Genomic DNA, 453,682 nt, shown 5'->3' with positions numbered 1-453,682 from the left:
CCCTCGCCGGCGCCGCGCGCCGCCTCGATCTTCGGGACGAGCTGGTCGCGGGGTATCCGGGTGGTGTTCGCCCAGGTGCGGTCGGGGTCGATGACGGAGTCGCTGACCACGTACTTGGGCAGGGAGGTGAGGCGGTCGGCGAACGGGTCGCCGGCCCGCTGCTGCCAGGCGGTGGCCATCACGGACCAGGTGCGGCGGCCGAAGAGGAGCACCTTCGCGCCCGAGACCGCCTCGTCGAAGGCGCCGCCCACCACCGCGTCGTCGAAGTAGGGGCCAGCCCAACCGCCGTGCGCGAAGCCACCGTCGGTGTCCTCATCGGGACCGCCGGGGGCCTGCACCACGCCGTCGAGGCTGACGAAGGAGAGGGCGACAACACGCATGGTTCTGGCTCCATGTTCGTTCGGTTCGTTCGGTTCGTTCGGTTCGTTCGGTTCGTTGGGTCCGCCGCGGTTCGCGCTCGGCCCGTCGGGTGAGTGGACCACGGTCGGTCGCCGAACTCATCGCCCCCGACCGGTCCCGATCGAAGTGACGCCGGTCACCGAACAGTTGACCGGTCGATCTCGATCACGAGGCAAAGATCACAAATTGGTTTCGGTCATATCGCACACCAGCCTTCCCAAAGGCCCCGCCAAGTGACTACCGTGCAGCGCCAGGTGGCTCGCTCCCCTGACGCCGCACCCGGCGGCACGGGCCGCCTCCGTTCGTAGGGCGTCCCCGTCGCCGCGCGGCCCAGCCGCCGTGGCAGCCCGCGTTCGGCCAGGGATTGGAGACACCGGCCTTGGGCACTCACCGCAAGCCGCGCGGCGGCCTTCTGGAGTCCCCGTCCGCGCGTCGAGGCGCCATGAGCGTGGGCGCAGCGGCCCTCGCCTCGGCGACCCTGCTCAGCCACCCGGCGTTCGCCGACGACGACGATCCCCCGGCGATCGAGGAGCAGCGGGACCGCGCCGACTCCGCCGCCGAGCGGGCCCGCGAGGTCCGCGAACAGGTCGACCACCTCTACCACGAGGCCGGCGTGGCCACCCAGCGCTACAACGCGGCGCAGGAGGACGTGGACGTCCAACAGGCCCAGGTGGACGAGGCGTTGAACGCGGCGGCCGCCGCCACCGAGCAGGTGAACGAGGCCCGGCAGACGCTGGGCGCGATGGCCGCCGCGCAGTACCGCGCCGGCACCGGCGGGCTGCCCGACGCGGCGGCGCTGCTGCTGGCCGACGACCCCAAGAGCTTCTTCGACACCGGGTACACCCTCAACCGGCTGACCGGCCTCCAGCAGCACGCCCTCGACACCTTCACCGAGCGCGAGCAGGCGGCCGACGAGGAACAGGACGCGGCCACCGAGGCGTTGGCCGAGCTGGAGGAGCGGGAGACCGAGCTTCAGGACCAGCGGCAGGCGGTCCAGGACCGGCTCGCCGAGGCCAGGGCCCTGCTCGACCAGCTCGACGAGGAGGAGCAGGCCGAGCTGGCCGAGCTGGAGCGGCTGGAAGAGGAGGAGGCCGCCCGCGCCGCCGAGGAGGCCCGCCAGGAGCGGGAGCGGCGCGAGCAGGAGGAGCGGGAGCGCGCCGCCGCCGAGGAGGCGGCACGGGCCGCCGAGGAGGCCGAGCAGGAGCAACAGCCCGAGGCCCCGCCGGAGTCGGGCGACTACGCCACGCTGGCCGACACGGCGATCGCCTTCGCCGAGGGCGAGTTGGGCAAGCCCTATGTCTGGGGCGCCACCGGGCCGAACTCCTACGACTGCTCCGGGCTGACCCAGGCCGCCTGGCGCGCGGCCGGCGTGGAGATACCCAGGGTCACCTGGGACCAGGTGAACATCGGCACCACCATCCCGCGTGACCAGATCCAGCCCGGCGACCTGATCTTCTTCTACGACGACATCAGCCACGTCGGCCTCTATGTCGGCGACGGCCAGATGATCCACGCGCCCAAGCCGGGCGATGTCATCAAGTACGAGTCGATCGACAACATGCCCTGGCACAGCGCCGTCCGCCCGGCCTGAGCCCGCGCCGGCTCCCGCTCGACGCGACCGGGCGGCGTCCGTTCAACGACCGGGCGGCGTACGTTCGTTGTCCGGTGCCACGTCGGGGACGGGCACCGGGCGGGAGCCCTCGGCGAGGGAGACCGCGCCGGCGACGCCGACCAGCGAGGCGGCGACCGCCGGCCGCACCGGCACCAGCGGCGGCCGCCCCTCCGCCACGGTCGCCCGCCAGCCCTCCAGCAGCAGCACCGTGGCCTCCCGTTCGCGTTCCACCACGGCGCCGTCGCGGACGAGCGGCGGCGGCACGCGTTCCTCCTCGTGCGCCCCGGCGCCGTCCGGGGTGGTCCACGCCTCCCGCCGGAACCGCACCGCCCAGGCCCGTTCGCCCGGCGCCCGCACCGACTCGGCGAGCGCCCGGGTGCCGCGCAGCGACAGCGCGCTCCAGTGACTCTCCGGCTCGCCCTGGAGAAAGCAGAACCGGGAGACGGCCAGCGCGCCCGTGGACAGCCGAACGACCAGCACCACGGCGGTGCTCCGGTCGCCCTCGTCGACGGGGAACGCCGAGACCTCCACCGGCCAGGCGCCGGTGAGCGCCAGGATCGGCGAGAGGGTGTGGGTGCAGTAGGCGGTCGGCCCGATCCGGCCACGCCAGTGGCGCGGGTCCCCGGTCAGCTCGGCCAGCGCCGCCGGCGAGAGGCCGTGCAGGTAGTCGGCCTCGACCAGTTGGAGACGCCCCAACTCGCCGGCCTCGACGGCCGCCCGCAGCAGCCGGGTCTGGGGCAGCAACACGTAGTTCTCGGCGAAGGAGTAGCTCGCCCGCGAGGACTCGGCCGCCGCGATCAGCGCCCGACCCTCCGCCTCGTCCACGCAGGCGGCGGTCTCGGAGAGCACGGCGATGTCACGTGCCAGGAAGGCGGTGGCCAGCGGGGCGTGGGCGTCGAAGTCGTTGGCCAGCACGACCCCGTCGAGGCCGGCGTCGAGCAGCGCGGTCCAGTCGTCCGTGCCGGTGGCGCCCGGCAGTTGGGCCAGCGCGGCGGCCAGCCGAGCCGGGTCGCGGTCGCAGACCGCCGCCACCTCGATGCCCAACCGCCGGCAGCCGTCCGCCAGCCGCAGCCCCATGCCCAGTCCCACCACTCCCACGCGCATGGGCGCAAGCCCACCGCCTCCGGGCGCCGCGCGCAACGCGATTCCCGCCCGCCCGGGGTGCCGGCCGTGCGACGATCCAGGCGCCCACGCGTTCTCGCGACCCGCCGCCGAAGGAGAGTGCCGCCATGCCGAAGGCCGTCACCCTGATCCGTTCCGCCTCGCTCTCCGACGTGGCCGAGTACGCCTACGCCGCCACCGCGCCGGCCGAGGCGCGGCTGATCTTCCTCGCCGGCGCCTGCCCGTTGAACGCCGACGGCACGACCGCCGCCGTCGGCGACCCGGCGGGACAGGCCGCCGTCGCGGTGGCCAACCTGCGCACGGCGCTGGCCGACGCCGGTGCGACGTTGACCGATGTGATCAGCACCCGGGTGCTGGTCGCCAGCGCGGACCAGGCCGATCTGGTGGCGGCCTGGGAGGTGGTGCGAGACGCGTTCGGCGAACACGACGTGCCCAGCACGCTGTTCGGGGTCACCGTGCTCGGCTACGACGACCAGCTGGTCGAGATCGAGGCGGTCGCCGCCGTACTCGACGCCGACTGAGCCCCGAGCCGCCCCGGCCGGGCAGGGTGCGCCCGGCCCCCGAACGCCGGGCGTCACCGTCCGTGACCGTTGCCAGGCTCCGGCCGGTGCGTCTACGCTGCCCGGACTCCTCTCGCCCAGGTTCTCCCTGAACCCCAGACCCGGCCACCGCGCCGCCCGCGCCCACCCAGCCCTCGCCCGACCGCCCCGGGGAGATCCATGCCCGTCGCCACCGCCTCCCAACTCACCCTGCGTGACATCACCAAGCGCTACGACGCCAAGACGGTGCTGCACCGGGTCACCCTCGCCGTCAGCCCGGGCGAGAAGGTGGGGGTGATCGGCGACAACGGCTCGGGAAAGTCCACGCTGCTGCGGCTGATCGCCGGCTTCGAGCGGCCCGACCAGGGCGAGTTGACGGTCTCCGCGCCCGGCGGCCTCGGCTATCTGCCGCAGACGCTGGCGCTGCCGCCCCAGGCGAGCGTCGCCGAGGCCATCGACGAGGCGCTGGCCGACCTGCGCCAGCTGGAGGAGCGCATCCGCCGCGCGGAGGCCGCGCTGGCCGGGCCCGAGGGGCCCGAGTTGGACGCGGCCATGGCCAACTACGCGACGCTGGTGGAACGTTACGAGGCCCGCGACGGCTACCAGGCGGAGGCGAAGGTCGACATCGCGCTGCACGCCCTCGGCCTCCCCGAGCTGGCGCGGGACCGGCGGATCGGCACGCTGTCGGGCGGGGAGCGCTCCCGGCTGGCGCTGGCCGCCACCCTCGCCGCCAGCCCCGAGCTGCTGCTGCTGGACGAGCCGACCAACGACCTCGACGACCAGGCCGTCGGCTGGCTGGAGGACCAACTCCGGGCGCACCGGGGCACGGTGGTCGCCGTCACCCACGACCGGGTGTTCCTGGAGCGGCTGACCACCACCGTGCTGGAGATCGAGGCCGGCGCCGTCACCCGGCACGGCGACGGCTACGCCGGGTATCTGCGCGCCAAGGCCGCCGAGCGGCGCCGCCGGCTCCAGCAGTACGAGGACTGGCTCGCCGAGCTGGAGCGCAACGAGCGGATCGCCGAGTCCAACGTCGACCGGCTGGACGCCATCCCCCGCAAGAACCCGATGGCGGCGTTCGGCCACGGCGCCTTCCGCCAGCGCGGCCGCGAGCACGGCGCGGCCAGCCGCATCCGCAACGCGCGCGAGCGGGTGGAACGGCTCACCGCCGATCCCGTCGCTCCGCCGCCCGAGCCGTTGACGTTCACCGGGCGGATCGAGGAGGCCGGCGAGGTGGCCGAGGGGCCGGCGGTCGAGCTGCGCGGCGTGGAGGTCGCCGGCCGGCTCTCCGTTCCCTCGCTGCGGCTCGGGCACGACGAGCGGGTGTTGATCACCGGGCCCAACGGCGCCGGGAAGTCGACGCTGCTGCGGGTGATCGCCGGGGAGTTGACCCCGGACGCGGGCACCGTCGCCGTGCCGGGCCGCGTCGGGCATCTGCGGCAGCGCGAGACGCCGTGGCCGGAGCGGTACAGCGTGCTGCGGGCCTTCGCCCACGGGCGGGGCGGGCCGGGCGACCTGGACGAGCACATCGAAACGCTGCTCTCGCTCGGCCTGTTCGAGGTGTCCGAACTGGGGCTGCGGATCGGCGAGCTGTCCTACGGCCAGCGCCGGCGCATCGAGCTGGCGCGGCTGGTCACCGAGCCGGTCGACGTGCTGCTGTTGGACGAGCCGACCAACCACCTGTCGCCGGCGCTGGTCGAGGGCCTGGAGGAGGCGCTCGCCGACTACCACGGCACGCTGGTCGTGGTCACCCACGACCGCCGCCTCCGCGCCCGCTTCACCGGCCGCCAGCTGTCCCTGCGGAACGGGCGGTTCGAGACCCCGGACGCCGCCTGAGGTCTCGGCGCCGGGCCACTTCCCCGTTCGTAAGCAATCACTTACACTCACTCCATGTCAGCGCTCGACGTTCTCGCCGACCCGACGCGGCGGCGCATCGTGGAACTGCTGGCCGGCGGGGAGTTGAACGCGACGACCATCGCCGGCCGCTTCGCCAGCAGCCGGCCGGCGATCTCCCAGCACCTCGGGGTGCTGGTCGACGGCGGCGTGCTCACGGTGCGCCGTGTCGGCACCCAGCGGCTCTACCGGATCGACCCCGCCTCGCTGGCCGAGGCCAGCGACTGGCTCTCGGCGCAGGCGCACCGCTGGGAACGCGTGCTCGACGCGCTGGAGTCCGCACTCGACGAGGGAACGGGTTGACCATGACGGCGACAAACGACCGACCGCCCGCCGGGGCCGGCCTGCTGGGGCTGGACGAACGCGGGGTCTTCGGCATCCGCTTCGACCGGCCGCTGCGCCACTCGCCCACCGACGTCTGGAGGGCGCTCACCGACCCTGACCGACTGACGTTCTGGCTGCCGGGCTGCCTGATCGAGCCATGGGTGGGCGGGCAGGTCCGCTTCGACTTCGGCGAGGAGGGCACGGCGACCGGCGCGGTCCGTTCGCTGCACGCCCCCGAAACGCCCCGGGACGCCGGCGCGTTGGAGCACACCTGGCGGTGGGACGGGCTGCCGGAGTCCGTGGTCGAGTGGCGCCTCACGCCGACCCCGCAGGGCACCCGGCTGCTGCTCACCCACCGCGAGGCGCCACGGGACGCGGCGGGCGACTTCGCCCTGGGCTGGCACCTGATCCTCGACGTGCTCGCCCGCCATCTCGACGGCGCGTCGTCGGACGAGGTCTGGGCCGGGGCCGAGTCCTTGGCCGCCCACTACGTGACGGGCTGACGGGCCGGGTCACGGTCCCCTCGGCGGCGCCGGGCTCCCTTGGCGGTGCCGGCTCCCTAGGCGGCACCGGCTCCCTTGGCGGTTCCGGGCGTTGCCGTCCCGGCGACGCTGCTGGTCAGCGCGGAGCCGGGCGCCCTCAGCCGCCGGGGCAGGTGTGCCCCTGACGCTGATGGCCGAGGCCATCGCCGCGAGGCATGGCGCCCCCGCCGAGGTCACCACCGTCACCCTCCCCTCGGGCGAGGCGGTGCGCTGCCGCCGGCGGGGCGTGCCCGAGGACGCGCCGGAGTGGGGCCAGCCGCCCGAACGCCCCGGCACGATCGTGGACTTCACCCTTCCCGTGCCGGGCAGCGGCGGCTGGCCGGTGCTGACCTTCAGCACCCCGATCCCGGAGCTGGCGGACCCGCTGACCGAGATGTTCGACGCCATCGCCCGCTCACTGCGCTGGTCCGGGGACAAGGAGCGGGCCGGTGTCTGACCTCAGGGTGACCGTGGACGACGTGCGGGAGCTGGGTGAACGCCTCCGCTTCATCGCGGCCGAGTTCGACGACTCCCAGTCCATCGCCGACGACTACGCGGAGCAGATGGGACACGACGACCTCCGCCACGAGGTGGAGCAGTTCGCGGCGAACCGGAAGCACCAGAGGCGGAAGCTGATGCGGAGCCTCCAGGAGTTCGCCGAGGTCGCGGCGTCTTCGTCCCCGGCGTCGGCGCCGCCCTCGGAGCCGACGCCCTGATCGCGACGGCGGTGTCCCTGGCGGCTGGGGAGCGGCGGGCATGTGTTCAACGGGCTGGGCGCCGACATCGTGGGTTCTCTCCGGGCACCGTTCGCCTCGCTCGGCGGCTCCCTCGGGTTTCCGGGCCTGCGCGGCACGCTCGGTGCCACCTCCATCGACGATGGGAGCAGGGCCCTCAGGGGCGCGGCGGTCCGGGATCAGCGGGTCGAGCGAACTCGTGGACGTCCTCCGCCGACCCGGGCCCGCCGCCGTCGGACCACCCGACGTGACAGAAATCGAACTGCCCCTCGGACCCGCGTGCGGGGTGCACGGCGCCCTGCGCAACCTGTCCGAGACGCCGGGCCAGGAGCTGATCACCGGGCACCTCGACTACTTCGTCTGTCCGCCCCCACATCCGAGGTGTGTGGTGCGGCTCTCGATCACCTGGGCAAGCCCGGCCGTTGCCCTCGGCATTCACCGACTGGCCGAGGCCCTGGTGCACAGCCTCACCGCAGAGCCCCTTCCCACCGGGAGCACATCACGATGACTCTCCCCGTCCCCGTCCCCGTCCCCGTCCTCACCTCGCCCGGCGGCGAGTGGGCGCCCCTGGACGTCCACGACGAGGAACCCCCCAAGCAGGTCGCCCAACGCGTCGCCCAACGCCGTGGACTGCGCGACCGGCCTACGCCCGGGCGCTCCACCCCGAACTCGTCGATGCCTGGGGCACCTTGCGGGACTCCACCGTCGGCCCCCGTGCCGTCTGGCTCTCCCGCGAACGGCCACAGCAGATGGCGGACTTCCCCATGGTCTACACCGAGTGGCATCCCTTCACGGAGGGCTTCACCACGCTCGACGGACTCGTCGAGGAGTACACCCAGCCACGCAAGGGCGTGATCGGCGACCGCCCCACCGCCAGCAGGGCCACGCTCCCGGCCGGCGAAGCCGCCCGCATCTACTACCAGATGGTCTACCTCAACCGCCATCCCGAGCGAACCATGATCGAACACGCCGACCAGATCGCCGCCACCCTCCGCTGGGAGCAACCCACCGCACAGCATTCGCACGGCTGGGTCGCCGAGCCGTGAACCGTGTGCCCGGACCGTTGCGACGGGCCTCGTGACGCGTACCCGAACGGCACCCGCCGGCGGGGACGCGAGCCGCTCTCCCGCCGGCGGACCGACGCCGGACAACGGCCGCGCACCCGCCGTCAGTTGACCGAAAACGTTCGCCTCCGGAGCACCCAACGCCTACGTTCGGTCAACGTTCGCGCGAAGACATAAGCCGTTCGTCCAACGACCCGCCGCATACCCGCCGCAGGCCGCCCGAAGACGCCCCCACCCCCGCCCAAACCGACTACCGAACCGCCTACCAAACCGTGGCGATCACAATGTTCGTGACGGTCAACAACCCAATCGCCCCCATGATCGCGGTCGACACCTTCTGCCCCCGATTGATGTAGACCAGCACGAGGATGGCGATCAGCACCGCCATCTTGATCCCGATCTTGGTGTTGTTGACCTCCTGGTCGTCCGCCTGGTTGAGGCCGACCAGGGCGACGCCGGTCACCAGCATGGTGAGCGCACCGTGCAGCATCCCCGGCGTCACGGTGGCGTCGCCCGCCCGCAGGGCCTTCAACTGCGCCAGCACACCCCCGAGAAGCGCCGCGATTCCGATGATGTGCAGCGCGAGGACCAGATCAATGGTTACTCCCATGCCGCCGGAGTCTAGTGACGGCAACTCCGGGCGATACCGGTGGGTCACGGGGGGTTGACGAGTTCCTGCCATTCGTTCGACGATGCCGTGGGAGCTTTTGGGAGCGCTCCCACACGCGCAACGCCCGAACCGTACGCCGACAGAACAGCGCACCACCACAGCACCACCGCACGCACACCCCCCATCCGTTCCGTCGAAGGATCGAGCCGTGACCCAACATCCTTCCCACCCGCCCCAAGGGCACCGTCGCGCCAGAAGGGGCAAGCGCCTGCTGGGCGTTGCCCTCGGCGCCGGCCTCATAGCCGGCGCGATCACCCTGCCCAACGCGGGCGCCGCCGACGGTCCCGAGCTGATCGTCAACGGTGACTTCGCCGACGGCACCACCGACCCCTGGTGGTGGACCGCCGACAACCCGGGCGAGGTCGTGGACGGCCAGCTCTGCGCCGACATCCCCGGTGGCACCGCCAACCCGTGGGACGCGATCATCGGCCAGAACGACCTGGCGCTGACCGCCGGCGAGTCCTACGAGCTGTCCTACACCGCCACCGCCACGGCCGCCGCGTCCAGCCGCACCGCCGTGCAGCAGGCCGAGGAGCCATACGACACCGAGCTGACGACCGTGGACCAGATCGGCACGGAGCCGACGACGTTCACCCACGTCTTCACCGCCGGCACCGACAACGACGCCGCGCAGCTGGTGTTCCAGGTCGGCGGCAAGGCCGACCCGTTCACCCTCTGCCTGGACGACATCTCGCTGACCGGCGGCGCCGAGCCCCCGGTCTACGAGCCCGACACCGGCTCCCCGGTCCGCGTCAACCAGGTCGGCTACCTGACCGAGGGCCCCAAGCAGGGCACCTTCGTCACCGAGAGCACCGACGCCCAGACCTGGACCCTCAACGACGCCTCCGGCGCCGAGGTCGCGACGGGCGAGACCACCCCGCTGGGCGTGGACCCGTCCTCCGAACAGAACGTGCAGGGCTTCGACTTCAGCGAGGTCACCACGCCGGGCGACGGCTACACGGTGACCATCGGCGAGGAGACCAGCGAGCCGTTCGCCATCGGCGACGACCTCTACTCCACGCTGCGCTCCGACGCGCTGGCGTACTTCTACCACAACCGCAGCGGCATCGAGATCGACGCCGAGCTGGTGGGCGAGGAGTACGCGCGCCCGGCCGGCCATGTCAACGTGGCGCCCAACCAGGGCGACGACGGCGTGACCTGTTGGAACGACGAGTGCGACTACACCCTGGACGCGGCCGGCGGCTGGTATGACGCGGGCGACCACGGCAAGTACGTGGTCAACGGCGGCATCTCGGTGGCCCAGCTGCTCTCCTCCTACGAGCGCACCCTGACCACCGAGGGCGCGAACGGCGAGCCGCTGGGCGACGGCGCGCTGGCCGTTCCCGAGCAGGGCAACGGCGTGCCGGACATCCTCGACGAGGCGCGCTGGCAGCTGGACTTCCTGCTCTCCATGCGGGTGCCGGAGGGCGAGGAGCTGGCCGGCATGGCGCACCACAAGCTGCACGACGCCGCGTGGACCGCGCTGCCGACGCTGCCGCACGAGGACGCCCAGCCGCGTGAGCTGCACCCGGTCTCGACGGCCGCGACGCTGAACGTCGCGGCGGCCGCCGCCCAGGGTGCGCGGCTCTTCGCCGAGTACGACCCGGAGTTCGCCGACGAGCTGCTGGCGGCGGCCGAGTCGTCCTACGCGGCGGCCGTGGCCAACCCGGACCTGCTGGCCGACCCCAACGACGGCATCGGCGGCGGCGCCTACAGCGACGCCAAGCTGACCGACGAGTTCTACTGGGCGGCGGCCGAGCTGTTCGTGACCACCGGCGATGACACCTACAAGGAGGCCGTGCTCGGCTCCGAGCTGCACGGTGACGCCGAGGGCGTCTTCCCGCCCGGCGGGTTCTCGTGGGGCGAGACCGCCGCGCTCGGCGGGCTCTCGCTGGCCACGGTGCCGAACGCGCTGAGCGAGACGGAGCTGGCCGAGGTGCGGGCGACGGTGGCCGAGGCCGCCGACGGCCTGGTCGAGCTGGCCGGCGGCGAGGCGTACGGCGTGCCGCTGGGCGTGGACGGCTATGTCTGGGGCTCCAACTCCCAGGTGCTGAACAACATGGTGGTGCTGGCCACCGCCCACGACCTGACGGGCGAGACCGCCTACCGGGACGCGGTGCTGACCGGCCTGGACTACCTGCTGGGCCGCAACCCGCTGAACCTGTCCTATGTGACGGGCTACGGCGAGCGTGACGCTCACAACCAGCACCACCGGTTCTGGGCCAACCAGCTGGACCCGAGCCTGCCCAACCCGGCGGCCGGTTCGGTGGCCGGTGGCCCGAACAGCGCGCTCCAGGACCCGGTGGCCGAGGACCTGCTCCAGGGCTGCGCCCCGGCGATGTGCTACATCGACGACATCGAGTCCTACTCGACCAACGAGATCACCATCAACTGGAACGCCCCGTTGGCCTGGATCGCCTCCTACGCCGACGACCTCGGTGGCGGCGCCGCCGAGTGACCGCGTGAGCGTCGGGTGACCGACGCCCGAGCGAGCGACGGCCGCGCCCCCGGTCGGAGTCCATGGGTCCCCCAGGTCCCGTGGGTCTCCGGCCGGGGGCGCGCTGCGTTGGGCATCGCCCGCCACCGCGTTCGCACGCCGGCGGCGCTTTACGGACACGGCCTAGGCTGGGGGTCATGCCGGTCTCCCGTTCTCGCAAGCCGAAGTCGAACCGCGCCCCAGGGCCGGGCCGCAAGCCCGCCTCGGGCGGTCGGTCCCCGGGCCGCCGCCCCGCCGGGGCCGGCGATGGCGGGCGCTCGCGGCGGCTGGTCTTCGGGGTCGTGGCCGTCGTGGTGGTGCTGTTCCTGCTGCTGGGCTCGGTCGCCGCGCTGCTGGTCGGGGGCGGCGACGAGGCGTCGGACGGTGCGGGCGGCGAGGAGAGCGTGGTGCCGCTGCCGGACGGGCATCCGGCGCTGGAGCTGGCCCGCAGGGACGCGGACGACCCGCTGGCGATCGGGGACGTGGACGCGCCGGTGGTGGTGATCGAGTACGCGGACTTCCAGTGCGCGTTCTGCGGCACGCACGCCAGGGGCGTGCACGAGCGGCTCGTCGAGGAGTATGTGGCGACGGGCGTGGTGCGGATCGAGTTCCGCAACTTCCCGATCAACGGGCCGGAGTCCGACGCCGCCGCCCGCGCGGCCTGGGCGGCGGGCCGGCAGGGGCGGTTCGAGGAGTTCTATCTGGCCGCGTTCGCCGAGGAGTTCCACCTGGACAGCGGGCGGTTCTCGGAGGAGGGGCTGCGGGAGCTGGCCGAGGAGGCCGGGGTGCCGGACGTCGAGCTGATGCTGACGGAGATGGAACTGCCGGAGGCCGGCGAGGCGGTGGGCGCCGACGCCGAGGAGGCGATGGAGCTGGGGATCGTCACGCCGCCTTCGTTCCTGGTCAACGGGCATCCGGTGCAGGGCGCGCGGCCGTTCGCCGAGTTCGCCGAGCTGATCGAGCCGCTGGCCGAGGCGGCCGGGGAGTCCTGAGCCGGCCCCGCGCGCCGGGCCCGGCCCCCCGCGCGCGGCGCGCGCAACGGCGCCGGAACGAACACGCTGAGTCCTAAATGGCGAACGAACGGTAGTCGTTACCGATCGTTTCGATCAACTGCCGTCAGCTGTGGGCGTTTGCCGCCAATGCCGGTCAGACGGCGGTTGGGGCCCTCGGGCGGGTCTAGCGTCCTGCCTCATGGCCGAGCATCGCAGGCGCCGCTGGCGGCGTCCCACCTACCGAAAACCCTGGTCGTCGAGCCGCCGTCCCGCGCTGCGGGTCGCCGCCGGCATCACCCTGGCCGGCGCCGCCACCGCCGGCGCGCTGGACACCCCGGCCCTGGCCGAGCCCGAGCCCACCCTCGCCGAGGTCGAGGAGCGGGTGGACGCGCTGCACCACGAGGCCGAGCAGGCCACCGAGGCGTACAACGAGGCCACCGAGCGCGCCGAGGAGGCCGAGGAGGAGCTGGCCGAGCTGTCCGACCGCGCGGCCCGGCGCACCGCCGAGCTGAACGAGGCACGGGACGCGCTCGGCGCCCACGCCAGCGCCAGCTACCGCAGCGGCGGGATGCCCGCCGGGCTCGCGCTGGCGCTGTCCAGCGACCCGGACGACTTCCTGCGCCGCGCCGACGTGGCCAGCCGCACCGGCGACCGGCAGGCGCAGCAGGTGCGGGAGATCTCCGAGAAGCTGCGCGAGATCGACCAGTTGCGGGACGAGGCGGACGAGCGGGCCGAGACCGTCGAGGAGGCCAGGCGGGACGCCGAAGAGCAGCGCGAGGTGGTCGAGGAGAAGCTGGCGGAGGCCGAGGAGCTGCTGGCCACCCGCACCGCCGAGGAGCGGGAACGGGTCCTCGCCGAGGAGGGGCACGGCGCGGCGCCGGCCCGCGCCGGCCGGGACGAGGCGCGGCCGGCGGGTGCGGCCGAGGCGCCCACGGCGCGGGCGGCCACCGCCGTCGGCTTCGCCCTGGCCCAGTTGGGCAAGCCCTACGGCTGGGGCGCCACCGGGCCCGACGCCTTCGACTGCTCGGGCCTGACCCTGGCCTCCTGGGGCGCGGCCGGGGTGTCGCTGCCGCGCACCAGCTACGCCCAGGCCACGGCCGGGCCGCGCGTCACCCGTTCCCAACTCGCCCCCGGCGACCTGGTGTTCTACTACCCGGACAACAGCCATGTGGCGCTCTACATCGGCAACGGGCAGATCGTGCACGCGGCCAGGTCGGGAACGCCGGTGCGGCTGGCGGACGTTGACTCGATGCCCTTCAACGGTGCGACCCGGCCCGCCTGACGGCGCGCGGGTAGGGCAGAATCCGTAGGGCCCGGGACATCGAGGCGCGTCGCCCCCGGCGGCGACGCGGGCGTCGGCCGCCGCGCCGCGCTCCCCGGGCCCGGGGACGCCCCGGAGCCGGACCGGAGACCGAGAGGCGGGGCTCCGTTCCGAAAGAGGGTCCGGGGAATCTCGCGACAAGGGGAGAGCAGCGTGGCCGACGAGCCGTCCAGCGAAGCCGCGCCGAGCGCGCCGGACGCCGAGCGCTCGGCCCCGCCGAGGCCGCCGAGGCCACGGGAGCGGCCTTCCGTGCCGCCCCAGCCGGGCGCCTCGCCCACCACGCCGCCGGCCGCACCGGAAGGGCCGGCTGCGGCGGGCCCGCCGGCACCCCCGGAGCCGGCCGCGGCCCCGGCGCCCGAGCCCTCGGCGTCCGAGCCGCCGGCCCACGGCGCCGACTGCGCCTGCGGCGGCTGCCCCGCGTCGGCCGCCGCCGCGCTGCGCCGCGCCGAGGAGGCGCTGGCCGCGCTGCGCGACCGGCTGGCCGCCGGCGACGGCATACCGCAGGGCCTGGCCCACTCCCCCGAGGCGTCCCGGCAGTGGATCTCCGACGAACTGACCGAGGCGGCCAGGGAGGTGGCGGCCAGGGCCGCGGAGCACGGCAGGTTCCGGCTGGCGACGCTGGCCGACCGGGCGCTGTTGGCGATGTGGGCGCTGGTCGGGGCGCTGCTGCTGGGCCAGTTGGCCACCGCGCTGCTCGGCGACCAGGGGTGGACGCTGGCCAGGACCACGGCGCTGCTGTCGGCCGCGACGGTCGCCGGGCTGCTGACACCGGTCGGCCGGGCGCACCGGGAGCGGGGCGGGCTGCTGGCCCCGCTGGTCGGCGAGGACAACCGGCTCTCCACCTCCCGCGCGGTGGCCGCCGGCTGGCTGCTGCTGTCCGGCGTCACCGTGCTGATGCTGGCGTTCACCCTCGCGGGTCTCGGCGACGGCGGTGAACGGGCGGCGCTGCTCGACGGGTTGGAACCGGCGCGCGCCGGCGGGCTGTTGACGGCGGTCGCGCTGGCCTGCGCGGTGACGGTCTGGGTGCGGCACACGGTGGCGACCCGGGTGCGGGGCTTCCGGATGCAGAAGGTGCGGGCCGACGTGCCGCGCCCCGCCGACCTGTTGACCGACGACGGCGGCCGGGGCAGCTTCCCCGATGTGCAGTACCTGCTGGTGAACGCGGCGGCGCTGGCGCTGGTCGGGGTGCGGCTGGCGCGCGGGCCGAGGGAGCTGCCGGACCTGCCGTGGGGCGTCGTGCTGCTGCTGGGCGTCTCGGCGTTGACGTATCTGGCGGCCAAGTACACCGAGGGCGCCCGGCCGGTGATCCAGTCGGTGGTGCGGGTGCGCGAGCCCGGCACGGTGGTGGCGCCGATCCGGCAGGGCGACGAACTGGAGATCAGGGGCTCGGGTTTCGTGCCGGCGGGCGCCGGCTCGGCCGGGCGGCTGGCCGAGACGGTGGTGCGGATCGGCGGCCTGACGGTCCCGGTGCCGCTGGTGCCCGCGCGCGGCGGCTTCGACAACCCGCACGACGACCGGCTGGTGGTGCGCGTGCCGGCCGAGGTGGAGCCGGGGCGGGTCGAGGTGCAGGTGATCACGGCGGCCGGCACGGAGTCTGGCCGCTACCGCGTCACGGTGGCAGACTGACCGGTCCCTTCAAGCCGCGACGAAAGGGCGTTGGCCCATGTCGGTGACGGACCCGCTGGGCGGTCATCCACCGGTGACCGGGGGGCCGGGTGGCGCCCGGGAGACCGCCGCGCGGTGGGCGATGCTGCCGCTGCGCCTCTTCCTGGGGTTCACCTTCCTCTACGCCGGGATCGACAAGTATGTGGACGGTGGACCGTTCAGCTCCGTGATGAACACGGACACCATGGAGGGGATGCTCCTGGCGTCCCGGGACGACGCGGCCGTGCCCTGGCTGGTCGATCGGGCGCTGGACGCGCCGGAGTTGACGGGTCACGGGGTGGCGGTCGCCGAGATCGTGCTGGGCGCGGCGGTCCTGCTGGGGCTGCGCACCCGCTGGGCGGCGGGGCTGGGCACGCTGCTGGCGCTGTCGTTCTGGCTGACGGTCACCTGGTCGACGGACCCGTACTACTTCGGCGCCGACCTGCCGCTGCTGTTCGGCTTCGTCACGCTGGCGCTGGCCGGCGGCGGCCCCTACACCCTGGACGGGCTGCTGGGCTCCCGGCCGTGGTTCCTGCCACACCGCAACGACCGCATCTTCCGCTGAGGGGTGAACGGGGTGGGTGCGGGTGGTGTGTTGGGTGCGGGGTTTGTCTGCGGGCCGGTGGCCGGTGCGGGGCAGCCCGACTGGCCGTCGTCCCTCGACGAGACGCGCCCACAGGGGTGGAGGCTCTGGCGCGGGCTACTACGCCGGGCCTAGATGGCACACGACCGGCCGAGTGCGGGCGTAACGAATACCGGCAGGAGGCTGGCTGGGAAGGGGGGCGCGGCTTCCGGGAGGTGGAGTTCGTTGCCGCCAGGGGTGGTCGGGAATGGCGACCGTGCCCTCCGGGCGCAGGGACCGCGGCTTGTTCGAGGGTCGGTTGGTGGGTGGGGGCGTGCGTGGCGCGCACCGGCTTCGCCGGCCTGCCCCGGCATGTCGCCCGTCTCGGACGTGACCGATCGTCGGACGACTGAAAGGGGACAACTCCCGCCGCTCCACTCCACCGGCAGGACGGGGCGCCGGTCAACGACCACGCTGCCGCGCGAACATCGCCTGCCGGTTGGGTAGTCCGCACCTTGTCGACTTCCGGGCAGGGGGGGTGGGGGGCCTCTTTCAATAGGTGCCCGTCTAGAGTTGAACGATCTGTTCACTTCCAAACGGGCACCTATAAAAAAGGTCCCCCCACCCCCGCGCGCCCGCCCTCGGAAGTCGACGGCGCGCGGACTACCAAGACAGCAGACTATGTTCGCGCGGCAGCGTGGTCATTGACCGAACACCCCACCCACCCACCCCTCAACGACCAACCGGCACCGTCCCCGTGAGACGCCCGACGATCGGTCACGTCCGAGACGGGCGACATGCCGGGGCAGGCCGGCGAAGCCGGTGCGCGCCACGCACGCCCCCAGCCGCCGGCCGGCCCTCGAACTCGGCGCGGTCCCTGCGCCCGGAGGGCACGCACCGCCAGAGCTGACCCCCGCTCGGCAACGAACCCCACCTCCCGGAAGCCGCGCCCCCCCTTCCCAGCCAGCCCCTTGCCGGCATTCGTTACGCCCGCACCCGGCCGGTCGTGCGCCATGTAGGCCAGGCGTCGTAGCCCGCGCCAGAGCCCCAACCCCTCACAGCGAGTCTCGTCGAGGGACGGCGACCAGTCGGGCTGCCCCGCACCGGCCACCGGCCCGCAGACAAACCCCGCACCCACCCACGCACCTCCCAGGTCAGAACACCTAGCCGGCCAGCGCGCGCCCCGTCGGGGTGTTCGGGTCGGTGTGGTCGGCGACCGGCCCCTCGTAGAGCACGGTGCCACCGTGGCGTCCCGGCCCGGGCCCGAGGTCGATCAGCCAGTCGGCCTGCCGGATCACCTCCAGGTGGTGCTCGATGACGACGACGGTGTGGCCGCGTTCCACCAGCGCGTCGAGGACCCGCAGCAGGGTCGCCACATCGCTCAGGTGCAGCCCGGTGGTCGGCTCGTCGAGGAGGTAGACGCCGGGTTCCTCGGCGTGCCGCAACTCCCGGGCGATCTTGACGCGTTGGCACTCGCCGCCGGAGAGCGTGGCCAGCGACTGGCCGAGCCGCAGATAGCCGAGCCCGACCTCGTTCAGCGCGCGCAGCCCGGCGGCGATCCGCCGGTCAGGGAGGCGTTCGACGGCGTCGGCGACGGTGAGGTCGTCCACGTCGGCGATGGTCAGCCCGTCGACGGTGTGGGCCAGCGCCTCGGGCGTGAAGCGCCGCCCCCGGCAGGTCTCGCAGACCAGCTCGCGACGCTCCATGAACGCGAGGTCCGCGTGGACGACGCCCAGCCCCTGGCAGTCGGGGCAGCCCCCGGCCGAGTTGGCGCTGAACAGCGCGGCCGGCGCCCCGGTGTGCCGGGCGAAGAGGGAACGGACGGCGCCCCCGATGCCGGTGTAGGTGACGGGCGTGGAACGGCGGTTGGTGCTCACCGGCCGCTGGTCCACGATCCGCGTCGGGTGCTGCTCGACGAGTTCGGCGGCCAGGCTGGACTTGCCGGAGCCGGCGACGCCGGTGAGCACGGTCAGCACGCCGGTCGGGAGGTCGACGGTGAGGTCGCGCAGGTTGTTGCGGGTGGCGTTCCGCACGGTGAGCGCGCCGGTGGCGGTGCGCGGCCGGGTCCTGGCCGGCGCGCGGCGGGCGATGGCGCGCGCGATGGCGCGGGCGGTGGGGGTGTCGGCCCGGGTCAACTCCCCGTAGCCGCCCTGGAAGACGAGCCGCCCGCCGTCGCGGCCGGCGCCCGGGCCGATCTCCACGATCTGGTCGGCGGCGGCCATCACGTCCGGGTCGTGCTCGACGACCAGCACGCTGTTCCCGGCGTCCCGCAGCCGCGCCAGCAGCCCGTTCATGGACGCGATGTCGGTGGGGTGCAGCCCCACGGTGGGCTCGTCAAGGACATAGAGCATCTCGGTGAGGCTGGAACCCAGGTGCTTGACGGTCTTCAGCCGCTGCGACTCCCCGCCGGAGAGCGTGGCGGTGCCGCGCGCCAGCGTGAGATAGCCCAGGCCGATGGCGTCCATCGCCTCCAGCCGCGCGACCAGCGCCGCCACGGCCGGCGCCACGGCGGGCGCGTCCACCGCCCGCACCACGGGGGCGAGTTCGGCGACCTCAAGGCGGGCCAGCTCGCCGATGGTGTGGCCCAGCACGGTGACCGCGCGGGACGCCGCGTTGAGGCGGTCGCCGCCGCAGTCGGGGCAGGTGGCGGTGCGGGTGAAGCGGCGGATCGTCTCCCGCTTGGCCTCCGACGGGTCGTCGGCGGTGTGCAGATAGATCCGCTCGAACCGTTCGACGACGCCCTCGTAGTCCCCCGGCGCGCCCCGCCCCAGCTCGGCCGCCGCCTCGCCCCCGTACAGCAGCGCCTCGCGCTCCCGTTCGCTCCACTCGCGCAGCGGGGTGTCCGCGTCGAAGGAGCCGATGTCGGCATACCGTTCGTACCAGTAGCCGCCGTGGCCGAAGCCCGGCAGCCGGATCGCGCCCTGCCGCAGCGACAGGTCGAGGTCGAGGAACCGGTCGACGGCGCTGACGATCCGCTCGCCCAGCCCGTCGCAGCCCGGGCACATGCCGGCCGGGTCGTTGAACGAGAAGTGGTTCGACTCGCCCACGTGCGGGCTGCCGACGCGCGAGTAGACCAGGCGCAGATAGCTCCAGGCGTCGGTGAACGTGCCCACCGTGGAGCGCGCGTTGCCGCCCACCCGGCGCTGGTCCACCACGATCACCGGGGAGAGGCCGGCGATGTGCTCGACGTCGGGCCGGGGCTGGGAGGGCAGCCGGTTGCGGGCGAACGGCGGGAACGTGTCGCGGAGTTGGTTGCCGGCCTCGGCCGCGATGGTGTCGAAGACCAGCGAGGACTTGCCGGAGCCCGAGACGCCGACCACGACGACCAGCCGGCCGCGCGGGATGTCGAGGTCGAGTCCGGCGAGGTTGTGGGTGCGGGCGCCCCTGAGGGTGATGGTGCGGTGGTCCATGGCCCGAACGGTAGGCGCGGATGCGGCCGGAACCTGGCCGCGTTCCGGCGCCACTCGCGGTTCCCGCGTCGGCCGGCCCGATCGGGCGCCGTTTCCGCGTAGGGCTGCGGCTCGGGCATCATCGGGGGCCATGGCCGATGTGACCGGGCGGATGTTGGCACTGCTGGCGACGCTCCAGACGGGCCGGGCGTTCACCGGCGCGGAGTTGGCGCGGCTGCTGGGCGTCAGCCGCAGGACGCTGCGCCGGGACGTGGAGCGGCTGCGCGGCTACGGCTACCCGGTGGCCACCCGGCCCGGGCCCGGCGGCCACTACCGGCTGGCGGCCGGGCGCGGCCTGCCGCCGCTGGTGCTCGACGACGACGAGGCCGTCGCCGCGCTGCTCGGCGTGGCGACGCTCGCCGCTTCGGCCTCCGGCGAGGCGGGCGGCCTCGACGACGCGGCGCGGCGCGCCTACGGCAAGCTCGACCAGCTGCTGCCGGCCCGGCCGCGCTCCCGGGCCGCCGCCCTGCGGGCCAGCCTGGAGACGGGCGAGCGCCCGGCGCCCGGCGTCGAGCCCGGCGCGCTCGCCGCGCTCGCCGAGGCCATCGCGGAACGGGAGACCGTCACGTTCGCCTACCGCGACGCGCGCGGCGCCGACAGCCGCCGCCGGGTCGAGCCACACCGCCAGGTCCACCTCAACCAGCGCTGGTATCTGCTGGGTTGGGACCTGGAACGGGCGGACTGGCGGGTCTTCCGCACCGACCGGATCGAGGACCTGTTGCGCACCGGCGCGCACCACGGCGCGCGGACGCTGCCGGCGGAAACGGCGCTGGGCTATCTGCGCGCCGGCCTGAACGCGCGCCGCCGCGAGGTGCGGCTGGTGGTCGAGGCGCCGCTGGCGCGGGTCGCCGACGCGCTGCGCCACGAGGACGCGCGCCTCGAAGCGCTCGGGCCCGCACGGACCCGCGCGACGCTCGGCGTGGACTCCTGGGAGTGGCTGCCGCTGCCGCTGGCGTTCCTCGACGCGGACTTCCGCGTCGAGGGCCCGCCGGAGATCCTCGCCGGCTGCGCCACGTTCGCCCGCCGCCTCCTCGCGGCGACCGACCACGTGCCGGGAGGTCGGTGACTAGGCGGCGTCCCGGGCGGGCGGCGTCCCGTTCGCGTTCTCCCGCCCGTCGCCCAGGGCGCGCGGGCCCCGGGCGCGGCGGACGGTCAACGCGGTGACGGCGACCACCGCCGCCAGCGCCAGCGCGCAGGGCAGCAGCAGGAAGCGCAGCACCAGGGACAGCTGGGTCTCCCCGGTGGCGTGGAGCAGGAAGAGCACGGCGATCGGCAGCAGGCACAGGCCCAGCACCAGCCGGGCCGGCTCGAAGCGGTGGCGGCGCACCACCCTTCGCTGCGGTTCGTGGTGGTGCTTCACGGCCGTGGCTCCTCTCCCGCGCGCTCGATCTCAACATGGCCGACGCCCATCTCCAGCCGCAGGTCGATCCTGGGGTTCTCCACGGCCACGGCCTCGACCTCCCGGGGGTCCCCCGCGCCTGGCGCCTCGGCCTCGGGCGCCTGCTCCTCCGGCACGGTGGCGTCCACCACCGCCGGGTACTCCAGGGTGCGCTCCTGGCCGAAGCCGCCCCACGAGTCGCGGTCGTCGCTCCCGCCGATGCCGCGCAGCGGCTGGTAGGTGAACGCGCCGGCGCCGATCTCCACCTCGATGTTCAGGTCCACGTCGTAGGGCACCAGCACGGTGATCTGCCCGGCGCCCGCCTCCACCTCGGTGGTCAACGTCCGCCCCGGCGCCAGGTCCACGCCCGTCAGGTCCAACTCGGCCTCACCGCTGCCCAGTTCGTACCCGGCCAGCACCGCGCCCGGGCTGTCGGGCCGCCAACGGTGGCTCTCCCAGCTGGTGGTGATGTTGTCCGGCAGCACCGAGGCGCTCACCATCACGACGCCCGTCAGCAGCACGGCCGTGATGGTGCCGAGCCCCAGCCGGCCGACGAACGCGCTCACCAGCAGCCCGATCCCGAAGACCGCCAGCGCCGACGCCGAGCCGATCACCAGCACCGAACCCAGCGGCTGGCTGGTCCAGGACGCCGCGACCCCGACGCCGAACGCGATCACCGCCAGCAGGAACACCAGCCCGCCCAGCCGCACCTCCCTCGGCTCGGGACGGGGCAGCGGCGCCCAGCCGCCCGGCCGGCCAGGCGCCGGCGGCCCGGCCGGCGGGCCGGTGCGCGCGTAGTCGCCGGGCGCGGCGTGGGCCGGGCCCCACAGGTAAGTGGTCGGGCCGGCGTTGCCGCGCCACCACGACGGGCCGGTCGGCGCCGGCGGGCGCCGCGCCTCGGGCGGCGCCTCGGCCGCCGCCTGCGCGATCTTCGACGGCGCCGGCGCGCCCTCGGGCGTCGTCGCCTGCTCCGTGCCGCGCCGGTACCGCGCCCAGTAGGCGGCGCCCGCCAGCGCGGCCAGCACCTCAAGCGAGAACCAGGTCGTCGGCCCGCCGTTCCCCAACGCGGCCAACAGCAGCCCGCAGCCGGCCACCACGAAGAGCAGCGCCGTCAGGCCGGGCCCCTCGACGCGGCCGGAGAGCAGCCGGCGGCCCTCGTTCTCCTCGTCGTCCTCGAACGGCGTGATCAGCCACGCGATGCCGTAGACGATCAGCCCGAGGCCGCCCAGCACCGACAGCACCACCAGCGGCACCCGGAAGATCACCGGGTCCACCCGGTAGTAGCGGCCGAACCCGCCGCACACCCCGCCGATCACCTTGTGCCTGCGGGAGCGGCGCAGCGGCGCCTCGTCGGGCGTCGCCGGCGCGGTCGCCGTCGGGGCCGGCCCTCGGCCGGCGCCCGACCGCCTGCGGTCGTCGGTCATGGCCCCATCCTCTCCTCAGCGGGTGGGCGGCGGAATCCGGGGAGCCCCGGAGCTTTCCCGGCGTTCCCTTCCGGGGCACCCCTGATGTGCCAGTGGGGCCGCTCGTGTGACGATGCGGGGCATGACGATCGCCACGCCCTACGGCGGCGCCGGGGACGAGGCGCCGCTCCGGAAGCTCTACCGCAGCGCTGACGGGCGCTGGTTGGGCGGGGTGGCGCAGGGCCTGGCCGGACACCTGGGCGTCCCGGTCTCCTGGGTCCGGGTGATCCTGCTGGTGCTCTTCTCGTCCAACGGCCTGGGCGTGCTGCTGTACGCGGTGTTCTGGTTCGTGGTGCCGCTGGGCACCCCCGAGACGCCGACCGCCCCGGCCCGCCGCAAGCTGACGCTGCGCAGGCCGGGCAAGGAGTCGCTGGTCGCGGCGCTGGTGCTGGCCGTCGCGCTGTTCGCGCTCGGCACCAGCGTCCAGTACCCGATCTCCAGCCGGTACCTGTGGCCGCTGCTGATCATCGGCGTCGGCGCCGCCGTCGTCTGGCGGCAGGCCGACAACTCCCGGCGCGCCGTCTGGGCGGAGGCCACCCGCAGAAGCCGCTGGCTGCCGCTGCTGCGCAGCGCGGCCGGCGCGGTGCTGGTCGGCGCCGGCATCTCCGTCTTCGTGCTGGGCCAGGGTGTGGCGGCGACGGAGAGCCTGGGCGCCGCGCTCCAGGCCTCGGTCGCCGTGGTCGTCGGCATCGCGCTGCTCGCCGGCCCCTATCTGGTGCGGATCGTGCAGGACCTGTCCGAGGAGCGCACCATGCGCATCCGCGCCCAGGAGCGCGCCGAGGTCGCCGCCCACGTCCACGACTCGGTGCTGCACACCCTGACCCTGATCCAGCGGAACGCGGAGAACGGCCGCGAGGTGGCCCGGCTGGCCCGCGCCCAGGAACGCGAACTCCGCGCCTGGCTCTACCGTTCCGCCGAGTCCAGCACCGGCCAGCCGGTCGAGGAGGACGAGGAGCCGAAGACCCTCGCCGAGGCGGTCCGCGCCACCGCCGCCGGCGTCGAGGACCACCACGGGGTGCAGATCGAGGTGGTCTGCGTCGGCGACTGCCCGCTGGACGAGCCGCTGGGCGCGACGTTGCAGGCGGCGCGTGAGGCCATGGTCAACGCGGCCAAGTACGGTGGAGACGGCGGGCCCATCCGGGTGTTCGCCGAGGTCGAGGGCCGCACGGTCTTCGTCTCGGTGCGCGACCGCGGCCCGGGCTTCGACCCGGACACGGTGCCGGCCGACCGGATGGGCGTGCGCGAGTCCATCGTGGGCAGGATGCGGCGCAACGGCGGCAGCGCCCGGGTGCGGTCCACGCCGGGCGAGGGGACAGAGGTGGAGCTGACGATGGAGCGAACCGAATGAGCCAGGCACCCACGAACGAGACGCCGGGCGGACGACGCGCCCGGGTGGTGCTGGTGGACGACCACCGGATGTTCCGCGCCGGGGTGCGGGCCGAGATCGGCCGCACCGAGGAGACCGGCGTCGAGGTCGTCGGCGAGGCCGGGGACGTGGACCAGGCGGTCAGCGTGATCAAGGCCGTCCGGCCCGACGTGGTGCTGCTCGACGTGCACCTGCCGGGCGGCGGCGGGGTCGAGGTGCTGCGCCGCAGCGCCGAGTTGATGAGCGCGGCCGAGGACGCGGTGCGCTTCCTGGCGCTGTCGGTCTCCGACGCGGCGGAGGACGTCATCGGCGTGATCCGGGGCGGCGCGCGCGGCTATGTCACCAAGACGATCACCGGCACCGACCTGGTGGACGCGATCTTCCGCGTCGCCGACGGCGACGCGGTCTTCTCGCCCCGGCTGGCCGGCTTCGTGCTGGACGCGTTCGCCTCCTCGGAGGCGCCGCCCGTCGACGAGGACATGGACCGGCTGACCCAGCGGGAACGCGAGGTGCTGCGGCTGATCGCGCGCGGCTACGCGTACAAGGAGGTCGGCAAGGAGCTGTTCATCTCCGTGAAGACGGTGGAGAGCCATGTCTCGGCCGTGCTGCGGAAGCTGCAACTCTCCAACCGCCACGAGCTGACCCGCTGGGCGACGGCCCGCCGCCTGGTCTGAACCGGCGCGGGCCCCGCCTCGCCGGCCCGCGTCGCTGCCACGCCCGGCGGCCGGGCTGGCCAAGACTGGGGCGATGTTCGGTTTCGTGGTGCTCGCGGCGGCGCTGGTCGCGGCGGGACGGGGCGCGTGGCGCGCGCCCTCGTTCCGTGGCGCGGCGCTGTCCCTGCTCGGTGTCATCGCCACCGGCACGGCCTTCTACCGGGTGCACGAGCACTGGTCGGTGCTGGACGCGCTCTACTTCTCGGTGACCACCGGGCTGACCATCGGCTACGGCGACCTGGCGCCGTCCAGCACGCTCTCCCGGGTCTTCACGATGCTGTACGCGGCGAGCGCGGTCAGCCTCTTCGCGATGGTCGGCGGCCTCCTCGCCCGCACCGGCCTCGCCCAACGCCGGGCCAGGCGCCACCACCACGACCCCTCCTGACGCCGCTGCTACCGTGTGGGTGATCAACCGTCAACATCGCGTAAGCGAAGGGGAGTTCCCACACCGTGCTCCGCCACCGACTGGCCGTCGCCACGGCCCTGCTCCTCGCCCTCACCGCCTGCGGCGGTGGCTCCGACGACAACGCCGACGACCCGATCCCCGGCGTGGACGAGGAGACCACGGCCCCCTCGGAGGAGACCTCCGACCCCGAGGCCGACCCAGAACCCGACCCCGACGCCACGGAGATCCCCCTCCCCGACGACGTCGAGCTGATCTTCGACTGGGAAACCCCCGACGACCCCACCGAGGCGGCCGCCCTCGAAGGAGCCGCCGACTACCTCCGCTCCATCGCGGCCAGCATCGTCGCCCAGGACCCGGAGCGGGGCGTCTACCTCGGCTACGCGGCGAGCGACGGCGCCCGGGGCTACGCCCGGGAGCAGATCCAGGCGTGGGTGGACAACGGCTGGACGATGCACGGCACCGACCGCTACTTCGACGCCGAGGTCGCGCCCGCCGAGAGTGGCGGGATGCGGGCGCAGTTCTGCGGCGACAGCACGGGGATGATCGGCAAGGACGTCGAGACCGGCGAGCCGCTCTCCGCCGACCAGCAGATCGAGGAGTCGATCTACCGCTACGACGTGGCGCTCGTCGGGGCCCCGGGAGTCGAGGACTTCTGGCAGGTGAACGGCATCGAGGTGACGGACGGGGCCGCGTCGTGCGGCGGCTGATCCTCCCCACTGCGTTAGCCGTCCCCCCGCTGCTCCTGCTGGCGGCGGGGACGGCGGCGGCCGACCCGCTCACGCGGACCGGTGGCAGTTCCGAGCACGGGGACGTCGGCGCGGCGGCCTCGGCCCAGGACGTGACCTTCGACGAGAGCGACAACGGCGACGGCGGCCCGTTGACCACCACCGCACGGAACTGGTCCCCTCCCCCGTGCTGGTACGCCCCGAGATGGAACCCGGACCAGCTGAACGAGTTCGCCGAGGAGGCGTGGGACCCCAGCACAGAGACGGGCACCGCCGCTTCCGCCCTCGGCTGGATGTGGAACCACTACGACAGCGGCGAGCCCTACACCGACTTCAACGCCGAGGAAGCCGGCAACGGCATGTGGTGGGGGCCGGTCGAGAACCCGTCGGAGCCGGACCTGTTGGAGCGGACGTCCTGCTCGGAGATCCCCTTCTGGGTGGAGAACGGCGTGGTGCCCGACGTCGAGAACGCCCTGTCGCCCCAGGTGCTGGCCGAGTTGGCCTACGAGCGCATCCGGGTGCCGGACACCGAGGTCACGTTCAGCCCGGCCGCGTTGGACGGGCAGGTCGTCAACCTGCCGACCTGGGTCTGGGCGGAGAGCGGGGACTACGACCAGGTGGCCGTGACGGCGACGCTGGAGAGTTGGGACATCTGGGCCACGACCACCGCCCGGCCGACGGCCCTCACCATCGAGCCCGGCACCCCGGACGCCGAGACCCACCCGGCGTCGGGCAGCTGCCCGATCAACGAGGACGGCTCCATCGGCACCCCGTACCCCGCCGGCGACGGCGACGGCGAGGACGCCATCCCGCCCTGCGGCCTCACCTACCTCCGCGCCACCCACGACGCCGCGAGCTACCCGTTGACCGCCAGCATCACGTGGTCCATCGCCTGGGAGGGCTCCGGCGGAACGGGTGGCACCCTCCCGGACGCCACCTTCGCCACCACCCACGAGGTCCAGGTCAACGAGATCCAGTCCATCGTCCGCCCCTGAGAGAGCCCGGACCACCGGCTCACATGCGGTCGATCTCGGTCAGATCCAGATCGATCCGGTAGGGCTCGTCCACCTTCAACCAGCCGTGGTAGACCCCGGTCGGGCTGTACCAGGCGGTGCGGGCGTCCCGTTCGAAGGTGTAGACGACCGGGTGGTCGTCGGAGCCGGCCATCTCCACGCGCCAGAAGTGGGGGATGCCCGCGCGGGCGTACTTCAGGGGCTTGGTCTCGCGGTCCCGCTCCGCCGACTCGGGGGAGACCACCTCGACGACCAGCAGCGCGTCCCTGGCCTCGTACCGGGTCTGGCGCCGGCTCAGCACGGCGTCGGCCCGCACCACCAGCACGTCCGGCTCGGGCGCGGTGTGCTCGGTGAGCACCACGGTCATCTCCCGCTTGACGCGCAGCCCCTCCGGCGCCGAGCGCCGCAGCCCGGCCGTGACGAGATCCACGGCCAGGGAGTGGAAGGCGGACCGTGGCCCCGCGAGGACGAGCCTGCCGTCGATCAGCTCGGTGTGCGGCGGGAGTTCGGGCAACCGGTCGAGGTCGTCGACCCGGTGACCTCCGGTTGAGGGCAACGGTCATCCTTCCGAACGGGCGGCGCGGCCGCGCGCGTTGACGACCGGGTGACGGGACAACCGGCGGGCCCGTTGGCCCGGGCCCCCAGAGGCCCGGGCCTCACTCCCACTCGATCGTCCCCGGCGGCTTGCTCGTGATGTCGAGGATGACGCGGTTGACGTCCCGCACCTCGTTGGTGATGCGGGTGGAGATCCGGGCCAGCAGGTCGTACGGCAGGCGGGACCAGTCGGCGGTCATGGCGTCCTCGGAGGTGACGGGGCGCAGCACCACCGGGTGCCCGTAGGTGCGGCCGTCGCCCTGGACGCCGACGCTGCGGACGTCGGCGAGGAGGACCACCGGGCACTGCCAGATCTCCCGGTCGAGGCCGGCCGCCGTCAGCTCCTCGCGGACGATGGCGTCGGCCTCGCGCAGCAGGTCGAGGCGTTCGCGGGTCACCTCGCCCACGATCCGGATGCCGAGCCCGGGCCCGGGGAACGGCTGCCGCTGGACGATCTCGTCCGGCAGGCCCAGCTCCTGGCCGACCATCCGGACCTCGTCCTTGAACAACTGCCGCAGCGGCTCGACCAGTTCGAACTCGATGTCCTCGGGGAGCCCGCCCACGTTGTGGTGGGACTTGATGTTGGCGGTGCCGGTGCCGCCGCCGGACTCGACGACGTCCGGGTAGAGGGTGCCCTGCACCAGGAACGCGACATCCTCGCCGGCCGCGCCGGCCTCCGCGATCAGCTCGGCCTGGGCCTGCTCGAAGACGCGGATGAACTCCCGCCCGATGATCTTCCGCTTCTGCTCGGGGTCGGAGACGCCCTTGAGTGCGGTCAGGAAGCGCTCGGAGGCGTCCACCAGCCGCAGCCGGGCGCCGGTCGCCGCGACGAAATCCTTCTCGACCTGCTCCGTCTCGCCCTTCCGCATCAGCCCGTGGTCGACATAGACGCAGGTGAGCTGGTCGCCGATGGCCCGGTTGACGAGGGCGGCGGCGACCGCCGAGTCCACGCCGCCGGACAGCGCGCAGATGGCGCGCCTGGTGCCGACCTGGGCGCGGATCGCCGCGACCTGCTCCTCGACGATGCTGCCGGTGGTCCAGGTCGGCCTGATGCCGGCGCCCCGGTACAGGAAGTGCTCCAACACCTGCTGGCCGTGGGTGGAGTGCAGCACCTCCGGGTGGTGCTGGACGCCGTAGAGGCGGCGCTCGTCGTTCTCGAACGCGGCGACGGGAACGGTGTCCGTCGCCGCCGTCACCGCGAAGCCCTCGGGCGCGGCCGAGCAGGCGTCGCCGTGTGACATCCACACCTGCTGCCGGTCGGGCGTCCCCTCGAAGAGGGTGGAGCCGGAGCGGGTCACCGACAGCTGGGTGCGCCCGTACTCGCGGGCGCCGGTGTTGTCGACCGTGCCGCCGAGCGCCTGGGCCATCAGCTGGAAGCCGTAGCACATCCCGAGGACCGGAACGCCCGCCTCGAAGATCGCCGGGTCCAGGCCGGGGGCGTCCTCGGCGTAGACGGAGGCGGGGCCGCCGGAGAGGATGATGGCGCTGGGCCGCCGGGCCAGGATCTCGTCCACCGGCGCGGTGGAGGGCACGATCTCGCTGTAGACGCGGGCCTCGCGGACCCGGCGGGCGATGAGCTGGGCGTACTGCGCGCCGAAGTCGACGACGAGGACCGTGTCCTGGGGGGCCGCTTCGTGCACGGATGCCACGGGTGCCACGTCTTCCACGGATGCCACGGAGCTGCCTTTCGTGCCTACCCGGCCTGCTGCCTGTCGGCGGGGTTGGTGCGGAGTTGGTGCGGGGGTGCGCCGTCCCGACGGACGGAGTGCGCTGCGGTGCCGTCGAGTCTACCGGCGGCGGCCCGGGCGCCGTCCGGGCCGCCTTGGGGGCCCGGCGGGGGCGGTGGCATACTCGGGCCCATGCCACAGCGGCGGCACGACTTCTTCTTTACCTATGGCACCGGTCCGGCCGGAGGTCATGGGGACTGTCGCACGCGGCACTGACAACGAACTCCCCGACGCCCCGGGCCCGGATCGACCGGCCCGGGGCGTCGTCGCGTTCGCTGGGCCGACGTTCCGGCCGCCGGGCCGTCCCGACCGTTCCGGAGGAACGACCATGACGACCCACCTCACGACCGGGCCGACCAGCCACGCCGCCGACCACACCCCCACGGCCCCGGCCCCCGCCGGGGTGAGCAAGCTCACCGACCCGGCCCGGGCCCAGGACCCGGCTCCCGAACCAGTTCCCGAACCGGACCCGGAGGCGGTGATCGACCAGGCGCGCGCGGGGATCGACGCGCTGGACGCCGAGATCGTGCGCCTGGTGCGCGAGCGGATGGCGCTCTCCGAGCGGGTGCAGCGGACCCGGATGGCCAACGGCGGCCGCCGGATCAGTCTGGCCAGGGAGAACGCGGTACTGCGGCGCTGGCGCCACGAGTTGGGCGAGCCGGGCACCACCCTGGCGATGACCCTGCTGGAGCTGTGCCGGGGCCGGGTCTGAGGCGCGGAACGAGGCCGACGCCGCGACGGGCGGCGGCCGAACCGGGGGACGAGGCGTCACTCGTACGGAGCGTGACCGGCCGCCGGGGCCTTCGTTGAAGGTGGTGTCCCCGGGGCGATGAGGCGGTGTGGCCCTCGCGGTGTGGCGAGGACCACGCGCCGTGGGACCTCGCTCCGGTGCGGTGGCCGGGCAGCAGGGGACAGCAGGCCGGTCACGCCCCACGGCCGGTTCTCGGGACGCCGAGGACCGGCCGCCCGGACTCTTGCGGGATGCCTCCCGTCTCCCGCACGATGCGGGGAACGGGTCCAAGGACGTTGGCGGACCACGGCGCACCCCCCTCCGGTGGTTCGACAACGAGAAGCGGCGCCTACCCCCCGGGTGCCGCTCCCAGCACCGGCGCCGCCCTGTCGCCGTGCTGACCCGGGGGCCCCGGCCAGCGGCCGGGGCCCCCGGCGCGTTTCCGCCCGGTCCCGCACCTTTCCAAACATCCGTGTCCGATTCGTGACCAGATCGCGAACAACCTTCTTCGGTCCCCACCGGTCCAACCACATGCACGCCTCCTTCTGAGCCGTGCCACCATGACCGGAGAGGCCCGTTCCCATTCCCCCGAGGGACGGGCCTCTCCGCTCGTCCGGTCCGCTCCCCCGCTCCGCTGGGTTACTCGTCGTCGCGCGGCGGGACCTCGGGGACGGGCAGCAGCACCGCCGGCAGCCGCAGCGCGCCGAACGCGGACTCCGGGACCGCGGGCCGGCGCGGCGGGGTGGGCGGCAGCGAACGGTAGGGCTCGCCGGGTGCCGGGCGTTGGTCCGGTTCGCCCGCGTTGGGCCAGAGCGCGAACGCCCGTTCCGCCTGGGCGGTGATGGTCAGCGCCGGGTTGACGCCCAGGTTGGCGGAGACGGCGGAGCCGTCCACCACCGAGATGCCCGGGTGCCCGTGCAGCCGGTGGTAGGGGTCGACCACGCCGGACGCCGGGTCGTCGCCGATGGGGCAGCCGCCGAGGAAGTGCGCGGTGAGCGGGGTGCCGATCAGCTCGCCGACGTTGGTGCCGGCGAACCCCCCGATGTCCTCGGCGAGATGGCGCGCCGCCTCGGCGCCGGCCGGGATGAAGTCGGGGTTGGGCGCGCCGTGCCCCTGCCGTGCGGTGAGCAGGCCCCGGCCGGGGCGGCGCGTTCTGCGGTAGGTGGTCAGCGAGTTGTCGTGGGTCTGCATGACCAGCCCGATGATGGTCCGTTCCGACCAGCGGCGGTTGGACATCGACAGCAGGAAGACCCAGGGGTGGCGCACGCTGGTGGCCGCGTACGCCAGCGCGCGGGGCAGCCGGCCGCCCTGCCGGAACTGCTTGATCGACAGGAAGCCCATCGCGTTGGAGCCCCGGCCGTAGCGGACGGGCTCGATGTGGGTGTGCTCGTCGGGGTGGATGGAGGAGGTGATGGCGACGCCCCGGGTGAAGTCGAGCGTTGCGTCCCGGCCCTGCCGGGCCCGGTAGCGGCGCGGGTTGGTGCGGGCGCCCACCAGCGCCTCGGAGTTGGTGCGGGTCAGGGTGCCGAGGCGGTCGGAGAGGCGCGGCAGGGCGCCGGTGTCCCGCATCCGGTGGAGCAGCGTCTGGGTGCCGTAGGTGCCGGCGGCCAGCACCACCCGGCGCACCCGGAGCGTGGTGCGCCGCCTCCGGCGCCCGCGCGCCCCCGCGTCGGTCGGCGCACAGGCGACGAGATGCCCGCGCCCTTCGGGGAGTTCGCGCACCTCGGTGACGGTGGTCAACGGCCGGATCTCGGCGCCGGCGCGCTCGGCGAGGTGGAGGTAGTTCTCGTTGAGGGTGTTCTTGGCGCCGTGCCGGCAGCCGGTCATGCACTCGCCGCACTCCCGGCAGGCGCGCCGGGCCGGCCCCGCGCCGCCGAAGTACGGGTCGGGCACCTCCTCGCCGGGCCGCGCGCGACGCTCCCCGCTCTCCCTCTCGGCGCCGCCGTCGGCATCCGCGCCGTCGCCGAAGAAGACGCCGACCGGCGCGAGGTGGAAGGTGTCGCCGACGCCCATCTTCTCGGCCGCCGCCCGCAGATGGCGGTCGGCGGGCGTCGTCGTGGGGTTGGTCCTGGCGCCGAGCATCCGCCGCGCCTGCTCGTAGTAGGGGGTCAACTCCCGCCGCCAGTCGGTGATGTGGGCCCACTGCCGGTCCCGGAAGAAGGCGTCGGGCGGAACGTAGAGGGTGTTGGCGTAGTTGAGCGAGCCGCCGCCGACCCCGGAACCTGCCAGGATCATGACATTCCGGAGGAGGTGGATGCGCTGGATGCCGTAGAGGCCGAGCCGGGGCGCCCACAGGTAGTCGCGCAGATGCCAGGAGTTCTTCGGCAGCTCCTCGCGCCGGAAGCGGCGGCCGGCCTCCAGGACCACCACCCGGTACCCCTTCTCGGTCAGCCGCAGCGCCGCGACCGCCCCGCCGAAGCCGGAGCCGACCACGGCGACGTCGTAGTCGAACGCGCCGTCCTCGTCCGGGGGTTGGGCGCCGGGCGGCTGCCGCCCGGCCGGGGCCTCGTTCATCAGCGCACCCCCAGCGACTTCATGGCCCGCAGCGAGCGGCTGATCAGGGCCGTGTAGCGGCGGTCGTCCAGGCCGTGCGAGGGCCCCAGCGGGAGCAGCCGCTGGCGGGCGACGGTCTGCGGCTCGGTGTACTTCAACAGCCCCTCGGCGCCGTGCCGCCGGCCGAGCCCCGAGTCGCCCATGCCGCCCATCGGCGCCCGCACGCTGCCGTAGGCCGCGGCGTAGCCCTCGTTGATGTTGACGGTGCCGCAACGCAGTCGGGCCGCGATCCGCCGGGCGCGGCGCGCGTCGCGGGACCAGACGCTCGCGTTGAGGCCGAAGCGGGTGTCGTTGGCCCACGCCACCGCCTCCTCCTCGGTGGCGAACCGCCGCACCGCGACCACCGGGCCGAAGGTCTCCTCGGCGCAGACCCGCATCGGCGGGGCGACGTCGGCGAGCACCGTCGGCTCGTGGAAGTAGGGGCCCAGGTCCGGGCGGTGCCGCCCGCCGGTGAGCACGGTCGCGCCCAGCGCCACGGCGTCCTCGACGTGCTGGGTGACGGTGGCCAGTTGGGCGGCCGAGCTGAGCGAGCCCATGTCCACGCCGTAGTCGAGGGCCGAGCCGAGCCGCAACGCCTCGACCCTGGCCACGAAGCGGGCCAGGAAGTCGTCGGCCACCGAGGCGTCGACCAGCAGCCGTTCGACCGAGACACACAGCTGCCCCGACGAGGAGAAGCAGGCCCGGACCGCGCCCTCGGCGGCCCGTTCCAGGTCGGCGTCGCGCAGCACCAGCAGCGCGTTCTTGCCGCCCAACTCCAGGCTGCTGCCGATCAGTCGGGCGGCGGCGCGCTGTGCGACCTCGCGGCCGGTGCGGGTGGAGCCGGTGAACGTCACGAAGTCCGCGTACTCCACCAGCAGCGGCCCCACCACCGGGCCCTCGCCCAGCACCACGGTGAGCACGTCCTCGGGCAGCCCCGCCTCGATCAGCAGCCGCCGGGCCCACAGCGCGGTCAGCGCGGTCTCGGTGTCGGGCTTCATCACCACGGCGTTGCCGGCCAGCAGCGCGGGCAGCACGTCGCCGGCCGTCAGCTCCAACGGGTAGTTCCACGGCGCGATATGGCCGACGACGCCGTGCGGGTGGCGGATCTCCCGCACCTGCGTCAGCAACGGAATGGCGCCCAGGTGACGGCGCGCGCGGAGCCGGCCTGGGGCGGTGCGGCCGTAGTGGCGGGCGGCCATCGCCACCGACTGCACCTCCTCGTGCGCGGAGAGCCGGCTCTTGCCGGTCTCCAGCTGCACCAGGTCCAACACCTCGGACTGGCGGCGCAGCAGCAGGTCGTGGAAGCGCAGCGCGACCCGCGCGCGCTCCCGAACGGGTCTGGCGGCCCAGGCGGGTTGGGCGGCTCTGGCCCGGTCGAAGGCGGCGGCCACGTCCTCGGGGGTGGCCTCCGGGAGTTCGGCGAGACGCTCGCCGGTGAACGGGCAGTGGCAGGCGGTGCGCTTGCCGCCCTCGACCCCACGGGTCAGGGAGGCGACCAGGGCATCGGTGACGACGCGGGCGGCGGCCTCGCCCGCGTCTGACTGCGCTGTCGTCATAGCCGGAGGGTACGACGGCCCGCCACGACTGCCTACCCGTTGGTAATCAGTTTTTGCCAGTGATCGCTGGCAGGGTGACGCTGCGCGAGGGGCGCTGCGCGGGGGGCGCTGCGCTGGCTTGGGGAGACGGCCGGCGCCGGTGGGCCTGACGGCGGTCGCCCGGGAAACGGGGCGAAGGGCGCTGCGCCGGCGGGCGGTGACGGCGTCGGCCGGGGAACGGTGCGCGGGGCGCTGCGCTGGCCCGCCGGCGACGGCGGGCGCCGGTGGGCTCTGACGACGGGCACCCGGGGGCGCGGTGCGCGGGGCGCTGCGCTGGCCCGGAGGGACGGCCGGCGCCGGCGGTCGTGCGGGAAACGGGGCGAAGGGGCCGCGCGAGCGGCCGAGCCGGGTGGCCGAGCCGGGTGGGCGGACGGAGCAGGAACGCCGAGCGGACAGGGCGGGCGGACGAAGCGAGCGGCCGGGTGCGAGCAGGCACGCCGGGCGGACGGACCAGGCGGACAGGTCGGGCAGGTGCGCCGGGCGGATGGGGCGGGCGGGGTAGGCAAACCGGGCGAGGAAATGCTCGCCGGGGCAGAGCCCGGCGGACAGGGCGAGGAAAATGCTCGTCGACCCGAACGTCCGTTCCCCTAGAGTCGGTTCATGACGGAACTTCCCGAGGCCGGCCGCCGGCCCGCCGACTGGCTGGCGCTGGGCGCCGCGGGCGTCACGGTGGTGTTGTGGGCCACCGCCTTCGTCTCGATCCGCAGCGCCGGCGACGCGTACTCGCCGGGGGCGCTGGCCCTGGGCCGGCTCGCCGTCGGCACCCTGCTGTTGGGGCTCTTCTGCCTGGTGCGCCGGACGAGCCTGCCGCCCCGTGCGGCCTGGCCCGGCATCGCGCTCTCCGGCGTGCTCTGGTTCGGCCTGTACATGGTCGCCCTCAACTGGGGCGAACGCGAGGTGGACGCCGGCACCGCCGCGATGGTGGTCAACGTCGGCCCGGTGCTGATCGCGCTGCTCAGCGCGTGGCTGCTGCGCGAGGGGCTGCCCCGGCCGCTGCTCGCGGGGATCGCGGTCTCCTTCGCCGGCGCGGTGGTGGTGGGGGTCTCCGTCTCCGACTCCGCGCACGCCTCGACGCTGGGCGTGCTGCTCTGCCTGTTGGCCGCCGTCTGCTACGCGGCGGGCGTGGTGGCGCAGAAGCCGGCGCTGGCGCACGCCGGCGCGCTGACCGTCACGTTCTGGGGCTGCCTGGTGGGAACGGTGGCCTGCCTGCCGTTCACCGGCGTGCTGGTCGCCGAGGCGGGAGACGCGCCGCTGTCGGCCACGCTGAACATGATCTATCTGGGCACGTTCCCCACAGCGTTGGCGTTCACCACCTGGGCGTTCGCGCTGGCCCGCACGACCGCCGGGCGGATGGGCGCGACGACGTATGTGGTGCCGGCGCTGGTGGTGATCATGGCCTGGGCGCTGCTGGACGAGACCCCCGGCGCGCTGTCCCTCGTCGGCGGGGCGCTCTGCCTGGCCGGCGTGGCGGTCTCCCGCCGGCGCTGGGGCCGCGCGGCCGGGCGGGGAGACGGCCGCGAAGCGGCCCCGCGCTCCAGGACGGTGGCGGCGAACAGGCCACCCACGGCACCCCGCGACCGCTCGGACCACGGCGCCTAGCCAACAACGGCCCGCACGCGAGCGCCCGTTGGGCAGCGCGGCGCGGTGCATCGGCTCGGGGACGGCGAGCAACGCCGGGACTGGCGGGCAGAGTTGTGCCGGAGGGCCTGTGCCACGCCCGCCGGGTGAACGCGGCGCCGTGCCCGGGTGGGCGCGGGGCGCGCGGTGGTCGACCAGACAACGACGCCTCCGCCGTTGCGGGCCCACCGCTCGGGCAACGGGCCCGCACGACGACCCCGCACCCCCGGCCGCCCCCCAACCGGCGGCGGCCGCACCGCCGTTGCCCCGCCACACGCGAAAGCACCCCCCGCGACGCCCCCGGCCAAAGGCCGAAACCGCACCCGGCGCACAGCGCCTCCACCCCGCCCGGCCGCGCAGCGGCCGGGAACAGGACCACCCCCCGCACCCGCAACCGGCGGCGGCCGCGCCGCCCGTCACAGGAGGAACGTCAGCCGCTCCAGCAACCCCTGGTACACCCGGTCCCCCGCCGTCGCCGCCTCGCCCTCCGCGCCGAGGGTCGTCACCTGGACCTGCCAGTGCGAGCCGGCCGACGGGCCGCCGAAGTGCAGGGAGCGGCGTTCGGCCGGGCCCTCGTCGGGCCGGGTCGCGCTGGTCGTGACGACCCGCAACTCGGCCGCGTCGCCGCCCGACTGGAACTCGACCGGCCACGCGTCGCCCTCCACGGTCGCGTGGTTGGCGGTGTCCGCCCGATACGCGGCGACCTGGTGCTCCGCCTCCGTGAGCGGCGGGGAGGTGAAGCCGGGGTGGTACCAGAGGTCGACCGAGTGCCGCCCGTCCGGCGAGCGGTAGCTCACCTGCCGCTCGGAGTTGGGGTTCTGCTCGCGCACATAGCCGGGCGGCAGGGCCAGCGTCATGGCCAGGTTCGGCTCGTCGACCGCGTTCCACTGAGCCGGGGGCGCGACCTCGGCCGGCGGCCGGTCACCGTTCGCGGCGTCATCCCGGCCTGCCGGGTCGTCGGTCGGGTCGGTCGGGTCCCGCGTACCGTCCTCGCCGCCGGCCTCCCGCTCGTCCGTCGCGCCGTCCTCGCCGGACGCGCCGTCCTCGGTCTCCTCCGCGCCGGGCCGTTCGTCCTCGTCCGCGTCCTCGACGCCGTCCCCGTCCGCGTCCCCCGGCGTGGGCCCGTCCGCGCCGGCGTCCGCGCCGGCGCTCAACGAGGTCTCCGCGCGCCCCCGTTCGCCCTCGCCGTCCTCCGCGTTCGCCCCGCCGGGCCCGCCGGGCCACGGCGTCAGCAGCAGCACCGTCGCCACCAGCACGGCGGCGGCCGAGCCGCCGACCACCCACCGGCCGCGCCGGCCCGGCCTCAGCCGCCGCCACCCGCCACCGCCGCCGGAACCGGCGGCGGGCGCGCCCGCCGCCTCGCGCGTCAACACCCGCCGGATCTCCTCCGGTTCGGGCCGGGCGCTCGGCCGCTTGCTCAGCAGGCGCAGCACCAGGTCGCCCAGCGCGTCGTCCACCCGTTCCGGCGGTCGGGGCGGCGCGGAGATCACCGCCTGGAGGGTCGCGGCGAAGTGGTCCCTGCGGAACGGGGAGACGCCCTCGGTGGCCATGTAGAGCAGCACGCCGAGCGACCACAGGTCGGCGCCTGGCCCTGGCCGTTCGCCCAACGCCAGCTCGGGCGCGACGAACTCGGGCGAGCCGACGAACGCGCCGGTGTCGGTGAGCGCCTGCTCGCCCTCCACCCTGGCGATGCCGAAGTCGGTCAACACCACCCGGTCGAACGGCCCGAGCAGCACGTTCGCCGGCTTGACGTCGCGGTGCAGCACGCCGGCGCCGTGCGCGGCGACCAGCGCCTCCAGCACGCCGAGCCCGATCCGCGCGGCCTCGGCCCGTTCGATCGGCCCGTCCGCCAGCCGCTGTTCGAGCGAGCCGCCCCGCACCAGCTCCATGACCAGCCAGGGGCGGCCGTCCTCCAGAACCAGGTCGTGCAGGGTGATCACGCCGGGGTGCCCGATCCGGGCGGCCGCCGTCGCCTCCCGCCGCATCCGGGCGAACGCCCGCTGTCTGCGGGCCGGTTCGACGCTCGCCGGCAGCCGGGGCTCCTTGACCGCGACCTCGCGGCCCATCACCTCGTCCCTGGCCCGCCAGACGGTGCCCATGCCGCCCTGCCCCAGCCGCTCGACCAGCAGATAACGCCCGCCGAGCAGCCTGCCCTGACCGTCGCCCGCCCCGTGGCGTGGAACGGCGTGCGCGCCTTCGTTCACCAGACAGCTTCCCCCGTGTTGTCCCGTGGTCCGTGCCGTTCAATGCCGTTCAATGCCGTTCAGTGCCGTGCTGTGGTGCCGTGCTGTTGCTGTGCCGTCGGGTGCTCCGCCGCGCCGGGTGGTCGTGGTTCCGGCCGGTCGGAGAAGCCGGCCGCTACCCCGCGCGGCGGTAGCTCTCCGCCGTCACGTCGTAGATGTCGGCCACCCGATCCCTGAGGTCGTCGGGACCGAGCACCTGAATGACATGGTAGTCACCGGCGATGAGCAACACCCGGTTGAACGCCACCACATCGCGGTCGCTGGCGCGCCAGCCGAAGACGCCCTCGGCCATCTGGACCTCGCCGACCCTGGTCTCGATCAGGCCGCTGTGGTCGCCGAACCGGTAGGCCCTGAAGTCCGCCAACTCCGGCTGCTCGGTGAGCTGGTACTCCATCGGCGTGTCGCCGAAGTCCGCGACGCTGTCCCGCCCGGGGACCACCAGGATCTCCACCTCGCCGTCGCTGTAGACGATCCGGCCCTGCTCGCCCTCGGTGCGCTGCCAGTCGGCCGGCACGGCCAGTGCGAAGCCGGCCGCGTCGTCCACCAGCTCGAACCCCTCGGGGGGCGGGGCGGGTTGGCTGTCCTCCTCGTTGGGCGAGGGCTGGGTGGCGCCCTCGGTGGGCTCGACCGTCGCCTCGTCCTCCCCCGGGTCGGCGCCCCCGGCGTCGCCGGGCCGGTCCGGGTTCTCCGCGTCGTCCGGCGGGGTGTCGACGTCGGGGGTGCGCTCGCCGGTCGCGTCGTTCGCGTCGCGCGCGCCGGGCGCGAAGGCCAACACATAGGCCACGGCGCCCGCGAGGCCCAGCAGCACCAGGGTCAGCAGCACCCGGCCGAGCCGGCGCGGGGGGCGCTCCCCGCGCGGGCGCGGGCGCCGGCGCGGGCCGACCAACTCACCACGGCGGCGCAGTATCGGCAGCCGCCTGGGGTCGGACGGACGGCCCGGCTCCAACGCGGGCGGCGGCGCGGTGACCGTGCGGCGGCCGACGTCCGGCTCGGGCGCGCCGCGCAGCAGCGAACGCAGCCAGCCGCGCAGCGCCTCGGCGCTGGGCCGCTCGGTCGGGTCCTGCCGCAGCAGCGACTCCACGATCGGACGGAGCGCGCCGCAGTCCTCGGCGAACGCGGGCTGCTCGGCGCAGACCGCCTGCACCAACTCGGCCGCGCCGTCCTCCGGGTAGGCGGGGAAGCCCTGCACCGCGCGGAAGAGCAGCGCGCCCAGGGCCCAGAAGTCGGCCGGCGGGCCGACCGGCGGCGCCAGCCGCCAGTGCTCGTAGACGGGCCCGGCCTGCTCGGGCGCCCAGCGCTCGGTGACGGCGCCCACGGTGGTGATCCGCGCCTGCCGGGCGCGTTCGGCGGCCAGCGCGCTGTCCGGGCCCCGGTAGCGCCGCTCGGCGTCCCCGGCGGGGCTCTCTCCGGCGCGCGCCTCCCCGGCGGGGCCCGCCTGGGCCGGGCCGGCCGGCACGTGGCCGCCGACCAGCGCGGGCTCCCGGCCCACGCCGGTGCTCGGGCCGGTGTTCGCGCCGGCGTCCGCGCCCGCGTGCGGCGGGACGCCGCGCGCGACGGCGCCCGGCACCGGGCCCGCGCCGGTGGCGCGCGCCGGGCCGGGCGGGAGGGCGCCCGGCTGCTCGGCCGGGCCCTGCGGCTGGCCGGGCGGCCGGCCGCCCGGGCGGTCGGTCAACTCCCAGCCGGTGCGGACCGGTTCGCTGGGCCGGCGGGCGCCGGGCAGGTCGGTGGGGCTGGCCCCGGGCGCGCCAGGGGCGCGCGGGGACATGCTGGCGCTGCGCGCCGCGCCGGCTCGCGCGCCCGCGCGGTAGGCGGCGATCGCGCCGCTGCGCGCCGCGCGATCCGTCGCCGGTCGTTCCGCGCCGGGCCGCCGGTGCTCGCCGGTCGCTTCGCCCTCGCCGCCGGGCGCTGGCGGCGCGCCGCCCTCGAAGTCCCAACTGGACGGCAACCCTTCGCGCTGCTCGGGCCGGCCGCCCTGCTCGCGGGCCCTGGCGGCCAGCTCCGCGCCCGCCGTGCCCTCGGTGCCCGGCGTCCCCGGGGGCCCGCTGTCCCACCGCCGGTACCCGTCGGGCAGCTCGCCCCCGGGCTCGCCGGCCTGGAAACCCGGCGGCAACTCGGCCGGCTCCGGCGCCGGCCCCGCCGCCAACTCCTCACCGCCGGCGGGCGGTTGGTCCCTGGTGAAGCCGGCGGGCCACTGGGCCTCGCCCGAGCCCCAGTAACCGGCCCCGGTCGGCGCCCCGACCCCGCCGGCCGGAGCGGAGCCGAGCCCCGCCCCCGAGCCCGGCCCAGAGCCGGCGGCCGGCGGCCAACCGCCCTGCCCCGCACCGCCGTTGCCGTCCCGTTCCGTACCCGCCGGCCAACCGCCGGCCTCCGCCGGCGGCCAACCGCCCGCGCCCATGGGGCCGTTGGGCGGGCCACCGCCGGCACGGTGGTCGTCCTCCCGAACGTTGTCCCGCCGGCCCGCCCCCGCCGGGTCGTTCCCCGGCCAGCCGGCGGCACCAGAACCGGCACCGGCCGGCCCGGCCCCCGGCACGCCGCCACCCGTCGGCCACCCGCCCGGCCCGGCCGCGCCCGGCGCGCCGCCGCCCTCGGCCCGGCCCGGGGCCCGCCCGGCGCCCGGCGCCGGCTTCTCCATGGCCACCCGGCCCGAGGACTCCCGGCCCGAAGGCTCCCGGCCCGAAGGCTCCGATGGCCTTCGCCCCGAGGGCCCGGGCTCCGGGCCCGAGATGCCGTTCCTCGGGTGCGCTGCGAAGGTGTCCGGGATGTCCGGCGCGGGCAACGGGTCGTAGCCGCAGAGGACTTCCTCGGCGGCGCCGGCCGCCAGGCCGGTCAGCACGGCGCGGCCGTCGTCGCAGATCAGCACCGTGCGCGCGGTGACATTGCGGTGGGTCCAGCCGTGCGCGTGCACGATCCGCAGCGCGGCCAGCAGGTCGGCGGCCACCTCGGCCGCGCGGTAGGGCCCGAGGCGTTCCTCAGCGAGCAGCGCGGCCAGCGGCCTCGCCGGCACTAACTCACTGACGATCCACAGCCCGTCGCCCTGCACGAAGACGTCGAAGACCTGGTCGAGCCTCGGGTGGTCGGGCAGCCCGGCCGCCGCCGTGGCGGCCTCGACGGCCCGCCGGACCACGGGGTCGTCGGGCGTCCTGGTCGCGCGGTCCGCACCCGCGCCGCGCCCCGCGCCGGCCGCGCCGCCGTGCCGGCCCGGGCCGTCCACCAACTCGGCGTCCACGACCTCCGGCAGCGGCACCTGCCGCACCAGGACCTCCTGGCCACTGGCGGTGTCGAAGGCCCGGGACTCCACGAACTCGAACTCGTCGGACGGGGTTTGGGGCAGCCGGTAGCGATCGGCCAACAGCCGCCCCGCGTACTTGTCCACCTTGCGCCTCCCCACCGCGTGCCCACCCGCCGGACGGCTTCCCACGATACGGCGCGGGGCACCTGCTCGGCTACGGTCCGTCAACTGACGATTCTTCTCAGTCCCATTCAGCCCTTCGCCAGCCCCAGTCAGATCCGGTCACTCTCGTCCAGATGCGCTCAAGCGGGAGCGACTGGCCGAGAGCGAACCGGCTGCCGGGCGCCGGCGGGCGAACGGGAACGCACCTCACTCCAGCGGTTCGAAGGTCTGGAAGGCCGTCTCGCGCAGCGTGCGGCACGAGCCCTCCTCCCACGCGTCCACCGGACAGGTGATCATGATCGCGTAGCCCCGGTCGTCGTCGACCCTGAAGCCACGGTTGAGCACCCGGACTCTTTCCCCGTCCTCGACCCTTTCGAACTGCCAGTCGGCGACCGTCGGATAGTCGCGCCACTCGATGGACTCGATGCCGATCCGCTCGTAGTCCTCGCTGTTGCCCCGCACGGCCGGCTCCAGGTCGCGCCAGGCGGCCTCGGCGTCGTCGCCCGGCCGCGCGTTGAAGTCGACCTGGACCTTGACCGGGCTGCCCGGCTCGGCCGCGTAGATAGCTCCCGAGTTCTGCCCGGCTATGCCCACCCGCTCCCAGCCCTGCGGCAGCGAGATGCTGAAGTGGAAGTCGGCGTCCACGACTTCGGCGTAGCCGGTCGGGCTGTCCGGCTCGGCGTCCGGGTCGTTCTCCGGGGAGGTGCCGGGCGGCCCGTCGTCGCCGTCCTCGCCGCCACCGGGCTCGCCGGAGTCCCCGGTCTCGCCGGTCTCACCCGACGCGCCGGAGTCCCCGCCGGCGCTCTCCTCGCCGCCGGTGCCCTCGGCCTCGCCCTCGGGGTCGGGGTCGTTCCCCTCCTGGCCCGCCTGCCCCTCGGTCTCGCCCTGCTCCTGGCCGCCGCTGGCGCTGCCGCCCTCGTCGGAGGCGTCGTCGCCGCCGGAGAGCCAGATGACCACGGCCGTGCCGAGCACGACCAGCGCCACCACCACCGCGCCGATCGCCAGCAGCAGCCGCCGCCGCTCGGCCGGGTCCGCCGCGCCGCCCGTGCCGCCCGACCGCACGGGGGGCGGCGGAGTGCCGGGAACGTCCGAGGCGGCGCCGGGGGCGTTCGGGGCGCCGTCGGCGGAGACGGCCGGCGTCGCACGCGCCGGCGTGCGCGGGTCGCTCACGCCGGGCTTCGGCGAGACCGCCGGCGCGGAGGAACGCGCGCCGGAGGCGCCGGCCGAGCCGCCCGAAGTCCCGCCGGCGGAGCCGCCCTTGGCCGCCGCACCAGCGCCGGCCGCCGCGGCACCGGCGGCCCCAGCGACAGCGCCCGCGCCGCCGCGCACGGCCGGTGTGGTGCCCGGCTTGGGCGTCGGCCGCCGCCCGACCATCAACGTCTGGTGGTCCGTGACCGAACCCGAACCCTCCCCGCCGCCCAACACCTCGTTGAGCAGCTCCCGCACCCGGGGCTCGGCCGGCCGCTCCTCCGGCTTCTTCCGCAGCGACTCCATGATCAGCTCGGTCAGGTCGCCCGCCTGGGTCGGCGCCGGCACCGGGTCGTGCATCACGGCGGCCAGGGTGGCGATGGCGCTGCCCTCGTCGTAGGGCGGGCGGCCCTCGACGCAGCAGTAGAGGAGCGCGCCCAGCGACCAGATGTCCGCCGGCGGCCCGGGCGAGGCGCCCCTGGCCCGCTCGGGCGAGATATAGGAGGGCGCGCCCACCAGCATCCCGGTGGAGGTGATGGACGGGTCGCCCTCGACCTTGGCGATGCCGAAGTCCGTCAGGACAACGCGGCCCTCGTCGTCGGCCACGATCACGTTGGACGGCTTGACGTCCCGGTGGAGGATGCCGGCGCCGTGCGCGTCGCGCAGCACGTCGAGGATGGCCAGGCCGATCTCGGCGGCCCGGCGCGGGGACATCGGCCCCTCCTGCCGGATGATGTCGGCCAGCGAGCGCCCCTCGATCAGCTCCATCACGATCCACGGCCGCGAGCCCTCGTCGACCACGTCGTAGATGGTGACGACGCCCCGGCTGCGGATGGTGGCGATGGCCTTGGCCTCCCGCAGGGTGCGGGTGATCATGCGCTTCCGCTCGGCCTCGTCGACCCCGGCCGAAAGACGCAGCTCCTTGACCGCGACGGAACGGCCGAGCACCTCGTCGGTGGCCCGCCACACCGTGCCCATGCCGCCGCGCCCGACGACGGAGCCCAGCCGGTAACGCCCGTTCAGCAGCCGGGTCGCGTCGCTCCGGCGGCTCGGTGCGACCCTGGTGGTGGGCCGGTCACCCACGTCGGCGGCCCCCTCGCCGTCGGCAACGTCCGCGTCCCCGCCCCCGGCAACACCCGCGTCCCCGGCCGACGCTGACGCGTCGCCGGCCCCGGCGCCCTCGGCCCCGGCCGCGGCCTCCGCCGCCTCCTCGCCGCCGACCTCCGCCGCGCCCTCGCCCTCGTCCTCGTGCGACTGCCGGCGCAGCCTCGACTCGTTTGCCCCGTTGTCCTGGCCCATGCGTGCGTCCCCTCCGGCTTCCCCGGCCATTGTCACCCATCCGTATGACATCCGGGGCGCCGGGCGACCCGCCCGCCCGAGTCGATCAGTAACGAAATCAACAAGGAGACCGGCGAAGGGAACGGCAACGCGGCCGCCCGGACGGGCCGTTGGGAGACCCCGCGAAAGGGCCGGGAAGAGGCCGGGGACCCGGGCGGGACCCGGGCGGGACCCGGGCGAGGCTCAGAGCGGAACGGTGTCCGGCGCCCCGAGACGCGCCGCGTCCGCCGTCTGGTCGTCGGGCTGGAGCTGCGACTCGCGCTCGGCCTCCACCCGCTTCAGATAGTGCTCCACCTCACGCGCCACCTGCTCGTCCGACCAGCCCAGCACACCGCCCATCAACTCGGCGCACTCCTGGGCACTTCGGGTGCCCCGGTCGAAGGTCTCGATGGAGATCCGGGTGCGCCGGGTCAGCACGTCCTCCAGGTGCCGGGCGCCCTCGTGCGAACAGGCGTACACGATCTCGGCCTTGAGGTAGTCGTCGGCGGCCGGCAGCGGCTGGCCGAGGCGCGGGTCGGCGACGACCAGGTCGAGCAGTTCCTGCGTCAGGGAGCCGTAGCGGCGCAGCAGATGCTCCACCCTGGCCTCGTGCAACCCGGACCTGGCGGCGATCCGGCCCCGCGCGTTCCACAGCGCCGCGAACCCCTCGGCGCCGGCCAGCCGGATCTCCTCCGTGCAGCAGGCCGCGACCCGCCGGTCCAGGCCGTGCACCGCCGCGTCCACCGCGTCCTTGGCCATCACCCGGTAGGTGGTGTACTTCCCGCCGGCGACCACCACCAGGCCCGGCACCGGGTGGGCCACGGTGTGCTCGCGGGAGAGCTTGCTGGTGGCGTCCGACTCGCCGGCGAGCAACGGGCGCAGCCCCGCGTAGACGCCCTCCACGTCGTCCCGGGTGAGCGGCACGGCCAGCACGGAGTTGACGTGCTCCAGCAGGTAGTCGATGTCGGCGCTGGACGCGGCGGGGTGCGCCTTGTCCAGGTCCCAGGCGGTGTCCGTGGTGCCGACGATCCAGTGCCGGCCCCAGGGGATCACGAACAGCACGCTGGTCTCGGTCCGCAGGATCAGCCCGGTCGAGGAGTGGATGCGGTCCTTGGGCACCACCAGATGGATGCCCTTGGACGCCTTGACGTGGAACTGGCCGCGCTCGGCGATCATCGCCTGGGTGTCGTCGGTCCACACCCCGGTGGCGTTGACGACCTGCTTCGCCCGGATCTCGTAGGTGCGGAACTCCCCCGAGCCGGCGCCGTCGCCGGTCCCGTCGCCCGCCCCGTTGCCGCCCCCGTTCCCGCTCTCCAGGTCCAGCACCCGCACGCCCACCACCCGCTCCCCCTCGCGGAGGAACTCGGTCACCCGCGCCCGGTTGGCGACCCGGGCCCCGTAGCTGGCGGCCGTGCGGACCAGCGCGGCGACGAACCGGGCGTCGTCCACCTGCGCGTCGTAGTACTGCAACGCGCCGACCAGCGCGTCCTTCCGCAGGCAGGGCGCGACCCGCAGCGCGTGGGAACGGGTCAGGTGACGGTGGGTCGGCAGGCCGCGCCCGTGGCCCGAGGAGAGCGACATCGCGTCGTAGAGCGCCACGCCCGAGCCGGCGTAGAACCGTTCCCAACCCCGGTGGCGCAGCGGGTAGAGGAACGGCACCGGGCGCACCAGGTGCGGGGCGATCCGGCTGAGCAGCAGGCCGCGTTCCCGCAGCGCCTCCCTGACCAGGCCGAAGTCCAGCATCTCCAGATAGCGCAGCCCGCCGTGGATCAGTTTGCTCGACCGGCTGGAGGTGCCGGCCGCCCAGTCCCTGGCCTCCACCAGGCCGGTGGACAGGCCCCGGGTGGTGGCGTCCAACGCGGTGCCGGCGCCGACCACGCCGCCGCCGACCACGAGGACGTCCAACTCCCGTTCCGCCATCCGGGCCAGTGCCTCGGCCCGCTGTTCCGGTCCTAGCGTCGCTGTCCTCACCGCTGCCTCCCTGGCATCTCGCGTGCGTGCCGACCCTGGCGTCGCCTGCTCCGTCGATCCGTGGCCCTCTTCAGGCTCTCCCAGCTCCACCGAGTTCGCCGCCCGGGCGCGTCCCCTCGGCCTGTTGAACCGGGCCAATCCACCGTATCTGTCATATATGCCCGTAACCTGACCGGAGCGCATATGCCCTCCCCGGGGAGCGGCAGAAGGGAAGGGAGCCGCCCGCGTATGCCCGCTGATCTCGCCGTCCTCGGTCTTGGGCCACTGGGACTGCCCGCCGCCCAGGCGGCCACCGCCGCAGGCATCTGCACGGTCGCCTTCGTACCGGATGCCCGGATCGCCGCCGGCTTGAACGCGGGGCGCCCACCCGGCGACGCCTCGCTCTCCGCTTCGGCGCTCCGCCGGATGCTGGCCGGCGGCTTCCGCGCCGCCCACGACCCGGTCGTGCTCGGCCGGGTCCGCACCGCGCTGATCTGCGCGCCCACCCCGCCCGACGACCGGGGCGCCCCCGACCTGAACGCGGTGCGGGAGGCCGCCGCCACCCTCGCACCCCGGCTGCGGCCCCGCACCCTGGTGGTGCTCGAATCCACGGTGCCGCCCGGCACCACCGAGGGCGTGCTGCGCCCGGTGCTGGAGCGCGGCTCGGGGCTGCGCGCCGGGCGCGACTTCCAACTGGCGCACGCTCCCGGCCGGTTGGACCCCGGCGCGACCGGCGGCCACGCCGCCTCGCCCCGGGTGATCGGCGGCCTGACCCCCGACTGCGTCGAGGCGGCCGCCGCGTTCTACGGCCGGCTCACCGACAAGGTGGTGCGCGCCCGTGGCCTGCGCGAGGCGGAGACCGTGAAGGTCCTGGAGACCAACGTCCAGCACGTCGGCATGGCCCTGATCAACGAGATGGCCATGTTCTGCCACGAGTTGGGCATCGACCTGTGGGACGTGGTCCGCTGCGCCGAGGCCCGCTCCCCCGCCCCCGGCGGCATCTGCCGCCCCGGCCCGGGCGCCGCCGGGCTGGACGCCCCGGTCAACCCGGGCAACCGGCTGCGCCTGGTCGGCCTGGCCCGCGAGGTCAACGAGCGGATGCCCGGCTATGTCACCCAGCGGGCCACCGCGCTGCTCAACGAGCACGGCAAGTCGGCCAGGGGCGCCCATGTGCTGCTGCTCGGCGTCGCCCACCGCCCCGAGCTGCCCGCCCTGGAACGCGGCCCGGCCCACGAGATCGCCTCCCGGCTGCTGACGCTGGGCGCCCAGCTCAGCTTCCACGACCCGTGCGTCAGCGAGTGGCGGGTGGCGGGCCGGCGGGTGCCGCGCGCCGACTCGCCGTACGAGTCGGCCGCCGTCGCCGACCTGACGCTGCTGCTGACCCACCACGGCACCTACGACCTCCAGGGCCTGGCCGCCAAGGCGCAGCTGCTCTTCGACACCAGGGGCGCCACGCCGGCGGGGGCCGCCCACCGCCTGTGAACGCCACAGACGGTGAACGGCCCCCGGAAGTCCGCCCGTTCAGCGGGAAAGCGCCACCGTGACCTCGACCCGCTGGAACTCCTTCAGCTCCGAGTACCCCGTGGTGGCCATGGCCCGCCGCAGCGCGCCGAAGAAGTTCATCGAGCCGTCCGGGATGTGCGAGGGGCCGGTGAGCACCTCCTTGGTGGTGCCGACCGTGCCCAGGTGCACCTTCTTGCCGCGCGGCACGTCCTCGTGGACCGCCTCCATGCCCCAGTGGTGCCCGCGCCCGGGCGCGTCCGTCGCGCGGGCCAGCGGGGAGCCCATCATCACGGCGTCGGCGCCGCAGGCGATCGCCTTCGGCAGGTCGCCCGACCAGCCGACGCCACCGTCCGCGATCACATGGACGTAGCGCCCGCCCGACTCGTCCAGGTAGTCCCGCCGGGCGGCGGCGACATCCGCCACCGCCGTGGCCATCGGCACCTGGATGCCCAGCACGTTCCGCGTGGTGTGCGCGGCGCCGCCGCCGAAGCCCACCAGCACCCCGGCCGCGCCGGTGCGCATCAGGTGCAGCGCGGCGGTGTAGGTCGCGCAGCCGCCCACGATCACCGGAACGTCCAGCTCGTAGATGAACTGCTTGAGGTTCAACGGCTCGGCCGCGCCCGAGACATGCTCGGCGGAGACGGTGGTGCCCCGGATCACGAAGATGTCCACGCCGGCGTCCAGCACGGCCTTGGAGAACTGCGCCGTCCGCTGCGGCGACAGCGCGGCCGCCGTGACCACACCGGCGTCCCTGACCTCGCGGATGCGCTGGAAGATCAGCTCCTCCTGGATGGGCGCCGCGTAGATCTCCTGGAGCCGCCGGTTGGCCCGGTCCTCCTCAAGACCCGCGATCTCCGCCAGCAGCGGCTCCGGGTCCGGGTAGCGGGTCCACAGACCCTCCAGGTTGAGCACCCCGAGACCGCCCAGCTCGCCGATCCGGATCGCCGTCCGCGGCGAGACGACCGAGTCCATCGGCGCGGCCAGGAACGGCAGCTCGAAGCGGTAGGCGTCGATCTGCCAGGCGATCGAGACCTCCTTCGGGTCGCGGGTGCGGCGCGAGGGCACCACGGCGATGTCGTCGAAGGCGTAGGCGCGCCGGCCGCGCTTGCCGCGCCCGATCTCGATCTCAGTCACAGGTAGAGCCCTTCCATGCGGTGTGCGCCCCCCAGTATCGCCGATGCCGCCCCGGCGGCCCCCGGCCCGTTCGCCACCCGGTCGCCCGTCGCCCGGGCGCTCAGCGCCGCGAGTAGTTGGGGGCCTCGGTGGTCATCTGGATGTCGTGCGGGTGGCTCTCCTTGAGCCCCGCCGAGGTGATCCGCACGAACTGCCCGCGCTCCTTGATCTCCGGAACGGTGCGCCCGCCGAGGTAGTACATCGACTGGTGCAGCCCGCCCACCAGCTGGTGGACGACGGAGGACAGCGGGCCACGGTAGGGCACCTGACCCTCGATGCCCTCGGGGATCAGCTTGTCGTCGTCGCCCACGCCCTGCTGGAAGTAGCGGTCCTTGGAGTAGGAACGCCGCTCGCCCCTGGACTGCATGGCGCCCAGCGAGCCCATGCCCCGGTACGACTTGAACTGCTTGCCGTTGATGAACTGCAACTCGCCCGGGGACTCCTCGCAGCCCGCCAGCAGGCTGCCCAGCATCACCGTGTCCGCGCCGGCCACCAGGGCCTTGGCGATGTCGCCGCTGTACTGGAGGCCGCCGTCGCCGATCACCGGCACGCCCGCCTCGCGGGCCGCCAGCGACGCCTCGTAGATCGCGGTGACCTGCGGCACGCCGATGCCGGCGACCACCCGGGTGGTACAGATCGACCCCGGCCCGACGCCGACCTTGATGCCGTCCACGCCCGCGTCGATCAGCGCCCTGGCGCCGTCCCTGGTGGCGACGTTGCCGGCGACGACGTCCACGCCGTCGTGGTTGGCCTTGATCTTGGCGGCCATCTCCGGCACCAGCCGGGAGTGGCCGTGCGCCGTGTCCACCACCACGAAGTCCACGCCGGCCTCGATCAGCGCCTCGGCCCGCTCGTACGCGTCGCCCGTGACGCCCACGGCGGCGCCCACGATCAGCCGGCCCTCGGCGTCCTTGGCGGCGTTGGGGTACTGCTCGGCCTTGACGAAGTCCTTGACGGTGATCAGGCCCTTGAGCCGGCCGGAGTCGTCGACCAGCGGCAGCTTCTCGATCTTGTGCCGGCGCAGCAGCTCGACGGCCTCCTGCGCGGAGATCCCGACCTGCCCGGTGACCAGCGGCATCGGCGTCATCACCGACCGCACCTCGCGGGAGCGGTCCGTCTCGAACGCCATGTCGCGGTTGGTCACGATGCCCAGCAGCTTCCCCGAGGCGTCGGTGACCGGTACGCCGCTGATCCGGTACCGGCCGCACAGCTCGTCGGCCTCGCTGAGGGTGGCGTCCGGCCGGATGGTGATCGGGTCGGTGACCATCCCGGACTCGGAGCGCTTGACCCGGTCCACCTGGGCGGCCTGCTCCTCGATCGAGAGGTTGCGGTGCAGGACCCCGGCGCCGCCCTGGCGGGCCATGGCGATCGCCATCCGCGCCTCGGTGACCTTGTCCATCGCGGCGGAGAGCAGCGGGATGTTCACCCGGACGTTGCGGGACAGCTGCGAGGAGGTGTCGATGTCACCGGGCGCCAGATCCGCCGGGCCGGGCAGCAACAGCACATCGTCGAAGGTCAGCCCGAGCGCCGCGAACTTCTGCGGCACCTCGCCCACGTGATCAGTCATGACACCACTTTCCGAACGAACCGAAATGAACCGGACGACTCCCCTCCAGCTCACCCGGCCGGGGTGTCCAGCTTACGACCCCGCGCCACCCGCTCGGCCTACCGCCCGGCGAGCGCCCTGAGCCTGCTGAGGGCGCGGTGCTGGGCAACGCGGACGGCGCCCGGCGACATTCCCAGCCGGTGCCCGGTCTCCTCGGCGGTCAGCCCGACGGCGACCCGCAGCAGCACCAGCTCCCGCAGATGCGCCGGCAGGTTGGCCAGCAGTTTCCTGGCCCACTCGGCGTCGCTGGACAGCAGCGCGCGCTCCTCGGGGCCCAGCGAGTCGTCGGGCCGCTCGGGCATCTCGTCCGAGGGCACCGCCATGCTGCCGGGGTGCCGGAGCGCGGCGCGCTGGAGGTCGGCGACCTTGTGCTGGGCGATGGCGACGACGAACGCGTCGAACGGACGTCCGGTGTCGCGGTAGCGCGGCAGCGCGCAGAGCACCGCCAGGCAGACCTCCTGCGCCAGGTCGTCCACGAAGTGCCGCGCCTCGCCCGGGAGTCGGGAGAGCCGGACCCGGCAGTAGCGCAGGGCCAGCGGATGCACATGGGCCAACAGGTCGTGGGTGGCCTGGGCGTCCCCCATGGCCGCACGATGCGCCAGGGCGGCGATCGCCGAGGTGTCGTCATCGCGCATCGGTCCATGGTGCACCCCCGCCGGCCGCTCCGTGGCGGCGGAGGCGGAGTTGTGCACCGAAGCGTTATGCGCGGGAGCGCTGAAGGTCACGTTCCTGGCCCTCCCCTTCACACCCGGCTGGCTCGTCCCCAAGGAGCTTCATGCTTCCAGGATGCGACACCGGAGGACCGTTCGCGTCCCGCTCCCCACCGGACGGGGTGGAGCGCCGGCGGCGAACACCCCGTCCCTACCCGTGCACCGGGTGCGGTCAGCGGACCAGACCCCAACGAAAACCCAAGGCCACGGCGTGTGCGCGGTCCGAGGCGCCCAACTTCTTGAACAGCCGGCGGGCATGGGTCTTGACCGTGTCCTCGGAGAGAAACAACTCACGGCCGATCTCCGCGTTGGACCGGCCGTGGCTCATGCCCTCCAGGACCTGGATCTCGCGCGCGGTCAGCGTGGGCGCCGCGCCCATGTCGGAGGACCGCAGCCGGCGGGGGGCGAGGCGCCAGGTCGGGTCGGCCAGGGCCTGGGTGACCGTGGCGCGCAACTCGGCGCGGGAGGCGTCCTTGTGGAGGTAGCCACGGGCGCCGGCGGCGACGGCCAGCGCCACGCCGTCGAGGTCCTCGGCCACCGTCAACATGATGATGCGGGCGCCGGGGTCGGCCGAGAGCAGCCGGCGGACCGTCTCGACGCCGCCGAGGCCGGGCATCCGGACGTCCATCAGGATGAGGTCCGAGCGGTCGGCGCCCCAGCGGCGGAGGACCTCCTCGCCGTTGGCCGCCGTCGTGACCCGCTCGACGCCGGGCACGGTCGCGACCGCGCGGCGGAGCGCCTCCCGGGCGAGCGGGGAGTCGTCGCAGACAAGGACAGAAGTCATGGCCGCCCTCCGCAGCTGATGCGCGTCACCTTGAGCCTCCAGGGAGTGTGAGTCGTCGTGCCGGGCGATTGACAGCCGAGCCAACCGCCTCCGCCCTCTCAACGATGGTCACCCGAAAGAGTTACGGCCTCCCACCTCACAGCATCTGCACTTTACGTGACCAGGTCATCACACCGAAGTCTCGTTCCGACCAACACGACACCGCCCCGGCTTGTAGCTGTTTGCCCTATTTAGTCCTTCTTTTCCGCTTTGACGTGTCTCAGGCTATATTCGGCGGGTAGTCATATTTACATCTACTTCCACGGTTCTTCTTGCTCGTGTTGCACGTGCTGGTCGTGAGTGCGGTCGCGGCGACGACCCCGATGACGATGGGACATGTCATGGCAGATTTCTCCCGCCTACCCGGCCCCAACGCCGATCTGTGGGACTGGCAGTTGATGGCCGCCTGTCGGGGGGTGGACAGCTCGCTGTTCTTCCACCCCGAGGGGGAGCGCGGGGCCGCGCGCAGCGCCCGGGAGGAGGCGGCGAAGGAGGTGTGTATGCGGTGCCCGGTGCGGACCGAGTGCGCCGCGCACGCGCTCTCCGTGCGCGAGCCCTACGGGGTGTGGGGCGGGTTGACGGAGGACGAGCGCGAGGAGCTGCTCGGGCGCGCCCGGCGCGGGCTCGCCGAGAGCGGCGCCCACCGCCAGCGCTGAACCGGCGCGCGCACCGTTCCGGCGCGCTCCCCCGAGCGACTACGGTCGCCCCATGACGACAGCGTTGGTGACCGGGGCGACCGCCGGGATCGGTGCGGCCTTCGCCCGGAGACTGGCCGGCGACGGCCTCGACCTGGTGCTGGTGGCCAGGAACGGCGAGCGACTGGCCGCCCTGGCGGCCGAGTTGACCGAACGACACGGCGTCGCGGCGACCGCGCTGCCCGCCGACCTGGCGACCGACGAGGGCCTGACGGCGGTGGCCGAGCGGCTGGCCGACGCCGAGCGCCCGGTCGACCTGCTGGTCAACAACGCCGGCTTCGGCCTGAGCGGCGGCTTCACCCGCGCGCCGCTCGCCGACGAGCTGCGGATGCTGCGGGTGCACTGCGAGGCGGTGCTGCGGCTGACCTCGGCGGCGGTGCCGGGGATGCGGGAGCGCGGGCGCGGCGGGGTGGTGAACGTGGCCTCGGTGGCGGCGTTCGTCCCGCGCGGCACCTATGGCGCGTCGAAGGCGTGGGTGGTGCGGTTCACCGAGGGCGCGGCGCTGGAGCTGGCGGGCAGCGGGGTGCGGCTGATGGCGCTGTGCCCGGGCTTCGTGCGCACGGAGTTCCACCAGCGGGCCGAGATGGACATGACGTCGCTGCCCGGCTGGATGTGGCTGGACGCGGACCGGGTGGTGGCCACGGCGCTGCGGGACCTGGCGCGGCGGCGGGTGGTGAGCGTTCCCGGCTTCCGGTACAAGGCGCTGCTGGGCGCGGCCCGGCTGCTGCCGGTGGGGGCGCTGGGCCGGGTGTCGGCGCGCGCGGGGCGGGAGTTCGGGCCCCGCCGGCGGGGCGAGCGGCCGGGCCGGATCGCCCGGCGGGAGGCGGCACGACCGACCGGCGATCCCGAAAAATCGGGCAAATAACATAACTCGCCTAGAGTGGAGCGCCAGGGGATCAGTCGGGCGAGCCATGGACGGGCCATGATTTTCGTACAGGTAGTCGAACTCACCACCCACCGTGTCAACGAGGTCAACGAGCTGCTGGACTCCTGGATCGAGGCGACCCGGGGGAAGCGGACGTTGACCCGCGTGGTGCTCGCCAGGGACGAGGGCGACGTCTCCCACCTGATGATGCTCGCGACGTTCCCGTCCCGCGAGGCGGCCAGGGAGAACTCCCAACTCCCCGAGACCGAACGGATCTTCCGGCGGCTGGTGGCGCTCTGCGACGACGTGCCCCGGTTCACCGACCTGGAGGTCCTGCGGGACGAGGAACTCAACAAGCGGGTGGTGCGGCGCTATCTGACCGAGGTGGTCAACGAGGGCGCCCTGGGCGTGGCCGACGAGCTGTGCGTGCCGCACTTCCGCGAGCACGACCCGGCCAGCCCCAACGAGCCGCTCGACCTGGCCGACGCCAAGACCTCCGTGGCCCGCTGGCTGGGCACGCTGCGGCCGACGTTCGTGATCGAAGACCAGCTGGCCGAGGGGAACCTGGTCTCCACCCGGTTCACCGTGACCGGCACCCACAGCGGCGACTTCATGGGCCTGGGGGCCACCGGCCGGCCGGTGCGGGTGACCGGGCAGGTCACCCACCGCTTCGAGCACGGCCTGCTCGCCGAGTCCTGGTGGAACTGGGACCAGCTGGGCCTGCTCTCCCAACTCGGCCTGGTGGCGCTGTAGCACGCGTGGGCGCCCGGAGCGCGCGAACGGCCGGGCCCCGGCACCCGAGAGATCGGGTGCCGGGGCCCGGCCGTCGTGCGGGAGGTCCGTGCGCTCAGTGCGCGTGGCCGTGGCCGTGGCCGCCGGCCTCCGGCTCCTCCTCCTTCTTCTCCACCACCAGGGTCTCGGTGGTGAGCAGCAGCGCGGCGATGGAGGCCGCGTTCTGGAGGGCGGAGCGGGTGACCTTCACCGGGTCGATGACGCCGTCCTTGACCAGGTCGCCATAGGTGCCGGTGGCCGCGTTGTAGCCCTGGCCCTTGTCGAGGTCGGCGACCTTGGAGGTGATGACATAGCCCTCCAGGCCGGCGTTCTCGGCGATCCAGCGCAGCGGCTCGACGGCGGCGCGGCGGACGATCGCCACGCCGGTGGCCTCGTCGCCGGTCTTGTCCAGGTCGTTCTCCAGGACCTTGGCGGAGTGCACCAGGGAGGCGCCGCCGCCGGGGACGATGCCCTCCTCGACCGCGGCGCGGGTCGCGGAGATGGCGTCCTCCAGGCGGTGCTTCTTCTCCTTCAGCTCCACCTCGGTGGCCGCGCCGACGCGGATCACGCAGACGCCGCCGGCGAGCTTGGCGAGGCGCTCCTGGAGCTTCTCGCGGTCCCAGTCGGAGTCGGTGGCCTCGATCTCGGCCTTGATCTGGGCGACCCGGTCCTGGATCGCGGCGGAGTCACCGGCGCCGTCCACGATGGTGGTGTCGTCCTTGGTGACCGTGACCCGGCGGGCGGTGCCCAGCACCTCCAGGCCGACCTGGTCGAGCTTGAGGCCGACCTCCTCGGAGATCACGGTGCCGCCGGTGAGAGTGGCCATGTCGCCGAGCATCGCCTTGCGGCGGTCGCCGAAGCCGGGGGCCTTGACCGCGACCGAGTTGAAGGTGCCGCGGATCTTGTTGACCACCAGCGTGGACAGGGCCTCGCCCTCGACGTCCTCGGCGATGATCAGCAGCGGGCGGGAGCCGCCGGACTGCATGATCTTCTCCAGCAGCGGCAGCAGGTCCTGGATGGAGCTGATCTTGCCCTGGTGGATCAGGATGTAGGGGTCGTCGAGGACGGCCTCCATGCGCTCCTGGTCGGTGACCATGTAGTGCGAGAGGTAGCCCTTGTCGAAGGCCATGCCCTCGGTGAAGTCCAGGTCCAGGCCGAAGGTCTGCGACTCCTCGACGGTGATCACACCGTCCTTGCCGACCTTGTCCATGGCCTCGGCGATCAGCTCGCCGACCCGCTTGTCCTGGGCGGACAGCGCGGCCACGGCGGCGATGTCCTCCTTGGAGTCGATCGGCCGGGCGCTGGCGCGCAGGTCGTCGGCGACGGCGGCGACGGCCGCGTCGATGCCGCGCTTCAGCCCGGACGGGGAGGCGCCGGCGGCCACGTTCCGCAGGCCCTCGCGCACCAGCGCCTGGGCGAGCACGGTCGCGGTGGTGGTGCCGTCACCAGCGATGTCGTTGGTCTTGGTCGCCACCTCCTTCACCAGCTGGGCGCCGAGGTTCTCGTAGGGGTCCTCGGTCTCGACCTCGCGGGCGATGGTGACGCCGTCGTTGGTGATGGTGGGGGCGCCGAACTTCTTGTCGATCACGACGTTGCGGCCCTTGGGGCCGATGGTCACCTTGACCGCGTCCGCCAGCTGGTTGACGCCGCGCTCAAGGGCCCGACGGGCGTCCTCGTCGAATTTCAGGATCTTCGCCATGGGTCTTGGGTGTCCCTTAGTTTCCTCTTGGAGTCAGGCCGCAATCAGGCCGCTGGAATCAGACCGCGCCCCGGCCCCGGCAACTGGCTACAGCGCGGGTTCCGAGGCGCGGCGCGACAAGCGTCGGTGCGTTACTTCTCGACGATCGCGAGAACGTCGCGGGCCGAGAGGACGAGGTACTCCTCGTTGTTGTACTTGACCTCGGTGCCGCCGTACTTGCTGTACAGCACGATGTCGCCGACCTTGACGTCGAGCGGCAGACGGTTGCCGTCCTCGAAGCGGCCCGGGCCCACGGCCAGGACGGTGCCCTCCTGGGGCTTCTCCTTGGCGGTGTCCGGAATGACCAGGCCCGAGGCCGTGGTCTGCTCGGCGTCGAGCGGCTGGACCACGATGCGGTCCTCAAGCGGCTTGATGGCAACCTTGGAGCTGGCGGTCGTCACGATCCGACCTCCCCCTTCGGAGATCTCACGGGGTTATCTATGGCTGGATGGCGACCTGGTGGACCCGTCGTCGCGGGTGCCGAGTCCGCCTGTCGCACGATCTGGCACTCTTTGAGTGAGAGTGCCAGCCACGAGACTAGGCCGCCGTTAGCACTCAGTCAACTAGAGTGCCAACGCGCCGGTTCCGGCGGGTGTTCTCACCGGCGTTCTCACAGGTAGTCCTCCAACCGCGCGACGGCGAAGCCCTGCTCGGTCGCGGCGTCCAGCAGCCGGCGGACCATGTCCGTCATCGCCGCGTCCCACTCGGCCTCGCCCCGGAAGTGGGTGAGCACGATGTCCCCCGGGTGGAACTTCCGGTCGGCCCGCCCGTACTCGATTCGGTCGGGGAACGCCTCGGCGGCCCACAGCGGCACCACCTCGATCCCGCACGCGGCGGCGGCCCGCAGGGTGGCCTCGTCATAGGCCCCGTAGGGCGGCCGGAAGAGCACCGGGCGGTGCCCCAACTCCTTCTCCAGGATGTCCTGTTGGCCGCAGATCTCGGCGCGCTGCTCGGCCTCGCTGAGCCGGTCCATCTGGCGGTGGGTGATCGAGTGGTTGTGCATCCCGTAGCCGGCGCGCTGGGCCTCGCGGAAGTAGCCGTAGTCCTCGCGCGCGACCTCGTCGGAGAGGAAGCCGCTCATCGGGACGTCCAGGCCGCGCAGCATCTCCAGCAGCGCGGGGTCCTTGTCGGCGCCGTCGTCCACGGTCAGGAAGATGACCTTCTGGTCCGTCGGCACCTGGACGATCACCGGCGGCAGCCCCTCGCCCTTCAGGTGTCCCGGCTCGGTGGTCAGCTCGGGCTTCTTCTCGGGGGGCGTTGGCGCGCGCAGCGGCGCCTTGCGCAGTTTCCACTGCTTGACGGCCGCGCCCCGGCGCACTTCGGCGCGTTGCAGCCGGTCGGCGTACGCCTGGAGCGAGTGCGCGATGTCGGGCGCCTGCACGCGCTGCGGCACGCCGAGGAACGGGGCGCCCCGGGCGGTGGGCGCCGCGATCTCGGCGGTGAGGGTGCGCCACCGTGGCTCGTCCGGCGGCTGGTCGGGGCGCAGCGGGGGCGGGATGCCGACGCCGGAGCAGACCACGGCCAGCACGGTGGCGCCGCCGAGCGCGCCGTAGCGGCGCAGCCTGGCGCGGAGCGGCCGGCTCCCGTGGCCCGACCCGCCACCGCCCGTCGTTCCGCCGCCTGAACCGCCGCCGCCCGTCCGGGCGTTGCCGCGCAGGGCGGTGAGGCGGGCGAGGAGGGCGGCGCTCGCGCGGGGGCGGGCATGGCGGGGTGCGCGCGCCCTCGCCGCGAGTCGATCCTTCCAGTCGTTTTGTACTACTTGTCGGATTAGCTTCATGGTTCGGGATGGTGCCACCGGGAAGCGCGACTCCCCCGCAGCCGCCACCGGCCGCCCGGGCAGAATGACTCGGGTGGCCCCACCCCCCGATCACCCCTCCGAGCAGCCCTCCGAGCAGCCCTCCGAACGACCCCGCACGCCGGACCCCGAAGCCCCCGACCCCACCGCCGCGTTCGCCGCCCTGCTCACCGATCCAGGCCAGCGGCTGCTGGAGCGGGTGCGGGAGGTCACGCCGGCCGAGGAGTTGGCCGTGGCGACCCGGCTGCGCCGGGAACACCCGCCAGCGCTGGTCGCCGCCGCGCTGAGCCAGGCCCGGCTGCGGCAGCGGGCCGAGGCCAAGTTCGGCGCGGACGCGGCGGCGATGTACTTCACCCCCGAAGGGCTGGAACAGGCCACCCGGACCTCCGTCGCCGACTGGCGCGCGGGCCGGCTCGCGCGCGCCGGCGTGCGCCGGATCGCGGACCTGTGCTGCGGGATCGGCGGCGACGCCATCGCGCTCGCCCGCGCGGGGCTGAACGTGCTCGCGGTGGACCGCTCGCCGCTGACCTGCGCGGTCGCCGAGGCCAACGCGGCGGCGCTGGGCCTGGCCGACCGGATCGAGGTGCGCAACGCGCCCGTCGAGACCGTTGTGGACGCCGAACTCGACGGGCGGGTCGACGCCTTCGACGCCGTGTTCGTGGACCCGGCGCGGCGCGGCGGCCGGGGCCGGATCTTCGACCCCGAGTCCTACGCGCCGCCGCTGTCCTGGGCGTTGGCCACCGCCGCCCGGCTGCCGAACGCCGCGCTGAAGATCGCCCCCGGCGTGCCCCACGAGGCGATCCCGCCCTGGGCGGAGGCCGAGTGGGTCTCGCACCGGGGCGAGGTCAAGGAGGCGGTGCTCTGGTTCGGCGACCTCGCCGAACCCGGGCTGCGCCGGGCCACGCTGCTGCCGGGCGGCGACTCGTTGGCCGGCGCCCCCGAGCCTGCCCCGGCCGGCGCGCCGGGACGCTATCTCTACGAGCCGGACGGCGCGGTGATCAGGGCAGGACTGGTGGGCGCGGTGGCCGAGGCGGTCGGCGGCCGGCTGCTCGACCCGAGCATCGCCTACCTCACCGCCGACGCGATCGTGCCGACCCCCTACGCGACCGCGTACGAGATCACCGACGTGCTGCCGTTCCACCTCAAGCGGCTGCGGGCGCTGCTGCGCGAACGGGACGTCGGCACGTTGACCGTCAAGAAGCGGGGCTCGGCGATCACGCCCGAGGAGCTGCTGCGCCGGGTCAGGCCCAGCGGGCGGAACGCGGCCACCGTCTTCCTGACCCGGGTCGCCGGGGCGCCCAGCATGATCCTGGGCCGGCCGCTGCGGCCGACGCCCTGAGCCGGCGCCGGCGAGCGGGGTCGGCTACGACTCCACCGGCGTGAAGCGCCAGCGGTGCGGCGGTCGGGCCAGCAACTCGCCCGGCGGGTCCGGGAGTTCCGGCGGAACGTCCACCGCGTCCGGCCACCAGGTGATCACCAGCACCCGGTCCTGGGGCGCGACGAACGTCTCCCTGCGCTCCGGCGCCGGGTCCAGCCGCCGCGCGCGGGCCCAGGCCAGCAGGTCGTCGCCCCGGCCGGGCGCGGCCTTCGCCTCCCACATCAGCGCCAGCGCCATCAGCCCGGCTCCCCCGCCGGCACCAGCGGCTCGGTCACCGGCAGCGAGGAGTCGGCCGGCAGGTCCCACGCGGACGGCGGCCGGTTCCTGGCCACCATCTCGGCGCCCAGCGCCGCCACCATCGCCCCGTTGTCCGTGCACAGCCCGGGCCGGGGCACCCGCAGGGTGATGCCGGCGGCCGCGCAGCGCTCCTCGGCCATCGCGCGCAGCCGGGAGTTGGCGGCCACCCCGCCGCCGATCATCAGGTGGTCCACGCCCTGCTCGCGGCAGGCGCGGACGGCCTTCCGGGTGAGCACGTCGGTGACCGCCTCCTGGAACGAGGCCGCCACGTCCGCCACCGGCACGTCCAGGCCGGCCCGCCGCTGGGTCTCCACCCAGCGCGCCACCGCCGTCTTCAGCCCGGAGAACGAGAAGTCGAACGGTGCGTCCCTGGGCCCGGTCAGCCCGCGCGGGAAGGCGATCGCGTTCGGGTCGCCGGCCCGCGCCTCCCGGTCGATCGCTGGCCCGCCGGGGAAGCCGAGCCCCAGCACCCGCGCGACCTTGTCGAACGCCTCGCCCGCCGCGTCGTCGATGGTGGCGCCCAACGGGCGGACGTCCGTGGTGATGTCGGGCGCCAGCAGCAGCGAGGAGTGGCCGCCGGAGACCAGCAGCGCCATGGTCGGCTCGGGCAGCCGCCCGTGCTCCAGCTGGTCGACGCAGATGTGCGAGGCGAGGTGGTTCACCCCGTAGAGCGGCTTGTCCAGCGCGTAGGCGTACGCCTTGGCCGCCGAGACCCCGACCAGCAGCGCGCCGGCCAGGCCCGGGCCGGCCGTGACGGCGATGCCGTCCAGGTCGCCGGCCGCCACGCCCGCCTGGGCCAGGGCCCGTTCGATGGTGGGGACCATCGCCTCCAGGTGCGCGCGGCTGGCGATTTCCGGGACGACGCCGCCGTAGCGGGCGTGGTCGTCGACGCTGGAGGCGACCGCGTCGGCGAGCAGCGTGGTGCCGCGCACCACGCCCACGCCCGTCTCGTCGCAGGAGGTCTCGATGCCCAGCACCAGCGGTTCGTCGGCCATGTCCCCTGGACTCCTCAGGATTCGCTGTCTTCCATGTCGAACGCGTCGGGCGCTTCGGGCCCGCCCGGGTCCGGCCCGCCGGCGGCCAGTTCCCTGCGCATCACCAGCGCGTCGCGGTTCCCCGGCTGGTAGTAGCCGCGCCGGATGCCGACCGGCTCGAAGCCGAAGCGGCGGTAGAGCCGCTTGGCCGGCTCGTTGTCCACCCGGACCTCCAGCATGACCGCCGTGCGGCCGAACGCCGCCGCGCCCGCCAGCATCCGGGTCAGCAGCCGGCCGCCGAGCCCGGTGCCCTGGTGGGCGCCGGTGACGCCGATGGTCATCACCTCGGCGACGTCGCCGGCCACGCCGAGCCCGGCGTAGCCGGCAAGGCCGACCTCGCCGGGGGCCTCGGCCACCACGTAGTCGCGGGTCGGCTCGGGCCCGCCGGCGCCGGCCAGTTCGGACCAGAGCATCCCGGCCGACCAGGCGTCCTGCGCGAACAGCTCGGCCTCCAGGGCCAGCACCGGCTCGATGTCCCACCAGCGCATGGGGCGCAACGTCACCCCGCCGGCCGTCGCGTTCCCGCCGTTCGTCCCGCTGGTCCGTTCCCTCGGGCTCGTCTCCCGCTGGCTCATCGCCGGGCGCTCGCCTCCGCCGGCGGGGGCGTGACCGCCTTGTAGCCCGCCGGCTCGCGCGCGTCCGGGCGGCGCAGGTAGAGCGGCCGGGGCGCGTCCAACGGCGTGCCCGCCGCCAGCCGTTGCGCGGCGATCGCCGCCAGCGCGCCGGCGGAGGCGTGCGCCGGCAGATCGGCGCGCGCGCCGGGGAACGCCTCCGGGTAGAGCGCCGTGCCGGCGCCCACCGCCGGCCGGTCGGCGACCCGTTCGGCGATCTCGCCCGGGCGGTCCACGGCCGGGCCGCCGACGCGGGTGTCGGCGTCGGCGTACTCGGCCCAGTAGACCTCCTTGCGGCGGGCGTCCGTCGCCACCACGAACGGCTCGCGCAGCCCGCTGGCGTGCGCGATGCCGTCGAGGGTGGGGACCCCGTACACCGGAACGCCCCGGGCGGCGCCCAGCGCGGCCGCCGTCACCAGCCCGACGCGCAGCCCGGTGTACGGCCCGGGCCCGGTGCCGGCGACCAGCGCGCCGACGTCGGCGATCCGGCGCCCCGCCTCGGTCAGCACCGCGTCCACGGACGGCATCAGCAACTCCCCGTGCCGGCGGGCGTCCACCCGCTCCCGCGCGGCGAGCACCCGGCCCGCCTCCGCGTCGAAGAGGGCAACGGTGACGGCGGGGGTCGCGGTGTCCAGGGCGAGCAGCAGCACGCAGCAAGCGTACGGCGCCGCCGAAGTCCCCCCGACGCCTGGTAGCTTCGATGGGCGGAGCCCGCCCGGGCCTCCGCGTCCGAAATCTTGACAGGTCCCAGGCAGAGCACGTCGGGAACGCGGCTCTCGTCGGCGAACCAACGCGGCTCTCGTCCCGAAAGGCGGCAACGACACCGTGGCGCGCCACAGCTCAGGTTCCGGTTCCGGCGTCTTCGTCGCCGCGTTGACCACGCTCGCCCTCGCCGTCGTCGGGTTCTTCGCCTACCAGGCTTCGGCGGCCGACAACTGGCCCCCGCCGCCCTCCCGCGCCACCCCCACGCCCGAGGAGAGCGAGGGCGCCAACGGGGACGGCGACGGCGGGGCCGAGGGCGAGGCCGCCGAGCAGCCGGCGGTGCCCGCCGAGTCGGGCGAGGGCCGCCGGGTGGTCTACGCGCTGGAGCAGCGGCGGGTGTGGCTGGTGGACGTCGAGGCGGACGGCGGCGAGACGCTGCTGTCCACCTACGAGGTCTTCCCCAGCGCGCTCAGCCCCGAGCCCGGCACCTACGCGGTCAGCTCGCGCTCCGAGCGCGGCACCGGCTCGGACGGGGTGCCGATGGAGCACGCGGTGGTCTTCCATGTCGCGCCCGACGGAACGGTGTTCGGCTTCTCCGCCGCGCTGGACGGCTCCACGCCCAACCCGGGGGCGACGCAGGGCACGGGCGGCATCCGCCAGTCCCGCGAGGACGGCGCGGCGATGTGGGACTTCGCCCGCGACGGCGTGCTGGTGGTCGTCGTCCCCTGACGGGGCGCGGCGCGGCCGCTCACGGCAGGTGGGTGGGCGAGGGAGCCGCTAGTCGCCCAGCACCGCCCCGAGGTCGATCCCGCGCCAGCGCGCGCCGACGCCCCGCAGGGTCACCTCGCGGGCGTCCGTTCCCCCGCCGGCCCCGTCGCCCTCGTGCACGGAGTCCGTCAACGTCCGGTGGATCACCACGTGGAACCGGTCGTCGGCCAGTTCCTCGACCCGGTCCTCGCCCCACTCGACGACCACCACCGACTCCGGCAGCGCCACGTCGAGGTCCAGGTCCTCCATCTCCTCAAGGCCGCCGCCCAGGCGGTACGCGTCCACGTGCACCAGCGGCGGCCCCGCGCCCAGCGAGGGGTGGACCCGGGCGATCACGAACGTCGGCGAGGTGACCGCGCCGCGCACGCCGAGCCCGGCGCCCAGGCCGCGCGCGAGCGTCGTCTTGCCGGCGCCCAACTCCCCGCTGAGCAGCACCAGATCGCCGGCCCTCAGCAGCCCGGCGAGGCGCCGCCCCAGCTCCGTCATCCCCTCGGGCGTCCCCACCGTGCGGGTGAGGCGCGGTTCAGTCAGCTGTTGGCCCATGGCACCCGATGCTACGGCTGAGCAGTTCCACCAGGTGCCCGGTCACCTCGTCGGGGCGTTCCAGCGTCACCAGGTGGCCGGCGCCCGGCAGGGTCGTGAACTCGGCCGCCGGCAGCGCCGACGCGATGCGCCGGCTGTGCTCGGGCGGGGTGATCTCGTCCCGGTCGCCGACCAGCACCAGCGCGGGCAGGTCCTCGGAGAGCGTGTGCAGCGTGGTGAGCGCCTCCCAGGTGGCGTGCTCGGCGAACGCCGGGTAGAACTCCGCGACCACGTCGATCGGCACCGACTCGATCAGCCGCTCGGCGAACCTGGCGACGGCCGGGTCGACCGCGTCCGGCTCGCCGAAGGAGTAGCGGCGGATCAGCCCGGCGTAGAGGTCGCCGACCGCGCGCCGACCGCGTTCCACCAGTTCGGCCTGGGAGCCCAGCAGCCGCAGCACGCCGGGGGCGGCGCGGCGGGCGGCGCGCACCGCCAGCGGCGGGAAGCCGTAGGTCACCTGGGTCAGGTCGCCCGCCGAGGTGGACAGCAGCGCGGCGCCGGCGACCCGGCGGGCCACATAGTCGGCGTGCTGCTCGACCAGCGACATCACCGTCATGCCGCCCATCGAGTGCCCGACCAGCACCACGGGCCCGGTGGGCGCGGCGGCGTCCAGCACCGCCCGCAGGTCGCGCCCCAACTGCTTGATGTGCAACGGTTCCCCGCGCTCCCGTTGCGCGCGCCCCGGCGCAGACCGTCCGTGCCCGCGCTGGTCCCAGTAGACGGCGCGCACCCGGCCGCGCAGCGCGGCGCGCTGGAAGTGCCAGACGTCCTGGTTGAGGCAGTAGCCGTGGCAGAACACCACGGTGCCCGCCGTCCCTCCGCCCGGGTCCCGCTCCAACTCCTCGACCTCGTAGTGGAGTTCGGTCCCGTCGTCGGCGACCGCCGTGCCGGGCACGCCCCGCAGGGTGCCGAACGGCCCGGCCGCGTCCAGCGCCTCCCTGGCCTGCCGGCGCACCGAACGGCTCACCGTCAGCCGTTCCACCGCCACCGTGGTGGCCACCGCCCCCAGCGCGAGCCCGGCTATGCCCGCCCTCGCCGCCCAGTTCATCGCGTCCGTCCGCTCATCGGGTCCGTCTCATGGGGTCCGTCTCATCGGGCTCATGGGGTCCGTCTCATCGGTCAGTCCTTCGGTTCGCCGGGGCCCGGCTCGGCGCCGTGATAGATCCTGGGCACCCTGGGGCCGATCCGGGTGACGATCTCGTAGCCGATGGTGCCCACCGCGCGCGCCCAGTCCTCGGCCGTCGGCTCGCCCCGGTCGCCCGGGCCGAACAGCACCGCCTCGTCGCCGACCTCGGCACTGTCCCCGCCGAGGTCCACCACGAACTGGTCCATCGCCACCCGCCCCGCGACCGTGCGCCACTTCCCGGCGACCAGCACCGGGCCGCAGCCCGAGGCGTGCCGGGGAACGCCGTCCGCGTAGCCGGCCGGCACCAGCGCCAGCGTGGTCGGTCCCGGCGTCGTGTAGTGGTGGCCGTAGGAGACGCCGTGGCCGCCGGGCACCCGCTTCACCTGCGCGAGGCGCGCGCTCAGCGTCATCACCGGGCGCAGCCCGAAGTCCTCGGGCGTGCCCACCTCGGCCGACGGCGACAGGCCGTAGACGGAGACGCCGGTGCGCACCAGGTCGTAGTGCGCCTCCGGCAGGGTCAACGTGCCGGGCGAGTTGGCCAGATGGCGGACCTCGGGCCGCAGGCCGGCCCGTTCGGCGACGGTCAACGCCTCGGCGAACGCGGCCAGTTGGGGCGGGATCGACGGGTGCCCCGGCTCGTCGGCGCACGCCAGGTGCGACCAGACGCCCGTCACCCGCACCGCGCCCGCCTCCTCGGCGGCGCGCGCCGCCGCGACCAGCTCGGGCCAGTCGGCCGGCGGCGCGCCGTTGCGGCCAAGACCCGTGTCGGCCTTCAGCTGCACCCGGGCGGTGCGGCCGGCCGCCCGCGCGGCGGCCACCGCGAGGTCCAACGCCCAGCGGCCGCTCACCGAGACGTCGATGTCCGCCTCGACCGCCGCCCGCCAGGGCCCGTCGGGCGTCCACAGCCAGCACAACAGCGGGCCGGTGTCGCCGGCCGCGCGCAGCGCCAACGCCTCGGCGGGCGTCGCGGTCCCGAGCCAACGCGCCCCCGCCTGCCGTGCCGCCCGCGCGCAGGGCAGCATCCCGTGGCCGTAGGCGTCGGCCTTGACCACCGCCATCAGCGCCGCGCCGCCGACGAGGCGACGGCGGAGCGCCCGCACGTTGGCGCGCAGCGCGGCGAGGTCGATGTCCGCGCGCAGGGGCGGCCCCTCGCCCGGTCGCCCTGTCGTCGCATGGTCGTTCATCGCCCACCAGTGTCGCAGCAAGCCCGCCGGGCGCCGATCCGCCCGCCGGGCCGCGCGCCGATCCGCCCGCAGGGCCGCGCGCCGGAACGGTCCGCAGGGCCGCGCGCGGTGGTCCTGGCGCGCCGGGCGCTCCCGCCGGGGCCGGGCGCTGGGCAGACTGGGGCCCATGAGGACTGCTTACCGAGTGGAGACCGTGCGCGCCGCCGAGAGCGCGCTGATGGCCAGGCTCCCCGAAGGCACACTGATGAACAGGGCCGCCGCCGGACTGGCCGCCGCCTGCGCCGAGTTGCTGCGGCCGGGGCTCGGCCGGCGCACCGTCGCCCGCGTGGTGCTGCTGGTCGGCGGCGGGGACAACGGCGGCGACGCGCTGTTCGCCGGCGCCCGGCTGGCGCGGCGCGGCATCGGCGTCAACGCGCTGCTGCTGGCGCCCGACCGCGCGCACCCGGCGGGGCTGGCCGCGCTGCGGGCGGCCGGCGGGCGCGGTCTCGCGGTCGCCGACATCGCGCCCGGCGCCCTGACCACGCTGCTGGGGCGGGCGTCGATGGTGGTGGACGGGATCACCGGCATCGGCGGCCGGGGCGGACTGCGGCCGGTGGCCGCCGAGTTGGCGGAACGGGTGACCGCGTCCGGCGCCCCCGTCATCGCCGTCGACCTGCCCAGCGGCGTCGACGCCGACACCGGCGAGGTGCGGGGACCGGTGCTGCCGGCCACGCTCACCGTGACGTTCGGCACCCTCAAGCCGGGGCTGCTCGTCGACCCGGCGCGGCAACACGCCGGCGACGTGCGGCTGGTGGACATCGGGCTGCGCCCGCTGCTGCCCGTCGAGCCCGATGTCGCGGCGCTCACCCCGGCCGAGGTGGCGGCGCTGCTGCCTCGGCCGACCGGCGAGAGCGACAAGTACCGGCGGGGCGTGCTGGGCGTGGCCGCCGGCTCGGCCCGCTACCCGGGCGCGGCCGTGCTCACCGTCGGCGGGGCGCTGCGCGGCGGGGTCGGCGCGGTGCGCTACGCGGGTCCGGCCCACGCCGCGGTGATCGCCCGTCACCCGGAGACCCTGGTCAGCCCCGGCACCCCGGCCGAGGCCGGGCGGGTGCAGGCGTGGGTGGCCGGGCCCGGGCTCGGCGACCACCCGGAGGCGGAACGGGTGGTGAACGAGGTACTGGCCGCCGACGTTCCGCTGCTCCTCGACGCGGACGCGCTGCGCGGCCTGGACCCGGCGCGGGTCCGCGCCCGTTCGGCGCCGACGCTGCTCACCCCGCACGCGGGCGAGGCGGCGGCGCTGCTGGGCGTGGCGCGGGAACGGGTGGAGTCGAGCCGGCTCACCTCCGTGCGCGAACTGGCCGAACGCTTCGGCGCCACCGTGCTGTTGAAGGGTTCGACGACGCTGGTCGCCGATCCGGCGGGGCCGGTGCTGGTCAACGAGACCGGCACGCCGTGGCTGGCGACGGCCGGCAGCGGCGATGTGCTCTCCGGGCTGGCGGGCGGACTGCTGGCCGCCGGCCTCGCGGCCCGGGACGCGGGCGCGGTCGCCGCGCACCTCCACGGGCTGGCGGGCCACGCGGCACCGATGCCGGCGACGGCGTCCGGCGTGACGGACGCCCTCCCGACGGCGTGGCAGTCGCTGACGGGGTGACGGCTGAGGCCCTCCCGGGGGTCTCCGCCCCACCCACCCGCCCCTTCGGCCGCGCCATGGCCGGGGCCGGCGCGGCGCCGACGGCTGGCTAGGCTGCGGTCCATGCACAGCACCAGGGCGGGCTCCGGCGGTGACGAGGACCGTGCGACCGATGTCGAGGTGGCGGTCGCCGCGGCGCGGGCCGGCGCGCTGGTGGTGCGCCGGCTGTACGGGCAGCGGCTCGCCCGCGTCGACAAGGGCGGCGGCGACTTCGCCACCGCCACCGACATCGAGGCCGAACGCGCCATCCTCGACGTCATCCGCGCCGCGCGGCCCGACGACGCGGTGCACGGCGAGGAGAGCGGGCGGAGCGGCGGCGCCAGCGCCGAACGCCGGTGGCTGGTGGACCCGCTGTGCGGCACGTTGAACTACGCCGCCGGCACCAGGGTCGTCGCCGTCAACGTGGCGCTGCGCGGCGGCCCGGCGGCGGTGGCCGACCCGTTCAGCGGGGAGGTCTTCCGCACCGACGGAAGGACCGCCTGGGCCCGGGCCGCCGGGCCACTCGACCGGGGCGACGAGCCCCTGGCGCCCACCTCGGTCACCCGGCTGGTGGACGTCAACCTCGATCCGCCGTTCCCGAACGCGCCCGGCTTCCGGGCGGTGGAGTTGCTGGCGCACCCCGGGTTCGTCGAACGGTTCCGCCCACGCGTCGTGTCCTCCACCCTGGCCCTGGCCTGGGTCGCCGCCGGCCGGCGCGCGGCGTATGTCACCGACGGCGGCGACCTCGCCGACAGCGTGCACTTCGCGGCGGGCATCGCGCTGTGCCGGGCCGCCGGCTGCGTGGTCACCGACCTCGACGGCGCGGACATCGACGGCGCGGACGGCCCCGGCCGGGGCCTGGTGGCGGCGGCCGACGCGGACACCCACGCGGAGCTGCTCTCGCTGCTGGCCTGAGGGCCGCCGCAGGCCCGGGCGACGCGACCCCGACGGCCACCGTCACGGACAGGAGGAGACCAGGGGAACGGAGGACGCCCTCCGCCAGGCCGTCGAGGACAGCCTCGCCGCCATCAACACGGGCGACGCCGACGCCCTGTACGCGGCACGGTCCGCCGCCTGCCGGGAACTCGTCACCGTGGAGGAGGCGGCCGAGGCGATCGGGCTCATCGACGCTCTCTACGGTGAGATCACCTTCGAGACCCTCGACATCCTGGAGTTCGACGGCACGACCGCCCGCGTCCACGGCACCACCGGGATCGAGGACCTGGACCGGGCGAACGGGGACGACGGCGCACGGTGGATCTGGGAGGACGGCGCCTGGCGCGACGACAGCTGCGCCGAGGACACCGGCGCCGCCCCGGACGACGCGGCCGCCGCACCGTCCGACCTGGCCGTGGGCGACGCCTTCGCCTGGGAGGACGGCACATCCCTGACCATCGACGGCGTCACCGAGATCCCGCTCGACAGCCTGGGCGAGTTCGACACCGTGACCGAAGGGCACACGCCGTTCCAGGTGAACATGACCATCGTCAACGACGGGCAACAGCCCGTCGACCTCGGCGAGTTCGGAATCGTCGTCGAGGGGGCCACCAACGGCGGCACCGTCGAATCGGTCTACCTCACCGACCAGGAGTACCTGGAGGGCCGTCTCGCCCCGGGCGAGAGCACGGAGTACCGGGACCCGTACAGCATCGACACCGAAGCGAACGGCCGCGACCTCGTGATCGAGGTGTGGCGCTACACCGACGACATGAGTCTGGACGCCCCCACCTGGATCGCCACGATCCCGTAGCCACGATCCCGGAGGTGACCGCGAGGCCCCCGGCTCCCCCGCCCGGTCACCTCCGAAGAATGCGCCCACCATCGCCACGCCGAGCTCCGCTCCGCACGAGCCGAGCCCGACGGTCGCCGCCCCCGCACGCCGTGCGGACCCACCACGCGGCGGCCCGACTCCCCCGACCGCGCCGCCCCCTTCACGCCGTAAAGGCCCGGACGCGGCGGCTCAACTCCCCGGCCCGGCAGCCACGTTCACCATGCGGACTCCACCCCGCCGGCCGACCCGGCCCTCAGGGGCCGGGAGGCCCCCGCCTCCGACCGGTCGGGCCCCCGCCTCCGGCCGGTCAGGCCTCCGCGATGACCACCGCCGACGCCACCCCCGCGTCATGGCTCAGGGAGACGTGCCAGCACGTCACCCCCAGCACCGCCGCGCGGGCGGCGACCGTGCCGCGCACCGCCAGGCGCGGCTGGCCGGACTCGGTCTGGATCACCTCCGCGTCCGTCCAGCGCAGGCCGCCTGGCGCGCCCAGCGCCTTCGCCAAAGCCTCCTTCGCCGCGAACCGCGCGGCCAGCGACGCGACGCCGCGCCGTTCCCCGCTCGGCAGCAGCAGCTCCGCCTCGACGAAGAGCCGCCGCGCCAGCTCAGGGGTGCGTTCCAGGGACCGCGCGAACCGGTCGATCTCCGCCACGTCGATGCCCACGCCCACGATCATGCGCGCAGCACGCCCCCCTCGGCGTCGGTGATCTCGCACCGCACCTCGTCCCATTCGCGGCGCAGCAGCACCACCTGTTCGCCGGGCGTCGCGTCCAGCGAGACGACCTCCTGCGGGCGCTGCGCCTCCAGCGCCGCCGCGTCCGAGGCGAGCAGCGCCTCGCCGGCGCCCAGCCCCACCGTCAGCGGCAGGCCGCGCCGGGCGGCGACCACGGTGTCCGGGGCGTCCGCGTGCAGCGCGAGCAGCGCGAAGTCGCCGTCGAGCGCGCGGCACAGCTGGCGCGCGGCCTCGGCCGGCTCGTAAGCGGAGGAGAACGCCTCGGCCAGCAGCCGGGCCACCGCCTCGCCCACGGTGCCGGTGCGCAGCGGGTGGCCGCGTTCGGTCAACTCCTCGGCCAGCGCGGGCCCGTTGGTCGGCTCCCCGACCAGCGCGACGGCCACCCGACCGGCCTCGTCCAGCTGGGGGCCGGCGTGCTCGGGGTCGTCCCGTGAGTCCCGGCTGAGCCCGATGCCGCAGCCGCCGGTGGGCAGCGGGCGGGTGCGCAGGCCCTCGGTCAGGGCGGTCAGGGACGCGGCCGGCGGGGAGCAGGCCAGGCCGCCGTCAGCCAGCACCGCGACGCCGCAGGCGTCGTGCTCGGGCCGGCGCACCCGGCCGAGTTGGGCCAGCACCATGTCGAGGGCGGACTGGACACCCGTGTACCCCACGATCCCGCACATGCGGGCAGCGTATCGGGGTCGCCGCACGGGGTGCCAAGCCGGCCGGAACAACCGGACGGAACAATGAGGCGCGTGGCAACCTCACCCTCCGAGCAGCCGAACCCTCCCGAGCCGTCGAACCGACCCGAGGCCCCGAGCCGGCCCGAAGACCCCAGCCGGCCCGCGCCCCCGGCGCGGCCGGCGCGTTCCGGCCGCGCCCACCCGCGCGCCGCGCGCCCCGCGCGTCCGCAGCGCGCCACGCGCCCCACCCCCTATGTGGACCTCTCCCGCGCCGACTGGGGCCGCCCCAGGGACCGGGCCGCCTCGCCGCTGACCGCCGAGCAGGTGGAACGGCTGCGCGGCCTCGGCGACGTGATCGACGTGGCCGAGGTACGGGACGTCTACCTGCCGCTCTGCGACCTGCTGCGGCTGCACATCGACGCCGCCCGCCAGCTGCGCGCCCGGGTCGGGGGCTTCCTGGGCGGGCCGCAGCCGGCGACCCCGTTCGTCGTGGGCATCGCGGGCAGCGTGGCGGTCGGCAAGTCGACGGTGGCGCGGCTGCTGCGCGCGCTGCTCGCACAGGGCCCTGAGGGCTACCGGGTGGCGCTGGTGCCGACCGACGGGTTCCTGCTGCCCAACGCCGAGCTGGAGCGGCGCGGCCTGATGCGCCGCAAGGGCTTCCCCGAGTCCTACGACCGGCGGGCGCTGACCCGGTTCGTGGCGGAGGTGAAGTCGGGCCGGGCGGAGGTGAGCGCGCCGGTCTACTCGCATCTGGTGTACGACATCGTGCCCGGCGAACGGGAGACCGTGGTGCGCCCGGACATCCTCGTTCTGGAAGGGCTGAACGTGCTCCAACCCGCGCCGCCCGGACGGATCGGGGTCGCGGACTACTTCGATTTCTCGGTCTATGTGGACGCCCGCGTCGCCGACATCGAGAGCTGGTATCTGGAACGGTTCCTGGCGCTGCGGGCCACCGCATTCCAGGACCCGCGCTCCTTTTTCCGAAGGTATGCGGAGATTTCCGAGAAAGAGGCGTTGGACTTCGCCAGGAAGACCTGGCGCGAGGTGAACGAGCCGAATCTCGTGGACAATATCGCCCCGACCAGGGGCCGGGCCTCGCTGGTGCTGCGCAAGGGCTCCGACCACGCGGTCGCCGGGCTGCGGCTGCGCAAGCTCTGACCCTGAGAAGGATAGGCGCGCCCCGGTGTCGGCCGGGGCGCGCCGCCGGAGTCCTCGAACGGCCTCAGCCCAGCGCTGACTTGACCACGTCGGCCAGCCCGCTGGCCACGGCCCGCGCCTGCGCCGCGTCCGCCGCCTCCACCATCACCCGCACCAGCGGCTCGGTGCCCGACGGCCGCAGCAGCACCCGGCCGGTGTCGCCGAGCTGCCGCTCGGCCTCGGCGACCGCCTCGGCCAGCTCCCTGCTGTCGGCGACCCGGGCCCGGTCCACGTCCCGCACGTTGATCAGCACCTGCGGCAGCCGCACCATGACCTCGGCCAGCTCGGCCAGCGGGCGGCGGGTCGCCGCCACCCGGGCGGCCAGCAGCAGCCCGGTGAGGGTGCCGTCCCCGGTGGTCGCGTGGTCGAGGACGATCACATGCCCCGACTGCTCGCCGCCCAGCGAGAAGCCGCCGTTCCGCATCTCCTCCAGCACATAGCGGTCGCCGACGGCGGTCTGCCGCACCCGCAGGCCCTCGCGCTCCATGGCGAGCGTGAAGCCCAGGTTGGACATCACGGTGGAGACCACCGTGTCCTCGCGGAGCGTGCCGGCCTCCTTCATCGCGACGCCCAGCACGGCCAGGATCTGGTCCCCGTCCACCTCGGCGCCGGTCCGGTCGGCGGCCAGGCAACGGTCGGCGTCGCCGTCCACCGCGATGCCCAGGTCCGCCTCGTGGGCGAGCACCGCGTCGCGCAGCGCGTCCAGGTGGGTCGAGCCGCAGCCGTCGTTGATGTTGAGCCCGTCCGGGTCGTCGCCGATGCTGATCACATCGGCGCCGGCCCGGGCGAACGCCTCGGGCGCGACCCGCGAGGCCGCGCCGTGCGCGGTGTCCACCACGATCCGCAGGCCGTCGATCCGGTTGGGCAACACCCCGACCAGGTGCGCCACATAGGCGTCGAAGCCCTCGTTGTGCTCGGTGACCCGGCCGACGCCGGCGCCCACCGGGCGGTCCCAGGGCTCGCCGGCGGCGTGCTCGCGGTAGACCGCCTCGATCCGGTCCTCCAGCTCGTCGGCCAGCTTGTGGCCGCCGCGCGCGAAGAACTTGATCCCGTTGTCCGGCATCGGGTTGTGGCTGGCGGAGAGCATCACGCCGAAGCTGGCGCCCAGCGAGCCCGTCAGATACGCCACCGCCGGGGTCGGCAGCACGCCGACCCGCAGCACGTCCACGCCCGCGCTGGCCAGCCCGGCGACCACCGCCGCCTCCAGGAACTCGCCCGAGGCCCTCGGGTCGCGCCCCACCACGGCGGTGGGTCGGCGACCGCACGTACTGTCCCGACTCTCCGTCCCGGTCAGCACCCGCGCCGCCGCGACGGACAGGCCGAGCGCCAGCTCCGCCGTCAGATCCGCATTGGCGACACCGCGTACCCCGTCCGTACCGAAGAGTCGTCCCACTGTCTTTCCTCCGAGTTCACCCACGCGGCCCGTGACCGATATTCCCTGTCGATTCCCCGTTGACCCTATAAAAGGGGACGCCCCGGCAGCACGGAAGTGCTGCCGGGGCGTGAGCAAAATCCTGCCGGCGATTACCGCTTGCTGTACTGCGTGCCCTTACGAGCCTTCTTCAGACCGGCCTTCTTCCGCTCCACCGCACGGGCGTCACGGGTCAGGAAGCCGGCCTTCTTCAGCGGGCCGCGGTTGTTCTCCACGTCCGCCTCGTTCAGCGCGCGGGCCACGCCGAGGCGCAGCGCGCCGGCCTGGCCGGAGATGCCGCCGCCGGCGATGCGCGCGACGACGTCATAGCGCTCGTCCAGCTCCAGCACCTTGAACGGCTCGTTCACGGACTGCTGGTGCACCTTGTTGGGGAAGTACCCCTCCAGGGTGCGGCCGTTGATCCGCCACTTGCCGCTGCCCGGAACGATCCGGACCCGGGCGATGGCGTTCTTCCGACGGCCGGTCCCGGCGCCGGGGAGCGGGTCACCGAAGCGCGCGTTCAGCTGCTCGCCGGAGGCGGCGAAGTCCTCGCTCGCGCTCTCGGTGGTGTACTCCTCGACCTCGGGGACCTCGGCGTCCAGGTTCTCGGGGGTGGTCTCGGCCACGATTCTCCTTGAGATGTTCTCTACGTCTTAGGGTGTGGCCGGACTACTGCGCGACCTGGGTGATCTCGAACGGCACGGGGCGCTGGGCCGCGTGCGGGTGGTCGGGGCCGGCATAGACCTTCAGCTTGGAGAGCATCTGGCGGCCGAGGGTGTTCTTCGGGAGCATCCCGCGCACGGCCTTCTCGACGGCGCGCTCGGGGTTCTTCTCCAGAAGGTCTCCATAGCGCACCGAGCGGAGACCGCCCGGGTAGCCGGAGTGCCGGTAGGCGAGCTTCTGGGTCCGCTTGTTGCCGGACAGGTGCACCTTGTCGGCGTTGACGATGATGACGAAGTCACCGGTGTCAACGTGCGGTGCGTACACGGGCTTGTGCTTGCCCCGCAGAAGGGTGGCGGCCTGGGAGGCCAGGCGGCCCAGCACGACATCGGCGGCGTCGATGACGTGCCACTGACGCTGGACGTCGCCGGGCTTGGGGCTGTACGTACGCACGGGTCGTAGCCTTCGCTTTTCAGTGAGTGGTTCCTGACAAGGCCACCCGGCGATCAGCAGAACCGTCGGCATCCGGTGACGCAAACCGGGGTGCCGTCCGCTGGCGACCGTCCTGGTGGACCGGCGCTGGGCCCCTCACGTGAGATCGAGCAAGCCAAACGCATTATCGACCAGGCAGAATACCGCGCCCCTCCCGAAGGGGTCAAAACGAGCCCACTCCCCGCCGGGACCCGCACCCCTACCGGGACCTGCGCACCCGGCGGCGCTCGTCCCAGACCGGCTCGGGCGTCTCCCGCACCAGCCCGTCCTCGCCGAAGACCAGGAACCGGTCGAAGGAACGGGCGAACCAGCGGTCGTGCGTCACCGCGAGGACCGTCCCCTCGAACGCCTCCAGGCCGACCTGGAGCGCCTCGGCGCTCTCCAGGTCCCGGTCCAGCCCCGTCCGGCCGTCGGTACTCGACGTGCGCCGCCTCGATGTGCCCCATCCGTCGGGGTGTGCCGAGCGGGCCGACCGTTGCCAATCCGTTTTCGCACGGGGACCGGAACGGCACGAACCGGCGCACTGACCGGCGCCGCGCCGCACTAAACTGCGGCCCATGAGCCAAGGGCAGGGGGGACCCCAGTGGGTTCCCGGGGGAGACGCGCGTCCGGACTGGAACCGACTGGCGGCCGACGCCGACAAGCAGCGGGCCAAGAAGCGCTGGACGATCATCGGCACCTGCGTGGGCGCCGCCGTCGTCATCGGCACGGTCGTGGCCCTCGCCATCGTCAGCCAGGGTGACGACGAGGGCGGCGCGACCGCCGGCACCGCCACCACCCTGCCCGAGAGCACCGCCGAGTCCGACGACGCCGAGCCGACGTTCGGCGAGACGACGCTGCCGCCCGTGCCCTCGGCCCGCGAGTTCATCAGCGACGCCGAGAAGGACACCGCGCCGTTCGACGTGGGCGGCTTCTACGGCGAGGACCCGATGGAGGTCGACGACCGCTCCTACGCGCTCGCCGCGAGCGACGGCAGCGAGGACTGCGCCTCCCTCACCACCGGCGGCCTGGCCTCGCTCCTGGAGGAACAGGGCTGCGCCGGCCTGCTCCGCGCGACCTACGTCGGCGGCGGGGTGGCCGTCACCGTGGGCGTCGCGCAGCTGCCCTCCGAGGAGGCCGCGGCGGCGGTCCACGGCGCGGACGAGCTGAGCGGCACGCTCCAGGCGCTGCCCGGCGGCGACGCCGGCACCCTCTGCGAACGCGGCGGCTGCCGCACCACCCGCAACCAGGTGGGCCGCTATGTCTACCTGACCATCGCGGGCAACGCCGACGGCAGCCCCGACAGCGGCGACGGCACGGCCGCGCAGCAGGCCGCGCGGGACGGCAACGACCACGCGTTCTCGCAGATCATCCGGCGCGGCGAGACGCAGGCGTCCGCCTCGGCCAGCGCGATCGTGGAAGAACGCCGCCGCAGCCAAAGCTGACGACTCTCGGGGAGCGCCCACCGGCCTGAAGGGTCGCGGGGACCTCGGCGGCTTCGAGGAGCGCCCACCGGCCTGAAGGGTCGCGGGGACCTCGGCGGCTTCGGGGAGCGCCCACCGGCCCGAAGGGGCGCGGGGACCTTGGCGGCTTCGAGGAGCGCCCACCGGCCTGAAGGGGCGCGGGGAACTGCGCGAGCAACCCACCACGATCCGCAGACGACCACCCAACAGCCCCCAGCAGACGCGCTGTCGAGCACAGACCACACCCATCACCCGCGCAGTTCCCCGCGCCCCCCAGGTCCGTGGGCGCTCCCCAAAGTTCTCAACGTGCGGGACTCCCGGTTCCGCTCCGCCAGCGCCTCGTCCGCCGGATACGCCACCTCCTCCAGCGTCAACCCGTGCGGCCGCACCACATGCACCGCCGAGTCCCGCGCCCCGCCCGCCAGCACCCGCGCCGGCCACTCGGCCGGCCGGTGCCCGTCCCCGACGAACAGCAACGCCCCGACCAGCGCCCGCACCATGTTGTGGCAGAACGCGTCCGCCCGCACCGTTCCCTCGACCACCCCGTCCGGCTCCCGCCGCCACCGCAGCGTCAACAGCCGACGGATCGTCGTGGCGCCCTCCCGCCGCCGGCAGTACGCCGCGAAGTCGTGTTCGCCCAGCAGCAGTTCGGACGCCTCGTTCATCGCGTCCACGTCCAACGGCCAGTTGTGCCACAGCACATGGCCCCGCCGCAGCGGGTCGACCCCGCCCGGGTGGTCGCTGACCCGGTACGCGTAGCGCCGCCACAGCGCGGAGAACCGCGCGTCGAAGTGCGGCGGCGCCTCGGCCACCCGCCACACCCGCACGTCCTGCGGCAGCCGCCCCGCGAGCCGCCGCAGCAGCGCGTCCCGCTGCTCCGCCCACACCTCGGCCGGCAGGTCTACGTGCGCCACCTGCCCCCGCGCGTGCACCCCCGCGTCGGTCCGCCCGGCCACGGTCAGCTCCCACGGACGCTCCGCCCGCGTCACCACCCGCAGCGCGTCCTCCAGCTCCCCCTGCACGGTCCGCTTGCCGCGCTGCCGCGCCCAGCCGGAGAACTCCCGCCCGTCATACGCCAGATCGAGCCGCACCCGCACCGGCCCTGGCTCCTCGCCCACAGCGCCTCCTCATCACGGCGGGCCCGCACCCTGGCAGGTGCGGGCCCGTCGGTCGAACCGAGAAGCCGGAAGGAAGGACTCAGTCGTCCTTCTTCTCCTCGGACTTCTCCTCGGCCTGCTCGTCCTTGGCCTCGGCCTCGGCGGCCTCGGCGGCCTCCGACGCCTCGGCCGGCTGCTCGGCGGCGGCGGTCTCCCGCTCCTTGGCCGCGCGCCGGGTGGCGCCCTCGGCCTCGCCCACCGCGTTCTGCTGCACCGTCAGCGCCTCGACCAGCTCGATCACGGCCATCGGCGCGTTGTCGCCACGGCGCGGGCCGATCTTGGTGATCCGGGTGTAGCCGCCGGGGCGGTTCTCGTACCGGGGGCCGATCTCCGTGAAGAGCGTGTGCACCACGCTCTTGTCGCGGATGGTCTGCATCACCTGGCGACGGTTGTGCAGGTCGCCCTTCTTCGCCTTGGTGATCAGCCGCTCGGCCACCGGCCGCAGCCGGCGGGCCTTGGCCACGGTGGTGGTGATGCGGCCGTGCTCGAAGAGCGAGGTGGCGAGGTTCGCCAGCATCAGGCGCTCGTGGGCGGGGCTGCCGCCCAGCCTGCGGCCCTTGGTGGGCGTAGGCATGACTCTCTCCTGTCATCTCTGCACCGGCCGTGTCAGGTACCGGTGTCAGGTCGCCCGGGGCGGACGCCCCGGAAGTGCGGTGGCGGGGCCGGGGCGGACGGGCCGCCCCGGCGTCCGCTCAGTACTGCTCGGTCTCGGCGAAGCCGGTGTCGCCCTCGTCCTCCGCGCCGAACGCGTCGGCGGCGGTGGTCGGGTCGAATCCGGGCGGGCTGTCCTTGAGGGCCAGGCCCATGCCGGCCAGCTTGGCCTTGACCTCGTCGATCGACTTGGCGCCGAAGTTCCTGATGTCCAGCAGGTCGGCCTCGGAGCGGGCGACCAGCTCGCCGACGGAGTGGATGCCCTCGCGCTTGAGGCAGTTGTAGGAGCGAACGGTCAGCTCCAACTCCTCGATGGGCAGCGCCAGATCGGCGGCCAGCGCGGCGTCCGTCGGGGACGGGCCCATGTCGATGCCCTCGGCGTCCACGTTCAGCTCGCGGGCCAGGCCGAACAGCTCGACCAGGGTCTTGCCGGCCGAGGCCATGGCGTCCCTGGGCCGCATGGCCTCCTTGGTCTCCACGTCGACGATCAGCTTGTCGAAGTCGGTGCGCTGCTCGACACGGGTCGCCTCGACCTTGTAGGTGACCTTGAGCACCGGGCTGTAGATGGAGTCCACCGGGATGCGGCCGATCTCCTGGCCGACCTGCTTGTTCTGGACCGCGGAGACATAGCCGCGACCGCGCTCGACGGTCAGCTCCATCTCCAGCTTGCCCTTGTTGTTCAGGGTGGCCAGCACCAGGTCGGGGTTGTGCACCTCGACCCCGGCCGGCGGCGCGATGTCGGCGGCGGTCACCAGCCCGGGGCCCTGCTTGCGCAGGTACATCACCACGGGCTCGTCGTGCTCCGAGGAGACGACCAGCTGCTTGATGTTGAGGATCAGGTCGGTGACGTCCTCCTTGACCCCGGGCACGGTGGTGAACTCGTGCAGCACCCCGTCGATCCGGATGCTGGTGACGGCGGCACCAGGGATCGAGGAGAGCAGCGTGCGCCGCAGGGAGTTGCCGAGGGTGTAGCCGAAGCCCGGCTCCAGCGGCTCGATGACGAACCGGGAACGGAACTCGTCCACGACCTCTTCGGTCAGGGAAGGACGCTGAGCGATCAGCATGAGGTGAACTCCAGTCTTCGGCACCCGCTATTTGATGCCGAGCCAGACGGTGTGTGCGGTGCGGGGGGCGCCCTCCGATGCGGGCGTCACCCCCAAGGGTACGGAAGCCGCCGGGTGAGCTGGCCCACCCGGCGACGACCGGTCGTGCGGGTCCTCCTGCGAGGAACTGCGAGGACCCCGGGGACTACTTCGAGTACAGCTCGACGATCAGCTGCTCCTGCACCTGGGTGTCGATCACCTGGCGCTCGGGCATCGCGTGGACCAGGATGCGGAGCCGCGAGGGCACCGCCTCCAGCCACGCCGGAACGGTCCGGTCCCCCGCCTCGGCCTGCGCCACCTGGAACGGGGTCATGTTCCTGGAGGACTCCCGCACCTCGACGATGTCGTTGGGCGAGACCCGCGCGGAGGGGATGTCCGTCTTCCTGCCGTTGAGCAGGATGTGACCGTGCCGCACCAACTGGCGGGCGTGGTCACGGGACTTGGCGAAGCCCGCCCGGTAGACCACGTTGTCGAGACGGGTCTCCAGGATGCGGAGGAGGTTCTCGCCCGTCTTGCCCGACTGCCGGTTGGCCTCGTTGTAGTACCCCCGGAACTGCTTCTCCAGGACGCCGTAGATGCGCGCGCACTTCTGCTTCTCGCGCTTCTGCAGCAGGTACTCACTGTCCTTGGTGCGCCCGCGTCCGTGCTCACCCGGGGGGTAAGGACGGATCTCGATCGGGCACTTCGCGCTCTCGCACTTAGCTCCCTTGAGGAAGAGCTTCTGCTTCTCCCGACGGCAACGCTTGCAGTCGGCCCCGGTGTAACGCGCCATAGTTCTGTTGTTCTCCTACTTCGACTGGAGATCCGGCTGGATCAGACGCGGCGACGCTTCGGCGGGCGGCAGCCGTTGTGCGGGGTGGGGGTGACGTCCTGGATCGAGCCGACCTCCAGGCCGGTGGCCTGGAGCGAACGGATCGCGGTCTCCCGGCCGGAGCCGGGGCCCTTCACGAAGACGTCCACCTTGCGCATCCCGTGCTCCTGCGCGCGGCGGGCGGCGTTCTCGGCGGCCATCTGCGCCGCGAACGGCGTCGACTTGCGCGAGCCCTTGAAGCCGACGTGCCCGGCCGAGGCCCAGGAGATCACGTTGCCGGTGGGGTCGGTGATCGAGACGATCGTGTTGTTGAACGTGCTCTTGATGTGAGCGTGCCCGTGGGCGACGTTCTTCTTTTCCTTCCGGCGCACCTTCTTGGCGCCGGCCGTACGGCCCTTTGGAGGCATAGAGGTGTCTCACTCCCGTGGAGGTGGTCGGTCCTGCCAGTGACGGACCGGTGGTCTGCGTCCTGGCGGACTACTTCTTGCCCGGCTTCTTCTTGCCGGCGATCGCGCGACGCGGGCCCTTGCGGGTGCGGGCGTTGGTCCTGGTCCGCTGGCCGTGCACGGGGAGGCCACGGCGGTGGCGCAGTCCCTCGTAGCACTGGATCTCGACCTTGCGGCGGATGTCGGCCTGGATCTCCCGGCGGAGGTCACCCTCGGTCTTGATGTTGTTGTCCACGTACTCGCGGATCTTGACGAGGTCCTCCTCGCCGAGGTCGCGCACGCGGGTGTCCGGGTTCACCCCGGTGTTGGCCAGGGTCTCCTTGGCAAGGGTGCGCCCGATGCCGAAGACGTAGGTGAGGGCGACCTCGACGCGCTTCTCGCGCGGGAGGTCAACGCCTGCGAGGCGTGCCATGTATTGGCTCCTGTTGGATAGCTCGGAGGTCTGCCGCAGCACCGTTCCCGTAAGACTCGAAGGGCTTACGAGCCGGGTCCCCGGCCTCCGACCGGGGGTGTCGTCCCCGCGCTGAGCGAGGGGTCGGGTGTCTGCGTCTGTAACGTGTTGCGTCGCTCGCGTCGCGGCGAAGCTGCGGGGTCGTGCGGTGCGTCAGCCCTGGCGCTGCTTGTGGCGCAGGTTCTCGCAGATGACCATGACGCGCCCGTGGCGGCGGATCACCTTGCACTTGTCGCAGATCTTCTTGACGCTCGGCCTGACCTTCATGGACTGAGGCTCTCCGGGTCTCGATCTGTCTGTCTTCTTCTGGGTTCTACTTGTAGCGGTAGACGATCCGCCCGCGTGTCAGGTCGTAGGGAGACAGCTCCACCACGACCCGGTCGTCGGGAAGAATACGGATGTAGTGCATCCGCATCTTGCCGCTGATGTGCGCGAGGACCTGGTGCCCGTTCTGAAGCTCCACCTTGAACATCGCGTTCGGGAGAGATTCGACGACCGTGCCCTCGATCTCGATGGCCCCTTGTTTTTTGGCCATGCTTGAGCGCTTCACCTTCCGGGATCGGCTACCTGGATGGCCCTGGGCAGACGGGTGCACCAGGACCGACGAATCAGTCTACGACACCCCACCCGAAAAGACGAATCAGTGATCCATTCCCCAGGGAAGAGATCATTATGCCAAGGGATCGGGCGCCGTCGTCACGCCCAGCTCCGCCAGCCGGGCCTTCCCGCCGTCCACGGCGGTCAGCACCAGCGGGCCCTCCTCGGTCAGCGCCACCGAGTGCTCCCAGTGCGACGCCCAGGTGCCGTCGTTGGACTTGACCGTCCAGTCGTCGGACAGCACATGTGTCTTCGGGGTGCCCAGGGTCAGCATCGGCTCGATCGCCAGGCAGAAGCCGGGGACCAGCTTGGGCCCGCGCCCGCGCCTGCGGTCCACGTAGTTCAGCAGGTGCGGGTCCATGTGCATCTCGCTGCCGATGCCGTGGCCGCCGTAGCCCTCGACGATGCCGTACTTGCCCGAAGGGGGCAGCGGCTGGCGGCGGATGTAGGTCTCGATCGCGCGGGAGACGTCGACGAGGCGGTTGCCCTTGCGTACCGCCGCGATGCCGGCCCAGAGCGAGTCCTCGGTGACCTTGTTCAACGCGGCCAGCTGGGCCGGCCGTTCGGCGTCGGGGCCGCCCCCGACGAAGACGGTGATCGCCGCGTCGGCGTGCCAGCCGTCCACGATGGCGCCGGCGTCGATGGAGAGCAGGTCGCCGTCCTTGAGCACCGTCTTCTCGTCGGGGATGCCGTGCACCACCACGTCGTTCACCGAGGTGCAGATGTTGCCGGGGAAGCCGCCGTAGCCGAGGAAGTTGGGCTTGGCGCCGTGGTCGGCGAGGGTCTGCGCGGCGACCCGGTCCAGATCGGCGGTGGTGGCCCCGGGCACGGCGGCCTCGGCACACCTGCGGTGTATCTCGGCCACCACCAGACCCGCGGCCCGCATCCGGGCGATCTGCTCCGGGGTCTTGATCTCCACCATCGGAAACGTTCCTTTCCCACGCCGGCCCGGGGCCGGCCGTCAGCCGGCGGGAGGGCCGGCGTTCACCAGCGAGCGTCGACTCAGCCGAGGCCCGGCAGGGCCGCCAGGGCCCGCCGCGTCACCTCGGGCACCGGGGCGAGGGCCGAGATCGTGGAGACCAGGCCCTGCTCGCGGTAGTAGTCGATGATCGGCTCGGTCTCCTCGTGGTAGACCGCGAGCCGCTTGCGCACGGTCTCCGCCCGGTCGTCGTCCCGCTGGTACAGCTCGCCGCCGCAGAGGTCGCAGACGCCTTCCCGGCGCGGCGGGTTGTACTCCACGTGGAAGACGTGCGCGCTGTCCGCGCGGCACATCCGGCGGCCGGCGATCCGCTTGACCACCTCGTCCTCGGGGACCTCAAGGTCCAGCACCGCGTCGAGCTTCTGGTCCGCCTCGGCCAGGGAGGCGTCCAGCGCCTTCGCCTGGCCGATGTTCCTCGGGAAGCCGTCGAGCAGGAAGCCCGCCCGGGCGTCCGGCTCGGCCATCCGCTCGGCGGCCATCGCGATGGTCAGCTCGTCCGGAACCAGGCCGCCCTCGCGCAGGATCGACTCGACCTGCCGCCCCAGCTCCGTCCCCTCGCTGATGTTGGCCCTGAAGAGGTTGCCGGTGGAGATGTGCGGGATGGACAGCTGCTCGGCCAGCAGAGCGGCCTGTGTGCCCTTGCCCGCACCCGGCGGTCCGACGAGGACGATGCGCATCAGCGGAGGAACCCTTCGTAATTTCGCTGGTGGAGCTGGCTCTCGATCTGCCGGACGGTCTCCAGGCCGACACCCACGATGATCAGGATCGACGTGCCACCGAACGGGAAGTCCTGCTGCGCGTCGAACGCGACCAGAGCCAGCGTGGGCACCAGAGCGATCAGACCGAGATAGAGCGAACCGGGCCAGGTGATCCGGTTCAGCACGTAGCTCAGGTATTCGACCGTGGGCCTGCCTGCCCGGATACCCGGGATGAAACCACCATACTTCTTCATGTTCTCGGCCACGTCCTCAGGGTTGAAGGTGATGGCCACATAGAAGAAGGCGAAGAAGACGATCAGCAGGAAGTACGTCGCGATGTAGTACGGGTGCTTACCGTCGGTGAAGTACCGGGTGACCCAGTCCGTCCAGCCGCCGGAGTCGCTGCCCGCGAACTGCACCAGCAGCTGCGGGATGTAGAGCAGCGAGGAGGCGAAGATCACGGGGATCACGCCGGCCTGGTTGACCTTGAGCGGGATGTAGGTCGAGGTCCCGCCGTAGGAGCGGCGGCCGATCATGCGCTTCGCGTACTGCACCGGGATGCGGCGCTGGGCCAGCTCGACGAAGACCACCAGGCCGACCATCGCCAGGCCACAGGCCACGACGGTGCCGAACTCGATCCAGCCGTCGGCCAGGGTGCCCTGCTGCTTGATCTGCCAGAGCGAGCCGGGGAAGCCGGCCGCGATGGAGACGAACATCAGCATGGACATGCCGTTGCCGATGCCCCGGTCGGTGATCAGCTCGCCCAGCCACATGATCAGCGCGGTGGCGGAGGTCAGGGCGATGACCATCACCAGCGTGGTGAAGATCGAGTCGTCCGGGATGATGTCGTTCGCCACCGAGCACTGCGGGAAGAGGGTGCCACTGCGGGCGGTCGCGACCAGGCCGGTGGCCTGGAGCACCGCGAGGGCGATCGTCAGGTAGCGGGTGTACTGCGTGATCTTCGCCTGCCCGGACTGGCCCTCCTTCTTCAGGGCCTCCAGGCGTGGGATCACCACCACCAGCAGCTGGAGGATGATGCTCGCCGTGATGTACGGCATGATCCCCAGGGCGAAGATGGTGAGTTGCAGCAGCGCGCCACCGCTGAACATGTTGACCAGACCGAAGAGCCCGGAGCCGGCGCCCGCTTCGGCCTCTTTCACACATTGATCGACGTTCTGGAAGCTGACGCCAGGCACGGGTACATGCTGGCCCAGCCGGAACACCACGACGATGCCCAGGGTGAAGAGCAGCTTTTTACGCAGATCAGGCGTCTGGAACGCCCGGGCGAACGCGGTGAGCACGGCTCCTCCTGCACCCCCCGCGCCACGCGAGAGGCTAGGGTCTTGAAGTCCAACGAATATGACAGTTCAGGTCTGGCGGCGGCACAACGTCCGCCACCTTACCGGCGGATGGGCCCCGCCGGAACGACTGACCGGGGATGCCTGCGCTCAGGCACCCCCGGTCACTCGGTAAACCGGCCGAAGATCCTTCGGCTTTCAGGACAACTCGGTCACGGAGCCACCGGCGGCGGTGATCTTCTCCTTGGCGGAGGCGGAGACGGCGTCGACCGTCACCGTCAGCGCCACCGAGATCTCGCCGCTGCCCAGCACCTTCACGAGCTCGTTCTTGCGCACGGCGCCCTTGGCCACCAGGTCGGCCTTCGTCACCTCGCCACCCTCCGGGTAGAGGGCGGCCAGCTTCTCGACGTTCACCACCTGGTAGTTCTTGTGCGCCGGGTTCTTGAAGCCCTTGAGCTTGGGCAGCCGCTGGATCAGCGGGAGTTGCCCACCCTCGAAGCCGGCGCGCACCTGGTAGCGGGCCTTGGTGCCCTTGGTGCCGCGACCCGCGGTCTTGCCCTTGGACGCCTCACCACGGCCCACGCGGACCTTGGCCTTCTTGGCGCCGGGGGCCGGCCTGAGGTCGTGCAGCTTCAGCGGGCCGTCCGACGACGTGTTCTCCTTGGCGAGGTCCGCCATCTCAGTCCACCTCCTCGACCGTCACCAGATGCCGCACGGTGTTGGCCATGCCACGGATCTCCGGCCGGTCTTCCTTGACCACCACGTCGTTGATCCGCCGCAGCCCGAGGGAGCGCAGCGTCTCGCGGTGGTTCTGCTTGGTCCCGATGCGGGACCTGACCTGGGTGATCTTCAGCTGTGCCATCACGCACCCACTCCGGCGCGAGCCCTCAACAGGGCTGCGGGCGCCACGTCTTCGAGCGGCAGACCGCGGCGGGCCGCGATCTCCTCGGGACGCTGGAGGCCCTTGAGCGCGGCCACCGTGGCGTGCACGATGTTGATCGGGTTCGACGAGCCGAGCGACTTGCTGAGCACGTCGTGGATGCCCGCGCACTCCAGCACGGCGCGCACCGGGCCACCGGCGATCACACCGGTACCGGGCGAAGCCGGCTTGAGCAGCACCATCCCGGCCGCCTCCTCACCCTTGATCGGGTGCGGAATCGTGCCCTGGATGCGGGGGACCTTGAAGAAGTGCTTCTTCGCGGCCTCCACGCCCTTGGCGATGGCGGCCGGCACCTCCTTGGCCTTGCCGTAACCGACACCGACGGTGCCGTCGCCGTCGCCCACCACGACCAGCGCGGTGAAGCTGAAGCGGCGGCCACCCTGAACTACCTTGGCGACGCGGTTGATCGCGACGACGCGCTCGACGTACGCGGTCTTCTCGGCGGCCGAGCCACCGTCCCGACCCTTACGATCCCGCCGCTCGCCACCGGCGCCGCCACCGCGACGCTGGGGTCCAGCCATGAAAAATACCTCTCTCGAATCTACGGACGGGACCGGCTCAGAACTTGAGCCCGGCCTCGCGGGCGGCATCGGCCAACGCCGCCACCCGGCCGGCGTACTTGTTGCCGCCACGGTCGAACACGACGGTCTCCACGCCGGCGGCCTTGGCCCGCTCGGCGACCAGGGCGCCGACCTGCTTGGCCTTGTCGCTCTTGGCGCCGTCGGCGCCACGGATGGAGACGTCGAGCGACGAGGCCGAGGCGACCGTGTGCCCGATGGTGTCGTCCACGACCTGCGCCACCATGTGGCGGTTGGACCGGGTCACCACCAGACGCGGGCGCTCGGACGTGCCCGAGATCTTCTTGCGGATGCGGATGTGCCGCCGCTTGGACGCGGCCCGCTTGCGAGCGTCGCCCTTGGCGATCTTGACACCGTATGCCATGGCTACTTACCAGCCTTTCCGACCTTGCGGCGGATGACTTCGCCCTCGTACTTCACGCCCTTGGCCTTGTACGGGTCGGGCTTCCGCAGCTTGCGGATCTTCGCCGCGACCTCGCCGACCTTCTGCTTGTCGATGCCCTCGACGCTGAAGCGCGTCGGGGTCTCGACCTTGAAGGCGATTCCGTCCGGGGGCTCCACCAGGATCGGGTGGCTGTAGCCCAGGGAGAACTCCAGGTTGGAGCCCTTCGCCTGGACGCGGTAGCCAACGCCGCTGATTTCGAGCTTCTTGACGTACCCCTGCGTCACACCGGTGATCATGTTGGCCACCAGGGTGCGCGACAGGCCGTGCAACGCACGGTTGCGGTTCTCGTCGTTGGGCCGGGAGACGACGATCTGACCGTCCTCACCCTTGGCCACCTCGATGGGCGCGGCGATGGTCTGCGACAGGGTCCCCTTGGGGCCCTTCACCGCGACCACGGCGCCATCGATGGTGACGTCCACGCCGGCGGGAACCTGGATGGGCTGCTTGCCAATACGCGACATGGCTGTCCTCCGTTCCCTTCCGTCACCAGACGTAGGCGAGGACTTCCCCGCCCACGTTCTTCTTCTGAGCCTGCTTGTCGGTCAACAGGCCGTGCGACGTGGAGATGATCGCCACGCCCAGGCCACCGAGCACCCTGGGGAGCGCGGTGGACTTCGCATAGACCCGAAGGCCCGGCTTGGAGATGCGCTTGATGCCAGCGATCGAACGCTCGCGGTTGGGGCCGTACTTCAGCTCCAGGACGAGGCTCTTGCCCACCTGGGCTTCCTCGGTCTTCCAGCCGGTGATGTAGCCCTCCTGCTGGAGGATCTCCGCGATGTGCGACTTGATCTTGCTGTGCGGCATCACCACGGTGTCGTGGTAAGCCGAGTTCGCGTTACGCAGACGGGTCAACATGTCTGCGATGGGGTCGGTCATGGTCATAAAACGGCCTTGGGCCTCTCTCACCGGGGTTTCCCCGGGGCTCCCCAGGAGTTGGGGAGCCCACCGGACCTACGGCGTAGTCGTCTTACCAGGAACTCTTGGTGACGCCCGGCAGTTCGCCGCGGTGCGCCATCTCACGCAGGCACACCCGGCACAGGCCGAACTTGCGGTACACGGAGTGCGGCCGGCCGCAACGCTGGCAGCGGGTGTACCCACGCACCGAGAACTTGGGCTTGCGGGCGGCCTTGGCGATCAGAGCCTTCTTCGCCACGCTTACGCCTCCTTGCTTCGATACTCAGCCATCGCGCGACGCCTCAGGCTTCCTTGAACGGGAATCCGAGGTGACGCAGCAGGCTGCGGCCCTCGTCATCGGTGGTGGCCGTGGTGACCACGGTGATGTCCATGCCGCGAACCCGGTCGATGCGGTCGGGGTCGATCTCGTGGAACATGACCTGCTCGGTCAGGCCGAACGTGTAGTTGCCGCGCCCGTCGAACTGCTTGGGCGACAGGCCACGGAAGTCACGAATCCGGGGCAGCGCCAGCGACAGCAGGCGGTCCAGGAACTCCCACATCCGGTCGCCGCGCAGCGTCACGTGCGCGCCGATCGGCTGGCCCTCGCGCAGCTTGAACTGCGCGATGGACTTGCGGGCCTTGGTCACGGTCGGCTTCTGGCCGGTGATCGTGGCGAGGTCGCGCACGGCGCCCTCGATCAGCTTGGAGTCGCGGGCGGCGTCGCCCACACCCATGTTGACCACGATCTTGGTCAGGCCCGGCACCTGCATGATGTTGCCGTAGGCGAACTCGTCACGCAGCTTGCCGATGATCTCTTCGCGGTACCGCGCCTTCAGGCGCGGCGCGGTGCTGGTGGCAGTCGTCATCAGATGTCCTCACCGGTCCGGCGCGCGACGCGGATCTTGGTGCCGTCCTCGTCGAAGCGGTAGCCGATCCGGGTGGTGACCTTCTTGCCGTCCTGCTCCACGACCAGCGACACGTTGCTGACGTGAATGGGGGCCTCGGTGGTGATGATGCCACCGGTCTTCGAACCACGCTGGGTCGTGCCGGCCTTCGTGTGCTTCTTGACCCGGTTGACACCCTCGACCAGGACGCGGTCCTCGCGGGGGTAGGCCACGATGACCTTGCCCTGCTTGCCCTTGTCCTTGCCGGTGATGACCTGAACCAGGTCGCCCTTCTTGATCTTCATCGGTTACAGCACCTCGGGGGCGAGTGAGATGATCTTCATGAACTTCTTCTCGCGCAGCTCACGCCCGACCGGGCCGAAGATGCGGGTGCCCCGGGGGTCGCCGTCGTTCCGGAGAATGACGGCGGCGTTCTCGTCGAAGCGGATGTACGAACCGTCCGGCCGACGGCGCTCCTTGACGGCGCGCACGACGACCGCCTTGACGACGTCACCCTTCTTCACGTTGCCACCGGGGATCGCGTCCTTGACGGTGGCGACGATGACGTCACCGATGCCCGCGTAGCGGCGCCCGGACCCGCCGAGGACGCGGATGCAGAGGATCTCCTTCGCACCCGTGTTGTCGGCGACGCGCAGTCGCGACTCCTGCTGGATCATTGGTTACTTCGCCTTCTCCAGAATCTCCACGACGCGCCAGCGCTTGGTCGCGGACAGCGGACGGGTCTCCATCAGAAGAACGCGGTCGCCAACGCCCGCGGCATTCTGCTCGTCGTGCGCCTTCAGCCGGCTCGTACGGCGGATGATCTTGCCGTAGAGGGCGTGCTTGACCCGGTCCTCGACAGCGACGACGACGGTCTTGTCCATCTTGTCGCTGACCACCAGGCCCTCGCGGGTCTTCCGCCGGCCGCGCTCGGTCGTCGTCTCAGTCACAGTCTTCTCACTCATCAGGCGTTCTCCACCGCCTCGGCTTCGGCCGGCTCAACCGTCTCGATGCCCAGCTCCCGCTCGCGCATCAGGGTGTAGATCCGGGCGATGTCCTTGCGGACGGCCTTCAGCCGGCTGTTGTTCTCCAACTGTCCGGTGGCCGCCTGGAAGCGGAGCCTGAACAGCTCCTCCTTCGCCTCGCGCAGCTTCTCAACCAGCTCCTGGTTGTTCAGCTCGCGCAGCTCGGAGACCTTGGTACCGGCTGCCATCACGCCTCACCTGCCTCGCGCCGGACGATCCGGCACTTCATCGGAAGCTTGTGCGCGGCGCGGGTGAGCGCCTCACGGGCAATCTTCTCGTTCGGGAACGACAGCTCGAACATCACGCGTCCGGGCTTGACGTTGGCCACCCACCACTCGGGCGAGCCCTTGCCGGAACCCATCCGGGTCTCGGCCGGCTTCTTGGTCAGCGGGCGGTCGGGGTAGATGTTGATCCACACCTTGCCGCCACGCTTGATGTGCCGGGTCATCGAGATACGGGCGGCCTCGATCTGCCGGTTGGTGACATACGCACCGGTGACGGCCTGGATGCCGTACTCCCCGAACGAGACCTCGGTGCCGCCCTTGGCGGCGCCGCGGCGCTTGGGGTGGTGCTGCTTACGGTACTTGACCTTGCGAGGGATCAGCATGGGTCAGCTCTCCCCTCCGGCAGAGCCGGTGGACTGGTTGGAGCCGCTGGCGCCCTCGGAGGCCGGAGCGGCCGTGGCTGCTTCGGACTTGGTGGCCTCGGCCGAGGGAGCGCTCTGCTGCTGCGGCCTGCGGCCACGGCCCCCGCGCTCGCCACGGCCACCACGGGCCGGACGGTCGGCGCCACCGCGCGCGGGGCGGTTGCCCGCCCGGGCGGCGGCGTTCTCGGCGCGCACCTCGGCGATGTTCTTCACGTCGCCCTTGTAGATCCACACCTTGACGCCGATGCGGCCGAAGGTGGTGCGGGCCTCGAAGAAGCCGTAGTCCACGTTGGCGCGCAGCGTGTGCAGCGGAACGCGACCCTCGCGGTAGAACTCGGAACGGGACATCTCCGCCCCGCCGAGCCGGCCACCGCACTGGATCTTGATGCCCTTGGCGCCCGCCTTCATCGTGCTCTGCATCGACTTGCGCATCGCACGGCGGAAGGAGACACGGGAGGACAGCTGCTCGGCGACGGCCTGGGCCACCAACTGGGCGTCCAGCTCCGGGTTCTTCACCTCAAGGATGTTGAACTGGATCTGCTTGCCGGTCAGCTTCTCCAGGTTGCCCCGGAGACGGTCGGCCTCGGCGCCGCGGCGGCCGATCACGATGCCCGGCCGGGCGGTGTGGACGTCGACGCGGACCCGGTCCCGGGTGCGCTCGATCTCCACCTTGGAGATGCCGGCCCGCTCCATGCCCTGGGTGAGCATCCGGCGGATCGCGACGTCTTCCTTGACGTAGTCCTTGTACAGCTTGTCGGCGTACCACCGCGACTTGAAGTCGGTTGTGACGCCGAGCCGGAACCCGTGCGGGTTTACCTTCTGGCCCATTACCGGGTTCCTTCCTTGCTGCCGAGGACCACGGTGATGTGGCTGGTCCGCTTGCGAATCCGGTACGCGCGACCCTGCGCGCGCGGCCGGAACCGCTTCAGCGTCGGGCCCTCGTCCACGTACGCCTCTTTGACGTACAGGGTGTCCGCGTCCGGGTGGTTGTGGTTGTGCACGGCGTTGGCGATGGCGCTGTCGAGCACCTTGCCCACCGGCACGCTGGCGGCCTGCGGGGCGAACCGCAGGACCGCCTGAGCCTCCGTGGCGTCGAGGCCACGGATCAGGTCCACCACACGGCGGGCCTTCATGGGCGTGACACGGATGTACCGCGCCTGGGCCCTGGCTTCCATGGTCGTCCCTTCGGTCTTGGTAGGGGAGTTCGTCATGATCTACAAACCCCGCTCAGCGCCGACGCGACTTGCGGTCGTCCTTCACGTGCCCACGGAAGGTACGGGTCGGCGCGAACTCGCCGAGCTTGTGGCCCACCATCGACTCGGAGACGAACACCGGCACGTGCTTGCGGCCGTCGTGCACGGCGATCGTGTGGCCCAGCATCGCCGGGACGATCATCGAGCGGCGAGACCAGGTCTTGATGACGTTCTTGGTACCGGCTTCGTTCTGCGCGTCCACCTTCTTGATCAGGTGGTCGTCGACGAAGGGCCCCTTCTTGAGACTGCGCGGCATCGACCTGCTCCCTAGCGCTTCTTGTTCGTCTTGCGGCGGCGGACGATGTACTTGTTGCTGGCCTTCTTCGGCGAGCGCGTACGGCCCTCCTTCTTGCCCCAGGGCGAGACCGGGTGGCGACCACCCGAGGTCCGGCCCTCGCCGCCACCGTGGGGGTGGTCGACGGGGTTCATCACGACACCGCGCACGCTGGGCCGAACGCCCTTCCAGCGCATCCGGCCGGCCTTGCCCCAGTTGATGTTGGACTGCTCGGCGTTGCCGACCTCGCCGACGGTCGCCCGGCAGCGGACGTCCACCAGCCGGATCTCGCCGGACGGCATCCTCAGGTGGGCCATGCGGCCCTCCTTCGCCAGCAGCTGCACCGAGGCACCGGCGGAGCGCGCGAACTTGGCGCCGCCGCCCGGCTGGAGCTCGATGGCGTGGATCACGGTACCGACCGGGATGTTGCGCAGCGGCAGGTTGTTGCCGGGCTTGATGTCGGCGCCGGCGCCGTTCTCCACGCGGTCGCCCTGCTTCAGGTGGGCGGGCGCGATGATGTACCGCTTCTCGCCGTCCGCGTAGTGCAGCAGCGCGATGCGGGCGGTGCGGTTCGGGTCGTACTCGATGTGCGCGACCTTGGCCGGCACACCGTCCTTGTCGTGCCGACGGAAGTCGATGACGCGGTAGGCGCGCTTGTGGCCACCACCCTGGTGGCGGACCGCGACGCGGCCGGCGTTGTCCCGTCCACCCTTGCTGTGCAGGGGGCGGACCAGCGACTTCTCCGGCGTGGACCGCGTGATCTCGACGAAGTCGGCGACGCTGGCGCCACGACGGCCCGGAGTCGTCGGCTTGTACTTGCGGATTCCCATTTCTTAGTCCTCGTCCGGTCTCGGACGGCAGGTCCCCGTCAGGAGACCGGGCCGCCGAAGATGTCGATGCTGTCGCCCTCGGCAAGGGTCACGATCGCGCGCTTGGTGCTGGCGCGACGGCCGTAACCGGTGCGGGTGCGCTTGCGCTTGCCCTGGCGGTTGATCGTGTTGACCCCGACCACCTTGACCGCGAAGACCGCCTGGACGGCCTGCTTGATCTGGGTCTTGTTGGCCCGGGGGTCGACGATGAACGTGTACTTGTTCTCGTCGAGCAGCGCGTAGCTCTTCTCCGACACGACCGGCTTGATCAGGATGTCGTGCGGCGCGGAGAACTCCTTGCTGGAGAACTCGGCGACGGTGACCTCGCTCATCAGGCGTCGCTCCCTTCGGGCTTCTTGTCGAGCGCCACGGCGCCGGCGGCCCGGCCAGCCACGAAGCGGTCGAAGGCGGCCTTGGTGAACACCACGTCGTCGGAGTCGACGACGTCGTAGGTGTTCAGCTGGCCCGGGTCGATGATGTGGACCTGCGGCAGGTTCCGGGCGGACAGCCACGCGGTGTTGTCCGAGCGCTCGGCGACCAGCAGCAGCTTCTTGCGGTCGCTGATCTTCCCCAGCAGGGTCCTGGCGGCCTTGGTGGAGACCTCGCCGTCGACCACGCCGGTCACCACGTGCACGCGGTCGTGCCGGGCCCGGTCGGTGAGGGCGCCACGGAGCGCGGCGGCCTTCATCTTCTTCGGGGTGCGCTGGCTGTAGTCACGCGGCACGGGGCCGTGGACGACGCCACCGCCGGCGAACTGCGGCGCGCGGACGGAGCCCTGACGGGCACGGCCGGTGCCCTTCTGGCGGTACGGCTTCTTGCCGCCACCGCGGACCTCGCCACGGGTCTTGGTCTTGTGCGTGCCCTGGCGGGCGGCGGCCAGCTGGGCGACGACGACCTGGTGGATCAGCGGCACGCTGACCTTGGCGTCGAAGATCTCCGCCGGAAGCTCGACGGTGCCGGCCTCCTCACCCGCGGGCGAGAGGATGACGATGCTCTTTGGGGTACTCATGATTAACCTCAGGCCCCCTTGGCCGCGGAACGGACCAGGACGAGGCCGCCGTTGGGACCGGGCACCGCGCCCTTGATGAGGAGCAGGCCCTTCTCCGCGTCCACGGCGTGGACGGTCAGGTTCTGGGTGGTGACGCGCTCGTTGCCCATCCGGCCGGCCATCCGCAGGCCCTTGAAGACCCGGCCCGGGGTGGCGCAGCCGCCGATGGAGCCGGGCGAGCGGTGCTTGCGCTGGGTGCCGTGCGAGGCGCCGAGGCCGCCGAAGCCGTGACGCTTCATCACGCCGGCGGTGCCCTTGCCCTTGGTGGTGCCGGTCACGTCGACGCGGACGCCGGAGTCGAACACCTCGGCCGTGACCTCCTGGCCGAGGGTGTACTCGCTGGCGTCGGCGGTCCGCAGCTCGACCAGGTGGCGGCGCGGGGTGACGTCGGCCTTGGCGAAGTGGCCCTTGAGGGGTCGGTTCACCTTGCGCGGGTCGATCTCGCCGAAGGCGATCTGGACGGCCTCGTAGCCGTCCCTGTCGTTGGTGCGGACCTGGGTGACAACACAGGGCCCGGCCTTGACCACGGTCACGGGGACGACACGGTTGTTCTCGTCCCAGACCTGGGTCATGCCGAGCTTCTCGCCCAGGACGCCCTTGATCTGCTTGGTCATCTCTTCTACCGGACCTCTCAGAGCTTGATCTCGATGTCGACGCCGGCCGGGAGGTCCAGGCGCATCAGCGAGTCAACGGTCTTGGGGGTCGGGTCGAGGATGTCGATCAGCCGCTTGTGGGTGCGCATCTCGAAGTGCTCGCGCGAGTCCTTGTACTTGTGCGGCGACTTGATGACGCAGTACACGTTCTTCTCAGTGGGCAGCGGCACCGGGCCCGCGACCGACGCACCCGTGCGGGTCACCGTCTCGACGATCTTCTTCGCCGAGTTGTCGATGACCTCGTGGTCGTAGGCCTTGAGCCGAATGCGGATCTTCTGTCCCGCCATGGCTACTTCGTAGTCCTGTCTCTCGTCAACGCTCTGGAACCCGGCTCACCCCCTGAGGCGACCCGACCCACGCGGTCGGGCGTGTCGTACTCGTTCCCATATTTCACCGCAGGGGTTTCCTCTGGGAGGAGTGGGGGGAGTAATCCACCGGGTGCCTGGTCGAAAGCCCCGCCCACGCTTCCCGGAAGATCTCGGTACTTCCATCCCTGCCCCGTTGACCAGGGCATCCATGGGATGACGAATACAGTGAGACTCGCTTCCGGTCCTCCCGGCGGGAGGCGCGCAGCATCGGCCGTCAACCGAGCAACCTGGTCAGTGTGCCATAGCAGACCGCGCCCCCGCCAATCGGGCGGTATCCCCCACCTGCGGCGCAGCGTCTCCCCGACCGCGCGCGGCCGACGCGCGGCCGACGCCGCCGGTCAGCCCGGCAGATGCAGCCGGAGCACGGCGCGCTCCGCCCACTCGGGCACCGTGCCGCGCAGCGAGACCCCGATCATCACGGCGAACGCCAACGGCACGGTCCAGGCGGCCGGTTGGGCCAGCAGCACCACCAGCCAGCCGGGCCCGCCGTCGGTCAGCACCGAGGCGAACGCGGCGCCCGTGGCGGCGCTCACCCCGGTCGCCAGGCCGGCGGCCGCCCCGGCCGTGGTCAGCCCGCGCCACCAGATGCCCAGCACCAGCAGCGGGCAGAAGGTGGAGGCGGCCACGGCGAACGCCCAGCCGACGGCGACGTTGATGTCCACGCTGCGCGCCGGCAGCGACAGCCCGACGGCCACGGCGGCGCCGGCGGCCACCGCCCAGCGCAGCCGGGGCACGGTCGCCCGGGACAGGTCGTGCGAGAGGCCGCCGGCCAGCGCCATCAGCAGCCCCGACGAGGTGGACAGGAACGCGGCGAAGGCGCCGGCCGCGACCACGGCGGTCAGGATCGAGCCCCAGGTGCCGGGCACGATCGCGCCGGGCAGCACCACGGTGACCATGTCGGTGTCCCCGCCGTGCACCAGCTCCGGCGTGAAGACCCGGCCGAGCAGCCCGTAGACGGCGGGGAAGAGGTAGAAGACGCCGAGCAGCACGATCACGCCGACCGCGACCCGGCGGGCGGCCTTCGCGGTGGGGCTGGTGTGGAACCGCATGATCACGTGCGGCAGCCCGACCGCGCCCAGCGTGGTGGCCAGCAGCACCGACCAGGTGGCGAGCAGCGGGGCGCCCGAACTCTCCAGGTCCAGCAGCGGCCGGCTCCAGTCGTCGGAGACGTCGAAGCGCAGCGCCTCGGCGCGCGCCCCCGAACCGGCGTGCGCCACCAGGAAGATGGCCGGCACCGCGATGAACAGCAGCTTGACGCCGTAGTGGAACGCCTGCACATAGGTCGCCGAGCGCATCCCGCCGGCCGCGATGGAGACGCTCACCACCAGACCGGCCAGCACCACGCCGACCCAGTAGGGGGTGCCGCTGACCGCGTGCAGCACCATGCCGGCGCCCTTGAACTGGGGCACCAGATAGAGCCACATGATCACCAGCACGATCACCGCGCAGAGCTTCCTGATCCGCTCCGAGCCCAGCCGGTAGTCGGCGAAGTCCGGCACGGTGTAGGCGCCGGAGCGCCGCATCGGCCCGGCGACCAGCGCGGCGACCGCGACATAGCCGGCGGTGAAGCCGACCGCGTACCAGAGGGTGCCCACGCCGTTCTTCAGCATCAACCCGGCCAGGCCGAGCACCGAGGCGGCCGAGACGTACTCGCCGGCGATGGCCATCGCGTTCCAGCCGGGCGCCACCCGCTGCGAGGCCACCAGGAAGTCCGGCGTGGTGCGCGCGGCCCGCACCCCGTAGGCGCCGATCACCACGCTGACGACGAAGAGCAGCCCGATGGCCAGCAGCCCGATCACGGCGCCAGGTCCGTTCCCCGCTCGTCGGCGCGCGCGGCGCCGTCCCGCGCGCCGGCGGCCCGTTCCAACGCCTCGGCGCGGCGGACGTGGCGGACCGCGATCAGCAGCAGCACGGGATAGCTGCCGCCCATCAACAGCAGCCAGGAGAGCGGGACTCCCAGCAGCGTGACATGGCTGAGCGCGGGCGCGGCGGCCAGCAGCCCGCTGAGCCCGAAGAGCACCGCGCCCAGCAGCGCGAGGGTGCGCGCCGCCTGCCGGCGCTGGCGGGCGAAGAGCGCGCGGACCGCGTCGGTGGAGTCCCGGTCGTCGGCGCCGGGGATGGTCGGCGGCAGCAGATGCTGGGCGGGCCGGTGGCGGCGGGCGAGCGCGATGCGGGTCTGCGGGCTGGTGATCCGCACCCGCCGGGTGCCGCTCACGCGCGGGCCCCGGGCGGCGGCACGGCGTTCACTCCTCGTCCCTGACGGCGGCCAGCAGCCGTTCCTTGAGCGCGCGGGCGTGCCGGCGGCTGACCGGGACGTCGCCGGTCGGGGTGCGGGCCACCAGGCCCGAGGAGCTGGAGACCCACAGGTCGCGGACCCAGCCGATGGCGACCAGATAGCCCCGGTGCGCGCGGACGAAGCCGGCCGGCGCCCAGACCTCCTCCAGATAGCTGAGCGGCATCCGGATCAGGTGGCTGCCCTCGCCGGTGTGCAGCCGGACGTAGTCGCCGTGCGCCTCGGCGTACTGGATGTCGTCGCGGTGCACGAAGGTGGTGTGCCGGCCGTTCTCGACCTGGACGACGGCCAGTTCGTCGACCTGGGAGGGGCGGGGCGTGGCCGGCGGCGGGCGGCGCAGGGCGCCGGCGCGGGAGACGGCCTCGGCCAGCCGCTCGGGCCGGACGGGCTTGAGCAGGTAGTCGATGGCACCGATGCCGAAGGCGTCGACGGCGTGCTGCTCGGACGCGGTGACGAAGACGATCGCCGGCGGCTCGGAGAGGCGGCCGACGACCCGGGCCACGGCCATCCCGTCGAGGCCCGGCATGGAGATGTCGAGGAAGACCGCGTCGAAGGCGGTCTCGCCCAGCTGCCGCACCGCGCTCTCCCCGCCGTCCGCCTCGCTGACCCGGCCGATCTCGGGCAGGGCGGTCAGCATGGCGGCCAGCTCGCGGCGGGTGAACGTCTCGTCCTCCACCACCAGCGCGCGCAGTCGGGTCTCGGCGGTCAATGCGCGACCACTCCTCGTCTGAATCGGGGCACCCGGATCACGACCTTGGTGCCGCTGCCCGGCGCGGTCTCGATGACCAGCCCGTACTCGGGCCCGTAGACCGTGCGCAGCCGCTGGTCGACGTTGGCCAGGCCGACCCGGCGGCGCTCCTCGCCCAGCGGGCGGCCCCGGCGGTCGGGGCGTTCCCCGGCGAGCACCGCCTGGGCGAACTCGGGCGTCATGCCGACGCCGTCGTCCTCGACCTCGATCACGCACAGCGGGCCCTCGCCGAAGCCGGAGACCTGGATCGAGCCGGGGCCCGGCTTGGGCTCCAGGCCGTGCCGCACGGCATTCTCCACGATCGGCTGGATCACGAGGAACGGGATGGCGACGGGCAGGATCTCGGGCGCCATCCGGACGGTCAGCTCCATCCGGTCGTCGAAGCGGGCGCGTTGCAGCTCCAGATAGGTCTGGATGGCCTGGAGTTCCTCGGCGACGGTGGCGTAGTCGCCCTGCGGGGAGAAGCTGTAGCGCAGGTAGTCGGCGAAGTCGCTGAGCAGGGCGCGGGCGCGGTCGGGGTCGGTGCGGATGCGGGCGCCGATCACGGCGAGCGCGTTGTGCAGGAAGTGCGGCGATATCTGGGCGCGCAGGGTGCGGAGTTCGGCCTGGGCGATGCGCTCCCTGGCGCGGCGCAGCGCGGCGTGGTCGAGGGAGCGGGCCACCTGCGCGGCGGCGGCCGTGACCTCGGGCTCGCTGCCGCCGCGCACCAGCAGCCCGCCGGTCAGCTCGCCGGCGACCAGCAGCGGGACGGCGGACCAGGGCGGCCGGTGGACGGGGCTGCCGTGCTCGTACGCCTGGGCGAGCAGGGTGCCGGGCTCGGGCTCCTCGGGGTGCGGTCCGGCGACGGCGACCGGTCCCGCGAGGTCGGCGAGCAGCACGGTCTCGGCGGCGAGGAGGCGGCGCAGCCGGCGGGCGGCCTGGGCCGGGCCGCGCCCGGTGAGCCCGTCGCGCAGGTCGTCGTCCAGCTCCCGCACGGCGGTCAGCAGCCGCGCCAGACCCGGCCGGCCGCGCGCGTCCTCGCCCGCCTCGGCCCTGCGCCGACGTCTGCCTTCCAGCATGGGCCGAACCTAGCCCAGTCGAGGGCGCGGGTGTAGGGAGTGGCGGGGACTCGTGGGAGGTCGAACGGGCCGATCGGCCTTCCGGGGACGGCGGGGTGCCCGTCGGTCGACGGGACGCGGGGTCGCCTGCCGGCCGGCGGTACCCGGGGTCGCTCGGCGGCCGGGGCATCCGGCCCGCGCCGGTCACGCGGTGGCTCGGCCGCGCGGTCACGCGGTGGCTCGACCAGTCGGTCACTCGGTCAGCGACGGGTGGATCTGGCAGGGGCCGTAGGGGTCGAGGTCGCTGGGCCGGGGCGTCTCGGGGCCGTCGGGCCCGATCCGCAGCAGCCGCTCGACGCGGATGACGCGGAACCTGCGGCCCAGCACGGTGACCTCGTCGCGGCGCGGGTGCGCGCGGAAGTCCTCGGCCGCCTCGACATAGCGGTCGGCGTCCTCGGCGGGGATCTCGGGGGCCAGCTTCGGCAGGAACTCGGCGAGGTAGTCGTAGAGGGTGGCGCGCGCCTCGTTCGGGGTGGCCGAGAGGCTGGCCATCGGCTCCCAGGAGGCGCGTTTCCGCTCGGCGAAGGTGAAGGTGGCCGGGAGCAACACGACTCCGGGGTGCGTTTCGATCGCCCGGGCGGAGTCGGCGCGCACGTCGGCGGGAATCCGGGACGCCTCGTAGCGCAGCCCGAGCAGCTCCATCCGCTGGATGGACTCCATGATCCCGGTCGGGCTGGCGTGGTCGACGAGCAGGCCCCTGGTGCGGCTCGGCGTGGGGCGGCGCTCGCCCCAGGCGAGGTCGGCGTTGGGCTCGTCGGGGTCGGTCGGGCGCGGGCCCTCGATGCCGTCGGGGCCAAGCCGGGCGAACTCGTCGCCGCGCACGACCCGGTACCTGGTGCCGTCCACCGTCAGCTCGTTGACCGGCTCGGTCTCCAACCGGCTGATGGCGGCGATGAGTTCGGCGCGCAGCGGGTCGCCGGGCTTCGTCTCGTCGTTGGCACGCGTCCACAGGTGGGAGTTGAGGCCCTCCCTGGCGTGCTGGGGGAACGCCGCCGAGACGTCGTCGAGGAGCCGCCAGGCCGGGCCGTACGCGGGCCGCTGCTCGGCGAAGCCGAAGACCGGTCCTCTGATCGCGACGTGGGGGTACTGCTCGGCCGCCCTGAGCATGTCCAGCTCGGTGACCTCGGAGACGGGGTCGTCCCTGCGGGTCACCCGGAACGTGAGGTGGCGCGGCGGGTTCCTCCGGTAGTCCTCCATGAGCCCAGTGTGACGCCAACGGGCGTGCCGCGTCCCGGGATTGCCCAAAGCCCCCACCTTCGAGGGGCTACCTTGCCCCCATGTTCACGCCCCGGTTCACGATGTTCACGGTTTCCGCTCCTTCGCGCGCCCTGACCGTGACCGTCGCGCCGGGGCGCCACCCGGGGATCAGTAGCCGACGGTGAACCGGCGGCCGATGTGGGCGGGGCGCTCGATCTCGTCGACCAGGGCCGTGGCGTAGTCCTCGGTGCTGATGACGCTGTTCCCCGCCTCGTCCACCACCAGGTCGTCCAGCGCCGTGCGGTAACGGCCGGTGCGCCGGCCCGACTCGATGCGGGCGGCCGGGCTGAGGTTGGTCCAGCGCACCTCGCTGGCGACGGACCGCAGATAGGCCAGCGCGTCGCCGTGCGAGCGCATGATCTCCACCACCGCCGTGGGCAGCCCCGGGGTGTCCCACAGCTGCCGCCCGTCCGGGGTGCGCAGCGAGCCGGCGCCGCCGACCATGATCAGGCGGGGGGCCTCGGCGCCCAGCGCGTGCAGCCCGGCGACCAGCGAACGCGCCGATGGCTCGATCAACGCCAGGTGCCCCGGCCCGTCGTCCCCGCCCACCGCGCTGACCACCACGTCCTGGCCGCGCCCCACGGCCGCGACGCTCGCCGGGTCCAGCACGTCGCCGCGCTCCACGGCGAGGTGCGGGTGCGACCTGGTGATCTTCGCCGGGTCGCGGACCACGGCGGTCACCTCGTGGCCCCGGTCCAGCGCCTCGCTCACCACGCGGTGGCCGATGGAGCCTCCCGCGCCGAAGACCGCGATCCTCGCCATGCCGTCCTCCCTACGCCGCCCGGCGCCCGCCCGCGCGGGCGCCCTCGGCCAGCGTGCCACCCGGCCCCCCGGGCGGGGCCCGGCCACGGCGCGTGTCGCGCGCCTCGCCCGTTCCGGGAACGCGACCGGGCCGTTCCGGGGAATGCGAACGGGCGGTACGCCACGCGGTGTTCAGCTCGGTCCCCTAGGGTGCGCGCCTGACCGGGACGTACGTTCGGACCACGGCCGAGAGGGAGAGACGACAGTGAGCAGCACGCCGCCCTCCCCCGGGGCGCCCGACGAACTCGCGCGGCGCCTCGGGGTGCCCGACGCGGTGCTGATCGGGCTGGGGTCGATGATCGGCGCCGGGATCTTCACCGCCCTGGCGCCGGCCGCCCGCGCGGCCGGCTCAGGACTGCTGCTCGGCCTCGCCCTGGCCGCCGTCGTCGCGTACTGCAACGCCACCTCCTCCGCCCGGCTCGCCGCCCGCTATCCGGCCTCGGGCGGCGGCTATGTCTACGGGCGGGAGCGGCTGGGCGCGTTCTGGGGCTACCTGGCCGGGTGGGCGTTCGTGGTGGGCAAGACCGCGTCCTGCGCGGCGATGGCCCTGACCGTCGGCGCCTATGTCTGGCCCGGCCAGGCCCGCGCGGTCGCGGTGGCCGCTGTGCTGGCGCTCGTCGCGGTCAACCTGGCCGGGGTCCGGCGGTCCGCCCTGCTCACCCGCGTCATCGTGGCGTTCGTGCTCGCGGTGCTCGCCGCCGTCGTGGTCGCGTCGCTCGCCTCCGGCGCCGTGGACGCGGACCGCCTGGACCTCGGCGCCGACGCCACAGGCGGCGGGGTGCTCCAGGCGGCCGGGCTGCTGTTCTTCGCGTTCGCCGGCTACGCCCGCATCGCCACCCTCGGCGAGGAGGTCACCGATCCGGTCCGCACCATCCCGCGCGCCATCCCGCTCGCGCTCGGCATCACCCTCGCCGTCTACGCGCTCGTCGCCGTCTCGGTCCTCCTGGTCCTCGGCCCTGGCGGCCTCGCCGCCGCCGAGGCGCCGCTGGCCGAGGCGGCGCGGGCGGCCGGCGCCGGCTGGCTCGGGCCGGTGGTGCGGGTCGGCGCCGCCGTCGCCGCCCTCGGCTCCCTGCTCGCCCTCGTCCTCGGCGTCTCCCGCACCACCCTCGCCCTGGCGCGCGACCGCCACCTGCCGCACGCCCTGGCCGCCGTCCACCCGCGCCTGAGGGTCCCCCACCGGGCCGAACTCGCCGTCGGCCTCGTGGTCGCGGCAGCGGCCGCCACCACGGACCTGCGCGGCGCGATCGGCTTCTCCTCGTTCGGCGTCCTGGCCTACTACGCCATCGCCAACGCCGCCGCCTGGACGCTCACCCCCGCCGAGGGCCGCCCGGCCAGGCTCGTCCCCGTCCTCGGCCTCGCCGGCTGCCTCGTCCTGGCCTTCGCCCTCCCACCGACCTCCGTCCTCACCGGGGCCGGCGTCCTCCTCGTCGGCGCCGCCGCCTACGGCATCCGCCGCGCCGGCGCCCGCCGGCGGTAGCCACCGCGCGCCCGCGCGCCTCCGGACTCTCCGGGGAAAGGAAAAGGCGCCCGGGGCCCCGCCTGGGGAAGGGCGGGGGCGGGGCCCCGGGCGCGGGGGGCGGATGAGACCCCCTCCTTCGAGTGCGAACCGTCAGTGCTTGGTCGCGCGTTCCGCTCCGGCGCCGGTGAGGGCCCGCACCTGGAGCTTCGCGAACCGCTCGGGTTCGGACTCGTTGGACATGAGGGTGCCGATCACGGCACAGAGCAGACCCAGCGGGATGGAGACCAGGCCGGGGTTCTCCAGCGGGAACCAGGAGATGTCGATGCTCTTCGGCAGCAGCGCCAGGTTCTCCCCCTCGGCGTCCACCTTGCCGGAGACCACCGGGGAGAAGATCACCAGGCCGACCGAGCTGATCAGGCCGCCGTAGATGCCGGCCACCGCTCCCCTGGTGTTGAACCGCTTCCAGAAGAGGCTCAGCAGGATCACCGGCAGGTTGGCCGAGGCGGCGATCGCGAAGGCCAGCGCGACCAGGAAGGCCACGTTGAGGTCCTGCGCGAAGACCGCCAGCACGATGGAGACCGCGCCGACGCCGATCGCGGCGAACCTGGCGACCCTGACCTCCTCCTGCTCGCTGGCCTTCCCGCCGCGCAGCACGGCGTTGTAGAAGTCGTGCGCCAGCGAGGAGGACGAGGCGATCGTCAGCCCGGCCACCGTGGAGAGGATCGTCGCGAACGCCACCGCCGCGATCAGCGCCAGCATCACCGCGCCCAGGAAGTCGCCGCCGAAGTGCTGGCCGACCTCCTCGGCCAGCTGGGGCGCCGCCGTGTTGCCCGCCGAGTTCTGTGCCACGATCGCGTCGCGCCCGACCAGCGCCGCCGCGCCGAAGCCCAGGATCAGGGTCAGCAGGTAGAAGGTGCCGATGAGGCCGATGGCCCAGTTGACCGACTTCCGGGCGGTCTTGGAGTCCGGCACCGTGTAGAAGCGGATCAGGATGTGCGGCAGGCCGGCCGTGCCCAGCACCAGCGCCAGGCCGAGGCTGATCAGGTCCAGCTTGTTGACCATGGTCTGCCACGCGTCGCCGGCGACCTCGACGCCGTAGCGTTGCCCCGGTTCGAGGAACGCGTTGCCGGCGCCGCTCGCCTCGGCCGCGTCGTTCATCAGCGAGCCGAAGTTGAAGTCGTAGATCGACAGCACGAGCAGCGCGACCAGCAGCGCGCCGCCCATCAGCATCACGGCCTTGACGATCTGCACCCAGGTGGTGCCGGTCATCCCGCCGAACGACACATAGGTGATCATCAGCAGGCCGACGACCACGATGCCGACGATCTTGGCGGTGTCGGCGCTCATCCCGAGGTAGGTCTCGCCCTCCTCGATGCCCAGCAGCAGCGCCACCAGGGCACCGGCGCCCACCATCTGCGCCAGCAGGTAGAAGATCGAGACGGTCAGCGTGGAGATCGAGCCCGCCGTCCGCACCGGCCGCTGCTTCATCCGGTAGGACACGACGTCGGTCATCGTGAACCGGCCCGAGTTCCGCAGGAGTTCGGCGACCAGCAGCAACGCCACCAGCCAGGCGACCAGGAAGCCGATCGAGTAGAGGAAGCCGTCGTAGCCGAAGAGCGCGATCATGCCCGCGATGCCCAGGAACGAAGCGGCCGACATGTAGTCGCCGCCGATCGCGAAGCCGTTCTGAATGCCGCTGAAGCCCCGGCCGCCGGAGTGGAAGTCGGTGGCGGACTTCGTCTGCCGGCTCGCCCAGACGGTGATGCCGAGCGTCACCGCGATCAGCACGCCGAAGAGGATGACGGTGATCAGCCGCTCGTCCGAGGTGGTCTCCGCCGCGATGGAGATCATGCGTCGTCTCCCTTCCTGGCGCCGGGCACCGCCGGCTGGCCCTCCAGCTCGTCGCGCAGCTCGTCGGCGAGGGGGTCGTAACGGCGGTTGGCGTAACGGGAGTAGAGAATCGCGATGCCGAAGGTCGTGACGAACTGCAACAGACCGAAGAACAGGGCGACGTTGGCGCTGCCGACCACCTCGGTCGACATCACCCCACGGGCGTAGGCCGACATGAGGACGTAGAGCAGGTACCAGGAGAAGAAGGCGATGCTCGCCGGGACGACGAAGCGCAGCAGCCGGCGGCGCAGTTCGTCGAACCGGGGATCGGCGTGCATCGCGGCCGAGCGTGCCTCCAGGTCGGCCTCGGCGGCGACGGCCGGCGGTGGGTCACCCCGTTCGGCGGGCTGGGGAGGCTCGCTGGAGTCGGGGGCGGAGTGTGTCGTCATCGACGGCTCCTTAGGAAAGCGGCCCGGGTGGCGATAAGGGAACTGCCCCCAGAATGTAAGGAGCGTCACACCTCCAGGGCAGGCCGAGGAGCCCGCCACTCGACGAACGGTCGAAATCAGCGCCGAGCGGGCGACGGGCAGATCACCCGGGCGCGCGCCCCCGGGACACGCGCCAGAACACGCGCCAGGGCCCCGGGTCCACCGCGCGGGGCGGCGGGCCCGGGGCCCTGGGAAACGCTGGCTCGCGACCGGTTGGCCGCGAACGGTCAGCTCACTTGATGATCTTGGTGACCTGACCGGCGCCGACGGTCCGACCACCCTCACGGATGGCGAACTTCAGGCCCTCCTCCATGGCGACGGGCTGGATCAGCTCGACGCGCATGTCGGTGTTGTCGCCCGGCATGACCATCTCGGTGCCCTCGGGGAGGTTCACCACACCGGTCACGTCGGTGGTGCGGAAGTAGAACTGCGGCCGGTAGTTGTTGAAGAAGGGGGTGTGACGGCCACCCTCGTCCTTCGACAGGATGTACGCGGTCGCCTCGAACTCGGTGTGCGGCGTGACCGAACCGGGCTTGATGACGACCTGGCCGCGCTCGACGTCCTCGCGCTTGATGCCACGGAGGAGCAGACCGACGTTCTCACCGGCCCGGCCCTCGTCCAGCAGCTTCCGGAACATCTCGATCCCGGTCACCGTGGTGGTGGCCTTCTCCTCCTTGATGCCGATGATGTCGACGGTCTCGTTGACCTTGAGGATGCCGCGCTCGATCCGGCCGGTCACGACGGTGCCGCGACCGGTGATGGTGAACACGTCCTCGATCGGCATCAGGAACGGCTTGTCAACGTCCCGCTCGGGCTGCGGAATGGCACTGTCCACGGCCTCCATCAGCTCGAGGACGGTCTTCGACCACTCCGGGTCGCCCTCCAGCGCCTTCAGCGCGGAGACCTTGACCACGGGGACGTCGTCGCCCGGGAACTCGTACTCCGTGAGCAGCTCACGGACCTCGAGCTCCACCAGCTCCATGATCTCCTCGTCGTCCACCATGTCCGCCTTGTTGAGGGCGACCACGATGTACGGCACACCGACCTGGCGGGCCAGGAGCACGTGCTCCTTGGTCTGCGGCATCGGGCCGTCGGTGGCGGCGACCACCAGGATCGCGCCGTCCATCTGGGCGGCACCGGTGATCATGTTCTTGATGTAGTCCGCGTGACCCGGGCAGTCAACGTGCGCGTAGTGGCGGTTCTCCGTCTGATACTCGACGTGCGCGATGGAGATGGTGATACCGCGCTGACGCTCCTCGGGCGCCTTGTCGATGTTCTCGAACGCGAACGTCTCGTTGAGGTCCGGGTATGCGTCGTGCAGCACCTTGGTGATCGCCGCGGTAAGCGTCGTCTTGCCGTGGTCGATGTGACCGATGGTGCCAATGTTGACGTGCGGCTTAGTCCGCTCGAACTTCGCCTTCGCCACTGGGGTCCTCCTGTGGACTGGTGCTGTACGCCCCCCGCACCTTGCGGAAGGTTTTCAGGAATCGACCGAACCGGTCAGGACCCCGAGGGGATGCCCTTGACCGCTTCGCTAAAGGGCCGGGCATCGGGGGCGGTATGCCCCCGAATGCCCCTTGCTCCAGCTTAAGGGCTACTCGCCCTTGGCCTTCGCGATGATCTCCTCGGAGACGTTCTTGGGAACCTCACCATAGGAATCGAACTGCATGGAGTAGCTCGCACGACCGGAGGTCTTGCTGCGCAGGTCGCCGACGTAGCCGAACATCTCCGACAGCGGCACCAGGGCCTTGACGACCTTGTTGCCACCCCGGTCCTCCATGGCCTGGATCTGGCCACGGCGGGAGTTGATGTCGCCGATCACGTCGCCCATGTACTCCTCGGGCGTGGTGACCTCGACCGCCATCAGCGGCTCCAGGATGGCCGGACTCGCCCTGCGGGCGGCCTCCTTGAAGACCATCGAGCCCGCGATCTTGAACGCCATCTCGGAGGAGTCGACGTCGTGGTACGCGCCGTCGAGCAGGGTCACCTTCACACCGGTCAGCGGGTAGCCGGCGAGCACGCCGAACTCCATCGCCTCCTGGCAACCGGCGTCCACCGAGGGGATGTACTCCTTGGGGATGCGGCCACCGGTGACCTTGTTCTCGAACTCGTACCCGTCGCCCTCCAGCGGCTCCAGGCTGATCTGCACCTTGGCGAACTGACCGGAGCCACCGGTCTGCTTCTTGTGGGTGTAGTCGACCTTCTCCACCGCGCGACGCAGGGTCTCGCGGTAGGCCACCTGCGGCTTGCCGACGTTGGCCTCGACCTTGAACTCGCGCTTCATGCGGTCGACCAGCACATCGAGGTGCAGCTCGCCCATGCCGGCGATGATCGTCTGGCCGGTCTCCTCGTTGGTCTTGACCTGGAAGGACGGGTCCTCCTCGGCCAGCCGCTGGATCGCCACGCCCAGCTTCTCCTGGTCGCCCTTGGACTTGGGCTCGATGGCGACCTCGATCACCGGAGCCGGGAACTCCATGGACTCCAGGATGATCTGGTGGGTGGCGTCCGACAGCGTCTCACCCGTGGTGGTCTGCTTGAGCCCCATCACGGCGACGATGTCACCGGCGCCAACGCGGTCGATCTCCTCCCGCTTGTTGGCGTGCATCCGGTAGATCTTGCCGATCCGCTCCTTGCGGCCCTTCACGGCGTTCAACACCTGGGTGCCCGCCTGGAGCACACCGGAGTAGACGCGGATGAAGGTCAGCTTGCCCAGGTGCGGGTCGCTGGCGATCTTGAACGCCAGGGCCGACAGCGGCTCCTCCTCGGAGGGCTTCCGGCGGATGACCTCCTCGCTGTCCTTCGGCGAGTGGCCCTCCACGGCCTCGACGTCCAGCGGCGACGGCAGGTACCGCACGACCGCGTCGAGCAGGGGCTGCACGCCCTTGTTCTTGAACGCGGTGCCACAGAACACCGGGGTGATCGTGATGGAGCCCTCGGCGCCGGTGGAGGCGAGGGTGATCCGACGGATCGCGGCGTAGAGCTGGTCCACGGTGGGCTCGGTGCCCTCCAGGTACAGCTCCATCAGCTCCTCGTCGTTCTCGGAGACGGCCTCGACGAGCTTGCCGTGCCACTCGTCGGCCTGCTCACGCAGGTCCTCCGGGATGTCCACGACGTCGTACATCTCGCCGAGCTTGGTCTCCTCGGACCAGACCAGGGCCTTCATGCGGACCAGGTCGATGACGCCCTTGAAGCCCGCCTCGGCGCCGATCGGGAGCTGCATGACCAGCGGGGTGGCCTTCAGCCGGTCGATGATCATGTCGACGCAGCGGAAGAAGTCCGCGCCCGTGCGGTCGAGCTTGTTCACGAAGCAGATGCGCGGAACGCCGTAGCGGTCCGCCTGACGCCAGACGGTCTCCGACTGCGGCTCGACACCGGCGACACCGTCGAAGACGGTGACCGCGCCGTCGAGCACCCGCAGGGAGCGCTCCACCTCGACCGTGAAGTCAACGTGGCCGGGGGTGTCGATGATGTTGATCGTGTGGTCGACCTCATCGAGCGGCCAGTGGCAGGTGGTGGCCGCGGAGGTGATGGTGATCCCCCGCTCCTGCTCCTGCTCCATCCAGTCCATCGTGGCGGCGCCGTCGTGGACCTCACCGATCTTGTAGCTCACACCGGTGTAGTAAAGAATCCGCTCGGTGGTGGTCGTCTTGCCCGCGTCGATGTGAGCCATGATCCCGATGTTGCGGACCCTGGCCAGGTCAAGTGAAGTGGTAGCCATCTGGCTTCAGTCTTCTCTCGGTCTCGATAGGGGTTGCGACTACCAGCGGTAGTGCGCGAACGCCTTGTTGGACTCGGCCATCTTGTGCGTGTCCTCGCGCTTCTTCACGGAGGCACCGAGGCCGTTGGAGGCGTCGAGCAGCTCGTTCATCAGGCGCTCGGTCATCGTCTTCTCGCGACGGGCGCGGGAGTAGCCGACGAGCCAGCGCAGGGCGAGCGTGGAGGAACGCCCGGGGCGCACCTCGACCGGCACCTGGTACGTGGCGCCACCGACGCGGCGGGACCGCACCTCAAGGGTGGGCTTCACGTTCTCCAGGGCGCGCTTCAGGGTGATGACCGGGTCGTTGCCGGTCTTCTCCCGCAGCCCCTCCATGGCGCCGTAGACGATGCGCTCGGCGGTGGAGCGCTTGCCGTTCAGCAGCACCTTGTTGATCAGGGAGGTCACCAGAGGAGAACCGTAGACCGGGTCGATGTGCACCGGTCGCTTCGGGGCGGGGCCCTTACGAGGCATGGTTACTTCTCCTTCTTGGCGCCGTAGCGGCTGCGGGCCTGCTTGCGGTTCTTGACACCCTGGGTGTCCAGGGAACCGCGGATGATCTTGTAGCGAACACCCGGCAGGTCACGCACCCTTCCACCGCGCACCAGCACGATGGAGTGCTCCTGAAGGTTGTGGTTCTCACCCGGAATGTAGGCGGTGACCTCGATCCCGTTGCTCAGCCGGACACGCGCGACCTTGCGCAGCGCCGAGTTCGGCTTCTTGGGCGTGGTGGTGAACACACGCGTGCAGACGCCACGGCGCTGGGGCGAACCCTCAAGTGCGGGCGTCTTGTTCTTCTCGACCTTGTCCTGCCGGCCCTTGCGGACCAGCTGCTGGATCGTTGGCACCGTATCTCCGGTTTCTCTGTGCCGATCTCAATAAAGCTAACCTGGAACACGCCGACCCACGCGGTCGGGCGTGTCGAAAACCGCGAGCTTCCGCGACTCCGCTCGGGAGCGCTGGGAAGAATGTGCGGACCCCGGAGTTCCGACTGCCACCGAAAAAGCGCAGGGAACACCCCAGGCACAAGGTCAGAGCGTACCCAGCGCGGTGGCCTGGGTCAAAACGATCGAGGTCCGGCCCCCTTGACGCCCCCCGAGGTGACCGGCACCCGAACCCGCGGCAACGCGGAGGGGCCGGAACGGGCCGGTGGCCGGGGCGGATCGCTCCACCCCGGCCACCGGTCGTCGGCCCGACTCAGCCCTGGTAGGGGCCGTAGTCGTAGTCCTCAAGCGGGACCGCCTGGCCGGAGCCGGTGCCGAAGGGCGAGTAGTCGATGTCGTCGTACCCGACGGCCGAGTACATCGCGGCCTTCGCCTCCTCGGTCGGCTCCACCCGGATGTTCCGGTAGCGGGACAGGCCCGTGCCGGCCGGGATCAGCTTGCCGATGATCACGTTCTCCTTGAGGCCGATCAGCGAGTCCGACTTGGCGTTGATCGCCGCGTCGGTCAGCACCCGCGTCGTCTCCTGGAAGGACGCCGCCGACAGCCACGACTCGGTGGCCAGCGACGCCTTGGTGATGCCCATCAGCTGCGGACGGCCGGAGGCGGGGTGCCCGCCCTCGGCCACCACGCGGCGGTTCTCCGACTCGAACTTCGAGCGCTCGACCAGCTCGCCCGGCAGCAGCTCCGCGTCGCCGGACTCGATGATCGTCACCCGGCGCAGCATCTGCCGGACGATGATCTCGATGTGCTTGTCGTGGATGGCCACACCCTGCGAGTTGTAGACCTTCTGGACCTCGCCCACCAGGTAGATCTGCACCGCGCGCTGCCCCAGGATGCGCAGCACGTCGTGCGGGTTGGCGGCGCCCACGGTCAGCGGCTGGCCGACCGTGACGTGGTCGCCCTCGCCGACCAGCAGCCTGGCCCGCTTGGAGACCGCGTAGGAGGTCTCGTCGGAGCCGTCGTCCGGCGTGACGATGACCTTCTTGGTCTTCTCGGTCTCCTCGATCCGCACCCGGCCGGCCGATTCCGAGATCGGCGCGACGCCCTTGGGCGTGCGGGCCTCGAACAGCTCGACCACACGCGGCAGACCCTGGGTGATGTCCTCACCCGCCACACCACCGGTGTGGAAGGTCCGCATCGTCAGCTGGGTGCCGGGCTCACCGATGGACTGGGCCGCGATGATGCCGACGGCCTCGCCGATGTCCACCAGCTTGCCGGTGGCCAGCGAACGCCCATAGCACATGGCGCAGGTGCCGACGGCCGACTCGCAGGTGAGCACGGAGCGGGTCTTGACCGTCTCCACGCCGTGCCGCACCAGCTCGTCGATGAGCACGTCGCCCAGGTCGGTGCCGGCCGGGGCCAGCACCTTCCCTTCCACCGTGATGTCCTCGGCCAGGCACCGGGCGTAGACGCTGCTCTCGACGTCGTCCGCCTTGCGCAGCACGCCCTCCGCGTCCTTGGAGGCGATCGTCAGCTTGAGGCCACGGTCGGTGCCGCAGTCCTCCTCGCGGATGATCACGTCCTGGGAGACGTCCACCAGACGACGGGTCAGGTAGCCCGAGTCGGCGGTCCGCAGCGCGGTGTCGGCGAGGCCCTTGCGGGCGCCGTGGGTGGAGATGAAGTACTCCAGCACCGTGAGGCCCTCGCGGAACGACGCCTTGATCGGCCGCGGGATGGTCTCGTTCTTCGCGTTGGACACCAGACCACGCATACCGGCGATCTGACGCATCTGCATCATGTTGCCGCGCGCACCCGAGTCCACCATCATGAAGATCGGGTTGGTCTTCGGGAAGTTGTCGCTCATCGCGTCCGCGACCTCGGCCGTGGCCTTGGTCCAGATCGCGATCAGCTCCTGGGTCCGCTCGTCCTTGGTGATCAGGCCGCGCTCGTACTGCTTCTGGACCTTCTCGTCCTGGCTCTCGTAGTCGGCGATGATCTGCTTCTTCGCCTCGGGCACCACGATGTCGGAGACGGCCACGGTGACCCCGGACCGGGTGGCCCAGAAGTAGCCGGCCGACTTGAGGTTGTCCAGCGCGGCGGCCACCACGACCTTCGGGTACCGCTCGGCCAGGTCGTTGACGATGCCGGAGAGCTGCTTCTTGCCCACCGACTCGTCAACGAACGGGTAGTCCTCGGGCAGCAGTTCGTTGAAGAGCGCCCGGCCCAGCGTGGTGCGCAGGCGGAAGCTCTCCCCCGGCTGCCAGGCCGGCTCGCCGTCCTCGGGCTCCGGCGGCGTCCAGCCGCGCGGCGGGACGGTGCCCAGCGGGAAGCGGATGTCGATCTTCGCCTGGAGCGACAGCTCGCCGGCGTCGAACGCCATGATCGCCTCGGCGGTGGAGGCGAAGGACCGGCCCTCGCCGCGCACCTCGCGCTCCTCCTCGTCGGTGGTGAGGAAGAAGAGCCCGAGCACCATGTCCTGGGTCGGCATGGTCACCGGCCGGCCGTCGGCCGGCTTGAGGATGTTGTTCGAGGACAGCATCAGGATGCGGGCCTCGGCCTGCGCCTCGGCGGACAGCGGCAGGTGCACGGCCATCTGGTCGCCGTCGAAGTCCGCGTTGAACGCGGTGCAGACCAGCGGGTGGATCTGGATGGCCTTGCCCTCGACCAGCTGCGGCTCGAACGCCTGGATGCCCAGACGGTGCAGGGTGGGCGCGCGGTTGAGCAGCACCGGGTGCTCGGCGATGACCTCTTCGAGGACGTCGTACACCACGGTGCGCTGCCGCTCGACCATCCGCTTGGCCGACTTGATGTTCTGCGCGTGGTTGAGGTCGACCAGCCGCTTCATCACGAACGGCTTGAACAGCTCCAGCGCCATCGCCTTGGGCAGGCCGCACTGGTGCAGCTTCAGCTGCGGGCCGACGACGATCACGGAACGGGCCGAGTAGTCGACGCGCTTGCCCAGCAGGTTCTGCCGGAACCGACCCTGCTTGCCCTTGAGCATGTCGGAGAGCGACTTCAGCGGACGGTTGCCGGGACCGGTGACCGGGCGGCCGCGCCGGCCGTTGTCGAACAGCGCGTCAACGGCCTCCTGAAGCATCCGCTTCTCGTTGTTGACGATGATCTCGGGGGCGCCCAGGTCCAGCAGCCTCTTCAGCCGGTTGTTCCGGTTGATGACGCGGCGGTACAGGTCGTTCAGGTCGGAGGTCGCGAAGCGGCCACCGTCCAGCTGCACCATCGGACGCAGGTCCGGCGGGATCACCGGGACGCAGTCCAGCACCATGCCGCGCGGGCTGTTGGAGGTCTGGAGGAACGCCGAGACCACCTTGAGCCGCTTCAGGGCACGGGTCTTCTTCTGGCCCTTGCCGGTGCGGATGATCTCCCGCAGCCGCTCGGCCTCCTCCGTCAGGTCGAAGGTCTCCAACCGCTTCTGGAGCGCGGCGGCGCCCATCGAACCGTCGAAGTAGGTGCCGAAGCGGTCACGCAGCTCGCGGTAGAGCAGCTCGTCGCCCTCCAGGTCCTGGACCTTGAGGTTCTTGAAGCGGTTCCACACCTCGTCGAGCCGGTCCAGCTCGCGCTGGGCCCGGTCCCGCAGCTGCTTCATCTCGCGCTCGGCGCCCTCGCGCACCTTGCGGCGGACGTCCGCCTTGGCGCCCTCGGCCTCCAGCTCGGCCAGGTCGGCCTCCTGCTTCTTGGCCCTGGCCTCCAGGTCGGCGTCGCGGCGCTGTTCGATCTGCTGCCGCTCCACCGAGATGTGCGCCTCGAGGGACGGCAGGTCGCGGGTGCGACGCTCCTCGTCCACGTACGTGATCATGTAGGCGGCGAAGTAGATGACCTTCTCCAGGTCCTTCGGCGCCAGGTCGAGCAGGTACCCCAGGCGCGACGGCACGCCCTTGAAGTACCAGATGTGGGTGACGGGGGCGGCCAGTTCGATGTGGCCCATCCGCTCCCTGCGCACCTTGGCGCGGGTCACCTCGACGCCGCAGCGCTCACAGATGATGCCCTTGAAGCGGACGCGCTTGTACTTGCCGCAGTAGCACTCCCAGTCCCGGGTGGGGCCGAAGATCTTCTCGCAGAAGAGGCCGTCCTTCTCGGGCTTGAGGGTGCGGTAGTTGATGGTCTCCGGCTTCTTCACCTCGCCGTGAGACCACTGACGGATGTCGTCAGCCGTCGCCAGGCCGATCCGCAGTTCGTCGAAGAAGTTGACGTCGAGCACTCTCGTCAATCCCTCTCAGGGTCGTGTCAGTCAATGGTCTGTCGGGGTCCGGGGGGAGCCGGGGGAACGTGGTGGCCACGCTCCCCCGACCTGGCCCGTCAGACCTCTTCGACGCTGCTCGGCTCCCGCCGGGACAGGTCGATGCCGAGCTCTTCCGCGGCGCGGAAGACGTCCTCGTCGGTGTCGCGCATCTCGATGGACATGCCGTCCGAGGACAGCACCTCCACGTTCAGGCAGAGCGACTGCATTTCCTTGATGAGCACCTTGAAGGACTCGGGAATGCCGGGCTCGGGGATGTTCTCGCCCTTGACGATCGCCTCGTAGACCTTGACCCGGCCGGTGACGTCGTCGGACTTGATGGTCAGCAGCTCCTGGAGCGCGTAGGCGGCGCCGTATGCCTCCAGCGCCCACACCTCCATCTCGCCGAACCGCTGGCCACCGAACTGTGCCTTACCACCGAGCGGCTGCTGGGTGATCATCGAGTACGGACCGGTGGAGCGCGCGTGGAGCTTGTCGTCCACCAGGTGGTGCAGCTTCAGGATGTACATGTACCCGACGGAGATCGGGTCGGGGAACGGCTCCCCGGAACGGCCGTCGTAGAGCCGCGCCTTGCCGGAGGGCAGCACCAGGCGGTCGCCGTCGCGGTTGGGGATGGTGGAGCCGAAGAGGCCCGCCATCTCGTCCTCGCGGGCGCCGTCGAAGACCGGGGTGGCCACGTTGGTGCCCGGCGCGACGTCGTCGGCGCCGATGGCGGCGAGCCGCTGCTGCCACTCCTCCGCCAGGCCCTCGACCTTCCAGCCCTGGGAGGCCAGCCAGCCGAGGTGGATCTCCAGCACCTGACCCGGGTTCATCCGGGACGGGACGCCCAGCGGGTTCAGGATGATGTCGACCGGGGTGCCGTCCTCCATGAACGGCATGTCCTCGACGGGCAGGATCTTGGAGATGACGCCCTTGTTGCCGTGCCGGCCGGCGAGCTTGTCGCCGTCGGTGATCTTCCGCTTCTGGGCCACGTAGACGCGGACCAACTGGTTGACGCCCGGCGGCAGTTCGTCGCCCTCCTCGCGGTCGAAGACGCGCACGCCGATGACCTTGCCGGTCTCGCCGTGCGGCACCTTCAGCGAGGTGTCGCGGACCTCACGGGCCTTCTCGCCGAAGATCGCGCGCAGCAGGCGCTCCTCCGGGGTCAGCTCCGTCTCGCCCTTGGGGGTCACCTTGCCCACCAGGATGTCGCCGGCCTCGACCTCGGCGCCGATCCTGATGATGCCCCGGTCGTCGAGGTCGGCGAGGACCTCCTCGGAGACGTTGGGGATGTCGCGGGTGATCTCCTCGGGGCCCAGCTTGGTGTCGCGGGCGTCGACCTCGTGCTCCTCGATGTGGATCGAGGAGAGGACGTCGTCCTGCACCAGGCGCTGGGAGAGGATGATCGCGTCCTCGTAGTTGTAGCCCTCCCACGGCATGAACGCGACCAGCAGGTTCTTGCCGAGCGCCATCTCGCCCCGGTCGGTGGACGGGCCGTCGGCGATCACCTGGCCGGTGACCACCCGGTCGCCCTCCTCGACCAGGACCTTCTGGTTGAACGAGGTGCCCTGGTTGGAGCGGTGGAACTTGGCCAGCCGGTGGGTGACGTGGGTGCCGTCGTCGTTCTGCACCGAGATGTAGTCGGCGGAGACGTCGGAGATGACGCCGTCCTTCTCGGCCTTGATCACGTCGCCGGCGTCCACGGCGGAGCGGTACTCCATGCCGGTGCCGACCAGCGGGGCCTCCGCCTGGAGCAGCGGCACGGCCTGGCGCATCATGTTGGAGCCCATCAGCGCCCGGTTGGCGTCGTCGTGCTCCAGGAACGGGATCATGGCCGTGGCCACCGACACCATCTGGCGCGGCGAGACGTCCATGTAGTCGACCTCGGTGCCGGCGACGTAGTCGATCTCGCCGCCACGGCGGCGGACCAGCACCCGGGACTCGGCGAAGTGGTAGTCATCCGTCAGCGGGGCGTTGGCCTGCGCGATGACGAAGCGGTCCTCCTCGTCGGCGGTCAGGTAGTCGACCTGGTCGGTGACGACGCCGTCGGTGACCCTGCGGTACGGGGTCTCGACGAAGCCGAACGCGTTCAGTCGACCGAAGGCCGCGAGCGAACCGATGAGGCCGATGTTCGGACCCTCGGGGGTCTCGATCGGACACATCCGGCCGTAGTGCGAGGGGTGCACGTCACGGACCTCGAGGCCGGCCCGCTCACGGCTGAGGCCGCCGGGGCCCAGCGAGTTCAGCCGACGCTTGTGGGTCAGGCCGGAGAGCGGGTTGGTCTGGTCCATGAACTGCGACAGCTGGCTGGTGCCGAAGAACTCCTTGATGGAGGCGACGACCGGCCGGATGTTGATCAGGGTCTGCGGCGTGATCGCCTCGACGTCCTGGGTGGTCATCCGCTCGCGGACGACCCGCTCCATCCGGGCCAGGCCCGTGCGGACCTGGTTCTGGATCAGCTCGCCGACGTTGCGCAGGCGCCGGTTGCCGAAGTGGTCGATGTCGTCGGTCTCCACCACGATGGTCCGGCCGCCGGAGGTGACCGTCTCGGTCTCGCCCGCGTGCAGCCGCACCAGGTACTTGATGGTGGCGACGATGTCCTCGACGGTGAGCACGCCGGCGTCCAGCGGCTCGTCCCCGCCCAGCTTCTTGTTGATCTTGTAGCGACCGACCTTGGCCAGGTCGTACCGCTTGGGGTTGAAGTACAGGTTCTCCAGGAGCGTCTGCGCGGCCTCACGCGTCGGCGGCTCGCCCGGGCGGAGCTTGCGGTAGATGTCGAGCAGCGCGTCGTCCTGCCCCTGGGTGTGGTCCTTCTCCAGGGTGGCGCGCATGGACTCGTACTCGCCGAACTCCTCCAGGATCTGGTCGGAGGTCCAGCCCAGGGCCTTCAGCAGCACGGTCACGGACTGCTTGCGCTTGCGGTCGACCCGGACCCCGACCATGTCGCGCTTGTCGATCTCCATCTCCAGCCAGGCGCCCCTGGAGGGGATGATCTTGGCGGAGAAGAGGTCCTTGTCGGAGGTCTTGTCGATGCTGCTGTCGAAGTAGACGCCCGGGGACCGCACCAGCTGCGAGACGACCACGCGCTCGGTGCCGTTGATGCAGAAGGTGCCCTTGTCGGTCATCAGCGGGAAGTCACCCATGAAGACCGTCTGCGACTTGATCTCGCCGGTCTCGTTGTTGGTGAACTCCGCCGTGACGAACAGCGGGGCGGCATACGTGAAGTCGCGTTCCTTGCACTCGTCGATCGAGTTCTTCGGCGGCTCGAAACGGTGGTCGCGGAACGTCAGGGACATCGACCCGGAGAAGTCCTCGATCGGGGAGATCTCCTCGAAGATCTCCTCAAGACCTGACTTCGTCGGAACGTTCTGTCCACTCTCCAGCGCGGCCTCGACGCGGGCCTTCCAGGCGTCATTGCCGAGCAGCCAGTCAAAGCTCTCGGTCTGCAGCGCAAGGAGATTGGGAACCTCTAGCGGTTCCTTGATCTTGGCAAAAGAGACACGCAGCGGTGCGGTGCTGGTGCCGTTGTTCTGGTTGTTCGTCGAGGCGTTGCGCGAGGCGGCCAAGAGGGGGTCCTTCCGAGGGCTCGGACTCTCTGCGCGCGTGCCGGCCCCCAAGGTGACGGGCAGGAGGCAGCTAGGCAGCGCAAAGGGTCAGTGTAGCCACAAGACCCACTGATGTCCAACGCCCATATTCCATCAATCGAGGAGCCACCCTCGGTCGTGCTCCGCTCCGTCTCCAGCCGCCTCGAAGGCTGGCAACGGACCCGTCTGCCGCATCACTTCCCACCTCGCCGGGATTCCATGCCTCGGATCATGGAATCGATCCGGCGTGCGACCAGAGAATCGCGCGACCGCTGCGGTTCGTCAAGGCCCCTACTCCACCGCCACCCGTCCCGGGCATCTCCAAGAAGCGGCCGAAGATCACCATACCCGCCGCCGCGCCCCGGGCAAGGAGGCGTTCCGCGCGAACGCCAGGGGGCGACCACCCGCTGGGTGATCGCCCCTGGTAGGACCCCGTGTGGGGAGGAGTGACGCGAAGGTCACTTCACCTCGACGGAGGCGCCGGCGCCCTCGAGGGACTCCCTGGCCTTGTCGGCGGCCTCCTTGTTGACCTTCTCCAGAACCGGCTTCGGGGTGTTGTCCACCAGCTCCTTGGCCTCCTTCAGACCCAGGGAGGTCAGCTCGCGCACGACCTTGATCACCTGGATCTTCTTGTCGCCGGCACCGGTCAGGACGACGTCGAACTCGTCCTTCTCCGGCTCGGCCTCGGCAGCGGCGCCACCGCCACCCGGGGCGGCGACGACGGCGGCCGGGGCGGCGGCCTCGACGTCGAACTTCTCCTCGAACTTCTTCACGAAGTCGGAGAGCTCGATCAGGGTCATCTCGGCGAACTGCTCAAGCAGTTCGTCCTGGCTCAGCTTCGCCATGATGGCGGTCCTTCCACTTGAGCCGGCTGGCGCCGGTTGAACGTGTGATGCGGGCCTGGGCGGCCCACTGAGGTCCCCGAGGGAACCGGGGAGACGCGCGCGTCCCCGTGGTTACTCGGCGGACTCGGCGGCGGCCGGCGCACCGGCACCACCCTGCTCGACCTTGTCCCGCAGCGCGTCCGCGGTGCGGACGAACTTCGTGAGCGGGGCCTGGAAGGTCGCGGCGGCCTTGGCCATCGACGCCTTCATGCCACCGGCGAGCTTGGAGAGCAGAACCTCGCGCGACTCGAGGTCGGCGAGCTTGACGATCTCCTCGGCGTTGAGCGGCTTGCCCTCCAGGACGCCGCCCTTGATGACCAGCGCCGGGTTCTCCTTGGCGAAGTCACGCAGGCCCTTCGCCACGTTGACCGGGTCCCCGGTCACGAAGGCGACGGCGGTGGAGCCCTTGAAGAACTCGTCCAGCCCGCTGACCCCGGCCTCGTTGGCCGCGATCTTGGTCAGCGTGTTCTTCGTCACGCGGTACTGGGCGTTCTCGCCGAGCGCGCGGCGCAGCTCCTTGAGCTGAGCCACGGTGAGCCCGGTGTAGGCGGTGACCACGGCGGCGTTCGACGCCTCGAAGCGCTGCCTGATCTCCGCGACGACCGCGCCCTTGTCGGAACCAGCCATAACCTCGGCCCTCCTTCCGGTTTTTCCGCAGGTGTTCAGCAACCGCGGCAGAAGGGTCCCGACAAACGAAAACGCCCTGGGCGCAGGCGCTCAGGGCGTCACGTGTGGAGAACTCCACACGCACACATCCACGATCACCTGCGCGGGTCGCCGCGTGAGCGGTCCTTCGGCCACCTCGGACCCCGGAGGGGACAAGGCGACAACCAGCGGTCTCTGGCTTTACGTGGCAGCGTACGTGAGGGGATTTCGTTCAGGCAAATCGGGGTAGGGAAGAGAGCTGCCCCGATCGACGGCCCGGCAACGGCCTCAGGAGAGTTCGGCGTTCAGCTCCTCGATCAGCTCCATGAAGTCGATCACCAGCTCGGCGGCGGGCTGCTCCACGGAGACCTCGGTGTTGAAGTCCGAGTAGCGGACCTCGTACTCCACCGGGCCCTCGGGGGTCTCGTAGGACTGCCGCACCTGCACCGGGAGGTCGTTCTCGTCGATCCAGATGTCGAGGTCGTAGCCGTCGATGCCCTGCTGCTCCATGGTCGCGACCAGCTGCTCGACCTCCTCCTCGGTGAGCACCTCGGCAAGGCCGCTCTGGTCGCCGGCGACGGCGTCCTCGACGCTCATGGTGCCGGCGTAGTGGCGGGTCTCGACGCCGTTCAGCGTCTCCTCGCCCACCTCCTCGATGCCCGGCGCGCTGAGCAGCATGGCGACCTGCTGGGCCGGGTCCTGGCCGGCGGACTCCAGGCCCATGGACATGGCGTCGGCCATGGCCGCGTCGCCGCTCTCCTCGGCGATCGCCGCGAGGTCCATGGAGAGCCACTCGGCGCCCCCCATCTCCGCGCCGAACTCGGCCCCCATGTGCATGTACATCACGTTGTCCAGCCAGCGCACCTCGATTTCCTGGGGTGCGCCGGGGGTGGCGGCCAACTCCTCGCCGGAGACGGACATCTGCATCGTGAGCGAGGGGTCCCAGCTCATGACGCCCTCCATGGTGGTCTGCCCACCGGCGGAGGCCGGGGCGGTCATCTCGCCCTCGAACCGGGCCGAGTGCATCTCGGAGGTGCTCTCGGCGGCGGCCTGGAGCGCGGCGCTGGCGTCCCCGCCGCCGCGCTCCTCGGTGGTGGTGCGGCTCTCGGACGAGCCGTCCTCGCTGCCGCAGGCGGCGGTGCCGGCCAGTAGGGCCACTCCGGCAACTCCGGTCAGCATCCGGAAAGCGAAACGCATGATCCCCCCAAGTGTGCGAAAGGGTCGGTCAGTTGCTCCCCCTCCGCTCACCCTAAAGGGTGGTCGCACACATGAGACGTCCGTCCCGGTTCTGTGACAGAACCGGGACGGACACATGGATTTCGCCCAGACCGTGAGCCAGGCGCGACCGGATCAGACGAGGGCGTCGTCGGTCAGCAGGTTCCTGGTGCGGTTGGGGTCGATCGGCACGCCGGGCCCCATGGTGGTGGAGACGACGGCCTTCTTGAGGTAACGCCCCTTCGCCGCCGAGGGCTTGAGCCGCAGGATCTCCTCCAGCGCGGCGGCGTAGTTCTCCACCAGCTGCGACTCGTCGAACGACACCTTGCCGATCACGAAGTGCAGGTTGGCGTGCTTGTCGACGCGGAACTCGATCTTGCCGCCCTTGATCTCGGTGACGGCCTTGGCGACGTCGGGGGTGACGGTGCCGGTCTTGGGGTTCGGCATCAGACCGCGCGGGCCGAGGACCCGGCCGAGGCGACCGACCTTGCCCATGAGGTCGGGGGTGGCCACGACGGCGTCGAAGTCCAGCCGCCCGCCGGCGACCTCGTCGATCAGCTCGTCGGAGCCGACGATGTCGGCCCCCGCGGCTTCCGCCGCCGCCGCACGGTCGCCGGTGGCGAAGACCAGGACCCGGGCGGTCTTGCCGGTGCCGTGCGGGAGGTTGACGGTGCCGCGGACCATCTGGTCGGCCTTGCGGGGGTCGACGCCCAGCCGCATGGCGATCTCGACGGTCGAGTCGAACTTGGTGGTCGCCGTGTCCTTGGCGAGCCGAACGGCCTCAAGCGGGCTGTAGACGCGGGTCCTGTCGACCTTGGCGTCCGCGCCGCGGAGGCTCTTGCTGCGCTTCACTGCTGCTCCTGAGCTGTTGCGTGAGGTGGTCTCGGAGTGGTGGTCCGGGCCAGCGCCTGGCCCTGCCACGAGGGGGTCGAGCGCGTCAGCCCTCGACGGTGACGCCCATGGAACGGGCGGTGCCGGCGATGATCTTCTCGGCGGCGTCCAGGTCGTTGGCGTTGAGGTCGGGCATCTTGGTGGTGGCGATCTCACGGACCTGGTCGCGGGTGATCTTGGCGACCTTGGTCTTGTGCGGCTCGCCCGAGCCCTTCTCCACGCCGGCGGCCTTGAGGATCATCTTGGCGGCGGGCGGAGTCTTGGTGATGAAGGTGAAGGAACGGTCCTCGTAGACCGTGATCTCCACCGGGATCACCCAGCCACGCTGCGACTCGGTGGCCGCGTTGTAGGCCTTGCAGAACTCCATGATGTTCACGCCGTGCTGGCCGAGCGCCGGACCGACGGGCGGGGCCGGGTTGGCCGCGCCCGCCTGGATCTGGAGCTTGATCAGCCCGGTGACCTTCTTCTTGGGAGGCATGTGCTCTCTCCGGGTCCTTGACGAGAGGTGATCGGCCCGTCGCCGTCGTCGTCAGGCGCGAGCGTTCGCGCCGACCGGCGGCAGGCATACCGCACCACGGTAGCGGGTAAGCTCCCCGGCCCAAAATCCGGGGCCGGCCCATCGTGACCAGGCCAGGGGCGGGAAACGGCGCGAGGGCCCTTCGGGGGCGGACCGTCGTCCGCTCGAAGAGCCCTCGCGGGGACCGGCCCGAGGGGGCCGGCCTCAGTTCTTCTGGATCTGGTCGAAGCTCAGCTCGACCGGGGTCTCGCGGCCGAAGATCTCCACCAGGCCCTTGACCTTCTTGGAGTCGGCGTTGATCTCGTTGATCGTCGCCTGGAGGGTGGCGAACGGGCCGTCGGTGACGGTGACCGAGTCGCCGACCTCGAAGTCGAGGACCTGGACCTCGACCCGGCGGCCGCCGCTGGGGGCGCCGCCCTCGGCCGCCGCCTCGGCCGCGGCCTGCTGCTCGACCTCGGGGGCGAGCATCTTGACGATCTCGTCCAGGGTCAGCGGGTACGGGTCGTAGGCGTTGCCGACGAAGCCGGTGACGCCCGGGGTGTTGCGAACCACGCCCCAGGATTCGTTGGTGAGGTCCATCCGCACCAGGACGTAGCTGGGCAGCTTGTTCTGCTTGATGGTGCGGCGGTCGCCGTTCTTGATCTGGACGACCTCCTCCTGCGGCACCTCGACCTGGAAGATGTAGTCCTCGACGTTGAGCGAGACCGCGCGCTGTTCGAGGTTGGTCTTCACGCGGTTCTCGTAGCCCGCGTAGGTGTGCACCACGTACCACTCGCCGGGCAGCGTCCGCAGCTCCTCGCGGAGCGCGGTGACCGGGTCGACCGGGGGCTCGACGGCCTCGGCCGGCTGCTCCTCGGCCACCTCGGCGGACTCGTCCGCCCGGGCATCGGCAGCTTCGGCCTGCTCGACATCGCTCGACGCGGCGTCCACCTGGTCCACCTGGTCCACCTGGACCTCGTCGCGCTCGGTGTTCTCGCCCTCGGTTTCGGGGGAGGCGTCGTTCAGGTTCGGGTCAGACACGGTAGCCGCTTCTTCCTGACTTTCGTTACGAGGGATGGCACATGAGCCGAATCAGCCGAAGACATACTCGACGGCCCGGCTGAATCCCCAGTCAAGCACGGTCAGGATGCAGATGACGACGACAACGAAGACGATCACCGCGGTCGCGTACGTCGTCAGCTGCCTGCGCGAGGGCCAGACGACCTTCCGCAGCTCCGCGACGACCTGTCGGTAGAAGAGCGCGAGCTTGCCCAGCGGGCCCCTCTTGGCTCGACGGCCGCGGCGGCCGGTGCCGCCCTCGCCCCGGGGTTCCGGCGCCTCAACGGAGTCCGTGATCCCAGCCACTCGTCCTCACCCGATCCCGGTCATGGTCATAAGCCGCCCGGCCACCCGGACGGCTCTTCACTTCGTGCAGCAGGGCCGGAGGGACTTGAACCCCCAACCGCTGGTTTTGGAGACCAGTGCTCTACCAATTGAGCTACGACCCTTTACCGTGTGGCCCCGACAACGTACCGCATCGGGCGCCACCGGTGAGGAGTGTACGTGTTCAAAGCCCGGGCGTCGAACGGTTGGTGCGTGGAGCTACCCCGGGGGCGCGGTGTGACGGATGTGGCGGGTGTGATGATCGCGCGCAACCCGCGTGCCACCGCGCGCGCCGGTCTGGGACGATGCCCCCATGAGTGCCGCAACCCCACCCCCTGCCCAACCGCCCGTCGCGCCGCCGGCCCAGCGCCGGGTCTCGGCGCGGATCGGCGCCATCTCCGAGTCCGCGACGCTGGCCGTGACCGCCAAGGCGAAGGCGCTGCGCGCCGCCGGCCGCCCGGTGATCGGATTCGGCGCCGGCGAACCGGACTTCCCGACCCCCGACTACATCGTCGCGGCGGCCGAGGCCGCCTGCCGGGAGCCGCGCTTCCACCGCTACACCCCGGCCGGTGGGCTGCCGGAACTCAAGGACGCGGTCGCGGCCAAGACGCTGCGCGACTCCGGCTACCAGGTCGAGGCCAGCCAGGTGCTCATCACCAACGGCGGCAAGCAGGCCATCTACGAGGCGTTCGCCACCCTGCTCGACCCGGGCGACGAGGTGATCGTTCCCGCCCCCTACTGGACCACCTACCCGGAGTCGATCCGGCTGGCCGGCGGCGTGCCGGTCTTCGTGGACACCGACGAGACCAGCGGATACCTGGCCACCGTCGAGCAGTTGGAGGCGGCCCGCACGCAGCGCACCAAGGTGCTGCTCTTCGTCTCGCCGTCCAACCCGACCGGCGCGGTCTACTCGCCCGAGGAGACCAGGGCGATCGGCCAGTGGGCCGTCGACCACAACCTGTGGGTGCTGACCGACGAGATCTACGAGCACCTGGTGTACGGCGACGCGCAGTTCAGCTCGCTGCCGACGCTGGTGCCCGAGCTGGCCGACCGCTGCGTGATCGTCAACGGGGTCGCCAAGACCTACGCCATGACCGGCTGGCGGGTGGGCTGGGTGATCGGCCCGCGCGACGTGGTCAAGGCGGCGGGCAACCTCCAGTCGCACGCGACCTCCAACGTGAGCAACGTCGCGCAGGCCGCCGCGCTGGCCGCCGTCGCGGGCGACCTGGACGCGGTGGCCAGGATGCGGGAGGCGTTCGACCGGCGCCGCACCACCATCGTGCGGATGCTCAACGAGATCGAGGGCGTGCACTGCCCGGAGCCCAAGGGCGCGTTCTACGCCTACCCCTCGGTCAGGGAGCTGCTCGGCCGGGAGATCGGCGGGCTACGGCCGTCGTCCACGCTGGAGTTGGCCGAGGTGCTGCTGGAGAAGGCCGAGGTGGCCGTGGTGCCGGGCGAGGCGTTCGGCACGCCGGGCTATCTGCGGTTCTCGTACGCGCTGGGCGACGACGACCTGGTGGAGGGCGTCTCCCGGCTCCAGAAGCTGCTGGCCGACGCGGGCTGAGGCTGGTCGCGGCGGGGGCCCCGACGGCGTCGCCGTCGGGGTGCCGGCCGTGTCGCCGTTCTGGGGCACCGGTCCGAACTGGGGCTCGGGCCGGCGCCCCTGGGGGTGGCCGGGTTTTGGCGCGCCGCCCGGTTGCGGCAAGATCCTGGAATGGCTCGTGTTCGTGACTTGAGGTCCCTGCCGAAGGCGCATCTGCACCTGCACTTCACGGGTTCGATGCGGCCCGGCACGCTGCTCGAACTGGCCGACAAGTACGGGGTGCACCTGCCGGAGGCGCTGCGCGGCGGCGAGCCGCCGAAGCTGCGGGCCACCGACGAGCGGGGCTGGTTCCGCTTCCAGCGGCTGTACGACATCGCCAGGTCCTGCCTGCGGGAGCCGGAGGACATCCGGCGGCTGGTGCGGGAGGCCGCCGAGGAGGATCTGCGGGACGGCTCGCGCTGGCTGGAGATCCAGGTGGACCCGACCTCCTACGCGCCCCGACTGGGCGGGCTGATCCCGGCGTTGGAGATCATCCTCGACGCGGTGCGCGACACCGCACGGGAGACCGGCCTCGGGATGCGGGTCGTGGTGGCGGCGAACCGGATGAAGCACCCGCTGGACGCGCGCACCCTCGCCAGGCTCGCGGTGCGCTACCGGGACCAGGGCGTGGTCGGCTTCGGGCTCTCCAACGACGAACGCCGGGGCTTCGCGCGGGACTTCGACCGCGCCTTCGCCATCGCGCGGGACGGTGGGCTGCTGGCCGCGCCGCACGGCGGCGAGTTGGCGGGGCCGATCAGCGTGCGGGACTGCCTCAACGACCTGGGCGCGGCGCGGGTGGGACACGGGGTGCGGGCCGTGGAGGACCCGGGGGTGCTGACCAGCCTCGCGGAGGCCGGGGTGGCGTGCGAGGTCTGCCCGGCGTCGAACGTGGCGCTGGGGGTCTACGAACGTCCGGAGGACGTGCCGCTGCGAACGCTCTGGGAGGCGGGGGTGCCGATGGCGCTGGGCGCGGATGACCCGCTGCTCTTCGGCTCGCGGCTGGCCGAGCAGTACCGCATCGCGCGGGAGCACCACGCGTTCACCGATCACGAACTGGCCGAGCTGGCCCGCCAGTCGGTGCGGGCCTCGGCGGCGCCGGAGGATGTGAAGGGGAAGATCCTCGTCGAGATCGACGCCTGGCTGGCGTCCTGACGGGGGCCCTCCGGGGGCGGCGCGGACGACAACGGTGAGGGGCCACCCCGGCGCGTGGTCGACTGCGGGCCATCGACGGTTGCTCGCGCCCCCGAGGCCGGTGGCACCTCAAGGGGCGCGAGTGATCTGAGGCGCGCCGCAGACGACAACGGCGGGGGCCACCCAGGTGCGTCGTCGAGTACGGCCCGTCACCCCTTGCTCGCGCAGTTCCCCGCGCCCCCAAACCCGGTGGCACCTCAAGGGGCGCGAGGAACTGCGCGGGTGATGAGGGACGGACCGCACACGACAACGATGGGAAGCACCCGGGTGCGTAGTCGACTGCGGGCCGACGACCGTTGCTCGCGCAGTTCCCCGCGCCCCTGAGCCCGGTGGCACCCCAAGGGGCGCGGGGAACTGCGCGGGTGATAGGGGACGAGCCGCACACGACAACGGTGAGGGGCCACCCCGGCGCGTGGTCGACCGCGGAGCACCCGTCAGAGCGCCGCGCCGACCAGGACCGGCTCGTTGACCAGCGTGACGCCGAACGCCGCGTGCACGCCGTCGCGGACCTCGCGGGCCAGGGCGAGCAGGTCGGCCGTGGTGGCGCCGCCCCGGTTGGTGAGGGCGAGGGTGTGCTTGCCGGAGATCCGGGCGGGGCCCGTGCCGTAGCCCTTAGTGAAGCCGGCGCGGTCGATCAGCCAGGCGGCGGAGGTCTTGGTGTGGCCGTCGGGGGCGGGGAACGCGGGGGGCACCTCGTCGGGGCCGAGGCGTTCGGCGGCGCGGCGGCGGAAGGCGGCGAAGGCGTCGGCGTCGAGCACGGGGTTGGTGAAGAAGGAGCCGGCCGACCAGGTGTCGTGGTCCTCCGGGTCCAGCACCATGCCCTTGCCGGTGCGCAGCTTGAGGACGGCGTCCCTGGCGTTGGCCAGCGGGACCCGGCCGCCCTGTTCGACGCCGAGCAGCCGGGCGGTCTCGGCGTAGCGGATGGGGGCCGAGAGGCCGCCGGCGTCCTGGAGGGCGTAGCGGACGCGGAGCACGACAAAGCGGTGCGGGTCGGCCTTGAAGCGGCTGTGGCGGTAGGCGAAGCCGCACTCGGCGCCGGGAAGGGTCACCGTGCGGTCCGTCTCGCGGTCGTGGGCCACGACCTCGGTGATCACGGAGGAGACCTCCTGGCCGTAGGCGCCCACGTTCTGGATCGGGGTGGCGCCGGCGGAGCCGGGGATGCCGGCGAGGCACTCGATGCCGGCCAGGCCGGCGTCGACGGCGCGGGCCACGGCGGCGGACCAGTTCTCTCCGGCGGCCAACTCCAGGTTCTCGCCGTCGAGTTGGACGCCGGTGGTGGCGATGCGCAGGGCGGTGCCCCGGAAGCCGGCGTCGGCCACGACGAGGTTGCTGCCGCCGCCGATGACGAGCAGCGGCTGGCCTTCGGCGTCGGCTCGGCGGACGGCCTCGACGACCTCCTCGTCGGTGGTCGCCGTCAGCAGCCGGTCGGCGGGGCCGCCGAGGCGGAGCGTGGTCAGCGGAGCCAGCGGGGCGTCAGGAGTTTCCAGCACCACGCCACCATACGAGACCGTCCCGCCCGTGGCCGGCGGGTGCTCGGCCACGGGCGGGACGCGCCCCCCGCTCGCCGTCAGACCGGGGCGCCGACCGGCGCGAGCGTCGCCTCGGCCTGGTCCGGCGTGGAGCCCGGGGTGGCCGGGGTGGCCGGGGGCCGGACGGGGTTCCTCGGGATCAGCAGCACCAAGGCGGCGGCGACCAGCAGCAGGGCGGAGCCGATCCAGAGGGCCGGGACGAGCCCGTCCGTGAAGGTCTCCGGGGTCTCGTAGCCGCCCTGGCTGGCGAAGACGGAGGCCAGCACGGCCACGCCGAGGGCGCCGCCGACCTCGCGCAGGGCGTTGTTGACCCCGGAGGCTATGCCCTCCTCGTGGGGCTGGACCGAACTCATCACCATGGCGCCGGTGGGGGCGAAGAACATGGCCATCCCCGCGCCGCTGATGACGAAGGCCGGTATCTGCGCGCCGTAGCTCACGCCGGGCTCGGCGAGGAGGGCCATCCAGCCGAGGCCGGCGGCCATCAGGGTCATTCCGGTGGCGACGACGGTGCGGCCGCCGATCCGGTCGGTGAGGAACCCGGCGAGGGGCGCCACCAGCAGGGTCATGCCCGTCCAGGGCAGCATCCGCAGGCCGGCCTCGGTCGGCGAGTAGCCCTGGATCAGCTGGAGGAACTGGGTCAGCAGGAAGATCGAGCCAAACATCCCGGCGAACATCAGCAGGCTGGCCGCGTTGATCACGCTGAACGTGCGGGAGCGGAAGAAGCGCATCGGCAGCATGGGGGCCTCGGTGCGCAGCTCCCAGGCGACGAAGGCGACCAGCAGCAGCCCGCCGAGGACGAAGCCGGCGACCACAGGGCCCGAGGACCAGCCGTGCTCGTGGCCGCGCACCAGGGAGAGGACGACGCCGAAGAGGCCGCCGCTGACCAGGGCCGTGCCGGGCAGGTCGAGCCGGCCGTCGCCGCCCCTGCTCTCGACGAGCCGGGTGCGGACCAGCGGGAGCAGGGCCAGGCCGATGGGCACGTTGAGCCAGAAGATCCACTGCCAGGTGAGGTGTTCGGTGATGGCGCCGCCGACGAGCGGGCCAGCCGCGACGGCGAGGCCGTTGACCGCGCCCCAGATGCCGAAGGCCATGCCGCGCCGCTCCTTGGGCACGGCGGCGGAGATCAGGGTGAGGCTGAGGGGCAGGATGATCGCGGCCCCCGCGCCCTGGAGCGCGCGGGCGGCGATCAGCTCGCCGGTCGTGGCGGCGAGGGCCGCGCCGGCCGAGGCCAGGGTGAAGAGCGCCACGCCGAAGCCGAAGACCCGGCGCCGCCCGAAGCGGTCCCCGAGCGCCGCGCCCAGCAGCAGGAGACAGGCGAACGGCAGGGTGTAGCCGTTGACGATCCACTCCAGATCGGAGAGCTTCCCGCCGAGATCGTCCCTGATCACGGGCAGCGCGGTGGTGACCACCAGGTTGTCCAGGGCCGCCATGAAGGTGGCGGCGCCGACGATCAGCAGGGTCCAGACGGCGCTGCCGCGCCCGCCGCCCGATGTCCCCTCCCTCGCCCGCTCCCCCAACGAGTCCTGGTGGCTTGGTCGTTGCTCCATCGTCCCCTCCTCCTTCGGGGCGTGAGGTGCCCCGGTCGCGGCCGGCGGTCGTTCGCCTGGCCGGCGGATCAGCGAAGATTAGTGATTGGTCAATAAGTTTCGTGGACAGACGTGTGCCCCGTGGCGGAACACACGGCTCCCCCGGCGGGGAGAAGCGGTCGGGCGGCGCCGGGTCAGGCGGTGCCCGCGCCCTCCTCCGCCCCCTGCGGGTCGGAGCCCGAGAGATAGTCGAAGACGGTCAGCTCGTCCCAGACCCGGTGCCCCTCGGGGAAGCCCATGGTCAGGGTCACATTGATCAACATGCCTATGCCGGCGAAGTCCCGGGTGAGAACGGGGTCGTCGCCGAGTCTGCCCCTTATGGCGTCCAGCAGCCCGGCCCACTGGGCGCGGATCTCCTCGGCGAACTCCACGTCCCCGTCGGCCTCCCTGGTGCTCACCGCGACGAACATCTGCATCTGGAAGAGCAGGTCGTCGCGGTCGGAGATCAGCGGGAAGTACGCCTTGCACATGGCGTCGTGGGCCTCCTGCGGCCCGAGCCCTTCGGCGGCGTCCTCCAGGTGTCGACGCATCCGCTCGATGGAGCGGCGCGCGGCGGCCAGGAAGATCGCCCGCTTGTCGGGGAAGAGGCGGAACAGATACGGCTGGGACACCCCCACCCGCTTGGCGATGGCGGCGGTGGACGTGCCCACGTACCCGGAGCGGCCGAACTCGACCACCGCCGCGCGGATCACGCTCTCGCGTCGCTCCTCGGCCGACATCCGGCCGCTCTCCCGTGCCATGCGAGTAAGTTATTGGCCAATCACTAACCTTGTCAACCCCGGGGCGGACCAGGCTCGTTCCGCCCCGGGGGACGTCAGGCGCCGGGCGCTCAGGCCAGGCGGACCACGGCCCTGGCCAGGCCCAGCACCTTCTGCTCGTCGTGCACGGCGGTGAGATCCACCCGAACGGTGCGCAGCTCGTCGTCCAGCTTGACGGCGACCCGCCCGCCGACCTCGATCTCCGCCGCGACCACCGCTTCGAGGCCATCGGGCCCCGCCGGCACGTCCGGCACCACCACCGGCTTGGTGAAGCGCACCCCGTACTCCAGCACCGCGCCCGGGTCGCCGACCCAGTCGGTGACCACCCGGATCGCCTGGGCCATGGTGAACATGCCGTGCGCGATCACGTTGGGCAGCCCGACGTCGCGCGCGAAGCGCTCGTTCCAGTGGATCGGGTTGAAGTCCAGCGAGGCACCCGCGTACCGGACCAGGGTGGCCCGGTTGACGGGGAAGGTCCTGGTCGGCAGCTCGGTGCCCACCTCGACCCCGGCGTAGGCGACGCGGTGCGCGGTCGTTCCGGTCATCGTTCCCCCTCCCCGGCCGGCGCGTTCTCGTCGGCGCTCCTGGCCACCAGCTTGGTGTGGGCGGTCGCCACCAGCGCGCCCGTCTCGTCGTGCAGCTCGCCGCGCACCGTCAACATGTCGTTGCCCTTGAGGGACTTGACCGACTCGATGGTCGAGGTGACGGTGAGCCGGTCGCCGGCGCGCAGTGGCCTCACGTAGGCGAACTTCTGGTCGCTGTGCACCACCCGGCTGTAGTCCAGGCCCAGCTTCGGGTCGGAGACCACCTCGAAAGCGGCGCGGTAGCTGACCAGGAAGACGAAGGTGGGCGGCGCGATCACGTCCGGATATCCCAGGGCCCTGGCCGCCTCGGGGTCCGTGTAGACCGGGTTGTCGTCCCCGATCGCCTGGGCGAACTCGCGGATCTTCTCCCGGCCCACCTCGTACGGCTCGGTGGGGGGATAACTCCGCCCGACGAACGACTGGTCGAGAGGCATCGGCGAACTCCTCACATCCATGGGACAGCGGGGACGACATGGCTGGTGCGGGAACCGCGCGCGAGGGCCGGGGTGGGCGCGCGCCGTCCGGGAGAAGACGTGAAGCCGCCCCCGGTGGGAACCGGGGGCGGCTTCGACACGGCGATCGTGAGTTCTGCGCGAACTCGGATACCGAGCGCGACGAGCGCTCAGCGGGTCTCGCGGTGGGCGGTGTGCGCGTTGCAGCGCGGGCAGTGCTTCTTCATCTCCAGGCGGTCCGGGTCGTTGCGCCGGTTCTTCCTGGTGATGTAGTTCCGCTCCTTGCACTCCACGCAGGCCAGCGTGATCTTCGGGCGGACGTCGGTGGCAGCCACGTGAGTGCTCCTTGACGGATGGACGGGTGAAACGCATTGAACACAGAGAGAGTAGCCGATCGGAGGACCGACCCCGCAATCGGCTACTGAGAGTAGCGGCGACCGGACTTGAACCGGTGACACAACGATTATGAGCCGTTTGCTCTACCGACTGAGCTACGCCGCCACAGGGTGAGCCGCCCCCACCCATTGGGCGAGAGCCGGCACCCCAGAGCCCCAAAACGGAATCGAACCGTTGACCTTCTCCTTACCATGGAGACGCTCTGCCGACTGAGCTATTGGGGCGAGCGCTCAAGAGATTACACGCTCCACGGCGGAAGGCGAAATCCATTGGCCGGCCGGTTCGGTGGCCAAGAGGTGGGCGTTTCTTATGACTTTCCCGGGTCTCCTGGGCACGTCCCGGCCGGGCCGTCGGCCGCCGCCTACGCTCGCTTCCGCAGTCGTCGCCCGAGCGGGGAGCGCGATGTCGGATATGCCACAGCCGACCGGGGGCCTGGTGCTGCGCGGCCCGCGCCTGGCCGACGGGCGGGTGGTGGACGTGGCCCTGGCCGGCGGCCGGGTCGCCGCGCTCGCGCCGGCCGGCGCCCTGCGCCCCGACGCCCCCGGTGACCTGGTCGAACTCGACGGCTATCTGCTGCTGCCGGCGCCGGCCGAACCGCACGCCCACCACGACACCGCGCTCACCGCCGGCGGCGCCGGCGCCAGGGGGCGGACGCCCCTGCCGCAGCGGGTCGCCGAGGCCACGCTGCTCCAGCTGGGCCACGGCGCGACCGCCCAGCGCTGCCATGTACCCGTAGGCGGGGAGCGGGGGTTGGCGCCGCTGGAGGCCGTGCTGGGGGCCGCGCGGGCGCTGACCGGGCTGGCCGAGGTGAGCACGGTGGCGGTGCCGGGCCGGCTGACCGGGGTGGCCGGGGCCGACGGCCGGGCCCGGCTGCGGGACGCGGTGGCGTTGGGCGCGGCGGCGGTGGGCGGGAGCCCGGATCTGGATCCGGACCCGGCGGGCCATCTGGCGGAGGTGTTGGCGCTGGCCGACGAGCACGGGCTGCCCGTCGACCTGCACACCGGGGCGGCCGACCCCGGGTGGCTGGCGCGGCTGGCGGCGGCGGCGCGGTCCGGCGGCCGGTGGCGTTCGCTGTGCCTGGGGCCAGCCGGCGGGCTGGGCCGGCTGGCGCCGGCGGCGCTGCGGCGGGTCGCCGAGGGGCTGGCGGCCGGCGGGGTGCGGGTGGTGTGCCTGCCGCAGGGCGGCTGCGCGCCGCCTGGGCACGGGCAGCCGCCGGTGCGGGAGTTGGCGGCGGCGGGGGTCGAGGTGGCGGCCGGCGGTGGGGCGTTGCGTTCGGCGGCCAACCCGGTGGGGCGGGGCGACCCGCTGGAGGCCGCGTTCCTGCTGGCGACGCGCGGGGAACGGGCGCCGCTGGCCGCCTATGCCGCGGTCAGCGCGCGGGCGCGGGCGGCGCTGGGGCTGCCGGCGCCGGCCGAGGTGGCGGTGGGGGCGCCGGCCGAACTCCTCGCCGTGCGGGGGGATTCGGTGGCCGAGGCGCTGTCGCTCGGGTACAGCAGGGTGGTGGTCCACCGGGGGCGGATCGTGGCGCGCACCAGCGCGGTGCGCGAGTACGCGGCCGGGCCGCCGAGCCCGGCGAGTCTGGAACTCCCGCGCCAGCAGGCGGGTTGACGCCGGGGCGCGGTGTTGTTGACGCCGGGGCGCGGTGTTGTTGACGCCGGGGCGCGGTGTTGGGGTGGCCGGCGGGATGCGCGTTACGGTCGAGACATGCGCACTGTCATCGCTGGTGGACACGGCAAGATCGCCCGGCGGCTGGAGAAGCTGCTGTCCGGGCGGGGTGAGCGGGTGGCCGGGCTGATCCGGCGGCAGGAGCAGGCGGGAGCCCTGCTGGCCGCCGGTGCCGAGCCGGTGGTCTGTGACCTGGAGGAGGCGTCCGTCGAGGAGGTGGCCCGGCATCTGGCCGGCGCGGACGCTGCCGTCTTCGCGGCCGGCGCCGGGCCGGGGAGCGGGGCGGCGCGCAAGGACACGGTGGACCGGGCGGCGGCCACGCTCTTCGCCGACGCGGCGCAGCGGGCCGGGGTGCGGCGGTTCGTGGTGGTGTCGGCGATGGGGGTGGACGACGAGCCGCCGGCGGGCACCGATCCGGTCTTCGCCGCCTATCTGCGGGCGAAGGGCGCGGCGGACGCGGACATCAGGGCGCGCACCGGCCTGTTCTGGACGATCCTGCGGCCGGGGCGGCTGACCGACGACCCGGGCACGGGCCGCGTTCGGCTGGCGCCGGGGCTCGACTACGGGCGGGTCACCAGGGACGACGTGGCCGGGGTGCTGGCCGCGCTGTTGGAGCGGCCGACGACGGCCGGGATGACGTTGGACCTGGTCAACGGGGAGACGCCGATCGCCAGCGCGGTCGCCGAACTGCACGACTGACGCGGCGGGTTGACGGAACGGGGCGGGCCGGCCGGGCCCGCCGGCGGCGAGCGGCCGGCGGCCCCGGTCGTTGCCCGGGCGCCGGCCGCTCGCCCGGCGGGAAACCGGCGAACGTCGTGCGGTCCGCCGCCTTGTCGGGCGGCGGGGGCCGCCCTACCGTGTAGGACGTCCCACGTCCCACGTTGGGCAATCGGGCGCCCACGGCGCCTCGTTCGCACGCATCGCCCCCTCGAAGGAGTCAGCGCGCACATGTCCCCTCTCTCTCACCGACCCAGCCGCCCCGCCCCCGCAGCCCCTCCCGCCCGGCGCGTCCGGGTGCGGCGACGAACCGGACTCGGCCTGCTGGTGGTGACCGGCACCGCCGTGCTCGGGGTGCTGGCCGCCTCGCCGGCGCTGGCGGCCGGTCCGGCCAGCGGCGGCGCGGACCAGCCGCCCGCCGACTGCCTGTCCTCGGTGCCCTTCGTCGCCGGCTCGGACGGCTATGACACCTTCCGCGTGCCGGCCGTGGTGACCGCGCCCTCGGGGACGCTGCTGGCGTTCGCCGAGGGCCGGGTGGGCGGCGCCGGCGACAGCGGCGACATCGACGTGGTGCTGCGCCGCTCCACCGACGGCGGCTGCACCTGGGGCCCGCTGTCCGTGGTGGCCAGCGGCGACGGGGACACCCGGGGCAACCCGGCGCCGGTGTTCGACCCGGCCACCGGGCGGCTGGTGTTGGTGACCTGCTTCAATGGCGGCGGGGCCAGCGAGGAGGCGATCCGGCGCGGCGAGGTCGCGCCCGAGGAGAGCCGCCGGGTCTTCGTGCAGACCAGCGACGACGAGGGCGCGACGTTCACCGAGCCCCGGGAGATCACCGACGCGGCCAAGCAGCCCGACTGGCGCTGGTACGCGACGGGGCCAGGGCACGCCATCGCGTTGACCAGGGGCCCGCACGCCGGGCGGCTGCTGGTGCCGGCCAACCACTCGGCCGCTCCCCCGCCCGGCTCCCCCGACACCGGCGCCGAGGACCGCTACTACGGCTCGCACGCGCTCTACTCCGACGACGGCGGCGCCAGTTGGCAGCTGGGCTACGTCGACGACTCCTACGAGGGCGCACTCAACTCCAACGAGTCCAGCGTCGCCGAACTCCCCGACGGGCGGCTCTACTTCAGCGTGCGGGACCAGAACGGCACCGACGCGGGGGCGCGGCTGGGCGGGTACTCCTCGGACGGCGGCCAGAGCCTGGACGGGCCGCTGGTCCCGCAGGTGGGCCTGGAGCGGGTGCCGGTGGTGCAGGGCAGCGTGCTGCGACTGCCGGGCCGGCAGGGCCCGTTGCTCTTCTCCGGGCCCTCGGAGCCGAACAGCAGGCGGGCGTTGACGGTCTGGCGCAGCGACGACTCCGGCGCCTCGTTCCGCCCCGAGGTGACGGTCTCGGCGCAGCCGGCGGCCTACTCGGACCTGGTGGAGCTGGACCGCCGCACGGTGGGGCTGCTCTACGAGACGGGGCTCGAAGGGCCCTACGAGACGGTCGAGTTCCGCCGGATCGACATCGGCAGGGGCTGACCAGGGGCCCGGACGGCGGCGTCGGGCTCAGAGCAGCCCGGCGCCCGCCAGGTGCTTGGCGACGCGCTCCGTCTCCGCCTCGTCGAACGGGATCTGGGGCTCGGCCGTCGTCGGGTGGTCGATCCAACCCCGCAGGTAGAGCGCGGTCTTGAAGCCGCCGATGGCGGAGGAGCCGCGCCCCATGCGGGCCGGGTCGCCGGCGTCGACCAGCGCGAACAGCCGGGCCAGCCGGTCCTGTTCGGTGCGGGCCCGCGCCCAGTCACCCTGGGCGCAGGCGGCGACCAGCCGCACATAGCCGTGCGGGTCGACGTTGCCCAGGCCGGGGACGACGCCGTGGGCGCCGAGCAACAGGGCGGCGTCCACGACGAGTTCGGAGCCGGTCAGCACGGCGAAGCCGGGCGCGGTCGCGCCCTCCCGCACGCCGGCCAACACGTCGCGCAGGCCGGCCAGTTCGGGGCTGGAGTCCTTCAGCCCCGCCAACACCCCCTCGGCGGCCAGGTCCAGGACCAGGTCGGCGCCCAGCTTGGTGCCGACGGCGGACGGCAGATCGTAGGCGTAGACGGGCGCCTGGGCGTGCTCGGCCAGCACCCGGAAGTGCCGGACCACCTCCTGGGGTTGGACCCGGGTGTAGAACGGCGCTGTGGCGACCACGGCGTCGGCGCCGGCGGCGAGCGCGGCCCTGGCGTGCTCCACCACGCGGGGCGTGGTCATGTCGATGGCGCCGGCCAACACCGGTAGCGCGCCGTCGAGTTGGCCCACGACGGTGTCGACCACCGTGGTCCGCTGCCGGTCGGTGAGGAACGCGGCCTCGGAGGTGGAGCCCAGCACGAAGAGCCCGTCGACGCCCGCGCCCGCCAGGTGGTCGACCAGCCGGGCGAGGGAGACCGTGTCCACCTCCCCGTCCGGGGTGAGCGGGGTGCAGACCGGGGGGACGACCCCGGTGAGGGGGGCGGGCAGACTCATGCGGAACGCTCCTTGGCCTCGGTCGCCTGGGCGACGAGCTGGTGGGTGGTCTCCTCGGCCGCCACCGGGTGGTGGCAGCGGAAGCGGTGTCCACCGGGAGTCTCGCCGTCCGCGTCGCGGAAGTCCGGCATCGACTCGGCGCAGCGCTGGTCCGCCTTCCAGCAGCGGGTGCGGAACGGGCAGCCGCTGGGCGGGCGGGTCGCGGACGGCAGCGCGCCGGTGAGCGGGATGGGCTCGATCGGGTCGAGCAGCCCGGGCGTGGCGGAGAACAGCGCCCGGGTGTAGGGGTGGCGGGCGTGGCCGGTGACCCGGGCGGCCGGGGACTCCTCCACGACGCGGCCCAGGTACATGGTGATCACCCGGTCGCTCATCCGGCGCACGGTCTGGATGTCGTGCGAGACGAAGACCATGGCCAGGCCGAGGCGGGCGCGCAGGTCGAGCAGCAGGTTGAGGATCTGGGCGCGGACGGAGACGTCCAGCGCGCTGGTCGGTTCGTCGGCGACGAGCAGGGCCGGTTCGAGGGCCAGCGCCCTGGCGATGGCGACGCGCTGCCGCTGGCCGCCGGAGAGCTGGCCCGGCAGGGCGTCGGCGGCGTGCGGGGACAGCCCGACCAGGCCGAGCAACTCCCGGACGCGGGCGTCCCGTTCGGCCGGGGTGCCGCGCCGGTGGACGTCGAGCGGGTCGCGCAGCAGGCGGTGCACGGTCAGCCGGCGGTTGAGCGCGGTGGCCGGGTCCTGGAAGACCATGCCGACGCCGGCGCCGATCGCGGCGCGGCGCTCGGCCGGCGCCATCGCCCACAGCTCGCGGCCCCGGTGGCTGACGGTGCCGGAGGTGGGGCGGGCGATGCCGACCAGCACCCGGGCGAGCGTGGACTTGCCGCAGCCGGACTCGCCGACGACGCCGACGGTCTCGCCCGGCGCGATGGTCAGGTCGGCACCGACCAGGGCGCGCACCCGTTCCCCGCGGCGCAGCGGGCCGCCGCCGCGCACGGGGTAGTCGAGGTGCACGTCGGACAGCTCCATCAGGGGCGGCGTGCGGTCGTCGGTCATGCGCTGGCCTCGCTCTCGGTGCCGGTGCCCTCGGGGGGCGCGGGGCGGTCGGAACGCGCCGGGTCTTCGCTTCCGGGCGCCGGTGCCGGGTGGTGGCAGGCGACGAGGTGGCCGGGGGCGCTCGCGGGGAGCAGCGGAACGGGCTCGGCGCAGGCCGCGTCGGCGAGCGGGCAGCGGTCGGCGAAGCGGCAGCCGGGCGGGAAGTCGGCCGGCGTCGGCACCACGCCCCTGATCTGCGTCATCCGCTCGGCGCCCGACTCCAGGGAGAGCACCGAGCCCAGCAGGCCCCGGGTGTAGTGGTGGGCGGGCGCGCCCACCAGGTCGGCGGTGACGCCCTGTTCGGCGATCTGCCCGCCGTACATCACCACCACCCGGTCGGTGACGTCGGCGACCAGCGCCAGGTCGTGGGAGACCAGCACCAGGGCGAAGCCCAGCTCGGCGCGCAGCCGCAGCAGCAGCTCGATGACCTGGGCCTGGATGGTGACGTCGAGCGCGGTGGTCGGCTCGTCGGCGACGATCAGCCGGGGCTCGCGGGAGAGCGCCATGGCGATCAGCACGCGCTGCCGCTGCCCGCCGGACAGCTCGTGCGGGTAGGCGCGCAGGGTGCGTTCCGGGTCGAGGCCGACGAGGCGGAGCAGCTCGGCCGGGGAGCGCCGGCCGCCCCTGCGGACGAGTTGGCGCAGCTGGGCGCGGATGGTCATGGCCGGATTGAGCGAGGAGAGCGCGTCCTGGTAGACCATCGCCATCTGGTGGCCGAGCAGGCCGCGTCGGGCGCGCGGCGCGAGGTCGGTCAGCTCGCGCCCGTCGAAGCGGACGCTGCCGCCGATCTCGGCCTCGCGGGGCTGGAGGCCCATCACGGTGAGCGCGGTCAGCGACTTGCCGCAGCCGGACTCGCCGACCAGGCCGAGGACCTCGCCGGGGCGGACGTCGAAGCTGACCTTCGAGATCACCTCGACGCCCCGGTGCCGTTCGGGGAAGCGGACGGTCAACTCCCGCACGCTCAGCACCGGTTCGGCGGTCACCGGCGGCCTGGCCAGCGCGCGCAGCCGGGCGCCGGCCCGTTCCAGCCCGGGCAGCGGCAGCGGAACGGGGGCGGGCCGCGCGGCGGGCTCGCCATCGTCGACGGGCCGGGCGTCGTCGACGGGTTCCGCGTCCGCGCGCTCGGCCGGCCGAGGGCCGGGCAGGGCGCCGGCCGGCAGGTCGGCGGTCTCACGGACTTCCGGGGGCAGGTCGCGGTGCGGGCGGGGCGCGGCCCAGGAGTCGGAGGCGCCCTCGGCCAGGATGTTCAGCGCCAGCACGGTGAGCAGCATCAGCAGGCCGGGGAAGACCGTGGCCCACCAGCCGCCCAGCAGCACCAGGTTCTTGCCGTCCGCGATCACGCTGCCCCAGGACGGCTCCGGCGGGCGCACGCCGGCGCCCACGAAGGAGAGCGACGCCTCGAAGACGATGGCGTCGGCCACCATCACCGTGGCGAACACCAGCACGGGCGCGGCGCAGTTGACCGCGACATGGCGCACCAGGATGAACGGGGTGCGCGCGCCGATGACCCGTTCCGCCGTCACATAGTCCTCGCCGTACTGGGCCAGCACGTTGGCGCGCACCACCCGGGCGATCGGCGGGGTGTAGAGGAACGCGATCGCGCACACCAGGACCGTGACGCCGCCGCCGAAGACGGAGATCAGCACGGCGGCCAGCGCCACGCCGGGGAAGGCCATCACGACGTCGAGGCTGCGCATCAGCGTCTCGTCCACCGCGCGGCGCGAGGTCGCGGCGACCGCGCCGATGAGCGCGCCGACGACCAGCGCCAGCAGGGTGGCGCCCAGGCCGATGGCCAGCGACCAACGGGCGCCGTGCAGCAGCCTGCTGAGGATGTCGCGCCCGAGGCTGTCCTGCCCCATCCAGTGCTCGCCGGACGGGCCGTCGACGCTGCCCGACTGGGCGTAGGGGTCGTGCGGGGCCAGCCAGGGCGCCAGCAGCGCGGCCAGCACCACCAGCAGCAACAGGCCCAGCGCCACCCGGGAGAGCACCGGCAGCCGGGCGGGGCCGCGCAGCGCGCGGGTGAGGGGGCCGGTCAGCCGGCTCGCTCCCGCTGTCTCGCTTCGCGTCATGTGGCGCTCCTCAGCCGGGGGTTGACCAGCAGGTACAGGATGTCGATGACCAGGTTGACCAGGACGAAGCCGACCGCCGTGGTGAGCACCACGCCCTGCACCACGGCCGGGTCGCCGTTGCGCACCGCGTCGATCATCAGCTTGCCCATGCCGGGCAGGGCGAAGATGGTCTCGATGACGACGGCCCCGCCCAGCAGGTAGCCGACCCGCAGGCCGAGCACGGTGAGCGGGTTGATCAGCGCGTTCCGCAGCACGTTGCGGCCGACCACGACCACTGGCGGCAGGCCGCTGCCGACCGCCGTGCGGACGTAGTCCCGGTCCAGCTCCTCGACCATCGCGGTGCGCACCACGCGGGTCAGCTGCGCGGCGACCGGGAGGGAGAGCGCGAGGGCCGGCAGCGTCAGGGAGTTGAGCCAGCCGCTGAACGAGTCCTGCGGGTTGATGTAGCCGCCGGTCGGGTACCAGCCCCGGTCCACGGCGAGGTACTGGATCATCAGCAGCGCCAGCCAGAACGCGGGCGCCGCGACGCCGACCAGGGAGACCACCCGGATCAGCTGGTCGGCCAGCCGGTCGCGGTACACGGCGGCCAGCACGCCCAGCGGCAGCGCCAGGGCGACCGCGATCCCCAGCCCGAGGAAGGTGAGTTGGAGGGTGAGCGGCAGCGCGGTGGTCACCTGGTCCCAGACCGGGGCGCGGGTCAGCACGCTGATGCCCATGTCGCCGGTGACCAGGTCGCCCACGAAGTCGAGGTAGCGCACGGGCAGCGGGTCGAGCAGCCCGTTCTCCTCGCGGAAGTCGTGGAGTTGCTCCTGGGTCGGGTTGGTGCCCTGGAAGTAGGCGGAGGCCGGGTCCATGTCGGAGAACCGCATGACCAGGAAGACGAAGAGGATGATGCCCAGCAGCAGCGGCACCAGCAGCAGCACCCGGCGGGCCACCATCCGCAGCACGACGGTCACGAGACGACCGCCCCGGTCTGGAGCACGTTGATCCCCGGGTAGGGCTGGGCGCGGACGCCCGTGATGGCGCGGGGGTTCCAGGCGGTGAGCAGCTCGTTGTGGACCACCGGGTAGAGCACGGCCTGCTCGGCGACCAGGTCGAGGGCCTGGTGGGTGAGTTGGAGGCGGGCCTCCGGCTCTGACTCCTCGGTGGCGCGGTCCATCAGCGCGAACAGTTCGTCGGCCGCCTCGCTGCCCTCCCAGCCGGTGTAGCTCATCCACAGGCCGCCGCGCGTGTAGTTGTAGCGGAGGATGAGGTCGGCGTCGAGGCCGAACTGGTTGGGGTTGGAGACGGCGGCGACGGCCTGGTAGGCGCGGTCCTGGTCCATCTTGGTGAAGAGCGCCGAGGTCTCCTGCGGCTCCAGCGTGGTGGGCACGCCGATGGCGTCCCAGGACTCCTTGATGGTGGGCAGGCAGTCGACGGCCCAACTCACGTTCACGGCCATCAGGTTGATGCTGAGGTCGGTGACGCCGGCCTCGTCGAGCAGTTGGCGGGCCCGGTCCGGGTCGTGGCGGTAGACGGTGGCGGCTGGGCGGTGCGCCGGGTTGTTCTCGTCGAGGAACGAGGTGGCCGCCCGGCCGTAGCCCTTGAGGCCGACCTCGATCAGCTGCTCGGTGTCGATGGCGTACAGCAGCGCCTGGCGGACGCGGATGTCGTCGAACGGCGGGTTCTCCGTGTTGAACATCAGGAACAGGTGGTTCATCCCGGCGCCGCCCTCCACCTGGAGGCCGCCTTCGCGGAGTTGGGCCACGTTGGCGTAGGGGATGTTCTCGGCGATCTGCGCCTCGGCACTGTTGCCCGAGATCGCGGCGACGCGGGGCGCGGCCTCCACCACCGAGCGCCAGTTCATGGCGCGGAACGCGGGGTGGCGGGGGCCGTTGTAGTCCTCGAACGCCTCGAAGGTGGTGTTGGACTTGGGGTGGTGGGCGGTCTGCCGGTAGGGGCCGGAGCCGACGGCGAGGCCGCCGGTGGCGCGGTCCCAGGCGCCCTCCTCGCCGAAGACGTGGCGCGGCATGATCTTGGCTATGGTCAGCCGGGGCGCGGCGTCGGGGAACGGGAAGTGGAAGTCCAGCTCGACGGTCCGCTCGTCGACGGCCCGCACGCCCGCGAGCCAGCTGGCGAAGAACGACCTGGCCAGGGTGTTGACCTCGGGGTCGAGCACCCGGTCGAAGGTGAACAGCACGTCCTCGACGGTCACCGGCTCTCCGTCGTGCCAGGTGGCGCCGTCCCGCAGGGTGAACGTCCAGGTGGTGGCGGTGAGGTCGGCCGGCAGGGCGGTGGCCAGCGCGGGGTAGGGGGCCCGGGTGATCGGGTCGGTGTCGAGCAGGCCCTCGTAGATGTGGTGGTTGGCCGCCATGGAGAACGCCGAGGCGGTCTGCGTCGGGTCCCAACTCTGGTCGTTGCCGTAGCCGATGACGGCGGTGAGGGTGTCGAGCGCGGCGCCTGACCCGCCGCCGGTGCCGATGGTGGACGGCGGGCCCGTGCAGGCGCCGAGGCTCGCGGTGAGCGCGCCGGCCGCGCCGAGCGCGCCGCTCAGGCGGAGGAACGAGCGCCGGTCCAGGGGCGGTTGGCCCGGAGTGATGCCGGGGGGACGCCCGGACGGGCGACCGGAGAGACCACCGGAGAGACCACCGGAAGAAGAAGTCACTGTGCCTCCAGCGCGGCTCGGAAGCGGAGGTTTCCGCCATGTTCCGCAGGACTCCCGGCCGTTGCCGCCGGACGTCCTACGTTGTACGTCCTAGGAAACCTAGAATCGGGTGGGCGCGGGGGTCAAGGGTCTGGACGTCCCATGTCCGATCTCCCGAGGACCCCGGTGGCAGAATGTGAACTCCAGGTCAAGAGCAGGTGATCATCGGGCCGTCACCGGGATCGGTGGGCGGGACCGCGAGCTAAGGAGGGGCTTGATGGCCCGCCGCATGATGTCCGACGAGGTGCAGGGCCAGATCAGGGAGCTGATCCTCACCCGCCGCCTGGCGCCCGGCGACCCGCTGCCCACCGAGAGCGAGTTGATGAGCCTCTTCGAGGTGAGCCGCAACTCGGTGCGGGAGGCGCTCAAGGCGCTCCAGGCGGTCAACATCGTCGATATCAGGCACGGGTTCGGAACGTATGTGGGCAGCCTCAGCCTGGATTCGTTCGTGGACGGGATGGTCTTCCGGGCCGCCGTCCGGCACCGCAGGGGCGAGGCCAGCCTGGCCGAACTGCTGGAGGTGCGCGAGGCGTTGGAGGCCGGCCTGATCGGCAGCGTGGCGGGCGACATCCCCGAGGAGGACCTGGGGCGGCTGCGCGAGCTGGTCGCCACGATGGAGCGGGAGGCGGACGAGACGGGGCGGATCAGCGCCGAGACGGACCGCGCGTTCCATCTGGCGCTCTACCGCTCGCTGGGGAACCACCTGTTGAGCGAGGTGCTGGACGCGTTCTGGGCCGCGTTCCACCGGGTCCGCGAGGACCTGCGGGAGGAGCGGCAGGACGCGCGGGTCACTCGCGAGCGGCACCAGGACATCCTCGCCGCGCTGGAGGCGGGCGACACGGCGCGCGCGGTGACCGCGATGCGCGACCACTTCGCCGGCATCCGGCAGGTGCTGCGGCGCAGCGCGGAGGGCGAACGGGAGTGACGGGCCCCGGAAGCGGGGGGCGGCCAGGGGTGCGGCGCGGGCGCGGCCAGGGGCGCGGAACGCCGGCAGGGCGCCCGGACGTGCGGCCGGGCGCGCGCGAACGGTCGCGCGCGCCCGGCGGGTTGGGCGTTCCGTTGTCGCTTCGCCGGGTCAGTGCAGCGGTGCCGGCACCGCCTCGTCGGCGTCCTGCTCGGTTCCGCCGCCCGCCTCCGGGGCGGCGGCCGGCGCCTGCGGTCGGCGGATGAGGAACGACAGCCCCGCCGCGACCAGCGCCAGCACGGCGCCGCACAGGAACGCGTCGTGGATGCCGGACGCCTGGGCCGCGATCGGCTCGGTGCCGCCCTCGACCGCCGACGTCGCGCTGCGCGTCATCACCGTGATGAACAGCGCCGTGCCGGCGGCGCCGGCCAGCTGTTGCAGCGTGTTGAGGATGGCGCTGCCGTGCGAGTACAGGTCGGCGGGGAGCGAGCCGAGCGAGGAGGTCATCAGCGGGGTCATCAGCAGCCCGAGCCCGGCGCTGAGCACCATGTGCACGGCGATGGCCAGCCCGGTGGGGCTGTCGGTCTCCAGCAGCTGCATCGCGGCCAGCGCGGCGGCGACGACAAACGCGCCCGGCACCACCAGCGGGCGCGGCCCCAGCCGGTCGTAGAGCCGCCCGGAGAGCGGGGCGATCAGGCCCATGACCAGGCCGCCGGGCAACAGGACCAGACCGGTCTCCAGGGTGCTCAGATCCTGCACGTTCTGAAGGAAGATCGGCAGCAGGATCAGCGTGCCGAACAGGGCGCCCATGGAGACCAGCAGCATCACCAGGCCGACGGTGAACGCGCGGTTGCGGAACGGGCGCAGGTCCAGCAGCGGCTGCCGGTCGCCGTCCTGCCGCTGGAGGTGCACCTGGCGGAGACTGAACGCGAGCAGCGCCAGGGCGCCGACCGCGATCGGCAGCGCGGGCGGCAGCGGGGTGTCGCCCTCGGCCGCCTCGCCGATGCTGCTCAGCCCGTAGACCAGCCCGCCGAAGGCGACGGCCGACAGCGCGATCGACACCAGGTCGAAGCGGACCTCGCTCGGGGTGGTGATGTTGCTGATCTTCAACGAGCCGACGACCAGCGCCACGACGGCGACCGGCAGCACGAAGAGGAACATCCACCGCCAGCTCAGCTCGGACAGGATCAGCCCGGAGAACGTCGGGCCGATGGCCGGCGCGACGGAGATCACGATGGAGATCAGCCCCATGATCGCGCCGCGTCGGGCGACCGGGACGAAGATCAGCACGGTGGTGATCAGCAGCGGGATCATCACGGCGGTGCCGGCGGCCTGCACGATCCGGCCGACGAGCAGCACGGGGAAGCCGGGGGCCACCGCCGCCAGCGCGGTGCCGGCGGTGAACAGCGTCATCGAGGCCAGGAAGACGGCGCGGGTGGTGAACCGCTTGAGGATCAGGCCCGTGGTGGGGATCACCACGGCCATGGTCAGCATGAAGGCGGTGGTCAGCCACTGGCCGGTGGCGGCGGAGATCTCCAGGTCCTCCATCAGGCGCGGCAGGGCCACACCCATGACGGTCTCGTTGAGGATCATCACGAAGGCGGCGGCCAGCAGCACGCCTATGACCAGCACCACGGTGCGGGGTATCGACTCCGCCGCCGGGTCGGCCGTGCTGGTCTCGGGTTGGGGCGGCTGGGTAACGGGTTCCATGGGGTCCTCGGGCAAACGGGAGCGACGGGGGCGACGGGATCTGGGCGGGCTGGGCTCGGGCTGACTACGCTGACGGGCGCGCCGGCGCGGACGGCGGCCGGGCAGGAAGAAAGCCGGGAAACGGCACAGAGCGCCCCCGGCCCGATCAGCTTACGTCCTCCTCGTCGGCGATCGTCAAACACTTTCGCACAGCATCGTGCGCGACTCCGTGCGCGCTCGTGCGCGGCTCCACGCGGGATCGTGCACGGTGCCGGCCGGGGGCGGGGTGCGCGCGCCGGCGCGCGCACCGGGTGGTGCACGGTGCCGGCGCGTGGCGGTGGCCGGTTCTCGACGCCCGGGGCGCCCGGGCGGTCGCCGGCGGCGGGGCGGTCGGCACACTGGTTGCCCCCGCGCACGGCGGGCGGCGGCGGGAGGCGGAAGGCGGAAGGCGTGTTCACACGGTCATGAGGTTCCAGCGGTCATGAGGTTCCAGGTTCTGGGCGCGGTGGCCATCCGGCGTGACGGGCGCGAGGAGCGGCTGTCGGGGCGCCTCGAACGCACCCTGCTCGCGCTGCTGTTGGCGCGCTCCGGCCGGCCCGTGCCGTGGGAGACGCTCGCCGAGGCGCTGTGGGGCGAGGGCTCGGACGCGCGCGGCCGGCAGCGGCTCCAGCTCCAGGTGCACCGGCTGCGCCGCCGGATCGGCGAGGACGACCGGCTGGCGTGGGAGCCGGCCGGCTACCGGCTGCGGCTGGCGGCCGGCGAGTTGGACGCGGAACGGTTCGAGGCCCTGGTCGGCGAGGGTCTCGCGGCGGCGGACGAGGACCCGGAGCGGGCGGTGGGCGCGCTGCGCGCCGCGCTGGCGCTGTGGCGGGGGGCGCCGTTCGCCGGCCTGGACCTGCCGGCCCTGGATGGCTGGGCCCACCGGCTGGCGGCCCGCCGGGTCGACGCGCTGGAGGCGCTGTACGCGGCCGAGTTGGCGCTCGGCCGCCACACGGCGGCGGCCGCCGAGCTGGCGCCTGTGGTGCGCGCGCACCCGCTGCGGGAGCGGCTGCATGTGCTGCTGATGACCGCGCTGTGGCGGGCGGGGCGGCCGGCGGAGGCGCTGGCCGCCTACCGCGCGGCGCGGGAGGCCCTGGCCGGCGAGCTGGGGCTCGAACCCGGCCCCGAGCTGCGGGAGTTGGAGCGGGCGGTGCTCGCCGGCGCCCGGCCGACGCCGGAACCGGCGGCGCCGGCCGGCCCGCCTCCCGTGGTGCCCGCGCAACTGCCGCTGAACGTGCGGGACTTCGTGGGCCGCGAGGGGGAACTGGCGCGGCTGGACGCCCTGCTGGCGCGGTCGCCGGGGGCCGTCGCCACGGTCACCGGCACGGCGGGCGTCGGGAAGACGGCGCTGGCGGTGCGCTGGGCGCACCGCAGCCGGGCGCGGTTCCCCGACGGCCAGCTCTATGTCGACCTGCGCGGCTACGGCCCCGGCCAACCCGTCGCGGCCCAGGACGCGTTGGCCGGTTTCCTGCGCGCGCTCGGCCCCGAGGGCGCGGTGGCGCCGGGGGGCATCGCCGAGCGCGCGGCCCGCTTCCGTTCCCTGGTCGCCGGGCGGCGGATGCTGATCGTGCTGGACAACGCGCACGCCGCCGAGCAGGTGCGGCCGCTGCTGCCCGGCGGCTCGACCTGCCTCACGGTGGTGACCAGCCGCGACGCCCTGGAGGGGCTGGGCGCGGAGGGTGGCGCTGGGGAGGCCGCCGGGCAGGTTGTGGAACGGGTGCGGCTGGAGCGGCTGCCGGCGGCGGACGCCGGGCGGCTGCTGCGGGAGCTGCTCGGGGAGCGGGTCGCGGACGAGCCGGCGGCGACCGGCGCGCTGGTGGACCGGTGCGCGCGGCTGCCGCTGGCGCTGCGGGTCGCCGCCGAGCTGATCAGGTCGCGCCCCGCCCTCACCGTCGCCGAGCTGACCGAGGAACTCGGCCGCGAACAGGGGGCGTTGGACCTGCTGGACCTCGACGGCGACCCGCACACCGCGATGCGGCCCGTGTTCTCCTGGTCCTACCGGCGGCTCGACCCCGCCACGGCCCGGGTCTTCCGGCTGCTCGGCCCGCACCCGGGCCCCGACCTCGACGCCGAGGGCGTCGCCGCCCTGGCCGGACTCCCGCCGTCCCGGGCCCGCGCGTGCCTGGCCGCGCTGCGGCGGGCGCATCTGGTGGACGAGACCGGCGAGGGCCGGTACCGGCTCCACGACCTGCTGCGGGAGTACGCCGCCGAGCGCGCCGCCGCCACCGAGCCGGCCGCCGAACGCGCCGCCGCGCTGGGCCGGCTGCGCCGCCACCTGCTGCATGGCGCCGCCACCGCGATGGACGTGTTCGCGCCCCACGACTACGCGCCGCGCCCGAAGGCACCGCCGCCGCCGGGGCCGCCGGTCACGTTCGCCGACCACGACGCGGCGCTGCGCTGGCTGCACGCCGAGCGCGCCAACCTGCTGGCGCTCACCCGAGATGCCGAGCCGGCGTTCGCGATCGCCGCGTCCGAGACGCTGCACCTCTATCTCCGGGTGGGCGGCTACTTCGACGAGGCGCTCGCCCTGCACGGCCGCGCCCTCGACGCGGCGACCGCCGCCGGCGACCGGCTGGCCGAGGCCAACGCCCGCCGCGCGCTGGGCACCACGATGAACCTCGCCGGCGGCGACCTCACGCGGGTCACCGACCACTTCCAACAGGCGCTGGCCGCCTACCGCGCCGCCGGCGAACCGGCGCTGGCCGCGCTGGTGCTGGGCGGCCTGGGCGGCGTCAGCCTGCGCCGGGGCGATCTGACCGGCGCGCTGGGCCAGTTCGAGGAGGCGCTGGACGGCGCGCGCGCCAACTGGCGGGCGCACTGCGCGGTGCTGGTCAACCTCGGCCGGACGCTGCGCACCCTGGGGCGGCTCGACGAGGCGCGGGCGCACCTGGAGCGGGTGCTGGAACTCCGCGCGCCGCACGGCGACCGCGCCGTCGAGGCCAACACGCACTGCGTGCTGGCCGATGTGCGCACCCGGCTGGGGCACGAGGAGGCGGCGTTCACCCACGCCCGGCGCGGGCTGGCCCTGGCCAGAGCGTCCGGCTACCGCCAGATCGAGGCGCACTGCCTGGTCAAGCTGGGCACGCTGCACCGGCTGCGCGGCGAGACGGAACGGGCGTTCGCGCTGCACGGGCGGGCCCTGGCGATCGCGCGGGCCGTGGGCGAGCCGGAGTTGACCGTCGAGACGCTCAACGCGCTGGGGCGCGGCCACACCGGCGCCGGCGCGCCGGAGCGGGCGCTGCCGCTGCACCGCGAAGCGCTGGCCCTGGCCGGCGAGGCGGGCGAGCGGATCGCGCTGGCGCACTCCCACGCGGCGGCGGCCGCCGCGCACGCCGGCGTCGGCGACCGGCCGGCGGCCCGCGCCCACTGGCGCGAGGCCCTGACCGGCTACGCCGCCGCCGGCCTCCCCGAGGCGGCCGAGGCCAGGGAGCGGCTGGCCGCGCTGGACGGGCCGGCGCCGGACGGTGACTGAGCGGGGCCGCCCTCAGGGTCGGTGCGGCTGCAACCGGGCCACGACCAGGTCGTCCCGCCCGGCGAACCGCTCCTCGATGTCCCGGAACTCGTCCTCGGGGAGCACGCTGCTCCCGGACGCCAGGAACTCCGGCAGCGGCTGGAGTTCGACCGAGGCGTTGTGCCGGGGGGTGAACGCCCACACCGGCCAACCGTCGTCGGCCGAAGGAGGATCGGGGGCGAACTCCCAGCCGAGCCCGGCCAGCCGAGTCCGTTCCGCCTCCTCGGCCCCGGGGCTCCCGAGCCCCTCGCCGGGCGGGTCGAGCACCAGGAAGGCGATCTCGTAGCCGTCGGCGCCGGTAGCGTTGGACGTCTCGACGGAGTACACCACCTCGGCCAGGCCGACCACTTCCTCCCGCGCCTCCCCGGAGACCGGCGTCGGCCCGTCGGTCGCCCACACGTACAGGACGACAAACGCCGCGAAGCCGACCACCAGCACCCCGACGCCGACGGCCATCCCCACCGCCACGCTCCGCCCCACCCGCACGGTCACCCGCCTGATCCCCCCTCGTCCCCGGTCGTCCCTCCACCGTCGGCGCCGCCCTCACCCGCAGCGAATTCCTCGGTCTCCGCCCACTCCCAGTACTCCTCGGCGAGTTCGTGGTGCCTGGCCGCGCCGTCCTCCCGCTCGTACATCAGCGGTGCTCTCTCTCGGGGGGCGCCGTCAAGCCAGGCCCGGGTGACATCCTCCCCGGCTCCCCCCGCGTAGGCGACATAAGCCTGCCTGTCGGTTATCGCGAGTTCCTCCTTGAGATGACTCAACTCCGCTGCGGCAAGACGAATGGCCCATTCGTCATCCATCGTGAGGAGAATGCGGGCATCCCGCTCGGAAACCTCGGCTCCGTAGTTGTCCCTCAACAGACGTTGGGCGACGTCGGGCCGCATCTGCGCGATCCCCACCGTCTGGTTTCTCCCCAGGTAGGGGCCGTTCGCCTCGAACGGCAGAAAGAGGAATCCGGGCCCGAGAACGCGATTCGCCCACCACGCGCGCCCCGACCCCTCCTTGATCAGGAGGGCGGTGAGTGTGACCTTGTCAACGCCATACTCCTCCGCCGCCTGTTCTATTGTTTCCTCGTGCTGCCGCAGGAAGGCGGATTCACGGGGCCAGGAACCGTCTCCCTCCATGCCCCCGGTGTCGTTCTCCTCCTCATTGGGTGGAGACTCTTCGCCAGTCCCCTCGTCGCCCAGATCGCCGTTGACCGGCCGAGCCGGGCCATCGTTGGCAGACCGCCCGATCAGGGGTGCGAGTGACGAGCCGCGCCGGACGGCCCCCTCCAGCCAGGTCCGGGTACGGAGACCGCTGTAGGCGGCGTCCTCGATCTCACCGGCGCAGACCCGGGCCGCCTCCCGCCGCAGTTCCAGCGCCTCCCGCGCCAGCAGTCTGGCCGACGTCAGCTCGACCTCCGCACTGTCCACGCGGTTCTGTGCCACTGCGCAGGCTGCCTGTGCTGCCGCCACCGCCCGATCGGACGCATCCAACTCCGCCTGCGACGGCGGGCACTCCGCGTCGCGCCGTTCCCGTAATCGCTCGGTCTCGGCACCCGCCCGCGTCGCCCAGTCCCGTGAGGAAGCCAACTCGGCCCGGGCCGTGGCGAGTGCGGCCTGGGCGGCGATCGCTCGGTCCAGTGCCCGATCGGCCATGCCCTGCGCGGTCTCCAGCCGTGGCCAGTATCCGGCCAGGGCACGCGCGACCAGTTCATAGGATGCCCCCAGCAGGGAGAGATCTTCAGGAACGGTCCCGAATTCGGCGCGGAAGGAATCCGCAGAACGGCCCGCCCATTCCACAACCGCCCGCTCTTCCGCCAGGTTTCGCACTTTCCCGCTCGCCTCCCCCACATCGTCGGCGAAGATTGTGAGTTCTTCTGCGAGTGTTCGGATCAGTTCCGGGTCGCCCGGCGTCGGGTCCCTTTCCATATCCACCGGGCTCCAGTCAGTCGATCGAGCCACGCCAAGTCCTCCCCACCATGGGCCAGCATCGATGCGGAACGACGGTAGCGTTCGACGAACGGCGTGAGCAATGGCGCCTTCGACCGCCATCCTTTCCATCTCAACCTCCATGTCCTGCCCAGGCGTATTTCCCGTGACAAGGGCCCAGCAACAAGACGGCATGGTTCACCGAACGCTGCCGCGGAAGCACCGTGCCCACTCGTTCAGGCGAGGCGGTCGCGGGCGGGCATCAGCCGATCGGTTGATGGCAGGTCGATCCCGTTGGGCGATGTCGCAGGTCACGGCGGTGCGGGAGGGTCGGGGCATGACCTTGGCCAGCGGGAGTGCGACGGTTCGTGGGGCCGTCGTCGAAGTGAGTGAACTGCGCAAGTCCTACGCGGGACGAAATGTCGTGGACGGCATCTCGTTCGCCGTCGAGGAGGGGGAGATCTTCGGCATCCTCGGCCCGAACGGGGCCGGGAAGACCACCACCGTCGAGTGTGTGGAGGGGCTGCGCGTCCCCGACGGGGGCCGGGTGCGGGTCGCGGGGCTGGACCCCGTCGCCGACCACGACGAGGTGACGCGGGTCCTCGGCGCGCAGCTCCAGGAGAGCGAACTCCAGGCCAAGCTCACCGTGCGGGAGGCCCTTGAGCTGTACTCCGCGCTCTATCCGCACCCGCTGGACTGGCGCCCGTTGGCCGAACGACTCGGCCTGACCGGCCGGTTGACGACCCGCTTCGGCCGGCTCTCCGGCGGGCAGAAGCAGCGGCTGTTCATCGCGCTCGCGCTGATCGGCAACCCGCGCGTCGTCGTCCTGGACGAGCTGACCACCGGCCTGGACCCGCGCGCCCGCCGCGACACCTGGGAGTTGATCGAGGACGTCCGCGCGGGCGGCGTCACCGTCCTCCTGGTCACGCACTTCATGGAGGAGGCGCAGCGGCTCTGCGACCGGATCGCGTTGATCGACAACGGCCGGGTCACCGCGCTGGACACGCCGCGCGGGCTGATCGCGCGGCTGGCGCGTTCGACGGTGATCTCGTTCACGCCGTCGGTGCCGCTGGACGACGAGGAGCTGTCCGCGCTGCCGGCGCTGGCCTCCGTCGAGCGGCGGGGCGAGCGGATCGTCCTCGGCGGGACGGACGAGACGGTCAACGCGGTGATCTCGCTGCTGGCCAGGCGTCGCATCACGGCGCACCAACTCCGGGTCAGCGACGCGACGTTGGACGACGCGTTCCTGGACCTGACCGGCACGCCCTGACCGGCACGCCCTGACCGGCGCGCCGTCACCGGCACGGCCCGAGGCCCGGCCGGACCGCCGCCGCACCACGCCACGCCACGCCACGCCCGCATCGACGCCCCACCCGGAGCCCCGAGATGAACGCATCCCCGACGTCCGCCACCACCGCACCCACCGCCCCCGCCACCGCCCGACGCGCCGCCCGCACCGCCGTGCTGCGGGCCGAGGCGCGGCTGTATCTGCGCGAGCCGGGCAGCCTGTTCTGGGTGTTGGCCTTCCCGCCGCTGCTGCTGGCGATCCTGGGCTGCATCCCGATGTTCCGCGAGGTCAGCGACGACCTCGACGGCCTGCGCCCCATCGACATCTATGTGCCGGTGACCGTGCTGATCGGCCTGATCGTCGTCGGCGCGCAGGCCATGCCGCCGGTGATCACCGGCTACCGCGAACGCGGCATCCTGCGCCGGATGTCGACGACGCCCGTCCGCCCCGCCGCGCTGCTCTCCGCGCAGATGGTGCTCAACGGCGTCGCCGGCCTGGTGTCGGCACTGCTGTCGGTGACGCTGGGCCGGGTGGTGTTCGACGTGGCGCTGCCGCGCCAGTTCCCCGCCTACCTCCTGGTGCTGCTGCTCGCCCTCGCCGCCTCGCTCTCGCTGGGCGCGCTGATCTCGGCCTGGGCCCGCACGGCGCGGAACGCCAGCGCGATCGGGACCGTGGTGTTCTTCCCGATGCTGTTCTGCACCGGCCTGTGGCTGCCCGTGCGGACGATGCCGGACGTGATGGCCCGGGTCGTCGAGGCGACCCCGTTCGGCGCCGCCGCCCGCGCTCTCGACCAGGCGGCGGTCGGCGACTGGCCCGCCTGGTCGCACCTGGGCGTGACGGCGGCGTGGACGGCGGTGCTGACGGCGGCGGCGGTCCGCTGGTTCCGCTGGGAGTAGGTCCGCCGTGGGAATCGGCCCCCGCCGGCCGTCGTGGGAACGGGCGGCGGTCGTGGAACGGTCCGCCGTGGCACGACCCGCCACGGAACGGTCCGCCGTGGCACGACCCGCCGTGGAATGGGACGAACCGGGCGGGCAGACTGGGGGGATGACGGCGGCCGGAGCGGAGATGGAGCGGCGCCGCGCGCTGTACCTGCGGTGGCATCCCTGCGGGCTGCTGGCCATCGCGCTGCCGCTGGTGCTGGTCGCCGGCGAACTGACGCCCGGCACGGGCGAACGGGTCGCCGCCGCCGGGCTGGTCGTCGCGGCGGTCGTCCTCCAGGTGTGGCGGGCTCGCGCGATCGCCGCCCACCCGGAGCCGAGCGCCGCCACGGTCGGCTACTTCGCCGCGCGCTGGGCGTTGGGCTTCGCCCTCACCTGGCTCAACCCGTTCTTCGCCTTCTACGCCGCCGCCGGCTACTTCGACGCCGCCGAGCTGCTGCCCCGCCGCTGGTGGCGGCTCGGGATGGTGGCCTGCTCCGTTCCCGTGGCTGGCTCGCAGGCCGGCGGGATGCCGTTCGGCTCGGCGGCGACCTGGCTGGCGTTCGCCGGGCTGCTGGTCGCCAACAACGCGATGCTGACGATCATCGTCCACTTCGCCGAGCACGAGGAGAAGCGGTCCCGCGTCCAGGCGGCCACCATCGCCGAGCTGGAGCGCACCAACGCGGCGCTCCAGCAGGCCCTGGCCGAGAACGCCGCCCTGCACGCCCAACTCCTCGTCCAGGCGCGGGAGGCGGGGATCGCGGACGAGCGCAGGCGGCTGGCCGCCGAGATCCACGACACCATCGCGCAGGGGCTGACCGGGATCATCGCCCAGCTCCGGGCCGTCGCCGAGCTGCCCGACCCGGCCTCGGCGCACGAGCATCTGGACCGGGCCGCCCGGCTGGCCCGCCACAGCCTGGGCGAGGCGCGGCGTTCGGTGCGCGACCTCGCGCCCGTGGGGCTGGCCCACGACGGGCTGCCGCAGGCGCTGCGGAAGACGGTCGCCGAGTGGGGCGAACGGACCGGGGTGCGGGCGGAGTTCGTGGTCACGGGCGCGGCGCAGCGGCTGCACGGGGAGGTCTCGGCGACGCTGCTGCGCATCGCCCAGGAGGCGCTGGCCAACGCGGCCAAGCACGCGGACGCCTCCCGGCTCGGCGTGACCCTCAGCTTCATGGACGGCGAGGTCACCCTGGACGTGCGCGACGACGGGCGGGGCTTCGACCCGTCCGAGCCGGCGGAGCGCACCGCCACCACCGGGTTCGGCCTGGACGGGATGCGGGCCCGCGCGGAGCGCATCGCGGGCGCGCTGACCGTGGAGTCCGAGCCGGGCGGCGGGACGGCGGTCTCGGCTCGCGTACCGTTGGTGGGCCATGAACGATGAGGCCGGTGCGCGATGAACGACGAGACGCCCGACGCCGCCGACGCCGGCGCCGACGCCCCGGGGCCGGTGATCTCGCTGCTGGTCGTCGACGACCATCCGGTGGTGCGGGACGGGCTGCGCGGGATGTTCGACTCGGCGCCCGGGTTCACGGTGGTCGGTGAGGCGGCCAACGGGGTGGAGGCGGTCGCGCTGGCCGTCGAACTCGACCCGGACGTGGTGCTGATGGATCTGCGGATGCCGGGCGGCGGCGGCGTTGCCGCCATCGCCGAGCTGGCCAGGCGCGGCGCCCGCGCCCGGGTGCTGGTGCTCACCACCTGGGACACCGACACCGACACGCTGCCCGCCATCGAGGCGGGCGCCACCGGCTATCTGTTGAAGGACGCGCCGCGCGAGGAGCTGTTCACGGCGGTGCGGGCGGCGGCGGACGGCCGCACGGTCCTCTCCCCCGCCGTCGCCTCCCGGCTGGTCTCGGCCGTCCGTTCGCCGGCGGGCGGGCCGCTCTCGGCGCGGGAACGCGAGGTGCTGGCGCTGGTCGCGCGCGGCACGTCCAACCGGGAGATCGCCAGGGAACTCTTCGTCAGCGAGGCCACGGTCAAGACGCATCTGACGCATGTCTACGCCAAGTTGGGCGTGAACGACCGCGCCGAGGCGGTGGCGCGGGCCTACGAGCGCGGCATCCTGGGCGGCCCCGGCCCGACCTGAGCCAGGGAACGCCTCTCAGCCGGCGGGAATGCGGGCGTGGAGGTCGTCGAGCAGGTTCAGCATCGCCATCCGGAAGACCTCGGCCCGGTGGTCGCCGAGGAACGAGGTGTGCCCGAACACCTCCAGCACCACCAGCCCGTGCATATGCCCCCAGGCGCTCAGCAGCAACGCGGTCGCGGGCGGCGGCAGTTCGCTCAGGGCGGCCAGGTGGCCGACGAACGCGGGCGAGAGCGCGGGCGTCTCGGCCGCCGCCAGCCGCTCGGGCGGGAACCCGGCGAACAGCTCGCGCTCGAAGATCGCGTTCATCCGCCGGACGGCCCGCGTCGTCGGCCCGTCGGCGGGCGCGGCATAGTGCCGCAGCGGCGTCCCGTAGAGGAGTTGGAACCGTTCGGGGTGGGCGACGGCCCAGCGGCGGTAGCCCTCGGCCGCGACGACCAGGCCCGGCAGGGGCGGGTCGTCGGCCGCCGTGTCGACGGCGGTGCGCACGGCGTCGGCCAGGTCGTCGTAGGTCCTGGCGATCAGCTCGGTGACCAGGGCGTCCCGGCTCGGGAAGTAGTGGTAGAGCGCCTGCACCGTCATCCCGAGGTCGCGCGCGACGGCGCGCAGGGAGAGGGCGGCCGGCCCGTGCTCGGTGATGTGCCGCTCGGCGGCGTCGAGTATCTCCCGGCTGGCGACGGCCCGGCGCCGCTCGCGCAGCGTGGGCACGGACGCCCCGCGCCGCTCCCCGGACTCTGCGGACTCTGCGGACATGCGGACATGCGGACATGCGGACATGCGGACATGCGGCGACCCTACGGTTCGCGTCCCCGCCCGAACACCCCTGAACGGCAGTCCGTCAGAAAATTCTCACACTGCCAAACTTCCCTGCGCCCCGTTAACGTCGTGCCCTGGCGCGCCCCGGAGCGCGCTCCGACACACCCCTCCCTTCCTTCCGCCGGGCGGGCAGCCCGGGGGCCGCCCCGCGCTGCCCACGGCCCGGTCAACTCATCCCTTTCTGATCGCCTTTGATCCCCTTCGGATCGCCGCCGATCCCCTCAGGCAGAAGGAGACCCCGCGTGTTTGACCGCATAGCCGAGTTGGCGATTCGTCGCACCCGGCTGGTACTGATCGTCGCCACCCTGGCCGTGGCCCTGCTCGGCGCCCTGGGTGCCGGCGCGTTCGGGAAGTTGGTGACGGGCGGCCTCGACGACCCGTCCTCCGACTCCTCCCGGGCGGGGCGGGTCATCGAGGAGCGGTTCGGCGGCGAGACCAACCTGGTCCTGCTGGTCGGGGCCGACGGCGGCCTGGACAGCCCGGCCGCCGAGCGGGCCGGCCGGGCGCTGAGCGCGGCCCTCGCCGAGGAGCCGAACCTGGCGAACGTCGTCTCCTACTGGGACACCCGCGGCCCGGCGCTCCGCTCGGAGGACGGCGAACAGGCCCTGATCCTCGCGCATGTGCGCGGCGAGGGCGCCGAACGGGAGGAGAACCTGCGGGAGATCACCGGCGGGATCGTGGCGGACCACGCCGGCGAGGGCGGCCTCACCGTCCAGGCCGGCGGGGGCGGCGCGGTGGGCCGGGACATGGCGGAGCAGCTGGGCCGCGACCTGCTGCTGGCGGAGGCGATCGCCGTTCCGCTGACGCTGGTGCTGCTGCTGTTCGTCTTCGGCGGGGTGGTCGCCGCGTTGCTGCCGCTGGTCGTCGGCGTTGTGGCGATCGCCGGCACCTTCGCCGCGCTGTCCGTGCTGGGCGGCGTCACCGACGTCTCCGTCTTCGCGACCAACCTGACCACGGCGCTCGGGCTCGGACTCGGCATCGACTACGCCCTGTTGATGGTGAGCCGGTTCCGCGAGCAGCTCGCGGCCGGCGCATCCGTGGCGGACGCCGTGCGGCACACGGTGCGCACGGCGGGGCGCACGGTCGCGTTCTCGGCGGCGACGGTCGCTGCGGCGCTCGCCGCGCTGCTGGTGTTCCCGCAGTACTTCCTCCGCTCGTTCGGCTACGCTGGCATCGGCGTCGTCGCGGTCGCGGCGGCCGGCACCCTGCTGGTGCTGCCCGCGCTGCTGGTGCTCCTGGGGCACCGGGTCAACGCCGGCCGCCTGCCGTGGGCCCGCGCCGCCCGGAGGCCCCGGGCGGTCGACGCCTCCGGCTGGGGGCGGCTGGCGCGCCTCGTGATGCGGCGGCCGGCGCGCACCGCGCTGCCGGTGCTGGCGGTGCTGCTGCTGGCGGCGAGCCCGCTGCTGGGCATCGCCTTCGGCACGGCCGACGAACGGGTGCTGCCCGAGGACGCCGAGAGCCGCCGGGTCGCCGCCGCGCTCCAGGAGAACTTCGCCGGCAACGACGACACCGCGCTGCGTGTCGTCATCGACGAGCCGGTGCCGCCGGCCGCGTTGGAGGCGTACGCGGTCGAACTGTCCGCGCTGAACGGCGTGGTGCGCGTCGAGACCGGCGCGGGAACGTACGCGGACGGCCGCTCGGCGCCAACGGGCCCCGGCAGCCCGGGCCTTGGCCGGCCCGAGGCGCAACGCCTCACCGTGGTGAGCGCGTTGACGCCGAAGTCCGACGAGGCGCAGCGCCTGGTCCACGCGGCGCGCGCCCTGGCGCCGCCCGCCGACACCGAACCGCTGGTGGGCGGGGTCGACGCCGAACTCGTCGACTCCAACGCCGCCGTCGGCGGCTGGCTCCCGCTCGCCGCGACCCTGGTCGTCCTCACCACCTTCGTGCTGCTGTTTCTGTTCACCGGCAGCGTGGTCCAGCCGCTGCGGGCGCTGCTCCTCAACCTGCTCAGCCTGGGCGCGGCACTGGGCGTCGTGACCTGGATGTACCAGGAGGGGAACCTGGCCGGGCTGTTCGGCTTCACGGCGCAGCCGATGGACACCGCGATGGTGGTGCTGATGTTCTGCGTCGCGTTCGGGCTGTCGATGGACTACGAGGTGTTCGTGACCAGCCGCATCAAGGAGCTGCACGACGCGGGCGAGGACAACCGCTCCGCCGTGGTGGGCGGCCTCGGGCACACCGGGCGGATCGTCAGCGCGGCGGCCCTGGTGCTGGCGGTCAGCTTCTTCGCGTTCGGAACGTCGCGGATCAGCTTCATGCAGATGTTCGGGATCGGCACCGGCCTGGCGATCCTCGTCGACGCCGTCGCGATCCGGGGCGTGTTGGTGCCGGCCGCGATGCGGCTGCTCGGCCGCCACGCCTGGTACGCGCCGCGCGCGCTGCGCGGACTGCACGGCAGGTTCGGGCTGCGGGAGGGCGGCCCCGAGGCGGCGGCGGCAGCGGAGGCGCCGAAGGCGACGGGCCGGGTCTGAGGGCGCGGCGGCCCGCCGGGGGCGCCGCCCGGCGGGCCGTTACGCTGGGGTGACGAACCGTCCCGTCAGCGTGCCGAGTTGACCCCTCGCCGCGTCGCCGACCGTCATCGCCGACCGCCGCCCGTCACCGCAACCGTCACCGCCGACCGTCACCGCCGACCGCCAGGAGGGGCCCGTGCGCGCACTGGTCGTCTCGCAGACGTCCCGCCGCGCCTTCCGGAACCTGGTGGACGCACTCAACGCGGCCACCGGGCCGCTGCTGATCGTGGTGGAGCCCGGGTACTACCGGATGCCGGCCTGCCGCATCTGGGGCCAGGTGCGCATCGAGGCCAGGGACGCCCTGGGCAGCGTGACGATCGACTGCGGCGGCGATCCCAACGTCCGGGTGGAGAACGGCGGTTCGGTGGCCCTGCGCCGGTTGACGCTGCGCAACTTCCACGAGCAGGCCCCGGCCGTCGAGGTCGTGGGCGGGGAGCTGGCGGTGGAGGAGTGCGTCCTCTCCAGCATCTCCGGCACCGCCGTCTCGGCCGGCGGGGCGCAGCTGTTCCTGCGCCGCAGCCAAGTCACGGGCGGCGGCGTCGCGTGCTCCGACGCGGTGGGCGTCGTCGAGTCGTGCACGGTGGCCGACACCACCGGCAACGCCCTGGACCTCTACGGGGGCAGCCGTTTCACGCTCGCGGATGTCACGGTCCGCCAGGCCGGCGCCATCGGAATCCGGGTGACCAACGGCTCCGACGCGCGGATCGAACGCTGCCGGGTCGAGGAGGCCGCCTCGTCCGGCGTGGTGATCGACGGCCGGGCCACCGCCGCCCTCCTCGGCACCCAGGTCAGGGCCTCGGGCGAGGCCGGGGTGATCGTGCGGGACCGGGCGGTCGTGGTCATGGCGGACACCACGGTCTCCGACGCGGGGAACGTCGGCGTCTGGACCACGGCCGGCGGCCAACTCACCGCCCGGCGCGTCCTGGTGGAGCGGGCGCAGGGCCCCTCCGGGTTCCATGTCACCGAGAAGGGGACGGCGACGCTGGAGAACGGCTGCGTGGCCGCGTCGAAGGAGTGCGGGATCGTCGCGGAGGGCGGGGCGAGGGTCACCGTCGCCCACACGGACGTCGTCCGGCCCGGCGGCGACGGGATCGCGCTGTTCGGCGCCGAGGCGACGCTGCGGGACACCCGGGTGCGCGGCGGGGCCCACGGGGTGCTGCTGGAGGCGGAGTCCACGCTGACCGCCACCCGGCTGTCCGTCGCGGAACCGCGCGAGGCGGCGGTCGGCGTGACCGGCTCCTCGTCCGCACGGCTGGACGAGTGCGCGCTGCGCGGTGCGACCGAGGGCCCGGGGCTCGGCGTGCTCCGGGCGGGAAGCTGCTCGTTCACCGGCGGCTCCGTCGGCGACGCCGGCCTCCAAGGCGCGTTCGTCGCCGACGCCGGCTCCTCGCTGACGCTCACCGACGCGCGGCTCACCGGCAACGGCGCGGGCGGCGTCGCCTGCCTGGACGGGACCGAACTCGCCCTGCTCGACTGCGTGATCACCGACAACGGGGGCCCCGGGATCTCCGCCACGGTCAACTCCACGGTGACCGTCGAGCGGACCACCTCGCGGGACAACGCCGCCGAGGACGTGCTGGACCTCCCGGCGCAGGACCCGGACCCGGACCGGGACCGGTACCGGGACTGGGACTGGGACCCGGACGAGGAGCAGGCCCCGGGGCCGGACGGCGCCCCGGCGGGCGCGACCGCCCCGGCGGCGGACGCGGCCGACGCCACGCCCCCGCCCCACGCCGGCTCCGCGCCCGGCGCGCGGCCGCCCGCCGCGCGCCCGCAGGCGCGGGACGGGCAACGGGCCGACGAGCGGGCGCTGTTGGCCGAGCTGGACGCGATGGTCGGCCTGGCCGAGGTCAAGCAGGAGATCCACAAGCTGGTGGCGTTCCTGCGGATCGCCGAGCAGCGGCGGCGGGCCGGGCTGCCCGAGGGGCCGCCCATCGGCCGGCACGTGGTGTTCTCCGGCGCGCCCGGCACCGGCAAGACCACCGTCGCCCGGCTCTACGGGAGGCTGCTCGCCGAGCTGGGCGCGGTCTCCTCCGGCCACTTCGTGGAGGTCTCCCGGGCGGAGCTGGTCGGCGTCGGGCTGGGCGAGACCACGCAGAAGACCCGCGCGGCGTTCCAACGGGCGCGCGGCGGCGTGCTGTTCGTCGACGAGGCGTACGCCCTCTCCCGCCAGTTCGGCGTGGGCACGGACTTCGGGCAGGAGGCCATCGACGCGCTGGTCAAGCTGATGGAGGACCACCGCGACGAGGTGGTCGTGGTGTTCGCCGGCTACTCGGCCGAGATGCGCACGTTCCTCGACGCCAACCCGGGCCTGCGCTCCCGCGTCTCCCGGACGATCGAGTTCCCCGACTACGGCCCCACCGAACTGGTCGAGATCTTCCGGCGCACCGCCGACCGCTACGGCCTCCGGGTCCCCGAGGCCACCGGCGAGGCGCTGCTGGCCCACTTCCGGGGGGTGCGGCGCACCGAGCGGTTCGGCAACGGGCGGGAGGCGCGACGGATCTTCGAGGCGGCGCTGGAACAGCAGGCGCTGCGGCTGGCCGAGCTGGCGGCGCCGTCCGCCGAGGAGTTGACGGAGCTGCTGCCGGCCGACCTCGACGGCGTCCTCGACCGTGGCCTGGGCCTGCGGCACGGCGAGGACGGCGACGGCGCCCAGGTGGACGCGCTGCTGGAGCGGCTGGACGGCATGGTCGGGCTGGCGCGGGTCAAGCACCGGGTGCGCGACGTCTTCGACCTGCTGGCCACCGAGCGGCGCCGCCGGCGGGAGGGCCTGAGCAGCGAACCGTTTGCCGGGCATCTGATCTTCTCGGGACCGCCCGGCACCGGCAAGACCACCGTCGCCCGCCTCTACGGTCAACTCCTTGCCGCTACCGGGCTGTTGGCGCGCGGCCAGCTGGTGGAGGTCTCCCGGGCCGACCTGGTGGGCCGGCACGTCGGGCACACGGAGGCGCGGACCAACGAGGCGTTCGAACGGGCGCGGGGCGGCGTGCTGTTCCTCGACGAGGCGTACGCGCTGGCGCGCACGGACCAGGAGTGGGACTTCGGCAGGGAGGCGATCGACACCCTCGTCAAGCTGATGGAGGACCACCGCGACGAGGTCGTGGTGATCGCCGCCGGCTACACCGCCGAGATGCGCGCGTTCCTGGCGGCCAACCCGGGGCTGGCCTCCCGCTTCTCCGACACCGTGGAGTTCCCGCCGTACGGCCACGACGAGTTGGTCACCATCCTGACCCGGCACGCCGCCGAGGCGGGGTTCACGCTTGGGCCCACGACCCTCGCCGCCGTCCGCGCGCATGTCGAGGCGCACGCCGGGACCTTCGCGCGGGGCAACGCGCGGGAGATCCGCAAGCTGCTGGAGACGATGCGCCTCGCCCAGGCCCGCCGCATCGCCGCCCGCGAACGCGCGGCCGACCCGGTCCCGGCCGCAGCCCTCGCGGAACTCCTCCCCGAGGACGTCCCGCCGGGGGCGTGACCCCCCAGACCCCCGTGACCCCCGTGACCGCGCCCGGCGCCCCGCCGGGCGGCGAACGCTCCGCCACCCGGCCACCCGGCCTCCCCGGCGTCAACTCCAGTCAACGACCATCCGGTTGAGCGGCGTGTCCAGCACGAAGCGCCCCGGCCCCGGCTCGGGCGCCGCCGCGTCGAGGGGTAGCAGCTCGAAGCCGGCCTCCCGGCCCCGCCAGTCGCGGTCCCAGGCCCGCATCGCCTCGACCACGCGGTCGACCAGGCTCTCAGCCCCGGGACCGTGGCCGACGACGCCGAACTCCCACAGCTTCCCGCCGTCCTCCGTCGTCCGCTCCGACAGCCGTCGGGCGAGGTAGGCGAGCGCGCCCCCGTCGAACGCCGCCGAGGAGGAGGGGTAGGGGTCATCGGCGAGGAGGCCGCCCTTGGCGGCGAGCGGGAAGAGCATCCGGTTGAGGCCGGACGGCAGCGCGCAGGCGAGCCACAGCTCCATCCACTCCGGCGACTCCATCGCCCGGTAGCACACGCCCGTCCAGGCGACGGTGCGCGGCGCGGCCAGCACGTCGGACAGCGCCTCGGCGTCCACGGGCTGGCCCGCGCCGACCGGCAGCCGCACCGAACCGTCGGCGGTCAGCGGAACGACCCGACGCGGGTCGCCGGCGGTCTCGCCGCGCAGCGGAACGAACGTGTTCATCGCGCTGCCCACCGAACGCCACCGCCCCTCCGCACCCCCCGCTCCCTCCGACTGCTCCGACCGCTCCGACCGTTCGAAGGCGACGGAACGGCAGACGCTGCCCGCCAGCCGCAGCGGCACGAGGAGGCGCCCGCCGGGCGCGAGTTGGTCGAGCCAGGCGCGCGGCACGCCGTGCGCGCCGACGGTGGCCACGATCCGGTCGTAGGGCGCCCCCGAGGCGTGGCCGAACGCACCGTCGCCCGGCACCACCTCGACGTTCCTGATGCCGGCCGCCGCCAGATGGGCGCGGGCCCCGGTCACCAGGTCGCCGTCCATCTCGACGGTGGTGACATGCCCGTCGTCGCCGACGAGGGTGGCGAGCAGCGCCGCGTTGTAGCCGCTGCCGGCGCCCAGCTCCAGGACCCGGTCGGCGGGCCGCGCCTGGAGCTGCTCCAACATCTGGGCGACCACGCTGGGTTGGGAGGCGCAGGAGATCGAGGTGCCGTCGGCCTGGTGCTTGATGTGCACCGGGGCGTTGATATACGCGTCGGCGAGCGACGCGCCGGGCACGAACAGGTGCCGGGGAACGGCCCGCATCGCGGCCTCGACGGCGGGGGTGCGGACGGTGGTGAGCTGGTCGACGAGGGCGTCACGGAGCACGGCGGCGGAGGCCGCCGGCGGGGCGAGGGTGTCGTGGTTCATCACCCCCGACGCTATCGGCCCCCGGCCCCCGCTGACGATCATGGCGCGGAGCGCGTGGCGCGCCTCGGACGGGCGGGCACCGGCCAGCCGACGGGCGAGGGAAGCCTCCGTTCGAAGCACGTGCGAAGGCGCCCGAATCTCACGAGGAATTGTCAGGAATCGGGACGAAAACCGGACTGTCCGTCGGGAAGCCGTTCGGGAGGATCTCCATCCTGTGGGCACCCGACAGAGTCGCCACCAGGAACGCCACGATCCCGCCGTCGAAGAGAGGCCACTTCCTGTTGCGGGCCGCGTTTCCCGTGAGGGTCCAGGAATCCGGATCGTTCGGGGGACGAGTGACCCAGTACAGGGTGTCGCCGTTGTCCGTCTTGGCGACCGGTAGCAGGTCCTCGGTGGGGAAGGGAATGTCCTCGTTCGCCCTCAGCTGGTCGAGGATCTCCGCTGCCCGGTCCGCTGAGGAGACCAGACGGATCGGAGGAAAAGGTGACGTTGGCTGAAGAACATGGAGAAAGTTGTCGAAGGACCCCGGCCCGTACCGTTCCACCAGCCACTTGTAGTCGCTCGGCAACGGGCTCCCCAACTCCTCCTCCAGGGCCGGCCAGTCGACTCGCACGCTGACGCCCTCCGGTGGCGGCACCAGACGCAGAAGCTCTTCTCTGTCGCTCACAGCCGCCCCGTCTCCCCGAATCCGAACATGCCGGCAGGATTCTCCAGATAGCGGTCGAGACGGAATCCACCATCCCCAACAGCGTGGAAACTCAGCCCCGAGGGAGCGATGTCGCCCGGTCCCGGGTAGTGGGCACGTACCTCGTAGCGGACGGTCTGCCCGGCGTCGACCGCGTCATAGACCAGGGCCTCGATCTCGTCGCGCATGATCGGGGTGTTGGTGGGGTCCTGGGTCAGTGTCACCAGGTTCTCCTCCAGATCGCCGTTTCCACCGAGTCGGTCGGCCAGGAGATGGCCGCGCCCCTCGTTGTACAGGGTGCCATGTCCGCTCCAGCCCGACGGGTGGATGGCGGCGTTGGCCGGGGAGCCCGTGTCCAACATGCTGCGGGTGAGTACCGCGTCGACGCCCGTCGCACGCCCGTAGTCGTCGAGGGGGAGATAGTGGACATTGCCGCCGTGTTCGAGAACACCGTGGCAGGGACCGAGGCCAAGGGGGTCGATCCAGACCCAGGGGTTGGAGACGTACGCGACCGGATTGGGAGCCGGGCCGAGACCGAGGAGGTCGCGGGATATGTAGCGGGCGGTCTCGGGGTCGTAGTAGCGGTGGTGGTTATGGTGCAGCCCGGTTTCCTGGTCGTGGTACTGCCCGGGGAACCGTAGCGGGGTGTGGGCGGTGCTGTCCCTGTTCCAGGAAGTGACGCCCCACAGGGTGGCTCGCGCCCGCCAGGCCACGTCGCCGGTCTCGTCGACCAGTTCGGTGGGGGAGCCGATGAGGTCGGTGGCGATGGCGAAGAAACGGCTGTCGATCTCCTCCTGGGTGGCCGCGTCGACCAGTCGCTCGGTCTGTGCCACCGGCCGCAGGCCCTGATGGTCCCAGGTGATGACGACGTTCGGCGTGTTGGGCGCAGAGGCGTGCTGCTCCGTGAGGGTGGTTCCGTCCCAGGTGAAGTGCGTCCGCTCCACGACGGTTTCACCGTCCGCGGCCAGGCGAAGCTTGGCCGTCCGGCGACCGAGCGGATCGTAGGTGTAACGCCAGAGGGTGCCGTCAGGGGTCGTAACGGAGGTCAGGTGGTCCTCGGCGTCCCAGGTGTAGCGCCAGATATCCGGCTTGCGGGAGAGGCGGGTCCTGCGTCGTAGAATCACGCGACCCGCGGCGTCGTACTCGTAATGGACTGCTCCGGCCCGGGTCAGCCTCGTGCCGGTGTACTGGCGCTCGCCCTGAACGGTGTCTTCCGCGCCGCCGCCCGGCCAACTGGCCGCCGTCTGGTTGCCGGCCTCGTCGTAGGCATAGGTCTCTCGCCAGCCCTGAGCACTGACCTCGACGACACGACCGACAGAGTCGAGTTCGAGGTCCAGGTGACCGCGCCCCTGGTCGTCGATGCCGATCGGCACGCCGTCCGAGCGGTAGGTGTAGGAACGTTCCGCCATCAGCCCCTGCGGGCCGTGGACGGCCTGCCGCGCCAGGCGTCCTGTGGTCGGCTCCCAGCTCTGGGTGAGATCGACCGAGTTACCGAACCGCCGGGACAGCTCGTGTCCGGCTGCATCGTGGCTGAAGGTCAGGGTGTGCCCGGAGATCGTGAGGGTCGCGGGACGCCCAGCAGGGTCGTAGTCATGCAGCGTGACGGAGCCGCCGGGAGTGACCCGCTCGGTGCGCCGGCCAGCGGCGTCGTACCTACAGGAAAGCGTGCGGCCATCGACAGCCTCGGCTACGACTCTGCCGACCTCGTCCCGAGACCAACGGATCTCCGATTCAGGTGTGGCGGCACGCACCATCATGCCGGCGGCGTCGTACTCGTAGGTGGTACGTACGCCGGCAACGTCCTTGGTCAGGACGCGCCCCACCTCGTCGTGAACGTAGTCGATCTCCTCGCCCAGAGGCGTGGTCCGGCCGACAAGCCGGCCGGCCGTGTCACGCCGATAGGTGACCCGACGGTCGTCGAAGTCGCTCTCCGCGACGAGGCGTCCGTCAAGGTCGTAGACGTAGTCCCAGGCCAGGCCCTGAGGGTTGGTCACCCTCGTCAGCAGCAGGGTGGCTGGATCGTGAGCGAACTCGTACCGTGCCCCATCCGGTTCGACGCGCGTCCGGAGCAGGTCGAACCGACCGTACTCGTATCGGGTCACGCCACCGTTGGCGTCCACATGGCCCAGGCAGTTGCCCTCACCGTCGTAACTCCACGTCTCCTCGGCGCCGTTCGGTCGTTGAAGACGAGAGATCCGGCCCTCGACGGTCCACCACATTCTGGTCACCGCACCGAGCGGGTCAACCACCTCGCTCACCCTGCCGAAGGCGTCGTACCGGCGCACGACACGACCGCCCAGCGGATCGGTGATGCGCACGGGGAGCCCGGCAGGATTGTGTTCGATGGTGGTTCGCCGACCGTGCACGTCCTCGACGGCGACGAGTCTTCCCGCGTGGTCGTACTCGTAACGAGTGGCAACACCGGCGGCGTCGATCATGGCCGTCCGGTTACCCCGGTCGTCGTACTCCCGTCGCCACAGGCTGCCGTCGTGCCGACGGATCTCGGTGGGTTGGCCGAAGGAGTTGTAGCCGTAGCGAGTACTCCGCCCGTCCGGGTAGTGAACCGCCACGGGAAGCCCACGAGCGTCGTTCTCGAAGCGCGTCACATTCCCCAACGGATCGGTGTGACGGATCAGATGGTGATCGGCGTCGTACTCGGTGCGTGTCACGCCTCCACGTGGGCTGATCTCCGCCACGATCTGGAAGTGCTCGTTGACCACGTGGCGGGTGCGCGCACCGCGTCCGTCGGTGAGGGTGGTGATCGTGTGGCCGGGCCACTCCTCCAGCGTCTCGTCGTAGTCGAAGGCCAGCGCGAAGTCGCCGACATCACCCCCCTCCGCCACGCAGCGCCCCCGCTCGTCGTACCGGTAGTCGTAGCGCAGGTCGTTGGTGTCGGTCCAGGAAGTGACCCGGTACCACTCGTCGTAGGTGAACCGGAGTGGGAGACCACTGGAGTTGACGACCTCGGCCAGGTTGCCCGCGTCGTCGTAGCCGTAGCGTCTGATCGTGACATCGGTGCCCACCTCGCCGGCGCCGACCAGGCGTAGTTCGGTGATGCGCCCGGCATCGGTGACGATCCCGAGGTGGTAGCCGCCCGAGTGCCGGATGGCGGTGGGCGTTCCGTCGGGTGCGCGGTCGAATTCGATGCTGTTCCCATGACGGTCCGTGATTCTGACGAGCGGGGCGACGCCCCGGCCATTGGGAACGGCGAAGTGGCGGATGACACCGCCGGTCGTCTGGGTCAGGCGGTATCCGCCTCCCTCACTCGTGACCAGCTCCCATCTCGGGCCACGCAGCGGACGTGTGGGCTCGCCCGGTTCCCCGGGGTGAGGATAGGCAAGGATCATGCCGTCCTCGGACAGGTAGACCACGCCCTGATCGTCTACCTCCAGGCGTTCGTCGCAGGTGGACGACCAGGAGGGCCCGAACCAGCGGCCCGCCCGGTAGCCGGACTCCACCCGCCGGGTGAACCGCAGGGGAAGTACCCCCGGGAGCGCGACGTCGGTCTGCGGCAGGAACATCTTCCCCGTCGCCAGGTCCACCGGGTCCGTTCCACCGCTACGGATCAGGCAGCGCAGCCGCGCGTACGCGGACTGGAACCCGTCGACGAGCATGTCCCGGCCACGGACCGCCGCATTGCGCACATTGCGGGCTGTTCCGCGCAGACCTGCCCGTGCCACTCCCCGCAGACCCCGCGCCAGACCCCCGAGAGTCGTGAGGCCCTTCATCCCCGGAATGCAGTCCAATGCCGCGAACGCGACATCGAGCAGGCCGGCTTCGCCTCGCGCGTACTTGATCAGCGTGTCGGCCAGGACCACGATCGCGGCGGCCAGCACCACCCAGGCGAGGGGCCCTCCGATGATCATCACCACGATGCCGAGCACGGCGACGACCAGCTTGCACGCGTCGACGAGCGTGTCCCAGTTGTCCGTCACCCAGTCGATGGCCTTCTCCCACCACCGCCGGTTCTGGATGCCGGCGTCGGACGCCTCCTCGATGCCCTGGGCGCAGACCCGGGCGGCCTCCTCCCTCATCTCCTGGGCGTCCAGGGCGAGTTGACGGGCGGCGGAAAGGCGTTCCTCGGCGTCGTTGACGCGGCCCTGGGCGGCGGTGGCTGCCGCCTCGGCGGCCTGCCGGTCCCGTGCCGCCGCCCGAACGTCGTTCTCGTCCGGTGGTTCGACGTCCTCCCGCTCGCCTTCCCGCTGGAGTCGCTCGGCCTCGTCGCCGGCGCGTCCGAGCCAGTCGGTGGCGTCACCGAGGGCGGACTGGGCCGACGCGAGGTCGGCCTGCGCGGAGATCGCACGGTCCAACGCGCGATCGGCCATCCCCTGTGCGGTCTGAAGCTTGGGCCAGTAGGAGTTGAGCGCCTGGGCGCACAGGGAGTAACTGTCCTCCAGCTTTGTCAGGTTGTCCGGCACGCCGTCGAACTCCCGGCGAAACGCGTCCGCCGAAAGCCCCGCCCAGTCCAGCACCGCGCGCTCGGAGGCGAGGCCACGGATCTTCCCCAGTGCCTCGCCGACATCATCGGCGAACTCCTTTAATTCCTCGCTGAGTTCACGAACCTCGTCCGGATCACCCGGTGTCGGGTCCCGGTCCATGTCCACCGGAGACCAGTCAGATGGGCGACTCACGCCTCCACCCCCACACATGTTCGACCGCTGGCGAAGTTACCTCACGCGCATGGGAATGCTCAACGAGTGACTGGGCGCGTGAGCGGCAGAGAGGGGTTGGGACGCGATGCGATGCCGCCGAGGAGGCCGTCGCGCCGTCGCGTGGGCCACCGGGGCCGGGTGGGCTGGCAGCAGCATGTCGATGCCCGTCCGCAGAACGGTCCGCCGCACAGAAAAGACCCCCCAGCCAGCGCATCGTCGCTGGTCGGGGGGTCTTCCTGCACTGTGGCGGCGCCAGGATTCGAACCTGGGAAGGCTGAGCCGGCAGATTTACAGTCTGCTCCCTTTGGCCGCTCGGGCACACCGCCTTGCTGCGGGTAAACCATACCCGATCGGCAGGGGTGGTTCGCCACTCGGTTCGGCCGGGTCGAACGGGGGCGCTGGTGGCTAGGCTGTCGGCGACCGTGCCCGATCCCGGATGTGTGAGGAGCCAACACCACCATGGCCGACTCCAGTTTCGACATTGTCTCCAAGGTCGATCGGCAGGAGGTCGACAACGCCCTCAACCAGGCCGCCAAGGAGATCTCGCAGCGCTACGACTTCCGTGGCGTCGGGGCCTCGATCGCCTGGTCGGGGGAGCTGATCGAGATTCGGGCCAACGCCGAGGAGCGGACGAAGGCCGTCCTGGACATCTTCCAGTCCAAGCTCGTCAAGCGCGGCATCTCGCTCAAGGCGCTGGACGCCGGCGAGCCCACGGCCTCGGGGAAGGAGTACCGCCTGGTGTCCAGCATCAAGGAGGGCATCTCCACCGAGGACGCGAAGAAGGTCGCCAAGCTGATCAGGGACGAGGGCCCCAAGGGCGTGAAGGCCCAGGTGCAGGGGGACGAGCTGCGGGTCAGCTCGAAGAGCAGGGACGCCCTCCAGGAGGTCCAGCGCCTGGTCAAGGAGGCGGACTTCGACTTCGCGGTGCAGTTCGTCAACTACCGGTGAACCGACGACCAGAGGGACGGCGACCGGGGGGACGGCGACCGGCCGGTCCGGCGCACGCCGCCGCCGGTGGGGGGAGGCGGCGATGAGCGTGATCCGACCGCTCCGCGCCGCGTTCGAGCTGGCGTGGCGGCAGCGTCCCGAGGAGCCCGCGCCGGGGACCGGCGCCACCGCGCCGGCGTCGGACGCCGTCGTGGACTGCGCGGTCTACCGCGACGGGGTGCGCCGCCCCGGCCCGCAGGACCCGGCCGCCGCGATCGGGCAGGCGCGGCGGCGCGGCGGCCGTGGCACGTTCGTCTGGATCGGCCTCTTCGAGCCCTCGGAGGCCGAACTCGCGGGCGTGGCCGAGCAGTTCGGACTGCACCCGCTGGCCGTCGAGGACGCGGTCCACGCCCACCAGCGGCCGAAGCTCGAACGCTATGACGAGACCCTCTTCATGGTGCTCAAGACGGTGCGCTACGTCAGCCACGGCGAACTCACCTCGACCAGCGAGGTGGTGGAGACGGGCGAGATCATGGTCTTCGTCGGCTCCGACTTCGTGATCACCGTGCGCCACGGCGCGCACGGCGGGCTGGGCGCGCTGCGGCACAGCCTGGAGCAGAGCCCGAGGCAGCTGGCCAAGGGCCCGTCGGCGGTGCTGCACGCGATCGCCGACCAGGTGGTCGACCACTATCTGGACGTGGCGGCGGATGTCAGGGACGACATCGACGAGATCGAGTCGGCGGTGTTCGCCGACACCCGGGGCGACGCCTCGCAGGTTGGCCGGATCTACCAGCTCAAGCGCGAGGTGCTGGAGCTGAAGCGCGCGGTGACGCCGCTGGACCGGCCGCTCCAGCAGCTGTCGGAGACCTCGATCGGCGTGGTGCACCCGGAGATCCGCAGCTACTTCCGCGACGTGGCCGACCATCTGACCCGGGTCGCCGACCAGGTCGGCGGCTACGACGCGCTGATCGACTCGATCCTCCAGGCCAATCTGGCGCAGGTGCAGGCCACCCAGAACGAGGACATGCGCAAGATCACCGCCTGGGCGGCGATCATCGCGGTGCCGACGATGGTCTGCGGGGTCTACGGCATGAACTTCGAGCACATGCCGGAGCTGCGCTGGAAGTTCGGCTATCCGCTGGTGCTGGCGGTGATCGCCACGGCGAGCTGGCTGATCCACCGGGGCTTTCGGCGGAACGGCTGGTTGTAGTGCGGTCCCGTTCGCCGGGGCGCGGCCCGTTCTTCGCTGTGGCGAACGGCGGAACGGGAGGGGCGGCGCGGGGCAGCGGCCGCGTCCGGCCCGGCGCGCGGGCGGGGGAACGGCGGGGTGGGCCGGGGCCGGCGGCGGGCCGGGCCGGCCGTGCGCGGTCGGGCGCGGGCCCGTGACCGGTGGCTCGGGGTGTGATGTCGCACACCTTCCGACCGTTCGAGGGCCGGGTGAGGGCCGGATGAGGACCGTTCCCTGACCGTTCCGGGCCGCAGGCCGGCGGCCCCCGCGCCCGACCGCACCGTCACCGCGGATGTCCGGACCAAAACCGGACGTGACCGTTACCGATCAACAGCAGCGTCGAGGGCTTCCATTACTTAGCCTTGCGAGCATGAACGATGCGATCCTCCAGGCGGTCGAAGACTTCGTCTCCACCCCGTGGGTGTATCTGGCGCTCTACGCCATCGCGACGCTGGACGGATTCTTCCCCGTGGTGCCGAGCGAGACGCTGGTCATCACCCTGGCGGTGTTCGCGGCAGCGAACGGCGAGCCGAATGTCGTTCTGATCATCGTGGTCGCCGCGCTCGGCGCGTTCACCGGGGATCACATCTCCTACTACATAGGGCGAAAGTCCGGCGCCCGGATCTACGCCAAGCTCAAGCCGGGTTCCCGAACGCGGAAGGCGTACGACGGGGTGGCCCGCATGTTGGAGAAGCGCGGCGGCCTGGTGCTGGTGGTCGCCCGCTACATTCCGGGCGGCCGGACGGCGGCGACGCTGACCACGGGGGCCACGGCCTATCCGCTGCGCTCGTTCTCCCTCTACGACACGATCGCCGCCATCTCCTGGGCGATCTACTCGACGGCGATCGGCTACATAGGCGGGCACGCCTTCGAGGAGCAGCCGCTGCGCGGGGTGATGGTGGGCCTTGGCCTGGCGCTGGGGATCACGCTGCTGCACGAGGGCTTCCGGTATCTGCGGGAGCGCTATGTGACGTCGAGGCGGGGCGACGGGGCGCGCGAGGAGGAGGCGGCCGCCGGGGAGCGCGCCGAGGAGGCCGCCCGGCGGCGCTGAACGGAAGGGAACGCGGACGACCACCACGCGCGGCGGCCCGGGGCGATGTCCCGGGCCGCCGCTGGTCTTGTCGTGGGTGGGGCGACGGGCTCAGGCGGGGACGATCTCCCGGCCCAGGGGCAGCAGCGAGACCGGCACCAGCTTGAAGTGCGCGATGCCGAACGGGATGCCGATCACCGTCACACAGAAGGCGATGCCGGCGGCGATATGGCCGAGGGCGAGCCAGATCCCGGCCACGATCACCCAGATCACGTTGGCGATGCCGGAGGCCAGCCCGGCGTCGTACCGATCGGTGACCCGGTAGCCGAACGGCCAGAGGGCGTACCGGGCGATGCGGAAGCAGGCCACACCGAACGGGATGGTGACGATCAGCGCGCAGCAGATCACCCCCGCCACGGCATAGCCCAAAGCCATCCAGAAACCGGAAAAGACGAGCCAGACAACGTTCAGAAGGGTTCGCACCCAGACAGCATGGCGTCAACGGCCGCCGCCCGCCATCCTTTCCAGCCGGGCAATGCGCTCGGCCATGGGCGGGTGGGTGGCGAACATCCGGGCCATGCCCTCGCCCCTGCGGAAGGGATTGGCGATCATCAGGTGACTGGCCGTCTCCAGTTGCGGCTCGGGGCGCAGCGGCAGCCGCTGGGTGCCGGCCTCCAGCTTGCGCAGCGCGCTGGCCAGGGCCAACGGGTCCCCGGTGAGCCGGGCGCCGGCCGCGTCCGCCTCGTACTCGCGGGACCTGCTGACCGCGAGCTGGATCAGCGAGGCGGCGATCGGGCCGAGCAGCAGGACCAGCAGCATCCCCATCAGCCCGGGCCCCTCGTCGTCATCGCGGCCGAACGGAAGGAACCAGGCGAAGTTCACCAGGAACATGATCACGGAGGCCATCGCTCCGGCCACCGAGGAGATCAGGATGTCGCGGTTGTAGACATGACTCAGCTCGTGTCCGATCACGCCGCGCAGCTCGCGCTCGTCGAGCAGCCGCAGGATGCCCTCGGTGCAGCAGACGGCGGCGTTGCGCGGGTTCCGGCCGGTGGCGAAGGCGTTGGGCGCCTCGGTCGGCGAGATGTAGAGCCGGGGCATCGGCTGGCGGGCCTGCCCGGCCAGCTCGCGGACCATCCGGTAGAGGCCGGGGGCCTCGAACTCCCCGACCGGCCGGGCCCGCATGGAGCGCAACGCGAGCTTGTCGCTGTTCCAGTAGGCGTAGCCGTTGGTGGCCAGCGCGACCACCAGGGCGATGAGCAGCCCGGTGCGGCCGAAGAGGCTGCCGATGACCAGGATCAGCGCGGACATGCCGCCCAGCAGTGCGGCCGTCCTGAGTCCGTTGTGCCGGCGGTGCACGGTGTGCCCTCCAGATCGCGCGTGGGGGTGCCCGGATCATCCCGGATGGTGAGGCTTCTCCACTCACAGTGGACACTCCCGAAGTGCACAACGCCACATGAAGGGGATGCGTTCCCGGATGACGCTCCGTCGCGTTCGCCCTACGCCACGCGGCCGGCGCCCTAGAGCCCGCCGCCGGTGAACGTGAGGATCAGCTGCGGGGCGCCGGAGAGCACGAGGGCGACGGAGGCGGCCAGCGCGATCGCGGTGGAGACCGCGAACGTCGGCCGCCCGGCCGGCGCGGCCGCGTCCCCGGCCCCGGACCCGGGCCCGTCCTGCGGCTCGGGCCCCGGCTGGAACAGCAGCGCCGTCCAGCGCAGGTAGTAGCCGAGCGCGACGGCCACGTTCAGCGCCATCACCACCGCCAGCACGCCAAGCCCCGCGTCCACTGCCGAACGGAAGACCGCGACCTTGGCGAAGAGCCCGATCACCCCGGGCGGCAGCCCGGCGAGGCAGAGCAGGAAGAACGCCAACGCCAGCGCGGCGAGCGGCCGTTCCGCGAACAGCCCACGGAAGTCCACGACCCGCCGCCCCGTACCCGGAGGCGCCGCGCGCCGGTCGTGGACGACGAGCGCGAGCACGGCGAACGCGCCCAGGTTGACCGCGCCGTACATCAGCGCATAGGCCAGCGCGGTGCCGACCGCGTCCCGCGCCGCGCCGCCGTCCTCGACGAAGCCGGCCGCCGCCAGCGGCACCAGCAGATAGCCGGCCTGCCCGACCGAGGACCAGGCCAGCACCCGCACCGCGCTGTGCGCGCCGTCGGCCGCGACGCGCAGCGCCGCGACGTTGCCGACCGTCATGGTCAGCCCGGCCAGCACCGCCAGCGGCGGGCCCCAGACGTTCCCTTGCCCGGGGAAGGCGCCGGTGGTCACCAGCGCCAGCCCGGCCAGCCCGGCGGTCTTGCCGACCACCGAGAGATAGCCGGCCACCGGCAGCGGCGCGCCCTGGTAGGTCTCCGGCACCCAGAAGTGGAACGGCACGGCGGCGACCTTGAAGACGAAGCCGACCAGGGTCAGCGCCACCCCCGCCTTGGCGAGGGTCGCCAACTGCGGATCGGCCTCGGGCAGTTCGGCGGCGATCTCGCTCAGGAAGAGGCTGCCGGCGCCGGCGTAGACGAAGCTGACGCCCAGCAGCCCGACGGCGGTCGCCGTGACCGAGGAGAGGAAGAACTTCAGCGCCGCCTCCGGCCCGGTGGCGCTCCCCCGGCGCAGCCCGACCAGCGCGTAGGCCGGCAGCGTGGTCACCTCCAGGGCGATGACCAGGGTGGCCAGGTCGCGGGCGGCCGGCAGCAGCGCGGCGCCCGAGGCCGAGGAGAGCAGCAGGAACCAGAACTCGCCACCCGGCAGCCCGTCCCGGTCCCCCTCCCCCGCGCCGCGCAGCTCGGGAACGGTCAGCAGCGCGGCGAGCAACGCCCCGCCCAGCACCAGCAGTTGCACCAGCAGCGCGAAGCGGTCCGCGCTGTAGGAGCACAGCCCGGGATCGTCGGCCAGGCAGAACGTGGTCCGGTCGTCGTTCCACAGCGGCGCCAGCGCGGCCAGGGCCAGCGCCAGGCCGCCGACCGTGACCCAGGCCAGCGGCGCCTTGCGGCCCGCCGGCAGGAAGAGGTCGGCGACCAGCACCACCACGGCGGCCACGGCGGTGACCAGCGGGGGCGCGAGCGCCGCCCAGTCCACGTTCTGGATCAGGTTCAACGGACCACTCCCGGCAGGAGGAGTTGCACGGCGGGATCGGTGAGGTGCAGCAGCACGGCCGGCCAGAGACCGGCCAGCACGGTCAGCGCGACCAGCGGCGCGAACGCCGCGTACTCATGCCCCCGCAGGTCGGGCAGCGCGGGCAGCGCGGGCGGGGCGGGGCGCGCCTCGGCGTCGCTGGCCGCCGCCGACGACCCCGCCGGCACCGGGTCCGCCGCCGGCGCCGGGCCCATGCAGATCCGGCGCACCACCAGCAGCAGATAGGCGGCGGTCAGCAGGGTGCCGAGGGCCGCCACCGCGAGATAGGCGAGGAACGCCGGCCGGCTCAGCCCGTCGGCCGGGTGGAACGCGCCCAGCATGGCGAGGAGTTCACCCCAGAACCCGGCCAGGCCCGGCAGCCCCAGCGAGGCGACGGCGGCGAACGCCAGCAGCCCGCCGAGCCGGGGCGTGCGCCCGTAGAGCCCGGCGCCCGCCGCGCCGGCCAGGGCGTCGATGTCGGTGCTGCCGGTGCGCTCCTTCACCGCGCCGACCAGGAAGAACAGCAGCCCGGTGATCAGCCCGTGCGCCACGCCGGCGAAGAGCGCCCCGTTGACCCCGCTGTGGGTCATGGTCGCGACGCCCAGCAGCACGAAGCCCATGTGGCCGACGGAGGAGTAGGCGATCAGCCGCTTGAGGTCGCCGCCGGCGCCGGCGCGCACCAGGGCCAGGCAGGCCAGCGAGCCGTAGATGATCCCGACCACGGCGAACGCGCCCAGGTAGGGCGCGAAGAACCGCATCCCCTCGGGCGCCACCGGCAGTGCGATCCGCACCAGCCCGTAGGTGCCCATCTTCAGCAGCACCCCGGCCAGCAGCACCGAGCCGACGGTCGGGGCCGCCGTGTGCGCGTCGGGCAGCCAGCTGTGCAGCGGCCACATCGGGGTCTTCACGGCCAGCCCGAAGCCGATGGCCAGCACGGCGAGGATCTGGGTGGTGCGGGTCAGCCCCGAGCCCTGCGCCTCGGCGAGCGCCACCATGTCGAACGTGCCGGCCCGCACGCCCACCAGCAGCAGCCCGAGCAGCATCAGCACCGAGCCCAGCACCGTGTAGAGGACGAACTTCCAGGCGGCGGCCGCCCGTTCGGCGCCGGACCCGTTGCCCCAGCGGGCGATCAGGAAGTACATCGGGACCAGCACGGTCTCGAAGGCCAGGAAGAACAGGATGAGGTCCAGCACCGCGAAGGTGGCCAGCATCCCGGTCTCCAGCAGCAACAGCAGCGCCACGAACGCGCGCGGCCCCGGCCGGCCCTCGCCCGTCGGCGGGCGGAAGTACGAGTAGAGCGCGGCGAGGAACGTCAGCAGCGCCGTCAGCACCAGCAGCGGCAGCGAGATCCCGTCCACGCCCAGGTGGAACCGCACGTCCCAGGCCGGCACCCACGCCACGTCGGTCTCGGCCTGCACCGCGCCCGGCCGGTCGTGGTCGAAGGCCAGCGCCAGCACCACCGTCGCCGCCAGCACCACGCCGGTGACGGTGACGCCGTGCCGCAGCACGTCCCGGTCCGGGCCGCCCGAGCCGCGCAGCCCGGGCGGCGCGGGCAGCAGCGCGGCGAGCGCGCCCACCAGCGGCAACGCCAACACCGCGACCAGCAGCGCCTGTCGCACCGAGTCGGAGAGCGTGATCATGGCCTCAGTCCCCCACCGCGACAAGCACGGCCGCGACGCCGAGCACCAGGGCCCCGGCGACCAGCGCGCTCAGATACGTCTGGACGTTGCCGGTCTGGGCGCGGCGGGCCAGCGTGCCCAGCAGCCCGGGCGCGCCGGCGGCGCCCCGCACATAGGTGTCGATCACCGCGCGGTCCAGGAACCGCACCAGCCCGGCCGCCGCCCGGACCGGGCGCACCACGGCGGCGGCGTAGAGCGCGTCCGCGTGGAAGCCGGCCTCGGCGTGCGGGCGCAGCGGGCCGAGCAGCGCGGGCGCCGGGTCCTCGGCCTGAGCGCTCTCGTAGGCGCGGCGCCAGGCGGCGTAGGCGGCGGTGCCGCCCAGCACGGCCGCGCCGGTGGCCAGCACCGATGTGGTCAGGGTCGGGGCGAGCGAGCCGCCGTCGAACCACTTCGGCAACTCCCCGTAGGCCAGGCCGAGCAGCAGCGAGGGCAGCATCAGCAGCCACAGCACGCCGGTCATCGCGGCGGAGGCCCGTTCGCCCGGCGGCACCGACTCGGTGCGGGCGCGGACCGGGTCGTGGAACGCCAGCAGCCACAGCCGGGCGGCGTAGGCGGCGGTCAGCAGCGCGGTGGCCAGCCCGGCGACCAGCACCACCCAGCCGGCGGCGGCCGGCGCGGCGAGGCTGGAGGAGGCGCCGTGCGCGTCGTCCAGCGCGGCGTGTTCGGCGGCGCCGATCACCGCCTCCTTGGAGAAGAAGCCGGCGAACGGCGGTAGGGCGGCCAGCGCCAGCAGCCCGATCGTCATCGCCCAGAACGCGTCGGGCGCCCGCCGCCGCAGGTCCCGCATCCGCGACAGCGCGGCCAGCGAGCCGGTGCCGGCGGTCTGGATCAGCACCCCGGCGGCCAGGAAGAGCAGCGCCTTGAACGCGCCGTGCGTCATCAGGTGGAAGACGGCGGCCTCCCGGTCGACGACGGCCAACGCGCCGGCCATGAAGCCGAGTTGGCCGATCGTCGAGTAGGCAAGGACCCGCTTGATGTCGTCCTGGGCGAGCGCGGCCAGCGCCGAGCCGACCATGGTGAGCGCGGCCATCACGGCCAGCACCACCAGCGCGGCGGCCGAGGCGGCGAAGACCGGCAGCAGCCGCGCCACGAAGTAGACGCCGGCGGCCACCATGGTGGCGGCGTGGATCAGCGCGGAGACCGGCGTCGGGCCGGCCATCGCGTCGGGCAGCCAGGTGTGCAGCGGCACCTGCGCCGACTTGCCGGCGACCCCGGCCAGCAGGAGCAGCGCGACCAGCGTGGGGTGCGCCAGCTCGAAGCCGGAGAGCGAGGAGGAGAGCCGGGCGACGATCTCGCTGATGCGGAAGCTGCCCGCGTCCGAGGCCAGCGCCAGGATGCCGATCAGGAACGGCACGTCGCCGAGCTTGGTGACGAGGAACGCCTTGAGCGAGGCGGAGCGCGCCGTCGCCGTCTCCCAGTAGTGCCCGACCAGGAAGTACGAGCAGACGCCCATCACCTCCCAGCCGACCAGCAGCACCACCAGGTCGTCGGTGTAGACCACCAGCAGCATCGCCGAGGTGAAGAGCGAGACCAGCGCGGCGTAGGAGGGGTAACGGGCGTCGCCGCGCAGATAGCCCGTCGAGTACAGCTGCACGCAGCCGGCCACGACGGCGACCAGCACGGCCACCAGGACCGCGAACCCGTCGAGGCGCAGGGCCAGTTCGATGGGCAGGGTCTCGTTCCCCGTCGGCGCCAGCTCGGTCGCGGCGAGCAGCGGCTCCTCGCCGCGCTGCCGGACGGCGACCAGCACGGCCAGCGCGAGGGCGGCCAGGGTCGGCAGCACCGCCAGCGGCTGGACGAAGCCGGGCGCCCGGCGGCCGGTCAGCAGGATGACGGCGGCGGCCAGCGCGGGCAGCAGCGGAACGAGGACGGCGGCGGTCGTGGTGTTCACGTGGTGGTGGTCTCCCGGCTCGCCGCGCCCTCCGGTTCCTCCTCGTCGCGGTCGGCCAGCGCGCGGAGCTGGTCGACGGCTGAGGTGGCCCGGTTGCGGTAGACGAGCAGCACGATGGCCAGGCCGACGCCGATCTCGGCGGCGGCCAGGGCGATGAGGAAGAGGGTGAAGACCTGGCCGGTGTGGACCTCGTCCCGCAGCCACACGTCGAAGGCGACCAGGTTGAGGCTGACGGCGGCGAGCATCAGCTCGACCGACATCAGCACCAGGATGGCGTTGCGGCGGGCCAGCACGCCGTAGATCCCGACGCAGAACAGCAGCGCGGCCAGGACGGCCGGATAGACCAGGTGCATCAGCGCGCCCCCCGTTCGTCGGGCTGTTTCCGCGCGTTCTCCGCGTTCGCCGCGCGGGCGCGGGAGAGCGCGATGGCGCCGACCAGCGCGGCCAGCAGCAGCACCGACAGCGCCTCGAACGGCAGCACCCAGGCGCGGAACAGGCTGTCGCCCAGCGCGGCGGACTCGCCGTGCGGCGTTTTCAGGTCGATCCAGGTGGTGCGGAACGCGTCCACGACCAGCGTCACCAGGGTGGCCGCCGAGGCCAGCGCGACGGCCAGCGCGACCCGGCGGTTGCCGGAGTCGACGTCGGGCGAGGGCCCGATGGGCGCGCGGGTGAGCATCAGCCCGAAGAGCAGCAGCACCACGACCGAGCCCAGATAGATCAGCACCTGCACCCAGGCGACGAACTCGGCGGTCAGCAGCAGGTATTCGACGGCAAGACCGCCGAGCGCCACCACCAGCCAGAGCGCGGCGTGCACCAGTTGCCGGGTGGTCACGCAGAGCACGGCGGCGCCGAGCACGACGAGGCCGACCAGGACGAAGACGATCTCCTGCCCGGAGGTGGTGAGGATCTCCCGCTCGGTCATCCCTCCCCCGCCTCCCCCTGTGTGGCCTTCTCGGCGGCCTTCTCGGCCGCCTTGCGGGCGGCGGCGATCTCCTTGGGCTCCTCGGCGGCCTCGTCCAACGGTGGCGGCTCGGGCACCGTCCACATCCAGGCGCGCAACGTGTCCCGTTCATGGGTCAGTTCACGAATGTCCGTGGTCGCGTACTCGAACTCCGGCGACCAGAACAGGGCATCGAACGGGCAGACCTCGACGCAGATGCCGCAGTACATGCACAGCGCGAAGTCGATCGCGAACCGGTCGAGCACGTTGCGGCTGCGCTCCCGCCCGCCGGGCGTGGTCGCCGGCAGCGTCTCCTTGTGGGAGTCGATATAGATGCACCAGTCGGGGCACTCGCGGGCGCAGAGCATACAGACGGTGCAGTTCTCCTCGAACAGCCCGATCACGCCCCGGCTGCGCGGCGGCAGTTCGGGCTGCTCCTCCGGGTACTGGGCGGTGACCGCGCGCCGCGTCATGGTGCGCAGCGTGATCGCCAGGCCCTTGGCGAGACCCGATCCCAGGCTCATCCCGTCACCACCTTGATCACTCCGGTCAACGCGATCTGGGCCAGCGCGAGCGGCACCAGCACGGTCCAGGCGAACCGTTGGATCTGGTCGGCGCGCAGCCGTGGCCAGGCGACGCGCGCCCAGATCACCACGAAACACAGCGCGCCGGTCTTGAGCAGCGTCCACAGCCAGCCGAGCTGGTCGGCGAACGGGCCGTGCCAGCCGCCGAGGAACAGCACGGCGGTGAGCGCGGAGATCACCACGATCCCCGCGTACTCGGCGAGCAGGAAGAACGCGAAGCGGAGCCCCGAGTACTCGGTGTACGCGCCGAAGATGATCTCCTCGGGCGCGATCGGGGCGTCGAACGGCGGCCGTTGCAGCTCGGCGAGGCCGGCGGTGAAGAACACGAACGCGCCGACCAGCTGCCAGGGCACCCACCACCACTGGAACTCGTCGAGAATCCCGGTCAGGCTCAACGTGCCGGCCGCCATCGCCACCGAGGCGGCGGAGAGCAGCAGCGGCAGCTCGTACGCCATCAGCTGGGCGGCGGTGCGCAGCCCGCCGAGCAGCGCGTACTTGTTGGCCGAGGCCCAGCCGGCGATCAACGAGCCCAGCACGCCGACGCCGAGCACGGCGAGCACGAAGAACACGCCGGCGTCCGGGGCCTCCCCGACCATGCCCTCCGGGCCGAGCGGGATGGCGATCAGCACGACGAGATACGGGATGAGGGCGACGGCCGGCGCGAGCCGGAAGATCCGCCGGTCCGCGCCGTCCGGGACCGTGTCCTCCTTCTGCACGAACTTCACGCCATCGGCGATCAGTTGCGCCCACCCGTGAAACCCGCCCGCGTGCATGGGCCCGACCCGGCCCTGCATGTGGGCCATGGCCTTGTGCTCCAACTGCCCGACGAGCAGCGGAAAGACGAGAAACGCGACCAGGACGGCCAGCAGGCGGATCGCGACGTCGAGCCAGTCCATGCTCAACGGCCCCCCTGCCGGGGGGGCTTTACGGAGTCGTCGGCGTCGCCCTGCCGGGCAGGCTCTTCGGAGCGAGCGCCGGCCTCGCCGCCGTCGCCCGGCGGGGCGGCCTCGGCGCGGGGCGCCTTCGCGCCGGGCGCGTCGGCCGGCTCCGCCGGCTCGGCGCCATCGCCCAGCGAGGCGGGATCTCCGCCAGCGGCGGCGGTACCGGAATCGTCGGCCGGCCCGGCGGACCCGGCACGAGCCGCCCCCGCACCGGAAGCCTCAGCCGGCTCGGCGCTCTCCCCCTGCGGGGACGCCAAGTCGGCAGCATCACCAGTAACCTCGCCCCGCCGGGCGGGCTCCCCGGCGCCATCGCCAGCCTCAGCGGACGAGCCGGAACCGTCGCCCTCACCAGCGGACTTGACGCCCGGCGCGTCGGCCGGCTCCGCCGGCTCGGCGCCATCGCCCAGCGAGGCGGGATCTCCGCCTCCGGCGGCGGTACCGGAATCGTCGGTCTGCTCGGCGGTATCCCGCCCCGAGGGCTGGCTCGCCCGCGCTGTGTCGGCCGCAGTTTCTTCGTCATCCGCCGGCCGGCTGGCCGGCTCAGCCGGCTTCGCCGAACCGGCGGGGGCCGCAGCCCGGGCCTCGGCCGTTCCGTCCGAAGCACCATCGCTGCCCGTGGAGTTCGCCGCATCTCCGCCCGTGGAGGCACCCGGCTTCGCCGGGCCGTCGGGGCCGCCCTGCGGGGCGGATTCTGCGGCTTCGCCGCGTGACGCCTCCGGCGTCGACTCGGACGAGGCGGCTGGGCCATCGGGCCCGGGCCGACCGGAAGTCCCGTCGGCGGCTTGGCCGTTGGAGGCGGTACCCGGCTCAGCCGAACCCCCGCCAGAGGCGGCACGCCCGGGCGCAGCCCGACCAACCGACTCCCCCGCACCAGCGCCGGAACTCCCGCCGCCCTGAGGCAAATCCGCCGAACCGTCGGAGGCACCCCCGCCGGAGGCACCCCGTTGACTCGCCGAACCCTCACTCACCGAACGCGAACGACGCACCCGCACCGGCCGCTCATCCCCGGAACCACCGGCGGCGTCACGGCCGGGCGCAGCCCGACCACTCAACTCCCCCGGACCAGCACCCGAACCCCCGCCCTGCGGTGAATCCCCCGAACCGCCATCGGAAACACCCCGGCCCGACCCAGCCGACTTCCCGCCGCCCTGCGGCGACTTCGCCGCATCCGCCACGGAACCGCCGGAGGCGTCCCGCTGACTGGCCGAACCCTCACTCGCAGAGCGAGAACGACGCACCCGCACCGGCTCACCCCCGGCGGCACCGGACGCGCCCGCCGCACCGGCAACGGAGCCCTTGCCGGACACGTCGTCGGGCTGGGCCGAACCCCCACCGGAGGCGGCGCGCCCGGGCGCAGCCCGACCAACCGACTCCGCCGCACCAGCGCCAGAACTCCCGCCGCCCTGAGGCAAATCCGCCGAACCGCCGGAGGCACCCCCGCCGGCAGCGCCCCGCTGGCTCGCCGAACCCTCACTCACCGAACGCGAACGACGCACCCGCACCGGCCGTTCGTCCCCCGAAGCACCGGCGGCACCCCCGCCGGAGGCGCGTCCCGGCCGGCCCTCCGGGCCGCCTGCGCGGCCGGCGGGCCGGCGTCGCGCCGGCCGTTCGTCCCCGGAACCGCCGGAGGCACGCCCCTTCAGGGGGCCCCACTCGTTCGGGTCGGGCACCCCCGGTGGAAGGGGCTGGCGGCGGCGGGGCGTCTCGCCGCCCGGTTCCTTCGCGCCGGGCCACTGCTTGGCCACCCGCGCCGCCAACACGAAGTCCTTCCGCAGCGGATGCCCCTCGAAGCCGTCCGGCAGCAGCAGTTTGCCCAGCCCCGGATGCCCGGGGAAGTCGATCCCGAACATCTCGTGCGTCTCCCGTTCGTGCCACGCGGCGCCCGCGTAGACGCCCGTCGCCGTCGGCAGCGACGGCGCGCCGTGGGGGACGGTCGTCCGCAGCAGCAGCCGGCGCGGCGGGGTGCCGAGGGCCACGACGTGCGCGCAGACCCGCAGCAGGCCCTCGTTCGGTTCGTCCACCGCGCTCAGCCAGTCGAAGAAGTCGCAGCCCAACTCGGAGCGGGCCGTCTCCAGCGCCGCCGGCCAGGCGTCCCCCGCCGGGACGTCGACGGTCAGCACGTCATACGCCTCGTGCGCCTCGCTGCCCTCGCCGAAGATCTCCGCCGCCTCGCGCGGCAGCCAGCCCACGGTCATCGGCCGTCCCGTCGGACCAGGTCGCTGGTCAACGCCGCAGGGGACGGCGCGCCCGGAGCGGCCGTCGTGCCGCGCGCCGCCGACGGTCCGCCGCCACCACGCGCCACGGGCGCCTCCCCGGAACCCCCGGCGGGATACCGTTCCGCCACCGACTCCTCCGCGATCTTCTCCTGGAGCTTGAGGATGCCCTGGAGCAGCGCCTCCGGGCGGGGTGGGCAGCCGGGGACGTAGACGTCGACGGGGATGATCTGGTCGACGCCCTTGGTGACGGCGTAGGAGTCCCAGTAGGGGCCGCCGCAGTTGGAGCAGGCGCCGAAGGAGATGACGTACTTGGGTTCCGGCATCTGCTCGTAGAGCCGCTTGATGGCCGGGGCCATCTTGTCGGTGACGGTGCCGGAGACCACCATCAGGTCGGCCTGCCGGGGCCCGGGCGCGAACGGGATGACGCCGAGCCGGATGAAGTCGTGGCGGGACATCGACGCGGCGATGAACTCGATGGCGCAGCAGGCCAGTCCGAAGTTGAAGACCCACAGGCTGTAGCGGCGGCCCCAGTTGAGGATCACCTTCATGGGCTCGGGCGCCAGCCTCGCCAGCGGCCCCAGGCCGCCGCGCGCCGGGGCGCGCGACGCGTCCCGCGCCGGTGTCAGGTCCATGTGAGCACGCCCTTCCTCCAGGCATAGAGGAGTCCGACGGACAGGAAGCCCAGGAAGACGAACATCTCCACCAGGGTGGCCGCGCCGAAGCCGTCGGCGGCGAAGACCGTGGCCCAGGGGAAGAGGAAGACGGAGTCCACGGCGAAGATCACATAGAGGAAGGCGTAGATGTAGTAGCGCACCTGGGTGTGCGCCCAGCCCTCGCCGACGGGGTCGACGCCGCACTCGTAGACCAGCAGCTTCTCCGGCGTGGGCACCGAGGGGCGCAGCAGCTGGCCGGCGACGAAGGCCACGGTGACGAAGAGCACGCCGACCACCGCGACCAGACCGACGACGGTGTAGCCGTGGAAGTAGTCGGGCACGTTGGGGCCTCCGGGCGGGCGACGTCAGGGAGGGCTGACTCCACGGGAGTCTAGGGGGTCGTGGGCCGGTTGTGACCATGACGGGTGCCCGGTTGTGGGTGGACAGGGGGTGGGGGTAGCCCCACCGTCGTTCACCGACATACCCCATGGTGTCGGTTCGGCGCACCGGGCAGGCTGGGACCCATGATCAGCCGAGGTTCCGCTCGTGGCTCCTCCGCCTGGCGCGGGGACGAGTCGTTGCCGCCGCCGCGTTCGCCGCTGTCGGCGGTGACCTGGCGGGAGTGCGCCTATCTGCTGTCCAGCTGGGCCCCGGGGCTGATCGCCTTCGTCTACGTGCTGACCTGGTTCTACGTGGGCGCGTTGTCGGCGCTGACCATCGTGGGCCTGCCGGTGCTGGCGTTCGGGCTGCTGGGCTGCCGCCTGCTCGGCCGGCTGGAGCGGATGCGGGCGCGGGCGTTGCTGGCCGTCGAGGTGGAGGAGCCGAGCCCGACGCGGGCGCTGCGGCGCTCGGGGTTCGTCAGCTGGCTGTGGGCGCTGTTGAAGGACCCGGTGGGGTGGCGCTCGGCGCTCTTCGGAGTGGTGCACCTGCCGTGGGCGCTGTTCTCCGGTGTGGTGACGCTGGTCGCGTTCTTCGTGGCCTGGCCGGCGCTGCCGTGGCTGACCCGCTGGCTGAGCCATGTGGACCGGGCGCTGGTGCGGGTGTTGCTGTCGCCGTCCGACGAGTTGGAGCGGCGGATCGCGGAGTTGGAGTCGGACCGGGTGTCCGTGACGGACACGGCGAGCGCGGATCTGCGGCGGATCGAGCGGGATCTGCACGACGGCGCCCAGGCCAGGCTGGTCGCCCTGGCCATGGATCTGGGACTGGCCAAGGAGAAACTCACCGAAGACCCCGAAACCGCCGCCCGCATGGTCGACGAAGCCCACGGCGAGGTCAAACTCGCCCTCCAGGAACTCCGCGACCTCGCCCGAGGCATCCACCCCGCCGTCCTCACCGACCGAGGACTCGGCCCCGCCCTCTCCTCAGCAGCCGCCCGCTGCACCGTCCCCGTCACCATCGACATCGACCTCACCACCCGCCCCGCACCCGCCATCGAAGGCATCGCCTACTTCACCACCACCGAACTCCTCACCAACATCAGCAAACACAGCGGGGCCCACCACGCCACCATCGACATCTGGCGCACCGACAACCGCCTCATGCTCCAGATCACCGACGACGGACACGGCGGCGCCACCCCCACCCACGGCACCGGCCTCGCCGGACTCGCCGAACGCCTCACCGCCGTCGACGGCCTCCTCGCCATCGACTCACCCCCCGGCGGACCCACCACCATCACCGCCGAACTCCCCTGGCGCGACCGCGACGGGAACCGGCACCGCGACGAGAGCCGGCACGAGACCGGACCCGAAGAGAACCATGAAGGGAAGACGAGCCGATGAACGTGCTGCGTCTGACCGTTGGTGCCCGCACCTGGCGTGAGGGCTTCCACGGTCTGTTGAATCTGCCGCTGGCACTGATCGGCTTTGTCAGCGCGGTGAGCGGCCTGGCCGTCAGCGGAGCGTTGCTGATCACCTTTGTCGGTCTGCCGCTGATGGCGCTGGTGCTGCTCTTCCTGCGCGGCTTCGGCGCGATGGAGCGGACGCGGGCGTCGCTGCTGCTGGGGGTGGACGTTCCGGCGCCCGACCCGCTGCGCACCAGGGACGGCAGGAACGGCCTGCTGGCCTGGGTCGGCGCCGTGCTGCGGAACAACGCCTCCTGGCGGTCCACCGCCTATGCGCTGCTCCATCTGCCGTGGGCGCTGGTGTCGTTCACGTCGGTGGCGGTGGCCTGGGTCGGCGGCTGGGGCGCGCTGAGCTACCCGCTGTGGTTCTGGGCGCTGGACGACAAGCCGGGCGTCAACGTGGACAACGAGGGCAACGGCTGGGTCTGGGACAACCCGCTGGAGGTGCTGATGGTGATGGCGGCCGGGGCGCTGCTGCTGATCGCCGGCGCGGTGCTGATCCGGGGCATGGCCTCCGTGGACCGGGCGCTGGTCTCGGCGCTGTTGGGGCCGTCCTCGGCGGCGGCCCGGGTGTTCCAGCTGGAGGAGGACCGTTCCGTGGTGGTCGACACCTCGGCCGCCGATCTGCGGCGGATCGAGCGGGATCTGCACGACGGCGCCCAGGCCAGGCTGGTCGCCCTCGCGATGGACCTCGGCCTGGCCAAGGAGAAACTCACCGAAGACCCCGAAACCGCCGCCCGCATGGTCGACGAAGCCCACGGCGAGGTCAAACTCGCCCTCCAGGAACTCCGCGACCTCGCCCGAGGCATCCACCCCGCCGTCCTCACCGACCGAGGACTCGGCCCCGCCCTCTCCTCAGCAGCCGCCCGCTGCACCGTCCCCGTCACCATCGACATCGACCTCACCACCCGCCCCGCACCCGCCATCGAAGGCATCGCCTACTTCACCACCACCGAACTCCTCACCAACATCAGCAAACACAGCGGGGCCCACCACGCCACCATCGACATCTGGCGCACCGACAACCGCCTCATGCTCCAGATCACCGACGACGGACACGGCGGCGCCACCCCCACCCACGGCACCGGCCTCGCCGGACTCGCCGAACGCCTCACCGCCGTCGACGGCCTCCTCGCCATCGACTCACCCCCCGGCGGACCCACCACCATCACCGCCGAACTCCCCTGGCGCGACCGCGACGGCACCGACGGCGGCGCCCGGCCGCGCTGAGCCGGCGGCGGCCCCGTGGGAAGCGCGGGGTGAGATGCTTCAGGTCGATCGTTCGACGCGGGGAGTGGGCTGGTGCGGGTAGTGATCGCCGAGGACTCGGTGCTGCTGAGGGAGGGGCTGACCCGGCTGTTGAACGACCGGGGGCACGAGGTGGTCGCCGGCGTGGGCGACGCGGAGGCGCTGGTCGCCGCGATCGAGGAGCTGGCGGCGGCCGGGGAGCTGCCCGACGTGGTGGTGGCGGACGTGCGGATGCCGCCGACCCACACCGACGAGGGCGTCCGGGCGGCGGTCCGGCTGCGGCAGCACTTCCCCGCGCTCGGGGTGCTGGTGCTCTCGCAGTATGTGGAGGAGCAGTACGCGACGGAGCTGCTCGCCGGCTCCTCGCGGGGCGTCGGCTATCTGCTGAAGGACCGGGTGGCGGACGTCAGCGAGTTCGCCGCCGCCGTCACCCGGGTCGCCGAGGGCGGCACCGCGCTGGACCCGGAGGTGGTCGCGCAGCTGCTGGGCCGCAGCAGGAAGCAGGACGTGCTGGTGGGTCTCACGCCCAGGGAGAAGGAGGTCCTGGGCCTGATGGCCGAGGGCCGCACCAACTCCGCCATCGCGCAGCAGCTGGTGGTGAGCCACGGGGCGGTGGAGAAGCACGTGAGCAACATCTTCATGAAGCTCGGTTTGGCACAGAGTGACACAGATCACCGGCGGGTTCTGGCGGTGCTCACCTATCTCAACTCCTGACCCCCTGCCACGCTGGAGGAGAGGCGAACGACCGGCGTCCCGCCGGGAGTTGCAGGAACCGAGGCCATCACGGGGGCCACGGGGGAACCACCCGTCGACACCAAGCGTGTTGACGGGTGGCGATGGTGTGAAGCCCCTGTGTGACGCGCATGGGAAGGCAACCCTTACCCCCCGTACCATGGCCGACAAGAGCTGCCTCGCAAGGAGGGCTACAGCAGTGACCACCGAGGTCAACCAGGGGAGCCGGGACCACAAGGACGTCAGACGCCTGGACCGGGTCATCATCCGGTTCGCGGGGGATTCCGGCGACGGAATGCAGCTGACGGGCGACCGGTTCACGTCGGAGACCGCGTCGTGGGGGAACGACCTCGCCACGCTGCCGAACTTCCCGGCGGAGATCCGCGCCCCGGCCGGCACCCTGCCGGGCGTCTCCTCGTTCCAGGTGCACTTCGCCGACCACGACATCCTCACCCCGGGCGACGCCCCCAACGTGCTGGTGGCCATGAACCCGGCCGCGCTCAAGGCCAACGTGGCCGACCTGCCGCGCGGCGCGGAGATCATCGTCAACACCGACGAGTTCACCTCCCGCGCGCTGGCCAAGGTCGGGTACGCCGGCAACCCGCTGGAGGACGACTCCCTCGACGGCTACCGGGTCCACCAGGTGCCGCTGACCACGCTGACCGTCGAGGCGCTCAAGGGGTACGACCTGACCAGGAAGGAGGCCGGCCGCTCGAAGAACATGTTCGCGCTGGGCCTGCTCTCCTGGATGTACCACCGGCCGACGGAGAACACGGAGGCGTTCCTGCGGGCGAAGTTCGCCAAGCGCCCCGAGATCGCCGAGGCCAACATCACGGCGTTCCGCGCGGGCTGGAACTTCGGCGAGACCACCGAGGACTTCGCCGTCTCCTACGAGGTGGCGCCGGCCGTCTCCGCGTTCCCCGCCGGCACCTACCGGAACATCTCGGGCAACCTGGCGCTGGCCTACGGCCTGATCGCCGCCGCCGAGCAGGCCGACCTGCCGCTGTTCCTCGGCTCCTACCCGATCACCCCGGCCTCCGACGTGCTGCACGAGCTGTCCAAGCACAAGAACTTCGGGGTGCGCACCTTCCAGGCCGAGGACGAGATCGCCGGCATCGGCGCGGCGCTGGGCGCGGCGTTCGGCGGCTCGCTGGGCGTGACCACCACCTCCGGCCCGGGCGTGGCGCTGAAGTCGGAGACCATCGGCCTGGCGGTCTCCCTGGAGCTGCCGCTGCTGGTCATCGACATCCAGCGCGGCGGCCCCTCCACGGGCCTGCCGACCAAGACCGAGCAGGCCGACCTGCTCCAGGCGATGTACGGGCGGAACGGCGAGGCCCCGGTGCCGATCGTGGCGCCGGCCACCCCGGGCGAGTGCTTCACCGCGGCCCTGGAGGCGGCGCGGATCGCGCTGACCTACCGCACCCCCGTCTTCCTGCTGTCCGACGGCTACCTGGCCAACGGCTCCGAGCCGTGGCGGGTCCCCGAGCCGTCCGAACTCCCGGACCTGCGCGTCCAGTTCACCACCGCGCCCAACCACACACTGGACGACGGCAGCGAGGTCTTCTGGCCGTATCTGCGCGACGAGACGACGCTGGCCCGCCCGTGGGCGGTGCCCGGCACGCCCGGCCTGGAACACCGCATCGGCGGCATCGAGAAGCAGGACGGCACGGGCAACATCTCCTACGACCCGGCCAACCACGAGCACATGGTGCGCGTCCGGCAGGCCAAGGTGGACGGCGTCAGCGTTCCCGACGTCGAGGTCGACGACCCGAGCGGCGAGGCGAAGGTGCTGGTGCTGGGCTGGGGCTCCACCTACGGCCCGATCACCGCCGCCGTCCGGCGGGTCCGCCGCGCCGGCGGCAACATCGCCCAGACGCATGTGCGCAGCCTCAACCCGTTGCCCGCCAACCTCGGCGAGGTGCTGCGCTCCTACGACCGGGTGCTGCTCCCCGAGATGAACCTCGGCCAGCTGGCCACCCTGCTGCGCGCCAGGTACCTGGTCGACGTGCGGTCCCTGACCCAGGTCACCGGGTTGCCGTTCAAGGCCGAACAGCTCGCGTCCGCTTTCAAGGAGGCTCTGGACGATGTCCACTGAGGCGCCCATCCAGCCGCGCACCCCGCTGGCCCTCATCCCCACCGCCGACAAGCCGCAGACCGCGAAGGACTTCAAGTCGGACCAGGAGGTCCGTTGGTGCCCCGGCTGCGGTGACTACGCGGTGCTGGCGGCGGTCCAGGGCTTCCTGCCCGAGCTGGGCCTGGCCAAGGAGAACATCGTCTTCATCTCCGGCATCGGCTGCTCGTCCCGCTTCCCGTACTACATGAACACCTACGGGATGCACTCGATCCACGGCCGCGCCCCGGCGATCGCCACCGGCCTGGCCGCCGCCCGCCGCGACCTGTCGGTGTGGGTGGTGACCGGCGACGGCGACGCGCTCTCCATCGGCGGCAACCACCTGATCCACGCGCTGCGCCGGAACGTGAACCTGAAGATCCTCCTCTTCAACAACCGGATCTACGGGCTGACCAAGGGCCAGTACTCGCCGACCTCCGAGACCGGCAAGATCACCAAGTCCACGCCAATGGGCTCGTTGGAGACCCCGTTCAACCCGGTCTCGCTGGCGCTGGGCGCCGAGGCGTCCTTCGTGGCCCGCACGGTGGACTCCGACCGCAAGCACCTGACCGGCGTGCTGCGCGCGGCGGCCGAGCACCACGGCTCGGCGCTGGTGGAGATCTACCAGAACTGCAACATCTTCAACGACGGCGCCTTCGAGGTGCTCAAGGACAAGAAGCAGGCGCAGGAGGCGGTGATCCGCCTCGAACACGGCGAGCCGATCCGCTTCGGCCTGCCGGCCGAGGACGGGCTGGGCGAGAAGGGCATCGTCCGCGACCCGGAGTCGGGCGACCTGCGGGTGATCGACGTGGCGACCGAGGGCACCGACGGCATCCTCACGCACAACGCCCACGCGGCGACCCCGACCACGGCGTTCGCCCTCTCCCGGCTGGCCGACCCGCAGACGCTGCACCGGACGCCGATCGGCGTCTTCCGCAGCGTGCCGAGGCCGGCGTACGAGGACCAGATGGCCGAGCAGCTGGAGCAGGCCGTGGAGCGGCGCGGCAAGGGCGACCTGGCCACGCTGCTCGCCGGCGGCGACACCTGGACCGTGGCCGGCTGACCGGCCCCTTCACCCCCTCCGTCAGCCGCGTCACCTCCGTCAACACACCGATCCCCCGCTCGTTCGTTCGAGTGGGGGATCGTCGTATGGAGCGACAAGCGGCCCCGGGGCCCGCAGGATCGCCGCATGGACACGGAAACGGATCTCGACCCCTCGTACGACTGGCCCCGGCCGCCCCTGGACGGCTATGTCGCGGACGACCTCGACCGGCTGCCCAACCTGCCGGGTCAGACCGAACTGCTCGACGGCATCCTCGTCGTTCCCGCGCGCCGCACCATCGGGCAGGGCCGCGTTCAGGAACTCTTCGAGGTGGGCCTGGCGGCGGCCGTGCCCGAAGGGCTGTGCGCCATCCGGGAGATGACCATCACGCTGGGGCGCAGGGACCGGCCCGAGCCCGATGTGCCGTGCGCCGCTGAGACCAGCACCCGGAACGGGAATGCCATAGACGCCCGTCAGCGCTACCGTCGGGGAAGGTTTGGCCCTGGGTGCGTGGAGGCGGTCGGTGATGGGAACGGCGACGACCAGTAGGTCGGGGCTGGCGCTGGGGCTTGGGGCCTTCGGCATGTGGGGGCTGCTGCCGCTGTACTGGCGGCTGTTGGACGACATCGGCGCCTTCGAGGTTCTCGCCCACCGCATGGTCTGGTCGCTGCCGACCGCGCTGCTGCTTCTGCTACTGGCCCGCAGCTGGTCCTGGATACGCCCGCTGGTCCGCCAGCCGAAGCGGCTCGGCCTGCTGGCGATCTCCGCCACGCTGATCTCGGTCAACTGGGCGATCTTCATCTGGTGCGTGGCCCACGACCGGGTCCTCGAAGCGTCGTTGGGATACTTCATCAACCCGCTGTTCACCATCGCGCTCGGCGTGCTGGTCCTCCGCGAGCGGCTGCGGCCCGCGCAGTGGGTCGCGGTCGGCGTCGGCACGGTGGCGGTGCTGGTGATGAGCGTGGCCTACGGGCAGGTGCCCTGGCTCTCGCTCGCCCTCTCGATCAGCTTCGGCACCTACGGACTGGTCAAGAAGCACACCGCGCTCGACGGCCTGGAGGGCTTCAGCGCGGACACCGCGCTCCAGTTCCTGCCGGCGCTGGGCTATCTGCTGGTGCTGACCGCCAGGGGCGACGGCTCGTTCACCGCCGAAGGCCCGGGCCAGGCCCTGCTGTTGGTGGCCAGCGGGCTGGCGACGGCGCTGCCGCTGATCTTCTTCGGCGCGGCCACGGTGCGACTGCCGCTCTCCACGGTGGGGCTGATGCAGTACCTCGCGCCGAGCACGATGTTCCTGCTGGGGCTCTTCGTCTTCCACGAGGAGATGCCGCCGGAGCGGTGGATCGGGTTCGCCCTGGTGTGGACCGCGCTGACGGTGCTCACCTGGGACGCGCTCCGCCAGGCCCGCCGCCGCCAGCGCACCGTCGCCCGCCACACCCCGGCGCCGACGCCGGCCGGGAACGCCGGCGGGAACGCGGGCGCTGAGGGGGCGGCGGACTTGGAGGAACGTGCCGGCTGAGGGGCAGGGCTGGCGTCGGGCGGGCCGCGCGATCCGTATGCTCCGGTTCATGAGATTCTTCCGGGCGCGCGGGCGGAAAGACGCCCGGCCAGGAGCGGGCACGCCCGTGGACGAGGCCAAGTCTCTCTACGAGGCCGGGCGTTACGCCGAGGCGGAGGCCACGGCCCGCGCGGCGGCCGGATCACTGCCGGCCGACGACGAGTACGCGGCGGCGGCGCTGAACATCGTGGCGCTCGCAACCGGCGCCCAGGGCCGGCACGCCGAGGCACTGGCCGTCTACGACGAGGCGCTGGCCGTCTTCCGGCGGCTGTTCGGGGCCGAGCACTGGCTGACTCTGAAGCTGCGCTCGGACCGCGCCCAACAGATGGTCTCGCTCGGCCAGTACGCCGCGTGCGAGGCGGAGTGCGCGGCCGTCGCCGAGGCCGCGAGCCGTGGCGCCGGCCCGGACATGGCCGTCCTGGCGGCCGCCGCCCGCAACGGGCTGGTCTTCGCCCTCAACGCGCAGGGCCGCCACGAGGAGGCCGAGGCGCTGGCCCGCGAGGCCCTGGCCGCCCATCGCGAACCTGACCGGATGTCCCTGGTCCTGCGCCTCGGCCTGGCGCGCGGCCTCAACGGCCAGGCCCGCCACAAGGAGGCCCTGGCCGAGGCGGAGATCGCCGAGGAGCTGTACCGCGCGCTGCCCGACGCCCAGCGCCGTCCGGACACCGGCGCCGTCGAACTGGCCCTCGCCCATGCCCTGTTGGGGCTGGGCCACGCCTCCGACGCCCGTCGCCGGGCCGGCGCGGCGCACGACGCCTGCCTGGCCTCCTTCGGCCCCGACCACCGCCGCACCGTCGAGGCCCGAACGCTGCTCGCGCGGATCGACGGCACCGGATCGTAGGCGCGGCGTCGCCGCCCGAAGCGCCGCCGGGCGACCGGACGCCGGGCGACCGGTCGCCGCACGATGACCCGCCCGAGTCCAGGAGTGTTCCCGTCATGACGAACTTCGCCCCCGCCGACTCCCGCGACAGGCGTTACTGGAAGGTCTCCTGGCATCACCGGTTTGTCGAGGAGCCGATCACCCTCTACAGCGAACTCGGGGAGGACGGCTGCGAGGTGCGGCGCGTCGAGGAGTTTCGGGACGGGACGGCCGGTTGGGCCGACGGGCGCGGGCACAGCGCGCGGACGTTCCTCGCCGAGGTGCCGTTCGGGGATCTGGCCGAGGTGGCGGCGCAGGAGGAGTTCACCCCGTTCCTGATCGGCCGCCGGGAGTTCGAGGCCGTCTGGGAACGCGCCCGGCGGGGAGCGCCGCGTGTTGGCTGACGCCACCCGGGCCTGGGTGGAGGGGCGGTTGGCGCCCGGGGAGCGGATCGCGGCGATCCGGCCGCTGCGGGGCGGCTGGACCTCCCGGATGTGTCGGCTGACCGTCGAAGGGCCGGACGGGGAACGGGCGTTGGTGCTGCGGTCGTTCCGCACCCCGTTCTTCCGGCGGCACGCGCCCGGGCTGCTGACGCGCGAGCACCGGGTGTTGGGCCTGCTGGCCGGCACGCCGGTGCCGGCGCCGGGGCCGGTGGCGGTGGACGCCGAGGGGCGTCGGTGCGCCGAACCCTCGCTGCTGATGACGCTGCTGCCGGGCGCGGTGCGGCTCGCCGAGGACGGCCGGGTCGGCGCGCGGGTCGAGGCGTTGGCCGCCGCGCTGTGCGCGGTGCACCGGGTGGCGGCCGATGGCCCCGACCGCCCGCGCGCCTACCAGGCGTGGACCGCGCCGGAACGGGTCCGGCTGCCGGAGACGACGGCCCGCCCCGGGCTCTGGCGGCGGGCGGTCGCCGCGATCGACCGGCCGGCGCCGGCCTGGCGGGGAAGCTTCCTGCACCGCGACTTCCACCCGGGCAATGTGCTCTTCGACGGGGCGGGCCGGGTCAGCGGGGTCGTCGACTGGGTCGAGACCTCCTGGGGGCCGACGGATCTGGACGTGGCGCACTGCGCGACCGCGCTGGCTCTGCTGCACGGTCCCGAGGTGGGTCTGGCGTTCCCCGGGCGCTATCTGGCCGCCGGTGGCGCGCTGGCCGAACGGGCCGGGGACCGGCGCTACTGGCGGCTGTTGGACGCGCTGGCCTACGCGCCCGACGCGGAGAAGGTCGCCGGGCCCTGGCGGGAGTTGGGGCGGACCGACCTCACGGCCGGGGTGCTGGCCGGGCGGCTGGAGGAGTATCTGGCGGGGGTCGTCGACGGGCCGGCCTGACCCGGGGGCCGGCCCGTGTTCACGGGGCCCGGAGGGCCGCCGCCGGGCTCAGCCCAGGGCCTCGGCGACGCCGGCCAACACGGCCTTCCAGTGGGCGCGTTGCCGCTCCCGCGCGGCGGCGTCCGGGAGCCGTTCCTGGTGGAAGGTGAGCGAGGTGGCGGCGCCCTCGCGGGCCGGCCGCAGGGTGAACTGGACGGTGGTGTCGTCGGCGGTGAGGCGCACCCGTTCGCCCGGGCGGTAGCCGCGCAGCTCGCCCGAGGGGCCGTCGCCGTCGGTGGCGTAGCGGGCGCCGACCTCGGTCGGCAGCGTGGCGCCCGGGCCGAGCCAGTGGGCGAGCCCTGCGGGCCCGGTGAGGAAGTCCCAGACGGCGGCGGGCGGATGGGGCAGGGTCCTGGAGACCCCGATCTGCCAGCCGGCGTCCCTGGTGAGTCCGGTGGGCATGGCGCTGCTCTCCTTCGGTGGGTTCGGTGGGTTCGGTGGGTTCGGTGAATCGGGGGCCGGGTCGGGCGCGGGGCCGTTGCCGGGTTCTTCCAGGCGGGCGCGGTGGGCGCGGTGGGCGCGGACCTTGTGGAGGTTGCCGCAGTGCTCCATGGCGCACCAGCGGCGGCGGCCGGGGCGCGAGGTGTCGACATAGACGAGCGAGCAGGTGTCGGAGGAGCACACCCGTATCCGGTGCGCGTGCGGGCCGGTGAACAGGTCGATCGCGTCGCGGGCGACCGTGGCCAACAGCTGCCGCCCGGTGGCCGGTTCGGCGAGGGCGCGGGTGCCGTCGGGCGCCAGCTGGGGCGCGAGCGGGGGGCGCGCGGCCGCCGCGTTCACCACCGCCAGCGGCTCGGCCGGCAGCGGCTCGCCGGCTGTCCGCGCCAGCGTCAACTCCCACAGCGCGTCGCGCAGTTGACGGGCGGCGCGTAGCTCGTGCCGGGTCACCGTCAGCCGGGGCACCGGCCGCAACCGGCACTGCCCCGCCCAGTCGACCAGGTCCTCGGGCGCGTGCAGCACCTCCCAGCGCGCGAACGCGCCGGGCCCGCCCGTCGGCAGCAGTTCGAGACAGAGCGCCCCCGGGTCGAAGCGGAACCAGCTGCCGGACCAGGAACGCAGACGCAACCCGGCCGCGCCGCTTTCCTTGAGACTCATGTAACCACTATAACTAGTTACATGGCACATGGCTGGAAAGTAGTGATCGACAGCGAGAACGCGCAGGAGCAGGCGGAGTTCTGGGCCGCCGCCCTGGAGTACCGGGTGGAGGACCAGAGCCCGCTGGTGGCGCGGCTGCGCGCGGCGGGGCAGCTGCCGGACGAGGCGATCGTGGAGCACCGGGGCCGGCTGGCGTTCCGTGGCTTCGCGGCCGTCCGGCACCCGGACGACCCCTACGACGAGGAGAGCGACGTCGGCCTCGGCCGCCGGCTGCTGTTCCAGGAGGTGCCGGAGCGCAAGACGGTCAAGAACCGGCTGCATCTGGACATCCACAGCGGGCCGGGCGAACGGGCGCGGACCGTCGAGCAGTTGGAGGCCAGGGGCGCGCGGCGGGTCCGCGAGGAGGACCAGGGCCCGGCCGGCCACTGGTGGGTGATGCTCGACCCGGAGGGCAACGAGTTCTGCGTCAGCTGAACGGGCCGCCGACGAGCCGGGGGTGGGGCCCCGGCCTGCCGGGCGCTGCGGGTCGCTGCCGGCGCTGCCGGCGTCGCCGGCTCAGGAGGTGTACAGCGACTGCACCTTGGCCACCCGGCCGTCGCCGTCGAAGCTCAGGTCGTAGCCGACACCGGGGCGGTTCGACGACGGCAGCGCCGCCAGCCGGTCGACGAACTCCTCCGGGGAGTGCGACGACGCCCGGGCCTCGTCGCCGAGCGGCGCCGACAGCAGCACCAGGGCGTCCTCGGCCAGCGGCACCGTGGTGAAGGGGCCCTCGTTCGGGACGACCAGCCATGCCTCGTGCGGCTCCGTGACCGCCTCCTTCCGCGCGGGCCGCACCGACAGATAGGTCACCCCGTCCTCGGTCCAGGCGTCCTCGATCTGCACGAACTGCTTGCTGCCGGCCCAGGCTTCGGCGGCGTCGCCGTCCGCAGCGGACGCGTCGTCCGTCCCGGCCCCCGCCTCGTCGGCCTCGGTGTCGGCCTCGGCGTCGGCCCCGGAGTCGGCGTCGGCCCCGGAGTCGGCGTCGTCGGCGGCGGCGGCGTCCGGCGGGGAGGCCGTCGCCGAGGATCTCGTCCCGGCGTCGTCCGCCGGTTCGTCGCCGCCCCCGCCGCCGCAGCCGGACAGCAGCACCGCGCCGACGACGCCGAGGACGAGCGCGGCGAGACGGTGGCGCTGGACGGTCAGGCTTCGTGAGACATACCTGGTCAACGTTGCTCCTGGGTTCGGGGGTGAGCTGCTTTCACGCTCTCTACGCGCCAGCCCACCCCCCGGGTTGCACCCCGATCCGGCACTTTTTCCGCCGCGCCGGCATCTCGCCACCCGGCGGAGGCTCAGTCGACGAGCCAGTACGCCTCGCGCAGCGACTGCACCCGGCCCCGGTCGTCGTAGTCGATGGCGAACACCCACCGGGCCTCGTCGGCCAACTCGTCCACCAGCTCGCCCAGTTCCAGGACCGCCGGCTCCCCGCCGGCCAGCCGCCGCGCCTCCACCGGCGTCCGCCCGGGCAGGGTCAGCGTGTGCTCGACGCCGACCGGCACCAGCGTGCCCTCCTCGTCGCGCAACTGCTCGACGGTGATCCGCACCCCGTCGCCGTTGGCCACCGCGCCGTGCACATAGCCCAGTTCGGTGCCGTACTCCTCGCCCGGCGCCGGCGCCGGCGGCACGAACGGCGAGGCCGTCGCCGTCGGAACGCCGGCGGGCGGCTCCTGGCCCCGGATGTCGGGGACGAGCGAAAGCCCGCCCACGGCCAGGGCCGCGACCAGCAGCGCGCCGCCGGACGCCTGGGCCGCGCGCCTGCGGCGCAGCCGCCGTTCGCCGTGCGCCCGAATCCGCTCCGCCGCCAGCGGGGCGGCCTGCCGCCGGCCCGACTCGGCGAGGTCGGCGAGGTGGTCCCGCAGCCCGGTCTCGTCAGACATGGGGCACCTCCGGCCGCTTCGCCGTCCCCGGGCCCGGGTCCGTTGCCGAGCCGGTCCCCTGGTCCGGGCCGCTCCCCGGACCCAGGCCGGTCCCCGGGCCCAGGCCCGTCCTCGGGTCCAGCTCCGTGTCGGCCAGCAGGCGGGCCAACGAGGCGCGGCCCCGGCTCAGATGGGACTTCACGGTGCCGACGGGGCTGTCGGTCTCTGCGGCGACCTGCTCGACCGTCAGGTCGCACAGGTGGTGGAGCACCACGGCCCGGCGCTGTGCCTCGGGAATCCCCCGCAGCGCCTGGACGAGCAGCACATGGTGCGGTTCGGGCGGCGGCACCGTGGCGGGCGGGCCCTGTCGCCGCGCGAAGGAGAGCGCGGTGCGCATCCGGCGCCACCGGCTGACCGCCAGCCGCCAGGCCACCGTGCGCACCCACGCCTCGGGAGCGCCGCCGTCCAGGTCCAGTTGGGCCCGGCGTTCCCAGGCCCGGACGAAGGCCTCCTGGACCACGTCCTGCGCCTCGGCGAGGTCGCCCGTCATCGCGTACAGCTGGCCGATGAGCCGGCCGACGCTCGCGGCGTAGAAGGCGTCGAACGTCTCCTCGTCCACACCCCGACCGCGTGGCTTGTCTGGTGGTCGCATCCCTCTCCCATCGGGCTGAACAGTGCCACCTCGCCCCATCGCGGCACAAGAAGGGAACGATTCCCCCCGCCCGCCCCGGCGGGCGGGGCGTCGCGCGTCGGCGCGGAGGGCCGCCCCTACCGCACGGTTTCGGCCGTCTGAGAGGCTGGGCCCTGGCGGGTGCGCGCGGCAGCGCGCCGAGGGCGCGCTATGCGGTCGCAAAGGGAGCGGGGAGGGCGGGAGTTGGGGCACGACGGCGAGAAGGTGCCGGCCTGGCGGGTGTTGCTCGCGGGGACCAACGGCCTGCTGTGGGGGCTCGTTCCGTTCGCGATCGTCCTGAACATGGTCGAGGAGTCGGTCCACGAGCGGCCGCCGGACAGCTGGACGGACTGGGGCGCCGGCGTGCTGCTGGTGCTCATCCTCGGGTCGCTCACGTACTCCCAGGCGGAGTGGAACGTCGGCCTGCCGCCGCGCGGGCGGCGCGGCGCGGTGGCGCGCGGCTGGCTGGTGGGCGGCTCGGCCGGGGTGCTGGGGGCGTGCGCGCTCCAGTTGGGGAACGACTGGCTGCACCCGAGGATGTCGGCCCTGGACGACGGCCTGTTGGCCCTGGGCGCGCTCGGCCTGCTGGTCGTCTGGGGGCTGTTGCTGGCCAACGGGGCGCGGCCGGGCCCCTGGATACCGTGGCTGACGGGGCTGGCGGCCGAGACCAGACGCGTCGAACGCCATGGGCGCAGGCCCACCGAGCGCCCCGTCGCCCCGAAGCCGGGGCCCACGTCGGAACCGGAACCGGAACCGGAACCGAAGCCGGCCCCGGCACGGGAGCCGGCGCCGCGCCGGCCCCGCCGGCCGCTCAACGCCCGTCAGCTGTTCTGGGCCACCGCCGCCCTGGGCGCGGTGCCGGCCGTCGTCTTCACGCCGCTGCTCCGCTACGCCGTCGACTCGGCGGAGGTGCCCCCCTGGCTGGCGCTGCTGACGCTGCTGATCATGGCGCCGGTGGCGATCGCGACCCTGGTGCTGCTGGTCTCCAAGCCCGAGCGGGTCTCCGGGCGGCGCAAGCTGGTGCTGGTGGGGAGTTGGCTGGTTCTCGCCCCTCTGACCTGGCTGGTCGCCGGGACGGTCGAGGTCGGCGACCCGGTGCGGCGGGTGTGGGCGGCCGAGGCCCCCGCCGGGGCCGCCGACGTCGCGGGGCGGGACATCACCGCCGGCGCCTGGGTGTTGGAGGACACCGTGGTGCGGCTGACCGCGTGGGGGCTGACCGCCTACGACGTGGCGGACGGCGCGGAGCGCTGGTCCTGGCGGCCCGACGGGGGCCGGCTGCTGTGCGCCGCCGCCGAACGGCCCACCGAGCGGCTGCTGTTGCTCGCCGTCCGGGCGCCGGAGGCCGAGCGCTGCGGGGAGGTGCTGGCGCTGGACCCGGCGCGCGGCGAGCCGCTGTGGTCGGGCGACTTCGCCGGCGGGCCCACCTTCCGGGCCGACGCCGAGGCCCCCGACGGCTGGGAGTTGGCCGACGAGCGGCCCGGCGTCCCCGACGAGCCGCCGGGCACCGGGCAGTTGACGCTGGCCGGGCCGGCCGCCGTGCTCCGGGAGGCGTCCGGCGGCTACCGCGCGCTGGACGCGGCGGACGGAACGCCGCTGTGGGCGGCCGAGGCCGCCGAGGGCTGCCACCCGGTCGGGGCGGCCGGCGACGACGAGGCGCTGGTCACGGCCGAGTTCTGCACCGACGACGCGGGGGCGGCGGAGTCCGGGCGACGGATCGTGGTCAGCCGCAGGGACCCGGCCGACGGGGCGGTGCTGAGCGCGCACCCGCTGCCGCACGGCTACCGGCCAGGCGACTTCGGGGTGCTCTCCGTCCGGCCGCTGGTGGTGCGGGCCGGCGGCACCCCGCACGCCGTTCCCGAGGGCCCGGGCCCGGAGTGGCCTGCGGTGGAGAGCCCGGCGGCGGACGGGGGAACGGTCCAGATCGACGCCGAAACGGACCTCCCCGCGTTCCATCCCGCGCTGCGGCGCGGGGCGTTCAGCGCGGTGCCGCTGCGCGAGGCGGTGGTCGTGGACGGGCTGCTGGTGACCCACTCGACCGAGCGGTACACCGTGCGGTCCCGGGGCAGCACCAGCCTCCACAGCAGGTCGACGGTGCGCGCGCACGCGCTGGCGGACGGCGCGGAGGTGTGGCGTTCGGACACCTTCGACGGGGCCGTGGTCGGCCTGAGCGAACGGGACGGGCGGGTGACCGTGCTCGCCAGGGAGTCCGGCCGGAACGCCACCACGCTGCGTTCGTTCCGCGCGGACGACGGCGCCGAGGTGCGCTCCGGCAGGCTCCACCCGTCGGTGGGCGGCGACGAGCCGCAGCTCTTCGCCGAACTCGGCTCGGGCGAGGGCTGGTTGCTGCTGAACCAGGGCGAACTCAGCGCGGACGGCCCGCTGCTCCACCTCTTCCGCTGATTCCGCTGAGCCAGCTGACCCCGCTGATCCCGCTGAGGTTTCCGACCCCGGGGAACGGCCGCCGGCCCGTCGAGGCCCTGCGGCGCGCGGCGCGGTCCCGTGGCATGATCCGGTGCCAAGACCCCCTGGAACACGGGGACTTGGACGCGCCGGCGGAAGCGGAGGCGGCACTCGTGCATCCCCTCAACCCGCACCACCCCACCCGCGTCGGCCCCTACCGGCTGCTGGGCCGGCTGGGCGCCGGCGGGATGGGCGAGGTCTTCCTGGGGCGTTCGCCGGGCGGGCGGCTGGCGGCGGTCAAGCTGGTCCACGGCGAACTGGCGGCCGACGCGGAGTTCCGCCGCCGCTTCCGGCGGGAGATCGACGCGGCCCGCCGGGTCGGCGGCGGCTGGACCGCGCCGGTGCTGGACAGCGACCCCGACGCGGCCGTGCCCTGGGTCGCCACCGGCTATGTGCCGGGGCCCTCGCTGACCCAACTCCTGCGCGAGCACGGCCCGTTGCCCGAGGCCACGGTCTGGGGCCTCGCCCACGGGCTGGTCCGGGCGTTGGCCGACATCCACGGGAACGGGCTGATCCACCGGGATCTCAAGCCGTCCAACATCCTGATCACCCTGGAGGGGCCGAGGGTCATCGACTTCGGGATCGTGCGGGCGGTGGACGCCAGCAGCGCGACCCGCACCGGCTCCATGGTCGGCTCCCCCGGCTATATGGCGCCGGAACAGATCCGGGGCGAGGACGTCACCACGGCCGCCGACGTCTTCGCGCTGGGGGCCGTGCTCGCCCACGCCGCGACGGCCGTCCCGCCGTTCGCCCCCGACCAGCCCTCCCTCCACACGGTGCTCTACCGCGTGCTCCACGAACCGCCCGAACTCGGCCCCGAGACCGGCCCGTTGGCCGGACCGCTGCGCGCCCTGGCGCTGCGCTGCCTGGACAAGGAGCCGGCCCGCCGGCCGGACCTGCCCTGGCTGCTGCGCGCGGTCGAGGACCGGGTGCACGATCCGGAACTGTGGCTGCCGCCGCACCTCACCGCCCGCCTCGGGCGGGAGGCCGCCGCGCTGCTCTCCCTCGACGGGCCCCCGCCCACCCAGGTCGACCCGCCCCGCCCCGAACCCGCCACCCCGCCCACGCCGGACGCGCCGCCCCTGCCGGACGCGCCGCCCCCATCCGGCACGCCCACCGCGCCGTCGCACGAACCCGGCCGGGCGGGCCCGACGGCGCGCGGCCGGCGGCGCGCCCTGGCGCCGGCCGCCACCGCGACCGCGCTGCTGCTGGTCGCGGGCGTGGCCGTCTGGGCCGCGCTACGCCCCGACGGAGACGAACCGGCCGACGGCGAGGCCACGTACACGGCCGAGGAGGCGGGCGGCGCAGCGAACCCCGAGGCGCAGCTCCACGAACTGCTGCCCGAGGAGGTGCGGGAGGCCGGCGAACTCACGGTCGCCGCCGGCATCTATGCCGCGCCGCTCTCCTTCGAGGGGCCCGACGGCCAACCGCGCGGCGTCGAACCTGACCTGGCCGAGGCCATGGCCGAACTGCTGGGCGTGGACCTGGTGGTGGAGCCGATCCGCGAGTACAACGAGCTGGTCGGCCGGGTCGCGGCCAGCCACGACGCAGGCCCGGCGGTGATCGGCATGGGCTCCTTACGGGACACCGCCGAGCAACGGAGCGACACCGGCGGGGAGTTCGTCAACCACTACCGGGAGGGGCTTGTCCTGCTGGTGCCGCCCGGCGCGGAGGGCACCACGCTGGGTGATCTCTGCGGGGGCTCCGTGGCCACCTGGCCGGGCGACGACCTGCTGGGGGTGCTGGGCGAGGCCAACGAGGACTGCGGGGACCGGCCGTTCGCCGTCACCACCGGCGCGAGCGTGGCCGAGATGGAGCAGCGGATCGGGGCCGGCGAGACCGACGCCGCGTTCCTCCCCTACTCGGGCGCCCGTTGGTACCTGGACGAGAACCCCGACAGCTCGCTGACCCTGGCCTCCGCCGAGCAGATCGCCACGGCCCCGCACGGCATCCTGCTGCCCGGCGGGCAGCCGGAACTGAGCGACGCGCTGCGCGAAGCCGTCCAGACGCTGATCGACGACGGGACGTACGCGGAGATCCTCGACACCTGGAACATGGCGCCGCTCGCGCTCGACGAGGCCACGGTCAACGCCGGCGACTGAGCCTCCCCGTACCTCCCCGTTCGGTCACCGTGCCCCGGGAACCCGCCGGCCGCGCCACGTTCCTGAGCGTCCGGGCCGGGCGAGGCGGCCTGTGGGTGGTGCGAGACCGCCGCACGTGCAACCGACCGGGGCCCGCCGGAGTCCTATGCCCCGAGCGACGAGTCGTGTGCGAGCCGGCCGCTCGGCGAGAGCCGGGCCGAAGAGGAAGGGGGAGGCGGCGACGTGCAGCCCCTCGGCCCGGGTCAACCGTCACGTGTGGGCCCCTACCGGCTGTTGGGCCGGCTGGGCGCCGGCGGCATGGGGGAGGTCTATCTCGGCCGCTCGCCCAGCGGGCGCACGGCGGCGGTCAAGCTGGTCCACGCCCACCTGGCGGCCGACGCGGAGTTCCGCCGCCGGTTCCGGCGGGAGATCGACGCGGCCCGCCGGGTCAGCGGCGCCTGGACCGCGCCCGTGCTGGACAGCGACACCGACTCGGCCGTGCCCTGGGTCGCCACCGGCTATGTGCCCGGGCCCTCGCTCTCCGACGTGGTGGGCGCCCACGGCCCGCTGCCCGAGGCCACCGTGTGGGTCCTCGCCCACGGCCTGGCCCAGGCGTTGGCCGACATCCACGGCAACGGGCTGATCCACCGCGACCTCAAGCCGTCCAACATCCTGATCACCCTGGACGGGCCCAAGGTGATCGACTTCGGCATCGCCCACGCCGTGGACGCCAGCCGCGCGACCCGCACCGGCTCCATGGTCGGCTCCCCCGGCTATATGGCGCCGGAACAGATCCGGGGCGAGGCCATCACCACCGCCGCCGACGTCTTCGCCCTCGGCGCGGTCCTCGCCTATGCCGCGACGGCCGTCCCGCCGTTCGCCCCCGACCAGCCCTCCCTCCACACCGTGCTCTATCGCGTCCTCCACGAACCGCCCGAACTCGGCCCCGAGACCGGCCCGTTGACCGGACCGCTGCGCACCCTGGCCGCGTCGAGCCTGGACAAGGAGCCGGCCCGCCGGCCGGACCTGCCCGCGATCCTGGCGACGGTCTCCGGGCACGCCGGCACCTCCGAGCTGTGGCTGCCGCCCCAGCTCACCGCCCAACTCGGCCGGGACGCCGCACGGCTGCTCTCCCTCGACGGCCCACAGCCGACCCAGACCGGCGGCCCCGCGCCGGCCCCGGCCTGGGCCGGCCCGCCGTCAAGCCCCGGCCAACCGACCACCGTCGGCGGCCCGTTGGGCCCGCTGCCCACCGCGCCCGCGCCGCCCCCGCCGCCCGACCGCCGGTGGCGCACCGCGCTGATCGCCGGCGCGGCCGCGCTGGCCGTGGTCGCCGGCGCCGTGCTGATCGCCAACCTCCCCTCGGACGAGGAGAAGCCGCCCGGCGCCGGCAGCGGGAACGAGCCCACCGAGGAGACCTCGGACCCGGGCGAGCCCGAGGGCCAGTCCGGCACCGACGGCCTGCCCGTCGAAGACGAGACCGCCGGCAGCGGCGACGACGGCGGCGGGCAGCCCGACCCCGGCGCGCCGCTCTTCGACCAACTTCCCGAGGACGTCCAGCGGTCGGGCCGCCTCGACGTCAGGGCCGGCACCTATGCCGCGCCGCTGATGTTCGTCGAGTCGGGCAACGAGACGGCCGGCCTCGAACACGACCTGGCGCTGGAGATCGGCGAACGCCTCGGCGTGCGGGTCGACTTCTCACCCGTCCCCGACTACGAGGCGCTGCTGAACTCGATGACCGTCGCCGGCGCGGCCGGACAGTACGGCCAGTTCGCCGTGGGCGGCCTCCAGGACACCCCCGCGATCCGGGAGACCCAGAACCTGTCCTTCGTCAACCACCTCCGGGAGGGCTTCGTCCTGCTGGTCCCCCAGGACTCCGGCGTCCGCGGCTTCGCCGACGTGTGCGGCGAGAACGTGGTCACCTGGGAGTCCGAGCAGCTGCGGGAGATCGTCCGGCAGGAGAGCGACACCTGCGGTCGGGACTCCATCGAGCTGGAGACCGCGATGACCATGGAGGAGATGGCCGCCATGGTCGACAACGACGAGGTCGCCGGGATCGTCGTTCCCTACTCGGGGGCCGTCGACTATCTGGCCGAGAACCCGGGCAGCGGCCTGTGGGCCACCGAGGAGCAGATCGCCGTCACCCCACGGGGCATCGCCGTCCACGAGGGCAACGAGCAGCTGTGCGACGCGCTCCAGGCCGCCGTCCAGTCCATGATCGACGACGGCACCTACCAGGAGCTGCTCGACGCGTGGCAACTGCCGGCCCTGGCCGTGGAGTCGGCCACCGTCAACCTCGGCTGAGCGACCGACGCCGTGGGCTTCCGGGGCGGCGCCCCGGAAACCCACGGCCCCCCGGCCGGAACGCCGGCCCCGAGGGCCGTCAGCGCAGCGCCTCGTCGAGCAGCTCGGCTATCTCCGGCAGCTCCCGCGACAGCTCGGCTCGTCCCTCGTCCCACTGCTCCTGCGTCAACTCCTCGGGCAGCCCCTCCGGCAACTGCTCCGGCAGCTCGCCCGGCAGCTCCTCGGGCGTCACCTGCGGCAGGTCCCCCAACAGCCCGCCGGACAGCAGCCCGCCCAGCGGCTCGTTCGGGTCGGCCTCCAGGATCTCCGCGTCGGCCGGCGGCGAGAACTGGAACGCGCCACCGGCCGGCGCCGCGAAGTCGACCTGGGTGAAGGCGACCTCGATCGTCTGCCCGCCGGCCGCCTCGCCGCGCACCGCCAGCGGCACCCCCGTCTCGGCGTCCACCGAGACCCGGGCGAGGGCCAGCGGGCTGTTCGCGTCCGTCGGCTCGATCGTCAGCTGGTACACGTCGCGCCCCGCGACCCGGCCCGTGCCGTCCACGGCGATGTCCGCGTCCCGCTCCGCCTCGGTCAACAGCCGCTCGGCGGCCTCCTGCGGCGTGAGGTCCCCCAGCCACGCCTCGGCGTCCCCGTGCTCCTGCCCCTCCCGCGCGCCCTCCGCCTCGGCCAACTCCGCGAGATCCGCCCGGAAGACCACGTTCTCCGCGCTGTCGTAGGCCCAGAGCTGATCGCCGTTGTGGATCACGGCGAACTCCTCCGACCCGTCGACCAGGGTCAGCCGCTGCCGGTCGGGGCCGTCCATCGCCACCCGCAGGGTGCTCTCGCCGGTGGCCAGCCCGGCCAGCCGGCCGGCCGGCCCCTCCAGGCCGTCCAGCACGCCCTCGGCGACCCCGCCCAGGTCCGGCACGCCCAGGTCGGACTCCACCCGCACCGTCCCCGAGAGCTGGGCGGTCTCCGACTCGGCGACCAGCACCACCAGCTCCTCCGCCGTCACCTCCGGCAGATCGGGGCTGCCGTCGCTGGCGAGTGCCGGCCAGACGCCCACGCCGATCGCCGCGACTCCGGCCGTGACGGCCACGGGAAGTCCCGCCCGCCTGATGTTCCTGTGCAAACCCATCGGATGCCCCTCCACTCGCCTTCTGGCTGTCTCCATTGCAACAGCTCGGCGGCAGCGGGGCATCCGCCCACGGGCTGCATCTCCTGTACGACCACAGGACGACTCGGGGTGTCCCGGCTGGCCAATCTTCCCTAGGGGGAATCAGCCTCCGGTCTAAGGGCTCTCCCGGGGCCCTCAGACCTCAGGCTACCTACCGTGGTCTAACGCGTACGGTCAGCCACCGAGGTGCACAGGTCGAGCAGGGCGGACTTCGCCGGCCCGTCCGGCAGCGGCTCCAGGGCCTGCCCGGCCCGCTCGGCGAAGGACCGCGCGTCCCTCCTGGCCAGGTCGAGCGCCCGGTGGGCGCGCAGCCCCGCCAGCGCCTCCGCCAGCCGACCGTCGTCCGTCAGGTCCCCGGCCAGCAGCTCGGCCAGCTCGCGGTCGGCGGCCAGGCCCTCCCTGGCGACCAACTCCCGCAGCCGCAGCACCGGCAGGGTCGCCACCCCCTCCCGCAGGTCGGTCCCCGGGGTCTTGCCCGACTCCCGCCCGTCGCTGGCGATGTCGAGCACGTCGTCGGCCAACTGGAAGGCCACGCCGATCAGCTCGCCATACCGCGCCAGCACGTTGATCGTCGCCTCGGAGGCCCCCGACATCAGGGCGCCCATCCGGCCGGCGACCGCGATCAGCGAGCCCGTCTTCCCCGCGACCACCTCCAGGTGGTGGGCGATCGGGTCCTCCCCAGGGCGCGGCCCCTGGGTCTCCTGGATCTGCCCGGTGACCAGGCGCTCGAACGCCTCGGCCTGCACCCGCACGGCGGCCGTCCCCAGCTCCGCCACTATCGTCGAGGCGCGGGAGAAGAGGAAGTCACCGGTGAGGACGGCCACCGAGTTGTCCCAACGCGCGTTGACACTGGGCACACCCCGCCTGACCTCGGCCTCGTCCATGATGTCGTCGTGGTAGAGGGTGGCCAGATGGGTCAGCTCCACCACCACGGCCGAGGGCACCACGCCGGGGGCGTGGGCATCCCCGAACCGCGCGGCCAACAGCACCAGCAGCGGGCGGAAACGCTTCCCGCCGGCCCGAACGAGGTGTTGCGCGGCCTCCGTTATCAAGGGGACGTCACTCTTGGTGGCCTCGACCAGCCCCGCCTCGACGGCGGAAAGCCCCGCCTGGACCTCGGCCTCGAGGGCCGGGTCCCGCACGCTCACCCCGAAGGGCCCCACGACGGTCACGAGCGCTCTCCCCTGATCTTTCGATGGGTTGTTCCAGGCAGCGTATCCGGTCGCAAGTCGATCACTTCCAGGACGTACCGCTGCCGCGCGGGAGCGGCGTGACTAGCATGGGAACCATGTCGTCCGACTCGGCGTTGTTTGGAATCGACAACCTCCCCTACGGCGTGTTCAGCCCACGGGACGCCCCCGACGAGCGGCGGGTCGGGGTCCGCCTCGGCGACCGGGTGCTGGACGCGGGGGCCGCCGCCCGCGCCCTCGGATCGCCGCACGCCGATCCGCTCTCCGCGCCCTCGCTGGACGCGCTGCTGGCCGCCGGCCGCCCCGTGTGGCGGGCCGTCCGCGCCGAGCTGCGCTCCTGGCTCGGCGACCCGGCCCACCGCGAGCGCGTGGCGCCGCTGCTGCGCCCGCTCGACACGGTCACGCTCCGGCTGCCGTTCACCGTCGCCGACTACGTCGACTTCTACTCCAGCGAGCACCACGCGCGGAACGTCGGCGAGATCTTCCGGCCGGGCGGCGCCGCGCTGACGCCCAACTGGAAGCATCTGCCGATCGGTTACCACGGCCGGGCCGGCTCGGTGCGGGTCTCCGGCTCGCCCGTGCCGCGCCCGCTGGGGCAGCGCCGCCCGGCCGAGGGCTCGGCGACGCCCGGCTTCGGGCCAACCCAGCGGCTCGACATCGAGGCCGAGGTCGGCTTCGTGGTGGGCACCGGCTCCACGCCGGGCCGCCCGGTGCCGCTGTCCGCGCTGCGCGAGCACGTCTTCGGGGTCTGCCTGCTCAACGACTGGTCGGCGCGCGACATCCAGGCGTGGGAGTACGTGCCGCTCGGCCCGTTCCTCGGCAAGTCGTTCGCCACCTCGATCTCCGCCTGGATCACGCCACTTGACGCCCTGGACGCCGCCTGGACCGCGCCGCCGCCGCGCGACGTGCCGCCGCTCCCCTACCTCGACGACGCCTCGGCCCCGCCCGGCGCGCTCGATCTGCGGCTGACCGTGCTGATCAACGACCACCCCGTGGCCCACCCGCCGTTCGCGACGATGTACTGGACCGCGGCGCAACAGCTGGCCCACCTCACGATCAACGGCGCCCACCTGCGGACCGGGGACCTCTTCGCCTCCGGCACCGTCTCGGGCGCCGCGCCCGAGGAGCGCGGCTGCCTCCTCGAACTCACCTGGAACGGCGAACGTCCGCTGCGGCTGCCGGACGGTGAGCGGGCGTTCCTCGCCGACGGGGACCGGGTCACGCTCACCGCCTGGGCGCCGGGCCCCGGCGGGCAGCGGATCGGCCTGGGCGAGGTCAGCGGCACGGTGGAGCCGACGCCCGCCTGACCGGATCGCGATGGTCGCGGAGCGCTGCGGGAGCGTTCGCGATCGACTCGTGTCCGACTCGTGCGCAAGGTCTCGGCCAGGCGCCGTCCATGAAATAGGACCGTAACAGTGGTCAATACCCCTCTTCCGGACGGCTAATCTGCCCTGAACACGCTCAACTTTGAGGGGAAACAGATGCGTAGCTCGATACGTCTCGCCGTGCCCGCCGTTGCGGCGGCCATGCTGCTGCTCGGTGCGTGCGGCGGCGACGACGAAGACGGCGAAGGCGGCGCCCTGGGGATCGGGGAGCAGCCGGAGGAGGAGCAGCAGCCGGAGGGCGAGGCGGAGACCGGCGGCGAGGAGGGCGGCGACGCCGGCGCCGAGGGCGGTGCCGCGCCGACCGCCGAGGAGCTGGAGGGCATGTGGTCGACGGGCCTTGAGGACGCCGACGCCGTGCTGACCTTCACCTCGGGCAGCGTCACCTTCATGGAGAGCACCGGCGCCGACATGTCCGGGGCCTACTGCCTGGGCACGGTCTCCGGGGCCTCCATGTCGCTGGAGTGCGACAACGGCAGCACCGACTGGAGCGAGGGCACGCTGGCGCTCAATGGCTCGGAGCTGAACGTCACCTGGGCCTCCGGCACCAGCGAGACCTACACCTCGCTCTCCGACATCTCCGGCCTGGAGGACATGCCCGACCTGGGCGACCTGGGCGGGCTCGGCGAGGAGGAGCTGGCCGAACTGGAGGACCTGGAGCAGGAGCTGGAGGACCTCGGCTACTGACGCCCTCCGGCGCACCCGACGCCCGAGGGCCGGGCCCGCCCCCGAGGGCGGGCCCCCGGAGGCACCCTCGGGTCCCAACGCCACGACGCCCCCGCGACCGCCGGTACGGAACGCTTCCGTACCCGTGGGCGCGGGGGCGTCTACGCTGAACGCAGAAGCCGGCGGACGCCCCGTCCCACCGGCCGTCAGACCAACCTTCCACGGCGAGTTGGGGGAGACAGATGCGCGGAACGCGGAGTACCAGGGGAGTCCTGCCACGCCTCGCGGCGCCGGGCGCGGCGGTCGCCGCCGTGCTGCTGCTCGGCGCCTGCGGGGGCGGCGGGGACGCCGGCGCCCTCCTCGACCAGGAGCGCGAGCAGGACCAACAGGACCAACAGGGCCAGCAGGACGGAGACGCCGACGCCCAACGCGAGGTCTCGCCCGAGGAGTTGAACGGCCTCTGGAGCACGGGCACGGAGACCGGCGACAGCGTGCTGGTCATCGACGCCGGCAGCGCGATGTTCGCCACGGGCGCCGAGTCCGAGGCCCCCACCTTCTGCATGGGCGCGATCAGCGGCGCCGCGCTGACCCTGGAGTGCCAGGACGGCTCGTCCGAGTGGACCGAGGCGACGCTGGCGCCGGAGAGCGGCGACCTCCAGGTCGCCTGGGCCTCCGGCACCGAGGAGACCTACGCCCCCGTGACGGACGTGTCGGACCTGGGAATGCTGTCGGAACTCTCCCAACTCCCCGGACTCCCCGGGCTGCCCGACCCCTCCGAGATCCCCGGCCTGGAGGAGCTGCCCGACCTCTCCGAGCTGCTGCCGGAGTTGCCCGAGGACGGCGAGCTGCCCGAGCTGCCCGGGGACGCCGGCCAGGACGACTCGCTGGACCTCTGAGCGGACCTCCGAGCCCAACTCCCCGGACGCCGAACGGCCCGGCCCCCGCACGAGGCGGGGCCGGGCCGTTCTCCGTCGAGCCGGGCGGCGCGGCGCGGCGCCGGCGGCGTCAGTGCACGAACACCCCCGCCTGGCCGGCCAGGTCCAGGAAGTACTGCGGGGCGACGCCCAGCACGATGGTGACCACGGCCGCCAGCCCGACGACCGTGCTGGTGAACGGGCTGGGGATGACCACCGAAGGGCCGTCCGCCTTGGGCTCGCTGAAGAACATCAGCACGATCACCCGGACGTAGAAGAACGCGGCGATCGCCGACGCCAGCACGCCGACCACCACCAGGCCCATGGCCCCGGCGTCGGCCGCCGCCCGGAACACGGCGAACTTGCCGGCGAAGCCCGAGGTCAGCGGGATGCCGGCGAAGGCCAGCAGGAACAGCGCGAAGACCGAGGCCAGCAGCGGCGAACGCCGCCCGAGCCCCGCCCACTTGGACAGGTGCGTCGCCTCGCCGCCCGAGTCCCGCACCAGCGTCACCACGGCGAACGCGCCCAGCGTGACGAAGGAGTAGGCCCCCAGGTAGAAGAGGACCGAGGACACCCCGTCCTCCGTCACCGCCACCACGCCGGCCAGGATGAACCCGGCGTGCGCGATGGAGGAGTAGGCCAGCAGCCGCTTGACGTCGGTCTGGGTGATCGCGACGATCGCGCCGCCCACCATCGAGGCGATGGTCACGCCCCACAGCACCGGCTCCCAGTCCCACCGCAGGCCGGGCAGCACCACATAGAGCAGCCGCAGCAGCGCGCCGAACGCGGCGACCTTGGTGGCCGCCGCCATGAAGCCGGTGACCGGCGTCGGCGCGCCCTGGTAGACGTCCGGCGTCCACATGTGGAACGGCACGGCGCCCACCTTGAACAGCAGGCCCATCACCAGCATGGCCCCGCCGATCAGCAGCAGCGCGTCGTTGCCCATGGTGCCGGCCAACCCGGGCTCGATGGCGCCCGGTTCGCCGCTGACCACCTCGGCGATGCCGGAGTAGGAGACGGTGCCCGCGTAGCCGTAGAGCAGCGCCACGCCGAAGAGCAGGAACGCCGAGGCGAACGCGCCCAGCAGGAAGTACTTGACGGCCGCCTCCTGGGAGAGCAGCCGCCGCCTGCGGGCCATCGCGCACAGCAGGTAGAGCGGCAGCGACAGCACCTCAAGGGCGATGAACAGCACCAACAGGTCGTTGGCCGCCGGGAAGAGCAGCATCCCGCCGACCGCGAAGAGCAGCAGCGGGAAGATCTCCGTGGTGGTCCAGCCCGCCCTGACCGCCTCCTTCTCCGCCGGGCCGCCCGGCACGGCGGCCGGCGCGGCGGCGAAGGAGTCCACCGAGGCGCCGTGCAGCGCCGGCTCCAGGCGCCGTTCGGCGAACAGGAACACGGACACCAGGCCGACCAGGGTGATCACGCCCTGGAGGAACAGCGCCGGTCCGTCGACCGCCAGCGCGCCCATGCCGGCGACCTGCGCCTCGCTGCTCGCGTGCCCGCCGGCCGCGAGGCCGACGACGGCCGCGAACGCGCCGGCCAACGCCAGGGTGGAGACGGCCACTTCCGCGTAGTACCGCTGCTTACGAGGCAGGAACGCCTCGATCAGCACGCCAAGGATGGCGGCGCCGAACACGATCAGGCTCGGCGAGAGCGCGACCCATTCGATGTCCGGGGCCTGCAAGTCGTTCACGGTGCGGCCTCCACTGCGGGCAGTTCAGGTTCGGGGTCCGACTGGTCCACGTCCGAGAGCGTGTGCTCGACCGCCGGGTTGACGATGTCGGTGAGCGGCTGCGGGTAGACGCCGAGGAAGATCAGCAGCGCGATCAGCGGGGCCACCACCGTCAGCTCCCGCGCCCTCAGGTCCGGCAGCTTCTCCAGGCCCGGCTTGAGCGGCCCGGTCATGGTGCGCTGGTAGAGGATCAGCACATACAGCGCCGCCAGCACGATGCCGGCGCAGGCCACGATCCCGGCCGCCTTGTAGCGGCTGAACGTGCCGACCAGCACCAGGAACTCGCTGACGAACGGGCCGAGCCCCGGCAGCGACAGCGTCGCCAGGCCGCCGACCAGGAACGTGCCGGCCAGCACCGGCGCGGTCTTCTGCACGCCGCCGTAGTCGCTGATCAGGCGCGAGCCGCGCCGGGCGATCAGGAAGCCGGCGACCAGCATCAACGCGGCCGTCGCGACGCCGTGGTTGACCATGTACAGCGTCGCGCCGCCCTGGCCCTGGCTGGTCATGGCGAAGATGCCCAGCACGATGAAGCCGAAGTGGCTGATCGACGCGTAGGCGATCAGCCGCTTGATGTCCCGCTGGCCCAGCGCCAGCAGCGCGCCGTAGATGATGCTGACCAGCGCGAGGACGATCACCACCGGCGTCGCCCACTCGCTGGCCTCGGGGAAGAGGCCCAGGCAGAAGCGGAGCATCGCGAAGGTGCCGACCTTGTCCACCACGGCGGTGATCAGCACGGCGACCGGCGCGGTCGACTCGCCCATCGCGTTGGGCAGCCAGGTGTGCAGCGGCCACAGCGGCGCCTTGATCGCGAAGGCGACGAAGAAGCCGAGGAACAGCCAGCGTTCGGTGGCCGTCCCGAAGTCCAGCTCGCCGGCGGACCGCGCCTCCAGGATCGCCTGCAACGAGAAGGTGCCCTCGGGCAGCTGGTCGGCCGTGGCGACATAGAGCCCGATCACGGCGGCCAGCATCACCAGGCCGCCGACCAGGTTGTACAGCAGGAACTTGACGGCGGCGTAGGACCGTTGCCGCGCCTGCCCCTCCTCGGTGTCCTGCTCGCCGGCGCGGTCCCCGAAGCCCCCGATGAGGAAGTACATCGGGATGAGCATGGCCTCGAAGAAGATGTAGAAGAGGAAGATGTCGGTCGCGGCGAACGACAGGATGACCATCGCCTCGACCATCAGGATCAGCGCGAAGAAGCCCTGGGTGGGCCGCCACCGCCGGGTCGCCGGCGCCTCCCCTTCCCTGGGGTCCGCGTCGTGCCAGCCGGCGCCGATCAGGAACGGGATCAGCACGGCGGTCAGCGCGATCATCGCCACGCCGATGCCGTCCACGCCCAGCTCGTAGCGGACCCCGAAGTCCTCGATCCAGGACCTGGACTCCGTCAGCTGGTAGCGGTCGGCGCCCGAGCCGGTGTCGAACCGCAGCAGCACGGCGGCCGCGAAGCCGACCGTCGCCAACGAGAACAGCAGCGCCAGCCACTTGGCCACGGTGCGCCGCGCCGCCGGAACGGCCGCCGTGGCGACGGCTCCGATGGCCGGCGTCAGGGCCGTGGCCGTCAGCAGGGGAAATGACATGTCAGACCGCCCTCATCAGCAGGGTCGCGGCGACCAGCACGGCCGCGCCGCCGAACATCGAGACCGCGTAGGAGCGCGCGAACCCGTTCTGGACCCGCCGCAGCCGGCCGGACAGCCCGCCGACGGAGGCCGCCGTGCCGTTCACCACGCCGTCCACCAGCTTGTGGTCGAGGTAGACCAGGCCACGGGTGAGGTAGTTGCCCGGCCTGACCAGCACCGCGTGGTTGAAGTCGTCCTGGAGCAGGTCGCGTCGGGCGGCGCGGGTGATCCACCGGCCGCTCGGCGCCACCACCGGCACCGGCCGGCGCCCGTACTGCCACCAGGCGCCGACGACGCCCAGCAGCATCACGCCGGTCGCGGCGAGCGCGACCGTGCCGTGGCTGACCGGGGAGTCCCCGTGGCCGAGGCCGGTGACCGGCTCCAGCCAGTGGACGAACCGCTCGCCCGAGTCGAAGAAGAAGCCGGCGCCGACCGAGCCCACCGCCAGCACCATCATCGGGATGGTCATGGACAGCGGCGACTCGTGCGGGTGCGGCTCGTGCCCGTGGGCGTCCGGCTGCCAGCGCTTCTCGCCGAAGAACGTCAGCAGCATGATCCGCGTCATGTAGTAGGCGGTGAGCGCCGCGCCCAGCAGCATCACCCCGCCCAGAATCCAGCCCTCGGTGCCGCCCTGGCTGAACCCGGCGTAGATGATCTCGTCCTTGGAGAAGTAGCCGGACAGGTAGGGGAAGCCGATGATCGCCAGATAGGCGAGGCCGAACGTGACGAACGTGATCGGCATGTACTTCCGCAGGCCGCCGTAACGGCGCATGTCCACCTCGTCGTTCATGCCGTGCATGACCGAGCCGGCGCCGAGGAAGAGCCCCGCCTTGAAGAAGCCGTGGGTGACCAGGTGCATGATCGCGAAGACATAGCCGATCGGTCCGAGCCCGGCGGCCAGCATCATGTAGCCGATCTGCGACATGGTCGAGCCGGCCAGCGCCTTCTTGATGTCGTCCTTGGCGCAACCGACGATCGCACCGAAGAGCAGCGTCACCGCGCCGACGACGATCACCACGGTCTGCGCGTCGGGCGCCGCGTTGAAGATCGCCCCGGAGCGGGTGATCAGGTACACGCCCGCGGTCACCATGGTCGCGGCGTGGATCAGCGCGGAGACCGGGGTCGGGCCCTCCATCGCGTCGCCCAGCCAGGACTGGAGCGGCACCTGGGCCGACTTGCCGCAGGCCGCGAGCAGCAGCATCAGGCCGATCGCGGTGAGGGTGCCCTCGCCGGTCTCGTTCGCGTTGGCCAGCACCGGCTCGAAGGCGAAGGTGCCGAACGTGGTGAACATCAGCAGGATCGCGATGGACAGGCCCACGTCGCCGACCCGGTTGACCACGAACGCCTTCTTGGCCGCCGTCGCCGCGCTCGGCTTGTGCTGCCAGAACCCGATCAGCAGGAAAGAGGCCAGGCCCACGCCCTCCCAACCCACGTAGAGCAGGAGGTAGTTGTCGGCCAGCACCAGCAGCAGCATCGCCGCGAGGAACAGGTTGAGATAGGCGAAGAACCGCCGCCGGCGCGGGTCGTGCGCCATGTAGCCGATCGAGTAGAGGTGGATCAGGGTGCCCACGCTCGTGATCAGCAACACGAAGGTCATCGACAGCTGGTCCAGCCGGAACGCGACGTCCGCCTGGAGGTCGGCCACCGGAATCCAGCTGAACAGGTGCTGGTGCAGGGCGCGTTGCTCGCCCTCGCGGCCCAGCATGTCGAGGAACAGCGTGACGGCGAGGACGAGGGAGACGGCGGCGAGCGCCGTCGCCAGCCAGTGGCCCGTCCTCTCCAGGAGGCGCCCGCCCACCAGGAGCACGGCGGCGCCGAGGAGCGGCGCGCCGACGAGCAGTCCGATCATTGACTCCACTGGTACCTGTCCCCTTACAGCTTCATCAGACTGGCGTCGTCAACCGAGGCCGAGTGGCGGGAGCGGTAGACCGTGACGATGATCGCCAGCCCGACGACGACCTCGGCCGCCGCCACCACCATCACGAAGAAGGCGAGGATCTGGCCGTCGAGGTTGCCGTGCATCCGGGAGAAGGTGACCAGCGCCAGGTTGGCCGCGTTGAGCATCAGCTCCACGCACATGAACACCACGATCGCGTTCCGCCGCAGCAGCACGCCGCAGGCGCCCAGGGTGAAGAGCAGCGCCGAGAGATAGAGGTAGTTCTCCGGGTTCACTTCCTGGCCTCCTCGGCGTCCGTGGCGGCGACTCCCTCGTCGGCGGCACCGGCGGCGTCGGCCGAACCCTTGGCGAGGCCCTTGCCGTTGACCCCGTTCGCGCCGTTGCCGTTCGCACCGTTGCCGTTGCCGTTCGCGCCGTTGGTCCCGTGGCCGGCGGGGACGCCGGGGTTCTCCGGGCGGCCGTGGTGGCGGTTGGCGCGCTGCTCCAGCGCGCGGACGGCGTTGAGCGCGTCCCGGTGCACCTCACGCATCTGACCCCGCGCGCGGAGCGTGGGGTTGACGGTCAGGTCGGACGGGCTGCCGTCGGGCAACAGGCCGGGCAGGTCGACTGCGTTGTGCCGGGCGTAGACGCCGGGCGCCGGCAGCGGCGGCAGGTGCTTGTTCTCGCGGACCCGCGCCTCGGCCTGCTCGCGCTGCGACTTGGCGCGCTCCAGCCGCTCCCGGTGGGTGAGCAGCGTGGCGCCGACGGCCGCGATGGTCAGCAGCACGCCGGTGACCTCGAACGCCACCACGTAGCGGGTGAACAGCAGCGAGGCCAGGCCCTGGACGTTGCCGTCCGCGTTGGCCTGGCCGAGCCCGGTGAACGAGCCGGTCGACGCCTGCCCGATGCCGGAGACCAGCAGCAGGCCAAGTCCCAGGCCGCAGGCGGCGGCCAACCACTGCTGGCCCTTGAGCGTCTCCTTGAGCGAGTCGGTCGAGGAGACCCCGACCAGCATCAGCACGAAGAGGAAGAGCATCATCACGGCGCCGGTGTAGACGACGATCTGCACCATGCCGAGGAAGTAGGCGCCGTTGGACAGATAGAACAGCGCCAGGATCACCATCGTGCCGGCCAGGCAGAGCGCGGAGTAGACCGCGCGCCGCATCAGCACGGTGCCCAGGCCGCCGAGCAGCGCCAGCGGCCCCAACACCCAGAACTGCGCCGCCTCCCCGGTGGAGGTGGAGGTCTCGGCGGCCAGCGACGCGAGCGCGCTCATGCCCGCACCTCCGTCGTGCCCGCGTCGGGCCCGGCGGCCGGGTCGGTCAGCCGGGAGGCCGCCGCCAGCGCGTCGTCCGCCTCGCGGCCCTCGGGCGTCTCGCCCTTGGAGTAGGCGACCTGCCGGACCGTGCCGGGCGCGGCGCCCGTGACCTCGCCCCGGTAGTACGACTGCTCGTCGGTGCCCGGGTACATCGCGTGCGGCGCCTCGACCATGCCGTCCCGCAGGCCGGCCAGCAGCTCCTCCTTGGTGTAGATCAGGGAGGCGCGGCTGCGGTCGGCCAACTCGTACTCGTTGGTCATGGTCAACGCGCGGGTGGGGCACGCCTCGACGCACAGCCCGCAGAGGATGCAGCGCAGATAGTTGATCTGGTAGACGCGGCCGTAGCGCTCGCCCGGGGAGTAGCGCTCCTCCTCGGTGTTGTCCGCGCCCTCCACATAGATGGCGTCGGCGGGACAGGCCCAGGCGCACAGCTCGCAGCCGATGCACTTCTCCAGCCCGTCCGGGTGGCGGTTGAGCTGGTGACGGCCGTGGAAGCGGGGCGCGGTCGGCTTCTTCTCCTCCGGGTACTGCTCCGTCAGCCGCTTCTTGAACATGGCCTTGAAGGTCACGCCGAAGCCGGCCACGGGATTCTGGAACTCAGGCATCGTCGCCCTCCTTTCCTTCGGTCGTGATGGCCGCCTTCTCCTCGGCGCCGTCCTCCTGGGAGCGCCGGGCCCGCGAGGGGCGGCGGGGCACCGGCGGCAGGGTCTGCCCCGGCAGCGGTGGCACGGGGTAGCCGCCGGCCATCGGGTCGAACGGCTCCTCGGGCTCGTCGGCCCGCGCGGCCTCCTCGCGCTGGTCGGAGCGGTCCCGCAGGAAGTCGACGACCAGCGAGACCAGCAGCAGTGCCAACACGCCGCCGGCCACCCACATCACGACGTCCTGGAAGTCGTAGCCCTCGTTCTGCATCGCGCGCACGGTGGCGACCAGCATCAGCCAGACCAGCGCGATGGGGATGAGGACCTTCCAGCCGAGCACCATGAACTGGTCGTAGCGGACCCGGGGCAGCGAGGCCCTGATCCAGATGAAGAAGAAGATGACCGCGACCAGCTTCACGGTGAACCAGAGCATCGGCCACCAGCCGGAGTTGGCGCCCTCCCAGAAGCTCAGCGGCGCCGGTGCGCGCCAGCCGCCCAGGAAGAGCGTCACCATCAGGGCGGAGACGGTCACCGTGTGGATGTACTCGGACATCATGAAGAAGGCGAACTTGATGGACGAGTACTCGGTGAGGTACCCGCCGACCAGGTCGCCCTCGGACTCCGGCATGTCGAACGGCGGGCGGTGCGCCTCGCCGACCATCGCGACCATGTAGATCAGGAACGACACCGGCAGCAGCACCATGAACCAGCGGTCCTCCTGCGCCGCGACGATGCCCGAGGTGGACATGGAGCCGGAGTAGAGGAAGACGGCGGCGAAGCTGAGGCCCATGGCGACCTCGTAGGAGATGATCTGCGCCGTGGCCCGCACGCCGCCCAGCAGCGGGTACGTCGAGTTCGACGACCAGCCGGCGAGCACCGTGCCGTAGACGGCGATGGCCGCCGTGGCCAGCACGTAGAGCAACGCGACCGGCAGGTCGGTGAGTTGGAGCACCGTCTCGGTGCCGAAGATGCTCACCGGGTCGTCGGCCGGGCCGAAGGGGATCACCGCGATGGCCATCAGCGCCGGGATGGTGGCCAGCATGGGCGCCAGAACGTAGAGCACCTTGTCGGCGCCCTTGACGATGATGTCCTCCTTGAACATCAGCTTGACGCCGTCGGCCAACGACTGGAGCATCCCCCAGGGGCCGGCGCGGTTGGGGCCGATGCGCAGCTGCATCCAGCCGAGCACCTTGCGCTCCATCACGATGCTGATCAGCACGGTGCCCAGCAGAAACGCGAAGCAGAAGACGGCCTTGATCAGGATCAGCCAGAACGGGTCCTGCCCGAACATGGACAGGTCGGTCTCCTCGGCGAGGCCCTGGGCCAGGGTCTCCGCACGCATCACGCGTTCACCTCCTCGGTGGCCGGGGAAGCGGCCGAGCTAGGGGCGGCGACCCGGACCAGCTCGCCCGGTCGGGCGCCCAGGTCCTGGTAGGCGCCGCCGCCAACGGAGTTGAGCGGCAGCCAGACCACGCGGTCGGGCAGCTCCTCGGTGACCCGCAGCGGCAGGGTCACCGTGCCGGCGGGGCCGGTGACGGCGAGCCGGTCGCCGGGCGCGACGCCGGCCTCGGCGGCGGTGGCCGGGGAGAGCCTGGCCTCGGCGGCGTGCCGGGTGGCGGCGAGGGCGTCGTCGCCCTGCTGCATCAGGCCCTGGTCCAGCAGGAGTCGGTGCCCGGCGAGGACGGCCTCGCCGGCCTCGGGCCTGGGCAGCTCGGTCGGGGTGGCCGTGGGCCCGAGCGGCAGGGCGCCCCGCCACTCCCCCAGCCCGTCCAACTCGGCGCGCAGCGTGGGCAGGTCGGGCAGGCCCAGGTGCACGTCGAGCGCGTCGGCCAACATCTGGAGGGCGCGGGCGTCCGGCAGGGTCTGGCGCCTGGTCATCTGGTCGGGCTTGATGGCGGCGGCGAACGGCCGGGCGCGGCCCTCCCAGTTGAGGAACGTGCCGTCCTTCTCGACGACGGCGGAGACCGGCAGCACCACGTGGGCCCGTTCGGTCACCTCCGAGGGGCGCTGCTCCAGGCTGAGCAGGAAGCCGCCCTCGGCGACCGTGTCCAGCGCGGCGCGGGCGGCGGCCGGGTCCGGCAGGTCGGCGACCTCGACGCCGGCGACCACCAGGGCGGCCAACTCGCCGGCGGCGGCCGCCGCCAGGATGCCGGCGGTGTCGCGGCCGGCCCGCTCGGGCAGCGCCCGAACGCCCCAGGCGGCGGCGATCTCGGCCCTGGCCTCGGCGTCCGACTCGGGCCTGCCGCCGGGCAGCAGCCCGGGCAGCGCGCCCGCCTCGATCGCGCCGCGCTCGCCGGCGCGGCGCGGAATCCACACCAGGCGGGCGCCGGTCGCAGCGGCGGCGGCCACGGCCGCCGTGTAGCCGCCGGCGACCCCGGCGAGCCGTTCGCCGACCACGATCAGCGCGCCGTCGGCGCGCAGCGCCTCGGCGGCGGCCCGGCCCTCGGCGCCCAGCGCCGGGTCCGAACCGGCCAGCGCGTCCAGCCAGTCGGGCTCGGTGCCGGGCGCGGCCGGCAGCAGGGTGCCGTTGGTCTTGGCCAGGCCACGGGTGATGTGACTGGCGATGGAGAAGATCTGCTGGCCGCGCTTGCGGTGCGCCTTGCGCAGCCGCAGGAAGACGCCGGGCGCCTCCTCCTCGGACTCGAAACCGACGAGCAGCACGGCCGGCGCCGCCTCCAGCGAGGCGTAGTCGACGCCGGCGCCGTCGAGGTCGACGCCGTGGCCGGCGACCTGGCTGGCCAGGAACGCGGCCTCCTCGGCGCTGTGCACCCGGGCGCGGAAGTCGATGTCGTTGGTGGCCAGCGCGACCCGCGCGAACTTGGCGTAGGCGTAGGTGTCCTCGACCGTCAGCCGGCCGCCGGTGAGCACGGCGGCCCGCTCCCGGGCGCCGGCCAGCCCGGCGGCGGCGGCGCGCAGCGCCTCCGGCCAGGAGGCGGGGGCGAGTTCGCCGGTCTCGGCGTTCCGCACCAGCGGGGTGGTGAGCCGGTCGGGGCGCTGGGCGTAGCGGAAGGCGAAGCGGCCCTTGTCGCAGATCCACTCCTCGTTGACCTGCGGGTCGTCGGCGGCCAGCCGGCGCATGACCTTGCCGCGCCGGTGGTCGGTGCGGGTGGCGCAGCCGCCGGCGCAGTGCTCGCAGACGCTGGGCGAGGAGACCAGGTCGAACGGGCGGGAGCGGAAGCGGTAGGCGGCCGAGGTCAGCGCGCCGACCGGGCAGATCTGGATGGTGTTGCCGGAGAAGTACGACTCGAACGGGTCGCCCTCGCCGGTGCCGACCTGCTGGAGGGCGCCGCGTTCCAGGAGTTCGATCATCGGGTCGCCGGCGACCTGGTTGGAGAAGCGGGTGCAGCGGGCGCACAGCACGCAGCGTTCGCGGTCCAGGAGCACCTGGGCGGAGATCGGGACCGGCTTGGCGAAGGTGCGCTTGACCCCGTCGAAGCGGCTCTCCGGGTCGCCCGTCGACATCGCCTGGTTCTGGAGGGGGCACTCGCCGCCCTTGTCGCAGACCGGACAGTCGAGCGGGTGGTTGATCAGCAGCAGCTCCATCACGCCGCGCTGGGCCTTCTCGGCGACCTGCGAGGTGAGTTGGGTGCGGACCACCATGCCCTCGGTGCAGGTGATGGTGCACGAGGCCATCGGCTTGCGTTGGCCCTCGACCTCGACGATGCACTGCCGGCAGGCGCCGGCCGGGTCCAGCAGCGGGTGGTCGCAGAACCGGGGGATCTCGATGCCGAGTTGCTCGGCCGCCCTGATGACCAGGGTGCCCTTGGGCACGGAGATCTCGATGCCGTCGATGGTCAGGGTGACCAGATCGGTCGCGGGCGGCTTGGCTGCCTGCCCACCACCGCTCTTGGCGTCGGTGGTGACCGTCATGCGTTCACCTCCTGGGGGGTTGCGCTGTCCGACCAGGCGGTGGACTTGGCGGGGTCGAAGGGGCAGCCGCGCTCGGTGATGTGCTGTTCGTACTCGGCGCGGAAGTACTTGAGCGAGGAGAAGATCGGGCTGGCCGCGCCGTCGCCGAGGGCGCAGAACGACTTGCCGTTGATGTTGTCGGCGATGTCCGCGATCTTGTCCAGGTCGCTGAGCAGGGCCTTGCCTGCCTCGATGTCGCGCATCAGCTGGACCAGCCAGTAGGTGCCCTCGCGGCAGGGGGTGCACTTGCCGCAGGACTCGTGCGCGTAGAACTCGGTCCAGCGGGTGACGGCGCGGACCACGCAGGTGGTCTCGTCGAAGCACTGGAGGGCCTTGGTGCCCAGCATGGAGCCGGCGGCGCCGACGCCCTCGTAGTCCAGCGGGACGTCGAGGTGTTCGTCGGTCAGCAGCGGCGTCGATGAGCCGCCGGGCGTCCAGAACTTGAGCCGGTGGCCGGGGCGCATCCCGCCGCTGAGCTGGAGCAGTTCGCGCAGGGTGATGCCGAGCGGTGCCTCGTACTGGCCGGGCCTGGCGACGTGCCCGGAGAGCGAGTAGAGCGTGAAGCCGGGGGACTTCTCGCTGCCCATCGAGCGGAACCAGTCCTTGCCCTGGTCGATGATGGCGGGAACCGAGGCGATGGACTCGACGTTGTTCACCACGGTGGGGCAGGCGTAGAGGCCCGCCACGGCGGGGAAGGGAGGACGCAGCCTGGGCTGTCCGCGACGGCCCTCCAGGGAGTCCAGCAGCGCGGTCTCCTCGCCGCAGATGTAGGCGCCGGCGCCCGCGTGCACGGTGATCTCCAGGTCACCGCCCTCGCCGAGCGCGCCCTTGCCCAGGTAGCCGGCGGCGTGCGCCTCGGCCACGGCCGACTGGAGCCGGCGCAGCACGGGCACGACCTCGCCCCGCAGGTAGATGAAGGCGTGGTTGGAGCGGATCGCGTGGCAGGCGATGATGATGCCCTCGATGAGGGAGTGCGGGTTGGCGTAGAGCAGCGGGATGTCCTTGCAGGTCCCGGGCTCGGACTCGTCCGCGTTGACGACCAGGTAGTGCGGCTTGTTGTCGCCCTGCGGGATGAACTGCCACTTCATCCCGGTCGGGAAGCCGGCGCCGCCCCGGCCGCGCAGCCCCGCCTCCTTCACATAGGCGATGACGTCGTCGGGGGCCATCGCCAGCGCCTTGCCCAGGCCCCGGTAGCCGCCGTGCTCCCGGTAGACCTCCAGGGTCCAGGAGTTGGGCTGGTCCCAGAACGCGGAGAGCACCGGGGACAGCAGCTTCTGCGGGCTCGTCTGCTGGACGTCGTCGGAGGTCACGGTCATCACTCACCCTCCTCGGCGGTGGGCCCTGCGGGGTGTTCCGGGTCCGAGGCCGAAGTCTGCTGGGGGGCGTCATGGGAGCTGGGGTGGCTGGCCGGCTCCTCCTGGTCGGGCACGTCAGGGTGCCGGGGGGAGACGACGGAGCGCGGGCCCTCCTCGCCCTTGGCGAGCTTGAGGCCCGCCAGGGATGCCGGCCCGGCGCTGCCGCCGGCGGCGACCGCGCCGGGCCGCTCGTCGGGGAAGCCGGCGAGGATGCGGGCGGTGCGCTTGAAGTCGCAGAGCGGGGCGCCCCGGGTCGGGGCGACCTCCTCGCCGGCGCGCAGCCGGTCGACGAGGCGCTTGGCGGACTCGACGGTCTGGTTGTCGAAGAACTCCCAGTTGACCATGAGCACCGGCGCGAAGTCGCAGGCCGCGTTGCACTCGATGTGCTCCAGCGTGACCTTGCCGTCCTCGGTGGTCTCGCCGTTGCCGACGCCGAGGTGCTCCTGGAGCGCCTCGAAGATGGCGTCGCCGCCGAGCACCGCGCAGAGCGTGTTGGTGCAGACGCCGACCTGGTAGTCGCCGGAGGGCCGGCGCCGGTACATCGAGTAGAAGGTGGCGACGGCCGTGACCTCGGCCGTGGTCAGCCCGAGCACGTCGGCGCAGAACCGCATCCCGGTGGGCGTGACATAGCCCTCCTCGGACTGCACCAGGTGCAGCAGCGGCAGCAGCGCGGAGCGGCTGTCCGGGTAGCGGGCGACGACCTGGGCGGCGTCGGCCTCCAGCCGGGCGCGGACGTCGTCCGGGTAGGCGGGCGCGGGGAGTTGGGGCATCCCCAGCGGCACCCCGTGGCCCTCAGCGGTGGCGGTCATCGGTCAACGCCTCCCATCACGGGGTCGATGGACGCCACCGCGACGATGACGTCGGCGACCATGCCGCCCTCGCACATCGCCGCCATGGACTGGAGGTTGGTGAAGGACGGGTCGCGGAAGTGCACGCGGTAGGGGCGGGTGCCGCCGTCGGAGACCATGTGCACGCCCAGCTCGCCCTTGGCGGACTCGACCGCCGTGTAGACCTGGCCGGCCGGGACCCGGAAGCCCTCGGTGACCAGCTTGAAGTGGTGGATCAGGGCCTCCATGGAGGTGCCCATGATGTTCTTGATGTGGTCCAGCGAGTTGCCCAGGCCGTCGGGGCCCAGGGCGAGTTGGGCCGGCCAGGCGATCTTCTTGTCGGCGACCATCACCGGGCCCGGCTCCAGCCGGTCGATGCACTGCTCGACGATCCGCAGCGACTGGCGCATCTCCTCCAGGCGCAGCAGGAACCGGCCGTAGGAGTCGCAGGTGTCGGTGGTGGGGACCTCGAAGTCGTAGTTCTCGTAGCCGCAGTACGGGTCGGACTTGCGCAGGTCGTGCGGCAGTCCGGCGGAGCGCAGGATGGGGCCGGTGGCGCCGAGCGCCAGCGCGCCGGCGAGGTCGAGGTAACCGACGTCCTTCAGGCGGGCCTTGAAGACGGGGTTGCCGGTACAGAGCTTGTCGTACTCCGGCAGGTTCTTCCGCATGGTCTTCACGAACTCGCGCAGCGCGTCCACCGCGCCGGGCGGCAGGTCCTGGGCGAGGCCGCCGGGGCGGATGTAGGCGTGGTTCATCCGCAGGCCGGTGATCAGCTCGAAGATGTCCAGGCACAGCTCGCGGTCGCGGAAGCCGTAGATCATCACGGTGGTGGCGCCCAGCTCCATGCCGCCGGTGGCGATCGCCACGAAGTGCGAGGAGAGGCGGTTCAGTTCCATCAGGAGCACCCTGATGACGCTGGCCCGGTCCGGGACGTCGTCGGTGATGCCGAGCAGCTTCTCCACGCCCAGGCAGTACGCCGCCTCGTTGAAGAACGGCGTGAGGTAGTCCATGCGCGTGACGAAGGTGGGGCCCTGGGACCAGGTGCGGTACTCCAGGTTCTTCTCGATCCCGGTGTGCAGGTACCCGATGCCGGCGCGCGCCTCGGTGACCGTCTCGCCGTCGATCTCCAGGATCAGCCGCAACACCCCGTGTGTGGACGGGTGTTGGGGGCCCATGTTGACGACGATCCGCTCGTCGTCGGCGGACTCGACGGCGGCGGCGAACTCGTCCCAGTCGCCGCCGGTGACGGTGTAGACCGTGCCTTCGGTGGTCTCCCTGGCCTCGGCGGGCCGGGTGGCGTGTGTGGTCATCAGCTGTACGACCTCCGCTGGTCGGGTGCCGGGATCTGGGCGCCCTTGTACTCGACGGGGATGCCGCCGAGCGGGTAGTCCTTGCGCTGCGGGAAGCCCTGCCAGTCGTCGGGCATCATGATCCGGGTGAGCGCCGGGTGCCCGTCGAAGACGAGCCCGAAGAAGTCGTACGCCTCGCGCTCGTGCCAGTCGTTGGTCGGGTAGGTCTCGACGACCGACGGCAGGTGGGGGTCGCTGTCGGGCACGCTGACCTCCAGGCGGATCAGCCGCCCGTGGGTCAACGACCGCAGGTGGTACACCGCGTGCAGCTCGCGGCCGCTGTCCTCGGGGTTGTGCACGGCGCTCACGCCGGTGCACAGCTCGAAGCGGAGCGCCGGGTCGTCGCGGAGGGTGCGGCAGACCACCGGCAGGTGCTCGCGGGCGATGTGGAAGGTGACCTCGCCGCGGTCCACCACCGTCTTCTCGACGGCCGCCTCGGGGTCGACGCCCTGCTCCTCCAGCGCGCCCTCCAACTCGTCGGCCACCTCGTCGAAGTAGCCGCCGTAGGGACGCTGGCTGGCGCCCGGCATCCGGACGGTCCTGGCGAGTCCGCCGTAACCGCTGGTGTCCCCGCCGTTGTTGGCGCCGAACATGCCGCGCCGGCGCGCGATGGGCTCGCCCTCGCCCCGGGGCGCGGGGACGCCGCTTGTGCTCGTGTTCTCGTTCACGTTCGCGTTCTCGTCCTCGTTCACGCGTCGGTTCGCGTCGCCCTGGGCGCTCACCGCAGCAGGCCCTTCAGCTCGATGGTGGGCACGGCGTTCAGCGCGGCCTCCTCGGCCTCGCGGGCCGCCTGCTCGCGGTTGACGCCGAGCTTCTCCTCGCGGATCTTGGCGTGCAGCTTGATGATCGCGTCCATCAGCATCTCGGGGCGCGGCGGGCAGCCCGGCAGGTAGATGTCCACGGGGACGATGTGGTCGACGCCCTGGACGATCGCGTAGTTGTTGAACATGCCGCCGGACGAGGCGCAGACGCCCATCGAGATGACCCACTTGGGGTTGGCCATCTGGTCGTAGACCTGGCGGAGGACGGGCGCCATCTTCTGGCTGACCCGGCCCGCGACGATCATCAGGTCGGCCTGGCGCGGCGAGCCTCGGAAGACCTCCATGCCGAAGCGCGCCAGGTCGTAGCGGCCGGCGCCGGTGGTCATCATCTCGATGGCGCAGCAGGCCAGCCCGAAGGTGGCGGGGAAGATGGAGGACTTCCTGGCCAGGCCGGCCATCTGCTCGACGGTGCTGAGCAGGAACCCGCTGGGGATCTTCTCTTCGAGGCCCATGTTGTCAGTGCCCTTCCTCGCGTCGTCGTGGTCGTCGATCCGGAGTCCTCAGTCCCACTCCAAACCTCCCCGTCGCCAGTCGTAGGCGTAGGCGACGCCGATCAGGCCGACGAAGACCAGCATCTGCACGAGGCCGAACATCCCGAGGGCGTCGAACTGCACGGCCCACGGATAGAGGAAGACGATCTCGATGTCGAAGATGATGAACAGCATCGCCGTCAGGTAGTACTTGACGGGGAAGCGACCGCCGTCGGCCGGCTGCGGGGTGGGCTCGATACCGCACTCGTACGCGGCCAACTTGGCGCGGTTGTAGCGCCGGGGGCCGATCAGCGCGGCTGCGACCACGGAGAAGACGGCGAATCCCGCTGCTAGGGCCCCAAGTACGAGGATCGGCACATACGCGTTCACGCCACCTCGCTCCTTCCAGTCGTCGGCGACTGCGCTACCACGAAGATCATCGCTATGTGAGTCAGTTCACAAGGCTGCGCGCCATCCTATGCCCGTAGGCCTGTGACCTTCGACACGGGGTGCCCCATCAAGTCTGTGATCTCTCCCACCCGTCCATTTCCACCAACGGGCCCCGGGAGCGGACTTTTCACCGCACGTCATGGCACGGCGACCATGTGCTGATTCCGACGGTTATCCGGGGATCTGGCGGTGACCCGCCGGGGCGCTCGACGGCCGGCCGCCTATCACTTGATGTAGCGGCCAAGCAAATTCGCGAAAGACATAGTGCGGTGCTATAGCGCAGGTCAGAGCGGTGTCGGGGAGACGCGGACGCGCACCAGGGCGGGTTCGACCGGGCACGGCCGTCAACCTAGGGTGACCCCACGTGTCAGACATAACCCTCACCACGGCCGTGCTGCTGTGCCTCGCGGCGGCGCTCGCGGGGTGGATCGACGCGGTGGTCGGGGGCGGCGGGCTGCTGCTGCTTCCGGCGCTGCTGCTCGGCCTCCCGGACAGCCCGCCGACCTACGCGCTGGGCACCAACAAGGCGGTCGCCGTCACCGGAACCTCCATCGCCGCCGTCACCTATGCCCGAAAGGCGCCGCTCGACCGGGCGTTGGCGCTGCGGCTGGGCGGCCTCGCGCTGCTCTCGGCGGCGGGCGGCGCGCTGTTCGCCTCGGCGGTGGAGAAGGAGACGCTGCAACCCCTGATCATGGTCGTGCTGTTGGGGGTGGCGGCGTTCGTGGTGCTCAGGCCGCGCTTCGGGCTCGCGGAGGAGGGGGCGGGGCCGCCGCCCTCGATCGCCCGCAGGGTGGGCGCGCTGCTGCTGGTGGGGGTGGGCATCGGGTTCTACGACGGGCTGATCGGGCCGGGCACCGGAACGTTTCTGGTGATCGGTCTTGTTGGGCTGCTGCGCATGTCGATGCTGCGCGCGACCGCGACGGCCAAGATCGTGAACGTCGGAACAAACCTCGGCGCGCTGGCCGTCTTCGCCGGCCAGGGCACGGTGCTGTGGCAACTGGCGCCCGCCATGGCCCTGTTCAACATGGCGGGCGGCTGGACCGGGGCCCGCATGGCGCTGCGCCGGGGCAGCGGCTTCGTCCGGATCGTGCTGCTGGTGGTGGTCGTCGCGTTGGTCGGGCGGCTCGCCTACGACCAGTGGTGGGGCTGACGTTGTGCGTCTACCACGGGCGTGAGGTCCGCCACAGCGCGAATCGGTAACGAGTGGGCAACATTGATTCCCGAGGGCCCCGCGTGTTAGCCCCTCGCCGGATGCCCGAGAATCGGACAATCCGCAGGACAGCGCGGTGAATTGGCGCCAAAGATCAACTTCCCGACGAACCGACACTTCGGGCATATGGGCCGTGAACTCGTCGCGTACACGTCGAATGTGGCCGATACCACGGCGATTGAGTTGAAAGCCCGATGGCTGATAGCCAATGTCCTCATGTCCCCAATCCGTTACCGAGGTCGGCACCGCAAACCCCGGACCTCCCGCACAGTTGGCCTGCGCCTCATACGCGGCGGCGTCCTCTCCGGCGTGGTCGGCACGGTCGCGGTCACCGGCACGGCCGGACCCGCCTCCGCGACCGAGCAGCCCGCCGAGTCCACCGGCGAACTGCCCGTGGTGAGCGCCGCCCTGGCCACCAGCAGCTCCCGCGCCGCCCAGGCCACCGAGGACCTGGCCACCCACACCGAACAGCGACAGGCCCTGGCCTGGGCCCAGGAACGCGCCATCGTCACCGCGCAGCGCACGGCCGCCGAGCAGCGCGCGGAGGCCGAACAGCGCGCCGCCGAGGAGGCCGCGGCGCGCCAGGCCGCCGAGGAGGCGGCGCTGGCCGAGGAGCGCGCCGCCGCCGAGGAGGCGGCGAACGAGTCGGCCGCCGAGGCCGCGAACTCCCCCGAGGTCAGCACCCTCTCCGCGCCCGCGCCCTCCGGCGGCGCGGCGGCGGTCCTCGACTTCGCCCGCTCCCAGCTCGGCGACGCCTATGTGATGGGCGGGACGGGTCCTGACAGTTGGGACTGCTCCGGGCTCGTGCAGGCCGCCTTCCAACACGTGGGCATCTCCCTGCCCCGCGTCTCCGGCGACCAGGCCGCCGCCGGCACCCAGGTCTCCCTCGACGCCCTCCAGGCCGGCGACATCCTGTGGTGGGGCTCCAGCCCCGGCAGCGCCTACCACGTGGCCATCTACACCGGGAACGGCACGTTCGTCGGCGCCCAGAACGCCTCAACGGGCGTCGTCGAGCGCGAACTCAGCTACGACGCCCCGTCGGGCGCGGTCCGCGTCCTCTGACGGGGCTCGCCTCCGGCGAGCTTGCGGAGGCGCGGCGCGGGTTGCCTCCGGCGAGCTTGCGGAGGCGCGGCGCGGGTTGCCTCCGGCGAGCTTGCGGAGGCGCGGCGCAGGGCGCCGCGCCGATGCCGCGTCCCGCGCGGGGCGGAGCGCCGTTGGCGCGGGCTGCCTCCGGTGCGGCAGCGGAGCGCCGTTGGCGCTTCGCGCCGGAGGCGCGTGGTGCGTGGTGCGCGCGCGATGTGCGGCACGAAGCGCGTGGTGCGCGCGATGTGCGGCGCGTGTCCGGCACGAAGGCGCATGGTGCGCCGTGCCGGCGCGTCCTTGCGAGGCGCCGGCACACGGCGCGTGGTGCGCGGGGCCCGTGGTGCGCCGCGTAGTGCGTGGTACGGCGCGTTGCGCGCGGTACGGGCGAAGCGCAGCGCTTCCGGCGCGGGTTGTCTCCGCCGCGAAGCGGAACGCTTCCAGCGGGGGTTGCCTCCGGCGCGGCAGCGGAGCGCCGTTGGCGCTTCGCGCCGGGGGCGCGGAAGGAGAGCCCGCGCGCCTGGCGCGCGGGGAGCGCGGCTCCCCCGGCGCGAAGTTGCAGGTTCGGTCAGCGCGAAGCTGCGGGTTCGGTGCGCGCGGCGCCGGCGGCGCATCGCGCGCGGTCGCGGAACGCGGTACCCGTCCGGCACGACGTGACAGTGGCGTCGCAGCGTCGCGCGAAGCAACGCTCGTCCACGGGACGGCGATCCGGCGCCGTGTGCGTCGCGAAACGCACCTCGCGGCGCGCCCGGCGCAGCACATATCCGACACGAATCGCCGAGAGCGCGGAACTGGTGTGCGCCCTGCGCGCGGCGCGGCAGCCACGCGCCGGTGGCGTCTCCTGCACGGTGCGCCGAACGACGCGGTGCGCGAAGCGCATTCGGCGCGGCGCGGCGCCCGAGACCCGGCGGGTATCCGGCCACGAAACGGGTGCGGAACGCGCGAAGCGCGGGGCAGCGGTCCGGCGCGCAGCGCGCCCCACTCCAGACTCGGGCGGAAGAGAACGAACGCGTCCCGCCCATGGCGCGGGACTTCCCGTGTCCCGGCGGCCGGAACGGCCGCCATCCGCTTCCCAGCTGGCTCCGTGTCGGCGTGCACCGGCACGCCGCAGGAGCGCGCGACGGCCGGACGACTCCCCGCTCGGCGCGCCGGCACCGGCGCTGTCACCCGGACACCTCCGACGTTGACCGCCCCGCCCGGCGGCTCACCGTGGCGACGCCAGGCCACCGGCCCGGGCCCACGATCAGGACCCCAGCCCCCGTCGGCAGACGGAAGCGCGCACCAAGTCGACGACCCGGACGCGCCGTTGGCGAACCAGCCGGCCGGACCTCAACCCGCGCACCCCGAACCGGCCCGGCCCGGAAGGGCCAGGCCCCGACCCGTGATCGGCGCCCAGCGCCGATCACTCCCGCACCGCGCGGCGGTCACGCCCGGGGCGTCAACTTCGTCAGGCCGTTGATCACGCGGTCGGTGGCGTCGCCGCCCTGCGGGTCGGTCAGGTTGGCCAGCAGCTTCAGCAGGAAGCGCATCAGCATCGGGTGGCTCAACCCCCGCTGGGCGGCCAGCTTCATCACCCGGGGATTGCCGATGATCTTCACGAAGGCGCGGCCCATCGTGTAGTACCCGCCGTAGGTCTCCCGGAGCACCTTGGGGTAGCCGAGCAGCGCCAACTCCCGCTGGTTGGCGGTCCCCCGGGCCAGCGCCTGGCTGATCACCTCGGCGGCGATGCGCCCGGACTCCATGGCGTAGGCGATGCCCTCGCCGTTGAACGGGTTGACCAGGCCGCCCGCGTCGCCGACCAGCAGCAGGCCCCGGCCGTAGTGCGGCTTGCGGTTGAACGCCATCGGCAGCGCGGCGCCCCGGATCGGGCCCGTCATGTGCTCGGGGGTGAACTGCCACTCCTCCGGCATCCCGGCGCACCAGGCCCGCAGCACCTCCCGCCAGTCCAGGTCGCGGAAGGCGGGCGAGCTGTTGAGCACACCGAGGCCGACGTTGGAGGTGCCGTCGCCCATCCCGAAGACCCAGCCGTAGCCGGGCAGCAGCCGCTCCCCGCCGCCGCGCCGGTCCCACAGCTCCAGCCAGGACTCCAGGTAGTCGTCGTCGTGCCGGGGGCTGGTGAAGTAGGTGCGCACCGCCACGCCCATCGGGCGGCGCTCGTCCCGGTGCCGGTCCATCGCCAACGAGAGGCGCGAGGAGTTGCCGTCGGCCGCCACCACGACGGGGGCGCGGAAGCTGACCTCGCGTTTCTCGGCGCCCAACTTCGCCTCGACGCCGACGATCCGGCCGGTGCGCTCGTCGCGGATCGGGCCGGAGACGTTGGCCCGCTCGTGGAGCCGGGCGCCGGCCTTCTCGGCGGCCCTGGCCAGTTGTTCGTCGAAGTCGTCGCGTTTGCGGACCAGTCCGTAGTCCGGGTAGGACGCCAACTCCGGCCAGTCCAGCTGGACGCGCTGCCCGCCGCTGATGATGCGCAGGCCCTTGTTCCGCAGCCAGCCGGCCTCCTCGGAGACGTCGATGCCCATGGCGATCAGCTGCTTGGTGGCGCGCGGGGTGAGGCCGTCGCCGCAGACCTTCTCCCGGGGGAAGGCGGTCTTCTCCAGCAACAGCACGTCAAGTCCGGCCTGGGCGAGGTGGAACGCGGTGGCCGAGCCAGCCGGCCCGGCCCCCACGACAATCACATCGGCGGTGTGTTCTGAGGGGGTCTTCTCGGCGGTCTCAGCCACGTTCGGCTCTCCCATCGGCGTCAGAGACAGACAGTTCGGAGTCTATGGGGCGGCGTAGCCCGGACGGTGCCGACCCGGGCTTTCCCCGCCCGCGCACCTCCCGCCCACCCCCGCAGGGAAGGGCGAACGGGGGCGCGGGGGCACGGGCGCACGCGGGCGCGCGCGAGGGCATGGGCGCGCCGGATGGCATGGCCACCGACCGGCCCGAGCCGGCCGCCCGAGCCCGCCTTCAGTCGCCGCCGGGCTTGAAGCCCCGGTGGAGGGCCACGACGCCGCCCGTCAGATCGCGCCAGGCGGGCCGCTCCCAGCCGGCCTCCCGCACCCGCCGGGCCAGCGCGGGCTGGTCGGGCCAGGCGCGAATGGACTCGGCGAGGTAGACATAGGCGTCCGGGCTGCTGGAGACCTGCGACGCGACGGCGGGCAGCGCCCGCATCAGGTACTCGGTGTACACGGTGCGGAACGGGGCCCAGGTCGGGTGGCTGAACTCGCAGACCACCAGCCGCCCGCCGGGCCTGGTCACCCGCAGCAGCTCGCGCAGCGCGAGATCGGGGTCGGCCACGTTCCGCAGGCCGAAGGAGACGGTCACCGCGTCGAACGCGTCGTCGGCGAACGGCAGTCGGGTCGCGTCGCCCGCCGTGAACGGCAACCACGGCGTGCGCCGCTTGCCCGCCGCCAACATGCCCTGGCTGAAGTCGCAGGGCACCGTGAACGCCCCGGCGGCGGCGAACGGCTCGGACGAGGTGCCGGTGCCGGCCGCCAGGTCGAGGACGCACTCCCCGGGGCGCGGATCGACCGCCCGCACCACCGCCTTGCGCCAGCGGCGGTTCTGGCCCATCGCCAGGATGTCGTTGGTGAGGTCGTAGCGAGCGGCCACCGCGTCGAACATGGCGGCGACGTCCTTCGGTTGCTTCTCCAGCGAGGCACGTGTCACCCGGCCATTGTCCCCGGGCCGGTGCCCTTACTCGTTCGGGGGACATCCCCGCGCACCGGGATGAGCCATCCGCCATCGGCCAACTACCGTGCGTGTCATGACTCAGCAATCCCGCGCGGCACGCACGCTGCGCCTGGCCTCCCTGACCGCCACCGCCACCGGCGCGCTGCTCGCCGTGGGCGCCGGCACCGCCTCCGCCGAGGTGTTGCCCAAGGACCTCGAAAGCTCCCTGGGCACCGCCACCGAGGTGACCGGCGGCGCCCTGAAGAGCGCGGTGGACCCCGCACTCGACCTCCAGCTCTACCCGCTGGCCAACACCGGCACCGACCCGCTCAGCAACACCGTGGGCACCCAGGTCGCCGACTTCCAGCCGGTGACCACCGGGCTGTTGACCGGACAGCTCAGCGAGGGCGCAAGCACCCGTCAACTCCTCGGCGGGCTGCCGCTGTTGGGGCCGGCGCTGGGCGGCTGAGGCCCGCGTCGGGCCCGGCTTCGGGCCGGCCACCCGGCCCGAAGCCCGCGCCGCCGCACCGGTCAGCCGGCGGCGGCGTCGACCCCCGTCAGCTCGGCCGAGAGCGACCACAGCCGCTCCGCCTGCTCCGGGTCCAGCGCGTACTCCCGCACGTCCTCCGGCTCCGCGATGTCGCAGTCCTCGCAGTAGGCGCCGCCGAGGCCCGCGAGCGCAGGCGAGGTCGCCGCCCACACCTGGGTGGCCGCGCCCTGCTCCGGCGTCTTGAACGTCGGGTCCGCCCCGTTCCCCTCGGCGTCCACCCAGCCGGCCGCCATCATCTCCTCGCGGGTCAGGTGCCGTTGCAGGGGCGTGAGGATGGCGCCCGGGTGCAGCGAGAAGGCCCGCACCCCGAACTCCCGTCCCCACGCGTCCAGTCGGGCGGCGAAGAGCACGTTGGCCGTCTTGGCCTGGCTGTAGGCCAGCCACTTGTCGTAGCCCCGCTCGAAGTGGATGTCCTCCCAGCGGATCGCCGAGCCGTGGTGGCCGCGCGAGGAGACCGAGACCACGCGGGCGCCCCCGGCCCGCGCGATGGCCGGCCAGAGCCGGTTGACCAGGGCGAAGTGTCCCAGGTGGTTGGTGGCGAACTGGGCCTCCCAGCCGGGCCCGACCCGGTGGAGCGGGGCGGCCATGATGCCCGCGTTGTTGATCACGATGGGCAGCGCGCGCCCGGAGGCCAGAAAGTCGTCGGCGAACCGGGCGACGCTGGCGAGGTCCCCGAGGTCCAACTCGGCCACCTCCACCCGGTCCAGCCCCGCGAGGGCCCGCCTCGCCTCCGCCGGCCGGCGGCCGGCGACGATCACCCGCGCCCCCGCCCCGGCCAGCGCCCGCGTGGTCTCCAGTCCGATGCCCGAGTACCCGCCCGTGACCAGGGCGAGGGTGTCCGTGAGGTCGATGTCGCGCAGCACGTCCGAGGCGCTGGTGCGCGCGCCGAACCCCGAGTTGATCTTCCGCTGTGGTGTCGTCTTCGCAGCCATGCGGCCACGCTAGGAGTCGGAGCGCACTCCAGGTCAACAGGCGGATGCGGCGGGCGAGCGACCGAACGGCCCCGTCCCCGCCGAGGGGCAGCCAGCTCGGACGCCACCGGTGCCCCTGCCACCAGCGCCCCACGTCGACGTCCGGCCCGTCCTCCTCCCCGACGTCCGGCCCGACCTCCCCGAGGGCCGGGCCGACGGCCTCCCCCGCCGTCCGGATCGCGGCCGGCTCGGCCGGCGGCTCAAGGGCCCGCCGGGTGGTTGGCGCCCAGCGCGCGAGCCTCCGCTCGACGCGGCCCCAACTCTCGTCCACCGTCGGAACGTTCACCATGTCGTCACTCCCCCCGCGCCGCCTTCGGATGCCTCCCCCCGCCGACGTGGGCGCCGTCGTCGGCGAGGTGAGGACAGTCAAACACCCGGCACTGACAATCGGCGGTCGAGCCATCACGCACAGCGACCGGGGGGCGGCCGCGGCGCCCCGGCCCACGGCCCACGTGCGGCCTCCAGGGACGAACGCTCAGCCGCCCAGCAGGGGCAGCAGGTGCTCCTCCTCGTAGTCGAGATGGGCCTCCAGGCGTTCGGTCAGCTCCGTCACCGTGGCGGCCGTCTCCTCGCGGTCGGCCCCGTCCCGGCTCACGACCTCCCGCAGCCGCTCGGTGAGCACGGCCACGGCCTCGTGCTCCTCGCGCAGGCGCCGGATGACGGGCGCCGACTCGGGGTGGCCGCGCTCCACCGCCGGGAGGATCGCGGCGTCCTCCCCGGCGTGGTGGGTGCGCAGCCCGAGGCAGAGGGAGAGGCAGTTCACCCTGAGCTGGGCGCCGAGGCCGGTCGGGTCGCCGCGCTCGATCTCCTCCCGGATCGCGGCGAGTTCGCGACGGAAGCCCTCGTGCAGACGTCGGATCGTCTCGCTCGCGCTGCCGGCCCACGGCGGACCGCCCGCCCGCAGCGCCACCACCGGCAGCACCCGGCCGGCCCGCTCCTGGTACGCGCCCCAGCCGGGTTCGGCCTCGACGGCACGGGCGAAGACCCGGTCCCGTTCGGCGCCGCGCAGCACCTCGGCCGTCGCCTCGTAGGTGAACAGGCCGTCCTCGACCGTCACCTGAGGGTGCGCCAGGATGTTGTGGTACCAGTCGGGATGGCGGGGCGAGCCGCCGGCCGAGGCGATGACGAGAAGGCGCTCGCCGCCGTCGGGCAGATAGCCGAGCGGATGGGTGTGCGGGGCACCGGTGCGCGCCCCCCGGGTGGTGAGAAGCAACAGCCGGCCGCCCTCGAAGGGCCCGCCGACCCGACCTCCTCGGGCGCGGAACTCCTGAATGACCTGTTCGTTGAACGAGTTGGCGGCGGGGGTTGATGAGGACACGTGGGCATTCCTTTGGGGCTCTGCTGAAGGGGGATGTCGCGCCCGGGCGAAATGCGGGCAGGACCATTTCGCCGTTCCACGAAAAGGCGCGCTCGGTCGAATGCGCGCGCGGGGCGCGCTGGAGTGCGCGGGAGCGTGCGGAACGGCTCGACGCCACGATGCGCGCAGCTCAGAGCGGGCGCGCGGCAGGCGTGAAGTGAAGAGAGAAAGAGAGAACGCGAAGAAAAGAAGACGGCGGGCCTCGCGCCCGCGCCGGCCTCACTCGGAGGCCGGGCACCCAACTCGCTGATGGCCCAAGGCCGACCCGGCAGTCACCCGGCGAACATTACCCAGCGGCCGAGGCGTTGACAATACGGGTCGTCCCGCATTCCACGGCGGGCGGGGAGTTCACGGCGGAACGCCACGCTTTCCGCCGGGCCGAACCAGGGCACGCCGGGGCGACGCCGGAACGCGGCGGGCGCCGGGCCGGCGGCGGTGAACGGCCCGCGCCGGTGAGGGATCTCACAACTCCCGGCGGCCCCGGGCCTCGGCCAACGGCGGGTTTCGGACATCCGAACGGCCGTCAGCCGCACCCCCGACGAAGGTCGGGGGCCCACCCCCACCGTCCGACATGGGCATATGGCCGTCAGATGGCCTACGTTCAGCTGCCATGGAAACAGATCCTGAATTCGGCGGTGCCGGCCGTCGACTGGTGGTCGCCGTGGCGTCGTTGCTCCTGGGGACGGGGGTCCTGCTGTGGCTCTCGCCCGGCGGGTTGGGCGCGGACGAACCGGTGCACGTCGTCGGCGGAACCTCCGTGGACGTCTACCGCTCGATCACGGAGTGGGTCGCCGAGCTGCCCTCGTGGTCGGGGCACCTGCTGGAGATCGCCACCGAGGGCACCCTGGTCGTGCTCGGACTGGTGCTGCTGTGGGTGTGGTTCGCCGGACTCCGCGCCGGCAACGCGGCCCGGGTCGCCGGCGCCCTCGTCGTCGGCGTCGGGATGGTGGCCGCGTACGGGATCAGCGAGGCGTTGAAGGTGGTCGTGGACGAGGAACGGCCGTGCCGGGCCGTGCCGGGTGCCGAGGCGCTGGCCGAGTGCCCGCCCGTGGGCGACTGGTCCTTCCCCAGCAACCACTCGACGCTGGCGGCCGCCCTCGGCGTCGGCCTGGCCATACTGCTGCCCCGGCTCGCCGCCGTCACCCTGCCCCTGGCCGCCCTGGGCGCCCTGCTGCGGGTGGCCGTCGGGGTGCACTACCCGCACGACGTGCTGGCGGGCGCGACGTTGGGCGCCACGGTCAGCGCCGCCGTGCTGCTCGCGCTGGGGCCGGTGGCCGTCCGGCCGACCTCAGCGATCTTCCGCAGGTGGCTCGGGGGCCAGCCCGGCCCGGTGGGCCAACACCGCCGCGGCGGCCCGGTTGCCCACCCCCAACCGCGCGAGAATCGAGCTGACATGGGCCTTCACGGTCCCCTCGACCACGTGCAGCCGCCGGGCGATCTGCCCGTTGGACAGCCCGTCGCCGAGGCAGGCCAGCACCTCCCGCTCGCGAGCGGTCAGGGCGGCGACCCGACGTCTGGCGGCACTCCGGTCGGCGGCCATGCCCGCCCCCTGGGCGGCCAGATGGGCGACCACGCGCGCCGCGACCCTCGGTGAGAGATACGCGGCGCCGTCCGCGACCGCGCGGACGCCCGCGATCAGCTCCTCGGGCTCGCCCGACTTGATCAGGAAGCCGGCGGCACCCTCGCTGAGCGCGCGGATGATGTAGTCGTCCTCGCCGAAGGTCGTCAACATCACCACGGCCGTCGCGGGGGCCGTCCGGCGGATCTCCGCCATCGCGGAGATGCCGTCCAGCACCGGCATCCTGATGTCCAGCACGGCCACCCGTGGTCGGTGCCGCCGCGCCAGCTCGACCGCCTCCCGACCGTCCCCCGCCTCGGCCACCACCGCCAGGTCGGGGGCGGTGGCCAACAGGGCGCACACCCCGGCGCGGATCAGCGGCTCGTCGTCGGCGACCAGCACCCGGACCGGGCCGGTCGAACGGGGCGCGGGCGCCGCGTCAACGGCGGGCTCGGTGGACGCTGCGGACACGTCGGGCTCAGGGGCTGAGGACATCGGCTGACACCAGGGTCCCGTCGTCGAAGCAGAGTCGGTAGGCGTCGCCCGAGCCGTCGTCGAGCGGGTCTGCGGTGAGCGCGTAGTAGGAGCAGTCGGCGCCCGCCGGCGGCGGGCCCACGGACGAGTCCGGCCGGTGCGGGGTCTCCCGATCGGGGAGCAGCGGGGCGATCTCGGCGCGCTCCTGACCGACCCGAAGCCGGGCGAAGTCCTCCGCGTTCAACACCGCGTCGCGCAGCAGCAGCGCGTCCCAACCGCGCAGCACGGCCCCGAGCAGCGCGAGCGCCGCCAGCGGAACGAGCACGGTCAGGGCGAGGGTTCGCCGCACGCCGCGCCGCGCCCGGCTCCGCACCCGGGACGTCCCCGGCGCCCGCCCGAACCCGCCGGGCTCCCCCGACGCCTCGGCCTCCAGCGGGCGCGGCCGGCCATGGTGCGGCAGCCGGGCGGCCACCAGGAACCCGCCGTCCTCGGTCGGCCCGTGCCGAAGCGCCCCGCCGAGCAGCCGCACCCGCTCGTCCAGCCCGAGCAGGCCCAGGCCCCGCGCCTCTCCGGACGCGGGGCGCGAACTCCCCGTGGAACGTGAACCCCCGCCCGCCGAGGGGCCGTTGACCACCCGCACCTCGGTCGTGTCGGCGCCGCGCCGGACGCTCACCGCGACCGATGCCGCCGGCGCGTGCTTGGCAACGTTGGTCAGCGCCTCCCGCACCACCCGCCCGACGGCCCGCGCCACCGGCGCCGGCGGTGCGGGCTCCGCGCCCGGCGGCGCGTCCTTTGGGCCGCTGATCCGGCAGGTGACGTCGAGCCCGGCCGCCGAGGCGCCCGCCACCAGCCCCTCCACCCCGTGCTCCTCGGACTCGGCGCCGCCGGACCCGGCCGGCACCGTGGCGCCGCCCTCCCGCAGCAGGCTGACCACCTCCCCCAGGTGCTCGACGGCCACCGCCGCCTGGGCCCGCAGCTCTCCGGCGGCCTCGCGGTGCCGGTCCGGCAGGTCGGGCGCGAGCCGCAGGGCGCCCGCCGACAGCGCTATCAGGCTCAGGTCGTGGCCCAACACGTCGTGCATGTCCTGCGCGATCCTGGCCCGCTCGCGGAGCCGGGCCTGCTCGGCGACCAGGACGCGCTCCCGTTCCAGCCGCTCCGCGCGCTCCCAGCCGGCCCGCACCAGCTGCCGGTACTGCCGGACGAACCGGCCCACCAGCCAGGGCAACAGGGCCCCGCCGACCAGCACCGCGACGAACCGCCCGCCCCGGGCTATCCAGTCCGGCACCAGCGTCACCGCGACCACGCCCAGGGCGAGCGCCACGCCGAAGGCCAGCAGGGCCTGCCGCGTCCGGCTCGCCGGCTCGGGCCGCAGCCCCGCGACGAAGGAGGCCACCACCGTGGGCACCACCCACCACGGGCTCGGCACGCTGAGCGCCGTGCCGCACAGCGCGGCCACCAACCAAGGCCACCCGTCGCCCCAACGAGCGCGCCGGCCCACGTCCGCACGCATCGTGCGCCCCCTCTCGCCCGTCCGTCCCCCGCCTCGCCGATCGCGCGGGCGCCACCCGCGGGCCTCCCGAAGCCCGCACGCTAGGCGCCGCGCGCCGTCACCACCACTGCCGAAAGTCCAGTCCCTCCCCCCGACCTCCGGCGGAACCCACGCTCCGCCGCCCCAACGCGCCGGCCCGCCTCGCCTCAGCCACGGGGCAGCACCCGCACCCCGAGCTGGGCCGCCAACAGCGGTGCCAGCTCGACGAGTTGAGCCGGGCTGATCACCGCGCCCGCCAGCCGGTCGATGCCGCGCCCCGGCTCGAAGGCGGAGACCGCCCGAAGGTCCACGTCCCGCAGCGTGGCCCCGGTGAGGTCGGGCCCGCGCAGCTCGCAGTCGTCGAAGGAGACCCGCTCCAGCCGCGCCCCGCCGAAGTCCGGCTCGACCAGCACGCATCCCTCGAAGACGACGTCGACCAGCCGGGCCTGCCGCAGGTTCAGATAGTCGATCTTCCCGCCGCGCACCAGCACCCTGGTCAGCGAGGCGCCGCCACACTGCGCGCCGCCGAGCCTGGCGTCGCTGATCTCGACGTCCCTCAGCTCGGCGTCCATCAGATCGACCCCGACCCCCCGCACCTCGGCGAGCAGGCTGTCCAACAGCCGCGCTCCCTTGAGCACGGCCTCGTCCAGCACGCAGCCGCGCAGCGCGCAGTCGAGAAACGTCGCGCCCGGCGCGCGGGCCCCGCTGAGGTCGCGGGAGACGAACTCGACCCCGTCGTAGTCCTCCTCGGCCGCCAGCCGCGCCGTCTCGGCGAAGACCTCCGGCTCCTCGGGCAGCGCGAGCTGCGGCCGCTGGGGCCCCCGCACCGCGTCGCTCCTCCGATCGCTGCCACTTCCGACTCCGCTCGCCCCACGACTTCCGACTCCGCTCGCCATGCCGCCCATCCTGCCCGGCACCACTGACAGTGAGCGGCCGGCGGGGACCGCCTTGACCTCAAGGGCGGTTGAAGAAGCAGGCTGAAACCGCTGGTCCGCGAGGCACCGGCGGTCCGCCACGAAAGGAAGAACATGCACGCGATCCGACTCCACGCCTTCGGCCCCCCGGAGAACCTGACCTACGAGAAGACCGACGACCCCGTCCCCGGGCCGGGTCAGGTGCGGATCGCGGTGGCCGCCGCCGGGGTGCACCTCGTTGACGCCGCGCTGCGCCGGGGCGTGACGCCCGGCGGGATCTGGCCGGCCGTCGAACTGCCCACCATCCCGGGCCGCGAGGTCGCCGGCACGGTCGAGTCCGTCGGGGAGGGCGTGGCCCGCTCGTGGCTGGGGCAACGGGTCTCCGCCCACCTCGGCATGGTCCCCGGTGGCTACGCGGAACTGGCCGTCACGGGCACGGAGACGCTACACCCGCTGCCCGACAACGTCTCCGAGGGCCAGGCCGTCGCGGTGCTCGGCACGGGCCGGATGGCGATGGGGCTGCTCAGGTTCGCCCCGATCGAGCCGGGCGACACCGTCCTGGTGCTGGCCGCGGCCGGCGGCATCGGCTCGCTGCTCGTCCAGTACGCCGCGCACCGTGGGGCCACGGTGATCGGCGCCGCCGGCGGCCGGGACAAGGTCGAGGCGGTGCGCCGACTCGGCGCCGACCTGGCCGTCGACTACGACCGGCCGGACTGGCCGGAGGCCGTCCTGGCCGCGTTCGGCGAGCGCCCCGTGCGGCACCTCTTCGAGGGCGTCGGCGGCGAACGGGCCCGCGCCGCCATCGGCCTGCTGGCGCCGGGCGGCGGCCATGTCGCCTACGGCACGGCGTCCTCGGGCCTCGGCGGCACCGAGTTGGCGAACCCGACCCCCGAGGAACAGGCCGCGCTCGGGATCACCTCCCAGGTCGCCCTCGGCCCCGCCCTCTTCGAACGGATAGGCGGGTTGGAGCGCCTCCGCACGCTGGAGGACGAGGCGTTGGCGCTGGTCGGGGACGGCGTCCTGGTGCCGCTGGTCCAGGAGTTCCCGCTCGCGGACGCGGCCGGGGCGCACCGCGCCCTGGAGAGCCGCGCGACGATGGGGAAGGTGGTCCTGCGCCCCTGACCCCCATCCGAGGTCGGCCCGGGGGGATCGGCACCCGATCCTCGCGGCGGCCGACCAGCCCCCTGAGCAGCATCCGAAAGGCCCACCCTCGCCGCCCGTAACACCCGCGCTGACCAGGCGTTGTAACGCTCAGCCAGCCTCGGGCCAAGTACGGGTGAAGGCAGGAACGAGGGAGGGAGCCAGCCGTGAGAGTGCCCGCCAGGAGCCGCTGCGGTCCGGCCGCAGCGGCTCCGGACCCCAGGGTCTTCGAGGAGTTCTACCGACGACACGTCGACGAGGTGACGCGCTTTCTGGCGCGCCGCGTCCAGGACCCGCACACGGTCGCCGACCTGACGGCCGAGGTCTTCCTCGCGGTGATCGACTCGGCCCACACCTACCGCGCCGCGCGCGGCAGCGAGACGGCCTGGCTCTACGGCATCGCCCGGAACGTGGCGTCGGCGGAGCGCCGGCGGGTGGCGCGGGAGAGCGCGGCCACCAGCCGGGTCGCCGGGCGCCGGCTGCTGGAGGCGGACGACATCGCCCGACTCGAGGAGAAACTCTCCGCCGAGCGCCCCGGCCGTCAGGCCCTGGCGGCCATGGCGCGGCTCCCCGAGGGCGAGCGGGCGGTCATGGAGCTGATCGCCGTGGACCAGCTCACGGTCAAGGAGGCCGCCAAGGCCCTCGGCATCAGCCAGGTCACCGCCCGGGTCCGGCTGCACCGGGCCCGGCGGGCCCTCAGCGTCGCCGCCGCCGAGCCCGAGATCGGCAACCACATCGCGTACTCAGGGAGCAAAGCATGAACAGCACCTTCGAAGACCGTCTGTTGGACGAGCTGAAGCGCCACCACTCCGTCGCGGTGGCCGAGCGGCGGATGGCCGTCGCCCGGCGGCGGCGCCTGATCACGCCGGCCCGCACCGGCCTCGGGCTGGTCACCGCCGCCGCGGCCACGGCGGTGTTCGTGGTCCTGCCGGGAGGGGGCGGCGCCCCGGCCTACGCGGTCGAGCAGGAGGCCGACGGCGGAGTCGTGGTGCACATCTCCGACTGGCCGCACGGGGAGGAAGCCGTGGCCGAGTTCTCCGCCCTGCTGGAGGAGGCCGGGGTGGAGACGCTGTACAACCCGCCGGAGGGCTATCTGTGCCAGCCCCGCGACGAGCCTTCGGCCGGGGAGCCCGGCGCGGACGAGAGCGGGATGACGTTCTCCGAGTCGGGAGAGGACGACGGCGAGCGGTCGTTCGAGGAGGAGACCGAGCCGGGCGAGCGGCGTCCCGCCGAGGTGCCGGACGGCGCGAGCACGGCGGACGGCGTCGAGGTCAACGGCCATGTGAGCTTCCTGGGAGGCGCCACGCCGATCGGCCCGGAGGTGGCCCAGTCCATAGCCACCGCAGGGGACTCGACCGACCCGCTGCTGGACCCCGAGGCCCTGGCGGACCCGGCCGCGACCGAGGGCGGATACACCTACCACCTGACGCGGGGGGACACCGTGATCCTCTCGGACCGGGACGGCGCCGAGTCCATCGCCTTCGTCGAGGGCCAGTGCCAGCCGGTCGCGGGCTGACCGGGCGCCACCGCGCGGCAGGCCGCCGCGCCGTCCCGGGTCGGTCGGGCGCCCGGGACAGCGCGGCGGGGCGGTCAGCTCCCGACCCGCCGGGCCTCCAGGAGCACCAGCCGCTCGGGGTTCTGGATCGGGGCCCGCACCCCGACCTCGGAGAGCACCCGGCCGGGGAGCGTCACGCCCTCGCCCCACCAGGCCAGCGCGTCCATCGCCGGCCCGCGCGGGCGGTCAGCCGGGGCGAGCGGGGCGAGGCGGTAGGTCGCGTCGGGCTCAAGGCCGGGGAGCCGCACTCTGCCGGGCGGGGACTGCACGCTGGTGGCGACCTGGGCCAGCGCGAAGACCGCGTGCCCGCCGTCCTCGGCCACCACGCCGTGCACCCACAGCGCCGGGTCGGGGTGGTCCTCCCGGACCACCCGGCCGGTGTGGAGCAGCGGCCGGAGCCTCTTGTGCAGGGCGATCCACTCGGCGAGGGCCGCGCGGTCCTCGGGCGAGGCACTCGTCAGGTCCCACTCGATGCCGAAGTGGCCGAAGAGCGCGGTCCCGGCGCGGAACTCCAGGCCGTGGGTGCGTCCGGTGGTGTGCGCCTCGGGGGCGCCGACATGCGAGCCCATCAGCTCGGGCGGCAGCAGCACGCCGGTCCAGCGCTGGATGAGCTGGCGCTCCAGGGCGTCGATGCAGTCGCTCGTCCACACCCGGTCGGTGCGCTCCAGGATGCCCAGGTCCACCCGGCCGCCGCCGGAGGAGCAGGACTCGATCTCCAGGTTCGGGTGCCGCTTCCGCAGCTCGTCCATCAGCCGGTAGACGGCGAGCGTCTGGGCGTGGACGCCGGCCCGGCCGGTGGGGCTGTGCCCGGCCTCCACCAGGTCGCGGTTGTGGTCCCACTTCAGATAGGTCAGCTCGTACTCGCCGACCAGGGAGTCCAGCCGCTCCAGGATGTAGGCGTAGGCCTCCGGGTGCCCGAGGTCCAGCACCTGCTGGTGGCGGGACTCCGGGGGCAGCCGGTCGCCGGTGGCCATGATCCACTCGGGGTGGGCGCGGGCCAGGTCGGAGTTGACGTTGACCATCTCCGGCTCGACCCACAGGCCGAACTCCAGTCCCAGCCCCCGGACATACCCGACCAGTGGGTGGAGCCCGTCGGGCCACACCGTCTCGTCGACATACCAGTCGCCGAGCCCGGCGTGATCGTCCCGCCGGCCCCGGAACCAGCCGTCGTCCAGCACGAAGCGCTCGGCGCCGATCTCGGCGGCGGCGTCGGCCAGCTCCTTCAGGCGGGGCAGGTCGTGGTTGAAGTAGACGGCCTCCCACACGTTGAGGGTGACCGGCCGAGGGCTGGAGGGGTGGTGGGGACGGGCCCGCAGATAGCCGTGGAAGCGGCCGGCCAGCTCGTCCAGGCCGGCCCGGCCATAGCTGCCGAAGACCCACGGCGAGGTGTAGGACTCCCCGGCGCCGAGGGCGATCTCGCCCGCCAGCGGCAGCTCGCCGCCGGCCAGCAGCGAGACGCCCGTGTGGGTGCGTTCCGCCAGCGAGCGGTGGTTGCCGCTCCAGCCGACGTGCAGGCCCCAGACCTCGCCTGAGCGGAAGCCGAAGCCGGCCTCGCCCGCGATATGCACGGTCACCGCGTCCGTTCCCGTGCGTCCCTTGCGGTTGTCCCGCAGGTGGGTGCCGATGGTGAACGCGTGCCGCTGCGGGGTGCGTTCCCGCAGGTGGCGGCCGGTCATGTCGAGCAGTTCGGTGGCCCGTTCCGGCACCGGCAGGGCCAGCAGCAGCCCGCCGAGCGTGAACAGGGCGCCGCCGTCCTCGGCCAGGCTGGTCAGCCGGGCCCGCTGCCGCACCAGCCCGCTCTCGGTCAGCTCGATCTCGAGCCGCAGCTCCAGGGCGGCGACCACGTCCTCGGCCACGACCGCCAGCGAACGCCCCTCGGCCCGCAGCGAGGTGACGGCGAAGGCGGTGGAGAAGTCGGCGCCGGCCCGGTGCCCCGTGAGCCCCGGCGTGCCCTGCCAGCCGGCCGAGTGCTCCGGCAGCAGGGAGAGCGGCACGGCCAGGTCGACGTTGTTGGAGGCGATCTGCGGCACCGCGGCCCGGGCCAGCGAGGCCATCGCGTCCTGGCCGAGTTCGCCCAGGTCGGCGCCCCAGTGCACGACGCGGGGCAGACCGCCGCCCGTGCAGTCCAGCACCAGCGCGGTACCCGCCGACCGGAAGTTCAGGTACGACCCATCGTGCATCGACGATCCCTTGTTCGCTCGTGTTGGTACATGCGCGATTATTTCTATGTTCGCGAGGCCATGCCGGTCAACACGAGACGGCCGGCACGAGGACGGCCGGCACGAGGACGGCGGACCGTCCAGGACTTCGACGAGGACTGCCGCCAGCGCGGCGGAAAGGGGTCCGCTCGACGGGATCATCGCCCCGGAGCGGCCGCGCGTTCGACCCGGCACGGGACCGAACGACTGTGAGCCGCCTGTCGGATTCGAACCGACGACCTGCTGTTTACAAGTCCGAAGGGGTGGACCGTTCGGGGTCTATCCCACTCCCCCGAGTTCCAGAAGTGCCTGGTCAGTGCGACTGTGACTCTCTCCGGCTCCACCCGATTCCACCCCACTCCGGGACCGCCGCTCACGCAGCGCTCACGCAACTGAACCTCTCCGTAGGGCAGTTGACCTGGGGCAACTCCATTATCCCGAAGAGGGAGACGGAGGGCAACGCCCTCCGCCTTGACTACCTAACCTGGGGTTAGATAGGGTGCTCTCGATGGACACCACACCCTGGCGTCAGCGCGTGCAGGCCGAGGACGAGTTGCTGGAACAGCTCCGACTCCAGGTCTCGCACGCCGCCAAGCGCCGTGCTGCCGCCCTTGCCGAGGGCGTGGCCGAGCTGGGCAGCGTCTACGCGGTCGCTAAGGAGTTGGGCCGCAGCTGGCAGGCCATCGACAAGGCCATCAAGAAGCACGCGCCCGAGTAGGGCGCCGACCACAACCGAAAAGAAACGGGCCGGACGGCAGCTCCCGAGTGCTGGAACACCCGAGGCGCGCGCGCCGTCCGACCCGTCCACCGAACTCCCTGATTAGCCCAAGGAGACGGCACCATGGATTCTTCCATGGGCGCGCCCTCGCGCACCCCTTCCCCCTTCCGCCGCATCGTGGCGGTGGGCATCATCCGCCGCGCCAGCGGCACCACCACTCTCGCCACCGTGCTGCCCGCCGGCCGCGCGCCTCGGGGCGGTGAGTCCCGGTGAACCGCTCGGAGCTGCCGGCCGAGCTGCGCGAGCTGCTGACGGTCGTGCACGACGCGCTGGACGTGCCGCTGCCCGCCCGGCCGGAGGACCAGGCGGCGGAGGAGCGGCTACGTCAGGTCCGGGTGGTGCTCGCCCGCGAGACGCTGCGCCGCCTGACCGGCGACCGCCTCATGCTGCTCAGCTGGGCCGAGGAGGCGGACCTTCTGCGCCAGCTGGTCGCCACCGAGTACCCGGTCACCTACGAGCCGTACCAGCTCCCCGAGCAGCCGGGGGGCGAGCGGTGAGCGCGACGCTTCCCCCGTTGCCGCCGGAGTGGCCGGTGTGGGCGGTTGGCGCGGTCACCGTGGCGGGCGTGCTGTGGCTGGCCGCGCTCGCCGCCGGGGTGCTGCGCCGGCGGCTGGCCGGAACGCCGGCCGCCGTGGTGGTCACCGCCGTGGCGGCGGCCGGCTGCACCGGGTACAGCGCGGACACCAGCTGGCGGTTCGCCGCGCACTGGCTCGACATGGTCTCCACCCCGGAGCGGGCGGCGCTGTTCGCCGCCGGGGAACTCGCCCTGTTGGCGTGCGCGCTGATGGCCCGCCAGTCCCTCGCGGACACCGGGTCGCCGGGCGTGCCCGGTCTGCTGGTGTGGTTGATCGCCGGTGTCCAGGTGATCCCGGCGTTCGCCGAGGGCGGTGTGGTGGGCGGCGTCGTGCGCGGCTTCTTCGGGCCCATCCTCGCCGCTCTCCTCTGGCACCTCGCCATGGGCATCGAGGTCCGGCACGCCCGCCCCGAGACCGCCAGCCGTGGGCTGCTGGCCGTTCTGGGCCGGGACCTGCGGGAGCGGGCCCTGTCCCGTCTCGGGGTCGCCCGGCGCGGCCGGGACGCGGCGCAGATCACCCGTGACCGGTGGACCGACCGCGCGGTGGAGTACGCCGACCGCCTGGAGCAGCTGCCGGAGAGGGCCCGCCGGCGGCGGGCGCGGGTCTCGCGCCGGCTGGCCCGCGCGGTCGCCCGCTCCGGCGTCGGCACCAACCCCGAGCAGCGGCGCCGGCTGCTCGACGGGTTGGCCGCACGACGCGGGGCGGCGCAACTCGCCACGATCCCCCTGCCCTCGCCGTGGGTGCTGCCCGAGGCGCCCCCGGCCGCCGGCTCGCCGCGTGCTCTGGCGGGTGCGGAGCTGCGCCGGATGCACCCGGTGGATGCGGTGCGGGCGGTGGCGGATGCGCACCCGGATGCGCACCCCGCGCTGGTCGCGTCCATCGCGACCGAGCACGGCATCCCTACCTCGGAGGCCCAGGCCGACATGGTGTTGCGGCGGCGGGAGCGCGCCGGCGGGATGCGGTCGGTGGCCGCATCCGCCGCAGGTCAGCGCCGCGCGACTGTCAGCGCCCGGGTCGGGGACGTGGGTTCCGTCCGCATCACGGATGGAACCCGGGATGCGCACTCGGATGCGCAACCCGATCCACATCCGGAGACGAAGCCCGAGCACCAGGACGACGGGCCCGAGCTGGACCCGGACCCGCGCCTGGACGAGGCGCGGGAGATCGACGCCGCACACGTCGCCGAGCACGGCCGCCCGGCTGGGTTGCGCATCCTCCAGCGTGAGATGCGCATCGGCCAGCAGAGGGCGCAGCGCATCCGGGCGCAGCTCGACCGCGCTACCGAGGGGGCGCCGTCGTGACCGCGCTCCTCCTCTTCCTCGGCTTCACCGTCGCGGCCGGCGTTCTGCTGGCCGCCCTGGTCCCCGAGGAGCGCCGCGCGCTCCTCGACTGGGCCCTGATCACCGCCGTCACCGGCGCGGCGGTGGCCGCGCTCCTCTACCTCGGGGGCACCCCATGACCGAGTTCTCCTCCCCGCCGATGGTCGTCACCCTCGGCTCGGTGACCGCTGGCCTGGCCATCCTGGTCGTGATGCTGATCCGCTGGTGGACCCGCGACGGCCGCCGGGCCAAGGCGCTGTTGCCCTACCTGTTCTCGACGCTCTACGGGATGCTGCTGGTCCTCACCGGCGGCGGCCTGCTGGGCGGGGCTGCCGGCTGGGCCCTGTGGGGCACCACCGAGACCGGGGACGCCGCGCTGGAGCACGGCACCGGCTCGGAATCCCCGGTGGTCACCCGGCAGTACGCGGACGCCCTGACCCCCGGCGGCTCGATGGTCGTCATCCTGTGCACCGTGGCCCTGGTCGCGCTGCTGGTCTGGGGCCGCCGCCCCTGGGCACACATCGTGCTTGGCCTGCTCACCGGCATCAGCCTGGGGCTGGCCGACTCCATCGCCGGGTGGACGGCCGTCGCCCTCGCCCCGGCCGCGAACGGGGTCGGTGACGCGCTCGGGGGACTGCTGTGACCGGGCTGCGTCCGGGGCCAGCCCTGACCGAGCCGGCCGCCGACATCCACGACGGCCTGATTCTGCTGGCCCGCCGCTGGGCGACCTGGCAGTGGCCCACCACCCTGCCCCAACCCGCCGCGCCGGCGGGGGAGTCGGAGGAGAAGCCGCCGGCTCCGCCGACCGGGTACCGCGCGGTCTGGGCCCTGTGGCGGCTGCGCGCCGGCCGCGCCGCCGGCGTCCTTGGCGGCGGCTACCTCGCCATCACGGCCGCCGTCGGCACCCTCAACTCCGCACCCTGGATGGCCGCCCCTGCGGGTGTGCTGCTCGCGGTGGCTGCCCGGCGCGCCGCCGTCGACGCCCGCCCCCCAGCCCCGGCCGTGGACGACGACCAGGTACTCGCCGCCGTCCACGCCCTGTTCGGCGACGCCGACCGCATCCACCTCTCCCCGCTCGCCCGGGCCCTCGGCGAACGGCTGCCCGGGGAGTGGACGACGGCCACAGTGCGGGAGTGGGCCGGCCGCTCCGGTGTCGTCGTCACCGAGTCGGTCCGGGTGAAGGGCGTGGGGGTGAACACCGGGATCTACCGCCGGGATCTGCCCCCTCCCCCGCCCCTCTCCGACCCCCTCTCGGGGCGTAGCCCCGCAGGTCAGGGAGCTACAGCTACACCTACAGACCTGGAGATCGAGGAATGGGCGCCGGGGGCGTTCACCGCCCGCAACCCCGCCGAGACCACCGCCCGCCACCACACCATCTGACCCCCGGGCCGGCCGTCTGCTTGCCGGCGTGCCGGCCGGCCCGGGACCCGCCCCATCCCTGGAACGGAGAACCATCATGCCCCGCATCTTCCGACGGCCCGCCCAACCGCCCGCCGCGCCGCGCCCCCTGCCGCCCTTCCCCCAGCCCGTCAGCCGGAACCCCGAGTGCCGGCAGTGCGGCCAACCCTGCACCCTGGACAACGGCAAGTGGGTGTGCGGCCACTGACCACCGCCACACAGAACAACGCCCTCAGCAACCGGAGTTGCTGGGGGCGTTGTTCGTGCGGCCGGGCCCGGCCGCGTCCTCGCGCGGTGACAGCCAGCACCGCGCGAGGGGTCCGGAGCTGGGATCAGGCCGCGTCGCGGTCGCGGGCGCGTTCGCCGAGCCGCAGGACGGGCAGGACCCGGCCGGCCGCGACGGCCGACTGGGCCTCGTGGATGCGGCGGGACTGATACGGAGCGCAGAGTTCGTCCACGTCCGCGAGGGCGACGAACCGAAGGTCCGAGAGTTCGTCGCGGGCCGGCTCGGGGATCGCGGCCTGGGCGGCCTCGGCCGGGGTGAGCTGGCGGCCGATGGTGTAGACGGTGTTGTACCCCTCCGCCTGGGCGGCACGGGCGGGCACCCAGTCGCCGGCGACCACGACGCCGGTGACCTGGAGGCTGAGGCCGGTCTCCTCCAGCAGTTCCCGTTCGGCCGCCTCGTAGGAGGGCTGGTCGGCGTGGGCGCCGCCGCCGGGCAGCTGGTAGACGCCCCCCTCCTTGTAGGTGGGCTGCACGAGCAGCACCCGTCCGTCCGGGTCTTCCAGGTAGACGAGGGCGCCGATACGGCGGGCGGGCGGGGCTGCGGGGTCGATGTCCGCGTGGGCCATGGCTATGTCCGTTTTCTCTGTTGGGTGGGGAGTCGGGTCAGTTGTCGTCGCGCGGGGTCTTCGCCTTGTCGGCCGCGTCGGAGGCGATGTCAGCGGCGAAGCCCCGCGCTTCGCTCGTCGCCGTATCGCTGTGGATGATGGAGGCGGCGGCGCCCAGGTCCGCCGCCACCCGCATCGCCTCGTCGTCGGACAGGTGGGCGGCAGCGTCGTAGTCGGTCATCGTCTAGTCCTCTCTGTCGGCCCGGCGGATTCGGATGATGAACTCGCCGAACAGCCAGCAGCTCGCGGCTAGGTAGCTGGCGGCGAGGGTGGTGGTGAGGGCGAGGGCGATCACGCGGTCTCCGGGCGGTGGGGTGGTGCCCGCCCGCCGACGGGCGGGCCGGCGGGCGGGTGGGTGCCCGCCCCGCGCGGAGGTGGGGTGCGCGGGGCGGGCGTCCCGCCGGCCGGGGCCGGGGCCAGCGCTTGGGTAGGCCACCGGGCGGCGGGAGAACGGGGGCCGCCGGGCTACGGCGGCGGGGCGGCGGTCACCGGAGCGCACCGCCCAGCACCCGGTCGAGCGCGGCCAGCAGTGCGGCCGGGTCGGCGAGCGGCTGGCCTCGGGGTGGGATGCGCCAGCTGGTGGCCGGCCCGCCGTCCCAGCGCGTCCAGACCTCCGTCGCGGCGGGCACCGTGAGGCGACGCCCCGCGCGGGTGCCGCGCAGCACGTCCACCTGGCGCAGGTCGGGCCAGGTGTCGGCGCTGCCCACCGGGATGAGCCAGGCGAGGGAGCCAGCCGGCATGGTGGCCTGGTTGCGGATGACGGGGGTGGTCGGCAGGACGTCCACCACGGGCATCCCCCGACCCAGCGGTAGGCGAACGGCGTCCCAGTGCACCCCGGCCGGCAGGACGGTCGCGCCCTGGAGCGCGCTGGGCATCCAGGCGGGCGGCGCGTTCACCGCGCGGCCCTCGGCAGCGTGGCCCGCAGTTCGCGCAGCAACCTGTTGGGCGGGGCGATCACGGCGCGGTCCTCGGGCGGGATGGTCCAGTGCAGCGGCGGCACGCTGGTGTACGGGCCGGTGCGCGCGGCCGTCGCGGGCGGGATCTCCATGCGGCCCTCGGCTCGCAGCGTGGTCCCGGGCGGCAGGTCGGCCGGGTCAAGGGACTGGGCGGGCACCAGCCACGTCAGCGTCTCCTCGGCCGAGGCGATGGCGGGGGCGCGTTCCAGGCGGCTGGCTGCGCTCCAGGCGCGGGCGCGGGGCGCGGTCAGCGCGTCCCACCAGCGGCCGACGGGCAGCCAGGTCGCGGCCCGGGCGGGCATCCACTCGGCGACGCGGGCGGCGTGGATCGCGGCCATCAGCGCCTCGGGGTCCGCGATTCCCTGGCGCGGGCCGGGCGGCGTCGTCCAGCAGACGGCGCCGCCCGGGCCGAGGCGTTCGGCAGGCGGCACCAGCAGCTCGGCGCCTGCCGGCAGCAGGTCCAGCCCCGGGGGCAGCACCCACCAGACGGCAGCCCCCTGGGGCACCAGCCACGTCACGGTACCGGCCCGACGGTCGCGGATGCCCGGCTGGTGACGAACCCGCTCGACCACCGGCGCCCACAAGGGCAGCTGGGCACGCACCGCATCCCACCAGCGGCCGGCCGGCAGCGTCACCGGGTCGGCCCCGGTGGGCATCCACTCGTCGTGCGCGGTCTCGTCCATGCCGGTTCCTCCCACCAAGGCGTGTGCCAAGGACGGTAGGGAGCGCTCTGCGCTCGATGCCAGCGATGTGCAGCCATGTGCGCACAATCGCGCCTCGTCGCACACGCATACGACGCGGTCTTGACGCAATCGTTGAGCCCCTGAAGAGTTCCGCACATAACCGCAAACCGAAAACCGGGAGGCCGAGTTATGCCGGTACGGTTCATTGGGATCGACCCCGAGTCGGAGCACGGCGATAGCCCGACGGTGTGGGCGAACACTGACGCTGGCGAGCTGCTGATCCAGGGATGGACAGCAACAGAAGAGGAGGCCACCCGCTGCTACAGCGAAGGCGGCACCGCACCCGGGCACGAAGCGGCCGTGCCTGACCACGAAACCATCATCCGAATCCCCGCGCGCATGGCACCGATCCTGAGGAAGGCGCTGGATGCCCTCGACAGTCCCACCGATCGCTGACCTGCTGGACTCCGCGACCGAATCGGCAGTGCATCTAGAGATGCGAGACGTCTACGCGGTCAGCCCGGAGAACGCGGAGATGGAGCACTGGCGGCAGACCGGGGAGCGCTCAGGACCCGACTCCGCATACTGGCGTGACTGGGTCGGCCTGGTGCAGCGAACCGTGGCCCGAGGCGTCTCGGTGCGGCGGGCCAGGGTGGTGTCAGAGCCCGCGAGCGAGTACATCCGATACGAACACGCCGGCACTTCAGTGAACCAGTTCGCCGGCGAGCTGGTTCGGTGGCTGCCCCGGGAGCAGGCATCGAGACTGCTCTTGCCGGGCACCGACTACTGGCTCTTCGACGGTCGGCTCGTCCGCTTCGGCTACTTCAGCGGCGACGGCGCGGTGACCGGGCACGAACTCGACAACGCCCCTGACGTCGCGAGGCTGTGCGCGGCAGCCTTCGAGGAGGTGTGGGGACGCGCCCTCCCGCACGACGAGTACAAGATCCGTTGACGGCAGGCTGGCCAGTTCGTGACCGCATCAGCATCGTCCGCAGCGCAAGCCGCCCGCGAAGCGGTGAGTAGGCGCCTAAGAGAGCTACGCCAAGACGCTGGACTGACGATCGTTGAACTGGCCAGCCGCTGCGGCTGGCACCACGCCAAGACGAGTCGCATTGAGAACACCCGCTCCACACCCTCTACAGACGACATTCGCCGATGGTGCCGTGCGTGTTCAGCAGATGACCAAGCTGACGACATCGTTGCCGCATCCCGAAACGCGTCATCTATGTACACCGAGTGGCGCCGCTCGATGCGTACCGGCTTGCGACAGCTCCAGGAGAGCTATGGCGAACTCTTCGAGGCGACAGAGACGTTCCGGGTCTACTCCACACGCATCGTCCCGGGCATCCTCCAAACCGAGGGCTACGCGGCCGCGTTGCTGCGCGGCATCGCACGCTTTCATCGAGCGCCTGACGACGTGGACGATGCCGCAGCAGCTCGTGTCGAACGGTCTCGCATCGTGCACCAGCCGGGGCACCGGTTCATCCTCGTCGTCGAAGAGGCGGCGATGTACTACCAGTTGGGGAACACAGAGGTGATGGCTGGCCAGCTCGGCTACCTTCTCACTGCGGGTGCGCTGCCGGCCGTCTCGCTGGGGATCGTTCCGGCCAGCCTGGCCGACCGGCCGATCCGGCCACTGGAGACCTTCCACGTCTACGACGACTTGGTCGCCGTGGAGTTGCTGACTGCACGCGTGACGGTTACTCAGCCGTCGGAGGTTGCGCTTTATCTGCGGGCATTCGAGGAACTGCGGTCGCTGGCTGTGTACGGGGCGGATGCGCGGGCGTTGATCCTCCGCGCGATCGAGGCCCTGCGGTGACATGACGGACCGCCCCCGCCCACCGGCCGGTTGGCCAGCGGGCGGGGGCGTTGTCGTCTACCACTGCCGTCGTGCGGGGTCCAGCGCGCCGAGGAGACCACCGCCGGTGGGCGGAGTCTCCGGGGTCGAGGTCGGCGAGCAGGCGTAGTCCGTCGAGCCCGAGGACACGGGCGTGCACCGGTACGTCGTGCCGTCCGGGCCGGTCCATGTCCAGCTGGTCGGCGGCGGGCCTGCGGGGCCGCGTTCGCCGGCGGGTCCCTGCTCGCCTGAGGGCCCTGCGGGGCCTGGTTCGCCGGCGGGGCCCTGCGGTCCGGGTGGGCCGGTGGCGCCGTCCGTGCCGGGGGTGCCGGCCGCGCCCGGCTCCCCGTCGCCCCCGGGTTCCCCGGCCGGGCCGTCGGCCCCGTCGTCACCCGGGGCGCCGTCCTCACCGGGTAGGCCGCGCGGACCCTGCGGGCCGGTGGGGCCGCGCTCGCCCGGCGGGCCGACGTCCCCGGCCTCGCCCCGGGACCCCGGCGGGCCGGCCACCGGATCGCCCCCGAGCCGCTGCACCTGGGCCGCCAGCGCGTCCCGCGCGGTGTTCGCCGCCCGTAGGTCGTCGGCCAAACCCTGCATGGTGACCACGATCCAGGCCAGCACCGCGACGGCGCCGACCACGCCCAAGGCGTACCCGAGGTCAGCGCGGCGCGGTCTCCTCGTCGGTCTCATGCGGCACCAGCTCCCCGCGCGGAGATCCACACCTGGAGGAGCAGCAGCGCGACCGGCGCGATGAGCGCGGTGAACACCAGCCGCCTGTCCGCCTGACGGCGCTGGTCGGCCGCCCGCTGGTCTGCGTCCCGCTGCCGGTGTTCCTCGGCGCGCGCCTCCTCGATGCCCTTCACACGCTCGACCAGGAGTCGTAGCGCCTCGTCGCGGGCCTGCTGCTCCAACTGGTAGCGCTCCATGGAGACGCGGGAGTCGAGCCGCCCAGCGAGATCCCTGACGTCCTCTTTGAGGTCGGCGTGCACGTCGGCCAGGCGGCGGGCGATCTCGCCCAGGGTCGGCTCATCCACGGTCACCCCCTCGGCGGCGTGGGCGTCTCCGTGGCGCCGGGCCCGCCCGGGGTGGCCACGGCGGTCAGCACCGCGAGGAGCGCGGCGCCGCCGGCGGTCGCGAATGCCGCCGGCCAGTCCACGGTGAGGATGTCCACGGCGCCGGCGCCGAGCACGGCCACGAGGGTCTGCGCGGCGGTGCGCACGGCGCGCTCCAGGGTGGCGCGCCACCAAGTCCAGGTCGTCATCGTCGTCTCTCCGTTCGTCAGGCCGGCCAGGCCAGCAGGCTGGCGGTCAGCTCGTCTACGGTCAGGTCGCGGTCGGTGAGGTTCAGCAGGTCCACGACCAGCCGGTTGTCGTCGGTGCCGGGCAGCATCCCGGGCCAGGTGTGCACGAAGTGCCCCCGGCCGCCGGCATGGACCGGGCTGCCGATCGGCCAGCTCTTGGCGCGCTTCCAGTCCCCGCCCGCTGGCCGGGAGTTGCGCGCGATCCGGACCTGCACTTCCTCGCCGGACTCCATGCCGTCGACGCGGAACCCCACGCCGAGCACGAAGGCGTGCGCGCCGTGCAACAGCGTCTGCTCGGCCTTCTTCTCCGTCCAGCCCTTGCCCTGCACGTGGTACCGGTCCCACGTCACCGTGGTCCAGGCGCCGGCGGTGAGCGTCAGCGGCGTCGACTTCTCGTAGTAGCGGTCCATGGGCCGGGCCTCCTCGGGCTGTTCGGTCGGGGGCGGGGTCGTCGGGGTGGTGGTGTCGCCCGGGGACCAGCTGGCCGGGTGCTGGAGGCGCTGGGCGACCCGGCGCCGGATGTCGCCCATGGAGACGCCGGGCCCGCGCGGGTCGACCTTTCCCGGCTGCCACTCCGCGTGGCCGATGACCGAGGTGTCGCCCTTCTTCCCCCAGCCGTGGGCCCGGCAGATCGCCGCCGACGCGCGAACCATCGCCTCGACCTGGGCGGCCGGCCAGGGGTCCTTGCCGTCGCCGAGGTTGACGCACTCGAATCCGTAGAACCGCGCGTTGCCGTCGGTGTTCGCCTGGTTGTCCGCCGGCAGCGGGCGTTCGTCGATCACCGCCTGGAGCACGTCCCCGTCGCCCGAACCGGCGTGGTTCGCGCGGCCGTTGCCCACCAGGTACACCGTGCCGTCCTTCGCGATGACGCCGTGGCACAGCGGCCCAGGCAGCGCGCTGTGCCCCTCGTAGCAGAGGCGAACGGACGCCTCGGTGCCGGTGGTCACGGTGTGGTGCAGCATGACGCCGTTGACCGGGCCCCAGCGGCCCTTGTGGTTGCGGTTGTGGGTGCGCCAGCTGCGGTGTTCCACGATCTTGACGCCCTCGGCGCGCAGCGCGGCCAGCAGCCGGTCGGCGGTCAGCGGGGTGGCCATGCGGCCTCCTCTCATGGGTCGGCCCCGCGCCGGGGCGGGGGCGGGGCGGGGGTGGTCAGGCGGGTCCGGCGTAGTAGATGGCGATGCTGGGCCGGGTCGACCCGGTGGCCGTCGGCACGGCACTGCCCGAGTTCTGGAAGGGGCACAACTCCAAGTAGTCACCGACCCCGTTGCACGCCAGCGGCAGGTCCGGGGCGGCGAAGGCCAAGTAGGTCGTGCCGCCGCCGCCGACCCACGGCCGGGTGGTGGCGGCGGGCGGCAGGGCGCCGTTGAGCCGCCACGAGGCGCCGCGCAGCAGTGGGGAGCCGCCGCTCGCGCTTTGCAGGCTGACGGTGCCGGTGACCTTGTACCAGCCAGAGACGGTGGGCCGGTACCTGCCCGGTTGGGCGGCGGACCAGCCGCCCAGCAGGTCCACGGAGACGTTGTCCCACTGGAGGGCGTCGGCGGACTGGCCGACGGTGTTGCTGGAGATCTGCTGCTCGGCATCGCGATAGGCCGAGAAGACGAGCCGGCCGATGAGGAAGGCTTGGTTCATGATGCTGGCCGAGAGGCGTTGTCCGGGGCGGACGATCGGCGGGGGTGTGGTCATGGCAGGGGCCTCCCTACAGGGCGACGATCATGGGGCGGTGCAGGCGGATGTCCGTGCCGGAGGCGTGGCTCTTGGACACGGAGTTGACGGAACGCTCGACGGTCATCAGCTGCGGGCTGACCATCTCGAACCCGTCGAACGCGATCGTCAGCCCGGAGTTGCTGTTGCCCGTCGAGGTCATGGCGACGACCCCGACGAACCCGGAGGTGATGACGGTGTCGGTCGCGGTTACCTGCCAGCCCATCGGCTCCCGCACGGTGGCCGGCCACGCCTTGGCCTGGATCGTGGAGCCGACGGTGCGGCCCCTCAGCCACCAGGTCGTGCCGCCCGCGTAGGTGCGGCCGGTGGGCACCAGGGCGCTGATCGGCGTCAACCCTCGGGCGATCTCCAGGCTGACGCTGCCGCCGAGCCCGAGGATCAGCCGGGGCCAGTACCATTCCGCGCCGGAGATCCGCAGCATCGAGCCGACCAGCAGCGGGGCGCCGGTGGCGACGGCGCTGGGGGTGATGGACACCAGCACCTCGGCGTCGGCATGGCTCCAGGTCGACACGTACTGGAAGCGCGGCGCGTTCGGCGCTGGCAGGGCGACGATGCCTCGGCCGCCGGCCACCGTGCGGTCGGCCGGGGCGCCACCGGTCAGCACCCATGACACCGGGGTGGTGCACGGGAGATCGCCCCAGCCGGACGCCTCGGTGCGGGCGAAGTCGTCCCACACGAACGGCTCGACGGCGGTCGCCGTGACGACTTCGCCGCCCACGGCCAGGTCCACGGGCAGGTCGCCGGCGACGGCCGTCGGCGCCGGCCCGGCGCTGGTCACCCACACGGGGCCGTCGAGAGTCTGCACGATCAGCCGGTCGTCGTCCGGCGCGGCGTCGGCCGCCAGCGTCGAGCCGTCGGTGTCGATGCACGCGGGGGCGTCGTCGTCCGCCGGGTTGGTCTCCCCTACTTCGGCGGTGCGCCAGACGGACGCTGGGGCGCAGGCCAGCTCCACGTCCCAGGTGTCAGCGTTCAGGATCTCGGTGTAGGACTGCGCGATCAGGTCGATGTCGACCGCCGGCAGCCAGGACGGCGGATTGGCGATGGTGATGCGGGCGCCGACGTCCACCCGGTCGAGGTAGCGCTGGATGTGCTCGGCCATCCGCTGGTTGCGGAGGTTGAGCCGGATGACGGGGTAGCGCATCTCGTCGGGGGTGCCGAGGTGGAGGCGCCAGGCGGCGATCTGGTCGAGCTGCCCGTCGCTGGCGACGTTGAGATCCACGCTGGAGTCGTAGACGCCGATGCCCGCCGGCGGAGCCTGGATGGACAGCGGCCCGGATTCCAGCACCGCCCGCGCCGACGATCCACTGGTGCGAGTGACGGTGATGTCGTTGGTGACGTCTTGGTCGTCGTCCTGGGGTTCGATGGGTGGGGCGATGTGCCCGGCGGCGTAGTCCAGCGCGAGGTCGGGCGGCCGGTTGTACTGGGCCAGGCGGGGCCGGTAGCCGAGCCCGATCTGGTCGCGCAGCTCGGTCAGTTCGCCGCCGTCGGCCTCGGCCGCCTGCCGGACCAGGTCCAGCACGGTGGCGATGCGCTGGGGGCCCAGCCAGGTGTATCCGCTCCCGTTGAGTCCGGGGGTGGCGATGGGTAGTTGCTCTTCGGTGGCCAGGCGGCGCATCCGTATTGGCGCGGTCTCCCACCGGTGCCCGTCGTCGGGGCCGCCGGACCCCGCGCCGTATACGTCCAGGCTCGGGTTGTTGATGTAGGTGATGTGCCCGACGGGCATCCCGACCAGGGCGGTAGGCCACTGGCAGTTGATCCGGCGCGGCCGCGTGAACGGCAGTGGGCCGACGTTGCTGGAGGTGCTGGTGTACCAGTTCTCCGAGGTGCCGATGGGGGTCCACCACAGCCGGTAGTCCCAGCCGCCCGTGATGGGCACGGCGACCAGCCGCACCCGGCACCAGCGGCCGTAGGCGGCGGCCAGCGCGGTGGAATCGTTCCACCAGCCTTGGGCCACCACGGCTCCGTCCTCGTCGCGGGCGATGATCCGCGCCTCGCCGCCGCCGATGTACCCGGTGATGGTGGCAATGCCGCCGCCGGTGGTGTCGACGCGGAACCACCCCGCGCTGGAGCTGGGCAGGGTGTCGAGTCGGTAGGCCATCTCCGCCCGCCACCCCAGCGCCGGGTTGGGCAGTGAGGGCAGTGGGGCGAGGAACGTCGCGCCCTGCTGGAGCACCGGCAGTGGCGCCGAGCTGGGGAGGTCCGAGGCGGCGGCCATGTCCAGGTTCGCGATCGTTGCCGGCTGCCCGCCCGCAAGCGCCGAAGCGGCCTCGGTCGCCTCGGCGCCATCCTCCAGCGGCCAGTACGCCAGTACGTCCGTTGAGGGGATGCGGCGGCGTAGCGTGGACTGGAGGGGGCGGGCGCCTTGGCCGAGGCGCCGGAGTATGCCGGCGGCGGTTACGGGCACCCAGATGTCGGTGTCGCCGGGGGACCAGCGGGGCGGCCAGGCCGGGATCTCCCCGACCCAGCGCGGGTACCAGTCCGTCACCTCGGCGCCGCCCACCACGGTCCAGGGCACCCCAGCGGCGTCGGTGAACGCCGTGGCGCCGGGCGTTTGCGCCGTCAGGTCCACATCGGTGAGCGGCGGGCCGTCGATCCCGTCCCGGAGTTGGAATGCGTAGTAGCGGCCGGCCGCCTGCTGAAACCCGAGGTCCGTGGCGTTGCCCAGCTCCAGGTCGGCGTCGCCGCCGGTGATGACGCTGGTGGTGCCGGCGCCGATGTGCGGGGCGCCCAGCACGCTCCAGGGGCCCGCCATCGTCGGCGCGGTGTAGTAGGTGAGGGTGTGCCCGCCGTTCCCGTTGTCGATGTCCAGGGTGAAGCGCAGCGCGATCCGCTGGCCGGGGCCGCTGGTGATGGGCGCGGTCGAGGGCACGTTCAACTCTGGATAGAAGCTGCCGTCGGGTGACCAGGCGACATACAGCCGCCCGTCCAGCTCCAGCAGCAGACGCCAGATACGCGTCCGGCCGGTGTGGTAGCGGGCGGCCACCTCTTGGGTGATGGTGCCGATCTGGTCAGGCGCCCACTCCACGCGCACGTCCAGATCCCCTGTGGTGTCCAGCGCGGCCGAGCTGGGCGTGGACAGCCTGCCGACCGGCGCGGCGGGGACGCGCAGGTACGGCGCCCCCGCCCGCACGCTGACCCTGACCGGGGTGTTGCGGCCAATCCGCCCGTACAGGTCGCTCCTCGGGTTGCGCGGCGAGTACCGGCCCACGGCGCCCGTGACGCGGGAGATCCCGTTGTTCAGCTGGAACGAACACGACCCGGGGTCGGCGGTGTTGGCGCCGTCTGGTCGGCCCCGGGTGATGCGGGTGGCCTCCCTCGTGCGGACGTCCGCCGTGATGTCCTCCCACTGCCCACCGGTGTTGATCTCATAGCGCAGCTCAGGCACTCGTTCAGCCTCCCAACACGGTCTGCACGGAACCGCCGCGCACCCGCACCGCGCGGCGGAAGAGGCGCACCAGGTCGTCGTCGCCACCGGCGAAGTCCAACTCCAGCACCACGCGCTGTTCAGCGCGGCCGTCGCCGGCCCTGCGCACGGGGTCAGCGACCGAGCGCAGCATCCCGTCCAGCCGGGACAGGGGGAGCACCGCCTCGTCCTCGGGGCCTTCGCCGATCATCGCCAGGGTGGGGCCGGTGGTGACACCGCCGGCCGCCAGGTAGGGGACGTTCGGGGTGTGGAGGGTGCCGCCGCCGATGCTCCCGAGCGGACCCAAGTCCACCTTGGGCAGGGTGAAGGACAACCCGTTCCAGCCCGAGATGATCGAGTTGATCCCGGACTTGAAGCCGCCGGACAGGGCGCCGCCGATGCGGTCGCCGAGGCCGTCGAACCAGTCCTCCGCCCGCCCGGGCAGGTCCCTCAACCCGCCGAAGATGTTCGTGACCGCGTCAATGCCGCCCTGCCAGGCGGTTTTGAAGAAGTTGATCACGTTGCGCACGGCCGAGCGGATGGTGTCGAAGTGCTTGATGAGCAACCCCGGCCCGGGCCAGTTCAGGAAGATCGTCTTGGCGATCTCGAAGCCGGCCTTGACCAAGTCAACGCACCAGTTCCACGCGGCGATCACGCCGTCGCACATCGCCTGCCAGATGGTCTGGAAGATCGTGGTCTGGGTGGCGATGTAGACGATCGCCGCGACGAGCAGCCCGATCGCGACGACCACGAGCCCGATGGGGTTGGCCGTGAGGGCAAAATTCAGCAACCACTGAATCGCGACCCAGGCGGCGATCGCGGCGGCCAGGATCAGCACCGCCGGGGCTATCGCCGAGATCAAGCCCTGGTTCTGCGCGAAGAACCCGGAGGCGGCCGACAGCACGGGCAGCAGCGCGGTGCCCAACGTCATCTGGAGCGTCCTCACGGCGGCGTCCATCTGCTGGGCCGGGTCGGCCTCCATGGAGGCGGCCATGTCCGAGGCGGCGCCGGCGACATCGCCCAGCTCGGTGCCCGCGAAACCACCGGCCTCACCCAGCGCCGTGAGCGTGGCCTGGGCATCCTCGCCCGGGCCGCCCATCAGCTCGAACGCCAGCATCGTCCGATCGGTCTGGTCGTCGACGTCGGCGAGCGCGGTGACGATCTGGTCGAACGCCTGCGTGCCCTGGCCGGTGTTGACCAACTCCTGGATCTCGCCGACGTTCAGGCCCAGCCGCTCCAGCGGCTCGGCCACCGCCTCCGTGTCCGCAACCCTGAGCGTGAACTCCTTGACCGCGTCGCCCAGCTTGTCGAGCTGAAACAGCGGGTTCTCGGCCGAGGCGGCCAGCAGGCCCATCATCTGCGGGCCGGTGGCGCCAAGCTGCGCGAAGAACTCGCCGTACTCGGTGGTGAGTTCGGGGATCTCCTGGCGCATGGAGGCGGGCACCTGCTGGGCGGCGGCGGCGATCAGATCGAACGCCTCGGCGCCGTCGCCGGCCATCCCGTTCTTCATCAGCGCGCCGGCCGCCGTCGCGGACTCGGCCACGTCGAACTCGAACCGGGCGGCCAGGGCCTCGGCCGACCGGGTCATCCCGATCAGCTCGGCGTCGGTGGCCTCGCCCATGTCCTCCACGGAGGAGATGACCGCGCCGACGGAGTCGCCGACGTCGGCGAGGCTGGCGCCGAAACCGTCGGCGTAGACGGCGCCGGCGACATCGCCGGCCCGCTGCGCCTCGCCCGAGGTGAGGTCGAGTTGGTCTTCCAGGCGGCTGGTGACGGACGTGATGTCCATTGCCGACTGCATCCCCATCACGAACCCGCCGGCGACCACGGCGCCCGCCCCGGCGGCGGCGATGCCGCCTAGGGAGCGTTCCACGTCGTCGGCCGCGCCCCGCGCACCCGAGGTCAGCCCCGAGGCGTCCACGCCGATCGCGACCAGCAGCTCATCCAGCAGCGCCACCACCCACCACCCCCTACCGCGTGCGTGTGTCGGTGCCGCCGAACGCCGCCGTGATGGACACGGCCTGCATGAGCTGTTCGTCCGGGGTCTGCTCCCCGCCGCCGCTGTCCCAGGTGGGGATGAAGTCCTGCGGCCGGGCCCGCTTCCCACGCTTGCCCTTCTGGGCGTTGACCAGGGCAGCGGTCTGGATACCGTGCAGCGCGTCGCCGCGCTCCGGGCCGAGAGGGCCGGTGACCCGCTCGTAGGCCATCCACTCCGTCAACTCCGCGCTGGTGGTGGTGGCCAGCAACTCGGCTACCGACCGCCCTTGCGCGAGGGCTAGTCGGAAGAGGAACCGTCGCCAGGGGTCGTCGCGGATTTTCCCGCCGCCTCCTCGGCTGCCTCCTTCCCGATCCCCGACAGCCGGCGAGCCACGGCCGCCAGCCGCTCGATCACGGCGGCGCTCTTCTCGTTCAACGTCGCCATGTCCTTGTCGGTGAACAGCCGCTCGCCGGCCTCGTCCACGACGCACCGGGCGACCAGGCCGACGCGCACGCCCTTCGTGGATCGCGCCTGGACCGACCCGTTGGGCCCGAGGCGCAGCATGGACGCCTCCCACGCGTCGCGCTCCTGCCCAGTCAGGGCGCGCACCCGGACGGTGCCGCCCCACTCGGGCACGGGCACATCCTCATGCGCCAGGTCGGCGGCGGCGGTGATCTGGTCCTTCGTCAACAGGGCCACGGGGGGCTCCTTACTCTTCGTCTTCCAGGGGGCCGATGGAGGGCTTGCCGCTGACCTTGAACGTCAAGCTGGCGGTCAGCAGGTCGTCATACGGGCCCTCCGGCTCGAAGCCGGTCATGATCGCGTCGAACGTCCAGCTGGTGTTCAGGGCGTCGGGCCAGACGATGCGGTAGGGCTCCGGCTGGTCGACGGCCATGTGCGCGACCAGGGCGTCATGAAGCGCCGGGTCGTAGCGGATGTCCACCGAGACCTCGCCCGGGTCGACCAACCCGCCGACGAACTCCATGTGGGCGTCCGGCGACTGATGGGTGGTGGCGTCCAATGCCTCCTTCGACAGCCCGGGGCCGCTGATGCTGGTGGACTCGGCGACCGTGACGAACTCGCCCGCGACCGTGTGCTGGAACGCTGTTCCGAAGCCGTTGATGCCGGCCATGAGATCCCCTCCCCGGGGGTAGTGGTGGTCAGGTGCGCGGTAGGTCCACGCGGGTCCGCCAGCGGGCGGGGATGTGCCGGATGTCGCCCGGCGGCTCGGGGTCGGTGAGCGTCTGGGAGAACTCGAACCCGGTCACGACGTGGTCCCACCCGTCGACGCCGAGCGGCTGGTGGTCCAGCAGCTCCGTCATACGGGCGAGGATCGCCAGGCCGGGGGAGTGTCCGCGTGCGCGGGTCCAGATGTGCAGGGTGGAGACCACCTGCCGCCCGTAACCGTCGTGGGTGTTGTCCGGGGTCTCGATCGCCTCGCCGATCACGATGTACGGGTAGGGGGTGCCCTCGGGCGCGCCGTCGTGCACCCCGCCCGGCGCCAACTCGGCCAGCGCCGTGTCGCCCGTCAGCCGGGCGTACAGGGCGCGTTGGACGGGCAGCAACGCTGAGGAGGCGACAGGAGTGGTCACAGGACGCGCCTCACTTCCTCGCGGATGCGGCCGACGATCCGTCCGCGCTCGCTCTCCACAGCGGGCTGGAGCTGGGGGTTGGCCGGGATGCTGGACGTGCCGAACTCCTGGAAACGGGCGTAGGCGACGCCCGCGCCGTCCCAGCCGACGCGGGCGGTCAGCCCCTCGTCCCGGTAGGTGACGTCCACCGCGTCGCGCAGGCGCCCGGTATCGACCCGCACGCCCCGCCGTACCTGGTCGCGTACCTCCTCGGCCGAGGCGCGCACGGCGCGGCGCAGGGCGGCCTTCACCTCGTCGGGTAGCTCCTCCAGCCGGCCGCGCAGACCCTCGATGCCCTCCAGGCGCACCGTGATCCCGCCGGCCCCGCCCCGACCGCCGGCGGAACCACCGCGCCGGCCACCGCGCCGCCGGGGCGGCATCAGCGGCCCTTCCCCAGCAGCCGCACCGCCCGCGACAGATCCACGGAGATCGCCAACAGCACGGCGATCAGCCGCTCGGCCTCGGTCTGTTCGACGTCCTGCGCGAGCTGACGCAGCTCGGCAGGCTCGGGCGGTGGTGTGCTCACGGCGGTTCCCCCTCGGTCTGGATCAGGTGGACGTCCGCGCGCCGGTAGATCGGCGTCGACGGGGAGATGATCGACAGCACCCGGTACCGCTCGCCGCCGTCGCGCAGCTGGTCGCCACGGCGCACATCGGCGCCGGGCAGCGTGTAGACGGTATGGGTGTGCTCGGACCCGGCCTGCTGCGCCACCACCCGCTCGCGGGTTGAGGGTTGGTCCACCTTCGCTGCCACCTCGCCCGCCTGGGCCCAGGTGACCGTCTGCCCGCCGGCCCCATCCGGGGCGGTCGTCTGGCGCCACACGGCGAGGTGGCGGTTCAACAGGTGCGTGATGTCCACCGTTCGCCCCTCCTTCCGGCTATCGGCTGCGGGGGCCGCGCGCGTAGGGGGCCAGCAGGACGCGTTCGTACTCGGTCGGGGCTTGGCCGGTGATGGGGTTGCCCGCGCTGTCGCGGGCGTAGGTCACTGACCGGTCGCCCAGGGACTCAGCCTGGTACAGGCCGCTGCCGCCGGCTGCCGGTGGGGCGAGGTAGGCGCGGCCGGCGATCTGCCGGCAGACCAGGCGCACCGCTTCGGGGATGGGGTTCCAGCCGTGGGTGCAGACCACGGTCACCGCCGAGTCCAGCGGCCACACCCCGGTCAGGTGGGTGAGGATGCCGTGGCGAGCCCACCGGTAGTCGGCCGGGTCCAGAACGGCCCCGTCGACCGTCACGGTCGTGACGGCCGTGATGGGGCGTTCGGGTAGGACGAGCACGGCCGCGCCGGCGCCGGTCAGTTCCACCTCGGCGTCTGCCACGAGGTCGAGGTGTTGGTCGGTCTCGGCGCGGATGGTGGCCTGGGCGGCGGCGATCACCTCGCCGGCCGCCTCGGCATCGATCGTCGGGAGACGGAGGTGCGCCCGCAGCTCCTCGGGCGTGATCCACGGGTCGGCCACGTCCGCACCCCCGTCCTACTCGGGCTGATCGCCGGTCGTCGGCGACTGCGTTGTCTGCTTCGTGGTGCGCGGCGCCCTGCGGGTCGCGGTGCGCTTCTTCGGCCGCTCCTGGTGTGGCGGGGTGGCGTCGTCGGCGTCGGGCTCGGCGTGGCCGGCCGCGCACCAGGCGCGGCCCAACTCGTCCGGCACGTCTACGACTTGCCCGGTGGTGTAGCGGCGGCCGTGCCCGTCGGCGACGGCGGTGACGGAGGTGATGCGGATACGCATCGGTCTCAGCCTCCTGCCGGTGTGGCGAGGATGCGCAGCGCTTGGGGGCGCACCACGTCGCCCGTGACGCGCTTGCGGATCTTCCAGCCGATCATGCCGTCTTCGGCGTAGAGCTGGTCGAGGACCTTGACGGTCATGCCGGCGCGGTCGTAGACGCGGTAGCCGGCGTTGAAGTCCCCGAAGGCCGCGATCCGGCTGCTGGCGGCGATGGCTGCGATGTCTTCCTGGTTCTCCAGCGCGTAGCCGAGGAAGGTGTTGGGGCGGCCGGCCTGGTTGGAGGGCTGCCACAGGTATTGGCCGTTGCCGTCCTTCAGTTGGCTGATGAACAGCTCGGTGCCCGACGCCATGGCGAAGCGGCCGTTGCGCCGGTACTGCGCGGGGGTGGCGTAGATCAGGGCCTTCAGGTCGTCCAGCAGCGCCGGAGCCTCCCCGGTGCCGGCGTAGTCCGCGCTGGAGGCGGTCACCGTGGGCACCCCGCCGCCGGCGGTCATGAAGCCGACTGGCTGGCGGTTGGCGTGGCCGGTGCCGACGGTGAACGCGGTGTCCTCGGCCTCCGCGCACGCACGGGCGAAGGAGTCGCGGATGAACCTGTCCAGGTTGACGTCCGAGTCGTCGAACTCGTCCTCGCCGACCTTCGCCAGGCCGTACAGGTCCTCGATGTAGGTCCACTCCTCGGCCGGGGTGTCCGGCATGGAGTCGGTGAGGGTCTGCTCGTTCGTCTCCAGTTTGCCCCAGCCGACGGACACCTCATCCAGCGACCGCCGCCGGACGCGGTTGGAGGTGATGGACCGCTGCGAGGCCATGCCGCGCACCACGGTCAGTTCGGGCAGGGACCGGATGATCTCGGCCTCCAGGTCCTCGGGGACCAGGATCTCCCCGGCGGTGTTCTCCACCAGCGCCCGCTCTTCGGGCGTCAGGCGCGCGAGACCGACGCGCAGGCCCCGGAAGAACGCCGCGCGCTTCGCCTTGGTCCGCTGCTCGTCGGTGCCTCGGCCGCCGTCGTCGGGCCGGTCGGCGCCTCGGCCGACCGGGCGGGCCAGTTCGGCCGCGCGGCGCTCCTCGCGCTCCTGGCGCTCGATCCGCTCGGTCAGCTCGCCGAACTCGGCCTCGTGACGGTCGTAGGTGGTGCGTTCCTCGGCGGTCAGGCCGCGGTCTTCCTTCTCGGCGGTCTCGGTGATGGCGCGCAGGGACTCCACGACGCCGGCCCGCTGCTGCCGCAGCTCCACGCTGGTAGGCATGGGCTCTCCTTCTCCATGGGGTTGGTCCCGGGCCGGTCGGCCGGGAAGTGTCAGGCGCGGGCGAGTAGTTCCAGCTCGCGCAGTCGATGGCGGGCCCGCTCTGCCGGGTAGTCGGCCGGGGTCGGCGCCGAGCGGTCGGCGGCTTCCAGCAGCGCGCCCAGCGCGTCGTAGGCATCGGCCACCAGCTGCCGGTTCGCCGCCGACAGCACCTTGCCCGCGCGGACCTCCGCCAGGGCGCGGGTGACGGCCTCCGGCTCGGGCGCGGTGATGGTGGCGCCGGTCTGTCGCGCCGCCGCCGCGCGCAGCTCCGCCGACGTCGCCGCGAACGCCGGGTAGGTCACGGCGGAGACGTCGCCGCCGTCCAGGTCGATCCCGAACACCTCGTGCGTGGCGCCGGACCAGCCGTCGGCGGTGACCCAGAACCCGAACGACATCTGCGTGATGTCGCCGCGCTCCAGGCTGACGGCGAGGTCGCGGGCGTAGGAGACGTCGGCCATGTCCGCCTCGACCATCACCCCGGCGTCGTCCTCGTGCAGGCTCGCGGTGCCGGCCGCCGTGCGGGCCAGGAGAAGGTTCGGGTCGTGGTTGATCAGGAAGCGGACGTCCGGGCCTGCGGCGAGGGTGCGGGTTGCCGCGCCGGGCATGATCCGCTCCCGCCAGCCGCCCATGTCCTCAGACAGGGAGTCGTACACGATGGCCCGTCCACGGAACGTCAACCGCCCGCCGCCCTCGTCGTTGCCCTGGGCGGCCCGCACCTGAAGATCGGTCAGCGGGAACGCCCTCACCTCACGAGTACGCCGCATGGCGTCCCCTCTCTACACGTTGAACTGGAGTCGGCAGGTGCAGCCGGCGATCTCGTCCACGCCCAGCCGGGAGTCGTGCGGCCACCGCCCCCGCCGGGAACCCACGGTGAAGTCGTCGCGAATCGACACGGTCTGCCCGTCCGCCCGCCGGTGGGTGGGGCGCGGGTTGGTGTCCCACACCCGCCACGTCTTCGTCCGCGCCCCAGCGTGCTTGGCACCCTCATGGGAGGCGAAGTTCGCGACGCCCGCGACGCGGGCCTGGGCCAGCTGCCGGGCGCGGGCCTTCGTCATCTCTTCGAACATCGCCGCCACGGAGGCGCGGATCTCGGCCGGCGCGGCATCGATCCCGATCGTCCCCCCGCGCACCTCCGCCAGGGTCTCGCCGAGCTTGGTCACGGTGGTGGTGTTGATGTTGGCGGCCGTCGACGCGGCGCCGGTGGCCAGGTAGGCGGTCGTCTCCTCCGGCACGTAGGCACCGCCGAGCGCCGCAGCGGCGGCCGTGCCAACCTCGCCGGCCAGCCCGGCCGCCAACTCGAAGAGCAACGCGGCCAGGGTCTCGTTCGCCGCCGCCGTATCCAGCAGCTCCTCGGCCGTGGCGTCCGGCCGCACCGACAGCCCGGCCAGCACCTCCTCCGACTGACCGGCGAAGAACTCGGACAGCGCGTCGATGTGGCGGGTCACCCACGCGGCCAGCTGCTCCAGCGCGGGCGCCTCGGTCTCCTCGGCCCGCCGGGCCGGCGGGCCGGGGCGGGTGCGCTGGGCCGGCGGCGCCGGCGACCCGGCAGGCTGCATGTTCAGCGGCACCAGGTACTCATCCCCACCGGGAATCGGCGGCTCGTCCTCCTTCGCCAGGATGTCGTTCGCCGACAGCCAGCCGCCGCCACGGCCCTGGGTGTAGGCGGCGTACCGCGTCGCCAGGTCCCCGCGCAGCAGGCCGCCCGTGTTGAACCGCACGTACAGATCCGGGCTGCCGAGCAGCCGGGCGGCCGTGCGCTCCAGACGCGTCAGCCACGGCGTCAGGGAGTACAGCACGTATCCCAAGCTCTGCTGCTCGATCCCGCTGCCCCAGGACGTCGAGCGGTCCACGTCCCCGATCATGTGCGGCGGCACGCCGTAGATACCGGCGATCTCCGCCCGCGAGAGCTTGTAGACCTCCAGGAACGAGGCGTCAGCGGGGCTGAGGGTGGTGTTCGCCCACTTCGCGCCGGCCTCCAGCACGGCCAGGCGGTGGGACCGGTCGAACCCCTCGTGCAGGTCACGCCACTGCCGGGTCAGCCGCTCGTACTGCTCATCCGACAGCTTCCCCTCGACGGACACGATGCCGCCCGGCGTCGCGTCCCTCGCGAAGAAGCCGCCGATGTAGGAGGTGGCCGCGAAGCTCGTGCCGACCGCCTGGCGGGCCATGCCGACCGGCGACAGCCCCTCGACGCCCCCGACACCGAACGACTTGAAGTGCAGCAGCCCCTCGGCGCGGACCAGGCCGCCCGGCTCGGTGATCGGCGCCCACTCATCATCCGCGAGCGTGACCTGATACACCATCTCGCCCGTGTCCATGTTCCGGCGCGGCTCCACGCTCGTCCACGCCACCGGCCACAGCCCGGCCGGCCGCCCGGCCCGGTCGCGCTGCACGTACACGGCCGCGTTCCCCCGCAGCAGCAGCCAGCCGAGGACCTGCGCCCACATCTCCCCGGCCTCCATGCCGGGGTTCGCCTGGTAGGTCAGCAGCGGCGTCGCCGGATGGTCCAGCGGCACGCGATGCTTGCCCTGCCGCTGGAAGGTGCCCACCGGCAGCATGGAGCCGGTCTCCGCCAGCAGCCGGATGCACGAGTACACAGCGGACACCTGGAGCGCCCGCTCCGGTGTCACCAGCACGTCCGCCGCCGTCCGCTGACCGGTCAGCGGCGGCAGGGACTTCAGCCCTCGCTCGGACTCGGCACGGCGCCCGCGTCGGAACAGCGGCATCACGCACCCCCGCCCCGGTTGCCCAGCCACACCAGCGCCCCGCCGACCGGCAGCAGCGCCACCCCGGCACCCACCGCACCAGCGACCGCCGCGCCGACCACGACCAGCCCGACGGCCACGCACCCGATGCCAGCCAGCTCCAGCCCCCACGACACGATCTCGCGCACGCGCGCACCCCCTGTCAGGCCGTGATGATCCGGATGTTCGGCTCCGGCGCCTCTTCCTCGGCGCGGTCGCCGAGCCACTGGGACAGCGCGTTCAGCCCGGACGCCACGCCATCGATCCTCTTCGAGCTGACGCGACGGTCCGGCTTCACCGGCTTCACGTAGCCGTCGCCGTTCTGCCGGATGCCGACGCAGTCCACGTGCCACCGCAGGATGGGGTGACCGCCGTGGCTCACGCGGCGCGCCAGCACGAGCCGTTCGAGCTGCTTGCACGGCTCGTTCATCCCGGCGTAGCCCTGCGCGACGTGGTCCATCACCAGTCCGGACGTCTCCAGCTCCTTGGCCGTCTCCGCCGCGTTCCACCGGTCGTAGCCGACAGACCTGATGTCGAACCGGGGCGCCAGCTCGTCCGTGATCAGCGCCCGGACCGCGCGGTAGTCCACCACGCCGCCCTCCGTCAGCCGCAGCGCCGGGCCCGCGTGCGCCGGGGTCTCCGACCACCGCCCCAGGGGCACCTTCGTGGTGCGCTCCAGGTCCTTAATCCGGTCCTCGGGCAGCCAGAAGAACGGCACCCACACGTGCGGCTCGGTGTCGTCCACCGGGTCCACCGGTGGAAACCACAGGCTGAACGCCGTCATGTCCGTCGTGCTCGACAGGTCGAGGCCGCCGTAACAGGTACGGCCCTCCAACTCGTCCAGCTCCACCGGCACGGGGATGTTGCTGCGCGGGCGCCGGGCCGAGCCGTCCCAGTCGTCCATCTTCAGCCACCGGATCTCCTGCTTCGTCCTGACGTTCAGGTGCAGCCGGAGGAACCGGTTCAACTGCGCCGGGGACCGCTGCGCCTGCGCGGCGCGGCCCATCAGGTAGTCCGCCAGGACGGTCACCCCGAAGCCGGGGTTCGCGGCCTTCAGCGTGTCCTCGCTGTACGGGTCGAAGTCGGCGGCCGAGTCGTCGGCGCCGAACACCACGCCGTACACCGAGGAGTCCTCGGCGTGCCCGCCCGCCAGGGCCTCGATCTCCTCACGCTTGGTCGCGTAGGCCGTGCCGGTGCCGCCGTCGTCGGCCGTCGTGATGAACACGAGCACCGGCTGATCCCGCGCGCCGATGCCGGTCTCGACGGCGTCGATGACGTCGGAGTTCTCGTGCGCGTGCACCTCATCGATCACGCCGCCGTGGACGTTCAACCCGTGCTGGCGCATACCGTCCGAGGACAGCACGCGGAAGACGCTGTGCGTCTTCGGGTGGATCAGCCGACGGCGCTGGATGCCTCGCTGCCCCAGACGGCGCGCGAGCGGCTTGCACCCGGCGGCCATCTCCCGGCTCGCGTCGAACACGATCGCGGCCTGATCCCGGGCCGACGCGACGCAGTAGACCTCGGCGCCCGGCTCACGGTCCGCCGCGAACAAGTACAGCCCCAGGCCGCTGCACAGCGTGGACTTCCCGTTCTTCCTGGGGATCTCGAACCACACCGTGCGGATACAGCGCAGCCCGTCCGCCCGCTTCAGCCCGAAGACGGGCGCGATCAGGTACCTGACCTGCCAGTCCATCAGCCGGAACGGCTGGCCAGCGTGACGGCGGCCGATCGTCTGCTTCAGCATCAGGAAGAAGGCCAACACCCGCTCGACGGCGGCCAGATCGAACCACACGCCCGGCCCGGCCGGGAGGGGAGTCTCCAGCAGCGGGCGGCGGCCCTGCTGCATCCACTCGGTGCCGTCGATCAGCCCGGCCTCGACCCACCCGGCAACCGCCCGGTCAATCTCCGCCGTGAGCGCCTTGCGCCGGGCCCTAGTCGAGGATGCCCCCGCCGTCGTCGTCATCGTCTGGACCCTCCGGCTTCACCGCGCGCAGCCGGGACGCGGGCGTCAGCATCAACTCGCGCCCCACCGTGGCCACGACCGTTGCCGCCTCCCGCCACTGCTGCCACGCCGGATGCTTGCGGGCGTCCCCCCGCGAGTCGCGCTGGATCAGCCCCTCGTCCTGGAGCAGCTGTTCCAGCTGCACGAACCGCGACCAGGCCGCGCAGTAGGTGGCAAGGACAGCGCGGTCGATCGTGGCCAGCACGCCCAGCCGGTCCAGCTCGGGCACCACCCGGCGCCACTCGGCTTTCGCTTCCCGGTCCAGCCAGCTCGGCGCGGACGGCGCCTTCGCCGGAGCCTTCACGCGTGGCGGCGGCGGACCGCCGCCGCGCAGCGCGCGCACGTTGTCCGGCATCGGGACCGGCCCACGGGTGCCCACAGAGAGTCACCCCCGGTCACTACGTTGGTAGAAAACGGGTCGAAACTCCCGGTCGCGTTCGCGACACCCCCGCCTGCGTTCAGGACCCACCCCACCCCGGAAGATCCAACTCCCCCCTCCCGCTCGACGGGAACAGAGAGTGACCCTCAACGGCGATGAAGCGGTCAGTACTGGTCGGCCCGGTAGGTCCGCCACCACGCGGCGATCGCCTCCATGGTACCGGCCGGCCGGCCCGCGCGCCGAGCCCTGCGCACGCACTCCTCCTCGTCCACAGCCAGCACCACCACGTCATCGGCACCGGGCGCGACACGGTCGCGGTCCACCGCGCGCGGGGCGGTCGCGATGATCCACGCGGCGGCCAGATCGTGCCGCCGCTCCAGCCGGGCCACCACCGCATCCCGCGCCTCGGCCACGAACGGAGTGAGGGGAGGGGGGTGTTGGTGGGGGTGGGGGGAGCCCAACGCGACGGCGAGGGCGTCCCAGTCCACCACCAGGTCACCCGGCTTGGCGTGTTCGGCAACGTAGCTGGTCTTGCCCGAGCACGGCGGCCCGCACACCAACGTCACCCGACACGGGCTCGTGCGCGCCTTCCCGGCGCCGGCGAACCCCGTCTCCCTCGCGGTCTTGGAGTCGTGGCACGGCTTGCACATGGCCTGCAAGTTGGCCCGGTCGAACGCCAGCGCCTCATTCCCCCGGTGGGGGCGCTTGTGGTCCACCACGGAAGGCGGCGCGCCGCATCCGGCCGCGCACAACGGCTCCTCCGACAGCACTTGATCTCGCAGCTCGGCCCACCGGGGATCGGAGTAGACCCACCGCCAGGCCGCCGCCGTCGCGCGCCCGGTACGCGCCGCACGCGAGCGAGGAGCAGCCACTACCCGCGCCGCCCTGCCAACGCCCGACGCACCATCGCGGCGAACCGATCGCCACCAGCGTCCACCTTGATCGTGGTCACCTCGGGCTCGGCGTCGCCGAACGGGAGGCGGTACGACCGCACGATGGGGTCGCCGTCCTCCTCGGCGAGCTTGCGGCCGTGCTCGTCCAACTCGTACAGGGCGATCTCGATGTACCCGGCCTGGGCGTCGGAGTGGATCATGCGGACCCGTTCGGGCGGGAGCCCGAGGGCCCGGCAGGCTGCCGCGAGGCGGTTCATGGGCATGGCGTCGGGCAACTGCTCAGGCATGGTGGTCTCCTCCCGGTCCTGGGGCGCGGCCCCGGGGCGCCCTCACGCCCGGGGCCGCTCTCTCCCACTCCACCCGCCCAAGGGTGGTCATGGCGGAAGCCCCGCACATGGCGGGGCTTCCGGTACACCCGCGTGTGCGGGCGGGGCTGCGGGTTTTCCTTCGTGCCCGTTACCTGGTTCCGGGGCACACCCGCGTGTGCAGGCGCCGCGCCGCTCCGCTCCACCTCGCCGGTGGTTTAACGCCGAAGACCCCGCGCTGGGCGGGGCCTTCGGGCATACGTCCTCGCAGAGATCGTGACATGCGCTGCGATGCTGGTCAAGCAGCTGCGGGCGGAGGCTGCGGTACTGCGCCCGGACCCGGGGGCTACGGGATCGCGTAACCATCGGGCGCTCGGGGGTTGGCTTGCCTGAACTTCCTGGGATCACGGGAGGTTCAGGCAGCCGCAGGTACGCGGGGGCGGCGGGCGCGGATGAGCGGTTGGACGTCGGCCCAGGCGTAGTAGGGCTGGCGGGGTGTTCCTCCGGCGCGCGGGAGTTGGCCGCGCCGCACCAGCTGGCGGACGGCGGGGAGTCCGACGCCGAGCTGGGCGGCGACCTGGTGGGCGGTGAGGTACCCGGGCGGGACGAACAGCGGCTCCATGGCCTAAGTGTCGCTTAGGGGGTCTGCCGGCGGCCGGGGCCGTCGCCGGGGCGCAGGAGAGCGGCCTTGACCAGCTCCAGCGCCTCGGCCTTGCTGAAGCCGGCGCCCTGAAGCGCGGCGTAGAACTCGTGCAGTTGTACGGCCGCTGCCGCCAGGGCGGTGAACGGGGACGGCGGCGGGGTCTTGTCGTTCATGCGTGGGCTCCTTCGGGGTCGTGGTGGGCGGCGAGGGTGCCCCAGGTGTCGGGCGGCCAGTGGGTGCCGCACCAGGGGCAACGGGCGGTGGCGGCGCCCTCGGTGACGTGCACGGGGGCTCCGCACGGGGTGCCGGCGCCGGTGGGGGTGAGGCAGTGGCCGAGGCGCCGCCGGCGGGGGGTGGGGTCCACGATGCTGGTAGCGGCGCGCTCCAGGTCGCGGATCTCGCGGGCGAAGTCGCCGGCGGCCGGCCACGTCTCGGCGATCCAAGGGAGGTTGACGGCCAGGCCGGTGGCGGCGGCGGTGACGCGGTCGGCGATGGTGCCGGTGATGCGGGGCGGCTCCCACTCCAGGTCGGCGTGCAGGGCCGCGCGCCAGTCCTCCAGGACGCCGACGATGCCGCCGGGGCCCCGGAGGGTCAGCACCGTCTCGTTTATCGGGAGCGGCGCTTCGGCCGGCCGGGTCCCGCCCGCGCCGCTGGGGCGCGGGGCGGGGGCGAGGAACGCGGCCAGCACGGTGTGCAGGGCGGGGAGTCGGCGGAGGCGTTCGGCGGTGGCGCGGGTGCAGCCGGCGCACAGGTGGTGCTCGGCGCGCTCGCCGGCCAGCTCGCGGTCGCAGAGCCCGCACGAGGTCATCGGTCAGTCCTCCTCGCTGTCGAGCGGATCGGCGTCGGGCAGGGGATAGCCGGCCTGGTCCAGGTCCCAGGCCAGGTCTCCGGCATCGACTCCGCCCACCTCGGCGGCGGTGCACCAACGGGCGACGATGCTCAGCACCTCGTCTCGCTGGTCCTCGGCGCGCTGACGCGCTTCGTGCGGGGTGAGGGCGCCGGGCGCGTGGCGCTGGATGACCACGGTGTACAGCTCCGGGGACTCGGCCACCTTGACGTCCAACTCCAGGCGCGTCTCGCTGTAGTTGGGGGCGTCGCCGAGCAGGGCCCGGGCGGCGGCGACGAGGTGGGGCAGCAGCTCGCGGGCGGGCTCCAGCGCCATCCCGAGGCCGTTGCGGAAGTTCATGGCCCGGATGCCGGTCTCGGCCAGTTGCTTCTCGATCCACCGTTCGCGGGCCTCGTCGTCCCGGTCGCCCAACTCGGCCACCAGCGCGTCGCGTTCGGCCTCCAGCTCTGCGATCCGGTCGTAGAGGTCGTCCAGGGCGTCGTCGGTGATGGTGTCGGCGGTGTGCCGGGTGTTGGTGGTCATCGGGGCTCCCTGGTGCCGCTGCGGTGGGTGAGTTGGACGGGTGGGGTCGTTGCGGGTGGCTCGGCGAGGGTGATCGGGCCGACGTAGGACGCGATGGCGATGGTGGCGACCTTGGTGAAGCAGGCGCGGAAGCAGCGGCGGCACGGGCGTGAGGGGTTGCGGCGTTGTTTGTGGCGGCAGACGCCGGTGATCGTGCGGCGCATCTCGGCCTGGAACTTCTGGCCGTCGGCGGTCTCTTCCTCGGTCCAGTCCACGACGGGGAGCCGCAGCCGGCGCGCCAGGGCTCCGCCATCGGGGGTGAGGGGGCCCTTCATCCGCATCTGCTCGGGGCAGGTGGACGCGAGGTAGGCGAGCGCGGCGGCGGCGAGGCCCTGGCGGCGCTGTTCGGGGCGTATGTAGATCAGCTCCACCGAGCAGCGGCGGGGGTCGATGGAGCAGAACCCGGCAGGCTGGCCGGAGTTTTCGAGGATGATCAGCGTGAAGAGGAACCCGCCGACGGGCAGGCCCGGCGCGATGTGGGCGGCCCGGTCGAACTCTTCCAGCAGGTAGTCGCGGAACATCTCGGTGAGGGCCGGCGCGTGGTCGGGCCTGAACGCGACGAGGTTGGGCGGCGGGGGGTTCACCGGTCGGCCCTCTTGCTGGCGCGGTCGCGCTGCTCGGTCTCGGCCTCGGTGGGGGTGGGGGGCTGCTCGCCGGGGGCGAGCAGCAGCCAGAAGTTGTCGGCGAGGTCGGCGGGCTCCACGGTCGCGTCGCTGGCGATGCCGGCGACGACCAGGCGCTCACGGTCGTCGGCGGCGGGGGTTCGCTGGCGGTCGATCTGGTCGGCCTGGTCGTAGACGACTTCCTCTCGGACCAGCCAGCCGGCGACGGGTATGACGTGGGTTTCGCCGGGGGTGTCGCCGAGGTAGACGGCTCGCCAGCCGACGGCGGGGTGGAAGCTGATGGTGCGGTACTCGGTCTGCATTGTCGCTCCTGGTAGTGGGTGGGATGTGGACGGATGTGGACGTGGACAATGTGGACGGCGTCCACGTCCCCCCGCGCTAAACGCGCGAGTGAGAGAGAATGTCCTTTTTCTTTATTTATGTAGTAGTTGTGAGAGGTGGCGTTGGGACGGAACGGGGGGACGTGGACACGCGTCCACGTGTCCACATGTCCACATCCGCTCACTCCGTCTGAACGCAGATCCGGTCACCCTCGGTGAAAATCCAGTCCCGGGACTCCGCGAGGTCCACGGCCTTGATCGCCATGTCCCGGTCGGTGCTGCGCAGACGCCTGCGGAACTCCCCGAGGGTGATCCCGCCGACCTGTGAGGCGTGGCGGCGGGCGAGAAGGGCGACGCGCTCCAGCGCGCTGTCCCGGTCCGTCTTCGCCTGGTGGGCTCGCAGTTCGAGGTCCACCCGTTCCTGGGTCTCGCGGTTCTTCGCGGCCTGCGCCTCCCGCTGGGCGCGCCGGATCAGGGCGTCCCGCACGGCGCAGGACGACCGCCAGACGACTTCCGCCAACTCCCAGTCCTGTTCGGTGACCGTGGTCCGCCCGCCGTCCAACAGCGCGAAGAGGGCGGCCAGTTTGACCTTCATGAGGTTGGCGTGGCCGTCCAGCTCGGAGACCTCGATCTCTCCCCTGTTGCGGGCCACGTGCTCGGCCCACAGGGTGCGCCGGATGTGCTCGGGGAACCGGATGTCGATGGTGTCCGTCGCGCGCAGCTGCGCGAGGTTCAGCGGCAGCGGGCCCGGTGGGTCGGGCGGGACGTCGGGGATGGAGGGGTCTGCGGACCAGCACCACAGGAAGCGTTGCGGGGTGCCGGTGGACGCGTCTGCCAACACCGGCATGGCCGTGGCTGGTTGGAACCCGGCGGCCAGGCCGAGGCTGTAGGAGCCGGCGGCCACGTAGCGGGTGCGCTCCTCGCTCGCGTTGGTCTGCCCGAGGGTTTCGCCGATCGCCGCGCGGCGCAGCGTCTCGCCGAGGACTGAGCCGGAGCGCTCGGCGAGCTTGGCGAGGGTCTGCCCCTCATCGACGTAGAAGAACGCGTTGTGCCGCACCTGCTTGCGCACGCGCCGGGTGACCGGGTCGCCCTTGTTGGGGCCCCGGGCGTGAATCTCCCCGGTCTCCTCCTCCACGGTCCCCATGAACGCCTCGGCCATCCCCTCACCGGAACCGATGGGCAGCCCGTCCAGGAACTCGGGGTCCACCGGCGGGACCAGCGCCCGGGCCTGCTTGGTCCCGATGGACTTGCCGGTGCCCGACGGGCCGACGATCGCGACGAAGGTGTTCAGCGACGCGCGCCCGCCGATGCCGGTGACGGCCCGGTAGTGCGGCGGGATCATGGCGCTCAGGCGGGCCAGCAGGGAGTAGAAGAGGACATCCGCGCTGGAGCCCTCGGCGTGGGCGGCGCGCCGGATGTGCTGGAGCACCGGGCGGGCGTCGTAGAACTCCTCGGGCAGCAGCCCGGCCCGGCGGCCGTCCGGCTGCGGATCGTCCTCGCCGTCCGGTTCCTCGGGGTCGGCCGGGGGCTGGCCCGCCCACGTGTCATCAGCCGGTGGTTCGGCGCGCTCCGTTGGCTGCCGGTCGCTCTTGGGCGGTCGGCAGTGACGCTGCACGTCGGCCAGTGCGGCTGTGGGCAGCGCCCGGGCGCCCGGGCCGCTGGGCTGACCGTGGGCGGCGCGCAGCACATCGCGGGCGGCTTCGCGCTCATCGCCTCCGTAGTGGAGGTGGGCCCACAGGGTGGGCACGGTCAGCTTGTGGCCCGGGGCCTGCTGGCCGACGGGCAGGCCGGAGCGCTCCGACCAGTTGACGGCCACGTGGTCGTCGCACATCAGGCTGTACTCGCTGTCCGACCCGCCACCGTCGCCGGCCGGGCGTAGCCACTTCTCGCGGCCGTCGGCGGCGGTGCCCCGGTAGGTCCAGCCGGCCGGTTCCAGGACGTCCCGGAAGGTCAGATGCCGGGCCAACAGGTCGAAGACTCCCGGGCCTTGGGAGCCAGTCCAGGGCCCGGCCGGCCGGCGGGAGGGTGCGGCCGGCTGGGCGGGGCGGCCGAGGCGCGCGGCCTGCCGGTCGCGCTTCTCCGCCGCCGCCTTCTCCAGGGTGCGTCGGGCGTCGGGCTCCAGCCGTTCCACGGCGGCCCGCAGCTCGGCGAGTCCGATCGGCTGACCGGTGCCCGGTTCGCTCCCGGTGGGGCGGTCGGGGCTGGTCTTCCGGTTGATGGTGCCGGGCACCCGCATGAGGCGGTCGAGGTTGCCTACCTGGGTGTCCCAGGCGCAGCCGTGGGCGTAGGCCGAGGCGCCGAGGATCGCCTGGACGGCGGCCGTCATCCCTTCGACGGCGTCGCGGTCGGAGTCGGTGATGATGTGCGGCTGGTCCAGCATCCACACCGGGTTGACCCCGCCGCCGGAGTAGACCCAGCCGCTCGGTTCGGGCAGCCCGGAGGCTGTCACGATCTCGCGGACGTGGGCGGCGTCGATCGGGTGGGGCATGTCGTCGGGTCCGGGCTTGTGCCCGAGGTTCCCGAAGTCGCCGTCCGCCCAGAGGAACGTCAGCCCGTGGGCGAGGTCTTTCCCACCCCGGCCGCGCTCGGGATGGTCGCGCAGGGTGGTGACCTGGGCGTAGATGCCCTTGGCGCCGCGTTGGTCGAGCTGGGCAACGTAGGCGGTGGCGGCCTCGATGCCGGCCGGGTCCGTGGGGAAGCGGCGGCCGGCCCACCGGTCGGCGTCTGAGCAGATGCTCAGCAGCCCGGGAACGCTCTGGTACTGGTACGCGAGGGACGCGCGGACCAGGTCCAGGTCGGCGGTGAGGAGCGGGGCCTCGGGGGCGGCGGTCACGACCGGACCGCCGGGGTGATCGGGTTCACGAACGGTGGCTCGCTATCTGGTGGTGCCGACTGGGGTGTTCGTGGTGCGCGGGCCGCCGAGGGGCTGGGGGAAGTGCGTACCCCCTCGGCGGTCGGCGCGGTCGGTCACCCGGTGTGCGGGGCGGGGGCGGCGTGGTCGCGGGTGGCGGCGATGGTGCTGGCCAGCAGCCAGGGACCGCCGGGGGCGCCGCCGGCCTGCCGGAGGTTGATCCGGTCGGCGACGGCAGCGAGGTGGCCGGCGATGGCCTGCCCCATCTCGGGGTCCCATCCGGCGGGCACCCGGACGTCGACGACCGATCCGGGCGGGATGTGGCGGGTCTGCTCGCGCAGCTTCTCGCGCCAGTCGCCGGGGCCGGTGAGGTCGATCTCCACCGTGAGGGTCACCTGGGGCCCGGTCACGGCTGGCCGCCGACGGTGAAGCGGCCGAAGATGACGGGCAGGCCGCTGGTGTCGAACCCGAGGTGCTGGCCGATCAGGACGCGGGCGTAGGCGTCGCGTTCGGTCTCGGGGCGGCCGGGCGGCATGGCCAGGACGAGCCGGTGCCCCTGGTCCAGGAGCACGCCGCCGAAGTCGGCGTCCTCCAGCCGGATCTCGCCGAGCACGGCGCCGACGCGCTCCAGCAGCTCGGGCAGCGGGGTGTTGACGACGTCGGCCAGGGTGATGCCCCGCAGCTCCTCGGGGCTGGCCGGCCGGCAGGTGCGGGGCAGCGCCTTGTGGAACAGGTCGAGGAACAGCGCGAGGGCGCGCGCCGGGTCGTCGGCGCGCGTCAGGGCGGCGGCGATGGTGGTGACCTCGGGCCCGAGGTCGGCCAGCTCGGGGGGCAGCGTGGTGTTCGCCTGCCAGTCGGCGCGGGCGTCGATCAGGTCGGCGTGGACCTGGTCCAGGCGGTCGCACTGGGTGCGGAGTGCGCCGGTGAACTCGGCCAGCTGCTCGGGGTTCAGCCCCCGGGCCCAGAGCTGGCCGGTCACCTCGATGTCGATGTGCGGCACGCGGTGGGCGGGGTCGTCGGCGTGGGGGGTGACGACCATGGAGGGGGCGAACAGCTCCCGCCGCACGGGCTTGCCGTCCTCGCCTTCGAGGTGGGGCAGGGCGACGCCGTCCATGACGGTCCAGTGGGTGACGTCGGTCAGGGCGTCGACGTCGGCGGCGGCCAGCTGCGGGACGTAGGGCACCTCACCGGTGTTGGTGCGCTCGGCCCACGCCGGCAGGTACCCGGTGATGGGCGTTCCGCCCTCGATGGTGACGGTCCAGGCGTCCGCCTTCACGGCGGGCCGGTGGCGGCTGGCGTCCAGCTGGGCGGCGAGCGCGGTGATCTGATTGGCGAACGCGTGCAGCCGCCCGGCCCAGGCGCGCATCCCGCTCGCGTCCAGCTCCATGAACTCGGCGCCGTTGATCACGCCGACCGGGTCGCCCTCGTTCTCGGGGTCGATCAGCTGGGCGTCCAGGACGACCGGCGCCCAGGTGGCGGCCTCGGCGCGGAGCACGGTGCGGTCGCTGGCGTGGTTGATGTGCTCGCCGGTGGCGGTGCACCAGGTGTAGGTGGTGCAGGGGGTCGCGGGGCGGCCGGCCTGGGGGGTGGGCTCGGTCGCGGGCGCGGTGGGGTCGCGCTGTTCCTGGGCGTGGGCGACGTCGTCGGCGCCCTTGAACTGGGGGGCTACAGTGGTCATGAGGACGTTCTCTTTCCGGCGGCGGCGTAGGGGTGGCTAGACCCCGGCGTCGCCGTCTTGCTTGGTTAGGACTGGGTACGGACTGGGTCGGCCTCGGGCGCCGTCGGGTGGCTAGACCCGGCGGCGTCGCCGCTGGCGGGCAGGTGGAGCCAGGCGAGGACATCGGCGGTGCGCACGACGTGGCGGCGCCCCACGGGGATGGCTTGGACGGGCAACCGGCCCTCGGCGAGGAACTTGTATGTTCCGGACTGCGACAGCCCGAGGACGTCTCGGCCGAACGTGGGCCAGACCGGCATGAGCGGCGGCTGGTCGTACAGCTCGGCAACGGTCAGCGGCTTGGTCATGCCGCCGCTCCGGCTTTCTCTTCGGCCTCCAGCACGAGGTCTTCCACGCTGGTGCCGTAGGCGGCGGCCAGCAGGAGAAGCGTGGTAGAGGCGGGGCGGGCCTGCCCCCGGCGGAGCCGCGACAAGGTGGACTGAGAAATGCCGGTTCGTTTGGCGATGGCGTACCCGCTGTGGTCGCCCATCGCTGCCGCCGCTTCGTTCAGCCGTGCGGCGTGCAGGCGGAAGTTGGACGTCATGGACTCTCCTTGCTCGGCAGGAAGCTTTACGTCCCTGCAAGGAAGCACGCTAGCGCGCCCTCTGCTTCCTCGCAAGTACGTAAGCAATCCCGGGCGTGTCACTTCCCACGGCGTGCGCCCTTACCTACCCTGGTGGTTACTTGCTAGCGTGGAAGCATGACGCGAGAGAGGAACACCCCCACGCGCGCAGAACTGTTCGGGCGGTACGTGGCTGAGGCCGCGCGTGCCGCTGGCTACGACATCGACAGCCCGCGGGGCGGCGGCAAGAAGAAGCTGGCCGAAGACGCCGGAATGTCGCACGCGAGTGTGAGTCGGATGCTCGCCGGCCAGACCATCCCGGACCCCCGATTTTTCGAGCCACTGGCCGAGGCTCTCCACCTCCAGCTGACCGACGTCTTGGTGCGCTCCGGCCTGATTTCCGACGACGGGCTGGGTCCGAGTAGTCCGCCCCGTCCGACACGCCCACTCACCCCCCGGGAGGCGGCTGCCGCCCTTGGAATCACTGACCCGAAGAACATCGACGCGTTCGAGACGATGGCGGAATTCATTCTTCAGACAGACAGGAAGCCGAACCAAGCGACTCAAAGGGGAGTCGCGTGACCCTTGGGGGGAACCGAATGGCTTTCGGGATGCACGATAAGCACTACGAGCGCTGCCTCCTCAAAGCGCCTCCTACAGCGGGCTCCGGTAAGCGCTGCTACGAGTGTGTCACCAGGAAGGTGTACCGGGTCTACTCCCGAGTCGTGTTGCTGTTCGCCTGCACGTCGGCAGCTCTGTTTTTGTACATGTGTACCCCTTGGTACGACACCTCAGGTGAGGCGCTGGACCGAGAGGCCACGCTGGCACTTTCGGGATTCATTAGCATCTCCATGTTCTTCGTGACCTCGCTGTTCTGGCAGACACTTCGCGATAGAAACAGATCCGACGCCACACTGGTTTCCCTCGGAATTGCCTACGCCAGAATGGAACGGAAGTCTCAGCAGAATTTCGAGGCGATGAGGGAGGACTTCAAAGAGGAGTTCCTGGAAGATGCCATATCCCTGGGACGGCGGCTGGAGCGCGAGCAGCAGGCAAACCGAGAGCCGGCCGACTATCCCCCGCTGCGGTCTGTCCGAGAGAATGGCCCTGGGCCGGATGATCCGCCCGGGGCTCGACAAGCTGGCTGACCGGCTTCGGGAGGGGTGACGTGAAGGGTTCGACGTATCGCCGCTGCTACTGCCGGGGCGAGGATGGCCGGCCGCTGGGCAAGGCGTGCCCGAAGCTGAGCAGCAAGCGGCACGGCGTGTGGTGTGTGCGTCAGGAGTTGCCGCCGCGCAACAACGGCACGCGGCGGGCGTTTAACCGCGCCGGGTACGCCTCGGCGAAGGAAGCCCAGGCCGACCTGGAGAAGGTCCGCGACCTGCTGGCGCTACCAGAGGGCGATGACGTCGAGGCTCAGATCCGCCTCGGTGACCTCCTCGAAGAGGTGAGCAAGGACAAGCGGGCGCCGCTCCCGGAGCTGAACGACGTGCGGCGCCAGATCAACCTTGGACTGGTCCTCTCGTCGAAGCTGACGGTCGGTGAGTGGCTGGATCTCTGGCTGGAGTCGAAGAAGAAGATCAAGACCAAGACGACGCGGGGCTACGAGAGCATCATCCGTGTGCACCTGAAGCCGCTGATCGGGCACATCCGTCTGGACAGGTTGAGCGTGCCCCACCTGGACGACATGTTTCAGCGGATCGACGAGCGGAACGAGCGGATCGCGGCGGCCAACGAGCGACGACACGCTCAGGCCGCCCGGTGCCGGTGGTCCCTGCCCGAGGTGCCGCCGGCGTCGAAAGCCCCTGCGGCCGTGGCGGAGCGGGCGCGCCTGAGGGAAGAGCGGGCGGTGTTGGCCGCCATGCCGCCGTTCATGAAGCTGACCGGCCCGGCGACGAAGCAGCGGATACGGGCGTGCCTGCGGACCGCGCTGAACGCGGCGATCGCCCGCCAGCGGGAGACCGGGCTCACGTTCAACGCGGCCGAGCACGTGGAGCTGTCCGGCGGGCAGCGCCCAAAGGGCCTGCTGTGGACCGAGGAGCGCATCGCCCGCTGGCAGGAGACCGGCGAGGTGCCCAGCCCGGTGATGGCGTGGACCCCGCAGCAACTCGGTCAGTTCTTGGACGAGGCCGTGTCCTCGCGCTACTACATCGGGTACCGCTTGGTGGGCTATCACTGCCTGCGGCGGGGGGAGGCCGCCGGCGCGCGGCGGACCGATCTGGACGTGTTGACGCGGCTGCTGTGGATCGCGATCGAGCGCACCCTGGACGGGTGGACGCCGGTCGAGTCCGATCCGAAGACCGAGGGGAGTGCGGCGCCGGTCCTGCTGGACGAGGAGACCGTGCGGCTGATCGTGGAGGACACGGCGCGGAAGCGCGCCGAGGGCGAGGCACGCCTGACGGCCCAGCGGGAGCGCCGGGCCAGAGGGGAAGAGCCCGACGATTCACCGCCGGCCTGGGTGGACTCCGGCTACATCCTGACCGAGGAAGACGGCACCCCGGTCCACCCCGAGAAGCTGTCCGACGAGTTCCAGCGCATCCGCAAGCGTGCCGGGCTGCCCCCGATCAACATCAGGGATGCGCGGCACACCGGGGCCGGGCTGGTGAAGGCCGCCGGCGGCGACATCCACGACGCCAAGGTGAAGCTCAGGCACTCCACGATCAAGCTGACCAGCGACACGTACATGGTCCTGTTCCAGGAGCTGAAGGAGGCTCTTGCTGAGGGCGTGGTGGCGGTGGTGCCCCGGGCACGGAAGGCAGAAGACGAACCGGCGACCGAGGGGGCGTGACGCCCCTCTGGGGACCGTCGCTCACGCAGCGCTCACGCACGGTACGCAAATCGGGGCGAAGCGCTACCCACCCGTTCGCGGGCCCCTCGGCACTCCAGCGCTGGTCAGGCCGGGTATGGGCTGTGAGCCGCCTGTCGGATTCGAACCGACGACCTGCTGTTTACAAGACAGCTGCTCTGGCCGACTGAGCTAAGGCGGCGGGTGCCCGTGCGTTCTGGGCGCCGTAGAGGCCGCACCAGCCTACACGGCCCCTGGTGAGGGCTGTCGGCCGGTGGGAGGGCCCGGGATTTTTTTGCCGGTGGGTACTGACTTTTATATTGCTTTCGAGTTAGGTTCACCGTGCGTCCATATACATGGTCGTAACACCTTCCTACTCGGATCGTCCGGCACGTTCCTGCCGGTAGAAGGAGACAAGACAACATGGCTACGGTCACCTACGACAAGGCCACCCGGGTCTACCCCGGTTCGGACACCCCCGCCGTCGACCAGCTCGACATCCAGATCGAGGACGGCGAGTTCCTGGTGCTGGTCGGCCCCTCCGGCTGTGGGAAGTCCACCTCCCTGCGGATGCTGGCCGGGCTCGAGGACGTGAACGGGGGCTCGATCCACATCGGTGACCGTGACGTCACCCACCTTCCCCCGAAGGACCGGGACATCGCGATGGTCTTCCAGAACTACGCGCTGTACCCGCACATGACCGTCGCCCAGAACATGGGCTTCGCGCTCAAGATCGCCGGCGTCAACAAGACGGACATCCGGACCAAGGTCGAGGAAGCCGCCAAGATCCTCGACCTCACCGAGTACCTCGACCGCAAGCCGAAGGCTCTCTCCGGCGGTCAGCGGCAGCGTGTGGCCATGGGTCGCGCCATCGTCCGTGAGCCCCAGGTCTTCCTCATGGACGAGCCGCTGTCCAACCTGGACGCCAAGCTCCGTGTCCAGACCCGCACCCAGATCGCCGGCCTCCAGCGGCGCCTGGGCGTCACCACCGTCTACGTCACCCACGACCAGGTCGAGGCCATGACGATGGGCGACCGGGTCGCGGTCCTCAAGGACGGTCTGCTCCAGCAGATCGACAGCCCGCGCAACATGTACGACAAGCCCGCCAACCTCTTCGTCGCCGGCTTCATCGGCTCCCCCGCCATGAACCTGGTGGAGGTCCCGATCACCGACGGCGGCGTGAAGTTCGGCAACAGCGTCGTCCCGGTCGAGCGCGCCGCGCTCAGCGAGGCGCAGAACAAGGGCGACAGCACCGTCGTCGTCGGCTGCCGTCCCGAGCACTTCCGCGTCGTCAACGGCTCCTCCTCCGACAGCACGCTGGCCAAGGCGGACGAGGACGCCGCCGCCGGCCTCGCCGTCACCGTCAACGTGGTCGAGGAGACCGGCGCCGACGCCTACGTCTACGGCACCGCCGAGTTCGGTGGCGAGGTCAAGGACCTGGTCATCCGCGTCGACAGCCGCGACGTTCCCGACAAGGGCAGCAAGCTGCACGTCGAGCCCAAGCCGGGCGAGACCCACGTCTTCGCCGCCGGCTCGGGCGAGCGCCTCAGCGACTGACCCGTCGCGCCCACGGGCGCGCACAGCACCACAGCACCACAGCACCGGGGCCGCGTTCCCACCCACCGGGTGGGGGCGCGGCCCCGCCGCGTTCCGCGCCCAACGCCGCACCAGGCCCGCGAACGTCAACGAGGGTCAACGTCCGCGTCAACCCCCAGGGACGAAACCCCAGGACGGCGTCACCCGGGCGAGTGGCGGAATGTCATCAACCCACCACACCTCGCTACGATTCGGCTCGTGCCAACCACAAGGCCCGCTCCCAGGGCGCGGTTTGGCGCACTCCGTTCCGTTCCCTTCGTTCCGCCCGATCGTTTCGCGTCACCGTTTCGCGAGGAAGCGCGAGGAAGACCCCGTGAACCAGGCACTCCGCCACATCGGCCGAAGTCTCGCCGTAGCCCTCCCAGCCGTGCTGGTGCTCTCCGGCACGCTCGCCGTCACGCGCGTGCCCTGGGCCTCCCCTCCCTCCGAGGTGCAGATGCTCACCGCCGCCGCCGAACAGGAGCAGCAGGCCCCCCAGGACCTCCTGCGCGAACGGCTGTTGACGACCCTCCGCCAGGAGGACCCCTCCGCGGCGCTCACCGGACTCCAGCGGGCCGTCGACGAGGACCCCTCGCTGGCCCCGCACTGCGCCGAGATCGCGCGGTCCCTCGGGCAGGCCGCCGTCGACAAGTACGGCAGCGCCCAACGCGCCCAGCGCTTCGCCCGTCCCGTCTGTGACACCTCCTTCGCCGCCGGCGTGGCCCAGTCCAACTGAGCGCACATAGGCTGCGGCCATGAGCAACGCCGCATCCCGTGACGCGACACATCCGAGTCAGGCCGTGGTCCTGGCCGGTGGGCAGGGCTCCCGGCTCCGCCCGTACACCGACGACCGACCGAAGCCGATGGTGGAGATCCCCGGCACCGGTGAGCCGATCATCGGTCACCAGCTGCGCTGGCTGGCGTCCGAGGGCGTGACGGATGCGGTGGTCTCCTGCGGGCATCTTGCCGAGGTGCTCCAGGACTGGCTCGCCTCGAACGAACTGCCGCTGCGGGTCAACACCGTGGTGGAGCAGGAGCCGTTGGGGCGCGGCGGCGGCCTCAAGTACGCCGCCGCCGCGCTGCCGCGCCCCGACGAGCCGTGGTTCGCCACCAACGGCGACATCTGGACCCGGTTCTCGCTGCGCGAGATGGCCGAGTTCCACGCCGAGCGGGACGCGTTGGCCACTCTGGCCCTGGCCCGGCCGCGCATCCCCTGGGGCGCCGTCGAGACCGACGAGTTCGGCCATGTGCTGGACTTCATCGAGGCCCCGCCCTCGCCGTATCTGATCAACGCGGGCGTCTATGTCTTCGCCGCCGCGTTCACCGCCCTGCTGCCCGACCGGGGCGACCACGAGCGGCACACCTTTCCCCGCCTGGCGAGGGAACGGCGGTTGGCCGGTTTCCCGCTCTCGCAGGGCGCCTACTGGCGGGCCATCGACACCGCCAAGGACCTGACCGAGGCGGCGAAGGAACTCAACGGGCGCTGACGGCCGTTGACCCGCGCGGGCCGCCGCGCCGGTCCGACACCGTTCCGAACCCTCACCGTTCCGAACCCTCACCGTTCCGGGGCGCCGAAGTGGGCCAGGTAGTGCCAGACCTTCTTCAGGTCCTGCGGGTCGTGTTCCTCCGAGCGCGCGGCGTCGCCGATCATCCGGGGGTCGAGCAGGCCGTTCTCGGCCAACCGCCGGCCGAGCGCCGCGATCTCCGGGCCCCGGAACTCCGGGTTGGCGTCCAGGACTTCGACCGGCAGCCGGAAGCCGGGATGCCACTCCACCGGGCAGGGCAACGCGGCGGCGGCCTCGGCCACCGGCGTGCCCCGGTGGCTGGGGTCGAGCACCAGCGCGGCCACGTCCCGCGCCAGGCTGACCCGGCCGTGGACATGCGCCTCGACATGCCCGTCCAACGGGGGTTGTTGGTCGGCCAGCGCCCGTCGCACCAGGTCGCAGCGGTCGCCCACGCCGAAGGCGGTGGGCAGCGTCGAGCTGTCCGGGTAGCAGAAGGTGGCGCGCGCGAGCACCTCGGGGGCGAGCCGGAAGTGCGCCGAGCCGAAGCGTGGCGCGCCGCCGGTCGAGCGCCGCAGATGGTTCAACGCGCCGTAGACGGGTCGCTGTTGGGCGGGCGCCGCGTCATAGGCGGCGCCGAACATCCGGCTCTCCCAGCGCCAACGGTCGCCGCCCGGGTGCGCGGTGAGCCCACCGTTGCTGGTCCCGGTGACGAACTGCGAGAGATACGCCCCGTCCCTGGCCATCCGCCGCAGGATCGGCTCGCCGGCCACCAGGCGGTCGGGGTGGAAGTTCATGGTCAGCGGCAGTGTCGGGTCGAGCGGGCCGCCGGTGGCCAACGTCGCGACATGGCGCAACGCCCGCCGCTGCGGGGAGCCCTGGTCAGGGTCCTGGTCGGGGTCGACATGCGTGCGCACGGCCCCAGTCTGCCCCGGCGGCCGCCGCCCGTTCCCCGCTTTTCCCGGCGCGCCGGAACGCCCCGGCACCGGCAACGGCGGCGCCCTGGGACGACAACCGCCGTCCCGGACACCGCCGTTGATCGCTGCTAACCGAGTACGCCACCTAACCGAGCAGCCCTCCCAGGGGATCGGGGCTGCTCTGATCACCCCCGTCGTCCTCGCCGCCGCCGGCGTCCTGGCCCGGCTCCTCGGCGCCGCCGCCGGTACCGGGGTCGCCGCCCGCGCCGTTCTCGGGGCTGGGCGGCGGGGCCGGCGCGGACTCCCGCTGCTCCGGGGTGGGTTGCTCGGGCGTCGGGGCCTGCTGCTGGTCCTCGGGAGATGAGGGCTCGGCCGGCGCCGTCGGCTCCTGGGTGGCCTCCTCGCGCCGCTGCTCCTCCGTCTGTTCGCGCTCGGCGGCCCGCTCCCGCTCCTCGCGGCGCTCGGCCTCGGCGGCCGCCTCCCGCTCGGCGGTCTCGCGCGCTTCCTCCTCCTCGTCCACGAGCGGCTCGCCCGGCAGATGGTTGCGCGGCGGCTCACCCGGCTCGGGAACGGTCGCGAACTGCGAGGAACGCACCGCGCTGCCCAGCAACGAGCCGACCAGCAGCGCCACTCCGAGAAGCAGCGCCGCCAACAGCCCGCCGCGCCGCAGCACCCGGCGCCGCAGCGCGGACAGCGGGGCGCGCGGCCCCAGCCGCCGCCACGCCTCGCCGGCGAGCCGGGCGTCCAGCGAGTGCACCGGCGCGCCGGCGATGACCAGCGGCGTCCAGGCGGCGAAGAGGACCACCTCGGGGGTGTCGTAGGCCGGACCGTGCTGCCAGCTGACGGTGGTCAGCAGGGCCAGCGAGAGCGCGGCGGCCAGCAGCGCGGCGACCCGCTGCCACAGCCCGAAGAGGGTGAGCACGCCGACGACGATCTGGGTGAACGCCACGGTGAGCCCCGCGCCCACCGGGTGCGCGAGGGTCCACTCGTGCAGCGGGGCGGCCAGCGCCCAGGGCTCCAACGAGGCGAGCCAGGTGGAGAGGGAGCCCCGGTCGCCGCCGTCGAAGTAGACCGGGTCGGTGAGCTTGCCCATGCCGGCGTAGATCGCCATGAAGCCGAGCAGCAGCCGCAGCGGCAGCAGCACCAGGCCCAGGCTGAGCCGGCGGTCCGGGTGGAACGCCCTGGCCCGCTGCCGGCCGCGCCCGCGCCCGTGTCCGGTGCGCGGCGCGCGCCCCTCGTCGAGGGGGCTGGCGAACTCCCCGGTCTCTTCGGCCTCCGCCGGGTCCCACGCCCCCGCGTGCGCCAGGCCCGCGCCGGCGCGCGCTCCCGCGCCGCGCTCCCCGGTCCCCGGCTCCGCCCGGGTGGGCGCCGGCACCGGCGGCAACGGCCGGGTGGTCTCGCCGGGCCCCGGTTCCCTGGGGGCGACCACGGTGCCGACCCGTGCCACGCGCCGGGCGCCGGCCCCGATCCGGGGCAGCACCTCGGTGGCGGCACCGTCGTCCCCCGCTGCGCCGGGCGCCTCGGGCCGGCCGGCCGCGCGCACCGCCTGGAGCAGCGACCCGGCGGCCCGGTCCCCCGGCTCGCTGCGGCCGCTCCACACCAGCGGGCGGCGCCGCGCCGTCGACGCCCCGGGCAGCGCCGGCTGCCCCAGGCCCTCGGGGAGGGGGATGCTCACCGGGGGCGGGGTGGCCAGTCGCACCCGGAAGCTGGCGTGGTTGACGATGACCTGCGCCGGGTCGCATGGCACCTTGACCATGCTCAGCACCGGCTCGTCCATCGGTCGGCCGCGGAGTGTTCTGGTGTCCACGCTCATCTAACCGAGTGACAAAGGCTTAGGACACTGCCTCTCGGCGACAAAGTATGTCCGCGACCCGTCAAAGCCACACCGGCGTGGCGGTTGACATGACGGCGCGCGTCATCTCCCGTGCGCCGCACGGCGGTTCACCAGCGCACAAGGTTCAACGGGCCAGACGTTCACGCCCGCGCGCCCCCGTTCACGCCCGGCGCGCGGCGCCTCCGTTCACCACCACACACCCGCCCCGTTCACGCCCGGCGCGTGGCCGCCGCGTAGAGCGCGACGCCCGCCGCGACCCCCGCGTTGAGGGACTCCGCGCCGCCCGGCATCGGGATGCGGACCCGGAGGTCGCACGTCTCCCCCACCAGCCGGGACAGGCCCTTGCCCTCGCTGCCCACCACGATCGCCACCGGGCCGTCCAGTGCGTCCAGGTCGGACAGTTCGGCCTCGCCGTCCGCCGCCAGGCCCACCACGATCAGCCCGGCCCGCTGGTAGCCCTGGAGCGCGCGGGTCAGGTTGGTGGCCCTGGCCACCGGGGTGGTGGCCGCCGTTCCGGCCGAGGTCTTCCAGGCGGTCGCCGTCATGCCGGCCGCCCGGCGTTCCGGCACCACCACGCCGTGCCCGCCGAAGGCCGCCGTCGAACGGACCACCGCGCCCAGGTTCCTCGGGTCGGTCACCCCGTCCAGCACCACGATCAGCGGGTCGCGGCCGGACTCCGCCGCCACCTCCAGCAGGTCGTCGGGGTGGGCGTAGTCGTAGGGCGGCACCTGGAGCACGAGGCCCTGGTGGTTGAGGCCGGAGGTGATCCGGTCCAGCTCGGGCTTGGGCGACTCGACCAGGTGCAGATCGGGCCTCGCCACCGCCAGCTTGACCGCGTCCGTGACCCGGTCGTCGCTCTCCAGGAACTGCTGCACGTAGAGCGCGTTCGCCGGAACGCCGGCGCGCAGCGCCTCCAGCACCGGGTTGCGCCCGACCACCAGCTCGTTCGCCGCCTTCGCGCCGCGCCGGGCGCCCTGGCGGGACGCCTGCTGCCGCGCCTTGACGTCGGCCGCGCGCTTCTTGGCGTGGCCGGTGCGCATCTCGGCGGGCGGGGTGGGGCCCTTGCCCCGCAGTCCTCGGCGGCGCTGGCCACCGCTGCCGATCTGGGGCCCCTTCTTGTTGCTGGTGCGACGGTTGGGGCGCGGGCTGTTGCCTGGCATGGATGTCTCGTGTTCCGTGGTGTCGGGGGCTGGGGCTCGGCGGTCAGCCAAGCTCCCAGCGGGGGCCGTTGGGGGTGTCCTCGATGACCAGTCCGGCCGACTTCAGCTGGTCCCTGATGGCGTCGGCGGTGCCGTAGTCCTTGCGCTCGCGCGCCGCCTGCCGCTGGCCGAGGACGATGGAGACCAGGGTGTCGACCACCCCGGTCAGCTCGGCGCCGCGCTCGCCCGCGCCGGTCCAGGCCGGGTCGAGCGGGTCGAGGCCGAGCACGCCGAGCATGGCGCGCACCTGGGCGAGCAGCGCGGTCAACGACTCCTTGTCGCCCTCGGCGAGCGCGGCGTTGCCCTGGCGAACGGTGGTGTGCACGGCGGCCAGCGCCTGCGGCACGCCGAAGTCCTCGTCCATGGCGGCCGCGAAGTCGTCCGGAACGGTCTCCGCGGGGGCGACGTCGCCGGCCTGCTCGACGCCGCGCTGGAGGAAGCCCTCGATCCTGGCGAACGCGGTCTCCGCCTCGGCCAGCGACGCCTCGCTGTAGTCGATGGCGGAGCGGTAGTGCGGGGTGCCCAGGTAGTAGCGGAGCACGATGGGGCGCCAGCGGCGGACCATCTCCGAGACCAGCACGGAGTTCCCCAGCGACTTGCTCATCTTCTCGCCGCCGATGGTCAGCCAGGCGTTGTGCACCCAGTAGCTGGCGAACGCGTCGCCGTAGGCTTTGGACTGGGCGATCTCGTTCTCGTGGTGCGGGAAGACCAGGTCGATCCCGCCGCCGTGGATGTCGAACGCCTCGCCCAGGTACTTGTGCGCCATGGCCGAGCACTCCAGGTGCCAGCCGGGGCGACCGCGTCCCCAGGGCGTCTCCCAGCTGGGCTCGCCCGGCTTGGCCGCCTTCCACAGGGCGAAGTCACGCGGGTCGCGCTTGCCGGTCTCGCCCTCGCCGGCCGGCTGGAGCAGCTGGTCCAACTCCTGGTTGGAGAGCCGGAGATACTCCGGGAAGCTCCGCACGTCGAAGTAGACATTGCCGTCGGCCGGATAGGCATGGCCACGGCCGATCAGCGTGCGCATCATCTCGATCATCTCCGGCACATGGCCGGTCGCGCGGGGCTCGTAGTCGGGCGGCAGGCAGCCCAACACGTCGTAGGCCGCGTCGAAGGCGCGCTCGTTCTCATAGCCGATGGCCCACCAGGGCCGGCCCAACTCGGCGCTCTTGGCGATGATCTTGTCGTCGATGTCCGTGACGTTGCGCACGAACGTGACGTCATAGCCCCGGTAGGCGAACCACCGACGCATGATGTCGAAGTTCAGACCCGACCTGATGTGACCGATGTGCGGAGGAGCCTGCACGGTGGCGCCACAGAGGTAGATCGAGACGCAGCCGCGCCGGAGCGGGCTGAAGTCACGGATCTGCCGGCTGCTGGTGTCATACAGGCGAATGGTCACGCCTCAAGAGTAGTGGGCACGGAGGGTGGGCCGCGCCCCCCGGGGCGGGGGTGAACCCACCCGGAACCGCCGCCCGGAGCCGCTCGGGCGAAAGGGTCGACGCTCAGCCGTCGGCCGGGGGCAGCACCAGCGCGGTGGCGACGGCCGCCAGCCCCTCGGCCCGGCCGGTGAGGCCGAGCCCGTCGGTGGTGGTGCCGGAGACCGAGACCGGCGCACCCGCCGCAGCGGAGAGCGCGCGCTGCGCCTCCGCGCGCCGGGTGCCGATCTTGGGGCGGACCCCGATGACCTGGATCGCCACATTGCCGACGGTGAAGCCGGCGCCGCGCACGATCCGGGCCGCCTCGGCCAGCAGCGCGGTCCCCGAGGCGCCGGCCCACTCGGGACGGTCGGTGCCGAAGTGCGCGCCCAGGTCGCCGAGCCCGGCCGCCGAGAAGAGCGCGTCGCAGGCGGCGTGCGCCGCCACGTCCCCGTCCGAGTGCCCGGCCAGCCCGAACCCGGCATCCGGCCAGTACAGCCCCGCGCACCACAGCTCCCGGCCGGCCTCGAAGGCGTGCACATCGGTGCCGATCCCGACGAGGGGCAGCCCCGGCACGGCGGGCCCGACCGACCCGCCCGACCCAACCGACTCAGTAGCCATCGTTGATCCTCCTGCGGGCCAGCACGGCCTCGGCCAACAGCAGGTCCAGCGGCCTGGTCACCTTGAACGCCTCCTCGTGGCCCGGCACCAACACGACCTCCACGCCCATCCGTTCGACCAGCCCCGCGTCGTCGGTGGCCAGGTCGGAGGTGGCCGCGTCATGGGCGGCGAGCAGGGTCGCCCGGTCGAAGCCCTGCGGGGTCTGGACCGCGCGCAGCAGCGCGCGCTCGGGGGTGGCGACCACGGGCTCGGGCTCGCCGGGGGCGCCGGGCCTGGCGATCGCCTTGACCGTGTCGGTCACCGGGAGCGCGGGCACCACGGCGGGGGCGCCCGACCGCACGGCGGCGGCGACCGCGTCCACGGTCTCCACCGGAACGAGCGGGCGCGCCGCGTCGTGCACCAACACCACCCCGATGTCCTCCGGGAGCGCGGCCAGCCCCAGGCGGACCGACTCCTGCCGGGTCGCGCCGCCGGCCACCACCAGCTGCTCGACGGCGGGCGGCGGCGGGTGCTCGTCGAGCAACGAGCGGACCAGCGGGACCTGTTCGGGCGGCGCGACCACCACGACCAGCGCGATCGCCCTGGCCCTGGCCATGGCGCGCACCGCGTGGACCAGCATGGGCGTGCCGCCGAGCGGCCGGAGCGCCTTGGGCGCCCCGGGGCCGAGCCGCAGGCCGAGGCCGGCCGCCGGAATCACGGCGGCGGCGCGCGTCGGGGGCGGCTCTTCGATGAACGGTGTGACGTCTGACATTGATGACCGGTGCAGGTTTGCTCTCGGGGCGGTGATGGGTATGGCCTGAGCGTGCCGGGCTCACACGACTGGCCCTTCCGTGACAACCGGTCGAGCGGAGCTTCACCAGCCCGGCACAACTCTGGCACCGATCGGCGTGGCACGGCCACGGCGGGCGGCGACAGAAGCGGGGATCGGCGGGTGGGATGCCGACCGGTTGACCTGTGAACCACTGATCCACACGTGCCACAGCGCCCGGTCTGGCATGGGCATACATACCTTCGGGCGCTGTAGCACGTTATGGCGTCACACGTTCCGGAACGTCGACGGGGTGCGTGGTCGGCATCGTCGTCGAGGACCGGGCGGCGTGTGACGTGCGGTACTCAGGAAGCGAGAACCTCGTCGAGCAGGGACTCGGCCTTGTCCTCGTTGGTGGACTCGGCGAGGGCCAGCTCGCTCACCAGGATCTGCCGGGCCTTGGCGAGCATTCGCTTCTCGCCTGCGGAGAGGCCGCGCTCGCGCTCCCGGCGCCAGAGGTCGCGGACCACCTCGGCGACCTTGATGACATCGCCGGACGCCAGCTTCTCAAGATTGGCCTTGTAGCGGCGCGACCAGTTGGTCGGCTCTTCGGCGTACGGGGCGCGCAGCACCTCGAAGACCCGATCCAGGCCGTCCTGCCCAACCACGTCGCGCACACCGACGAGTTCGGCGTTTTCTGCCGGCACACGCACTTCGAGGTCGCCCTGAGCGACCTTCAGCACCAGGTAAGTCTTGTCCACGCCTTTAATCTGGCGAGTTTCAATGGCCTCGATCAGCGCGGCGCCGTGATGGGGATAGACCACGGTGTCGCCAACCTTGAACGTCATGTGACAGGTACCCCTTCCGTGGCTCTCCATCCTAACACGGCGGAACGCGCCTTTGAATGACGTTTCCGCAGGTCAGACCGCATCTCGGGGGTTGACAAGGGCGCCCGTGACGTGCTTCGGGCGGGCCGGCGCGGCGGGTATCCGCAGGTGAGGGCCCGGTTTGCCAAACCTCGAAGTTCCGTCCGAGGGGGCCCGGAGAAGAGAAAGAAGTTCCCCCGAAGAAGGAAAGCTGTCCGTTTTGTCATGGTTGACAGAATGCCGCCGCTCGGGGTGTCGCGGGACCCGAAGAATTGATCAACGGAAAGCCTCTTGATCGCCATTTCACTTCGCGGGAGGCGGGCCGGGTGCGGGGCCGTCCGGGTGGGTCGGTACCCTGAGGCGGCCGAAGTAGATCACCGAGACCGTCCGAGGAGATGCCGCCGCCGTGAGCAGCAGCCTTCGACGCGGCGTGGCCGCCGCTTTCTTCGCGTTCCCGCTGTTCGCGCTGACGGCCTGCGCGGCCGGGCACGACGCCGAGACCAACAACGTCCGCCCGGACAACGCCTCCGCCCAGGTCGACGAGATCAAGGTGCAGAGCGTCAACGTCATCCTGCCCGAGGGCGAGGACCGGGCCGGCCTCAGCGCCCGCCTCATCAACAACGGCACCGAGGACCAGACCCTCAGGGCCGTCGCGCTCGCCGACTCGGGCCAGCAGCTGGAGCTGCTCCCGGCCGAGGGCGAGACCAGCGTGACGGTGCCGGCCGGCGGCTCGGTCGCCCTGGGCGGCGAGGGCAACGCGACGGCCGTCCTCACCGACCCGGAGGGCGCCGAGGTCCGGCTCGGGAACGCGCAGCGTCTGGTCTTCGTGCTGAGCGAGACCGGGGAGGTCAGCCTCTCGGCCCGCGTGGTGCCGGCCTCGGGCGCGTTCGCCTACTACGAGGCGTGGGCGCCGCCGCCCGCCGAGGAGGAGCCGGTCGAGGAGGCGCCCGCCGAGGAGGAGACCCCGGCCGACGAGGGCACCGAGGGCGCTGCGGGTGACGAGGGCGCTGACGGCGCCGCGGAGCCCGGGCAGGACGCCGAGGCCGACACCGACCAGGGAACCGACGAGAACGTCGAGGACCCGGAGGCGCCGGCGGACGGCGCGGGCTCGGAAGCTACCGAGGGCACCGAAGCCACCGAGGGCGTCGAGGGCGAGCAGGGCGTGGACGCGCAGGACTGAGCGCGCGCGGAGACGACTTCGGGGGCGGGCCGCCTGGCGGCCCGCCCCCTTCGTCTGTCGCTTCCGTCGCGGCCTACGGCTCGAACTTGTAGCCGAGGCCCCGGACCGTGACCAGGTAGCGCGGGGCTCCCGGATCGGGCTCGATCTTGGCGCGCAGCCGCTTCACGTGCACGTCCAGGGTCTTGGTGTCGCCCACGTAGTCGGCGCCCCAGACCCGGTCGATCAGCTGCATCCTGGTCAGCACGCGGCCGGCGTTGCGCAGCAGCATGGCCAGCAGGTCGAACTCCTTCAGCGGCAGGTCGACCTTGCGTCCGGAGACGGTGACCACGTGCCGGTCCACGTCCATCCGGACCGGGCCGGCCTCCAGGGCGACCGGGCTCTCCTCCTCGGACTCGCCCCTGCGGCGCAGCACGGCGCGGATGCGGGCGACGAGTTCGCGGGAGGAGAAGGGCTTGGTGACATAGTCATCGGCCCCTATCTCCAGGCCGACCACCTTGTCGATCTCACTGTCCTTGGCGGTCACCATGATGACCGGGACGTTGGAACGGCCACGGAGCTGGCGGCAGACCTCGGTGCCGGGAAGCCCGGGCAGCATGAGGTCGAGCAGCACCAGGTCGGCGCCGTTGCGCTCGAACTCGTCCAGCCCCTCGGGCCCCGTGGCCGCCGTGGCGACCTCGAAGCCCTCCTTCCGGAGCATGTACGACAGCGCGTCGCTGAACGACTCCTCGTCCTCGACGACGAGCACTCGGGTCACGGGAGGACCTCCCGGGCAGTTTCGTTGGTGCGGGTGGACTGGGGGTCCCCCTGGCCGTCGACCTCGGTGTCGGCGTCGGCCTGTTCGGGGAACTCGGCGGGTTCGTGCAGGGTGCCGCCGAGGCCGTCGCGGTCTCGGCGGACGGCCAGGTGGCGTTCTCGGGCGCTGCCGGGCTCCGGCAGGCGCAGGGTGAAGGTGGAGCCCTGGCCCTCGGCGCTCCAGACCAGGACCTCCCCGCCGTGCGAGGCGGCCACGTGCTTGACGATGGCCAGGCCGAGACCGGTGCCGCCGGTGGCGCGGGAGCGGGCGGGGTCGACACGGTAGAAGCGTTCGAAGATCCGCTCCCGGTCGGTCTCGGGGATGCCGATGCCCTGGTCGGTGACGGCGATCTCGACGAGGTCGCCGCCGCCGGAGGTCACCAGCGAGCCGGCGATGGCGACGCGGGTGTGCGGCGGGCTGTAGTTGACGGCGTTCTCCACCAGGTTGCCCAGGGCGGCGGCGAGCTGGCCGCGGTTGCCCCAGACGGAGAGGTCGGCGGTGCCGCCGGAGGCGATGGTGATCTGCCGGCCGTCGGCCTGCTGGCGGCAGCGGTCGATGGCCTCGGTGACCAGCTCGTCCACGGAGACCAGCTCGGCCTGGCTGAGCATGTCGTTGTCCTGGACCCGGGAGAGGTCGATCAGCTCCTGGATGAGGTTGGTGAGGCGGGTGGCCTCGTTCTGCATCCGGCCGGCGAAGCGGGTGACCGCCTCGGGGTCGTCGGCCGCGTCGAGGACCGCCTCGGAGAGGAGGGAGAGGGCGCCGGCCGGCGTCTTCAGCTCGTGGCTGACGTTGGCGACGAAGTCCCTGCGGACCGCCTCGATCCTGCGGGCCTCGGTGAGGTCCTCGACCAGCAGCAGCACCAGGCGGGCGCCGAGCGGGGCGGAGCGGGCGGAGACGGCGAGCAGGTCGGCGCGGCCGGGGCGGTTGCGCCGGGGCAGGTCCAGCTCCAGCTGGCGGATCTCGCCGTCCCTGCGGGTGTCCCTGGCCATCTTGAGCATCGGCTCGACGGCGAGCCGGCCGCCTCTGACCAGGCCCAGCGCGTAGGCGGCCGAGCTGGCCTTGAGCACGGTGTCGCTCTCGTCGAGCACCACGGCCGAGGAGCGGAGCACGGAGAGCACCGTGTCCACGCCGGGCGGCAGGGTGGGCTCGGCCGGCGGGGCGCTGCGCGGGGAACGCCCGCGTTCGCGCTCGCTGAGCCGGAACGCCAGCATGGCGACCACGCCGGTGCACACACCGGCGATCGCCGCCACTGCGGCGACCGCCGCGTTCACGTCCATATCCTCAGGTTATGCGGCGCGGGCCCGGTGCCACAGAGCTGACCGAAGATGCTCGTCCACCCGCCCGGGAGAGTTCACCTTGACGACAGCGATGGTTCACTTGGCGGGGCGGAAACGGCTGCTTTCCGGACAGAGCGTGAGAGCCGGAAGCCCGGTGCCGGGATGCGCTGGGGTGTTGTCGGGCAGGCGCCGGGATACTGCCGGGTGAGGGAAGGACAGTCATGCGTGACGCTTACCACGAGGAACTGGATGCGATCAGCGACAGCCTGGTCGAGATGGCGCGGTTCGTCGGCTCGGCGATAGGTCGGGCGACGACCGCGATGTTGGACGCCGACCTGAAGCTGGCCGAGAGCGTGATCGAGGCCGACGACAAGGTCGACGAGATGCACCGCGACCTGGAGAACGCGGCGATCGCGCTGCTGGCGCGGCAGCAGCCGGTGGCCACGGATCTGCGGATCGTGGTGACCAGCCTGCGGATGAGCGCGGACCTGGAGCGCTGCGGGGACCTGGCGCAGCACGTGGCGAAGGTGGCGCGGCTGCGCTTCCCCGACTCGGCGGTGCCGCGCGACCTGTCGGCGACCATCCTGGAGATGGGGCAGCTGGCGCAGCGGCTGATGGCGAAGGCCACGGAGGTGCTGCTCACCAAGGACGTCGAGCTGGCGATGCAGCTGGAGCAGGACGACGACGAGATGGACTCGTTGCACCGGACGCTCTTCAGCCATCTGCTGGACGACCGGTGGAACCACGGGATCGAGACGGCGGTGGACGTGACGCTGCTGGGTCGTTACTACGAGCGGTTCGCCGACCACGCGGTGTCGATCGCGCGGCGGGTGGTGTTCCTCGTGACGGGGGAGCACGCGGACGAGTTCACGCCGGAGGCGGAGCGGGCGACCGAGCCGGGGGCCTGAGCGACGCGGTGGCGGGGCGGGCGCCCCGGGGTGCGCGCCCCGGGGCGCTCGGGCTTCACGCCCGCGCGCCGGCCGTGCGCGGTTGACGCTCCCGGGTGGTGCGGACGTCCAATGAGGGAGCAACGCACCGCCGTTGACCCATGCCAACCCACAGAGGGGACTCTCCCATGGCCGTCTCACCCCACCCGTCGGAGCCGGCGCCGGCCGGCCAGGCAGTGGTGGCGCCGGGCGACCGGCGTTCGCTGCCGGTGTTGGGCGCCTGCGGCTGCGGCTCCGGCTGTAGCTGCGGGTGCCAGTCCGGGTCCGCCTGTCAGTGCGGGTCCGCCTGCGGCTGACGCCTCGCGGCCCGGGCCTCGGCGCCGGCCCTGGCCGGCGCCGCCCGGCCGGTTCAGCAGGCGCAGCCGGCGCCCCGCTCGGGGGCGGTCAACGGGTCGGCGGGGCGGCGGGCGACCCGGCCCTCGCCGTCGGCGACCGGCAGTCCCTCCCTGGTCCAGTACTCGATGCCGCCGATCATCTCCTTGACGGGGTAGCCGAGTTGGGCGAAGGCGAGCGCGGCGCGGGTGGCGCCGTCGCAGCCGGGGCCCCAGCAGTAGGTGATCACGACGGTGCCGGGGGCGAGGAGTTCCCCGGCCCGCTCGGCGATCTCGGCGCGCGGCAGGTGGATCGCCCCGGGGACGTGGCCCTGGTCCCAGGCGTCGGGCGAACGGGTGTCGACCAGCGTGAAGCCGGGGTTGCCGGACTCCAGGGCCGCGTGCACGTCGGAGACGTCGGCCTGGTGCGCGAGCCGGGCGGCGAAGAAGGCGACGGCCTCGGCGGGCGGGGCCGGCGGGTGCTGGAGCGGGGCGCTGGGCGCCGGCGTGCTGGTGCTGTTCATGAACGCGAGATTATGCGCGCTGATCGGCGCTGAACACGGATCATCGACGGGCTTTCGCTTGTCCGACCGGCCGTTCCCCGGCAATGATCGGGCATGACCGCTGTTTCCCTGGACGAGACCGATCGCCGCATCCTGGAGGCCCTGCAACGCAACGGGCGGGCCAGCTACGCCGAGTTGGCACGGGCCGTCGCGATGTCGCCGAGCGCGGTGACGGAGCGGGTGCGCCGGCTGGAGGAGAGCGGGGTGATCGCCGGCTACACGGCGGTGCTGGACCCCGAGCGGCTGGGGCTGCCGATCCTCGCGCTGGTCCGGCTGCGCTATCCGACCGCCAACTACAAGCCGTTCCACGATCTGGTGGACGCCACCCCGGAGATCGTGGAGGCACACCATGTGACCGGGGAGGACTGTTTCGTGGTCAAGGTGTTGGCGCGTTCGATGCGACATCTGGAGCAGATCATGGGCCGGGTGGCCGGCCTCGGCTCGGTCACCACCAGCGTCGTCTACTCCAGCCCGCTGCCCAGGCGCCCGCTGACCCCGGCCGAAGCGGAGGGCTGAGCGCGCGGCAGCGGGACCACGGCCGCCGGGCAACCCAACGGCGAGGCTCCTCGGCCGGGTTGGCCGGGAGCCCCGCCGTGGCGGTCGACGGGCGAACGGGGCGCGCGTTACTTCTTGCCCTGGTTGGCGACGGCCTGGATGGCGGCCTCGGCGGCCTCCGGGTCCAGGTAGCGGCCGCCGGGGACGACGGGCCGGTAGTCGGCGTCCAGCTCGTAGAGCAGCGGGATGCCGGTGGGGATGTTGAGGCCGACGATGGCCTCGTCCGAGACGCCGTCCAGGTGCTTGACGAGCGCCCGCAGGCTGTTGCCGTGCGCGACGACCACCACGGTGTGGCCGGCGTTGAGGTCGGGGACGATCGCGTCGTACCAGTAGGGCAGCATCCGCTGGACGACGTCCTTGAGGCACTCGGTGCGCGGGCGCAGCTCGCTGGGGATGCCGGCGTAGCGCGGGTCGTCGCTCTGCGACCACTCGGCGCCGTCCGCCAGCTCCGGCGGCGGCGTGTCGTAGGAACGGCGCCACTTCATGAACTGCTCCTCGCCGAACTCGGCGAGCGTGGCGGCCTTGTCCTTGCCCTGGAGCGCGCCGTAGTGCCGCTCGTTGAGGCGCCAGGAGCGGTGCACCGGCAGCCAGGAGCGGTCGGCGGCGTCCAGCGCCAGGTTGGCGGTGCGAATCGCCCGCTTGAGCAGCGAGGTGTGCAGCACGTCGGGCAGCAGCCCGGCGTCCTTCAGCAGCTCGCCGCCGCGAACCGCCTCCTTCTCACCCTTCTCCGTGAGGTTGACGTCCACCCATCCGGTGAAGAGGTTCTTCGCGTTCCACTCGCTCTCGCCATGGCGGAGCAGAATCAGCTTGTACGGTGCGTCGGCCATGTGCCGAGCGTAGACGAGGCCGCCGGGACGGATGCGCGGCCCCCGAACTCAGCTTGGTGCAAAGTAAAGCAATGCGGGCAAAACTCCCATCCGTCCTCCGCCGCCTCTCCGGAATGCGCCGGCGTGCCTTCGGGTCGGTGTTCAGCGGGCGCAGCGTGGTCGGCCAGATGTTCATCATCCAGCTGGTCATCGTGCTGCTGCTGGCCGCATCGGCGGTGGCGGCGCTGGTGCTCCAGTCCCGCAGCGAGAAGACCGACGCCGCGTTCCAGCGCAGCCTCAGCGCCGCCGAGGCGTTCGCCAACGCCCCTGGAATGCTGGCGGCGCTGCGCTCCGACGACCCGACCCGGGTGCTCCAGCCGCGCGCCGAGGACGCCCGCAAGGGCGCCGACCTCGACTTCATCGTCGTTCTCAACGAGGAGGGCATCCGCTACACCCACCCCAAGACCGACCGGATCGGCAAGGAGTTCGTCGGCACTCTCGGCCCGGTGCGCGAGGGCGAGACCGTCACCGAGTCGTTGGAGGGCACCCTCGGACCGCTGCACCAGGTCACCGTTCCGATCAGGGACGGGGACGGAGAGGTCGTCGGCATGGTGTGCGCGGGCGTCACCGTGCGGACCGTCAACCTGCTGCTCGCCGACGAGCTGCCGTTCGTCGTCGGCGCGGCGCTGGTGGCCGTCGCGCTGGTGACCGGCGGCACCTGGCTGGTCAGCCGGCGGCTGCTGCGCCAGACCCGGGGGCTCGGGCCGGCGGAGATCACCCGCATGTACGAGCACCACGACGCGGTGCTGCACGCGGTCCGCGAGGGCGTGCTGATCCTCGATCCCGACCGGCGGCTGACCCTGGTCAACGAGGAGGCGGAACGGCTGCTCGAACTGCCGGCGGAGGCGACCGGCCGGCCGGTCGACGAACTCGGCCTGGACCGCAGGACGGTGCGGCTGCTGGCCTCCGACCGGGAGGCGACCGACGAGGTCCACCTGTGGGGCGACCGGCTGATCACCGTCAACCACCGGCTGATCCAGGGGAACGACGACCGCCCCGGCACCGTCACCACCCTGCGCGACACCACCGAGATGCGGGTGCTCAGCGGGCAGGCCGAGGCGGCCCAGCGACGCCTCACGCTGCTCTACCGGGCGAGCGTCGCCATCGGCAGCACGCTGGACGTGCGGCGGACCGCCGAGGAGCTGACCGAGGTGGCCGTGCCCGACTTCGCGAGCCTGGTCGGCGTGGACCTCTCGCAGGCGGTGCTGCGCGGCGAGGAGGCGATCGGCGCGGAGGAACGGGTGCGGCGCGCCGCCGTCGGCCCGGCCGGCGCACCGCATCCGCTGCACCCCGTCGGCACCTCGTTCCGGCTGGAGATCGACAGCGAGGAGCTGGCCGAACTGCGCGCCGGGCGGACCGTGTTGACCCCCGACCTCGCGGCCGAGGAGTGGTGGCGCCACGGGGACGAGGCGTTCGCCCGGCGGGTGCTGGACGCCGGACTGCACTCGCTGATCACCGCGCCGCTGGTCTCCCGGGGCGTGGTCGTCGGCATGGCCGCCTTCTGGCGCGGCCGGGACCGGCCGGAGCCGTTCGACATGGACGACCTCTCCCTCGCCGAGGAACTGGCCGCACGCACCGCCGTCTGCGTGGAGAACGCGCGCCGCTACACGCGGGAACACGACATGACCGAGGCGCTCCAGCGGAGCCTGCTGCCCACGGAGGTGCCGCCCCAGTCGGCGGTGGAGGCCGAGTCGCGCTACCTCCCGGCGCAGGCCGGGGTCGGCGGCGACTTCTTCGACGTGATCCCGCTCTCCGGGGCGCGGGTGGCGCTGGTCGTCGGCGACGTGGTGGGGCACGGGCTGCACGCGGCGGTCACCATGGGGCTGCTCCGCAGCGCGGTGCACAACTTCTCCGCGCTCGACCTGCCGCCGGAGGACCTGCTGGGCCGGCTCGACGAGCTGGCCGAACGCGGCGAGGAGGACGGCGGCGGGATCAACCCCACCGGGCCGATCACCGGCGCCACCTGCCTCTACGCCATCTACGACCCGGTGGACGGCCGCTGCGCGCTGGGCCGCGCCGGGCATCTGCCGCCGGTGCTGGTCCACCCCGACGGCTCCGTCGAGTTCCCCGACCTGCCGGCCCACCCGCCGCTCGGGGTCGGCGGGATGCCCTTCGAGACGGTGACGATCGAGCTGCCGGAGGGCGCCAGGATCGCGCTCTACACCGACGGGCTGGTGGAGTCGCGGGACCGCGACATCGACGACGGGCTGACGCTGCTCGGCCAGGCCCTCGCCCAGGCGCCGGCCGACCCGGACCGGGCCTGCGACGCGGTGCTGGACGCGATGCTCCCCGAACACCCCACGGACGACGTGGCGTTGCTGATCGCCCGCACCCGCAGGCTGGCGCCCGACCAGGTGGTGGAGTGGGAGGTGCCGGTCGACCCGTCGGGCGTGCCGGCCGCCAGGTCGAGGGTCGCGGCCGTGATGGCGGGGTGGGGGCTGACGTCGGTCTCGTTCGGCACGGAGCTGATCGTGACCGAGCTGGTCACCAACGCGCTGCGGCACGGCGCCGGGCCGATCCGGGTGCGGCTGCTGCGCGACCGGTCGCTGATCTGCGAGGTCTACGACAACAGCGGCACCTCGCCGCACATGCGCAACGCGTCGATGACGGACGAGGGCGGGCGGGGCCTCTTCCTGGTGTCCCGCTACGCGGCCCGCTGGGGAACGCGGCACGGGCGCGGCGGGAAGGTGATCTGGGCGGAACAGCGGTTGCCGCGGGGCGGGGCGCCTGGCCGGCGGGACGGGAGCGAGGGCGCGGGGCGCCTGGCCGGCGACGGTGGGACGCGCCCGGACGGGCGGGGGCGCGGGTGAGGTGGCGCGGTCCGAGGACGACAACGGAGGTGGTGGGGGCAGGTGCGCTGTCGGATGCGGGTGCGTGACGGGTTGCTCGCGCAGTTCCCCGCGCCCCTAACCGCCGGCCAGGCGAGGGGCGCGGGTGAGGTGGCGCGGCCGGAAGACGACAACGAAGCCGGTGAGGGCAGGTGCGCTGTCGAGTGCGGGTACATGGCGGGTCGCTCGCGCAGTTCCCCGCGCCCCTGACACCGCCGGTGGGCGGGCGCTACTCCGGCGCGGGGCCCCCGGGGCCCCGCGCCTCCGTGAGATGGCGGAACGCGTCGAGGTTGCGGGTGGATTCGCCGCGCGCCGTGCGCCACGCGTGTTCGCGCCGGATCGCGGAGGCGAACCCCAGCTCCAGCAGCGTGTTGAACGAGCCGTCCGCGTTCTCCAACACCACGCCCAGCAGCCGGTCGACCTCCTCGGCGGTGATCGCGGCGAGCGGCAGCCGCCCCGTCAGATAGACGTCGCCGAGCCGGTCCACGGCGTAGGCCACGCCGTAGAGGCGGGTGTTGCGCTCCAGCAGCCAGCGGTACACCGCCTCGTGGTTCTCGTCCGGCCGGCGCACCACGAACGCGTTGACGGACAGCGCGTGCCGGCCGACCACCAGCGAGCAGGTGGTGGAGAGCTTGCGCGTGCCGGGCAGGGACACCACGTAGTGGCCGCGTTCCGGGCTCTCCCACTCGGCGCCCGCCTCGTTCAGCGCCTCCTCGATGGCGCGGACGCAGCGTGCGGACGGGTCGTCGGGAGGGGGTGCGGGAACGTCAGCCATGTGCCGATCGTAGGCCGGGGTTGGCGAACCGCTGCTCCTCACGGGCCGCGCGGTAGACGTCGAGCGTCTCCCGCGCGGTTGAGCCCCAGCCGAAGCCGGCCGCGTGCCGGTGCGCCGCCTCGCCCAGCCGCTCCGGGAGCGCCGGGTGGTCGCAGAACCGGCGCAGCGCCACGGCGAAGTCGGCCGGGTCGTGCCCGTCGATCAGATAGCCGGTCTCGCCCTCCCGGACCACCACCGGCAGCCCGCCGACGGCGGCGGCGACCACCGGGGTGCCGCACGCCTGCGCCTCGGCGGCGACCAGGCCGAACGACTCGCTGTACGAGGGCATCACCAGCGCGCTGGCCGCGCGGTACCAGTCGGCGAGCCGCTCCTGGGCCACCGGCGGCCGGAACCACACCAGGTCGGCGATGCCGAGCCGCACCGCGAGCTTCTGCATCCGCTCGGGCCTGGCCAGTCCCGAGCCGCTCGGCCCGCCCACGATCGGCACCACCAGCCGGTCGCGCAGCGCGGGGTCGGCGTCCACCAGCTCGCGCACGGCGTGCAGCAGGATGTCCGGTCCCTTCAACGGCTGGATGCGGCCGGCGAACAGCAGCACCACCCCCTCCGCCGGCAGCCCGAGCCGGCGGCGGGCGGCGCGGCGGCCGTCGGCGGGGCGGAAGACGTCGAGGTTCACGCCGGGGTGCACCACTGCGGTGCGCGCCGGGTCGGCCTCGTAGTAGCGGACCAACTGGCCGGCCTCCTCGGCCGTGTTGGCGATCAGCCGGTCGGCCGCGCGCACGATCTGGGTCTCGCCGATGACCCGCGCGGCCGGCTCCGGGGTGTCGCCGGTGGCCAGCGCCGCGTTCTTCACCTTGGCCATGGTGTGCATCGCGTGCACCAGCGGCACGCCCCAGCGCTCGGCGGCCAGCCAGCCGACGTGTCCGGAGAGCCAGTAGTGCGAGTGCACCAGGTCGAAATACCCGGGCGCCCTGGCCGCCCAGACCTGGGTGACGCCGTGGGTGAACGCGCAGAGCTGCGCCGGGAGTTCCTCCTTGCTCAGCCCCTCGTACGGGCCGGCGTCGATGTGCCGCACCAGCACGCCGGGCGCCAGTTCCACGCACGGGTCGAGGCCGCCGGCGGTGGCGCGGGTGAAGATCTCCACCTCGGTGCCGAGCGCGGCCAGCTGGCGGGCCAGCTCCACGATGTAGACGTTCATCCCGCCCGCGTCGCCGGTGCCCGGCTGGTGGAGCGGCGAGGTGTGCACACTGAACATCGCAACCCGGCGGATGTGCGGCACGACGGCTCCTCAACGACGGCTGGGCGGGCTCCCCGGGTACAACCGGCGGGACGGCGCACCTGTTCCCATTGTGCGGGGGTTACGCTCCACCGCATGGCGGAGGGGTTTGTGACCAGGGGAACCACCCATCCCAACCGGCTGCGCCGGATGGACCGCTGGATCGCCGCGACCCAGGGCCCGGCGCTGCGCCGGGCGGCCAGCGCGCCGCTCGCCGTGGATCTGGGCTTCGGCGCGGCGCCGTGGACCGCCGTCGAACTGCTGCACCGGCTGCGCCGGGTGCGGCCCGACGTCCGGGTGACCGGCGTGGAGATCGACCAGGAGCGCGTCGCGGCGGCCCGCCCCTGGGCCGAGCCGGGGCTCGACTTCACGCACGGCGGGTTCGAGCTGCCGCTGCCGGGCGGGGAACGGCCGCTGCTGGTGCGGGCGGCCAACGTGCTGCGGCAGTACGACGAGGAGCGGGTGGCCGGCGCGTGGGCGACGCTGTGCGCGCGGCTGGCGCCGGAGGGGCTGCTGGTGGAGGGGACCTGCGACGAGATCGGGCGCCGCCACGTCTGGGTGGCGCTCGGCCCCGAGGGGCCGCGCACGGTCACCTTCGCGGCCCGGCTGGCCGCCCTGGGCCGGCCGTCCGACCTGGCGGAACGGCTGCCGAAGGCGTTGATCCACCGCAACGTGCCGGGCGAGCCGGTGCACGCGTTCCTGCGCGACTTCGACCTGGCGTGGGCGTCGGCCGCCGGGTACGCGCCGCTGGGCGCGCGGCAGCGGTGGCTGCACGCGGTGGCGGCGCTGCGCGCCGACTGGCCCCTGGCGGACGGGCCGCGCCGCTGGCGGGAGGGCGAAGTGACGGTGGCCTGGCGGGCGTTGGCGCCCGCCGGCTGACGGCGAGCCCGCGCCCGGGCCGGCTCCTCGGAGGGAACGGCCGGGGCCGGGTCGCCACTCGGGGGCGGGTTGCCGTTCAGGCGCGGGGGCGGGGTCCGGCGCCGTGCAGGAGGGTGTCGATGATGCGGGCGGCGAGCGCGTCCGGGTCGTTGGCGCCGCCGCCGTCGGCGACGTCGCCGCCGTGCAGCACCTCTCCGAGCAGCGCGTAGTAGACGCGGCGCACCCAGTCGAGGTCGGCCGCCGCGTCGATCAGCCCGTCCGCCCGGGCGCGTTCCAGCACGGTCATGCAGCGGTCGTTGATCCCCTGCTGGAGGCGGGCCGCCTCGCTGTCCGGCTCGGCCGGCAGCTCCAGGGCGAACGCCCAGGCGCTCTTGACCTGGAGCACGTTGGCCGTGATCCGGTGCATCGCGACCAGCGGCGGCGCGGTGTCGGGCCGGCCGTCGTCCACGGCCTGCGCGAGCTGGCCGGCGGCCGACGTGGCGAGCGCCTCGATCAGCGCCTGTCGGTTGGCGAACCGGCGGTGGATGGTCGTGCGGGCCACTCCTGCGGCGGCGGCGATCTGTTCCATGGAGGCGCCGGGGTCCTCGGCGAGCACCCGTTCGGCCGCCCCCAGGATCGCGCGCACGCTGCGCTCCGCGTCCGCTCGCAACGTTCGTCCCGCCGACTCACCCATGACGCCTCCCATCGAACCACTTATCCACGGACACCCTACATCGCCGATGCGATTCTCTCTCTAGGTGGAACATAGCTGTTGCAGATTCTCGAATTACTGATACCTTCAGTGCCAGTTGATGCCACGACCGAAGGAGCACCCCGTGCACAGCACCGCCCTCATCACCGGAGCGTCGTCGGGCCTCGGCGCGGAGTTCGCCGCGCAGCTGGCCGCCCAGGGACACGACGTGGTCCTGGTGGCGCGCTCCGGCGACCGCCTGGCCGCGCTCGCCGAGCGCCTGACCTCCGAACACGGCATCCGCGCGCATGTGCTGGTGCGGGACCTCGCCGAGCCGGACGCGGGACGCCGCGTCGCCGAGGAGCTGGCCGCCCGCGAGCTGAGCGTCGACCTGCTGGTCAACAACGCCGGCTTCGGGACCTGCGGCCGCTTCGAGGAGATATCCGGGGCCCGCGACCACGACCAGCTGATGGTCAACGTCGTCGCGCTCGTCGACCTCACCCACGAACTGCTGCCCGGCATGGTGGAACGCGGCCACGGCGCGGTGGTCAACGTCGCCTCCAACGCGGCCTTCCAGCCGTCCCCCTACTTCGCCGTCTACGGCGCGGCCAAGGCGTTCGTGCTGAACTTCGGCCTGGCCCTGCGCCAGGAGTACCGGCGGCGCGGCATCCGCGTGCTCACCGTGTGCCCCGGCCCGGTCGAGACCGGGTTCTTCGACGCCATCGGCACCCGCCGGGCGGCCGTCACCGGCTCGATGACCACCCCGGAGCCGGTCGTCCGCGCCACGCTGCGCGCGCTGAAGCGCGACCGGGGCTACCTCGCCCCGGGGTTCGGCAACGCCCTGACCGCGCATCTGACACCCCGTCGCCCCAGGACCCTGGTCGCGGCCATCGCCGAACGCGTCACCCGCGGCGTCCTGGCCGCCCCGATCAACGCCCCGGTCAACGCCCCGATCAACGCCCAGGACGCCCCCCAGGCCCCCGTTGCCCCTTCGACGCTGCCGGAGCGCGCCGCATGAGAACCGTCCCCGCGCCCGTCGGCGCCGCCGCCGCGATGCTGCTCGTCGGCACCTCGACGGCGGTCTCCACCACCATCGCCGACTATCCGGTCTTCGCCGGCCAGGCCATCCGTTACGGGCTGGCCGCCGTGATCCTCCTCGCCGTCGTGCGCCACCAACGCCTGGCCGCCGCGCGCCTGACCGCGCGTGACGTCCTGCTGCTGGTCGCGCTGGCCGCCACCGGGCTGGCCGGGTTCAACGTCTTCCTCGTCGAGGCCACCCGGCACGCCGGGCCGGCCATGATCGCCGCCGTGGTCGGCGCGGTCCCGCTCGTGCTCGCCCTGGTCGGTCCTCTGATGGAACGCCGACGCCCGCAGCCCCGCACCGTTGGCGCCGCGCTCGTGGTGGCGCTCGGCACGGCCGTCGCCGCCGGGCTCGGCTCGGGCAGCGTGACCGGCCTGCTGCTGGCGCTGGGCGCGCTCGCCGGCGAGGTGGCGTTCTCCCTGCTGGCCGTTCCGCTGCTGCCCAAACTCGGCCCGCTGCGGGTGGCCGCCTATCCCGCCGCCCTCTCCGTGCCGATGCTGCTGCTCGCGAGCCTCGCCCTGGACGGCACGTCGTCGCTGCGGCTGCCCTCCCCCGGCCAGGCGGCGGCCTTCGGCTACCTGGGCGTGATCGTCACCGCCGTCGCGTTCTTCCTCTGGTACGACGCGCTGCGCCGCATCGGCGCGGACCGCGCCGGGCTCTTCGCCGGGCTCGTTCCGGTGGGCGCGCTGCTCACCACCCTCGCGCTCGGTCTCGGCGAGGCCGGCCCGGCCGATGTCACCGGCGCGCTGATCGTCGCCGCCGGCGTGGCCGCCGGACTGCGCCGGCCACGGCGCGCGGCGGAAGCGGCGGAAGCGGCGGAAGCGGCGGAAGCGGCGGAAGCGGCGGAAGCGGCTGAGCCGTTGGAACGTGAGCGCCCGGCGGAAGCGGCGGAACGCCCGGCGGGCGTGCGCGAGTTGGCGTGAACGGGCGGCACCGCGCCGGGCCCGGGTCGGGCCGTCACGTGACGTGGGCGGCGACGGCGCGGGCGCAGGGCAGGGCCTCGGTCTCGGTGGTGTCCACCCGCACGTCGTAGGTCACGCCCCGGTGGACGGCCTCCGCCTGGCCGGCGGCCATGCCGGGGGCCCGGTCGCCCCGCGCCAGTTCGCGCCCCGCCGCGACCTCGGCCGAGCAGTGGACGCCGACCCACAGCACGTCGAGCCCGGCCAGGGCCTCCCGCCAACGGCCCTGGGACGTCGGGCCGCTCAGGAAGACATCGTCCACGACCACCCGCGCGCCGGCGTGCGCCATGGCGGCCACGCCCCGGCGCCAGGCCGCCTCCAGCGCGTCGAACGCGCCCCCGACCGCGACCCCGCCGCCCTCGGCGAACGCGATCCCCGCCTCCGACGCGCGCAGCCGCGCGGGCAGCGCGTCCACCAGGGTGTCCACGCTCAGTGACAGCCAGGGCTCCGGCAGCACCGCCTGGAGGCAGCGGGCGATGCCCGACTTCCCCGAACTGGAACCGCCGTTGAGCACGATCACCCGCGTCGCCATGCCGGCCACGGTAGCCGACGGTGGCGCCGGGGCCCCCGTCGGCAGCGGGCGCCCCGCGCCAGGCGGGAAACCGGCGAACGCGATGCCGGCGAGCGGGTCTTCCGGCGGTCGGGAACCGGCGAACGCCGTTGGCCGGGGGGCGGCACGCCCGGCGTCGGCCGAACCCGTCCGTTCGCCCCGCCATGCGATCGTTCGGTCGGGGTCCCGCACCGGGCGGAGGGGGCGGCTCCCCGAGGACGTACCACCGTCAGGCGGCCGCGCGCCGCGTGACCGCCCAGACGACGAGCGCGCAGAGGGCGAAGGCGGCGCCGAGTGTGCTGGACCCGGCCCATCCGACGGCCGAGTACGCGGCGGTGGTGGCCGTGGCCCCGACGGCGGAACCGAGCGAGTAGAAGAGCATGTAGCCGCCGATGACGCTGCTCGTCCGGTGGGGGTGGGCGGCCGTAAGCAGGTGCTGGTTGCTGACGTGGACAGCCTGCACCGCCAGGTCGAGCACGATCACGCCGACGACGACCGGCCACAGCGACCGGGACGCCTGTCCGGTCGCCACCCACGAGACGGCCAGCAGCACGAGGGCGCCTCCGGTGACGGCGTTGGCGTGGCCGGCGTCGGCCCACCGCCCGGCCCGGGCGGCGCCCAGCGCCCCGGCGAGCCCGGCGATTCCGAAGAGGCCGATCTGGGCCGTGCTCAGCTGCCACGGCGCGGCCGCGAGCGGCAGGGCCAGGCCGCTCCACAGGACGCCGAAGGAGGCGAACAGGAAGAACGCGATCAGCCCCCGCGAGACGAACAGCCGGTCGCGGAACAGGCGACCGAGCGAGGACAGCACCTCGCCGTACGTGGTGCGGACCCGGCGCGGGTCGGCCGGCAGGAGCCTGACAACGAGGCACGCCAGCGCGGCGAGCAGCACGGCCAACGTTACGTAGACGCTTCGCCATCCCCAGAGCGCGGCGAGACCGCCCGCGAGCACCCGCGCCCCGAGGATGCCGACGATGACGCCGGAGGTGACGGCGCCGAGCGTGCGGCCCCGTTCCTCCGCCACGGACAGGTCTGCGGCGAGGGCGACGGTGGTCTGCACGACAACGGCGAACACCCCTGCGAGGGCGAGCCCGGCGAGCAGGAGCCAGAGCCGGGTGGCGACCGCGGCCAGCGCCATGCCGACGGCGGCGAGGAGAAGGTGCCCGGCGACGAGTGTGCGCCGGTCCACCATGTCGCCCAGCGGGACGAGCAGGGCCAGGCCGACCAGATAGCCGAGCTGCCCGGTGGTGACGACCCACCCCAGGTCGGCTTCCCGCACGCCCAGGTCGCGGCCGATCTGGGCGAGTACGGGCTGGGCCACATAGACGGTCGAGACCGCGACCGCGCAGATCACGGCGAACAGCGTCCGCCGGCCCGTCGTCAGGCTCATCCGACCCCTCCCCAATCAGTAGCAGATTGCAACCAAAATGAAGCTACGGCAGAATGGTTTCGATCCGCAACTCTTGAGGAGGAGTGATGGCGCACACGGCGGCCCACCTCGACGGGGTGGCCTGGACCGACCCCGCCTGCCCGGTCGCGCGCACGCTCGACCTGGTCGGCGACCGGTGGAGTTTGCTGATCGTCCGTGACGCGATGGACGGCGCGCGGTCGTTCACCGACTTCCAGCAGCGCACCGGGATCGCGCGCAACATCCTCACCGACCGCCTGCGGCGCCTGGTCGAACGCGGCATCCTCGACCGGGCGACGGCCCCGTCGGGGAAACGACAGAACTACGTCCTCACCGAGGCGGGCCGAGACCTCTTCGCCGTCATCGTGGCCACGCGTCAGTGGGGCGAACGACACGCCTTCGCGCCGGACGAAACCCACTCCCTCCTCGTGGACGGGAGCGGCCGCCCGCTCCCGGAGCTGCGCCCCACCGACGCGAACGGCCGCCCGGCGGACGTCGACACCACGTCGGTGCTGCGCGAACGCTGAGCGCTCTCAACGGAGTCGGGGCCCAGGGGGCCCCGACCACCCACCCCCCGGCCGGAAGCCCAACCGTCCGCACGGCCCACCCCGCCACGGGCCACGGGCACACCCACCACCGCGCACGCGCGCAGCGCGCCGCGCCAAGACCCACCGGCCAGCGGCCGGGGCCACCCGCCGGGGACCCCCTGCTGCACGCCCGCGCGCCCGACGCTCCGCCCACCCAGCCGTTCCCCGAAGCCCACCGCCCTGTCAGGGCACCCGTTCCACCCCGCCAACGAGGCTCAACTACCCAAGCGGGAAGCCCCGTTCCACCCCACCGGCGAAGCCGAACAGCCCCCCGGCCGCAGGCCACGGGCACCCGCCACCGCCGGCGCGAGCAACCCTGGCCGTTCACCGAAGCCCAACCCTCCTGTCAGGGCACCCGTTCCACCCCACCGGCGAAGCCGAACAGCCCACCCCGCCGCAGGCCACAGGCACCAGCCACCGCCGCCACGCGCAGCGCATCGGGCACGACCGCGCACGCCCCGCCAGGGACCCCCGCGCCGGCGCGCGCAGCGCGCTCGGCGCTCCGCTCCGCACAGCGCTAGCGTCCCAGCGCGGTGCGGGCCTCGTCGAGGAGGAGGCGGTCCTGGGGGTGGGTCAGCCGCGCCGCCGCCTCCCCGGTGGGGAGCCAACGCAGCGCGTCCACCTCGGAGTTGGGCGTGAAGCGCCCGCCCGTGGCGCGGGCCAGCCAGTAGTCGACCCGCTTGAGCCCGCCCGGCGCCGGATACCGCTGGGTGGACAGCGGGGGCCCCAGTTCGCAGCGCATCCCCGTCTCCTCCAGCACCTCGCGGCGGGCCGCCGCGTCGGCCGTCTCCCCCGGGTCCAGCTTGCCCTTCGGGTGCGACCAGTCGTCGTAGCGCGGCCGGTGCACCAGCGCCACCTCGACCCCGTCGCCGCCCACCACCGGACGCCACAGCACGCAGCCGGCCGCCCGGATCACCACCGGGGTGGGATCACCGCCCCGCAGAGGCTCAACTTCCCGTGCCACGCCGCTTCCTCCGGGCCTCGATCAACGTCTCCTGGACCCGCCGCAGCGGGTTCCCCTCGGCGTCCGTCGCGTGCCGCTCCCAGCGGCCGTCCGAGTCCAGGTGCCAGGACTCGGTCCGGTCCGAGGTGCCGGTGGCCAGCAGCCGCGTCAACGTGGAGCGGTGCGCCGGGTCGGCGACCCTGACCAGCACCTCGATCCGCCGGTCCAGGTTGCGGTGCATCAGGTCGGCGCTGCCCAGCCACACCTCCGGGTCGCCGGCGTTGGCGAACGCGTAGACCCGGGAGTGCTCCAGGAACCGGCCGAGCACGCTGCGCACCCGGATGTTCTCCGAGAGCCCAGGGACTCCGGGCCGCAGGGCGCATATGCCGCGCACCCACACGTCGACCGGCACGCCGGCCTGGGAGGCGCGGTAGAGGGCGTCGATCACGGCCTCGTCGACGATGGAGTTGGCCTTGAACCGGACCCAGGCGGGCCGGCCGGCCCGGTGGTTCTCGATCTCGCGGCCGACCCGGGAGACCAGGCCCTCGCGCAGCGAGCGCGGGGCGACCAGCAGCCGGCGGTAGTTGTCCCGGCGGGAGTAGCCGGAGAGCCGGTTGAACAGGTCGGACAGGTCGGCGCCCACGTCCTGGTCGGCGGTGAGCAGGCCCAGGTCCTCGTAGACGCGCGCGGTCTTGGGGTGGTAGTTCCCGGTGCCGACGTGGGCGTAGCGGCGCAGCTCCTCGCCCTCCTGGCGGACCACCAGGGAGAGCTTGCAGTGCGTCTTCAGCCCGACCAGCCCGTAGACGACATGGCAGCCGGACTCCTCCAGCTTGCGCGCCCACTTGATGTTGGCGTGCTCGTCGAAGCGGGCCTTGATCTCCACCAGCACCAGGACCTGCTTGCCCGACTCGGCCGCGTCGATCAGGGCGTCCACGATGGGCGAGTCGCCCGAGGTGCGGTAGAGGGTCTGCTTGATCGCCAGCACGTCGGGGTCGGCGGCGGCCTGTTCCAGGAACGCCTGGACCGAGGTGGAGAACGAGTCGTACGGGTGGTGCAGCAGCACGTCGCGGGTGCGCAGCGCCGCGAAGACGTCGGGCGGCGAGGCGGACTCGACCTCGGCGAGGTCGCGGTGGGTGCCGGCGACGAACTTGGGGTACTTCAGCTCGGGTCGGTCCAGTTCGGCGATCGAGCCGAGGCCGGTGAGGTCCAGCGGGCCCGGCACCGCGATGACCTCCTCGCGGCGGATCTTCAGCTCGCGAACCAGCAGGTCCAGCACCTCGGAGTCGATGGACTCCTCGACCTCAAGCCGGACCGGCGGCCCGAAGCGGCGGCGCAGCAGCTCCTTCTCCAGCGCCTGGAGCAGGTTCTCGGCGTCGTCCTCCTCGACCTCCAGGTCCTCGTTGCGGGTGACCCGGAAGACATGGTGGGCGAGCACCTCCATCCCGGGGAACAGCTCCTCCAGATGGGCGGCGATCACGTCCTCGACGGGAACGTAGCGCTGCGGCGAGACCTCAAGGAAGCGGGAGAGCAGCGGCGGGACCTTGACGCGGGCGAAGTGGCGGTGGCCGCTGGCGGGGTTGCGGACGACCACGGCGAGGTTGAGGGAGAGCCCGGATATGTAGGGGAACGGGTGCGCCGGGTCGACCGCCAGCGGGGTCAGCACCGGGAATATGCGCTTGCGGAAGAAGGAGAAGAGCGCGGTCTGCTCGTGCTCGGCGAGGTCGGGCCAGCGCAGCAGGTGGATGCCCTGCTCGGCCAGGAGCGGGTTGACCTCGCGTTGGTAGCAGGTGGCCTGCCGGGCCAGCTGCTCCCTGGCCAGCGCCCAGGTGTCCTCCAGCACCTCGCGGGGCGGGCGGCCGGTGAGGGAACGGGTCGCGACGCCGGTGGCGATCCGGCGCTTGAGGCCGGCGATCCGCACCATGAAGAACTCGTCGAGGTTGCTGGCGAAGATCGCCAGGAAGTTGGCCCGCTCCAGGAGCGGGGTGCTCGGGTCCTCGGCCAGCTCCAACACCCGCTCGTTGAACGCCAGCCAGGACCGTTCGCGATCGAGGAAACGGTCCTGCGGGAGCGGGGGCAGCGCCGCGCTCCCGGCGGTGGCCTCGGCGCCGAACTCGGCGGTGGCCTCGGTCGCGGCCTCGCGGCCCGACAGCTCGGCGTCGAGCGCGGAGGGCGACTCGCCGTCGGCGAGTTCGCCCAGCTCGCCCAGGTCGGCCATCTCGCCCAGGCCGATCGCGCCATGGTGCTCGGGGCCCGGCGCGGCCACGCCGTCGAACGCGCCCAGCTCGCGCGGCCTGGGCAGCCCGGACCGGGGGCTCGCTTCGTTGGGCGTGCGCCCGGCGTCCACGGCGGCGCGCCCGTTGTGCGCGGTTGAGGTCATGCCGCCATTCTCCCGCCATCCGGGCGAACGGGACACGACGCCCGGGTTACCCGAGGAGGACGAACCCGCGCCGCCGCCCAGCTCCTCGCGGTAGTGGTCGGCCCACCGCTTGACGGTGCGGGGCGAGACGCCGTACTCGGCCGCCGCCCGGCGCATGGACCAGCCGTTCCGCACCACGGCGCGCGCCAGGCGCCGCCGGTCCGCCTCCGAGAGGTACCCCTCTCGCCTGCCACCACCACTCATGTTCGGACAGTACCCCGCAGCCGGGGTGCCCCCCACCTGCCAGCGGGAACGGATCACGTGGGCCGCCGCACACCCGCGCCCCACGCGGGCGCGCACGCGGGGCGCGCGCACCCGTTCGAACGCCGGCGCGCGGAACCGTTCAACGGGCACCGCCCCCGTTCAACGGGCACCGCCCGCCGCGCGGCCCCGGCCCCCGGCCCCGTCGGTCCGCCTCAGGTCTCGGTGCGGTACATCAGGTCCGTCTCGTGGGTGCGGAAGCCCAGCGACTCGTAGACCCGCACGGCCGCCCCGTTGTCCGCGTCCACATAGAGCATCGCGGTCGGCAGCCCCCGTTCCTCCGCCAGATGGCGCAGCCCGACGGTGGTCAACGCCCGCCCCAGGCCGAGCCCCTGGGCCTCGGGCGCCACGCCCACCACATAGACCTCGCCCAGCCGCTCGGCCGCGTGGACCTTGGTCCAGTGGAAGCCGAGCAGCGCGCCGTCCCGCTCCGCGAGGAAGAAGCCGGCCGGGTCGAACCAGTCCTCGGCCTTGCGCGCGTCCAGGTCCCGCTGGGTGAGCGAGCCCTGCTCGGGGTGGTGGGCGAACGCCGCCGCGTTGACCGCCAGCCAGGCCGCGTCGTCCACGCCTGGGCGGAAGGTGCGCACCGTCACGCCGGCCGGCAGCGCCGGCTCCGGCAGGTCGAGGCCGGTCAACGGGCGCCGCAGCTGGCGCAGTTCCCGGAACTCGGTGAGCCCGAGCCGGCGCGCGAGCCGGCGCGCGGGCGGATGCGCGCCGTGCGCCCAGAGCCGCAGCCGGTGGCCCGACTCGTTCAACAGGGCCTGCCCCAGCACCATGCCCAGCCGGCGGCCCCGGTGTCCCGGGTCAATCACCAGCTCGCTGGACGGCGGCTCCACCGGGTCCGTGCCGTCCAACTGCGCGTAGCCCAGCAGCCGTTCGTCGTCCCGGTCCCGCAGCAGCAGGTGGCGCACCCCGTCCCGCGCGCCGCCGCGCAGCAGCAGCCGCCCCTGCTCGGAGACCGCCGGCTGCCCGTCCCGTTCGGCGGCGGCCTCGATCAGCCGTTCCACCCCGGCCAGTTCGTCCCCGGACACCTCATCCAGCACCACGACTTCGGTCATGCCAGCGACCCTATGCCCCCGAAGCCCCTGGACGCGGCTTTCCTTTCACCTGCTTGTTACACGCACACCCCTGACTCGCTACGCGCGTAACAGCTAGGGTGCGGCTGACTCCCGCCCCCACCACTTCGCCGAGAGGGACGCCCCACTCATGCACAGACGTCACAGGTACCAACTGGCCGCGAGCGCACTGGCGGTGGCGGCCGCCGGGGCGCTGGCGCTGGCGCCCCCGGCCGCGCAGGCCGCCTCCTCCGGAGGGCACGACGGCCACGGCGGACACGGCGGTCACGGGGGTCATGGCGGCGGGCGCACCGTCGACCTCCAGGTGCTCGCCATCAACGACCTGCACGGCGCGTTGGAGCCGCCCACCGGCTCCAACGGCGAGCTGACGCACGAACACGAGGACGGCACGACCGAGACCATCGAGGCCGGCGGCGTCGAGTACCTGGCCGGCGCGCTCGCCGAGGCGCGCGAGGGCGAACGGCGGTCCGTCACCGTCGCGGCCGGCGACCTGGTGGGCGCGACCCCGCTGCTGTCCGGCCTCTTCCACGACGAGCCCACCATCGAGGCGCTCAACGAGCTGGGCATGGACGTCGCCGGCGTCGGCAACCACGAGTTCGACGAGGGCTACGCCGAGTTGATCCGCCTCCAGGAGGGCGGCTGCCACCCGGTGGACGGCTGCTATGTGGACGGCCGGGAGTTCGCCGGCTCGGACTTCCCGTACCTCGCGGCCAACGTCGTCGACGAGGACACCGGCATCCCCATCCTGGCGCCCTACTCGGTGCAGAACGTCGGCGGCGTCAAGGTCGGGTTCATCGGCGTCACCCTGGAGGGCACGGCGGACATCGTCACCCAGGAGGGCATCGCCGGCCTTGAGTTCCGCGACGAGGTCGAGACGATCAACCACTACACCCGGGTGCTGGAGCGCAAGGGCGTCAACGCGGTGATCGCGCTGGTCCACGAGGGCGGCTACCCGGCGTCGGAGGCGTACAACCACGACTGCGACGCCGACGGCGGCGGGCTCTCCGGCCCGATCGTGGAGATCGCGCGGCAGACGGACGCCGGCGTGGACGCGCTGGTCACCGGCCACACCCACCAGCCGTACGTGTGCACGATCCCCGACCCGGAGGGCCAGGACCGGCTGGTGACCTCGGCCTCCTCCAACGGCCGGCTCTTCACCGAGCTGTCGATGTCCTACGACCGCCGCGCCAACGACATCGTGCGCACCTCGGTCACCGGCAGCAACGTGGTGGTCGACCGCGACCGGGAGCCGGTCGCCGAGCTAACCGAACTGCTCGACTTCTGGCGCGAGTTGGCCGACCCGGTCGCCAACGCCCCGATCGGCTATATCTCCGCCGACATCGCGGGCCGGGGCGCGGGCACGCCCGAGTTCCCCGCCGGCGACCTGATCGCCGACGCACAGCTGGCGCACGCCCGTTCCCTCGACGAGTCCACCGACCTCGCCCTGATGAACCCCGGCGGGGTGCGCGCCGACCTCACCTACGCCGCCTCGGGCGACGAGGGCGACGGCGTGGTCACCTATGGCGAGGGCTTCACGGTCCAGCCGTTCTCCAACACGGTCAACCTGCTGGACCTCACCGGCGAGCAGCTGCTGGCGGTGCTGGCGGAACAGGTCAGCGGCGAGAACGAGGCGGCGCCGAAGATCCTCCAGCCGTCCGAGGGCTTCGCGTACACCCTCGACCTGACGGCCTCGGGCGCCGACCGGATCGTCGCCGACTCGGTGACCGTGAACGGCGAACCGCTGGACCCGGCGGCCACCTACCGCGTCGCCGTCAACTCCTTCCTGGCCGGCGGCGGCGACGGCTTCGCGACCCTCGCGGAGGGCACGAACCCGCTGGTCGGCGAGGACGACATGGCGGCCCTGGCCGACTACCTGACCGCGAACTCCTCGGCGGACGCCCCCCTCGACCCGCCGACGGCCGACCGCATCACGGTTGTCCAGTAGCCGGGACGGCTCTGCGGTGCCGCGCCCCCGCCCGACCGGGCGCGGCGCCGCTCGCCTCAGGTGGTTGCGGACGAGCGGCCGGCCCGCCCGGTGGCGCGCGGCGCCGGCGGAACGGGCCGCCCCACGGCGGGAGTTGACCTCGCCCCGCCCAACGGCGCCCCGCCCGACGGCGCTGCGGGCACCGGCACCGCCCCCGCGTGGAACGCCGCGTACACGCCCTCCACGACGCTGGGGCTGGGCACACGGCCCAGCCCCAGCGGTCGTTCCGCCCTTCTCAACGCCCGCGACACCATCTCCCCCGCCGTCGTCAGCCGCTCGCCGAGCTGCCCCACGGGCGCCTCGCGCACCGCGATCGCCTGCCGGATCACGTCGGTGAACACCGACTGCACCCGCTTGTACGCGAGATAGCGGGGCAGGTCGCGGGGCAACCCCTCGGCGGCGCCGGGCAGCCGTTCCTCGACGGCGCCGGCCCAGCGCACCACCATGGCCTGCTCCTGCCGTTCGGGGTAGTCCATCAGATGGAGATGGGTCGCCAGGTCGTAGAGCGGATCGCCGATCATGGCCAACTCCCAGTCGATCGTCCAGAGTTGGCCGTCGGACTCGGCGACGATGAGGTTGTCCCGGTGCAGGTCGCCATGGAGCAGGCAGAACGGGCGGTTGGTCATTCGCGCCGCCTCGCGCACCAGCGGACCGGTCACGCTGAGTACGTCCGAGTCGATTCCGAGGGTCTGAAACAGGCCGCCCAGAGCGGCCCGATGGCGGGCGTAGACACGCCGACGGGTGAACCGCACGAGCCGGCGGGCGAACTCCCGGCTGGTGCGCGGGCGGTCCGGGACCGGGCAGCTGTGGACCAGGGCCAGCGCGGCCGGGGGTATCGCGGCCAGCTCGCCGAACAGCCGCGCGAGCTGGTCGAGTTCGGTGCCCGACAGCGGCGTTCCCGGCGGGCGGAGCGCGGAGAGCGGCTCGCCCTCGATAAAGCCGTGCACCCTGGTGCCGTCGGGGCCCAGGCGGTAGACGGGCGCGATGCGCTCCATGCCCAGCAGGGCCAGTTCGATCAGCACGTCCTCCTCGTCGAGGAAGCAGCGCGGGTCGAACCGCGTCACGCCGGGACGGCTGCGCCCGGCCTTGATCCGTCCAGCGATGGGGAGGTGGTCCTCGGCGGGGAGCACCTGCCAGTCGCGGTGGTGACCGCGCAGGAGGTGCTCGGACAGCGGTTGGCTCATGATGGCGGCTTTCCGGCAGTGGATTCGTTACGGGTAGCGATACGGTACGCCGGGACGAGTCCACTGTTGATGGCTCAAAAGGGTGCATCTTCATGGCCATCGTGATGACCGAGGGCGGCCAGTACCCACTGGAGGGAGCGCACCACGCACTCCGCGCCGGCCGCGCGCAACGCGTGCTCTCCGGCGTCGTCGAGCGCGTAGCCGAGGAACGGGACGCCGGCCGCCGTGGCCGCCGCGTGGTCGGCGAGGCTGTCGCCGATCATCAGCGAACGGGCCGGGTCGGCCCCGGTGCCCGCCAACGCCCGCAGCACCGAGTCCGGGTGCGGCTTGAGGAGGTCGAGGTCGGCGGTCCTGCCGTAGACGCGGCCGGCGACATAGCCGGCCAGCCGCTGCCGTTCCAGATAACGGGCGGCGGCGAGCGGGGAGTTGTTGGTGGCGATGGCCACCCGGCGGCCCCGGCCGGCGAGCGCCGCGATCAGCGTGCCGGCGTACGGGGTGGGCCGGGCCGAGGCGGCGGCGCTGACCTCCTCGGCCGTGAGCGCCGCCTCAAGGCGGCTGAGCACGGCGGGCTCCGGGCGGCGCCGCGCTATCTCCCGCAGCACCCGGTGCGGGTCCTTTGACGTCCGCAGCTCTGCGGTCAGCAGCGCGGAGACCGCCAACTCCTCGGTCAGCGACCGGAGTCTGACGGCCACCGACTCGGCGGAGCGCACCGCGAAGAGCTGGCAGACGGGACCGTCGAAGTCGAAGAGAACACAGTGTGCGTTACTAACGAGTCCCCTCATCTAACCGAGTGTGAGCGGTTGTGCCAGCGTTGACCAGAGGGACGTGAACCACTGGTGGGACTCTTCAACAAAGGCGGTGTCCTCGGTGGAGCGGAAGACCTTCGAGTTGAGCCCGAGCACGTCGTAGATCTCCAACTGCTCCTGTTCGTACTCGACGACCCGGGACACCACCTGGTAGTAGGCCGTCAGCACCTCGGTGCCGTTGAGGAGGTAGACCTTCTGCACGGGGGTGATCGGCACCTCCCGGATCTCCACCGTGACCTGGGGCACCAGCCGCATCTCGGCGAGCGAGGTCAGCTGGTGGCGCAGCGAGGTGGAGAAGGTCTGGGTCAGCTGGCGCAGCCGCGCGCGGGGGCGCTGGTCGTCGGGGTCGGCGATCAGCCTCGGGTAGGCGGGTGGCGCGTCGGGGCTCGGCAGCAGCACCCGCACCGTGATCGAACGGGGCGTCAACTCGCCCGCCGAGATGGCGATCATGGGCGCGGCGAGAGCGGAGTTGAGCGTTTCGGTGGTGAGGCAGAACGCGTCGATCGAGATGTCCTTCGACTGAAAGGCCACCGCGATCCGGTCCGCCACCTCGACGCCGGCCGGCCGGGGGCTGTCCTGCCCCGGCAGCGCCACCACGGCCGGCGCCCCCCGGCCCCGCGCGGCGATGTAGCCCTCCCGCTCCAGCGCGGACAGGGCCGCTCTGACCGTGGTCCGGTTGACCCGGAACTCCTCGACCAGGGCCCGTTGCGTGGGCAGCTTGGCGCGCGGTGGCAGCTCCCCCGAACGTATGCGGTCGCGCAGCACACCGGCGATGTGGTCGGGAGAGAGCGGATCACCGAACGGATCGGGAAGCTCGCTCTCCGGGACGATCTCCTGACTCACGCCGTCACCATACAACTTTCGGCCAGATACGGAAGGTTGATATGAGGACGTTTCCAAGAGCGAGCCAACTGGGGAAAACATTCATGTAGTTGGCGAACAACTTGGCCAACTTCTCGGAGTTTCCGGGAGTTCACTAGAAGTTGACGTGATGTGAGGAGGGGTCATGCTCGTTTCCACCATCATCGTGGCTGCCTTCGGCATCGCGACGGAGCAGGCGGTGGAGGTCCAGTACGGACTGCCGGGTTTGATCGGACTGTTGATACTGCGCACGGGCCTGCGGAGGCGGAACTTCACCTGTGCGTGTGTGGGAACCACTGTGCTGGTCACGCTGGCGGTGGGCTCCCTGTAGTGGGAGCCGACCGACCGGTGCGGGGGGTTCGGCGTAACGAAGCGGCGTGCGACGTCCAGATCCCGGGCCCGGCCGGAGAGCGGCCGGAACCCGGGGGCGGGATCAGAAGATGTCAGGGCACCAGGGGCGACGGCCCGTGTGGAGGAGAAGATCCGCACGGGCCGTCGCTCCGTTCGTCTCCTCCGACAGCAGCCCGCCGGCCAGCAGCCGCGCCGCCGAGTCCTCGCCCAGGTAGAGCCGGCCCAACGCGGCCACGTCCAGCGTGAGATCGGCGCTCCTGGTGGTCGGCGCGCAGCTCGCGCCGTCCGGCCCGGCGGTCAGCAGGAAGCGCCCGTTCGCCAGGCCCATCGGGTCCCGCACCTCGAACACCAGATCCCCTTCGGCCGCGTAGCTCCGCGCCGCCAGCATCGCCGGCACGTCGAGCGGCCGCAGCCACAGGAAGTCCGCGACCTCGGCCACCGCCGCCGCCCTGGCGTCCGGCAGCATCAGCGGCAACGTCGAGTCCGGCCGCGCCCGGCCGGTGTCCACCACGCTCACCCAGTCCAGGGAGAACAGCAGCCGCCACAGGGCCCGTTCGACCGCGTCGTCCTCCGCGTAGAACGTGCGCACCCGCGCCGTTCCGTTGGGCATCCCCCGGTCCCAGTCCTTCTCCACGACAAAGCCGACCAGGCCCCTGACCACCCCTGCGGCGTCCCGATACACCGCCCACAGCGGCGGCGTCTCCTTCGACGGGCCGGGCGCCAGGCCCGTGATCCGGTCCCAGTGGAAGTCGTCCCAGCTGATCGCGCCCGGCGTCCGCGCGCGGAAGCGGCGGTGCAACTCCGGCAGCACCTCCCTGGCCTCCGCGTCCTCCACCAGCGCCAGGGTGCCGTCCACCTCGGCCGGCGACCAGCGCTCGTCGAGGCCGGCCCGCCGGGTGTTCACCCGCCAGTTGACGAACGAGGTGGCCGGGCCGAAGCCGTAACGGCCGTAGATCCGGTACTCGGCCGCGATCAACCCGGCCAGCGGCTCGCCGCGTTCCCTCGCCTCGCGCAACTCGCGCTCCATCAGCCGGCTGAGCAGCCCGCGCCGCCGGTGGGTGACCGTCACCGTCACCCCCGAGACCCCGCTGGTCGCCAACTGGGCCCCGCCGACGGTGGTCAGGCGCAGCGGCAGGCTGTTGAAGGTCGCCACACAGCGGTCCTTCTCGAAGAAGCCGTAGGCCCGGCTCAACTCCTGGCGGGCGAACCGGACATCCAACTCCTCCTTGGACAGATCGGCTCCTCGGTCGAGGAACCCCGTGGTCACCGCCCGCACCCACGCGTCGGTGGCTTCCCGGTCCCCGGCAACCCCGCGCATCTCCAGTTCACCCATGCCCGCGACCCTAGACAACGCTTTCGCGCCGGGGCCAACGGGTTAATCTCGGCCGGATCGACCGCCGGACCAACGGCCGGCAGCGGCCGGCGATGGCCGGCAGCGACCGGCGCGGCGGGCCCGGGAGAGCCGCCGAGGGTGGGGCTAGGCCCCCCTCGCGGCGGGGGCCCAGGACACCCGGGCGGCCGGGGGAGCGCCGGATGGGCCGAGGCGCGGCCCGTTGATGGGATGGTTCCCGACCCCGTGCGCGACAACGCACGACCCGACGCACCAGACAACGGAGAAGGGACCACCCATGCGTCTTCCCGGACGGCGCCGACGCGCCCAACTCGCCCTGGCCGGCCTGGCCGTTGCGCTCCTCGCCACCTCGACGGGGCCGGCCACCTCGGCCGCCGCCGGGCCGGCGCCGCCCGACCCGCTCCGGGAACAGGTGGCCGCGATCCACGCCACCGGCGTCGTCGGCGTCGCCGCCGAGACGGCCGCACCCGGCGCCCGCGCCACCGCGCGCGCCGGCACGGCCCGGGCGGACGGCCCCGGGCCGATGCCGGCCGACGGCAGGTTCCGCATCGGCAGCGCCACCAAGACCTTCACCGCCACCGTCGTGCTGCAACTCGTCGGCGAGGGCCGGCTGTCCCTCGACGACACCGTCGAACGCTGGCTGCCGGGCGTGGTGCGCGGCAACGGCCACGACGGCGACCGGATCACCGTCCGCCAACTCCTGCGCCACACCAGCGGCATCCCCGACGCCCTGCCGGAGATCCCCGCCCTCAACAGCGCGGAGGGCTACCGGGCCGAACGGTTCCGCAGCCACACCCCCGAGGAGCTGGTGGCGCTCGCGCTGCGGCAGCCGCCCGCGTTCCCGCCGGACACCGACTGGTCGTACTCCAACACCAACTACCTGCTCGCCGCGATGATCGTCGAGGAGGTCACCGGGCGGAGCTGGGCCGGCGAGGTCAACGACCGCATCATCCGCCCGCTGGGCCTCGCGGACACCAGCGCGCCCGGCACCTTCCCGTTTCTCACCGGGCCGCACGCCCACACCTACTCCGCGTTCGGCGCCGACCCGGGCGCCGGCACCGGCCCCGGCACCGACGTCACCGTGCTCAACGCCAGCATGGCCGTCGGCGCCGGCTCCCTCATCAGCACCACCCACGACCTGAACCGGTTCTACGGAGCGCTGCTCGGCGGCCGCCTGCTCGCCCCCGAACAGCTCGCCGCGATGACCGACACCGTGCCCGCGCCCGAGATCGGGCTGCCCGGCGTCCGGTACGGGCTCGGCCTGGGCGAGATCCCGCTGTCCTGCGGCGGCGGCTACTACGGCCACCCGGGCGAACTCCTCGGCGCCCGCTCCTGGAGCGGCGTCACCCCCGACGGCACCCGGACCGCCGTGGTGTACGCCACCAGCGACGGCGGCCAGGACACGACCGAGGCCATGACCGCGCTGGTCGACCAGCAGCTGTGCGGGACGTCGGACGGAACCTGAGGGTGAACGGGGCGGGCCGGGTGCGAGTGCGGGCCGGTGGCCGGTGCGGGGCAGCCCGACTGGTCGTTTGGTTCGTTGACGAGGCTCGTTGCGGGGGTTGGGGTTCTGGCGCGGGCTACGACGCCGGGCCTAGATGGCGCACGACCGGCCGGGTGCGGGCGTAACGAATGCCGGCAGGAGGCTGGCTGGGAGGGGGGCGCGGCTTCCGGGAGGTGGAGTTCGTTGCCGCCGGGGGTGGTGGGTGATGGCGACCGTGCCCCACGGGCGCGGGGACCGCGCCGAGTTCGAGGGCCGGCCGGCCGCTGGGGGCGTGCGTGGCGCGCACCGGCTTCGCCGGCCTGCCCCGGCATGTCGCCCGTCTCGGACATGACCGATCGTCGGACGACTGAAAGGGACGGCCCCCACTGCTCCACTCCGCCGGCAGGACGGAGCGCCGGTCAACGACCACGCTGCCGCGCGAACATCGCCTGCCGTCTTGGTAGTCCGCGCGCCGCCGACTCCCGAAGGCGGGCGCGCGGGGGGTGGGGGGACCTTTTTTCTAGGTGCCCGTCTAGAAGTGAACAGATCGTTCAACTCTAGACGGGCACCTACAGAAAGAGACCCCCACCCCCTGCCCGGAAGCCGACAAGGCGCGGACTACCCCACCGGCAGGCGATGTTCGCGCGGCAGCGTGGTCATTGACCCAACCCCACCACCCACCCACCCCTCAACGACCAACCCGCACCGCCCCCCTAAGCCGCCCGACGATCGGTCACATCCGAGACGGGCGACATGCCGGGGCAGGCCGGCGAAGCCGGTGCGCGCTACGCACGCCCCCAGCCGCCGGCCGGCCCCCGAACAAGCCGCAGTCCCTGCGCCCGGAGGGCACGGTCGCCAGAGCTGACCCCCGTTCGGCAACGAACTCCACCTCCCGGAGGCCGCGCCCCCCCTCCCAGCCAGCCCCTCGCCGGTATTCGTTACGCCCGCACCCGGCCGATCGTGCGCCATCTAGGCCCGGCGTCGTGGTCCGCGCCAGAACCCCAACCCCTCACAGCGAGTCTCGTCAACCAACGAAACGACCAGTCGGGCTGCCCCGCACCGGCCACCGGCCCGCACCCGAAGGCCCGGGCGCGCCCGGGGCCCCCAGGGCCCCGGCGCCCCACCCCGTTCACCCTGCACCCACCCCACCCCGTTCACCCTAGAACGCCGCCCGCACCTCGCCCACCGGCTCCCCGCCGCCCAGCACGGGCGCCCCCGGCACCCCGGGGGCGTCCACGCCGAGGGCCGCCAACACCCGCGCGGCGAGCACGCCCGAGGCCCGTGCCGAGCCGTCCTCCACCTTGAACGCGAACGCCCGCCCGTCCGGCAGCGCCACCGCCTGCACGCCCTCGGCGCCACCCTTGGCCAACAGCCCCGGCACGGCCCGCATCAGCACCGTGTCGAGGCGCCCCTCGCCGCCCACATACTCCGGGTGCGCCCGCATCGCGTCGGCCACCCGCCGCAGCGGGTCCCCTGGCCCGTTCAGCACGGCGGCGCGGAAGGCCCGCGCCAGTCCCGTCAGCGAGAGCGCCAGCAGCGGCGCCCCGCAGCCGTCGACGCCGACCGCCGTCTCCGGCTCGCCCGTGTACTCGACGACGGTCTCCCGCACGAAGCGCTGCATCGGGTGCTCCGGGTCGAGATAGTCGGCGACCGGCCAGCCGTTGACCACGCTCGCCGCCAGCCAGGAGGCGTGCTTGCCCGAGCAGTTCATGGCCAGCCGGCCGCGCGGCCCCGGCCCGGCGCCGAAGTTCGGCGCGGACTCCGGGCAGCGCAGCGCCGCCTGCGTCAACCCGTGCTCCGCCAACATCCGCCCCGCCAGCCGCTGATGGATCTCGGCCCCGGCATGGCTGGCCGCCGCCAGCGCCAGCCGCTCGCCGCCCAGCGGCAACCCGGCGCGCAGCACGGCGGCCGCCTGCATCGGCTTGTTGCTCGACCGGGGGAAGAACGGCTCGGCCACCTCGCCCAGCGCCCACGCCACCCGGCCGTCCGCCCCCAGCAGCACCAGCGACCCACGGTGCCGGCTCTCCACCACGCCCGACCTGACCACCTCGGCCAGCACCGGCACGGCGGGACCGGGAACGACGCGCGGGGCGCCCGGGGCTTCGTTCAACGGCTCTGTCCTCTCCGGCACTTCGGACGGGAAAGGGGTTCAGGACAGCAGGTCGTCGACCCGCACCTCGCCCTCACGGTACCTGCGGGCGATCTCGGCGCCGCAGCCGTCCGCCGTGCGGTGCAGCTCCTGCCGGTGCCGGGAGACCCGCTCCTCGCACTGCGCCAGCCGCGCCAGCGCCGTCGTCAACTCCCCGTCGTCCAGGGCGCTCAGGTCCGACAGCTCGACCTCGGCCAGCACCTCCTCGGCCAGCCGCCGATACCGCTCGCTCGCCGGCGTCGCCAGCGTCACATGGCGGGCGGAGGAACGGTGCCGGGAAGGACCGTCGGCCAGGATGTGCGGCAGCTGGTCCAGCAGCCCCGCGTCCTGCCCGCCGCGCCGCCGCGCCTCCGCCTGGAGGATGTCGATCCGGCCCTGCAACAGCCGCCGGACGAAGCTGAGATCGGCCTCCTCGCGCTGCGCCGAGCGCCGCAGCTCGCGCAGCTGCGCCAGGCTCATCGCACGGAGCCGCTCGCCCGAGGGGGCGGCGTCCCCCGTGCCCTCGCCCGGCCCGGCGACGCGTTCCACGCCCGCGCCCTCGCCCGGCCGGCCCCGGCCACCCCCGGCCTCCCGGTGCGGCGCCCGAGCGCTCGGTACGGTGGCGGGCTGCGAGCCAGGTCCCGGTGTGATCATGCGCAATTGTCCCCTCGTCCCCATTTCGGTGCCGTGGTGCGGTACGTACCCCGTGCACGCATCGTGTCACTGTGTACCCACCGCGTGCAGCGTGTTGGCACCCATCCGGCGCTGTGAGTTCGACGCCGGAACGTTCCGCCGCCGGCCGAGGAGCCCCCGGAACGCCGCTTTCGACCCCACGGCATGATGGCCCCATGCGAGCGGTGGTACAGCGCGTCGACGGCGCCAGCGTGACGGTGGACGGCGAGACGGTCGGCGAGATCGTGGGCCAGGGACTCTGCGTCCTGGTGGGGGTGACCCACGAGGACACCCCGGAGAGCGCGGTGAAACTGGCCCGCAAGCTGTGGGGCCTGCGCGTGCTGGCGGGCGAGAAGTCCTGCTCCGACATCGGAGCGCCGCTGCTGGTGATCTCGCAGTTCACCCTCTACGGTGACGCCCGCAAGGGCCGGCGCCCCACCTGGGCCGCCGCCGCGCCCGGCGAGATCGCCGAGCCGCTGGTGGCCGCCGTGTGCGACGCGCTGCGCGCGCTGGGCGCCACCGTGGCCACCGGCCGCTTCGGCGCCCAGATGCGGGTGAGCCTGACCAACGACGGCCCGTTCACCGTGCTGGTGGAGGTCTGAGCCGGGCACACCCGCGGGCACCAGCGGCCTACGGCTCGACCACCAACTCCTGCGCGGCCGGCGTCCGGTCGGCCAGCAGCGGCGCGTCCGCCGGCACGTTCCGCTTGATCACCGCCAGCGCGATCGGCCCCAACTCGTGGTGGCGGGCCGAGGTGGTGACCCGCCCCAGCTCCCTACCCTCGGGCCCTTCGGCGGCCAGCCGCACCGGCGCCCCCGGCTCGGGCAGGGTGACCTCGCTGCCGTCCAGGTGGAGGAAGACCAGCCGACGCGGCGGCCGGCCCAGGTTCTCCACCCGGGCCACCGTCTCCTGCCCCCGGTAGCAGCCCTTGTGCAGATGGACCGCCGTCGCCAGCCAGCCCAGCTCGTGCGGGATCGTGCGGTGGTCCGTCTCAAGACCCAGGCGCGGGCGGTGCGCCTCGACGCGCAGCGCCTCGAACGCCAGCACCCCGATCGCGGGCCCGTGCGCCGCCGCGAACGCGGGCAGCTCGCCGCGCGGCAGGAACACGTCCCGGCCGTAGGGCGTCTCGCGCACCGCCAGCTCGTCCGACACCTCGACGATGGACCCCGCCGGCAGGTGCACCACCGCGAACTCGGCGGTCCGGTCGGCGATCTCGACGCGGTAGAAGAACTTCATGCTCTCCAGATAGGCGAGCAGCGCGGCGGCGGCCCCTGGCTCGGTGTGCGCCCAGGTCGTCTCGCCGTCGTCCACCAGGTACAGCACATGCTCGATGTGGCCCTTGGCGGAGAGGATCAACGCCTCCGTCGCCTGCCCGGGCGCCAGCGCCTCCACGTGCTGGGTGAGCAGCAGGTGCAGCCAGCTCAGCCGGTCCGGGCCGCCGACCGTGACCACCTCGCGGTGGGAGAGGTCGACGAAGCCCTCGCCCTTGGCCAACGCCCGCTGTTCACGGAAGAGATCCCCGTAGTGGGCGGCGACTCCGAGGTCCGGCTCCCGCGCGGCGACCGCGCCGGGCAACTCCAGCAGGGGACTGGCATAGGACGACATACCGCAAGCCTACGACGTCCCGTTCGTCGCCTCCCCGGCCTCCGGGCCGCCGGCCCCCGGACCGGCCCCGGCGCCCTCGGCGCGCGCCGCGCAGCTGCCGCAGCGGCCGAAGATCGCGAAGTGCCGCAGGTCCGTCTCGAAGCCGAACCGCTCGCGCAGCGCCTCGGCGAACGGCTCGGCCAGGGACAGCTCGGCCTCGATGACCCGCTCGCAGTCCCGGCACATCAGATGCAGGTGGTCGTGCCGCTCCGCCAGGTGGTAGGTGGGCGCGCCGTGGCCGATGTGCGCGTGGCTGACCAGGCCCAGCTCCTCCAGCAGCTCCAACGTGCGGTAGACCGTCGAGATGTTGACCCCGCCGGCGGTCTTGCGCACCTCGGTGAGGATGTCCTCGGGCGTGGAGTGGTCCAGCCGGTCGACGGCCTCCAGCACCAGCTGCCGCTGAGGCGTCAGCCGGTAGCCGCGGTTGCGCAGGTCTTCCTGCCAGTCGGTGCTCACCACGTGGCCCAGTGTAGAAGGGGAATCCGGCGCCGGGCCCCGGCCGGAGGAGGGGCACGGACCCCACCCGAGGGGAATCGGCGGGGTCCGTGCGAGGAGGCGTGCCCCATCCTGCGCCCGCCGACGTCAAACCGCCGTAAGGACGTCCGGGCCGGGACGGCATAGGGTCCCCACGGAGGAACGTGATCACGAGGCGAACGATCACAAGGCGAACAAGGGGCGGTGTGCGATGGATCTGGGACTGACCGATCGGGTCTATGTGGTGACCGGCGGCAGCCGGGGGCTGGGCCGGGCCACGGCCGAGGCGCTGGTCGGCGAGGGCGCCCGGGTGGTGCTGGCCGCGCGCGGGGCGGAGGCGGTCGCCGAGGCCGTCTCGGCGCTCGGCGAGGACCGGGCCGCCGGGCTCGCCGCCGACCTGGCGGCGCCGGACGCCGCCGAGCGGCTGCTGGCGGTGGCGAACGAACGGTTCGGCCGCTTCGACGGGGCGCTGGTCTCGGTCGGCGGGCCGCCGCCGGCGGCGGCCTCGGCGGCCACCGACGAGCAGTGGCGGGCCGCGTTCGAGAGCGTCTTCCTGGGTGCGGTCCGCGCCGCGCGCACCTTCGCGCCCGCGCTGGGCGAGGGCGGCGCGCTGGGCCTGGTGCTCTCCAGCTCGGCCCGTTCGCCGATCCCCGGTCTTGCCGTCTCCAACGGGCTGCGCCCCGGGCTGGCCATGGTCGCCAAGGACCTGGCCGACGAGTTCGGGCCGCGCGGGGTACGGGTGCTGGGCCTGATGCCGGGCCGGATCGCCACCGACCGGACGCGGCAGCTGGACGCCGGCGCCGATCCGGCGACGCGGCAGCGCACCCGGGAGGCGATCCCGCTGGGCCGGTACGGCGAGCCGGCGGAGTTCGGTCGGGTCGCCGCGTTCCTGCTCTCGCCGGCCGCCGGCTATGTCACCGGCACCACCATCCCGGTGGACGGCGGCGCGCTGCGCGTCCCCTGAACCGGCGGCGAACCGGGGCTACTTGAAGAAGGCGATGCCGTCGTCCGGCAGGTCCTTCAGCTCGCCGATCCACTCCCTGGGGTCGACCGCCTTCTTCAGGTGCGCCGACATATAGGGCCGCAGTGGCACCTCGGGCGTGGACTTCTCGCCGACCCACATCAGGTCGCTGTTGACATAGCCGTAGAGCCGCTTGCCGCCGGCGTAGGGCGGGGACGCCTGGGTGCGGGCGATGGCGTCGGTGGCGAGGTCGATCTGCGGCTTGCCCTCGGCGAGTTCGCCGTACCAGACCTCGACGACGCCCTGGTCGCGCACCAGCACGGCCTCGATCTGGCGCTGGTCGTCGACGCGCCAGAAGCCGTGCTCGGTCTCCAGCGGCACGGTCCGCTGGCCGGCCTCGTCGAGCCGCCAGGAGCGCGCGGAGTACTCCAGGAAGTCCCGGCCGTCGTGGGCGAAGGTCATCTGCTGCCCGAAGTTGCTGGCCTCCTCGCCGGGGAAGTCGGCGACCCCGGCGCCCTGCCAGGTGCCGAGGAGGAAGGCGAGCGGCACCAGCGACGGATGGAGATCGGACGGGATCTCGATCATGGTCAGCGCTGCCCCTGGTAGAGCTTCACCACGACCAGGCCGGTGAACGCGGCGGTGCCCACGGCCACCAGGACCATCATTGTGATGAAGAATGCCTCAAGCACGGCGAAGCTCCTTGCGCCCGAATGTGAAGAACGGTCGCGGCCGAGTCTAGTGGCCACACTCCGGGGAAGCTTCGTGGGTGGGCCGCCCGTGGATGACCCCTCCGGGCGCCTTGACCGTTTTGTGATCACCGCGACTGAACGTGTTTGGCCATCTTCGCGTCTAAGCGCGTGGAAAGGATGTGATCATGAGTTGTCCAAACTGTGGTGGGACGATGTATCAGGGTCCGCAGGGAGACTGGGTCTGCGCTACCTGCGGGACGACGCGCTAGCCCACAGGGCCGTACGACTACGGTGATCCCATGGCTCAGACGGCACAGAAGCTGGTGATCAAGGTGACGGCGGGGGCGGACGCCCCCGAACGTTGCTCGCAGGCGTTCACGGTGGCCTCGGTGGCCGTGGCGAGCGGGGTGGACGTCTCGTTGTGGCTGACCGGAGAGTCCGCCTGGTTCGCCCTTCCCGGCCGGGCCCAGGAGTTCCAACTCCCGCACGCGGCACCGCTTCCGGAGCTGATCGAGGCCGTCCAGGCCGGTGGCCGGATCACCCTGTGCACCCAGTGCGCGGCGCGCAGGGGGATCACGGAGTACGACGTGATCGAGGGGGTGCGCATCGCCGGGGCCCAGGTCTTCGTGAGCGAGATCATGCCCGACGGCGTGCGGGCCCTGGTCTACTGACCACCCGCCGGCCCCACCGGACCGGACCGGGAGACCCCGCCAGACAGGAACCTCGCCGACCGACCACGGGGCAACAACCAACGGGGTAACGGAAAGGCCGCGCCCACAGCGGGCGCGGCCTTCGTGTCGTCGCGTGCGACCGACATCTAGACGTACGGACGTTTCGGACGTTCAGACGTTTCAGACGGCGATGCTGACCTCGGTCAGGCCGCCCTGCTGGGCGACCACCCTGCGGTCGGCGGTCGCGCCCGGGACCAGGGCGCGGACCGTCCAGGTGCCCTCGGCCGCGTAGAACCGGAACTGTCCGGTGGCCGAGGTCGGCACCTCGGCGGTGAACTCGCCGGTGGCGTCGAGGAGTCGGACATAGCCCGTGACCGGCTCGCCGTCCCGGGTCACCGAGCCCTGGATCGTGGTCTCACCGGCCTTGACGCCGCTGGCATCCGGGCCGCCGGCCTTCGCTCCACACATGGCTGTTCCTTTTCTGAGCTTCTGAGCTGCTGGGCTTCGGGGCTTCTGGGCTGGACTGCCGTCCGAACTTCCGTCCGGGCGGGCCTACTTGGCCGGGCCGGTCTCGACCGGGACGCCGACGAGCGAGCCGTACTCGGTCCAGGAGCCGTCGTAGTTCTTGACGTTGGGCTGGCCGAGCAGCTCGTGCAGCACGAACCAGGTGTGGGCGGAGCGCTCGCCGATGCGGCAGTAGGCGATGGTGTCCTTCGCCAGGTCCACGCCCTCGCCCGAGTACAGCTCCTTCAGCTCGTCGTCGGAGCGGAAGGTGCCGTCGTCGTTGGCCGACTTGGACCAGGGGATGTTGCGGGCGCTGGGCACGTGGCCGCCGACCTGGGACTGCTCCTGCGGCAGGTGCGCCGGGGCGAGCAGCTTGCCGCTGAACTCGTCGGGCGACCGCACGTCGACCAGGTTCTTGACGCCGATCGCGGCGACGACCTCGTCGCGGAACGCGCGGATCGAGGTGTCCTGCGGCTGGGCGCGGTACTCGGTGGCGGCGCGGGTGGGCACCTCGGCGACCAGGTCGCGCGAGTCCAGCTCCCACTTCTTGCGCCCGCCGTCCAGCAGCCGGACGTCGCTGTGGCCGTACAGCTTGAAGTACCAGTAGGCGTAGGCGGCGAACCAGTTGTTGTTGCCGCCGTAGAGGACCACGGTGTCGTCGTTGGCGATGCCCTTGGCGGAGAGCAGCTTCTCGAAGCCCTCCTGGTCCACGAAGTCGCGGCGGACCGGGTCCTGGAGCTCCTGCTTCCAGTCGATCCGGATCGCGTTCCTGATGTGGTTCTTGTCGTAGGCCGAGGTGTCCTCGTCCACTTCCACGAGCACGACCTTGGGGTCGTCGAGGTGGGCCTGGACCCAGTCGGCATCCACCAGGACGTCACTGCGGCTCATGCTGGTTGTCTCCTTGCGCGGTTCGGGGCGGAACGAAAACGGGGAACGAAGTGCGCTGCCGCAGACGCGCACGCCGGCCGGTCGGGCGGCGGGCCGCACGGGCGGGGGCGTGGGCGGCGGCGAGGGGCGTGAATCAGCCGGGGCGGCGACAGAGCATGGCCGAGACGCGGCAGAGATCCACCGCGCGCCGCTTGGTGAGCCCCCCGGCGGGGGTGCCCGTCGCCTGCCGCATCATGCCCGCGATCGTACGGAGCGTGGCCGCCCCATGTCACCGGCGTTCCGCATGATGAGACGAAACCGCGCACTATGTGGACGGCTGGGGCGACTGGGGCCGGCTGGGGCGGCCGGCGGGGATTCCGCCAAGGAACGTCAGCCGCTCACCGTCATGTTCTCGCCATCGACCGTGACCTTCAGCCCCTCCTCGGTCGGCTCGAGCGAGGTCAGTTCGAGCCCGTCGGGCAGCCCGGCGATGGTCCGCTCCTGGTCGAGCTGGGCCCGGGCGGACTCCTGCATCTCCGCGCTGCCGACGTCCGGGATCTCGTCCTCGTCCACCGAGAGCGTCACCTTGCCGCCCTCCAGCACCAGGTCACCGGCCAGCTCGCCGATGTCCAGGGTCTGGCCCATGGCGCTGGCCTGGAGCACCAGCAGCAGCTGCCCCTCGCCCGCGTACTCGAACTCCACCCCGAAGCCGTTGCCGCTCAGCGCCATCAGCTCGCCGTAGGCGCGGGTCAGTTCGGTGTAGCTGATCATCCCCTCGCCGTGCGCGCGGGCGGCGGTCGCCTGGGTGAAGCCGCCGGTCAGCGTGACGTTGTCCAGCTCGATGTCCAGATCGTGGATGCTCAGCTCCTGGTCGTCGACCGTGGCGGCATAGGAGCTGATGCCGAGGTGCACGTCGTCCAGCTCGCTGCCGAGCACCTGGGTGAGGAACGGGAACCCGTTGATCGAGACGTCCGGCTCCTTCTCCAGGCCCAGCCGGTCCTGGACCCGGGAGGCCACCTCGCCCTGGGTCACATAGAGCGCGACCCGGTCGGCGACCACGGCCAGCACGGCCAGGACGACGACCACGATCAGGCTTATTCGCAGTGCGCGCATCGGGTTGCGAACCCCCAGGTGAAGTGTGTCCGAAAAGCCACGTGAGCCTAACCCGTCACACCGCCACCAGACAGCGCCGCCGGGTCCTTGCAGCAGGTCCGTTACACGTTCCGTCAGGAACCTGACATATCCCTTTCCCCGCCCCTTCCGCTGCTCCTCGGAGCCCGTCCGCGCCGCTCAGAGCAGCGCCACGGCCAGCGGATAGACGGCCGGCGCCGCCGCCGTCAGCGGCAGCGCGACCCCGGCGGTGAAGTGGACGAAGCGCGACGGGAAGTCGTAGGAGGCGACCCGCAGCCCGACCAGGGCGCAGGCCCCGCCCGCCGCGCCCAGCGCGAGCGCCGGCGTGCCGATGTCCTGGCCGCTCGCCACCGCGCCCACGCCCAGCGCCGCCGCCAGCCCGAGCAGCGACATCAGCGCCCCGGGACCGGGAACGGCCCGCACCACCGTCGCCGCCGCCACCCCGCCCGCGGCCACCGCCACCGCCGCGCCCGACACCTCGACCGCCGCCAGCAGCGCGCCCGCCACCACGGTCAGCAGCGTCGAGGCCGAGGTCGCGGTGAGCGCGTCCAGCCGCTCGTCCGCCGAGCCACGGTGCCGCAGCTGGAGCACCACCACCAGCAGGAACCACACGCCCAGCACCCCGAGCAGCGCGCCCGGCGCGTCCGAGGCGTCCACCGCGAGCACCGCCGCGTCCGCCGCCAGCCCGCCGGCGAAGGCCAGCACGATGCCCTGCCGCGCCGGCCACATCCCGTTCAGCCGGAACCAGCCGGCCGCCGTCACCGCTTGAAGCAGCACCACCGCCGGCAGCGCCGCCACCTGCCCGAACGCGGCGCCCGCCGCGAGCAGCCCCGCCAGCGCCGCCGTCAGCAACGCCGGCTGCCACCCCGGGCTGATGATCGGGGAACGGGCGCGGTGCCTGGCCCGCGCCGGCGCCGCCCCGGCCGCCCCGCCCGCCGGCACCCCCGGCGTTCCCGCCGCAGTCCTCGCGTTCACGTGTCCCCTCCCGGTCCCGGCCTGCCCGTCCGCCCCACCCGTTCCGCCCGCGCCGCTCACTCCGTTCACCTGGCACCGCCGGCGAACGGCGGCAGCACCTCGACCGTGCCGCCCTCGGTCAGCGGCACCGAGTCGTGCTCCCGGCCCCCGACCTGCGCGCCGTCCACCAGAAAGGCGCAGCGCGCCAGCACCGCCGCGAACTCCGCGCTCCCGGCGTGCCGGCGCCTGGCGGCGTCCAGCGCCTCGCCCAGGCTGGCCGCCTCGTAGGGTTCCTCCGCCGTGCCGGCCGCCGCCTTGGCCGCCGCCCAGTACCGGATCGTGCCGCTCGCCATCGTCTCCGCTCTCCGCCCGCCGCCCGCGCCCCGGGCTTGCCGTGTGCCGCCCCATGATGGCCCCTGCTCCGCCGCCGGGCGCCTCCGGCCCACCGACGGACCACCGACCCGCCCACCGACCGGCGACCGTGCGGGCCGCGCCGGAAAGCCGTAACAGCCGCGAAACACCGGGGAAACCGGGGGGAATCCGAGAGGCGAACAGTGTGATACATGCCCCTGCGCGGCCCGAATTGTTTCGGCTATGCTGCTGAACAAGCAGGACCCGGGCGATGACGCCACTACGGGTCCTTTCGCGCTTTCTGGGCAGAGCCGCTCGATCGTCCCCGCGCCAGGACTGAGGAAGGAACGCCCCCGAGATGAGTTCGCTGCTACTCCTTACCAACGCGCTTCAGCCGTCCTCCCAGGTGCTCCCCGCGCTCGAACTGCTTCTCCACAACGTCCGCGTCGCGCCCGCCGAGGGCCCCGCCCTGGTCGACGCCCCCAGCTCCGACGTCATCCTCATCGACGGCCGCAAGGACCTCCCGCAGGTCCGTTCCCTCTGCCAGCTGCTCCGCTCGACCGGCCCCGGCTGCCCGCTGGTGCTCATCGTGACCGAGGGCGGGCTCGCCGCCGTCACCGCCGACTGGGGCGTGGACGATGTCGTGCTCGACACGGCGGGCCCGGCCGAGGTCGAGGCCAGGCTCCGGCTGGCCACCGGCCGCCAGCAGCTGACCGCCGACGACAGCCCGATGGAGATCCGCAACGGCGACCTCTCCGTCGACGAGGCCACCTACAGCGCCAAGCTCAAGGGCCGGGTGCTCGACCTCACCTTCAAGGAGTTCGAGCTGCTCAAGTACCTGGCGCAGCACCCGGGTCGGGTCTTCACCCGCGCCCAGCTGCTCCAGGAGGTCTGGGGCTACGACTACTTCGGCGGCACCCGCACCGTCGACGTCCATGTGCGGCGGCTGCGCGCCAAGCTCGGCCCCGAGCACGAGGCGCTGATCGGCACGGTGCGCAACGTCGGTTACCGCTTCGTGGTCCCGGAGAAGGAGAAGAACGCCGAGCACGAGCAGGCCCGCGCGGTCACCCGCGAGGCGGAGAAGGTGGTCAAGGAGGCCGCCGCCCGCCGCAACTGACAGCAACCGACGGCAACTGGCAGCAACTCGACGACAGTTGGCGCCTACTTCGGAGTAACGCCGCGTACCTGCGGGTAACTCCGGGCAACCGCCCCTTCGGATACGACATTCGTATCCGAAGGGGCGGTTGCGCGCGTAGACTCCTCCCGTGGCCAAGGTGACGCGGGACGATGTGGCGCGACTGGCGGGGACATCCACCGCCGTCGTCAGCTATGTCATCAACAACGGACCGCGCCCGGTGGCCGCGGGCACCAGGGAGCGGGTCCTCGCCGCGATCAAGGAGTTGGGGTACCGCCCCGACCGGGTCGCCCAGGCCATGGCCTCCCAACGCACCGACCTCATCGGGCTGATCGTGCCCGACGCGCGGCAGCCGTTCTTCGCGGAGATGGCGCACGCCGTCGAACAGGCCGCGGCCGAGCGCGGCAAGATGGTCCTGGTGGGGAACTCGGACTACCTGGACGAGCGCGAGGTCCACTACCTGCGGGCGTTCCTCGGGATGCGGGTCTCCGGGCTGATCCTGATCAGCCAGGGCCCCAGCGAGCACGCCGCCGCCGAGATCGACGCCTGGGACGCCCGCGTGGTGCTGCTGCACCGCAGGCCGGAGGCGATCGACGACGTGGCCGTGGTGCTTGACGACATCGGCGGCGCCGAGCGGCTGACCCAACACCTGCTGGAGCACGGCCACCCCTATGTCGCCTGCCTCGGCGGCGTCGACTCGACGCCCGAGCAGGGCGACCCGGTCACCGACCATGTCAACGGCTGGCGGCGGGCGATGGAGTTGGCCGGACTGCCCACCGAGGGCCGGCTGTTCAAGGCCCCGTACAACCGCTACGACGCCTACCGCATCGCGCTGGAGCTGCTGGCCGGGCCCGACCGCCCGCCGGCGCTGGTGTGCGCGACGGACGACCAGGCGATCGGGGTGCTGCGGGCCGCGCGCGAGCTACGGATCGACGTGCCGGGCGAGTTGGCGGTCGCCGGCTTCGACGACGTCAAGGAGGCGGCGCTCACCGATCCGCCGCTGACCACGGTCGGCTCGGACCGGGAGGCGATGGCGCGGGCCGCCGTCGACCTCGCGATAGGGGACGCGAACGGCGCGCCGCCGGACCGGCTGCGGCAGTTCCCGGTGACGCTGCGGCTGCGGGCCTCCTGCGGCTGCCCCGCCCCGCGCTGAGCGAAACCGGGGGGCTCACGCGCTCAGGCGCAGTCCGGCTCGCACTCGGCCTTCCCCCGGGACGGCCCCCGGCCGCCGACGCCCTCCGCGAGCAGCCGGCGCGGGCCGCTGCCCTCGCGGGCGCAGACGTCGTACGGGTTGGCCAACATGCAGCTCTCCAGCGACAGGCAGCCGCAGCCGATGCAGTCGGTCAGGTCGTCCCGCAGCCGCACCATCTGGCTGATCCTGGCGTCCAGATCGGCCCGCCAGGACGCGGAGACCTCGGCCCAGTCGGCCCGGGTCGGGGTGCGCCCCTCGGGCAGCCGGCCCAGCGCCTCGCGGATCGCGTTCAGCGGCATCCCCACGTTCTGCGAGACCCGGATGAACGCCACTCGGCGCAGCGTCTCGCGGTGGTAGCGGCGCTGGTTGCCGCTGGTGCGGCGGCTGCTGATCAACCCCTGCGCCTCGTAGAAGCGCAGCGCCGAGGTGGCCACCCCGCTGCGCTCGGCGAGCTGGCCGATGGTGAGTTCCTTCGCGATGCGTGGCGCGCTCTCGGTGGCCATGCCGGCCATGGTAGTCCGGGCCCGGCCGCTTCCCCGGGGCCTCCCGGACGTGATCGGGTAGCGTTGGTCAACGGCGCGCTACGGAGGGGGAGTTGCGGATGGGACGGCTGGTTGCCATCAGCGACCTCCACGTTCGGTACCCGGAGAACCGGGACGTCGTGGAGCGGCTGCGACCCGAGTCCGAGGACGACTGGCTGCTGGTGGCCGGCGACATCGGCGAGGTGATGGCGGACATCGAGTGGACCCTGACGCTGCTCGCGGAGCGGTTCGCCCGGGTGGTGTGGGTGCCGGGGAACCACGAGCTGTGGACGCCCAAGGAGGACCCGGTGCAGCTGACGGGTGAGGCCCGTTACCAGCACCTGGTGGCGCTCTGCCGTCGGCTGGGCGTGCTCACGCCCGAGGACCCGTACCTGGTGTGGGAGGGCGAGGGCGGGCCCGCGGTGATCGTTCCGCTGTTCCTGCACTACGACTACACGTTCCGGCCGCAGGGCACCGCGACCAAGGCGGAGGCGATGGCGGTCGCCGAGGACGCCGGGGTGATCTGCACCGACGAGTACATGATCAAGCCGACGCCCCACCCCAACTCCGAGAGCTGGTGTCGCGAGCGGCTGGCGCTCACCGAGGCGCGGCTGGCCGCCGAGCTGCCCGAGGGGCTGCCGACCGTGCTGGTCAACCACTATCCGCTGGTCCGCGAGCCGACGCGGGTGCTGCGCTACCCGGAGTTCGCGCTGTGGTGCGGCACCGAGCGGACCGAGGAGTGGCCGCAGCGCTACCGCGCGGCCTGCGTGGTCTACGGCCATCTCCACATTCCCCGGCTGATCCGGTACCGGGGCGTCCCGCACCAGGAGGTCTCGCTGGGCTATCCCCGGGAGTGGAAGCCGCGCGCGGCCGAGCCCGGGCGGCTGGTGCCGATCCTGCCGGGCGTCGGGGCGGCGAGCCGGTGACCGCGCCGCTGATCGCGTCGCTGCTGCCGCCGCCGGTCGCGGCCGTCGAGTCGTTCGGCGACCCGGCTGAGCCGCCGCCGCTCTTTCCCGAGGAGGAACGGGCGATAGCGCGCGCCGTCGAGAGCCGGCGCCGGGAGTTCGCCACCGTGCGGCACTGCGCGCGGCAGGCGCTGGCCGCGCTGGGCGGGCCCCGGGTGCCGCTGCTGCCCGGCGAACGCGGCGCGCCCGGCTGGCCGGACGGCTTCCTCGGCAGCATGACCCACTGCCGTGGCTACCGCGCGGCGGCCGTCGGCCGGGTCGGCGCGGGCGGGGTGGTCGGCGTCGGGATAGACGCCGAGCCGAACGAGCCGCTGCGCGACGCCGGCGTCGTCCAGCTGATCGCGCTGCCCGAGGAGCGCGAGATGCTGGCCCGCCTCGCGGCGGCGCACCCCGAAGTCGCCTGGGAGCGGCTGCTGTTCAGCGCCAAGGAGAGCGTCTACAAGGTGTGGTACCCGCTCACCGCGAAGTGGCTCGACTTCGAGGAGGCGCGGCTGACGATCGACCCCGGAGCCCGCACCTTCGAGGCCGAGCTGCTGGTGCCGGGTCCGGTCGTCGACGGCACCAAGATCCAACGCTTCGCCGGGCGGTGGGTGGCCCGCGAGGGGCTGTTGGTTACCGCGATTTCACTGTCTCGCGGCCTGCCGGAGTGATGGCCTCGCTAGCCTGCCGCTGACCGTGTCGGCGAGCGGGGGTGTCCGCTGTGCGAGCAGAACGCGTTCGGGTCCGTGGCGTGCGGTGCTGGGTGGCGTCGGTGGTGGCGGCGACCTGTTGCGGCGCGCTGGCGGCGTGTCTGCCCGGCGGGTCCGACCGGGCCGAGGCCGACGAGACCGAACCCGCCCGCCCGGCCGCCTCCGGCGAGTTGGACGGCGTGTGGCTGACCGGCACGGACGAGGAGTCCGCGATCCTCACCATCAACACCGGCCTCGTCTACTTCACCGAGAACCAGAACGGCGAGGGCGACACCTGCGAGGGCACCGTCGAGAACGGCCTGATCCAGCTGGAGAGTTGTGAACGCAACGGCGAGCAGGTCTTCACCGAACGCAGCGCCCACGTTCTGCTCCAGGGCGACGACCTGCGCCTGACCTGGGTCTCCGGCGAGCAGGAGACCTACACGCCGATGCTGGACGCTGCCAGCGGCGAATGAGCCGGCCGGCGGCGAACGGGCCTGCCGGCGGGGCCCGGTTCGGGTGAACCGTTCGGGTCGGCGGTTCGGGTGAGCGGTTCAGGTGAGCGGTTCACGTGAACGGTTCGGGTGAGCGGTTCAGCGCGGTGAACTCGGCGTCGAGGTCGACGACGGTGCAGCGTTTGAGTTCCACGACGAGTTGGGAGGCGAGGAACCAGTCGGTGGCGCGGTGGCCGTAGGGCAGGTACTGGTCGACGTGGGCCTGGAGCCGGGCGGTGTTCGGGGTGGGGGTGAAGAGGGTGCCGAAGACGCCCCAGAGTTTGGGTCGGCGGGAGCGGACGCCGACGGGCTTGGTGAGGTGGGGACAGTATTCGACGGCGAGGGCCGCGCAGGGTAGGCAGACCGGGGGCTTGGTGGTCTTGGTTCCCTCGTAGCGGTCATCGCCGTCGTGCTTCATCAGGAAGAGCCAGCCGTCGCGGTTGTGGCTGGCGCTGGCGCCGCAGACCTGGCACAACCGCTCGGCCTGCGCCCGGCGTTGACGTGCCGGGTGCATGGCGGGGAAGTCCGGCCGGCCCTGACCGGGCGTGTTCTGGACGCGGGCCCACAGCACGCCGAAGGCGTCCCGGTCGGCCGGCGTCTCGTCGAGGTACCAGACGCCGGCCCCGTCCAACCGCATCGACACCCGCCGCCCGTAGCCACCCTCACCACTCCAGTGCGCGGCATAGGGAACGGGCAGCTGGCGCGGCCCCCAGGTCGTGAGGGCTTCGGGCACGGCGATGTCGGGCATGGCGGATCAACTCTCCAAGGCTGCTGAGGGGATTGGGGGGTCGCCCGCCCCCACCGGATGGAAGGGGTTGGGGGCGGGCGACCGTTCCGCCCGACGCGGCGGCCGCGATCCTCCGGGACTGGGCAGGACCGGAGAACTGGCCCCGGGTGGGGCGGAGTCGGGGGGAGCGGGGCGTCAGGTGGGCGTGACCGCCGGGCGGCGTTGACGCCGGCGCCGGGCGGTCAACGTCGCCTCCCCGCCGGGTGCGCGCAGACCTCGTTTCTCAGCCGCTCCGCCGGGTCGTGCAGTTCCGCCAGCGACGGCAGACCATCGGTGGTTCCGTCGTGTGTGGTCTCACCCGGCAGCGCAGGGTCGCCGCCGTTGGCATGTCGGTCATGGGGCGCCTTCGTCGTTTGCCTGACCCTTGGACCGTAGTCGGGGTAGAACGGAGGGTGAGCACGCAGAGTGCGTGCCTCGAAGGCGGGGGCCTGATGAACACTGAAGGCGTTGGCCGCCGAATCGCCTACTGGCGCGAGCATCGAGGCCTGACGCAAGCCGAGTTCGGCCGGCTGATGGGCCAGTCCCGCCGGTGGGTTCAGGACTGGGAGGGCGGCCAACGGCAGTCCGACCCACGGCTGTCCGTCATGCTGCGGGCAGCCGAAGTGCTCCGTATCCCACTGGAACGACTCGTGACCAATCCAAGTCCCGCGTCGGCAGGTGCCCCGATGCCCGCCGAAGTGGCGGCCCTCGCCGACGCCCTGCACGACCTGCCCAGCATCGAGCGCGCCGCCGCCCCGCCCTCCCTCACGGAGCTGCGACGCAGACTCGCGTTCGCCTCGCACGCCTGGGTTGCCTGCCACTACGTCGCGACGGCCCGCGAGCTTCCGGGACTTCTTGCCGACGCGCACCTCGCTGCCGCCAGCAGCGTCGAAGGGGCCACGCTGCTCTCCCGCACCTACCAGCTGGCGGCGAGCCTGCTCTACAAGTACTCGGGCAACACGTGCACGCCTGGAGTGCTGGCCGCTGACCGGGCACTGGCCGCAGCACACCAGTCCGGCGACCCCGTCGTCATCGGCAGCGCCTCCCGTCGAGTCGCGCGCGGCCTTATTCATCAGCAACGTCATGCGACTGCGACGGAGTACGCCACCGCACAGGCCGACGCGCTGCGGCCGGTTCTGGAGCGGGCCGGGACACCCGGGCTGTCCGCCTTGGGGATGCTCTACCTCGTGGCCGCCGTGGGCGCGTCCGGGAGCGAGCGGTCCCAGGCCGCCGTCTCCGTCGCGACGGATCGCCTCGACGCGGCGGCGGAGATCGCGGAGCGACAGGGCGACCGGCCGGCGGAGGACTTCACCGCGTTCGGTTCCACCAACGTCGCCCTCCACGAGGTGGATGTCCTGCTGAGGCTGGATGACGCCTGGGCTGCGGTGGAGGCCGGGCGGAGAATCACCACCGAGGACCTGGCTCGTCTCAACCGCGAGCGCCGGGCCCGGCACCTCGTCACCAAGGCGCGCGCCCTGGCCCTGACCGGGCGTCGGGAGGAGGCGACGGCGGCGCTGGTGGCGGCCGAACGGCTGGCGCCCGAGGAGGTTCGTCGGCCTGCGGTGGTCGGCGTCGTCAGGGAGCTACTGCTTCTGGTGCCGTCACCCGGTGCGGAGTTGCGTGGTCTGGCCGAGCGTTGTGGACTCCGGGCATGAGCGTTCTGTACCTCATCGCGTGCGCCGCAGGCCCAACCCGGCATGTCGATGACGGAGTTCGGGCGGCGCGGGCGTCCGGCTGGGACGTGTGTCTCGTCCTCACGCCGTCCGCCGCCCGCTGGTGGGAACCCCGACTGCCTGAGCTGGCCGCGTTGACCGGCCACCCGGTGCGGCACCAGTACAAGCTGCCGCACGAGCGGGACGCGCTGCCCAAGGCGGACGCCATGCTGGTGGCGCCGATGACCACCACCAGCGCGTGCAAGTGGGCCGCCGGCATCACGGACACGGTGGCGCTGGGGCTGCCCGCCGAGGGCGTACACCTCGGAGTCCCGGTGGTCGCCATGCCGTTCTGGTCCACGGCGCTCGGCGCCCAGCCCGCCGTCGGGCGTGCCGTCGAGACGCTGCGCGAACAGGGCGTCCGCGTGGTCTTCGCTCCGGGAGAGCCGCACCTTCCCAAGCAGGGGGACACCGTGGCGTTCCCCTGGGACGTCGGGCTGGACTCACTCACCGGAGCGTGACGAGGTGCCCCCGCCTGTGGAAAGCCGATCAATCTGCCGACTATCTACGCCGATGGCTACCGGGCAGCCTGTGTTCGAGACGGCGTTTCGAGGGATCTGGCAGACAGCGCTCGACGAGCAGGCGTCGCGGCGCCTGCTGGCTGAGGTGGCGGGAGAGTATGAGCAAGGCTGAACTTATGGACGACAAGCGGTGGTTCACATCGAGCTACAGCAACGGAACGGGGGACTGCGTTGAGGTCGCCGTCCTCGACGGGGCGGTCGGGCTGCGCGACACCAAGGACCGTGAGGCCGGGGTCGTGACCGTGGGCGTGACCCAGTGGAGGACGTTCCTTGCCGCCGCTGAAGAGCTGTACCGACACCAGCCGTAACCCACACGACACCGCGCCCCCGCTCCCCCGGCTCGCGGCCGGGGAAAGCGGGGGCGCGCGTCAGTCGGTCAGCTGTGGGGGGTCAACTCCTGGCGCGCCGGTGCCCGTTCCTCCGTCCGTTCCGCCGGGGGCGCGTCCTCGTGCTGTTCCAGTTCCACCTTCGGCAGCAGCCGGGCGAGCGGGGCCGGGAGCCACCAGGCGTGGCGGCCGAGCAGTTGCATCGCGGCGGGGACGATCAGGCAGCGGATCACCACCGCGTCCACCAGGATCGCCACCGCCATGCCGAAGCCCATCTGCTGCAACATCCGGTCGGGGCTGAACATGAAGGCCCCGAAGACCACCACCATGATCGCGCCGGCCGCGCTGATCACCGCGCCGGTGTGCGCCAGGCCCTCGCGCACCGCGAGCTGGTGGTCGCGGTGCCGCTCCCACTCCTCGTGCATCCGGGAGACCAGGAAGATCTCGTAGTCCATGGAGAGCCCGAAGACGATCGCGAAGATCATCACCGGCAGATACGCCTCGATCGGGCCCGGCTCCACGCCGAACCAGCCCTCCTGGAAGACCAGCGTCATGGCGCCCAGCGCCGCGCCGATGGACAGCAGGTTGAGCAGCGCCGCCTTGATGGGAATCCACACCGAGCGGAACACCGCCATCAGCAGCAGCACCGAGACCCCGACGACGATGGCGACGAACAGCGGCATCCGCTCGGCGACCTTGTCGACATAGTCCTGGGTGGCGGCGGTCGCGCCGCCCACCAGGTAGTCGGCGCCGGTCTCGGCGCCCAGCGCCGGCAGCACCGAGTCCCGCAGCTCGTGGACCAGTTCGGAGGTCGCCTCGTCCTGCGGCGAGGAGTCGGGGAAGACCACCAGGGTGGCGATCGCGCCGTCCTCCGTCGGCGCCGGCGGGGTCACCCCGGCCACGCCCTCTACCCCGTCCAGCCGCTCGGCCGCCGCGCCGGCCGCCGCCTCGGCGCCCGACGCACCGCCGTCGGTGACCACGACCAGCGGGCCGTTGAAGCCCGGTCCGAAGCCCTCGGACAGCAGGTCGTACGCCTTGCGGCTGGTGGCGTCCGCCGGGTCGTTGCCCGCGTCGCCCATGCCCAGCCGGAGGCTGAGCGCCGGCGCGGCCAGCGCCAGCAGCGCGACGACGGCGACGGTCAACGCGGCCAGCGGCCGCCGTTGCACCGCGCCGCCCAGCCGCCGCCAGCCGGCGCCGACCGCCGGCCTGCCACGGCGGGCGCGCTTGGCGGCCCTGGCGGTGAAGTGGCGCGCGAACCGCTTGCCGAAGATGCCCAGCAGCGCCGGCAGCAGCGTCAACGAGCCCAGCATGGTGGCCAACACGGTCAGCGCGACGGAGACCGCCGAGCCCTGGAGCGAGCCCAGGCCGAGCGCGACCAGCCCGAGCAGCGCCACGATCACCGTGCAGCCGGCGAAGAACACGGTCCGGCCGGCGGCGTCCAACGCGCGGACCGTGGCCCGTTCGGGGGTGGCGCCGGCGACCAGTTCGGCGCGGTAGCGGGTGAAGATCAACAACGCGTAGTCGATGCCGACGCCGAGGCCGACGAGCATCATCACGTACATGGTGTAGTCGGCGATGGTGAACAGGTGCGAGGCCAGCACGATCGCGCCCAGCGTCGAACCCACGGCAAACAGCGCGGTGATGACGGGCAGTCCGGCCGCGATCACCGAGCCGAACATGAACACGAGGATCACCAGGGCGGCCAGAATGCCGATGCCCTCGGCGGAGCCGCCCTCGCTCTCGCCCAGCTTTCTCGCGGCGTCGCCACCCAGCTCCACCTGGAGCCCGTCGTCCGCGACCTCGCGCGCGGTGCCCAGGATGCGTTCGGTGTCGGGCACCGTCATCTGCTCGGCCGGGGTGTCCAGCAGCACGGTCGCGTAGCCGACGGTGCCGTCGTCCGAGAGCGCCGACGGGTCGTCGTACGGGCTGAACACCCCGACGACGCGCGGCAGTTCCTCGACCTCGGCGAGCATCCCCGCCACCTCGGGCTCGGCGCCGGCCAGGCCGTCCTCGGAGTGCAGCACGATCTCGACGGTGTCGCCGCCCCGGCCCGAGCCGTGCTCCTCCAGGAGTTCCAGGGCGTGTTGCGACTCGGTGCCGGGCAGCGAGTAGTCCTCGCGGTAGTCGTCCCCGACGGCGGAGGCCAACGTCCAGACACCGACGAGCACGAGCACCCACAGGCCGAGGGCGGCCACCCGGTGCCGGAACGCGAAGCGCGCGACGCGGGCGAACACGCTGGGCCGGGGCGGCCGGCCCGGCGGGGCGGCGTGGTCGGCGTGGTCGGCGGGCGGGGCGGGGGGTTGGTTCTGGCGCGGGTTCTGGGGAGTTGGTGTCATGGCGTTGGCCTTCGCTTTCTGGAGTGTGGGGAGGGGTGGGATGTTCGGGATGTCAGGAACGGTGGTGGTGGTGCGGGGCGGGCGCGCGGCTGGCGCGTCACGGTGGCGCCTCCGGCGGGCGAGGCCCCGTCGGGCGGGACGGCCACCGCGCGGCGGCGAACGACCGTCGCGGCGCGGGCCGGTCCCGGAGCGGTGGGCCGCCGGGCCGGCCTAGCGCGGCCGCCGGGCGGACCGGGTATGGGCGATGGCCAGGGCGAGCAGGGCCAGCAGCGGCGGGAGCAGAACGGCCAACGCCCACGGCGGGGCGGCCCGTTCCGTCAGCGCGAGCTGGGAGCCGGCCAGCAGCGGCAGCGCTGCGGCCGTGGCCGAGGTCAGCGCCAGCGAGGGGCCGGCGCCGCGCGGGCCGACCAGCAGCCTGGCCCGCTGGAACGGCATCCCGGTGGCGCGCCGGGCCGCGACGCCGACGCCGTGCGCCAACAGCAGCAGCGCCACGCAGGCCGCGCTCAGCAGCGCGGGCGGGCCGACCCAGCCACCGCCCGGGCCGTCCACCAGGAAGGCCAGCAGCCAGCCCCAGCCGGCGGCCGCGAACCAACTGCCCGCCACCAGCGCCCCGTTCCCCGGGCCGCGTAGCGATCGGCCGCGCCGTGCCAGGGCGCGCAGCGCCAGGCCGGCCAGCAGCGGCGCGAACGCCGAGGGGCGTTCCGCCCACTCCCGCACCAGACCCGGGAAGCAGCCCAGCAGCGCGCAGCAGATGCCCGCCAGCCAGAGCGACGCCAGCCCGGACGGCGGCGCGGCCTCCCGCCGCAGCGCGGCGCGTTCCGCTCCGGTCCTGCCGAGCAGCGGGAGCACCATCCCGATGCCCAACTCCGCGCCGCCGACGACGAAGTAGCCCACCGCGAGGCAGCCCAACAGGACGACGGCGAGCGGCTCCACGGCGGTCCTCCCCGCACGCTTGGGCGGCGCGGCGGGCGGCCGGCGGGCTGTGGTGATTGCTGATGCTCTCGGTCACGCCACCACGGTGGCCGTGCGGCATGGCCGCGCACGTCGGCCGGCGGTGGCAACCGTGCTAACGCGTTGGTGGCATTCCGGCGGGCGGGCGTACTCCGCGAGTTGCGCCGCCGGCCGCCCGGTCTCGGGGACGTCTCCGGGGTCGGGTCAGGGGCGCGGGCGGGCGCGCCCCGGGGATCGGGCGCGGGCGGGCGCGTTGTGCCGGGGAGGCGGACGCCGGGCCGCGTCGGGGGCGCGCCTCGGGGTCGGCGCGCCTCGGGTCAGCTCAGCCAGCCCGGGGTGATCATCCCGGTCTCGTACGCGAGGATCACCAGCTGCGCCCGGTCGCGGACGCCCAACTTGGTCATGATGCGGCTGACATGGGTCTTGGCGGTGGCGGGGCTGAGCACCAGCCGGCGGGCGATCTCGTCGTTGGTGAGGCCGGCGCCGACCAGGCCCATCACCTCGCGTTCCCGATCGGTGAGCGCGTTGAGCCGGGGGCTGGGCTCGGGCTGCCTGGCCCGGCCGGCGAACTCGGCGATCAGCCGCCGGGTGACCGTCGGCGAGATCAACGCGTCGCCGCGCGCGCAGACCCGGATGGCGTGCAGCAGCTCCATCGGCTCGGTGTCCTTCACCAGGAAGCCGGAGGCGCCGGCGCGCAGCGCGCCATAGACGTAGTCGTCGACGTCGAAGGTGGTGAGGATGACCACCCGCACGTCCGAGAGGCGTTCGTCCGCGACGATCCGCTCGGTCGCGGCCAGCCCGTCGACCTCGGGCATCCTGATGTCCATCAACACGACATCCGGGCGCAGTTCGTGGGCCAGCGCCACCGCCTCGGCGCCGTTGGCGGCCTCCCCCACGACCTCGATGTCGTCCTCGTCGGACAGGATCGAACGGAACCCCGCCCGCACCAGCATCTGGTCGTCGGCGAGGACGACCCGCACCCGTCTCACGTTCCGGCCCCCCGGGCCCGTCGCGGTCATGCGCCCCAGCCTATGCGGGGACCGTTGCGCGGGGACCCCGGCCGCCGGCGGGGACCCCGGCCGCCGCTCCGCTCGCCGTGGAGTGCGCAGCGGGAACGGGCGCCGGTGGCCTCAGCGTTCGGCGTCGCGGGTGCCCTGCCAGGCGACCGGGGCCGGGTCGGCGCTGGTCGGGTCGGCGCCGGCCGGGTCGGGGGGCGGTGGCTCGGCGACGGGGAGGCGGGCGACGACGCGGAAGCCGCCGTCGGGGGCGTTGCCGGCGGTGAGTTCGCCGCCGAGGGCGCGGGCCCTGGCCGTCATGCCGAGGATGCCGCTGCCCTGGGCCTCGGGCTCGGCGCCGCCGCCGTTGTCGGCGACGCACAGCCGCAGTTCGCCCGGCGCGTAGGCGACGCGGACCACCGCCCTGGTCGCCCCCGCGTGGCGGGTGATGTTGGTGATGGACTCCTGGACGATCCGGTACGCGGCCAGCGAGATGTTGGGCGAGAGGACCGGGGCCTCGCCGCTGGTCTCGACGGAGATCGACAGGCCGGTGTGGCTGGCGCGGTCCACCAGTTCGCCGAGCCGTTCGAGGCCGGCGGCCGGCTCGACGGGCGCCGCCTCGTCGACCTGGCGCAGCACGCCGAGCGTGGCGCGCAGCTCGCGCAGCGCCTCCTTGCTGGTGTCGCGGACCAGTTCCAGGGCGCTGGCCAGCTCCTCCGTCTCGCCGGGCCGCTTGGCGCTGCGGTGGAGGGCGGCGGTGGCGCGGACGTTGATCAGCGAGATGTTGTGCCCCAGCACGTCGTGCAACTCCCGTGCCAGCCGCAGCCGTTCGGCGGTGGCGGACTGCTGGGCCCGCAGGTCGCGCTCCCGTTCGGCGGCGAGCACCCGCTGTTCGGCCTCCCGCTGGTGGGCGTGGCGCATCTGCACCGCGTGGCCCAGCACGATCAGGCTGAGGAACCAGCCGCCGAAGAGCACGATCGACATGTTGTCGACGTGCCGCTCGTCCCGGTCCAGCGTCAACATCTCGCCCCAGGTGATCACCAGCAGGGTGAAGACCGCGATGGCGACGCCGGCGATCAGCTGGCCGCTGCGGGCCACCGCGTAGAGGGCGACCACATAGACCGCCAGCGGCGCCGGCCCGTCGACCGAGCTGAGCGGGTAGTAGACGACCGCGAGGACCAGGGAGCCGACCGCGACCGGCACCGGCCAGCGGTCCCGCACGGTCAGCGTCGCCATGCCGAGCACCGCCACCGCCCAGCCCAACAGGCCGCTCATCAGCACCCCGTTGGCGGCGGCCCACCCCAGCAGGACGGTGTCCACCAGCAGCGCGACGAGGGGAAGCAGCAGCAGCCGGTCGGTGTGGAGGAGCCGGTGGCGGGCCGACGTCAGCTTCGAGTGGATCGCCGGTGCCAAACGGGCAAGCATGGAAGCCAGAGTACGTAGGCTGTGCCCAAACGGCACCATCGAGGAGGAAGACCCCATGACCGGCCCGGCACCGGAGAGCAACGAGCCCGCCCACGACCCCGAGGTGCTCCAGCTCGCGGCGAAGGTGTTCGACCTGGCCAGGGACGGGGACACCAACACCGTGGCCGCCTATGTGGACGCCGGCGTCCCGGTGAACCTGAGCAACGAGAAGGGCGACACCCTGCTGATGCTGGCCGCCTACCACGGCCATGTGGCCACGGTCGAGGCGCTGCTGGAGCGCGGTGCCGACGCGGCCAGGGCCAACGACCGGGGGCAGACGCCGATCGCGGGCGCGGTGTTCAAGAACGAGTCGGCGGTGGTGCGCACCCTGCTGGCGGCGGGCGCCGACCCGTCGGCGGGGCAGCCCTCGGCGATCGACACGGCGCGGATGTTCGGCCGCGCGGAGCTGCTGCGGCTCTTCGGCGCGGAGGAGGGCTGAGCGGGGTGCGGTAGCCCTCGGCGGCGCGGGCGCCCTCGCGGCGCGCGCCGGCGCGCGCCCGCCCCCGCCCCCGATCATCCCCCGCCGCGCCCCGGGCCGCCCGGCAGGCGGTAGAGGCGGCGGGCGTTCTCCGCCGCGAGCAGCACCGCCGCGCGGTGCGCCTCGGCCGGCGGCCAGCCGGGCCCGGCCAGGGCCTCGGTCAGCGCCCAGCGGAACTGCCGCGCGCCCACCAGATACAGCTCCGGCAGGCCGTAGGCGTCGGTCGAGAAGAGCACCTTGCCGAACGGCGCCAGCTCCCAGGTCTCCGCCAGCACCGCCGGCGCCCGGCCGCCGACATGGCTCAGCGTCAGCCCCAGGTCGGCATACACATGCGGGTAGACGGCCGCCAGATGGGCGGCCTGGCGGTGGAACGGGTAGCAGTGCAGCAGCACCAGCGGGCAGCCCATCGGCGCCACGGCCCGGATGAAGTCGGTGAGCAGCGACGGGTCGGCGCGGTGCAGCCGCAGGTCGGCGTCGCCGAAGCCGGTGTGCAGCTGCAACGGCAGCCCGGTGCCGGCGGCCGACCACAGCAGGTGGCGCAGCAGCACCGGGTTGGCCAGCCGGCCGCCGGTCCTGCGGGTCATCAGCCAGTGTTCGGCGGCCGTCCACAGCTCGGCGCGGCTCGGCGGCGCCGCCTCCAGGTGCAGGCCGTGCCGGTAGGCGGCCACGGACTTGAACGCGACGGAACGGGCCCTGGCGCGTTCGACGGAGCCGGCGAGCCGGGCCAGGAAGGCGTCGGTGTCCCGTCCGGCCAGGTCGGCCGCCGCCTCGGCCAGCGGCTCAAGTCGCGTGACGGTGAACGCCGTCGCACCGGCCGCCGTGGCCAGCTCGGCGGCCGACAGCACGGCGCCGGGCAGCGGCCCGTCGTCCACCAGCAGCGCGCCGATCCCGGCGGCGCGCAGCAGCGCGCGGTTGGCCTCCGCCGCGCCCAGCGCGCGGCGCGCCTCCAGATAGGCGTCGAGCGGCGCGTACGCCGGCAGCCCGAGCGCCGGCGGGCACCAGCGGCGCACGGCCAGGCCGAGCGCGCTGTCCGCGTGGCTGGTGCCGGGCGCGGGCGGCGCCCCCGACTCGCTCAGCCAGCCGGCGAACTCCGCCACCCCGGTGGGCACTTCGCGCAGCACCCCGTGGCAGTGCTGGTCCACCAGTGGCGGCAGGTCGGGCCACTCCTCGGCGGCCGCCGCCTCAGTAGCGGTCACGGGTCGCCACCACCAGCTCCTCGGGCCCGGCGGCCGCGAACAGCTCGGCCTCCGCGCGCCGCACCGCCACCACCGCCCCCAGCAGCTCCTCCCCCATGGCCTCGGCCAGCACGGCGGAGTCGGCGAGCGCACGGGTGGCCTCGGGCAGCTCGGCCGGCAGCCGCCGCTGCCCCGGCTGGTGCGCGGGATCGCCGGTGACGGGCACCGGCAGCGTCAACTCCTCGCGGAGGCCGGCCAGTCCGGCGGCCAGCACGCCGCCCACCACCAGATACGGATTGGCGGCGCCGTCGAAGCTCTTGACCTCGGCGTTGGCCGCGCCCAGGTCGTCCGGCGAGCCGGTGACAAAGCGCAGCGCGGCCTCCCGGTTCTCCAGTCCCCAGCAGTGGTAGGCGCCGGCCCAGCGGGAGGGGCGCAGCCGCAGATAGCTGGCCGGCGAGGGCGCGCCCAGCGCCATCAGCGCCGGCAGCTCGCGGTACACGCCGGCCAGGAACGCCTCGCAGTCGGCCGTCATCCCGAACGGGCCGTCGCCGCCCCGGCACAGGTTCTTGCCGTCCCGCCAGAGGCTGAGATGGAGGTGGCGCCCGTTGCCCAGGCCCTCGGTGCCGGCCATCGGCGCGAACGAGGCCGGCAGCCCGTTCCGGGTGGAGACCGCGCGCACCGTCTCCCGCACCAGCACCGCCAGGTCGGCGGCGGCCACCGGGTTGGCCGGCGCCACCGACACCTCGAACTGGCCCACCGCGTACTCCGGGTGCAGCTGGAGCGGCGCGACGCCCTGCGCGCCCAGCGCCTCGACCAACTCGCCCAGGTAGTCGGAGAGTTCCACCAGGCGGGCCATCCCGTAGGCGGGGCCGCGACCGGTGGTCGCGCCGTCGCCGACGACCCACTCGGTCTCGAAGCCCATCAGCAGCTCCAGCTCGAACTCCTCGAAGGCCCGCTCCATCTGCCGCCTGGCGAACCGCCGTTGACACCCCGGGTAGGGGGCGCGGCTGGCCTGGAAGCGGTCAACGGGCGCCCACGCCCAGCCGGGCTGCCCGGCCAGCACCGTCAGCCGGTCCAGGTCGGGCACCAGCCGCAGGTCGCCGTCGGGCCCGCCGACATGCGGGCTGTCCGTCATGGAGTCGTCCACCAGATAGACGTCGAAGACGGGCGACATGCCCACCCCGTTGCGCACGGTCTCCTTGAGCCGGGCGGTCGGAACGGTCTTGACCCGGGTGATGCCGGCGTTGTCCACCCAGGTCAGGGCGATGCCCCTGACCCCGGCCGAGGTGAGCCTGGCCATCGCCTGCTGCGTGTGGTCCATGCCGGCACACCCTGCCGCCGCTCCGTGGCGCACCGCAACCGGGCCGTCACCCGACCGGGTGGCGCGCCGGGCGCGGGGCGCTCCGGATACGCTCGGCCGCATGATCGTGTGGCTCAACGGCACCTACGGCGCGGGCAAGACGACCACGGCGCGGGCCCTGGTGGAACGGCTGCCGCAGGCGCGGCTGTTCGACTCGGAGCACGTCGGGCAGCTGCTGCGCCAGGTCCTCGACGGGGAGGCCGTCACCAACTTCCAGGAGTGGCGGGCCTGGCGCCGGCTGACCGTGGACACCGCGCGGCGGGTCCTCGACGAGGTGGGCGGGACGCTGGTGATCCCGCAGACCGTGTTGACGGAGGAGTACTGGGGCGAACTGCGCGCCGGCTTCGCCGAGGCCGGCATCCCGGTGCACCCGTTCCTGCTGCACACCGACCGGGAGACGCTGGTCGAGCGCATCCACACCGACACCAAGCCGGAGAGCCTGGGCGGGACGGTGGGCTGGCGACTGGAGCATCTGGACGCCTACGAGGCGGCGTTGCCCTGGCTGCGGACGGCGTTCACCGTGCTGGACACCACCGGGCCGACGCCCGAGGAGATCGCCGAACGGGTCCGGGCCGTCGTCCGGCCGGAGGGGATGTCGGACGCGGAGATCGAGGCCGCGATGGTCGGCGTGCCCCGGCAACTCAACGGCCCCGTGCGGCTGGTGGCGTACGACCCGCGCTGGCCGGACGTCTTCGCGGCCGAGGCGGCCGGGCTGCGCGCGGCGCTGGGCGCGCTGCCGCACCGGCTGGAGCACACCGGCTCGACCTCGGTGCCCGGGCTGGTCGCCAAGCCGATCGTCGACATGCTGCTGGTGGTGCCGGACTCGGGGAACGAGGAGGCGTACGTTCCGGCGCTGGAGCCGCTGGGCTACCGGGTCGCGATCCGCGAGCCGGAGTGGCACGAGCACCGGGTGCTGTGCCGGGACCGGCCGGCCGAGGGCGTGGAACGGGTCAACCTCCATGTGCTGTCGGAGGGTTCGTTCGAGGTCGAGCGCGTCCTGGCGTTCCGGGACCGGCTGCGCGGGCACGCGGCGGAGCGCGAGCTGTACGCGGAGACCAAGCGCGCGCTGGCGGAGCGGAGTTGGAAGTACACGCAGAACTACGCGGACGCCAAGTCCGAGGTCGTCGAGGCGATCCTGGCCAGGGCGCTGGCGGAGCGCGACGGCCGCTGAGGGGGCGTGGGGCGGGCCAACGGCCCGGCGGCGCCCGGGAATTGTCAGTGGCGCGTAGTACCAATGGAGGTGGCAGAAAGGAGCCTCCACGTTGGCGACCGTTGACCGCGTCACAGCTCTCTCCCGTTCCTCCTCCGGCTTCTGCACCCGCTTCGCTCTCGGCGACGATGACGACGACCACCACGCCTCCCTGACCCGCTCCCGGTAGCCCCACGCGGGGGTCGGCCACCCGGCCCCCGCGCCGCCGGGCCTGCCCGGCCCGGCCGGCCGCACACACGCGCCCATCGGCGGACCGTCCGGTATCCGGTGAGCGCGGTCCGCCGGGCCGTTATCCTCTTCCCGGCCTCACAAGGGCGCCCCGACTCCGCCGCACCGCCGCCACAAGCCAACCACTCCGGGGCCCCGACACCGCCTGACCAGCGAACAGTTGACCGCCATGCTCCTCGCCCGACTGCTGCTCTTCCTCGGCTGCGGCACCATCATCGGCGCGCTCCTCTTCAGCGCCGCCGCCTGCACGGTGCTGCGCTGAGCCGCCGGCAGCCGCCGCGCCGCCCCGCTCCACCCCTCGCCTCCCGCTCCTGTGAGCAGGGCCACAGCGAAACGGTTTCGTTTCGCTCGGCCGGTCCCCTACCCTCGGAGTCAGCTGTACGAAACCGTTTCGTTCAGCTGGCGGAGGTGATCATGTCCACCGAGAGCGGCACCCGGCGCCGGATCTCGCCCGAGCGCGAGGCCCAGCTGTACGGGGCGGTGCTCGACCTGCTGCGGGAGGTCGGCTACGACGCGTTGACCATGGACGCCGTGGCCGCCCGCACCCACGCCAGCAAGGCCACCCTCTACCGGCAGTGGGGCGGCAAGCCCCGGCTGGTGGTCATGGCGTTGACGTCGCAGCGCAGGACCCGCCCCGACGAGGTCAACACCGGAACGCTCCGGGGCGACATCCGCGCCCTCGTCCTCGCCGAGGACGAGGAGACCATGGCCGAGCGCTCCGCGCTGATGCGGAGCCTGAGCCCGGCGGTGCACCACAACCCGGAGCTGCTGCAAGCCTTCCGCGACCTGCTGATCAACCCGTCCCTCGCCGAGCTGGACGTGCTCCTGGAGCGCGCGGTGCTCAGGGGCGAGGTGGCCGCCGGCCGGCCCGCGCTCCGCTTCGTTCCGCACCTGCTGGTCGGCGCGCTGGTCACCGAGGAGCTGGTGGGCGACCGCCTGCCGACCCACGCGTTCCTGCTCGCCTACGCCGACGCCGTGATCCTGCCCGCCCTCGGCGTGCCCGTCCCGGACGGGAACGGCTGAGCCCGCGCCCCACCTCCGCCCGTTCTCCCTGCCACTCCTCGACGCGAAGGTCATCCGCCGTGTCCACGTTCCTCAGCAAGCTCGGCCGACTCGCCTTCCGGCAGCGGCACGTCTTCCTCCTGCTCTGGGTGGCGCTCCTGACGCTCGCCGGCGTCGGCGCGCTCTCCGCGCCCGCCCCCACCAACAGCTCGTTCGCGATACCGGGCACCGAGGCGCAGCGCGCCTTCGACCTGCTGGACGAGCGGGTCCCCGAGGCGCACGCCGACGGGGCCAGCGCCCGGGTCGTCTTCGAGGCGCCCGAGGGCGGCGCCATCGCCAACCCCGAGACCCGCGCCGCGATCGAGCGCACGATCGCCGAACTCGCCGACAGCTCCCCCGAGGTGGCGGTTGTCGCCGACCCGTTCACGGCCGGAACGGTCAGCGACGACGGCCGGATCGCGTTCGCCTCCGTCACCTATGACGCGCCGGCGATGGACCTCTCCGACGAGACCAGGGACGCCCTGGAGTCGACCGTCGAGGACGCGCGGCAGGACGGGCTGACCGTCGAGGTCGGCGGCGACGCGCTCCAGTCCGTTCCCGAGGTCGCCGCGACCGAGGTGATCGGCGTCGCGGTCGCGGCCGTCGTGCTGGTCGTCACCTTCGGCTCGCTGGTCGCCGCCGGACTGCCGCTGCTGACCGCGCTGATCGGCGTCGGCGTGGGCGTCGGCGGGATCACCGCCCTGGCCGGCGTGCTGGACCTGGGCAGCGACACCACAACCCTGGCCATGATGATCGGGCTCGCGGTGGGCATCGACTACGCGCTGTTCATCGTCTCCCGCTACCGGAGCGAGCTGCGCGACGGCGCCGACCGGGAGGCGGCGGCCGGGCGCGCGGTGGGAACGGCCGGCTCGGCCGTGGTCTTCGCCGGGTTGACGGTGGTGATCGCGCTGGTGGGCCTCGCCGTGGTCAACATCCCCATCCTCACCAAGATGGGCCTGGCGGCGGCCGCGACCGTGGTGATCGCGGTGCTGATCGCCCTCACCCTGATCCCCGCGCTGCTCGGCTACGCCGGCGACCGGGTCCGCCCCCGCGCGGCGCGCGGTCCCATGGCGAGCGCCAGGGGCGCGGGCGCGGACCGGGGCGCGGACGGGGGCGCGGGTGCGAACGAGGGCGCGGACGGGGGGCGGCCCGCGCTCGGCGTGCGCTGGGCGCGGCTGGTGTTGCGCCGCCCGGTGACCGTGCTGCTGGCGGCCGTGGTGGGCCTCGGCGTGATCGCCCTGCCGGCCACGAGCATGGAACTCGGCCTGCCCGACGACGGCACCAAGTCCACCGACACCACCGAGCGCCGGGCCTACGACCTGGTCTCCGAGGGCTTCGGCCCCGGGCTCAACGGCCCGCTGCTGACCGTGGTGGACACCGGCGACGCCGCCGACCCGCAGGCCGTGGCCGACCGGGTCGCCGCGACGGTCGACGGGCTGCCCGGCGTCGCGACGGTGACCCCCGCCACGCTCAACGAGGCCGGCGACACCGCGCTGATCACCGTGGTCCCGGCCGCCGAGCCCGGCTCGACCGAGACCGAGGACCTGGTGCACGCGATCCGGGACGCCGGCGGCGAGATCCCGGACGCCGAGGTGCTGGTCACCGGCGGCACCGCGATGAACATCGACGTCTCGGAGAAGCTCGACGACGCGCTGGTGCCGTATCTGACCCTGGTGGTCGGGCTGGCGTTCCTGCTGCTGACGGTGGTCTTCCGCTCCCTGCTGGTCCCGCTGAAGGCGGCGCTGGGCTTCCTGCTCTCGGTGCTGGCGGCGCTGGGCGCCGTGGTCGCGGTCTTCCAGTGGGGCTGGCTCGCCGGCCTGATCGGACTCGACCAGACGACTCCGATCGTGAGCATGATGCCGCTGATCCTGGTCGGCGTGGTCTTCGGACTGGCCATGGACTACGAGGTGTTCCTGGTGACCCGGATGCGGGAGGCGCTGCTCCACGGCGAGGAGCCGCGCCAGGCCGTGGTGACCGGCTTCCGGGACGGCGCCCGGGTGGTCACGGCGGCGGCGGTGATCATGATCGCGGTCTTCGCCGGCTTCGTCGGAACCTCGGACCCGATGATCAAGATGATCGGCTTCGGCCTCGCGATCGCCGTCCTCTTCGACGCGTTCGTGGTGCGGATGGCGCTGGTGCCGGCGGTGCTCGCGCTGCTCGGCCGGGCGGCCTGGTGGCTGCCGGGCTGGCTGGACCGGCTGCTGCCCCGGGTCGACGTCGAGGGCTCCGCGCTCGCCGGCGCGGACCCGGCCGGGTCCGCGCCGGAACCCGAGGCCGCGCCGGGCGCGGCGGCCTCGCCCGCCGGCGACGGGCGGCTCCCCGTCGAGCGGTAGCGCGCCGGGGCCTCACGGCTCACGGCCAGAGCAGCGTCCGTTCCCATGCGCCGCCGCCTGCGGGGGAGTTCCGGGTGTAACGCAGCCGGACATGGCGGCGGCCCGGGTCGCCCTGCCAGAACTCGACCTCGTGGGCGGCGAGCGTGTAGACGGTGTGGCCCGGCGGGTGCGCCTCCGGGTGGTTCGCCAACTGCCGGCGGGCGCCCTCGGCCGCCTCGTCCCAGTCGGGGAGCGAGGCCAGCGGCGTGGACTGCCGGCCGACCAGGCCCGCGACCTTCGACGCCGGCGAACGGGTGGCGAACTCCGCCAGCGACACCTCCCTGGCCGCCTGGGTGACATCGCCCCGCACCCGGATCTGCCGGCCCTGGAGCGGCCAGTAGAAGGTGAGCGCGGCGGCCGGCTGCTGCGCCAGTTGCACGCCCTTGGGGCTGGCGGCGTCCGAGGCGAACACCCAGCCAGCCTCGTCCGCCTCGACGTCCCGCAGCGCCACGATCCGCGCGTCGGGCCGGCCGTCGGCGCCGGCCGTGGAGAGCAGCGCGGCGCCCGGGTCGAGCACCCCGACCGCGACCGCCTCGGCCAGCCAGGCGGCGAAGAGTTCGACCGGCGCCCCCGGCGCCGCGTCCGGCGCGAACGTGGGCAACGCCCGCGCCATCAGCGGCGCCCGCGCGAGCAGTTCCCGCACGTCACGGGCGCCGGGCGGGCTCCCGCCCGGGTGGCGGGCGCCCGAGGAACGGGGGCTCGCCGCGCCGGAGTTCGGGGCCCCGGCGTCGCTGGAACGGGAGTCCGACGAACGGACGTCCCTGCCGGGAGGGTCCGGGGAACGAGAATCCATGGGCCGAAGGTAACCCGGCACCGGCCCCCCGGCCCGCCGGGCCCCCGGCCCGCCGGGCCCCCGGCCCTCGGAGGCGGGCCGCCGACGCTCCTTTTCCCGACGCCGGATCTCCGACGGCCCGCACCCGACGCCGCCGCGCCCCGCACCTGCCCCACCGGGCCCCGCCCGACTCACCCGCCACCCGGCCCTGCCCGCGACCTCAGCCCACCGGCCAACCGCCCCACCCCGGCCCGGCCTCGGACCCCGCCCGGCCCCAACTCAACGGCCCCCCGGCCTCGGACCCTGCCCGCCGGGCGCCGCGCCGACCACCCAACCGCCCCGGTCCGAACGCGCACGCACCCACGCGACCCCGCGCTCGCCCCCGGCGCGGCCGGAGCCCGACGCCGCCGCCCACCCCGGCGCGGCCGGAGCCCGACCCCGCGCTCGCCCCCGGCGCGGCCGGGGCCCGGCGGCCCCGGCGGTCGGCCCGCAGGGCCTCCCGTTCTCTCCCGGCCGACCCGCCAGGGTCGGCCGGGCGGTCGGCCCGGACCACCTTGACGAGGGCACCGGGGGCGGGAGAGACTTTTCAACAGACTACGGAAAGGCTTTTCCTCATCATGCCGGACGGGCAGCGCGCGGTCACCATCACCGAGGTCGCCACGCGGGCTGGGGTCTCGATCAGCACGGCGTCCAAGGCCCTCAACGGGCGGGGCCAGCTGCGGGACGAGACCAGGGAGCGGGTGTTCGCCGCCGCCAACGAGCTGGGCTACCAGCCCAACGCGCTGGCCCGCAGCCTGGTGCAGCGGCGCAGCTTCACCGTCGGTCTGCTCTCCACCGAGAGCGCCGACCGGTTCAACATCCCGCTCCACATGGGCATCGAGAACGCGCTGGGCGCCGGCCGGGTCTCCGTCTTCCTCTGCGACGGGCGGGCCGACCCGCTGCGCGAGCGGTTCTATCTGGACTCGCTGCTCTCCCGCCGGGTGGACGGCATCGTCGTCACCGGGGTGCGGACCGACGCGCGGCCGCCGCTGTCCACCGTTCCGCTGCCGGTGCCCGTGGTCTACGCGTACTCGCGCTCGGCAGACCCCAACGATCTGTCCGTGCTGCCGGACGACGAGCACGGCGGGCGGCTGGCCGCCGAGCATCTGCTGTCGGCGGGGTGGCGGACGTTCGCGCACATCACCGGGCCGATGGACTTCGCCGCCGCGCGTGACCGGCTGGCCGGCTTCCGCGCCACCCTGGCGGACGCCGGGCTCGAACTCCCGGACCGGCGGGTGTACTCGGGGCCGTGGCGGGAGTCGTTCGGCCGGGACGCCGCCGCCGACCTGCTGGACCGCCATCCCGAGGTGGACGCCGTCTTCTGCGGCAGCGACCAGGTGGCGCGCGGGGTGTTGGACACCCTGCGCGAGCGCGGGCGGCGGGTGCCCGAGGAGGTGGGCGTCGTCGGCTTCGACAACTGGGGCGTCCTCACCGAGGACTCCCGCCCGCCGCTGACCTCGGTCGACATGAACCTCCAGGAGCTGGGCGAACTGGCCGCCCGGCGGCTGCTGTCCATGATCGAGGGCCACCGCGAGTCCGGCCTGATCCGCCACCCCTGCCGGCTGGAGGTCCGCGCCTCCGGCGGCGCGCCGGCGCCCCATGTGCCCGGCGGCATCCGCCCCGTGGGATAGCCGACCCGGGGCCGCGCGGCCGACCTCGACCACCGTTCCCGTTCCCCGTTCCCACCGTTCCGCCCACGACCGACCACGACCGACCCGCGACCGCGCCCCCGCGCGCGGCCGGCTCCTCGACCTGCCCGCCGAAGGGCCCCGCCCGCGCGCCGGGTCGGGCGCTGCCACGCGACCCCAACCACCCACCACAGTGAGGACGTTCCGCCATGCCTTCCCGTGTGCCTTCCCCCGGGCCCACCCCCGCGACCGACCGGGCCGCCGCGCCGCTGGCCGCGCCGGCCGACCCGCGCGGCGCGCCGGGCGCGCTGCTCGCGCCCGTTCCGCTGCGCGCGGCCGAACTGACCGGCGGCCCGCTGGCCGAGGTGCGGCGGCGGAACCGCGAGGTCACCCTGGAGACCATCTACCGGCGCTGCGAGGGGTGTGGCGCGATCGACAACCTGCGGCGGGCCGGCGGGCTGCTGGCGGGCGACCCGGTGGCCGACTTCCAGGGCCAGTACTACGCGGACTCCGACGTCCACAAGTGGCTGGAGGCCGCCTGCTGGCAGCTGGCCGAGGACCCGGACGACGCGCGGCTGCGGGAGCGGATCGACACGGTGGTGACCGTGTTGGAGGCCGCCCAGGACGAGGACGGCTACCTCAACTCGTACTTCGTCAACGAGCGCGCCGCGCGCCGCTGGACCAACATCCGCGACGAGCACGAGATGTACTGCGGCGGCCATCTGGTGCAGGCCGCCGTCGCGCACTTCAGGGCGACCGGGGAACGGCGGCTGCTGGCGGTCGCGATCCGGTTCGCCGCGCACGTCTGGAGCGTCTTCGGGCCCGGCCGGCGGCCGGGCGCCGACGGGCACCCTGAGTACGAGACCGCGCTGGTCGAGCTGTACCGGGCGACCGGCGACGAGGCGTATCTGGAGCAGGCGCTGTGGTTCGTCGAGCAGCACGGCGCCGAGCCGAGGGCGATCGGCGGCCGGGACTACCACCTGGACCACGCGCCGCTGGCCGAGCAGCGCGAGGTGGTGGGGCACGCGGTGCGCGCCCTCTACCTGTACACGGGTGCCACCGACGTGGTCACCGAAGTCCCGGAGCGCACCGGCCCGTTGGGCGAGGCGGTGACCGCGCTGTGGCGGGACTTCGCCGACCGCAAGCGCTATGTGACGGGCGGCGCCGGCTCGCGGCACGAGGGCGAGGCGTTCGGCGCGCGCTGGGAGCTGGGCGACGAGCGGGCGTACGCGGAGAGCTGCGCCTCGGTGGCGCACTTCCAGTGGGCGTGGCGGATGTTCCTGCGCACCGGCGCTGGCGAGTTCCGGGACGCGATGGAGGAGGTGCTGCACAACGGGCTGCTGTCGGGGATCGGCCTGGACGGCGAGGAGTTCTTCTATGTGAACCCGCTGGCGGACAACGGTGGCCACCGGCGCAGCCCGTGGTTCGGCACCGCCTGCTGCCCGCCGAACCTGGCGCGGCTGGTGGCGTCGTTGCCCTCGTACGCGTTCGCGACGGACGCGGACACGCTGTGGACGCTGCTGCTGGCCGAGGGCCGGGTGCGGGCCGAGGTGGCCGGTGGGACGCTGGAGTTGGCGGTCTCCACGGCGTATCCGTGGGAGGGCGCGGTCTCGATCGAGGTGGTGAACGCGCCCGAGGGGGCGTGCGGGATAGCGCTGCCCGCGCCCGGTTGGGCGAGTGCGCCGGCCGGTTGGGCGGTGGACGGGGCCGAGGTCGAGGGCGAGGCGGCGGACGGGTTCACCGTGCTGCGCCGCGTCTGGCGGGCCGGCGAGGTGCTGACCGGCACGTACCCGCTGCCGGTGCGGCCGTTGGCGGCGCACCCGTGGGTGCGGGCGGCGCGGGGGCGGATCGCGCTGACCCGGGGGCCGCTGGTGTTCTGCCTGGAGCAGGCGGACCACGAGGGCTTCGACGTGCGGGATGTCGCGGTGCGGAGCGACGGCGCCTGGGAGGTCGAGCCGCGGCCCGAACTGCTGGGCGGCACGGTCGTGTTGCGCGGCACCGGGCTGGCGCGTCCGGCGCCGGCGCCCGACGCGCCGCTCTACCGGCCGGCGGACGAGCCGGAGCCGGCGGCGGAGCGGGTCGCGTTGACGGCGGTGCCCTACCGGCTGTGGGCCAACCGCGAGGCGGGCCCGATGCAGGTGTGGCTGCCGGTGGCTTCGGCCGACGGCGCCTGAGGTGGCGGGCCACCTCATGTGAGAAACGGCCGGCCGTCGCCCGAAGGGTGGCGGCCGGCGGCCCGTGTGCCGCGCTGGTCCCACGGAACCGGCCGGGCACGCCCTACCGTGGGCACCCGTGAAGGCACGAAACGCGAAACTTATCCCCCATGTCCGTTCCCGCGCCGTCAGGTCCTGCGCCACGCTCGGGCTGCTGGGCGCCGCCCTGCTGCCGGCCGCGCCCGCGCACGCCCAGCCGGCGGCGGCGCCCGTTCCCCCGTTCCACGACCCGGCCGGCGGGCACCCGGGGCCGCAACGGCCGCTGCTGAGCGTGGAGAAGCGGGTCCCGGCCGACGCCGGGCTGCCCGACCCGGTGCCGGTCGGCACCGAGGTGCCCTACGAGTACGAGGTGACCAACGGCGGCGACAGCGCGATCCGCGAGCTGCTGGTCATCGACGACGTCGCCGAGGGCGTGAGCTGCCCGCGCGGCCGGCTGTGGCCGGGGGAGAGCATGACCTGTCACGGGAGTTATGTGGTCACGGAGGAGGACGTGGCGCGGGGCAGCGTCACCAACACCGCCGTGGCCAGCGGAACGATCGGGGAGACGGTGGTCACCTCGCCGCCCGACCGGGTCACCGTGGACCTGGGCTCGGTGGTGGGGCTGGCGCTGACCAAGTCCGTCGAGGACCCCGGGCCCTACGAGTTCGGCGAGCGCGCCCGGTACACCTACACGGTCCGCAACCTGACCGACCAGCCCGCCGATGGCGTGGCCGTGGTGGACGACCTGGTGCCGGACGTGGTGTGCGCGACCGAGGAGTTGGCGCCGGCCGGCGAGCCGGGTGACACCACGCGGTGCGCCGGCCGGTACGAGGTGAGCCGGAAGCGCGGCGACTGCGGCGAGATCACCAACACCGCCGCCGCCCTGACCAGGGACGGCCGGCTGCGCTCCGAGCCGGACTCGGCGACCATCTCCGTGGTCAGGCCCTGCGGCCACCATCACCACTGACGGCGCTGCGCCCGGGGCGTGAACGGGCGGCCGGGCAGGCGGGCGGCCGGGCAGCCGGGCAGCCGGGCAGCCGGGCAAGGGCGTGAACGGGCGGCGCACGTCCGTCCGTTCACGCCCTGCGCCGCCCGTTCACGCCCGCGCCCCAGCACCGTCAGGGCGCCAGGCGCACCGTCTCCCGGGCGCCGTCCGGCCAGGCCACGGTCACCTCGGGCCCGTCGACGGTGAGCGCCGGGCCCGGGTCGGGGGCCTCCAGCCCGGCGCCCAGCCCGACCAGCGCGGCGACCACCTCGCCCGGCGCGATCGGCCCGGCCGTGGTCAGCCACGGCACGGCCGAGTGCTCGCCCAGCGGGTTGTCCCCGGCGAACGCGCTGACCCCGGCCCGGTCGAAGCCGCGCAGCGGCACCAGCACCGAGCTGAGCCGTTCGCCGTGCACGGCGGCGCGGCCCGCCTCGGCGGCCGCGCGCGGCGGCGTCGCGCCGGCCAGCGACCAGCCGCCGACCCGCAGCCGGAACGGGCCCGCGCCCGGCGCGATCCGCCCGATCCGCACCTCCCAGGGCCCGTTGACCACCGAGGCCAGCCACAGCTCGGGCCCCTCGGTCACCGCCAGCGGGTCCTCGTGCGGCGCCCGGCCGCCCATCTCCACCCAGTGCGCCCGCCCGACCGAGACCGCGCTCGCCCCGCCGACCGCGACCGGCCGGAACGCCCGCCGGTGCGAGGGCCGTTCGGCGTCGTCCAGCAGGCAGAGCGTGGACTCCAGCGGCGCCAGGTGCGCCTCGGGGCGGCTGCCGGGCGCGGAGGCGCCGGAGTAGCCGACGGCGGAGTAGAGCACGTCGTCGCAGCGCGACTCGCCGGGCGGGGCGTGGTCGGCGCCGTGGTTGTAGACCCGGATCACGCCGTCCCGCGCGGTGCCGCGCAGCAGCCAGCCGGTGGGCCGGACGGTCAGCGCGGTGTCGCCCTCCTCGACGGGCAGCGGCCGTTCGCGTGCGGTCCACACCGGGTGGTCGGGCGGCAGCAGCAGCCCGGCCATGCCCTTGCTGGCCCAGTAGGGCGAGCCGGGGCCCGAGTAGTACTGCTTGATGGCGGGCAGTTCGCGGTGCCAGCCGAGGGTGAGCAGCCCGTTCGCGTCCGGCGCACCGTGGTCGGCGAAGTGCTTGACGATGCCGACGGCCGCCCGCCGGGTCTGGCCGGGCGGCAGCGGCGTCGCGTCGTGCAGCGCGCCGACCCAGAACGGGGCGGCGGCGGCGAACCGGTAGGTGAGCGAGCGCCCCTGGTGCAGCGGCGCGCCGTCCGCGCCGACGGTGTGCACGAGGTCGGCGAGGTGGCGGCGCAACCGCTCGCGCCAGACGGGGCGTTGGGCGAGCGCCGCCGGGTGGTCGGGGGCCATGGTGGTCCACCACAGCGGGTAGAGGTGCAGCGCCCAGCCGTTGTAGTGGTCGAAGGCGCGCGGCCCACCGTGCCCCTGCCCGCCGTCGGAGTACCAGCCGTCGGCGCGGTAGAAGCTCTCGTGGGTGGCGAGGTTGCGCTCGACGTCCTCCGGGCGCCACTCGGCGCCGACCGAGGCGAGGAACGCCTCGGTGACGTTCTGGAACCAGACCCAGTTGGTGGCGTAGTAGACCAGGCCGAGCGACTGCGAGAGCCAGGCGACGACGCGCTGGCGCACCGCGTCGTCCAGCCGGTCCCAGATCCAGGGGCGCGTCTCGTGCAGCGCGAGCGCGACGGAGGCGGCCTCCACCCTGGCCTGCGGGACCTCGGTCAACGAGGGCCACGCTTCGGGGTGTTCGGGGTCGGTCCCGGCGGCCAGGCCGCGCGCGTACCAGTCGGCCAGGCCCAGCGGGTCGGCGCCGCCCGCCCCGGCCAGCCGGAACGCGGCGGTCAGGAAGGTGCGGGCGAAGCCTTCGAGTCCGTCGCTGCGCGGGCCGTAGGAGCTGTTCGGGCCCGGCGGCAGGATCAGCGCGTGCCCGGGCGAGGCGTGCCGGCGGGCGCCGCGCAGCAGCAGGTCGGCGTGGTCCTCGAAGTGCCGGCGGGTCCAACCGGTGTACGGGGACAGCGCGTTGGGGTCCTCGGCATCGTCGGCCTCGGTCACGGCCGTCCTCCTCGGTGGTCCCCGCCGGCCTCGGCGGACGCGGCCCCGGCCGGCGCACCGCCGGCCCGCGCGTCGCCGGCCCGCGCATCGCCGGCCCGCGCGGTCTCGGCCGCGCGGAAGGTGAGGCGGGTGGTGCCCTCGGCGGTGGGCGCCGTGGCGACGAGCCGGACCCGGTGCACGGTCGGGCCCCAGACGGCCGCCAACTTGGGGTCGTCCACGGCCCGTTCCTCCGCCGCCATGCAGAACAGCGACGGGTCGTAGCCCAGCAGCACCCGGTGCCCCGGGGCGCCCAGCAGCAGGCTGCCCGGGGTCGGCCCGGCGGCCACCGGGTGCGTGGTGACCAGGTGCAGCGCCAGGGCGCTGGGCGGCGCGGCGAGCCGCCAGGTCTCCTCGACGGCGACCTCGGCCGGCCCCTCGGCGTCGGCCCTGCGCAGCGTCAACGCCCGCCGCCACGCGGCGACCTGGGCGTTCGCCGGCCAGGTGGCGGCGAGGTCCAGCTCCAACGACACGGCGGCGTCGGTGAGGACGGCCGTCACGTCGCGGGCGGCGTGCTCCTCGCCCGGCGCCTGCTGGACGTCGTTGACCAGCGGGAGGTTGTGCCAGGCCGAGCCCATGGTCCAGATGTCGTAGCGGTCGGGGCCGAAGGTCTTCCGGCTGTAGGTGCCGACCCCGAGGTCGATGACGACGGGCACGCCGCCGTTGGCCAGGACGAACGACCCGACGTCGTTGTGGTTGTGGAACTCGCCGTTGTGGCCGCCCTTGGCCGCGAGGAACAGCCCCTCGGGATCGCCCTCGCGCTCGCGGGCGACCAGCAACTCGGTGTCCGGCAGCCACCGTTGGCGCACCAGCGGTGGCCGGCCCGCGCCCTCGGCGGCGGCCGCCTGCCACTCCGCGTCGAGCAGCGGGGTGAGCAGCCGGGCCAGCGAGACGTCCGGCGCGTCCAGCGAGTCGGTGGGCGGGGTGGCGGTCGCCAGCGCCGCGACCTCCGGCTCGGCGACGCGCCGGCCGTAGCGGAAGAGCAGGCCCGGCTCGACCTTGCCCATCCGGGGCCGGCCGTCGGCGAAGTTGACGAACCAGGGCCCGGCGACATGCGCGGTCACCGGGTAGCGGGCCAGCGCCGCCGTCTTCGGCAGCCGCAGCGCGGCCGGGTCGCCGGTGGCGTGGGCCAGGGCCTCGACGCACTCGAAGTAGGAGGCGGCGGAGCGCCACCAGTAGGCGATGCCCTCGTCACAACCGCCGTCCTCGGGCAGGGAGTCCAGGTAGCGCTCCAGGGTGCCGACCGCGCGCGCCACGCTCTCCAGCAGCTCCTCGGCGGTCTCCTCCAGCAGCAGCGCCGCCGGCAGGATGTTGGAGATGATCCAGCTGGTCCAGTTGTTGAGCTTCTCGCCGCCCAGGCCGAGCCACCACCAGTCGTCGCGGGCGCGGTAGGGCACCAGCACCCGCGAGCGGACCTCGGCCCGGGCCAGCGCGGCGGTCTCCTCGGGGAGTTCGTCGCCGACCAGCAGCAGGGTGTGGGCGAGCAGGGCGGCGGTGTCGGCGGCGAAGAGGTCGACGGTCGGGCGGGCCGGGTCGGGGGCCGGGTCGCCCTGGGCGTCGTGGGACTGCTCGTGGGCCGGGACGCACCAGGTGGGCTCGGCGCAGACCAGCCGGACCAGGGCGTCGAGTTGGGCGGTCGCGGTGCCGGGGCCGGCGAGCACGGTGTGGGCGACGGCGGCGTTGAGGCGGGTGCGGCGGGCGAAGTAGGCGCGTTCGTAGCGCTCCCGGTCGCCGGTCCTGCCGTAGGCGGTGAAGCCGTCGGCGGGCAGCTCGGGCAGTTCCTCGGCGAGGTGGGTGCGCGCGAGGGCGAGGGTCCTGGCCCGGGCGGGCTCGGGGACGGCGTCCCAGGCGGCGCGGTCGGCGGCGGGCGGCAGGGGACGCCAACGGCCCGGTGGGGGCAGGACGGTGGCGAGGCGCTCGCGCGGGTAGAGGGCGCTGAGCTGGTCGTGCGGCACGTTGGGTTCCCTCCGTGCGGGATGCTCGGGTGTGCTCGGGGTGCGGGGGCCGGCTCTTGACGGCGGTGGGGGTGGTCGGGCGGTGGGGGTGGTCGGGCGGTGGGGGTGGTCGGGGCCGGGCCGGCGGGCGGGGACCCAGGGGGTGGGCTCCCGCCGCCGGTTACAGCTTCCCCGGTGAGCGCGATCGAACCCGAAATTGACCGGTCACATCTGATCGCACCGGGGACGGGGCGAGGCCCACGGACGGGGGGACGACCCGCCAGAGTGGAGCCACAGTGGGCCGTCCCCCCGCCGCGTTCGCTTGCCGCGTTCAGATGAAGCGCGGCGCGTCCAGGTCGTGGTACACCCGGTGCGGCCGGCGCTCCCTGACGCCCGACAGGGCGCGGAACGGCCCCACCGGCTGCTCCTCCGCGCCCCGGTCGGTCGGCTCGTAGCGGAGCCTGGCGGCGAACGGGCCGTCGCCGTCGTCCGGGTCGACGCGGCGCAGCGCGGCGGCCAGCCGGTCCTCGTCGGCGCCGTCGGGCAGCGCGAACGGCGAGGAGAACACGCCCTCCTGGGCCAGCACCACCGGGCCGTGCAGCAGCGCCGCGCGGTGCGGGTGGAAGCGGTCCACCGGCTCGGCGCGCAGCGTGGCGCCGAGGGTGACCTCCAGCCGGTCGCCCGGCGCCCAGACACGGCTGACCGCCGCCCAGCCGCCGGCGCCCGGCACGGCCGGCACGGACGCGCCGTTGACGCGCAGCGCGAAGCCCCGGCTCCAGGACGGCACCCGCACCCGGAGCGTGCACGCGACGGGCGCGTCCGCCTCCACCACCAGTTCGCTGGTGTCGGTCTCGGGGAACCGGGTCCGCTGCCGGACGGTCAGCTCCTGCCCCTCGTGCTGCCACCGGATCTCGGCTGGCACGAACTGGGCGACGGCCAGGCCGTCCTCGGCGGTGAGGAACACCAGGTCGGGCACGGCGGCCACCGCCTGGAGGTAGGTGCCGGAGCAGCACGGCCAGGCGTCCCAGTGCCGCAGCTTGGTGGCCTGGCCGCCGAGCCGGTAGTCCGCGTAGTAGTAGGAGCGGCCGTCGGCGCGGATCGGCAGGCTGGCGCCGATCCCGTTGAACAGCAGCCGCTCGGCCAGCTCGGCGTGGGCCGCGTCGCCGGTGGCGGGCAGCAGCCGCCGGGTCAGCTTGAAGATCGCCCAGGTGTCGCAGGGGATCTCGGCGGTGTCGGTGCGCCACTCCAACGCCCGGCCCAGCGTGCCGTCGTCGGGCACCGACCACTCGCCGGGGCCGTAGCCGCCGGTGGCGTACGCCTGGGTCTCGGCGACCCACTCCAGGCCGTTGCGGGCGATGTCCAACATCGCCCGGTCGCCGGTCGCGGCATATGCCTCGGCCGCCGAACAGAACGTGTTCACATGGCTGTAGGCGTGCAGCCAGACCGGCACGTCCCAGGTCCCGCCCGGCTCGGGGCGGGTGGCGAACGCGTCCCAGTAGGCGTCGTAGTGCCACAGCTCGGCGAACTCGCGGAACGCCGGGTCCCCGGTCAACTGGTAGGCGCGGTACGGGTTCTCCGCGAGCGTGTACCACTCCAGGGTGCCCTGGGGGCGGCGGCCGTCCCGGTCGAGACGGGTGGCGGGGGAACGGCTGCGGTCGAACGTGCGGGCCGCCGCCTCGGTGATCCGGGACAGGGCGCGCAGCGCGTCCTGGTGGCCGGCGTACTCGGCGACGTCGACCAGGCCGCAGGCCGCCTTCTCCCAGCCGTAGGTGGCCATCCGGGCGTCGCCGTCGGCGGGCAGGGTCGCCGCCCAGCCGTCGGCCAGTTCCACGGCGCGGGCCGCGAGCGCGGTGTCGCCGAGGGTGTGGGCGAGCCGGGCCAGGCCGCCGACCCACTGGCCGAAGGTGGCCTCGGTGGTGCGGCTGGCCCAGCCGGCCAGGTCGTTGCCTGGTGCCGGCTGGCCCGCGTTGCGGCGGAAGCCCTTGAGCACGTCGGCGGGTGAGAGCCCCCCGTAGACCCCGGCGGCGTGCGCGGCGCGTTCGGCGAACGGGCCGGGCAGCAGCCGCACCCGCGCCGGGTCGGCTGGGCGCAGCCGGGGCGCGTCGGCGGGGGCGGTGGGAACGGTGGGGACGGTGGACGAGGCGTTGCGGGTCACGATTTGACGGCTCCGGAGGTCAGTCCCCGCACCAGCCAGTCCTGGAGCAGGTAGAAGAAGACGAGTGCGGGTATGGCGGCGAGGATCGCGCCGGCGGCGAACGGGCCCCAGCGGTTGGTGTACTCGCCGCTGAGATAGCTCCACATGCCGACCGGCAGGGTCATCTCGGGCGAGTCGGTGATCAGCACGCTGGCCACGATCAGCTCGCCGTAGGTGGCGACGAACGAGAGCACCGCGATCACCGCGAGCATGGGGCGGGCGAGCGGGATGATGATGGTCCAGAAGATCCGGGCGTGGGACGCGCCGTCGACCATGGCCGACTCGTCCAACTCCCGTGGCAGCGAGTCGATGTAGCCCTTGACCAGCCAGACGTTGCCGCCCAGCACGCCGCCCAGGTAGATCAGGACCAGCGTCCAGTTGCTGTTGAGGCCCAGCAGCGGCATGAGCCGCCCGGCCTCCTGCACCATCAGGTAGATGGCGATCAGGGCCAGCAGGTTGGGGAAGAGCTGGATCAGCACGATGGCCCGCATCAGCGGCTGCCGGCCCCGGAAGCGGAACCGGGAGAACGCGTACGCCGACATCGTGGTGACCAGCACCGATATCGCGGCGACCAGGAACGACACGCGCAGCGTGTTCCACAGCCAGCGGAAGAACGGGAACGTCGGGTCGTCCCAGAGCACCTCGAAGTTCGCCAGCGAGGCGTTCCTGGGCCAGAAGCCCTGCGTGCCCAGGGTGTTGGAGTCGTCGAACGCCGCGACCACCACGTACCACAGCGGGAAGAGGACGAAGCACAGCGAGACGGTGAGGATCGCGGCGATGCCGGCCTGCCGCCAGCGCCGCATCCTTCTGGCTCTGGGATTCGGGTGCGCGCCGCCCCGGACGGAGCTTGCGGTCGCCATGTCAGTTCTCCTCTGCCCAGACGGCGTACCGGCGGAACTGCGAGGCCACCACGGGGATGAGCACCACGAAGATCATCATGGTGATCACGGCGGCCTGGGCGTAGTCGGAGCCGTTGCCGAAGACGAAGGCGAGTTTGTAGGTGTAAGAGATCAGCAGGTCGGTGGAGCCGGCCGGGGTGTCCGTGTCGGTCATCGGTGGACCGCCCGAGTTGAGCAGGAAGGTCACCACGAAGTTGTTGAAGTTGCCGACCATGCCCAGGATGATCAGCGGCGAGATCATCCGCATCAGCAGCGGGAAGACCACCAGCCGGAACCGCGCCCACCAGCCGGCGCCCTCCACCTGGGCGGCCTCCAGCAGGTCCTCGGGTATCGCCTGGAGCGCGCCGGAGACGATCAGCAGGAAGTACGGGAAGCCGAGCCAGAACGTCACCAGCAGCAGCGCGAACCGCGCCATCGTCGGATCGCCCAGCCAGTTCCGGTCGAGGCCGAAGACGGTCTCCCCCAGCTCGGTGATGATGCCCAGGTTGGCGTTGAGCATCGCCGCCCAGACCAGCACCGTCAGATACATCGGCACCACGTACGGCAGGAGCAGCAGCGAGCGGATGATCTTCGCCAACCGCCTCGGTATGTCACGGCTGTTGAGCGCCAGCGCGATGATCATGCCGATCACCAGCTGGCCGACGACCACGGCGACCGCGTAGAAGATCGTCCACAGGAAGATCTCCAGCAGCGGGCCCCTGATGCCGGGGTTGGTGAAGATCTCGGTGAAGTTGTCCCAGCCGACGGTGGTCTGGAACGAGGGCGACAGCTCGAACTGGCCGTCCGCCGAGGTGAACGTGCCCTCCACCGGCCGGTACTCGCGGTCGGTGAGGACGTCGGTGAGCACCCCGTCCTGGTACCGGTAGCGGTACTCGTACTCGCCGGCCAGGCCCATCGACTGGATGGTGATGGGCGTGTCCGCCGGGCCGAACTCGGTGTCGGTCAGCTCGTCCAGGGCGCGCGCCGTGGCCGGCGTGTCCAGCTGGGCGAAGCCGTCCACCTCGGCCGGGTACCCGTCGTCGGCCAACTCCCCGCCGCTGTAGGGACGAAGCGCCTCGCCCGGCTCGGCGACCAGCGGCGCGGCCGCCGGGTCCTCGCCCGGCTTGACGACCAGCAGCGTCTCGCCCTCCTCGTTCTCGTAGGCGCGCCAGTCGTAGGTGGCGGCGCCCTCGGGGAGGTAGGTGACGGACTCCAGGGCCTCGACGGCCTGGTCCTTGTTGAGCAGGTGGTCGGAGCTGTAGTTGGTGAACGCGATGTAGAAGCTGTACGCCTGCGGCGCGATGGTCAGCATCACCAGCAGCGCGATGCCGGGCGCCAGCCAGCGCATCGGCACCAGCCCCGGCACCAGGGCCACCACGTTGACGCCGAACACGGTGAGGAACAGCGCGCCGGCGAGGTACCAGGTGCCCTCGGACAGGAAGTTGCTCACCGCGACGAGCGTGAAGACGTCGATGATCACCATCGCGATCAGGGTGAGCGTCCACGCCATCGGCGAGCGGCGGGCGGCGGCCCGGCTGGCGGCCGAGCCCCTCGGTCTCAGCGGCGACCTGGGCGGCCTGGGCGGCTTCGGGCGGCCGGTCGGGGAGGGCGTCAGGGTTGTCGACATGGGGTCCTCAGCTCTCCTCGATGGCGTTGCGCATCCGGCGGGCCGAGTTGCGCATCGCGGCGGCCGAGTCCTGCTGGCTGTTGAGGATGGCCGTCAGGCCGCCGCCGGCGGCCTCCCAGTAGCTGGCCAACTCGGGTGCGGACGGGATCGGTTGGGCGTCGGCGCCGGCGGCGCTGAGGGCGGCGACCAGCTCGTTGTCGTCCGCCCTGCGGGTGGGCAGCCAGGACGACTCCATGCTGAGCTTGGTGGCCATCGCGGTCATCGGACCGGTGTCCGCGAGGTACTGGGTGAGGAAGGTGCGGGCCAGCGCGAGCTTCTCCGAGTTCCGGTTGATCATGAAGCCGCGCGCCGAGAGCCAGGGGCGGCCAGGGCCTGCGGGCCCGGCCGGCAGCGGGTCGATCACGAAGTCGAAGCCCTGCTCGACATAGGTCGGCGCCATCCAGGGGCCGGAGACATGGAGGCCGACCTTGTTCTCCGCGTAGACGCTGAGCGCCACGTCGTCGGTGGTGCCGGGGCGGACATAGCCGCTCTCCACCAGCCCGGCCAGCCACGCCGCGGCGGCCAGGCCGCCCTCGCTGTCGAGGCCGACGTCCTCGACGTCCACCTGCCCGTCGCGCTCGCCGAAGACATAGCCGCCGAACGCGCTGAGGATGCCGGGCCACAGGTAGGCGTTGCCGGCGTCGATGGCCAGCGGGTACTCCACGCCGGCGGCCACCAGTTCGGGCGCCAGGGCGTCGAACTCCGCCCAGTTGGCGATCGGTTCGGGGATGACCGCCGGGTTGCGGTAGACGCAGAGCGACTCGACCGCGTACGGGACACCGAACAGGGTCTCGTCCATGGTCCAGCCCTCGATCGCCCGCTGGTCGAAGTCCTGGGCGCGGGCGCCCAGTTCGACCGGAGCGAGCAGGCCGGCCTGGTTGAGCGTGCCCATCCAGTCGATGTTGCCGTCGAGCAGGTCGGGGCCGCCGCCCGAGGGGCCGGCCTTCTGGAAGTTGGCGTTGATGTCGTTGAACGCCAGGGGCTGGTAGCGGATGTTGACCTGGTAGTCCCGGGTGAAGGCGGCGCTCGCCTCCACCATCGCCGGGACCCGGGCGCTGTCGGCCCAGATCACCAGCTCGGGACCGTCGACCCGCTCCCCCGCGTACTGGTCGGGCTCCTCGGCCCCTTCGCCGGCGGGGCCGGCCGGCGCGGCGCCCGACGAGGACGAGCAGCCAGCGAGGCCCGCCGTCCCCAGGGCGACGGCGCCGGTCATGCCGAGCCAACTCCGTCTGCTGATGCGTGTTCTTGTGGTCATGCCTTCCCGGTCCGTCTTCTGGCTCCGTCTCCCGGCACCGACGTGATCGCGGGTCGGAGGGCTCGGCGCGAGTGGACATCCGCCGGGCCGGGGTGCGGGCCCTGGGCGGTGCGCGAGTTGTTTCCAACGTTGTATGGAGCGCGGACGGGCACCGTCAATACGGGGGAAAGGGTTTTCTGAACTTTTCCGCACCGACCTCGATCCGGTGAAGACGCCGCAGTCGCAAAGAAAACGGTCCACCCGGCGACAACTGCCGCCGGGCGAACCGCAGTACAGTTTTTCCGTCACGGTGAGTTATGTTACCGTGACGCTATGACACTCAGCGTGACGCTACGACAGGTCGATGGCGTCGAACTCCGCGTAGCCGGCCCCCTTGGTGAAGGTGATGGTGTTGGGCCCGGCCGCCAGCTCCACCTCGAAGGTGGCCGTGCCGATGTTCTCGGCCCGGTCGCTCCAGCCGCCGGTCGCCGGCAGCTGGATCGCCGCCCGCTCCCCGCCGTTGACGCTCAGCCAGTAGTCGCCGGCGCTGTTCGCGATGCCGTTGGCGTAGCGGACGTCCATGGTCCAGGTCCGCGCCTCGGGCACGTCCACGTAGATCGTCACGTCGCTGGTCCCGTTGAAGCCCTGCCACATCGGCCCGGTGGTGGTGTCGCCGAAGTCGCCCGGCCGCACGGCCGACCAGTCGTCGACGAAGTAGGCGCGCTCGGTGTTGAGCCCGCCGACCACGCCGTGGCCGCAGGCCGCCGCCGACGCCTGCCGGCCGCCGAGGTTGACGATCCCGCGCTCGGCCTCGTAGTGCTGCGGCCCCGCGCTCGGGCAGTTGACGGGCTCGTTCCACTGCTCGGCCGGGCCCCACGCCTCCAGTTCGGAGATGCCGACGGGCCCGCTCCCCTCGGGGAGCACCAGCCGCAGCCGGCTGGTGGTCACGGGATCGAAGCGCAGCGAGACCGCGTCGTCGCCGACGATCTCCTCGGGCGCGGCCTCGGCCAGTTCGACCCAGCCCTGGCCGTCCCAGCGCTCCAGGCGCAGCCCCTCGGGCGGGGCGATCCCGGCGTCCTGGTAGACGGCGACGCGGGCCTCGTCCAGGGTCCGCTCGGCGCCGAAGTCGACGGAGATCCAGTCCTGTTGGTTGGGCGAGCCCCGGGTCGACCACTTGGCGAAGTCGAGGTCGTCGTCGTAGAGCGAGGCCCCGTCGAACGCGCTGAGCACCGCCTCCGCCTGGCGGTGCTCGCCGCCGTCCTGGGTGTTGTCGTAGCCCTCGTAGGAGGCGTCGAAGGCGGGGAACGCCTGCGCGGTGTCGGCGGCGAAGTTGGCCCGCGAGCCGTCGTAGCGACTGGCCGTCGAGTAGGGCTCGGCCTCCGGCACCACGGTCGGGCCCACGTCGATGGTCAGCTCGCCCAGCTCCGGCTGCTGGGCGACGAGTTCGCCGTTCAGCCAGACGCTCAGGCCGGCGCCCCTGCCGTAGTGGCTGCCGTCCTCGTCCCAGGCGAAGGCCAGGTCATGGCCGTGGTAGGGGACGTTCTCGGCGGCGAAGTGCGTCCAGTCCTCCGGCACCAGCGGGTTGAGCACCAGCGTCTCGTCCGCCTGCGGGCGCACGCCGAGCAGCCCGTTGAGCACCAGGTCGCTGAAGGGGTAGGCGTTGTAGTGGTTGGACCGGTTGGGCTGGTCGTAGATCCACTGCCCGGTCACCGAGTCGGCCGCCTCGGCGACATAGGGCTCGCCGTCCTTGTACTGGAGCCGCGCGTAGCGGTCCATCAGCTCGACGTAGTCGTCGGTGGTGAGCGCCGGCTCGCTCGCGCCCTCGGGGGTCAACTGCTCGTAGTTGTTGAGCGCGTTGGCGGCGGCCACCAGGGTGCGAGCGTGGCTGTAGGGCCAGGCGGCGCCGTCCCAGCGGCAGCAGTTGCCGTTCTCCCGGTCGGGCGAGTACGCGCCCGAGGTGTCGGTGTCCGGGTCGCGCACCTCGGCCGTGCTGGGCCCGTAGGGCGTGCCGAAGCCCTCCGGGTCCTCCAGGAAGTCCCACGCCCCGGCGAACCGGGCGTCGTCCGGCACCAGTTCGAACTGCCAGGGGTAGTAGCCCCAGATCTCCCGGCCGGAGAGCTTGGTGCCCTCCGGGTAGACGGAGCCGTCGGGCGCGCGGTAGCCCTGCGCCTCGTTGTCCCGCATCACGTGGTAGAAGAAGTCCCGGTCGTCGTCCCAGAGATACTCGACGATCCGCTCGCTCAGATCGGCGGACCGCTGGGCGAACTCGTCGGCCAGCTCCTGGTCCCCGGCCGCCCGCGCCGCCTCGGCGATCACCCGGGCGTCGGCGGCCTGCGCGGTGTTCAACGGCGTGGAGTAGCCCCAGCCGCCGAAGAACTCGTGCAGCGGGATCAGGAAGTCCTCCGGATCGGGGAACTGCACGTCGCTCGGCACGACGAACTCGGTCTTCTTCGCCGCGATGGTGTGCTCGGTGGCATCCCAGACCGGCTGGTGCCAGTAGAGGCCGACGTCCGCGTCGAAGTAGTCGTCCCTGGCGTGCCACTGGTCCACCAGGTCGGGCAGCGCCTCGGTCAACAGGTCGGTGCGGCCGGTGGCCAGCGCGTACTGGTAGACGTTGTCGGCGGTGGGGTCGGTGTAGCGCAGGCCCTCCGTGATCTGGTGGGTGGCGACGTCGTTCTCGACGATCCCGGGGTGGCGCAGCCAGCGCAGGTCGCGCATGGCGTTCGGCCCCATCCAGGGCCCGAAGACGAAGACGGCGTCGTACCAGCCGTCCTGGGGGCCCGCGTAGCGGAGCATCCGCTGGGTGACGGACCAGCGGTAGTAGTAGATCTCCTCGATGGTGGCCCCGCCCTCCTCGGGCAGGTCGACGAACGGGATCGAGTCCTCGAACCACTGCTGCTCGGGGAAGCCGGCCAGCTTCTCGGCGTGGTCGAAGAGCGGGTCGGCGTTGGTGAGTTGCAGTTCCCCGGTGGCCTGGGCGCTCGCCCCGGCCGTCTGGGGCGCGAGCGCCCCGGCGGTCAGGGCCAGGGCCGCCGCCAGGCAGACGGACCCGGGTCCGCGCCAGCGTCTGTTCACGGCGATGTTCCTCTTCTCGGTGGGAGGTTCTTCGGCGACCACGGCGTGGGCGCGAACGGTTCGTGCACTGGCAGGCTGTCGCAGCTGTACATCGACGTAAATACCCAGGAACAAACTCTTTTTCGCGCGGAACTAAACACGATGCGACAAGGCCCTTGCCGGGCGGGGCGGAACGCGGGGCTGCGGCTGGCGCGCGCCCGGGGCGCGGGAGCCGGGGCGCCTGGGGCGCCCCGGCGGGGGGCCGCCCTCGGCCGGGCGGCGCCAGGGCGGGCGGGTGGTCTTCCGGGGGTGCTGTGGTCGGCTTCGGGCGGCAACCGGCGGAACGGTGCTGCCGCCCGGCGCGGCAACGGGCGTGGTGCGGCGCGGTGTTGCCAGCAGTGGCACCGGCGAGACGGTCGCAGCGGCACCCCGCCGTGGAGGCACCGAAATCGGCGGAATGATGCCGCGCGGCCCTGGCCGGCATTCCGCTGTGCGCGGCAACGAGCGGGGCGGCCCGGGGCGTTGCCCCGTTGCGCTGACGCTGGCGGGGCGGTCCCGGGCGGCGCACCGCCGGGCGGTGCCGAAACCGGGGGAACCATGCCGCGCCGCCGGGACCGGCGTTCGGCTACGCAGGGCAACGGGCAGGTCCGGGCGGTGGGTTCCCGACAGGAGCGCCGGCGCTGGCGGGAACGCCCCCGGGCGGACCCCCGCCGGGGAGGCACCGTAACCGGCGGGCCCATGCCGCGTCGCCGGGACCGGCGTTCGACCGCGTGCGGCAACGGACGGACGGGGGTGGGGTGTTGCTGACGGTGGCTGTGGCGCTGCGGGGCCCGGGAGCTTGCTCGTGCCAGGACGGGCCGGCGGGGGTGGGGAGTCGCGTCGGCCCCCGTTCCCGGGGAACTCGGTCGAGCACATGTCGCGCCGGTCGAGCCTCGCCGGGGTGCGGCGTTGCCGGGTCAACGGCGTCACTTGGTGTGCGTCTGTCCCGACCGTTCGCCCTTCCGGGCTGTCGCGTGCCGACAACCGCTCGGCAGCCGGACGCGCCGTTCCGCGGCGGCGGGCACAACACCGTTGCCACAGTCGCTCGTTGGGCACAGCGGTTGGGACACTCCCCCGAACAGCCAGGGCCCTCGCGCACAGCACGGCAGCGCCCCCACTCCTTCGGTCCGCGTAACTCCCCCGTCGGAGCCCCCGTTGCCGAGTCCCGTTCGCCGCCTTCCACTGGCGATCGCCGCCCGGGCAACGGAACGGCGAGCCTCCGCAGAGCGACCGATGCGCGCACCCGCGCGAGCGCCCTCAAGGGCGCGACGCGCCCCCGCCCCCCACCCCGCGCGGCAGCGCCGCCCGCAGGGGAAGGACCGGGCACGCGGCGCAGTGGCGTGCCCGGTCCCGTTCAGGAGGTGGTCGGCCCCGCCCCCGGGGCGGGGCCGTCCGTCACAGCGAACCCGTCGCGAAGTACGCGCGGCAGACGTCGCCGTCCCAGTCGGTCGCGATCTGGAACAGCTCCCGTCCGTCGTTCGAAGGCAGCAGCGGGGAACTGTAGTTGGGGCAGTAGTTGGGCACCGCCGTCGGCACCTGGACCGGTGCCGGGGCGGCCCGCCAGGGCCCCTCGCCGTTGGCGTTGTTGACGAGCACGATCTGGCCGTTCTCCGGCGCGGTCGAGCCGTCCGCGTTCAGCACCATCTGGCCGACGATCACCAGCTGGCCGTTGGGGTTGCCGTCGGGCGCCGGGGACCAGGCGACGGTGGGCGCGGCGCGCAGGTACTTGCCGTCGGCGGTCTCCGGGCGGAAGCCCAGGTGGGCCGGGTCGCCCCAGTCCCAGCCGTCGGGCGAGGTGCGGTAGTGCACGACGCACTGGTACTGGCCGCCCGGGTTGCAGATCTCGAAGATCATGAAGTAGGTGCCGTTGGGCAGCTTCCTGACCACCGGCATCCCGGGGCGGTCCGGTTCCCAGGTGCTGGCCACGGTGTTCTTGTGGTCGACCCAGTTGACGCCGTCGTAGGAACGGGCCGCCGCCAGTTTCTGGTTGTGCGCCGGATCGGTCTCGTCCGCGTAGTGGCAGACGAGCGCGCCGTCCGCCGCCACCGAGAACTCCGGCTCCCACAGGCCGCCGGTGCCGTTGGCGACCGCGCAGCTGGAGAGGTAGTTCCAGCTGCGGCCGATGTCGTCGCTGGCCCAGATGCGCAGCGCCATCCGTCGGTCGGCCTCGTCCTGGCCGGCCGACGACGCCCACAGCAGGGTGCCGGCGCGCAGGTTGCCGACCTGCTGGGGCAGTTCGTAGAGCGTGGCGCAGCACAGGCCCTGGCCGCCGGACGAGTCGGGGTCCGCGACGGCGCCAACCTGCCGGAAGCTGGCGCCGTTGTCGGTGGACTCGTGGATGGCGCCGATGCCGCTGTTGCCGTCGAAGGTCACCGTGCTGGCGAGGATGCGGCCGTTGGCGTCGCCGTTGTGGGCGAGCCGGATGGCGCGCGGGTAGAGGCCGGTGCCCTCGGAGATGGGGGTGCCGGTGGCGGCGGGCGCCACCTCGTCCAGGCCGGCCAGCTCGGACGCGTCAACGGACTCCGCGCCGGGGGCGGCGGCCGCCGCCTCCGTGGTCGCCGCGCTCGGGTCGTCGGTGAGCGCGGCGGTGGCCGCCGGTGTGCCCAGCAGCGCGGTGAGCAGCACGCCAACGCCCAGCAGCGTTGAGCGTCTTGCCCATCGTGTCGATATTCGGCTCATGTGAGTGTCGTCCCTGCCTGTGTCGGTGGGGTCTCGGTGGGGGGTCGGGGAGCGGTGACCACCCCGGGTGGCCCGGGGTGGTCACCGCGCCGTCAACGACAGGTGGTGCTGAAGGACTGTTCGGCGAGCCCTCGGCAGAACGCCTCGGTGGCCGGCCCGTACTGGGAGAGCCGCCCGTCCACGAACCAGGTGCTGTTCGGCGGGAACTCGAAGTCCTCGCCGGGGATGCCGTCCCAGCCGTAGCGGAAGTCGAGGTTGATGTAGGTGACCATGCGGATCACCTCCGAGAGGTCGTACTCGCCTTCCTGACCGGGGATCGGGCCCTGGTAGTTGAGCAGTCCGAAGAGCCGTTCCACCCACTCCGTCGCCAACTCGGGTTCGAGACCCGACGTGTCGGCGCCGTCCTCGGTGAAGTTCAGCAGGCCGGCCTCCGAGAGGACCATGGGCTTGGCGTGCTCCTGTGCGAACCGCGTCATTCTCAGCACATTGGCATCGTGGTCCCAGTTCTGCCAGACAGCAGAGGGGTTGCCAAATTCGTCTTCATCGATGTAAACGTCGCGGCACTGAAGGGCCTCCACGTCGTAGTTGTCCGGTGGTGTGCCGTTGTAGAGGTACCCGTTGTCGTAGATCGGCAGACACAGTTCGTGGGCGAAGATCGACAGGCCCATCCAGTCCACGTTGGCGTCGCCCGGGTAGAGCTTCTCGTACTCGCCGCGCACCGGGTGGTACACATACTGAACGTTCGCGCCGCCCGTGCGCTCATCGAACATCGCGGCCAGGGTGTTGTACGCGTCCCGGTAGGAGGCGCAGGAGTCGTCGGTGCAGTGGAAGAAGCTGGAGACCTCGTAGTCGAGCCGCACCAGATACGTGGCCTGCGGGTTGGCCGTGATGAAGTCCACCAGCGTGTCGAAGCGGTCCTGGTACTGACCGTCCGCCAGCTCCTGGGTGACCTCGCGGGACCGCTGGGCGCGCGCGTCGCCGTCGCCGCCCTCGAAGCCGGGCGGGTTGTCCTTCCAGCTGACGCCCAGCTGGATGGTGTCGCCGCGCTCGGCGAGGAACTCGGCGTACTGGCGGTGTCCCTCGCTGACCCAGGTGCCCGAGTTGACCTCGTAGTAGACCGAGCCGCCGGCGGGCGCCTCGCCCACCGTCGCCCAGTCGTCCCAGGCCGCCTGCGAGGACTGCCCGATCAGCAACTCGCGGTCGACGGCCTGGGGTTGTGCCCGCTGCTCGGTGGTCTCGGTGGTCTCGGTGGTCTCGCTGGATTCGGTGGAGGCGGCCGCCGGGTCGGTGCCCGTCCCGACCGCCGAGGCGGCGGCGGGGACGAGCACCGCGAGGACGGCGGCGCACACTGCGGTGATGCGGATGCGCATGGCCGGTTGCCTCCTACTCCGCGGCGCTGCCGTTGACGAAGTGCGGCGCGCGCACCTCGTTGAGGAAGTTCTCCAGCACCTGCGGGTTGGCCTGGACCCGGCTGTCGCCCCAGTAGCCGTTGGGGCACTGCGGCGATCCCGGCTGGCTGCCGGCCGGGCACTGCCACATGGTCTGGCTGTCCCAGTCGGTGTTGATGTAGGAGGCGGCGCGGATCACGTCGCGGTTCTCCTCGATCAGCGAGAAGTAGCCGTCGTACCACTCCTGCCACACGGCGGTCGGGTCAACGGGCGCCGGGTTGGGGCCCATGATGCAGCTGGAGGTGGCCTCGCCGTTGTCGTAGCCCTGTGGCGCGGCCTCGGCGATCATCACCGGCTTCTCGTGCGAGCGGGCGAAGTCCAGGACCCGCTCCTGCTGTTGGATCGGGTCGATGTCGGTGGTGGCGCAGCCCCACTGGGTCTGCACGGAGCCGGGCTGGTAGAAGGTCGACAGGCCGACCCAGTCCACGTACTCGTCGCCCGGGTACCACTTGTCGAAGTGGGTGGGGTCCGTGACGATGTAGTTCCACTCGGGGTTCTCGGGGCTGGTGTTGAGCGGCCAGGCGGCGGTCTGCCAGACGGTGGCGACCCGGTCGGCGTTCAGCTCGTCGATGCGGGTGGCGATGTACTGGTACGCCTGCTTGTAGTAGTCGGTGTTGTAGCAGTTCCAGGGGCCGTCGAACTCGTAGCCGATGCGCAGGTAGACGTCGCGGTCCCAGGACCTGAACGTCTCGATCATGCTGTCGAGTTCGGCCCGGTACCGGTCGACGAGGCTGGGGTTGCCGGCCTGCACGTCGTCGTCGTTGGTGCCGATGATGGCGCGCAGCGGCTGGTTGCCGCAGGAGGCGGCGAAGTCGGTGTCGGAGAGGTAGAGCCCGATGGACACCGCCGATTCGGGGTACTGCGCCAGGGTCGAGGGGAAGTCGACCACGCCGGCGCCGTAGTCCACCGGCCCGTCGAGGCCGGCGCCCGGGCCGTCGCCGCCGCCGTCGGGGGAGATGACCAGGTTGGTGTAGAGCGTGACGCCGCCGGGCTCGGGGGCGTTGAGCGCCGGGTTGTCCATCACGTCCCTGCGATAGTCGCCCAGGGTGCTGCTGTCCTGACCCATGATCATCAGGACCTGCTCGTTGGGCGGCACGCCGGGCGCGTCGTCGATGGCGCTCGGCTCGACGGTTCGGGCTGCCGACTCGCCGGCCGCCTGGTTGGTCGTCTCGCCGGCCGTCTCGTCGGCTGAAGCGTTGAACGCCAGCGCGGTGGGCAGGGCCAGCGCCGGCAGCAGGACGCCGGCCAACAGGCCGCGCCGCAGCCGGCGTTGACGGCCCCGGCGGCCCTTGCGGCCTGGCCGGTGTGCGGGGTGCTCGGTCACGGGGGTGGTTCCTTCCTGTCGGTGAAGGGCCCCTGGTGTGGGGGCGGGTGAGCCCCGGGAGGCGGGACGCACCCGTGGTGTGACATTGGGCATGGACACGAAGCTCGCGTCAACAGTTCTCGCAAAAGTTTCGTTAGTTCCCGGAGCACGAGGCCGGCGCGGTCGCGGGGGCGCGGGCGGAGTGCCGGGGTGGCGATACCCGGGCCGAGCTGGGGAGATGACCGAATCGTGCCCGGCCTGGGCGAGGTTGGGGGCGGGGATGTGGCGATGTCCCGGAGAGCGAGAGGTAAAACTTTCGGGATTAGTCCCGGGAAGAGTATTGACGTTCGCCGGGAATGTGGCGCAAGGTAAGCGCCGACCGTGGTCCGGCGGCTCGCCGCCCCCTCCCCGCCCGGGTCCGTCCCGGCACACCCGCAACCCGTCCCCGCCCTGGAGCACCGCCATGCGACGACGCACGAGAACCGCGGCGACCGCCGCCACCCTCTCCCTCGCCCTGATCCCGCTCGCCGCCTGCGGCTCGGACGGCGACGGCAGGACCGAGCTGACGGTCGCCACCTTCAGCGACTTCGGCTACGAGGCCCTGATCGAGGAGTACGAGGAGGCGCACCCCGACATCAGGGTCAAGATCCAGGTCTCCCAGTTCGAGCAGCACCACCAGCAGCTCACCACCCAGCTCGCCGGTGGCTCGGGCGCGGCCGACATCGTCGCGGTCGAGGAGGGCTGGATGCCCCGCTTCCGCGAGTCCAAGGACCAGTTCGTCAACCTCGCCGAGCACGGTGCCAACGAACTCCAGGACCGCTGGCTGCCGTGGAAGTGGGAGCAGGGCGTCGTGGACGGCGGCGAGTTCGTCATGGGCTACGGCACCGACGTGGGCTCGCTGGCCATGTGCTACCGCAGGGACATGTTCGAGGAGGCCGGGCTGCCCAGCGAGCGCGAGGAGGTCAGCGCGCTGTGGCCCACCTGGGACGAGTACTTCGAGGTCGGCCGGCAGTTCCTCGACTCGGGCGCCGAGGCGGCGTGGTTCGACGGGGCCGACACCATCTACTCCTCGATGCTCAACCAGAACGAGATCGGCTACTTCGAGCGGGACGAGACCTTCGTCGGCGACAGCAACCCGGTGATCGAGGAGTCGTTCCTCCAGGTCGGGCAGGCCGTCGAGGAGGGCATGTCAGCGGGTCTCGTGGGCTTCTCGCAGGAGTGGAACGTCGGCTTCAAGCAGAGTTCCTTCGCCACCGCGCCCTGCCCCTCCTGGGCGTTGGGCCTGATCGAGGACGCGGCAGGGCCCGAGGCCGAGGGGCTGTGGGACATCGCGGCCGTGCCGGGTGGCGGCGGCAACTGGGGCGGCTCGTTCCTGACCGTTCCCCAGCAGGGTGACCACATCGAGGAGGCCGCCGAGCTGGCCGCCTGGCTGACCGCGCCCGAGCAGGAGAAGCGGATCTTCCAGGACGTGGGCAGCCTGCCGTCCATCCCGGAGCTGTACGAGGACCCGGCGGTCGCCGAGTTCACCAACCCGTACTTCAACGACGCGCCCGTCGGTGAGATCTTCGCCGCCTCGGCCGCCGAACTCCAGCCCAACTTCCGGGGCGTGCGCGACTCCGACGTGCGCCCGGCGTTCGGCAACGCGCTCCAGCGCGTGGAACAGGGCAACGCGACCCCCGAGCAGGCCCTCGCCGAGGCCGTCGAAGAGGCCACCTCGGCCCTGGACTGACCCGGGACAACCACCGCCCCGGCGGGCCCCGTTCCGGCCGCCGGGGCCTCGGGGCGCCACCCCAGGAGGCGCGCGCCCCGCCCAAAGGGGCGCGCGCCCCCACCTCACACCACCGCCCCGCCCGGGGCACACAGGGAAGGAGAACGCGGCATGGCCACCTCGACCGACGGCGGCGCCGCGACCGCCACGCGGCCCAAGCCGCCCCGGCGGCGCCGGAGTCCGTACCGGTCCAGGGCCCAGGCCGGACGCCCGAGGCGTTCGCTGGTCCCCTACGCCTTCGTCAGCCCGTTCTTCCTGGTCTTCGGGCTGTTCGGGCTGTTCCCGCTGGGCTACACGCTCTGGGTCTCGCTCAACGACTGGCACCTGGTCAACGGCCGCGAGGAGTACGTCGGCCTGGAGAACTTCCGCGACCTGCTGGCCGACCCGGACTTCAGCAACGCGCTGTTCAACACGCTCAGCATCTTCGTCCTCTCCACCGTGCCCCAGCTGCTGCTCGCGCTGGGCATCGCGTGGCTGCTGGACACCCGGCTGCGCGCCAGCACCTTCTGGCGCTCGGCGGTGCTGGTGCCCAACATCGTCTCGGTGGTCGCCGTCGGCCTGGTCTTCGCCCAGCTCTTCGGGCGGGACTTCGGCATCGTCAACTGGGCGCTGGACCTGGTCGGCCTCGCCGGCGAGGAGCCGATCGACTGGCGGGCCGGCACGTTCACCTCGCACCTCGCGCTCAGCGTGATGGTGATGTGGCGCTGGACCGGCTACAACGCGCTGATCTACCTGGCCGCGATGCAGGCCGTGCCGCGCGACCTCTACGAGTCGGCGATGCTGGACGGCGCCTCCAAGTGGCGCACGTTCTGGAGCATCACCGTCCCCGCGATCCGGCCCACCATCGTCTTCACGGTGATCATCTCCACCATCGGCGGGCTGCAACTCTTCACCGAGCCGCTGCTGTTCGGCGGGATCAACGGCTACGAGGGCGGCTCCGACGGGCAGTTCCAGACGCTGACCCTGCTGCTCTACAAGCACGGCTTCACCAGCTTCGACTCCGGATACGCGGCGGCGATCTCCTGGATGCTCTTCCTGCTGATCGCGCTGATCGCGGCCGTGAACTTCTTCCTCACCCGCCGCATCTCATCGAAGGACTGAGTGCCGTGGTCACCACCGTCGCCCCCGTGCCCGAGGCCGACCTCGCCCAGCCGGGCGGGCGCGGCCGGCGCCGCTCCCGGCTGGGCGTGCGCCGCGCCGGCCCGCTCACCTACGCCGCCCTGGCGCTGGTCGCGCTGGCCTCGATGTTCCCGCTGTACTGGACGTTCGTCATGGCGTCATCGGACAACTCGGTGCTCTCCGAGACCACCCCGCCGCTGGTCCCAGGCGGGCACCTCTTCGACAACATCTCCCGGGTCTTCGACTCCGTCGACTTCTGGGTGGCCATCAGGAACTCGCTGATCATCTCCAGCGCCGTGGCCCTCAGCAACGTGCTGTTCTCCAGCCTCGCCGGCTTCGCGTTCGCGAAGCTGCGCTTCCCGGGCAGGGACGCGCTGATGGTCGTCGTGATCGCCACCCTGATGGTGCCCACCCAACTGGGCATCGTGCCGCTCTACATGCTGATGAGCGACATCGGGCTCTACGGCAGCCTGTGGGCGGTGATCCTGCCCGGGATGGTCTCCGCGTTCGGCGTGTTCTGGATGCGGCAGGCCATCGACGAGGGCATCCCCGACGAACTGGTCGAGGCCGCCCGCGTGGACGGCGCCGGACTCTTCCTGATCTGGTGGAAGGTGATCGTTCCCGGAGTGCGCAACACCGCCTCCGTGCTCGGGTTGTTCGTCTTCATGACCGCCTGGAACGACTTCTTCTGGCCGCTGGTGGTGCTGCCCGCCGACAACGGCACCGTGCAGACCGCGCTCAACCAGCTGGCCGCCGGTTACTACACCGACTACGCGCTGATGCTCTCGGGCGCCGTGCTGGCCGTGATCCCGCTGCTGATCCTCTTCGCCCTGCTGGCCCGCCGCGTGATCGCGGGCGTCATGTCCGGCGCGGTCAAGGGCTGACCCGCCGGCGAACGCAGCCCGCCCCCGTCCTCCCACCAGGCCCCGCGCCCCGGCCTGGGCCTTCGACCCCGAGGTGACCGCATGACCGCCGCTCCCGCCGGAGCCACCACCGCCAGGAACGCCAGCACCCCAGGCCGCACCGCGGCGCTGCGCAACCCCGTGCTGCCCGGCTTCCACCCCGACCCCTCCATCCTGCGGGTCGGACCCGACTACTACGTGGCGACCTCCACCTTCGAGTGGTGCCCCGGCGTCCGGCTCCACCACTCGCGCGACCTCGTCAACTGGACGCCGATCGGCGGCGCCTTGACCGACGAGCGGCTGCTGCCCATGGCCGGCAACCCCGACTCCGGCGGCGTCTGGGCGCCCTGCCTCAGCCACGCCGACGGGCTGTTCCACCTGGTGTGGTCCAACGTCCGCAGCCTGGGCGGCGCGTTCAAGGACGTCCGCAACTACGTCGCCACCGCCCCCCACCCCACCGGGCCCTGGAGCGACCCGGTCGAGGTGCACGGCGCCGGCTTCGACCCCTCGCTCTTCCACGACGAGGACGGCCGCAGCTGGCTGTTGGCGATGCGCTGGGACCACCGCCCCGGCCACGATCCGTTCGGCGGGATCGTCATCCAGGAGTGGGACCGCGCCCGCCGCACCACCACCGGGCCGCTGCGCACCCTGTGGAACGGCGGGCCGCTCGGCCGCACGGAGGGCCCACACCTCTACCGCCGCGACGGCTGGTACTACCTGATGGTCGCCGAGGGCGGCACCGGCTACGAGCACGCCGTCACCGTCGCCAGGGCCCGCACCCTCGACGGGCCCTGGGAGGCCGACCCGGCCGGCGCGATGCTCACCTCCTACGGCACCGAGGCCACCCTCCAGAAGGCCGGCCACGGCTGCCTGGTCAGCACCGAGCACGACGAGTGGTACCTGGCCCACCTGTGCGCCAGGCCCCTGACCCCGGGCGGGCGCTGCGTGTTGGGCCGGGAGACCGCGATCCAGCGCGTCACCTGGACCGAGGACGGCTGGCCCCGGCTGGCCGACGGCGGCAGACAGCCGCACGAGTTCGTCACCGTGCCCGGCACCGCCGAGCCCGCCACCGTGCCCGCCCACGACGCGCCCTTCGCCGACGACTTCACCGCGCCCCAACTGCGCCACGAGTGGGCCACGCTCCGCATCCACCCCTCGCCCGACTGGCTCTCCCTCACCGAACGGCCCGGCGCGCTGCGGCTGCGCGGCCAGGAGTCCCCGGCCTCCACCCACCGCCAGTCGCTGGTCGCCCGCCGACAGCAGCACCACGCCTGCCGGGCCGAGGTCACCGTCGAGTTCGCGCCCACCTCGCCCCAGCAGTTCGCCGGGCTGATCCACTACTACAACTCCCAGCTGTGGCACTACCTCCACATCACCAGGGACGAGGAACTGGGCCAGGTGCTGCGGCTCGGCGTCTACGACAACGGCGGCTACAGCGAGCCCGCCGCGCCCGTCGAACTGCCCGACCCCGGGCCCGTCCGGCTGCGGCTCGACGTGGCCGGCGCCACCGGCACCTTCGCCTACGCCCTCGACCCGAAGCCCGGCGGCGGCACGGCCGGCGGCGCGGCGTTCCAGCCGGTCGGCCCGCCGCTGGACGTCACCCGGCTCTCCGACGAGTACGCCGTCACCGGGCCCGCCGCGTTCCCCACCACCTGGGGCTTCACCGGGGCGTTCATCGGCATGGCCGCCCACGACCTGACGCGGGAGGGCGCGACGGCGGACTTCACCGCCTTCCGCTACCTGCCCGGGCCGCCGCAGGGCGTCGCCGGTCCCGGCACCCCGAACGCCGACTGACGCCCGGCGGCCCACATATGCTGCAATCCAAAGCATCGAGGAGGAACGACGATGGCCGGCGGCTCCCGCTCCACCAGGGTCACGATCACCCAGATCGCGCGTGAGGCCGGCGTCTCCACCTCGACGGTCTCCAAGGTGCTCAACGGCCACGGCGACGTGGCCGAGGACACCCGCACGCTCGTCGAGTCCGTGATGCGCCGCAACGGCTACCACCGCAGGCCGTCCCGGCAGCGCGGCACCCTGGTCGACGTGGTCCTCAACGAGCTGGACAGCGACTGGTCGTTGGAGATCGTGCGCGGCGCCGACGAGGTGCTGCACTCGGCCGGCATGGACATGGTGCTCTCGGTGGTGCACGGGCGCAGCGAGGAGACCCGCCAGTGGCTCGACCGGCTGGCCGCCCGCCGCTCGGCCGGCGTCGTGCTGGTGGTCTCCGAACTCTCCGACCGGCAGCGGGAACGCCTCGCCGCGATGGGCGTGCCGCTGGTGCTCGTCGACCCGGTGGGCGGCACCACCGAGGACATCCCCACCGTCGGCGCCACCAACTGGAGCGGCGGGATGTCCGGCACCAGCCACCTGATCGAGCTGGGGCACCGCAGGATCGCCCACATCGGCGGCCCCGCCGAGCTGAACTGCGCGCAGGCCAGGGCCGACGGCTTCGGCACCGCGATGCAGCGGGCGGGGCTCACCGTCCCGCAGGAGTACGTCAACCACGGCGAGTTCAACGAGCGTTCCGGATACGCGCAGGCGCAGGCCCTGCTCGACCTGCCGGAGCCGCCGACGGCGGTCTTCGCCGCCAGCGACCTCCAGGCCCTCGGCGCGTACGAGGCCATGCGGGAACGGGGGTTGCGCGCCCCCGACGACCTCAGCGTGGTCGGCTTCGACGACCTGCCGCTGGCCCGCCGGGTCTCCCCGCCGCTGACCACCGTCCGCCAACCCATCCTGGAGATGTCCACGTTGGCCACCCGCACCCTGCTGCGGCTGATGGACGGCGAGACCCTGGAGAACCCGCGCGTCGAACTGGCCACCCGGCTCGTCGTCCGCGACTCCACCCGCAGGGTGACCGGGGACTGAGCCCTCGGGCCGCTCAGGGCGCGCCGGCGCGGCGCTCGTGGCGGGCGCGCGCGTTGGCGTGCGCCGCGCGCAACAGCTCGCGGGTCGCTGCCCCGGCGCGCGCGCCCGGATTCACCACGGCCAGCCAGCCGGCCGCGCCGTAGACGGGGTGCGGGAGCACGGTGTCGGCGACGCCGTGGTCGACCTCGACGGAGGCCGCCTCGCGCGGCGCGCGCCCGGTCCACCGGACGAACGCCGCCCGGCCGGCGGCCATGTTCACGCGGAAGGCGCCCGGCCGGTCCAGCCGCGACGCCTCGTCGCCCGGCTGGTCCCTGGTCACGATCGTCGCGAACGGCTGGGCGTTCGCCGGAACGGCGCCGTCGGGCGCGTAGTAGAAGAACGTGTCGCCCCAACTGGCCTCCGGCGTCCCGTCGCCCGGCGCGGGCCTGAGGGTCAGCACGCCGTCGAACCGGCCCACCCAGTCGATGATCTCGTCCATGCTCATGCCCTCTAGCCTGACCCTCAGGTGCTTGTGGGCACTTCGGGGTCGACGGGGAGGGCAGTCGGATGCGAGGTCTCAAATCAGCCGGTTTGCGCACCGCCGATCTCGCGCGGCGCGCCGGGTACTCCGCGCAGCAGATCCGCAACCTGGAACGCGACGGCGTGCTGCCGCCCGCCGCGCGCACGGCCAGCGGCTACCGGATCTACGGCGAGCCGCAGCTGCGAGCCGCGCTCGCCTACCGGGCCCTCGCCGCCGGCACGGGCCCGGTCGAGGCCAAGGAGATCCTTCGCGCCTGCCACCTGGGCCCCGCCGCCCGGGCGCTCGCCCTGCTCGACGCGGTACACGCCCGGCTCGACGCGGAACGCGCCGAACTGCGGCTGGCCCGCGAGGCGGCCCTGGCCATCGCCGACGAGCCGATCGACGACGTGCGCGCGACGGACGCGATGAGCGTCTCCGAACTCGCCACCGCCCTCGGCGTGCGCCCCTCCACGCTGCGGCACTGGCACGCGGAGTCCCTGGTCGTCCCGGACCGCGACCCCTCGCGGGGAACGCGCCGCTATTCGCCAGCCCAGGTGCGGGACGCGCGCATCGTGCACCAACTCCGCAGGGCCGGATACCGCATCGCGCCCCTCCGCGCGCTGCTGCCCCAACTGCGGCGCGGCCGCCGCTCGACGGACCTCACGGAGGCGCTGGCCGCGCGCGAGGCCGACATCACCGCCCGCTCCCACGCCCTGCTCGACGCGTCGGCCCACCTCAGCGCCCTCCTGTGACGACGGCAGGTCTGCCCCTGGCCGGGCGCCAGCACCGACCGGCACCCCGTCACCGCGCGCCAGCGCGTCGGGCGCGACACGACAGCGCGGGGACGTAACCCCGCACCAACGCCCCATCCCCGTCGGCCCGTTCCGTGCCCACCAACGCCGGCTCCCGCGCGGCAGCGCGGCCAAGCGCCCGTCCGGAGACGACCGCACCGTCCCACCGAACACCACTCGAAGTGCCCTCAGCACCAACCTCACCGGCAGCAACACCCCACCCGCACCGCCCCGTTGCCGCACGCCAGCACCAGTCAACGAGCCGCACCCCACAGCCCGCCGCCCGTTACCGCACCCCAGCGCAACACTCCCCACCCCGCCCCGCTCGGCACCAACACCCCCACACCACCACCCCGTAGCCGCACGCCAGCGCACCGCCGACACCACCGGCAGCAACACCCCACCCCGACCGCCCCGTTGCCGCACGCCAGCGCACCTCCGGCGAGCCGCGCCCAGCGCGACCCCACCCCGCGCCGACACCGCCCGCAGCAACACCCCACCCGCACCGCCCCGTTGCCGCACGCCAGCACCAGTCAACGAGCCGCACCCCACAGCCCGCCGCCCGTTACTGCACCCCAGCGCAACACTCCCCGCCCCGCCCCGCTCGGCACCAACACCCCCACACCGCCACCCCGTTGCCGCACGCGAGTGCAACTCCGGCGAGCCGCGCCCAGCGCGATCCCACCCCGCACCAACACCGCCCGCAGCAACACCCCACCCCCACCTACCCGTTGCCGCGCGCCAGCGCATCTCCGGCGAGCCGCGCCCAGCGCGGCCTCGCCTCCCGAAGCAGCGCGCCAGCGCACCCCGCGCTATCTGTCGGCCGTCCACGTGCCGAGGAGGGTCAGGGCGCGGGCGGTTTCGGAGTCGGGTTCGACGTTGTAGACGCAGAGCGTCTGGTCCGGCTCGCCCGCCACCGGGAAGGACTCGTAGTGGAAGGTGAGGTCCCCGACCAGCGGGTGGCGGTAGTGCTTGAGGCCGTGGGTGCGGCGCAGCACCCGGTGGTCGTGCCACCACGTGCCGAACTCGGGTGAGCGCACCATCAGTTCGCCCACCAGGTCGGCGAGCAGCCGGTCGTGCGGGTGGCGGCCGGCGTCCAGGCGGAGGGTGGCGACGGTCTCGGACGCGGCCCGTTCCCACTCCACGACCCGCTCCCGCGCCTCGGGGTCCAGCAGCAGATAGCGGGCGAGGTTGCGGTGCCTGGCCGGCAGGGCCTCGAAGTCGGTGGTCACCTCGCGGGCCAGCCGGTTGGTGGCCAGCACGTCGGTGCGGCGCCCGATCACGAACGCGGGGACCTGTTCCAGGGCGGCCAGCGTCAGCCGCACCCCCGGCCTGACCCGCTGCGGTCCGGCCGGCGCGCGACGTTCCGAACGGCCGGGCCGGGACAGCAGGTTGTGCAGGTGCTCCCGTTCCGAGAGGTCGAGCCGCAGCGCGGCGGCCAGCGCCTCGACGACCTCGGGCGAGGGGTTGCGGGCCCGGCCCTGTTCGAGGCGGGTGTAGTACTCGGCGCTGACGCCGGCGAGCTGCGCCACCTCGCCCCGACGCAGCCCGGAGACCCGCCGGGGGCGGGCGTCCGGCGGCAGCCCGGCCGCCTCGGGCGTGACACGGGCGCGGCGGGTGCGGAGGAAGTCGGCGAGTTCGCTACCACGGTGCACCTGCCCAGTGTGCCGAGTCGGGGCCGGCGCCGGGCGGCCCCAGGGTGGCCCTGCCGGTACCTGCCCGGGCGGGGCGCGCCGGGGCGCCCCGCCGGGCCCGGCCGGCTGGTCCCCTGGAGGGACAGGCCGGCGGCGCACCGCCCCGGCCCCAACTCCTCCGTCGAAAGAGGCACTTCGTGTCCACTGCCCTCTCCCCCAGCGACCCCAGCGACCCCCGCGACCCGGCGGACGACGCCACCCGGGACGGAACCGCGGGCCGCCGCCCGTTGGCCGGCCGGGTCGCCGTCGTCACCGGCGCGTCCAGCGGCATCGGCGCCGCGACCGCCGAGCACCTCGCCGAACTCGGCGCCCGCGTCGCGCTGTTGGCCCGCCGCGCCGAGCGGCTCGACGAACTGGCCGCGCGCATCGACGCGGCCGGCGGCACCGCGCTGCCGCTGGCCGTGGACGTCACCGACGAGGCGGCCGTGCGGGCGGTGGCCAAGCGGGTCGCCGCCGAACTGGGCGACGCCGACCTCGTGTTGAACAACGCCGGTGTGATGCTGCCGTCCCCGGTCGAGGCGGTGGCCACCGACGTGTGGCGGCGCCAGCTCGACCTCAACGCGGGCGGCGTGCTCAACGTGGTCGGCGGGTTCGTTCCCCAACTGCTGCGCGCGGCGTCGGAGCGCGGGCGGGTCGCCGATCTGGTGAACGTCAGCTCCGTCGCGGCGTTCGGGGTGTTCGCGAAGTTCGCCGTCTACTCGGGCACCAAGGCGTTCGTCTCGCACCTTTCCCGCAATCTGCGGGCCGAGCTGGGGCCGCGCGGCGTGCGGGTCACCGCGCTCGAACCGGGCATCGTGGGAACCGAGTTGCAGGAGCATGTGACGGACGGGGACGCCCTGGAGTGGCTGGCGTCCACCAGGGCCCAGCACGAGTGGCTGGTCCCGGAGGACATCGCGACCACCGTCGGCTTCCTGGCCTCGCTCCCGCCCCGGGTCAACCTCCAGCAGCTCACGGTGTTGCCGACCGGCCAGGTCTGACCCTCGACGCCAGTCGACGCCAGTCGACGCCACCCGCCGGCCCGCGCGACCCACCCACCGCCCCGCGCGCCACCCGTTCCCCGATCAGGGCCGGAAGCGGGCCAACAGACCGATCTCCAGGGCGACATGGAGCGTTCCGTCCGCGTCCCACGCGAGGCCGTGCGGCTCGGCCGGGGCGCCGGCCGGCGCCCCGGCCGGCGGCAGCGCCTCCGCGAGCGGGAACTCCTCGATCCGGCCGGCCGCGTCGATCGCGCCGAGCCCGGCCGTGGCCCACTCGGTGAACCAGCAACGGCCGTCCGGGCCCGCGACGATGGCGTGCGGCCGGCAGTCGCGGTCCGGCAGCGGGAACTCCGTGACCCGCCCGTCGAGGGTCAGCCGCGCGATCTGCCCGGCGCCGATCTCGACGCACCACAGCGCCCCGTCCGCGCCGACGGTCAGCCCGACCGGCGCGGCCCCCGGCGTGGGCAGCGGGTGAACGGTGACCTCGCCGCCCACGGTGACCCTGGCCAGCGCGTGCGCCTGGTTGAGCGTGCACCACAGCGCGCCGTCGGGCGCGGCGACGATGGCCGAGGGGAACGCGCCGGCCAGCGGCAGCGGGAACTCGTCGACCTGCCCGTCCACCGTGATCCGCCCGATCCGGTCGGCGCGCAGCTCGGTGAACCACAGCGCCCCGTCGGGCCCGGCGACGATGCCGAACGGGCCGGCCTCGGGCGTCGGCAGCGGGAAAGAGGTGGCCCGGCCCGTGTCGTCGATCCGGCCGATGCGGTGGTCGCCGGCGCGGGTGAACCACAGGGCGTCGTCGGGTCCCTGGGTGATGAGCGAGGGGGCGCAGCGGGGAGCGTCCAGCGGGTGGATCTCGATCCGGCCGTCGGGGTCGAGCCGGCCGACGGCCCCGGCGTGGACCAGGGTGAACCACAGCGCGTCCGCGCCGGGGCCGCCGCCCCGGGTGACGGCGTAGGGGCCGGCGTCGGCGTCGGAGACCCGGATCGGGGGCAGGGCTGGCATGGCAACTCCTTCTGGTCAGGCACACGTTGGGGAACGTTCGGGGACCGGGCGCCCGTTCAGGCGGGGCCGCGCACCGCCGGGCTCAGGCGCAGCTCGGCGCCGCGCCAGCGGGCGCGAAGCCGGCGGTCGTGGCTGACGACCACCAGCGTTCCCGGGTAGTCGGCGAGCGCGGCGTCCACCTCCTCGACCAGCGCTGGCGAGAGGTGGTTGGTCGGCTCGTCCAGCAGCAGCACGTCCGCCGGCGCGCTGACCAGTCGGGCCAGCGCGAGGCGCTGCCGCTGCCCGGTGGAGAGCCGGTCCACGGGGGTGTCGAACCGGTCGGCGGCGAACAGGCCCAGCGCCAGCAGCCGTTCGGCGTGCTCGTCCGCCGTGCCGGGCCGGCCCTCGGCGAAGGCGGCCAGCAGCGTCTGGCCCCGGCGGGCCGGCGGCGGCTCCTGGCCGAGCCGCGCGACGCGGCCCCGAGCGGTGAACGTGCCACGGTCCGGGGCGAGTTCGCCGGCCAGCACGCTCAACAGGGTGCTCTTTCCCGCGCCGTTGGGGCCGGTGACCAGGAGCCGCGCGCCGGCCTCGACGGTCAGGTCGAGCGGCGCCAGCCTGCCGGCCACGGCCAGGCCCTCGGCGGCGAGCACGGTGCCGTCCAGCGGCGCGGCGTGCGGCGGCGCGGTGAAGTGCAACGGCTCGGGCGGGGGCGGCACCGGCTCGGCGCGCAGCCGGCGAAGTCGTTCCTCCGCGTTGCGGACCCGGCCGGCGACCGAGCGTTGCACCCGGCCGCCGGCCCGGTCGTAGGCCATCTTGTTGCCGTCCCTCATGCCGCGCCCCGGCGCGACCCGGCGGGCGGTGGTCGCTGCGGCCTCGGTGAGCCGGTCGATTTCGGCCCGCCAGGCGGCGTGTTCGGCGGCCCAACGGCGGCGGGCCGCCGCGTGTTCGGCGAGATAGCCGGCGTAGCCCCCGCCGTGCCTGACCAGCCGCCGGCGGTCGGCGTCGACCTCCCAGACGGTGGTGGCGACCCGTTCCAGGAAGTCCCGGTCGTGGGAGACCACCACGGTGGTGCCGCGCCGGGCCCGCAGGTGGTCGGCGAGCCAGTCGGCGGCGCGGTCGTCGAGATGGTTGGTCGGCTCGTCCAGCAGCAGCACCTCGGGCGAGGCGGCCAGCAGGGCGGCCAGCCGCAGCCGGCCCAACTCGCCGCCGGAGAGCGTCCCGACGCGCTGTCCACGCTCCAGATCGACCAGGCCGAGCCCGGCGAGCGCGCGCTCCAGGCGGGCCTCGGCGTCATAGCCGCCGCGCAGCTCGAAGAGCGCCAGCAGCCGGCCGTACTCCTCGCCGGCCTCGCCGAGCGCGGCGGCCTCGTCGGCCGCCATCAGCGCCTCCAGCGCGCGCAACCGGCTCTCGATCGCGCGGAGTTCGGCGAGCGAACGGTCGAGCACCCGCCGCACGGTGAGCTTCGCCGGCAGCGCCTCCTCCTGGAGGAACGAGCCGACGCCGCCGCCCCCGGACATCGTCCGGGAGGTGCCCCCGTCGTGCACCACGACCCGGCCCGCGTCCGGCCGCTCCCGGCCGGCGAGGAGCCGCAGCAGGGTGCTCTTGCCCGAGCCGTTCTCCCCTACGACGGCGGCGCGTTCACCGGCGGGGAAGGAGCAGTTGACGGCGTCGAGCACGAGCCGGCCGTCGTAGGACTTGGTGAGGTCGCGTGCGGTGATCTGGGTGCGCAAGGGGTGCCTTGGGGGTGTGCGAGGACGGAACGGCCGCGACGGACAGCGGCCGGCTGGTCGGACGGACACCTCGGTTGAGCACGGAGCACCTCGTTGTTGCTATTCGTTATTGCTACAAAAGTCGCGTTATGATGCTGCCATGCCCGCACCCCCAGCGTCAACCGACGACCCGCCGCCGCGCCGGGAGACCAGCCGCCGCCCGGGCGGGCGCAGCGCCCGGGTGCGCGAGCTGGTGCACCGCGCGGTGCGCGAACAGCTGGTGGCCGAGGGCTTCGACGCGCTCACCGTGGACGCGGTCGCCGCCCGCTCCGGCGTGCACCGCACCACCGTCTACCGGCGCTGGCGCGACGTCGGCGGCCTGCTGGCCGACGTGCTGGACGCGGCGGCCGACGACGCCTGGACGCCGCCCGACACCGGGGGCCTGCTCGGCGACCTCACCGCGCTCAACGAGGAGGTGCTGGCCGGACTCACCGAGGACCCGCCGATCACGATGGCGCTGATCGCCGCCTCGTTCCGCTCCCCCGACGCCGCGCGGGCGCTGCGCCGCTTCTGGGACGACCGCTACCGCCGCTGCGCGGCGCTGGTGGGACGGGCGGCGGCGCGCGGCGAGTTGCCGGGCGCCGGCACGGACGCCCGCGCGCTGCTGGTCGCCGCCACCGCGCCCGTCTACCACCAGCTGGCCCTGCTGCGCGTCCCCGCCGACCCGGCACTGCCGGCCAACGCCGCCCGCGCCGCGACCCTGGCCGCGACGGCCGGCGCGTTCACGCTTCCCGCCGACGGCCAACGGGTGGCAGGCTGACCGCCGTGAGAGGGGAAGCATGGCGCACGGAGCGGCACCGGGACCACGGCGGCTGGCTGACCCGGTTCGCCGACCGCATCCTGGTGGTCTGCCCGCGCTGCGCCGGCCGGGCGCTGGTGGTGCCGAGGCCCGACCTGCCGCCACCGCGCCACGAAGGCGAACTGCTCTTCACCTCGCGCCGGTTGAGCTGCCCCGGCTGCGGCGCCACCCGGGACTGGGCCGCCCGCCGGGAGGGTCCCGCGCTGATCGGCGTGGTGCTGAATGGGGCCGCCTCCCGGACGGAGGCTGAGGGAGGGCCCGCCGAGCCGTTCTTCGACCGCCCGCTCTGGCTGCGGACCCGCTGCGTCGGCCGGGTGCTGTGGGCCTACAACGCCGCGCATGTCGAGGAGTTGGCCGCGTATGTCGGCGCCCGGCTGCGGGAGCGCGACCGCTTCGCTTCCGGCAGCGGCATGGTCTCCCAGCTGCCCGCGTGGATGAAGCGGCCCGGCCACCGCGAGGCGGTGCTCGCCGGCCTGGCCACCCTCGCCGAGCTGGCCGAACGCACCGAGCCCCGCTGACCGTTGGGCCACCGACCGGGCGGGCCGAGGGCCGGCCCCGGGCCGGGCCGCCGTCAGCCGACCGGCCGGGCACCGCGCGCGCCGCGCGCGAGCAGTTCGGCGACCCGGGCGAAGCCGTCCTCGCCGTGGCCGAGCCCGATGGCCCGGCGGAGCAGGCCCTCGACCGCGCGCATCACCCCGGCGTCGATGCCATGGCTCTCCGACACCGAGACGATGTGCGCCGTCGAGGAGGCGGCCGAGGTCAACGGGTTGTCGTCGTGGGAGTAGGAGCCCTCCTCCAGCTCGGCGGCCAGGCCGCGGAAGATCGGCGGCAGGATCGTCGCGATGCCCTCGGCGAACGGCGCCAACTCCCGCGCGCCGATCCCCTCCGCGCCGGCGATCGCCACCGCATGGGCATAACCGGCCATCGCCGACCAGAAGATGTCAAGAAGCGCCAGGTCATAGGCGGCAGCCAGCCCCACGGCCTCCCCAAGATGCGTGTGGCCGCCGGCGCCGAGCGCCGCCAGCGTCGGCAGGTGCCGCCGGTAGAGCGCCTCGGGGCCGCTGTAGAGGAACACCCCGTCCGGCGTCCCGATGGTGGCGATCGGCGTCATGATCGCGCCGTCCAGATAGTCGATGCCCCGCTCGCCCGCCCAGGCCGCCAACTCCCGGGCGCGTTGGGGCGTGTCATTGGACAGGTTCACCACCGTGCGCCCCTTCAGCGCCTCCGCGACCCGCTCGGCGTTGAGAACGGCCTCGACCGCCCGGTAGTTCACCACGCAGACCACCGTCAGCTCGCTGGCCGCCACCGCCTCGGCGGCCGTGGCGGCGGGCCGGGCGCCGCGTTCCACCAGCTCCCGTTCCCGGCCAGGGGTGCGGTTCCAGACCGTCGTCCGGTGCCCCGCAGCGACGAAGGCCCCGGCCAGCGCCCGCCCCATCGGGCCGAGCCCCAGCACGGTCACGGAAGACCCGGCGGCATCCGGTTGTTCCAGGGATTCGAGGGATGCGGGGGATACGGGGGATGCGGTCATGGTGCTTCGTCTCCTCGTGAACGTCGACTGTGTCGCTGCTGTCCGTGGAAAGTGGGAAGGGGCCCTGATGAGGCGTAGCCGCACCCGGGACACCGAGGTCTGTGGGGTCACCGCCGCGATCGACTCGATCGACGGCAAGTGGAAGCCGTCCCTGCTCTGGCTGTTGGAGGCGGGGCCGCGCCGCCCGGGAGAGCTGCGCCGCCAGCTGTCCGGCATCAGCGAGAAGGTCCTGACCCAGGCCCTTCGCGACATGGAGGCCGAGGGCCTGGTCCACCGCCAGGTGTTCGACGAACTGCCGCTGCGCACCGAGTACTCGCTGACCCCGGTCGGCCGCGAGCTGTCGGAGATCCTGGCCCCGCTCTCCGACTGGGGCCACCGCCGCCTCGACCGCCTCGGTGCCGCCCCGCCCGCCTGACCACCAGGTTCGTCGGTCCCGGGCTCGCTGCCAAGTACCCACTTTCTGGTGGGTACCGAGGCGGGCGGCGCGGACGGCGGACACCAGAAGGCCCGCCCCCGCGCCCGGCCATCCGACCGGAACGCGGGGACGGGCCTCAGGCCCGAACGCCCGACTCAGGCGCCGTGCGCGTGCTCAGGCTTCCCGCAGTGGTGCGGGGGCTTGTCCCCGTGATGGGGCGGCTTGTGCCCGTGGTGCGGCGGCTTGTGCCCGTGGTGCGGCGGCTTGTCCCCGTGGTGCGGGGGCTTGTGGCAGCAGCAGTCGCAGTGGCACTCGCAGCAGGGCGGCTGCGGTCCCGGCACCCGGACGGTGACCTCGGTCTCGCACGGCAGGTCCTCCCCGTCCGCGCAACGCGCGCCCTCCGTCTCGGAGTTCACCGCGTTCCGCAACACCCGATCACCCTCGTCCGGATCATCCACCCGAACCACATACGTGATCGTCGCACTCTCCCCCGGAGCCAACGCCCCACTCCACTCCAACACCGAACCATCCACCGACACCGACCCCACATCGGCCACCGGCTCCCCCACCAACACCGCATCATCCAACACACCCGACAAGTCATCCGAGAACTCCGCCGGATCAACCGCCGCATCCCCCTCGTTCGACACCGTCACCGTGTAGGTCACCTCACCACCGGGACCCACCTCCGCCACACTCGCCGACTTGTCGATCACCAGCTCCGGCGCCGGAGGCACCACCACCGTGACCTCGGTCTCGCACGGCAGATCCTCCCCGTCCGCGCAACGCGCCCCCTCCGTCTCGGAGTTCACCGCGTTCCGCAACACCCGATCACCCTCGTCCGGATCATCCACCCGAACCACATACGTGATCGTCGCACTCTCCCCCGGAGCCAACGCCCCACTCCACTCCAACACCGAACCATCCACCGACACCGACCCCACATCGGCCACCGGCTCCCCCACCAACACCGCATCATCCAACACACCCGACAAGTCATCCGAGAACTCCGCCGGATCAACCGCCGCATCCCCCTCGTTCGACACCGTCACCGTGTAGGTCACCTCACCACCGGGACCCACCTCCGCCACACTCGCCGACTTGTCGATCACCAGCTCCTGGACGAGCTGGACCACGGGAACGGAGGCCGAGGACTCGTTGGAGACGACCTCGTCGCCGGCGGCGTTCTCGCCTGCGGCGGTCGCCGTGTTGGTGAACGTCCCGGTGAGGACATCCTCCTCGGTGATCACATGGCTGCCGGTGCACACCATCGACGAGGTCGGGGTGCCGGCGGGGCCGAGTTCGGTCTCGGGGCAGCTGATGTCGGTGACGGAGGGGTCGTTGACCGTCACATCGCTCAGCGTGCCCGTGCCGGTGTTGGTCACCAGGAACTCGTAGTCGACGGTGTCCCCGACGTCGTACGGCTCCGTCGTGCCGCTGGTCACGGTCTTCACCACGTTCAACTCGTCCAGCTCCTGGACGGACATCGCGGTGACATTGCCGATCAGGTGCGTGTCGAAGAAGCCGCCGGTCGAGGCCGAGAAGCCGAACTTGTAGGTCGGCGGGGCGTCCTCGGGCAGCTGCTCGACCAGCACGGTCTGGAGGCCCTGGCCGTCGTGGAAGTCGATGTCCACCTCGACGGTGGGCCGGACGTCCGGGCTGACCGTGATCTGCACGGTGCGGCGCGCGGGTTCGGGGTCGGTGCCCTGCTCGCGCAGGTTGCCCGGCAGCGTGGAGGTGTAGCCGGTGGGGGTGCTGGCGTCGGGCTCGATGGTGGAGGCGAGGAAGCAGTACCCCTCGATGTCCTGGCCCGGGCCGCGCACGGTCACCGTGTTGGGCACCTGGGCGTCCACCGTGATCGGCGAACGCTGGTCCTCGGGGCAGCCGTTGCCCCGGTTCTCGAAGTCGTTGGCGAAGTTGCCGTAGGCGTCGAGGCCGATGCCCACATAGCCGCCGTCCACGCCGGGTTCGAGGTTGCGCTGGGCGTAGCCCAGGGACCCGCCGGTGGCGCCCGCGCTGGTCAGGTCGGTGGCGCCGTCGACCAGGAAGAACCCGATCCCGTCGGCGCCCGCCCCGTCCGGGTTGGTGCCGTACTGGTACTGGTCGAAGGTGACCTGGAGGCCGCCCGTCCCCGGCAGCGGCCGGTTGTAGAGCATTCCGCCGGTGCGGTAGGTGCCGCTGTCGGTGAGCTGGAGGTACCCGGGGGTGGTGCCGGCCGGCGGCACCGGCTCGGTCGTCTGGTCGGGGCCGTCACAGGGCCCGACGGTGGAGACCCCGGGCGGCGGCTCGGCCGAGGCGCCCGTCAGGCAGGCGGTGTCCAGGGGAACGAAGCCCGGGTCGTCGACCTGGGAGCCGGCGAAGGTCTCGTCCAGCAGCAGCGAACCGCTGCTCGGCGGCGCCATCGGCAGCGCGCCGGGAGCGTGTGTGGGGGAATGCGCCAGTCCCGGGCTCGCGCCGAGCAGCACGGCGAGGGCGGCGCCCGCCGTGGCCGCGAGGGGCGACCACGGTCGGACGGTGAGTCGTGGGGTTCTCATGGAGGCACGCTAAGGAGCCACCCGGCGCCGGCCCGTGCCACGCGACGTTGACACGCACACAGCAGAACCGCTTCGGCGGAGTCGGGCCGGTGACGCGTCGGCGCCCACGGGCCGTGTGACGCGCGGCGGTGTTGTCACCGGTTTCGAAGATCCACTCCGGTGGGAGTTCGCAGACTATCCGCGTCCTTCCCCGGCTGGTGAGTGATCGTTTCCCGCGGGTGCGGTGGTGTGCGTGCGCCAGAGGGCTTGGTAGTGCTCCGGGCTGTGGGCTGTGCCGGGTAGGGAGGTTGTGGGTCCGGGGCGCAGGCCGTCGATCGCGATGGCGAGGACGCGCTGGCGTGCGGTGTTGTCCTGTGCGCTGGGGGCGGCGGGGTGTCGCACACCGAACTGGCCGATGAACAGGAAGATGTCCATGGTGGTGACGTCGCCGCGCAGCGCGCCGGCGGTGCGCGCGCGTGCGATGAGCGCTTCGGCGAGCTCTTGGGCACGCTCGCTGCTTCGCCGCATGGCGGGGGTGGGGCGGATGGTTCCGGCGAGGGGGGCGAGGGTTCCCAGGCCGAAGTCCACGCAGCGCTGGATGAACGCCACGAGGGCCTGCCACGGCTCGTCGATGGCGGCACTCGCCTCGGCCGCGGCGGCGATCTGGTCCATGGAGTCCTCGCACAGGTGCTGAAAAAGCTCCTCCTTGGTCCGGTAGCGGCGGTAGAGGCTGCCCATCCCCACGCCGGCCCGTTCGGCGATGGCCGCGACGGGAGCGCCGAAGCCCTGGACGGCGAAGACCTCACGGGCGGCCTCGATGAGCGCGCGGTCGTTGCGGGCGGCACGGGCCTGCGGGCCTGGCTTGCGGCGGGGCACGGGTGTCTCGGGCGTCTCGGGGGAGGCGGCGTCGCGCATGACGCCAGGATAGCGCTTGCGGAGCGATTCACTCCGAGTTAGCTTACTCGGAGTGAATCGCTCCGAATGGAGGAGGTGTTTCGGTGCAGGCTGTCATGCTGCGGGAGTTCGGCCCGCCGGAGGTGCTGGTCGCCGAGCAGGTGCCCGATCCCGTCGCCAAGCCGGGACAGGCGCTGGTGGCGGTACAGGCCGTCAGCGTCACGTTCGTCGAGACCCAGATCCGGGCCGGACGTGGGCCCACCCCCGCCCACCGCCCTTCGTTGCCGGTGATCCCCGGCAACGGCGTGGGCGGAGTGGTGACCGGGGTGGGCGAGGGCGTCGACCACGGGCTGCTGGGCGCTCGCGTGGTGACCACGACCGGTGGCAGCGGCGGCTATGCCGGACTGGTCGCGGTGGACGCCGCCGAGCTGATCCCCGTCCCCGAAGGGCTTCGGGTGACCGACGCCACGGCGCTGCTGGCCGACGGCCGCACGGCCATGCTGCTGAGCCGCACGGCGGCCCCGGGCCCGGGCGAGTATGTGCTGGTGGAGGCGGCGGGCGGCGGCGTCGGCAGCCTGCTGGTGCAGTTGGCCGCCGCCCGTGGCGCCCACGTGATCGCCGCCGCCGGTGGCGCGGCCAAGCTGCGGCTGGCCGAACGCCTGGGCGCCCGGTCGGCAGTCGACTACACCGATCCCGGCTGGCCCGACCGGGTACGCGCTGCCACCGGCGGCGCCGGTGTCGACCTGGTCTTCGACGGGGTCGGCGGCGCCATCGGCGAGGCGGCCGCGGGCCTGCTGCGGCGTGGCGGCCGCCTCTGCTCGTTCGGCATGGCCAGCGGACAGGCGACCACGCTCGACGGCCCCACGGCCGACCGCCTCGGGATCACGGCTGTGGGCTTCGGCCCGCCGCCCGCCCCCGGGGAGCTACGTCAACTGGTCCGCGACGCACTCGCGGAGGCCGCCGCCGGACGGCTGCGCCCGACGATCGGGCAGACCTTTCCGCTGTCGGCCGCGCCGGAAGCGCACGCGGCCATCGAGGCGCGCGCCACCCTCGGCAAGACCCTCCTCATCCCCACCCCTCCTCCACGAAACGGCAGATGACATGGCCGCTGACAGCATCATCCTCGTGACCGGCGCGACCGGGAACCAGGGCGGCGCGACCGCCCGCCACCTCCTGGCCCGGGGCCAGCGGGTACGCGCCCTGGTGCGCGACCCGGACACCCCCGCCGCGCTCCGGCTCAAGGCCCGGGGCGCCGAGCTTGCCCGGGGCGACCTGAACGATCCTGACTCGCTGCGCCGCGCCATGACCGGCGTCCACGGCGTCTTCAGCGTCCAGGCGCTGGCCTACGAGCCCGAGACCCTGGCCACCGAGATCCGCCAGGGCAAGAACGTGGCCGACACAGCCCAGGAGACGGGAGTGGCCCACCTGGTCTACAGCTCGGTTGGCGGGGCCGAACGCGACACCGGCATCGATCACTTCGAGAGCAAGGCCGCCATCGAACGCCACATCCAGGCCCTCGGCCTGCCCGCCACCGTGCTGCGTCCGGTGTTCTTCATGAACAACCTGCTCCACTACGCCGACGCCACGGAGAACCGCGAACGCGTCATGCGGCTCCCGGTGGACCCGGACCGGCCCCTGCAGATGATCGCTGCCGACGATATCGGCCACTTCGCCGCCGAGGCATTCGACCACCCCGCCGACTACCTCGGCAGGGAGCTGGAGATCGCCGGTGACGCCCCCTCCTTCTCCCAGGTCGCCGAGATCTACCAGCGCGTCACCGGCGTCCCCACCCGCCTGGAGCCCGAACCCATCACCGAGCGCATGTTCCAGTGGTTCGCCGAGAGCGGCTACCAGGCCGACATCCCCACCCTGCGCCGCCTCCACCCGAACATGCTGACCCTGGAAGCCTTCCTGCGCCGGCACACCGGGCCCGCCGACGCCTGATCCCCAGGCGTGCGTTCTGCCGCAAGCGGGGCGCTTGCAATTGCTAGCACCGTCCGGCAGGCTGGGGTCATGGCTTCACTCGGTGTGGGAGATCTGGGGGCGTTCCTCCGGGAGCAGCGGCGGCAGGCGCAGTTGTCCCTGCGTCAACTGGCCGACGCCGCCGGGGTGTCCAACCCCTATCTCAGCCAGATCGAGCGCGGGCTGCGCAGGCCGAGCGCGGAGATCCTCCAGCAGATCGCCAAGGCGCTGCGGATCTCCGCCGAGACGCTCTATGTCCAGGCCGGCTTTCTCGACGAGCGGGTGCAGGAGGAGGCCGATGCCGAAGCGCGGGTCGGGGTGCGCGAGGCGATCCTCGCCGACCCGGGCCTGAACGAGCGGCAGAAGGAGGCCCTGCTCCAGATCTATGTCTCGTTCCGGAGCGAGAACGCCCGCGACCAGCCGGCCGGCGAGGCGCCAGCGCGCGACCGGCCGGCCCGCGACGGGCCGGCCGGGGCCAAGCCGGCCGGGGCCGGAGACGAGAGACCGCGCGGCCGGCGCCGCCCGCGCGCCCGCGACCAGCACGACGACTGACCGACCCACGGGAGGGACCACCATGGCCATCACCGATGACCTGCGGAAGACACTGACCGACTCCACGCCGCTCTATGTGGCGGCCGGCACCGCCGACCTCGCCGCGCAGAAGCTGCGCGAGCTGCCCGCCACCCTGGACCGGCTGCGGGCCGAGGCCCCCGAGCGGCTGCCCAAGCTGCGCGAGCGCGCCCAGCACGCGGCGCTGACCGGCGTCGGCCTGGCCCTGGAGTACGCGGTCAAGGCGCGCGAGACCTACGACGGGCTGGCCGAGCGCGGCAAGACCGTGGTCGAGCGGCGGCGCGGCGAGGACGAGCCGGCCGAGGGCTGGTCCGAGGTGAAGGTCGAGCGCGCCCCGGTCACCGAGCCGGTGACTGAGCCGGCCAGCGTCACCGAGGAGGCGGAGGCCGCCGAGGCCAAGGAAGCGGCCGGGGAGGCCCCGGCCGGGGCCACGGAGAAGAAGGACGCGCCGGCCAGGCCCCGCCGGGCCAACGGCAGCCGAAGGGCCGCCGCCCGCGAGCCGAGGAAGATGCCGCCCAAGGACTGACCGGGACGTGGCGTCAACGGCCGGGAGCCTGGGCATTACCGACCCGGGCTCCCGGCCGGTAGCGTGGATGACGAGCATCGGCAAACGGCCGCAAACGGACACGGTGGGTGGCAGAGCATGTTTTACGAGACGTTTATGTCGCTGTGGTTCTACCTCTTCCTCGCGCTGCTGCTGCTGAGCGGCTACGCGTTGATCCACGCGGCGCTCCAGCGCGAGGACGCGTTCCGCGCCGCCGACAAGCAGACCAAGCCGGCCTGGCTGGTGATCCTCGGCGTCTCCGTCGCGGTCCAGCTGGCCATCCCGATGCTGCTGCTGGTGCTGGCGGCGACGGTCGCCACCATCGTCTACCTCGTCGACGTGCGGCCGGCGCTCCGCGCCGTGACCGGCGGCGGTGGCGGCGGGCGCGGCGGCTGGAGCAGCAGCGACGGCCCGTACGGCCCCTACAACGGCAACCGCTGACACGCGTCCCCCGGCTCCGGCCGGGAGGCCGTGGGAAGGTTAGCCGTGGCTGGTTCCTGCCCTTAGCATCAACGGGACAACAGCCGCTGAATGCCAGAGGAACTGCCGTGCGCTTTCGCCTGACGCCGAAGGAGACCAGCTTCTACGAGCTGTTCTCCACCGCGGCCGACAATGTGCTCAGTGGCTCGAAACTGCTGATGGAGCTGCTGGGCGCCGACGCCGCTACGCGGGTGGAGATCGGCGAGCGGATGCGCGCGGCCGAGCACGCCGGCGACGATGTGACCCACGCCATCTTCCACCAGCTGAACTCGTCGTTCGTCACCCCGTTCGACCGGGAGGACATCTACCGGCTGGCCTCGCTCCTCGACGACATCATGGACTTCATGGAGGAGGCCGTCGATCTGGTGGTCCTCTACGAGATCGACGAGTTGCCGAAGGGTGTGGAGAGCCAGATAGAGGTGCTCGGCCGGGCGGCGGAGCTGACCGCCGAGGCGATGCCCAGGCTGCGGGACATGCGGGACCTCAACGAGTACTGGATCGAGGTCAACCGCCTGGAGAACCAGGCCGACCAGGTCCACCGCAAGCTGCTGGCGCAGCTGTTCAACGGGGGCTTCGAGGCCATCGAGGTCATGAAGCTCAAGCAGATCGTGGATGTGCTGGAGGAGGCGGCCGACGCCTTCGAGTCGGTGGCCAACACGGTGGAGACCATCGTGGTCAAGGAGTCCTGAACCCACCGTGGACACCTTCGCACTGATCGTCGTGGTCGGCGTCGCGCTCATCTTCACCTACACCAACGGGTTCCACGACTCGGCGAACGCGATCGCCACCTCCATCTCCACCCGGGCGCTCACCCCGAGGGTCGCCCTCGGCATGGCCGCCGTGATGAACATGGCCGGGGCCTTTCTGGGCTCGGGCGTGGCCAAGACCGTCAGCGAGGGGCTGATCGCGACCCCGACGGGCAAGCAGGGCATGGTCATCCTCTTCGCCGCGCTGGTCGGGGCGATCGCCTGGAACCTGATCTCCTGGCACTACGGGCTGCCCTCCTCGTCCTCGCACGCGCTCTTCGGCGGGCTGGTCGGCGCGGCGCTGGCCGGCAGCTCGACTGTCCACTGGGACGGGGTGCTCACCAAGATCGTGATCCCCATGTTCCTCTCCCCGCTGATCGGCCTGGTGCTGGGCTACCTCGTGATGGTCGGCATCCTGTGGGCGTTCCGGCGGGCCAACCCGCACCGGGCGCAGCGCGGCTTCCGGATGGCGCAGACCGTCTCGGCGGCGGGCATGGCCCTGGGGCACGGGCTCCAGGACGCGCAGAAGACCATGGGCGTGGTGGTGATGGCCCTGGTGATCGCCGACGTCCAGGACGAGAGCGACGCCATCCCGGTCTGGGTCAAGGTGTCCTGCGCGCTGATGCTCTCGCTGGGCACCTACGCCGGCGGCTGGCGGATCATGCGGACCCTGGGGCGGCGGATCATCGAGCTGGACCCGCCGCGCGGCTTCGCCGCCGAGACGACGGCGGCCTCGGTGCTCTACACCGCTTCGTACTTCTTCCACGCGCCGATCTCGACGACCCATGTGATCACCTCGGCGATCATGGGCGTGGGCGCCACCCGCCGGGTGAGCGCGGTGCGGTGGGGCGTGGCGGGCAGCATCGTGCGGGGCTGGTTCATCACCATGCCGGCGGCCGGCGGGGTGGCCGCGCTCTGCTATCTGCTGGTGCACCTGGTCGTCGGTTAGAGCCGTCGACCGGGGCGCCGGCCGGGCCGCCCACCGGGGAGCGCGGTCACCTCTCGGTCACGACTTCCACACAGACTCCATACCCGGGAGCATGGTCGCGGCCCCTTTCTTCCGCTCATGATCGAGTGGGGGGATGGATGACGCCCCCTGTCAACTTCTGTCATCAGGGGGACAGTTGAGGAAAAACTCATCTATGGAGCCGGCCCCGATACCCGGCCGGCGGGCCAGGGTCAGGGTCACCACCGCCGTTACCGCGACCGCCGTGGCGCTCGCCGTCACCGCGACGCTCGCGACCACGGCCGGCGCCGAGCCGACGTCGACGGGCACCGTGCCCACCGTCTCCGAGGGACAGGCCAGGGGCGAACGCCTCACCCTGATCACCGGCGACCAGGTGGTGCTGGGCCCGGGCGGGGAGGTCGCCGGGCTGATCCCGGCCGAGGGCCGCGAGAACATCCCGGTGCGCACGTCGCACGCGGGCGGCGGCGTCTCGGTGCTGCCGGCCGACGTGCTGCCGCTGATCGCCGACGGCACGCTGGACCGCCGCCTCTTCGACATCGATGCGCTCGGCCAGCAGCGCCGCCAGCAGGACGAGGGCCTGCGGCTGATCGTCTCCTACACCGAGGGCGCCGAACAGGCGGAGGCCGCCGAGCTGTTCGCCGACGCCGACCCCGAGGTGGGGGCCACCCTCTCGGCGGTCAACGGCGAGGCGCTGACCGTCGCGGACGCGGACGCGGCCGCGCTGTTCGCCGCGCTCACCACGCGCTCCGAGGGCGCCGCCACCCTGTCCGCCGCGCCGGCGATCGAGTCGGTGGCGCTGGACGGCGTGGTCACCAAGTCGCTGGACGTCAGCGTCCCGCAGATCGGCGCGCCCGAGGCGTGGGAGGCCGGCTTCGACGGCAGCGGCGTCACCGTCGCCGTGCTGGACACCGGCATCTCCGCCGAGCACCCGGACCTCGGCACGGACAAGATCGTCGCCGAGCAGAACTTCTCCGAGTCCGACACCGCCTCCGACCGCGACGGCCACGGCACCCATGTCGCGTCCACCGTCGCCGGAGTCGGCGACCCGTACTCGGGCGTGGCGCCCGGCGCCTCGCTGATCAACGGCAAGGTGCTGGACGACTACGGCAGCGGCTACGAGTCGGACATCATCGAGGGGATGCAGTGGGCCGTCGATGAGGGCGCCGACATCGTCTCGATGAGCCTGGGCGGCTACGCCGGCCCGGAGATCGACCCGATGGAGGAGGCCGTCAACACCCTCTCCGCCGAGAGCGGCGCGCTCTTCGTGATCGCCGCCGGCAACGAGGGGCCGTCCGCCGGCACCATCGGCAGCCCGGGCACCGCCGACGCGGCGCTCACCGTGGGCGCGGTGGACGACGACGACGCGCTCGCCGAGTTCTCCTCCGTCGGCCCGCGCACCCGCGACGGGGCGCTGAAGCCCGACGTCACGGCGCCCGGCGTGGACATCGCCGCCGCCGGCGCCGAGGGCGCGGCGATCTGGGAGTACGGCACCCCGGTCGACGACACCCATGTCGCGATCTCCGGCACCTCCATGGCCACGCCCCATGTGGCCGGCGCCGCCGCGCTGTTGGCGCAGGCCAACCCGGACCTGACCGGCGACCAGATCAAGGCCGCCCTCGCCGGCTCGGCGATCACCGCCGACGGCTACACCGCCTTCCAGCAGGGCTCGGGCCGGATCGACGTCCCGGCGGCCATCGCGCAGAGCGTGATCGCCGAGCCGTCCTCGCTGAGCTTCGGCGCCGTGCCCTTCCCGCACGAGGACGCCGAGCCGGTCACCAGGGAGCTGACCTACCGCAACCTCGGCGACGCCGATGTGACGCTCCAGCTGACGGCCGAGGGCACCGACCCCGAGGGCAACCCGGCCCCGGATGGCCTGTTCACCCTCAGCGCCGACGAGGTCACCGTCCCGGCCGGCGGCACCGCGACCGTCGAGGCCACCGCGAGCACGGCGGCCGGCGAACTCTTCGGCGGGCACTCGCTGTTCGTGACCGCTACCGCCGAGGACGGCACCACCGTCACCACGGCGGGCGGCGTCGAGCGCGAGGAGGAGAAGTTCGGCCTCGACATCGAGGTCACCGACCGCGCCGGCGGGCCGTCGCAGGACGCCTGGGTGACCGTGACCGAGCTGGCGACGCTGGAGCAGTACGACGTGCCCCTCGTCGACGGCGTCGCCAGCGCGCGGCTGCCGGAGGGCGAGTACCTGGTCGACGTCGCGAACTTCCACGCCACCGAGGACGGCGAGGAGTTGCTCGGCATCGACTGGCTGGTGGAGCCGAACGTCACGCTGACCGAGGACACCTCGCTCAGCGTCGCCGCCACCGACGCCCAGCCCGTGGACTGGACCGTGGAGGACGAGGCGGCCGAGCAGTCCGACCTGAACGTCGGCTTCGAGGCCCTGGACCCGGAGGCGGGCACGTCGCTCGGCTCGTCCTGGTCGGCGACCGGCCTGGCGGAGGGCTTCCACACCGCCCAGCTGGACACGCCGGACAGCCCCGACAACTTCGTCGGCTTCGCCAGCGCCGCCTGGGACAACGTCGAGGCCAACGCCCAGTACCGGGCCGCCGACAGCAGCCAGGGCGCGTTCTACACCGGGCTGACCGCCCACCTCGCGCTGGACGAGACCGCGCTGGTCGAGGCGGCCATCGGCTCCTCCGTGCCGGACACGACGGGCGCGCTCTTCGTCTACCCGGAGGTTGGGGGCTTCGCCTCCGCCAACGCGGTGCCGCTGCCGCTGACGACCAACCTCTACGTCCAGGAGGGCGTCTGGGCGGCCGACTACCTCCAGAGCTCCGAGGAGATCTTCGGCTTCGGCTTCGGTTTCTCGGACTACACCGAGTACCTGGCCGGCGAGACCTACGACCTCACGTTCAACGTGGGCGTCCACGGCCCGGCGGCGAACGAGGACACCTCGCTGGTCCGCGAAGGGGACACGCTCTACGGCTGGGTCAACCCGTTCACCGACGGCGCGGGCAACCCCGTCTTCACCGCGTACGAGGCGGCGAGCACCACGCTCTACCGGAACGGCGAGGAGTTCGCCACGGCGGACGACCTGCTGGACGCGGTCGAGTTCGAGCTGCCCGCCGATGAGGCCGAGTACGAGCTGGTCACCACCGTCTCCCGGGGCGCGCCGGTGGCCGCGGTCAGCACGGAGGTCACCGCCTCCTACACGTTCACCTCGGCGGCGACCGAGGAGGCGACGGAACTGCCGTTCAGCGCCGTCCGGTTCACCCCGGAGCTGGCCCTGGACAGCACCACGCCGGCCGGTGAGACGCTGACCGTGCCGGTCACCGTCCAGGGCGCGGCCGCCGAGAACGTCGAGTCCCTGGTCGTCTCCGCCTCCACCGACGGCGGCGAGACCTGGGAGGAGGTCGAGGTCACCGACGGCGCGGTCGAGATCATCAGCCCCGAGGCCGGCGGCAGGGTCTCGCTGCGCGCCCAGGTCGACGACGGCGAGGGCAACGCGTTGACGCAGACCATCATCGACGCCTACCGCACCGCCTGACCGACCCGCACGAACGGGCGACGGCCCGCGTTCCCTCCCGTTCGAGGAGGGAACGCGGGCCGTTCGGCGTGACGAGCGCGGCGGGTCAGCCGAAGCGGCCGGAGATGTAGTCCTCGGTCGACTGGACGGAGGGGTTGGAGAAGATCTTCTCCGTCTGGTCGATCTCGATCAGCCGGCCGGGCTGCCCGATCGCCGACAGGTTGAAGAAGGCGGTGCGGTCGGAGACCCGGGCCGCCTGCTGCATGTTGTGGGTGACGATCACGATGGTGTACTCGGACTTCAGCTTGTCGATCAGGTCCTCGATGGCGAGCGTGGAGACCGGGTCGAGCGCCGAGCAGGGCTCGTCCATCAGCAGCACGTCCGGCTGGACGGCGGTCGCCCGGGCGATGCACAGCCGCTGCTGCTGGCCGCCCGACAGGCCCGAACCCGGCCGCGCCAGGCGGTCCTTGACCTCGTTCCACAGGTTGGCGCCGCGCAGGTTCTTCTCCACCAGGTCGTCCAGCTCGGACTTCCGCCGCCCGCCGCCGTTGAGCCGGATGCCGGCGGCGACGTTGTCGTAGATCGACATGGTGGGGAACGGGTTGGGCCGCTGGAAGACCATCCCGATGGTGCGGCGCACCGACACCGGGTCGACGCCCGGGCCGTACAGGTCCTCGTTGTCCAGCAGCACCCGGCCCTCGACGCGGCCGCCCGGGGTCACCTCGTGCATCCGGTTGAGGGTGCGTAGGAACGTCGACTTGCCGCAGCCGGACGGGCCGATGAACGCGGTCACCGCGCCCGGCTCGATGTGCATGGTGATGTCCTCGATCGCCTTGTGGGCGCCGTAGTACGCGGTCAGCCCGCTGACATCGATGCGCTTGGCCATGATGGGTGGCACCTCTCCTAACGGCCGGTCTTGGGGGCCTTCCAGCGGGCGATCCCGCGGGCGACCAGGTTGAGAACCATCACCAGGGCGATCAGCACCAGCGCCGCCGCCCAGGCCCGGTCGTAGGCGGACTCGGTGCCGTAGGCCCACTGCTCGTAGACGTAGAGCGGCAGCGAGGACTGGGCGCCCTCGAAGACGTTGGCGTTGATCATGTTGTTGCCGAACACCAGCAGGATGATCGGCGCGGTCTCGCCGGCGATCCTGGCCAGGGCCAGCATCACGCCGGTGGTGATCCCGCCGATGGCGGTGGGCAGCACCACCTTGAGGATGGTGCGCCACTTGGGGATGCCGAGGGCCAGCGACGCCTCGCGCAGCTCGCCCGGGACCAGCTTGAGCATCTCCTCGGTGGAGCGGACCACGATCGGCATCATCAGGATGGCCAGCGCCAGCGCCCCGGCGAAGCCCGAGTAGCCCAGGTCCAGCATCATGATCCACAGGCTGAGGACGAAGAGACCGGCGACGATCGAGGGGATGCCGGTCATCACGTCCACGAAGAACGTGATCGTCTTCGCCAGCTTCCCCCGCCCGTACTCCACCAGGTAGACGGCGGTCAGCAGCCCGACCGGGATCGCCAACAGCGAGGCGAGCGTGACCTGTTGCAGGGTGCCCAGCAGCGCGTGGTAGATCCCGCCGCCGTCCTGCCAGCTGAGGACGCCGTTCATCGAGTGGGTCAGGAAGTACCAGTCGACGCCGGGCCCGCCCCGGGAGACGGTCTCCCAGATCAGCGACGCCAGCGGCAGCACGGCCAGCACAAAGCTGGCCCAGACCAGGGTGGCGGCCAGCCGGTCCACGGCCTGCCGCCGGCCCTCGACGGCCGAGGTCAGCACGAAGCGGGCGACCACGAAGACGATCGCGGCGATCATGCCCCACTGCACCCGGCTGTCCAGCCGGCCGAGCAGGCCGGTGGCGACGCCGACGGCGACCGAGCCGAGCAGCAGCGCGGCCAGCGACCAGCGCGGCAGCCTCGGCGGGCGGAGCGTCTTGGGGCGGACGTCGGCGGCGGCGCGGGTGCGGTTCAGGGTGGACTGGCTCATGCGTTGGCCCCCGAGTACTCCTTGCGGCGGGCGATGATCAGCCGGGCGGCGCCGTTGACCAGCAGGGTCAGCAGGAAGAGCACCAGGCCGGAGGCGATCAGCGCGTCCCGGCCCATGGAGCCGGCCTCCTTGAACTGGCTGGCGATGTTCTGCGCGAACGTTCCGCCGCCGGACTCCAGCAGGCTGGCGTTGATCAGGAAGCTCGGCGAGAGGACCGTGGCCACCGCCATGGTCTCGCCCAGCGCGCGGCCGAGACCCAGCATGGAGGCGCTGATCACGCCGGACCTGCCGAACGGCAGCACGGTCACCCGGATCACCTCCCAGCGGGTGGCGCCCAGCGCGAGCGCCGCCTCCTGGTGCGCCTTGGGCGTCTGCTGGAAGACCTCGCGGGTCACCGAGGTGATGATCGGCAGGATCATCACGGCCAGCAGGATGCCGACCGTCATCAGCGAACGGGCCGGGCTGCCGTCGTAGGCGAAGACCCCGGTCCAGCCGAACAGGTCGTCCAGCCACTCGTAGACCCCGGTCAGCCGGGGCACCAGGTAGAGCGCGCCCCACAGGCCGTAGATGATGCTGGGCACGGCGGCCAGCAGGTCCACCAGGTAGCCGATGGGCGTGGCCAGCCGGCGCGGCGCGTAGTGCGAGAGGAAGAGCGCGATCCCCACCGCGACCGGCACCGCGATGACCATCGCGATCACCGAGGAGACCACGGTGCCGAAGAGCAGCACCGCGATCCCGAAGTACGGCGGGTCGGCGTTGGCCTCCCAGGCGAAGGTCGTCAGGAAGTTGCCGTCGTTGGCCCGGATGGCGACCACGGCGCGGATGGCGAGGAAGACCGCGATCGCGGCCATGATCACCAGCAGCGCGATGCCGGAGCCCTTGGACAGGTTGCTGAACACCCGGTCGCCCAGGCGCGTGGTGCTCCGGTTCGCGCCCTGGGGTGCGGGCGCGGGGGCCGGCGGCTTGGTGTCGTTCACGGTCATCTGGGCCTCAGTCCATCGCCTCGACGCGGTCCCGCACCTGCTGGATGATGTCGTCGGAGATCGGCGCGTAGTCGATCTCGGCCAGCGCGCGCTGGCCCTCCTCGCCGGCGGTGTAGTCGAGGAACGCCCGGGTCAGCTCCAGGGTGGCGGGGTCGTTGCCGCCGTCGCAGACGATCTCGTAGGTGACCAGCACGATGGGGTAGACGCCCTCCTCCCTGGTCGCGTAGTTCAGCTCCAGCGCCAGGTCCCCGTCCTCGCCGACCACCTCGGCCTCGGCGATGGCGTTGGAGGAGTTCTCCACGGTGGCCTCGACCGGCTCGCTGGCGCCGGTGTCCACGCGGACCGTGTCCAGGTCGTTCTGGTGCGCGTAGGACAGCTCGAAGTAGGCGATGGCGCCCTCGTTCTGCTGCACCATCCCGACCAGCCCCGATGAGCCGTCGGCCGACTGGCCGCCCCGGCCGCGCCACGCCTTGTCCGGCTCGTAGGGCCAGTCCTCGGGTGCGGAGGCGTGGAGGTAGGTGGTGAGGTTCTCGGTGGTGCCGGAGCCGTCGGAGCGGTGGAACGGGGTGATCGCCAGGTCGGGCAGGTCGACGCCCGGGTTGAGCGCGTCGATCGCCGGATCGTTCCAGCGGGTGATCTGGGAGTCGAAGATCCGCGCCAGCGTCGAGGCGTCCAGCGTCAGCTCGGGCACGCCCGGCACGTTGTAGCCGAGCGCGATCGGCCCGGCCGCCATCGGGAGGTGGATCGCCCGGCCGCCGTCGCGGCAGACCCGCCGGGACTCGTCGACCTCGCCGGGGCTCAGCAGCGAGTCGGAGCCGGCGAACGCGGTGGTGCCCTGGAGGAACTCCTGCACCCCGGCGCCGGAGCCGGTCGCCTTGTAGTTGATCTGGCTTCCTTCACAGTTGGCCTGGTAGGTGTTCACCCAGACCTCCATCGCGTTGGCCTGGGCGCTCGACCCGGAGGCCAGCAGCGTCCCGCCCGGGCCGCAGGCGAGGTCGTCCACGGTGAAGTCCACCGCCCCGGGGAGGCCGGAGTTGTCGTCCGTGCCACAGGCAGTGAGGACCAGAGCGCCCGCCGCCAGCGCGGCGCCAAGACCGAGCGCCCGCCGCCCCCTCGTGCGCGAAAGCTTCACTGTCGTCGATCCTTCCCGTAACCGTTCTCACCCGAAAGTAGGTTGATCAGGTGAATCGGCTTACGGTCAAAAGTGAATAGCAAATGAATCAGGCGGGGCGGTCAGGTTGCCGGCCGGGTGCACGATACTGCCCGGTTGGCGGACGATTCGTTACGCTATACCCGTCAGGGGTATATGAGCAGAAGGCGGCGTTATGACCACGGCGAAGACGGCGGCCGGGCCCGGCACGACCGGCGGCGAGGACGCGGCGGCGCCGCACGGCGACGGGTCCCCCCAGCAGGGCCAACCCGACCAGCACGGGCAGCACGGCTACAGCAAGGACAAGGACGCCCACCTCAAGCGGCTGCGCCGGATCGAGGGACAGGTCCGCGGCCTCCAGCGGATGGTCGAGGAGGACGTCTACTGCATCGACATACTGACGCAGGTCTCCGCCTCCACCAAGGCGCTCCAGTCGTTCGCCCTCCAGCTGCTGGAGGAGCACCTGCGGCACTGCGTCGCCCACGCCGCGCAGGAGGGCGGGCCCGAGATCGACGCCAAGGTCGAGGAGGCCACCGCCGCCATCGCGCGGATGCTGCGCACCTGAGCGCTCAGGCCACCGCGCCCCAGTAGACCTCGCCCGGCTCGGGCAGCGCCACGTCCACCGGCACGCCGAAGCCGTGGAGCGTCACCGTCGAGGTCACCTCGACCGAACGCAGGCCCTGGGCCAGGCTGAACCGGTGCCGCACCCGCCGGGGCGTCCCCGCCTCGTCGAGGTAGGCGTCGAACGGCACCTCGGTCCTGGTGAAACCGGCCACGGCCGCCGTCAGCTGCTCCCTGGTCGGGTCCGAGGGCGCCGCCTCGGCGGCCAGCGCGATGTCCGTCACGCCCCGGTAGTGGCGCACCGACTCCCCGCCCAGCTCGGTCAGCCCCAGGTCGTCCGCGCTGCGCGCGCCGCGCAGCAGGGCGAACGCCGTGATCGGGTCGGTCGCGCCGCCGGTCACCAGGTTCCCGTCGGGCACGCCGGCGACCTCGACCCGCACCCACTTGTCGGGCGGCACCCCGGCGCCCCGGTTCTTCATGAACAGTTCACCCGGCGCGAAGACCTCGGTGACCGGCTCGGCCCCCCGGTCGCCGCCCGGGTCGGGCGGCAGGGACACGCTCAGCTCGCCCAGGCCCCGCGCGTAGTCGAAGGCGCCCTCGCCCTCGATCGTCACCTCGGTGCCGCCGGAGGCCATCCGCATCGCGGTGCGGGCCCGCGAACTGCCGGAGTCCGTCAGCCGGTCGGCGGCCTGCCGCACCGCCGCCAGCGGATCGTTCCCGCCGCGCGCCTCGGGGGCGGCGGCGCCGGTGCCCGTGCACCCGCTGACCGCCAGCACCAGCGCCAGCAGGCCGCCCCAGCCGAGCGCGGCCGTTCGCCGCCTCACCACCATGGACCCCTGACACCCTCGCGTTGTTCGCGTTCTGACTACCGGCTAACGAGGTCCCGGCGGGGCCGTTACGGTGGTGGGGTGGACGACCGCGGGGAGCGCCGCCCGGAGAACACACCCGAGCAGCGGGCCTCCCCGGACGACCCGACCCCCGGCCACCGCGTGGAACTGTTCGAACGCGGACCGTTCCTGGCCGCCCGGTGCAGCTGCGGCTGGTACGGGCCGGCCCGCAGGTCACGGCCGCTGGCCAGGGACGAGGCCGCCGGCCACCTGGGCCGCCCACCGGAGGTCTGAGCGCCGCTACGCTGCCAGACCGCGTTCGCCCGGGCCCGGGGGCGCGCCCGTGACGCGGGTGGTGGTGGCCGTCCCGCCGCCGGGGCGGGCCAGCCAGCCGAGCCAGCGCGTGGCCGCGCCCGCCCGGACCAGCGGCGTCAGGGTCGCCAGCGCCAGCGGCGCCAGCAGCAGCGCGACCGCCATCCCCAGCGCATAGCCGCCGACCACGTCCGTCGGATAGTGCACGCCCATCACGACCCGGGCCACGCCCTGCACCAGGGCCAGCGCGAACGCCACCAGCCCGAGGGTCCTGTGCACCAGGAAGAGGGCCACGGCGATGGCCATCGCAATCCCCGCGTGATCGCTGACAAACGAGTAACCGTCCTTGCCCGACACCAGAACGATCAGATCCGGATGGTTCTCGTGCGGGCGCGGGCGCGCGACAAAGGCGCGGATCGGCACGTTGGCCAGCCAGGTCAGCACGGCGGCCAGCAGCGCCCAGAGACAGCCCGGCACCGCCTGCTCCGCGTCGGGGCGCCGGCGGACCAGCAGCCAGCCGACCACCACGAGCGCCACCAGCGCCAGCGGGAGGCCCCACTCGCCGACGAAGGTCACCACGGAACGCCCCCAGCCGGGCAGCCGCTCGGCGAGGCCGTTCACGTCGTGGAGAACGTCCAGCTCGAAATCGGGATCGTCGAGTTCAGCCATGTGCCGCGTGGCCCCTTCGTGCTGTGGGGGACCCCGCCAGGGAGGGCGGGGAGGAGGAGCCCCTGTTCCGGTACAGGTAACGCCCTTCCCCTCCCCCGGAGTGCCGACGTCCATCGAATGCCGGCCACAGCGTTATCGAACAGCAACGCGTTGCCGCAGTTCAGCGCCGTATCACTGGCCAAAGGCTGGCCCTGCGTGACGAACGCCTCGGGGGCGCCCCGGTCTACGCCGCGACCGGTCGGGTCGCGCCGAAGTAGTCGGCCGAGTCGATCGGGTCGAAGCGGATCTCCGCGCCGGTGTAGGGGGCGTTGATCATGTAGCCGCCACCGACATAGATGCCCACGTGGTGGATGCTGCGCGGGTCGGAGAGGTCGGTGGCGAAGAACACCAGGTCGCCGGGGAGGAGTTCGTCGCGGGACGGGTGCGGGCCCGCCGTCCACTGGTCGTTGGCGACCCGGGGCAGCTCTATCCCGACCGACTCGTAGGCCGCCTTGGACAGGCCCGAGCAGTCGAACCTCCCGTCGTCCTCCGGCGTTCCGTCGCCGCCCCACAGGTAGGGCGTGCCCAGGTGCTCCTGGGCGAACGCCACGGCGCCGGCCGCCTGTTCGAGCGGGGGCAGCCGTTCCTCCCCGGCTCCGTCGTCCGCCTCGGGCGGCGCGGCGTAGCCGGCCTCGGCGGTGCGGATGATCCGGACGTAGTTCTGGGTCTCCTCGTAGGGCGGGACGCCGTTGTAGCGGATCACCGCGTAGGGGCCGGCGTTGTAGGCCGCCAGCATGTTGTCCACGGGGTCGCCCGGCACGTCCTCGACATAGCCGGCCAGCGCGCAGTCGTAGGCGGCGGCCGACGGGATGGCGTCCTGCGGGTCCCAGACGTTGGCCACGCCGTCGCCGTTGGCGTCGATCCCGTGGGTGGCCCAGGTGCCGGGGATGAACTGGGCGATGCCCTGCGCGGCCGCGTGGCTCTGGACGTCCGGCTGCCAGCCGCTCTCCTGGCCGATCTGGGCGGCCAGGATGGCGGGCGAGAGCGTCGGGCAGGAGTTGCCCCACTGCTGGACCAGCGCCTCGTACTCGGGAGGCACCGTGTTCTCCGCGAGGCGGCCGTCGCCGCCGCCCGGCCGGCCGGCGCCGCCGAGGAGTCCGGCGGAGGCGCCGTAGACGCCGATCACCAGGAAGCCGACGAAGGCCGCGAGCAGCCCGAAGCCGACCCCGGTCACCGTCACGATCCGGCGCATCGCCCGCCCCTTCTCTCCCGGCTCTCCCCGACGAAACGCGCTCCCAACGGCCGCCGTTCCCCGCCGGGTTCGTTCGGCCCGTTCGATGGTGACACGGGCGCGGGCCCGGCGGCGGGCTCGCGCCGGGGAGCGGGCAGGGAACGCGCCAACTCCGCCGTCGACGGGGCGAGATCCGGCCAAAGCACGGCGCCGGACCGTGATGTCGGTTACGCGGCAGCGCAGTTGGCTGGTCCACAGCCGTGAGTGGCCGTCACCGTCCGGACTCCTCTGTCAGCGGGGCGTGGCACAATCCGATGAGAAGGCGACAAGAGAGCGAGTGAGGCGGTGAGTTCGAATGCTCCTAGCGGCGGAAGAAGACGACATCACCAACATCATCGGCGGAATCGCGCCTGACTGGGGCCCGTTCGCCGCGGTGGGCAACGAGGCCAGGACGATGATCCAGGTGATCATGGCGCTGGCCATCCTGATCTGCATGGCCATCGCGATCTGGGGCGCGGCCAAGCAGCGGATCGGTTCCACCGCCATGCGGGACAGCTTCAGCGCCGAGCAGGGCAAGGGACTGATTGTCGCCGGGCTGACCGGGATCTTCATCATCGGTTCGCTGGGCACGCTGTTCACCATCATCTACGGCATGGCGATCTGAGGCGCCCACGCGTCCGGCGGGGGGGCACGGCCAGGGAGGAACGGCGACTGATGGGTGAACGGGCGGCGCGCCGGCGCCCGTTGCGGCACGCGCTGCTGGTCGCCGTGGCCGGCGCCACGCTGCTGGCCGGCTGCGCCATCGGCCCGGCCAGCGACCGTCTGGCGGCGGCGGACGGCACCGCGCCGCCCGCCCCGGAGGAGACGGGCGACGAGGGCCGGCCCGGGGACGGCACCGAAGGGCCGACCGACCCGGCCACGACGCCCGAGCCCGAGCACTCGGCGGAGCCGGAGGGCTCGGCGGACGATCCCGAGGTGCTGGCCGAGGGCCTCGCCGACGCCTGCTGCCTGGCCGAACTCCCCGGCACCGACGACGTGTTGGTCGGCTCCCGCTCCGGCGAGATCACCCGGGTCGCGGCGGACGGCGGGACGACAGAGCTGGGCCAGCTCGCCGTGCTGGCCGGGAACGCCACGGGCGAGCTGCTCGGCCTGGCCGTCGACCCGGGCTACGACGAGGCCGGCTCCACCGACAACCTGCTCTATGCCTTCTACAGCGGCACCGACCAGCGACGGGTCGTGCGCTACACCCTCAACCAGCGCGGGGACGGCGAGTTGGGCACCGCCCCCACCACCCTGGTCAGGGACCTGCCGCGCGGCGAGTCCGCCAACGGCGGCGCACTCGCCTTCGGCGACGACGGGCTGCTCTACATCGCCACGGGCGCCGCCGGGCAGCCGGAGTTGGCGACGGACCCGGAGTCCGAGGCCGGCAAGATCCTGCGCGTGGCGTCCGACGGCACGCCGGCCCCCGGCAATCTGCCGGCGGACTCCCGGATCTACGCCATGGGGTACCCGGACGTGCGCGGCCTCGCCTGGGACCAGGACCGGGACGGCCTGTGGGCGGTGACCGTCACCGACGAGGGCGCCGTCGAGGTGACCCTCGTCCCGCCCGGCGGCGTGGAGGACGACGGCGGGGACCGCGTTCGGCTCGACTGGGGGGCCGGGGATGTCGCCCCGGCGGGGCTGGCGTATGTCGCCGGCTCGCTGTGGGTGCCGTCCGCCGTGGGCACGCCGCTGTGGCGACTGCCGTTGGACGGCGTGGAGTTGTCGGGCGGCAGCGCCCAGGAGCTGAGCCCCGACGCGTTCCCGACGCCGGCCGCCGCGCTGGCCGGCGCGGACGGCGCCGCGCTGCTTGTCCTCGGCCAGGACGGCACCCTCACCCGCTACCAGGTGGAGTGAGCCGGGTTCAGACCCCGAGCCCCCGCGCCACCAGGTCGAGCAGGGCGAAGCCGAACAGCGCGATGCCGACGAAGCCGTTGACGGTGAAGAACGCCCGGTTGATGCGGCTGAGGTCGTCGGGCCTGACGATGCCGTGCTCGTAGGCGAACGCGCCCGTCACCACGACCAGCCCCACCCACAGCAGCGGCCCGCCGTCGGTCGCCACCGTGTACCAGGCGAACAGCCCCAGCGTCACCAGGTGGCTCAGCCGCGCGCCGAGCAGCGCGCCCGCGATGCCGAACCTGGCCGGCACCGAACGCACCCCGCCCGTCCGGTCGGAGGCCACGTCCTGGCAGGCGTAGATCAGGTCGAAGCCGCCGATCCACAGCCCCACCGCCACGCCCAGCAGCGCCGCGTCCCAGGACCAGGAGCCGGTCACCGCGAGCCAGCCGCCGACCGGGCCCATCGCCTGCGCCAGCCCCAGGATCGCGTGCGGGAAGTCGGTGAACCGCTTGCCGTACGGGTAGACCACCATCGGCACCACGGCCAGCGGCGCCAGCGCCAGGCAGAGCGGGTTGAGCAGCGCGGCGGCGCCCAGGAAGAACGCCAGCGCGACCCCGGCGCCCACCCACGCGGTACGCACCGACACCGCCCCGGTGACCAACTCGCGGTGCGCGGTGCGGGGATTGCGGGCGTCGATCTCGCGGTCGATGATCCGGTTCGCAGCCATCGCGAAGGTCCGCAGCCCCACCATGGCGACGGTCACCAGCAGCAGCGTCAGCCAGTCCACCGTGCCGTCGTCCAGGAACATCGCGGTCAGCGACGCCATGTAGGCGAAGGGCAGCGCGAAGACCGAGTGTTCGATCATCACCAGCCGCAGGAAGGCCCGCACCCGGCCCGGGCCCGCGCCGGGCCGTTCGTCCGTCGTCGGCGCCGCCGTCACAGGCCGTACTCCTTCCACCGGGCGGTGACCCGCTCGGCGACCTCCGGGTCGGAGACGATCATCTCCGGCCAGCCGCCGTCCCTGGTGTAGCCCTCCTCCGGCCACTTGGCGGTGGCGTCGATCCCCGCCTTGCCGCCCCAGAACTGCTGGTAGGAGGCGTGGTCCAGGTGGTCGACCGGCCCCTCGGTGTGCAGCACGTCGCGGGCGTAGTCGACGTTCCCCAGCGCCCGCCAGGCCACGTCGTTCGGGTCGTGCACGTCGCAGTCGGCGTCGACGACGACGACGAGCTTGGTCAGCGACATCATGTGCGCGCCCCAGACCGCCGACATCACCTTCTGGGCGTGTTTGGGGTACTTCTTGTCGATCGAGATGATCGCGCAGTTGTGGAAGGCGCCGCTCTCCGGCAGGTGGTAGTCGACGATGTCCGGGATGATCACCTTGAGCAGCGGCAGGAAGAAGCGCTCGGTGGCCCGGCCCAGCGGCCCGTCCTCGGTCGGCGGGCGGCCGACGACGATCGACTGGAAGATCGGCTTGCGCCGCATGGTGACGCAGTCGATGGTGAGCGCGGGGAACGGCTCCTGCGGCGTGTAGAAGCCGGTGTGGTCCCCGTAGGGGCCCTCCGGCAGCATCACTCCGGGCTCCAGCCAGCCCTCCAGCACCACCTCGGCGTCGGCCGGGACCTGGAGCGGCACCGTCTCGCAGTCCACGAGTTCGACCCGCTTTCCGCCGACGAAGCCGGCGAAGAGATATTCGTCGATATCTCCCGGAAGGGGCGCGGTGGCGGCATAGGTGACGGCGGGCGGGCAGCCGAACGCGATGGCGACCGGCAGCCGCTCGCCCCGCCGGGCGGCGACCTGGTAGTGGTTTCTGCTGTCCTTGTGGATCTGCCAGTGCATTCCGATGGTGCGCCGGTCGTGGCGTTGCAGGCGATACAGCCCGAGATTGCGCACCCCGGTTTCCGGGTCCTTGGTGTGGGTGAGGCCCAGATTGAAGAACGAGCCGCCGTCCCTGGGCCAGGTGAACAGCGCGGGCAGCCGTTCCAGGTCGACCTGGTCACCGCGCAGCACGACCTCCCGCACGGGCCCGTTCTTCACCTTCTTCGGCGGCACGTGCGACATCGAGGCGAGCTTGCCGAACGCCTCGCGGAATCCGACGAAGCCCTGCGGCAGCTCCGGCTTGAGCAGCCCGCCGATGCGTTCGCTGATCTCCTCGTAGGAGCCCAGCCCCAACGCCTTCAGCAGCCGGCGGTCGGTGCCGTAGACGTTCATGGCCAACGGCAGGTCGGAGCCCTTGACGTTCTCGAAGAGCAGCGCGGGACCGCCGGCCTTGTTCACGCGGTCCGTGATCTCGCCCACTTCGAGATGGGGATCGACCTCGGCCTTGACGCGCTTGAGGTCGCCGTCCTTCTCCAGGGCCTTCAGCAGCGCACGGAGGTCGTCGTATGCCATGGGCCTCAGTATTCCGGACGCATTACCCTGGGCCTTAGTCAGGGGCCACGCTCCGGCCCACGCCATCTCGCCCAGGGGGACTACCATGCTGAGGGTGCTGCTGTTTCTGGTACCGCTGGCACTGGCCATCTACGCCTTGGTGGACTGCATCAGCACCAAGGACGAAGAGGTGCGCCACCTGCCCAAGTTGGTGTGGCTCGCCCTGATCGTGCTGGCCTGGGTCATCGGCCCCCTCGCATGGATTCTGGTGGGCCGCCAGCGCGGCTCCGCCGGCGCCGGAGGCCGCCGGGGCTCCACGGGCTGGGTCGCCCCCGATGACAACCCCGAGTTCCTGCGCTCCCTGGGCGAGGGCTCCGAGCGCCCCGACGGCGCCGGGGACCCCGAGAACGGGAAGGGGCCCGACGACAAGGAGCTGCTGGAGAGCTGGGAGGAGGATCTCCGGCGGCGCGAGGAGGAGCTGCGGCAGCGCGGCGACGGGGACGAGGGTCCCCCGCCGGAACCGCCCGCCGGCGGCAAGGGCTGACGTCCTCCCCCGCCCGATTCTCCGCTTCGATTGACCTTCGACTCAGGGCCGGCCCTTCCCCCGGGGCCGGCCTTCGTCATGCGGTATGACCGGCTCGGCGGCCGGCGCCGGCACCGTGAAGTGCTCGCCGGCCCTCGGCACGCCCACGCCCGCCCAGCGGAACGGCAGCCCGCAGGCGGTGTCCGGGTGCGGCCGGTCCATCAGCTGGAAGTGCAGGTGCGGCTCGGAGGAGTTCCCGGTGTTGCCGCAGCGCGCCAACTCCTGCCCGGCGCGCACCCGTTCGCCGGGGCGCACGGTCAACGACTCGCGCCGCAGGTGCGCGTAGAGGGCGTAGGTTCCGCCGCCGAGATCCAGCACCAGGTGGTTGCCGATGACCCGGTCGGCGCCGACGACGTCCCGCACGGCGCCCGAGAGGAACAGCCAGAGCAGCGCCGGCCAGGAGTTCCGGCTGCGGTGGTCGCGCTGCCCGTCGTGCGCGGTCAGCACGGTGGCGTCGGCAACGGCCAGCAGCGGCGCGCCGAAGGCGGGGAAGTCGGCGTTGCGCCGGGTCACCGGCCACCAGCCGAACCGGGGCCGGGCCGGGCCCGCCGCGTCCTCGGGCCGCTCGGCGACCACGTCGATGGCGTGGCTCTGCCCGTACTTCCTGATCCCGTGGCTGGGCACCCGGTCGGCCGGGCTGTTCAACGCGGACCAGCTGCCGGCGACCGGGGGCGCCACGGTCAGCGGGGTGGCGTCGCGTGGTTCGTCGCGGCGCAGGAGCAGCGCGGCGGCCAGCTGGCTGCCCAGCGCGGCGGCGATCAGCAGCCAGCCGCCCAGCGCGGGCAGCCCGGCCAGCAGGTCGGCGAGCACATAGGCGAGGAACGCGATCCAGCAGGTCCGGCCGAGCACGGCGAGCGCCAGCCGCGCGCGGCGGGGCGCGGGGGCGGCCCCGGTCGGGGCCGCGCCGGGGGTCGGGGTCGGATGTTGGTTGGTCGGGCTCGGGTCGGTGGTCCGGTTCGGCTCGATGGTCGGCAAGGCTCTCAGCTCCCTTGGGTTCACGGGGTGGGGCGCCCGGCGGTCGTCGCGCTACGGCGTGGCCAGGGCCATGGCGACCAGCAGCGGGACCACCCGCTGCGGCGGCACGGCCCAGCGGCCCCGGCCGGCGCCGGTCAGCCAGCCGGCGGCGGCCAGCTGGCGCAGGTGGTGGTAGATCTGGCCGGTGGTGCCGGTCTCCGGCAGCTCGGCCAGCTCGGCGGCCGTGCGGCGGCCGGCCAGCACCTCGCGCAGCAGCCGCAGCCGCACCGGGTGTCCGAGCGCGGCGAACGCGTCGGCCGCCAGCGACCAGTCGTCCTCCAGCAGCGCCTCGACGGTCCGCCCGTACTGCCACTCGTACCGCTCCTCGGTCGGTAGCGAGACCGCGCCGGTGAAGAGCACCGCGCCGTCCGGCGCCGCCTCGCCCAGCCGGGCCCTGAGCCCCTCAAGGGCCCAGAACCGGTCCTCGGCGCCCGGTCCCTCGCCGTCCGGCTCGGCGGCGCCCTCGCGGCGCGCCGCCTCCCACTCGGCCATGCGCCGCTCCAGGGCGGCGACGCGTTCCTCCAGCTCCATGGAGACGAGATTACGTAACTACGTAATCTCTGGCAAACGAGGGAGGCCAGCCCCGGAAGACAGGCCGACGGCCCGGGCGCGCTGGGCGCCCGGGCCGTCGTCGTTCAGCTCAGGAGGGGTTCCGGGGTGCGGCTCACACTTCGGCGTGCTCGCCCCGCAGGAACTCCATCGGGTCGATGGCCGAGCCGTAGTCGGCGGTGGTGCGGACCTCGAAGTGGAGGTGCGGGCCGCTGCTGTTACCGGTGTTACCGGACAGCGCGATCTCCTCGCCGGTGTCCACCTCGTCACCCACCGCGACCTCGACCTCGGAGAGGTGCGCGTACTGGGTGAAGGTGCCGTCACCATGGTCGACCACCACGGCGTTGCCGTAGGCGGGACCGTCACCGGCACCGTTGCCGCCGGCCTTCACCACGGTGCCCTCGTGCACGGCGTTCACCTCGGTGCCGTTGGGCACGGCGAAGTCCTGGCCACTGTGCTTGCTGGCCCAGCGGTCACCGCTGTTGCCATACGTCGCCGACAGCTCGTAGTCACCGGCGATCGGCGAGACCCAGTCCTCGGCGCTGGGCTTGTCGTCGCCCTTGCTGTCCTGGGCGGCGCTCTCGTCGGCGCTCTTGTCGGCGTCGTCCTTGGCGGTGGTGCCGCCGGTCGCGCCGGTCGGCTCGCCCGTGGTCTGGCCGTCGGCGGCCTGGACCACCTCGGAGACGGTGTGGGCGGCGTAGACGTCGGCGGGGTTGCCATCGGCCGCCACCGCCGCGCCCGTGAGAACGACCGACGCGGTCAGGCCGGCAGCCGCCAGGGTGGCGACGCGGGTGTGCGGACGGAGGTTCTCGCGGATGCGGTGCGTGGTGATCTTCGGCATGGAGGTCCACCTCGGTAAGTCGGGGATATCCGGGAAAAGCCCTGAAACCCGGACAAAACAAACTAACACCACCTTGGTAACCCATCCCCGAACCCCTGACAAGACCCCCCGTTACGACCCTCCTTCGTAGGCGGCCCGCCGCGTTCACGACCCCTTTTCGCGCACGCGATCCCGGCCGCGACGGCGGATTTCCCGGCCGGGAACGGCGCCCCGCGCAGCCCCTCCCACCTGCGCCGCTTCGACCAGGCACGACGCCAAGGGCCTCGGTCCCCGACAAAAGCCAGGCCCGCGCCGGGGCGAATTCCTCCTTCGCCCGGGACGAAAGTCCCGGCCCTTTGTCCCATTCGGCTCCTAAGCCACCCCGTAGGCCGTTTCCGGCTGTGGCCGGCGTCACGGAAAGGGCCACGAAAAAGCACCCGGGGACGCGTCGCGACGCGTCCCCGGGTGCCGTGCCCACCCGCTGCGGCGGGGCTACACCCCGCCGTAGGAGTGCAGGCTGTCAAAGAAGATGTTCACTCCGTAGTAGTTGACCAGGAAGCAGAGGAACCCGGCCACCGCCAGATACGCCGCCTTCCGGCCCTTCCAGCCGACGGTGGCCCTCGCGTGCAGATAGCAGGCGTAGGCGACCCAGGTGATGAACGCCCAGGTCTCCTTCGGGTCCCAGTCCCAGTAGCGTCCCCAGGCGTCCTCGGCCCAGATCGCACCGGCCACGATGGTGAACGTCCACAGCGGGAAGACCGCCGCGTTGATCCGGTAGGCGAACCGGTCCAGCGTCGCCGAGGACGGCAGCCGGCCCAGCACGGACCTGCTGAACGTGCCGATCTGGGCGTCCACGGCGAGCTTCGCCTCGTAGCGGTCCCTGAAGAGGAAGAGCACGCTGCTGATCGCGCCCAGATAGAGCAGCCCGCCGCAGACGATCGCCAGCGGGACGTGAATCCACATCCAGATCGAGTCCAGCGCCGGCACCAGCTGCTGGGTCTCGGTGTAGAGGACGGTGGTCGCCAGGCCCAGGTCGAGCAGGACCGTGCCGACCACGATCAGGCCCAGCCAGCGGGTCTTGCGGCGCAGCAACAGCAGGATGAGGAACGCGCCGGTCACCACCATGGAGAACGCGGTGGAGAACTCGTACATGTTGCCCCAGGGCCCGCGCTCCACCGCAACCGCCCGGGACACCACCCCGCCCAGGTGGAGCAGGAAGGCGAGGGTGGTCAGCGAGACCGCGATCCGCCCGTAGGTGTCGCCGCGCTCGTCACCGCCCGCCGCGCCCGGGCCGTCCGGGACGTCCGCCCGGCCCGGGTTGGCCGAGCGGGTGACAACCTTGGGCCGCTCCAGCACGCTGGTGCCGTTCCGGCCGCGCACGGTGACGGCCGGGCCAGCCGAGGCGGCGCCCCGGGCAGCCTTGTCCTCGGCCTCCAGGGTGGGCAGGGTTCTGGCCACCCTGCTGCGTCCGCCGAGGACCCACTCGGCGACATAGGCCAGAAAGGCCAGGGCGTAGACGGCCATCGCCGTGTACACCAGCACGTTGCTGGTGTCGGCGAGGCCCTGGTCGGCGGCGAGCATCATGGGCGCGCTCCTTCGGCGGACGAGGCGGAGTCGGGCTTCCGTTCGGCGTCGGCGTCGGGCTCGGTCCCGGCGTCGTCTTCGGTACCTGGGTCGGGGTCCCTGGCGAGGTCGGGTTCGGAGTCGGGGTCGGGGTCGGGGTCGGCTTGGGCTTCGGCTGCGGGGTCCTCGGGCCCGGGCCCCGCATCTGGCTCGGGCTCCGGCTCCCGTTCCATCGGGGCGTCGGGCTGGAGGTCGGCGGCCAGGTCGGCCAGCTCCTCGGGGATCTTCGCCGACTCGGTGCGGCCCAACGAGGCCATCTCCACCACGGTCATCCCGTCCGGGCCGGTCCGGGCCCGCACCCAGATCCGGCGGCGCTGGAGGAACAGCGAGCCGACCAGGCCCAGGATCGCGGCCATCGAGCCGGCCAGCGCCCAGCTGTTGCCCTCCCGCGTCGTGATCTGGAACGTCGCCCAGTTCTCGTACCGCTCGAAGGTCAACGTGCCCCGGCCATCCGGCAGTTCGACGGACTCGCCGGGCAGCAGGTCGAACCGGAACAGGTCTCCGCTCTCGTCCCGCAGCTGCTCCATGTCGTCGGTGTCGAGCTGGTACACGTTCTGCGGGATGCCGGAGGCGATGCCCAGGTCGCCGTGGAAGGCGTTGAGCGTGAGCACCGGGTAGTCGGGCTCGGGGAAGGTGGAGTGCGGGCCGCGCACCTCGTCGATGTTGTACGTCGGGTTGAAGAAGCCCTGGAAGCCGAGCTGATCGTGCTCCCCGTCCGGGCCCACGTAGTCGCTGACCTTGATCACGCCGGTCGAGGTGAAGGCGTTGTCCTGCGGGAGGAACGGCACCGGGCCGCTGAACGCCGTGTTGCCCTCGGCGTCGGTCACGGTGACCACGGGCGCGTAGCCGTGGCCGAGCAGCCTGACCTTGGCGTCGCCGACCCGGAGCGGCTCGTTGACCTCGATGGTGTCGGACGTCTCCGTCCCGTCGTCGGTCCAGTAGGTGACGTCGGCGCGGAACTCGGTGGGCGTGCCGATGTCGACGCTGTCCCTGCTGTAGCGGTAGTGGAACGCGTCGAGGGTGAAGCCGAACCGCTCCAGGTCGTCCACGTCGTAGAGCCGGCCGGAGGAGAAGTCGTCGTACTGCGGCAGCGCGTTGGTGAAGCCGCTGCCCTGGACGACCAGCTTGCCGCCCTCGGAGTGGTAGAGCTGGCCGGCGGCGAAGGCCACCAGCATCACGATCAGCGCGACATGGAAGAGGAGGTTGCCCGCCTCGCGCAGATAGCCCTTCTCGGCGGCCACCTGCCCCTCGCGCCCCGGCTGGTCCGCGAGGTCGGTGCGGAACCTGCGCCTGCGCAGCCTGCGCCGCGCGGCGGCCAGCACCTCCTCGGGCGGGGTGGCGGTGCGCCAGGTGGTGTAGGCCGGCATCCGGTCCAGCCGCCGGGGGGCGCGCGGGGGGCGCGCGCGGAGCTGTCCGACAAACTGCCAGGTGCGCGGGAGGATACAGCCGATCAGCGAGACAAAGAGCAGGATGTAGATCGCAGAGAACCAGATCGACGAGTAGACGTCGAAGAGCTGGAACCGGTCGTAGATCTCGGAGAGCCCCGGGTTCCGTTGGCGGAAGTCCGCGGCGACGGTGACGTCGGAGCGTTCCTGCGGGATGAGCGAGCCCGGGATGGAGGCGAGCGCCAGCAGCAGGAGCAGCAGCAGCGCGACCCGCATCGAGGTCAGCTGCCGCCAGAACCAACGTCCCCAGCCGACCAGCTCGCGCGCCGTCCAGGAGAGCGCGCCACCCACGCCCGGGGCGCGCGTTCCACCGAACGAGCCGGCGCCGCGCGCCCGTTCGCCCTCCCGCTCCGGCCCGCCCGGGGCCCCGGCGCCGCCGGCTCCCTCGTCGAGCGGGGCCGTGGTCAGCCCGGCGGTCGCGGACTCCTCGTCCCGCCGCTGCTCGGGCACCTCGGGTGCCTCGGGCACCTCGGGCCCGTCGGGGTTCTCCGGCGCGCGGCCCGCCGAGGCGTCGGTCGCGACGCCGGCGCGCGGAGCGTCTTCGTGTGTCATGGGGTCAGACTCCCGGGGTGAACTGGACGCTCCAGACCTGCATTTCGTACACCATCCGCTCCCAGACGCCGCTGACCAGCAGCACCCCGGTGACGATGAGCATCGCGCCGCCCAGCCGCATCACCCACAGATAGTGCCGCTTGACCCAGCCGAACGCCCCCAACATCCGCCGGAACGCGACGGCCGCCAGCAGGAACGGCAGCCCCAAGCCCAGGCAGTAGGCGAAGGCGAGCACCGCCCCGCGCCCCGCCGTTCCCTCGCTGACCGCCAGCAGGTTGACGGCGGCCAGGGTCGGCCCGACGCACGGCATCCAGCCGATGCCGAAGACGACGCCCAGCATGGGCGCGCCCGCCAGCCCTATCGCCGGCCTGGTCCGCAGCCGGAACTCGCGGGGCGTCAGCCAGGGCAGGGCGCCCACGAAGAACAGACCGAGCAGGATGGTGAGCACGCCGAAGACCCGGTTCAGGACCTCCCGGTGGCTCAGCAGCGTCGAGCCGAACCCGCCGAAGAGCGCGCCCCCCGAGACATACACGGCGGTGAAGCCCAGCACGAAGAGCCCGGCGCCGGCGAGCATCCGCCCGCGTTTGGCGTCCGCGAGGTCGGCCCCGCCGACCCCGGTGACATAGGAGAGGTAGCCGGGCACCAACGGCAGCACGCAGGGCGAGAAGAACGACACCAGCCCGCCGAACAGCGCGACCGGCAACGCCAACAGCAGCGCCCCGCTCAGGACCGTCTCGTTGTAGCCCATGGCCGAATCAGCCCTCCGCGATCACCGGTTCGAGGGCGTCCCGCAGCTCGTCCTCGGTCAGCGGCTTCAGCAGCCGGACCGCGATCCGCCCCTCCCGGTCCACGATCAGGGTCGAGGGAATGGCCTGCGGGTTGAGGCTGCCCCTGGGGAACTCCAGCAGCATCCGGCCGTCGGGGTCGTAGAGGCTCGGGTAGGGCACCTCGTGCCGCTCCTCGAACGCCCGGGCGTTCTCCACCGAGGGGTCCCTGGTGTTGATCCCGACGAACTGAACGCCCTGGTCGGCGGTCTCCTCGGCGATGGTCACCAGGTTGTCGGCCTCGGCGATGCAGGGCGCGCACCAGGCGCCCCAGAAGTTGAGCACCAGCACGTCGCCCTCGTAGTCGGCGATGCTGAGCTGCTCGCCGTCCACCGTCTCCCCGGACAGCTCCGGCACCGGCTGCCGGTCGGCGGGCGCGACGACGGTGATCTGGCCGTTGCCCTGCACGATGTTGCTGTCGCCGCCCGAGGGACCGGCCTGGTCCCCCGAGCACGCGGTCAGCGCCAGCAGGCCGGCCACGGCCACGGCGCCCTTGACAACCCGGAACTGGATCATGTGAAAAGTTTCCCATGCGTCCCTGAGCGATCTTTCGCGCCCCCCGGCTCGGCGCTTCCGAGGCCGGAGCGGCGGCCCGGCCGGGGCCGGTTCAGGCGCCGAACCCCTTGGCGCCCTTGATCCGCTTGGCGCCCGCGCGCAGATGCGGCGGCACCAGGTCGAGCGCCGGCTCGGTGTAGGTGACCGAGACGATCCGGTCGCCCTCGAAGGTGAAGCTGGTCAACGAGGCCAACGTGCACTGCCGGCTGCGCGGGTCGTGCCACAGCCGCCGCCGCTCCACCCAGCTGCGCAGCACCCAGATCGGCAGCTGGTGGCTGACGCAGAGCGCCTCGTGGCCGCGCGCCGCGTCCCTGGCCGCGTCCAACGCGCCCTTCATCCGCACCGCCTGGTCCACATACGGCTCGCCCCAGGACGGGCGGAACGGGTTGCGCAGATGGCGCCAGTTGGCCGGCCGGCGCAGCGCGCCGTCGCCGATGCCGAACGTCTTGCCCTCGAAGACGTTGGCCGCCTCGATCAGCCGGCCGTCCGTCGCCACCGGCACCGCCAGCGCCTTGGCGATCGGCGCCGCCGTCTCCTGCGCCCGGTCCAACGGGGAGGCCACCACATGTGTGATGTCCCGCTCCGCAACCCGTTCCGCGACCCGCTCGGCCATCCGCCGCCCCAGGTCGGAGAGATGGAAGTCGGGCAGCCGCCCGTAGAGCACACCCTCCGGGTTGTGCACCTCGCCGTGCCGCATCACATGGACGGTCGTCCGCTCGCTGCCGCTCATCGCTCCACCCGCACTCTCGCTGTCGTCGCCCCGCCGTTGTCCCCGGATATCCGCGCCGGCCGCGCCGCCGTTCGCGCTCGCCCCACTCGCCCCGCTCGCCGCCGGGCCGCCGCGCCGTTCACTGTGGCGCCTCGGCGGACGCGGCCGCCCTGGCCGCCGCCGGCAGCGCCTCGGCGATCCGCTCCAGCGCCGCCTCGTCGTGCGCCGTGGAGACGAACCACGCCTCGAACGCGGACGGCGGCAGATAGACCCCGCGCTCCAGCATCGCGTGGAAGAACGCGGTGTAGCGGTAGGTCGCCTGGGACTTGGCGGTGGCGAAGTCCGTCACCTCCGCGTCGGTGAAGAACACGGAGAACATGTTCCCCGCCGCGCTCACCCGGTGCGCCACGCCCTCCTTCGTCAACGCCTCGGCCGCCAGCTCGCGCAGCCGCGCCGAGGTGGCGTCGAGCCGCGCGTAGGCCGCGTCGTCCAGCAGCCGCAGCTGGGCCAGGCCGGCGGCCGTCGCCACCGGGTTTCCGGAGAGGGTGCCCGCCTGGTAGACCGGCCCGGAGGGCGCCAACTTGTCCATCACGTCGGCCCGTCCGCCGAAGGCCGCCGCCGGGAAGCCGCCGCCCATCACCTTGCCGAACGTGAACAGGTCGGCCTCGACGCCCTCGACGCCGAACCAGCCCTGGCGGCTGATCCGGAAGCCGGTCATCACCTCGTCCGAGATCAGCAGCGCGCCGTGCCGCCGACACAGCTCCGCGAGGCCCGCATTGAACCCGGGCGCCGGCGGGACGACGCCCATGTTGCCCGGCACCGCCTCGGTGATCACGCAGGCGATCTCGCCCGGGTGCGCCTCGAACGCCTCGGCCACGGCGGCCGGGTCGTTGTACGGCAGCACCAGCGTCTCGCCGGCCTGCGCGCCGGTGACCCCCGGGGTGTCGGGCAGCCCGAACGTCGCGACGCCGGAGCCGGCCGAGGCCAACAGGGCGTCCACATGGCCGTGGTAGCAGCCGGCGAACTTGATCACCTTGGCGCGGCCGGTGAAGCCGCGCGCCAGCCGGATCGCCGACATCGTCGCCTCGGTGCCCGAGGAGACCAGCCGCACTCGCTCGACGGGGGCGATCCGCGCCACGATCTCCTCGGCCAACTCGACCTCGCCGGGCGTCGGCGTGCCGAACGACGTGCCCCGCTCGACGGCGGCCCGCACCGCCTCCAACACCACCGGATGAGAATGGCCGAGGATCATCGGTCCCCAGGAGCACACCAGATCGACATACTCCCTTCCATCCGCGTCGATGAGATAGGGACCGGTACCAGACACCATGAACCGGGGCGTTCCACCCACGGCGCCAAAAGCGCGCACCGGAGAGTTCACGCCACCCGGGGTGACACTGGCCGCACGGTCGTAGAGCGTCTGCGAGACTGGGGCTTCGATGGATCGGGTCACGCCGTCCATGGTGACATCAGCCCCTCACAGCTCGGTGTCAGGGCGTTTCACAGCCGCCTGAGGGGGGAGGTGTCTGGAACGATGATCGGGTTTGTGCGGCGGGGTCGCGAGTAGTCAGGTGGTGACATGCAACGCGGTGGCGAAATCGGCGAGGGAACCGGGGATCTCGGGCCCGAGCCCTCACCCCGATCGCGCTCCCGCCGGGGCAGGCACCGCCGCAGAACGGACAACGGCGAGTTGGAGTTCCGTGGCAGGGGCGGCCGGATGGCCGTGACCTACAAGTACTTCGGCGCCCCCGACGGCGCCACCGCCGCGCGGGTCCCGCTCTCCATGCGCCCCGAGGAGCTGGGCGGGGACGAGCTGGGCCAGGGCATGTTCACCCGGATCAAGCCGGAGACCATGGCCGCCATGGTGCTCACCGGCATCGAGGGGATACCGCTGCACCGGGTGCCGCCGCTGGAGCTGGTGGTGCTCCACCCCGACTACGCGGTGGTGAAGTTGCCCACCACGGTGGTGGACCCGCTGCGCGGCATCGGCGACGAGACGGTCGGTGCCGCCGCCTTCATCTGGTCCACGGTGCCCGACCGCAGCGGCCCCAACGACGCGTTCGGCGTCTACCGGTTGCTCAACGAGTGGCAGGACTTCTCCCGGCGGCTCCACGAGGCCGGCCACCAGCCGTACTGCCTGGTCTGGCCCTGAGCCCTCGTTCCTGGGCCGTGTCCGGGGCCTCCGGTTTCTCGCCACCGTCCGCGTCCCCGTTCCGGTTGCCCGGCCGGCGTGGCCCCGCGCGCCGGCCCTGAGGCGTTGTGTTCCGCCCCGCCCTGCGCGTTACCCGTTTGGCGGTCGCCTGGGGTAGACATGGAGCCCTGCCAACGTCGGCCGGCTGCCGTCGGTCGGCTGCGAAGAGTCCGCTGAGGAGGCCAGGGTGCGAGGCTGGGCGAGGGTGGCGCGGAGCGCGCTGCCGGTGGCGCTGATACTCGGAGCCGTGGCCTGCACGGGCGACCTGGGCGGCGACGAGGACACCGGCGGCACCAACCCGTCGGGGAACACCGACACCACCGTCCAGCAGGGCCGCTACTCGGGCCTCCCCGAGCCGTGCGGCGCCGTTCGGCCCGAGACGCTGGCGGAGTTGCTGCCCGACGCCGAACCCGAGGTCTACGCTGGCGACCCGCTGGCCACCTATGACACGGGCCGCCGCGTCGGCTGCGACTGGCGCCATGCCGACGGCTCCGACACCCAGCGGCTGACGATCGACTTCCTGCGGGTCATCTCCTACGAGCCCGAGGTGAGCGACGACGACCAGGCGGAGCGCGACTTCGAGACGCGCGCGGCCGAGGCGGGCGTCACCATCACCGGGGAGGAGTCGGGGGACGACGGCGGCGACGCGGCCGACGGCGGCGACGAGGACGGGAACGCCGACCAGGACGACCCCTCGGCAACGGGTGGCACCACGACCGACGCCAGAGAACTGGATGGGATTGGTCACGTCGCTTTCGTCGAGGACCGTTTGACCAGCGATGATGCCGGAGATCGACGGGACGTGACGCTCGCGTTCCGCAACGCGAACGTTATCGTCACCGTGGTGTACAGCGTCTCGACCACCCGGCCGGACCCGGCGCCCGACAGCTCTCAGGCACAGGCACACGCCGAGACGGTGGCCCGGCAGTTGGCCGAGGGCCTGGACGGCTGACGCCACCGCGCCCTTTCGGCCTCCCGGCTCGCCCCGGGCGTACCGTGACGTGGCAGGGACCCACGGCCCAACGCAACGAGTGACTGGTAACGGAAGCGAAGAAGACATGGACCGTAAAGCCTCGCGACTCGCCGTCCGCCTGACGGCCCTGGCCGCAGTGCCCGTGCTGTTCGCCGCCGGCTGCTCCTCATCGGACCCGGCGCCGGAGACGGACGACTCCCAGCCGTCGCAGGAGCCGACGCCGGAGCCGGTCAGGTTCGCCGAACTGCCGGACGCCTGCGCGATGGTGAGCGGCGACACCGTCGACGCGGTCGTGCCGGAGGCCGACCCGGCGAGCGGCGAGGAACTCCAGTCCAGCAACACCACGACCTCGGGGGCCTGCCTGTGGAGCGGCCTCGACGAGTACCAGTTCCGCTCGCTGACCGTCTCGCTGCGCCGCTTCGACTCCGACCTCGCGGTGGGCAGCGGGGACGAGCGGGCCACCGCCTATCTCCAGCAGATGGTCGACGAGATCACCGGCGACGAGGCCAACCGCGAGCCCGCGGCCGAGGAACTGCCGGAGACCGGGGACGAGGCGGTCTCCATCGCCTACCAGGTCACCCGCGAGGCCGACGACGCGGAACAGGACTACACGCAGCAGCGGGTGGTCGTTCGCAGTGGCAATGTGGTGCTGACCGTCGACTACTCGGGGGCGGGCTTCGAGGGCGACGACCAGCCGGGCGCCGGCGACATCAAGGAGGCCGCGGACCGCACCGCCCAGGAGGCCGTGACCAGGCTCGACGCGGCGGGCGACGAGGCGGCGGCCGAGGGCGAGTCCGAGTCCGGTGGCGAGGGCGAGTCCGGTGGCGAGGGCGATGCCGGTGCGGACGCCGGGCCGGAGTCGGAGTCCGAGTCGGGCGACGGCGCCGAGGGCGTCGAGCCCGAGCGGGACAACTGAGCCGCTGGTCACGGGGAGTTGACGCGGTCGGCGCGTACATGACCTAGCGGGTGTGCCAGGCTGGGGCCGAGACCGGGACCTACCGCCGACCCCTGGAGAGGCACCAGCAGTGGCCGCGATCAAGCTCACCCGTGCGCATCGGATTCTCGTCGCCATCGTGTTGACGGGGGCCGTGGTCATCGCCGCCATCGGGTTCGTCGGCTCCTATGCCGCCGTCCGGGACCTCGCCGAGCGCAAGGGGTTCGGGGAGTTCGCGCCGTTCTTTCCCATCGGGGTGGACGCGGGCATCGTGGTCCTCCTCGCCCTGGACCTGCTGCTGACCTGGCTGCGCATCCCGTTCCCGCTGCTGCGCCAGTCCGCGTGGCTGCTCACCGCCGCGACCATCGCCTTCAACGGGGCCTCGGCCTGGGGCGATCCGCTCGGGGTCGGGATGCACGCGATCATTCCCGTGCTCTTCGTGATCACGGTCGAAGCGGCCCGGCACGCCATCGGTCGGGTCGCGGACATCACGGCCGACCGCCACATGGAGGGCGTGCGAATGTGGCGGTGGTTTCTCTCGCCCGTTCCCACCTTCCGGCTGTGGCGGCGGATGAAGCTGTGGGAGCTGCGCTCCTACCAGGAGGTCATCGCGATGGAGCGGGACCGGCTGGTCTACCAGGCGCAGTTGCGCGCCGAGTACGGCAGGGCGTGGCGTCGCCGGGCGCCGGTCGAGGCCAGGATGCCGCTCAAACTCGCCCGCTACGGCGTGCCGTTGCGGGACACCGCCGCCACCGGGCTCGCGGCGGCGCGGCCCCGGCCCGCCGTGGAGCGGCAGCGGACGCTGCCGGAGCGCGAGCGGGCCGACGCGACTGTCGCGTTCGGGGAGTTCCCGGGCGCGGGCGCGGCGCCGGACCCCGGCGCGGGCCGCCTCGCTCAACCCGGCGTGGCGGAGGCCGGGTTGGCGCCCGGCGGCGCCGTCGGGCGGGAGCGCGCGGCCGAGCCGGGGGCGGAGCGCGCCGCGGCGCGGCGGCCGGACGCCGTCCGGCATCCGGAGGACGGTTCGGGAGCGGCGGGCGTGGTCGAGGAGGCGGTGGAGCCGGCGACGGTGAACGGGCACTTCGGGCCGGTGTCGGCGAACGGATCGGACGAACGCGGCTGGCGGGGCCCGGCGGAGCCGGTCCCGGTGGGGGAACGGGCGGCGCCGGTCGATGAGTTCCCGGCTCCGGCGCCGGAGCCGTTGCCCGAACCCGAGCCCGAACCGGCGTTCGCCATGGCGCCCGACGAGGCCCCCGCGCCGGCGCCGGAGGCCACGGTGACGGTGCCGGTGAGCCCCGGGCGGCGCCGCGCGCTGGGGAACGCGCCCGCCGTTCCGCCGCAGGCCGCCGAGTTCGAGGGGCCGCCGGAGGGCGCCCCGCACAACGACGCGTTCTACGACGCCTATCGCCAGTACATATACGAGCAGGGCGACTTCCCCAACGCCCGCCAGCTCTCCCGTTTCCTGCACGAACGATTCGCCATCACGGACGACGACGGCACGCTGCTGAGCGAGCAGTATCTCCGGCCGTACACCCGGGGGTTCAGGGAGCGGTACAGCGCGGAGATGGGCACCGGGGTCTGACCGGCCGCCCCCGCAGCCGTGCTGTGACGCCGCGACTCCGGCGGGTAGTCCTTTCGTAGGGGGTGCGGACCCACCCTGAGGATGATGACGGAGCGTTATCGACTGCGCGATGCTGGTGACCGTCAGTGAAAGGTCGCCGGGCGTCGGGAGGTTGGGCGCCGGCCGAGGGGAGAGCCATGTCGTCCTCAGTCGTTCCACCGTGGCGCGTCGCCCGCCGCGTTCTCGCCATCGTCCGCGCGGTCACCGGCGCGTTCCACGGCGCCGCCCGGGCGCTCGTTCCGGCCGTGGTGGCGGTGGCCGCCGTCGCCCCGGGCGGCGTCCCGCGCCCGTCGGCGCCGTGTCCCCCGGCGGCCGGGCCGCCGGGGGACACGCTCGGGCGGCGGCCTCGCGGGAGGCCGGGCCCGTCAGCCGCCGAGCAGCCGCCGGATGCGGTCGGCGCCGACGGCCAGCAGCAGCGTGGGCAGCCGGGGCCCGGTCTCACGGCCGATCAGCAGCCGGTAGAGCAGCGCGAAGAAGCTCCGCTGCGCCAGCTTCAGCTCCGGCGTCGGCTTGGCGTCCGCCGGCAGCCCCGCGCGCAGCTTGGGCACGCCGTAGAGCAGCGCGGTGAGCCCGTCGAGCGACCACTGGTCGTCCAGCCCCTCCAACAGCAGCGCCAGCGAGGCCCGTTGCTCCTCGTCCAGGGAGTCCAGCAGCTCCGTGTCCGGCTCCGAGCGCACCCAGGTGCGCTGCTCCGCCGGCACCTGGGTCTCCACCCAGCGGGTTGCCCGATCCAGCCGGGGGCGCACCTCGTCCAGCGAGCGGACGGGGTTGTCGGGATCGACCTCGCTCAGGATGCGGAGCGTCTGCTCCTCGTCCCCGGTGGTGACGTCCACCACCGAGGCCAGCATCCGGTAGGGCAACGGACGTGCGGTCTTGGGCAGTTCGCCGGCCGCCGTGCCCACCGCCCGGTGGTGCGCGGCGACGTCGGCGGGCTGCGCCGTGCCGGCCGCCACCCTGCGGGTCAGCGCGTCGAACTCGTCGTAGGTGCGCTGGATCTCGGAGTCGAAGGCGATCTTGAACGCCTGGTTGGGCCGGCGCCTGGCGTAGAGCCAGCGCAGCAGCGGCGCCTCCATGATCTGGAGCGCTTCCGACGGGATGGGCACCCCGCCCCGCGAGCTGGACATCTTGGCCATGCCGCTGATCCCGACGAAGGCGTACATCGGCCCGATCGGCTGCTTCCCGCCGAAGATCTCGGAGACCAGCTGGCCGCCCACCACCCAGGAGGAGCCCGGCGAGTGGTGGTCGACGCCGGCGGGCTCGAAGACCACGCCCTCGTAGGCCCACCGCATCGGCCAGTCCACCTTCCAGACCAGCTTGCCCCGGTTGAACTCGCTGAGCTTGACGCTCTCCTGATGACCGCACGCGCAGTCGTAGCGCAGCTCGGTGGTCTCGTCGTCGTAGTCGGTCACCGTGGTGGTGTCCCGGCCGCAGACCGCGCAGTAGGGCTTGTAGGGGTAGTAGCCGGCGCTGCCCGAGCCGCCGTCGTCCTCGGTGGCCGCGCCCGAGCCCTCGACGGCCGCCAGCTCGGCCTCGTCCTCGCTGGCCGCCACGGCGGCGTCCTGGGACGCCTTGCCCTTGGTCCGGTAGCGCTCCAACACCGCGTCGATCCGGCGCCGTTCCCGCATGGCGAAGAGGATCTGCTCGCGGTAGGCGCCCGAGGTGTACTGCTCGGTCTGGCTGATGCCCCTGACCTCGATGCCCATCTCGTCCAGGGCGGCCTTCAGCGGCGCCTTGAAGTGCTCGGCCCAGTTGGCATACGGGCTGCCGGCCGGGGCCGGCACGGAGGTCAGCGGTCGGCCGATGTGCTCCTGCCAGCTCTCGTCCACACCGGGCACGCCGGCCGGCACCTTGCGGAACCGGTCGTAGTCGTCCCAGGAGACGAGGTGGACGCAGGGCACCCCGCGCCGCTTGATCTCGTCGGCCACCAGGTGGGGCACCATCACCTCGCGGAGGTTGCCGAGATGGATGGGACCCGATGGACTGAGGCCCGAGGCGCAGACGACAGGTTTGCCGGGGGCGCGGCGCTCCGCCTCGGCGATGACCTCGTCGGCGAGTCGGGAGACCCAGTCGGTCTCCATGGTGGTCTGGGCCACGGCTGGCACTTCTCCTTCTGGCTTTTGGCGACCCGGCCATTGTCCCACCCCCGCCGCGCGCCCCCGCACCGGCCGGCCGGGGGGCGGGGTCCCGGCGCGTCCGGGCGCGGCGTTCGGTTCCGTAACCGCACTTTACGATTTCCCTTTACATGACAAACACGCATCTTCCGTACAGGCGCCCTTGCTCAATTCCTCTGGTTCGACGAACCTTTCGAGCTGACGAGTGGTGAGCGCACGTATGTCATGCTCACGCCCGTTACTCAGAGCACTTCCCCCACACAGTTCGCGCTTCACCTCTTGAGGAGGACCCCTCTATGGCAGGGATGCGTATCACCCGCACCACCGCGATCGCCGCGACGGCGGCGCTCGGGCTCGGCGCCAGCGTGCTGCTCCCCACCGTGGCCTCGGCGGACGAGACGCCGGTCGACGCCCGGGCGTTGATCGCCAACGCCAACGCCCCCGGCACCGTCGACGACAGCTATCTGGTGGTGCTCAAGGAGAGCGCCGTCCGGGCCGAGTCGGCCGGCGCCGAGGCGCTCGCCGAGCGCTACGACGCCGAGATCACCAGCACCTACGACACGGTGCTCAACGGCCTGGCGGTCTCCGCCTCCGAGGAGGACGCCGTCGCCCTGGCCGCCGACCCGGCCGTGGCCGAGGTCGTGCAGAACCAGACGTTCACCGTCTCCGGCACCCAGTCGCCCGTCCCCTCCTGGGGCCTGGACCGGCTGGACCAGCCCGCGCTCCCGCTGGACGACTCCTACACCTACCCCGACCACGGCGGCGAGGGCGTGACGGTCTACGTCCTGGACACCGGAATCCGCTACACCCACGAGGACTTCGGGGGCCGCGCGGAGTTCGGGTTCGACGCCTTCGGCGGCGACGGCAGCGACGGCTACGGCCACGGCACCCATGTCGCGGGCACGGTGGCCGGCAGCGAGTACGGCGTCGCCAAGAACGCGACGGTCGTCTCGGTCAAGGTGCTTGACGACTCGGGCTCCGGCACCACCCAGTCCGTGGTGGACGGCATCGAGTGGGTCACCGAGAACGCCAGCGGCCCCTCGGTGGCCAACATGAGCCTGGGCGGTGGCGTCGACGAGGTGCTGGACGCGGCCGTCAGCGAGTCCATAGCCGCCGGCATCCCCTACGCGATAGCCGCCGGCAACGACTACGGCGCCGACGCGTCCCTCAGCTCGCCGGCCCGCGTCCCCGAGGCGATCACGGTGGCGGCCAGCTCCGAGGACGACAGTTCGGCGTTCTTCACCAACATCGGCTCCGTGGTGGACATCTACGCGCCAGGTGAGGCCATCACCTCCGCGTGGAACACCAGCGACACCGACGAGAACACCATCTCCGGCACCTCGATGGCGACCCCGCACGTGGCGGGCGTGGCCGCGCTGTATCTGGCGGACAACCCGGACGCCACGCCGGACGACGTGCTGGCCGGCCTCTCGGCCGCCGCGCTGCCCGACGCGGTGACCAACCCGGGCGCCGACACCACCGGCGACCTGCTCCAGCTGGGCTGATCCCCGGCGGCCCGGCCGAGGCCCACAACGGGCCCCGGCCGGGCCGCACGCCCGACCGTTCCCCGGGCCCGCCCGGCGCACCACGGCGCGGCCTTGGGTCAACGCCCGGCCCGGCGCGGCCCGGTCAGCGCGCCTCGCGCAGGGCCCGGGCCAGCGCGGCGGCCGGGGCCCGGCGGTAGGCCCCGTCGACGCCCCGGTCGCGGCGCGGATGCACGCGGTTGGTCAGCACCACCAGCAGCACCCCCGTGGCCGGGTCGGCCACCAGGCTGGTGCCGGTGAAGCCCCCGTGCCCGAAGGCCGTCGGCGAGGCCAACTCCCCCATGAGCGCCGGCTGGTCGAGCTGCCAGCCCAGCCCACGGGCGGCCTCGGGCCCGAGCCCCGCGTTCTGCGGCCGCAGCATCTCGGCCACCCATTCCTCGCCCAGCAGCCGCACCCCGCCGCACACACCCCCGTTGAGCAGCGCCTGCCCCAGGGCGGCCAGGTCCCCGGCGGTCGAGAAGATCCCGGCGTGGCCGGCGACCCCGCCCAGATAGTGGGCGTTCTCGTCGTGCACCTCGCCCCGCAGCACTCCCCGCCCGGTCCACGGCTGGTACTCGGTGGCCGCGCACCGCTCCCGCAGCGCGGGCGGCGGCCGGTACCCGGTGTCCGTCAACCCCAGCGGTCCGGTGACCAGTTCGGCCACCAACGCGTCCAACGGCGCGCCCGTCACCCGCTCCACCAGCGCGCCCAGCGCGATCGGCCCCAGGTCGGAGTAGCGGTACGCCGTCCCCGGCGGGTACTCCAGCGGCTGGACGCCGACCGCCGCCAGCCGCGCGGCCCGGTCGCCCGGGTGGTCACCCAGCGCGATCTCCGCCGGCCACCCCCCGGTGTGGGTGAGCAACGCCCGCGCCGAGACCTCGGGAAAGCCACCCAGCCGCCGGGAGATCGGCTCGTCGAGGTCCAGCACCCCGCGTTCGGCCAGCCGCACCACCACCAGCGCGGTGAACAGCTTGGAGAGCGAGGCCACGTCGAAGACCGTGTCCGGCGCCATCGGCACCCGGTCGCCGGCGGGCAGCTCCACCACCGCGCCGTTCCACTCCCGGTACCGGAGCGCGTGGCCGCCGGCCGCGTGCGTCACCACCACCCCGTTCCGCGCCGCCAGCACCACGAAACCGGCGAACGCCGGCTCCGGTCCTTCGAGGAACGCGGCCAGCGAGGGCACCAGTTCGGCGAGCGGCCCCGGCGCCAGCCCCGCCTCCTCGGCCGTGCCGGCGCGCAGGCCGCCCGCCACCGCGCCGCTCACGGTTCCCGACGCTCCGCCGACTCCCGACGCTCCACCGGCTCCCGGTGCACCTTGCTGTTGGACGCCTGCGCCCTGGGCCGCAACACCAGCAGATCGACGTTGACATGCGGTGGCCTGGTCACCGCCCAGGCGATGGTGTCCGCCACGTCGTCCGCCGTCAACGGCTCGGCCACCCCCTCGTAGACGCGGGCCGCGCGCTCCGCGTCGCCCCGGAACCTGGTGAGCGAGAACTCCTCGGTGTGCACCATCCCGGGCGCGATCTCGATCACCCGCACCGGGCGGTCCACGATCTCCAACCGCAGGGTCCCCGCCAGCACATGGGCGCCGTGCTTGGCCGCCGCGTAGCCGCCCCCGCCCTCGTAGGTGCCGTGCCCCGCCGTCGAGGTGACCACCAGCACCGTGCCAGCGCCGGACGCGGTCAGCGCCGGCAGCAGCGCCTGCGTCAGGTGCAGCACCCCCAGCACGTTGACCTCGTACATCGCGCGCCAGTCCGCCGGGTCGCCCTCGGCGACCGGCTCCAGGCCGATGGCGCCGCCGGCGTTGTTCACCAGCACGTCGCACCGCTCCAGCGAGGCGGCGAACGCGTCCACGGCCGCCCGGTCGGTGACGTCCAACGGCCGCGCCTCGGCGCGCCGTCCGGCGTCCCGCAGCTCCCCGGCCAGCGCCTCGATCCGGTCCCGCCGCCGGGCGGTCAACACCACCTCGTACCCCTCGGCGGCCAGCCGCCGCGCGGTGGCGGCGCCGATCCCGCTGCTGGCACCGGTGACAACGGCAAGCGGAGTGGATGACACAAGAGCCTCCTGGGTCGCGCTGAACAAACCACGCCGAAACGATCCCCCCATCATCCCCACCCGATCTCCGATCGGCCGGGCACGATCACACCGTGGTCACCCCCGGTCGGGAAACGCTGCCGGGGCAGGCCCGGCGACGGCCCTCAGAACCGGGCGCGCAGCCACTGGGCGAACTCCGTCGCCCAGTACGTCAACACCAGGTCGGCGCCGGCCCGTTTGAACGCGGTCAACGTCTCCTCGATCGCGCGCTCCCGGTCCAGCCACCCGCGCTCGGCCGCCGCCTCGACCATCGCGTACTCGCCCGAGATCTGGTAGGCGGCCACCGGCACCGTCACCCGGTCGGCGATCGTCCGCAGCACGTCCAGATACGGCAGCCCCGGCTTGACCATCACCATGTCCGCGCCCTCGGCCAGGTCGAGCGCCAACTCCCGCAGCGCCTCGCGGCCGTTGGCCGGGTCCTGCTGGTAGGTCCCGCGGTCCCCCTTCAACGAGGAGTTCACCGCCTCGCGGAACGGGCCGTAGAACGCGGAGGTGTACTTGACCGTGTACGCCAGCAGCGCCACGTCCCGGTGCCCCGCCGCGTCCAACGCCCGTCGGATGACCCCGATCTGGCCGTCCATCATCCCGCTGGGCCCGAGCACCTGGGCGCCGGCCTCGGCCTGCACCACGGCCATCTCGGCGTACCGCGCCAGCGTCGCGTCGTTGTCCACCCGGCCCTCGGCGTCCAGCACCCCGCAGTGCCCGTGGTCGGTCACCTCGTCCAGGCAGGTGTCGGCCATGACCACCAGCGCGTCGCCGACCTCGGCCCGCACCGCGCGGAGCGCCACCTGGAGGATGCCGTCCGGGTCGGTGCCCGGCGAGCCCACCGCGTCCTTCTTCGCCTCCTCCGGCACCCCGAAGAGCATCAGCCCGCTGACCCCGGCCTCGGCAGCCGCCGTGGCGGCGGCCCGCAACGAGTCCAACGAGTGCTGCACCACGCCCGGCATCGAGGAGACCGGCACCGGCCGGTCGACGCCCTCCCGGACGAAGGCCGGCAGGATCAGGTCGGCCGGGTGCGGCCGGTGCTCGGCGACCATCCGGCGCATCGCCGGCGTGGTCCGCAGCCGCCTCGGCCTGACATCGGGAAACGCGCCCTGCCCCGGCATCCCGCCGGGCTCGGGACCGAACTCCGCACTCGTTTCACGCAACGCGACCACCCACTCGACACGACCACCGATTCGTGGTCACTGGCTCACGCCGGCTCACGCCGGCACCGTCCTGCCGCGCCCCGGCGATCGCCCACCACAGCCCGCGGGTCGGGGACCGGACGACGGGCCGGCGACGCCGCCGAAGCACCGTTCCATCCAAGCACCCGCCGCCGACGGCCGACGCCCCGAGGCCGCGCCCCGCGCCCTCGCGCGGGGCGCGCACGCCCCAGGCGCGCGCCGGCGCACCCGCGCGACCACGACCGCACCCGCACGCGCGCCCGCTACCGCCGCCCAACCGCGCGCCCACGCGCAGCGCTCAGCGCGCCCGCGCCCAGCGCTCAGGTCGTCCGCGTCCGCCGCCGCTGGGGCCGCTTCTCGCTGGGCCGCTTCAGTACCTCGCCGGCCCGCAGCGCCGCGTCCCGCCGCGCCGCGCCGAACTCCGCGAGCGCCTCCGCCAGTTGGTGCACCGAAGGCTCCGGCGCCAGCACGTCGACCCGCAGCCCGTGCTCCTGCGCCGCCCGCGCGGTCGCCGGACCGATGCAGGCGATCACGGTCACGTTGTGCGGCTTGCCCGCGATGCCCACCAGGTTCCGCACCGTGCTGGAGGAGGTGAAGAGCACCGCGTCGAACCCGCCGCCCTTGATCGCCTCCCGGGTCTCCGCCGGCGGCGGCGAGGCGCGCACCGTGCGGTAGGCCGTGACGTCGTCAACCTCCCAGCCCATCTCGACCAGCCCGGCGACCAGCGTCTCCGTCGCGATGTCGGCGCGCGGCAGGAACACCCGGTCGATCGGGTCGAAGACCGGGTCGTACGGCGGCCAGTCCTCCAGCAGCCCGGCGGCCGACTGCTCGCCGCTGGGCACCAGGTCGGGGCGCACCCCGAACTCGACCAGCGCCCTGGCCGTCTGCTCGCCGACGGCCGCGACCTTTATCCCGGCGAACGCCCGGGCGTCGAGGCCGTACTCCTCGAACTTCTCCCTGATCGCCCGCACCGCGTTGACCGAGGTGAAGGCGATCCACTCGTACCGCCCGGTGACCAGGCCCTTGACCGCCCGGTCCATCTGCTGCGGGGTGCGCGGCGGCTCCACGGCGATGGTCGGCACCTCGCTGGGCACCGCGCCGTAGGACCGCAGCTGGTCGGAGAGCGAGGCCGCCTGCTCCTTGGTGCGCGGCACCAGCACGTTCCAGCCGAAGAGCGGCTTGGACTCGAACCAGGCCAGCCGGTCGCGCCTCGCCGTCGCGCCCCGTTCGCCGACCACGGCTATGACCGGCCGCTCCGCCCCGGCCGACGGCAGCACCTTGGCGGACTTCAGGGTCCGCTCCACGGTGCCCAGGGTCGCCGTCCAGGTGCGCTGCCTGGTGGTGGTGCCGGCCACGGTGACGGTCAGCGGGGTGTCAGGCTTGCGCCCGGCGGTCACCAGCCGGGCCGCCGTCGCCCCGATCGTCTCCAGCGCGCAGCTGAGCACGACGGTGGCGTCGCTGCCGCCGATCTCGTTCCAACAGCGTTCGCCGGCCGTGCGCGTGTCGACGAACCGGACGTCGCCGCCCTCGGCGTCGCGCAGCGGCACGCCGGCGTACGCGGTCACGCCCACGGCGCGCGCCACGCCAGGCACCACCTCGAAGGTGATCCCGGCGTCGGCCAGCGCCAGCATGTCCTCGGCGGTGTCGGTGTCCAGGCCGGGGTCGCCGACCACGGCACGGACGACCCGCTTGCCGGCGCTCGCGGACCGCATGACAAGATCTGCCACATCGTCACCCGCGAGGGTCGGGGGCTCACCCTCGGCCGTGCCCTGCAACGGGGTGTCCGTGCCCGGCCCGACGTGGTCGCGCACCACCTCGTAGGCGGCCGGGTCGGCGACCAGCACATCGGCCTGCGCCAGGGCTTCGACGGCGCGCAGGGTCAGCAGACCCGGGTCTCCGGGTCCCGCACCGAGGAAGGTGACGTGTCCCAGGGCGCCCGTGCTCGGCTCGGCCGGGCTCGACTCGGCGCGCGCGAGGCGCGCGGGGGTGGGGTTCACAGTGCTCGCTCCCCCATCAGACCGGCCGCGCCCTTGGCCAGCATCTCGTCGGCGAGTTGGCGGCCCACGGCCACCGCCCCTTCGACGGACCCCGGCAGGGGACCGGTGGTGGACAACTGCACCAGCTGCGAGCCGTCGGTGGTGCCGACGACGCCGCGCAGGCGCAGTTCGGTGACGGTCTGCCCGTCGGCCAGCAGGTCGGCGAAGGCCCCGACGGGGGCGCTGCAACCGGCCTCCAAGTCGGCGAGCAGGGTTCGTTCGGCGGCCACGGCGATCCGGGTGTGGGGATCGTCGAGCCGCGCGAGGTGGGCGACCAGGTCGGTGCGGGACGCCACGCACTCCACCGCCAGCGCCCCCTGCCCGGGGGCGGGGAGGACGGTGTCGGGGGCCAGGAAGTCGGTGATCTCGGCGCTCCGGCCCAGCCGGCGCAGCCCGGCGGCGGCCAGCACGACCGCGTCCAGCTCGCCCGACCGCACATACCCGATCCTGGTGTCAACGTTGCCCCGGATCGGAACCATCTCGATCTCGCGCCCCAACGCCCGTGCCCAGGCGTTGAGTTGGGACATCCGCCGGGGCGAGCCCGAGCCGATCCTGGCCGGGCCCGAGGAGCCGCCGGCCATGGCCAGCGCCTCGAAGCCGAGGCCGTCGCGGGCCACCAGCGCGTCCCTGGGGTCGGCGCGCGGCGGCACGGCCGCCAGCGCCAGCTCGACGGGCTGCGCGGTCGGCAGGTCCTTCAGCGAGTGCACGGCGAAATCGATCTCCCCGGCCAGCAGCGCGTCGCGCAGCGCCGAGACGAAGACTCCCGTGCCGCCGATGCTCACCAGGCTCTCCCGGGAGACGTCCCCGTAGGTGGTGATCTCCACCAGCTCGACGGGCTGCCCGGTCAGCCGGGTCACCTCGTCGGCGACGCCGCGTGACTGCGCCATCGCCAACTGGCTCCGCCGGGTTCCGAGCCGCAGGGCATTCATGACCGCTCCTGTTCCGGGTTGCGAACGGCGACCGCCGCCCGCGGGTCGAGATCGAAAAGCTGGCGCAGCGCGGTCGCGTAGTGGTCGCCGCCCGGCTCCCCGGCCAGCTCCTTGACCCGCACCGTCGGCGCGTGCAGCAGCTTGTCCACCACCCGGCGCACCGTTCTGGTGATCTCGGCGCGCTGCTTGTCGTCGAGGTCGGGCACCCGGCCGTGCAGCCGGGTCAGCTCGGCGGCCACCACGTCGGAGGCCATCTCGCGCAACGCGACCACCGTGGGCGTGATGTGCGCGGCCCGGCGGGCGGCGGAGAAGGCCGCGACCTCCTCGGCGACGATGGAACGCACCGCGTCCACGTCGGCGGCCATCGGGGCGTCGGCCGAGGCGGCGGCGAGCGACTCGATGTCGACGAGCCGGGCGCCGTCGAGGCCGTGCACGGCGCCGTCGATGTCGCGTGGCATGGCCAGGTCGAGCAGCGCCAGCGGCCGGCCGCGCTCCTTGAGGGCGTGCGCGACGGTCTCGGCGGTGAGCACCAGGCCGGTGGCGCCGGTGCAGGAGACGACCAGGTCGGCGACGGCCAGCTCGGCCGCGACGGAGATCGCGTTGATCGGCACCGCGCGCGCCTTCACGCCCTCCTCGCGCCCCAACGCGCCGGCGAGCCGCTCGGCGCGCTCCAAGGTCCGGTTGGCGATCACCAGTTCGGTCACGCCGGCGCGGGCCAGCGTGGTGGCGGCCAGCGAGGACATCGAGCCGGCGCCGACCACCAGCGCCCGCCGGCCGGCCGCCCAGTCGGCGACCGGCTCGCCGGCCGCCAGCTGCGTGAGCCCGAAGGTGACCAACGACTGGCCGGCCCGGTCGATCCCGGTCTCGCTGTGCGCCCGCTTGCCGACCCGAAGCGCCTGCTGGAACAGCTCGTTGAGCAGCCGCCCCGCCGTGTGCTCGTCCTGGGCCAGCGCCAGCGCCGACTTGATCTGGCCGAGGATCTGCCCCTCGCCGATCACCATCGAGTCCAGGCCGCAGGCGACGTTCATCAGGTGCCGCACCGCGCGGTCCTCGTAGTGGACGTAGAGGTAGGGGCGCAGCTCGTCGACCGGCACCCCGCCGTGCCGCGCGAGCAGTTCGGTGAGCCCGTCCACGCCGGGGTGGTAGCGGTCCACCTCGGCGTACAGCTCGATGCGGTTGCAGGTGGCCAGCAGCGTGCCCTCGGCGGCGGTGCCGTCCACGAGGTCGCGCAGCAGCCGACCGGCGGCGTCCTGGGTGAGCGCCGCGCGCTCCAACAGGCTGACGGGGGCGCTGCGATGGCTGAGCCCGACGACCAACAGCGTCATGCCGGCATCACCGCCGGGATGTCGCCGTCGGGGCCCTGGTCCCGGCTCGGCCCCCGGGGCGCGGCGCCGGGCGCGAGCGGTTCGGGCACCTCGGAGGCGAGCGCCTCGGCGGCCTTGCGCTGCTCGTGGAAGGCGAGGATCTGCAACTCGATGGAGAGGTCCACCTTGCGCACGTCCACGCCGTCGGGCACGGAGAGCACCGTCGGCGCGAAGTTGAGGATCGAGGTGACGCCGGCGGCCACCAGCCGGTCGCACACCTGCTGCGCGGCGCCGCCCGGGGTGGTGATCACGCCGATGGACACGCCGTTGGTGTCGATGATCGACTCCAACTCGTCGACGTGGCGCACCTCGATGCCGGCCACCTGCCGGCCGGCCAGCGCCGGGTCGGCGTCGATCAGCGCGGCGACCCGGAAGCCACGGGAGGCGAAGCCGCCGTAGTTGGCCAACGCGGCCCCGAGGTTGCCGATCCCGACGATCACGACGGGCCAGTCCTGGGTGAGACCAAGCTCACGGGAGATCTGGTAGACCAGGTACTCGACGTCGTAGCCGACGCCCCTGGTGCCGTAACTGCCCAGGTAGGAGAAGTCCTTGCGGAGCTTGGCCGAGTTGACGCCGGCGGCGCTGGCCAGCTCCTCGGAGGAGACCGTGGGCACCGAACGCTCGGAGAGCGCCGTCAGGGCCCGCAGATACAGCGGAAGCCGGGCGACGGTCGCCTCGGGAATCCCTCGGCTTCGGGTCGCCGGTCGGTGGTTTCGGCCAGTTGCCACGGTGCTCCTGCCGGTCGGGCCATCCGGAAGGCGGCTACCTGCGGCGCCTGGGCCACAACCGCTCAACCGCGCCCAGGCTATGCCTTTGTGAACGCGTGCACAAAGATTGTGTCCGTTTTGTCCGGGCAAAGTGACCGGTGCCACATGGACCAACACGGACACCTGGCCACACTCCTCACCTATACGCCCCCGAAGGGAAAAATCGACCCCGAATGGTAATCCAGATCGGGTCAGGCTCCCAAAGCGCGCCGGAGCCGCCGCTCGTCCACCCTCAGGAAGTCGTGCTGCTCGCCGTCCACCAGCACCACCGGGATCTGTTCCCAGTACCTGCGGTGCAACTCCGCGTCCCGCTCGATGTCCTTCTCCTCCCATCTGACCCCCAACTCCCCACAGACCTCGCTCACCACCCGCCGCGCCTCGTCGCAGAGATGACAGCCGGGCCGACCGACCAGAGTGACCAGTCTCTCGGCCCGCTCGACGGGAGGCGCCTTCCGCGAGGCGCGGCGCAACGGATTCATGCCGCCCATTCTGCCGCCGCCCGGCCACCCCGACGCCATGCCGGCGCCATCCACCGGCCCGCCCGGGGTGACTATGCTCGAAGCATGGCCAGGCGCCCCTTCACCGAGTTGTCCTCGTCGTGGGCCCAACGCCCCCGGGGTTGGCTCACCACGCGTCGCCGCACGGCCACCGAGCGCAGTGTGGTGGCCGGGGAGGCGGCGGCCGAGGCCGCGCGCCAGGCGGCGCACGCTCCCGCGCACGAGGGCGAGGACGCCCCGGAGTTCCCGACCCCGGGCGACCCCAAGGCCGCCGCGTTCTTCGACCTGGACAACACCGTGATGCAGGGCGCGGCGATCTTCCACCTCGGCCGCGGCCTCTACAAGCGCAAGTTCGTCACCACGCGCGAACTGCTCCGCTTCGCCTGGCAGCAGACCTACTTCAGGCTGGCCGGCGCCGAGCACGCCGGGCACATGGCCGACGCCCGCGACAGCGCGCTCTCCATTGTCCGGGGCCACCGGGTCTCCGAGCTGACGACCATCGGCGAGGAGATCTACGACGAGTACATGGCGCACCGCATCTGGCCCGGCACCCGCGCCCTGGCCCAGGCGCACCTGGACGCGGGCCAACGGGTCTGGCTGGTGACGGCGGCCCCGGTCGAGACGGCCACCATCGTCGCCCGCCGGCTCGGGCTGACCGGGGCGTTGGGCACGGTCGCGGAGTCGGTCGGCGGGGTCTACACCGGCCGCCTGGTCGGCGAGCCGCTGCACGGCCCGGCCAAGGCCCTGGCCGTGCGGGCGTTGGCCGAGGCGGAGGACCTGGACCTCTCCCGCTGCGCGGCCTACAGCGACTCGGCGAACGACATACCGCTGCTCTCCCTCGTCGGCCACCCCTACGCGATCAACCCCGACGCCCAACTCCGCGCCCACGCACGGGAGATGGGTTGGCGGCTGCGCGACTACCGCACGGGCCGCAAGGCGGTGCGGATCGGCGTGCCGGCGGCGGCCGGCGCCGGGGCCGTGGTGGGCGGCGCGGCCGCCGCCCTGGCCGTCCACCGCCGCCGCCGCTGAACGCGACCCACCGACCCACCGACCCACCACCGGGAACGCACGCCCGGATGTGACCATCCCCCGGCCAGGTCGTTGGGTTGGCTGGACCCCTCTCCGGCCGGGCACAACGGGGCAGGCCAGGGGCCATCGATCAAAATCGGTCACACGCGGATCAAAAGCCATATCCATGTGATCGCTTTACCCCTGGCGTACCCGTGGCGCAGTGTGCACAACGCGTAACTCTTCAAACCGAATCGGCGATTTACGCAACTGGGCGTAGCACCGTCTACACGAAGCGTTATTCTCCTCAGACGCGTTCCGGTCCCCACCCGTCTCCAGCCAGGCGACGGCACCGGACCAAGCACCGCTCGTCTTGGAAGCTCTGCCTCTGGGAGTCCCGTGTACCCACACGTCGGGGTTGTCGCCTCGGGCCTGGCTACGCTGCGCACGACGGTCCTCGACCGGCTGCGCGACCTCGTCCCCCCCGCGTACGCCGCCCCTGCCCTCGCCACACCAGTTCCCGGGGGACCGTTCGCCTACGCCCTGGCCGAAAGCACCGCGGGCGCCGCCACCGCCGGCAGACGCGCCCGCTCCGGCTCCGCCGGCGCCTCGACGGCCCGCCGCCCGGCGGCCGACAGCGACAGCCGCCGGATGATGGACCTGGTCGAGCGCGCGCAGAACGGCGAGTCCGAGGCGTTCGGCAGCCTCTACGACCACTACTCGGACACCGTCTACCGGTACATCTACTACCGCGTCGGCGGCCGGGCCACCGCCGAGGACCTCACCAGCGAGACCTTCCTGCGCGCCCTGCGCCGGATCGGCACCTTCACCTGGCAGGGCCGCGACTTCGGCGCCTGGCTGGTCACCATCGCGCGGAACCTGGTCGCCGACCACTTCAAGTCGAGCCGGTTCCGCCTCGAAGTGACCACCGGCGAGATGCTCGACGCCAACGAGGTGGAGCGCAGCCCCGAGGAGTCGGTCCTGGAGTCCCTCGCCAACTCGGCTCTGCTGGACGCCGTTCACAAGCTCAACCCGCAGCAGCAGGAGTGCGTCACCCTCCGCTTCCTCCAGGGCCTCTCGGTCGCCGAGACCGCCCGCGTCATGGGGAAGAACGAGGGCGCCATCAAGACCCTCCAGTACCGCGCCGTCCGCACCCTCGCCCGGCTCCTCCCCGACGACGCGCGCTGAGCCGCACCGCCCACACCCACCACCCGCCCACACCCACCGTCCCCAGCCGCCCACCGCGCCCGGCCGCGCACCCCGAACACCCCGAACACCTCGAACACCCCGAACACCCACGTCACCCCGCGTCACCCAGGAACCACCGCGCCTCGGGAGCCACCCCCAGAACACGGCGGAGGGTAGACATGTGCAATCACTCAGTCACATAATCTGCCAGCCGTAACCCGAGTGCCTGTCCACTCGTTGTCGGGTTCGCGGGCTCCCTACGGCCACATTCCGCCAGTGCTTTCACTCTTCCGGATGCTCCTGGCGGAAGCCCGAAACTTCCGGCCCCGTCAGGGAGTCCTTCGTGTGACGAGAGGAGGTGCCGTCCGTGATCGGTTCCGTGTCGGCAAACCGCCGCGCCCAAGCCTTCGCCCAGCTGCTCGACGAGGCCCGACCACCCGGCGAGACGCGACCCCCGGGCGAGCAGACCGCGACGACGGCCGAGCGCCGCCCGGCCGCCCCCGAGGCCGACCAGTCGCCGCTGCTGGCCGTGGTGGAGCGGCTGGCCGCCCTGCCCAAGCCCGAGCTGTCGGCCGATACCCGCGCCGCCCAACGCGCCGCGCTGCTGGCCGCGATGGACGAGGCCCAGGCCGAGGGCAGCGCGGGGAACGCCCCCGGCCTGCCCCGCGTGCCACCGCAACAGCGCCGCACCCGCGAGGAGGGCCCGGGACCGCTCAGCCGACTCCGGCCACGATCCCGCCTCTCCAAGAGCCTGGCCGCCGGCGGGCTCACCGTCAGCGTCGCCGCCGGCGCCTTCGGCGGAGTCGCCGCCGCCTCCAACGACGCCCTCCCCGGCGACACCCTCTACGGCCTCAAGCGCGGCATGGAGGACCTCCGGCTCGACTTCGCCAGCGGCGACAGCGACCGGGGCCAGCTCTACCTCGACCAGGCCACCACCCGCCTCCACGAGGCCAGGGACCTGCTCGCCCGCCAGCCCGCCGACTCCCCGCTCGACCACGAGCGCCTCGGCGACATCCGCCGCGCCCTCTCCAACATGCGCGACGACGCCTCCGAGGGACACCGCCTGCTGACCCGCGCCTACGAGAAGCACGGCTCCCTCGGCTCCCTCCAGTCCCTCTCCAGCTTCTTCGAGGGCCAGAACGCCACCTGGCAGGAGGTCCGGCGCGCGCTCCCGCCCCAGCTCGGCGACGTCAAGGAGGAGGTCACCGACGTCCTCGACGCCATGCGCGAGGACATCGCCCCGCTCCGCTCCCTGCTGCCCCCCGAGCCGACGGAGAACGCCTCGACCGAACGCCTCAACGCGTCCCTCCGCCCGCCGGCCGCCACCACCGACACCGACGCCGCCGAGACCCAGGCGACCACGGACGAACCCACCGCCCCCGAGGCCGAGTCCGACACGACCAGCCCCGAGCCGTCCCGGGAGGGCGAGGGCCTGCTGGAGGGCACCGGCCTCCTCGACGGCGTCGCCCCCGAGACCGAGGGCCCCACCGGCTCCACCGCCGGCACCCCCGAGTCCGGCTCGGGCTCCGGCCAGGACCAGGCCGACATCACCATCCCCCCGCTCCTGGAAGACCTCATCCCCGAGCTGGGCCTCGACGTCGGCCCCACCGAGGAAGGCCGCTGAGCCTGGCCCAGACGTCCCCGACTCCCAGAGAAGCTCAGAAGAAGACCGAGCGCCGCCCCACCAGCAGCTTGTACAGCGTGTGCTGGATGGTCTCCCGCACCTGGTCCGTCAGTTGGAACATCAGCATCGGGTCCTCGGCGGCCTCCGGCGGCCGGTCGCCCGTCTCGATCGGCTCACCGAACTCGATCGTCCACTTCGTCGGCAACGGCACCGCCCCCAGCGGCCCCAACCAGGGAAACGTCGGGGTCAACGGGAAGTACGGCAGGCCCAACAGCCGCGCCACCGTCCGCGCGTTCCCCACCATCGGATGGATCTCCTCGGCCCCGACGATCGAGCACGGCACGATCGGCACCCGCGCGCGCAGCGCCGTGGCGACAAAGCCGCCCCTCCCGAACCGCTGCAACTTGTACCGCTCGGCGAAGGGCTTGCCTATGCCCTTGAACCCCTCGGGCATCACGCCCACCAACTCGCCCCGCTGCAACAGCTCCTGGGCGTCCTCCGCACAGGCCAGCGTGTGCCCGGCCTTGCGCGCCAGCTCGTTGACGACCGGCAGCTGGAAGACCAGGTCCGCCGCCAGCAGCCGCAGCCGCCGCCCCGCCGGATGCCGCTCCCGCACCGCGACCTGCGTCATCAACCCGTCCCAGGGCAACGTCCCCGAGTGGTTCGCCACGATCAACGCGCCACCCTCGGCCGGCACATGCTCGATCCCCCGCACCTCCACCCGGAAGTACCGCTCGAACACCGGCCGCAGCAGCGGCATCAACACCTCGTCCGTCAGCTCCCGGTCGAAGCCGAAGTCGTCCACCTCGTACTCGCCGGCCAACCGCCGCCGCAGGAACGCCAACCCGCGCTCCAGCGCCGACTCCCCCGGCCCGCTCCCCCGCTCCACGCCCTCGCCGCCCTCGCCGCCCTCACCGGCCCCGCCCGCCGCCTCGGCGGACGACCGCAGGGAACGGCGCTCGCCCTCGTCGAACGGGATCACCTTGGCGTCAGCCACGGCGCACCACCTCCTCCAACCGCCCGACCACCCGGGACAGCCGCTCCGGCGCCAGCGGCCCCCCGCCGTGCACCGCCGCGAAGTCCGCGAACGTCTCCGCCGTCGTGTGCGGCAGAGGCCCGCCCATCGCCTCCCGCAGCAGGCGCGTCCGCGCCACCCGACCGGCCAGCAGCGAACGGAACTGCTCGGCGGAGAGCCCCGAGATCCCCAACGACCGCAGCGCCGAACCCACCAACGGCGTCAGCGGCGACAGCACCGGCACCGTCGGCCGGCCCAGCCGCCGCGCGGCCTGCGACAGCGTCAACACCCCGTCGCCCGCCACGTTGTACACGCCGTCCCCCGGGCCCGGTCCAGGATCGCGCACCGCCCAGGCCAGCACCTCCAGGGCGTCGTCCTCGTGCACCAGCTGAAGACGCGGATCGTAGCCGAGGATCGTCGGCAGCACGGGCAGCCGGAAGTACGCCGCCATCCGGGAGTCCGAGCCGGGCCCCAGCAGATGCGCGAAGCGCAGCACCGTCACCGCGACCTCGGGCCGCCGGCGGGCGAACCCCCGCACATAGCCCTCGACCTCCGCCACATCGCGGGCGAACCCACCGCCGGCCGCCGCCCTCGGCGGGCTGTCCTCGCCGAACAGCGCCGGCTCCCTGGCGGGGCTGCCGTAGACCTGAGTGCTCGACCGCACCACCAGCCGCCGCAGCCCCGGCACCTTCTGGCACGCGCCGAGCAGCTGCATCGTGCCCAGGACGTTGTTCTCCTTGACCGCCGACCGGCTCTCGCCGGGAACGGGCGGGGCATCCCGCACGTCCAGGTGCACCACGGTCTCCACCGCGCGCTCCGCGAGCACCGCCACCAGCGTCGGCCGCCGCACATCCGTGCTCAGGAACTCGACCCCGGGCAGCCGCCGCAGCGGCGGGCGCCGGTCGACCGCGATCAGCCGCCCCACCTCGGGATCGCGCCGCAACAGGGCCAGGAGCCGAGCCCCCAGCGCGTCCCCGGCCCCCGTGACCAGCACCGTCCTGCCCATGGCCCCCTCCACACACGTCGGCCCTCCCGCCCGGGAGGGCGAGAGGGCCGGATCAGCAGCGCTCGCTCACTTCTTGTTGCGACGCTGCACACGCGTGCGCTTCAGCAACTTGCGGTGCTTCTTCTTCGCCATCCGCTTACGCCGCTTTTTGATAACAGAGCCCACGACTACCCTCGCTCACTTCGCTTACTCGGTGCGGGGCGTCCGAGCCCACACGACCTACATGGGCTCAGCCTACCGTTGACCGGGTGATGCGGGTTAATCGAGGGGTGCGCGGGGACTCCGCCCGATGTCAGGCGCTCTCGACGCCGACAAAGGACTCCTGGAGGTACTCATGGACGGCTTGCTCGGGAACCCGGAAGGACCTTCCCACTCGGATCGCGGGCAGATGACCGGCGTGCACCAGGCGGTACACGGTCATCTTGGAGACTCGCATCACCGCGGCGACCTCCGCCACGGTCAGGAACTTGGCCTCGCTCAGAGACCTTTCAGCAGCAGCCATGTCACACCTGACCTTCCGCACATGTCGGACACCGGCTTCCCCTCCGGTGACTCCCTCTCGCATGTGCGCTCCTCCCCAGATTAGGGGCGGGTGATGCGAGTGGGGAAGAGGTGCCTCAACCGGCCTTTTCCAGCGAGCCGTCCCTTACCACGACAGAGAACACCCTTTGTCACATAGTGCGTACGCAGGGCGTAGTCCCCGTCTCACGGCACGGCCACCCCGCAACGGGACGCCTCCCGGGGAACGTTGGTCGCCCCGGACACCAACTCGCCCCGCCGACACGGCCGCCCCCGCGCTCCCGCCCCTGACCAGCACCGAAGCCCCCGAGCCCGAACGGCGACCGAACGGCCGACCTCGTCAACTCACCGCAAGCACACACCGCTTGAACGAGTGACAACGCGAAGCCACATCCGAACGCGACCGTCGCCCCGCTCGGCGACCGCCCCCGACCGGCTCACTCGACGAGCCGGGAGACGTAGCGGCAATCACATAGCTTTGTCGATAGATCCCCACCGCAACGAGCGCAGGGTAAACGGTCCCTCCCGACGGGGCGGCGGCTCAACGGCCGTAGCGGAACACCCACAACGTCCCTGCTCGGAGGCGCGAGGGGGCGGTCAGGCCAGCAGACCGTGGTGCGGGTAGACCGCCCGGCGCGCGGCGAGGATCGCCTGGTCCACCCGGTCCGCCGGATCATATCCGGTGCCCCAGTCCGACCAACGCGGGGCCCTGCCGTCGGTCATCCGACGCGGCCCTTCCCCCTGGGTCAACGCGAAGACCCGCCGCCGCCACTCCTCCGGCACCGGGGTCTCCGGCGGCACGGGCGCGTGTGCGGCGATCCCCACGAGATGGCTCCAGATCCGGGGAACGACGTCCACCACCGCGTAGCCGCCACCGCCCAACGCCAGCCACCGCCCCTCGGCGTGCTCGTGCGCCCAGGCGTGCGCGGCCTCCGCGCCCAGCCGTTGGGCGTCCAGGCTGAGCGTCAGATGGGCCAGCGGGTCCTCGAAGTGGGTGTCGGCCCCGTGCTGCGAGACCAGCACCTGGGGTCGGAACGCCGCCAGCAGCTCGGGCACCACCGCGTGCAGCGCGCGCAGCCACGCCTCGTCCGAACTCCCGGCCGGCAGCGCCACATTGACGGCACTGCCCTGGGCACTCTCGGCACCGTTCTCCTCCGGCCACCCGGTGCCGGGGAAGAGGCTGCGCGGATGTTCGTGCAGCGAGATCGTCAGCACCCGGGGGTCGGACCAGAAGGCGCTCTGCACGCCGTCGCCGTGGTGCACGTCCAGGTCGAGATAGGCGACGCGTTCGGCGCCGAGTTCCAGCAGCCGGGCGATGGCGAGCGCGGGGTCGTTGTACACGCAGAAGCCCGACGCGGCGGCCGGCATGGCGTGGTGCAGCCCGCCGGCGAAGTTCACCGCGTGTGCCACCTCCCCGCGCCAGATGTCCTCGGCACCGGCCACGGACTGCCCGGCGATCAGCGCGGACGCCTCGTGCATCCCGGCGAACGCCGGGTTGTCCATGCTGTCGAGGCCGAACCCGCCCTCCCGAACGGCGGGTTGGCGTGAGGCCCGCCGCACGGCCTCGACATAGTCGGGCTCGTGGACCAGGGCCAACGTTTCCTCGTCGAGGGCGGGCGCACCGCGCACGGTGAGCCTGCGGTCGAGCCCCAGCGCCTCGACGAGCGCCATGGTCAGGGTCAGTCGCACCGGGTCCATGGGGTGACCCGAGCCGAAGTCGTACCGGGTGACGCCCTCGTCCCACAGCAGGCGCGCTTCTCCGCTCATGGCCTCACCGTAACGCAGAAAAGGTTGAAGGGGATTACCAAGACGAGAGTCTTGGTAATCCCCTTCAACCATCTTCAATAATTGTCCGGCGGTGTCCTACTCTCCCACACGGTCCCCCATGCAGTACCATCGGCGCTGGAAAGCTTAGCTTCCGGGTTCGGAATGTAACCGGGCGTTTCCTTCCCGCCATGACCACCGGAACCCTAACA

421 protein-coding genes, 5 tRNA genes, 1 rRNA gene and 7 pseudogenes (1 of these 434 cut by a window edge) are annotated in these 453,682 nt (G+C 73.0%); 151 read left to right on the top strand and 283 right to left on the bottom strand.

Going from position 1 to position 453,682, the window contains the following annotated elements:
* A protein-coding gene (locus FH609_RS12935) for a dihydrofolate reductase family protein (protein WP_139667058.1) crosses the window boundary here: on the bottom strand, positions 1–380 show its 5' portion. 217 nt of this gene lie to the left of the window's left edge; 380 of the gene's 597 nt are visible here — the first part of the coding sequence; its start codon is at positions 378–380; the stop codon falls past the left edge of the window.
* A gap of 461 nt (positions 381–841) precedes the next feature.
* Between FH609_RS12935 and FH609_RS12930 the strand changes: the two genes are divergently transcribed.
* A complete protein-coding gene (locus tag FH609_RS12930; RefSeq protein WP_319789590.1) occupies positions 842–1,990 on the top strand; it encodes a C40 family peptidase in 1,149 nt (382 codons plus the stop codon).
* 42 nt (positions 1,991–2,032) lie between these two features.
* Here FH609_RS12930 and FH609_RS12925 read toward each other — a convergent pair whose 3' ends face one another.
* Positions 2,033–3,115 (bottom strand): Gfo/Idh/MocA family protein, encoded by a 1,083-nt coding sequence (locus FH609_RS12925; protein WP_139667060.1) that lies wholly within the window; start codon positions 3,113–3,115, stop codon positions 2,033–2,035.
* A gap of 125 nt (positions 3,116–3,240) precedes the next feature.
* Here FH609_RS12925 and FH609_RS12920 point away from each other — a divergent pair, with 125 nt between their 5' ends.
* From FH609_RS12920 to FH609_RS12885, 8 genes are all read left to right on the top strand, one after another.
* Positions 3,241–3,654 (top strand): RidA family protein, encoded by a 414-nt coding sequence (locus FH609_RS12920; protein WP_139667061.1) that lies wholly within the window; start codon positions 3,241–3,243, stop codon positions 3,652–3,654.
* A 198-nt stretch (positions 3,655–3,852) separates the two neighbouring features.
* Positions 3,853–5,508 (top strand): TlrC/CarA/OleB/SrmB family ABC-F type ribosomal protection protein, encoded by a 1,656-nt coding sequence (locus FH609_RS12915; protein WP_139667062.1) that lies wholly within the window; start codon positions 3,853–3,855, stop codon positions 5,506–5,508.
* Between the two features lie 54 nt (positions 5,509–5,562).
* Positions 5,563–5,868 carry an ArsR/SmtB family transcription factor gene (locus tag FH609_RS12910; RefSeq protein ID WP_139667063.1) on the top strand — a complete coding sequence of 102 codons (306 nt, stop codon included), beginning with the start codon at positions 5,563–5,565 and terminating at the stop codon, positions 5,866–5,868.
* Between the two features lie 2 nt (positions 5,869–5,870).
* The gene (locus FH609_RS12905; protein WP_139667064.1) at positions 5,871–6,392 is read left to right on the top strand and encodes an SRPBCC domain-containing protein; all 522 of its coding nucleotides are present in this window, start codon (positions 5,871–5,873) and stop codon (positions 6,390–6,392) included.
* Positions 6,393–6,561: 169 nt separating this feature from the next.
* Positions 6,562–6,867: a hypothetical protein gene (locus FH609_RS12900; protein ID WP_139707871.1), complete on the top strand. Its 306-nt coding sequence runs from the start codon at positions 6,562–6,564 to the stop codon at positions 6,865–6,867.
* Positions 6,860–7,126: a hypothetical protein gene (locus tag FH609_RS12895; RefSeq protein ID WP_139667066.1), complete on the top strand. Its 267-nt coding sequence runs from the start codon at positions 6,860–6,862 to the stop codon at positions 7,124–7,126. Before FH609_RS12900 ends, FH609_RS12895 begins: the two co-directional genes overlap by 8 nt.
* A 265-nt stretch (positions 7,127–7,391) precedes the next feature.
* Positions 7,392–7,652 (top strand): hypothetical protein, encoded by a 261-nt coding sequence (locus FH609_RS12890; protein WP_139667067.1) that lies wholly within the window; start codon positions 7,392–7,394, stop codon positions 7,650–7,652.
* 181 nt (positions 7,653–7,833) lie between these two features.
* Complete coding sequence (locus FH609_RS12885) at positions 7,834–8,190, top strand: hypothetical protein (protein ID WP_139667068.1); 357 nt, start codon at positions 7,834–7,836, stop codon at positions 8,188–8,190.
* 280 nt (positions 8,191–8,470) lie between these two features.
* On the opposite strand, the gene FH609_RS12880 is transcribed toward FH609_RS12885, so the two are convergent.
* Positions 8,471–8,818, bottom strand: a complete 348-nt coding sequence (locus FH609_RS12880) for a hypothetical protein (RefSeq protein ID WP_139667069.1) — start codon at positions 8,816–8,818, stop codon at positions 8,471–8,473.
* Between the two features lie 268 nt (positions 8,819–9,086).
* On the opposite strand from FH609_RS12880, the gene FH609_RS12875 reads away from it, so the two are divergent.
* From FH609_RS12875 to FH609_RS12855, 5 genes are all read left to right on the top strand, one after another.
* A complete protein-coding gene (locus FH609_RS12875; RefSeq protein WP_405378927.1) occupies positions 9,087–11,336 on the top strand; it encodes a glycoside hydrolase family 9 protein in 2,250 nt (749 codons plus the stop codon).
* 176 nt (positions 11,337–11,512) lie between these two features.
* On the top strand, positions 11,513–12,346 hold the full coding sequence (locus tag FH609_RS12870; RefSeq protein WP_139667071.1) for a DsbA family protein: 834 nt from the start codon (positions 11,513–11,515) through the stop codon (positions 12,344–12,346).
* Between the two features lie 199 nt (positions 12,347–12,545).
* Positions 12,546–13,628: a C40 family peptidase gene (locus tag FH609_RS12865; protein WP_139667072.1), complete on the top strand. Its 1,083-nt coding sequence runs from the start codon at positions 12,546–12,548 to the stop codon at positions 13,626–13,628.
* A gap of 474 nt (positions 13,629–14,102) precedes the next feature.
* A complete protein-coding gene (locus tag FH609_RS12860) occupies positions 14,103–15,293 on the top strand; it encodes a hypothetical protein (protein ID WP_405378924.1) in 1,191 nt (396 codons plus the stop codon).
* 37 nt (positions 15,294–15,330) lie between these two features.
* A complete protein-coding gene (locus FH609_RS12855) occupies positions 15,331–15,876 on the top strand; it encodes a DoxX family protein (RefSeq protein WP_139667073.1) in 546 nt (181 codons plus the stop codon).
* Between the two features lie 1,160 nt (positions 15,877–17,036).
* On the opposite strand, the gene FH609_RS12850 is transcribed toward FH609_RS12855, so the two are convergent.
* Complete coding sequence (locus FH609_RS12850; RefSeq protein WP_139667074.1) at positions 17,037–19,283, bottom strand: ATP-binding cassette domain-containing protein; 2,247 nt, start codon at positions 19,281–19,283, stop codon at positions 17,037–17,039.
* A 130-nt stretch (positions 19,284–19,413) separates the two neighbouring features.
* On the opposite strand from FH609_RS12850, the gene FH609_RS12845 reads away from it, so the two are divergent.
* Positions 19,414–20,388 carry a helix-turn-helix transcriptional regulator gene (locus FH609_RS12845; RefSeq protein ID WP_139667075.1) on the top strand — a complete coding sequence of 325 codons (975 nt, stop codon included), beginning with the start codon at positions 19,414–19,416 and terminating at the stop codon, positions 20,386–20,388.
* Here the strand turns inward: FH609_RS12845 and FH609_RS12840 are convergent, their stop codons facing one another.
* Positions 20,389–20,682, bottom strand: coding sequence for a hypothetical protein (locus tag FH609_RS12840; protein ID WP_139667076.1), 294 nt, complete (start codon positions 20,680–20,682; stop codon positions 20,389–20,391).
* Complete coding sequence (locus tag FH609_RS12835; RefSeq protein ID WP_139667077.1) at positions 20,679–22,124, bottom strand: PspC domain-containing protein; 1,446 nt, start codon at positions 22,122–22,124, stop codon at positions 20,679–20,681. The genes FH609_RS12840 and FH609_RS12835 overlap by 4 nt, the downstream gene beginning before the upstream one ends.
* Before the next feature lie 121 nt (positions 22,125–22,245).
* Between FH609_RS12835 and FH609_RS12830 the strand changes: the two genes are divergently transcribed.
* From FH609_RS12830 to FH609_RS12810, 5 genes are all read left to right on the top strand, one after another.
* Positions 22,246–23,511, top strand: coding sequence for an ATP-binding protein (locus FH609_RS12830; protein WP_226961599.1), 1,266 nt, complete (start codon positions 22,246–22,248; stop codon positions 23,509–23,511).
* Positions 23,508–24,203 (top strand): LuxR C-terminal-related transcriptional regulator, encoded by a 696-nt coding sequence (locus FH609_RS12825; protein WP_122185756.1) that lies wholly within the window; start codon positions 23,508–23,510, stop codon positions 24,201–24,203. The genes FH609_RS12830 and FH609_RS12825 overlap by 4 nt, the downstream gene beginning before the upstream one ends.
* 73 nt (positions 24,204–24,276) lie before the next feature.
* Positions 24,277–24,627 (top strand): potassium channel family protein, encoded by a 351-nt coding sequence (locus FH609_RS12820; protein WP_139667079.1) that lies wholly within the window; start codon positions 24,277–24,279, stop codon positions 24,625–24,627.
* Between the two features lie 65 nt (positions 24,628–24,692).
* On the top strand, positions 24,693–25,355 hold the full coding sequence (locus FH609_RS12815; protein ID WP_139667080.1) for a hypothetical protein: 663 nt from the start codon (positions 24,693–24,695) through the stop codon (positions 25,353–25,355).
* Complete coding sequence (locus tag FH609_RS12810; protein ID WP_139667081.1) at positions 25,343–26,368, top strand: hypothetical protein; 1,026 nt, start codon at positions 25,343–25,345, stop codon at positions 26,366–26,368. Before FH609_RS12815 ends, FH609_RS12810 begins: the two co-directional genes overlap by 13 nt.
* A 19-nt stretch (positions 26,369–26,387) precedes the next feature.
* On the opposite strand, the gene FH609_RS12805 is transcribed toward FH609_RS12810, so the two are convergent.
* Entirely contained in the window at positions 26,388–26,942 is a 555-nt protein-coding gene (locus tag FH609_RS12805; protein ID WP_139667082.1) for a Uma2 family endonuclease, read from the bottom strand.
* 100 nt (positions 26,943–27,042) lie between these two features.
* A complete protein-coding gene (gene guaA / locus FH609_RS12800) occupies positions 27,043–28,629 on the bottom strand; it encodes a glutamine-hydrolyzing GMP synthase (protein WP_139667083.1) in 1,587 nt (528 codons plus the stop codon).
* 406 nt (positions 28,630–29,035) lie between these two features.
* Here guaA and FH609_RS12795 point away from each other — a divergent pair, with 406 nt between their 5' ends.
* Positions 29,036–29,419 (top strand): chorismate mutase, encoded by a 384-nt coding sequence (locus FH609_RS12795; RefSeq protein WP_139667084.1) that lies wholly within the window; start codon positions 29,036–29,038, stop codon positions 29,417–29,419.
* A gap of 657 nt (positions 29,420–30,076) precedes the next feature.
* Here FH609_RS12795 and FH609_RS12790 read toward each other — a convergent pair.
* Both FH609_RS12790 and FH609_RS12785 read right to left on the bottom strand, forming a co-directional pair.
* The gene (locus FH609_RS12790; RefSeq protein ID WP_139667085.1) at positions 30,077–31,951 is read right to left on the bottom strand and encodes a GMC oxidoreductase; all 1,875 of its coding nucleotides are present in this window, start codon (positions 31,949–31,951) and stop codon (positions 30,077–30,079) included.
* Positions 31,951–33,525, bottom strand: coding sequence for a succinic semialdehyde dehydrogenase (locus FH609_RS12785; RefSeq protein ID WP_139667086.1), 1,575 nt, complete (start codon positions 33,523–33,525; stop codon positions 31,951–31,953). Before FH609_RS12785 ends, FH609_RS12790 begins: the two co-directional genes overlap by 1 nt.
* Before the next feature lie 639 nt (positions 33,526–34,164).
* Between FH609_RS12785 and FH609_RS12780 the strand changes: the two genes are divergently transcribed.
* Positions 34,165–35,163, top strand: coding sequence for a DMT family transporter (locus tag FH609_RS12780; protein WP_139667087.1), 999 nt, complete (start codon positions 34,165–34,167; stop codon positions 35,161–35,163).
* 434 nt (positions 35,164–35,597) lie between these two features.
* On the opposite strand, the gene FH609_RS31060 is transcribed toward FH609_RS12780, so the two are convergent.
* The 4 genes from FH609_RS31060 to FH609_RS12755 form a co-directional block, all read right to left on the bottom strand.
* Positions 35,598–37,385 (bottom strand): protein kinase domain-containing protein, encoded by a 1,788-nt coding sequence (locus FH609_RS31060; RefSeq protein WP_226961598.1) that lies wholly within the window; start codon positions 37,383–37,385, stop codon positions 35,598–35,600.
* A 154-nt stretch (positions 37,386–37,539) separates the two neighbouring features.
* Positions 37,540–40,797: a hypothetical protein gene (locus FH609_RS12770; protein ID WP_139667088.1), complete on the bottom strand. Its 3,258-nt coding sequence runs from the start codon at positions 40,795–40,797 to the stop codon at positions 37,540–37,542.
* Positions 40,798–41,022: 225 nt separating this feature from the next.
* Positions 41,023–43,302 (bottom strand): serine/threonine-protein kinase, encoded by a 2,280-nt coding sequence (locus tag FH609_RS12765; protein ID WP_226961597.1) that lies wholly within the window; start codon positions 43,300–43,302, stop codon positions 41,023–41,025.
* Positions 43,303–43,524: 222 nt separating this feature from the next.
* A complete protein-coding gene (locus FH609_RS12755) occupies positions 43,525–45,291 on the bottom strand; it encodes a glycerol-3-phosphate dehydrogenase/oxidase (protein WP_139667089.1) in 1,767 nt (588 codons plus the stop codon).
* A gap of 228 nt (positions 45,292–45,519) precedes the next feature.
* Between FH609_RS12755 and FH609_RS12750 the strand changes: the two genes are divergently transcribed.
* Positions 45,520–46,752, top strand: coding sequence for a nucleotide sugar dehydrogenase (locus tag FH609_RS12750; RefSeq protein WP_139667090.1), 1,233 nt, complete (start codon positions 45,520–45,522; stop codon positions 46,750–46,752).
* A 39-nt stretch (positions 46,753–46,791) separates the two neighbouring features.
* Here the strand turns inward: FH609_RS12750 and FH609_RS12745 are convergent, their stop codons facing one another.
* The 4 genes from FH609_RS12745 to FH609_RS12730 all read right to left on the bottom strand — a co-directional run bounded on the left by FH609_RS12745 (position 46,792) and on the right by FH609_RS12730 (position 51,046).
* Positions 46,792–47,907, bottom strand: coding sequence for a GuaB3 family IMP dehydrogenase-related protein (locus FH609_RS12745; protein ID WP_139667091.1), 1,116 nt, complete (start codon positions 47,905–47,907; stop codon positions 46,792–46,794).
* 100 nt (positions 47,908–48,007) lie between these two features.
* Entirely contained in the window at positions 48,008–49,513 is a 1,506-nt protein-coding gene (guaB, locus tag FH609_RS12740; RefSeq protein ID WP_139667092.1) for an IMP dehydrogenase, read from the bottom strand.
* Between the two features lie 98 nt (positions 49,514–49,611).
* Positions 49,612–50,187, bottom strand: coding sequence for an RNA polymerase sigma factor ShbA (gene shbA / locus FH609_RS12735; RefSeq protein WP_319789589.1), 576 nt, complete (start codon positions 50,185–50,187; stop codon positions 49,612–49,614).
* Positions 50,188–50,434: 247 nt separating this feature from the next.
* Entirely contained in the window at positions 50,435–51,046 is a 612-nt protein-coding gene (locus tag FH609_RS12730) for a response regulator transcription factor (RefSeq protein WP_019431595.1), read from the bottom strand.
* 380 nt (positions 51,047–51,426) lie between these two features.
* On the opposite strand from FH609_RS12730, the gene FH609_RS12725 reads away from it, so the two are divergent.
* The 3 genes from FH609_RS12725 to FH609_RS12715 are packed head-to-tail and all read left to right on the top strand — an operon-like array spanning position 51,427 to position 53,398.
* Positions 51,427–51,741 (top strand): WhiB family transcriptional regulator, encoded by a 315-nt coding sequence (locus FH609_RS12725; protein ID WP_139667094.1) that lies wholly within the window; start codon positions 51,427–51,429, stop codon positions 51,739–51,741.
* Positions 51,742–51,793: 52 nt separating this feature from the next.
* A complete protein-coding gene (locus FH609_RS12720; protein ID WP_139667095.1) occupies positions 51,794–52,645 on the top strand; it encodes an SDR family NAD(P)-dependent oxidoreductase in 852 nt (283 codons plus the stop codon).
* A 57-nt stretch (positions 52,646–52,702) separates the two neighbouring features.
* The gene (locus FH609_RS12715; RefSeq protein ID WP_226961596.1) at positions 52,703–53,398 is read left to right on the top strand and encodes an ester cyclase; all 696 of its coding nucleotides are present in this window, start codon (positions 52,703–52,705) and stop codon (positions 53,396–53,398) included.
* 94 nt (positions 53,399–53,492) lie between these two features.
* Here the strand turns inward: FH609_RS12715 and groL are convergent, their stop codons facing one another.
* From groL to FH609_RS12700, 3 genes are all read right to left on the bottom strand, one after another.
* The gene (gene groL, locus FH609_RS12710) at positions 53,493–55,115 is read right to left on the bottom strand and encodes a chaperonin GroEL (RefSeq protein WP_139667096.1); all 1,623 of its coding nucleotides are present in this window, start codon (positions 55,113–55,115) and stop codon (positions 53,493–53,495) included.
* A gap of 131 nt (positions 55,116–55,246) precedes the next feature.
* Positions 55,247–55,555: a co-chaperone GroES gene (gene groES, locus FH609_RS12705; RefSeq protein WP_097230433.1), complete on the bottom strand. Its 309-nt coding sequence runs from the start codon at positions 55,553–55,555 to the stop codon at positions 55,247–55,249.
* Positions 55,556–55,764: 209 nt separating this feature from the next.
* Positions 55,765–56,931, bottom strand: a complete 1,167-nt coding sequence (locus FH609_RS12700; RefSeq protein ID WP_139667097.1) for a polysaccharide deacetylase family protein — start codon at positions 56,929–56,931, stop codon at positions 55,765–55,767.
* Between the two features lie 181 nt (positions 56,932–57,112).
* Here FH609_RS12700 and FH609_RS12695 point away from each other — a divergent pair, with 181 nt between their 5' ends.
* Positions 57,113–58,288, top strand: a complete 1,176-nt coding sequence (locus tag FH609_RS12695) for a class I SAM-dependent methyltransferase (RefSeq protein ID WP_226961615.1) — start codon at positions 57,113–57,115, stop codon at positions 58,286–58,288.
* 24 nt (positions 58,289–58,312) lie between these two features.
* Here FH609_RS12695 and FH609_RS12690 read toward each other — a convergent pair whose 3' ends face one another.
* From FH609_RS12690 to tsaB, 4 genes are read right to left on the bottom strand one after another with little or no spacing between them, the layout of a single operon-like run.
* Entirely contained in the window at positions 58,313–58,564 is a 252-nt protein-coding gene (locus tag FH609_RS12690; RefSeq protein WP_139667099.1) for a hypothetical protein, read from the bottom strand.
* A complete protein-coding gene (gene tsaD / locus FH609_RS12685; protein WP_122182047.1) occupies positions 58,564–59,619 on the bottom strand; it encodes a tRNA (adenosine(37)-N6)-threonylcarbamoyltransferase complex transferase subunit TsaD in 1,056 nt (351 codons plus the stop codon). The genes FH609_RS12690 and tsaD overlap by 1 nt, the downstream gene beginning before the upstream one ends.
* A 14-nt stretch (positions 59,620–59,633) precedes the next feature.
* On the bottom strand, positions 59,634–60,233 hold the full coding sequence (gene rimI, locus FH609_RS12680) for a ribosomal protein S18-alanine N-acetyltransferase (RefSeq protein WP_193317862.1): 600 nt from the start codon (positions 60,231–60,233) through the stop codon (positions 59,634–59,636).
* A complete protein-coding gene (tsaB, locus tag FH609_RS12675; protein WP_139667100.1) occupies positions 60,230–60,919 on the bottom strand; it encodes a tRNA (adenosine(37)-N6)-threonylcarbamoyltransferase complex dimerization subunit type 1 TsaB in 690 nt (229 codons plus the stop codon). Before tsaB ends, rimI begins: the two co-directional genes overlap by 4 nt.
* 175 nt (positions 60,920–61,094) lie before the next feature.
* Here tsaB and FH609_RS12670 point away from each other — a divergent pair, with 175 nt between their 5' ends.
* Positions 61,095–61,700 carry a hypothetical protein gene (locus FH609_RS12670; protein ID WP_139667101.1) on the top strand — a complete coding sequence of 202 codons (606 nt, stop codon included), beginning with the start codon at positions 61,095–61,097 and terminating at the stop codon, positions 61,698–61,700.
* 48 nt (positions 61,701–61,748) lie between these two features.
* On the opposite strand, the gene tsaE is transcribed toward FH609_RS12670, so the two are convergent.
* From tsaE to alr, 3 genes are all read right to left on the bottom strand, one after another.
* Entirely contained in the window at positions 61,749–62,282 is a 534-nt protein-coding gene (tsaE, locus tag FH609_RS12665; protein WP_226961595.1) for a tRNA (adenosine(37)-N6)-threonylcarbamoyltransferase complex ATPase subunit type 1 TsaE, read from the bottom strand.
* On the bottom strand, positions 62,263–63,369 hold the full coding sequence (locus FH609_RS12660; protein ID WP_139667102.1) for an alpha/beta fold hydrolase: 1,107 nt from the start codon (positions 63,367–63,369) through the stop codon (positions 62,263–62,265). Before FH609_RS12660 ends, tsaE begins: the two co-directional genes overlap by 20 nt.
* A gap of 71 nt (positions 63,370–63,440) precedes the next feature.
* Entirely contained in the window at positions 63,441–64,631 is a 1,191-nt protein-coding gene (gene alr / locus FH609_RS12655) for an alanine racemase (RefSeq protein WP_139667103.1), read from the bottom strand.
* A 166-nt stretch (positions 64,632–64,797) separates the two neighbouring features.
* On the opposite strand from alr, the gene FH609_RS12650 reads away from it, so the two are divergent.
* The 3 genes from FH609_RS12650 to FH609_RS12640 all read left to right on the top strand — a co-directional run bounded on the left by FH609_RS12650 (position 64,798) and on the right by FH609_RS12640 (position 68,029).
* Complete coding sequence (locus FH609_RS12650) at positions 64,798–66,261, top strand: NAD(P)H-hydrate dehydratase (RefSeq protein WP_139667104.1); 1,464 nt, start codon at positions 64,798–64,800, stop codon at positions 66,259–66,261.
* 102 nt (positions 66,262–66,363) lie between these two features.
* A complete protein-coding gene (locus FH609_RS12645) occupies positions 66,364–67,194 on the top strand; it encodes an inositol monophosphatase family protein (RefSeq protein ID WP_139667105.1) in 831 nt (276 codons plus the stop codon).
* Positions 67,195–67,372: 178 nt separating this feature from the next.
* Complete coding sequence (locus FH609_RS12640; protein ID WP_139667106.1) at positions 67,373–68,029, top strand: hypothetical protein; 657 nt, start codon at positions 67,373–67,375, stop codon at positions 68,027–68,029.
* A gap of 328 nt (positions 68,030–68,357) precedes the next feature.
* Here the strand turns inward: FH609_RS12640 and FH609_RS12635 are convergent, their stop codons facing one another.
* On the bottom strand, positions 68,358–68,726 hold the full coding sequence (locus FH609_RS12635; RefSeq protein ID WP_139667107.1) for a holo-ACP synthase: 369 nt from the start codon (positions 68,724–68,726) through the stop codon (positions 68,358–68,360).
* The gene (locus FH609_RS12630; RefSeq protein ID WP_139667108.1) at positions 68,723–69,442 is read right to left on the bottom strand and encodes a glucosamine--fructose-6-phosphate aminotransferase; all 720 of its coding nucleotides are present in this window, start codon (positions 69,440–69,442) and stop codon (positions 68,723–68,725) included. Before FH609_RS12630 ends, FH609_RS12635 begins: the two co-directional genes overlap by 4 nt.
* Positions 69,443–69,514: 72 nt before the next feature.
* Between FH609_RS12630 and coaA the strand changes: the two genes are divergently transcribed.
* Positions 69,515–70,600 carry a type I pantothenate kinase gene (gene coaA, locus FH609_RS12625; RefSeq protein WP_405378909.1) on the top strand — a complete coding sequence of 362 codons (1,086 nt, stop codon included), beginning with the start codon at positions 69,515–69,517 and terminating at the stop codon, positions 70,598–70,600.
* 64 nt (positions 70,601–70,664) lie between these two features.
* Here the strand turns inward: coaA and glmM are convergent, their stop codons facing one another.
* The 4 genes and pseudogenes from glmM to FH609_RS12605 all read right to left on the bottom strand — a co-directional run.
* Complete coding sequence (gene glmM / locus FH609_RS12620) at positions 70,665–72,032, bottom strand: phosphoglucosamine mutase (protein WP_139667110.1); 1,368 nt, start codon at positions 72,030–72,032, stop codon at positions 70,665–70,667.
* Between the two features lie 131 nt (positions 72,033–72,163).
* Complete coding sequence (gene rpsI / locus FH609_RS12615; protein ID WP_139667111.1) at positions 72,164–72,676, bottom strand: 30S ribosomal protein S9; 513 nt, start codon at positions 72,674–72,676, stop codon at positions 72,164–72,166.
* Positions 72,677–72,719: 43 nt separating this feature from the next.
* A complete protein-coding gene (gene rplM, locus FH609_RS12610) occupies positions 72,720–73,163 on the bottom strand; it encodes a 50S ribosomal protein L13 (RefSeq protein WP_122182059.1) in 444 nt (147 codons plus the stop codon).
* Positions 73,164–73,401: 238 nt separating this feature from the next.
* Positions 73,402–73,590 (bottom strand): annotated as a pseudogene (locus tag FH609_RS12605) (ABC transporter ATP-binding protein); the annotation flags it as partial.
* A 169-nt stretch (positions 73,591–73,759) separates the two neighbouring features.
* On the opposite strand from FH609_RS12605, the gene FH609_RS12600 reads away from it, so the two are divergent.
* Entirely contained in the window at positions 73,760–74,626 is an 867-nt protein-coding gene (locus tag FH609_RS12600; RefSeq protein WP_139667112.1) for a hypothetical protein, read from the top strand.
* Positions 74,627–74,892: 266 nt separating this feature from the next.
* Here the strand turns inward: FH609_RS12600 and truA are convergent, their stop codons facing one another.
* From truA to FH609_RS12410, 38 genes are all read right to left on the bottom strand, one after another.
* Positions 74,893–75,762, bottom strand: a complete 870-nt coding sequence (gene truA, locus FH609_RS12595; RefSeq protein ID WP_139667113.1) for a tRNA pseudouridine(38-40) synthase TruA — start codon at positions 75,760–75,762, stop codon at positions 74,893–74,895.
* A 79-nt stretch (positions 75,763–75,841) separates the two neighbouring features.
* Positions 75,842–76,375: a 50S ribosomal protein L17 gene (gene rplQ, locus FH609_RS12590; protein ID WP_139667114.1), complete on the bottom strand. Its 534-nt coding sequence runs from the start codon at positions 76,373–76,375 to the stop codon at positions 75,842–75,844.
* Between the two features lie 118 nt (positions 76,376–76,493).
* The gene (locus tag FH609_RS12585; RefSeq protein WP_122182063.1) at positions 76,494–77,516 is read right to left on the bottom strand and encodes a DNA-directed RNA polymerase subunit alpha; all 1,023 of its coding nucleotides are present in this window, start codon (positions 77,514–77,516) and stop codon (positions 76,494–76,496) included.
* A 184-nt stretch (positions 77,517–77,700) separates the two neighbouring features.
* Positions 77,701–78,327, bottom strand: coding sequence for a 30S ribosomal protein S4 (rpsD, locus tag FH609_RS12580; protein ID WP_139667115.1), 627 nt, complete (start codon positions 78,325–78,327; stop codon positions 77,701–77,703).
* A 41-nt stretch (positions 78,328–78,368) separates the two neighbouring features.
* The gene (gene rpsK, locus FH609_RS12575; protein ID WP_016473404.1) at positions 78,369–78,773 is read right to left on the bottom strand and encodes a 30S ribosomal protein S11; all 405 of its coding nucleotides are present in this window, start codon (positions 78,771–78,773) and stop codon (positions 78,369–78,371) included.
* Between the two features lie 70 nt (positions 78,774–78,843).
* Complete coding sequence (rpsM, locus tag FH609_RS12570; RefSeq protein WP_139667116.1) at positions 78,844–79,224, bottom strand: 30S ribosomal protein S13; 381 nt, start codon at positions 79,222–79,224, stop codon at positions 78,844–78,846.
* A 192-nt stretch (positions 79,225–79,416) separates the two neighbouring features.
* Positions 79,417–79,530 carry a 50S ribosomal protein L36 gene (gene rpmJ, locus FH609_RS12565; RefSeq protein WP_049567412.1) on the bottom strand — a complete coding sequence of 38 codons (114 nt, stop codon included), beginning with the start codon at positions 79,528–79,530 and terminating at the stop codon, positions 79,417–79,419.
* A gap of 46 nt (positions 79,531–79,576) precedes the next feature.
* On the bottom strand, positions 79,577–79,798 hold the full coding sequence (infA, locus tag FH609_RS12560; protein WP_003948620.1) for a translation initiation factor IF-1: 222 nt from the start codon (positions 79,796–79,798) through the stop codon (positions 79,577–79,579).
* A 135-nt stretch (positions 79,799–79,933) separates the two neighbouring features.
* Positions 79,934–80,782: a type I methionyl aminopeptidase gene (gene map / locus FH609_RS12555; RefSeq protein ID WP_139667117.1), complete on the bottom strand. Its 849-nt coding sequence runs from the start codon at positions 80,780–80,782 to the stop codon at positions 79,934–79,936.
* 80 nt (positions 80,783–80,862) lie between these two features.
* Positions 80,863–81,516: an adenylate kinase gene (locus FH609_RS12550; RefSeq protein ID WP_139667118.1), complete on the bottom strand. Its 654-nt coding sequence runs from the start codon at positions 81,514–81,516 to the stop codon at positions 80,863–80,865.
* Positions 81,516–82,838, bottom strand: coding sequence for a preprotein translocase subunit SecY (gene secY, locus FH609_RS12545; RefSeq protein WP_139667119.1), 1,323 nt, complete (start codon positions 82,836–82,838; stop codon positions 81,516–81,518). Before secY ends, FH609_RS12550 begins: the two co-directional genes overlap by 1 nt.
* Positions 82,839–83,033: 195 nt before the next feature.
* Positions 83,034–83,513, bottom strand: coding sequence for a 50S ribosomal protein L15 (rplO, locus tag FH609_RS12540; protein ID WP_139667120.1), 480 nt, complete (start codon positions 83,511–83,513; stop codon positions 83,034–83,036).
* 1 nt (position 83,514) lies between these two features.
* Positions 83,515–83,697, bottom strand: coding sequence for a 50S ribosomal protein L30 (rpmD, locus tag FH609_RS12535; RefSeq protein WP_122182070.1), 183 nt, complete (start codon positions 83,695–83,697; stop codon positions 83,515–83,517).
* Positions 83,697–84,296, bottom strand: a complete 600-nt coding sequence (rpsE, locus tag FH609_RS12530) for a 30S ribosomal protein S5 (RefSeq protein ID WP_062207457.1) — start codon at positions 84,294–84,296, stop codon at positions 83,697–83,699. The genes rpmD and rpsE overlap by 1 nt, the downstream gene beginning before the upstream one ends.
* Before the next feature lie 37 nt (positions 84,297–84,333).
* Entirely contained in the window at positions 84,334–84,717 is a 384-nt protein-coding gene (gene rplR / locus FH609_RS12525; RefSeq protein WP_122182071.1) for a 50S ribosomal protein L18, read from the bottom strand.
* A 2-nt stretch (positions 84,718–84,719) separates the two neighbouring features.
* The gene (gene rplF / locus FH609_RS12520; protein WP_122182072.1) at positions 84,720–85,259 is read right to left on the bottom strand and encodes a 50S ribosomal protein L6; all 540 of its coding nucleotides are present in this window, start codon (positions 85,257–85,259) and stop codon (positions 84,720–84,722) included.
* Between the two features lie 22 nt (positions 85,260–85,281).
* Positions 85,282–85,680 (bottom strand): 30S ribosomal protein S8, encoded by a 399-nt coding sequence (rpsH, locus tag FH609_RS12515; RefSeq protein WP_122182073.1) that lies wholly within the window; start codon positions 85,678–85,680, stop codon positions 85,282–85,284.
* A gap of 85 nt (positions 85,681–85,765) precedes the next feature.
* Positions 85,766–85,951 carry a type Z 30S ribosomal protein S14 gene (locus tag FH609_RS12510; RefSeq protein WP_097230640.1) on the bottom strand — a complete coding sequence of 62 codons (186 nt, stop codon included), beginning with the start codon at positions 85,949–85,951 and terminating at the stop codon, positions 85,766–85,768.
* Between the two features lie 43 nt (positions 85,952–85,994).
* On the bottom strand, positions 85,995–86,558 hold the full coding sequence (gene rplE / locus FH609_RS12505) for a 50S ribosomal protein L5 (RefSeq protein ID WP_139667121.1): 564 nt from the start codon (positions 86,556–86,558) through the stop codon (positions 85,995–85,997).
* On the bottom strand, positions 86,558–86,881 hold the full coding sequence (gene rplX / locus FH609_RS12500; RefSeq protein ID WP_139707869.1) for a 50S ribosomal protein L24: 324 nt from the start codon (positions 86,879–86,881) through the stop codon (positions 86,558–86,560). The genes rplE and rplX overlap by 1 nt, the downstream gene beginning before the upstream one ends.
* A gap of 3 nt (positions 86,882–86,884) precedes the next feature.
* Positions 86,885–87,253 (bottom strand): 50S ribosomal protein L14, encoded by a 369-nt coding sequence (gene rplN / locus FH609_RS12495; protein ID WP_107485047.1) that lies wholly within the window; start codon positions 87,251–87,253, stop codon positions 86,885–86,887.
* A gap of 3 nt (positions 87,254–87,256) precedes the next feature.
* Positions 87,257–87,541, bottom strand: a complete 285-nt coding sequence (gene rpsQ / locus FH609_RS12490) for a 30S ribosomal protein S17 (RefSeq protein ID WP_097230398.1) — start codon at positions 87,539–87,541, stop codon at positions 87,257–87,259.
* Entirely contained in the window at positions 87,541–87,789 is a 249-nt protein-coding gene (rpmC, locus tag FH609_RS12485) for a 50S ribosomal protein L29 (RefSeq protein ID WP_122182075.1), read from the bottom strand. The genes rpsQ and rpmC overlap by 1 nt, the downstream gene beginning before the upstream one ends.
* Complete coding sequence (rplP, locus tag FH609_RS12480) at positions 87,789–88,208, bottom strand: 50S ribosomal protein L16 (RefSeq protein ID WP_097230396.1); 420 nt, start codon at positions 88,206–88,208, stop codon at positions 87,789–87,791. The genes rpmC and rplP overlap by 1 nt, the downstream gene beginning before the upstream one ends.
* Positions 88,209–88,211: 3 nt before the next feature.
* Positions 88,212–89,075 carry a 30S ribosomal protein S3 gene (gene rpsC, locus FH609_RS12475; protein WP_122182076.1) on the bottom strand — a complete coding sequence of 288 codons (864 nt, stop codon included), beginning with the start codon at positions 89,073–89,075 and terminating at the stop codon, positions 88,212–88,214.
* Positions 89,075–89,422, bottom strand: coding sequence for a 50S ribosomal protein L22 (rplV, locus tag FH609_RS12470; protein WP_122182077.1), 348 nt, complete (start codon positions 89,420–89,422; stop codon positions 89,075–89,077). The genes rpsC and rplV overlap by 1 nt, the downstream gene beginning before the upstream one ends.
* 52 nt (positions 89,423–89,474) lie before the next feature.
* On the bottom strand, positions 89,475–89,756 hold the full coding sequence (gene rpsS / locus FH609_RS12465) for a 30S ribosomal protein S19 (RefSeq protein ID WP_097230393.1): 282 nt from the start codon (positions 89,754–89,756) through the stop codon (positions 89,475–89,477).
* 11 nt (positions 89,757–89,767) lie between these two features.
* Complete coding sequence (gene rplB / locus FH609_RS12460; protein WP_122182078.1) at positions 89,768–90,604, bottom strand: 50S ribosomal protein L2; 837 nt, start codon at positions 90,602–90,604, stop codon at positions 89,768–89,770.
* 38 nt (positions 90,605–90,642) lie between these two features.
* Positions 90,643–90,975: a 50S ribosomal protein L23 gene (rplW, locus tag FH609_RS12455; protein WP_122182079.1), complete on the bottom strand. Its 333-nt coding sequence runs from the start codon at positions 90,973–90,975 to the stop codon at positions 90,643–90,645.
* Positions 90,975–91,652 (bottom strand): 50S ribosomal protein L4, encoded by a 678-nt coding sequence (rplD, locus tag FH609_RS12450; protein ID WP_139667122.1) that lies wholly within the window; start codon positions 91,650–91,652, stop codon positions 90,975–90,977. Before rplD ends, rplW begins: the two co-directional genes overlap by 1 nt.
* An 8-nt stretch (positions 91,653–91,660) precedes the next feature.
* The gene (rplC, locus tag FH609_RS12445; RefSeq protein ID WP_139667123.1) at positions 91,661–92,305 is read right to left on the bottom strand and encodes a 50S ribosomal protein L3; all 645 of its coding nucleotides are present in this window, start codon (positions 92,303–92,305) and stop codon (positions 91,661–91,663) included.
* Positions 92,306–92,322: 17 nt separating this feature from the next.
* Positions 92,323–92,631 carry a 30S ribosomal protein S10 gene (gene rpsJ, locus FH609_RS12440; RefSeq protein ID WP_016473429.1) on the bottom strand — a complete coding sequence of 103 codons (309 nt, stop codon included), beginning with the start codon at positions 92,629–92,631 and terminating at the stop codon, positions 92,323–92,325.
* Positions 92,632–93,050: 419 nt separating this feature from the next.
* Entirely contained in the window at positions 93,051–94,511 is a 1,461-nt protein-coding gene (locus FH609_RS12435; RefSeq protein WP_139667124.1) for a cation acetate symporter, read from the bottom strand.
* Positions 94,508–94,927 carry a hypothetical protein gene (locus FH609_RS12430; RefSeq protein WP_139667125.1) on the bottom strand — a complete coding sequence of 140 codons (420 nt, stop codon included), beginning with the start codon at positions 94,925–94,927 and terminating at the stop codon, positions 94,508–94,510. The genes FH609_RS12435 and FH609_RS12430 overlap by 4 nt, the downstream gene beginning before the upstream one ends.
* Positions 94,928–94,955: 28 nt before the next feature.
* A complete protein-coding gene (locus tag FH609_RS12425; protein ID WP_226961594.1) occupies positions 94,956–95,714 on the bottom strand; it encodes a LytR/AlgR family response regulator transcription factor in 759 nt (252 codons plus the stop codon).
* Positions 95,711–96,811 carry a sensor histidine kinase gene (locus FH609_RS12420; RefSeq protein WP_139667126.1) on the bottom strand — a complete coding sequence of 367 codons (1,101 nt, stop codon included), beginning with the start codon at positions 96,809–96,811 and terminating at the stop codon, positions 95,711–95,713. The genes FH609_RS12425 and FH609_RS12420 overlap by 4 nt, the downstream gene beginning before the upstream one ends.
* Before the next feature lie 231 nt (positions 96,812–97,042).
* Positions 97,043–98,047 (bottom strand): DUF5954 family protein, encoded by a 1,005-nt coding sequence (locus tag FH609_RS12415; RefSeq protein ID WP_139667127.1) that lies wholly within the window; start codon positions 98,045–98,047, stop codon positions 97,043–97,045.
* Between the two features lie 168 nt (positions 98,048–98,215).
* Entirely contained in the window at positions 98,216–98,869 is a 654-nt protein-coding gene (locus FH609_RS12410; RefSeq protein WP_139667128.1) for an NAD(P)-dependent oxidoreductase, read from the bottom strand.
* A gap of 244 nt (positions 98,870–99,113) precedes the next feature.
* On the opposite strand from FH609_RS12410, the gene FH609_RS12405 reads away from it, so the two are divergent.
* A complete protein-coding gene (locus FH609_RS12405) occupies positions 99,114–100,385 on the top strand; it encodes an APC family permease (RefSeq protein ID WP_226961593.1) in 1,272 nt (423 codons plus the stop codon).
* A gap of 132 nt (positions 100,386–100,517) precedes the next feature.
* Here FH609_RS12405 and FH609_RS12400 read toward each other — a convergent pair whose 3' ends face one another.
* The 16 genes from FH609_RS12400 to FH609_RS12325 form a co-directional block, all read right to left on the bottom strand.
* Positions 100,518–102,218 (bottom strand): cation acetate symporter, encoded by a 1,701-nt coding sequence (locus FH609_RS12400; protein WP_139667130.1) that lies wholly within the window; start codon positions 102,216–102,218, stop codon positions 100,518–100,520.
* Entirely contained in the window at positions 102,215–102,646 is a 432-nt protein-coding gene (locus FH609_RS12395) for a DUF485 domain-containing protein (protein WP_139667131.1), read from the bottom strand. The genes FH609_RS12400 and FH609_RS12395 overlap by 4 nt, the downstream gene beginning before the upstream one ends.
* 271 nt (positions 102,647–102,917) lie before the next feature.
* Complete coding sequence (gene tuf / locus FH609_RS12390; protein ID WP_139667132.1) at positions 102,918–104,111, bottom strand: elongation factor Tu; 1,194 nt, start codon at positions 104,109–104,111, stop codon at positions 102,918–102,920.
* 168 nt (positions 104,112–104,279) lie between these two features.
* Positions 104,280–106,403, bottom strand: a complete 2,124-nt coding sequence (gene fusA, locus FH609_RS12385) for an elongation factor G (protein ID WP_139667133.1) — start codon at positions 106,401–106,403, stop codon at positions 104,280–104,282.
* 39 nt (positions 106,404–106,442) lie between these two features.
* Positions 106,443–106,913: a 30S ribosomal protein S7 gene (gene rpsG / locus FH609_RS12380; RefSeq protein ID WP_113689428.1), complete on the bottom strand. Its 471-nt coding sequence runs from the start codon at positions 106,911–106,913 to the stop codon at positions 106,443–106,445.
* 2 nt (positions 106,914–106,915) lie between these two features.
* On the bottom strand, positions 106,916–107,287 hold the full coding sequence (rpsL, locus tag FH609_RS12375; protein ID WP_062207506.1) for a 30S ribosomal protein S12: 372 nt from the start codon (positions 107,285–107,287) through the stop codon (positions 106,916–106,918).
* Between the two features lie 349 nt (positions 107,288–107,636).
* Positions 107,637–111,536 (bottom strand): DNA-directed RNA polymerase subunit beta', encoded by a 3,900-nt coding sequence (locus FH609_RS12370; RefSeq protein WP_139667365.1) that lies wholly within the window; start codon positions 111,534–111,536, stop codon positions 107,637–107,639.
* 98 nt (positions 111,537–111,634) lie between these two features.
* Positions 111,635–115,120 carry a DNA-directed RNA polymerase subunit beta gene (rpoB, locus tag FH609_RS12365; protein WP_139667134.1) on the bottom strand — a complete coding sequence of 1,162 codons (3,486 nt, stop codon included), beginning with the start codon at positions 115,118–115,120 and terminating at the stop codon, positions 111,635–111,637.
* A 476-nt stretch (positions 115,121–115,596) separates the two neighbouring features.
* Positions 115,597–115,983, bottom strand: a complete 387-nt coding sequence (gene rplL, locus FH609_RS12360; protein WP_139667135.1) for a 50S ribosomal protein L7/L12 — start codon at positions 115,981–115,983, stop codon at positions 115,597–115,599.
* Positions 115,984–116,094: 111 nt separating this feature from the next.
* Complete coding sequence (gene rplJ, locus FH609_RS12355) at positions 116,095–116,649, bottom strand: 50S ribosomal protein L10 (protein WP_122182095.1); 555 nt, start codon at positions 116,647–116,649, stop codon at positions 116,095–116,097.
* A 306-nt stretch (positions 116,650–116,955) separates the two neighbouring features.
* Positions 116,956–117,864 (bottom strand): hypothetical protein, encoded by a 909-nt coding sequence (locus FH609_RS12350; protein ID WP_139667136.1) that lies wholly within the window; start codon positions 117,862–117,864, stop codon positions 116,956–116,958.
* A 153-nt stretch (positions 117,865–118,017) separates the two neighbouring features.
* A complete protein-coding gene (rplA, locus tag FH609_RS12345; RefSeq protein ID WP_139667137.1) occupies positions 118,018–118,734 on the bottom strand; it encodes a 50S ribosomal protein L1 in 717 nt (238 codons plus the stop codon).
* Between the two features lie 85 nt (positions 118,735–118,819).
* The gene (rplK, locus tag FH609_RS12340; protein WP_139667138.1) at positions 118,820–119,251 is read right to left on the bottom strand and encodes a 50S ribosomal protein L11; all 432 of its coding nucleotides are present in this window, start codon (positions 119,249–119,251) and stop codon (positions 118,820–118,822) included.
* Between the two features lie 243 nt (positions 119,252–119,494).
* On the bottom strand, positions 119,495–120,310 hold the full coding sequence (gene nusG / locus FH609_RS12335; protein WP_193317861.1) for a transcription termination/antitermination protein NusG: 816 nt from the start codon (positions 120,308–120,310) through the stop codon (positions 119,495–119,497).
* Between the two features lie 51 nt (positions 120,311–120,361).
* The gene (gene secE / locus FH609_RS12330) at positions 120,362–120,625 is read right to left on the bottom strand and encodes a preprotein translocase subunit SecE (protein ID WP_226961613.1); all 264 of its coding nucleotides are present in this window, start codon (positions 120,623–120,625) and stop codon (positions 120,362–120,364) included.
* 79 nt (positions 120,626–120,704) lie between these two features.
* Positions 120,705–120,777 (bottom strand) — tRNA-Trp (locus FH609_RS12325).
* A 188-nt stretch (positions 120,778–120,965) separates the two neighbouring features.
* On the opposite strand from FH609_RS12325, the gene FH609_RS12320 reads away from it, so the two are divergent.
* Complete coding sequence (locus FH609_RS12320; RefSeq protein WP_139667140.1) at positions 120,966–122,216, top strand: pyridoxal phosphate-dependent aminotransferase; 1,251 nt, start codon at positions 120,966–120,968, stop codon at positions 122,214–122,216.
* A 150-nt stretch (positions 122,217–122,366) separates the two neighbouring features.
* Entirely contained in the window at positions 122,367–123,386 is a 1,020-nt protein-coding gene (locus FH609_RS12315) for an adenosine deaminase (protein WP_139667141.1), read from the top strand.
* A gap of 473 nt (positions 123,387–123,859) precedes the next feature.
* On the opposite strand, the gene FH609_RS12310 is transcribed toward FH609_RS12315, so the two are convergent.
* The 8 genes from FH609_RS12310 to FH609_RS12275 all read right to left on the bottom strand — a co-directional run bounded on the left by FH609_RS12310 (position 123,860) and on the right by FH609_RS12275 (position 128,954).
* Positions 123,860–124,915 carry a UDP-N-acetylmuramate dehydrogenase gene (locus FH609_RS12310; protein WP_139667142.1) on the bottom strand — a complete coding sequence of 352 codons (1,056 nt, stop codon included), beginning with the start codon at positions 124,913–124,915 and terminating at the stop codon, positions 123,860–123,862.
* A 77-nt stretch (positions 124,916–124,992) separates the two neighbouring features.
* Positions 124,993–126,501, bottom strand: a complete 1,509-nt coding sequence (locus FH609_RS12305) for an MFS transporter (protein ID WP_139667143.1) — start codon at positions 126,499–126,501, stop codon at positions 124,993–124,995.
* Between the two features lie 173 nt (positions 126,502–126,674).
* Positions 126,675–127,280 carry a TetR/AcrR family transcriptional regulator gene (locus tag FH609_RS12300; RefSeq protein WP_226961592.1) on the bottom strand — a complete coding sequence of 202 codons (606 nt, stop codon included), beginning with the start codon at positions 127,278–127,280 and terminating at the stop codon, positions 126,675–126,677.
* Positions 127,281–127,369: 89 nt separating this feature from the next.
* Positions 127,370–127,843, bottom strand: a complete 474-nt coding sequence (locus FH609_RS12295) for a MaoC family dehydratase (protein ID WP_139667144.1) — start codon at positions 127,841–127,843, stop codon at positions 127,370–127,372.
* Positions 127,840–128,316, bottom strand: coding sequence for a MaoC family dehydratase N-terminal domain-containing protein (locus FH609_RS12290; RefSeq protein WP_193317860.1), 477 nt, complete (start codon positions 128,314–128,316; stop codon positions 127,840–127,842). Before FH609_RS12290 ends, FH609_RS12295 begins: the two co-directional genes overlap by 4 nt.
* 188 nt (positions 128,317–128,504) lie before the next feature.
* The gene (gene rpmG / locus FH609_RS12285) at positions 128,505–128,669 is read right to left on the bottom strand and encodes a 50S ribosomal protein L33 (RefSeq protein ID WP_077059582.1); all 165 of its coding nucleotides are present in this window, start codon (positions 128,667–128,669) and stop codon (positions 128,505–128,507) included.
* A 93-nt stretch (positions 128,670–128,762) separates the two neighbouring features.
* A tRNA-Met gene (locus FH609_RS12280) sits at positions 128,763–128,835 on the bottom strand.
* 46 nt (positions 128,836–128,881) lie between these two features.
* Positions 128,882–128,954 (bottom strand) — tRNA-Thr (locus FH609_RS12275).
* 178 nt (positions 128,955–129,132) lie between these two features.
* Here FH609_RS12275 and FH609_RS12270 point away from each other — a divergent pair.
* The 3 genes from FH609_RS12270 (at position 129,133) to FH609_RS12260 (ending at position 132,633) form a co-directional block, all read left to right on the top strand.
* Positions 129,133–130,338: a hydrolase gene (locus tag FH609_RS12270; RefSeq protein ID WP_139667146.1), complete on the top strand. Its 1,206-nt coding sequence runs from the start codon at positions 129,133–129,135 to the stop codon at positions 130,336–130,338.
* Between the two features lie 96 nt (positions 130,339–130,434).
* A complete protein-coding gene (locus tag FH609_RS12265) occupies positions 130,435–131,094 on the top strand; it encodes an NAD(P)H-binding protein (RefSeq protein WP_139667147.1) in 660 nt (219 codons plus the stop codon).
* Between the two features lie 339 nt (positions 131,095–131,433).
* On the top strand, positions 131,434–132,633 hold the full coding sequence (locus FH609_RS12260; protein WP_405378921.1) for an exo-alpha-sialidase: 1,200 nt from the start codon (positions 131,434–131,436) through the stop codon (positions 132,631–132,633).
* Positions 132,634–132,660: 27 nt separating this feature from the next.
* Here the strand turns inward: FH609_RS12260 and FH609_RS12255 are convergent, their stop codons facing one another.
* Genes FH609_RS12255 through FH609_RS12235 form a run of 5 tightly spaced genes read right to left on the bottom strand, consistent with a single transcriptional unit; the run spans position 132,661 to position 139,331 of the window.
* Positions 132,661–133,596 (bottom strand): dihydrodipicolinate synthase family protein, encoded by a 936-nt coding sequence (locus FH609_RS12255; RefSeq protein ID WP_139667149.1) that lies wholly within the window; start codon positions 133,594–133,596, stop codon positions 132,661–132,663.
* The gene (locus FH609_RS12250) at positions 133,593–134,618 is read right to left on the bottom strand and encodes an ABC transporter ATP-binding protein (RefSeq protein ID WP_139667368.1); all 1,026 of its coding nucleotides are present in this window, start codon (positions 134,616–134,618) and stop codon (positions 133,593–133,595) included. The genes FH609_RS12255 and FH609_RS12250 overlap by 4 nt, the downstream gene beginning before the upstream one ends.
* A 23-nt stretch (positions 134,619–134,641) precedes the next feature.
* Entirely contained in the window at positions 134,642–136,753 is a 2,112-nt protein-coding gene (locus FH609_RS12245; protein ID WP_139667150.1) for a dipeptide/oligopeptide/nickel ABC transporter permease/ATP-binding protein, read from the bottom strand.
* On the bottom strand, positions 136,750–137,709 hold the full coding sequence (locus tag FH609_RS12240; protein WP_139667151.1) for an ABC transporter permease: 960 nt from the start codon (positions 137,707–137,709) through the stop codon (positions 136,750–136,752). The genes FH609_RS12245 and FH609_RS12240 overlap by 4 nt, the downstream gene beginning before the upstream one ends.
* Positions 137,706–139,331 (bottom strand): ABC transporter substrate-binding protein, encoded by a 1,626-nt coding sequence (locus FH609_RS12235; RefSeq protein WP_226961611.1) that lies wholly within the window; start codon positions 139,329–139,331, stop codon positions 137,706–137,708. Before FH609_RS12235 ends, FH609_RS12240 begins: the two co-directional genes overlap by 4 nt.
* A gap of 322 nt (positions 139,332–139,653) precedes the next feature.
* On the opposite strand from FH609_RS12235, the gene FH609_RS12230 reads away from it, so the two are divergent.
* A complete protein-coding gene (locus FH609_RS12230; RefSeq protein WP_139667152.1) occupies positions 139,654–140,361 on the top strand; it encodes a FadR/GntR family transcriptional regulator in 708 nt (235 codons plus the stop codon).
* Between the two features lie 150 nt (positions 140,362–140,511).
* Here the strand turns inward: FH609_RS12230 and FH609_RS12225 are convergent, their stop codons facing one another.
* Positions 140,512–142,050 (bottom strand): MDR family MFS transporter, encoded by a 1,539-nt coding sequence (locus FH609_RS12225; RefSeq protein ID WP_139667153.1) that lies wholly within the window; start codon positions 142,048–142,050, stop codon positions 140,512–140,514.
* A 460-nt stretch (positions 142,051–142,510) separates the two neighbouring features.
* Between FH609_RS12225 and FH609_RS12220 the strand changes: the two genes are divergently transcribed.
* The gene (locus tag FH609_RS12220; protein WP_139667154.1) at positions 142,511–145,540 is read left to right on the top strand and encodes an AfsR/SARP family transcriptional regulator; all 3,030 of its coding nucleotides are present in this window, start codon (positions 142,511–142,513) and stop codon (positions 145,538–145,540) included.
* Positions 145,541–145,552: 12 nt separating this feature from the next.
* Here FH609_RS12220 and FH609_RS12215 read toward each other — a convergent pair whose 3' ends face one another.
* A complete protein-coding gene (locus tag FH609_RS12215; RefSeq protein WP_139667155.1) occupies positions 145,553–146,071 on the bottom strand; it encodes a hypothetical protein in 519 nt (172 codons plus the stop codon).
* Positions 146,068–147,525, bottom strand: coding sequence for a putative T7SS-secreted protein (locus FH609_RS12210; RefSeq protein ID WP_139667156.1), 1,458 nt, complete (start codon positions 147,523–147,525; stop codon positions 146,068–146,070). Before FH609_RS12210 ends, FH609_RS12215 begins: the two co-directional genes overlap by 4 nt.
* Positions 147,526–147,829: 304 nt before the next feature.
* On the opposite strand from FH609_RS12210, the gene FH609_RS12205 reads away from it, so the two are divergent.
* The 4 genes from FH609_RS12205 to FH609_RS12190 all read left to right on the top strand — a co-directional run bounded on the left by FH609_RS12205 (position 147,830) and on the right by FH609_RS12190 (position 151,780).
* Entirely contained in the window at positions 147,830–148,762 is a 933-nt protein-coding gene (locus tag FH609_RS12205) for an ABC transporter ATP-binding protein (protein ID WP_139667370.1), read from the top strand.
* Between the two features lie 116 nt (positions 148,763–148,878).
* Positions 148,879–149,676, top strand: coding sequence for an ABC transporter permease (locus FH609_RS12200; RefSeq protein ID WP_139667157.1), 798 nt, complete (start codon positions 148,879–148,881; stop codon positions 149,674–149,676).
* Between the two features lie 148 nt (positions 149,677–149,824).
* A complete protein-coding gene (locus FH609_RS12195; RefSeq protein WP_139667158.1) occupies positions 149,825–151,078 on the top strand; it encodes a sensor histidine kinase in 1,254 nt (417 codons plus the stop codon).
* Positions 151,079–151,090: 12 nt separating this feature from the next.
* Entirely contained in the window at positions 151,091–151,780 is a 690-nt protein-coding gene (locus FH609_RS12190; RefSeq protein ID WP_139667159.1) for a response regulator, read from the top strand.
* Between the two features lie 15 nt (positions 151,781–151,795).
* Here FH609_RS12190 and FH609_RS12185 read toward each other — a convergent pair whose 3' ends face one another.
* Positions 151,796–152,530 carry a TetR/AcrR family transcriptional regulator gene (locus FH609_RS12185; RefSeq protein ID WP_139667160.1) on the bottom strand — a complete coding sequence of 245 codons (735 nt, stop codon included), beginning with the start codon at positions 152,528–152,530 and terminating at the stop codon, positions 151,796–151,798.
* A 305-nt stretch (positions 152,531–152,835) separates the two neighbouring features.
* Here FH609_RS12185 and FH609_RS12180 point away from each other — a divergent pair, with 305 nt between their 5' ends.
* Together FH609_RS12180 and FH609_RS12175 are read left to right on the top strand one after the other, a co-directional pair.
* Positions 152,836–155,064: an MMPL family transporter gene (locus tag FH609_RS12180; RefSeq protein ID WP_139667161.1), complete on the top strand. Its 2,229-nt coding sequence runs from the start codon at positions 152,836–152,838 to the stop codon at positions 155,062–155,064.
* Between the two features lie 175 nt (positions 155,065–155,239).
* Positions 155,240–158,575, top strand: coding sequence for a right-handed parallel beta-helix repeat-containing protein (locus FH609_RS12175; RefSeq protein WP_139667162.1), 3,336 nt, complete (start codon positions 155,240–155,242; stop codon positions 158,573–158,575).
* A gap of 90 nt (positions 158,576–158,665) precedes the next feature.
* Here the strand turns inward: FH609_RS12175 and fxlM are convergent.
* The 4 genes and pseudogenes from fxlM to FH609_RS12155 all read right to left on the bottom strand — a co-directional run.
* Positions 158,666–159,940 (bottom strand): annotated as a pseudogene (gene fxlM / locus FH609_RS12170) (methyltransferase, FxLD system); the annotation flags it as partial.
* Between the two features lie 139 nt (positions 159,941–160,079).
* Complete coding sequence (locus tag FH609_RS12165; RefSeq protein ID WP_139667164.1) at positions 160,080–160,607, bottom strand: SMI1/KNR4 family protein; 528 nt, start codon at positions 160,605–160,607, stop codon at positions 160,080–160,082.
* Entirely contained in the window at positions 160,604–165,223 is a 4,620-nt protein-coding gene (locus tag FH609_RS12160) for a DUF6531 domain-containing protein (protein ID WP_226961610.1), read from the bottom strand. Before FH609_RS12160 ends, FH609_RS12165 begins: the two co-directional genes overlap by 4 nt.
* 298 nt (positions 165,224–165,521) lie before the next feature.
* Positions 165,522–165,603: transfer RNA gene (locus tag FH609_RS12155), tRNA-Tyr, on the bottom strand.
* Positions 165,604–165,736: 133 nt separating this feature from the next.
* Here FH609_RS12155 and FH609_RS12150 point away from each other — a divergent pair.
* From FH609_RS12150 to FH609_RS12140, 3 genes are all read left to right on the top strand, one after another.
* Positions 165,737–166,225, top strand: coding sequence for a YajQ family cyclic di-GMP-binding protein (locus tag FH609_RS12150; RefSeq protein WP_122399403.1), 489 nt, complete (start codon positions 165,737–165,739; stop codon positions 166,223–166,225).
* Between the two features lie 82 nt (positions 166,226–166,307).
* On the top strand, positions 166,308–167,414 hold the full coding sequence (locus FH609_RS12145; protein ID WP_139667166.1) for a magnesium and cobalt transport protein CorA: 1,107 nt from the start codon (positions 166,308–166,310) through the stop codon (positions 167,412–167,414).
* A 388-nt stretch (positions 167,415–167,802) separates the two neighbouring features.
* Positions 167,803–168,483 carry a DedA family protein gene (locus FH609_RS12140; protein WP_139667167.1) on the top strand — a complete coding sequence of 227 codons (681 nt, stop codon included), beginning with the start codon at positions 167,803–167,805 and terminating at the stop codon, positions 168,481–168,483.
* Positions 168,484–168,573: 90 nt separating this feature from the next.
* On the opposite strand, the gene FH609_RS12135 is transcribed toward FH609_RS12140, so the two are convergent.
* From FH609_RS12135 to FH609_RS12080, 12 genes and pseudogenes are all read right to left on the bottom strand, one after another.
* On the bottom strand, positions 168,574–168,945 hold the full coding sequence (locus FH609_RS12135; protein WP_139667168.1) for a YccF domain-containing protein: 372 nt from the start codon (positions 168,943–168,945) through the stop codon (positions 168,574–168,576).
* 15 nt (positions 168,946–168,960) lie between these two features.
* Positions 168,961–169,821 (bottom strand): zinc metalloprotease HtpX, encoded by an 861-nt coding sequence (htpX, locus tag FH609_RS12130; RefSeq protein WP_139667169.1) that lies wholly within the window; start codon positions 169,819–169,821, stop codon positions 168,961–168,963.
* Between the two features lie 161 nt (positions 169,822–169,982).
* Positions 169,983–171,551, bottom strand: a complete 1,569-nt coding sequence (locus FH609_RS12125) for an NADH-quinone oxidoreductase subunit N (RefSeq protein WP_139667170.1) — start codon at positions 171,549–171,551, stop codon at positions 169,983–169,985.
* Complete coding sequence (locus tag FH609_RS12120; RefSeq protein ID WP_139667171.1) at positions 171,548–173,209, bottom strand: complex I subunit 4 family protein; 1,662 nt, start codon at positions 173,207–173,209, stop codon at positions 171,548–171,550. The genes FH609_RS12125 and FH609_RS12120 overlap by 4 nt, the downstream gene beginning before the upstream one ends.
* A gap of 4 nt (positions 173,210–173,213) precedes the next feature.
* Positions 173,214–175,139, bottom strand: a complete 1,926-nt coding sequence (locus tag FH609_RS12115) for an NADH-quinone oxidoreductase subunit L (protein ID WP_139667172.1) — start codon at positions 175,137–175,139, stop codon at positions 173,214–173,216.
* The gene (nuoK, locus tag FH609_RS12110) at positions 175,136–175,492 is read right to left on the bottom strand and encodes an NADH-quinone oxidoreductase subunit NuoK (protein WP_139667173.1); all 357 of its coding nucleotides are present in this window, start codon (positions 175,490–175,492) and stop codon (positions 175,136–175,138) included. The genes FH609_RS12115 and nuoK (FH609_RS12110) overlap by 4 nt, the downstream gene beginning before the upstream one ends.
* Positions 175,492–176,061, bottom strand: coding sequence for an NADH-quinone oxidoreductase subunit J (locus tag FH609_RS12105; protein ID WP_139667174.1), 570 nt, complete (start codon positions 176,059–176,061; stop codon positions 175,492–175,494). Before FH609_RS12105 ends, nuoK (FH609_RS12110) begins: the two co-directional genes overlap by 1 nt.
* Positions 176,058–176,603 (bottom strand): NuoI/complex I 23 kDa subunit family protein, encoded by a 546-nt coding sequence (locus tag FH609_RS12100; RefSeq protein ID WP_139667175.1) that lies wholly within the window; start codon positions 176,601–176,603, stop codon positions 176,058–176,060. The genes FH609_RS12105 and FH609_RS12100 overlap by 4 nt, the downstream gene beginning before the upstream one ends.
* Positions 176,600–177,559 carry a complex I subunit 1/NuoH family protein gene (locus tag FH609_RS12095; RefSeq protein WP_139667176.1) on the bottom strand — a complete coding sequence of 320 codons (960 nt, stop codon included), beginning with the start codon at positions 177,557–177,559 and terminating at the stop codon, positions 176,600–176,602. The genes FH609_RS12100 and FH609_RS12095 overlap by 4 nt, the downstream gene beginning before the upstream one ends.
* A gap of 1,196 nt (positions 177,560–178,755) precedes the next feature.
* Positions 178,756–179,799 (bottom strand): annotated as a pseudogene (locus FH609_RS32410) (NADH-quinone oxidoreductase subunit C); the annotation flags it as partial.
* Positions 179,796–180,452, bottom strand: a complete 657-nt coding sequence (locus FH609_RS12085; RefSeq protein WP_226961590.1) for an NADH-quinone oxidoreductase subunit B — start codon at positions 180,450–180,452, stop codon at positions 179,796–179,798. The pseudogene FH609_RS32410 and the gene FH609_RS12085, both read right to left, overlap by 4 nt.
* Positions 180,443–180,814 carry an NADH-quinone oxidoreductase subunit A gene (locus tag FH609_RS12080; RefSeq protein ID WP_139667178.1) on the bottom strand — a complete coding sequence of 124 codons (372 nt, stop codon included), beginning with the start codon at positions 180,812–180,814 and terminating at the stop codon, positions 180,443–180,445. The genes FH609_RS12085 and FH609_RS12080 overlap by 10 nt, the downstream gene beginning before the upstream one ends.
* Positions 180,815–180,997: 183 nt before the next feature.
* On the opposite strand from FH609_RS12080, the gene FH609_RS12075 reads away from it, so the two are divergent.
* From FH609_RS12075 to FH609_RS12030, 10 genes are all read left to right on the top strand, one after another.
* Positions 180,998–182,254 carry a sensor histidine kinase gene (locus tag FH609_RS12075; RefSeq protein WP_139667179.1) on the top strand — a complete coding sequence of 419 codons (1,257 nt, stop codon included), beginning with the start codon at positions 180,998–181,000 and terminating at the stop codon, positions 182,252–182,254.
* On the top strand, positions 182,251–183,546 hold the full coding sequence (locus tag FH609_RS12070) for a sensor histidine kinase (protein WP_139667180.1): 1,296 nt from the start codon (positions 182,251–182,253) through the stop codon (positions 183,544–183,546). The genes FH609_RS12075 and FH609_RS12070 overlap by 4 nt, the downstream gene beginning before the upstream one ends.
* 72 nt (positions 183,547–183,618) lie before the next feature.
* Positions 183,619–184,278 carry a response regulator transcription factor gene (locus FH609_RS12065; protein WP_139667181.1) on the top strand — a complete coding sequence of 220 codons (660 nt, stop codon included), beginning with the start codon at positions 183,619–183,621 and terminating at the stop codon, positions 184,276–184,278.
* A 217-nt stretch (positions 184,279–184,495) separates the two neighbouring features.
* Complete coding sequence (locus FH609_RS12060) at positions 184,496–186,391, top strand: 2-oxoacid:acceptor oxidoreductase subunit alpha (RefSeq protein WP_226961589.1); 1,896 nt, start codon at positions 184,496–184,498, stop codon at positions 186,389–186,391.
* Positions 186,381–187,469 carry a 2-oxoacid:ferredoxin oxidoreductase subunit beta gene (locus FH609_RS12055; protein WP_139667183.1) on the top strand — a complete coding sequence of 363 codons (1,089 nt, stop codon included), beginning with the start codon at positions 186,381–186,383 and terminating at the stop codon, positions 187,467–187,469. Before FH609_RS12060 ends, FH609_RS12055 begins: the two co-directional genes overlap by 11 nt.
* 126 nt (positions 187,470–187,595) lie before the next feature.
* Entirely contained in the window at positions 187,596–187,997 is a 402-nt protein-coding gene (locus tag FH609_RS12050) for a Uma2 family endonuclease (RefSeq protein ID WP_139667184.1), read from the top strand.
* Complete coding sequence (rarD, locus tag FH609_RS12045) at positions 187,975–188,964, top strand: EamA family transporter RarD (RefSeq protein ID WP_139667185.1); 990 nt, start codon at positions 187,975–187,977, stop codon at positions 188,962–188,964. The genes FH609_RS12050 and rarD overlap by 23 nt, the downstream gene beginning before the upstream one ends.
* A gap of 49 nt (positions 188,965–189,013) precedes the next feature.
* Complete coding sequence (locus tag FH609_RS12040) at positions 189,014–189,844, top strand: tetratricopeptide repeat protein (protein WP_139667186.1); 831 nt, start codon at positions 189,014–189,016, stop codon at positions 189,842–189,844.
* 95 nt (positions 189,845–189,939) lie between these two features.
* A complete protein-coding gene (locus FH609_RS12035) occupies positions 189,940–190,266 on the top strand; it encodes a DUF6881 domain-containing protein (protein ID WP_139667187.1) in 327 nt (108 codons plus the stop codon).
* Complete coding sequence (locus tag FH609_RS12030; protein ID WP_405378918.1) at positions 190,259–191,185, top strand: phosphotransferase family protein; 927 nt, start codon at positions 190,259–190,261, stop codon at positions 191,183–191,185. Before FH609_RS12035 ends, FH609_RS12030 begins: the two co-directional genes overlap by 8 nt.
* A 48-nt stretch (positions 191,186–191,233) precedes the next feature.
* Here FH609_RS12030 and FH609_RS12025 read toward each other — a convergent pair whose 3' ends face one another.
* A complete protein-coding gene (locus tag FH609_RS12025) occupies positions 191,234–191,719 on the bottom strand; it encodes an SRPBCC domain-containing protein (protein WP_405378915.1) in 486 nt (161 codons plus the stop codon).
* A 3-nt stretch (positions 191,720–191,722) separates the two neighbouring features.
* Positions 191,723–192,319, bottom strand: a pseudogene (locus FH609_RS12020) (CGNR zinc finger domain-containing protein); the annotation flags it as partial.
* Between the two features lie 21 nt (positions 192,320–192,340).
* Here FH609_RS12020 and FH609_RS12015 point away from each other — a divergent pair.
* Positions 192,341–192,793 carry a VOC family protein gene (locus FH609_RS12015; protein ID WP_139667188.1) on the top strand — a complete coding sequence of 151 codons (453 nt, stop codon included), beginning with the start codon at positions 192,341–192,343 and terminating at the stop codon, positions 192,791–192,793.
* A gap of 81 nt (positions 192,794–192,874) precedes the next feature.
* Here the strand turns inward: FH609_RS12015 and FH609_RS31055 are convergent, their stop codons facing one another.
* The 3 genes from FH609_RS31055 to FH609_RS11995 all read right to left on the bottom strand — a co-directional run bounded on the left by FH609_RS31055 (position 192,875) and on the right by FH609_RS11995 (position 194,863).
* The gene (locus tag FH609_RS31055; RefSeq protein WP_226961587.1) at positions 192,875–193,525 is read right to left on the bottom strand and encodes a hypothetical protein; all 651 of its coding nucleotides are present in this window, start codon (positions 193,523–193,525) and stop codon (positions 192,875–192,877) included.
* Between the two features lie 122 nt (positions 193,526–193,647).
* Positions 193,648–194,232, bottom strand: coding sequence for a hypothetical protein (locus FH609_RS12000; protein WP_139667191.1), 585 nt, complete (start codon positions 194,230–194,232; stop codon positions 193,648–193,650).
* Positions 194,225–194,863: a SigE family RNA polymerase sigma factor gene (locus FH609_RS11995; protein WP_139667192.1), complete on the bottom strand. Its 639-nt coding sequence runs from the start codon at positions 194,861–194,863 to the stop codon at positions 194,225–194,227. The genes FH609_RS12000 and FH609_RS11995 overlap by 8 nt, the downstream gene beginning before the upstream one ends.
* Before the next feature lie 189 nt (positions 194,864–195,052).
* Between FH609_RS11995 and FH609_RS11990 the strand changes: the two genes are divergently transcribed.
* From FH609_RS11990 to FH609_RS11980, 3 genes are all read left to right on the top strand, one after another.
* A complete protein-coding gene (locus FH609_RS11990) occupies positions 195,053–197,281 on the top strand; it encodes a PQQ-binding-like beta-propeller repeat protein (protein ID WP_139667193.1) in 2,229 nt (742 codons plus the stop codon).
* 173 nt (positions 197,282–197,454) lie between these two features.
* Complete coding sequence (locus FH609_RS11985) at positions 197,455–199,443, top strand: serine/threonine-protein kinase (protein WP_226961586.1); 1,989 nt, start codon at positions 197,455–197,457, stop codon at positions 199,441–199,443.
* A 222-nt stretch (positions 199,444–199,665) separates the two neighbouring features.
* Positions 199,666–201,726, top strand: coding sequence for a serine/threonine-protein kinase (locus FH609_RS11980; protein WP_139667194.1), 2,061 nt, complete (start codon positions 199,666–199,668; stop codon positions 201,724–201,726).
* A 79-nt stretch (positions 201,727–201,805) separates the two neighbouring features.
* On the opposite strand, the gene FH609_RS11975 is transcribed toward FH609_RS11980, so the two are convergent.
* Positions 201,806–202,843, bottom strand: coding sequence for a LolA family protein (locus FH609_RS11975; RefSeq protein ID WP_139667195.1), 1,038 nt, complete (start codon positions 202,841–202,843; stop codon positions 201,806–201,808).
* A gap of 200 nt (positions 202,844–203,043) precedes the next feature.
* Entirely contained in the window at positions 203,044–204,054 is a 1,011-nt protein-coding gene (locus tag FH609_RS11970) for a polyprenyl synthetase family protein (protein WP_139667196.1), read from the bottom strand.
* A 116-nt stretch (positions 204,055–204,170) separates the two neighbouring features.
* On the opposite strand from FH609_RS11970, the gene fahA reads away from it, so the two are divergent.
* From fahA to FH609_RS11955, 3 genes are all read left to right on the top strand, one after another.
* A complete protein-coding gene (gene fahA, locus FH609_RS11965; RefSeq protein ID WP_226961585.1) occupies positions 204,171–205,379 on the top strand; it encodes a fumarylacetoacetase in 1,209 nt (402 codons plus the stop codon).
* A gap of 174 nt (positions 205,380–205,553) precedes the next feature.
* On the top strand, positions 205,554–206,141 hold the full coding sequence (locus FH609_RS31050) for a hypothetical protein (RefSeq protein WP_193317858.1): 588 nt from the start codon (positions 205,554–205,556) through the stop codon (positions 206,139–206,141).
* A 221-nt stretch (positions 206,142–206,362) separates the two neighbouring features.
* Positions 206,363–207,016 carry a hypothetical protein gene (locus tag FH609_RS11955; protein WP_139667197.1) on the top strand — a complete coding sequence of 218 codons (654 nt, stop codon included), beginning with the start codon at positions 206,363–206,365 and terminating at the stop codon, positions 207,014–207,016.
* A gap of 109 nt (positions 207,017–207,125) precedes the next feature.
* Here FH609_RS11955 and nuoN read toward each other — a convergent pair whose 3' ends face one another.
* From nuoN to FH609_RS11885, 14 genes are read right to left on the bottom strand one after another with little or no spacing between them, the layout of a single operon-like run.
* The gene (gene nuoN, locus FH609_RS11950; protein ID WP_139667198.1) at positions 207,126–208,727 is read right to left on the bottom strand and encodes an NADH-quinone oxidoreductase subunit NuoN; all 1,602 of its coding nucleotides are present in this window, start codon (positions 208,725–208,727) and stop codon (positions 207,126–207,128) included.
* A complete protein-coding gene (locus tag FH609_RS11945; RefSeq protein WP_139667199.1) occupies positions 208,724–210,340 on the bottom strand; it encodes an NADH-quinone oxidoreductase subunit M in 1,617 nt (538 codons plus the stop codon). The genes nuoN and FH609_RS11945 overlap by 4 nt, the downstream gene beginning before the upstream one ends.
* A gap of 1 nt (position 210,341) precedes the next feature.
* Positions 210,342–212,237, bottom strand: coding sequence for an NADH-quinone oxidoreductase subunit L (gene nuoL, locus FH609_RS11940; protein ID WP_139667200.1), 1,896 nt, complete (start codon positions 212,235–212,237; stop codon positions 210,342–210,344).
* A 14-nt stretch (positions 212,238–212,251) separates the two neighbouring features.
* A complete protein-coding gene (gene nuoK / locus FH609_RS11935; protein ID WP_122185449.1) occupies positions 212,252–212,551 on the bottom strand; it encodes an NADH-quinone oxidoreductase subunit NuoK in 300 nt (99 codons plus the stop codon).
* Positions 212,548–213,531 carry an NADH-quinone oxidoreductase subunit J gene (locus FH609_RS11930; RefSeq protein WP_139667201.1) on the bottom strand — a complete coding sequence of 328 codons (984 nt, stop codon included), beginning with the start codon at positions 213,529–213,531 and terminating at the stop codon, positions 212,548–212,550. Before FH609_RS11930 ends, nuoK (FH609_RS11935) begins: the two co-directional genes overlap by 4 nt.
* Positions 213,528–214,178: an NADH-quinone oxidoreductase subunit NuoI gene (nuoI, locus tag FH609_RS11925; RefSeq protein ID WP_139667202.1), complete on the bottom strand. Its 651-nt coding sequence runs from the start codon at positions 214,176–214,178 to the stop codon at positions 213,528–213,530. Before nuoI ends, FH609_RS11930 begins: the two co-directional genes overlap by 4 nt.
* Positions 214,171–215,553, bottom strand: coding sequence for an NADH-quinone oxidoreductase subunit NuoH (gene nuoH / locus FH609_RS11920; protein WP_139667203.1), 1,383 nt, complete (start codon positions 215,551–215,553; stop codon positions 214,171–214,173). The genes nuoI and nuoH overlap by 8 nt, the downstream gene beginning before the upstream one ends.
* Positions 215,553–218,081: an NADH-quinone oxidoreductase subunit G gene (locus tag FH609_RS11915; protein ID WP_139667204.1), complete on the bottom strand. Its 2,529-nt coding sequence runs from the start codon at positions 218,079–218,081 to the stop codon at positions 215,553–215,555. Before FH609_RS11915 ends, nuoH begins: the two co-directional genes overlap by 1 nt.
* Complete coding sequence (gene nuoF, locus FH609_RS11910; RefSeq protein WP_139667205.1) at positions 218,078–219,436, bottom strand: NADH-quinone oxidoreductase subunit NuoF; 1,359 nt, start codon at positions 219,434–219,436, stop codon at positions 218,078–218,080. Before nuoF ends, FH609_RS11915 begins: the two co-directional genes overlap by 4 nt.
* Positions 219,436–220,284, bottom strand: coding sequence for an NADH-quinone oxidoreductase subunit NuoE (gene nuoE, locus FH609_RS11905; protein WP_139667206.1), 849 nt, complete (start codon positions 220,282–220,284; stop codon positions 219,436–219,438). The genes nuoF and nuoE overlap by 1 nt, the downstream gene beginning before the upstream one ends.
* On the bottom strand, positions 220,281–221,615 hold the full coding sequence (locus FH609_RS11900; RefSeq protein ID WP_405378912.1) for an NADH-quinone oxidoreductase subunit D: 1,335 nt from the start codon (positions 221,613–221,615) through the stop codon (positions 220,281–220,283). Before FH609_RS11900 ends, nuoE begins: the two co-directional genes overlap by 4 nt.
* Positions 221,612–222,319, bottom strand: a complete 708-nt coding sequence (locus FH609_RS11895; RefSeq protein ID WP_264372759.1) for an NADH-quinone oxidoreductase subunit C — start codon at positions 222,317–222,319, stop codon at positions 221,612–221,614. Before FH609_RS11895 ends, FH609_RS11900 begins: the two co-directional genes overlap by 4 nt.
* Positions 222,320–222,369: 50 nt before the next feature.
* Positions 222,370–222,924 carry a NuoB/complex I 20 kDa subunit family protein gene (locus tag FH609_RS11890; protein ID WP_122184106.1) on the bottom strand — a complete coding sequence of 185 codons (555 nt, stop codon included), beginning with the start codon at positions 222,922–222,924 and terminating at the stop codon, positions 222,370–222,372.
* Between the two features lie 48 nt (positions 222,925–222,972).
* Positions 222,973–223,332, bottom strand: a complete 360-nt coding sequence (locus tag FH609_RS11885; protein ID WP_122184107.1) for an NADH-quinone oxidoreductase subunit A — start codon at positions 223,330–223,332, stop codon at positions 222,973–222,975.
* Positions 223,333–223,756: 424 nt separating this feature from the next.
* Between FH609_RS11885 and FH609_RS11880 the strand changes: the two genes are divergently transcribed.
* Complete coding sequence (locus FH609_RS11880) at positions 223,757–224,542, top strand: sulfite exporter TauE/SafE family protein (RefSeq protein WP_139667209.1); 786 nt, start codon at positions 223,757–223,759, stop codon at positions 224,540–224,542.
* A 276-nt stretch (positions 224,543–224,818) separates the two neighbouring features.
* Entirely contained in the window at positions 224,819–225,664 is an 846-nt protein-coding gene (locus FH609_RS11875) for a C40 family peptidase (RefSeq protein ID WP_139667210.1), read from the top strand.
* Between the two features lie 1,442 nt (positions 225,665–227,106).
* Here the strand turns inward: FH609_RS11875 and FH609_RS11870 are convergent.
* Together FH609_RS11870 and FH609_RS11865 are read right to left on the bottom strand one after the other, a co-directional pair.
* The gene (locus tag FH609_RS11870; protein WP_122184110.1) at positions 227,107–228,417 is read right to left on the bottom strand and encodes a geranylgeranyl reductase family protein; all 1,311 of its coding nucleotides are present in this window, start codon (positions 228,415–228,417) and stop codon (positions 227,107–227,109) included.
* A 214-nt stretch (positions 228,418–228,631) separates the two neighbouring features.
* Positions 228,632–229,333: a demethylmenaquinone methyltransferase gene (locus tag FH609_RS11865; protein WP_139667211.1), complete on the bottom strand. Its 702-nt coding sequence runs from the start codon at positions 229,331–229,333 to the stop codon at positions 228,632–228,634.
* Positions 229,334–229,430: 97 nt separating this feature from the next.
* Between FH609_RS11865 and FH609_RS11860 the strand changes: the two genes are divergently transcribed.
* Positions 229,431–229,805, top strand: a complete 375-nt coding sequence (locus tag FH609_RS11860; protein WP_139667212.1) for a hypothetical protein — start codon at positions 229,431–229,433, stop codon at positions 229,803–229,805.
* Positions 229,806–229,867: 62 nt separating this feature from the next.
* On the opposite strand, the gene FH609_RS11855 is transcribed toward FH609_RS11860, so the two are convergent.
* Both FH609_RS11855 and FH609_RS11850 read right to left on the bottom strand, forming a co-directional pair.
* Complete coding sequence (locus FH609_RS11855) at positions 229,868–230,818, bottom strand: SDR family NAD(P)-dependent oxidoreductase (RefSeq protein ID WP_139667213.1); 951 nt, start codon at positions 230,816–230,818, stop codon at positions 229,868–229,870.
* Positions 230,819–231,332: 514 nt separating this feature from the next.
* Entirely contained in the window at positions 231,333–232,175 is an 843-nt protein-coding gene (locus tag FH609_RS11850) for a nitroreductase/quinone reductase family protein (RefSeq protein ID WP_139667214.1), read from the bottom strand.
* Between the two features lie 649 nt (positions 232,176–232,824).
* On the opposite strand from FH609_RS11850, the pseudogene FH609_RS32275 reads away from it, so the two are divergent.
* A pseudogene (locus tag FH609_RS32275) lies at positions 232,825–233,547 on the top strand (phosphatase PAP2 family protein); the annotation flags it as partial.
* Here the strand turns inward: FH609_RS32275 and FH609_RS11840 are convergent.
* The 3 genes from FH609_RS11840 to FH609_RS11830 all read right to left on the bottom strand — a co-directional run bounded on the left by FH609_RS11840 (position 233,503) and on the right by FH609_RS11830 (position 236,601).
* Positions 233,503–234,267, bottom strand: coding sequence for a response regulator (locus tag FH609_RS11840; RefSeq protein WP_139667215.1), 765 nt, complete (start codon positions 234,265–234,267; stop codon positions 233,503–233,505). The pseudogene FH609_RS32275 and the gene FH609_RS11840 sit on opposite strands and share 45 nt — an antisense overlap.
* The gene (locus tag FH609_RS11835) at positions 234,251–235,702 is read right to left on the bottom strand and encodes a sensor histidine kinase (RefSeq protein WP_226961609.1); all 1,452 of its coding nucleotides are present in this window, start codon (positions 235,700–235,702) and stop codon (positions 234,251–234,253) included. The genes FH609_RS11840 and FH609_RS11835 overlap by 17 nt, the downstream gene beginning before the upstream one ends.
* A 239-nt stretch (positions 235,703–235,941) precedes the next feature.
* Positions 235,942–236,601: a pentapeptide repeat-containing protein gene (locus FH609_RS11830; RefSeq protein ID WP_226961584.1), complete on the bottom strand. Its 660-nt coding sequence runs from the start codon at positions 236,599–236,601 to the stop codon at positions 235,942–235,944.
* A gap of 201 nt (positions 236,602–236,802) precedes the next feature.
* Between FH609_RS11830 and FH609_RS11825 the strand changes: the two genes are divergently transcribed.
* From FH609_RS11825 to FH609_RS11815, 3 genes are all read left to right on the top strand, one after another.
* Positions 236,803–237,810: a zinc-binding dehydrogenase gene (locus FH609_RS11825; protein ID WP_139667217.1), complete on the top strand. Its 1,008-nt coding sequence runs from the start codon at positions 236,803–236,805 to the stop codon at positions 237,808–237,810.
* Between the two features lie 185 nt (positions 237,811–237,995).
* A complete protein-coding gene (locus tag FH609_RS11820) occupies positions 237,996–238,589 on the top strand; it encodes an RNA polymerase sigma factor (protein WP_139667218.1) in 594 nt (197 codons plus the stop codon).
* Positions 238,586–239,344, top strand: coding sequence for a hypothetical protein (locus FH609_RS11815; RefSeq protein ID WP_139667219.1), 759 nt, complete (start codon positions 238,586–238,588; stop codon positions 239,342–239,344). The genes FH609_RS11820 and FH609_RS11815 overlap by 4 nt, the downstream gene beginning before the upstream one ends.
* Positions 239,345–239,418: 74 nt before the next feature.
* Here FH609_RS11815 and FH609_RS11810 read toward each other — a convergent pair whose 3' ends face one another.
* Positions 239,419–241,563: an alpha-galactosidase gene (locus FH609_RS11810; protein ID WP_139667220.1), complete on the bottom strand. Its 2,145-nt coding sequence runs from the start codon at positions 241,561–241,563 to the stop codon at positions 239,419–239,421.
* A gap of 526 nt (positions 241,564–242,089) precedes the next feature.
* On the opposite strand from FH609_RS11810, the gene FH609_RS11805 reads away from it, so the two are divergent.
* The 7 genes from FH609_RS11805 (at position 242,090) to FH609_RS11785 (ending at position 245,633) form a co-directional block, all read left to right on the top strand.
* The gene (locus FH609_RS11805) at positions 242,090–242,299 is read left to right on the top strand and encodes a hypothetical protein (RefSeq protein WP_139667221.1); all 210 of its coding nucleotides are present in this window, start codon (positions 242,090–242,092) and stop codon (positions 242,297–242,299) included.
* 123 nt (positions 242,300–242,422) lie between these two features.
* Entirely contained in the window at positions 242,423–242,572 is a 150-nt protein-coding gene (locus FH609_RS31045; protein ID WP_193317857.1) for a hypothetical protein, read from the top strand.
* Positions 242,569–242,856, top strand: a complete 288-nt coding sequence (locus tag FH609_RS11800; RefSeq protein WP_139667222.1) for a hypothetical protein — start codon at positions 242,569–242,571, stop codon at positions 242,854–242,856. Before FH609_RS31045 ends, FH609_RS11800 begins: the two co-directional genes overlap by 4 nt.
* A complete protein-coding gene (locus FH609_RS11795) occupies positions 242,853–244,235 on the top strand; it encodes a hypothetical protein (protein WP_405378905.1) in 1,383 nt (460 codons plus the stop codon). Before FH609_RS11800 ends, FH609_RS11795 begins: the two co-directional genes overlap by 4 nt.
* Positions 244,232–244,393 carry a hypothetical protein gene (locus FH609_RS31040; RefSeq protein WP_193317856.1) on the top strand — a complete coding sequence of 54 codons (162 nt, stop codon included), beginning with the start codon at positions 244,232–244,234 and terminating at the stop codon, positions 244,391–244,393. Before FH609_RS11795 ends, FH609_RS31040 begins: the two co-directional genes overlap by 4 nt.
* A complete protein-coding gene (locus tag FH609_RS11790; RefSeq protein ID WP_139667223.1) occupies positions 244,390–244,896 on the top strand; it encodes a hypothetical protein in 507 nt (168 codons plus the stop codon). Before FH609_RS31040 ends, FH609_RS11790 begins: the two co-directional genes overlap by 4 nt.
* The gene (locus tag FH609_RS11785) at positions 244,893–245,633 is read left to right on the top strand and encodes a hypothetical protein (protein ID WP_139667224.1); all 741 of its coding nucleotides are present in this window, start codon (positions 244,893–244,895) and stop codon (positions 245,631–245,633) included. The genes FH609_RS11790 and FH609_RS11785 overlap by 4 nt, the downstream gene beginning before the upstream one ends.
* 350 nt (positions 245,634–245,983) lie before the next feature.
* Here FH609_RS11785 and FH609_RS11780 read toward each other — a convergent pair whose 3' ends face one another.
* From FH609_RS11780 to FH609_RS11765, 4 genes are all read right to left on the bottom strand, one after another.
* Positions 245,984–246,502: an NUDIX domain-containing protein gene (locus FH609_RS11780; RefSeq protein WP_139667225.1), complete on the bottom strand. Its 519-nt coding sequence runs from the start codon at positions 246,500–246,502 to the stop codon at positions 245,984–245,986.
* 37 nt (positions 246,503–246,539) lie between these two features.
* The gene (locus tag FH609_RS11775) at positions 246,540–246,722 is read right to left on the bottom strand and encodes a hypothetical protein (protein WP_139667226.1); all 183 of its coding nucleotides are present in this window, start codon (positions 246,720–246,722) and stop codon (positions 246,540–246,542) included.
* A 304-nt stretch (positions 246,723–247,026) separates the two neighbouring features.
* Entirely contained in the window at positions 247,027–247,437 is a 411-nt protein-coding gene (locus FH609_RS11770; RefSeq protein WP_139667227.1) for a hypothetical protein, read from the bottom strand.
* Positions 247,434–248,180 (bottom strand): hypothetical protein, encoded by a 747-nt coding sequence (locus FH609_RS11765; RefSeq protein WP_139667228.1) that lies wholly within the window; start codon positions 248,178–248,180, stop codon positions 247,434–247,436. Before FH609_RS11765 ends, FH609_RS11770 begins: the two co-directional genes overlap by 4 nt.
* 189 nt (positions 248,181–248,369) lie before the next feature.
* On the opposite strand from FH609_RS11765, the gene FH609_RS11760 reads away from it, so the two are divergent.
* Genes FH609_RS11760 through FH609_RS11750 form a run of 3 tightly spaced genes read left to right on the top strand, consistent with a single transcriptional unit; the run spans position 248,370 to position 249,999 of the window.
* On the top strand, positions 248,370–248,636 hold the full coding sequence (locus FH609_RS11760) for a hypothetical protein (RefSeq protein ID WP_139667229.1): 267 nt from the start codon (positions 248,370–248,372) through the stop codon (positions 248,634–248,636).
* On the top strand, positions 248,608–249,132 hold the full coding sequence (locus tag FH609_RS11755; protein ID WP_139667230.1) for a DUF6879 family protein: 525 nt from the start codon (positions 248,608–248,610) through the stop codon (positions 249,130–249,132). The genes FH609_RS11760 and FH609_RS11755 overlap by 29 nt, the downstream gene beginning before the upstream one ends.
* An 18-nt stretch (positions 249,133–249,150) precedes the next feature.
* Positions 249,151–249,999, top strand: coding sequence for a helix-turn-helix domain-containing protein (locus FH609_RS11750; RefSeq protein WP_139667231.1), 849 nt, complete (start codon positions 249,151–249,153; stop codon positions 249,997–249,999).
* A 57-nt stretch (positions 250,000–250,056) separates the two neighbouring features.
* Here FH609_RS11750 and FH609_RS32115 read toward each other — a convergent pair whose 3' ends face one another.
* The 35 genes and pseudogenes from FH609_RS32115 to FH609_RS11590 all read right to left on the bottom strand — a co-directional run bounded on the left by FH609_RS32115 (position 250,057) and on the right by FH609_RS11590 (position 277,471).
* Entirely contained in the window at positions 250,057–250,704 is a 648-nt protein-coding gene (locus FH609_RS32115; protein ID WP_139667232.1) for a collagen-like protein, read from the bottom strand.
* On the bottom strand, positions 250,701–251,048 hold the full coding sequence (locus tag FH609_RS11740) for a hypothetical protein (RefSeq protein WP_139667233.1): 348 nt from the start codon (positions 251,046–251,048) through the stop codon (positions 250,701–250,703). The genes FH609_RS32115 and FH609_RS11740 overlap by 4 nt, the downstream gene beginning before the upstream one ends.
* Before the next feature lie 2 nt (positions 251,049–251,050).
* Entirely contained in the window at positions 251,051–251,275 is a 225-nt protein-coding gene (locus tag FH609_RS11735) for a holin (protein ID WP_139667234.1), read from the bottom strand.
* A 344-nt stretch (positions 251,276–251,619) separates the two neighbouring features.
* Positions 251,620–252,408: pseudogene (locus FH609_RS31620) on the bottom strand (N-acetylmuramoyl-L-alanine amidase); the annotation flags it as partial.
* A gap of 55 nt (positions 252,409–252,463) precedes the next feature.
* On the bottom strand, positions 252,464–252,997 hold the full coding sequence (locus tag FH609_RS11725) for a hypothetical protein (RefSeq protein WP_139667235.1): 534 nt from the start codon (positions 252,995–252,997) through the stop codon (positions 252,464–252,466).
* A 13-nt stretch (positions 252,998–253,010) separates the two neighbouring features.
* Positions 253,011–256,421: a hypothetical protein gene (locus tag FH609_RS11720; protein ID WP_139667236.1), complete on the bottom strand. Its 3,411-nt coding sequence runs from the start codon at positions 256,419–256,421 to the stop codon at positions 253,011–253,013.
* 4 nt (positions 256,422–256,425) lie between these two features.
* The gene (locus FH609_RS11715; protein ID WP_139667237.1) at positions 256,426–258,396 is read right to left on the bottom strand and encodes a phage tail tape measure protein; all 1,971 of its coding nucleotides are present in this window, start codon (positions 258,394–258,396) and stop codon (positions 256,426–256,428) included.
* A gap of 13 nt (positions 258,397–258,409) precedes the next feature.
* Complete coding sequence (locus FH609_RS11710; RefSeq protein WP_139667238.1) at positions 258,410–258,685, bottom strand: hypothetical protein; 276 nt, start codon at positions 258,683–258,685, stop codon at positions 258,410–258,412.
* A gap of 29 nt (positions 258,686–258,714) precedes the next feature.
* Positions 258,715–259,116 (bottom strand): hypothetical protein, encoded by a 402-nt coding sequence (locus FH609_RS11705; protein ID WP_139667239.1) that lies wholly within the window; start codon positions 259,114–259,116, stop codon positions 258,715–258,717.
* A gap of 10 nt (positions 259,117–259,126) precedes the next feature.
* Positions 259,127–259,549 (bottom strand): phage tail tube protein, encoded by a 423-nt coding sequence (locus FH609_RS11700; RefSeq protein WP_139667240.1) that lies wholly within the window; start codon positions 259,547–259,549, stop codon positions 259,127–259,129.
* A 28-nt stretch (positions 259,550–259,577) separates the two neighbouring features.
* Positions 259,578–260,009, bottom strand: a complete 432-nt coding sequence (locus FH609_RS11695) for a DUF3168 domain-containing protein (RefSeq protein ID WP_226961583.1) — start codon at positions 260,007–260,009, stop codon at positions 259,578–259,580.
* Complete coding sequence (locus FH609_RS11690; RefSeq protein WP_193317855.1) at positions 260,006–260,356, bottom strand: HK97-gp10 family putative phage morphogenesis protein; 351 nt, start codon at positions 260,354–260,356, stop codon at positions 260,006–260,008. The genes FH609_RS11695 and FH609_RS11690 overlap by 4 nt, the downstream gene beginning before the upstream one ends.
* Positions 260,357–260,427: 71 nt before the next feature.
* Positions 260,428–260,574: a hypothetical protein gene (locus tag FH609_RS31035; protein WP_193317854.1), complete on the bottom strand. Its 147-nt coding sequence runs from the start codon at positions 260,572–260,574 to the stop codon at positions 260,428–260,430.
* Complete coding sequence (locus FH609_RS11685) at positions 260,571–260,906, bottom strand: phage head closure protein (protein ID WP_139667242.1); 336 nt, start codon at positions 260,904–260,906, stop codon at positions 260,571–260,573. The genes FH609_RS31035 and FH609_RS11685 overlap by 4 nt, the downstream gene beginning before the upstream one ends.
* Before the next feature lie 19 nt (positions 260,907–260,925).
* Entirely contained in the window at positions 260,926–261,501 is a 576-nt protein-coding gene (locus FH609_RS11680; RefSeq protein ID WP_139667243.1) for a hypothetical protein, read from the bottom strand.
* Between the two features lie 15 nt (positions 261,502–261,516).
* The gene (locus tag FH609_RS11675) at positions 261,517–261,768 is read right to left on the bottom strand and encodes a hypothetical protein (RefSeq protein ID WP_139667244.1); all 252 of its coding nucleotides are present in this window, start codon (positions 261,766–261,768) and stop codon (positions 261,517–261,519) included.
* A gap of 5 nt (positions 261,769–261,773) precedes the next feature.
* Positions 261,774–263,006, bottom strand: coding sequence for a phage major capsid protein (locus tag FH609_RS11670; protein WP_139667245.1), 1,233 nt, complete (start codon positions 263,004–263,006; stop codon positions 261,774–261,776).
* A 50-nt stretch (positions 263,007–263,056) separates the two neighbouring features.
* Positions 263,057–263,809, bottom strand: a complete 753-nt coding sequence (locus FH609_RS11665) for an HK97 family phage prohead protease (RefSeq protein ID WP_139667246.1) — start codon at positions 263,807–263,809, stop codon at positions 263,057–263,059.
* Between the two features lie 12 nt (positions 263,810–263,821).
* Positions 263,822–265,771, bottom strand: a complete 1,950-nt coding sequence (locus FH609_RS11660) for a phage portal protein (RefSeq protein WP_139667247.1) — start codon at positions 265,769–265,771, stop codon at positions 263,822–263,824.
* A complete protein-coding gene (locus FH609_RS31030) occupies positions 265,771–265,938 on the bottom strand; it encodes a hypothetical protein (RefSeq protein WP_193317853.1) in 168 nt (55 codons plus the stop codon). Before FH609_RS31030 ends, FH609_RS11660 begins: the two co-directional genes overlap by 1 nt.
* A 14-nt stretch (positions 265,939–265,952) precedes the next feature.
* Positions 265,953–267,752 (bottom strand): terminase large subunit, encoded by a 1,800-nt coding sequence (locus FH609_RS11655; protein ID WP_139667248.1) that lies wholly within the window; start codon positions 267,750–267,752, stop codon positions 265,953–265,955.
* Positions 267,721–268,146, bottom strand: a complete 426-nt coding sequence (locus tag FH609_RS11650) for a phage terminase small subunit P27 family (protein ID WP_139667249.1) — start codon at positions 268,144–268,146, stop codon at positions 267,721–267,723. Before FH609_RS11650 ends, FH609_RS11655 begins: the two co-directional genes overlap by 32 nt.
* A gap of 188 nt (positions 268,147–268,334) precedes the next feature.
* Entirely contained in the window at positions 268,335–268,736 is a 402-nt protein-coding gene (locus tag FH609_RS31615; RefSeq protein WP_226961619.1) for an AAA family ATPase, read from the bottom strand.
* A 305-nt stretch (positions 268,737–269,041) separates the two neighbouring features.
* Positions 269,042–269,350, bottom strand: coding sequence for a hypothetical protein (locus FH609_RS31025; RefSeq protein WP_193317851.1), 309 nt, complete (start codon positions 269,348–269,350; stop codon positions 269,042–269,044).
* Positions 269,351–269,783: 433 nt separating this feature from the next.
* On the bottom strand, positions 269,784–269,990 hold the full coding sequence (locus tag FH609_RS11640) for a helix-turn-helix transcriptional regulator (RefSeq protein ID WP_139667250.1): 207 nt from the start codon (positions 269,988–269,990) through the stop codon (positions 269,784–269,786).
* 14 nt (positions 269,991–270,004) lie between these two features.
* Positions 270,005–270,184: a hypothetical protein gene (locus FH609_RS11635; protein WP_139667251.1), complete on the bottom strand. Its 180-nt coding sequence runs from the start codon at positions 270,182–270,184 to the stop codon at positions 270,005–270,007.
* Positions 270,181–270,819, bottom strand: a complete 639-nt coding sequence (locus FH609_RS11630; RefSeq protein ID WP_139667252.1) for a hypothetical protein — start codon at positions 270,817–270,819, stop codon at positions 270,181–270,183. Before FH609_RS11630 ends, FH609_RS11635 begins: the two co-directional genes overlap by 4 nt.
* Before the next feature lie 3 nt (positions 270,820–270,822).
* Positions 270,823–271,380: a hypothetical protein gene (locus FH609_RS11625; RefSeq protein WP_139667253.1), complete on the bottom strand. Its 558-nt coding sequence runs from the start codon at positions 271,378–271,380 to the stop codon at positions 270,823–270,825.
* The gene (locus tag FH609_RS11620) at positions 271,377–272,003 is read right to left on the bottom strand and encodes a GNAT family N-acetyltransferase (RefSeq protein WP_139667254.1); all 627 of its coding nucleotides are present in this window, start codon (positions 272,001–272,003) and stop codon (positions 271,377–271,379) included. The genes FH609_RS11625 and FH609_RS11620 overlap by 4 nt, the downstream gene beginning before the upstream one ends.
* Entirely contained in the window at positions 272,000–272,344 is a 345-nt protein-coding gene (locus tag FH609_RS11615; protein ID WP_139667255.1) for a hypothetical protein, read from the bottom strand. The genes FH609_RS11620 and FH609_RS11615 overlap by 4 nt, the downstream gene beginning before the upstream one ends.
* A gap of 199 nt (positions 272,345–272,543) precedes the next feature.
* Complete coding sequence (locus FH609_RS11610) at positions 272,544–275,195, bottom strand: DUF3987 domain-containing protein (RefSeq protein ID WP_139667256.1); 2,652 nt, start codon at positions 275,193–275,195, stop codon at positions 272,544–272,546.
* 134 nt (positions 275,196–275,329) lie between these two features.
* Positions 275,330–275,623 carry a hypothetical protein gene (locus tag FH609_RS11605; RefSeq protein ID WP_139667257.1) on the bottom strand — a complete coding sequence of 98 codons (294 nt, stop codon included), beginning with the start codon at positions 275,621–275,623 and terminating at the stop codon, positions 275,330–275,332.
* Positions 275,620–276,891, bottom strand: a complete 1,272-nt coding sequence (locus FH609_RS11600) for a DUF6907 domain-containing protein (RefSeq protein WP_139667258.1) — start codon at positions 276,889–276,891, stop codon at positions 275,620–275,622. Before FH609_RS11600 ends, FH609_RS11605 begins: the two co-directional genes overlap by 4 nt.
* A 65-nt stretch (positions 276,892–276,956) precedes the next feature.
* The gene (locus FH609_RS11595; protein WP_139667259.1) at positions 276,957–277,235 is read right to left on the bottom strand and encodes a helix-turn-helix transcriptional regulator; all 279 of its coding nucleotides are present in this window, start codon (positions 277,233–277,235) and stop codon (positions 276,957–276,959) included.
* Positions 277,232–277,471: a helix-turn-helix domain-containing protein gene (locus tag FH609_RS11590; RefSeq protein ID WP_139667260.1), complete on the bottom strand. Its 240-nt coding sequence runs from the start codon at positions 277,469–277,471 to the stop codon at positions 277,232–277,234. Before FH609_RS11590 ends, FH609_RS11595 begins: the two co-directional genes overlap by 4 nt.
* A gap of 156 nt (positions 277,472–277,627) precedes the next feature.
* Here FH609_RS11590 and FH609_RS11585 point away from each other — a divergent pair, with 156 nt between their 5' ends.
* The 3 genes from FH609_RS11585 to FH609_RS11575 are packed head-to-tail and all read left to right on the top strand — an operon-like array spanning position 277,628 to position 280,277.
* Positions 277,628–278,071, top strand: coding sequence for a helix-turn-helix domain-containing protein (locus tag FH609_RS11585; protein ID WP_139667261.1), 444 nt, complete (start codon positions 277,628–277,630; stop codon positions 278,069–278,071).
* 29 nt (positions 278,072–278,100) lie between these two features.
* Complete coding sequence (locus FH609_RS11580) at positions 278,101–278,637, top strand: hypothetical protein (protein WP_139667262.1); 537 nt, start codon at positions 278,101–278,103, stop codon at positions 278,635–278,637.
* Between the two features lie 20 nt (positions 278,638–278,657).
* Entirely contained in the window at positions 278,658–280,277 is a 1,620-nt protein-coding gene (locus FH609_RS11575; protein WP_139667263.1) for a tyrosine-type recombinase/integrase, read from the top strand.
* A 125-nt stretch (positions 280,278–280,402) separates the two neighbouring features.
* Here FH609_RS11575 and FH609_RS11570 read toward each other — a convergent pair.
* Positions 280,403–280,476 (bottom strand) — tRNA-Thr (locus FH609_RS11570).
* Between the two features lie 221 nt (positions 280,477–280,697).
* Between FH609_RS11570 and FH609_RS11565 the strand changes: the two genes are divergently transcribed.
* From FH609_RS11565 to FH609_RS11555, 3 genes are all read left to right on the top strand, one after another.
* On the top strand, positions 280,698–281,831 hold the full coding sequence (locus FH609_RS11565; protein WP_139667264.1) for an ABC transporter ATP-binding protein: 1,134 nt from the start codon (positions 280,698–280,700) through the stop codon (positions 281,829–281,831).
* 352 nt (positions 281,832–282,183) lie between these two features.
* The gene (locus tag FH609_RS11560; RefSeq protein WP_139667265.1) at positions 282,184–282,585 is read left to right on the top strand and encodes a hypothetical protein; all 402 of its coding nucleotides are present in this window, start codon (positions 282,184–282,186) and stop codon (positions 282,583–282,585) included.
* 19 nt (positions 282,586–282,604) lie between these two features.
* Entirely contained in the window at positions 282,605–283,336 is a 732-nt protein-coding gene (locus FH609_RS11555) for a nucleotidyltransferase family protein (protein ID WP_139667266.1), read from the top strand.
* A gap of 68 nt (positions 283,337–283,404) precedes the next feature.
* Here the strand turns inward: FH609_RS11555 and FH609_RS11550 are convergent, their stop codons facing one another.
* The 7 genes from FH609_RS11550 to FH609_RS11520 form a co-directional block, all read right to left on the bottom strand.
* Complete coding sequence (locus tag FH609_RS11550) at positions 283,405–284,268, bottom strand: DUF3626 domain-containing protein (protein WP_226961582.1); 864 nt, start codon at positions 284,266–284,268, stop codon at positions 283,405–283,407.
* Positions 284,269–284,413: 145 nt separating this feature from the next.
* Positions 284,414–286,045: a DoxX family membrane protein gene (locus FH609_RS11545; RefSeq protein WP_226961581.1), complete on the bottom strand. Its 1,632-nt coding sequence runs from the start codon at positions 286,043–286,045 to the stop codon at positions 284,414–284,416.
* Positions 286,046–286,311: 266 nt separating this feature from the next.
* Positions 286,312–287,262, bottom strand: a complete 951-nt coding sequence (gene rlmB, locus FH609_RS11540; protein ID WP_139667268.1) for a 23S rRNA (guanosine(2251)-2'-O)-methyltransferase RlmB — start codon at positions 287,260–287,262, stop codon at positions 286,312–286,314.
* Between the two features lie 43 nt (positions 287,263–287,305).
* The gene (cysS, locus tag FH609_RS11535) at positions 287,306–288,697 is read right to left on the bottom strand and encodes a cysteine--tRNA ligase (RefSeq protein ID WP_139667269.1); all 1,392 of its coding nucleotides are present in this window, start codon (positions 288,695–288,697) and stop codon (positions 287,306–287,308) included.
* Between the two features lie 103 nt (positions 288,698–288,800).
* A complete protein-coding gene (ispF, locus tag FH609_RS11530) occupies positions 288,801–289,334 on the bottom strand; it encodes a 2-C-methyl-D-erythritol 2,4-cyclodiphosphate synthase (protein WP_139667270.1) in 534 nt (177 codons plus the stop codon).
* Positions 289,324–290,085, bottom strand: coding sequence for a 2-C-methyl-D-erythritol 4-phosphate cytidylyltransferase (gene ispD, locus FH609_RS11525; protein ID WP_139667271.1), 762 nt, complete (start codon positions 290,083–290,085; stop codon positions 289,324–289,326). The genes ispF and ispD overlap by 11 nt, the downstream gene beginning before the upstream one ends.
* Before the next feature lie 362 nt (positions 290,086–290,447).
* Positions 290,448–290,930: a CarD family transcriptional regulator gene (locus tag FH609_RS11520; protein ID WP_097233172.1), complete on the bottom strand. Its 483-nt coding sequence runs from the start codon at positions 290,928–290,930 to the stop codon at positions 290,448–290,450.
* A gap of 424 nt (positions 290,931–291,354) precedes the next feature.
* Between FH609_RS11520 and FH609_RS11515 the strand changes: the two genes are divergently transcribed.
* The gene (locus tag FH609_RS11515) at positions 291,355–292,128 is read left to right on the top strand and encodes a DUF461 domain-containing protein (RefSeq protein WP_139667272.1); all 774 of its coding nucleotides are present in this window, start codon (positions 291,355–291,357) and stop codon (positions 292,126–292,128) included.
* Positions 292,129–292,201: 73 nt separating this feature from the next.
* Here the strand turns inward: FH609_RS11515 and FH609_RS11510 are convergent, their stop codons facing one another.
* Both FH609_RS11510 and FH609_RS11505 read right to left on the bottom strand, forming a co-directional pair.
* The gene (locus FH609_RS11510) at positions 292,202–292,882 is read right to left on the bottom strand and encodes a response regulator transcription factor (RefSeq protein WP_122185723.1); all 681 of its coding nucleotides are present in this window, start codon (positions 292,880–292,882) and stop codon (positions 292,202–292,204) included.
* Entirely contained in the window at positions 292,879–294,198 is a 1,320-nt protein-coding gene (locus FH609_RS11505) for a sensor histidine kinase (protein ID WP_139667273.1), read from the bottom strand. Before FH609_RS11505 ends, FH609_RS11510 begins: the two co-directional genes overlap by 4 nt.
* A gap of 221 nt (positions 294,199–294,419) precedes the next feature.
* Between FH609_RS11505 and phoU the strand changes: the two genes are divergently transcribed.
* Positions 294,420–295,106 (top strand): phosphate signaling complex protein PhoU, encoded by a 687-nt coding sequence (phoU, locus tag FH609_RS11500; RefSeq protein ID WP_122185725.1) that lies wholly within the window; start codon positions 294,420–294,422, stop codon positions 295,104–295,106.
* A 388-nt stretch (positions 295,107–295,494) separates the two neighbouring features.
* Here the strand turns inward: phoU and FH609_RS11495 are convergent, their stop codons facing one another.
* Positions 295,495–295,980, bottom strand: a complete 486-nt coding sequence (locus FH609_RS11495) for a rhodanese-like domain-containing protein (RefSeq protein ID WP_139667274.1) — start codon at positions 295,978–295,980, stop codon at positions 295,495–295,497.
* Positions 295,981–296,073: 93 nt separating this feature from the next.
* Here FH609_RS11495 and FH609_RS11490 point away from each other — a divergent pair, with 93 nt between their 5' ends.
* The gene (locus tag FH609_RS11490) at positions 296,074–296,535 is read left to right on the top strand and encodes an Lrp/AsnC family transcriptional regulator (protein WP_139667275.1); all 462 of its coding nucleotides are present in this window, start codon (positions 296,074–296,076) and stop codon (positions 296,533–296,535) included.
* A 107-nt stretch (positions 296,536–296,642) separates the two neighbouring features.
* On the opposite strand, the gene FH609_RS11485 is transcribed toward FH609_RS11490, so the two are convergent.
* Positions 296,643–297,401, bottom strand: coding sequence for a phosphoglyceromutase (locus FH609_RS11485; RefSeq protein WP_122185728.1), 759 nt, complete (start codon positions 297,399–297,401; stop codon positions 296,643–296,645).
* A 113-nt stretch (positions 297,402–297,514) separates the two neighbouring features.
* On the opposite strand from FH609_RS11485, the gene FH609_RS11480 reads away from it, so the two are divergent.
* On the top strand, positions 297,515–300,250 hold the full coding sequence (locus FH609_RS11480; RefSeq protein WP_226961580.1) for a SpoIIE family protein phosphatase: 2,736 nt from the start codon (positions 297,515–297,517) through the stop codon (positions 300,248–300,250).
* A 247-nt stretch (positions 300,251–300,497) separates the two neighbouring features.
* Here the strand turns inward: FH609_RS11480 and FH609_RS11475 are convergent, their stop codons facing one another.
* Together FH609_RS11475 and mshA are read right to left on the bottom strand one after the other, a co-directional pair.
* Complete coding sequence (locus tag FH609_RS11475; RefSeq protein ID WP_139667277.1) at positions 300,498–301,043, bottom strand: YbjN domain-containing protein; 546 nt, start codon at positions 301,041–301,043, stop codon at positions 300,498–300,500.
* Complete coding sequence (gene mshA / locus FH609_RS11470) at positions 301,036–302,295, bottom strand: D-inositol-3-phosphate glycosyltransferase (RefSeq protein WP_139667380.1); 1,260 nt, start codon at positions 302,293–302,295, stop codon at positions 301,036–301,038. Before mshA ends, FH609_RS11475 begins: the two co-directional genes overlap by 8 nt.
* Before the next feature lie 117 nt (positions 302,296–302,412).
* Between mshA and FH609_RS11465 the strand changes: the two genes are divergently transcribed.
* Positions 302,413–303,195, top strand: coding sequence for a class I SAM-dependent methyltransferase (locus tag FH609_RS11465; protein WP_139667278.1), 783 nt, complete (start codon positions 302,413–302,415; stop codon positions 303,193–303,195).
* A gap of 76 nt (positions 303,196–303,271) precedes the next feature.
* Here the strand turns inward: FH609_RS11465 and FH609_RS11460 are convergent, their stop codons facing one another.
* Positions 303,272–303,868, bottom strand: a complete 597-nt coding sequence (locus tag FH609_RS11460) for a TetR/AcrR family transcriptional regulator (protein WP_226961579.1) — start codon at positions 303,866–303,868, stop codon at positions 303,272–303,274.
* Positions 303,869–304,010: 142 nt separating this feature from the next.
* On the opposite strand from FH609_RS11460, the gene FH609_RS11455 reads away from it, so the two are divergent.
* Together FH609_RS11455 and FH609_RS11450 are read left to right on the top strand one after the other, a co-directional pair.
* On the top strand, positions 304,011–304,883 hold the full coding sequence (locus FH609_RS11455) for an SDR family NAD(P)-dependent oxidoreductase (RefSeq protein WP_139667280.1): 873 nt from the start codon (positions 304,011–304,013) through the stop codon (positions 304,881–304,883).
* Positions 304,880–305,869, top strand: a complete 990-nt coding sequence (locus tag FH609_RS11450; RefSeq protein WP_139667281.1) for a DMT family transporter — start codon at positions 304,880–304,882, stop codon at positions 305,867–305,869. Before FH609_RS11455 ends, FH609_RS11450 begins: the two co-directional genes overlap by 4 nt.
* 34 nt (positions 305,870–305,903) lie before the next feature.
* Here the strand turns inward: FH609_RS11450 and cpt are convergent, their stop codons facing one another.
* Positions 305,904–306,437, bottom strand: a complete 534-nt coding sequence (gene cpt / locus FH609_RS11445; RefSeq protein WP_193317850.1) for a chloramphenicol phosphotransferase CPT — start codon at positions 306,435–306,437, stop codon at positions 305,904–305,906.
* A gap of 247 nt (positions 306,438–306,684) precedes the next feature.
* Complete coding sequence (locus tag FH609_RS11440) at positions 306,685–307,836, bottom strand: MFS transporter (RefSeq protein WP_226961607.1); 1,152 nt, start codon at positions 307,834–307,836, stop codon at positions 306,685–306,687.
* Between the two features lie 92 nt (positions 307,837–307,928).
* Here FH609_RS11440 and FH609_RS11435 point away from each other — a divergent pair, with 92 nt between their 5' ends.
* A complete protein-coding gene (locus FH609_RS11435; protein ID WP_139667283.1) occupies positions 307,929–308,387 on the top strand; it encodes a winged helix-turn-helix transcriptional regulator in 459 nt (152 codons plus the stop codon).
* Positions 308,388–308,964: 577 nt separating this feature from the next.
* On the opposite strand, the gene FH609_RS11430 is transcribed toward FH609_RS11435, so the two are convergent.
* The 3 genes from FH609_RS11430 to mshD form a co-directional block, all read right to left on the bottom strand.
* On the bottom strand, positions 308,965–309,411 hold the full coding sequence (locus FH609_RS11430) for an NUDIX hydrolase (protein WP_226961578.1): 447 nt from the start codon (positions 309,409–309,411) through the stop codon (positions 308,965–308,967).
* A complete protein-coding gene (locus FH609_RS11425) occupies positions 309,395–312,010 on the bottom strand; it encodes an RNA degradosome polyphosphate kinase (RefSeq protein ID WP_139667284.1) in 2,616 nt (871 codons plus the stop codon). Before FH609_RS11425 ends, FH609_RS11430 begins: the two co-directional genes overlap by 17 nt.
* A 212-nt stretch (positions 312,011–312,222) precedes the next feature.
* Positions 312,223–313,125 carry a mycothiol synthase gene (mshD, locus tag FH609_RS11420; protein WP_139667285.1) on the bottom strand — a complete coding sequence of 301 codons (903 nt, stop codon included), beginning with the start codon at positions 313,123–313,125 and terminating at the stop codon, positions 312,223–312,225.
* A 148-nt stretch (positions 313,126–313,273) separates the two neighbouring features.
* On the opposite strand from mshD, the gene FH609_RS11415 reads away from it, so the two are divergent.
* Complete coding sequence (locus tag FH609_RS11415) at positions 313,274–315,088, top strand: bifunctional metallophosphatase/5'-nucleotidase (protein WP_139667286.1); 1,815 nt, start codon at positions 313,274–313,276, stop codon at positions 315,086–315,088.
* A gap of 56 nt (positions 315,089–315,144) precedes the next feature.
* Here the strand turns inward: FH609_RS11415 and FH609_RS11410 are convergent, their stop codons facing one another.
* The 3 genes from FH609_RS11410 to FH609_RS11400 all read right to left on the bottom strand — a co-directional run bounded on the left by FH609_RS11410 (position 315,145) and on the right by FH609_RS11400 (position 317,960).
* The gene (locus FH609_RS11410) at positions 315,145–316,311 is read right to left on the bottom strand and encodes an aminoglycoside phosphotransferase family protein (protein ID WP_139667287.1); all 1,167 of its coding nucleotides are present in this window, start codon (positions 316,309–316,311) and stop codon (positions 315,145–315,147) included.
* 74 nt (positions 316,312–316,385) lie between these two features.
* The gene (locus FH609_RS11405; protein WP_139667288.1) at positions 316,386–317,093 is read right to left on the bottom strand and encodes an HAD family hydrolase; all 708 of its coding nucleotides are present in this window, start codon (positions 317,091–317,093) and stop codon (positions 316,386–316,388) included.
* Positions 317,094–317,960 carry a winged helix-turn-helix domain-containing protein gene (locus FH609_RS11400; protein ID WP_226961577.1) on the bottom strand — a complete coding sequence of 289 codons (867 nt, stop codon included), beginning with the start codon at positions 317,958–317,960 and terminating at the stop codon, positions 317,094–317,096.
* Between the two features lie 163 nt (positions 317,961–318,123).
* On the opposite strand from FH609_RS11400, the gene FH609_RS11395 reads away from it, so the two are divergent.
* Positions 318,124–318,309 carry a hypothetical protein gene (locus FH609_RS11395; RefSeq protein WP_139667290.1) on the top strand — a complete coding sequence of 62 codons (186 nt, stop codon included), beginning with the start codon at positions 318,124–318,126 and terminating at the stop codon, positions 318,307–318,309.
* 102 nt (positions 318,310–318,411) lie between these two features.
* Here FH609_RS11395 and FH609_RS11390 read toward each other — a convergent pair whose 3' ends face one another.
* Positions 318,412–319,662 (bottom strand): GNAT family N-acetyltransferase, encoded by a 1,251-nt coding sequence (locus FH609_RS11390; protein WP_226961576.1) that lies wholly within the window; start codon positions 319,660–319,662, stop codon positions 318,412–318,414.
* Between the two features lie 295 nt (positions 319,663–319,957).
* On the opposite strand from FH609_RS11390, the gene FH609_RS11385 reads away from it, so the two are divergent.
* Positions 319,958–321,145: a serine hydrolase domain-containing protein gene (locus FH609_RS11385; RefSeq protein ID WP_139667291.1), complete on the top strand. Its 1,188-nt coding sequence runs from the start codon at positions 319,958–319,960 to the stop codon at positions 321,143–321,145.
* A gap of 1,177 nt (positions 321,146–322,322) precedes the next feature.
* Here the strand turns inward: FH609_RS11385 and FH609_RS11380 are convergent.
* Entirely contained in the window at positions 322,323–323,273 is a 951-nt protein-coding gene (locus FH609_RS11380) for an asparaginase (protein ID WP_226961575.1), read from the bottom strand.
* A 39-nt stretch (positions 323,274–323,312) separates the two neighbouring features.
* Positions 323,313–323,945 (bottom strand): ABC transporter substrate-binding protein, encoded by a 633-nt coding sequence (locus FH609_RS11375; RefSeq protein WP_139667293.1) that lies wholly within the window; start codon positions 323,943–323,945, stop codon positions 323,313–323,315.
* Between the two features lie 194 nt (positions 323,946–324,139).
* Here FH609_RS11375 and dtd point away from each other — a divergent pair, with 194 nt between their 5' ends.
* Positions 324,140–324,565 carry a D-aminoacyl-tRNA deacylase gene (gene dtd / locus FH609_RS11370; RefSeq protein ID WP_139667294.1) on the top strand — a complete coding sequence of 142 codons (426 nt, stop codon included), beginning with the start codon at positions 324,140–324,142 and terminating at the stop codon, positions 324,563–324,565.
* Between the two features lie 28 nt (positions 324,566–324,593).
* Here the strand turns inward: dtd and FH609_RS11365 are convergent, their stop codons facing one another.
* Both FH609_RS11365 and FH609_RS11360 read right to left on the bottom strand, forming a co-directional pair.
* The gene (locus FH609_RS11365; RefSeq protein ID WP_139667295.1) at positions 324,594–325,568 is read right to left on the bottom strand and encodes a YgfZ/GcvT domain-containing protein; all 975 of its coding nucleotides are present in this window, start codon (positions 325,566–325,568) and stop codon (positions 324,594–324,596) included.
* Between the two features lie 9 nt (positions 325,569–325,577).
* Entirely contained in the window at positions 325,578–326,066 is a 489-nt protein-coding gene (locus tag FH609_RS11360) for a Fur family transcriptional regulator (protein WP_139667296.1), read from the bottom strand.
* A 226-nt stretch (positions 326,067–326,292) separates the two neighbouring features.
* Between FH609_RS11360 and FH609_RS11355 the strand changes: the two genes are divergently transcribed.
* Positions 326,293–327,045 carry an SDR family oxidoreductase gene (locus FH609_RS11355; RefSeq protein WP_139667297.1) on the top strand — a complete coding sequence of 251 codons (753 nt, stop codon included), beginning with the start codon at positions 326,293–326,295 and terminating at the stop codon, positions 327,043–327,045.
* Positions 327,046–327,063: 18 nt separating this feature from the next.
* On the opposite strand, the gene FH609_RS11350 is transcribed toward FH609_RS11355, so the two are convergent.
* Positions 327,064–327,627, bottom strand: coding sequence for an FABP family protein (locus FH609_RS11350; RefSeq protein WP_139667298.1), 564 nt, complete (start codon positions 327,625–327,627; stop codon positions 327,064–327,066).
* A 403-nt stretch (positions 327,628–328,030) separates the two neighbouring features.
* On the opposite strand from FH609_RS11350, the gene FH609_RS11345 reads away from it, so the two are divergent.
* Positions 328,031–328,402, top strand: a complete 372-nt coding sequence (locus FH609_RS11345; protein ID WP_139667299.1) for a DsrE family protein — start codon at positions 328,031–328,033, stop codon at positions 328,400–328,402.
* 180 nt (positions 328,403–328,582) lie between these two features.
* Here FH609_RS11345 and FH609_RS11340 read toward each other — a convergent pair whose 3' ends face one another.
* The 6 genes from FH609_RS11340 to FH609_RS11320 form a co-directional block, all read right to left on the bottom strand.
* Entirely contained in the window at positions 328,583–328,870 is a 288-nt protein-coding gene (locus tag FH609_RS11340; RefSeq protein WP_122183848.1) for a DUF1416 domain-containing protein, read from the bottom strand.
* Between the two features lie 84 nt (positions 328,871–328,954).
* Positions 328,955–329,794, bottom strand: coding sequence for a sulfurtransferase (locus FH609_RS11335; protein WP_139667300.1), 840 nt, complete (start codon positions 329,792–329,794; stop codon positions 328,955–328,957).
* Positions 329,795–329,927: 133 nt separating this feature from the next.
* Positions 329,928–330,029: a putative leader peptide gene (locus FH609_RS32270; RefSeq protein WP_319789588.1), complete on the bottom strand. Its 102-nt coding sequence runs from the start codon at positions 330,027–330,029 to the stop codon at positions 329,928–329,930.
* Positions 330,030–330,163: 134 nt separating this feature from the next.
* Entirely contained in the window at positions 330,164–330,886 is a 723-nt protein-coding gene (locus FH609_RS11330) for a DUF2993 domain-containing protein (RefSeq protein WP_139667301.1), read from the bottom strand.
* Positions 330,887–331,063: 177 nt separating this feature from the next.
* Positions 331,064–331,879, bottom strand: a complete 816-nt coding sequence (locus FH609_RS31600; protein ID WP_139667302.1) for a hypothetical protein — start codon at positions 331,877–331,879, stop codon at positions 331,064–331,066.
* 65 nt (positions 331,880–331,944) lie between these two features.
* Complete coding sequence (locus tag FH609_RS11320) at positions 331,945–332,211, bottom strand: MoaD/ThiS family protein (RefSeq protein WP_139667303.1); 267 nt, start codon at positions 332,209–332,211, stop codon at positions 331,945–331,947.
* A 356-nt stretch (positions 332,212–332,567) separates the two neighbouring features.
* On the opposite strand from FH609_RS11320, the gene FH609_RS11315 reads away from it, so the two are divergent.
* Both FH609_RS11315 and FH609_RS11310 read left to right on the top strand, forming a co-directional pair.
* On the top strand, positions 332,568–333,326 hold the full coding sequence (locus FH609_RS11315; protein WP_139667304.1) for a winged-helix domain-containing protein: 759 nt from the start codon (positions 332,568–332,570) through the stop codon (positions 333,324–333,326).
* Between the two features lie 148 nt (positions 333,327–333,474).
* Positions 333,475–334,497 carry a LacI family DNA-binding transcriptional regulator gene (locus FH609_RS11310; RefSeq protein WP_139667305.1) on the top strand — a complete coding sequence of 341 codons (1,023 nt, stop codon included), beginning with the start codon at positions 333,475–333,477 and terminating at the stop codon, positions 334,495–334,497.
* A gap of 23 nt (positions 334,498–334,520) precedes the next feature.
* Here the strand turns inward: FH609_RS11310 and soxR are convergent, their stop codons facing one another.
* Complete coding sequence (gene soxR, locus FH609_RS11305; RefSeq protein ID WP_139667306.1) at positions 334,521–335,039, bottom strand: redox-sensitive transcriptional activator SoxR; 519 nt, start codon at positions 335,037–335,039, stop codon at positions 334,521–334,523.
* 98 nt (positions 335,040–335,137) lie between these two features.
* On the opposite strand from soxR, the gene FH609_RS11300 reads away from it, so the two are divergent.
* The 3 genes from FH609_RS11300 to FH609_RS11290 all read left to right on the top strand — a co-directional run bounded on the left by FH609_RS11300 (position 335,138) and on the right by FH609_RS11290 (position 337,166).
* A complete protein-coding gene (locus tag FH609_RS11300) occupies positions 335,138–335,983 on the top strand; it encodes a metallophosphoesterase family protein (protein WP_139667307.1) in 846 nt (281 codons plus the stop codon).
* An 8-nt stretch (positions 335,984–335,991) separates the two neighbouring features.
* Positions 335,992–336,672: a 4'-phosphopantetheinyl transferase family protein gene (locus tag FH609_RS11295; protein ID WP_139667384.1), complete on the top strand. Its 681-nt coding sequence runs from the start codon at positions 335,992–335,994 to the stop codon at positions 336,670–336,672.
* Positions 336,673–336,752: 80 nt separating this feature from the next.
* Positions 336,753–337,166 (top strand): hypothetical protein, encoded by a 414-nt coding sequence (locus FH609_RS11290; RefSeq protein ID WP_139667308.1) that lies wholly within the window; start codon positions 336,753–336,755, stop codon positions 337,164–337,166.
* Between the two features lie 91 nt (positions 337,167–337,257).
* Here FH609_RS11290 and FH609_RS11285 read toward each other — a convergent pair whose 3' ends face one another.
* Complete coding sequence (locus FH609_RS11285; protein ID WP_139667309.1) at positions 337,258–337,932, bottom strand: hypothetical protein; 675 nt, start codon at positions 337,930–337,932, stop codon at positions 337,258–337,260.
* 470 nt (positions 337,933–338,402) lie between these two features.
* On the opposite strand from FH609_RS11285, the gene FH609_RS11280 reads away from it, so the two are divergent.
* The 3 genes from FH609_RS11280 to FH609_RS11270 all read left to right on the top strand — a co-directional run bounded on the left by FH609_RS11280 (position 338,403) and on the right by FH609_RS11270 (position 340,491).
* Entirely contained in the window at positions 338,403–339,605 is a 1,203-nt protein-coding gene (locus FH609_RS11280) for a helix-turn-helix domain-containing protein (RefSeq protein ID WP_139667310.1), read from the top strand.
* Positions 339,602–340,123, top strand: a complete 522-nt coding sequence (locus tag FH609_RS11275) for a flavoprotein (RefSeq protein ID WP_139667311.1) — start codon at positions 339,602–339,604, stop codon at positions 340,121–340,123. Before FH609_RS11280 ends, FH609_RS11275 begins: the two co-directional genes overlap by 4 nt.
* A gap of 158 nt (positions 340,124–340,281) precedes the next feature.
* On the top strand, positions 340,282–340,491 hold the full coding sequence (locus FH609_RS11270) for a DUF397 domain-containing protein (RefSeq protein WP_139667312.1): 210 nt from the start codon (positions 340,282–340,284) through the stop codon (positions 340,489–340,491).
* Between the two features lie 68 nt (positions 340,492–340,559).
* On the opposite strand, the gene FH609_RS11265 is transcribed toward FH609_RS11270, so the two are convergent.
* The 4 genes from FH609_RS11265 to FH609_RS11250 all read right to left on the bottom strand — a co-directional run bounded on the left by FH609_RS11265 (position 340,560) and on the right by FH609_RS11250 (position 346,216).
* Positions 340,560–342,845: an MMPL family transporter gene (locus tag FH609_RS11265; RefSeq protein WP_139667313.1), complete on the bottom strand. Its 2,286-nt coding sequence runs from the start codon at positions 342,843–342,845 to the stop codon at positions 340,560–340,562.
* Between the two features lie 210 nt (positions 342,846–343,055).
* Positions 343,056–343,778: a cytochrome d ubiquinol oxidase subunit II gene (locus FH609_RS11260; RefSeq protein ID WP_193317849.1), complete on the bottom strand. Its 723-nt coding sequence runs from the start codon at positions 343,776–343,778 to the stop codon at positions 343,056–343,058.
* A 335-nt stretch (positions 343,779–344,113) separates the two neighbouring features.
* Positions 344,114–344,815, bottom strand: coding sequence for a response regulator (locus FH609_RS11255; RefSeq protein ID WP_139667315.1), 702 nt, complete (start codon positions 344,813–344,815; stop codon positions 344,114–344,116).
* A 111-nt stretch (positions 344,816–344,926) separates the two neighbouring features.
* Positions 344,927–346,216 carry a sensor histidine kinase gene (locus FH609_RS11250; RefSeq protein WP_139667316.1) on the bottom strand — a complete coding sequence of 430 codons (1,290 nt, stop codon included), beginning with the start codon at positions 346,214–346,216 and terminating at the stop codon, positions 344,927–344,929.
* 55 nt (positions 346,217–346,271) lie between these two features.
* On the opposite strand from FH609_RS11250, the gene FH609_RS11245 reads away from it, so the two are divergent.
* Positions 346,272–346,694 (top strand): ankyrin repeat domain-containing protein, encoded by a 423-nt coding sequence (locus FH609_RS11245; RefSeq protein WP_122183831.1) that lies wholly within the window; start codon positions 346,272–346,274, stop codon positions 346,692–346,694.
* Positions 346,695–346,768: 74 nt separating this feature from the next.
* Here the strand turns inward: FH609_RS11245 and FH609_RS11240 are convergent, their stop codons facing one another.
* Both FH609_RS11240 and FH609_RS11235 read right to left on the bottom strand, forming a co-directional pair.
* Positions 346,769–347,929, bottom strand: a complete 1,161-nt coding sequence (locus FH609_RS11240; protein WP_193317848.1) for an amidohydrolase family protein — start codon at positions 347,927–347,929, stop codon at positions 346,769–346,771.
* Positions 347,916–349,229, bottom strand: coding sequence for a glutamine synthetase family protein (locus FH609_RS11235; protein WP_139667317.1), 1,314 nt, complete (start codon positions 349,227–349,229; stop codon positions 347,916–347,918). Before FH609_RS11235 ends, FH609_RS11240 begins: the two co-directional genes overlap by 14 nt.
* A 100-nt stretch (positions 349,230–349,329) precedes the next feature.
* On the opposite strand from FH609_RS11235, the pseudogene FH609_RS31595 reads away from it, so the two are divergent.
* The 4 genes and pseudogenes from FH609_RS31595 to FH609_RS11220 form a co-directional block, all read left to right on the top strand.
* Positions 349,330–349,842 (top strand): annotated as a pseudogene (locus FH609_RS31595) (AAA family ATPase); the annotation flags it as partial.
* An 18-nt stretch (positions 349,843–349,860) separates the two neighbouring features.
* The gene (locus FH609_RS31590; RefSeq protein WP_319789591.1) at positions 349,861–350,439 is read left to right on the top strand and encodes a GrpB family protein; all 579 of its coding nucleotides are present in this window, start codon (positions 349,861–349,863) and stop codon (positions 350,437–350,439) included.
* Positions 350,440–351,120: 681 nt separating this feature from the next.
* Positions 351,121–351,729, top strand: a complete 609-nt coding sequence (locus tag FH609_RS11225; protein WP_139667319.1) for a TetR/AcrR family transcriptional regulator — start codon at positions 351,121–351,123, stop codon at positions 351,727–351,729.
* 59 nt (positions 351,730–351,788) lie between these two features.
* Positions 351,789–354,080: an MMPL family transporter gene (locus tag FH609_RS11220; protein WP_139667320.1), complete on the top strand. Its 2,292-nt coding sequence runs from the start codon at positions 351,789–351,791 to the stop codon at positions 354,078–354,080.
* Between the two features lie 19 nt (positions 354,081–354,099).
* Here FH609_RS11220 and FH609_RS11215 read toward each other — a convergent pair whose 3' ends face one another.
* Positions 354,100–354,912 carry a pyridoxal 5'-phosphate synthase gene (locus FH609_RS11215; protein ID WP_226961572.1) on the bottom strand — a complete coding sequence of 271 codons (813 nt, stop codon included), beginning with the start codon at positions 354,910–354,912 and terminating at the stop codon, positions 354,100–354,102.
* A gap of 596 nt (positions 354,913–355,508) precedes the next feature.
* Here FH609_RS11215 and FH609_RS11210 point away from each other — a divergent pair.
* The 3 genes from FH609_RS11210 to FH609_RS11200 all read left to right on the top strand — a co-directional run bounded on the left by FH609_RS11210 (position 355,509) and on the right by FH609_RS11200 (position 359,717).
* A complete protein-coding gene (locus FH609_RS11210) occupies positions 355,509–356,561 on the top strand; it encodes a LacI family DNA-binding transcriptional regulator (RefSeq protein WP_139667321.1) in 1,053 nt (350 codons plus the stop codon).
* Positions 356,562–356,767: 206 nt separating this feature from the next.
* Positions 356,768–358,732, top strand: a complete 1,965-nt coding sequence (locus FH609_RS11205; RefSeq protein ID WP_139667322.1) for a glycoside hydrolase family 127 protein — start codon at positions 356,768–356,770, stop codon at positions 358,730–358,732.
* A 118-nt stretch (positions 358,733–358,850) separates the two neighbouring features.
* The gene (locus tag FH609_RS11200; RefSeq protein WP_139667323.1) at positions 358,851–359,717 is read left to right on the top strand and encodes a hypothetical protein; all 867 of its coding nucleotides are present in this window, start codon (positions 358,851–358,853) and stop codon (positions 359,715–359,717) included.
* Positions 359,718–359,868: 151 nt separating this feature from the next.
* On the opposite strand, the gene FH609_RS11195 is transcribed toward FH609_RS11200, so the two are convergent.
* The 10 genes from FH609_RS11195 to FH609_RS11150 all read right to left on the bottom strand — a co-directional run bounded on the left by FH609_RS11195 (position 359,869) and on the right by FH609_RS11150 (position 378,286).
* Positions 359,869–361,800: a DUF2264 domain-containing protein gene (locus tag FH609_RS11195; RefSeq protein ID WP_226961571.1), complete on the bottom strand. Its 1,932-nt coding sequence runs from the start codon at positions 361,798–361,800 to the stop codon at positions 359,869–359,871.
* Positions 361,797–363,791, bottom strand: coding sequence for a heparinase II/III family protein (locus FH609_RS11190; RefSeq protein ID WP_139667324.1), 1,995 nt, complete (start codon positions 363,789–363,791; stop codon positions 361,797–361,799). Before FH609_RS11190 ends, FH609_RS11195 begins: the two co-directional genes overlap by 4 nt.
* 310 nt (positions 363,792–364,101) lie before the next feature.
* The gene (locus FH609_RS11185; RefSeq protein ID WP_193317847.1) at positions 364,102–365,925 is read right to left on the bottom strand and encodes a beta-L-arabinofuranosidase domain-containing protein; all 1,824 of its coding nucleotides are present in this window, start codon (positions 365,923–365,925) and stop codon (positions 364,102–364,104) included.
* A complete protein-coding gene (locus tag FH609_RS11180; RefSeq protein ID WP_139667326.1) occupies positions 365,922–366,824 on the bottom strand; it encodes a sugar ABC transporter permease in 903 nt (300 codons plus the stop codon). Before FH609_RS11180 ends, FH609_RS11185 begins: the two co-directional genes overlap by 4 nt.
* 1 nt (position 366,825) lies before the next feature.
* Positions 366,826–368,469: an ABC transporter permease subunit gene (locus FH609_RS11175; RefSeq protein WP_139667327.1), complete on the bottom strand. Its 1,644-nt coding sequence runs from the start codon at positions 368,467–368,469 to the stop codon at positions 366,826–366,828.
* A gap of 7 nt (positions 368,470–368,476) precedes the next feature.
* On the bottom strand, positions 368,477–369,763 hold the full coding sequence (locus FH609_RS11170) for an extracellular solute-binding protein (protein WP_139667328.1): 1,287 nt from the start codon (positions 369,761–369,763) through the stop codon (positions 368,477–368,479).
* A 330-nt stretch (positions 369,764–370,093) separates the two neighbouring features.
* The gene (locus tag FH609_RS11165; RefSeq protein WP_139667329.1) at positions 370,094–372,817 is read right to left on the bottom strand and encodes an MGH1-like glycoside hydrolase domain-containing protein; all 2,724 of its coding nucleotides are present in this window, start codon (positions 372,815–372,817) and stop codon (positions 370,094–370,096) included.
* 1,413 nt (positions 372,818–374,230) lie between these two features.
* Complete coding sequence (locus FH609_RS11160; RefSeq protein WP_226961570.1) at positions 374,231–375,460, bottom strand: sialidase family protein; 1,230 nt, start codon at positions 375,458–375,460, stop codon at positions 374,231–374,233.
* Positions 375,461–375,606: 146 nt separating this feature from the next.
* Entirely contained in the window at positions 375,607–376,884 is a 1,278-nt protein-coding gene (locus tag FH609_RS11155; RefSeq protein WP_139667331.1) for a hypothetical protein, read from the bottom strand.
* A gap of 13 nt (positions 376,885–376,897) precedes the next feature.
* Complete coding sequence (locus FH609_RS11150) at positions 376,898–378,286, bottom strand: endo-1,3-beta-xylanase (protein WP_139667332.1); 1,389 nt, start codon at positions 378,284–378,286, stop codon at positions 376,898–376,900.
* A gap of 442 nt (positions 378,287–378,728) precedes the next feature.
* On the opposite strand from FH609_RS11150, the gene FH609_RS11145 reads away from it, so the two are divergent.
* From FH609_RS11145 to FH609_RS11125, 5 genes are all read left to right on the top strand, one after another.
* Positions 378,729–379,994 carry an extracellular solute-binding protein gene (locus tag FH609_RS11145; RefSeq protein WP_139667333.1) on the top strand — a complete coding sequence of 422 codons (1,266 nt, stop codon included), beginning with the start codon at positions 378,729–378,731 and terminating at the stop codon, positions 379,992–379,994.
* Positions 379,995–380,144: 150 nt separating this feature from the next.
* On the top strand, positions 380,145–381,134 hold the full coding sequence (locus FH609_RS11140) for a carbohydrate ABC transporter permease (RefSeq protein ID WP_139667334.1): 990 nt from the start codon (positions 380,145–380,147) through the stop codon (positions 381,132–381,134).
* Positions 381,135–381,139: 5 nt separating this feature from the next.
* Positions 381,140–382,036: a carbohydrate ABC transporter permease gene (locus tag FH609_RS11135; RefSeq protein ID WP_226961569.1), complete on the top strand. Its 897-nt coding sequence runs from the start codon at positions 381,140–381,142 to the stop codon at positions 382,034–382,036.
* 81 nt (positions 382,037–382,117) lie between these two features.
* Positions 382,118–383,848, top strand: coding sequence for a glycoside hydrolase family 43 protein (locus FH609_RS11130; protein WP_139667335.1), 1,731 nt, complete (start codon positions 382,118–382,120; stop codon positions 383,846–383,848).
* A gap of 51 nt (positions 383,849–383,899) precedes the next feature.
* The gene (locus FH609_RS11125) at positions 383,900–384,919 is read left to right on the top strand and encodes a LacI family DNA-binding transcriptional regulator (RefSeq protein ID WP_139667336.1); all 1,020 of its coding nucleotides are present in this window, start codon (positions 383,900–383,902) and stop codon (positions 384,917–384,919) included.
* Between the two features lie 13 nt (positions 384,920–384,932).
* Here FH609_RS11125 and FH609_RS11120 read toward each other — a convergent pair whose 3' ends face one another.
* Entirely contained in the window at positions 384,933–385,403 is a 471-nt protein-coding gene (locus FH609_RS11120; protein ID WP_139667337.1) for a DUF6194 family protein, read from the bottom strand.
* Between the two features lie 86 nt (positions 385,404–385,489).
* Here FH609_RS11120 and FH609_RS11115 point away from each other — a divergent pair, with 86 nt between their 5' ends.
* Entirely contained in the window at positions 385,490–386,170 is a 681-nt protein-coding gene (locus FH609_RS11115; RefSeq protein ID WP_226961568.1) for a MerR family transcriptional regulator, read from the top strand.
* An 851-nt stretch (positions 386,171–387,021) separates the two neighbouring features.
* Here the strand turns inward: FH609_RS11115 and FH609_RS11110 are convergent.
* Entirely contained in the window at positions 387,022–387,864 is an 843-nt protein-coding gene (locus FH609_RS11110) for a helix-turn-helix transcriptional regulator (protein ID WP_139667339.1), read from the bottom strand.
* 266 nt (positions 387,865–388,130) lie between these two features.
* Here FH609_RS11110 and FH609_RS11105 point away from each other — a divergent pair, with 266 nt between their 5' ends.
* A complete protein-coding gene (locus FH609_RS11105; RefSeq protein ID WP_226961604.1) occupies positions 388,131–388,880 on the top strand; it encodes an SDR family oxidoreductase in 750 nt (249 codons plus the stop codon).
* Between the two features lie 84 nt (positions 388,881–388,964).
* Here FH609_RS11105 and FH609_RS11100 read toward each other — a convergent pair whose 3' ends face one another.
* Together FH609_RS11100 and abc-f are read right to left on the bottom strand one after the other, a co-directional pair.
* Entirely contained in the window at positions 388,965–389,885 is a 921-nt protein-coding gene (locus FH609_RS11100) for a virginiamycin B lyase (RefSeq protein WP_139667341.1), read from the bottom strand.
* Positions 389,886–389,941: 56 nt separating this feature from the next.
* The gene (abc-f, locus tag FH609_RS11095; protein WP_139667342.1) at positions 389,942–391,594 is read right to left on the bottom strand and encodes a ribosomal protection-like ABC-F family protein; all 1,653 of its coding nucleotides are present in this window, start codon (positions 391,592–391,594) and stop codon (positions 389,942–389,944) included.
* Positions 391,595–391,733: 139 nt separating this feature from the next.
* Here abc-f and FH609_RS11090 point away from each other — a divergent pair, with 139 nt between their 5' ends.
* Together FH609_RS11090 and FH609_RS11085 are read left to right on the top strand one after the other, a co-directional pair.
* The gene (locus FH609_RS11090; RefSeq protein ID WP_139667343.1) at positions 391,734–392,393 is read left to right on the top strand and encodes a TetR/AcrR family transcriptional regulator; all 660 of its coding nucleotides are present in this window, start codon (positions 391,734–391,736) and stop codon (positions 392,391–392,393) included.
* 5 nt (positions 392,394–392,398) lie between these two features.
* Positions 392,399–392,950, top strand: coding sequence for a hypothetical protein (locus tag FH609_RS11085; RefSeq protein ID WP_139667344.1), 552 nt, complete (start codon positions 392,399–392,401; stop codon positions 392,948–392,950).
* A gap of 53 nt (positions 392,951–393,003) precedes the next feature.
* On the opposite strand, the gene FH609_RS11080 is transcribed toward FH609_RS11085, so the two are convergent.
* Positions 393,004–393,960 (bottom strand): NAD(P)-dependent oxidoreductase, encoded by a 957-nt coding sequence (locus FH609_RS11080; RefSeq protein ID WP_139667345.1) that lies wholly within the window; start codon positions 393,958–393,960, stop codon positions 393,004–393,006.
* Positions 393,961–394,027: 67 nt separating this feature from the next.
* Here FH609_RS11080 and FH609_RS11075 point away from each other — a divergent pair, with 67 nt between their 5' ends.
* Positions 394,028–394,375, top strand: a complete 348-nt coding sequence (locus FH609_RS11075; RefSeq protein WP_139667346.1) for a winged helix-turn-helix transcriptional regulator — start codon at positions 394,028–394,030, stop codon at positions 394,373–394,375.
* Positions 394,376–394,530: 155 nt separating this feature from the next.
* Here the strand turns inward: FH609_RS11075 and FH609_RS11070 are convergent, their stop codons facing one another.
* The gene (locus FH609_RS11070) at positions 394,531–396,909 is read right to left on the bottom strand and encodes a lectin-like domain-containing protein (protein WP_139667347.1); all 2,379 of its coding nucleotides are present in this window, start codon (positions 396,907–396,909) and stop codon (positions 394,531–394,533) included.
* Between the two features lie 174 nt (positions 396,910–397,083).
* Positions 397,084–397,803: a TetR/AcrR family transcriptional regulator gene (locus FH609_RS11065; protein ID WP_139667348.1), complete on the bottom strand. Its 720-nt coding sequence runs from the start codon at positions 397,801–397,803 to the stop codon at positions 397,084–397,086.
* An 83-nt stretch (positions 397,804–397,886) separates the two neighbouring features.
* Here FH609_RS11065 and FH609_RS11060 point away from each other — a divergent pair, with 83 nt between their 5' ends.
* The 8 genes from FH609_RS11060 to FH609_RS11025 all read left to right on the top strand — a co-directional run bounded on the left by FH609_RS11060 (position 397,887) and on the right by FH609_RS11025 (position 406,553).
* A complete protein-coding gene (locus FH609_RS11060) occupies positions 397,887–398,882 on the top strand; it encodes a zinc-binding dehydrogenase (protein WP_139667349.1) in 996 nt (331 codons plus the stop codon).
* 1 nt (position 398,883) lies between these two features.
* Positions 398,884–399,726 (top strand): NmrA/HSCARG family protein, encoded by an 843-nt coding sequence (locus tag FH609_RS11055; protein ID WP_139667350.1) that lies wholly within the window; start codon positions 398,884–398,886, stop codon positions 399,724–399,726.
* Positions 399,727–399,795: 69 nt separating this feature from the next.
* A complete protein-coding gene (locus FH609_RS11050; protein ID WP_139667351.1) occupies positions 399,796–400,296 on the top strand; it encodes a helix-turn-helix domain-containing protein in 501 nt (166 codons plus the stop codon).
* Positions 400,297–400,318: 22 nt separating this feature from the next.
* Positions 400,319–400,840 carry a hypothetical protein gene (locus FH609_RS11045; RefSeq protein WP_139667352.1) on the top strand — a complete coding sequence of 174 codons (522 nt, stop codon included), beginning with the start codon at positions 400,319–400,321 and terminating at the stop codon, positions 400,838–400,840.
* A gap of 117 nt (positions 400,841–400,957) precedes the next feature.
* A complete protein-coding gene (locus FH609_RS11040; RefSeq protein WP_139667353.1) occupies positions 400,958–401,299 on the top strand; it encodes a DUF2516 family protein in 342 nt (113 codons plus the stop codon).
* Between the two features lie 107 nt (positions 401,300–401,406).
* Positions 401,407–402,027: a DUF47 domain-containing protein gene (locus FH609_RS11035; protein ID WP_139667354.1), complete on the top strand. Its 621-nt coding sequence runs from the start codon at positions 401,407–401,409 to the stop codon at positions 402,025–402,027.
* 7 nt (positions 402,028–402,034) lie between these two features.
* Positions 402,035–403,033: an inorganic phosphate transporter gene (locus tag FH609_RS11030; protein WP_139667355.1), complete on the top strand. Its 999-nt coding sequence runs from the start codon at positions 402,035–402,037 to the stop codon at positions 403,031–403,033.
* A 193-nt stretch (positions 403,034–403,226) separates the two neighbouring features.
* The gene (locus FH609_RS11025) at positions 403,227–406,553 is read left to right on the top strand and encodes a S8 family serine peptidase (RefSeq protein ID WP_139707864.1); all 3,327 of its coding nucleotides are present in this window, start codon (positions 403,227–403,229) and stop codon (positions 406,551–406,553) included.
* Positions 406,554–406,638: 85 nt separating this feature from the next.
* Here FH609_RS11025 and pstB read toward each other — a convergent pair whose 3' ends face one another.
* The 4 genes from pstB to pstS are packed head-to-tail and all read right to left on the bottom strand — an operon-like array spanning position 406,639 to position 410,627.
* Positions 406,639–407,418, bottom strand: coding sequence for a phosphate ABC transporter ATP-binding protein PstB (pstB, locus tag FH609_RS11020; protein ID WP_122185313.1), 780 nt, complete (start codon positions 407,416–407,418; stop codon positions 406,639–406,641).
* 17 nt (positions 407,419–407,435) lie between these two features.
* Positions 407,436–408,512: a phosphate ABC transporter permease PstA gene (gene pstA, locus FH609_RS11015; protein WP_139675768.1), complete on the bottom strand. Its 1,077-nt coding sequence runs from the start codon at positions 408,510–408,512 to the stop codon at positions 407,436–407,438.
* The gene (pstC, locus tag FH609_RS11010) at positions 408,509–409,495 is read right to left on the bottom strand and encodes a phosphate ABC transporter permease subunit PstC (protein WP_139675771.1); all 987 of its coding nucleotides are present in this window, start codon (positions 409,493–409,495) and stop codon (positions 408,509–408,511) included. The genes pstA and pstC overlap by 4 nt, the downstream gene beginning before the upstream one ends.
* A 7-nt stretch (positions 409,496–409,502) precedes the next feature.
* Entirely contained in the window at positions 409,503–410,627 is a 1,125-nt protein-coding gene (pstS, locus tag FH609_RS11005) for a phosphate ABC transporter substrate-binding protein PstS (protein WP_139675773.1), read from the bottom strand.
* A gap of 193 nt (positions 410,628–410,820) precedes the next feature.
* On the opposite strand from pstS, the gene FH609_RS11000 reads away from it, so the two are divergent.
* The gene (locus tag FH609_RS11000; RefSeq protein ID WP_139707862.1) at positions 410,821–411,210 is read left to right on the top strand and encodes a metal-sensitive transcriptional regulator; all 390 of its coding nucleotides are present in this window, start codon (positions 410,821–410,823) and stop codon (positions 411,208–411,210) included.
* A gap of 4 nt (positions 411,211–411,214) precedes the next feature.
* On the opposite strand, the gene FH609_RS10995 is transcribed toward FH609_RS11000, so the two are convergent.
* On the bottom strand, positions 411,215–412,036 hold the full coding sequence (locus FH609_RS10995) for a hypothetical protein (protein ID WP_139675470.1): 822 nt from the start codon (positions 412,034–412,036) through the stop codon (positions 411,215–411,217).
* Between the two features lie 78 nt (positions 412,037–412,114).
* On the opposite strand from FH609_RS10995, the gene FH609_RS10990 reads away from it, so the two are divergent.
* On the top strand, positions 412,115–412,327 hold the full coding sequence (locus FH609_RS10990; RefSeq protein ID WP_139675472.1) for a hypothetical protein: 213 nt from the start codon (positions 412,115–412,117) through the stop codon (positions 412,325–412,327).
* Positions 412,328–412,333: 6 nt separating this feature from the next.
* Here the strand turns inward: FH609_RS10990 and FH609_RS10985 are convergent, their stop codons facing one another.
* Positions 412,334–413,014, bottom strand: a complete 681-nt coding sequence (locus tag FH609_RS10985) for a phosphatase PAP2 family protein (protein WP_139675474.1) — start codon at positions 413,012–413,014, stop codon at positions 412,334–412,336.
* A 223-nt stretch (positions 413,015–413,237) separates the two neighbouring features.
* Entirely contained in the window at positions 413,238–414,245 is a 1,008-nt protein-coding gene (locus FH609_RS10980) for an NlpC/P60 family protein (RefSeq protein WP_139675476.1), read from the bottom strand.
* 334 nt (positions 414,246–414,579) lie between these two features.
* Between FH609_RS10980 and FH609_RS10975 the strand changes: the two genes are divergently transcribed.
* Both FH609_RS10975 and FH609_RS10970 read left to right on the top strand, forming a co-directional pair.
* Complete coding sequence (locus FH609_RS10975) at positions 414,580–414,888, top strand: hypothetical protein (protein WP_122185713.1); 309 nt, start codon at positions 414,580–414,582, stop codon at positions 414,886–414,888.
* A gap of 50 nt (positions 414,889–414,938) precedes the next feature.
* Entirely contained in the window at positions 414,939–416,120 is a 1,182-nt protein-coding gene (locus FH609_RS10970; RefSeq protein WP_139675478.1) for a PQQ-dependent sugar dehydrogenase, read from the top strand.
* A gap of 7 nt (positions 416,121–416,127) precedes the next feature.
* On the opposite strand, the gene mqnP is transcribed toward FH609_RS10970, so the two are convergent.
* Both mqnP and FH609_RS10960 read right to left on the bottom strand, forming a co-directional pair.
* Positions 416,128–417,042 (bottom strand): menaquinone biosynthesis prenyltransferase MqnP, encoded by a 915-nt coding sequence (mqnP, locus tag FH609_RS10965; RefSeq protein WP_226961566.1) that lies wholly within the window; start codon positions 417,040–417,042, stop codon positions 416,128–416,130.
* Positions 417,039–418,490, bottom strand: coding sequence for a menaquinone biosynthesis decarboxylase (locus FH609_RS10960; RefSeq protein ID WP_139675479.1), 1,452 nt, complete (start codon positions 418,488–418,490; stop codon positions 417,039–417,041). The genes mqnP and FH609_RS10960 overlap by 4 nt, the downstream gene beginning before the upstream one ends.
* 85 nt (positions 418,491–418,575) lie before the next feature.
* Between FH609_RS10960 and FH609_RS10955 the strand changes: the two genes are divergently transcribed.
* Positions 418,576–419,013 carry a PLD nuclease N-terminal domain-containing protein gene (locus FH609_RS10955; RefSeq protein ID WP_139675482.1) on the top strand — a complete coding sequence of 146 codons (438 nt, stop codon included), beginning with the start codon at positions 418,576–418,578 and terminating at the stop codon, positions 419,011–419,013.
* A 42-nt stretch (positions 419,014–419,055) separates the two neighbouring features.
* Here FH609_RS10955 and FH609_RS10950 read toward each other — a convergent pair whose 3' ends face one another.
* The 9 genes from FH609_RS10950 to hemL form a co-directional block, all read right to left on the bottom strand.
* Positions 419,056–420,027, bottom strand: a complete 972-nt coding sequence (locus FH609_RS10950) for a M23 family metallopeptidase (RefSeq protein ID WP_405379177.1) — start codon at positions 420,025–420,027, stop codon at positions 419,056–419,058.
* A 51-nt stretch (positions 420,028–420,078) separates the two neighbouring features.
* Entirely contained in the window at positions 420,079–420,597 is a 519-nt protein-coding gene (locus FH609_RS10945) for an ArsR/SmtB family transcription factor (protein WP_139675484.1), read from the bottom strand.
* A gap of 133 nt (positions 420,598–420,730) precedes the next feature.
* Positions 420,731–421,456, bottom strand: coding sequence for a M23 family metallopeptidase (locus FH609_RS10940; protein WP_139675486.1), 726 nt, complete (start codon positions 421,454–421,456; stop codon positions 420,731–420,733).
* Positions 421,457–421,927: 471 nt separating this feature from the next.
* Complete coding sequence (gene ccsB, locus FH609_RS10935) at positions 421,928–423,019, bottom strand: c-type cytochrome biogenesis protein CcsB (protein WP_139675488.1); 1,092 nt, start codon at positions 423,017–423,019, stop codon at positions 421,928–421,930.
* Positions 423,016–425,055 carry a cytochrome c biogenesis protein ResB gene (locus tag FH609_RS10930; RefSeq protein WP_139675490.1) on the bottom strand — a complete coding sequence of 680 codons (2,040 nt, stop codon included), beginning with the start codon at positions 425,053–425,055 and terminating at the stop codon, positions 423,016–423,018. The genes ccsB and FH609_RS10930 overlap by 4 nt, the downstream gene beginning before the upstream one ends.
* Before the next feature lie 4 nt (positions 425,056–425,059).
* Positions 425,060–425,803 carry a cytochrome c biogenesis CcdA family protein gene (locus tag FH609_RS10925; protein ID WP_139675492.1) on the bottom strand — a complete coding sequence of 248 codons (744 nt, stop codon included), beginning with the start codon at positions 425,801–425,803 and terminating at the stop codon, positions 425,060–425,062.
* A gap of 7 nt (positions 425,804–425,810) precedes the next feature.
* Positions 425,811–426,395 (bottom strand): TlpA family protein disulfide reductase, encoded by a 585-nt coding sequence (locus FH609_RS10920; protein WP_139675494.1) that lies wholly within the window; start codon positions 426,393–426,395, stop codon positions 425,811–425,813.
* A gap of 91 nt (positions 426,396–426,486) precedes the next feature.
* A complete protein-coding gene (locus FH609_RS10915; protein WP_122185703.1) occupies positions 426,487–427,164 on the bottom strand; it encodes a histidine phosphatase family protein in 678 nt (225 codons plus the stop codon).
* 118 nt (positions 427,165–427,282) lie between these two features.
* Positions 427,283–428,605 (bottom strand): glutamate-1-semialdehyde 2,1-aminomutase, encoded by a 1,323-nt coding sequence (hemL, locus tag FH609_RS10910; RefSeq protein ID WP_139675496.1) that lies wholly within the window; start codon positions 428,603–428,605, stop codon positions 427,283–427,285.
* Positions 428,606–428,722: 117 nt separating this feature from the next.
* Between hemL and FH609_RS10905 the strand changes: the two genes are divergently transcribed.
* The 4 genes from FH609_RS10905 to FH609_RS10890 all read left to right on the top strand — a co-directional run bounded on the left by FH609_RS10905 (position 428,723) and on the right by FH609_RS10890 (position 432,820).
* Entirely contained in the window at positions 428,723–429,295 is a 573-nt protein-coding gene (locus FH609_RS10905) for a hypothetical protein (RefSeq protein ID WP_122399916.1), read from the top strand.
* A 226-nt stretch (positions 429,296–429,521) separates the two neighbouring features.
* The gene (locus FH609_RS10900; protein ID WP_139675498.1) at positions 429,522–430,286 is read left to right on the top strand and encodes a hypothetical protein; all 765 of its coding nucleotides are present in this window, start codon (positions 429,522–429,524) and stop codon (positions 430,284–430,286) included.
* 106 nt (positions 430,287–430,392) lie between these two features.
* On the top strand, positions 430,393–431,223 hold the full coding sequence (locus tag FH609_RS10895) for a DUF3558 domain-containing protein (RefSeq protein WP_139675500.1): 831 nt from the start codon (positions 430,393–430,395) through the stop codon (positions 431,221–431,223).
* A gap of 109 nt (positions 431,224–431,332) precedes the next feature.
* Positions 431,333–432,820, top strand: coding sequence for a DUF2637 domain-containing protein (locus tag FH609_RS10890; protein ID WP_139675502.1), 1,488 nt, complete (start codon positions 431,333–431,335; stop codon positions 432,818–432,820).
* 404 nt (positions 432,821–433,224) lie between these two features.
* Here FH609_RS10890 and lysS read toward each other — a convergent pair whose 3' ends face one another.
* Positions 433,225–434,952 carry a lysine--tRNA ligase gene (gene lysS / locus FH609_RS10885; RefSeq protein ID WP_139675504.1) on the bottom strand — a complete coding sequence of 576 codons (1,728 nt, stop codon included), beginning with the start codon at positions 434,950–434,952 and terminating at the stop codon, positions 433,225–433,227.
* Positions 434,953–435,266: 314 nt separating this feature from the next.
* Here lysS and FH609_RS10880 point away from each other — a divergent pair, with 314 nt between their 5' ends.
* Positions 435,267–436,475 (top strand): S8 family peptidase, encoded by a 1,209-nt coding sequence (locus tag FH609_RS10880; protein ID WP_139675506.1) that lies wholly within the window; start codon positions 435,267–435,269, stop codon positions 436,473–436,475.
* A gap of 124 nt (positions 436,476–436,599) precedes the next feature.
* Here the strand turns inward: FH609_RS10880 and FH609_RS10875 are convergent, their stop codons facing one another.
* From FH609_RS10875 to FH609_RS10840, 8 genes are all read right to left on the bottom strand, one after another.
* Positions 436,600–437,757: a serine hydrolase domain-containing protein gene (locus FH609_RS10875; RefSeq protein WP_193318123.1), complete on the bottom strand. Its 1,158-nt coding sequence runs from the start codon at positions 437,755–437,757 to the stop codon at positions 436,600–436,602.
* Positions 437,754–438,548 carry an SDR family NAD(P)-dependent oxidoreductase gene (locus tag FH609_RS10870; RefSeq protein WP_405379174.1) on the bottom strand — a complete coding sequence of 265 codons (795 nt, stop codon included), beginning with the start codon at positions 438,546–438,548 and terminating at the stop codon, positions 437,754–437,756. The genes FH609_RS10875 and FH609_RS10870 overlap by 4 nt, the downstream gene beginning before the upstream one ends.
* A gap of 143 nt (positions 438,549–438,691) precedes the next feature.
* The gene (hemB, locus tag FH609_RS10865) at positions 438,692–439,693 is read right to left on the bottom strand and encodes a porphobilinogen synthase (RefSeq protein ID WP_139675536.1); all 1,002 of its coding nucleotides are present in this window, start codon (positions 439,691–439,693) and stop codon (positions 438,692–438,694) included.
* 380 nt (positions 439,694–440,073) lie between these two features.
* Positions 440,074–441,684: a uroporphyrinogen-III synthase gene (locus tag FH609_RS10860; protein ID WP_405379180.1), complete on the bottom strand. Its 1,611-nt coding sequence runs from the start codon at positions 441,682–441,684 to the stop codon at positions 440,074–440,076.
* 62 nt (positions 441,685–441,746) lie between these two features.
* Positions 441,747–442,718, bottom strand: a complete 972-nt coding sequence (hemC, locus tag FH609_RS10855; RefSeq protein ID WP_139675512.1) for a hydroxymethylbilane synthase — start codon at positions 442,716–442,718, stop codon at positions 441,747–441,749.
* Positions 442,715–444,043 carry a glutamyl-tRNA reductase gene (locus tag FH609_RS10850; protein WP_139675514.1) on the bottom strand — a complete coding sequence of 443 codons (1,329 nt, stop codon included), beginning with the start codon at positions 444,041–444,043 and terminating at the stop codon, positions 442,715–442,717. Before FH609_RS10850 ends, hemC begins: the two co-directional genes overlap by 4 nt.
* A complete protein-coding gene (locus FH609_RS10845) occupies positions 444,040–444,810 on the bottom strand; it encodes a redox-sensing transcriptional repressor Rex (RefSeq protein WP_139675516.1) in 771 nt (256 codons plus the stop codon). Before FH609_RS10845 ends, FH609_RS10850 begins: the two co-directional genes overlap by 4 nt.
* A gap of 230 nt (positions 444,811–445,040) precedes the next feature.
* Complete coding sequence (locus FH609_RS10840) at positions 445,041–445,337, bottom strand: glutaredoxin family protein (protein WP_193318124.1); 297 nt, start codon at positions 445,335–445,337, stop codon at positions 445,041–445,043.
* 75 nt (positions 445,338–445,412) lie between these two features.
* Here FH609_RS10840 and FH609_RS10835 point away from each other — a divergent pair, with 75 nt between their 5' ends.
* From FH609_RS10835 to FH609_RS10825, 3 genes are all read left to right on the top strand, one after another.
* Positions 445,413–446,375 (top strand): HAD family hydrolase, encoded by a 963-nt coding sequence (locus FH609_RS10835; protein ID WP_139675520.1) that lies wholly within the window; start codon positions 445,413–445,415, stop codon positions 446,373–446,375.
* A 378-nt stretch (positions 446,376–446,753) separates the two neighbouring features.
* Positions 446,754–447,542 (top strand): ECF subfamily RNA polymerase sigma factor, BldN family, encoded by a 789-nt coding sequence (locus FH609_RS10830; RefSeq protein WP_139675522.1) that lies wholly within the window; start codon positions 446,754–446,756, stop codon positions 447,540–447,542.
* A gap of 367 nt (positions 447,543–447,909) precedes the next feature.
* Positions 447,910–449,166 (top strand): DUF5667 domain-containing protein, encoded by a 1,257-nt coding sequence (locus tag FH609_RS10825; protein WP_139675524.1) that lies wholly within the window; start codon positions 447,910–447,912, stop codon positions 449,164–449,166.
* A gap of 34 nt (positions 449,167–449,200) precedes the next feature.
* Here FH609_RS10825 and FH609_RS10820 read toward each other — a convergent pair whose 3' ends face one another.
* From FH609_RS10820 to rrf, 6 genes are all read right to left on the bottom strand, one after another.
* Positions 449,201–450,163: a lysophospholipid acyltransferase family protein gene (locus FH609_RS10820; protein ID WP_139675525.1), complete on the bottom strand. Its 963-nt coding sequence runs from the start codon at positions 450,161–450,163 to the stop codon at positions 449,201–449,203.
* The gene (locus FH609_RS10815; protein WP_139675527.1) at positions 450,156–451,187 is read right to left on the bottom strand and encodes an NAD-dependent epimerase/dehydratase family protein; all 1,032 of its coding nucleotides are present in this window, start codon (positions 451,185–451,187) and stop codon (positions 450,156–450,158) included. Before FH609_RS10815 ends, FH609_RS10820 begins: the two co-directional genes overlap by 8 nt.
* A 66-nt stretch (positions 451,188–451,253) precedes the next feature.
* Positions 451,254–451,352, bottom strand: a complete 99-nt coding sequence (locus FH609_RS10810) for a 30S ribosomal protein bS22 (protein WP_003948845.1) — start codon at positions 451,350–451,352, stop codon at positions 451,254–451,256.
* A 127-nt stretch (positions 451,353–451,479) separates the two neighbouring features.
* Positions 451,480–451,689: a helix-turn-helix domain-containing protein gene (locus FH609_RS10805; protein WP_122185477.1), complete on the bottom strand. Its 210-nt coding sequence runs from the start codon at positions 451,687–451,689 to the stop codon at positions 451,480–451,482.
* 614 nt (positions 451,690–452,303) lie between these two features.
* Positions 452,304–453,473, bottom strand: coding sequence for an acetoin utilization protein AcuC (locus FH609_RS10800; protein ID WP_139675528.1), 1,170 nt, complete (start codon positions 453,471–453,473; stop codon positions 452,304–452,306).
* An 83-nt stretch (positions 453,474–453,556) separates the two neighbouring features.
* A 5S ribosomal RNA gene (rrf, locus tag FH609_RS10795) occupies positions 453,557–453,673 on the bottom strand.
* Between the last annotated feature and the right edge of the window lie 9 nt (positions 453,674–453,682).

The organism is Streptomyces sp. 3MP-14 (genome assembly GCF_006334905.2).
GTDB classification, from domain to species: Bacteria; Actinomycetota; Actinomycetes; order Streptomycetales; family Streptomycetaceae; genus Streptomyces; species Streptomyces triticirhizae.
The sequence above is the reverse complement of the archived record's forward strand: the minus strand, read 5'-3'. Positions and strand labels throughout refer to the sequence as shown.

Coding starts and splice junctions, on each gene's coding strand:
- rpmJ (WP_049567412.1), bottom strand. CDS start 79,530: ATGAAGGTCAGGCCGAGCGTCAAGAAGATCTGCGACAAGTGCAAGGTG.
- FH609_RS11175 (WP_139667327.1), bottom strand. CDS start 368,469: ATGTCGACAACCCTGACGCCCTCCCCGACCGGCCGCCCGAAGCCGCCC.
- FH609_RS12795 (WP_139667084.1), top strand. CDS start 29,036: ATGACGACCCACCTCACGACCGGGCCGACCAGCCACGCCGCCGACCAC.
- FH609_RS11930 (WP_139667201.1), bottom strand. CDS start 213,531: ATGAGCGCGCTCGCGTCGCTGGCCGCCGAGACCTCCACCTCCACCGGG.
- rplJ (WP_122182095.1), bottom strand. CDS start 116,649: ATGGCTGGTTCCGACAAGGGCGCGGTCGTCGCGGAGATCAGGCAGCGC.
- rpsM (WP_139667116.1), bottom strand. CDS start 79,224: ATGGCACGCCTCGCAGGCGTTGACCTCCCGCGCGAGAAGCGCGTCGAG.
- FH609_RS11345 (WP_139667299.1), top strand. CDS start 328,031: ATGGCTCAGACGGCACAGAAGCTGGTGATCAAGGTGACGGCGGGGGCG.
- FH609_RS11120 (WP_139667337.1), bottom strand. CDS start 385,403: ATGAGCATGGACGAGATCATCGACTGGGTGGGCCGGTTCGACGGCGTG.
- FH609_RS12785 (WP_139667086.1), bottom strand. CDS start 33,525: ATGACGACAGCGCAGTCAGACGCGGGCGAGGCCGCCGCCCGCGTCGTC.
- FH609_RS11735 (WP_139667234.1), bottom strand. CDS start 251,275: ATGACGACCTGGACTTGGTGGCGCGCCACCCTGGAGCGCGCCGTGCGC.
- FH609_RS11245 (WP_122183831.1), top strand. CDS start 346,272: ATGACCGGCCCGGCACCGGAGAGCAACGAGCCCGCCCACGACCCCGAG.
- rpsK (WP_016473404.1), bottom strand. CDS start 78,773: ATGCCTCCAAAGGGCCGTACGGCCGGCGCCAAGAAGGTGCGCCGGAAG.
- FH609_RS12220 (WP_139667154.1), top strand. CDS start 142,511: ATGAGGTTCCAGGTTCTGGGCGCGGTGGCCATCCGGCGTGACGGGCGC.
- FH609_RS11640 (WP_139667250.1), bottom strand. CDS start 269,990: ATGGAGCCGCTGTTCGTCCCGCCCGGGTACCTCACCGCCCACCAGGTC.
- ispF (WP_139667270.1), bottom strand. CDS start 289,334: ATGGCTACTGAGTCGGTTGGGTCGGGCGGGTCGGTCGGGCCCGCCGTG.
- FH609_RS12270 (WP_139667146.1), top strand. CDS start 129,133: ATGTCGGATATGCCACAGCCGACCGGGGGCCTGGTGCTGCGCGGCCCG.
- FH609_RS11840 (WP_139667215.1), bottom strand. CDS start 234,267: ATGTCCTCAGCCCCTGAGCCCGACGTGTCCGCAGCGTCCACCGAGCCC.
- FH609_RS11395 (WP_139667290.1), top strand. CDS start 318,124: ATGCTCGTTTCCACCATCATCGTGGCTGCCTTCGGCATCGCGACGGAG.
- FH609_RS12585 (WP_122182063.1), bottom strand. CDS start 77,516: ATGCTGATCGCTCAGCGTCCTTCCCTGACCGAAGAGGTCGTGGACGAG.
- FH609_RS11670 (WP_139667245.1), bottom strand. CDS start 263,006: ATGCCTACCAGCGTGGAGCTGCGGCAGCAGCGGGCCGGCGTCGTGGAG.
- FH609_RS12055 (WP_139667183.1), top strand. CDS start 186,381: ATGTCCACTGAGGCGCCCATCCAGCCGCGCACCCCGCTGGCCCTCATC.
- FH609_RS11760 (WP_139667229.1), top strand. CDS start 248,370: ATGCCGGTACGGTTCATTGGGATCGACCCCGAGTCGGAGCACGGCGAT.
- rplC (WP_139667123.1), bottom strand. CDS start 92,305: ATGACCAAGCAGATCAAGGGCGTCCTGGGCGAGAAGCTCGGCATGACC.
- rplO (WP_139667120.1), bottom strand. CDS start 83,513: ATGGCGGACCTCGCCAAGGAGAACACGTCGTCGGACGGCCCGCTGAAG.
- FH609_RS11410 (WP_139667287.1), bottom strand. CDS start 316,311: ATGAGCCAACCGCTGTCCGAGCACCTCCTGCGCGGTCACCACCGCGAC.
- FH609_RS12070 (WP_139667180.1), top strand. CDS start 182,251: ATGAACGTGCTGCGTCTGACCGTTGGTGCCCGCACCTGGCGTGAGGGC.
- FH609_RS12250 (WP_139667368.1), bottom strand. CDS start 134,618: ATGGAGCTGTCCGACGTGCACCTCGACTACCCCGTGCGCGGCGGCGGC.
- FH609_RS11250 (WP_139667316.1), bottom strand. CDS start 346,216: ATGCTTGCCCGTTTGGCACCGGCGATCCACTCGAAGCTGACGTCGGCC.
- pstC (WP_139675771.1), bottom strand. CDS start 409,495: ATGACCGTGAACGACACCAAGCCGCCGGCCCCCGCGCCCGCACCCCAG.
- FH609_RS11775 (WP_139667226.1), bottom strand. CDS start 246,722: ATGACCGACTACGACGCTGCCGCCCACCTGTCCGACGACGAGGCGATG.
- FH609_RS10940 (WP_139675486.1), bottom strand. CDS start 421,456: ATGCCGAAGATCACCACGCACCGCATCCGCGAGAACCTCCGTCCGCAC.
- FH609_RS11660 (WP_139667247.1), bottom strand. CDS start 265,771: ATGCCGCTGTTCCGACGCGGGCGCCGTGCCGAGTCCGAGCGAGGGCTG.
- FH609_RS10930 (WP_139675490.1), bottom strand. CDS start 425,055: ATGACACACGAAGACGCTCCGCGCGCCGGCGTCGCGACCGACGCCTCG.
- mshD (WP_139667285.1), bottom strand. CDS start 313,125: ATGACCGAAGTCGTGGTGCTGGATGAGGTGTCCGGGGACGAACTGGCC.
- rpmD (WP_122182070.1), bottom strand. CDS start 83,697: ATGGCACAGCTGAAGATCACCCAGGTCAGGTCCCGCATCGGGACCAAG.
- FH609_RS12040 (WP_139667186.1), top strand. CDS start 189,014: ATGAGATTCTTCCGGGCGCGCGGGCGGAAAGACGCCCGGCCAGGAGCG.
- pstB (WP_122185313.1), bottom strand. CDS start 407,418: ATGGCCAAGCGCATCGATGTCAGCGGGCTGACCGCGTACTACGGCGCC.
- FH609_RS11170 (WP_139667328.1), bottom strand. CDS start 369,763: ATGACCACAAGAACACGCATCAGCAGACGGAGTTGGCTCGGCATGACC.
- rpsJ (WP_016473429.1), bottom strand. CDS start 92,631: ATGGCGGGACAGAAGATCCGCATTCGGCTCAAGGCCTACGACCACGAG.
- FH609_RS11205 (WP_139667322.1), top strand. CDS start 356,768: ATGCCTTCCCGTGTGCCTTCCCCCGGGCCCACCCCCGCGACCGACCGG.
- FH609_RS12290 (WP_193317860.1), bottom strand. CDS start 128,316: ATGCCTCTCGACCAGTCGTTCGTCGGGCGGAGTTATCCCCCCACCGAG.
- rimI (WP_193317862.1), bottom strand. CDS start 60,233: ATGAGCCAGCGGGAGACGAGCCCGAGGGAACGGACCAGCGGGACGAAC.
- FH609_RS12200 (WP_139667157.1), top strand. CDS start 148,879: ATGAACGCATCCCCGACGTCCGCCACCACCGCACCCACCGCCCCCGCC.
- rplW (WP_122182079.1), bottom strand. CDS start 90,975: ATGAGCGAGGTCACCGTCGCCGAGTTCTCCAGCAAGGAGTTCTCCGCG.
- FH609_RS11340 (WP_122183848.1), bottom strand. CDS start 328,870: ATGTGTGGAGCGAAGGCCGGCGGCCCGGATGCCAGCGGCGTCAAGGCC.
- FH609_RS11595 (WP_139667259.1), bottom strand. CDS start 277,235: ATGACCAAGCCGCTGACCGTTGCCGAGCTGTACGACCAGCCGCCGCTC.
- FH609_RS12900 (WP_139707871.1), top strand. CDS start 6,562: ATGGCCGAGGCCATCGCCGCGAGGCATGGCGCCCCCGCCGAGGTCACC.
- FH609_RS11505 (WP_139667273.1), bottom strand. CDS start 294,198: ATGGACGTGAACGCGGCGGTCGCCGCAGTGGCGGCGATCGCCGGTGTG.
- FH609_RS12905 (WP_139667064.1), top strand. CDS start 5,871: ATGACGGCGACAAACGACCGACCGCCCGCCGGGGCCGGCCTGCTGGGG.
- FH609_RS10975 (WP_122185713.1), top strand. CDS start 414,580: ATGCTCCTAGCGGCGGAAGAAGACGACATCACCAACATCATCGGCGGA.
- FH609_RS11100 (WP_139667341.1), bottom strand. CDS start 389,885: ATGCCAGCCCTGCCCCCGATCCGGGTCTCCGACGCCGACGCCGGCCCC.
- guaB (WP_139667092.1), bottom strand. CDS start 49,513: ATGACTGATCACGTGGGCGAGGTGCCGCAGAAGTTCGCGGCGCTCGGG.
- FH609_RS11625 (WP_139667253.1), bottom strand. CDS start 271,380: ATGACCACCAACACCCGGCACACCGCCGACACCATCACCGACGACGCC.
- FH609_RS12650 (WP_139667104.1), top strand. CDS start 64,798: ATGAGGACTGCTTACCGAGTGGAGACCGTGCGCGCCGCCGAGAGCGCG.
- FH609_RS12050 (WP_139667184.1), top strand. CDS start 187,596: ATGGACACGGAAACGGATCTCGACCCCTCGTACGACTGGCCCCGGCCG.
- nuoH (WP_139667203.1), bottom strand. CDS start 215,553: ATGCGTGCGGAGACCCTGGCCCAGGGCCTCGCCGAGGAGACCGACCTG.
- FH609_RS12400 (WP_139667130.1), bottom strand. CDS start 102,218: ATGATCTCCATCGCGGCGGAGACCACCTCGGACGAGCGGCTGATCACC.
- FH609_RS31025 (WP_193317851.1), bottom strand. CDS start 269,350: ATGCCTGAGCAGTTGCCCGACGCCATGCCCATGAACCGCCTCGCGGCA.
- FH609_RS12700 (WP_139667097.1), bottom strand. CDS start 56,931: ATGAAGCTAATCCGACAAGTAGTACAAAACGACTGGAAGGATCGACTC.
- soxR (WP_139667306.1), bottom strand. CDS start 335,039: ATGGCCACCGAGAGCGCGCCACGCATCGCGAAGGAACTCACCATCGGC.
- tsaD (WP_122182047.1), bottom strand. CDS start 59,619: ATGGCCGACGAACCGCTGGTGCTGGGCATCGAGACCTCCTGCGACGAG.
- FH609_RS12150 (WP_122399403.1), top strand. CDS start 165,737: ATGGCCGACTCCAGTTTCGACATTGTCTCCAAGGTCGATCGGCAGGAG.
- FH609_RS12085 (WP_226961590.1), bottom strand. CDS start 180,452: ATGGACCTGACACCGGCGCGGGACGCGTCGCGCGCCCCGGCGCGCGGC.
- FH609_RS12095 (WP_139667176.1), bottom strand. CDS start 177,559: ATGGACTGGCTCGACGTCGCGATCCGCCTGCTGGCCGTCCTGGTCGCG.
- FH609_RS12855 (WP_139667073.1), top strand. CDS start 15,331: ATGTCGGTGACGGACCCGCTGGGCGGTCATCCACCGGTGACCGGGGGG.
- FH609_RS11335 (WP_139667300.1), bottom strand. CDS start 329,794: ATGAGCCGCAGTGACGTCCTGGTGGATGCCGACTGGGTCCAGGCCCAC.
- rpsE (WP_062207457.1), bottom strand. CDS start 84,296: ATGGCTGGACCCCAGCGTCGCGGTGGCGGCGCCGGTGGCGAGCGGCGG.
- FH609_RS31590 (WP_319789591.1), top strand. CDS start 349,861: ATGTCGGACGCGGAGATCGAGGCCGCGATGGTCGGCGTGCCCCGGCAA.
- rpsC (WP_122182076.1), bottom strand. CDS start 89,075: ATGGGCCAGAAGGTAAACCCGCACGGGTTCCGGCTCGGCGTCACAACC.
- FH609_RS10915 (WP_122185703.1), bottom strand. CDS start 427,164: ATGAGCGGCAGCGAGCGGACGACCGTCCATGTGATGCGGCACGGCGAG.
- FH609_RS12925 (WP_139667060.1), bottom strand. CDS start 3,115: ATGCGCGTGGGAGTGGTGGGACTGGGCATGGGGCTGCGGCTGGCGGAC.
- FH609_RS10905 (WP_122399916.1), top strand. CDS start 428,723: ATGCAACGCGGTGGCGAAATCGGCGAGGGAACCGGGGATCTCGGGCCC.
- FH609_RS10815 (WP_139675527.1), bottom strand. CDS start 451,187: ATGGGCAGGACGGTGCTGGTCACGGGGGCCGGGGACGCGCTGGGGGCT.
- FH609_RS11300 (WP_139667307.1), top strand. CDS start 335,138: ATGGGACGGCTGGTTGCCATCAGCGACCTCCACGTTCGGTACCCGGAG.
- FH609_RS11870 (WP_122184110.1), bottom strand. CDS start 228,417: ATGGGAGAGCCGAACGTGGCTGAGACCGCCGAGAAGACCCCCTCAGAA.
- FH609_RS12015 (WP_139667188.1), top strand. CDS start 192,341: ATGGCACATGGCTGGAAAGTAGTGATCGACAGCGAGAACGCGCAGGAG.
- FH609_RS12195 (WP_139667158.1), top strand. CDS start 149,825: ATGACGGCGGCCGGAGCGGAGATGGAGCGGCGCCGCGCGCTGTACCTG.
- rpsQ (WP_097230398.1), bottom strand. CDS start 87,541: ATGAGTGAGAAGACTGTGACTGAGACGACGACCGAGCGCGGCCGGCGG.
- FH609_RS11050 (WP_139667351.1), top strand. CDS start 399,796: ATGGCTTCACTCGGTGTGGGAGATCTGGGGGCGTTCCTCCGGGAGCAG.
- FH609_RS11330 (WP_139667301.1), bottom strand. CDS start 330,886: ATGCGCGCACTGCGAATAAGCCTGATCGTGGTCGTCGTCCTGGCCGTG.
- FH609_RS12140 (WP_139667167.1), top strand. CDS start 167,803: ATGAACGATGCGATCCTCCAGGCGGTCGAAGACTTCGTCTCCACCCCG.
- FH609_RS11365 (WP_139667295.1), bottom strand. CDS start 325,568: ATGTCGTCCTATGCCAGTCCCCTGCTGGAGTTGCCCGGCGCGGTCGCC.
- FH609_RS12915 (WP_139667062.1), top strand. CDS start 3,853: ATGCCCGTCGCCACCGCCTCCCAACTCACCCTGCGTGACATCACCAAG.
- hemL (WP_139675496.1), bottom strand. CDS start 428,605: ATGGACGGCGTGACCCGATCCATCGAAGCCCCAGTCTCGCAGACGCTC.
- FH609_RS11915 (WP_139667204.1), bottom strand. CDS start 218,081: ATGACGGTCACCACCGACGCCAAGAGCGGTGGTGGGCAGGCAGCCAAG.
- FH609_RS11755 (WP_139667230.1), top strand. CDS start 248,608: ATGCCCTCGACAGTCCCACCGATCGCTGACCTGCTGGACTCCGCGACC.
- FH609_RS12320 (WP_139667140.1), top strand. CDS start 120,966: ATGAGTGCCGCAACCCCACCCCCTGCCCAACCGCCCGTCGCGCCGCCG.
- FH609_RS10835 (WP_139675520.1), top strand. CDS start 445,413: ATGGCCAGGCGCCCCTTCACCGAGTTGTCCTCGTCGTGGGCCCAACGC.
- FH609_RS10840 (WP_193318124.1), bottom strand. CDS start 445,337: ATGGGCGGCATGAATCCGTTGCGCCGCGCCTCGCGGAAGGCGCCTCCC.
- FH609_RS12035 (WP_139667187.1), top strand. CDS start 189,940: ATGACGAACTTCGCCCCCGCCGACTCCCGCGACAGGCGTTACTGGAAG.
- FH609_RS12160 (WP_226961610.1), bottom strand. CDS start 165,223: ATGGACCGGGACCCGACACCGGGTGATCCGGACGAGGTTCGTGAACTC.
- rplK (WP_139667138.1), bottom strand. CDS start 119,251: ATGCCTCCCAAGAAGAAGGTCACCGGGCTGATCAAGCTCCAGATCCAG.
- FH609_RS12920 (WP_139667061.1), top strand. CDS start 3,241: ATGCCGAAGGCCGTCACCCTGATCCGTTCCGCCTCGCTCTCCGACGTG.
- FH609_RS10995 (WP_139675470.1), bottom strand. CDS start 412,036: ATGGTGGTGAGGCGGCGAACGGCCGCGCTCGGCTGGGGCGGCCTGCTG.
- FH609_RS12190 (WP_139667159.1), top strand. CDS start 151,091: ATGAACGACGAGACGCCCGACGCCGCCGACGCCGGCGCCGACGCCCCG.
- FH609_RS12850 (WP_139667074.1), bottom strand. CDS start 19,283: ATGGACCACCGCACCATCACCCTCAGGGGCGCCCGCACCCACAACCTC.
- FH609_RS11210 (WP_139667321.1), top strand. CDS start 355,509: ATGCCGGACGGGCAGCGCGCGGTCACCATCACCGAGGTCGCCACGCGG.
- FH609_RS11315 (WP_139667304.1), top strand. CDS start 332,568: ATGAGTTCGCTGCTACTCCTTACCAACGCGCTTCAGCCGTCCTCCCAG.
- FH609_RS10955 (WP_139675482.1), top strand. CDS start 418,576: ATGCTGAGGGTGCTGCTGTTTCTGGTACCGCTGGCACTGGCCATCTAC.
- rplN (WP_107485047.1), bottom strand. CDS start 87,253: ATGATCCAGCAGGAGTCGCGACTGCGCGTCGCCGACAACACGGGTGCG.
- rplD (WP_139667122.1), bottom strand. CDS start 91,652: ATGAGTACCCCAAAGAGCATCGTCATCCTCTCGCCCGCGGGTGAGGAG.
- fusA (WP_139667133.1), bottom strand. CDS start 106,403: ATGGCTACCACTTCACTTGACCTGGCCAGGGTCCGCAACATCGGGATC.
- FH609_RS32115 (WP_139667232.1), bottom strand. CDS start 250,704: ATGAGACCGACGAGGAGACCGCGCCGCGCTGACCTCGGGTACGCCTTG.
- FH609_RS11075 (WP_139667346.1), top strand. CDS start 394,028: ATGAGGCGTAGCCGCACCCGGGACACCGAGGTCTGTGGGGTCACCGCC.
- FH609_RS11055 (WP_139667350.1), top strand. CDS start 398,884: ATGGCCGCTGACAGCATCATCCTCGTGACCGGCGCGACCGGGAACCAG.
- FH609_RS11495 (WP_139667274.1), bottom strand. CDS start 295,980: ATGAACAGCACCAGCACGCCGGCGCCCAGCGCCCCGCTCCAGCACCCG.
- FH609_RS10980 (WP_139675476.1), bottom strand. CDS start 414,245: ATGCGCCGGATCGTGACGGTGACCGGGGTCGGCTTCGGGCTGCTCGCG.
- FH609_RS10880 (WP_139675506.1), top strand. CDS start 435,267: ATGGCAGGGATGCGTATCACCCGCACCACCGCGATCGCCGCGACGGCG.
- FH609_RS11815 (WP_139667219.1), top strand. CDS start 238,586: ATGAACAGCACCTTCGAAGACCGTCTGTTGGACGAGCTGAAGCGCCAC.
- FH609_RS11580 (WP_139667262.1), top strand. CDS start 278,101: ATGCACGATAAGCACTACGAGCGCTGCCTCCTCAAAGCGCCTCCTACA.
- FH609_RS12830 (WP_226961599.1), top strand. CDS start 22,246: ATGACGATCGCCACGCCCTACGGCGGCGCCGGGGACGAGGCGCCGCTC.
- FH609_RS11285 (WP_139667309.1), bottom strand. CDS start 337,932: ATGCCCGACATCGCCGTGCCCGAAGCCCTCACGACCTGGGGGCCGCGC.
- FH609_RS12645 (WP_139667105.1), top strand. CDS start 66,364: ATGCACAGCACCAGGGCGGGCTCCGGCGGTGACGAGGACCGTGCGACC.
- rplQ (WP_139667114.1), bottom strand. CDS start 76,375: ATGCCTACGCCCACCAAGGGCCGCAGGCTGGGCGGCAGCCCCGCCCAC.
- FH609_RS11945 (WP_139667199.1), bottom strand. CDS start 210,340: ATGTCATTTCCCCTGCTGACGGCCACGGCCCTGACGCCGGCCATCGGA.
- FH609_RS11825 (WP_139667217.1), top strand. CDS start 236,803: ATGCACGCGATCCGACTCCACGCCTTCGGCCCCCCGGAGAACCTGACC.
- mshA (WP_139667380.1), bottom strand. CDS start 302,295: ATGTTCAGTGTGCACACCTCGCCGCTCCACCAGCCGGGCACCGGCGAC.
- FH609_RS12185 (WP_139667160.1), bottom strand. CDS start 152,530: ATGTCCGCAGAGTCCGCAGAGTCCGGGGAGCGGCGCGGGGCGTCCGTG.
- FH609_RS12300 (WP_226961592.1), bottom strand. CDS start 127,280: ATGGCACGGGAGAGCGGCCGGATGTCGGCCGAGGAGCGACGCGAGAGC.
- FH609_RS11390 (WP_226961576.1), bottom strand. CDS start 319,662: ATGGGTGAACTGGAGATGCGCGGGGTTGCCGGGGACCGGGAAGCCACC.
- FH609_RS11635 (WP_139667251.1), bottom strand. CDS start 270,184: ATGAACGACAAGACCCCGCCGCCGTCCCCGTTCACCGCCCTGGCGGCA.
- FH609_RS11125 (WP_139667336.1), top strand. CDS start 383,900: ATGGCCGGCGGCTCCCGCTCCACCAGGGTCACGATCACCCAGATCGCG.
- infA (WP_003948620.1), bottom strand. CDS start 79,798: ATGGCCAAAAAACAAGGGGCCATCGAGATCGAGGGCACGGTCGTCGAA.
- FH609_RS12790 (WP_139667085.1), bottom strand. CDS start 31,951: ATGAACGAGGCCCCGGCCGGGCGGCAGCCGCCCGGCGCCCAACCCCCG.
- FH609_RS12865 (WP_139667072.1), top strand. CDS start 12,546: ATGGCCGAGCATCGCAGGCGCCGCTGGCGGCGTCCCACCTACCGAAAA.
- FH609_RS12100 (WP_139667175.1), bottom strand. CDS start 176,603: ATGAGCCTGGGATCGGGTCTCGCCAAGGGCCTGGCGATCACGCTGCGC.
- FH609_RS12230 (WP_139667152.1), top strand. CDS start 139,654: ATGGCCCGCCGCATGATGTCCGACGAGGTGCAGGGCCAGATCAGGGAG.
- FH609_RS11890 (WP_122184106.1), bottom strand. CDS start 222,924: ATGGGCCTCGAAGAGAAGATCCCCAGCGGGTTCCTGCTCAGCACCGTC.
- dtd (WP_139667294.1), top strand. CDS start 324,140: ATGCGAGCGGTGGTACAGCGCGTCGACGGCGCCAGCGTGACGGTGGAC.
- FH609_RS10805 (WP_122185477.1), bottom strand. CDS start 451,689: ATGGCTGCTGCTGAAAGGTCTCTGAGCGAGGCCAAGTTCCTGACCGTG.
- FH609_RS11235 (WP_139667317.1), bottom strand. CDS start 349,229: ATGGACCACACGCAGCAGGCGATGGCCAGGCTCACCTCGGCCGGGGTC.
- rarD (WP_139667185.1), top strand. CDS start 187,975: ATGGGAACGGCGACGACCAGTAGGTCGGGGCTGGCGCTGGGGCTTGGG.
- FH609_RS12395 (WP_139667131.1), bottom strand. CDS start 102,646: ATGACGACACACTCCGCCCCCGACTCCAGCGAGCCTCCCCAGCCCGCC.
- rpsH (WP_122182073.1), bottom strand. CDS start 85,680: ATGACCATGACCGACCCCATCGCAGACATGTTGACCCGTCTGCGTAAC.
- FH609_RS11385 (WP_139667291.1), top strand. CDS start 319,958: ATGCGTCTTCCCGGACGGCGCCGACGCGCCCAACTCGCCCTGGCCGGC.
- FH609_RS11875 (WP_139667210.1), top strand. CDS start 224,819: ATGTCCCCAATCCGTTACCGAGGTCGGCACCGCAAACCCCGGACCTCC.
- FH609_RS12780 (WP_139667087.1), top strand. CDS start 34,165: ATGACGGAACTTCCCGAGGCCGGCCGCCGGCCCGCCGACTGGCTGGCG.
- FH609_RS11480 (WP_226961580.1), top strand. CDS start 297,515: ATGCGCCGGCGTGCCTTCGGGTCGGTGTTCAGCGGGCGCAGCGTGGTC.
- FH609_RS11855 (WP_139667213.1), bottom strand. CDS start 230,818: ATGGCTGCGAAGACGACACCACAGCGGAAGATCAACTCGGGGTTCGGC.
- FH609_RS11805 (WP_139667221.1), top strand. CDS start 242,090: ATGGACACCACACCCTGGCGTCAGCGCGTGCAGGCCGAGGACGAGTTG.
- FH609_RS11630 (WP_139667252.1), bottom strand. CDS start 270,819: ATGACCTCGTGCGGGCTCTGCGACCGCGAGCTGGCCGGCGAGCGCGCC.
- FH609_RS11860 (WP_139667212.1), top strand. CDS start 229,431: ATGACTCAGCAATCCCGCGCGGCACGCACGCTGCGCCTGGCCTCCCTG.
- nuoK (WP_139667173.1), bottom strand. CDS start 175,492: ATGCACCTGGTCTATCCGGCCGTCCTGGCCGCGCTGCTGTTCTGCGTC.
- FH609_RS12635 (WP_139667107.1), bottom strand. CDS start 68,726: ATGATCGTGGGCGTGGGCATCGACGTGGCGGAGATCGACCGGTTCGCG.
- FH609_RS12245 (WP_139667150.1), bottom strand. CDS start 136,753: ATGACGCGAAGCGAGACAGCGGGAGCGAGCCGGCTGACCGGCCCCCTC.
- FH609_RS12600 (WP_139667112.1), top strand. CDS start 73,760: ATGAGCCAAGGGCAGGGGGGACCCCAGTGGGTTCCCGGGGGAGACGCG.
- FH609_RS11270 (WP_139667312.1), top strand. CDS start 340,282: ATGAGCAAGGCTGAACTTATGGACGACAAGCGGTGGTTCACATCGAGC.
- FH609_RS12255 (WP_139667149.1), bottom strand. CDS start 133,596: ATGAGTCTGCCCGCCCCCCTCACCGGGGTCGTCCCCCCGGTCTGCACC.
- FH609_RS12720 (WP_139667095.1), top strand. CDS start 51,794: ATGACGACAGCGTTGGTGACCGGGGCGACCGCCGGGATCGGTGCGGCC.
- FH609_RS11995 (WP_139667192.1), bottom strand. CDS start 194,863: ATGCGACCACCAGACAAGCCACGCGGTCGGGGTGTGGACGAGGAGACG.
- rplL (WP_139667135.1), bottom strand. CDS start 115,983: ATGGCGAAGCTGAGCCAGGACGAACTGCTTGAGCAGTTCGCCGAGATG.
- FH609_RS12630 (WP_139667108.1), bottom strand. CDS start 69,442: ATGTGCGGGATCGTGGGGTACACGGGTGTCCAGTCCGCCCTCGACATG.
- FH609_RS12660 (WP_139667102.1), bottom strand. CDS start 63,369: ATGAACTGGGCGGCGAGGGCGGGCATAGCCGGGCTCGCGCTGGGGGCG.
- FH609_RS11350 (WP_139667298.1), bottom strand. CDS start 327,627: ATGATCGAGATCCCGTCCGATCTCCATCCGTCGCTGGTGCCGCTCGCC.
- FH609_RS12305 (WP_139667143.1), bottom strand. CDS start 126,501: ATGGAGCAACGACCAAGCCACCAGGACTCGTTGGGGGAGCGGGCGAGG.
- FH609_RS11810 (WP_139667220.1), bottom strand. CDS start 241,563: ATGCACGATGGGTCGTACCTGAACTTCCGGTCGGCGGGTACCGCGCTG.
- FH609_RS12120 (WP_139667171.1), bottom strand. CDS start 173,209: ATGATCACGCTCTCCGACTCGGTGCGACAGGCGCTGCTGGTCGCGGTG.
- FH609_RS11280 (WP_139667310.1), top strand. CDS start 338,403: ATGAACACTGAAGGCGTTGGCCGCCGAATCGCCTACTGGCGCGAGCAT.
- FH609_RS10960 (WP_139675479.1), bottom strand. CDS start 418,490: ATGGCATACGACGACCTCCGTGCGCTGCTGAAGGCCCTGGAGAAGGAC.
- FH609_RS11585 (WP_139667261.1), top strand. CDS start 277,628: ATGACGCGAGAGAGGAACACCCCCACGCGCGCAGAACTGTTCGGGCGG.
- FH609_RS11460 (WP_226961579.1), bottom strand. CDS start 303,868: ATGGGTGAGTCGGCGGGACGAACGTTGCGAGCGGACGCGGAGCGCAGC.
- FH609_RS10895 (WP_139675500.1), top strand. CDS start 430,393: ATGGACCGTAAAGCCTCGCGACTCGCCGTCCGCCTGACGGCCCTGGCC.
- tsaE (WP_226961595.1), bottom strand. CDS start 62,282: ATGGGCCAACAGCTGACTGAACCGCGCCTCACCCGCACGGTGGGGACG.
- FH609_RS11225 (WP_139667319.1), top strand. CDS start 351,121: ATGTCCACCGAGAGCGGCACCCGGCGCCGGATCTCGCCCGAGCGCGAG.
- rplV (WP_122182077.1), bottom strand. CDS start 89,422: ATGGAAGCCAGGGCCCAGGCGCGGTACATCCGTGTCACGCCCATGAAG.
- ispD (WP_139667271.1), bottom strand. CDS start 290,085: ATGTCAGACGTCACACCGTTCATCGAAGAGCCGCCCCCGACGCGCGCC.
- FH609_RS10925 (WP_139675492.1), bottom strand. CDS start 425,803: ATGGGCTACAACGAGACGGTCCTGAGCGGGGCGCTGCTGTTGGCGTTG.
- FH609_RS12930 (WP_319789590.1), top strand. CDS start 842: ATGAGCGTGGGCGCAGCGGCCCTCGCCTCGGCGACCCTGCTCAGCCAC.
- rpsG (WP_113689428.1), bottom strand. CDS start 106,913: ATGCCTCGTAAGGGCCCCGCCCCGAAGCGACCGGTGCACATCGACCCG.
- FH609_RS11425 (WP_139667284.1), bottom strand. CDS start 312,010: ATGAGTGGTGGTGGCAGGCGAGAGGGGTACCTCTCGGAGGCGGACCGG.
- FH609_RS11615 (WP_139667255.1), bottom strand. CDS start 272,344: ATGCAGACCGAGTACCGCACCATCAGCTTCCACCCCGCCGTCGGCTGG.
- FH609_RS11215 (WP_226961572.1), bottom strand. CDS start 354,912: ATGGATTCTCGTTCCCCGGACCCTCCCGGCAGGGACGTCCGTTCGTCG.
- alr (WP_139667103.1), bottom strand. CDS start 64,631: ATGAACGACCATGCGACGACAGGGCGACCGGGCGAGGGGCCGCCCCTG.
- rplE (WP_139667121.1), bottom strand. CDS start 86,558: ATGACGACTGCCACCAGCACCGCGCCGCGCCTGAAGGCGCGGTACCGC.
- FH609_RS12690 (WP_139667099.1), bottom strand. CDS start 58,564: ATGGCGCTGGCGCTGATGTGGGAGGCGAAGGCCGCGCCCGGCCGGGGC.
- FH609_RS11780 (WP_139667225.1), bottom strand. CDS start 246,502: ATGGCCCACGCGGACATCGACCCCGCAGCCCCGCCCGCCCGCCGTATC.
- FH609_RS12295 (WP_139667144.1), bottom strand. CDS start 127,843: ATGACCGGAACGACCGCGCACCGCGTCGCCTACGCCGGGGTCGAGGTG.
- FH609_RS11405 (WP_139667288.1), bottom strand. CDS start 317,093: ATGAGGGGACTCGTTAGTAACGCACACTGTGTTCTCTTCGACTTCGAC.
- FH609_RS12730 (WP_019431595.1), bottom strand. CDS start 51,046: ATGACTTCTGTCCTTGTCTGCGACGACTCCCCGCTCGCCCGGGAGGCG.
- hemC (WP_139675512.1), bottom strand. CDS start 442,718: ATGAATGCCCTGCGGCTCGGAACCCGGCGGAGCCAGTTGGCGATGGCG.
- hemB (WP_139675536.1), bottom strand. CDS start 439,693: ATGCCGGGGCAGGGCGCGTTTCCCGATGTCAGGCCGAGGCGGCTGCGG.
- ccsB (WP_139675488.1), bottom strand. CDS start 423,019: ATGATGCTCGCCGCCGACCAGGGCCTCGCCGACACCAGCAACGTGCTG.
- FH609_RS11700 (WP_139667240.1), bottom strand. CDS start 259,549: ATGGCCGGCATCAACGGCTTCGGAACAGCGTTCCAGCACACGGTCGCG.
- FH609_RS12835 (WP_139667077.1), bottom strand. CDS start 22,124: ATGACCGACGACCGCAGGCGGTCGGGCGCCGGCCGAGGGCCGGCCCCG.
- FH609_RS11435 (WP_139667283.1), top strand. CDS start 307,929: ATGGCGCACACGGCGGCCCACCTCGACGGGGTGGCCTGGACCGACCCC.
- FH609_RS12765 (WP_226961597.1), bottom strand. CDS start 43,302: ATGGGCCAGGACAACGGGGCAAACGAGTCGAGGCTGCGCCGGCAGTCG.
- rpmC (WP_122182075.1), bottom strand. CDS start 87,789: ATGGCAGCCGGTACCAAGGTCTCCGAGCTGCGCGAGCTGAACAACCAG.
- nuoI (WP_139667202.1), bottom strand. CDS start 214,178: ATGCCTGAGTTCCAGAATCCCGTGGCCGGCTTCGGCGTGACCTTCAAG.
- FH609_RS11725 (WP_139667235.1), bottom strand. CDS start 252,997: ATGACCACACCCCCGCCGATCGTCCGCCCCGGACAACGCCTCTCGGCC.
- FH609_RS12265 (WP_139667147.1), top strand. CDS start 130,435: ATGCGCACTGTCATCGCTGGTGGACACGGCAAGATCGCCCGGCGGCTG.
- FH609_RS11955 (WP_139667197.1), top strand. CDS start 206,363: ATGCGCGGAACGCGGAGTACCAGGGGAGTCCTGCCACGCCTCGCGGCG.
- FH609_RS10970 (WP_139675478.1), top strand. CDS start 414,939: ATGGGTGAACGGGCGGCGCGCCGGCGCCCGTTGCGGCACGCGCTGCTG.
- FH609_RS10800 (WP_139675528.1), bottom strand. CDS start 453,473: ATGAGCGGAGAAGCGCGCCTGCTGTGGGACGAGGGCGTCACCCGGTAC.
- pstA (WP_139675768.1), bottom strand. CDS start 408,512: ATGAGCCAGTCCACCCTGAACCGCACCCGCGCCGCCGCCGACGTCCGC.
- FH609_RS12350 (WP_139667136.1), bottom strand. CDS start 117,864: ATGCGTTTCGCTTTCCGGATGCTGACCGGAGTTGCCGGAGTGGCCCTA.
- shbA (WP_319789589.1), bottom strand. CDS start 50,187: ATGCGCGATGACGACACCTCGGCGATCGCCGCCCTGGCGCATCGTGCG.
- FH609_RS11665 (WP_139667246.1), bottom strand. CDS start 263,809: ATGCGGCGTACTCGTGAGGTGAGGGCGTTCCCGCTGACCGATCTTCAG.
- FH609_RS10920 (WP_139675494.1), bottom strand. CDS start 426,395: ATGATCCAGTTCCGGGTTGTCAAGGGCGCCGTGGCCGTGGCCGGCCTG.
- FH609_RS12420 (WP_139667126.1), bottom strand. CDS start 96,811: ATGCTGGAAGGCAGACGTCGGCGCAGGGCCGAGGCGGGCGAGGACGCG.
- rplR (WP_122182071.1), bottom strand. CDS start 84,717: ATGGCATACGGTGTCAAGATCGCCAAGGGCGACGCTCGCAAGCGGGCC.
- FH609_RS11130 (WP_139667335.1), top strand. CDS start 382,118: ATGACCGCCGCTCCCGCCGGAGCCACCACCGCCAGGAACGCCAGCACC.
- FH609_RS12145 (WP_139667166.1), top strand. CDS start 166,308: ATGAGCGTGATCCGACCGCTCCGCGCCGCGTTCGAGCTGGCGTGGCGG.
- FH609_RS12715 (WP_226961596.1), top strand. CDS start 52,703: ATGATTTTCGTACAGGTAGTCGAACTCACCACCCACCGTGTCAACGAG.
- map (WP_139667117.1), bottom strand. CDS start 80,782: ATGGTGGAGATCAAGACCCCGGAGCAGATCGCCCGGATGCGGGCCGCG.
- FH609_RS11990 (WP_139667193.1), top strand. CDS start 195,053: ATGCGGTCGCAAAGGGAGCGGGGAGGGCGGGAGTTGGGGCACGACGGC.
- FH609_RS11545 (WP_226961581.1), bottom strand. CDS start 286,045: ATGGACGAGCCGGTGCTGAGCATGGTCAAGGTGCCATGCGACCCGGCG.
- FH609_RS11485 (WP_122185728.1), bottom strand. CDS start 297,401: ATGGCCGACGCACCGTACAAGCTGATTCTGCTCCGCCATGGCGAGAGC.
- FH609_RS12750 (WP_139667090.1), top strand. CDS start 45,520: ATGCCCGCTGATCTCGCCGTCCTCGGTCTTGGGCCACTGGGACTGCCC.
- FH609_RS12825 (WP_122185756.1), top strand. CDS start 23,508: ATGAGCCAGGCACCCACGAACGAGACGCCGGGCGGACGACGCGCCCGG.
- FH609_RS10945 (WP_139675484.1), bottom strand. CDS start 420,597: ATGGAGCTGGAGGAACGCGTCGCCGCCCTGGAGCGGCGCATGGCCGAG.
- FH609_RS11320 (WP_139667303.1), bottom strand. CDS start 332,211: ATGGCGAGCGGCACGATCCGGTACTGGGCGGCGGCCAAGGCGGCGGCC.
- rplX (WP_139707869.1), bottom strand. CDS start 86,881: ATGAAGATCAAGAAGGGCGACCTGGTTCAGGTCATCACCGGCAAGGAC.
- FH609_RS12870 (WP_139667071.1), top strand. CDS start 11,513: ATGCCGGTCTCCCGTTCTCGCAAGCCGAAGTCGAACCGCGCCCCAGGG.
- FH609_RS11065 (WP_139667348.1), bottom strand. CDS start 397,803: ATGCGCGACGCCGCCTCCCCCGAGACGCCCGAGACACCCGTGCCCCGC.
- FH609_RS12725 (WP_139667094.1), top strand. CDS start 51,427: ATGGCAGATTTCTCCCGCCTACCCGGCCCCAACGCCGATCTGTGGGAC.
- FH609_RS11265 (WP_139667313.1), bottom strand. CDS start 342,845: ATGACACCAACTCCCCAGAACCCGCGCCAGAACCAACCCCCCGCCCCG.
- FH609_RS11975 (WP_139667195.1), bottom strand. CDS start 202,843: ATGGGTTTGCACAGGAACATCAGGCGGGCGGGACTTCCCGTGGCCGTC.
- FH609_RS11490 (WP_139667275.1), top strand. CDS start 296,074: ATGACCGCTGTTTCCCTGGACGAGACCGATCGCCGCATCCTGGAGGCC.
- FH609_RS11045 (WP_139667352.1), top strand. CDS start 400,319: ATGGCCATCACCGATGACCTGCGGAAGACACTGACCGACTCCACGCCG.
- cpt (WP_193317850.1), bottom strand. CDS start 306,437: ATGGCGACGCGGGTGATCGTGCTCAACGGCGGTTCCAGTTCGGGGAAG.
- FH609_RS12910 (WP_139667063.1), top strand. CDS start 5,563: ATGTCAGCGCTCGACGTTCTCGCCGACCCGACGCGGCGGCGCATCGTG.
- FH609_RS12205 (WP_139667370.1), top strand. CDS start 147,830: ATGACCTTGGCCAGCGGGAGTGCGACGGTTCGTGGGGCCGTCGTCGAA.
- FH609_RS11450 (WP_139667281.1), top strand. CDS start 304,880: ATGAGAACCGTCCCCGCGCCCGTCGGCGCCGCCGCCGCGATGCTGCTC.
- FH609_RS12820 (WP_139667079.1), top strand. CDS start 24,277: ATGTTCGGTTTCGTGGTGCTCGCGGCGGCGCTGGTCGCGGCGGGACGG.
- FH609_RS31045 (WP_193317857.1), top strand. CDS start 242,423: ATGGATTCTTCCATGGGCGCGCCCTCGCGCACCCCTTCCCCCTTCCGC.
- FH609_RS11355 (WP_139667297.1), top strand. CDS start 326,293: ATGGATCTGGGACTGACCGATCGGGTCTATGTGGTGACCGGCGGCAGC.
- FH609_RS11475 (WP_139667277.1), bottom strand. CDS start 301,043: ATGGCTGACGTTCCCGCACCCCCTCCCGACGACCCGTCCGCACGCTGC.
- FH609_RS11765 (WP_139667228.1), bottom strand. CDS start 248,180: ATGGACGAGACCGCGCACGACGAGTGGATGCCCACCGGGGCCGACCCG.
- FH609_RS11070 (WP_139667347.1), bottom strand. CDS start 396,909: ATGAGAACCCCACGACTCACCGTCCGACCGTGGTCGCCCCTCGCGGCC.
- phoU (WP_122185725.1), top strand. CDS start 294,420: ATGCGTGACGCTTACCACGAGGAACTGGATGCGATCAGCGACAGCCTG.
- FH609_RS11000 (WP_139707862.1), top strand. CDS start 410,821: ATGACCACGGCGAAGACGGCGGCCGGGCCCGGCACGACCGGCGGCGAG.
- rlmB (WP_139667268.1), bottom strand. CDS start 287,262: ATGCCAGGCAACAGCCCGCGCCCCAACCGTCGCACCAGCAACAAGAAG.
- FH609_RS11565 (WP_139667264.1), top strand. CDS start 280,698: ATGGCTACGGTCACCTACGACAAGGCCACCCGGGTCTACCCCGGTTCG.
- FH609_RS11180 (WP_139667326.1), bottom strand. CDS start 366,824: ATGGCGACCGCAAGCTCCGTCCGGGGCGGCGCGCACCCGAATCCCAGA.
- FH609_RS11375 (WP_139667293.1), bottom strand. CDS start 323,945: ATGATCACACCGGGACCTGGCTCGCAGCCCGCCACCGTACCGAGCGCT.
- FH609_RS10985 (WP_139675474.1), bottom strand. CDS start 413,014: ATGGCTGAACTCGACGATCCCGATTTCGAGCTGGACGTTCTCCACGAC.
- FH609_RS11145 (WP_139667333.1), top strand. CDS start 378,729: ATGCGACGACGCACGAGAACCGCGGCGACCGCCGCCACCCTCTCCCTC.
- FH609_RS11415 (WP_139667286.1), top strand. CDS start 313,274: ATGCACAGACGTCACAGGTACCAACTGGCCGCGAGCGCACTGGCGGTG.
- rpsS (WP_097230393.1), bottom strand. CDS start 89,756: ATGCCGCGCAGTCTCAAGAAGGGGCCCTTCGTCGACGACCACCTGATC.
- groL (WP_139667096.1), bottom strand. CDS start 55,115: ATGGCGAAGATCCTGAAATTCGACGAGGACGCCCGTCGGGCCCTTGAG.
- FH609_RS12225 (WP_139667153.1), bottom strand. CDS start 142,050: ATGGAACCCGTTACCCAGCCGCCCCAACCCGAGACCAGCACGGCCGAC.
- fahA (WP_226961585.1), top strand. CDS start 204,171: ATGTCGTCCGACTCGGCGTTGTTTGGAATCGACAACCTCCCCTACGGC.
- FH609_RS12410 (WP_139667128.1), bottom strand. CDS start 98,869: ATGGCGAGGATCGCGGTCTTCGGCGCGGGAGGCTCCATCGGCCACCGC.
- FH609_RS11600 (WP_139667258.1), bottom strand. CDS start 276,891: ATGACCACTGTAGCCCCCCAGTTCAAGGGCGCCGACGACGTCGCCCAC.
- FH609_RS11520 (WP_097233172.1), bottom strand. CDS start 290,930: ATGACGTTCAAGGTTGGCGACACCGTGGTCTATCCCCATCACGGCGCC.
- rplP (WP_097230396.1), bottom strand. CDS start 88,208: ATGCTGATCCCTCGCAAGGTCAAGTACCGTAAGCAGCACCACCCCAAG.
- rpsD (WP_139667115.1), bottom strand. CDS start 78,327: ATGGCGCGTTACACCGGGGCCGACTGCAAGCGTTGCCGTCGGGAGAAG.
- FH609_RS11790 (WP_139667223.1), top strand. CDS start 244,390: ATGACCGAGTTCTCCTCCCCGCCGATGGTCGTCACCCTCGGCTCGGTG.
- FH609_RS11040 (WP_139667353.1), top strand. CDS start 400,958: ATGTTTTACGAGACGTTTATGTCGCTGTGGTTCTACCTCTTCCTCGCG.
- rplB (WP_122182078.1), bottom strand. CDS start 90,604: ATGGGAATCCGCAAGTACAAGCCGACGACTCCGGGCCGTCGTGGCGCC.
- FH609_RS11650 (WP_139667249.1), bottom strand. CDS start 268,146: ATGCCGGACAACGTGCGCGCGCTGCGCGGCGGCGGTCCGCCGCCGCCA.
- FH609_RS11465 (WP_139667278.1), top strand. CDS start 302,413: ATGGCGGAGGGGTTTGTGACCAGGGGAACCACCCATCCCAACCGGCTG.
- FH609_RS11155 (WP_139667331.1), bottom strand. CDS start 376,884: ATGCGCATCCGCATCACCGCAGTGTGCGCCGCCGTCCTCGCGGTGCTC.
- nuoF (WP_139667205.1), bottom strand. CDS start 219,436: ATGACCGTGACCTCCGACGACGTCCAGCAGACGAGCCCGCAGAAGCTG.
- rplF (WP_122182072.1), bottom strand. CDS start 85,259: ATGTCGCGTATTGGCAAGCAGCCCATCCAGGTTCCCGCCGGCGTGGAC.
- FH609_RS12105 (WP_139667174.1), bottom strand. CDS start 176,061: ATGACCGAGCGGGAGATCCTCACCACCTCCGGGCAGGAGATCGTCTTC.
- FH609_RS10850 (WP_139675514.1), bottom strand. CDS start 444,043: ATGACGCTGTTGGTCGTCGGGCTCAGCCATCGCAGCGCCCCCGTCAGC.
- FH609_RS11675 (WP_139667244.1), bottom strand. CDS start 261,768: ATGCGTATCCGCATCACCTCCGTCACCGCCGTCGCCGACGGGCACGGC.
- FH609_RS32270 (WP_319789588.1), bottom strand. CDS start 330,029: ATGATGCGGCAGGCGACGGGCACCCCCGCCGGGGGGCTCACCAAGCGG.
- FH609_RS12075 (WP_139667179.1), top strand. CDS start 180,998: ATGATCAGCCGAGGTTCCGCTCGTGGCTCCTCCGCCTGGCGCGGGGAC.
- FH609_RS11590 (WP_139667260.1), bottom strand. CDS start 277,471: ATGACGTCCAACTTCCGCCTGCACGCCGCACGGCTGAACGAAGCGGCG.
- FH609_RS11140 (WP_139667334.1), top strand. CDS start 380,145: ATGGCCACCTCGACCGACGGCGGCGCCGCGACCGCCACGCGGCCCAAG.
- FH609_RS12415 (WP_139667127.1), bottom strand. CDS start 98,047: ATGGAGGACTACCGGAGGAACCCGCCGCGCCACCTCACGTTCCGGGTG.
- nuoE (WP_139667206.1), bottom strand. CDS start 220,284: ATGACCGCCACCGCTGAGGGCCACGGGGTGCCGCTGGGGATGCCCCAA.
- FH609_RS12000 (WP_139667191.1), bottom strand. CDS start 194,232: ATGTCTGACGAGACCGGGCTGCGGGACCACCTCGCCGACCTCGCCGAG.
- FH609_RS11025 (WP_139707864.1), top strand. CDS start 403,227: ATGGAGCCGGCCCCGATACCCGGCCGGCGGGCCAGGGTCAGGGTCACC.
- FH609_RS12845 (WP_139667075.1), top strand. CDS start 19,414: ATGGCCGATGTGACCGGGCGGATGTTGGCACTGCTGGCGACGCTCCAG.
- FH609_RS12880 (WP_139667069.1), bottom strand. CDS start 8,818: ATGGGAGTAACCATTGATCTGGTCCTCGCGCTGCACATCATCGGAATC.
- FH609_RS11255 (WP_139667315.1), bottom strand. CDS start 344,815: ATGACCGCGACGGGCCCGGGGGGCCGGAACGTGAGACGGGTGCGGGTC.
- FH609_RS11555 (WP_139667266.1), top strand. CDS start 282,605: ATGAGCAACGCCGCATCCCGTGACGCGACACATCCGAGTCAGGCCGTG.
- FH609_RS11090 (WP_139667343.1), top strand. CDS start 391,734: ATGCCCGCACCCCCAGCGTCAACCGACGACCCGCCGCCGCGCCGGGAG.
- FH609_RS31050 (WP_193317858.1), top strand. CDS start 205,554: ATGCGTAGCTCGATACGTCTCGCCGTGCCCGCCGTTGCGGCGGCCATG.
- FH609_RS12550 (WP_139667118.1), bottom strand. CDS start 81,516: ATGCGCATCGTCCTCGTCGGACCGCCGGGTGCGGGCAAGGGCACACAG.
- FH609_RS12315 (WP_139667141.1), top strand. CDS start 122,367: ATGGCTCGTGTTCGTGACTTGAGGTCCCTGCCGAAGGCGCATCTGCAC.
- FH609_RS11655 (WP_139667248.1), bottom strand. CDS start 267,752: ATGACGACGACGGCGGGGGCATCCTCGACTAGGGCCCGGCGCAAGGCG.
- FH609_RS11275 (WP_139667311.1), top strand. CDS start 339,602: ATGAGCGTTCTGTACCTCATCGCGTGCGCCGCAGGCCCAACCCGGCAT.
- FH609_RS11080 (WP_139667345.1), bottom strand. CDS start 393,960: ATGACCGCATCCCCCGTATCCCCCGCATCCCTCGAATCCCTGGAACAA.